At 75.0% G+C, this 457,482-nt stretch carries 417 protein-coding genes, 7 tRNA genes, 4 pseudogenes and 1 riboswitch (1 of these 429 only partly in view); of the genes and pseudogenes, 186 read left to right on the forward strand and 242 right to left on the reverse strand.

From position 1 onward, the window contains the following. The 3 genes from KPL57_RS50375 to KPL57_RS50385 all read left to right on the forward strand — a co-directional run. A partial coding sequence (locus KPL57_RS50375; RefSeq protein ID WP_226357533.1) for an ABC transporter ATP-binding protein occupies window positions 1-866 on the forward strand: 866 nt, incomplete at its 5' end. A 108-nt stretch (window positions 867-974) separates the two neighbouring features. Then, on the forward strand, window positions 975-1,370 hold the full coding sequence (locus KPL57_RS50380) for a hypothetical protein (protein WP_226357534.1): 396 nt from the start codon (window positions 975-977) through the stop codon (window positions 1,368-1,370). Continuing rightward, window positions 1,283-2,017: an ABC transporter substrate-binding protein gene (locus tag KPL57_RS50385; protein WP_226358024.1), complete on the forward strand. Its 735-nt coding sequence runs from the start codon at window positions 1,283-1,285 to the stop codon at window positions 2,015-2,017. The genes KPL57_RS50380 and KPL57_RS50385 overlap by 88 nt, the downstream gene beginning before the upstream one ends. A gap of 78 nt (window positions 2,018-2,095) precedes the next feature. On the opposite strand, the gene KPL57_RS50390 is transcribed toward KPL57_RS50385, so the two are convergent. From KPL57_RS50390 to KPL57_RS50400, 3 genes are read right to left on the reverse strand one after another with little or no spacing between them, the layout of a single operon-like run. Continuing rightward, entirely contained in the window at window positions 2,096-17,140 is a 15,045-nt protein-coding gene (locus tag KPL57_RS50390) for a non-ribosomal peptide synthetase (protein WP_226357535.1), read from the reverse strand. 49 nt (window positions 17,141-17,189) lie between these two features. Further along, window positions 17,190-17,402: an MbtH family protein gene (locus KPL57_RS50395; protein WP_062395825.1), complete on the reverse strand. Its 213-nt coding sequence runs from the start codon at window positions 17,400-17,402 to the stop codon at window positions 17,190-17,192. 38 nt (window positions 17,403-17,440) lie between these two features. Beyond that, window positions 17,441-18,823 (reverse strand): lysine N(6)-hydroxylase/L-ornithine N(5)-oxygenase family protein, encoded by a 1,383-nt coding sequence (locus KPL57_RS50400; RefSeq protein ID WP_226357536.1) that lies wholly within the window; start codon window positions 18,821-18,823, stop codon window positions 17,441-17,443. Window positions 18,824-19,513: 690 nt separating this feature from the next. On the opposite strand from KPL57_RS50400, the gene KPL57_RS50405 reads away from it, so the two are divergent. Further along, entirely contained in the window at window positions 19,514-20,848 is a 1,335-nt protein-coding gene (locus KPL57_RS50405; RefSeq protein ID WP_226357537.1) for a GGDEF domain-containing protein, read from the forward strand. 17 nt (window positions 20,849-20,865) lie between these two features. On the opposite strand, the gene KPL57_RS50410 is transcribed toward KPL57_RS50405, so the two are convergent. The 7 genes from KPL57_RS50410 to KPL57_RS50440 all read right to left on the reverse strand — a co-directional run bounded on the left by KPL57_RS50410 (window position 20,866) and on the right by KPL57_RS50440 (window position 29,036). Continuing rightward, window positions 20,866-21,495, reverse strand: a complete 630-nt coding sequence (locus KPL57_RS50410) for a TetR/AcrR family transcriptional regulator (protein WP_179762537.1) — start codon at window positions 21,493-21,495, stop codon at window positions 20,866-20,868. A gap of 32 nt (window positions 21,496-21,527) precedes the next feature. Further along, window positions 21,528-22,679, reverse strand: a complete 1,152-nt coding sequence (locus KPL57_RS50415; protein WP_226357538.1) for an acyl-CoA dehydrogenase family protein — start codon at window positions 22,677-22,679, stop codon at window positions 21,528-21,530. Window positions 22,680-22,707: 28 nt separating this feature from the next. After that, window positions 22,708-23,469 (reverse strand): 3-hydroxyacyl-CoA dehydrogenase, encoded by a 762-nt coding sequence (locus KPL57_RS50420; protein ID WP_226357539.1) that lies wholly within the window; start codon window positions 23,467-23,469, stop codon window positions 22,708-22,710. A 35-nt stretch (window positions 23,470-23,504) separates the two neighbouring features. Further along, window positions 23,505-24,653, reverse strand: coding sequence for an acetyl-CoA C-acyltransferase (locus tag KPL57_RS50425; RefSeq protein ID WP_226357540.1), 1,149 nt, complete (start codon window positions 24,651-24,653; stop codon window positions 23,505-23,507). Window positions 24,654-24,914: 261 nt separating this feature from the next. Further along, a complete protein-coding gene (locus tag KPL57_RS50430) occupies window positions 24,915-26,288 on the reverse strand; it encodes a dicarboxylate/amino acid:cation symporter (RefSeq protein WP_226357541.1) in 1,374 nt (457 codons plus the stop codon). A gap of 205 nt (window positions 26,289-26,493) precedes the next feature. Continuing rightward, a complete protein-coding gene (locus KPL57_RS50435; RefSeq protein WP_226357542.1) occupies window positions 26,494-27,819 on the reverse strand; it encodes an MFS transporter in 1,326 nt (441 codons plus the stop codon). Further along, a complete protein-coding gene (locus KPL57_RS50440) occupies window positions 27,816-29,036 on the reverse strand; it encodes a M20 family metallopeptidase (RefSeq protein ID WP_226357543.1) in 1,221 nt (406 codons plus the stop codon). The genes KPL57_RS50435 and KPL57_RS50440 overlap by 4 nt, the downstream gene beginning before the upstream one ends. A 119-nt stretch (window positions 29,037-29,155) precedes the next feature. On the opposite strand from KPL57_RS50440, the gene KPL57_RS50445 reads away from it, so the two are divergent. Beyond that, window positions 29,156-30,184 (forward strand): Lrp/AsnC family transcriptional regulator, encoded by a 1,029-nt coding sequence (locus tag KPL57_RS50445; RefSeq protein ID WP_226357544.1) that lies wholly within the window; start codon window positions 29,156-29,158, stop codon window positions 30,182-30,184. A gap of 12 nt (window positions 30,185-30,196) precedes the next feature. Here the strand turns inward: KPL57_RS50445 and KPL57_RS50450 are convergent, their stop codons facing one another. Genes KPL57_RS50450 through KPL57_RS50485 form a run of 8 tightly spaced genes read right to left on the reverse strand, consistent with a single transcriptional unit; the run spans window position 30,197 to window position 44,035 of the window. Further along, window positions 30,197-31,987 (reverse strand): acyl-CoA dehydrogenase, encoded by a 1,791-nt coding sequence (locus tag KPL57_RS50450; RefSeq protein WP_226357545.1) that lies wholly within the window; start codon window positions 31,985-31,987, stop codon window positions 30,197-30,199. A gap of 37 nt (window positions 31,988-32,024) precedes the next feature. Further along, window positions 32,025-33,125 (reverse strand): FAD-dependent oxidoreductase, encoded by a 1,101-nt coding sequence (locus KPL57_RS50455; RefSeq protein WP_226357546.1) that lies wholly within the window; start codon window positions 33,123-33,125, stop codon window positions 32,025-32,027. Beyond that, window positions 33,122-35,662 carry a hypothetical protein gene (locus KPL57_RS50460; protein ID WP_226357547.1) on the reverse strand — a complete coding sequence of 847 codons (2,541 nt, stop codon included), beginning with the start codon at window positions 35,660-35,662 and terminating at the stop codon, window positions 33,122-33,124. The genes KPL57_RS50455 and KPL57_RS50460 overlap by 4 nt, the downstream gene beginning before the upstream one ends. Continuing rightward, window positions 35,662-36,717, reverse strand: a complete 1,056-nt coding sequence (gene sbnA, locus KPL57_RS50465) for a 2,3-diaminopropionate biosynthesis protein SbnA (RefSeq protein ID WP_226357548.1) — start codon at window positions 36,715-36,717, stop codon at window positions 35,662-35,664. Before sbnA ends, KPL57_RS50460 begins: the two co-directional genes overlap by 1 nt. Window positions 36,718-36,748: 31 nt before the next feature. Next, window positions 36,749-37,792 carry a 2,3-diaminopropionate biosynthesis protein SbnB gene (gene sbnB / locus KPL57_RS50470; RefSeq protein ID WP_226357549.1) on the reverse strand — a complete coding sequence of 348 codons (1,044 nt, stop codon included), beginning with the start codon at window positions 37,790-37,792 and terminating at the stop codon, window positions 36,749-36,751. Next, a complete protein-coding gene (locus tag KPL57_RS50475) occupies window positions 37,789-38,766 on the reverse strand; it encodes a TauD/TfdA family dioxygenase (protein WP_226357550.1) in 978 nt (325 codons plus the stop codon). Before KPL57_RS50475 ends, sbnB begins: the two co-directional genes overlap by 4 nt. 17 nt (window positions 38,767-38,783) lie before the next feature. Further along, a complete protein-coding gene (locus tag KPL57_RS50480; protein ID WP_226357551.1) occupies window positions 38,784-41,324 on the reverse strand; it encodes a non-ribosomal peptide synthetase in 2,541 nt (846 codons plus the stop codon). Next, the gene (locus KPL57_RS50485) at window positions 41,321-44,035 is read right to left on the reverse strand and encodes a Pls/PosA family non-ribosomal peptide synthetase (RefSeq protein WP_226357552.1); all 2,715 of its coding nucleotides are present in this window, start codon (window positions 44,033-44,035) and stop codon (window positions 41,321-41,323) included. The genes KPL57_RS50480 and KPL57_RS50485 overlap by 4 nt, the downstream gene beginning before the upstream one ends. Before the next feature lie 465 nt (window positions 44,036-44,500). Here KPL57_RS50485 and KPL57_RS50490 point away from each other — a divergent pair, with 465 nt between their 5' ends. Further along, complete coding sequence (locus KPL57_RS50490; protein WP_264199601.1) at window positions 44,501-45,982, forward strand: alkaline phosphatase D family protein; 1,482 nt, start codon at window positions 44,501-44,503, stop codon at window positions 45,980-45,982. Window positions 45,983-45,997: 15 nt separating this feature from the next. Here the strand turns inward: KPL57_RS50490 and KPL57_RS70870 are convergent, their stop codons facing one another. Together KPL57_RS70870 and KPL57_RS50500 are read right to left on the reverse strand one after the other, a co-directional pair. Further along, complete coding sequence (locus tag KPL57_RS70870; RefSeq protein ID WP_226357554.1) at window positions 45,998-47,164, reverse strand: acyl-CoA dehydrogenase family protein; 1,167 nt, start codon at window positions 47,162-47,164, stop codon at window positions 45,998-46,000. Beyond that, window positions 47,157-48,368, reverse strand: coding sequence for an acyl-CoA dehydrogenase family protein (locus KPL57_RS50500; RefSeq protein ID WP_226357555.1), 1,212 nt, complete (start codon window positions 48,366-48,368; stop codon window positions 47,157-47,159). The genes KPL57_RS70870 and KPL57_RS50500 overlap by 8 nt, the downstream gene beginning before the upstream one ends. A 150-nt stretch (window positions 48,369-48,518) precedes the next feature. Here KPL57_RS50500 and KPL57_RS50505 point away from each other — a divergent pair, with 150 nt between their 5' ends. Together KPL57_RS50505 and KPL57_RS50510 are read left to right on the forward strand one after the other, a co-directional pair. Continuing rightward, window positions 48,519-48,668 (forward strand): hypothetical protein, encoded by a 150-nt coding sequence (locus KPL57_RS50505; RefSeq protein WP_208825523.1) that lies wholly within the window; start codon window positions 48,519-48,521, stop codon window positions 48,666-48,668. 16 nt (window positions 48,669-48,684) lie between these two features. Then, a complete protein-coding gene (locus tag KPL57_RS50510; RefSeq protein ID WP_226357556.1) occupies window positions 48,685-51,333 on the forward strand; it encodes an ATP-dependent RNA helicase in 2,649 nt (882 codons plus the stop codon). Window positions 51,334-51,457: 124 nt separating this feature from the next. Here KPL57_RS50510 and KPL57_RS50515 read toward each other — a convergent pair whose 3' ends face one another. Further along, window positions 51,458-52,252, reverse strand: a complete 795-nt coding sequence (locus KPL57_RS50515; RefSeq protein WP_226357557.1) for a class F sortase — start codon at window positions 52,250-52,252, stop codon at window positions 51,458-51,460. A 10-nt stretch (window positions 52,253-52,262) separates the two neighbouring features. Further along, window positions 52,263-52,661: an excalibur calcium-binding domain-containing protein gene (locus KPL57_RS50520; RefSeq protein ID WP_226357558.1), complete on the reverse strand. Its 399-nt coding sequence runs from the start codon at window positions 52,659-52,661 to the stop codon at window positions 52,263-52,265. Window positions 52,662-52,796: 135 nt separating this feature from the next. Between KPL57_RS50520 and KPL57_RS50525 the strand changes: the two genes are divergently transcribed. After that, entirely contained in the window at window positions 52,797-53,771 is a 975-nt protein-coding gene (locus tag KPL57_RS50525; RefSeq protein WP_226357559.1) for a threo-3-hydroxy-L-aspartate ammonia-lyase, read from the forward strand. A gap of 78 nt (window positions 53,772-53,849) precedes the next feature. Here the strand turns inward: KPL57_RS50525 and KPL57_RS50530 are convergent, their stop codons facing one another. Next, window positions 53,850-55,157 carry an MFS transporter gene (locus tag KPL57_RS50530; protein ID WP_226357560.1) on the reverse strand — a complete coding sequence of 436 codons (1,308 nt, stop codon included), beginning with the start codon at window positions 55,155-55,157 and terminating at the stop codon, window positions 53,850-53,852. Window positions 55,158-55,313: 156 nt separating this feature from the next. Here KPL57_RS50530 and KPL57_RS50535 point away from each other — a divergent pair, with 156 nt between their 5' ends. Further along, window positions 55,314-55,562 (forward strand): hypothetical protein, encoded by a 249-nt coding sequence (locus KPL57_RS50535; RefSeq protein WP_226357561.1) that lies wholly within the window; start codon window positions 55,314-55,316, stop codon window positions 55,560-55,562. On the opposite strand, the gene KPL57_RS50540 is transcribed toward KPL57_RS50535, so the two are convergent. After that, window positions 55,547-56,563, reverse strand: a complete 1,017-nt coding sequence (locus tag KPL57_RS50540) for an alcohol dehydrogenase catalytic domain-containing protein (protein ID WP_226357562.1) — start codon at window positions 56,561-56,563, stop codon at window positions 55,547-55,549. The two genes, KPL57_RS50535 and KPL57_RS50540, sit on opposite strands and share 16 nt — an antisense overlap. Before the next feature lie 70 nt (window positions 56,564-56,633). On the opposite strand from KPL57_RS50540, the gene KPL57_RS50545 reads away from it, so the two are divergent. After that, a complete protein-coding gene (locus KPL57_RS50545) occupies window positions 56,634-57,281 on the forward strand; it encodes a TMEM175 family protein (RefSeq protein ID WP_226357563.1) in 648 nt (215 codons plus the stop codon). 3 nt (window positions 57,282-57,284) lie between these two features. Here the strand turns inward: KPL57_RS50545 and KPL57_RS50550 are convergent, their stop codons facing one another. Next, a complete protein-coding gene (locus KPL57_RS50550) occupies window positions 57,285-57,665 on the reverse strand; it encodes a VOC family protein (protein WP_226357564.1) in 381 nt (126 codons plus the stop codon). A gap of 195 nt (window positions 57,666-57,860) precedes the next feature. Between KPL57_RS50550 and KPL57_RS50555 the strand changes: the two genes are divergently transcribed. Then, a complete protein-coding gene (locus tag KPL57_RS50555) occupies window positions 57,861-58,247 on the forward strand; it encodes a DUF6319 family protein (RefSeq protein WP_308016635.1) in 387 nt (128 codons plus the stop codon). Between the two features lie 27 nt (window positions 58,248-58,274). Here the strand turns inward: KPL57_RS50555 and KPL57_RS50560 are convergent, their stop codons facing one another. Next, the gene (locus tag KPL57_RS50560; RefSeq protein WP_226357565.1) at window positions 58,275-59,024 is read right to left on the reverse strand and encodes an IclR family transcriptional regulator; all 750 of its coding nucleotides are present in this window, start codon (window positions 59,022-59,024) and stop codon (window positions 58,275-58,277) included. After that, entirely contained in the window at window positions 59,021-60,424 is a 1,404-nt protein-coding gene (locus KPL57_RS50565; RefSeq protein WP_226357566.1) for an APC family permease, read from the reverse strand. Before KPL57_RS50565 ends, KPL57_RS50560 begins: the two co-directional genes overlap by 4 nt. A gap of 232 nt (window positions 60,425-60,656) precedes the next feature. Here KPL57_RS50565 and KPL57_RS50570 point away from each other — a divergent pair, with 232 nt between their 5' ends. Both KPL57_RS50570 and KPL57_RS50575 read left to right on the forward strand, forming a co-directional pair. Beyond that, complete coding sequence (locus tag KPL57_RS50570) at window positions 60,657-62,183, forward strand: APC family permease (RefSeq protein ID WP_226357567.1); 1,527 nt, start codon at window positions 60,657-60,659, stop codon at window positions 62,181-62,183. Continuing rightward, complete coding sequence (locus KPL57_RS50575; protein ID WP_226357568.1) at window positions 62,180-64,081, forward strand: primary-amine oxidase; 1,902 nt, start codon at window positions 62,180-62,182, stop codon at window positions 64,079-64,081. The genes KPL57_RS50570 and KPL57_RS50575 overlap by 4 nt, the downstream gene beginning before the upstream one ends. 100 nt (window positions 64,082-64,181) lie before the next feature. On the opposite strand, the gene KPL57_RS50580 is transcribed toward KPL57_RS50575, so the two are convergent. Continuing rightward, window positions 64,182-65,117, reverse strand: coding sequence for a type IV toxin-antitoxin system AbiEi family antitoxin domain-containing protein (locus KPL57_RS50580; RefSeq protein WP_226357569.1), 936 nt, complete (start codon window positions 65,115-65,117; stop codon window positions 64,182-64,184). A 252-nt stretch (window positions 65,118-65,369) separates the two neighbouring features. Between KPL57_RS50580 and KPL57_RS50585 the strand changes: the two genes are divergently transcribed. The 3 genes from KPL57_RS50585 to KPL57_RS50595 all read left to right on the forward strand — a co-directional run bounded on the left by KPL57_RS50585 (window position 65,370) and on the right by KPL57_RS50595 (window position 67,255). Next, entirely contained in the window at window positions 65,370-65,855 is a 486-nt protein-coding gene (locus KPL57_RS50585) for a peroxiredoxin (protein ID WP_062395851.1), read from the forward strand. Window positions 65,856-65,895: 40 nt separating this feature from the next. Beyond that, window positions 65,896-66,495 carry a TetR/AcrR family transcriptional regulator gene (locus tag KPL57_RS50590; RefSeq protein WP_226357570.1) on the forward strand — a complete coding sequence of 200 codons (600 nt, stop codon included), beginning with the start codon at window positions 65,896-65,898 and terminating at the stop codon, window positions 66,493-66,495. Window positions 66,496-66,595: 100 nt separating this feature from the next. Continuing rightward, the gene (locus KPL57_RS50595; RefSeq protein WP_226357571.1) at window positions 66,596-67,255 is read left to right on the forward strand and encodes a heme oxygenase (biliverdin-producing); all 660 of its coding nucleotides are present in this window, start codon (window positions 66,596-66,598) and stop codon (window positions 67,253-67,255) included. 9 nt (window positions 67,256-67,264) lie between these two features. Here the strand turns inward: KPL57_RS50595 and KPL57_RS50600 are convergent, their stop codons facing one another. Next, window positions 67,265-67,675: a VOC family protein gene (locus KPL57_RS50600; protein ID WP_226357572.1), complete on the reverse strand. Its 411-nt coding sequence runs from the start codon at window positions 67,673-67,675 to the stop codon at window positions 67,265-67,267. Between the two features lie 63 nt (window positions 67,676-67,738). Between KPL57_RS50600 and KPL57_RS70875 the strand changes: the two genes are divergently transcribed. The 5 genes from KPL57_RS70875 to recD are packed head-to-tail and all read left to right on the forward strand — an operon-like array spanning window position 67,739 to window position 78,853. After that, complete coding sequence (locus KPL57_RS70875) at window positions 67,739-68,476, forward strand: helix-turn-helix domain-containing protein (protein WP_226357573.1); 738 nt, start codon at window positions 67,739-67,741, stop codon at window positions 68,474-68,476. 43 nt (window positions 68,477-68,519) lie between these two features. Further along, complete coding sequence (locus KPL57_RS50610) at window positions 68,520-69,941, forward strand: SDR family NAD(P)-dependent oxidoreductase (RefSeq protein ID WP_226357574.1); 1,422 nt, start codon at window positions 68,520-68,522, stop codon at window positions 69,939-69,941. Between the two features lie 46 nt (window positions 69,942-69,987). Beyond that, window positions 69,988-73,365, forward strand: a complete 3,378-nt coding sequence (gene recC / locus KPL57_RS50615; protein WP_226357575.1) for an exodeoxyribonuclease V subunit gamma — start codon at window positions 69,988-69,990, stop codon at window positions 73,363-73,365. Next, window positions 73,362-76,847, forward strand: coding sequence for a UvrD-helicase domain-containing protein (locus KPL57_RS50620; RefSeq protein ID WP_226357576.1), 3,486 nt, complete (start codon window positions 73,362-73,364; stop codon window positions 76,845-76,847). The genes recC and KPL57_RS50620 overlap by 4 nt, the downstream gene beginning before the upstream one ends. Then, window positions 76,844-78,853 carry an exodeoxyribonuclease V subunit alpha gene (recD, locus tag KPL57_RS50625; protein WP_226357577.1) on the forward strand — a complete coding sequence of 670 codons (2,010 nt, stop codon included), beginning with the start codon at window positions 76,844-76,846 and terminating at the stop codon, window positions 78,851-78,853. Before KPL57_RS50620 ends, recD begins: the two co-directional genes overlap by 4 nt. A gap of 24 nt (window positions 78,854-78,877) precedes the next feature. Here recD and KPL57_RS50630 read toward each other — a convergent pair whose 3' ends face one another. Further along, entirely contained in the window at window positions 78,878-79,723 is an 846-nt protein-coding gene (locus KPL57_RS50630; RefSeq protein WP_226357578.1) for a DedA family protein, read from the reverse strand. Window positions 79,724-79,889: 166 nt separating this feature from the next. On the opposite strand from KPL57_RS50630, the gene KPL57_RS50635 reads away from it, so the two are divergent. The 6 genes from KPL57_RS50635 to KPL57_RS50660 are packed head-to-tail and all read left to right on the forward strand — an operon-like array spanning window position 79,890 to window position 83,049. Next, the gene (locus KPL57_RS50635; RefSeq protein WP_226357579.1) at window positions 79,890-80,480 is read left to right on the forward strand and encodes a GNAT family N-acetyltransferase; all 591 of its coding nucleotides are present in this window, start codon (window positions 79,890-79,892) and stop codon (window positions 80,478-80,480) included. A 16-nt stretch (window positions 80,481-80,496) separates the two neighbouring features. After that, window positions 80,497-80,973 carry an NUDIX domain-containing protein gene (locus tag KPL57_RS50640; protein ID WP_374203913.1) on the forward strand — a complete coding sequence of 159 codons (477 nt, stop codon included), beginning with the start codon at window positions 80,497-80,499 and terminating at the stop codon, window positions 80,971-80,973. A gap of 9 nt (window positions 80,974-80,982) precedes the next feature. Then, on the forward strand, window positions 80,983-81,237 hold the full coding sequence (locus tag KPL57_RS50645) for a Rho termination factor N-terminal domain-containing protein (protein WP_226357581.1): 255 nt from the start codon (window positions 80,983-80,985) through the stop codon (window positions 81,235-81,237). A 12-nt stretch (window positions 81,238-81,249) separates the two neighbouring features. Then, on the forward strand, window positions 81,250-82,023 hold the full coding sequence (locus KPL57_RS50650) for a 5-formyltetrahydrofolate cyclo-ligase (protein WP_226357582.1): 774 nt from the start codon (window positions 81,250-81,252) through the stop codon (window positions 82,021-82,023). Then, window positions 82,020-82,535, forward strand: a complete 516-nt coding sequence (locus KPL57_RS50655) for an O-acetyl-ADP-ribose deacetylase (RefSeq protein WP_226357583.1) — start codon at window positions 82,020-82,022, stop codon at window positions 82,533-82,535. Before KPL57_RS50650 ends, KPL57_RS50655 begins: the two co-directional genes overlap by 4 nt. A gap of 4 nt (window positions 82,536-82,539) precedes the next feature. After that, window positions 82,540-83,049 carry a gamma carbonic anhydrase family protein gene (locus KPL57_RS50660; RefSeq protein WP_226357584.1) on the forward strand — a complete coding sequence of 170 codons (510 nt, stop codon included), beginning with the start codon at window positions 82,540-82,542 and terminating at the stop codon, window positions 83,047-83,049. A 223-nt stretch (window positions 83,050-83,272) separates the two neighbouring features. Here KPL57_RS50660 and KPL57_RS50665 read toward each other — a convergent pair whose 3' ends face one another. Further along, entirely contained in the window at window positions 83,273-83,929 is a 657-nt protein-coding gene (locus tag KPL57_RS50665; RefSeq protein WP_226357585.1) for a maleylpyruvate isomerase family mycothiol-dependent enzyme, read from the reverse strand. Window positions 83,930-83,939: 10 nt separating this feature from the next. After that, window positions 83,940-84,635, reverse strand: coding sequence for a FadR/GntR family transcriptional regulator (locus tag KPL57_RS50670; RefSeq protein WP_226357586.1), 696 nt, complete (start codon window positions 84,633-84,635; stop codon window positions 83,940-83,942). 86 nt (window positions 84,636-84,721) lie between these two features. Here KPL57_RS50670 and KPL57_RS50675 point away from each other — a divergent pair, with 86 nt between their 5' ends. From KPL57_RS50675 to KPL57_RS50685, 3 genes are read left to right on the forward strand one after another with little or no spacing between them, the layout of a single operon-like run. Then, the gene (locus tag KPL57_RS50675; RefSeq protein WP_226357587.1) at window positions 84,722-85,549 is read left to right on the forward strand and encodes a (Fe-S)-binding protein; all 828 of its coding nucleotides are present in this window, start codon (window positions 84,722-84,724) and stop codon (window positions 85,547-85,549) included. Then, complete coding sequence (locus KPL57_RS50680) at window positions 85,546-87,072, forward strand: lactate utilization protein B (RefSeq protein ID WP_226357588.1); 1,527 nt, start codon at window positions 85,546-85,548, stop codon at window positions 87,070-87,072. Before KPL57_RS50675 ends, KPL57_RS50680 begins: the two co-directional genes overlap by 4 nt. Continuing rightward, complete coding sequence (locus KPL57_RS50685) at window positions 87,069-87,716, forward strand: LUD domain-containing protein (protein ID WP_226357589.1); 648 nt, start codon at window positions 87,069-87,071, stop codon at window positions 87,714-87,716. Before KPL57_RS50680 ends, KPL57_RS50685 begins: the two co-directional genes overlap by 4 nt. A gap of 14 nt (window positions 87,717-87,730) precedes the next feature. Here KPL57_RS50685 and KPL57_RS50690 read toward each other — a convergent pair whose 3' ends face one another. Then, window positions 87,731-88,621 carry a LysR family transcriptional regulator gene (locus tag KPL57_RS50690; protein WP_226357590.1) on the reverse strand — a complete coding sequence of 297 codons (891 nt, stop codon included), beginning with the start codon at window positions 88,619-88,621 and terminating at the stop codon, window positions 87,731-87,733. 66 nt (window positions 88,622-88,687) lie between these two features. Between KPL57_RS50690 and KPL57_RS50695 the strand changes: the two genes are divergently transcribed. Further along, window positions 88,688-90,058, forward strand: a complete 1,371-nt coding sequence (locus tag KPL57_RS50695) for an MFS transporter (protein WP_226357591.1) — start codon at window positions 88,688-88,690, stop codon at window positions 90,056-90,058. Here KPL57_RS50695 and KPL57_RS50700 read toward each other — a convergent pair. Then, window positions 90,055-90,630, reverse strand: coding sequence for a TetR family transcriptional regulator (locus KPL57_RS50700; protein ID WP_226357592.1), 576 nt, complete (start codon window positions 90,628-90,630; stop codon window positions 90,055-90,057). The genes KPL57_RS50695 and KPL57_RS50700 overlap by 4 nt on opposite strands. A gap of 100 nt (window positions 90,631-90,730) precedes the next feature. On the opposite strand from KPL57_RS50700, the gene KPL57_RS50705 reads away from it, so the two are divergent. Further along, window positions 90,731-92,176, forward strand: a complete 1,446-nt coding sequence (locus KPL57_RS50705) for a cytochrome P450 (RefSeq protein ID WP_226357593.1) — start codon at window positions 90,731-90,733, stop codon at window positions 92,174-92,176. Here the strand turns inward: KPL57_RS50705 and KPL57_RS50710 are convergent. From KPL57_RS50710 to KPL57_RS50720, 3 genes are read right to left on the reverse strand one after another with little or no spacing between them, the layout of a single operon-like run. Then, complete coding sequence (locus KPL57_RS50710; protein WP_226357594.1) at window positions 92,163-93,227, reverse strand: phosphotransferase family protein; 1,065 nt, start codon at window positions 93,225-93,227, stop codon at window positions 92,163-92,165. The genes KPL57_RS50705 and KPL57_RS50710 overlap by 14 nt on opposite strands. Beyond that, window positions 93,215-93,973 (reverse strand): SDR family NAD(P)-dependent oxidoreductase, encoded by a 759-nt coding sequence (locus KPL57_RS50715; protein WP_226357595.1) that lies wholly within the window; start codon window positions 93,971-93,973, stop codon window positions 93,215-93,217. Before KPL57_RS50715 ends, KPL57_RS50710 begins: the two co-directional genes overlap by 13 nt. Window position 93,974: 1 nt before the next feature. Further along, window positions 93,975-94,172, reverse strand: coding sequence for a hypothetical protein (locus KPL57_RS50720; RefSeq protein WP_073574504.1), 198 nt, complete (start codon window positions 94,170-94,172; stop codon window positions 93,975-93,977). Between the two features lie 71 nt (window positions 94,173-94,243). Between KPL57_RS50720 and KPL57_RS50725 the strand changes: the two genes are divergently transcribed. Next, window positions 94,244-95,650 carry a xylulokinase gene (locus tag KPL57_RS50725; protein ID WP_226357596.1) on the forward strand — a complete coding sequence of 469 codons (1,407 nt, stop codon included), beginning with the start codon at window positions 94,244-94,246 and terminating at the stop codon, window positions 95,648-95,650. Then, entirely contained in the window at window positions 95,647-96,414 is a 768-nt protein-coding gene (locus KPL57_RS50730; RefSeq protein ID WP_226357597.1) for an IclR family transcriptional regulator, read from the forward strand. The genes KPL57_RS50725 and KPL57_RS50730 overlap by 4 nt, the downstream gene beginning before the upstream one ends. 24 nt (window positions 96,415-96,438) lie before the next feature. Here KPL57_RS50730 and KPL57_RS50735 read toward each other — a convergent pair whose 3' ends face one another. From KPL57_RS50735 to KPL57_RS50750, 4 genes are read right to left on the reverse strand one after another with little or no spacing between them, the layout of a single operon-like run. Then, the gene (locus KPL57_RS50735) at window positions 96,439-97,368 is read right to left on the reverse strand and encodes a hydroxymethylglutaryl-CoA lyase (RefSeq protein ID WP_226357598.1); all 930 of its coding nucleotides are present in this window, start codon (window positions 97,366-97,368) and stop codon (window positions 96,439-96,441) included. Next, window positions 97,365-98,582, reverse strand: coding sequence for a CaiB/BaiF CoA-transferase family protein (locus KPL57_RS50740; protein WP_226357599.1), 1,218 nt, complete (start codon window positions 98,580-98,582; stop codon window positions 97,365-97,367). Before KPL57_RS50740 ends, KPL57_RS50735 begins: the two co-directional genes overlap by 4 nt. 8 nt (window positions 98,583-98,590) lie before the next feature. Further along, window positions 98,591-100,075 (reverse strand): GntP family permease, encoded by a 1,485-nt coding sequence (locus tag KPL57_RS50745; RefSeq protein WP_226357600.1) that lies wholly within the window; start codon window positions 100,073-100,075, stop codon window positions 98,591-98,593. 60 nt (window positions 100,076-100,135) lie between these two features. Then, window positions 100,136-100,756, reverse strand: coding sequence for a LysE family translocator (locus KPL57_RS50750; RefSeq protein ID WP_226357601.1), 621 nt, complete (start codon window positions 100,754-100,756; stop codon window positions 100,136-100,138). A 26-nt stretch (window positions 100,757-100,782) separates the two neighbouring features. On the opposite strand from KPL57_RS50750, the gene KPL57_RS50755 reads away from it, so the two are divergent. Continuing rightward, the gene (locus KPL57_RS50755) at window positions 100,783-101,745 is read left to right on the forward strand and encodes a pseudouridine synthase (protein WP_226357602.1); all 963 of its coding nucleotides are present in this window, start codon (window positions 100,783-100,785) and stop codon (window positions 101,743-101,745) included. Here KPL57_RS50755 and KPL57_RS50760 read toward each other — a convergent pair whose 3' ends face one another. Both KPL57_RS50760 and KPL57_RS50765 read right to left on the reverse strand, forming a co-directional pair. Beyond that, window positions 101,746-103,479 (reverse strand): hypothetical protein, encoded by a 1,734-nt coding sequence (locus tag KPL57_RS50760; RefSeq protein ID WP_226357603.1) that lies wholly within the window; start codon window positions 103,477-103,479, stop codon window positions 101,746-101,748. A 232-nt stretch (window positions 103,480-103,711) separates the two neighbouring features. Continuing rightward, entirely contained in the window at window positions 103,712-104,332 is a 621-nt protein-coding gene (locus KPL57_RS50765; RefSeq protein ID WP_226357604.1) for an L-threonylcarbamoyladenylate synthase, read from the reverse strand. A gap of 111 nt (window positions 104,333-104,443) precedes the next feature. Here KPL57_RS50765 and KPL57_RS50770 point away from each other — a divergent pair, with 111 nt between their 5' ends. The 5 genes from KPL57_RS50770 (at window position 104,444) to ppk2 (ending at window position 109,092) form a co-directional block, all read left to right on the forward strand. Beyond that, on the forward strand, window positions 104,444-105,445 hold the full coding sequence (locus KPL57_RS50770; RefSeq protein WP_062395873.1) for an acetamidase/formamidase family protein: 1,002 nt from the start codon (window positions 104,444-104,446) through the stop codon (window positions 105,443-105,445). A 14-nt stretch (window positions 105,446-105,459) separates the two neighbouring features. Beyond that, complete coding sequence (locus KPL57_RS50775) at window positions 105,460-106,224, forward strand: SDR family NAD(P)-dependent oxidoreductase (protein ID WP_226357605.1); 765 nt, start codon at window positions 105,460-105,462, stop codon at window positions 106,222-106,224. Between the two features lie 99 nt (window positions 106,225-106,323). After that, the gene (locus KPL57_RS50780; RefSeq protein ID WP_226357606.1) at window positions 106,324-107,232 is read left to right on the forward strand and encodes an iron-siderophore ABC transporter substrate-binding protein; all 909 of its coding nucleotides are present in this window, start codon (window positions 106,324-106,326) and stop codon (window positions 107,230-107,232) included. Next, window positions 107,229-108,062: a siderophore-interacting protein gene (locus KPL57_RS50785; protein WP_226357607.1), complete on the forward strand. Its 834-nt coding sequence runs from the start codon at window positions 107,229-107,231 to the stop codon at window positions 108,060-108,062. Before KPL57_RS50780 ends, KPL57_RS50785 begins: the two co-directional genes overlap by 4 nt. Before the next feature lie 61 nt (window positions 108,063-108,123). Further along, complete coding sequence (gene ppk2, locus KPL57_RS50790; protein ID WP_308016633.1) at window positions 108,124-109,092, forward strand: polyphosphate kinase 2; 969 nt, start codon at window positions 108,124-108,126, stop codon at window positions 109,090-109,092. 16 nt (window positions 109,093-109,108) lie between these two features. Here the strand turns inward: ppk2 and KPL57_RS50795 are convergent, their stop codons facing one another. From KPL57_RS50795 to KPL57_RS50805, 3 genes are all read right to left on the reverse strand, one after another. Continuing rightward, entirely contained in the window at window positions 109,109-110,155 is a 1,047-nt protein-coding gene (locus KPL57_RS50795) for a class I SAM-dependent methyltransferase (protein ID WP_226357608.1), read from the reverse strand. 90 nt (window positions 110,156-110,245) lie between these two features. Continuing rightward, window positions 110,246-110,476 carry a DUF397 domain-containing protein gene (locus KPL57_RS50800; protein ID WP_226357609.1) on the reverse strand — a complete coding sequence of 77 codons (231 nt, stop codon included), beginning with the start codon at window positions 110,474-110,476 and terminating at the stop codon, window positions 110,246-110,248. Window positions 110,477-110,692: 216 nt separating this feature from the next. Further along, complete coding sequence (locus KPL57_RS50805) at window positions 110,693-111,586, reverse strand: helix-turn-helix transcriptional regulator (protein WP_226357610.1); 894 nt, start codon at window positions 111,584-111,586, stop codon at window positions 110,693-110,695. A gap of 237 nt (window positions 111,587-111,823) precedes the next feature. Between KPL57_RS50805 and KPL57_RS50810 the strand changes: the two genes are divergently transcribed. The 6 genes from KPL57_RS50810 to KPL57_RS50835 all read left to right on the forward strand — a co-directional run bounded on the left by KPL57_RS50810 (window position 111,824) and on the right by KPL57_RS50835 (window position 117,269). Continuing rightward, entirely contained in the window at window positions 111,824-112,648 is an 825-nt protein-coding gene (locus tag KPL57_RS50810; RefSeq protein WP_178373503.1) for an SAM-dependent methyltransferase, read from the forward strand. Between the two features lie 57 nt (window positions 112,649-112,705). Beyond that, window positions 112,706-113,833: a serine hydrolase gene (locus KPL57_RS50815; RefSeq protein ID WP_226357611.1), complete on the forward strand. Its 1,128-nt coding sequence runs from the start codon at window positions 112,706-112,708 to the stop codon at window positions 113,831-113,833. A gap of 11 nt (window positions 113,834-113,844) precedes the next feature. After that, complete coding sequence (locus KPL57_RS50820; RefSeq protein WP_226357612.1) at window positions 113,845-114,273, forward strand: VOC family protein; 429 nt, start codon at window positions 113,845-113,847, stop codon at window positions 114,271-114,273. An 86-nt stretch (window positions 114,274-114,359) separates the two neighbouring features. Beyond that, window positions 114,360-115,622, forward strand: coding sequence for an FAD-dependent oxidoreductase (locus KPL57_RS50825; protein ID WP_226357613.1), 1,263 nt, complete (start codon window positions 114,360-114,362; stop codon window positions 115,620-115,622). Between the two features lie 20 nt (window positions 115,623-115,642). Further along, entirely contained in the window at window positions 115,643-116,143 is a 501-nt protein-coding gene (locus KPL57_RS50830; protein ID WP_226357614.1) for an Lrp/AsnC family transcriptional regulator, read from the forward strand. Window positions 116,144-116,198: 55 nt separating this feature from the next. Continuing rightward, entirely contained in the window at window positions 116,199-117,269 is a 1,071-nt protein-coding gene (locus KPL57_RS50835; RefSeq protein WP_226357615.1) for a hypothetical protein, read from the forward strand. Window positions 117,270-117,282: 13 nt separating this feature from the next. On the opposite strand, the gene KPL57_RS50840 is transcribed toward KPL57_RS50835, so the two are convergent. Beyond that, a complete protein-coding gene (locus KPL57_RS50840; RefSeq protein WP_226357616.1) occupies window positions 117,283-118,437 on the reverse strand; it encodes a DUF3500 domain-containing protein in 1,155 nt (384 codons plus the stop codon). 87 nt (window positions 118,438-118,524) lie between these two features. Between KPL57_RS50840 and KPL57_RS50845 the strand changes: the two genes are divergently transcribed. Continuing rightward, on the forward strand, window positions 118,525-118,842 hold the full coding sequence (locus KPL57_RS50845) for a putative quinol monooxygenase (RefSeq protein ID WP_073574481.1): 318 nt from the start codon (window positions 118,525-118,527) through the stop codon (window positions 118,840-118,842). 2 nt (window positions 118,843-118,844) lie between these two features. Here the strand turns inward: KPL57_RS50845 and acs are convergent, their stop codons facing one another. The 4 genes from acs to KPL57_RS70880 are packed head-to-tail and all read right to left on the reverse strand — an operon-like array spanning window position 118,845 to window position 123,730. Continuing rightward, window positions 118,845-120,743, reverse strand: a complete 1,899-nt coding sequence (acs, locus tag KPL57_RS50850; RefSeq protein WP_226357617.1) for an acetate--CoA ligase — start codon at window positions 120,741-120,743, stop codon at window positions 118,845-118,847. A 52-nt stretch (window positions 120,744-120,795) separates the two neighbouring features. Next, entirely contained in the window at window positions 120,796-121,884 is a 1,089-nt protein-coding gene (locus KPL57_RS50855) for a DUF3500 domain-containing protein (RefSeq protein ID WP_226357618.1), read from the reverse strand. 26 nt (window positions 121,885-121,910) lie between these two features. Continuing rightward, window positions 121,911-122,606, reverse strand: coding sequence for a response regulator transcription factor (locus KPL57_RS50860; protein WP_226357619.1), 696 nt, complete (start codon window positions 122,604-122,606; stop codon window positions 121,911-121,913). Beyond that, a complete protein-coding gene (locus KPL57_RS70880; protein WP_226357620.1) occupies window positions 122,603-123,730 on the reverse strand; it encodes a histidine kinase in 1,128 nt (375 codons plus the stop codon). The genes KPL57_RS50860 and KPL57_RS70880 overlap by 4 nt, the downstream gene beginning before the upstream one ends. A 204-nt stretch (window positions 123,731-123,934) precedes the next feature. Between KPL57_RS70880 and KPL57_RS50870 the strand changes: the two genes are divergently transcribed. The 3 genes from KPL57_RS50870 (at window position 123,935) to KPL57_RS50880 (ending at window position 125,730) form a co-directional block, all read left to right on the forward strand. Further along, window positions 123,935-124,204: a hypothetical protein gene (locus tag KPL57_RS50870; RefSeq protein ID WP_226357621.1), complete on the forward strand. Its 270-nt coding sequence runs from the start codon at window positions 123,935-123,937 to the stop codon at window positions 124,202-124,204. A gap of 111 nt (window positions 124,205-124,315) precedes the next feature. Next, the gene (locus KPL57_RS50875) at window positions 124,316-125,305 is read left to right on the forward strand and encodes a DUF4331 domain-containing protein (protein ID WP_226357622.1); all 990 of its coding nucleotides are present in this window, start codon (window positions 124,316-124,318) and stop codon (window positions 125,303-125,305) included. A gap of 77 nt (window positions 125,306-125,382) precedes the next feature. Beyond that, entirely contained in the window at window positions 125,383-125,730 is a 348-nt protein-coding gene (locus KPL57_RS50880; RefSeq protein WP_226357623.1) for a hypothetical protein, read from the forward strand. On the opposite strand, the gene KPL57_RS50885 is transcribed toward KPL57_RS50880, so the two are convergent. Genes KPL57_RS50885 through KPL57_RS50905 form a run of 5 tightly spaced genes read right to left on the reverse strand, consistent with a single transcriptional unit; the run spans window position 125,703 to window position 130,672 of the window. Further along, window positions 125,703-126,683: a GlxA family transcriptional regulator gene (locus tag KPL57_RS50885; protein ID WP_226357624.1), complete on the reverse strand. Its 981-nt coding sequence runs from the start codon at window positions 126,681-126,683 to the stop codon at window positions 125,703-125,705. The genes KPL57_RS50880 and KPL57_RS50885 overlap by 28 nt on opposite strands. Continuing rightward, window positions 126,670-129,021, reverse strand: a complete 2,352-nt coding sequence (locus KPL57_RS50890) for an excinuclease ABC subunit UvrA (protein ID WP_226357625.1) — start codon at window positions 129,019-129,021, stop codon at window positions 126,670-126,672. Before KPL57_RS50890 ends, KPL57_RS50885 begins: the two co-directional genes overlap by 14 nt. Window positions 129,022-129,045: 24 nt before the next feature. Further along, window positions 129,046-129,465 carry a VOC family protein gene (locus KPL57_RS50895; RefSeq protein WP_226357626.1) on the reverse strand — a complete coding sequence of 140 codons (420 nt, stop codon included), beginning with the start codon at window positions 129,463-129,465 and terminating at the stop codon, window positions 129,046-129,048. A 5-nt stretch (window positions 129,466-129,470) separates the two neighbouring features. Further along, the gene (locus KPL57_RS50900) at window positions 129,471-129,914 is read right to left on the reverse strand and encodes a helix-turn-helix transcriptional regulator (protein WP_226357627.1); all 444 of its coding nucleotides are present in this window, start codon (window positions 129,912-129,914) and stop codon (window positions 129,471-129,473) included. Further along, window positions 129,911-130,672, reverse strand: a complete 762-nt coding sequence (locus KPL57_RS50905; protein ID WP_226357628.1) for an alpha/beta fold hydrolase — start codon at window positions 130,670-130,672, stop codon at window positions 129,911-129,913. Before KPL57_RS50905 ends, KPL57_RS50900 begins: the two co-directional genes overlap by 4 nt. Before the next feature lie 73 nt (window positions 130,673-130,745). On the opposite strand from KPL57_RS50905, the gene KPL57_RS50910 reads away from it, so the two are divergent. The 3 genes from KPL57_RS50910 to KPL57_RS50920 all read left to right on the forward strand — a co-directional run bounded on the left by KPL57_RS50910 (window position 130,746) and on the right by KPL57_RS50920 (window position 133,320). Further along, entirely contained in the window at window positions 130,746-131,690 is a 945-nt protein-coding gene (locus KPL57_RS50910; RefSeq protein ID WP_226357629.1) for an NAD(P)/FAD-dependent oxidoreductase, read from the forward strand. A gap of 9 nt (window positions 131,691-131,699) precedes the next feature. Next, a complete protein-coding gene (locus KPL57_RS50915) occupies window positions 131,700-131,936 on the forward strand; it encodes a zinc-ribbon domain-containing protein (protein ID WP_178373496.1) in 237 nt (78 codons plus the stop codon). 397 nt (window positions 131,937-132,333) lie between these two features. After that, window positions 132,334-133,320 (forward strand): HNH endonuclease signature motif containing protein, encoded by a 987-nt coding sequence (locus KPL57_RS50920; protein ID WP_226357630.1) that lies wholly within the window; start codon window positions 132,334-132,336, stop codon window positions 133,318-133,320. 73 nt (window positions 133,321-133,393) lie between these two features. Here the strand turns inward: KPL57_RS50920 and KPL57_RS50925 are convergent, their stop codons facing one another. The 7 genes from KPL57_RS50925 to KPL57_RS50955 form a co-directional block, all read right to left on the reverse strand. Then, on the reverse strand, window positions 133,394-134,398 hold the full coding sequence (locus KPL57_RS50925) for an ABC transporter ATP-binding protein (protein WP_226357631.1): 1,005 nt from the start codon (window positions 134,396-134,398) through the stop codon (window positions 133,394-133,396). Continuing rightward, window positions 134,395-135,369, reverse strand: coding sequence for an ABC transporter ATP-binding protein (locus tag KPL57_RS50930; protein ID WP_226357632.1), 975 nt, complete (start codon window positions 135,367-135,369; stop codon window positions 134,395-134,397). The genes KPL57_RS50925 and KPL57_RS50930 overlap by 4 nt, the downstream gene beginning before the upstream one ends. Beyond that, window positions 135,366-136,304: an ABC transporter permease gene (locus tag KPL57_RS50935; RefSeq protein WP_226357633.1), complete on the reverse strand. Its 939-nt coding sequence runs from the start codon at window positions 136,302-136,304 to the stop codon at window positions 135,366-135,368. Before KPL57_RS50935 ends, KPL57_RS50930 begins: the two co-directional genes overlap by 4 nt. Then, window positions 136,297-137,223, reverse strand: a complete 927-nt coding sequence (locus KPL57_RS50940) for an ABC transporter permease (protein ID WP_226357634.1) — start codon at window positions 137,221-137,223, stop codon at window positions 136,297-136,299. Before KPL57_RS50940 ends, KPL57_RS50935 begins: the two co-directional genes overlap by 8 nt. A 99-nt stretch (window positions 137,224-137,322) precedes the next feature. After that, window positions 137,323-138,933: an ABC transporter substrate-binding protein gene (locus KPL57_RS50945; protein ID WP_226357635.1), complete on the reverse strand. Its 1,611-nt coding sequence runs from the start codon at window positions 138,931-138,933 to the stop codon at window positions 137,323-137,325. A 774-nt stretch (window positions 138,934-139,707) separates the two neighbouring features. Next, on the reverse strand, window positions 139,708-141,018 hold the full coding sequence (locus tag KPL57_RS50950; RefSeq protein ID WP_226357636.1) for a dienelactone hydrolase family protein: 1,311 nt from the start codon (window positions 141,016-141,018) through the stop codon (window positions 139,708-139,710). A gap of 189 nt (window positions 141,019-141,207) precedes the next feature. After that, on the reverse strand, window positions 141,208-142,053 hold the full coding sequence (locus KPL57_RS50955) for a helix-turn-helix transcriptional regulator (protein WP_226357637.1): 846 nt from the start codon (window positions 142,051-142,053) through the stop codon (window positions 141,208-141,210). Window positions 142,054-142,161: 108 nt separating this feature from the next. Between KPL57_RS50955 and KPL57_RS50960 the strand changes: the two genes are divergently transcribed. Next, complete coding sequence (locus KPL57_RS50960; RefSeq protein ID WP_226357638.1) at window positions 142,162-143,112, forward strand: SDR family oxidoreductase; 951 nt, start codon at window positions 142,162-142,164, stop codon at window positions 143,110-143,112. A 101-nt stretch (window positions 143,113-143,213) separates the two neighbouring features. Next, window positions 143,214-144,134, forward strand: a complete 921-nt coding sequence (locus tag KPL57_RS50965; RefSeq protein WP_226357639.1) for an alpha/beta fold hydrolase — start codon at window positions 143,214-143,216, stop codon at window positions 144,132-144,134. 14 nt (window positions 144,135-144,148) lie between these two features. On the opposite strand, the gene KPL57_RS50970 is transcribed toward KPL57_RS50965, so the two are convergent. Continuing rightward, entirely contained in the window at window positions 144,149-145,162 is a 1,014-nt protein-coding gene (locus KPL57_RS50970; protein WP_226357640.1) for a pyridoxamine 5'-phosphate oxidase family protein, read from the reverse strand. A gap of 74 nt (window positions 145,163-145,236) precedes the next feature. On the opposite strand from KPL57_RS50970, the gene KPL57_RS50975 reads away from it, so the two are divergent. Then, the gene (locus tag KPL57_RS50975) at window positions 145,237-145,944 is read left to right on the forward strand and encodes an AraC family transcriptional regulator (RefSeq protein ID WP_226357641.1); all 708 of its coding nucleotides are present in this window, start codon (window positions 145,237-145,239) and stop codon (window positions 145,942-145,944) included. A gap of 9 nt (window positions 145,945-145,953) precedes the next feature. On the opposite strand, the gene KPL57_RS50980 is transcribed toward KPL57_RS50975, so the two are convergent. From KPL57_RS50980 to KPL57_RS50990, 3 genes are all read right to left on the reverse strand, one after another. Continuing rightward, window positions 145,954-146,691: a dienelactone hydrolase family protein gene (locus tag KPL57_RS50980; protein WP_226357642.1), complete on the reverse strand. Its 738-nt coding sequence runs from the start codon at window positions 146,689-146,691 to the stop codon at window positions 145,954-145,956. 182 nt (window positions 146,692-146,873) lie between these two features. Further along, window positions 146,874-147,614 (reverse strand): DJ-1/PfpI family protein, encoded by a 741-nt coding sequence (locus tag KPL57_RS50985; RefSeq protein WP_226357643.1) that lies wholly within the window; start codon window positions 147,612-147,614, stop codon window positions 146,874-146,876. A gap of 105 nt (window positions 147,615-147,719) precedes the next feature. Beyond that, window positions 147,720-148,700, reverse strand: a complete 981-nt coding sequence (locus KPL57_RS50990; RefSeq protein ID WP_226357644.1) for a GlxA family transcriptional regulator — start codon at window positions 148,698-148,700, stop codon at window positions 147,720-147,722. Between the two features lie 52 nt (window positions 148,701-148,752). On the opposite strand from KPL57_RS50990, the gene KPL57_RS50995 reads away from it, so the two are divergent. After that, window positions 148,753-149,322, forward strand: a complete 570-nt coding sequence (locus KPL57_RS50995; protein ID WP_226357645.1) for an AAA family ATPase — start codon at window positions 148,753-148,755, stop codon at window positions 149,320-149,322. A gap of 83 nt (window positions 149,323-149,405) precedes the next feature. Then, on the forward strand, window positions 149,406-150,131 hold the full coding sequence (locus KPL57_RS51000; RefSeq protein WP_226357646.1) for an Ltp family lipoprotein: 726 nt from the start codon (window positions 149,406-149,408) through the stop codon (window positions 150,129-150,131). A gap of 180 nt (window positions 150,132-150,311) precedes the next feature. Here KPL57_RS51000 and KPL57_RS72985 read toward each other — a convergent pair. Beyond that, window positions 150,312-150,452: pseudogene (locus tag KPL57_RS72985) on the reverse strand (DUF1883 domain-containing protein); the annotation flags it as partial. Window positions 150,453-152,035: 1,583 nt separating this feature from the next. Between KPL57_RS72985 and KPL57_RS51010 the strand changes: the two are divergent. Further along, window positions 152,036-152,803: a hypothetical protein gene (locus KPL57_RS51010; protein ID WP_226357647.1), complete on the forward strand. Its 768-nt coding sequence runs from the start codon at window positions 152,036-152,038 to the stop codon at window positions 152,801-152,803. A gap of 261 nt (window positions 152,804-153,064) precedes the next feature. Here the strand turns inward: KPL57_RS51010 and KPL57_RS51015 are convergent, their stop codons facing one another. Next, window positions 153,065-153,874, reverse strand: a complete 810-nt coding sequence (locus tag KPL57_RS51015) for a hypothetical protein (RefSeq protein ID WP_226357648.1) — start codon at window positions 153,872-153,874, stop codon at window positions 153,065-153,067. A 514-nt stretch (window positions 153,875-154,388) separates the two neighbouring features. Here KPL57_RS51015 and KPL57_RS51020 point away from each other — a divergent pair. Beyond that, on the forward strand, window positions 154,389-156,056 hold the full coding sequence (locus KPL57_RS51020) for an AIPR family protein (RefSeq protein WP_226357649.1): 1,668 nt from the start codon (window positions 154,389-154,391) through the stop codon (window positions 156,054-156,056). Window positions 156,057-156,444: 388 nt separating this feature from the next. Beyond that, the gene (locus tag KPL57_RS51025) at window positions 156,445-156,690 is read left to right on the forward strand and encodes a tyrosine-type recombinase/integrase (protein WP_226357650.1); all 246 of its coding nucleotides are present in this window, start codon (window positions 156,445-156,447) and stop codon (window positions 156,688-156,690) included. Between the two features lie 95 nt (window positions 156,691-156,785). On the opposite strand, the gene KPL57_RS51030 is transcribed toward KPL57_RS51025, so the two are convergent. The 4 genes from KPL57_RS51030 to KPL57_RS51045 all read right to left on the reverse strand — a co-directional run bounded on the left by KPL57_RS51030 (window position 156,786) and on the right by KPL57_RS51045 (window position 159,080). Next, window positions 156,786-156,857 (reverse strand) — tRNA-Val (locus tag KPL57_RS51030). A gap of 62 nt (window positions 156,858-156,919) precedes the next feature. Continuing rightward, complete coding sequence (locus tag KPL57_RS51035) at window positions 156,920-157,447, reverse strand: TIGR02611 family protein (protein WP_226357651.1); 528 nt, start codon at window positions 157,445-157,447, stop codon at window positions 156,920-156,922. A 26-nt stretch (window positions 157,448-157,473) separates the two neighbouring features. Beyond that, entirely contained in the window at window positions 157,474-158,376 is a 903-nt protein-coding gene (locus tag KPL57_RS51040) for an anti-sigma factor (protein WP_226357652.1), read from the reverse strand. Window positions 158,377-158,402: 26 nt separating this feature from the next. Next, entirely contained in the window at window positions 158,403-159,080 is a 678-nt protein-coding gene (locus KPL57_RS51045; RefSeq protein ID WP_226357653.1) for an RNA polymerase sigma factor, read from the reverse strand. Window positions 159,081-159,358: 278 nt separating this feature from the next. On the opposite strand from KPL57_RS51045, the gene KPL57_RS51050 reads away from it, so the two are divergent. From KPL57_RS51050 to KPL57_RS51080, 7 genes are all read left to right on the forward strand, one after another. Beyond that, window positions 159,359-159,787 (forward strand): SsgA family sporulation/cell division regulator, encoded by a 429-nt coding sequence (locus KPL57_RS51050; protein ID WP_020624097.1) that lies wholly within the window; start codon window positions 159,359-159,361, stop codon window positions 159,785-159,787. A 156-nt stretch (window positions 159,788-159,943) separates the two neighbouring features. After that, a tRNA-Gly gene (locus KPL57_RS51055) sits at window positions 159,944-160,016 on the forward strand. A gap of 19 nt (window positions 160,017-160,035) precedes the next feature. Continuing rightward, window positions 160,036-160,110, forward strand: a tRNA-Val gene (locus KPL57_RS51060). Window positions 160,111-160,366: 256 nt separating this feature from the next. Further along, window positions 160,367-160,439: transfer RNA gene (locus KPL57_RS51065), tRNA-Gly, on the forward strand. 30 nt (window positions 160,440-160,469) lie between these two features. Continuing rightward, window positions 160,470-160,541 (forward strand) — tRNA-Cys (locus tag KPL57_RS51070). A gap of 1 nt (window position 160,542) precedes the next feature. Further along, window positions 160,543-160,617, forward strand: a tRNA-Val gene (locus KPL57_RS51075). Window positions 160,618-160,760: 143 nt separating this feature from the next. Further along, complete coding sequence (locus tag KPL57_RS51080) at window positions 160,761-161,615, forward strand: hypothetical protein (protein ID WP_226357654.1); 855 nt, start codon at window positions 160,761-160,763, stop codon at window positions 161,613-161,615. 4 nt (window positions 161,616-161,619) lie between these two features. On the opposite strand, the gene KPL57_RS51085 is transcribed toward KPL57_RS51080, so the two are convergent. Continuing rightward, the gene (locus KPL57_RS51085) at window positions 161,620-162,366 is read right to left on the reverse strand and encodes an SDR family oxidoreductase (RefSeq protein ID WP_226357655.1); all 747 of its coding nucleotides are present in this window, start codon (window positions 162,364-162,366) and stop codon (window positions 161,620-161,622) included. Window positions 162,367-162,480: 114 nt separating this feature from the next. Between KPL57_RS51085 and KPL57_RS51090 the strand changes: the two genes are divergently transcribed. Continuing rightward, a tRNA-Gly gene (locus tag KPL57_RS51090) sits at window positions 162,481-162,556 on the forward strand. Window positions 162,557-162,558: 2 nt separating this feature from the next. Here KPL57_RS51090 and KPL57_RS51095 read toward each other — a convergent pair. Further along, on the reverse strand, window positions 162,559-163,377 hold the full coding sequence (locus tag KPL57_RS51095; RefSeq protein WP_226357656.1) for an SDR family oxidoreductase: 819 nt from the start codon (window positions 163,375-163,377) through the stop codon (window positions 162,559-162,561). Window positions 163,378-163,448: 71 nt separating this feature from the next. Here KPL57_RS51095 and KPL57_RS51100 point away from each other — a divergent pair, with 71 nt between their 5' ends. Then, the gene (locus KPL57_RS51100) at window positions 163,449-163,940 is read left to right on the forward strand and encodes a pyridoxamine 5'-phosphate oxidase family protein (protein WP_226357657.1); all 492 of its coding nucleotides are present in this window, start codon (window positions 163,449-163,451) and stop codon (window positions 163,938-163,940) included. Here KPL57_RS51100 and KPL57_RS51105 read toward each other — a convergent pair. Continuing rightward, a complete protein-coding gene (locus KPL57_RS51105) occupies window positions 163,937-164,344 on the reverse strand; it encodes a hypothetical protein (RefSeq protein WP_226357658.1) in 408 nt (135 codons plus the stop codon). The two genes, KPL57_RS51100 and KPL57_RS51105, sit on opposite strands and share 4 nt — an antisense overlap. A 75-nt stretch (window positions 164,345-164,419) precedes the next feature. Here KPL57_RS51105 and KPL57_RS51110 point away from each other — a divergent pair, with 75 nt between their 5' ends. Together KPL57_RS51110 and KPL57_RS51115 are read left to right on the forward strand one after the other, a co-directional pair. Next, window positions 164,420-164,674: a type B 50S ribosomal protein L31 gene (locus KPL57_RS51110; protein WP_226357659.1), complete on the forward strand. Its 255-nt coding sequence runs from the start codon at window positions 164,420-164,422 to the stop codon at window positions 164,672-164,674. A 21-nt stretch (window positions 164,675-164,695) separates the two neighbouring features. Continuing rightward, the gene (locus KPL57_RS51115; RefSeq protein WP_226357660.1) at window positions 164,696-164,998 is read left to right on the forward strand and encodes a hypothetical protein; all 303 of its coding nucleotides are present in this window, start codon (window positions 164,696-164,698) and stop codon (window positions 164,996-164,998) included. A 65-nt stretch (window positions 164,999-165,063) separates the two neighbouring features. On the opposite strand, the gene KPL57_RS51120 is transcribed toward KPL57_RS51115, so the two are convergent. Further along, window positions 165,064-166,407 carry an FAD-dependent oxidoreductase gene (locus KPL57_RS51120; RefSeq protein ID WP_226357661.1) on the reverse strand — a complete coding sequence of 448 codons (1,344 nt, stop codon included), beginning with the start codon at window positions 166,405-166,407 and terminating at the stop codon, window positions 165,064-165,066. A gap of 57 nt (window positions 166,408-166,464) precedes the next feature. Next, window positions 166,465-167,340: a metallophosphoesterase gene (locus tag KPL57_RS51125; protein ID WP_226357662.1), complete on the reverse strand. Its 876-nt coding sequence runs from the start codon at window positions 167,338-167,340 to the stop codon at window positions 166,465-166,467. A 161-nt stretch (window positions 167,341-167,501) separates the two neighbouring features. Here KPL57_RS51125 and KPL57_RS51130 point away from each other — a divergent pair, with 161 nt between their 5' ends. Next, window positions 167,502-168,803 carry a cytochrome P450 gene (locus KPL57_RS51130; protein ID WP_226357663.1) on the forward strand — a complete coding sequence of 434 codons (1,302 nt, stop codon included), beginning with the start codon at window positions 167,502-167,504 and terminating at the stop codon, window positions 168,801-168,803. A 2-nt stretch (window positions 168,804-168,805) separates the two neighbouring features. Here the strand turns inward: KPL57_RS51130 and KPL57_RS51135 are convergent, their stop codons facing one another. Together KPL57_RS51135 and KPL57_RS51140 are read right to left on the reverse strand one after the other, a co-directional pair. Continuing rightward, window positions 168,806-169,291 (reverse strand): DUF6069 family protein, encoded by a 486-nt coding sequence (locus tag KPL57_RS51135; protein WP_062395952.1) that lies wholly within the window; start codon window positions 169,289-169,291, stop codon window positions 168,806-168,808. A gap of 103 nt (window positions 169,292-169,394) precedes the next feature. Then, on the reverse strand, window positions 169,395-170,468 hold the full coding sequence (locus KPL57_RS51140; protein ID WP_226357664.1) for a phosphotransferase family protein: 1,074 nt from the start codon (window positions 170,466-170,468) through the stop codon (window positions 169,395-169,397). 141 nt (window positions 170,469-170,609) lie between these two features. On the opposite strand from KPL57_RS51140, the gene KPL57_RS51145 reads away from it, so the two are divergent. Next, window positions 170,610-171,086 (forward strand): SRPBCC family protein, encoded by a 477-nt coding sequence (locus KPL57_RS51145; RefSeq protein ID WP_226357665.1) that lies wholly within the window; start codon window positions 170,610-170,612, stop codon window positions 171,084-171,086. Between the two features lie 30 nt (window positions 171,087-171,116). Here the strand turns inward: KPL57_RS51145 and KPL57_RS51150 are convergent, their stop codons facing one another. The 3 genes from KPL57_RS51150 to KPL57_RS51160 form a co-directional block, all read right to left on the reverse strand. Continuing rightward, complete coding sequence (locus KPL57_RS51150; RefSeq protein WP_226357666.1) at window positions 171,117-171,599, reverse strand: DUF3037 domain-containing protein; 483 nt, start codon at window positions 171,597-171,599, stop codon at window positions 171,117-171,119. Beyond that, window positions 171,596-172,477, reverse strand: a complete 882-nt coding sequence (locus KPL57_RS51155; RefSeq protein WP_226357667.1) for a HipA family kinase — start codon at window positions 172,475-172,477, stop codon at window positions 171,596-171,598. The genes KPL57_RS51150 and KPL57_RS51155 overlap by 4 nt, the downstream gene beginning before the upstream one ends. A gap of 144 nt (window positions 172,478-172,621) precedes the next feature. After that, window positions 172,622-173,089, reverse strand: a complete 468-nt coding sequence (locus tag KPL57_RS51160) for a DoxX family protein (RefSeq protein ID WP_073574136.1) — start codon at window positions 173,087-173,089, stop codon at window positions 172,622-172,624. A gap of 473 nt (window positions 173,090-173,562) precedes the next feature. Here KPL57_RS51160 and pgi point away from each other — a divergent pair, with 473 nt between their 5' ends. Then, window positions 173,563-175,233 carry a glucose-6-phosphate isomerase gene (gene pgi, locus KPL57_RS51165; protein WP_374203905.1) on the forward strand — a complete coding sequence of 557 codons (1,671 nt, stop codon included), beginning with the start codon at window positions 173,563-173,565 and terminating at the stop codon, window positions 175,231-175,233. 47 nt (window positions 175,234-175,280) lie between these two features. Further along, complete coding sequence (locus KPL57_RS70885) at window positions 175,281-175,952, forward strand: phosphatase PAP2 family protein (RefSeq protein WP_226357669.1); 672 nt, start codon at window positions 175,281-175,283, stop codon at window positions 175,950-175,952. Between the two features lie 27 nt (window positions 175,953-175,979). Here the strand turns inward: KPL57_RS70885 and KPL57_RS51175 are convergent, their stop codons facing one another. Beyond that, window positions 175,980-176,558 (reverse strand): hypothetical protein, encoded by a 579-nt coding sequence (locus KPL57_RS51175; protein WP_226357670.1) that lies wholly within the window; start codon window positions 176,556-176,558, stop codon window positions 175,980-175,982. Between the two features lie 24 nt (window positions 176,559-176,582). Further along, entirely contained in the window at window positions 176,583-177,389 is an 807-nt protein-coding gene (locus KPL57_RS51180; RefSeq protein ID WP_226357671.1) for an Fpg/Nei family DNA glycosylase, read from the reverse strand. 77 nt (window positions 177,390-177,466) lie between these two features. Here KPL57_RS51180 and KPL57_RS51185 point away from each other — a divergent pair, with 77 nt between their 5' ends. Beyond that, window positions 177,467-179,242 (forward strand): NHL domain-containing thioredoxin family protein, encoded by a 1,776-nt coding sequence (locus KPL57_RS51185; protein ID WP_226357672.1) that lies wholly within the window; start codon window positions 177,467-177,469, stop codon window positions 179,240-179,242. On the opposite strand, the gene KPL57_RS51190 is transcribed toward KPL57_RS51185, so the two are convergent. Both KPL57_RS51190 and KPL57_RS51195 read right to left on the reverse strand, forming a co-directional pair. After that, window positions 179,239-179,877, reverse strand: coding sequence for a response regulator transcription factor (locus KPL57_RS51190; protein ID WP_226358027.1), 639 nt, complete (start codon window positions 179,875-179,877; stop codon window positions 179,239-179,241). The genes KPL57_RS51185 and KPL57_RS51190 overlap by 4 nt on opposite strands. 20 nt (window positions 179,878-179,897) lie before the next feature. Beyond that, window positions 179,898-181,352: a sensor histidine kinase gene (locus KPL57_RS51195; RefSeq protein ID WP_226357673.1), complete on the reverse strand. Its 1,455-nt coding sequence runs from the start codon at window positions 181,350-181,352 to the stop codon at window positions 179,898-179,900. A 139-nt stretch (window positions 181,353-181,491) separates the two neighbouring features. Here KPL57_RS51195 and KPL57_RS51200 point away from each other — a divergent pair, with 139 nt between their 5' ends. Beyond that, a complete protein-coding gene (locus tag KPL57_RS51200; RefSeq protein WP_226357674.1) occupies window positions 181,492-182,649 on the forward strand; it encodes an acyl-CoA dehydrogenase family protein in 1,158 nt (385 codons plus the stop codon). Window positions 182,650-182,685: 36 nt separating this feature from the next. Here the strand turns inward: KPL57_RS51200 and KPL57_RS51205 are convergent, their stop codons facing one another. After that, on the reverse strand, window positions 182,686-183,258 hold the full coding sequence (locus KPL57_RS51205) for a TetR family transcriptional regulator (protein ID WP_226357675.1): 573 nt from the start codon (window positions 183,256-183,258) through the stop codon (window positions 182,686-182,688). A gap of 96 nt (window positions 183,259-183,354) precedes the next feature. On the opposite strand from KPL57_RS51205, the gene KPL57_RS51210 reads away from it, so the two are divergent. After that, window positions 183,355-184,266, forward strand: coding sequence for an SDR family oxidoreductase (locus KPL57_RS51210; RefSeq protein WP_226357676.1), 912 nt, complete (start codon window positions 183,355-183,357; stop codon window positions 184,264-184,266). A 63-nt stretch (window positions 184,267-184,329) separates the two neighbouring features. Here the strand turns inward: KPL57_RS51210 and KPL57_RS51215 are convergent, their stop codons facing one another. Beyond that, window positions 184,330-184,728 (reverse strand): cytochrome c oxidase subunit 4, encoded by a 399-nt coding sequence (locus tag KPL57_RS51215; protein WP_062395961.1) that lies wholly within the window; start codon window positions 184,726-184,728, stop codon window positions 184,330-184,332. 16 nt (window positions 184,729-184,744) lie between these two features. Then, on the reverse strand, window positions 184,745-185,695 hold the full coding sequence (locus KPL57_RS51220) for a cytochrome c oxidase subunit II (protein ID WP_226357677.1): 951 nt from the start codon (window positions 185,693-185,695) through the stop codon (window positions 184,745-184,747). A 294-nt stretch (window positions 185,696-185,989) separates the two neighbouring features. Here KPL57_RS51220 and asnB point away from each other — a divergent pair, with 294 nt between their 5' ends. Then, on the forward strand, window positions 185,990-187,936 hold the full coding sequence (asnB, locus tag KPL57_RS51225) for an asparagine synthase (glutamine-hydrolyzing) (RefSeq protein WP_043282739.1): 1,947 nt from the start codon (window positions 185,990-185,992) through the stop codon (window positions 187,934-187,936). 67 nt (window positions 187,937-188,003) lie between these two features. Here asnB and KPL57_RS51230 read toward each other — a convergent pair whose 3' ends face one another. The 3 genes from KPL57_RS51230 to KPL57_RS51240 all read right to left on the reverse strand — a co-directional run bounded on the left by KPL57_RS51230 (window position 188,004) and on the right by KPL57_RS51240 (window position 190,676). Beyond that, the gene (locus KPL57_RS51230) at window positions 188,004-188,939 is read right to left on the reverse strand and encodes a carbohydrate kinase family protein (protein WP_226358028.1); all 936 of its coding nucleotides are present in this window, start codon (window positions 188,937-188,939) and stop codon (window positions 188,004-188,006) included. Between the two features lie 124 nt (window positions 188,940-189,063). Continuing rightward, window positions 189,064-189,435 (reverse strand): iron-sulfur cluster assembly accessory protein, encoded by a 372-nt coding sequence (locus KPL57_RS51235; protein WP_062395963.1) that lies wholly within the window; start codon window positions 189,433-189,435, stop codon window positions 189,064-189,066. 125 nt (window positions 189,436-189,560) lie between these two features. Continuing rightward, window positions 189,561-190,676 (reverse strand): glycerate kinase, encoded by a 1,116-nt coding sequence (locus KPL57_RS51240; RefSeq protein WP_226357678.1) that lies wholly within the window; start codon window positions 190,674-190,676, stop codon window positions 189,561-189,563. Window positions 190,677-190,714: 38 nt separating this feature from the next. On the opposite strand from KPL57_RS51240, the gene KPL57_RS51245 reads away from it, so the two are divergent. Then, window positions 190,715-191,380 (forward strand): DUF3043 domain-containing protein, encoded by a 666-nt coding sequence (locus KPL57_RS51245; protein WP_073574146.1) that lies wholly within the window; start codon window positions 190,715-190,717, stop codon window positions 191,378-191,380. A gap of 24 nt (window positions 191,381-191,404) precedes the next feature. On the opposite strand, the gene KPL57_RS51250 is transcribed toward KPL57_RS51245, so the two are convergent. After that, window positions 191,405-192,019, reverse strand: coding sequence for a VOC family protein (locus KPL57_RS51250; protein WP_226357679.1), 615 nt, complete (start codon window positions 192,017-192,019; stop codon window positions 191,405-191,407). A gap of 42 nt (window positions 192,020-192,061) precedes the next feature. Here KPL57_RS51250 and KPL57_RS51255 point away from each other — a divergent pair, with 42 nt between their 5' ends. From KPL57_RS51255 to KPL57_RS51265, 3 genes are all read left to right on the forward strand, one after another. Next, window positions 192,062-194,008, forward strand: coding sequence for a bifunctional adenosylcobinamide kinase/adenosylcobinamide-phosphate guanylyltransferase (locus tag KPL57_RS51255; RefSeq protein ID WP_226357680.1), 1,947 nt, complete (start codon window positions 192,062-192,064; stop codon window positions 194,006-194,008). Continuing rightward, a complete protein-coding gene (locus KPL57_RS51260; protein ID WP_226357681.1) occupies window positions 194,005-194,832 on the forward strand; it encodes an adenosylcobinamide-GDP ribazoletransferase in 828 nt (275 codons plus the stop codon). The genes KPL57_RS51255 and KPL57_RS51260 overlap by 4 nt, the downstream gene beginning before the upstream one ends. Window positions 194,833-195,012: 180 nt before the next feature. Continuing rightward, window positions 195,013-195,909, forward strand: a complete 897-nt coding sequence (locus tag KPL57_RS51265; RefSeq protein ID WP_226357682.1) for an endonuclease domain-containing protein — start codon at window positions 195,013-195,015, stop codon at window positions 195,907-195,909. Between the two features lie 112 nt (window positions 195,910-196,021). Here KPL57_RS51265 and KPL57_RS51270 read toward each other — a convergent pair whose 3' ends face one another. The 3 genes from KPL57_RS51270 to KPL57_RS51280 all read right to left on the reverse strand — a co-directional run bounded on the left by KPL57_RS51270 (window position 196,022) and on the right by KPL57_RS51280 (window position 199,711). Beyond that, the gene (locus tag KPL57_RS51270) at window positions 196,022-197,143 is read right to left on the reverse strand and encodes a branched-chain amino acid aminotransferase (protein ID WP_226357683.1); all 1,122 of its coding nucleotides are present in this window, start codon (window positions 197,141-197,143) and stop codon (window positions 196,022-196,024) included. A gap of 62 nt (window positions 197,144-197,205) precedes the next feature. Beyond that, window positions 197,206-198,333: a glycine cleavage system aminomethyltransferase GcvT gene (gene gcvT, locus KPL57_RS51275; RefSeq protein WP_226357684.1), complete on the reverse strand. Its 1,128-nt coding sequence runs from the start codon at window positions 198,331-198,333 to the stop codon at window positions 197,206-197,208. 19 nt (window positions 198,334-198,352) lie between these two features. Then, the gene (locus KPL57_RS51280; RefSeq protein ID WP_226357685.1) at window positions 198,353-199,711 is read right to left on the reverse strand and encodes a hypothetical protein; all 1,359 of its coding nucleotides are present in this window, start codon (window positions 199,709-199,711) and stop codon (window positions 198,353-198,355) included. A 216-nt stretch (window positions 199,712-199,927) separates the two neighbouring features. Between KPL57_RS51280 and KPL57_RS51285 the strand changes: the two genes are divergently transcribed. Further along, the gene (locus KPL57_RS51285; RefSeq protein WP_374203914.1) at window positions 199,928-201,436 is read left to right on the forward strand and encodes a leucyl aminopeptidase; all 1,509 of its coding nucleotides are present in this window, start codon (window positions 199,928-199,930) and stop codon (window positions 201,434-201,436) included. A gap of 7 nt (window positions 201,437-201,443) precedes the next feature. Here the strand turns inward: KPL57_RS51285 and KPL57_RS51290 are convergent, their stop codons facing one another. Then, window positions 201,444-202,016 (reverse strand): hypothetical protein, encoded by a 573-nt coding sequence (locus tag KPL57_RS51290; protein WP_226357687.1) that lies wholly within the window; start codon window positions 202,014-202,016, stop codon window positions 201,444-201,446. Window positions 202,017-202,096: 80 nt separating this feature from the next. On the opposite strand from KPL57_RS51290, the gene KPL57_RS51295 reads away from it, so the two are divergent. Then, window positions 202,097-202,945: an SDR family oxidoreductase gene (locus KPL57_RS51295; protein ID WP_226357688.1), complete on the forward strand. Its 849-nt coding sequence runs from the start codon at window positions 202,097-202,099 to the stop codon at window positions 202,943-202,945. 9 nt (window positions 202,946-202,954) lie between these two features. On the opposite strand, the gene KPL57_RS51300 is transcribed toward KPL57_RS51295, so the two are convergent. Continuing rightward, on the reverse strand, window positions 202,955-203,362 hold the full coding sequence (locus tag KPL57_RS51300; protein WP_073574153.1) for an oxidoreductase: 408 nt from the start codon (window positions 203,360-203,362) through the stop codon (window positions 202,955-202,957). 201 nt (window positions 203,363-203,563) lie between these two features. Here KPL57_RS51300 and lpdA point away from each other — a divergent pair, with 201 nt between their 5' ends. The 5 genes from lpdA to lipB all read left to right on the forward strand — a co-directional run bounded on the left by lpdA (window position 203,564) and on the right by lipB (window position 209,839). Continuing rightward, window positions 203,564-204,955 carry a dihydrolipoyl dehydrogenase gene (lpdA, locus tag KPL57_RS51305; protein WP_226357689.1) on the forward strand — a complete coding sequence of 464 codons (1,392 nt, stop codon included), beginning with the start codon at window positions 203,564-203,566 and terminating at the stop codon, window positions 204,953-204,955. 53 nt (window positions 204,956-205,008) lie between these two features. After that, on the forward strand, window positions 205,009-206,814 hold the full coding sequence (gene sucB / locus KPL57_RS51310; RefSeq protein ID WP_226357690.1) for a 2-oxoglutarate dehydrogenase, E2 component, dihydrolipoamide succinyltransferase: 1,806 nt from the start codon (window positions 205,009-205,011) through the stop codon (window positions 206,812-206,814). 139 nt (window positions 206,815-206,953) lie between these two features. Beyond that, on the forward strand, window positions 206,954-207,844 hold the full coding sequence (locus KPL57_RS51315; RefSeq protein WP_226357691.1) for a TIGR01777 family oxidoreductase: 891 nt from the start codon (window positions 206,954-206,956) through the stop codon (window positions 207,842-207,844). After that, the gene (locus KPL57_RS51320; protein WP_226357692.1) at window positions 207,841-209,106 is read left to right on the forward strand and encodes an NAD(P)/FAD-dependent oxidoreductase; all 1,266 of its coding nucleotides are present in this window, start codon (window positions 207,841-207,843) and stop codon (window positions 209,104-209,106) included. The genes KPL57_RS51315 and KPL57_RS51320 overlap by 4 nt, the downstream gene beginning before the upstream one ends. Before the next feature lie 10 nt (window positions 209,107-209,116). Continuing rightward, the gene (gene lipB, locus KPL57_RS51325; RefSeq protein WP_208822353.1) at window positions 209,117-209,839 is read left to right on the forward strand and encodes a lipoyl(octanoyl) transferase LipB; all 723 of its coding nucleotides are present in this window, start codon (window positions 209,117-209,119) and stop codon (window positions 209,837-209,839) included. Between the two features lie 18 nt (window positions 209,840-209,857). Here lipB and KPL57_RS51330 read toward each other — a convergent pair whose 3' ends face one another. Next, window positions 209,858-210,790: an LLM class F420-dependent oxidoreductase gene (locus tag KPL57_RS51330; RefSeq protein ID WP_226357693.1), complete on the reverse strand. Its 933-nt coding sequence runs from the start codon at window positions 210,788-210,790 to the stop codon at window positions 209,858-209,860. 85 nt (window positions 210,791-210,875) lie between these two features. On the opposite strand from KPL57_RS51330, the gene KPL57_RS51335 reads away from it, so the two are divergent. The 3 genes from KPL57_RS51335 to KPL57_RS51345 are packed head-to-tail and all read left to right on the forward strand — an operon-like array spanning window position 210,876 to window position 213,580. Continuing rightward, on the forward strand, window positions 210,876-211,796 hold the full coding sequence (locus KPL57_RS51335; protein ID WP_226357694.1) for an SDR family NAD(P)-dependent oxidoreductase: 921 nt from the start codon (window positions 210,876-210,878) through the stop codon (window positions 211,794-211,796). After that, a complete protein-coding gene (gene lipA, locus KPL57_RS51340) occupies window positions 211,793-212,797 on the forward strand; it encodes a lipoyl synthase (RefSeq protein ID WP_178373444.1) in 1,005 nt (334 codons plus the stop codon). The genes KPL57_RS51335 and lipA overlap by 4 nt, the downstream gene beginning before the upstream one ends. 45 nt (window positions 212,798-212,842) lie before the next feature. Further along, window positions 212,843-213,580, forward strand: a complete 738-nt coding sequence (locus KPL57_RS51345) for a DUF4191 domain-containing protein (protein WP_226357695.1) — start codon at window positions 212,843-212,845, stop codon at window positions 213,578-213,580. A 64-nt stretch (window positions 213,581-213,644) separates the two neighbouring features. Here KPL57_RS51345 and KPL57_RS51350 read toward each other — a convergent pair whose 3' ends face one another. From KPL57_RS51350 to KPL57_RS51395, 10 genes are all read right to left on the reverse strand, one after another. Beyond that, window positions 213,645-214,433 carry a (2Fe-2S)-binding protein gene (locus KPL57_RS51350; RefSeq protein ID WP_226357696.1) on the reverse strand — a complete coding sequence of 263 codons (789 nt, stop codon included), beginning with the start codon at window positions 214,431-214,433 and terminating at the stop codon, window positions 213,645-213,647. After that, entirely contained in the window at window positions 214,430-214,648 is a 219-nt protein-coding gene (locus KPL57_RS51355) for a hypothetical protein (RefSeq protein WP_226357697.1), read from the reverse strand. Before KPL57_RS51355 ends, KPL57_RS51350 begins: the two co-directional genes overlap by 4 nt. Continuing rightward, window positions 214,645-215,055, reverse strand: coding sequence for a glycerol dehydratase reactivase beta/small subunit family protein (locus KPL57_RS51360; protein WP_226357698.1), 411 nt, complete (start codon window positions 215,053-215,055; stop codon window positions 214,645-214,647). Before KPL57_RS51360 ends, KPL57_RS51355 begins: the two co-directional genes overlap by 4 nt. After that, window positions 215,052-216,920 (reverse strand): diol dehydratase reactivase subunit alpha, encoded by a 1,869-nt coding sequence (locus KPL57_RS51365; protein WP_226357699.1) that lies wholly within the window; start codon window positions 216,918-216,920, stop codon window positions 215,052-215,054. The genes KPL57_RS51360 and KPL57_RS51365 overlap by 4 nt, the downstream gene beginning before the upstream one ends. Before the next feature lie 11 nt (window positions 216,921-216,931). Further along, window positions 216,932-217,507, reverse strand: coding sequence for a propanediol/glycerol family dehydratase medium subunit (locus tag KPL57_RS51370; RefSeq protein ID WP_226357700.1), 576 nt, complete (start codon window positions 217,505-217,507; stop codon window positions 216,932-216,934). Further along, on the reverse strand, window positions 217,504-219,225 hold the full coding sequence (locus KPL57_RS51375; protein WP_226357701.1) for a propanediol/glycerol family dehydratase large subunit: 1,722 nt from the start codon (window positions 219,223-219,225) through the stop codon (window positions 217,504-217,506). Before KPL57_RS51375 ends, KPL57_RS51370 begins: the two co-directional genes overlap by 4 nt. A 3-nt stretch (window positions 219,226-219,228) precedes the next feature. After that, complete coding sequence (locus KPL57_RS51380; RefSeq protein ID WP_178373437.1) at window positions 219,229-219,654, reverse strand: diol dehydratase small subunit; 426 nt, start codon at window positions 219,652-219,654, stop codon at window positions 219,229-219,231. Then, on the reverse strand, window positions 219,651-220,511 hold the full coding sequence (locus tag KPL57_RS51385) for an MIP/aquaporin family protein (RefSeq protein ID WP_178373436.1): 861 nt from the start codon (window positions 220,509-220,511) through the stop codon (window positions 219,651-219,653). The genes KPL57_RS51380 and KPL57_RS51385 overlap by 4 nt, the downstream gene beginning before the upstream one ends. Further along, window positions 220,508-220,960, reverse strand: a complete 453-nt coding sequence (locus tag KPL57_RS51390) for a heme-binding protein (protein ID WP_226357702.1) — start codon at window positions 220,958-220,960, stop codon at window positions 220,508-220,510. The genes KPL57_RS51385 and KPL57_RS51390 overlap by 4 nt, the downstream gene beginning before the upstream one ends. A gap of 219 nt (window positions 220,961-221,179) precedes the next feature. Beyond that, window positions 221,180-222,223 (reverse strand): LuxR C-terminal-related transcriptional regulator, encoded by a 1,044-nt coding sequence (locus KPL57_RS51395; protein WP_308253129.1) that lies wholly within the window; start codon window positions 222,221-222,223, stop codon window positions 221,180-221,182. A gap of 122 nt (window positions 222,224-222,345) precedes the next feature. Between KPL57_RS51395 and KPL57_RS51400 the strand changes: the two genes are divergently transcribed. Continuing rightward, window positions 222,346-223,023, forward strand: a complete 678-nt coding sequence (locus KPL57_RS51400; protein WP_226357704.1) for a GntR family transcriptional regulator — start codon at window positions 222,346-222,348, stop codon at window positions 223,021-223,023. A gap of 11 nt (window positions 223,024-223,034) precedes the next feature. On the opposite strand, the gene KPL57_RS51405 is transcribed toward KPL57_RS51400, so the two are convergent. Continuing rightward, the gene (locus tag KPL57_RS51405; protein WP_226357705.1) at window positions 223,035-223,505 is read right to left on the reverse strand and encodes an RDD family protein; all 471 of its coding nucleotides are present in this window, start codon (window positions 223,503-223,505) and stop codon (window positions 223,035-223,037) included. Window positions 223,506-223,688: 183 nt separating this feature from the next. Here KPL57_RS51405 and glnA (KPL57_RS51410) point away from each other — a divergent pair, with 183 nt between their 5' ends. Beyond that, window positions 223,689-225,110, forward strand: a complete 1,422-nt coding sequence (glnA, locus tag KPL57_RS51410; protein WP_062395988.1) for a type I glutamate--ammonia ligase — start codon at window positions 223,689-223,691, stop codon at window positions 225,108-225,110. Window positions 225,111-225,233: 123 nt separating this feature from the next. Here the strand turns inward: glnA (KPL57_RS51410) and KPL57_RS51415 are convergent, their stop codons facing one another. The 8 genes and pseudogenes from KPL57_RS51415 to KPL57_RS68090 all read right to left on the reverse strand — a co-directional run. After that, on the reverse strand, window positions 225,234-225,986 hold the full coding sequence (locus tag KPL57_RS51415) for a cold-shock protein (RefSeq protein ID WP_374203915.1): 753 nt from the start codon (window positions 225,984-225,986) through the stop codon (window positions 225,234-225,236). Next, window positions 225,981-226,178 (reverse strand): annotated as a pseudogene (locus tag KPL57_RS51425) (cold-shock protein); the annotation flags it as partial. The gene KPL57_RS51415 and the pseudogene KPL57_RS51425, both read right to left, overlap by 6 nt. Before the next feature lie 224 nt (window positions 226,179-226,402). Next, entirely contained in the window at window positions 226,403-226,669 is a 267-nt protein-coding gene (locus KPL57_RS51430; protein ID WP_062395991.1) for a GlsB/YeaQ/YmgE family stress response membrane protein, read from the reverse strand. 728 nt (window positions 226,670-227,397) lie between these two features. Continuing rightward, a complete protein-coding gene (locus KPL57_RS51435) occupies window positions 227,398-227,832 on the reverse strand; it encodes a heme-binding protein (protein ID WP_073574172.1) in 435 nt (144 codons plus the stop codon). Window positions 227,833-227,900: 68 nt separating this feature from the next. After that, window positions 227,901-228,323: a nitroreductase/quinone reductase family protein gene (locus KPL57_RS51440; protein ID WP_226357706.1), complete on the reverse strand. Its 423-nt coding sequence runs from the start codon at window positions 228,321-228,323 to the stop codon at window positions 227,901-227,903. Window positions 228,324-228,335: 12 nt separating this feature from the next. Then, window positions 228,336-229,049, reverse strand: a complete 714-nt coding sequence (locus tag KPL57_RS51445) for a M50 family metallopeptidase (RefSeq protein WP_226357707.1) — start codon at window positions 229,047-229,049, stop codon at window positions 228,336-228,338. 27 nt (window positions 229,050-229,076) lie between these two features. Further along, window positions 229,077-229,451 (reverse strand): LLM class flavin-dependent oxidoreductase, encoded by a 375-nt coding sequence (locus KPL57_RS68085; protein WP_308253130.1) that lies wholly within the window; start codon window positions 229,449-229,451, stop codon window positions 229,077-229,079. A 43-nt stretch (window positions 229,452-229,494) separates the two neighbouring features. Continuing rightward, window positions 229,495-229,902: pseudogene (locus KPL57_RS68090) on the reverse strand (LLM class flavin-dependent oxidoreductase); the annotation flags it as partial. 98 nt (window positions 229,903-230,000) lie between these two features. On the opposite strand from KPL57_RS68090, the gene KPL57_RS51455 reads away from it, so the two are divergent. Beyond that, window positions 230,001-231,002, forward strand: coding sequence for a MerR family transcriptional regulator (locus tag KPL57_RS51455; RefSeq protein ID WP_226357708.1), 1,002 nt, complete (start codon window positions 230,001-230,003; stop codon window positions 231,000-231,002). Here KPL57_RS51455 and KPL57_RS51460 read toward each other — a convergent pair. Next, entirely contained in the window at window positions 230,944-233,979 is a 3,036-nt protein-coding gene (locus KPL57_RS51460; RefSeq protein ID WP_226357709.1) for a bifunctional [glutamine synthetase] adenylyltransferase/[glutamine synthetase]-adenylyl-L-tyrosine phosphorylase, read from the reverse strand. The two genes, KPL57_RS51455 and KPL57_RS51460, sit on opposite strands and share 59 nt — an antisense overlap. A gap of 67 nt (window positions 233,980-234,046) precedes the next feature. Here KPL57_RS51460 and KPL57_RS51465 point away from each other — a divergent pair, with 67 nt between their 5' ends. Next, the gene (locus KPL57_RS51465) at window positions 234,047-235,261 is read left to right on the forward strand and encodes an FAD-dependent monooxygenase (protein ID WP_226357710.1); all 1,215 of its coding nucleotides are present in this window, start codon (window positions 234,047-234,049) and stop codon (window positions 235,259-235,261) included. Here KPL57_RS51465 and KPL57_RS51470 read toward each other — a convergent pair. The 3 genes from KPL57_RS51470 to KPL57_RS51480 all read right to left on the reverse strand — a co-directional run bounded on the left by KPL57_RS51470 (window position 235,258) and on the right by KPL57_RS51480 (window position 238,805). Further along, the gene (locus KPL57_RS51470; RefSeq protein WP_226357711.1) at window positions 235,258-235,743 is read right to left on the reverse strand and encodes a cupin domain-containing protein; all 486 of its coding nucleotides are present in this window, start codon (window positions 235,741-235,743) and stop codon (window positions 235,258-235,260) included. The two genes, KPL57_RS51465 and KPL57_RS51470, sit on opposite strands and share 4 nt — an antisense overlap. Continuing rightward, window positions 235,740-237,083 carry a type I glutamate--ammonia ligase gene (gene glnA / locus KPL57_RS51475; protein WP_226357712.1) on the reverse strand — a complete coding sequence of 448 codons (1,344 nt, stop codon included), beginning with the start codon at window positions 237,081-237,083 and terminating at the stop codon, window positions 235,740-235,742. The genes KPL57_RS51470 and glnA (KPL57_RS51475) overlap by 4 nt, the downstream gene beginning before the upstream one ends. 93 nt (window positions 237,084-237,176) lie before the next feature. Next, the gene (locus tag KPL57_RS51480) at window positions 237,177-238,805 is read right to left on the reverse strand and encodes an alpha/beta hydrolase (protein ID WP_226357713.1); all 1,629 of its coding nucleotides are present in this window, start codon (window positions 238,803-238,805) and stop codon (window positions 237,177-237,179) included. A 178-nt stretch (window positions 238,806-238,983) separates the two neighbouring features. Here KPL57_RS51480 and panB point away from each other — a divergent pair, with 178 nt between their 5' ends. Next, window positions 238,984-239,838: a 3-methyl-2-oxobutanoate hydroxymethyltransferase gene (gene panB, locus KPL57_RS51485; RefSeq protein ID WP_226357714.1), complete on the forward strand. Its 855-nt coding sequence runs from the start codon at window positions 238,984-238,986 to the stop codon at window positions 239,836-239,838. Between the two features lie 42 nt (window positions 239,839-239,880). Here panB and KPL57_RS51490 read toward each other — a convergent pair whose 3' ends face one another. Continuing rightward, window positions 239,881-241,038 (reverse strand): glutamate-cysteine ligase family protein, encoded by a 1,158-nt coding sequence (locus KPL57_RS51490; protein WP_226357715.1) that lies wholly within the window; start codon window positions 241,036-241,038, stop codon window positions 239,881-239,883. A gap of 183 nt (window positions 241,039-241,221) precedes the next feature. Between KPL57_RS51490 and KPL57_RS51495 the strand changes: the two genes are divergently transcribed. Both KPL57_RS51495 and KPL57_RS51500 read left to right on the forward strand, forming a co-directional pair. Further along, complete coding sequence (locus KPL57_RS51495; protein ID WP_208822403.1) at window positions 241,222-241,389, forward strand: hypothetical protein; 168 nt, start codon at window positions 241,222-241,224, stop codon at window positions 241,387-241,389. A 4-nt stretch (window positions 241,390-241,393) separates the two neighbouring features. Next, entirely contained in the window at window positions 241,394-242,197 is an 804-nt protein-coding gene (locus KPL57_RS51500; protein WP_226357716.1) for a hypothetical protein, read from the forward strand. Here the strand turns inward: KPL57_RS51500 and KPL57_RS51505 are convergent. The 3 genes from KPL57_RS51505 to KPL57_RS51515 form a co-directional block, all read right to left on the reverse strand. Next, on the reverse strand, window positions 242,180-242,965 hold the full coding sequence (locus tag KPL57_RS51505; protein WP_226357717.1) for a maleylpyruvate isomerase family mycothiol-dependent enzyme: 786 nt from the start codon (window positions 242,963-242,965) through the stop codon (window positions 242,180-242,182). The two genes, KPL57_RS51500 and KPL57_RS51505, sit on opposite strands and share 18 nt — an antisense overlap. Then, the gene (locus tag KPL57_RS51510) at window positions 242,962-243,801 is read right to left on the reverse strand and encodes a fumarylacetoacetate hydrolase family protein (protein ID WP_226357718.1); all 840 of its coding nucleotides are present in this window, start codon (window positions 243,799-243,801) and stop codon (window positions 242,962-242,964) included. The genes KPL57_RS51505 and KPL57_RS51510 overlap by 4 nt, the downstream gene beginning before the upstream one ends. 253 nt (window positions 243,802-244,054) lie before the next feature. Continuing rightward, the gene (locus tag KPL57_RS51515; RefSeq protein WP_226357719.1) at window positions 244,055-246,430 is read right to left on the reverse strand and encodes a xanthine dehydrogenase family protein molybdopterin-binding subunit; all 2,376 of its coding nucleotides are present in this window, start codon (window positions 246,428-246,430) and stop codon (window positions 244,055-244,057) included. Window positions 246,431-246,541: 111 nt separating this feature from the next. Between KPL57_RS51515 and KPL57_RS51520 the strand changes: the two genes are divergently transcribed. Further along, on the forward strand, window positions 246,542-248,191 hold the full coding sequence (locus tag KPL57_RS51520; RefSeq protein WP_226357720.1) for a fumarate hydratase: 1,650 nt from the start codon (window positions 246,542-246,544) through the stop codon (window positions 248,189-248,191). A 48-nt stretch (window positions 248,192-248,239) separates the two neighbouring features. On the opposite strand, the gene KPL57_RS51525 is transcribed toward KPL57_RS51520, so the two are convergent. From KPL57_RS51525 to KPL57_RS51535, 3 genes are read right to left on the reverse strand one after another with little or no spacing between them, the layout of a single operon-like run. Further along, window positions 248,240-250,966 (reverse strand): bifunctional GNAT family N-acetyltransferase/acetate--CoA ligase family protein, encoded by a 2,727-nt coding sequence (locus KPL57_RS51525; protein WP_226357721.1) that lies wholly within the window; start codon window positions 250,964-250,966, stop codon window positions 248,240-248,242. Between the two features lie 8 nt (window positions 250,967-250,974). Continuing rightward, window positions 250,975-252,147: an acetoin utilization protein AcuC gene (locus KPL57_RS51530; protein ID WP_226357722.1), complete on the reverse strand. Its 1,173-nt coding sequence runs from the start codon at window positions 252,145-252,147 to the stop codon at window positions 250,975-250,977. A 34-nt stretch (window positions 252,148-252,181) separates the two neighbouring features. Then, the gene (locus KPL57_RS51535) at window positions 252,182-253,099 is read right to left on the reverse strand and encodes a sulfurtransferase (RefSeq protein WP_226358030.1); all 918 of its coding nucleotides are present in this window, start codon (window positions 253,097-253,099) and stop codon (window positions 252,182-252,184) included. A gap of 93 nt (window positions 253,100-253,192) precedes the next feature. Here KPL57_RS51535 and KPL57_RS51540 point away from each other — a divergent pair, with 93 nt between their 5' ends. From KPL57_RS51540 to KPL57_RS51550, 3 genes are read left to right on the forward strand one after another with little or no spacing between them, the layout of a single operon-like run. Continuing rightward, window positions 253,193-253,909 carry a metal-dependent transcriptional regulator gene (locus KPL57_RS51540; RefSeq protein WP_226357723.1) on the forward strand — a complete coding sequence of 239 codons (717 nt, stop codon included), beginning with the start codon at window positions 253,193-253,195 and terminating at the stop codon, window positions 253,907-253,909. Between the two features lie 15 nt (window positions 253,910-253,924). Continuing rightward, window positions 253,925-254,893, forward strand: a complete 969-nt coding sequence (galE, locus tag KPL57_RS51545; protein ID WP_226357724.1) for a UDP-glucose 4-epimerase GalE — start codon at window positions 253,925-253,927, stop codon at window positions 254,891-254,893. Beyond that, complete coding sequence (locus tag KPL57_RS51550; RefSeq protein ID WP_226357725.1) at window positions 254,890-255,831, forward strand: glycoside hydrolase family 26 protein; 942 nt, start codon at window positions 254,890-254,892, stop codon at window positions 255,829-255,831. Before galE ends, KPL57_RS51550 begins: the two co-directional genes overlap by 4 nt. Before the next feature lie 29 nt (window positions 255,832-255,860). On the opposite strand, the gene KPL57_RS51555 is transcribed toward KPL57_RS51550, so the two are convergent. Both KPL57_RS51555 and KPL57_RS51560 read right to left on the reverse strand, forming a co-directional pair. Further along, the gene (locus KPL57_RS51555; RefSeq protein WP_226357726.1) at window positions 255,861-257,015 is read right to left on the reverse strand and encodes a DUF4192 domain-containing protein; all 1,155 of its coding nucleotides are present in this window, start codon (window positions 257,013-257,015) and stop codon (window positions 255,861-255,863) included. A gap of 69 nt (window positions 257,016-257,084) precedes the next feature. Then, a complete protein-coding gene (locus KPL57_RS51560; protein ID WP_226357727.1) occupies window positions 257,085-258,344 on the reverse strand; it encodes an FAD-binding domain-containing protein in 1,260 nt (419 codons plus the stop codon). Window positions 258,345-258,447: 103 nt separating this feature from the next. Here KPL57_RS51560 and KPL57_RS51565 point away from each other — a divergent pair, with 103 nt between their 5' ends. Together KPL57_RS51565 and sthA are read left to right on the forward strand one after the other, a co-directional pair. Continuing rightward, window positions 258,448-259,941: an FGGY-family carbohydrate kinase gene (locus tag KPL57_RS51565; RefSeq protein ID WP_226357728.1), complete on the forward strand. Its 1,494-nt coding sequence runs from the start codon at window positions 258,448-258,450 to the stop codon at window positions 259,939-259,941. Window positions 259,942-259,998: 57 nt separating this feature from the next. Continuing rightward, window positions 259,999-261,429: a Si-specific NAD(P)(+) transhydrogenase gene (gene sthA / locus KPL57_RS51570; protein WP_226357729.1), complete on the forward strand. Its 1,431-nt coding sequence runs from the start codon at window positions 259,999-260,001 to the stop codon at window positions 261,427-261,429. Between the two features lies 1 nt (window position 261,430). Here sthA and KPL57_RS51575 read toward each other — a convergent pair whose 3' ends face one another. Further along, window positions 261,431-262,414 (reverse strand): M23 family metallopeptidase, encoded by a 984-nt coding sequence (locus KPL57_RS51575; protein ID WP_226357730.1) that lies wholly within the window; start codon window positions 262,412-262,414, stop codon window positions 261,431-261,433. A gap of 492 nt (window positions 262,415-262,906) precedes the next feature. Between KPL57_RS51575 and KPL57_RS51580 the strand changes: the two genes are divergently transcribed. The 4 genes from KPL57_RS51580 (at window position 262,907) to KPL57_RS51595 (ending at window position 266,101) form a co-directional block, all read left to right on the forward strand. Then, window positions 262,907-263,725, forward strand: coding sequence for an SGNH/GDSL hydrolase family protein (locus tag KPL57_RS51580; protein ID WP_226357731.1), 819 nt, complete (start codon window positions 262,907-262,909; stop codon window positions 263,723-263,725). A 111-nt stretch (window positions 263,726-263,836) separates the two neighbouring features. Continuing rightward, complete coding sequence (locus KPL57_RS51585) at window positions 263,837-264,664, forward strand: glycerophosphodiester phosphodiesterase family protein (RefSeq protein WP_226357732.1); 828 nt, start codon at window positions 263,837-263,839, stop codon at window positions 264,662-264,664. A gap of 71 nt (window positions 264,665-264,735) precedes the next feature. Beyond that, on the forward strand, window positions 264,736-265,578 hold the full coding sequence (locus tag KPL57_RS51590; RefSeq protein ID WP_226357733.1) for an LAGLIDADG family homing endonuclease: 843 nt from the start codon (window positions 264,736-264,738) through the stop codon (window positions 265,576-265,578). Between the two features lie 52 nt (window positions 265,579-265,630). Continuing rightward, window positions 265,631-266,101 carry a hypothetical protein gene (locus KPL57_RS51595; protein ID WP_226357734.1) on the forward strand — a complete coding sequence of 157 codons (471 nt, stop codon included), beginning with the start codon at window positions 265,631-265,633 and terminating at the stop codon, window positions 266,099-266,101. Here the strand turns inward: KPL57_RS51595 and KPL57_RS51600 are convergent. Further along, window positions 266,077-266,472 carry a YkvA family protein gene (locus KPL57_RS51600; RefSeq protein WP_062396014.1) on the reverse strand — a complete coding sequence of 132 codons (396 nt, stop codon included), beginning with the start codon at window positions 266,470-266,472 and terminating at the stop codon, window positions 266,077-266,079. The two genes, KPL57_RS51595 and KPL57_RS51600, sit on opposite strands and share 25 nt — an antisense overlap. 78 nt (window positions 266,473-266,550) lie before the next feature. Next, window positions 266,551-266,994, reverse strand: coding sequence for a CBS domain-containing protein (locus KPL57_RS51605; RefSeq protein WP_226357735.1), 444 nt, complete (start codon window positions 266,992-266,994; stop codon window positions 266,551-266,553). Between the two features lie 119 nt (window positions 266,995-267,113). Between KPL57_RS51605 and KPL57_RS51610 the strand changes: the two genes are divergently transcribed. Then, entirely contained in the window at window positions 267,114-267,578 is a 465-nt protein-coding gene (locus KPL57_RS51610) for a MarR family winged helix-turn-helix transcriptional regulator (protein ID WP_226357736.1), read from the forward strand. An 11-nt stretch (window positions 267,579-267,589) separates the two neighbouring features. Then, on the forward strand, window positions 267,590-268,144 hold the full coding sequence (locus KPL57_RS51615) for an NADAR family protein (protein ID WP_226357737.1): 555 nt from the start codon (window positions 267,590-267,592) through the stop codon (window positions 268,142-268,144). 16 nt (window positions 268,145-268,160) lie between these two features. Here the strand turns inward: KPL57_RS51615 and KPL57_RS51620 are convergent, their stop codons facing one another. After that, complete coding sequence (locus tag KPL57_RS51620) at window positions 268,161-268,511, reverse strand: hypothetical protein (RefSeq protein ID WP_226357738.1); 351 nt, start codon at window positions 268,509-268,511, stop codon at window positions 268,161-268,163. Window positions 268,512-268,697: 186 nt separating this feature from the next. On the opposite strand from KPL57_RS51620, the gene KPL57_RS51625 reads away from it, so the two are divergent. Next, on the forward strand, window positions 268,698-269,531 hold the full coding sequence (locus KPL57_RS51625; RefSeq protein ID WP_226357739.1) for a PadR family transcriptional regulator: 834 nt from the start codon (window positions 268,698-268,700) through the stop codon (window positions 269,529-269,531). Window positions 269,532-269,635: 104 nt separating this feature from the next. On the opposite strand, the gene KPL57_RS51630 is transcribed toward KPL57_RS51625, so the two are convergent. After that, the gene (locus KPL57_RS51630) at window positions 269,636-270,934 is read right to left on the reverse strand and encodes a nitrate/nitrite transporter (protein ID WP_226357740.1); all 1,299 of its coding nucleotides are present in this window, start codon (window positions 270,932-270,934) and stop codon (window positions 269,636-269,638) included. A gap of 147 nt (window positions 270,935-271,081) precedes the next feature. Between KPL57_RS51630 and KPL57_RS51635 the strand changes: the two genes are divergently transcribed. After that, the gene (locus tag KPL57_RS51635; protein WP_226357741.1) at window positions 271,082-272,056 is read left to right on the forward strand and encodes a proteasome assembly chaperone family protein; all 975 of its coding nucleotides are present in this window, start codon (window positions 271,082-271,084) and stop codon (window positions 272,054-272,056) included. Between the two features lie 19 nt (window positions 272,057-272,075). Here KPL57_RS51635 and KPL57_RS51640 read toward each other — a convergent pair whose 3' ends face one another. From KPL57_RS51640 to amiA, 5 genes are all read right to left on the reverse strand, one after another. Further along, entirely contained in the window at window positions 272,076-273,206 is a 1,131-nt protein-coding gene (locus KPL57_RS51640; RefSeq protein WP_226357742.1) for a hypothetical protein, read from the reverse strand. Continuing rightward, a complete protein-coding gene (locus tag KPL57_RS51645; protein WP_226357743.1) occupies window positions 273,203-274,564 on the reverse strand; it encodes a YcaO-like family protein in 1,362 nt (453 codons plus the stop codon). The genes KPL57_RS51640 and KPL57_RS51645 overlap by 4 nt, the downstream gene beginning before the upstream one ends. Continuing rightward, on the reverse strand, window positions 274,561-276,141 hold the full coding sequence (locus KPL57_RS51650; RefSeq protein ID WP_226357744.1) for a CocE/NonD family hydrolase: 1,581 nt from the start codon (window positions 276,139-276,141) through the stop codon (window positions 274,561-274,563). Before KPL57_RS51650 ends, KPL57_RS51645 begins: the two co-directional genes overlap by 4 nt. After that, a complete protein-coding gene (locus KPL57_RS51655) occupies window positions 276,138-276,917 on the reverse strand; it encodes a hypothetical protein (RefSeq protein ID WP_226357745.1) in 780 nt (259 codons plus the stop codon). Before KPL57_RS51655 ends, KPL57_RS51650 begins: the two co-directional genes overlap by 4 nt. Before the next feature lie 100 nt (window positions 276,918-277,017). Next, window positions 277,018-277,137: a streptamidine family RiPP gene (amiA, locus tag KPL57_RS68095; protein WP_020625778.1), complete on the reverse strand. Its 120-nt coding sequence runs from the start codon at window positions 277,135-277,137 to the stop codon at window positions 277,018-277,020. 159 nt (window positions 277,138-277,296) lie between these two features. On the opposite strand from amiA, the gene KPL57_RS51660 reads away from it, so the two are divergent. Then, window positions 277,297-278,538, forward strand: a complete 1,242-nt coding sequence (locus tag KPL57_RS51660) for an MFS transporter (protein WP_226357746.1) — start codon at window positions 277,297-277,299, stop codon at window positions 278,536-278,538. Between the two features lie 166 nt (window positions 278,539-278,704). Here KPL57_RS51660 and KPL57_RS51665 read toward each other — a convergent pair whose 3' ends face one another. The 6 genes from KPL57_RS51665 to KPL57_RS51690 form a co-directional block, all read right to left on the reverse strand. Next, complete coding sequence (locus tag KPL57_RS51665) at window positions 278,705-279,502, reverse strand: ABC transporter ATP-binding protein (RefSeq protein WP_226357747.1); 798 nt, start codon at window positions 279,500-279,502, stop codon at window positions 278,705-278,707. Further along, window positions 279,499-280,563 carry an iron ABC transporter permease gene (locus KPL57_RS51670; RefSeq protein WP_226357748.1) on the reverse strand — a complete coding sequence of 355 codons (1,065 nt, stop codon included), beginning with the start codon at window positions 280,561-280,563 and terminating at the stop codon, window positions 279,499-279,501. Before KPL57_RS51670 ends, KPL57_RS51665 begins: the two co-directional genes overlap by 4 nt. Continuing rightward, window positions 280,560-281,591, reverse strand: coding sequence for an iron chelate uptake ABC transporter family permease subunit (locus tag KPL57_RS51675; protein ID WP_226357749.1), 1,032 nt, complete (start codon window positions 281,589-281,591; stop codon window positions 280,560-280,562). The genes KPL57_RS51670 and KPL57_RS51675 overlap by 4 nt, the downstream gene beginning before the upstream one ends. Continuing rightward, window positions 281,588-282,667, reverse strand: a complete 1,080-nt coding sequence (locus KPL57_RS51680; protein ID WP_226357750.1) for an ABC transporter substrate-binding protein — start codon at window positions 282,665-282,667, stop codon at window positions 281,588-281,590. The genes KPL57_RS51675 and KPL57_RS51680 overlap by 4 nt, the downstream gene beginning before the upstream one ends. Further along, window positions 282,664-283,452, reverse strand: a complete 789-nt coding sequence (locus KPL57_RS51685) for a sugar phosphate isomerase/epimerase (RefSeq protein ID WP_226357751.1) — start codon at window positions 283,450-283,452, stop codon at window positions 282,664-282,666. Before KPL57_RS51685 ends, KPL57_RS51680 begins: the two co-directional genes overlap by 4 nt. Window positions 283,453-283,520: 68 nt before the next feature. Then, on the reverse strand, window positions 283,521-285,821 hold the full coding sequence (locus tag KPL57_RS51690) for a pyruvate dehydrogenase (protein WP_226352369.1): 2,301 nt from the start codon (window positions 285,819-285,821) through the stop codon (window positions 283,521-283,523). A gap of 172 nt (window positions 285,822-285,993) precedes the next feature. On the opposite strand from KPL57_RS51690, the gene KPL57_RS51695 reads away from it, so the two are divergent. The 5 genes from KPL57_RS51695 (at window position 285,994) to KPL57_RS51715 (ending at window position 292,685) form a co-directional block, all read left to right on the forward strand. After that, window positions 285,994-286,536: an Lrp/AsnC family transcriptional regulator gene (locus tag KPL57_RS51695; RefSeq protein ID WP_226352370.1), complete on the forward strand. Its 543-nt coding sequence runs from the start codon at window positions 285,994-285,996 to the stop codon at window positions 286,534-286,536. Further along, entirely contained in the window at window positions 286,533-287,354 is an 822-nt protein-coding gene (locus tag KPL57_RS51700; RefSeq protein WP_226352371.1) for a DNA/RNA non-specific endonuclease, read from the forward strand. The genes KPL57_RS51695 and KPL57_RS51700 overlap by 4 nt, the downstream gene beginning before the upstream one ends. Window positions 287,355-287,364: 10 nt before the next feature. Further along, window positions 287,365-288,714: a serine hydrolase gene (locus KPL57_RS51705; protein WP_226352372.1), complete on the forward strand. Its 1,350-nt coding sequence runs from the start codon at window positions 287,365-287,367 to the stop codon at window positions 288,712-288,714. Between the two features lie 134 nt (window positions 288,715-288,848). Next, complete coding sequence (locus KPL57_RS51710; RefSeq protein WP_226352373.1) at window positions 288,849-290,657, forward strand: BCCT family transporter; 1,809 nt, start codon at window positions 288,849-288,851, stop codon at window positions 290,655-290,657. Between the two features lie 285 nt (window positions 290,658-290,942). After that, window positions 290,943-292,685 (forward strand): hypothetical protein, encoded by a 1,743-nt coding sequence (locus KPL57_RS51715; RefSeq protein ID WP_226352374.1) that lies wholly within the window; start codon window positions 290,943-290,945, stop codon window positions 292,683-292,685. Between the two features lie 6 nt (window positions 292,686-292,691). Here the strand turns inward: KPL57_RS51715 and KPL57_RS51720 are convergent, their stop codons facing one another. From KPL57_RS51720 to KPL57_RS51730, 3 genes are all read right to left on the reverse strand, one after another. Continuing rightward, window positions 292,692-293,657, reverse strand: a complete 966-nt coding sequence (locus KPL57_RS51720) for an NADPH:quinone oxidoreductase family protein (RefSeq protein ID WP_226352375.1) — start codon at window positions 293,655-293,657, stop codon at window positions 292,692-292,694. 86 nt (window positions 293,658-293,743) lie between these two features. Further along, a complete protein-coding gene (locus KPL57_RS51725; protein ID WP_073574211.1) occupies window positions 293,744-294,052 on the reverse strand; it encodes a hypothetical protein in 309 nt (102 codons plus the stop codon). Window positions 294,053-294,248: 196 nt separating this feature from the next. Further along, window positions 294,249-294,674 carry a hypothetical protein gene (locus KPL57_RS51730; RefSeq protein ID WP_062396034.1) on the reverse strand — a complete coding sequence of 142 codons (426 nt, stop codon included), beginning with the start codon at window positions 294,672-294,674 and terminating at the stop codon, window positions 294,249-294,251. Between the two features lie 285 nt (window positions 294,675-294,959). Between KPL57_RS51730 and KPL57_RS51735 the strand changes: the two genes are divergently transcribed. Continuing rightward, on the forward strand, window positions 294,960-295,526 hold the full coding sequence (locus tag KPL57_RS51735) for a hypothetical protein (RefSeq protein ID WP_226352376.1): 567 nt from the start codon (window positions 294,960-294,962) through the stop codon (window positions 295,524-295,526). Window positions 295,527-295,541: 15 nt separating this feature from the next. Here KPL57_RS51735 and KPL57_RS51740 read toward each other — a convergent pair whose 3' ends face one another. Together KPL57_RS51740 and KPL57_RS51745 are read right to left on the reverse strand one after the other, a co-directional pair. Further along, the gene (locus KPL57_RS51740) at window positions 295,542-296,060 is read right to left on the reverse strand and encodes an ester cyclase (RefSeq protein WP_226357752.1); all 519 of its coding nucleotides are present in this window, start codon (window positions 296,058-296,060) and stop codon (window positions 295,542-295,544) included. Between the two features lie 71 nt (window positions 296,061-296,131). Continuing rightward, on the reverse strand, window positions 296,132-296,620 hold the full coding sequence (locus KPL57_RS51745; protein WP_226357753.1) for an ester cyclase: 489 nt from the start codon (window positions 296,618-296,620) through the stop codon (window positions 296,132-296,134). Window positions 296,621-296,697: 77 nt separating this feature from the next. Between KPL57_RS51745 and KPL57_RS51750 the strand changes: the two genes are divergently transcribed. The 5 genes from KPL57_RS51750 (at window position 296,698) to KPL57_RS51770 (ending at window position 302,029) form a co-directional block, all read left to right on the forward strand. Then, entirely contained in the window at window positions 296,698-298,248 is a 1,551-nt protein-coding gene (locus KPL57_RS51750; protein WP_226357754.1) for an AMP-binding protein, read from the forward strand. 26 nt (window positions 298,249-298,274) lie between these two features. After that, window positions 298,275-298,889, forward strand: a complete 615-nt coding sequence (locus KPL57_RS51755) for a TetR/AcrR family transcriptional regulator (RefSeq protein ID WP_226357755.1) — start codon at window positions 298,275-298,277, stop codon at window positions 298,887-298,889. A gap of 350 nt (window positions 298,890-299,239) precedes the next feature. Beyond that, complete coding sequence (locus KPL57_RS51760; protein ID WP_226358031.1) at window positions 299,240-300,232, forward strand: thermonuclease family protein; 993 nt, start codon at window positions 299,240-299,242, stop codon at window positions 300,230-300,232. 58 nt (window positions 300,233-300,290) lie between these two features. Next, window positions 300,291-300,647: a hypothetical protein gene (locus KPL57_RS51765; protein ID WP_226357756.1), complete on the forward strand. Its 357-nt coding sequence runs from the start codon at window positions 300,291-300,293 to the stop codon at window positions 300,645-300,647. A gap of 53 nt (window positions 300,648-300,700) precedes the next feature. Beyond that, the gene (locus KPL57_RS51770; RefSeq protein ID WP_226357757.1) at window positions 300,701-302,029 is read left to right on the forward strand and encodes an MFS transporter; all 1,329 of its coding nucleotides are present in this window, start codon (window positions 300,701-300,703) and stop codon (window positions 302,027-302,029) included. Between the two features lie 20 nt (window positions 302,030-302,049). Here KPL57_RS51770 and KPL57_RS51775 read toward each other — a convergent pair whose 3' ends face one another. Genes KPL57_RS51775 through KPL57_RS51790 form a run of 4 tightly spaced genes read right to left on the reverse strand, consistent with a single transcriptional unit; the run spans window position 302,050 to window position 304,382 of the window. Continuing rightward, a complete protein-coding gene (locus KPL57_RS51775) occupies window positions 302,050-302,418 on the reverse strand; it encodes a hypothetical protein (protein WP_226357758.1) in 369 nt (122 codons plus the stop codon). A 52-nt stretch (window positions 302,419-302,470) separates the two neighbouring features. Beyond that, a complete protein-coding gene (locus KPL57_RS51780; RefSeq protein WP_226357759.1) occupies window positions 302,471-303,307 on the reverse strand; it encodes an Fpg/Nei family DNA glycosylase in 837 nt (278 codons plus the stop codon). Between the two features lie 29 nt (window positions 303,308-303,336). Next, the gene (locus KPL57_RS51785; protein ID WP_226357760.1) at window positions 303,337-303,792 is read right to left on the reverse strand and encodes a DoxX family protein; all 456 of its coding nucleotides are present in this window, start codon (window positions 303,790-303,792) and stop codon (window positions 303,337-303,339) included. A gap of 56 nt (window positions 303,793-303,848) precedes the next feature. Continuing rightward, a complete protein-coding gene (locus tag KPL57_RS51790; protein ID WP_226357761.1) occupies window positions 303,849-304,382 on the reverse strand; it encodes a hypothetical protein in 534 nt (177 codons plus the stop codon). 107 nt (window positions 304,383-304,489) lie between these two features. Here KPL57_RS51790 and KPL57_RS51795 point away from each other — a divergent pair, with 107 nt between their 5' ends. The 3 genes from KPL57_RS51795 to KPL57_RS51805 all read left to right on the forward strand — a co-directional run bounded on the left by KPL57_RS51795 (window position 304,490) and on the right by KPL57_RS51805 (window position 307,099). Further along, entirely contained in the window at window positions 304,490-305,716 is a 1,227-nt protein-coding gene (locus KPL57_RS51795; RefSeq protein ID WP_226357762.1) for a threonine synthase, read from the forward strand. Window positions 305,717-305,756: 40 nt separating this feature from the next. Next, complete coding sequence (locus KPL57_RS51800) at window positions 305,757-306,239, forward strand: hypothetical protein (RefSeq protein ID WP_062396040.1); 483 nt, start codon at window positions 305,757-305,759, stop codon at window positions 306,237-306,239. Window positions 306,240-306,313: 74 nt separating this feature from the next. Next, window positions 306,314-307,099: a TauD/TfdA family dioxygenase gene (locus tag KPL57_RS51805; protein ID WP_226357763.1), complete on the forward strand. Its 786-nt coding sequence runs from the start codon at window positions 306,314-306,316 to the stop codon at window positions 307,097-307,099. Between the two features lie 128 nt (window positions 307,100-307,227). Here the strand turns inward: KPL57_RS51805 and KPL57_RS51810 are convergent, their stop codons facing one another. The 7 genes from KPL57_RS51810 to KPL57_RS51840 form a co-directional block, all read right to left on the reverse strand. Beyond that, entirely contained in the window at window positions 307,228-308,268 is a 1,041-nt protein-coding gene (locus tag KPL57_RS51810; protein ID WP_226357764.1) for a D-alanine--D-alanine ligase, read from the reverse strand. A gap of 3 nt (window positions 308,269-308,271) precedes the next feature. Beyond that, entirely contained in the window at window positions 308,272-309,744 is a 1,473-nt protein-coding gene (locus KPL57_RS51815) for an ATP-grasp enzyme (protein ID WP_226357765.1), read from the reverse strand. Beyond that, on the reverse strand, window positions 309,741-310,517 hold the full coding sequence (locus KPL57_RS51820; protein WP_226357766.1) for a class I SAM-dependent methyltransferase: 777 nt from the start codon (window positions 310,515-310,517) through the stop codon (window positions 309,741-309,743). Before KPL57_RS51820 ends, KPL57_RS51815 begins: the two co-directional genes overlap by 4 nt. Beyond that, window positions 310,514-311,719, reverse strand: a complete 1,206-nt coding sequence (locus KPL57_RS51825) for a sedoheptulose 7-phosphate cyclase (RefSeq protein ID WP_226357767.1) — start codon at window positions 311,717-311,719, stop codon at window positions 310,514-310,516. Before KPL57_RS51825 ends, KPL57_RS51820 begins: the two co-directional genes overlap by 4 nt. A gap of 120 nt (window positions 311,720-311,839) precedes the next feature. Then, window positions 311,840-312,505: an HAD family phosphatase gene (locus KPL57_RS51830; RefSeq protein ID WP_226357768.1), complete on the reverse strand. Its 666-nt coding sequence runs from the start codon at window positions 312,503-312,505 to the stop codon at window positions 311,840-311,842. Window positions 312,506-312,726: 221 nt separating this feature from the next. Continuing rightward, window positions 312,727-313,659, reverse strand: coding sequence for a TauD/TfdA family dioxygenase (locus KPL57_RS51835; protein WP_226357769.1), 933 nt, complete (start codon window positions 313,657-313,659; stop codon window positions 312,727-312,729). Between the two features lie 68 nt (window positions 313,660-313,727). Further along, window positions 313,728-314,366 carry a hypothetical protein gene (locus tag KPL57_RS51840; RefSeq protein ID WP_226357770.1) on the reverse strand — a complete coding sequence of 213 codons (639 nt, stop codon included), beginning with the start codon at window positions 314,364-314,366 and terminating at the stop codon, window positions 313,728-313,730. A 150-nt stretch (window positions 314,367-314,516) separates the two neighbouring features. On the opposite strand from KPL57_RS51840, the gene KPL57_RS51845 reads away from it, so the two are divergent. Together KPL57_RS51845 and KPL57_RS51850 are read left to right on the forward strand one after the other, a co-directional pair. After that, entirely contained in the window at window positions 314,517-316,499 is a 1,983-nt protein-coding gene (locus KPL57_RS51845) for a M13 family metallopeptidase (RefSeq protein WP_226357771.1), read from the forward strand. Between the two features lie 49 nt (window positions 316,500-316,548). Beyond that, entirely contained in the window at window positions 316,549-316,767 is a 219-nt protein-coding gene (locus KPL57_RS51850; RefSeq protein WP_062396049.1) for a DUF2945 domain-containing protein, read from the forward strand. On the opposite strand, the gene KPL57_RS51855 is transcribed toward KPL57_RS51850, so the two are convergent. Further along, window positions 316,736-317,308 (reverse strand): GNAT family N-acetyltransferase, encoded by a 573-nt coding sequence (locus KPL57_RS51855; protein ID WP_226357772.1) that lies wholly within the window; start codon window positions 317,306-317,308, stop codon window positions 316,736-316,738. The genes KPL57_RS51850 and KPL57_RS51855 overlap by 32 nt on opposite strands. A 53-nt stretch (window positions 317,309-317,361) precedes the next feature. Here KPL57_RS51855 and KPL57_RS51860 point away from each other — a divergent pair, with 53 nt between their 5' ends. Both KPL57_RS51860 and KPL57_RS51865 read left to right on the forward strand, forming a co-directional pair. Beyond that, window positions 317,362-318,660, forward strand: a complete 1,299-nt coding sequence (locus KPL57_RS51860; RefSeq protein ID WP_226357773.1) for an MFS transporter — start codon at window positions 317,362-317,364, stop codon at window positions 318,658-318,660. Between the two features lie 122 nt (window positions 318,661-318,782). Beyond that, entirely contained in the window at window positions 318,783-320,150 is a 1,368-nt protein-coding gene (locus tag KPL57_RS51865; RefSeq protein WP_226357774.1) for a ParB/Srx family N-terminal domain-containing protein, read from the forward strand. A gap of 5 nt (window positions 320,151-320,155) precedes the next feature. Here KPL57_RS51865 and KPL57_RS51870 read toward each other — a convergent pair whose 3' ends face one another. The 6 genes and pseudogenes from KPL57_RS51870 to KPL57_RS72995 form a co-directional block, all read right to left on the reverse strand. Next, window positions 320,156-321,175 (reverse strand): hypothetical protein, encoded by a 1,020-nt coding sequence (locus KPL57_RS51870; protein ID WP_226357775.1) that lies wholly within the window; start codon window positions 321,173-321,175, stop codon window positions 320,156-320,158. A 95-nt stretch (window positions 321,176-321,270) separates the two neighbouring features. Further along, window positions 321,271-321,699, reverse strand: a complete 429-nt coding sequence (locus KPL57_RS51875) for a pyridoxamine 5'-phosphate oxidase family protein (protein WP_226357776.1) — start codon at window positions 321,697-321,699, stop codon at window positions 321,271-321,273. Window positions 321,700-321,716: 17 nt separating this feature from the next. Continuing rightward, a complete protein-coding gene (locus tag KPL57_RS51880) occupies window positions 321,717-322,109 on the reverse strand; it encodes a transglycosylase family protein (RefSeq protein WP_226357777.1) in 393 nt (130 codons plus the stop codon). Window positions 322,110-322,308: 199 nt separating this feature from the next. Beyond that, entirely contained in the window at window positions 322,309-323,529 is a 1,221-nt protein-coding gene (locus KPL57_RS51885) for an MFS transporter (RefSeq protein WP_226357778.1), read from the reverse strand. 104 nt (window positions 323,530-323,633) lie between these two features. Further along, window positions 323,634-324,509: an alpha/beta hydrolase gene (locus tag KPL57_RS72990; RefSeq protein ID WP_374203916.1), complete on the reverse strand. Its 876-nt coding sequence runs from the start codon at window positions 324,507-324,509 to the stop codon at window positions 323,634-323,636. 138 nt (window positions 324,510-324,647) lie between these two features. Further along, window positions 324,648-325,367: pseudogene (locus tag KPL57_RS72995) on the reverse strand (DUF1275 family protein); the annotation flags it as partial. On the opposite strand from KPL57_RS72995, the gene KPL57_RS51895 reads away from it, so the two are divergent. Continuing rightward, entirely contained in the window at window positions 325,257-325,736 is a 480-nt protein-coding gene (locus KPL57_RS51895; RefSeq protein ID WP_226357780.1) for a hypothetical protein, read from the forward strand. The pseudogene KPL57_RS72995 and the gene KPL57_RS51895 overlap by 111 nt on opposite strands. Before the next feature lie 88 nt (window positions 325,737-325,824). On the opposite strand, the gene KPL57_RS51900 is transcribed toward KPL57_RS51895, so the two are convergent. Together KPL57_RS51900 and KPL57_RS51905 are read right to left on the reverse strand one after the other, a co-directional pair. Then, window positions 325,825-326,316, reverse strand: a complete 492-nt coding sequence (locus tag KPL57_RS51900) for a Dps family protein (protein WP_226357781.1) — start codon at window positions 326,314-326,316, stop codon at window positions 325,825-325,827. A gap of 127 nt (window positions 326,317-326,443) precedes the next feature. Beyond that, window positions 326,444-326,863 carry a universal stress protein gene (locus tag KPL57_RS51905; RefSeq protein WP_226357782.1) on the reverse strand — a complete coding sequence of 140 codons (420 nt, stop codon included), beginning with the start codon at window positions 326,861-326,863 and terminating at the stop codon, window positions 326,444-326,446. 150 nt (window positions 326,864-327,013) lie between these two features. Here KPL57_RS51905 and KPL57_RS51910 point away from each other — a divergent pair, with 150 nt between their 5' ends. The 3 genes from KPL57_RS51910 to KPL57_RS51920 are packed head-to-tail and all read left to right on the forward strand — an operon-like array spanning window position 327,014 to window position 330,059. Continuing rightward, window positions 327,014-328,012 carry a tripartite tricarboxylate transporter substrate binding protein gene (locus tag KPL57_RS51910; protein ID WP_226357783.1) on the forward strand — a complete coding sequence of 333 codons (999 nt, stop codon included), beginning with the start codon at window positions 327,014-327,016 and terminating at the stop codon, window positions 328,010-328,012. Then, a complete protein-coding gene (locus tag KPL57_RS51915) occupies window positions 328,009-328,551 on the forward strand; it encodes a tripartite tricarboxylate transporter TctB family protein (RefSeq protein ID WP_226357784.1) in 543 nt (180 codons plus the stop codon). Before KPL57_RS51910 ends, KPL57_RS51915 begins: the two co-directional genes overlap by 4 nt. A gap of 2 nt (window positions 328,552-328,553) precedes the next feature. After that, on the forward strand, window positions 328,554-330,059 hold the full coding sequence (locus tag KPL57_RS51920) for a tripartite tricarboxylate transporter permease (protein ID WP_226357785.1): 1,506 nt from the start codon (window positions 328,554-328,556) through the stop codon (window positions 330,057-330,059). On the opposite strand, the gene KPL57_RS51925 is transcribed toward KPL57_RS51920, so the two are convergent. From KPL57_RS51925 to KPL57_RS51945, 5 genes are all read right to left on the reverse strand, one after another. After that, a complete protein-coding gene (locus KPL57_RS51925) occupies window positions 330,060-331,103 on the reverse strand; it encodes an LLM class flavin-dependent oxidoreductase (protein WP_226357786.1) in 1,044 nt (347 codons plus the stop codon). It lies immediately after the preceding gene. Then, window positions 331,100-331,990, reverse strand: a complete 891-nt coding sequence (locus tag KPL57_RS51930; protein ID WP_226357787.1) for a hypothetical protein — start codon at window positions 331,988-331,990, stop codon at window positions 331,100-331,102. The genes KPL57_RS51925 and KPL57_RS51930 overlap by 4 nt, the downstream gene beginning before the upstream one ends. A 55-nt stretch (window positions 331,991-332,045) precedes the next feature. Beyond that, the gene (locus KPL57_RS51935; protein ID WP_226357788.1) at window positions 332,046-333,851 is read right to left on the reverse strand and encodes an NAD(P)/FAD-dependent oxidoreductase; all 1,806 of its coding nucleotides are present in this window, start codon (window positions 333,849-333,851) and stop codon (window positions 332,046-332,048) included. A gap of 157 nt (window positions 333,852-334,008) precedes the next feature. Beyond that, a complete protein-coding gene (locus tag KPL57_RS51940) occupies window positions 334,009-334,812 on the reverse strand; it encodes a DUF1684 domain-containing protein (RefSeq protein ID WP_226357789.1) in 804 nt (267 codons plus the stop codon). Window positions 334,813-334,861: 49 nt separating this feature from the next. Further along, entirely contained in the window at window positions 334,862-335,689 is an 828-nt protein-coding gene (locus KPL57_RS51945) for a hypothetical protein (RefSeq protein ID WP_226357790.1), read from the reverse strand. Between KPL57_RS51945 and KPL57_RS51950 the strand changes: the two genes are divergently transcribed. Genes KPL57_RS51950 through KPL57_RS51960 form a run of 3 tightly spaced genes read left to right on the forward strand, consistent with a single transcriptional unit; the run spans window position 335,688 to window position 339,755 of the window. Next, entirely contained in the window at window positions 335,688-337,661 is a 1,974-nt protein-coding gene (locus tag KPL57_RS51950; RefSeq protein WP_226357791.1) for a hypothetical protein, read from the forward strand. The two genes, KPL57_RS51945 and KPL57_RS51950, sit on opposite strands and share 2 nt — an antisense overlap. 47 nt (window positions 337,662-337,708) lie before the next feature. Beyond that, the gene (gene dinB, locus KPL57_RS51955) at window positions 337,709-338,971 is read left to right on the forward strand and encodes a DNA polymerase IV (protein WP_226357792.1); all 1,263 of its coding nucleotides are present in this window, start codon (window positions 337,709-337,711) and stop codon (window positions 338,969-338,971) included. Between the two features lie 49 nt (window positions 338,972-339,020). After that, a complete protein-coding gene (locus KPL57_RS51960; protein WP_226357793.1) occupies window positions 339,021-339,755 on the forward strand; it encodes a Clp protease N-terminal domain-containing protein in 735 nt (244 codons plus the stop codon). 45 nt (window positions 339,756-339,800) lie between these two features. Here the strand turns inward: KPL57_RS51960 and KPL57_RS51965 are convergent, their stop codons facing one another. The 6 genes from KPL57_RS51965 to KPL57_RS51990 form a co-directional block, all read right to left on the reverse strand. Further along, on the reverse strand, window positions 339,801-340,676 hold the full coding sequence (locus KPL57_RS51965; RefSeq protein ID WP_226357794.1) for a MaoC family dehydratase N-terminal domain-containing protein: 876 nt from the start codon (window positions 340,674-340,676) through the stop codon (window positions 339,801-339,803). Then, entirely contained in the window at window positions 340,673-341,467 is a 795-nt protein-coding gene (locus KPL57_RS51970; protein ID WP_226357795.1) for an alpha/beta fold hydrolase, read from the reverse strand. Before KPL57_RS51970 ends, KPL57_RS51965 begins: the two co-directional genes overlap by 4 nt. Beyond that, complete coding sequence (locus tag KPL57_RS51975) at window positions 341,464-342,900, reverse strand: wax ester/triacylglycerol synthase domain-containing protein (RefSeq protein WP_226357796.1); 1,437 nt, start codon at window positions 342,898-342,900, stop codon at window positions 341,464-341,466. The genes KPL57_RS51970 and KPL57_RS51975 overlap by 4 nt, the downstream gene beginning before the upstream one ends. Then, on the reverse strand, window positions 342,897-344,414 hold the full coding sequence (locus tag KPL57_RS70890; protein WP_226357797.1) for an HAD-IB family hydrolase: 1,518 nt from the start codon (window positions 344,412-344,414) through the stop codon (window positions 342,897-342,899). The genes KPL57_RS51975 and KPL57_RS70890 overlap by 4 nt, the downstream gene beginning before the upstream one ends. Beyond that, window positions 344,401-346,797, reverse strand: coding sequence for a glycerol-3-phosphate 1-O-acyltransferase (locus KPL57_RS51985; RefSeq protein ID WP_226357798.1), 2,397 nt, complete (start codon window positions 346,795-346,797; stop codon window positions 344,401-344,403). The genes KPL57_RS70890 and KPL57_RS51985 overlap by 14 nt, the downstream gene beginning before the upstream one ends. A 103-nt stretch (window positions 346,798-346,900) precedes the next feature. Then, window positions 346,901-348,322 (reverse strand): aspartate aminotransferase family protein, encoded by a 1,422-nt coding sequence (locus KPL57_RS51990; protein ID WP_226357799.1) that lies wholly within the window; start codon window positions 348,320-348,322, stop codon window positions 346,901-346,903. 115 nt (window positions 348,323-348,437) lie between these two features. Here KPL57_RS51990 and KPL57_RS51995 point away from each other — a divergent pair, with 115 nt between their 5' ends. After that, window positions 348,438-349,931, forward strand: coding sequence for a PucR family transcriptional regulator (locus tag KPL57_RS51995; RefSeq protein ID WP_226357800.1), 1,494 nt, complete (start codon window positions 348,438-348,440; stop codon window positions 349,929-349,931). Between the two features lie 9 nt (window positions 349,932-349,940). Here the strand turns inward: KPL57_RS51995 and KPL57_RS52000 are convergent, their stop codons facing one another. Next, complete coding sequence (locus KPL57_RS52000) at window positions 349,941-350,810, reverse strand: SAM-dependent methyltransferase (RefSeq protein WP_226357801.1); 870 nt, start codon at window positions 350,808-350,810, stop codon at window positions 349,941-349,943. A 150-nt stretch (window positions 350,811-350,960) separates the two neighbouring features. Here KPL57_RS52000 and KPL57_RS52005 point away from each other — a divergent pair, with 150 nt between their 5' ends. Continuing rightward, entirely contained in the window at window positions 350,961-351,488 is a 528-nt protein-coding gene (locus KPL57_RS52005; protein WP_226357802.1) for a hypothetical protein, read from the forward strand. Here KPL57_RS52005 and KPL57_RS52010 read toward each other — a convergent pair. Further along, the gene (locus tag KPL57_RS52010; protein WP_226357803.1) at window positions 351,401-352,510 is read right to left on the reverse strand and encodes a glycosyltransferase family 4 protein; all 1,110 of its coding nucleotides are present in this window, start codon (window positions 352,508-352,510) and stop codon (window positions 351,401-351,403) included. The two genes, KPL57_RS52005 and KPL57_RS52010, sit on opposite strands and share 88 nt — an antisense overlap. Before the next feature lie 186 nt (window positions 352,511-352,696). Here KPL57_RS52010 and KPL57_RS52015 point away from each other — a divergent pair, with 186 nt between their 5' ends. Continuing rightward, complete coding sequence (locus tag KPL57_RS52015) at window positions 352,697-353,116, forward strand: ATP-binding protein (RefSeq protein ID WP_226357804.1); 420 nt, start codon at window positions 352,697-352,699, stop codon at window positions 353,114-353,116. A gap of 65 nt (window positions 353,117-353,181) precedes the next feature. Here KPL57_RS52015 and KPL57_RS52020 read toward each other — a convergent pair whose 3' ends face one another. Continuing rightward, window positions 353,182-354,105: a methylenetetrahydrofolate reductase gene (locus KPL57_RS52020; protein WP_226357805.1), complete on the reverse strand. Its 924-nt coding sequence runs from the start codon at window positions 354,103-354,105 to the stop codon at window positions 353,182-353,184. 189 nt (window positions 354,106-354,294) lie between these two features. Between KPL57_RS52020 and KPL57_RS52025 the strand changes: the two genes are divergently transcribed. The 4 genes from KPL57_RS52025 to KPL57_RS52040 all read left to right on the forward strand — a co-directional run bounded on the left by KPL57_RS52025 (window position 354,295) and on the right by KPL57_RS52040 (window position 359,640). Then, on the forward strand, window positions 354,295-355,395 hold the full coding sequence (locus KPL57_RS52025; RefSeq protein ID WP_226358032.1) for a polyprenyl synthetase family protein: 1,101 nt from the start codon (window positions 354,295-354,297) through the stop codon (window positions 355,393-355,395). 5 nt (window positions 355,396-355,400) lie between these two features. Beyond that, the gene (gene crtI, locus KPL57_RS52030) at window positions 355,401-356,960 is read left to right on the forward strand and encodes a phytoene desaturase family protein (RefSeq protein ID WP_226357806.1); all 1,560 of its coding nucleotides are present in this window, start codon (window positions 355,401-355,403) and stop codon (window positions 356,958-356,960) included. Window positions 356,961-357,101: 141 nt separating this feature from the next. Next, window positions 357,102-358,664 carry a polyprenol phosphomannose-dependent alpha 1,6 mannosyltransferase MptB gene (gene mptB, locus KPL57_RS52035; protein ID WP_226357807.1) on the forward strand — a complete coding sequence of 521 codons (1,563 nt, stop codon included), beginning with the start codon at window positions 357,102-357,104 and terminating at the stop codon, window positions 358,662-358,664. Further along, window positions 358,645-359,640: a phytoene/squalene synthase family protein gene (locus tag KPL57_RS52040; RefSeq protein WP_226357808.1), complete on the forward strand. Its 996-nt coding sequence runs from the start codon at window positions 358,645-358,647 to the stop codon at window positions 359,638-359,640. The genes mptB and KPL57_RS52040 overlap by 20 nt, the downstream gene beginning before the upstream one ends. 19 nt (window positions 359,641-359,659) lie before the next feature. Here KPL57_RS52040 and KPL57_RS52045 read toward each other — a convergent pair whose 3' ends face one another. Then, window positions 359,660-360,013 carry an Rv2175c family DNA-binding protein gene (locus KPL57_RS52045; protein WP_062396076.1) on the reverse strand — a complete coding sequence of 118 codons (354 nt, stop codon included), beginning with the start codon at window positions 360,011-360,013 and terminating at the stop codon, window positions 359,660-359,662. Between the two features lie 123 nt (window positions 360,014-360,136). Here KPL57_RS52045 and pknB point away from each other — a divergent pair, with 123 nt between their 5' ends. Then, window positions 360,137-361,999 (forward strand): Stk1 family PASTA domain-containing Ser/Thr kinase, encoded by a 1,863-nt coding sequence (pknB, locus tag KPL57_RS52050; RefSeq protein ID WP_226357809.1) that lies wholly within the window; start codon window positions 360,137-360,139, stop codon window positions 361,997-361,999. A 131-nt stretch (window positions 362,000-362,130) separates the two neighbouring features. Here pknB and KPL57_RS52055 read toward each other — a convergent pair whose 3' ends face one another. From KPL57_RS52055 to KPL57_RS52065, 3 genes are read right to left on the reverse strand one after another with little or no spacing between them, the layout of a single operon-like run. After that, the gene (locus KPL57_RS52055; RefSeq protein ID WP_226357810.1) at window positions 362,131-362,994 is read right to left on the reverse strand and encodes a PfkB family carbohydrate kinase; all 864 of its coding nucleotides are present in this window, start codon (window positions 362,992-362,994) and stop codon (window positions 362,131-362,133) included. Then, window positions 362,991-364,415 (reverse strand): MFS transporter, encoded by a 1,425-nt coding sequence (locus tag KPL57_RS52060; protein ID WP_226357811.1) that lies wholly within the window; start codon window positions 364,413-364,415, stop codon window positions 362,991-362,993. The genes KPL57_RS52055 and KPL57_RS52060 overlap by 4 nt, the downstream gene beginning before the upstream one ends. Continuing rightward, window positions 364,412-365,410: a nucleoside hydrolase gene (locus KPL57_RS52065; protein WP_226357812.1), complete on the reverse strand. Its 999-nt coding sequence runs from the start codon at window positions 365,408-365,410 to the stop codon at window positions 364,412-364,414. Before KPL57_RS52065 ends, KPL57_RS52060 begins: the two co-directional genes overlap by 4 nt. A gap of 119 nt (window positions 365,411-365,529) precedes the next feature. Between KPL57_RS52065 and KPL57_RS52070 the strand changes: the two genes are divergently transcribed. Further along, window positions 365,530-366,546 (forward strand): LacI family DNA-binding transcriptional regulator, encoded by a 1,017-nt coding sequence (locus KPL57_RS52070; protein ID WP_226357813.1) that lies wholly within the window; start codon window positions 365,530-365,532, stop codon window positions 366,544-366,546. 17 nt (window positions 366,547-366,563) lie between these two features. Here KPL57_RS52070 and KPL57_RS52075 read toward each other — a convergent pair whose 3' ends face one another. From KPL57_RS52075 to KPL57_RS52090, 4 genes are all read right to left on the reverse strand, one after another. Continuing rightward, window positions 366,564-367,607, reverse strand: coding sequence for a WD40 repeat domain-containing protein (locus KPL57_RS52075; RefSeq protein WP_226357814.1), 1,044 nt, complete (start codon window positions 367,605-367,607; stop codon window positions 366,564-366,566). Between the two features lie 77 nt (window positions 367,608-367,684). Further along, window positions 367,685-369,088: a class II 3-deoxy-7-phosphoheptulonate synthase gene (locus KPL57_RS52080; protein ID WP_073574261.1), complete on the reverse strand. Its 1,404-nt coding sequence runs from the start codon at window positions 369,086-369,088 to the stop codon at window positions 367,685-367,687. Window positions 369,089-369,116: 28 nt separating this feature from the next. After that, the gene (locus KPL57_RS52085) at window positions 369,117-369,617 is read right to left on the reverse strand and encodes a polyadenylate-specific 3'-exoribonuclease AS (protein ID WP_062396083.1); all 501 of its coding nucleotides are present in this window, start codon (window positions 369,615-369,617) and stop codon (window positions 369,117-369,119) included. Between the two features lie 26 nt (window positions 369,618-369,643). Further along, window positions 369,644-370,399 (reverse strand): 1-acyl-sn-glycerol-3-phosphate acyltransferase, encoded by a 756-nt coding sequence (locus KPL57_RS52090; RefSeq protein WP_226357815.1) that lies wholly within the window; start codon window positions 370,397-370,399, stop codon window positions 369,644-369,646. Window positions 370,400-370,586: 187 nt separating this feature from the next. Here KPL57_RS52090 and KPL57_RS52095 point away from each other — a divergent pair, with 187 nt between their 5' ends. Continuing rightward, window positions 370,587-371,069 carry a hypothetical protein gene (locus KPL57_RS52095; protein WP_226357816.1) on the forward strand — a complete coding sequence of 161 codons (483 nt, stop codon included), beginning with the start codon at window positions 370,587-370,589 and terminating at the stop codon, window positions 371,067-371,069. Between the two features lie 3 nt (window positions 371,070-371,072). On the opposite strand, the gene KPL57_RS52100 is transcribed toward KPL57_RS52095, so the two are convergent. Genes KPL57_RS52100 through KPL57_RS52125 form a run of 6 tightly spaced genes read right to left on the reverse strand, consistent with a single transcriptional unit; the run spans window position 371,073 to window position 375,395 of the window. Beyond that, a complete protein-coding gene (locus KPL57_RS52100; RefSeq protein ID WP_226357817.1) occupies window positions 371,073-372,059 on the reverse strand; it encodes an ROK family protein in 987 nt (328 codons plus the stop codon). After that, a complete protein-coding gene (locus KPL57_RS52105; protein ID WP_226357818.1) occupies window positions 372,056-372,436 on the reverse strand; it encodes a hypothetical protein in 381 nt (126 codons plus the stop codon). Before KPL57_RS52105 ends, KPL57_RS52100 begins: the two co-directional genes overlap by 4 nt. Next, window positions 372,433-373,680 carry an ArsA family ATPase gene (locus tag KPL57_RS52110; protein WP_226357819.1) on the reverse strand — a complete coding sequence of 416 codons (1,248 nt, stop codon included), beginning with the start codon at window positions 373,678-373,680 and terminating at the stop codon, window positions 372,433-372,435. Before KPL57_RS52110 ends, KPL57_RS52105 begins: the two co-directional genes overlap by 4 nt. 43 nt (window positions 373,681-373,723) lie before the next feature. After that, window positions 373,724-374,161, reverse strand: a complete 438-nt coding sequence (locus KPL57_RS52115) for an SRPBCC family protein (RefSeq protein WP_020623841.1) — start codon at window positions 374,159-374,161, stop codon at window positions 373,724-373,726. Between the two features lie 20 nt (window positions 374,162-374,181). Then, on the reverse strand, window positions 374,182-374,976 hold the full coding sequence (locus KPL57_RS52120; RefSeq protein ID WP_226357820.1) for a metallophosphoesterase: 795 nt from the start codon (window positions 374,974-374,976) through the stop codon (window positions 374,182-374,184). Window positions 374,977-374,978: 2 nt separating this feature from the next. Further along, complete coding sequence (locus KPL57_RS52125; protein WP_062396088.1) at window positions 374,979-375,395, reverse strand: hypothetical protein; 417 nt, start codon at window positions 375,393-375,395, stop codon at window positions 374,979-374,981. Between the two features lie 205 nt (window positions 375,396-375,600). Between KPL57_RS52125 and KPL57_RS52130 the strand changes: the two genes are divergently transcribed. Continuing rightward, complete coding sequence (locus KPL57_RS52130; protein ID WP_226357821.1) at window positions 375,601-377,445, forward strand: long-chain fatty acid--CoA ligase; 1,845 nt, start codon at window positions 375,601-375,603, stop codon at window positions 377,443-377,445. A 28-nt stretch (window positions 377,446-377,473) separates the two neighbouring features. Here KPL57_RS52130 and KPL57_RS52135 read toward each other — a convergent pair whose 3' ends face one another. Continuing rightward, a complete protein-coding gene (locus KPL57_RS52135) occupies window positions 377,474-378,616 on the reverse strand; it encodes a glycosyltransferase family 4 protein (protein ID WP_226357822.1) in 1,143 nt (380 codons plus the stop codon). A gap of 385 nt (window positions 378,617-379,001) precedes the next feature. Between KPL57_RS52135 and KPL57_RS52140 the strand changes: the two genes are divergently transcribed. Next, window positions 379,002-379,334: a hypothetical protein gene (locus KPL57_RS52140; protein WP_226357823.1), complete on the forward strand. Its 333-nt coding sequence runs from the start codon at window positions 379,002-379,004 to the stop codon at window positions 379,332-379,334. Window positions 379,335-379,338: 4 nt separating this feature from the next. On the opposite strand, the gene KPL57_RS52145 is transcribed toward KPL57_RS52140, so the two are convergent. Beyond that, window positions 379,339-380,895 carry an NYN domain-containing protein gene (locus KPL57_RS52145; RefSeq protein WP_226357824.1) on the reverse strand — a complete coding sequence of 519 codons (1,557 nt, stop codon included), beginning with the start codon at window positions 380,893-380,895 and terminating at the stop codon, window positions 379,339-379,341. Between the two features lie 149 nt (window positions 380,896-381,044). Between KPL57_RS52145 and KPL57_RS52150 the strand changes: the two genes are divergently transcribed. Then, entirely contained in the window at window positions 381,045-382,790 is a 1,746-nt protein-coding gene (locus tag KPL57_RS52150) for a DEDD exonuclease domain-containing protein (RefSeq protein ID WP_226357825.1), read from the forward strand. Window positions 382,791-382,874: 84 nt separating this feature from the next. On the opposite strand, the gene KPL57_RS52155 is transcribed toward KPL57_RS52150, so the two are convergent. The 4 genes from KPL57_RS52155 to KPL57_RS52170 all read right to left on the reverse strand — a co-directional run bounded on the left by KPL57_RS52155 (window position 382,875) and on the right by KPL57_RS52170 (window position 387,262). After that, window positions 382,875-384,590 (reverse strand): ubiquinol-cytochrome c reductase cytochrome b subunit, encoded by a 1,716-nt coding sequence (locus KPL57_RS52155; RefSeq protein WP_226357826.1) that lies wholly within the window; start codon window positions 384,588-384,590, stop codon window positions 382,875-382,877. Next, on the reverse strand, window positions 384,587-385,723 hold the full coding sequence (locus tag KPL57_RS52160) for a ubiquinol-cytochrome c reductase iron-sulfur subunit (RefSeq protein ID WP_226357827.1): 1,137 nt from the start codon (window positions 385,721-385,723) through the stop codon (window positions 384,587-384,589). The genes KPL57_RS52155 and KPL57_RS52160 overlap by 4 nt, the downstream gene beginning before the upstream one ends. Continuing rightward, window positions 385,720-386,586: a c-type cytochrome gene (locus KPL57_RS52165; protein WP_374203908.1), complete on the reverse strand. Its 867-nt coding sequence runs from the start codon at window positions 386,584-386,586 to the stop codon at window positions 385,720-385,722. Before KPL57_RS52165 ends, KPL57_RS52160 begins: the two co-directional genes overlap by 4 nt. A 64-nt stretch (window positions 386,587-386,650) precedes the next feature. Beyond that, window positions 386,651-387,262, reverse strand: coding sequence for a heme-copper oxidase subunit III (locus KPL57_RS52170; protein ID WP_062396094.1), 612 nt, complete (start codon window positions 387,260-387,262; stop codon window positions 386,651-386,653). Between the two features lie 249 nt (window positions 387,263-387,511). Here KPL57_RS52170 and KPL57_RS52175 point away from each other — a divergent pair, with 249 nt between their 5' ends. After that, window positions 387,512-387,907, forward strand: a complete 396-nt coding sequence (locus tag KPL57_RS52175) for a response regulator (RefSeq protein WP_020625131.1) — start codon at window positions 387,512-387,514, stop codon at window positions 387,905-387,907. A 23-nt stretch (window positions 387,908-387,930) separates the two neighbouring features. After that, a complete protein-coding gene (gene trpD / locus KPL57_RS52180) occupies window positions 387,931-388,974 on the forward strand; it encodes an anthranilate phosphoribosyltransferase (RefSeq protein WP_226357829.1) in 1,044 nt (347 codons plus the stop codon). 15 nt (window positions 388,975-388,989) lie between these two features. On the opposite strand, the gene KPL57_RS52185 is transcribed toward trpD, so the two are convergent. Beyond that, complete coding sequence (locus KPL57_RS52185; RefSeq protein ID WP_226357830.1) at window positions 388,990-389,268, reverse strand: Lrp/AsnC family transcriptional regulator; 279 nt, start codon at window positions 389,266-389,268, stop codon at window positions 388,990-388,992. 309 nt (window positions 389,269-389,577) lie between these two features. Between KPL57_RS52185 and KPL57_RS52190 the strand changes: the two genes are divergently transcribed. Continuing rightward, window positions 389,578-389,889: a hypothetical protein gene (locus KPL57_RS52190; RefSeq protein WP_062396096.1), complete on the forward strand. Its 312-nt coding sequence runs from the start codon at window positions 389,578-389,580 to the stop codon at window positions 389,887-389,889. 67 nt (window positions 389,890-389,956) lie between these two features. Here the strand turns inward: KPL57_RS52190 and KPL57_RS52195 are convergent, their stop codons facing one another. The 6 genes from KPL57_RS52195 to KPL57_RS52220 all read right to left on the reverse strand — a co-directional run bounded on the left by KPL57_RS52195 (window position 389,957) and on the right by KPL57_RS52220 (window position 396,516). Beyond that, complete coding sequence (locus KPL57_RS52195) at window positions 389,957-391,342, reverse strand: FAD-dependent oxidoreductase (RefSeq protein ID WP_226357831.1); 1,386 nt, start codon at window positions 391,340-391,342, stop codon at window positions 389,957-389,959. 59 nt (window positions 391,343-391,401) lie between these two features. Beyond that, the gene (locus KPL57_RS52200) at window positions 391,402-392,268 is read right to left on the reverse strand and encodes a PaaI family thioesterase (RefSeq protein ID WP_226357832.1); all 867 of its coding nucleotides are present in this window, start codon (window positions 392,266-392,268) and stop codon (window positions 391,402-391,404) included. 14 nt (window positions 392,269-392,282) lie between these two features. Further along, window positions 392,283-393,344, reverse strand: a complete 1,062-nt coding sequence (locus tag KPL57_RS52205) for a winged helix DNA-binding domain-containing protein (RefSeq protein ID WP_226357833.1) — start codon at window positions 393,342-393,344, stop codon at window positions 392,283-392,285. A gap of 16 nt (window positions 393,345-393,360) precedes the next feature. Then, window positions 393,361-394,497: an LLM class flavin-dependent oxidoreductase gene (locus KPL57_RS52210; protein WP_226357834.1), complete on the reverse strand. Its 1,137-nt coding sequence runs from the start codon at window positions 394,495-394,497 to the stop codon at window positions 393,361-393,363. 67 nt (window positions 394,498-394,564) lie between these two features. After that, a complete protein-coding gene (locus KPL57_RS52215; protein WP_226357835.1) occupies window positions 394,565-395,368 on the reverse strand; it encodes an IclR family transcriptional regulator C-terminal domain-containing protein in 804 nt (267 codons plus the stop codon). Further along, entirely contained in the window at window positions 395,365-396,516 is a 1,152-nt protein-coding gene (locus tag KPL57_RS52220; protein ID WP_226357836.1) for a lyase family protein, read from the reverse strand. Before KPL57_RS52220 ends, KPL57_RS52215 begins: the two co-directional genes overlap by 4 nt. A gap of 74 nt (window positions 396,517-396,590) precedes the next feature. On the opposite strand from KPL57_RS52220, the gene KPL57_RS52225 reads away from it, so the two are divergent. The 4 genes from KPL57_RS52225 to KPL57_RS52240 all read left to right on the forward strand — a co-directional run bounded on the left by KPL57_RS52225 (window position 396,591) and on the right by KPL57_RS52240 (window position 399,917). Further along, complete coding sequence (locus tag KPL57_RS52225) at window positions 396,591-397,241, forward strand: HAD hydrolase-like protein (RefSeq protein ID WP_226357837.1); 651 nt, start codon at window positions 396,591-396,593, stop codon at window positions 397,239-397,241. A gap of 144 nt (window positions 397,242-397,385) precedes the next feature. Further along, the gene (locus KPL57_RS52230; RefSeq protein WP_226357838.1) at window positions 397,386-398,303 is read left to right on the forward strand and encodes an MOSC domain-containing protein; all 918 of its coding nucleotides are present in this window, start codon (window positions 397,386-397,388) and stop codon (window positions 398,301-398,303) included. Between the two features lie 242 nt (window positions 398,304-398,545). Continuing rightward, entirely contained in the window at window positions 398,546-399,289 is a 744-nt protein-coding gene (locus KPL57_RS52235) for a CoA transferase subunit A (protein ID WP_226357839.1), read from the forward strand. Window position 399,290: 1 nt separating this feature from the next. Beyond that, window positions 399,291-399,917, forward strand: a complete 627-nt coding sequence (locus tag KPL57_RS52240) for a 3-oxoacid CoA-transferase subunit B (protein WP_226357840.1) — start codon at window positions 399,291-399,293, stop codon at window positions 399,915-399,917. Between the two features lie 52 nt (window positions 399,918-399,969). Here the strand turns inward: KPL57_RS52240 and KPL57_RS52245 are convergent, their stop codons facing one another. Together KPL57_RS52245 and KPL57_RS52250 are read right to left on the reverse strand one after the other, a co-directional pair. Beyond that, window positions 399,970-401,178: a cytochrome P450 gene (locus KPL57_RS52245; protein ID WP_226357841.1), complete on the reverse strand. Its 1,209-nt coding sequence runs from the start codon at window positions 401,176-401,178 to the stop codon at window positions 399,970-399,972. Between the two features lie 35 nt (window positions 401,179-401,213). Beyond that, on the reverse strand, window positions 401,214-402,344 hold the full coding sequence (locus KPL57_RS52250) for an FAD-binding oxidoreductase (RefSeq protein WP_226357842.1): 1,131 nt from the start codon (window positions 402,342-402,344) through the stop codon (window positions 401,214-401,216). Window positions 402,345-402,598: 254 nt separating this feature from the next. Between KPL57_RS52250 and KPL57_RS52255 the strand changes: the two genes are divergently transcribed. From KPL57_RS52255 to KPL57_RS52265, 3 genes are all read left to right on the forward strand, one after another. Next, window positions 402,599-402,808 (forward strand): hypothetical protein, encoded by a 210-nt coding sequence (locus KPL57_RS52255; protein ID WP_226357843.1) that lies wholly within the window; start codon window positions 402,599-402,601, stop codon window positions 402,806-402,808. Window positions 402,809-402,931: 123 nt separating this feature from the next. Beyond that, window positions 402,932-403,639, forward strand: a complete 708-nt coding sequence (locus KPL57_RS52260; RefSeq protein ID WP_226357844.1) for a 4'-phosphopantetheinyl transferase superfamily protein — start codon at window positions 402,932-402,934, stop codon at window positions 403,637-403,639. 46 nt (window positions 403,640-403,685) lie between these two features. Continuing rightward, complete coding sequence (locus KPL57_RS52265) at window positions 403,686-405,107, forward strand: DNA polymerase IV (protein ID WP_374203917.1); 1,422 nt, start codon at window positions 403,686-403,688, stop codon at window positions 405,105-405,107. Between the two features lie 19 nt (window positions 405,108-405,126). Here KPL57_RS52265 and KPL57_RS52270 read toward each other — a convergent pair whose 3' ends face one another. From KPL57_RS52270 to KPL57_RS52310, 9 genes are all read right to left on the reverse strand, one after another. Beyond that, entirely contained in the window at window positions 405,127-405,498 is a 372-nt protein-coding gene (locus KPL57_RS52270) for a hypothetical protein (RefSeq protein WP_226357846.1), read from the reverse strand. A gap of 34 nt (window positions 405,499-405,532) precedes the next feature. Beyond that, window positions 405,533-405,722: riboswitch (cobalamin riboswitch) on the reverse strand. Then, on the reverse strand, window positions 405,719-407,308 hold the full coding sequence (locus tag KPL57_RS52275; protein WP_226357847.1) for a chloride channel protein: 1,590 nt from the start codon (window positions 407,306-407,308) through the stop codon (window positions 405,719-405,721). (Overlaps the previous riboswitch by 4 nt.) After that, window positions 407,305-407,811, reverse strand: a complete 507-nt coding sequence (locus tag KPL57_RS52280) for a MarR family winged helix-turn-helix transcriptional regulator (RefSeq protein WP_178372855.1) — start codon at window positions 407,809-407,811, stop codon at window positions 407,305-407,307. Before KPL57_RS52280 ends, KPL57_RS52275 begins: the two co-directional genes overlap by 4 nt. A 52-nt stretch (window positions 407,812-407,863) precedes the next feature. Beyond that, window positions 407,864-409,084, reverse strand: a complete 1,221-nt coding sequence (cobA, locus tag KPL57_RS52285) for a uroporphyrinogen-III C-methyltransferase (RefSeq protein ID WP_226357848.1) — start codon at window positions 409,082-409,084, stop codon at window positions 407,864-407,866. Continuing rightward, a complete protein-coding gene (locus KPL57_RS52290; RefSeq protein WP_226357849.1) occupies window positions 409,081-409,581 on the reverse strand; it encodes a cobalamin biosynthesis protein in 501 nt (166 codons plus the stop codon). Before KPL57_RS52290 ends, cobA begins: the two co-directional genes overlap by 4 nt. 53 nt (window positions 409,582-409,634) lie before the next feature. Continuing rightward, window positions 409,635-410,999: a cobyrinate a,c-diamide synthase gene (locus KPL57_RS52295; protein WP_226357850.1), complete on the reverse strand. Its 1,365-nt coding sequence runs from the start codon at window positions 410,997-410,999 to the stop codon at window positions 409,635-409,637. After that, window positions 410,993-411,607, reverse strand: coding sequence for a cob(I)yrinic acid a,c-diamide adenosyltransferase (gene cobO / locus KPL57_RS52300; RefSeq protein ID WP_226357851.1), 615 nt, complete (start codon window positions 411,605-411,607; stop codon window positions 410,993-410,995). Before cobO ends, KPL57_RS52295 begins: the two co-directional genes overlap by 7 nt. Window positions 411,608-411,619: 12 nt before the next feature. Further along, window positions 411,620-413,827, reverse strand: a complete 2,208-nt coding sequence (locus KPL57_RS52305) for a putative cobaltochelatase (protein WP_226357852.1) — start codon at window positions 413,825-413,827, stop codon at window positions 411,620-411,622. Then, window positions 413,824-415,353, reverse strand: coding sequence for a cobyric acid synthase (locus tag KPL57_RS52310; RefSeq protein ID WP_226358033.1), 1,530 nt, complete (start codon window positions 415,351-415,353; stop codon window positions 413,824-413,826). The genes KPL57_RS52305 and KPL57_RS52310 overlap by 4 nt, the downstream gene beginning before the upstream one ends. A gap of 58 nt (window positions 415,354-415,411) precedes the next feature. Here KPL57_RS52310 and KPL57_RS52315 point away from each other — a divergent pair, with 58 nt between their 5' ends. Further along, window positions 415,412-416,293 (forward strand): SURF1 family protein, encoded by an 882-nt coding sequence (locus KPL57_RS52315; RefSeq protein ID WP_226357853.1) that lies wholly within the window; start codon window positions 415,412-415,414, stop codon window positions 416,291-416,293. A 535-nt stretch (window positions 416,294-416,828) separates the two neighbouring features. On the opposite strand, the gene KPL57_RS52320 is transcribed toward KPL57_RS52315, so the two are convergent. Continuing rightward, the gene (locus tag KPL57_RS52320) at window positions 416,829-417,806 is read right to left on the reverse strand and encodes a cobalamin biosynthesis protein (protein WP_226357854.1); all 978 of its coding nucleotides are present in this window, start codon (window positions 417,804-417,806) and stop codon (window positions 416,829-416,831) included. A gap of 59 nt (window positions 417,807-417,865) precedes the next feature. Here KPL57_RS52320 and KPL57_RS52325 point away from each other — a divergent pair, with 59 nt between their 5' ends. Beyond that, entirely contained in the window at window positions 417,866-418,498 is a 633-nt protein-coding gene (locus tag KPL57_RS52325; RefSeq protein WP_226357855.1) for a flavin reductase family protein, read from the forward strand. 15 nt (window positions 418,499-418,513) lie between these two features. Here the strand turns inward: KPL57_RS52325 and KPL57_RS52330 are convergent, their stop codons facing one another. Next, window positions 418,514-420,211 (reverse strand): AMP-binding protein, encoded by a 1,698-nt coding sequence (locus KPL57_RS52330; protein WP_226357856.1) that lies wholly within the window; start codon window positions 420,209-420,211, stop codon window positions 418,514-418,516. 217 nt (window positions 420,212-420,428) lie between these two features. On the opposite strand from KPL57_RS52330, the gene KPL57_RS52335 reads away from it, so the two are divergent. Next, window positions 420,429-421,085 carry a hypothetical protein gene (locus KPL57_RS52335; protein ID WP_226357857.1) on the forward strand — a complete coding sequence of 219 codons (657 nt, stop codon included), beginning with the start codon at window positions 420,429-420,431 and terminating at the stop codon, window positions 421,083-421,085. 244 nt (window positions 421,086-421,329) lie between these two features. After that, entirely contained in the window at window positions 421,330-421,755 is a 426-nt protein-coding gene (locus KPL57_RS52340) for an SsgA family sporulation/cell division regulator (protein WP_226357858.1), read from the forward strand. A 77-nt stretch (window positions 421,756-421,832) separates the two neighbouring features. Here the strand turns inward: KPL57_RS52340 and KPL57_RS52345 are convergent, their stop codons facing one another. Then, window positions 421,833-422,372, reverse strand: coding sequence for a DUF5709 domain-containing protein (locus KPL57_RS52345; RefSeq protein ID WP_226357859.1), 540 nt, complete (start codon window positions 422,370-422,372; stop codon window positions 421,833-421,835). A gap of 172 nt (window positions 422,373-422,544) precedes the next feature. Here KPL57_RS52345 and KPL57_RS52350 point away from each other — a divergent pair, with 172 nt between their 5' ends. Continuing rightward, window positions 422,545-423,129: a TetR/AcrR family transcriptional regulator gene (locus tag KPL57_RS52350; protein WP_226357860.1), complete on the forward strand. Its 585-nt coding sequence runs from the start codon at window positions 422,545-422,547 to the stop codon at window positions 423,127-423,129. On the opposite strand, the gene KPL57_RS52355 is transcribed toward KPL57_RS52350, so the two are convergent. The 4 genes from KPL57_RS52355 to cobF form a co-directional block, all read right to left on the reverse strand. Next, window positions 423,119-424,102: an SDR family NAD(P)-dependent oxidoreductase gene (locus KPL57_RS52355; protein ID WP_226357861.1), complete on the reverse strand. Its 984-nt coding sequence runs from the start codon at window positions 424,100-424,102 to the stop codon at window positions 423,119-423,121. The two genes, KPL57_RS52350 and KPL57_RS52355, sit on opposite strands and share 11 nt — an antisense overlap. A 40-nt stretch (window positions 424,103-424,142) precedes the next feature. Then, window positions 424,143-425,756, reverse strand: a complete 1,614-nt coding sequence (locus KPL57_RS52360; RefSeq protein ID WP_226357862.1) for a hypothetical protein — start codon at window positions 425,754-425,756, stop codon at window positions 424,143-424,145. A 403-nt stretch (window positions 425,757-426,159) separates the two neighbouring features. Then, complete coding sequence (locus KPL57_RS52365; protein ID WP_226357863.1) at window positions 426,160-426,651, reverse strand: SRPBCC family protein; 492 nt, start codon at window positions 426,649-426,651, stop codon at window positions 426,160-426,162. Window positions 426,652-426,681: 30 nt separating this feature from the next. Continuing rightward, on the reverse strand, window positions 426,682-427,488 hold the full coding sequence (cobF, locus tag KPL57_RS52370; RefSeq protein WP_226357864.1) for a precorrin-6A synthase (deacetylating): 807 nt from the start codon (window positions 427,486-427,488) through the stop codon (window positions 426,682-426,684). Window positions 427,489-427,699: 211 nt separating this feature from the next. Here cobF and KPL57_RS52375 point away from each other — a divergent pair, with 211 nt between their 5' ends. Further along, the gene (locus KPL57_RS52375; protein WP_226357865.1) at window positions 427,700-428,890 is read left to right on the forward strand and encodes a glycosyltransferase family 4 protein; all 1,191 of its coding nucleotides are present in this window, start codon (window positions 427,700-427,702) and stop codon (window positions 428,888-428,890) included. Window positions 428,891-428,925: 35 nt separating this feature from the next. Here the strand turns inward: KPL57_RS52375 and KPL57_RS52380 are convergent, their stop codons facing one another. Genes KPL57_RS52380 through KPL57_RS52390 form a run of 3 tightly spaced genes read right to left on the reverse strand, consistent with a single transcriptional unit; the run spans window position 428,926 to window position 433,875 of the window. Next, entirely contained in the window at window positions 428,926-429,696 is a 771-nt protein-coding gene (locus KPL57_RS52380) for a fumarylacetoacetate hydrolase family protein (RefSeq protein ID WP_226357866.1), read from the reverse strand. 4 nt (window positions 429,697-429,700) lie between these two features. Next, complete coding sequence (locus KPL57_RS52385; RefSeq protein WP_226357867.1) at window positions 429,701-432,664, reverse strand: FAD-binding and (Fe-S)-binding domain-containing protein; 2,964 nt, start codon at window positions 432,662-432,664, stop codon at window positions 429,701-429,703. 44 nt (window positions 432,665-432,708) lie between these two features. Next, on the reverse strand, window positions 432,709-433,875 hold the full coding sequence (locus KPL57_RS52390; RefSeq protein ID WP_226357868.1) for an alanine--glyoxylate aminotransferase family protein: 1,167 nt from the start codon (window positions 433,873-433,875) through the stop codon (window positions 432,709-432,711). A 279-nt stretch (window positions 433,876-434,154) separates the two neighbouring features. On the opposite strand from KPL57_RS52390, the gene KPL57_RS52395 reads away from it, so the two are divergent. After that, the gene (locus KPL57_RS52395; protein WP_226357869.1) at window positions 434,155-435,555 is read left to right on the forward strand and encodes an SLC13 family permease; all 1,401 of its coding nucleotides are present in this window, start codon (window positions 434,155-434,157) and stop codon (window positions 435,553-435,555) included. Between the two features lie 4 nt (window positions 435,556-435,559). Beyond that, window positions 435,560-436,318 (forward strand): IclR family transcriptional regulator, encoded by a 759-nt coding sequence (locus KPL57_RS70895; protein ID WP_226357870.1) that lies wholly within the window; start codon window positions 435,560-435,562, stop codon window positions 436,316-436,318. 14 nt (window positions 436,319-436,332) lie between these two features. Here the strand turns inward: KPL57_RS70895 and KPL57_RS52405 are convergent, their stop codons facing one another. Further along, window positions 436,333-437,061: a GntR family transcriptional regulator gene (locus KPL57_RS52405; protein ID WP_374203909.1), complete on the reverse strand. Its 729-nt coding sequence runs from the start codon at window positions 437,059-437,061 to the stop codon at window positions 436,333-436,335. A gap of 71 nt (window positions 437,062-437,132) precedes the next feature. On the opposite strand from KPL57_RS52405, the gene KPL57_RS52410 reads away from it, so the two are divergent. After that, window positions 437,133-438,302: a CaiB/BaiF CoA-transferase family protein gene (locus KPL57_RS52410; RefSeq protein WP_226357871.1), complete on the forward strand. Its 1,170-nt coding sequence runs from the start codon at window positions 437,133-437,135 to the stop codon at window positions 438,300-438,302. Then, complete coding sequence (locus KPL57_RS52415) at window positions 438,299-439,057, forward strand: enoyl-CoA hydratase (protein WP_226357872.1); 759 nt, start codon at window positions 438,299-438,301, stop codon at window positions 439,055-439,057. Before KPL57_RS52410 ends, KPL57_RS52415 begins: the two co-directional genes overlap by 4 nt. A 97-nt stretch (window positions 439,058-439,154) precedes the next feature. On the opposite strand, the gene KPL57_RS52420 is transcribed toward KPL57_RS52415, so the two are convergent. Then, the gene (locus KPL57_RS52420; RefSeq protein WP_226357873.1) at window positions 439,155-440,528 is read right to left on the reverse strand and encodes a glycosyltransferase family 2 protein; all 1,374 of its coding nucleotides are present in this window, start codon (window positions 440,526-440,528) and stop codon (window positions 439,155-439,157) included. A gap of 754 nt (window positions 440,529-441,282) precedes the next feature. Here KPL57_RS52420 and KPL57_RS52425 point away from each other — a divergent pair. After that, the gene (locus KPL57_RS52425; protein WP_226357874.1) at window positions 441,283-442,410 is read left to right on the forward strand and encodes a C40 family peptidase; all 1,128 of its coding nucleotides are present in this window, start codon (window positions 441,283-441,285) and stop codon (window positions 442,408-442,410) included. A 64-nt stretch (window positions 442,411-442,474) separates the two neighbouring features. Here KPL57_RS52425 and KPL57_RS52430 read toward each other — a convergent pair whose 3' ends face one another. The 3 genes from KPL57_RS52430 to KPL57_RS52440 are packed head-to-tail and all read right to left on the reverse strand — an operon-like array spanning window position 442,475 to window position 445,786. Next, entirely contained in the window at window positions 442,475-443,890 is a 1,416-nt protein-coding gene (locus tag KPL57_RS52430) for an amidase family protein (RefSeq protein WP_226357875.1), read from the reverse strand. Between the two features lie 10 nt (window positions 443,891-443,900). Next, entirely contained in the window at window positions 443,901-444,980 is a 1,080-nt protein-coding gene (gene galT, locus KPL57_RS52435; RefSeq protein WP_226358034.1) for a galactose-1-phosphate uridylyltransferase, read from the reverse strand. 14 nt (window positions 444,981-444,994) lie between these two features. Further along, window positions 444,995-445,786 (reverse strand): DeoR/GlpR family DNA-binding transcription regulator, encoded by a 792-nt coding sequence (locus KPL57_RS52440; protein ID WP_226358035.1) that lies wholly within the window; start codon window positions 445,784-445,786, stop codon window positions 444,995-444,997. Window positions 445,787-446,101: 315 nt separating this feature from the next. Between KPL57_RS52440 and KPL57_RS52445 the strand changes: the two genes are divergently transcribed. The 5 genes from KPL57_RS52445 to KPL57_RS52465 all read left to right on the forward strand — a co-directional run bounded on the left by KPL57_RS52445 (window position 446,102) and on the right by KPL57_RS52465 (window position 450,889). Next, entirely contained in the window at window positions 446,102-447,787 is a 1,686-nt protein-coding gene (locus KPL57_RS52445) for a sodium:solute symporter family protein (RefSeq protein ID WP_226357876.1), read from the forward strand. Window positions 447,788-447,800: 13 nt separating this feature from the next. Then, window positions 447,801-448,097, forward strand: a complete 297-nt coding sequence (locus KPL57_RS52450; protein WP_226357877.1) for a hypothetical protein — start codon at window positions 447,801-447,803, stop codon at window positions 448,095-448,097. A gap of 311 nt (window positions 448,098-448,408) precedes the next feature. Next, complete coding sequence (locus KPL57_RS52455) at window positions 448,409-449,035, forward strand: YigZ family protein (RefSeq protein WP_226357878.1); 627 nt, start codon at window positions 448,409-448,411, stop codon at window positions 449,033-449,035. 4 nt (window positions 449,036-449,039) lie between these two features. Continuing rightward, window positions 449,040-449,525 carry a GNAT family N-acetyltransferase gene (locus KPL57_RS52460; RefSeq protein WP_226357879.1) on the forward strand — a complete coding sequence of 162 codons (486 nt, stop codon included), beginning with the start codon at window positions 449,040-449,042 and terminating at the stop codon, window positions 449,523-449,525. A 95-nt stretch (window positions 449,526-449,620) separates the two neighbouring features. After that, complete coding sequence (locus KPL57_RS52465; protein WP_226357880.1) at window positions 449,621-450,889, forward strand: Nramp family divalent metal transporter; 1,269 nt, start codon at window positions 449,621-449,623, stop codon at window positions 450,887-450,889. Window position 450,890: 1 nt separating this feature from the next. Here the strand turns inward: KPL57_RS52465 and KPL57_RS52470 are convergent, their stop codons facing one another. Continuing rightward, window positions 450,891-451,694 carry a crotonase/enoyl-CoA hydratase family protein gene (locus KPL57_RS52470; protein WP_226357881.1) on the reverse strand — a complete coding sequence of 268 codons (804 nt, stop codon included), beginning with the start codon at window positions 451,692-451,694 and terminating at the stop codon, window positions 450,891-450,893. Window positions 451,695-451,703: 9 nt separating this feature from the next. Further along, window positions 451,704-452,594 (reverse strand): alpha/beta fold hydrolase, encoded by an 891-nt coding sequence (locus KPL57_RS52475; RefSeq protein WP_226357882.1) that lies wholly within the window; start codon window positions 452,592-452,594, stop codon window positions 451,704-451,706. 130 nt (window positions 452,595-452,724) lie between these two features. Between KPL57_RS52475 and KPL57_RS52480 the strand changes: the two genes are divergently transcribed. The 5 genes from KPL57_RS52480 to KPL57_RS52500 all read left to right on the forward strand — a co-directional run. Beyond that, window positions 452,725-453,291, forward strand: coding sequence for a hypothetical protein (locus KPL57_RS52480; RefSeq protein WP_226357883.1), 567 nt, complete (start codon window positions 452,725-452,727; stop codon window positions 453,289-453,291). A 63-nt stretch (window positions 453,292-453,354) separates the two neighbouring features. Then, window positions 453,355-455,142, forward strand: a complete 1,788-nt coding sequence (locus tag KPL57_RS52485; protein WP_226357884.1) for an SDR family oxidoreductase — start codon at window positions 453,355-453,357, stop codon at window positions 455,140-455,142. Window positions 455,143-455,168: 26 nt separating this feature from the next. Then, complete coding sequence (locus tag KPL57_RS52490; RefSeq protein WP_226357885.1) at window positions 455,169-456,095, forward strand: metal-dependent hydrolase; 927 nt, start codon at window positions 455,169-455,171, stop codon at window positions 456,093-456,095. Beyond that, window positions 456,092-457,141, forward strand: coding sequence for a PDR/VanB family oxidoreductase (locus KPL57_RS52495; protein WP_226357886.1), 1,050 nt, complete (start codon window positions 456,092-456,094; stop codon window positions 457,139-457,141). Before KPL57_RS52490 ends, KPL57_RS52495 begins: the two co-directional genes overlap by 4 nt. Before the next feature lie 27 nt (window positions 457,142-457,168). Further along, a protein-coding gene (locus tag KPL57_RS52500) for a TetR/AcrR family transcriptional regulator (protein WP_226357887.1) crosses the window boundary here: on the forward strand, window positions 457,169-457,482 show its beginning. 337 nt of this gene lie beyond the right edge of the window; the window shows 314 of its 651 coding nt (coding positions 1-314); it begins with the start codon at window positions 457,169-457,171; its stop codon lies beyond the right edge, outside the window.

The following is a 457,482-nucleotide window of genomic DNA, read 5'->3' on the forward strand; positions in this document are numbered from 1 at the left end:
GCTGTTCCAGCTCGACGCCGCCCGTCCGCGGTCGCCGGGCTGCGGCGCATCGTCGCGTCGCCGAGATCGACCCGCCCGCCCCGCCGGCGGACCCGGCCGTGCCCGCCGACGCCCGGGTGCGGGTGCGCGGCCTGACCCACTCCTACGTCGACGGCCACCCGGCGCTGTCCGGGGTGGACCTCGACCTCGCCCCCGGCACCCGGGTCGCGCTGGTCGGCACCAGCGGTGCGGGCAAGTCCACGCTGGCCAAGCTCGTCGCCGGGATGCACACCCCGGACGCCGGGGTCGTCGAGATCGGCGGCGTGCCGCTGGAGCGCATCGACCACCGCGGCGGGCGGGCGCCGGTCGTCCTGGTGACCCAGGAGGTGCACGTGTTCGCCGGGCCGCTCGCCGAGGACCTGCGCCTGGCCCGCCCGGACGCCACCGACGACGACCTGCGCGCCGCCCTGGCCACGGTCGGCGCGGCGCCCTGGGTGGACCGGCTGCCCGACGGGCTGGAGACCGTCGTCGGGGACACCGGGCACGCCCTGACCGTGGTGCAGTCCCAGCAGCTCGCGCTGGCCCGGCTGGTGCTGGCCGACCCGCCGGTGGTGATCCTCGACGAGGCGACCGCCGAGGCCGGCAGCGCCGGCGCGGCGGAGCTGGAGCGCGCCGCCGACGCCGCGCTGGCGGGTCGCACGGCCGTCGTCGTGGCGCACCGGCTCAGTCAGGTCGCCGACGCCGACCTCGTGCTGGTGCTCGAGGCCGGGCGGACCGCGGAGACCGGCACGCACGCCGAGCTGGTCGCCTCCGGCGGCCGGTTCGCCCAGCTGTGGCAGGCCTGGACGGGCCTGCGCGGCGAGCCCGTCCGGCGTACCGGCGCCTGAGGTAAGGGTCTCTTGACCTGGCCCGGGACTTAGGTAAGCCTCAACTGCCACAGCGGATCACCGGGCAACGACGGACCCGTCGTCCCGGGTCGAGAGAACAGGAACGTCATGCCTCACGCCTCACCGTCCAGGGGACGGTTCCGCCCGCTCCTCGTCGCCCTGCTCGGTGTCCTCGTCCTCGCCGGGTGCTCCTCGGCGCCCTCGGGCGGCAGCGGTGACGGGACGCCGGCCACCCCGGCCGCGTCCGGGACGTTCCCGGTGACCGTCGAGCACAAGTACGGGTCCACCGAGATCACCGCCGAGCCGAAGCGGGTCGTGACCCTGGGCTACACCGACCCGGACGCGCTGCTCGCCGTCGGGATCGCGCCGGTCGGGATCGTCGACTGGTTCACCCAGCCCCGGCCGGCAACAAGTGGCTGTGGCAGGAGCAGGGCTTCGCCGGGCAGACCCCCGAGGTCGTCGGCGTCCGCGAGGAGTACCAGCTCGAGAAGATCGCGGCGCTGAAGCCGGACCTGATCATCGCGTCGTACTCGGGCATGACCCAGGAGCAGTACGACCAGGTCTCCCGGATCGCGCCGACGGTCGCCCAGCCCAAGGGCTTCGAGGACTACACCGCGTCCTGGCAGGTCATGACCCGGGAGATCACCAAGGCCGTCGGCCGCGAGAAGCAGGGCGACGAGCTGGTCGCCGCGACCGAGAAGAAGATCGCCGACGCCAAGGCCGCGCACCCCGACTGGGCGCAGCAGACCGCCGTCGCGGTCTCCTACGACACCCCGAACTACTTCGCGTTCGCCGGTGGCGACATCAAGGCCGACCTGCTGGCCCAGCTCGGCTTCCGTGCCCCCGAGGCGATCACCCGGGCCGCCGCCGGGACGAGCGAGGCGCAGCTGAGCCCGGAGCAGGCCGGCGAGTTCGACGTCGACAAGCTGCTCGTGCTCGCCCCGACCGAGGCCGCGAAGGCCGAGATCGAGGCACGTCCGGAGTTCAGCAGGCTCACGGCCGTCCAGCAGGGCCGGGTGCTGTGGATGCTCAGCTCCGAGCGCACCGAGCCGCTGCCCGCCGCGCTGAGCTACGGCAGCGTGCTGAGCCTCCCCTACGCCCTGGACAAGCTGGTGCCGGAGCTCGAGGCACTGCCCGCCGCCCAGGGCTGAGCCCGGGGCGCGCCCCGCACACACGACAGGGGGCCGGTCGCACCGCGACCGGCCCCCTGTCCTGTCTCCTGTCCTCGCTCAGTCCCGCCCGGTCAGCTCCCGCAGCGCCGCGGTCCACCGGCGTCCGAGGTCGGCGACGACGTCGTCGTCGAGCACCGCGGCCGGGTGGATCAGGTCGGCGTGCACCCGGGGCCCGTCCGCGCCGTCGACGGTGCGGGCGATGACGGTCAGCGGGAACCGCTGGCGCATGTCCGGCTCGACGGCGATGTCGAGGACGTCGTCCTCCTCGGCGAAGCCCCAGTCGCGCGGGGCGCGCCGGTCGAACCGGCCCAGGTAGTTGAACTCGATCTCGGGCAGCGGGAGCGGCGCGAGCTCCGCGGCGGTGTCCGGGTTCAGGTGGCGCAGCAGGCCGAACCCGAGGCCGTGGTCGGGCTCGGCGTCGAGGTCGGCGACCAGCCGGTCGCGCACCTGCCCGGCGGGTCCGCGCGGGTCGACCGCGACCGGCCGGATCGCGGTGAACCAGCCGACGGTGCGGGACAGGTCCGGTCGCGCCGCGACGGCCTCCTCCTCCCGGCCGTGTCCCTCCACCGCGAGCGGCACGACCCCCTCGGCGGGGGCGCCGTGGTGACGCGCGAGGCCGGCGACGGCGATCCCGAGCGCGGCGGCCAGTGCCCGGTCCGCACCGGCGGCGAGGACGGCGGCCGACAGGTCCGCGGGCAGCTCCACCGGGTGCACCCGGTTGGTGCCGTGCCGGTCGCGGTCCGGGTCGAACGGCGTCGCCAGCGGCAGTGCCACCCGCGGTCCGGCCAGGACCGAGCGCCACCGGCCGGTCTCGGCGACCCGCTGCGGGCGGGCGGCCTCGGCGGCGAGCATCGACGCCCAGGCGCGGTAGGACACCGGGACCGGCGGCGGCGCCGGCTCGCGCCCCGCGTCCTGGGCGGCGACGGCAGCGGCGAGGTCGTCGAGCAGGATCCGCCACGACACCCAGTCCACGGCGACGTGCGCGACCACCAGCAACAGGCGTCCGGGGGCGTCCGGTCCGGCATCGAACCAGACCGCCGACAGCATCGTGCCGGAGCCGGGATCGAGCCGGTCGCGCGCGGCGAGCGCCTCCTCCCCCAGCAGCTCGCGCACCTGGTCGGCGGTGTTCGCCGCGCCGACCGGCACCTCCCGCAGCACCGGGCCGGGCACCGCGGGCGGGACCTCCAGGCCGTCGGCGGTGCGCCGGGCGCGGAGCATGCCGTGCGTGGCGAGCAGCGCGCCCAGTGCGCGGCGCAGCACCGGCCCGGTCAGCCCGGCCGGGGTGCGCACCAGCACCGACTGGTTGTAGCCGGGCGCGTGCGGGTCGACCTCGGCGAGCCAGTCCAGGATCGGGGTGGACCCGACCGGACCGACGCCGTCGTCGTGGGTGTGCTCGCGCTCCACCGCCCCGGCGACGGCGGCCAGCCCGGCGACCGTGCGGTGCCGGAACACCTGGCGCGGGGTCAGCGCCAGCCCGGCCGCGCGGGCCGCGGACACCAGCCGGATCGCGATGATCGAGTCGCCGCCGAGGGCGAAGAAGTCGTCGTCGGCGCCGACCCGGTCCACGGCCAGCAGCTCCGCGACCAGCCCGGCCAGCAGGCGTTCGGGTCCCTCGGCGGGCTCCCGGCCGCCGCCGGGCGCCGGGGCGGGCTCGGGCAGCGCCCGCTTGTCGACCTTCCCGTTCGGGGTGCGCGGCAGCGGCCCGTCCAGCGCGACGAGGTGCGCCGGGACCATGTGCTCGGGCAGCCGCCCGCGCAGGTGCTCGGCGAGGCCGTCGGGCACCGCCGTGCCGCCGCCGGCCGGGACGACGTAGCCGTCGAGCCGGGTGACCGGGCCCCGCCGTCGTACGACGACCGCGGCCTGCGCGACGTCCGGGTGCGCGGCCAGGACGGCCTCGATCTCGCCGGGCTCGATCCGGTGGCCGCGGATCTTGACCTGGTCGTCGGAGCGGCCGAGGAACTCCAGGACCGGCTCGCGGTCGGGGTGCTCGGCGCCGTCGTCGAAGCGCAGCCGGACGCGGTCGCCGGTGCGGTACATCCGCTCCCCCGGCTCCCCGAACGGGCAGGCCACGAAGCGGTCCGCGGTGAGCGCGGTGCGCCCCAGGTAGCCGCGGGCCAGGCCGGCCCCGGCCACGTACAGCTCGCCGGGGACGCCGGGCGGGACGGGGGTGAGGGCGTCGTCGAGGACGTAGGTCCGCACGCCCGGGTCGGGGCGCCCGATCGGTGACCGGAACGCGGTGCCCGGCCGCGAGTGCCACAGCGTGGAGTTCACGGTGGCCTCGGTGAGCCCGTAGGCGACGTGCAGGTCCAGGTGCGCGCCCCAGCGGTCGATCAGGTCCGGCGGGACGGCCTCGGTCCCGGCGAGCACCGTCGACCCGGCCGGGAGCGACGCCTCCGGCGGCAGCGCGGTGATCAGCGACGGCGGCAGGATCAGGTGCGTGAGCCGCTGCTCGGCGAAGAACCCGGTCAGCTCGGCCGGGTCGGCGTCGCGGCCGCGCAGCCGCTCCGGGGCGACGACGAGCCGGGCCCCGGAGCACAGCGCCATGCACAGCTCGAACACGAGCACGTCGAAGCCGGGCGCGGAGAACTGCAGGACCCGGGAGTCCGGGGTCAGCCGCATCCGGTCGCGGGCCAGCTCCAGCAGCTCGCCGATGCCGGCGTGCGGCAGGACCGCGCCCTTCGGGCGTCCGGTCGAGCCGGAGGTGTAGATGACGTAGGCGGCGCCCGCCGGGTCGGTGGGCGGGTCGGCCGGGGCCGGGCCCGGCTCCGGCGGCGCCGGGACGAGGTGGGTGACGCCGTCGACGGCGGGCAGCAGGGCCGCGGCGTCGCCGGTGGTCACGACCAGCCGGGTGCCGGAGTCGGTGAGCAGGTACTCCAGCCGTTCCGGGGGCAGGTTGAGGTCCAGCGGCAGGAACGCGCCACCGGCGCGCAGCACCGCCAGCACCGCGACGATCATCTCCACCGACCGCGGCACCGCGACCCCGACGACGGTCTCCGGGCCGACGCCGCGGGCGCGCAGCTCGCGGGCCAGCGCGGCGGTCTCGACGTCGAGCCCGGCGTAGTCGAGCTCGCGGTGCTCGTCGGCGACGGCGACCGCGCCGGGCCGGTCGGCGACGGACCCGGCGACCATCTCCCACATCGTGCGGGCGGCCGGGACCGGGCCGCCGTCGAGGGCACGGCGGGTCCGGCCGGCCTCCCCGTCCGCGGCGACGTCGATCCGGCGGACCGGGCGCCGCGGGTCGGCGACGACGGCGCGCAGCACCGTGGTCAGCCGCTCCCCCAGCGCGTGCACGGTCGCGGCGTCGAACAGCTCGGTGCGGTACAGCAGCCGCACCCCCAGCGGCTCCTCCGGCCCGCCGTCGCGGAACTCGACGACCAGGTCGAACTGGGCGCGGGCGGGCGGCTGCGGCTGCTCGCCGACGGTGACCCCGGGCAGGACCAGGCCGGACTCGCGGGCGGTCCCACCGGCCCGGTGCACCACCATCACCTGGAACAGCGGGGTGGTGTCGGCGCTGCGGTCCGGGTTGACCGCGCGCACCACCGACTCGAAGGGCACGTCGGCGTGCGCGAACGCCTCCAGGTCGGCGGCCCGGACCCGGTCCAGGACCTCGGTGAACCCGGGGTCGCCGGACAGGTCGGTGCGCAGCACCAGGGTGTTGACGAAGAACCCGACGACGTCCTCCAGCGCCTGGTCCGAGCGGCCCGCGACCGGGGCGCCCAGCGGGATGTCGTCGCCGGCGCCGAGGCGGTGCAGCAGGACCGCGACGGCGGCCCGGGCGAGCATGAAGGTGCTCGCCCCGGCGGCGCGCGCCGTGCGGCGCAGCTCGGCGCCGAGCGCGGGGTCGATCGGCACCTCGACCGCGTCGCCCGCCATCGTCGGGGACGCGGGCTCGGGCCGGTCGGTCGGCAGGTCCAGGCGTTCGGGCAGCCCGGCCAGGGTGCGGGTCCAGAACGCGAGCTGGCGGCCCGCGACCGACGACGGGTCGGCCGGGTCGCCGAGCAGCTCCCGCTGCCACAGGGTGTGGTCGGCGTACTGCACCGGCAGCGGGGTGAGGCGGGGCGCGCGGCCCGCGGCCCGGGCCGCGTAGGCGGTCGCGAGGTCGGCCAGGAACGGCCGGTCGGACCACTCGTCGGTGGTGACGTGGTGCAGCACGAGCACCAGCACGTGCTCGCCGGTGTCGGACTCGGTGAGCAGCAGCACCCGGAGCGGCAGGTCGGAGCCCAGGTCGAACGGGCGCCGGATCTCCGCCGCCACCTCCGCCGGGGTGGCGGCGGCGTCGACGGTGCGGCGCACGAACGGCACCCGGGCCGTCGCGGCGTCGACGACCACCTGGACCGGGACGCCGTCGCCGTCGTCGACGAGCAGGGTGCGCAGCGACTCGTGGCGCCCGGTGACGTCGTGCAGCGCCGCGGCCAGCGCGTCGGCGTCCAGGGCGCCGGCCAGCCGGAAGGTGATCGGGAAATGGTAGGCGCTGTCCCGGCCGGCGTCGGCGTCGAGACGGTCGAGGACCCACAGCCGGTGCTGCGCCGACGACGCCGGCAGCGGCTCCGGGCGGGGCCGCGGCGCCAGCACGGGGCGGGCGGTGCCCTCGCCGCGGTCCTCGCCGGGGTCTCCCGCGTCGAGGCGGGCCGCGAGCCGGGCCGGGGTCGGCTCGGTGAACAGGTCGCGGATCGACACCTCCGCCCCGATCGCGGTGCGCAGCCGGGCGACGATCCGGGTGGCGAGCAGCGAGTGCCCGCCGAGGTCGAAGAAGTCGTCGTCCACGCCGACCTCGTCGAGGCCGAGGACCTCGGCGAACACCGTGCACAGGGCCTGCTCGGTCGCGGTCTCCGGGGCCCGCGACGGCGCCGCGGCGGCGCGGGCGTCGGGGACGGGCAGCGCGCGGGTGTCGAGCTTGCCGTTGGCGGTCAGCGGCAGCTCGTCGAGCAGCACGAACGCCGACGGCACGAGGTGGTCGGGCAGGCTCGCCCGCAGGTCCTCGCGCAGGACCGGGACCAGCTCGGCGGCGAACCGGGCCGCCGCCGGGTCGGTCGCCTCCGGGACGGCCGGGTCCCCGGCGCGGTGCAGCCCGACCAGCGGGCGGCCCGCCGGGTCGGCCGCGACCAGCACGACGTCGAGCAGGCCGGGTCCGTCCGGGGACCAGGTCGGCTCGGCGTCGCGGCCGTGCCGGGCGGCGAGCGCACGCAGCGCGTCGGGTTCCGGCCCGTCGCCGGGGCTCCCCTGCTCGGTGGCGAGCCGGACGTCCGGGACGCCGGTGAGGCGCAGCGCGGTGTCCCCGGCGTCGGCGAGGAGCCGGTCCAGCTCGTCGAGGGAGGTCATGTCGGTGCCCCAGCGCAGCGTGCGGGCCGGGTCGGCGCGGCGCACGTCGGCGCCGGGCAGGTGCAGCTCGACGTCGTAGCGGTGCCGGGTCAGCTCGTTGTGGGCGTCGCCGCGCTTGGCGCGCACCGCGACCTCGGCACCGAGGCCGGCCGCGACCCGGTCGAAGAACGCCGGGGCGAGGAGCAGCTCCTTCTCCAGGGCCAGGGACCGCTCCGCCGCGGCGTCGACCGCGGCGGGGTCGGCGCCGTCGCCGAGCCGGGTCCGGGCGATCGCGGTGTGGAACGCGCGCAGCGTGTCCGGGCGGCGCACGTCCCCGACGACGATCCGGCCGCCGGGGCCGAGCAGCTCCGCGGCGCCGGTGAGGACCCGCTCCAGGTAGCCGGCGTCGGGGAAGTACTGCACCACCGAGTTGATCACGACGGTGTCGAAGTGGCCCCGCGGCAGCCCGGACAGGTCGTCGGCGGGCCGGGTGTCGAGCTCGACGTGGCCGTAGCGGTCCGGGTCGGTCGCGAGCGCGGTGCGCAGCGCGGTGATGACCGGCTCGGCGAGGTCGGTGCCGCGGTACTCGGCGCAGCCGGGGGCGAGCGGGCCGAGCAGCAGCCCGGTCCCGACCCCGATCTCCAGCACACGCTCCGGGCGCAGCGCGCGGACCAGGTCGACGGTGGCCTCCCGCCACTGCGCCATCTCCGCGAACGGGATCGGCTCGCCGGTATAGGAGGAGTCCCAGCCGGCGTAGTCCTCGGTGAACACCGCGACCGGGATCCGGGAGTACTCCTCGGAGTAGATCGCGCGCCACTCGTCGACGGCGCCGGCGGCAGTGGCCGCGCGGTCGGCCTCGTCGGGGGCGGCGGGGACGACGTAGCCGACCAGCCGGAGCGACCCGCCGTCCGGTGCGGGGACCGGCACGACCGCCGAGCGCGACACCAGCGGGTGCCGGTCCAGGCGGGCGGTGACCTCGCCGGGCTCGACGCGGTGCCCGCGGATCTTGACCTGGTCGTCGGTGCGGCCCAGGAAGTCGAGCAGCCCGCCGGTGCCGGGGCGGCGCCGGACCAGGTCACCGGTGCGGTACATCCGCCCGCCCGGGCTCCACGGGTCCGCGACGAACCGCTGCGCGGTCAGCCCGAACCGGTCCAGGTAGCCGCGGGCCAGACCGTCACCGGCGATGTACAGCTCACCGGCGACGCCGTCGGGCACCGGGCGCAGCCACGGGTCCAGCACGTGCGCGACGGTGTTGGTGATCGGCGTCCCGACGGCGGGGGTGTCGGAGTCCGCGGTCCCGGTGCCGAGGGTGTTGATCGTGTACTCGGTGGGGCCGTAGAGGTTGTAGCCGAGCACACCGTCGGCGTCGCGCAGGGCCGACCAGACCGCGTCGGACACGGCCTCGCCGCCGAGCAGCACCAGCGGCATCGGGCGCCGGGCGAGCAGCCCGGTCTCCAGCAGCGCCGCGGCGTAGGTCGGGGTCACGTTGACGACGTCGACGTCGTGGGTGTCGCAGTAGGACACCAGCCGGTGGGCGTCGCGGCGCAGCTCCTCGTCGGCCACGTGCACCTCGTGCCCCTCGACCAGCCAGAGCAGCTCCTCCCAGCTCATGTCGAACGCGAAGGACACGGTGTGCGCGACCCGCAGCCGCGCGTCGGGGCCGCGGCGGGCGCGGACGTCGGCGACCACCGGGTCGAAGATCTCGCGGCGGTGGTTGAGCTGCATGTTCGTCAGCCCCCGGTACGGGGTGACGACGCCCTTGGGCCGCCCGGTGGAACCGGAGGTGTAGATGACGTAGGCGGGCAGGTCGAGCCGCGCCGGGTTGTCGCGGGCGAAGGAGCCCAGCTCGGCGTCGGGGATCGGGCCGGGGTCCAATGCGGCGCGCTCGGCCGCGACGGCCGGGTCGTCCAGCGCGACCGTGGGCACCTGCGCACCGGCGAGCGTCGGGGCGACCGCGGTCGTGGTGAGCACCGCGACCGGGCGGGCGTCGCGCAGGGTCTCGACCAGCCGGGCCGCGGGGTGGTCCAGCTCCAGCGGCAGGTACGCGGCGCCGGTGCGCAGCACCGCGAACAGCGCGACGACGGTCTCGGCCGAGCGCGGCAGCCCCAGCGCGACGACGGTCTCGGGCCCGGCGCCGCGGGCGCGCAGCAGCCGCGCGGTGCGGTTCACCGCGGCGTCCAGCTCGGCGTAGGTGAGCCGGACGTCCCCGGCGACGACGGCGAGGTCGTCGCGGGCGAGGGCCGCCCGCTCGGCGAGCAGGTCGGCGATCGTCGCGGTGCCGAGGTCGACCCGGCGCCCGGTGCGGTGCGCGACGACCTCGGCGCGCTCGTCGTCGCCGAGGGCGTCGATCCGCGCGACCGGGGTGTCGGGGGCGTCGAGCAGGCCGTGCAGCACCCGCCGCACGCGCTCCACCCAGCGGGCCGCGGCCGGCTCGCCGACGGTGTGCGACAGGGTCAGCCGGAACCGCTCGCCGGGGGTGACGGCGAGGGTCAGCGCGTAGTGGGTGGTGTCGGTGCTGGTCAGGTCGGTGATGCCGTGCCGGGCGCCGAGGTCGGCGACCCGCTGCTCGCCGCCCTCGGGCCGGTAGACGAACAGCGTGTCGAACAGGGTCCGGTGCCCGGAGGACTGCTGGATCTCCCCCAGCCCGACGGTCTCGTGCGGCAGCAGCGCGAGCCGCTCGGCCTGCACCCGGGCGAGCAGCTGCGTGCCGGTCTCGCCGGGGCGCAGGGCGACCCGGGCGGGCACGGTGTTGAGGAACAGCCCGATGATGTTCTCGACGTCGGGGACGGTCGCGGGCCGGCCGGCGACCGAGGTGCCGAACACGACGTCGTCGCGGCCGGTGCCGGCGGCCAGGGCCAGCGCCCACACCGTGGACAGCACGGTGTTGGGGGTGACCGCGCTGGCGCGGGCCAGCTCGCGCAGCCGCGCCGAGGTGTCCGCGTCGAGGTCGAGGTGGGTCTCGGCGACCCGCCGCGGGCTCGCGGCGGGGGTGGGCGCGGTGAGGGTGGGCTCGTCGAGCCCGGCGAGCGCGTCCCGCCAGGCCGCCCGTCCGGGCTCCGGGTCGCGGGCGGCGATCCAGGCCAGCAGGTCGTCGTAGCCGCCGCCGGGCGGCGGGGGCGGCGACCCGGCGTAGGTGTCGAACAGCCCCTCCAGGAACAGCCAGGCCGACCAGCCGTCCCAGATCAGCAGGTGACGGTGGATCAGCAGCCGGTCGCGGCCGTCGCCGCGCAGCACGGTGATCCGGAACAGCGGCGGGGCGCTCAGGTCGAACGGCGCGGTCCGGTCGGCGGCGGTGAGCCGGTCCCGCTCGGCCTGCGAGCCGGTGTGCACCAGCCGGACCGGCGGGGCCGGGTCGGCGGCGACGAACTGCACCGGCCCGTCGAGGCCGTCGGCGGTGAACCCGGCACGCAGCGTGGGGTGGCGGCGCAGCATCGCGGTGACGGCGTCGCGCAGCCGGTCGAGGTCGATCTCGTGGTCGAGCTCGACGGTCTCCTGCACGGTGTAGGCGTCACCGGCGGCGGTGACGGTGCCCGCGGTGCCGTCGAGGGTGGCGTGGAAGTAGAGCCCCTCCTGCAGCGGGGACAGCGGCCAGACCCGGTCGACGTCGTCGCCGGCGATCTCCCGCACCCGGGCGAGGACGGCCGGGCCTGGCTCGGGCAGCGGCGGGACCGGCTCGGCGGCGGCCCCGGCCCGACCGGCGACGGCGGCCGGGGTGCGCCCGGCCAGGACGTCACCGGGGCCGACGTCCAGGCCGGCCCGCCGGGCCCGCGAGGACACCGCGATCGAGGTGATGGAGTCCCCGCCGAGGGCGAGGAAGTCGTCGTCGGGGCCGACCCGGTCGCGGCCCAGGACCTCGGCGAACGCCGCGCACAGCACGCGTTCGACCTCGGTGGCGGGCTCCCGGTCCGACCCGCCCGCGGCGACGCCCGGGGCGGGCAGCGCGGCCTGGTCGAGCTTGCCGTTGGGGGTCAGCGGCAGCTGCTCCAGCACGACGACCGCGGCGGGCACCATGGCCTCGGGCAGCACCCGGGCCAGCGCGGCGCGCAGCCCGTCGCCGTCGGGGGCCGCGCCGGCGGCGGGCACGACGTAGCCGACCAGCGCCGGGGACGGCCCGTCCCGGCGGACGACGACCGCCGCGCGGCCGACCCCGTCGGTCGCGGCGAGCGCGGCCTCGACCTCGCCCGGCTCGATGCGCTGCCCGCGGATCTTCACCTGGCCGTCGGAGCGGCCGAGGTAGACCAGCTCGCCGTCGACGCGGCGCACGACGTCGCCGGTGCGGTAGAGCCGCTCCCCCGGCGCGCCGAGCGGGTCGGCGACGAAGCGGTCCGCGGTCAGCCCGGGGCGGGCGTGGTAGCCCCGCGCCAGCTGCACGCCGCCGAGGTACAGCTCGCCGGGGACCCCGTCGGGGACCGGGCGCAGGCAGGCGTCGAGGACGTGGGTGCGGGTGTTCGCGACCGGCACGCCGATCGGGACGACGGTCCCCGGGTCGGGCGCCACCGTGTGCGCGGTGACGTCGACGGCGGCCTCGGTGGGCCCGTAGAGGTTGTGCAGCGCCACCCCGGTCAGCGCGTGCCAGCGACGGGCCGCGGCGGCGGGCAGCGCCTCGCCGGAGCAGAACACCCGCCGCAGCGTGGCCGCCCACCGCGGGTCGGCGACGACCTGTTCGGCGGCGAGGAAGCCCTCCAGCATCGAGGGCACGAAGTGCAGCGTGGTGATCCGCTCGTCGCGGACCAGCCGCGCCAGGTACTCGGGGTCGCGGTGCCCGCCGGGGGCGGCGAGCACGACGGTCGCGCCGGTCGAGGGGCCCCAGAAGAACTCCCACACCGACACGTCGAACCCGGCGGGGGTCTTCTGCAGCACCCGGTCGTCGGCGGTGAGCGGGTACGCGTCCTGCATCCAGTCGAGCCGGTTGCCGATGGCGCGGTGGCTGACCACGACGCCCTTGGGCCGCCCGGTCGAGCCGGAGGTGTAGATCAGGTAGGCGGCGTCGTCGGGGTCCGGGTCGGGCAGCGCGGCGGGCACCGGGCCGTCGGCGAGCTCGGCGACCGCCAGCCGGCGCACCCCGGGCAGGTCGGGCAGCGGGTCGGTGCCCGCGGGCACCAGCACGGTGTCGACGCCCGCGTCGGCGGCGGTGAACGCGATCCGCTCCGCCGGGTGCTCCGGGTCCAGCGGCAGGTACGCCGCCCCGGCGCGGACGACGCCGAGCAGCGCGACCATCAGCTCGGTCGAGCGCGGCACGGCGACCCCGACGACGCTGCCCGGTCCGGCGCCGCGCTCGCGCAGCGCCCCGGCCAGCGCGGCCGAGCGGCGGTCCAGCTCGGCGGCGGTGAGCGTCCCGTCCGGTGCGACGACGGCGGTGCGGCCGGGGTCGGCGGCCAGCCCGTCGGCGACCCGGCGGGCCAGGGTCCGCGGGTCGGCGGCCCGGGCGGGGCCGTGCACGCCCTGCTCGGGACGGGTGCGCAGCGGCAGCGAGGCGACGGTGCGCTGCGGGCCGGTGGCCAGCGCGGTCAGGGTGCGCTCGAACATCTCGAGCAGCAGGCCCGCGGTGGCGTCGTCGACGCGTGCGGTGTCGTGCTTGAGCACGACGGAGGTCTCCCGGCCCGGCCGCACGACCAGCGCCAGCGGGTAGTGCACCGCGTCGCGCACCTCCACCCCGGTGACCAGGCCGTTCGCGGTCTGCTCCGCGGTGTAGTTCTCGATCACCACGATGGAGTCGAACAGCTCCCCGCGGCCGCGCTGCAGCTCGGCGAGCCGGACCTGCGGGTGGTCGAGGACGGCGGTGCGGCCGTCCTGCATGCGGCGCAGCGGCGCGGACAGGGGCTCGCCGGGCGCCCAGCGCATCCGCACCGGGACGGTGTTGACGAACAGCCCGACGGCCTCGCCGATGCCGTCGACGGCGGCGTCGCGGCCGGACACGGTGCTGCCGACGAGCACGTCGCGGCTGCCGGTGAGCGCGCCGACGGTGAGGGCCCACGCGGTGTGCAGCACCGTCGACGGGGTGACCCCGCGGGCGCGGGCGGCGCGGTCCAGCGCGGCGGTCGCGGCGACGTCGAGGGTCAGCCCCCGCTGGGCGTGCGGCCGGTCCCCGCCCTCGGCGACGGTCCGCGGGGCGGGGAGGGCGTCGAGCAGCCGGACGGGTTCGGCGCCTGCCAGCTCCGCTTCCCACACCGCGCGGGCGGCGGACCGGGCGTCGTCGGTGTCGAGGGCGGTGAGGTGGGCGAACCAGGCGCGCAGCCGCGCCCCGGCCCGGGCACGCGGCCCAGCGGGGTCCTGCGGGGTGCCCGCGGCCCGGGCGGCGTGGGCCTGCTCCAGCTCGGTGACCAGCAGCGCGACCGACCAGCCGTCGAGGATGGCGTGCTGGAAGGTCAGGGCGAGGCGGGCGCGGTCGTCGTCGTGCAGGAGCGCGGCGCGCAGCAGCGGCGGGCGGGCGAGGTCGAAGGGGCGGGTCCGCTCGGCGTCGAGCACGGCGGCCGGGTCGGTGCCGCGTACGTCGTGCTCGGTCCACGGCAGCGTGACGTGGTCGGCGACGCCCTGGACGACGCGGCCGTCGGCGCGCTGGGCGAACCCGGCACGCAGCTGCGGGTGCCGGTCGAGCAGGTCGGACAGGGCAGCACGCAGGGCGCCCGGGTCGACGTCGGCGGGCAGGTCGAGGACCTCCTGCACGACGTAGGAGGTGTCGGCCGGGTCGAGCGCGGCGTGGAAGAAGAAGCCCTCCTGCAGCGGGGACACCGGCCCGGCGAGGGTGACGGGGCCGAGCACGGCGGCCGCGGCGTCGTCGAGGACGGTCGTGTCGGGCCCGGTGGGCGCGGCGACGGCGTGGTGCTCGGTCACGAGCGGCGCGAGCTCGGCGACGGTGCGGTGTGTGAAGACCTGCCGCGGGGTGACCAGCAGGCCGGACTCGCGGGCCCGCACGACCAGCCGGATCGACAGGACCGAGTCGCCGCCGAGGGCGAAGAAGTCGTCGTCGACGCCGAAGCCGGGCACCCCGAGGACCTCCGACACGAGGTCGCAGAGCAGCGCCTCGCGTGGTGTGCCGGGGCGGGTGCCGCGGACCTGCGCGGACAGGTCGGGGGCGGGCAGCGCGGCCCGGTCGGTCTTGCCGTTGGCCAGTACCGGCACCGACGGCAGCGGGACGACGGCGGCGGGCACCATCCAGTCCGGGAGCCGGTCGCGCAGGTGCTCGCGCAGGGCGCCCACCAGGGCGTCGACGTCCCGGAAGGGGGCCGGGCGGTGGAACGCGGGGCCGATCGCGTCCGTGGTCGCGCGGTGCAGCGGCCCGGGGTCGACGCCGGGCCGGGAGAACAGCAGCTCGACCGTCGCGCCGGGTCCCCAGGTGCCCTCGGCGTGGTGGCCGAGGGACTCGCCGAGGGCCAGCAGCTCCTCGGGGTCGGCACCGGCGGGGGGCTCGGGTTCGCCGTCGATGCGGGCGCGGGTGGCGCGGTCGGCGGCCGAGCGCAGGTCGGGGACCCCGACCACACGCACCACGTCCGCCCCACCACGGGCGAGCGCGGCGCGCAGGGCGTCGGTGAGCGCGGCCGGGTCGGCCCCGACCCCGTCCCAGTCGATCACGAGCGGGTCGGTCGCGGGGCCGGGCCGCGCGGCGGCGCCGGGCCGGAGCACGACGTCGTAGCGGTAACGCGAGAGCTCGTCGTGCGCGCGGGCCCGCTTGATCCGGATGCTGCTCGCGTCGAACCCGTCCAGCGCGGTGAAGAACTGCGGCGCGCAGAGCAGCTCGCCCTCCCAGGCGACGGCGCCGTCGAGGGCGCGGCGCAGCTCGGCGGGATCGGCGTCGGGCCGCCGGGCGGCGACGACCCCGGCGCGGAAGGTGCGCAGCAGCCCGGCGTGCCGGACGTCGCCGACGACGATCGCGCCGCCGGGGGCGAGCAGTGCCGCGGCCCGGGTCAGCACGTCGGTCAGGTACTCGGGGCCCGGGAAGTACTGGGCGACGGAGTTGATCACGATGGTGTCGAAGGGGCCGGTGATGCCGTCGAGCTCGTGGGCGGCGGCGGGGGCCAGCTCGACGCGCCCGCGCAGCCCGGGGCGGGTCGCGACCCACCGCGACAGCGCGGCGACGGCCTCGGCGGACACGTCGGTGCCGACGTAGCGGGGACAGTCCGGGGCCAGCTCGGCGAGCAGCAGGCCGTTGCCGACGCCGAGCTCCAGGACCCGGCCGGGGCCGAGCTCGCGGATGCGGGCGACGGTGGCGTCACGCCAGGCCCGCATGTCCGCACGCGGGATCGGGGTGCCGTCGTAGGTGGAGTTCCAGCCGGCGAAGCCGCCCTCGTAGCCGGTGGGGTCGCCGTCGTCGGCGGAGGTGGCGGCGTAGAGCAGCTCGTGGACGTCGCGCCAGTCGGCGACGCGCTCGGCACCGTCGTCGGCGGGGGTGTCCCCGGCGGTCGCGGGGACGACCCACGCGGTGAGGCGCCGGTCCCCCGGCGCGGCCTCGTGCACGCCGACGACGGCCTCGGCGACGTGCGGGTGGGCCCGCAGCACCGACTCGATCTCACCGGGCTCGATCCGGTAGCCGCGGATCTTCAGCTGGTCGTCGACGCGGCCCAGGAACTCCAGCTCGCCGCGCTCGTCGACGCGCACGAGGTCGCCGGTGCGGTAGAGCCGCCCGCCCGCGGGCCCGAACGGGTCGGCGACGAACCGCTCCGCGGTCAGGCCCGGCTTGTTCAGGTAGCCCCGGGCCAGGCCGGGGCCGCCGAGGTAGAGCTCGCCCTGCTCGCCGTCGGGGACCGGGGCCAGGTCGGGGCCCAGCACGTACGCGTCGGTCATCGGGTCGGCGACGCCGATCGGCACCACCGGCCCGGTTCGCGCCGGGTCGCACCGGCCCAGCGTGGAGTTGACGGTGACCTCGGTCGGACCGTAGGCGTTGAACATCGCCCGGCCCCGCGCCCAGCGCGCGACCAGCTCCGGGGACACCCGCTCGGTACCGGCGAGCAGGGTCGCCGGGGGCAGCGTGACGTCCGGGCCCAGCGCGGCGAGCAGCGCGGGCGGCAGCACCATCACCGTCACCGCGTGCTCGTGGGCGTAGTCGGCGAGCTCGGGCACCGGCAGCCGCAGCTCCGAGGGCACCACGACCAGCCGCCCGCCGGAGAGCAGTGCCATGCACAGCTCCCAGAACGCGACGTCGAAGCCGGTCGAGGCGAACCCGAGGATCCGGTCGTCCGCGCCGACGCCGAGCCGCTCGGTCTGGGTGGCGACGAGCTGGGTGACACCGCTGTGGGTCAGCACGACGCCCTTGGGCCGCCCGGTGGAGCCGGAGGTGTGGATGACGTAGGCGGCGCCGAGGACGTCGACGTCGGGCACCGGGGCGACCGGGGCGGCGGCGATCGCGGCCCGGTCGGCCTCGTCGTCGAGCAGCACGGTCGGGGTCCCGTCGGGCAGCGGCAGCTCCGCGGCGACACCGGCCGTGCTCAGCACGACGGCCGGGCGGGCGTCGTCGAGCACCAGCGCGGTCCGCGCCGGGGGCTGGTCCGGGTCGACCGGCAGGTACGCCGCGCCCGCCCGCAGGATCGCCACCTGCGCGACGACGAGGTCCACCCCGCGCGGTACGGCGAGCGCGACCAGCCCCTCCGGTCCCGCGCCGCGCCCGCGCAGCACCGACGCGAGCCGCCCCGCCCGCTCGTCGAGCCCGGCGTAGGTCAGCTGCTCGCACTGCTCCCCCGAGCCGCACTGCACCGCCACGGCGTCCGGCGTGGCCGCGACCTGCCCGGCGAACAGCTCCGGCCACGTCGCGAGCGCACCGTCCGGCAGCGGTCCCGGGCGCGGGTCGGACGGGGACGGCAGCGTGCGGGTCACGGGAGGCGCTCCTGGGGTGGTGGTGCGGGACGGGCGGCGCTGGGGCGGGTCAGCCGGCGGCGCGTTCGCGCAGGCTGCGCGGCCGCAGGTCGGTCCAGTGCGTCTCGACGAAGGACAGGCACGACGGCTTGTCGGCCGGCCCGTGCTCGACCGTCCAGCCGGCGGGGACCTCGGCGAACGCGGGCCACAGCGAGTACTGGCCCTCGTCGTTGACCAGCGCGTAGAAGCTGCCCTCGGGGTCGTCGAAGGGGTTCGTGGACATGGCTCTCCCTGGGATCGGCGGAACGGGTGGGGTCGCGCTCAGACGACGACGGGCGTCGGCGCCGTCGACGGCACGGGCGCGCCGGTCAGCGAGGCGACGACCTCGCCGGACCGGACCGCGATGTTGGACAGCAGGGTCGAGGTGATGCCGTGCGTGTGCTCGGTCGGTCCCTGCAGGTAGAAGCCGGCCCGCACCGCGGTGCCGTCGGCCAGCGCGGTGGTGCCGAGCCGGTAGTCGCGGTGCACGTCGAGCCGGCCGCGGGCGTCGCGGGCGCAGGCCTCGTCGAGGCCGCCGGAGAGCAGCCACAGCGGGTCGGCGGGGCGGTAGCCGGTCGCGTAGACGACGGCGTCGGCGGTGATGACCTCGCGCGAGCCGTCGATCAGCGACTCGACGGCCAGCTCCACCCGGTCCCCGACGTCGACGACGTCGGCCACCCGGGACACGTTGCGGAAGCGCAGGCGCTCGGTCCCGGCGACCCGCTCGTGGTAGTGGGTCCGGTAGAGGCCCTCGATGAGCTCCGGGTCGACCACGGAGTAGTTGGTGTTCGCGTGGTAGCCGAGGATGCGGTCCTTGACCTCGTCCGGCGCGGTGTAGAAGTCGTCGACGGCGGCCGGGTCGAAGATCCGGTTGGCGAAGGAGGTGTCGTCGGCGGGGCTGTAGCCGTAGCGGGCGAACACCGCGTGCACCTCGGCGGTCGGGAAGGTGCGGTGCAGGTGCTCGACGGTCTCGGCGGCGCTCTGCCCGGCGCCGACGACGGCGAAGCGGGTCGGCTCGGTCCCGGCGAGCTCGCGGGTGCGGAACAGCAGGTCGCGGTTGTGCCAGACGCGGCCGCCCACGGTGATCCCGCGCGGCAGGACGGGGGTGAGCCCGCAGGCGAGGACGACGTTGCGGGCGCGCAGGCGCTCCACCCGGTCCCCGGTGCGGACGACGACGTCGACGAGCTCCACGCCGTTCCCGCCGCGGACCGGCTCGATCTCGACGACCTCGCTGCCGTAGTCGACCGTCACCGCCGACCCGGCGGCCGCGCTGATCTCCCCCACCCGGGCCGCGGCCCACTCCAGGTAGTCGTGGAACTCGCGACGGGTCGGGAACGACGAGCCGTAGTTGATGAAGTCGGCGAGCCGGTCCCGGTCGTGGAGGTAGGACAGGAAGGAGAAGCCGCTGGTCGGGTTCCGCAGCGTGACCAGGTCCTTGAGGTGCGAGACCTGCATGGTCGCGTCCTCGAGCAGCATCCCGCGGTGCCAGCCGAACCGCTCCTGGCGCTCGACGAAGCGGGCGCTCGCCCGTGCGTCGGCCGGGACCGTCGCGTTGTGCTCGAGCAGGGCGATGGCGATGCCGAGGTTCGACGGCCCGAACCCGACCCCCACCACGTCGAGTACCTCCGGGGTGGAGTGGGGGTTCGCGTTCGCGGGGTTCGCCATCACGGTCCTTTCGTTGCTTCGGCACGCCTCAGATAAGGCGAGGCTAACTGCAACACGAAGGTGGATGTCCCGCCTAGGGGGTGATCGCCGGGGCCCGGCCGCGAGGGGCCGTCCGCACTGGTCAGCGCCGTGACGTGACGCAGGTGTCACCCATTGGGAGTACAGAGCGCAACGGTGCACGCACCGCCGCACGAGGGTGTCGCATGCCCCGTCCGCGCGTCATCAGATCTGACGAGAGGGCCTCTCCGGCCACTCGGGGCGTGAGCGCGCCGGCCGGTGGCGACCCCGGCCGCGCGACGGCGCGGAACGGCGCGGAACGGCGGCGCCGCGCGGGACGACCGAACGTCCCGCGCGGCGCCGATGACGGTTCACCAGTCCCAGTTGCGCACGAGCGATCCCCCCTCGACCGGAGTGCTTCTCCCCGTCCCGGAACGGACGCCGTTGCGCTCCGCACGTGAGGACGCACGGCGTGCTCCACGATCGAGTGATGACGTGGCCAGAGTAAGCGACGGACAACGCTCCGTCACGATTTAACGTAAACCTGAGGCGTTCGCCGTCGGTTCCGGGCCGTTCGGCGCGGATTCCGGCCACCGGGGCACGAACGGCAAAGGCTTGCCTTACCCGCGGGTAGCCTCGGTCCATCCCCCTGACGCAGCCGACGAACAGGCAGGCGACGTGACCTCTGGCCCGGTGGCACCACGTCCGGCCGGGCGCCGCCGTCGTGCGCCGGACGCCCGGTCGCTGCTCGGCCTGCCGGTGCGCCCGCTGCTGCTGGTCCTGGTCGTGGAGACCGCCGCGGTGGCCGCGGTCGTCGCGGGCCTGCTCACCGGGGACCCGCCGGTGCGGACCGACGTGCTGCTCTGCGGGCTGCTGGTGCTGGTGGCCGCGGTGCACACCGAGCTGTCGGTCAACGCCGAGCGTCTGCGGCGCCGGATCGCCGCGACCCGCTACATCAACATGACCTCGGTGTGGACCTTCGCGGCCGCGCTGCTGCTGCCGCCGGGGCTCGCGACGGTCGTCGTTGCCGTCATCTACCTGCACCTCTACCTGCGGGTGGCCCGCCCGAGCGGCACGCCGCCGCACCGCCAGGTCTACAGCGCGGCCACGGTGCTGCTCGCCGTGCACGCCGTCGCGGGGCTGCTCGCGCTGGTCGACGGCCGGGCCGGGGCGCTGGCGACCCCGCAGAACGCGGCGCTGGTGCTGGCCGCGCTGGTCGCCTACACGACGGTGAACACGCTCCTGGTCGTGTCGGTGCTGCGGCTGACCGCGCCGGGCTCGCGGTTCCTCGCGATCCTGCTGGGCGGGGACATCGGCCTGGAGCTGGCGACGCTGTCGATCGGCGGGCTGGTCGCGGTCGTGCTCGCCAACACCTCCCCCTGGTTCGCATTGCTCGCGGTGCTGCCGCTGCTCGTCGTCGAGCAGACCACCCTGGTGCGCCAGCTGGAGGCGCAGGTCGACACCGACGCCAAGACCGGGCTGCTCAACCCGGCGGCCTGGCGCTGGCGCAGCCGTCAGATGCTGGAGCGCGACACGCGTACCGACCGGGCCGCCGCGGTGCTGATCCTCGACCTCGACCACTTCAAGGCGGTCAACGACCGGCACGGCCACCTGGCGGGCGACGACGTGCTCCAGGCCGTCGCCGACGTCCTCACCGCCGAGGTCCGCGACCACGACCTGGCCGGCCGGTTCGGCGGCGAGGAGTTCGTGGTCGCGCTCGGCGGGATGCGTGCCGACGACAGCCCGGCCGACCGCGCCCGCGAGGTCGCCGAGCGGATCCGGCGGGGCGTGCGCGCGCTGCAGGTCGACACCGCGACCGCCGGGCCGGTCACCGGGCTGTCGGTGTCGGTCGGGGTCGCGACGACGCCCGACCACGGCACGGACCTCGACGGCCTGCTGGCCGCCGCGGACGCCGCGCTCTACGAGGCCAAGCACGCGGGCCGCGACCGGGTCGCGGTCCGGCGCCCGGCACCGCCGGTCGTCGCCGAGGGCGCGACGCCGCCGTTCGGGCTGAGCTTCGGCACCTGAGGCGCCGGGTCACCGGGTCACGGCCCGAGCAGCACCCGCGCCAGGTCCTTCCACTGGGGCAGCATCGCGTCGCCCGCGGGGTCGCGCGGGTCGAAGGTGTAGGTCAGCGCGGTCCCCCGCATCGAGGTGAGCAGCAGGTCGCGCAGCTGCTTGAACCGCGGGCGGCCCGCCAGCTCGTCGCCGAACATGCGGGCCATCGACGCGCGGATCGCCGCACCGAGCCGCTTCTCCTCGGGACGCAGCGCCTCGGCGATCTCGGAGTTGGACCGGGCCGCGGTCCACAGCTCCACCGCCGCCCAGAAGTGCGGCTCGGAGAAGCTCTCCCACAGCAGCTCGATGACCCGGTCGGCGCGTTCGAACAGGCCGACCTGGTCGGCGTCGAGCACCCGGCGGACGCGTTCCTCGGTGTCGGCGACGCGTTTGACCGCGAGGTGCTGCGCCGCCGCGACCAGCAGCCGGTCCCGGCTGGGGAAGTGGTGCAGCAGCCGACCACGCGAGACGTCGGCGGCCGACTGGATGGTCAGGGTCGTGGATCCGGAGTAGCCGCCGTCGATGAGGCAGGCGACGGCGGCGTCCAGGATCCGGGCGCGGCTGTCCGAGGACCGCTGCGCCCGGCTCCTGACCACCGGGGTGGGTTCGGTGTTCATGATGTGCTCATGATCGCCTGTCGGTCATCGGCTCAGAGTCCCAGACCCCGGCCGATCACCTCCTTCATGATCTCGGTGGTGCCGCCGTAGATCCGGGTGATGCGGGCGTCGGCGTAGGCCTTGGAGACCGGGTACTCGCTCATGTAGCCGTAGCCGCCGTGCAGCTGGAGGCAGCGGTCGGCGACCCGGCCCTGCAGCTCGGTGCACCAGTACTTCGCCTTCGAGGCGTCGACGGCGGTGAGCTCGCCCGCGTTGAGCGCGCGGACGCAGTCGTCGACGTAGTGCTCGGCGAGGTCGATCTCTGTGTCCATCTCGGCGAGGGCGAACTTGGAGTTCTGGAACGACCCCACCGGCGAGCCGAAGGCCTTGCGCTCCTTGACGTAGGCCAGGGTCCCGTTCAGCACCGCCCGGGCCGCCGCGGCACCGGCGATCGCGATCGACAGCCGTTCCTGCGGCAGCTTCTCGACCAGCTGGACGAAGCCCTTCCCCTCCTCGGGCCCGAGGAGGTTCTCCACCGGGACCTTCACGTCGGTGAAGGACAGCTCCGCGGTGTCCTGGGCGTGCATCCCCAGCTTGTCGAGGTTGCGGCCCCGCTCGAAGCCCTCCATCCCGCGCTCGAGCACCAGCAGGCTCATGCCCTTGTGCTTCTGCGACGGGTCGGTCTTCACCGCGACGACGATCAGGTCGGCGTTGATCCCGTTGGTGATGAAGGTCTTCGCGCCGTTGACGACGTAGTGGTCGCCGTCGCGGATCGCGGTCGTCGACATCGACGCCAGGTCCGAGCCGATGCCCGGCTCGGTCATGGCGATGGCGAGGATCGTCTCGCCGCTGACGACGCCCGGCAGCCAGCGCTGCTTCTGCTCCTCGGTGCAGTAGGTGAGCAGGTAGGGCAGCACGATGTCGTTGTGCAGGGTCAGGCCCAGGCCGGACCCGGCGGCGCCGACGCGCAGCAGCTCCTCGCTGATGACGGCGTTGAAGCGGAAGTCCTTGACCCCGCCGCCGCCGAACTCCTCCGGTGCGTCGATGCCCAGGAAGCCGTTCGCACCGGCGGTGGTGAACAGCTCCCGCGCGACGGCGCCGTCGCGTTCCCACTGCGCCTCGTGCGGGACGATCTCCTTCTCGACGAAGGCGCGGAACGCCTCCCGGAAGTCTTCGTGGTCGGACTCGTAGAGCGTGCGCTTCACGGCGCCGCCTCCCCTCGGGTGGTGGTGGTTAGCGCGGCTGCATCCGGATCGCGCCGTCGAGGCGGATCGTCTCGCCGTTGAGCATCGGGTTCTCGACGATGTGGGCGGCGAGCTTGCCGTACTCGGTCGGCTGGCCCAGCCGCGACGGGTGCGGGACCTGCTTGCCCAGCGAGGTCTTGACGTCCTCGGGCAGCCCGGCCAGCAGCGGGGTCTCGAACAGGCCGGGGGCGATGGTGTTCACCCGGATGCCGATGCTCGCCAGGTCACGGGCGATCGGCAGGGTCATGCCGACGATGCCGCCCTTGGACGCCGAGTAGGCGGCCTGCCCGATCTGGCCCTCGAACGCCGCCACCGAGGCGGTGTTGATGATGACGCCGCGGTCGCCGTCGACGTGCTCGGCCTTGGCGATGCGCTCGGCCGCCAGCCGGATCACGTTGAACGTGCCGATCAGGTTCACGTTGACGACCTTGGTGAAGTCGGCCAGCGGGAACGGGCCGGTCTTGCCGTAGGTCTTGATGCCGTTGCCGATGCCGGCGCAGTTGACCGCGACGCGGACGGTGCCGAGCTCCTCGGCGGCGTCGAGGGCGGCCGAGACCTGCTCCTCGTTGGTGACGTCGGCGGCGACGAAGCGGACGTTCTCGCCCAGCTTGTCGGCGACAGCCTCGCCCTGCGATGACGGCAGGTCGATGATCAGGACCTTGGCGCCGAGCTCCACGAACTTCTCCGTGGTGGCGAGGCCCAGGCCGGACGCACCGCCGGTGACGACGGCGACGGAACCGTTGATGTCCATGTTCTGTCTGTTTCCTTCCGGGTGGGGAGCGGGTGTCAGAGGAGCTCGAGGATGGTGGCGTTGGCCTGGCCGCCGCCCTCGCACATGGTCTGCAGGCCGTAGCGGATGCCGTTGTCACGCATGTGGTGGATCAGGGTGGTCATGATCCGCGCGCCGGAACCGCCCAGCGGGTGACCGAGTGCGATCGCGCCGCCGTTGGGGTTGAGCCGCTCGGCGACCGAGGCGTCCTCACCGGCGATGTCGGCCAGCCAGGCCAGGGGCACCGGGGCGAAGGCCTCGTTGACCTCGAACGCACCGATCTCCTCCAGCGACAGACCCGACCGCGTGAGTGCCTTCTGCGTCGCGGGGATCGGCGCGGTCAGCATGATGACCGGGTCGGCACCGGCCAGCACCGCGGTGTGCACCCGCGCGATCGGGGTCAGACCCAGCTCCGTGGCCTTCTCGCTGGTGGTCATCAGCAACGCCGCGGAGCCGTCGGAGATCTGCGAGGAGTTGCCCGCGTGGATCACGCCACCCTGGTCGGCGTCCTTGAACACCGTCTTGAGCTGGGCCAGGCCCTCCAGGGTGCCGCCCCGGCGGATGCCCTCATCGGCCGAAACGCCCGCGATGGGTGCGATCTGGCCCTCGAAGCGGCCGTCGTCCTGCGCCTGCGCGGCACGCTCGTGCGACAGCAGCGCGAACTCGTCGAGCTGGGTCCGGGAGAAGCCCCACTTCTCGGCGATCATCTCCGCGCCGACGCCCTGGTTGGGGGCCACCCCGTAACGCGCGGCGAAGTCCGAGCCCAGCGGGTCCTGCCCCTGGCTGGAGGAGAACATCGGGATGCGCGTCATGGACTCGACACCACCGGCGACGGCGACGTCGTACTGGCCCGCGATCAGCCCGGCCGCGGCGAAGTGCACCGACTGCTGGCTCGACCCGCACTGCCGGTCCACGGTCACACCGGTGACGGTCTCGGGGAACCCGGCGGCCAGCGCGGCGTTGCGGCCGATGTCGAAGGTCTGCTCGCCGACCTGGGACACGCAGCCCCAGATGACGTCCTCGATGTGGGCCGGGTCCACACCGGACCGCTCCACCAGGCTGCGCAGCACGTGCGCGGAGAGGTCGGTGGGGTGGACGTCCGCCAGGCCGCCCTTGCGCTTGCCGACCGGGCTGCGTACGGCCTCGACGATGACTGCGTCTCGCACGGTGTTCGCTCCTTCGCGACGGTGGACGGCGCCCGGACGGGGCCGTCGACTCGCCACGACGATAGCAGGAAACAGTCAGTGTTGACTGCCACGGGGCGGTGCGACCCGGGTCACGCCGACCACGGAGCTGCCCCGACCGGCACGCCCCTGTCGATCAGTACCTCGGCGCTGCCGGGGCGCGCCGGGGCAGCGCCGAGGTACTGATCGATCCCGGACCGGCGGCGCGCGGCCCGGGCGCGTCGGACCGGTGCGCGACCGGGGTCAGGCGGAGGTGGCCGACACCCGGTCGGCCGTCGCACCCTCGCCGGAGGCGGTGGCCTCGGTGGGGTCGGTGTCCTCGGTGGCGTCGATGGGATCGGCGGCGTCGCGCCCGAGGATCCCCTCCTGCGCCGCGACGAGCGTCGGCACGGTGATCTGCCCGGCGACGTTGGTGGCGGTGCGCATCATGTCGAGGATCGGGTCGATACCGATCACGACCGCGATCCCGGCCGCGATCACCGCGGGCGGCATCCCGACCGCGGCGAGGGTCAGGGTCAGCATGGTGAACCAGCCGGTCGTCCCGGCGGTGGCCAGCGCCCCGAACACGGCGACGGCGACGATCACCAGGTACTGCCACGCCGCGAGCTGCACCCCGGAGACGTGCGCGATGAAGATCGTCGCGAGCGCCGGGTAGACCGCGGCGCAGCCGTCCATCTTGGTGGTGGTGGCCAGCGGGACGGCGAACCCGGCGTAGTTGCGGTCCACGCCGAGGTCGATCGCGGCCTGCCGGGACATCGGCAGGGCGGCGCCGGACGAGCGGGACACGAAGGCGAACTGCAGCACCGGCCAGGTGGTGCCGAAGAAGCGGCGCGGCCCGATGCCGGCCACGACCTTGAGCAGCAGCGGGTAGACGCCGAACAGGACGATCGCGCAGCCGAGGTAGACGGTGACGATCAGCCCGGCCAGGGACCCGACGACACCGCTGCCGTAGGTGGCGAACGCGTTGCCGATCAGGCCGAGCACGCCGATCGGGGCGAGCACGACGATCCAGCGGATGATCGTCAGGACGATCTCGAAGGCGGAGCGGGAGAACGCGACGAACGGCTCGGCCTTCTCCCCCAGCGCGTAGGCGGCGGCACCGACCAGCAGCGCCGCGACGACGACCTGCAGCACGTTGTCCGCGGCGAACGCGGCGACCGGGTTGTCCGGGACGAGGTTCGACAGCAGCGCCTCCCACGAGCCCGCGGTCTTCGCGCCCACGGCCTCGACGTCGGCCGGGTCGGCGGCGATCGTGACGCCCTCGCCGGGGCGCCCGATCAGCCCGATCGTGATGCCGATCAGCACCGCGACCAGGGAGGTCCCGGCGAACCACGCGACGGTGCGCCCGCCGAGCCGGGCCGCGGTGCGGCCGCCGCCGAGGTCACGCAGGCTGACGATGCCGACGACGATCGCGAGGAACACCAGCGGCGCGACGGTGAACTGCAGCAGCCCGGTGAACAGGCCGCCGACGGTGTCCAGCGTGGACGCCAGCCCGGTGGAGCCGGTGACCAGGGCGGTCAGCCCGAGCAGGGCGCCGAGCACGAGCCCGGCGACGGTGAGCAGTGCGAACACGCGCGGGCGCTGCCAGGCGCGTGCGGCACGGACGACGAGTGACACGGGGATCCCCCAGGAGGTGTGCGGACGGACGTGGGCCATCGGGAGCCCGGACAGCCCGTCGCGGGGCGGCGGCACAGGTCGATCACCCGCCGGCTCACCAGCCACACACCCGTCCCCCGCACAGGTGAGAGCAACGCACCCGTTCGCCGCGTTCTTCCCGCCGGACGGAGGTACGCAACGTGACCCGTACCTCCGTCCGGGACCGTCACCGCACCGGTGGGGTGGTCGCGTGCGCGGGTTGCTCGGCCCCGTCGAGGCCGGCGGTCGCGAGGTCGATCCCCCGGGTCTCGGGCAGCAGGTACACCGTCAGCCCGGACACCAGCAGCAGCGCGATCGCGTAGCCGAGGAACAGACCGGGCCTGCCGATCTCGGCGAACAGCGTCTGCAGGTAGGGCGCGGTCCCGCCGAACAGCGCGACGGAGATCGAGTACGGCACGCCGAGCCCGGCGGCCCGCACCCCGGTCGGGAACATCTCGGCGTAGAGGGCGGGTCCGACGGCGCAGCCCGCCCCGATCAGCGCGAGCGCGACGGTCATCGCGACGAACAGCGTCGGCCCGTCGTGGATCATCGCGTCGAGCGGGAACAGCGCCAGGACGAGCACCGCGCCGGGCACGAGCAGGGTGCGGCGGCGGCCGAACCGGTCCGAGGCCGCGCCCCACAGCGGCAGCAGCACCATGAACACAGCCAGCGCACCGGCACCGGCCCACAGCGCCGCCGCCGGGTCCACCCCGCGCGCGGTGATGGCGTACGCCGGGGCCGCGACCGACCAGACGTAGTAGACGACGGTCAGGCCGCTGGTCAGGAACACCACCCGGGCCAGCGCCTTCGGCCGGGCCAGGACCTGGCGCCACAGCGACGGGCGGCCGGGCGTCGCGGTGCGGGCCTCCTCCTCCCGGGAGTAGGTGTCGGACTCACGCATCCGCAGCCGCATGACCAGCGCGTACAGCCCGAACAGCCCGCCCAGGACGAACGGCACCCGCCAGCCGTAGGCGGCCATCTCCTCGCGGGTGAGCACGCTCGACAGGACGGCGCCGAGCACCGTCCCGACCAGGATGCCCGCGGTGCCGGAGAAGTAGATGAGGCTCGACCACAGCCCGCGCCGCGCGGGCGGGGCCATCTCGGCGAGGTAGGTCTGCGCGGCGGGCAGCTCGCCGCCGTGCGCGAGGCCCTGCGCCAGCCGGGCCAGGACCAGCACGACCGGTGCGGCGATGCCGATGACGGCGTGGGTCGGGACGAGCCCGATCACCAGACTGCCCACCGCGGCGGTCGCCACGCACAGCGCCATCGACAGCTTGCGGCCGCGGCGGTCGGCGATCCAGCCGAACAGGAAGCCGCCGAACGGGCGGGCGACGAACCCGACGGCGAACACCGCGAGGGTCTTGAGCAGGGCGGTGCCGGTGTCGTCGCCGGCGAAGAACTGCGGGGCGAAGAACGCCGAGAACGTCGCGTAGACGTTCCAGTCGAACCACTCCATGGCGTTGCCGGCGCCGATCCCGAGGATCGTGCGACGCCGCTCGGTGCGCTCGGTCATGCCGCCACCCCCGCGGCCGGGGCGAGGCGGGTGGTGGCGAGCGCGGCGTACAGCGCGGTCGCGTCGGCGAGGACGCCGTCGTCGAAGCGGGCGAGCGGCGAGTGGTTCATCGGCGCGGTGTCGGGGTCGGTGCCGGGTGGGCAGGCGCCCATCCCGAGGAACGCACCGGGGACGGCGGCGAGCACCCGGGAGAAGTCCTCGGAGCCGCTGACCGGGTTCGGGGCGAGCCGGAACCGGTCCTCGCCGAGCAGCTCGGCGCACACCCCGGCGGCGAACGCGGCCTCGTCGGCGTCGTTGACGGTGCGCGGGTACTCGTCGGTCCAGACGACCTCGGCGCGGACGCCGTGGGCGGCGGCGACACCGTCGCAGACCTCGCGGACCAGCACCGGCAGCGTCGCGGCGTGGACGTCGGAGAAGCTGCGCACGGTGGCCTCGAAGCGGGCCGTGTCGGGGATGACATTGCGCCGGGTGCCGGCGGCGACGACGCCGACGGTCAGCACGACCGGGTCGAACATGTCGAAGCGGCGGGTCACCATCGTCTGCAGTGCGGTGATCATCTCCGCGGCCGCGGCGATCGGGTCCCGGGCGGTGTGCGGGTTGGAGCCGTGGCCACCCGCCCCGTGCACGACGACGTCGAGCGCGTGCGAGGCGGACAGGAACACCCCGGGCCGGGTCGTGACCAGCCCGGCGGGCATCCGGTTGGCGAACACGTGCAGGCCGTAGGCGTGGTCGGCGCGCCGCCCGGCCGCGGTCAGGACACCCTCGGCGAGCATGTGGCCGGCGCCGTCGAAGCCCTCCTCGCCGGGCTGGAACATGAACACGACGTCGCCGGCGAGGTGGTCGCGGTGGGCGCTGAGCAGCCGCGCGGCCCCGGCCAGCGCCGCGGTGTGCAGGTCGTGGCCGCAGGCGTGCATGGTGCCGGTCCGCGCCGCGAAGTCCTCGCCGGAGTTCTCCGTGACCGGGAGGCCGTCCATGTCGCCGCGCAGCAGGACCACCGGGGCGTCCGCGCCGCCGCCCGGGGCGGTGCCGCGCAGGACCGCGGTGACCGACGTCGTCGTGGTCCCCCCGGTGATCTCCAGCGGGAGTCCCGCCAGTGCGTCGAGGACGCGGTCGCGGGTCCGGGGCAGGGTCAGGCCGACCTCGGGGTCGCGGTGCAGCTCCCGGCGCAGGTGCGCCAGGTTCGGCTGCAGCGACCGGGCGTCGTCACGAAGATCCACAAGCGTCCCCTCGGGTCGTACCGGAGGGCCACGCTGCCCGCCGGAGGTCCTGCCCGAGTCTCGGAGCCCGCGCGTTACGGCACGTAACATCGACCGATCCGATCCGGATCGGGGGCCCCGTGGACGGAACCGACCGCCATCCGCTGTCCGAGGACGACTTCGCGCTCGTCCACGCGCTGCAGCTGCACCCGCGCGCGAGCTGGGCCGGGCTCGGCCCGGTGCTCGACGCCGCGCCGGTGACACTCGCCCGGCGCTGGGCCCGCCTGCAGGGGTCCGGGCACGCGTGGATCAGCTGCTACCCGGTGGTCGGCGAGGACGCCATGCAGGTGGCGCTGGTCGAGGTGGACTGCGCCCCGGGGCGGCTCGCGGGGGTCGCCGCGGCGCTGGACTCCGAGCCGTCGGTGATGACCATCGAGTACGCCGCCCGCGGCCGGGACCTGCTGCTGACGGTGAACGCGGCGTCGTTCACGGAGCTGTCCGGGCTGGTGCTGGACCGGATCGGGCGGGTCGCCGGGGTCGCGTCGGTGCGCACGCACCTGGCGTCGCGGGTGCACCGGGAGGGCAGCCGGTGGCGGCTCGACGCGCTCGACGCCCGGCAGGTCGCGGCCGTGCGCGCGCTGCGCCGGGCGGACACCACACCGCAGGCGGGCGGCGTCGACCTGCGGGGTCCGGTGTACGCGCCGCTGGTGCGGGAGCTGTGCGCCGACGGGCGGGCGAGCGCCGCGGAGCTCGCGGCCCGGGTCGGGCGGCCGGCGTCGACGGTGCGCCGGCAGCTGTCGGCGCTGGTGCGCTCGCGGGCGCTGGTGTTCCGCTGCGAGGTCGCACAGCTGCTGACCCGGTGGCCCATCTGCGTGACGTGGTGGATCCGGCTGCCGACCGCCGCGGTCGAGGCCGCGGTGCGCCGGGTCCGGACCGACCCGCGGGTGCGGCTGTGCCTGTCGCTCACCGGGCCGGAGAACCTGCTGCTCACCGCCTGGACGCACTCGCTGGGCGAGCTGGTGGGAATGCAGTCGGCGCTGGAGCGGTCGCTGCCGCAGGCGCAGATCGTGGACACCTCGGTGATCCTGCGGACCCGCAAGCGGATGGGGTGGCTGCTGCACCCCGACGGCCGGGCCACCGGGACGTGCGTCCCGGTGTTCCCCGGCTGAGGCGGCGCCGGGTCAGAGCCAGGCGTCGCGGACGTCGAGGGTGGTCCGGTCCAGCGACGCGAGCAGGTCCAGCTGCGGTCCGGTGCGGGGCAGCTCGTGGCGCACGAAGTAGCGCGCGGCGGCGCGCTTGCCGTCGTACAGGTCGCCGTCGCGGCCCTCGGCGGCGAGCGCCTGCTCCAGCCAGATCCAGGCGAGCACGACGTGCCCGACCGCCTCCAGGTAGACCGAGGAGTGCGCGACGGCGAGCGCCGGGTCGTCCTGGCCGTGCACGGTCCCGGTGACCTCGACGACCCGGTCCGCGGCCGCGGCGACGGCGTCGGCGTGCGCGGCGAGCTCCCCGCCCGCCGCACGGCCCCGCGCCACGGTCTCCCCGATCGTCTCCCGCAGCAGCGTCAGCCCGGCACCGCCCTGCATCACGACCTTGCGCCCCAGCAGGTCCAGGCCCTGGATGCCGTGGGTGCCCTCGTGGATCGGGTTGAGCCGGTTGTCCCGGTAGAGCTGCTCGACGTCGTGGTCGCGGGTGTAGCCGTAGCCGCCGTGGATCTGGATCGCGAGGTCGTTGGCGTGCAGGCACCACTGCGACGGCCAGCTCTTCGCGACCGGGGTCAGCACGTCGAGCAGCAGGTGCGCCCGGCGTCGCTCCTGCTCGGTCCCGGCGGTGCGCTCCTCGTCGAGGAGCCGCCCGCAGTACAGGTTCAGCGCGAGCGCACCCTCCACGTAGGACTTGCTCGCGAGCAGCATCCGGCGCACGTCGGTGTGGGCGACGAGCGGGACCTGCGGGCTCGCCGGGTCCTTCGCGCCGGCTGGGCGGCCCTGGGTGCGGGTGCGGGCGTGTTCGAGGGCCAGCAGGTAGCCGGCGTAGCCGAGTGCGGTGGCTCCCGCGCCGACCCCGACCCGGGCCTCGTTCATCATGTGGAACATCTGGGCGAGGCCGGTGTGCGGCTCCCCCACCAGGTAGCCGACGGCGCCCGCCTCGCCACCCGGCGTGGCGCGGCCCTCGCCGAAGTTCAGCACGGTGTTGACGGTGCCGCGGTAGCCCATCTTGTGGTTCAGCCCGGCGAGCGCGACGTCGTTGCGTTCGCCGTTCTCCAGCACCCGGGGCACCACGAACAGCGAGATGCCCTTCACCCCGGCCGGTCCGCCGGGGATCTTCGCCAGCACCAGGTGGACGATGTTCTCCCCCAGCTCGTGCTCGCCGCCGGAGATCCACATCTTGGTGCCGGTGATCCGGTGCGTGCCGTCGTCGCGGGGCTCGGCCCGGGTGGTGACGTCGGCCAGCGACGACCCGGCCTGCGGCTCGGACAGGCACATCGTGCCGAAGTAGCGGCCCTCCACCATCGGGCGCACCCAGGTCTGCACCTGTTCGGAGCTGCCGTGGGTGAGCAGCAGGTTGGCCGCGGCGACGGTGAGCATCGGGTAGGCGGCGGTGGCGACGTTGCCGGCGTGCAGCCAGACGAAGCAGGCCTGGACGACGACGGCCGGCAGCGCCATGCCGCCCACCCGCGCGTCGAGCCCGGCGCCGACGATCCCTGTGTCGCCCAGCACCTTCAGCGCGGCGCGGACCTCGTCGGGGAGGGTGACGCGCTCGCCGTCGAACTCGGGCTCGCGGGTGTCGGAGATCTTGCGGTGCGGCGCGAAGTGCTCGGTCGCGACCTGCGCGGCGAGGTCGACGACGGCGTCGATGGTGTCGCGGTCGTGCTCGGCGTAGCGCTCGCGGTCGCAGAGCTCGACCACCCGCAGCCAGTCGTGGAGCAGGAAGTCGAGGTCGGCACGGGAGATCAGCTGCGCTCGCACGGCATCCACGATCGCACCCCGGGGCGGGTCCGGGGAAGCGGGCCGCTCAGCCCCCGACCGCGAGCGCCGGGGCGAACGCCGGCGACCCGGACCGGCCGGTCCGCACCAGGTCGGCGACGAGCTCGCCGACGGCCGGGGCGTACTTGAAGCCCTGGCCGGAGAACCCGCCGAGGACGACGGTGCGCGGCTCCCCCGGGGCGAGCGCGACGATGCCGCGGCGGGTCGGGGTGTAGCCCTCGACGTAGGACTCCAGCCGGGCGGGCCGGTCGGACATCCCGGCGAGGCGGGCGGCGACCGCACCGGCCCAGTCCCGGGTGTAGCCGGCCTCGACCAGCGGGTGGTGGTCGGCCGGCGAGTGGACGCGGGGCTGCGGCTGCTGGTGGTTGATCTTGACGGTGGCACCGTCGACGGCGGGGAAGAACGTGTGCACCGGTGCCGCGGTGTGGATCCCGGGTGGGAAGACCGCGGGCGCGAACCGGGCGGGGTCACGCACCCCGAACCAGCTCAGCACGACGCGGCGCTGCTCGATCCCGGTGGCGCCCGGGACGAGACCGGCGCCGTGGCCGGTGGCGATCACGACGCTGTCGGCGACGGTCTCGCCGTCGACGGTGTGCAGCACGACGCGCCCGCGCCGCCTGCCGATGCCGACGACGGTGACGCCCTCCCGGACGGCCGCCCCGGCCCGGCGGGCCTCCGCGACGAGCCCGCGGGTGGCGGTGCCGGCGTCGAGCAGCCCGCCGCCCGGGTCGAGCACGGCCACCTCGCCCGCGCCGAGCAGGTGCGCGGGCCAGCGCACGGTCGCCGCGGCCGCGTCGAGCACGGTGGTCCGGCCCGGCAGCGCGACCGCCCGGACCCGCGGGTCGTCGCGCGCGCCGAGGGTGAGCGCGCCGCAGGCGGTGAACGGCGCGCCGGGCAGCCCGGTCCAGAGCTCACGGCTGCGGTCGAGCAGGCGGACGTGGTCCGGCCCGGTCGCGACGGCGGTGCGGAAGATCCGCGTCTCGCCGCCGGAGCCGCCGTCGGGGTGGCCGACGCGCCCGGACTCCAGCCCGACGCAGGACACCCCGGCGCGGGCCAGCGCGAGCAGCGACGCCGCGCCGAGCACACCCAGCCCGACGACGGCGCACTCGACCGACCCGGCCCGTCTCACGGGTTCTGCGATCGGATCCGGGCGTCCGCGGGCAGCGGCACGCGGGCCGGGTCCCGGGGCAGGCGTCCCGGCCAGACCAGGCAGAGCAGCGGCGGCGCGCCGACCGCCCGCAGCGCGGCGACGGCCGTCACGACGTCCTCGGTGGTCGTCGCGGCGGTCTCGACGACGAGCACGCTCGGCCCGCCGTCGCGCACGGTGCGCAGGTCCTCGTGGGCGAGCCGCGGGACGCGCAGGGCCCGCACCACCGGCGTCCCGGGGGCGACGGTCGTCGCCGGGGCGCCGGGGGTGAGGTCGCGGTACTCGCGCCGGTCCCCCACCAGTGCGGCCGCCTTGACCAGCTCGGACGCGACGTCGCAGGCGGGCTCGCGGGTCAGCTGGACGACGGTGAGGCACTCGACGTCGCGCAGCAGGTCGCGGTAGGCACCGGCCAGGCGCGGCACCGCGTCCGGGGCGGTGCCCGGGGCGAGCACCGGCACGTCGAGCCGGGCCCGGAGCCGGTCCTCGGGGTGGGCCTCGGGCAGCAGCCCGCGGCCGCGGCGGACCGCGGGCACCCCGAGACCGGCCAGCAGCAGCGCCGCACCGGCGCCGATCCCGGCCGCTCCGCCGACCCACCACGCGGTCGGGACCTCCGGTGCGACGACCGGTGCGGGCCCGTCGACGACGACGGTGACCTGCCCGGTCCGGTCGGCCAGCGTCCGGCCGAGCTGCTCGGCGACCGGGTCGGTCCCGGTGGTGCCGGAGTTGCCGGTGGCCTGGGCGTCGGCGGCGCGCCGGTCGATCTCGGCGCGCAGCGGCTGGGTGCCGCCGGTGGTGACGGCGGCGTCGAGGGCGCCGATGCGCTCGCGCAGCGCGGTGACCGCGTCACCGGCCAGCGCGGTGGCGGTCGCGTCGTCGGTGCCGGTGGCGCGGACGGCGACCACGCCCGGTTCGGGTGCGGTGAGCACGAGGCGCCCGGCGACGTCGGTGACGGTGGAGCCGGTCAGCTGGGCGACGCGGTCGGTGAAGGCGGCGCTGCCGGCCGCGGCGAGCGCGCGGGTGGTGGCGGGCCCGGGGTCGGCGGTGCCGACCGAGCCGACCTGCACCGACGTCGTCGCGACGGTGGGCGGTGGGAAGAGCACGGCCAGGCCCGCGGCGCCCGCGGCCGCGAGCAGCACGGCGCCGGTGACGGGGACGCGGCGACGGCGCAGGGTCGCGCCGATCTCCGTCAGGGGGCCGTTGCGGTCCGCCCCGGACGGGACGGGTGCCGGTGTCGCGGCCGGGATCGGTGCGGCCGCGGGGGTGGTCGACGGGGCCGGTGCCGCGGTCCGGTCCGGCCGGGGCGCCACGGGCGGGGCCGTCGGCGGGGCCGGACCGTCGAACCCGGCCGGCAGCGCGGGTGCGGATCCCGTCGGGGCCGGGCGCAGGGGTGCGACCGGGGACCGCTGCGGGGCCGGTGCCCGGGTGGGCACGGACGCCGTCGGCGGCACCCGCGGGATCGCCGAGGTGGCCGGGGACGGGCGGGACGGTGCCGGCGCGCCCGGCGGTGTGGACCGGGTGGGCAGGGCCGACGGGCCGGTGACCGGCGCCGTCCCCGTGACCGCCGACGGGTCGACGGGCGTCGTGGCCGACACCGCGCCGTGCGCACCGTTCACGCCCTTCGCGCCGTTCACCGGAGCCGGAGGCGGAGCCGTGGACGTGGCCGGGGTGTCGGTGCGGGGTGAGGTCGGCAGCGACGTCGGGGTCGCGGTGCGGTGGGCCCCGGCGCGCGGCTCGGTGCCGTTGCGTGCGTCGGTGCCGTTGCGTGCGTCGGTGCCGTTGCGTGCGTCGGTGCCGTTGCGTGTCTCGGCCCCGGTGCGTGCCCCGGCCGAGGTGCGCGACTCGGTCCCGTGCTGCGCGTCGATCCCGTTGCGCGGGTCGGTGCCGTTGCGCGGGTCGGCCCCGGTGCGCGGTCGCGTCTGCACGGTGTCCTCCACCCCGGAAGCGCCGGAAGCAGCGGAGACACCGGACGTACCGGAAGCACCGGGAGCGCCGGAACCGTCCGGGGTACCGGCACCCGCCGGCGACGCGGCGGGCTCGGCGCGGGTCACCGCACCCGGCGGCGGCAGCAGCCCCCGCCGCCGCGACCGGGCCCGCTCCGGCGTGCCGGAACGCGACGGCTCAGCGGAACGCGACGGCTCGGCGGAGCGGGACGGCTCGGCGGCACCGGTGCCGGGCGACGCCGGGTCGGCGTCGCGCACCGGGAGTCGCTCGTCGCGCCGCGCCGGGGCCGCACCGGAGGACGGCAGGGCCGACGCCCCGCCCTGCTGCGGCGGGGCCGCCGTCCCGGCGTTGCGCGCCGGGACCGGCCCCCCACCGGCCGACGACGGGGTGACCGCGGGCAGCGCCGTCGTCGCGGAGGCGTCGTCGACGGCACCCGGGGCACCGCCGGCGGGCTCCTGCGACGCGTTCTCTCGGCGGTAGGGCGTCGGCCGGGACGGCGACGCCCCGGCCGCCGTCTCCGCCGGTGCCTCGCGCCGCGGCGGGACCAGCGGGGCCCGCGGGGTCCTGGTGCGGGCCATCAGCGGGACCCCGCGACCAGGGCCGGGCCGCCGGGCAGGATCTCGGTGACCACACCGGCGGGCGTGACCTCGGTGATCGTGGCGTCGCGCGGCTGCGGCATCCCGGCCGCCACCTCGGGGCCGAAGTGCTCGGCCAGCCACGACGGCCGGTAGACCGTGTCGAGGTAGCGCTCCCCCAGGTCCGGGGCGAGCGCGACAGCCGTGGTCGTCGCGTCACCGTGGCGGCGCAGCCAGTCCGCGGCCCCCGCGACGACGGTGCCCGTCGACCCGCCGAACAGGAACCCGCGGCGGGCCAGGGCGTGGCACGCCTCGAGCGTGTCGGGCTCGGCGACGTGCACGACGTCGTCGATGTAGGACTCGTCGAGCGCCTCCGGGCGGACGCTGGTGCCCAGCCCCGGGATCATCCGGGGCGTCGGCCGGTCGCCGAAGGTGACCGACCCGGCCGCGTCGACCGCGACCACCCGGACCGGCCGCGGCCGGGACCGGAAGTAGCGGGCGCAGCCCATCAGCGTGCCGGTCGTGCCCGCGCCGACGAAGACCACGTCGAGCTGCGGGAACGCCGCCTCGATCTCCGGCCCCGTGGTGACCAGGTGCGAGCCCTGGTTCTCCGGGTTGGCGTACTGGTTGAGCCAGACGTAGCGGTCGTCGCCGGCGACCAGCGAGCGGACCAGTGCGATCCGGGTGGCGAGGAAGCCACCGGCCGCGTCCGGGGTGTCGACGACGCGGACCTCCGCGCCGAGCGCCTCCATCAGCCGGTGCGTCGCCGGGTTGCAGCGCGGGTCGGTGACGCAGACGAACCGATAGCCCCGGCTCGCCGCGATCATGGCGAGCGCAACGCCGAGGTTGCCCGAGGAGGACTCCACGAGCACCGATCCGCGACGCAGCAGGCCGCGCCGCTCGGCGTCGGTGACCATGCCGAGTGCGGCCTTGAGCTTGACCGATCCTGCGAAGTTGAAGCCCTCGCACTTGAGGTAGAGCGACAGCCCGAGGACCCCGGTCAGGTCGACGTACAGGTCGTCGGTGTTGAAGTCTTCGGGTGCGGAGATGACGGTCATCGTCGACCCCTCGTGTACCAGTGGTGGCGGCTCAGCCGTGCCGGCTCAGCTCGTGGAAGAAGTCGTCGACGGTGTGCAGCTCGCCGGCGCGGGCGACCTCGGCGTGGACGAACCGTCCGACGGCGAGGTCGAGGACCCCGAGGCCGAACGGGGAGAACACGACCGTGCGGTCGGTGGGGACGGCCAGCGTGCCGTCGAGCACCTGGTCGAGGGTCCCGTCGACGAAGTCGCGGTTCCCGGTGGCCTGTTCGGCCAGGTGCGGGGAGGTGTCGGCCTTGAGGCAGTGCTCGACGTCGTCGAGGACGTTGAAGGCGCTGAGCACGATGTCCGCGGACAGGTCGCGCAGCGACACGTTGAGCACCAGCGGGTGGTGGTCGAACCAGGCGGGGTCGTGCACATGCGGGGTCCCCGCGACGGTCGCGAAGATCACCAGGTCGCTGCCGCGGACCAGCGACTCGGCGGAGTCGTGGATCCGGACCTCGCCCGGCGCGGTGCGCTCGACGTGGCCCCGGAACCCCCCGGCGGAGTCCGCGGAGAGGTCGAAAACGCCGACCTCGTCGAAGGTCCAGCCGGTGCCGACCAGGAACTGGTGGATGTAGCGGGCGATCAGGCCGGTCCCGACGAACCCGACGCGACGCGGGCGGGCCCCGTCGCGTGACAGCCGGTCGGCCGCCGAGGCCGCGGACGCCGCGGTGCGCGTCGCGGAGATGATCGAGCTCTCCAGGCAGGCGTACGGGTAGCCGGTGCGGGGGTCGTTGAGGATCAGCACCGCCGAGGCCCGGGGGACGCCGCGGGCGACGTTCTCCGGGAAGCTGGAGATCCACTTGATGCCGTCGACGCCGGTGTCGTCACCGGTGCCGCCCAGCGACGCGGGCAGCGCGATGATCCGCGACGACGGCCGGTCCGGGAACCGCAGGAAGTACGACGGCGGGTTCACCGTCGCGCCGGCACCGTGCACCCGGTAGGTGTCCTCGACGAGCTCGACGAGCTCCTTCTCCCGCCCGCCGAGCGCCCGCGCCACCTGGGCGCCGGAGATCACGGAGAAGGCGGGGACGGACTCGGCCGGGGCGTTCATCGGGCTCCCTCGAAGGCGGGGACGGCGACGCCGTCGGTCATGGCGACGACGACGTGCCGGTCACCGGTGTAGGGGTCGCGGCCGTGGGCGAATCGCAGGTTGTCCACGACCAGCAGGTCGCCGTCCTGCCAGGGCTCGCGGACGGCGTGCCGGTCGTGCGCGGCGTTGATCTCGTCGACGACCGCCTCGGGCACCGGGGAGCCGTCGCCGAAGCGGGTGCTGAACGGCAGCCCGTCCGGGCCGTGCATCTCCAGCAGGAACTCGCGGACCTCGGGGTCCATCGCGAACTCCGACAGGAACGCGATCTGGTTGAACCAGACCCGCTGCCCGGTGACCGGGTGCATCAGCACGCCGTGCCGGCGCTGGCGGGTGCGGAGCCCGCCGTCGGGCGTCCACTCGGTGGCGATGGCGTTGGCCCGGCAGTAGCGCTCGACGACGTCGCGGTCGGCGGTGCCGAACGCCTGCTCCCAGGAGGCGCCGATGTCGTCACCGTAGGAGCGGGTGAGGATCCAGCCCTCGCGCTCGACACGGTCGACGAGTGCGGGCGGCAGGTCCGCCGCGACCCGGGTGGTGTCGACCAGCGGTGTCGCGCCGCCGGTCTCGGGCGCACGCAGGCAGGCGAACAGCAGCGTGGCGGGCGTGTCCAGGACGTAGGACAGCTCGTGGTGGGCGCACATCGGCTGGCGCGCGGGCCACGGGGTGGCCGAGTAGACGCCGTCGGACAGCAGGGTCCGGGCGGCGATCGCCTCGCGCTCGACGTAGCTGCCGGTCCCCAGCCGGGCGGCCACACCGGCGACGTCGGCGACGGTGCGCAGGCCGAGCCCGCGCACCAGCACGACACCGTGGTCGTCGAGCAGGTCGCGCAGCGCGTCGCCGTGGCGCTCGGTCCAGCCGGCGGCGTCGCCGCCCGGGCCGGCGTCGAGGACGGGCGGTCGTCCGGGGTGCGGGCGCACCCCCAGCAGTGATCCGGTCATGTCTCCCCCTGTGGTGGTCAGAGCTGGTCGGCCGGGAGCAACCCGGCGAGGTCGGTGAGGACGGGATGGTCGAGCACCTGGCGGACCGTGACGGCCCGGCCGAGTGCGATCACGAGCTTCACCGCGGACAGCGAGCTGCCCCCCAGGTCGGCGAAGTCGTCGTCGGGGCCCACCGATCCGGCGGGCAGGTCGAGCACGCGGGTGACGGCGTCGACGACGCGGCGCTGGGCCGCGGTGAGCTCGCCGCCGGTCGGGCCACCCACCGCCGGAGCGACGGCGGCCTGCGCCGCGGCCGCGGTCGCGTGCGCGGTGAGGGTCTTGCGGTCGATCTTGCCGTTGGCGGTGACCGGCAGCGGGTCGAGCCGGTGGACCGTCGGCGGGACCATGTAGGCGGGCAGGCTGCGCGCCAGCCGGGCCCGCACCTCGGGCGCGTCCGGGCCGTCGCCGGCGTGGTAGGCGACCAGCTGCGGCCCGCCCGCGGTCGTCGCGACGACGACGCAGGCGTCGCGGACGCCGGGCACCGCCAGCAGCGCGTTCTCGATCTCGCCGATCTCGATCCGGAACCCGCGGATCTTGACCTGGTTGTCGCGGCGGCCGAGGAACTCGAGCTGCCCGTCCGGGCGCCAGCGGCCGTGGTCGCCGCTGCGGTAGAGCCGCTCACCGGGCCGGTGCGGGTCCGAGCCGAACGCGGCGGCGGTGCGGTCGGGGTCGTTGACGTAGCCGCGGCCGACGCACACCCCGGAGAACACGATCTCCCCGGGCGCGCCGAGCGGGACCGGCGCCAGGTCGGCGTCGACGACGTAGACCTTCACCCCGGGCACCGGGGCGCCGAGCGGGACCCGGCCGTCCGCGGGGGCCTCGCGCAGCACGGCGTGGTTCGTGTCGTCGGAGGTCTCGGTGAGGCCGTAGGCGTTGACCAGCGGGACGCCGGGCAGCACCCGGAACCAACGCTGCACCAGCTCGGTCTTGAGCGCCTCCCCGGTGGCCGAGACCATCCGCAGGTCGGGCAGCGCCGTGGGGTGCTCCTCCAGGTAGGTCAGCACGACCTCGAGGTAGCTGGGCACGAGCTGGGCGACGGTGACCCGGGACCGCACCAGGGTGTCGACGAAGCGGCGGACGTCGAGGATCACGTCCTGCTCGACGAGCAGGGTGCGCCCGCCGGCGAGCGGACCCGCGACGAGCTGCCACAGCGAGATGTCGAAGCACTGCGGCGCGGTCTGGGCGACCACGCAGCCCGGCTCCAGCTCCAGGTCCTCGATCTTGGCGAGCAGGTGGTTGAGCATCCCGGCGTGCTCGCACATCGCGCCCTTGGGCTCGCCGGTGGAGCCGGAGGTGAAGTACAGGTAGGCGAGCCCGTCGGCCGGGACGTCGGCGGTGGGTGCGGGGCCGTCGGCGGCGGCGACCGCGTCGGGCACGGTCAGCACCGTCGTCGCGACGCCGGCCTCGTCGAGGTGGGCGCGGGTGGCGTCGGTGGTCAGCGCGATCCGGCACCCGGCGCGGGTCAGCGTGCGGGCGATCCGCTCGGCCGGGAAGTGCGGCTCGACCGGCAGGTAGGCGCCACCGGCGCGCAGGACGGCGAGCACCGCGACCATCCAGTCGAGGTCGCGGTCGCACACCACGGCGACGACGTCCTCGGGCGCCAGCCCGGCGTCGAACAGGGTCGAGGCGACGCGGGCGGCGCGGTCCTCCAGCTCGGCGCGGGTGAGGGTGACGCCCGCGTGCTCGGCGACGACCTCGTCGGGGGCCGCGGCGGCGCGGTCGGCGAGCAGCTCGTGCGGGCGGCGGTCGGGCAGGTCCCGGGGCCGGCCGGCGAGGTCGCCGAGCTGGGCGTCGCGCTCGGCCCGCCCGACCAGCGCCGACGGGCGCACGGGCGCGCCGGGGTCGGCGGCGGCGAGCGCCAGGGCCGCGGCGTGGTAGCCGGCGATCCGGGCGGCCGCGCCCACGTCGAGCAGGTCGAGACGGTAGGTCAGGCGCAGGGTCGCCCCGGACACCGCGACGTGCAGCCCGGCGGCACCCGGCCCGTCGCCGGGAGTGGTGTCCGTGTCGGCACCGCGGTCACCGGTGCGGTCCAGCGCGCCGGGGGCGATCTCGTCGCCGCGCAGGTCGGCGCCCGGGTCGAGCACGGTGCCGAACGAGGGCACCGCCGTCCCGAGCTCGGCGGCGAGGCGTCCCAGGTCGGGCTCGGGGTGGGCACGCAGCCCGGCCAGGGTGTCGGCGGCCGCGGTGACCAGCGCGGACCAGCTGCGGGCCGTGTCCAGGCACACCGGCAGCGGCGTCGCGCCGGTGCGGGCCGGGACGCCGGCGGTCACCTCGGTGTCGCCGGACAGGGCCGCGAGGACGGCGGCGTGCGCGGCGAGCAGCACCGCGCCGGGCTCCACGCCGGTCACCGCGGCGACGGCGGCGACCGCGTCCCGCGGGATCGGCTCGGTGTGCACGGCGGTCCCGGGCCGGGGTGTCGCCGTCCAGGACGGGGCCGGGGTGGCGCCGCCGGTCAGCAGTACCCGGCTCCAGTGCTCACGGGTGGTCGAGGTGGTGGGGTCGGCGAGCGTGCCGGTCATCGTGCGGACTCTCCGTTCGACAGCGGGGTGGGGGCGGGCCGGGGCGTGGCGCGGGCCGGGTTCCCCTCCCAGAAGGCACCGGCCGGGACGTCCTCGCCCTTCATGAGGAAGGCGTCGCAGCCGATCCGGGCGGCGTCGCCGACGACGGCGCCGTAGTGGACGAAGGCGCCGACGTCGAGGCAGGCGCCGGTACCGACGGTGATGTGGTCGGACTTGAAGGTGCCGTCCTCCTGCGAGTGGCACTGCAGGACCGCGCCGGCGTTGAGGACGGCGTCGTCGCCGATCCGCACGAGCGTGCGGTCGGTCATGCCGCAGCCGTCGTCGAAGACGCGGCGGCCGATCTGCACGCCGAGCGCGCGGGTGACGAGGTTCTTGAAGGGGGTCCCGGCGAGCATCCGGTCCCAGCCCTGCACGACGAGCTTCCAGTAGCGCTCGTGCCACCAGAAGTACGGGTCGTACACCGAGCAGAAGCGGGGCCGCAGCCGGCGCCGCCCGGCGACGGCGAGCCGCTCGACGGCGATCGAGTACGCCATCGTGAACAGCAGCGACGCGAGCAGCTGCACCCCGACCGCGATCGGGCCGAGCGGCACGATCAGCGCCGCGACGACGAGCGAGAGCAGGGTGATCCCGAACAGGGCGCCCCAGCGGACCGCCAGGGCCAGCGCGATCGACCGGCGGTTGTAGCGGTTCTTGGCGCGCAGCCGGTCGTGCAGGTCGAGCCCGGTGTGCAGGTGCCCGAAGGCCGCGTCCCGGGCGACGGTGCGGGGGATCTCGAACGGCGGCGAGCCGAGCAGGCCGACCCCGGTCCGTACCGGGCCGTCGGTCGGGACGAGCGTCTTGGTGGCGATCAGGCAGTCGTCGCCGACCCGGGAACCCGCGGTGTAGACGATCCTGTTGCCCAGGAACGAGTTCGACCCGATCCTGGTCCGGTTCACGACGAATGCGGTGTCCGAATAGTCGACATTGACGATGGACAGACCGTCGGCGACCATCGTCCCGGTTCCGATGGAACTTGCGTACGGCGTCTCCTGCTTCACCGCCGTACCGAAATTCGTGCCCGTCTGCGGCGTACGTCGGAGATCGTGCCCGATGATCCGGAGATAATCGACGATGTAGGAGCTGTCGCCGAACAGATAGGTGAAGAACTTGATGTTGGTGATCCGTAACACGGTGCGCTGCAACGTGTACCGGAGACCGTAGAGAGGATAGGGACGCCCCTCGGTGAGCCCGGCCGACAGCACCCGCGCGACGACGGCGGCGCCGAACAGCCCGACCACCATGCCGCCGACGAGCAGGACGGTCGTGGTGAGGACAGCGTCGATCCACATCTGCCCGGACAGGACGTCCGCGGTCCCGGCGGCCAGCACCGCGGCCAGGGTCGGGATCCGCTCCAGCACCGCGTCGAGCACGCCGGTCCCCAGCGGCAGCCAGACCAGCAGCAGCCAGCCGAGCTGACCCATCGCGTAGCCGGCGCGCCGGCCCGGCCCGACCGGGGCGGACACCGCGGCACCGGGGTCACCGCCGCCCGGGCGGGCGGGCGTGCCCCACCAGGTCTGTCCGGCCGGGACGACCTGGCCGCTGTGCAGCGAGGAGGCGTGGGCGAGCCGGGCGTCGTCGCCGATCGTGGTGCCGATGTCGATCACCGCCGCCTCCCCGACGACGACGCGGGAGCCGATCGTGACCCGCCCGGTCCGGATGATGCCCGGCTCGGCGCGGTAGCAGGACAGGATCGAGTCCTTGCGCAGCACGGTGTTCGCGCCGACGGTGAGCAGGTCCGGGCAGGCCGGGACGGTGCGCGCCAGCATGACCACGCCGGGCCCGATCCGGGCGCCGAGCAGGCGCATGTAGAGCGGCAGCAGCGGCGAGCCCGCGGCGACCAGCAGCAGCGGGTTGGTCCGGACCAGGGTCCTGGCCAGCCAGAACCGGTAGTACGACGCGCTCCACAGCGGGATCTCGCGTTCGGTCCAGCGGCCGACGAGCAGCCACTTCGCGGCGATCGGGAGCACCGCGAACACCGTGAAGGCCACCGACACCGCGGCCAGCGAGCGCAGGTAGAAGCTGAGCAGCCCGGTGCCGAGGGCGATCCACTCGTAGACCGCGCCGAGCAGGGTGCCGTAGGCGAGGGTGAACACGACGAAGGTGAGCAGCTGCGCCGCGCCGCACAGCACGTAGGCGCGGGTGGAACCGGTCGGGACCGGCTGTGCGGGCGGTGCCTCGTCCACCACGGGGCCGGCGTCCCCGGCGAGCGCGACGGCCAGGCCGGCGGCGGTGGGGTGGGCGTAGACGTCGGTCATAGCGACGTCGGGCAGGTCGTCGCGGCGGCGCACCCGGGCGCAGAACCGGGTCATCGTCATGGAGTCGGCGCCGAGGTCGGCGAACACGTCGGCGTCGACCCCGACGTCGGCGCCGACCAGGTCGGCGAGGATCGCGCGGTAGCCCTCGCGCACGTCGTCGACGGTGCGTCCGGGACGCGCGACGGACGGGGCGAGCGCCGCGGCCAGCCCGGCCACGGTGGGGTGGGCGTAGACGTCGGTCATCGCGACGTGCGGCAGGTCGGACCGCTGCCGGACCCGCGCGCAGAACCGGGCGAGGACCATGGAGTCGGCGCCGGCGTCGACGAAGAAGTGGTCGTCCGGACGCACGGGTGCGTCGAGCAACTCCGTGATGATCGCGGTGAACGCGACCACGACAGCGTGTTCCGACTCGGACACCGTGCGCGATTCCTGTTCGCGCACAGGCCCGGCGGTCATCAACCCGTCTTTCGACACCATCGCCATCCCCCGGCAGTACGAACGTGTACGGGCAGAATCGTTGACCATTTCCAACGCGTTACATAGTCATTTTTTATGATCGGCCGACCCCCGGTGAACACCGTTTCCGGGACACTGCGGCACGATTCCGGCCGCGACGTCGAGGGCGTCGCGGTCACGGGCCGCGATCCGTCGCGATCCCGGTGAACTGTTTTCGTGACTCGCGGGACGGAGGTTCGATGTGAGGCTGGATGTGATACAGCTCACTGGGTTTCAGCCGTCGGTGCGCGTGTGCCGCGGGGCCCCGGGGACGCACCCGGCCGGTTCCGCCCGAACGCCCGTGCCCGGGCACGCGCGGTGATTCACTCGTCCGGTGAGACCGGTCCCGGCGCGTGCACACCGCCGTCGGGGTCGGCGGGGCGGAGCATGGACGGTTCCGCCGGACCACCACGCACAGGAGGACGTGTGACCGCACTGCCACGCCGCAGCGTGCTGCTCGGCACCCTCGGCGCCGCGGTCGCGGGGCTGGCGCCCGCCACCACCGGTGGCGAGCCCGCCGCCGTGCCCCGCTGGTTCGCCGGCGCCCTGCGGCAGGCGACCACGCCCGACCCGTTCACCCTCGGCGTCGCCTCGGGCGATCCCGCGCCCGACGGGATGGTCCTGTGGACCCGGCTCGCCCCCGAGCCCGACGCCGAGGACGGCCGCGGCGGCATGCCCGACCGGGCCGTCGAGGTCGAGTGGGAGGTCGCCGAGGACGAGCGCTTCGCCCGGGTCGTGTCGCGCGGCACCGAGACCGCCACCCGCGAGCTCGCGCACAGCGTGCACGCCGAGCCCGCGGGGCTCGCCCCGGGCCGCGAGTACTTCTACCGGTTCCGCACCGGCGGCCACCTCTCCCCCGTCGCACGCACCCGGACCGCGCCCGCGACCGGGGCGGCCGCCGCCTCGCTGACCATCGCGACGGCGTCGTGCGCGAAGTTCGGGGCGGGCCACTTCACCGCCTACCGCGGGCTGGCCGCCGACGCCCCGGACCTCGTGCTGCACCTGGGTGACTACTTCTACGAGTCCGACCGCGGCGCCGTGCGCGACCCCGGCCCGCCGGAGCCGAAGACCCTCGCCGGGTACCGCCGCACGCACGCCCACCAGCGCTCCGACGACGACCTGCGCGCCGCCCACGCCGTCGCCCCGTGGGTGGTGGTGTGGGACGACCACGAGGTCGTCAACGACTGGGACGGCGCGACGCCCGACCGGCGCCGGGCCGCGGCCCAGGCGTACTACGAGCACATGCCGCTGCGCCGGGCCTCGGTGCCCGACGGCCCGGACATCCAGCTCTACCGGCGGCTCTCGTGGGGCTCGCTCGCCACCTTCCACGTCCTGGACACCCGCCAGTACCGGATGCGCGGCTCGATGCTCGGCGCCGACCAGGAACGCTGGCTGCTGCGCGGGCTGGCCGACTCCGCCGCGGGCTGGGACGTGCTGGCCCAGCAGGTGTTCTTCGCCCCGCGCCGCGGCGGCAAGTCCGGCACCTGGGGGGAGTTCACCGGGTCCCGGGAGCGGGTGGTCCGCGGCTGGACCGAGGCGGGTGTGCGCAACGCCGTCGTCCTCACCGGCGACGAGCACGTCCACCACGCCAACGAGATCCCCGGCGCCGACGACCGGATCGCCGGTACCGAGCTCGTCACCACCTCGGTCACCTCCGGCGGCGACGGCGACGGCGAGGCGAAGTCCGGTGGCAGCGGCAGCTCGGTGTGGTCGCTCGACCGGCGCGGCTACGTACTGGCGACGTTCACCCCCGCGCAGATGCGCGCGGACTTCCGCACCGTGTCCCGGGTCAGCGAGCCCGGTGCCACGGTGCGCACGGCGGCGTCGTTCGTGGTACCGGACCGGGAGCCGGGCCTGAACAAGGTCTGACCCGGCCCCCGGCGCTCAGCCGGTCGCCACCCGGGGCTCGCGGACGTCGTCGCCGAGGGTGTCCAGCACCAGCGCGGCGATGCGCTCGCGGTGGGCCTCGGCGGACCCGAGCAGCGCCGCGTCGGCGACGGCGCGCTTGTAGTACAGGTGCGCGACGTGCTCCCAGGTGAACCCGATCCCGCCGTGCAGCTGCACCGCGTCGGCGGCGACCCGGTACGCCGTCTCCGAGCAGGTGGCCTGCGCGATCGACACGGCGAGGTCGGCGTCGTCGACGCGCGGGTCGTCGACCGCCCAGGCCGCGTGCAGCGCCGCGGTCCGGGCCTGTTCGACGGCGACGAGCATGTCCGCGCACCGGTGCTTGACCGCCTGGAACGACCCGATGGGCCTGCCGAACTGCAGCCGCTCCTTCGCGTAGGCGACGGTCAGGTCGAGCAGCCGCCGGGCGATGCCGGCCTGTTCGGCGGCGAGCAGCGCCCCGGCGGTGCGGAAGGCGTGCCGCAGCGCCCCGTCGGCGTCCGCGCCGGTGGCGAGCACGGTGCCGGTCGCGCCGTCGAGGACGACCCGGGCGACCGGGCGGGTCACGTCGAACGAGCCGCACCGTTCCACCCGGACCCCGTCGGCGCCGGGGTCGACCACGGCCAGCACCGGGCCGTCGGGCCCCGCGGCCGCGACGAGCAGCACGTCCGCGGCGCCCGCGTCCGGGACGTGGGAGACCGTGCCGGTGAGCCGGTCGCCGTCGGCGGTGACGCCGGCCGCGGAGGCGCCGTCGTAGGGGGCGGTGAGCCGGGCGGCCAGGGCCGCGGTGCGCGAGCCGTCGGCCAGCGCGGTGAGCAGCCCGTCGCGCGCGTCGCCCGCCGGGGCCGCGACCAGCGCCGGGACCGCGAGCGCGACGGTGCCGAGCAGCGGCCCGGTCACCAGCGCCGCACCCAGCTCATCCGCCGCGACGGCCTGGTCCACACAGGTCCCGCCGGCGCCGCCGAAGTCCTCGGGCACCGCGAGGGACAGCGCGCCGAGCTCGGTGCCGAGCCGGGCCCACAGTGCCCGGTCGAACCCGTCGGTGGTGTCGACGAGCCGGCGCAGGCTGGCCTCGTCGTGCTGGCGCTCGGCGAAGCGGTGCAGCGCCGCGCGCAGCTCGCGCTGCTCGTCGGTGACGTCGAACTCCCGGAGCTCCTGCTCAGCCACGGGGGACCTCCTTCCAGGGGCGGTCGGAGTCCGACCGGGGCTCCCCGGGCAGGCCGAGGACCCGTTCGCCGAGGATGTTGCGCATGACCTCCGAGGTGCCGCCCTCGATGGTGTTCGCGCGCGAGCGCAGGAAGCGCTGCTGCACCGTGGAGTTCGGGTCGGTGTGGACCCGCCCGCGGTCCATCGTCCAGTCGTCGTAGAGCAGCGCGTCCGGGCCGAGCAGGTCCATGCAGAACTCGTAGACGTCCTGGTTCAGCTCGGCGCCGACCAGCTTGGACACCGAACCCTCCGGGCCGGGCTGTCCGGCGCTCGCGGTGCGCCGCGCGCGGGCGAGGGTGAGGCGGTGGGTCTCGGCGCGGGTCCACAGTGCCGCGAGCCGGTCGCGCAGCACCGGGGTGTGCCGGTCGGGGTGGGCCCGCCACAGGCCCAGCGCCTCGCCGATGACGCCGCTGCCGCGCCGCCCGGTGACCCCGCCGATGGCGGTGCGCTCGTTCATCAGGGTGGTGATCGCGACCTTCCAGCCGGCGCCGACCTCGCCGAGCCGGTGCGCGTCGAGGACCCGGGCGTCGTGCAGGTGGACCTCGTTGAACTCGGCCTGCCCGGTCATCTGCCGCAGCGGGCGGACGTCGACACCCTGCTGGGTCATGTCGATCACGAAGTAGGTCAGGCCGCGGTGCTTGGGCTGGTCGGGGTCGGTGCGGGCGACGAGCATCCCCCACCGCGCGACGTGGGCCAGGGTCGTCCAGACCTTCTGCCCGTTGACGACCCACTCGTCGCCGTCGCGGACCGCGGAGGTGGCCAGGCCCGCGACGTCGGAGCCGGCGCCGGGCTCGCTGAACAGCTGGCACCAGATCTCCTCGCCGGTGGCCATCGGCCGGAGCCAGGCCCCGACCTGCTCGCGGTCCGGGCCGTACTCGACGACGGTCGGCGCGCCCATGCCGTAGCCGATCGGGTTGACCGCGAACATCCGCTCGCCGCCGGCGTCGGTGACGATCTGGTCGATCACCGACTGCAGCCCGCGGGACAGGCCGAGCCCGCCGAGCCCCTCGGGGTGGTGCACCCAGGCGAGCCCGGCGTCGTAGAGAGCGCCGAACAGCTCCTCGCGCGGCACCGACCGCGGGTCGTGGGCCTCGACCACCTCCCGGGCGGCCTGTGCCACGCGGGCCGCGTCGGATGCCGGTCGGGTCGTGGTGGGCGAGCTCATCGCACCTCCGGAAGGTGGGCCTGACGGTCGTCGTCGACGTCGCTCCGAACCTAGCCGTCATCAGTTTCGGGGACCACGGTTAACGGTTCCTGGTCCGTACGCGACATCAGGTTCGTCCGTCTGACGCAGTCCGAACCCGCAGGAGCAACGATGCCCGCCACCACCGCCGCCACCCACCGCCCCGCGGCCCCCGTCCTCGACGAGACCGCGCTGCCGGGCTGGGTGCTGCTGCTGATCACCGCCGGACTGGCCGCCGCCGTCGTCGTGATCATGGTGCTGTCCTACAGCGGGCTGGCCTGACCCATACTCGGGAGTGATGCCCCCACTCCCCGACCTGCCGGTCCGCGCCGTCCTCGACGAGCTGCGGGCGGCGCTGGACGACCGCGGCGGCGCCGTGCTCGTCGCCCCGCCCGGCACCGGCAAGACCACCCTCGTCCCGCTCGCCCTGGCCGGGCTCGACGGCTCCGGCCCGGCACCCGAGGGCACGGTGCTGGTCGCCGAGCCGCGCCGGGTCGCCGCCCGCGCCGCCGCGGCCCGGATGTCGTCGCTGCTGGGGACCGAGGTCGGTGGGCCGGTCGGCTACCGCGTCCGCGGCGACGCCCGCACCGGGCCCGGCACCCGGGTCGAGGTCGTCACCTCCGGGCTGCTGCTGCGCCGCCTGGCCGGGGACCCGGAGCTGACCGGGGTGTCCACCGTCGTCCTCGACGAGGTGCACGAGCGTCACCTCGACGCCGACCTGCTGCTCACCCTGCTGCTCGACGCCCGCGACGGGCTGCGGCCCGACCTGCGGCTGCTCGCCACCTCCGCGACCCTCGACGCGGCCCGCCCCGCCGTACTGCTGGGCGACGACGACCGGCCCGCGCCGGTGCTGGAGGTCGCCGCCCGCAGCTACGACGTCGCCGTCACCCACGTCCCGCCCGCCCGGGCCGGTCGCGGCGGGACCGAGCGGATCGAGAACACCGTCGCCCGGACGTGCGTGCGGGCGCTCGGGCACGGCAGCGTGCTGGCGTTCCTGCCGGGCGTCGCGGAGATCGGGCGGACCGCGTCGGCGCTGCGCGAGCTGGGACCCGACGCCGACGTCCTCGCGCTGCACGGCAGGCTGCCCGCCGCCGAGCAGGACGCGGCGCTGCGCGACGGGCCGCGGCGCCGGATCGTGCTCGCCACCGCCGTCGCCGAGTCCAGCCTGACCGTGCCCGGTGTGCGGGCCGTCGTCGACTCCGGGCTGGTCCGGGTCCCGCACACCGACCACCGGCGCGGGCTGTCCGGCCTCGTGACGCGGCGGGTCTCGCGCGCGGTCGCGACCCAGCGCGCGGGCCGCGCCGGCCGGGAGGCACCCGGCTTCGCCTACCGCTGCTGGCCCGAGGGCGAGGGTCTCGCCGACGCCCCGGACCCCGAGATCCGCACCGCCGACCTCACCGCGCTCGCGCTGGACCTCGCCGTCTGGGGCACCCCCGACGGCAGCGGTCTGCGCTGGTGGGACGCCCCGCCGCCCGGTCCGCTGGCCGCCGGACGGAGCGTGCTGACCGCACTCGGCGCGATCGACCCGCGGGGCACGGTCACCGACCGGGGACGGCGGATCTCCGCGCTGGGCCTGCACCCGCGCCTCGCCAGGGCCCTGCTCGACGGCGTCGCCGCCGGTGGGGACCCGCGGGAGGTCGCGGGGATCGTCGCCGTCCTCGACGACGACACCCTCGCCGGTCCCGCCGACGACCTCACCGCCGCGCTGGCCCGGCTGCGCTCCGGCGACGCCCCCGGCGCCGGGCGGTGGCGCGGGGACCGGGACCGCCTGACCGGTGCGCTGCGCCGCGCCCGCGCCTCGTCCCCCGCCTCGTCCTCCGCCTCGTCCCCCGCGGCCGCCGCCTCGCCGACCGGCGCGGTGTCGCCGGGCACCTCGCCGGGAGCCGGGGTCCGCTCCGGCCCGGCCGCCGGGGCCCCGGGCGGTGCGCGCGAACGGGCCGGTCGCGCCGAGGGGACTCCGGGCACCGAGCTCGTCGCGCTGGTCACCGGGCTCGCCTACCCCGAGCGGCTCGCCCGGCGCCGCGACGCCGCGGCCGGGGTGTTCCTCATGACCGGTGGCACCGCCGTCGAGGTCCCGCCCGGCCCGCTGCGCGACGCCGAGTGGCTGGCCGTCGCCGTCGCCGACCGGCGCCCCGGGCAGACCCACGGCCGGGTCCGCCTCGCCGCGACCACCGACGCCGCGACCGCGCTGCGGGCCGCCGCGCCGCTGCGGGTCACCGGCTCGGAGGCCGTCTGGAGCGACGGCGACGTCCGTGCCCGCACCGTCGACCGGCTCGGCGCGATCGTGCTGTCGGAGAAGCCCGACCGCTCCCCCGACCCCGGTGCCGTCCGCGACGCGCTCGTCGCCGGGCTGCGTGCCGAGGGCACCGGGCTGCTGCGCTGGACGGCGGGGGCGGTGTCACTGCGCGAGCGGCTGGGCTTCCTGCACCGGGTGCTGGGCGCGCCGTGGCCCGACGTGTCCGAGGAGGCGCTGCTCGACTCGGCCGCCGATCCCGCCGGGTGGCTGGCCGGTCCGCTCGCCACCGCCCGGCGACGCTCCGACCTGGCCCGGGTCGACGCCGGCCCCGCCCTGCGCCGCCACGTCGCCGCGTACGTGGGCGGGCTCGCCGGGCGGATCGACGAGCTGGCCCCGGAGCGGCTCACCGTCCCCACCGGGTCCCGGATCGCGCTGGACTACTCCGGCGCGGCCCCGGCCCTGCCGGTGAAGGTCCAGGAGGTGTTCGGGTGGACCGGCTCCCCGGCCGTCGCCGACGGGCGGGTGCCGGTGGTGCTGCACATGCTCTCCCCCGCCGGGCGTCCGACGGCGGTCACCGCGGACCTGGACTCGTTCTGGGACAACGCCTACCCGCAGGTCCGGGCCGAGCTTCGCGGGCGCTACCCGAAGCACGCCTGGCCCGAGGACCCGCGGACCGCGACACCGGGACGGGGCACCGGGCGCCGGAGATGAGCCCCGCGCCCCGCCCGGCGACCCGGTCCAGCCGGCCCGGTCGCCGAGATGCAGCTCAGCGGGAATTGTGGATCTCCACGGCCCGCTGAGCTGCATCTCGACGAGCGCGGGGCGCGCGGACTGCTCAGCGGACCTGGTCGGCGAACACGACGACGTTGTCGACGTAGCTGCGGGCCGACCGGTCGAACACCCCGCCGCAGGTGATCAGCCGCAGGCCCGCGTGGTCGAGGTCGCCGTAGACCTCGGCGGTCGGGAACTCCGCCTTGGGGAAGCGCCCGACCCGTCGCACGGCGAACACCACCGACGTCCCGTCGGCGCGGTCGACGCGGATCTCGTCGCCGGGCTCCAGGGTGTCCAGGTCGGCGAACGCGCCCGGCAGCCCCTTCCAGTCGACGTGCGCGGTGAGCACGGCGGGCCCGACCTCGCCGGGGGTCGGTGCGCCGGTGTACCAGCCGACCGTGCCCGCATCCGCGGGGACCTCCATCGACCGGTCCGCGGTCAGCCCCATCGGTCGGGGCACGGTGTCGAGCCCGAGCCGGTCGACCCGCAGCCGGACCGGCTCCGACCGCACCAGCGGCGCGGGCCCCGGCGGCAGCAACGCGCCCGGCGCGGGCGCCGGAGCGGGCACCGGGACGGAGGCGACGGCCGTCGCCCCGGGCTCGGGTGCGCCCGCGGGGTCGGCGAGCAGCAGCGCGGCGGTGAGGACACCGACCGGCGCCAGCACCCGCGTCACCCGGCGCAGCGCACCGGCCCGTCGCCGCGCCCGTCGCCCGCGGTCCGGGCTCCCGCGCCGCACCGTCCCGGCCCGGTCCCCGGCCACAGAGCCGCGCCCGGCCCGGTCCCCGGCCACGGGGCCGCGCCCGGCCCGCGCACCGGACGGTGCGGCGGGTCCGGGCGCCGGGAGGACGGGGCCGGGCACGGTGCCGGGGTCAGCCGCGGCGACCGGCGGCGACGCGCCGCACCGCGACCGCGCCGATGCCACCGGCGACGACGGCACCGAGCGCCAGCGGCAGCACGTCGGCCGGGCCGCCACCGGCCTCGACGCCACCGACCGGCGTCGCGGTGACCTGGGAACCGGCGGCGGCGACGCTGTCGGCCGCGACGTCGTCGGAGGTGGAGGTGGAGGTGCCGTAGTCGTGGTCCTCGCAGGCCTGACCGTCGTTGTCGCGGTCGAGGCCGTAGGGGTCACCCGGGGTCAGGGCCGCCTGTGCGTCGGCCTGGCTGGCGAAGTCCTTGCAGTCGCGGTCCTGGGCGAAGGCCGTACCGGCGAGCGGGAGGGCGGCCGCGGTCGCGAGGAGCACGGCGGCGGACAGGGAGCGGAGGCGCATCGGGGGTGTCCTTCCGGGGAACGTGGGGGGAGCCACGCAGGTAGCAGCGATCCGGACGTGTCGGTCGTTACACCCGATCGTGAATGAATCCGAACGGACTTGAACCGGCTCCGCCGGGCGGCGGAAGGTGGTCCGGTGAACGCTCTCCCCACCCCCGACGACGTCCGTGCCGCCGCAGCGATCCTGCGCGGCCACGCCCACCGCACCCCCGTCCTCACCTCCCGGCTCACCGACGCCGAGCTCGGCGCGCAGGTGTTCGTGAAGGCGGAGAACCTCCAGCGCACCGGGAGCTTCAAGTTCCGCGGGGCGTTCCACACGCTGTCCCGGCTGTCGGCGGCACAGCGGCGGGCGGGGGTCGTCGCGTTCTCCTCGGGCAACCACGCCCAGGCCGTCGCGCTGGCCGCGCAGCTGCTGGAGGTCCCCGCGACGATCGTGATGCCGCACGACGCCCCGGCCTCGAAACTCGCCGCCACCCGCGGCTACGGCGCCGAGGTCGTCGGCTACGACCGCTACGCCGAGGACCGCGCGGCCATCGCGACCGCGCTGTCGGAGGAGCGCGGGCTCACCCTCGTCCCGCCCTACGACCACCCGCACGTCATCGCCGGGCAGGGCACCGCGGTGCTGGAGCTGCTGGAGGACCACGGCCCGCTCGACGCGCTGTTCGTCTGCCTCGGTGGGGGCGGGCTGCTCTCCGGGTCGCTGCTCGCGGCGCAGGCCCTGTCCCCCGACGCCCGGGTGTACGGCGTCGAGCCCGAGGCCGGCGACGACGGCGTGCAGTCCCTGCGCGCCGGGCACGTCGTGCGCATCCCGCAGCCCCGCACGCTCGCCGACGGCGCCGCCACCACCCACCTCGGCGACCACACGTTCCCGGTGATCGCGCAGCTCGTCACCGACATCGTGACCGTGCCCGACACCGCCCTGGTCGAGTCGATGGCGCTGTTCGCGGCGCGCTACAAGGTGCTCGTCGAGCCGACCGGGGCGCTGGCGTTCGCAGGTGTGCGGGCCGCCGTCGCCGCGGACCCGCAGCGGTGGGCGGGGGCGCGGATCGGAGTCACGATCTCCGGCGGCAACGTCGACCTGGACCGCTTCGCCGCCCTCGTCACCGGCTGACCGCGCCGCCGGGCGGCACGACACGGAGCAGCCCCCGTCCGGACGGTCCGGACGGGGGCCGCTCAGGGCGGAGGGGACTCAGCGCCGGTCGTGCTGCAGCGCGTCCTCGGCGATCACGGCCTCGGTCGGCAGCCCGGGCACCTCCCGGACGGCCTCCTCGGCGTCGGCGCGCTCGTGCGACGGGCCGGGCTGCTCGGTCTCGGCGTCGGCGGCGTCCAGGTCGCGGCGGATCGTCGACAGCAGCGCCACCCCCACCAGCACGACGACCGCGGCGATCAGGAACGGCACCGAGGCGCCGACGGCCGCCGCCATCAGGCCCGCGGCGAACGGGGCGAGGCCGCCACCGATGAACCGGACGAACCCGTAGGTGGCCGACGCGGTCGGGCGGGGCACCGGCGAGATCGACATGACCGCCGTCGTCACCAGGGTGTTGTTGACACCGACCACGATGCCGGACAGGACCACCGCGACGATCACCACGGCGGGCACGTCGTCGAACAGCCCGATGGCCGCGAGCAGGACCGCGATGCCGACGAGCGCGCCGTAGAGGGTGCGCGCGGTGCCGAAGCGGTCCTTGAGCCAGGGCGCGCCGAACACCGCGAAGGCCGCGACGAGCAGGCCCCAGCCGAAGAACACCGCACCGAGCGAGATCGGGTCGAGCCCGCCCATCAGGAACGGTGCGTAGCCGAGCAGGGTGAAGAAGCCCCAGTTGTAGAGCAGCCCGACCCCGCTGGTCGTCGCGAGCGCGCGGTGGCGCAGGGCGGTCAGCGGTTCGGAGAGCGTCGCCTTGTGGGTCGGGACCGGCGTCGGCTCCAGCAGCACGACGGTCGCGACGAGCGCGATCAGCATCAGCACCGAGACACCGAAGAACGGGCCCCGCCAGGAGACGTTGCCGAGCAGCCCGCCGAGCAGCGGACCGGTGGCGATGCCGACGCCGAGCGCGGTCTCGTAGAGCACGATCGCGCCGGCGAACCCGCCCGACGCCGAGCCGACGATCACCGCGAGCGAGGTCGCGATGAACAGCGCGTTGCCCAGGCCCCAGCCGGCGCGGAAGCCGACGATGCCCCAGATCCCCGACGACGCCCCGGCCAGCGCGGCGAACACCACGATCAGCGCCAGGCCGGTGATGAGGGTCTTCTTCGCGCCGATCCGGGACGACACCCAGCCGGTCACCAGCATCGCGATCGCGGTCACGACGAGGTAGCTGGTGAACAGCAGCTCGACCTCGGCGTGCGTGGCGTGCAGCTGCCCGGACAGCGACGGCAGGATCGGGTCGACCAGCCCGATGCCCATGAACGAGATGACGCAGGCGAAGGCCACCGCCCAGACGGCCTTGGGCTGACGGAACGGGCTGGGGGCGTGCGCTGCACCGGATGTTCGGGACATGTCATCGCCTTTCCCCGGGAACGGACCCTGGAGAGATCATGGACGTATCGGACCTGTTGAACATTGCATCACGCAACCCATGTCATGAGCAATGCGAACGACCGTGATCGTGCCCATGCCCCGCTACGGTCGGGACCCCGACGTCGAGGAGGCCCCGTGCCGCACACCGCCGCCGAGGCCGACCGCCTCGCCCGGCAGGCCGCGTTCCTGGGCGCACTCGCCGCGATCGGCGCCCTGCTCCTGGCCGTGCTCGGCTGGGCCGGTGGCGCGTTCGCGATGTGGATGGGCGTCACGGCCCGCCGCCGCGGCGCGGGGCGCACCGCCGTCGTCGCGATCGCGCTCGGCGCCCTCGGCCTGGTCGCCGGCGTCGGGAACGCCCTGCTGGGCGCCTACCTGTTCCGCTGACCGGTCCGCAGCACCGGCTTGCCCGGGGCCCGGTCCGGTGACTCCAGGTGCGCGTGCGCAGCGGCGACGGCCGCGACGCCGTCGTCCAGGTCGAAGACCCGCTCCACCAGCGGGGTGAGCGTGCCTGCGGCGAGCCCGGCGCGGGCGAACGCCTCGGCGCGGGCCAGCACCGCCGCGTCGCCGGTGACCTCGCGGACGTGGAAGCGGCGCAGCCACACCGGCGCGTACCCGGCTGCGGGCAGCGGTGTCGGCTCCCCGGACAGCCCGCCGTGGACGATCACCGCGCCGCCCGGTGCGCAGGCCCGCACCAGCCGGGCGACGCCGGGCCCGCCCTCGGCGTCGAGGACCAGGTCGGCACCGCCGCCGAGCGCGGACCGCAGCGCCTCGGCGTCGGGCGTGCCGGTCAGCACCTCCGCGGCCCCGGCGGAGCGCAGGACCCCGGCGTGCCGGTCGTCGGGCACCACGGCGACGGCGTGCACCCCGAGGTGCCGCGCGACCTGCAGCGCCGCGGCCCCGATGCTGTTCGCCGCGGCCGTGACGACGAGCCGGTCCCCCTCCCTCAGCCGGACGGCGTGGCGGGTCATGCCCCACACGGTCAGCAGCGGCATCCACAGCGCGGCGGCGCCGTCGTCGTCGAGACCGGGCGGACGGGCCAGCAGCGACCGGACCGGCACGACGGCCTCGTCGGCGTAGACCGGGTGCTCGTTCTGCGACGACGCCGGGATCACGCACACCTCGTCGCCGGGCGCCCAGCCCGTCACCCCCGGACCGGTCCCGAGCACGGTGCCCGAGCACTCGCTGCCCAGGCCCGCGGGGAGCACCGGGGCGTCGAGGTAGGTGCCGCGGCGGAAGTTGACCTCGGAGCGGTTGAGCCCGACCGCGTGCACCCGGATCCGCACCTCCCCCGGGCCCGGGTCGCGCAGCGGCAGCCGCTCGATCCGCAGCACCTCCGGGCCGCCCGTGGCGTGGAAGCGGACGGTGCGCACGAGCGGGGTCGTCACGACGGACCAGCCTAGGTCCGCGGCGGCCGGTAGGGCACGATGAGCGCCGTTGCACGGGGAAAGGACAGGGATGCGGCGTCGGGTCGAGGTCGGGCTGGAACGGATCACGTTCTTCAGCGACGGGGTGTTCGCCATCGCGATCACGCTGCTGGTGCTGCCGCTAACCGACGCCGAGATCGGCCCGGGCCCGGTCGCCCCGCAGCTGGTGGAGCTGCTGCCGCGGATGCTCACCTTCGCATTGAGCTTCGCGGTGATCGGGCGGTACTGGACGGTCCACCACCAGCTGTTCGCCCGCTTCGACCGCGCCGACGCCCGGATGATGACGCTCAACCTCGGCTACCTGTTCGGCATCGCGTTCCTGCCGTTCCCGACGTCGCTGCTCGGCGGGCACGGCGACAGCACCGCGGCCGTCGTGCTCTATGCGGCCAACCTGGTCGTCATCGGCTCGTTCTCCGCCGCCATGTGGGCCTACGGCTCCTACCGCGGCCGCCTGACCCGCGCCGACGTGACCCCGGACGAGGCCCGCCACACGCTGGTCAACGGGCTGGCGCCGGTGGTGTCGTTCCTCCCGTCGCTGGTGATCGCACCGCTGAGCCCGACCTGGGCGATGCTGTCCTGGCTGCTGACCGTCCCGGTCTCGGCGGTCGCGGAGCGGCTGTTCCCCGAGCACCGCGCGGCGCGGGCCCGCGCGGGGGCGGGGACGCCGGACACCGCGTGAGGCTCAGACCTCGTTGCTGATCTCGACCAGGTTCCCGTCCGGGTCCCGCAGGTAGACGCTGAGCAGCGGGCCCCGGGCCCCGGTCCGCTCGACCGGCCCCACCTCGACGGCGACGCCGGCCTCGGCCAGCTCGCGCCGGACCTGCTCGATCGGGTCGAGGGTGATCAGGCACAGGTCGGCGCTGCCCGGGGTGGGCCGGACGGCCTTCGGCTCGAACTCCCGCCCCGCCTCGTGCAGGTTGATCTTGTTGGGGCCGAAGGCGAGTGCGCGGCGCCCGCCGCCGAACTCGACGGCCTCCATCCCGAGCACCCGCGTGTAGAAGGCGACGGTGGCGTCGATGTCGGCGACGGTCAGCACGAGGTGGTCGAGGTGGTCGATGCGCATGCCCGCGATGCTGGCAGCCGGGCCGCCCGCACGCAGATCCTCCTGTGGGTGACCGCCACCGCCCCGGACCGTGACCGGGCGTCGGACGTCGACACCCACACGGACCAATCGGGCGGGTCGCTACCGGCGAACGGGCGTTCGTGAATCACCCTTGTACCTGGCCGTGCAGCCGAGTGGAGAGGGACGAGGACGCACGTGGACGACGAGCTGACGACCGGCGGGGAGACCCCGCCCGCGGACACCGCGAGCACCGCGGCGCCCGAGCCGCCGAAGCGGAAGCGGGGCAGGCCACCGGGCTCGACGGCCCGCACCACCCGGGTCGTGACCATGACCCTGACCGTCAGCGGTTCCGCCGACGGCGACTGGCAGGCAGAGCTGAAGCAGGGCACCACCTGGGTGGCCCGCGGCCTGCCGGTGACGGCGTCGGCGGTGTCCGCGGCGGCCGCGGCGCTGCACGCCGACCTGTCCGGTCCGGTCGACGAGCTCATCGAGGGCGCCCGGTCGGCGAAGGCCGCGCGGGTCGCGGAGCTGGAGGCCGAGCTGGAGCAGGCCCGCAAGGACCTTGCCGAGCTGGAGCAGTGACCCCGCCGGGGTGACCGGCGCGGTGGCTCAGCCGAGCAGCGGCCCCAGCGTCGTGGCGTGCTCGCGCAGCAGGGTGACCAGCTCGGGGTCCGGGTCGGCGACCCGGGTCGCCGGGCCGGACAGCGCGAGCCCGGCGACGAGCGCCCCGTCCGCGGGCGAACGGACCGGTACGGCCAGGCACCCGCGGTCCGGGCGCAGCTGACCGGTCTGGGCGGCCAGGCCGTCGCGGCGGACGGCGTCGAGGACGGCGTCGAGCGCGTCCGGGTCGGTGACGGTGCGGTCGGTGACCGGGCGCAGGTCGCGGACCAGGGCCCGCCAGTCGGGCTGCTCGGCGAGCAGCAGCCTGCCCAGCGCGGAGGCCTGGGGCAGCCGGGCGAGCAGGTCGGCGTCGCTGGGCGGGTGGTCCGGGTCCGGGTCGAGGACCTGCAGCCGGGCGCCGTCGAAGATCGCCAGGTGCACGCCCCAGCGGACCCGGCCGCGCAGGTGGTCGACGACGGTGCGCGCGGCGGTCGGCAGCCGCGGGACCGCGACCGGGGACAGCCGCGCGGCGCGGCGCCCGAGCGCGAAGCCGCGCAGGTCGGGCAGCCGGACCAGGTACTCCTCGCCGACGAGCAGGTTCAGCACCCGGTAGGTGGTCGCCGGGGGCAGCCGCAGCGCCGTCGAGATCTCCTTGGCGGTGACCCCGGGCCCGGCCGCGACGACCTCCTCGAGCACCGCGAGCGCGGTCCGCACGGCCCGTGGCTGGCGTCCGCTGATCGGCGCCGGGTCGACCGTCACCGGGCCCGCCCCCAGACGTCGGAGGCGACGGTCTCGTCGTAGACGCCCAGGTCGTGCAGCCGCCCGCGGCGGCGCAGCACCACGGCCCACACCGCACCGGCCGCGAGCGCGACGGCGAGCGCGATCCCGGTGGCCGGGGCGGCGACGACGAACGCGACCAGGGCCGCGACCAGCGACGGGACGGCCACCACCGCCGTCGCGACCGCGGCCGGGGTGAGCTCGCCGATGCGGCGCAGGAACACCGGCGCGGCCAGGCAGACCAGCGCGTAGCCGACGAGGAACCCGACCGTCGCGACGCCGAGCAGCGCGGCGAGCACCGTCCCGATCGGGACGCCCAGCCCGACCGGGACGGCGACCGCGAGCGTCGCCGCGGGTGCCCCGAGCCCGACGGCGACGTGCGGGGTGCGGAACCGGCGGTGGGTGCGCCCCAGCGGGCGGGGCACGACGCCGTCGCGGGCCAGGGCGAACAGCACCCGCGTCAGCGCGGTGACCGTCGCGACCGCGCAGGCGAGGAAGGACAGGACGAGGGCGGCGTCGAGCAGCGGGGGGATCCAGGACCAGCCGCGCGCGACGGCGAGGACCTGCACCGGCTGGGTCTGCCCGGCGAGCCCGCCCGGCACGGCGGCGAACCCGGCGACCTGCACCGCGGCCGCGAAGACGTAGAGCACCGCGGTCACCGCCGCGGTCGCCGTGACCGCGCGCGGCACCGACCGGAACGGGCGCCGGGCCTCGGCCCCGAGCGAGGTCGCCACCTCGAACCCGATGAACGCCGCGAGCGCGGGCACCACGCCCGCGGCGACCGCCCCCGGGCCGGCGGGCGGGGCGGGCGCGCCGGAGCCGGGCAGCGGGCCGCCGACGAGCAGCACCACGAACACCCCGACCAGCACCGCGACCGCCACCGCCTCCACCAGCAGCACCACCCGTGCCGCGGGGCGTACCCCGCGCACGACCAGCGCGGTCACCACCGCGCCGACCGCGACGGCAAGCAGTGCCGACGCGAGCGGCCCGGTCGCCCACGGCCCGCACAGCGACCCGAGGTAGGCCACGGCACCCGCGATCGCCGCGCCGCACAGCAGCAGGTACCCGGCCAGCGTCGCGATCCCGGCCGCGAACGCCGGTCCGGCGCCGAGGCCCTGCGCGGTCAGCGTGTAGATCCCGCCGGGTGCCGCCATCCGGCGGGTGAACCGGGAGACCGAGGCGGCGACGAGCAGCGCGAGCACGCCGGCGACGACGAACGACCACACCGTCCCCGCTCCGGCCATGCCCGCGACGATCACCGGGGTGGCCGCCATCGCCGCCGAGGGTGCCGATCCGGCGATCGACTGGGCCGCGACGTCGGCCGGGCCCAGCCGTCGCCGGGCCAGACCGTGCACCGGTGACCGGTCACGCAACGACGTCACGACGCCCCCTCCCCGCCCTCACCGGTGATCCTCGCCCGCGGACACTAGCTCCCCATGTCGACGCCATGACCAGCGACGACGGGTCGAACGAGAAAAACTCCGGCGCCGTTCCCGCAGTGCGGGAACACCACGGCCGGTGATTCGCACCACACGGGATCCGGCGTTGTGCACGGTCCGCGACACCGGCCACCGTCCCGGCACCCGACGTCCGCCTCGACCGCCAGGAGGAACCGTGAGCGCACCCGCGCCCCGCCCGTCACCACCGTCGCCGTCCCCGGAGCCCGCGGACCGGCACCGTCTGCGCGGGACGCTGGGCGCCGGGTCGATCGTGTTCATGGTGGTCGCCGCGGCCGCGCCGCTGACCGTCGTCGCCGGGACGGTGCCGCTGGGACTGGCCGCGGGCAACGGTGCCGCGTTCCCGATGACGTTCGTGCTGTGCGCGGTGGTGCTGCTGCTGTTCGCGGTGGGCTTCTGCGCGATGTCGCGGCACGTGCCGGGCGCCGGCGCGTTCTACGCCTACGTCGCCCGCGGGCTCGGTGCCGCGCCGGGCCTGGGGTCGGCCTTCCTCGCGCTGGTCACCTACACCGCGGTGCAGGCCGCGGTGTACGGCTACCTGGGCGCGACCGTCGACGCGCTGGTGCAGCACTACGGCGGGCCCGCCCTGCCCTGGTACCTCTACGCGGCCGTGGCGCTCGTCGTCGCCGGGGTGCTCGGCTACCGCCACATCGAGCTGTCCGGCAAGGTCCTGGGCACGCTGCTGGTCGCCGAGGTCGCGATCGTGCTGGTGTTCGACGCCGTCGTCGCCGCGACCGGCGGGCTCGGCTCCGGCCGCTCGACGGCGCTGTTCGTGCCGTCGCAGTTCCTGTCCGGCTCGCTCGGCATCGCGATCATGTTCGCGATCGCGTCGTTCATCGGGTTCGAGGCCACCGCGGTGTTCCGCGACGAGGCCCGCGACCCCGAGCGCACCATCCCCCGCGCGACCTACCTGGCCCTCGTGCTGATCGGCGCGTTCTACACGCTGTCGTCGTGGGCGGTCGTCTCCGCCTGGGGCGACGACGGCGCCGTGGCCCGCGCGACCGAGGACCCCGGGAACATGATCGTCACGACGATCACCGCGGTGCTCGGCCCCGTCGGCGGTGACCTGGCCCAGGTCCTGCTGGTCACGAGCCTGTTCGCGGCGCTGCTGTCGTTCCACAACGTGCTCTCGCGCTACCTGTTCGCCCTCGGCAACGCCGGTTCGATGCCCGCCGCGCTGGGCCGCAGCCACGCCCGGCACGCGTCGCCGCACGCCGCGTCGGCGGCCCAGTCGGGCACCGCGCTGGCGCTGATCGCGGTGTTCGCGGTGACCGGGATGGACCCGGTGACGCAGGTGTTCGCCTGGATGGCCGGGACCGCGACCCTCGGGGTGCTCGCGCTGATGGCGCTGACCTGCGCCGCGGTGCTCGTGTACTTCCGCCGCTCGCGCGTCGACACCCGGTTCTGGCACACCGTCCTGGCCCCGGCGCTCGGGCTGGCCGGTCTGCTGGTCTGCCTGTGGCTGACCGTCGCGAACTTCCCGACGCTCATCGGCGGCTCCCCCGCGCTGGCCACCGCCATCGGCGGGGTCCTGGTCGCCGCGTTCGTACTCGGAACGGTCCTGACCCGATTCACGGGTGCCCGCCCCGAAACCTTGCCCTCGCTCGACGCGCCCGGAAGCGTCACCGGGAACGACACCGGGCACGACACCGCCGGAACCGACCTCCAGGAGGAGACCCGATGACCGCCGTCCAGGAGCCGCGCACCACCGCGAGCCACCCGCTGGCCCCGACCACGGAGGCCGAGGTCACCGTCGTCCGCGAGGTCCTCGCCGCGGCCGGGCTGCTCGAGGAGAACGTCCGCTTCGCGTTCTTCGCCCCCGAGGAGCCGCCGAAGTCCGAGGTCCTCGCCCACTCCGACGGCGCCGACACCGACCGCTGCTTCCGCGCGGTGCTGCTGGACCTGGGCACCGGCCGCTCCCACGACACGGTCGTCTCGGTCGCCCGTCGTGAGCTGGTCTCCTGCCGCGAGCTGGAGCCCGAGCGGGAGGGGCAGCCGCCGATCATCGACTCGGAGTTCGAGTTCATCGAGGACGTCCTGAACGCCTCACCGGACTGGCTCGCCGCGCTGGAGAAGCGCGGGCTGGAACCCGCCTCGGTGCGCGCCGTGCCGCTCTCGGCCGGCGTCTACGACATCCCCGGGGAGAAGGGCCGCCGGCTCGCCCGCGCCTTCGGGTTCCGCCAGGACCACGAGGCCGACCACGCCTGGGCGCACCCCGTCGACGGGCTCGTCGCCTACGTCGACCTCACCGCCCGCACGGTCGACCGGGTGATCGACACCGGTGTCGTGCCGGTGCCCGCGACCAGCGGCAACTTCGACGACCCGGCCGTGCAGGGCGAGCACATGACCTCGCTCAAGCCGATCGAGATCACCCAGCCCGAGGGACGCTCGTTCACCGTCGAGGACGGCCGGGTCCGCTGGGGCAAGTGGGACCTGCGCGTCGGGTTCAACGAGCGCGAGGGCCTGACCCTGCACCAGATCGCCTTCGACGACCGCCCGATCTGCTACCGCGCCTCGGTCGCGGAGATGGTCGTGCCCTACGCCGACCCGGCGCCGGTGCGGTTCTGGCAGAACTACTTCGACTGCGGCGAGTACATGTTCGCCCGCTACGCCGACTCCCTGCAGCTGGGCTGCGACTGCCTCGGCGACATCCACTACCTCGACGCGGTCGTCGCCGACGACCTGGGCAACCCGCGCACGATCAGCAACGCCATCTGCATGCACGAGGAGGACCACGGCGTCCTCTGGAAGCACACCGACATCTTCACCGGCGCCCGTGAGGTGCGCCGCCAGCGTCGCCTGGTGATCTCGTTCTTCACCCCGATCGGCAACTACGACTACGGCTTCTACTGGTACCTCTACCTCGACGGCACCATCGAGCTGGAGTGCAAGGCGACCGGCATCGTGTTCACCTCCGGCACGCCCGGCGAGCACGCCACCGAGGTCGCGCCCGGCCTGGGTGCGCCGTTCCACCAGCACCTGTTCTCCGCGCGGCTGGACATGACCGTCGACGGCACGGCCAACGCCGTCGAGGAGGTCGAGGCGGTCCGCGTGCCGATGGGCGAGGGCAACGCCTACGGCAACGCGTTCGCCCGCTCGGCGACCCGGCTGACCTCGGAGTCGCAGGCCCAGCGGGACGCCGACCCGGGGTCCGGGCGGGTCTGGCACGTGGTGAACACCGAGAAGACCAACGCGCTGGGACGGCCGGTCGGCTACGTCCTGCACCCGCACGGGCAGCCCACCCTGCTGGCGGACCCGGCGTCGTCGATCCACGCGCGGGCGACGTTCGCCTCGAAGGCGCTGTGGGTGACCCGCTACGACCCGGCGCAGCGCTACCCGGCCGGTGACTTCGTCAACCAGAACCCGGGTGGGGACGGGCTGCCGTCCTGGGTGGCCGCGGACCGCGACCTCGACGGCCAGGACGTCGTGCTGTGGCACACGTTCGGGCTGACCCACTTCCCGCGGCCGGAGGACTGGCCGGTCATGCCGGTCGACTACACCGGCTTCGTCCTGAAGCCCGCCGGGTTCTTCGACCGCAACCCCACCCTCGACGTCCCGCCGGCGCCGAAGAGCTGCCACTGACCGTCCGCCCCACTCCGAGCCGGCGCCGCACAGGTCGTGTCGCCGCCGCACAGGTTCTGTCCTGTGCGGCGCGTCCACGACGTGTGCGGCGCCGGTGTCGTCAGCGACCGAGTGCCGCGCGCAGGCGGGAGGCGGTCGCGGTGAAGGGGGTCAGGTCGGACCAGGTCCAGCGGACGACGACGAACCCGGCGGCCCGGATGCGGTCCTCGCGCAGCTTCTCCTCCCACAGCACCTGCGCCGGGTCCTGGCCCGGGCCCGCCGATCGGCCGTACTTGATCCGGCCGTCGAACTCCCCGACCACCCGGTGCTCCGGCCACGCGAAGTCGGTCCGGTGCCGCCGGCCGTCCACCTCCACGGGCCACTGGAGGACCGGTGCGGGGAGCCCGGCGACGGCGATCGCGAGCCTGCTGCGCGTCTCCCCGACGCTCTCCGAGCGGCCGTCGGCGAACGCCAGGACGCGCCGGACCAGCGGCATGCCGGTCCGGCCCGCCACACCGGACGCCACCCGGGCGAGCGCCTCCGGCGTCGTCGGCGGCGGTCGGTTCCCGGACCGCTGCGCCAGTGCGCGGTCGGCGACGACCAGCCCGCGCTCGACGCCGCAGCTCCGCGCGATGTCGACGACGGTCCTGGCCGGGCCGGTCACGGGGAGCCCGCCGGCTCGCCCACGGTGCTCCAGCGGCAGCGAGGACGGGTGGACGTGCAGGTCCCGGGTGCGACGACCACCGTGGGAGCGGTCACGCGTGACGTGGACGCGGTCCAGAGGCAGGTCCCAGAAGGCGATGCCGAGCAGGACGAGCGCGGACACGTGGCTGGCGTAGGCGCCGGGGCCGAGGCGTTCGAGCGCCGCACCGGCCGCGGCCCGGTGCCGGACGCGGGCGTCGACGAGTGCCGGGTCGCCGTGGTCGAGGTAGACGCCCCGGCGGATCGGTACGAGCTCTCCGCGACGCAGCGCCCGGCCGATCTCGCCGTCGTCGACGCCGGCCGCCCGCAGGTCCGCACGGAACCGGACACCGTGTGCCGGGAGGGGTCCGTCCATGCCCCCACCGAACCCGTTCCCCGCCCCCACCACGCCCGATCCGGCCCATCCCGTTCACGATCGCGACCGCCGCCCCGGCGCCGCACGGGTTCCGTACGCGCCGCACGGGTCCGAACCTGTGCGGCGGCGCCCGAACCTGTGCGGCGGTGCCGGATGCCAGGGCGGGGTGTGACGACGGCGCGGGGCCGGGCGGGGCGGTGGCGGACTAGGGTCGGTCCCGACCGCTCCACCCCGCAGCACCAGGAGGAACCCGTGGCTCTCGCCGCCGGTGACCAGATCCCCGACGTCACCCTGATGACCCCGTCCGCCGAGGGCCCGAAGCCCGTGCAGAGCGCCTCGGTGCTCGGCACCGGCACGGTCGTGCTGTTCGGTGTGCCCGGCGCGTTCACCCCGGCCTGCTCCGACACCCACCTGCCCGGCTACGTCCTGCGCCGCGACGAGCTCAAGGCCAAGGGCGTCGACACCGTGGCCTGCACCTCGGTCAACGACGCGTTCGTCCTGGAGGCCTGGGCCGAGTCCCGCGGCGCCGGCGACGCGGTGCTCATGCTCGCCGACGGCAACGGCGACTTCGCCAAGGCCGCCGGTCTGGACATGGACGGGTCGAAGTTCGGCCTCGGCACCCGCTCGCAGCGCTACGCCGCGATCATCACCGACGGCGTCGTGCGCTGGATCGGCGTCGAGCCGGTCCCGCCGACCGTCGAGATCTCCGGCGTCGAGTCGGTGCTAGCGCAGCTCTGAGGTTCCGGGCCGACCGGCACGCGGGCCTACACTGGCCCGCGTGCCGAAGGTCCTGGGCTCGCTGGCGACGCACCGCGAGCAGGTGCGCGAGCGGGTGTTCGACGCCCTGCGCGTGCAGCTCTACGAACGCGGCTTCGACACGGTGACCCTGTCCGGGGTCGCCGCGGCCGCCGGAGTGGGGCGCTCGGCGCTCTACAACCACTTCCCCGACCGCCAGGCCCTGCTCGTCGCGTTCGTCGAGCACGAGGCGGAGCGCTACGTCGCCGAGCTCGACGCCGCGCTCGCCGAGGCAGCGGACCCCCGCGAACGGCTCGCCGCCTTCGCCCGGCTGCAGCTGCGCCGCCTCGCCGAGTTCCACCTCCCGCCCGGCCAGGCGCTGGCCGGCGCCCTCGACCCGGCCGCCTACCGCCGGATCGCCGCGCACGCCGACCCCATCGGGGACCGGTTGGTGGCGGTGCTGCGCGAGGGCGCGGCGCAGGGCTGCATGGTCGACGACGACCCCCGGGTGCTCGCCGCCGTCGTGGCGGGGGCGCTGTCGAGCAGGCGGATCGTCGACGTCGACCCGGCGGAGCTCGACGCCTCGATCGGGACGGCGGTCGCGGCCGTGCTGCGAGCGGTCTCGACGGTTGCGCGCGACTGAGGCTAGCCTTACCCGCGTCGGGGCCCTACCATCGTGATCTGACACGGTGTCAGATCCGGCGCCGTGCCGTTGCACCAGACGTCACGTCACGGGAGGGCCGATGGACGCCACGACCCCCATCACGGGCACGCTGTCCGCCGATCTCCGCCAGGCCACCTGGGCGGTGCACGAGCGGGCACATCACTCGTCGTACATGGGCGCGCTGCTCGACGGCGCCCTGCCGCTGGACGCCTACACCCTGCTCGCCGAGCAGTACATCGCGATCTACACCGCGCTGGAGGAGGCCGGGGACGCCCTGGCCGCCGACCCGGTCGCGGCCCCGTTCGTGATCGACGAGCTGCGCCGGGTGCCCGCCCTGCACGCCGACCTCGACGCCCTCGGCGGCGGGGTCCCGCGGGTCCTGCCCTCCACCGCGGCCTACGAGGCGCGGCTGCGCGAGGCCGCGACCGACCCCGCACTGTTCGTGGCCCACCACTACACCCGCTACCTGGGTGACCTGGCCGGCGGCCAGATCGTCGGGAAGATCCTGCAGCGCACCTACGGCATCGACGGCCCCGGACGGCTGTTCTACGACTTCACGGCCCTCGGCAGCCCGTCGGCGTTCCGGACCCGCTACCGCGCGCTGCTCGACGACGCGGCCTGGACCCCGGCGCAGCGCGACCGGCTGCTCGCCGAGGCGGTGCACGCCTTCGAGCTGAACATCGCCGTCCTCACCGAGATGGCCGAGGAGGTCGGGCTCGCGCAGCCGCTGGCGTCCTGAGCGGGACCGTCAACCGGCGGCGGGGTCGTAGCGCATCAGCCCGACCGGGACCCCGGACGGGTCCGCGACGAACGCCAGCTCACCGACACCGGCGATCGTCGTCGGCTCCATCAGCACCCGGCCGCCCGCCGAGACGGCCGCGGCCAGGCCGGCCGCCACGTCGTCGACGGCGACAGTGATCTCCACGGGGGCGGCCACGCCGCCGTCGAACACCCGCCGGTGCTGCAGGGCCGCGAACGGCCCCGGGTCCCGCCCGCGGTCGGTGTGCACCCGGAAGAACTCCGGCGGGCCCCACGGCTCGAACCGCCAGCCGAGCACGGCCCCGTAGAAGGCGCGGCTCGCGTCGGTGTCGTCGGAGTTGATCGCGATGTGGGCGACCGTGCCGATGGGCGGGGTCGTCGGTGTCGTCGGCGTCGTCATGGAACGGAGTCTGGCCCGGCGGGCACTGGCGCTCCGTCGCCGTCACGACCGATCCTGTCGCGTGTGCGACAGGATCCGCCCGTCCGCAGCTACGCGGTGACCCACCCGGCCGGCACGATCGTGCCCCCGCAGCCGCCGGGCTGGCACCAGGTGCTGCTCACCACCACCGGTGCGATGACCCTCGAGCTGCCCGACGCCTCCTGGTTCGTGCCACCGGGTGCCGCCGTCGAGGTCCCGGCCGGGGTGCCGCACCGGGTCCGGGCGGTCGCGACGGTCCGGCTGCGCACCCTGTACCTGCGCGGGGCCCGGCCCGGTCCGGCGCGGGTGGTCCGGGTGGTCCCCCTGCTGCGCGAGCTGCTGCTGGCCGCGGTCGCCCGCGCGCCGCTGTACCCGGACGACGACCGGGCCGCCGCGGCCCTGCTGGACCTGACCGAGCGCGAGCTCGCCGCGGCCACGACGATGACCCCGCTGCTGCTGACACTGCCCACCGACCCGGCCGCGCGCCGGGTCGCGGAGCGCATCCTCGCCGCGCCGGGCGACCCGGCCGGGGTCGACGCGCTGTGCCGGGGCTGCGGAGCCGGCCGGCGGACCGTGGAGCGCCGGTTCCGTGAGGGCACCGGGCTCGGCGTGGCGGCCTGGCGGCGCCGGGCCCGGCTGGTCGCGGCCCTGGCCGAGCTCGCCGACGGCCGTCCGCTCGCCGGTGTGGCGCACGCCGCGGGGTACGCCACACCCAGCGCGTTCGGTGCGATGGTCAAGGCCGAGCTGGGGTCGAGCCCCGGAGCACTCGTACGGGCTCCCTAGACTCGACGCCCGTCCCCCGACCACCGATCCCAGGAGTGTCCCGGTGTCCAGCCCCGGCATCGACCCGGACGAGCTCGCGACCGCGCTGAAGGTACTGGCGCAGGTCGACGAGCTGCCACCCGAACACCCCGACGCCGTGGTCGTCCGGCGGGCGACCGCGGGGATCTGGAAGTCGGTGCGGCTGCGGCGCCGCGCCGAGAAGCGGCAGGCCGAGAGGTCCTCCGACGAGGCCGTCACCGCCGCCACCGCGACCGGCGCGGCCGGGCGCATCGACGACGAGACCGCCGGCATCCCGCTGGTGTCGAACACCCCCGGCGCGACCGCGGGGACGCTGCACCGCGCCCGCGGCTGCTACGTCTGCAAGACGCGCTACACCGTCGTCGACGCCTTCTACCACCAGCTGTGCCAGGACTGCGCCGCCGCGCACCGCGCCCACCGCGACGCCCGCACCGACCTGTCCGGGCGCCGCGCGCTGCTCACCGGCGGCCGCGCCAAGATCGGGATGTACATCGCGCTGCGGCTGCTGCGCGACGGCGCGCACCTCACCATCACCACCCGTTTCCCGCGCGACGCCGCCCGCCGCTTCGCCGCGCTGCCCGACTCGGCCGAGTGGCTGCACCGGCTGCGGGTGATCGGGGTGGACCTGCGTGACCCGGGCCAGGTCGTCGCCGTCGCCGACGAGGTCGCCGCCGCGGGACCGCTGGACATCCTGGTCAACAACGCCGCGCAGACGGTGCGCCGCTCCCCCGGTTCGTACTCCGCGCTGGAGGCCGCCGAGCACGAGGAGCTGCCCGCGGGCGAGCTGCCGGAGATCGTGTCGTTCACCAGCGCCTCGCGCGAGCACCCGCTCCTGCTGGCCGGCGCGGTCCCGGGCGGGCGCGACCTGGCCGCGCTGGCGACGACGGCCCGTTCGGCGTCGCCGGAGCGGATGGCCGCCGGCACCGCGGTCGACGCGGGCGGGCTGCTGCCCGACACCGCGGCGGTCAACAGCTGGGTCGACCACGTCCAGCACGTGGACCCGCTCGAGCTGCTCGAGGTGCAGCTGTGCAACCAGACGGCGCCGTTCGTGCTGGTCTCGCGGCTGCGCCCGGCGATGGCGGCGTCGAGCGCCCGCAACAAGTACGTCGTGAACGTCTCGGCGATGGAGGGCGTGTTCGGACGCGGCTACAAGGGGCCCGGGCACCCGCACACGAACATGGCCAAGGCCGCGCTGAACATGCTGACCCGCACCAGCGCGGGCGAGATGTTCGCGACCGACCGGATCCTGATGACCGCGGTGGACACCGGCTGGATCACCGACGAGCGTCCGCACCCGATGAAGCTGCGCCTGGCCGAGGAGGGGTTCCACGCCCCGCTCGACCTCGCCGACGGCGCCGCCCGGGTCTACCACCCGATCGTCGCCGGGGAGGCCGGCGAGGACCTGCACGGAGTGTTCCTGAAGAACTACCGCGTGTCCTCCTGGTAGAGGGGTCCACCCGTCACTGTCGGGGGTCGCCGCTACCGTGCGGTCCGTGCTGGAGATCCATCGGGCCGAACGCGCCGACACCCTCGTCGAGGCGCTCGCCGACGTCCTGGCGGCCGGCTCGGGCGACCCGTTCGCGGCCGAGACCGTCGCGGTCCCCGAGCGCGGGGTGGAGCGCTGGCTGGCCCAGCGGCTCGCGCACCGGCTCGGTGCGGGGACGGGCAGCGGCGGGGTCTGCGCGAACGTCCGGTTCCCGGCGCCGGCCGCGCTGCTCGGCGGGGTCGTCGCGCACGTCACCGGCACCGACCCGGCGACCGACCCGTGGTCGCCCGGCCGGTCGGTGTGGCCGCTGCTGGAGCTGATCGACGAGGCCGTCGCCGCGGGCGGGGACGACCGGTTCACCGCTCTCGCCGCGCACCTGGAGCGGGGTGGGCACGGCCGCCGCTACGCGCTCGCCCGCACGCTGGCCGGGCTGTTCGGCTCCTACGCCACGCACCGCCCCGAGCTGCTGCGCCGCTGGCGTACCGGTGAGGACGCGGTACCCGCCGACCTGGTGTGGCAGCCGGAGCTGTGGCGCCGCCTGCACGCCGCACTCGGGGTGCCCGGTCCCGCCGAGCGCCTCGACGACGCGGTGGCCCGCCTGCGCGGGGGCGCCGACCCGGGCCCCGAGGTCGGGCCGCGGCTGTCGCTGTTCGGCCCGACCCGGCTGGCCGCCGAGCACCTGACCGTCCTGGAGGCCCTCGCGGCGCACCGGGAGGTCCACCTGTGGCTGCCGCACCCGTCGCCGGCGATGTGGGACGCGGTGCGCGCCGCGCGGACACCGGGGGTGCCCTCGCGCGCCGCCGACACCAGCGCCGAGGCCGTGCGTCATCCGCTGCTGCGCTCGCTCGGCCGGGACACCCGGGAGCTGGCCCTGCGGCTCCCCGCGGCCGGGCCCGGCGTGACCGACACCCACCACCCGGCCCCCGCCGGGACCGGCGCGCCGACCCTGCTGCGCCGCCTGCAGACCGCCCTGCGCGACGACGCCGTGCCCCCCGCCCCGGAGGACCGTCCCCTGCTCGACGCGGACGACCGCAGCGTCGCGCTGCACTCCTGCCACGGCCCGGACCGGCAGGTGGAGGTGCTGCGCGAGGTGCTGCTCGGCCTGCTCGCCGCCGACCCGGACCTGGAGCCGCGCGACATCATCGTCATGTGCCCGGACATCGAGGTGTTCGCGCCGCTGATCACCGCCTCGTTCGGCCTCGCCCCGGACGCGGACTCCCCCGACGGTGCGGGCCCGTCGCGGGAGGAGCTCCACCCCGGGCACCGGCTGCGGGTGCGCCTGGCCGACCGCGCCCTGCGCCAGGCGAACCCGCTGCTGGGCACGGTGTCGTCGCTGCTGGAGCTGGCCGGGTCCCGGGTCAGCGCCTCCCAGGTGCTCGACCTGGTCGCCTCCGCCCCGGTGCGGCGCCGTTTCCGCTTCGACGACGACGCGCTGGAGCGGCTGTCCGAGCTGGTCACCGCGGCCGGGGTCCGGTGGGGGCTCGACGCCGCGCACCGGCGGCCCTACCGGCTCGACGGGGTCGAGCAGAACACCTGGCGGGCCGGACTGGACCGGATGCTCGTCGGCGTCGCGATGGCCGAGACGCCGGGCGCCCCGGCCTGGCTGGGCACCGCGCTGCCGCTGGACGAGGTCGACTCCTCCGACGTGGACCTCGTCGGGCGGCTCGCCGAGTTCGTCGACCGGCTCGCGACGGTGCTCGGTGCGCTGCGCGGCCCGCAGCCGCTGTCGGTCTGGGTGGACGCGCTGGTCGAGGGGCTGTCCGCGCTGACCGACACCACCCCGACCGACGCCTGGCAGGCCGGGCAGGCCCGGGCGGAGCTGGCCGACGTCGTCGCGTCCGCGGGGCCGCAGGCCGCCACGGTCGACCTCGACCTGCCCGACGTGCGCGGCCTGCTCGCCGAGCGGCTGCGCGGGCGGCCCAGCCGGGCCAACTTCCGGACCGGCACGCTGACCGTCGCGACGCTGGTGCCGATGCGGGCCGTCCCGCACAAGGTCGTGTGCCTGCTGGGCTGCGACGACGGGGTGTTCCCCCGCGCCGGCGCCCCCGACGGCGACGACGTGCTGGCCCGCGACCCGGTCGTCGGCGAGCGGGACCCGCGTGGGGAGGACCGCCAGCTGCTGCTCGACGCGATCTGCTCGGCCACCCGGCACCTGGTGGTGGTGTCCTCCGGGGCCGACGAGCGCACCGGCGCCGACCGGCCGCCGTCGGTGCCGGTCGGGGAGCTGTGCGACGCGATCGACGCCTGCGTGCGGACCGGGACCGAGGCGACCGCGTCGCAGGCGCTGCGGGCCCGGCACCCGCTGCAGCCGTTCGACCGGCGCAACTTCACCTCCGGCGCGCTGCTGGCCGCCGGGCCGTTCAGCTTCGACCGGGCCGCGCTGCGCGGTGCCGAGGCCGCGGCCGGGCCGCGCACCGTGACCCCGCTGTTCGGCGCGGACCCGCTGCCTCCGCCGGAGGACCCGCCGGACGGGGTGGTCGAGCTCGACGAGCTGGTCGCGTTCGTCGAGCACCCGGTGCGGGCGTTCCTGCGCCAGCGGGTGCGGGTGCTGCCACCGGAGGAGAACGTCGAGCCCGACGACGCGCTGCCAGTCGAGCTCGACGGCCTGGCCACCTGGAAGATCGGGGACCGGCTGCTGACCGACCGGCTCGCCGGGGCGGCACCGCAGGCCGTCGCCCGGGCCGAGACGCTGCGCGGTGACCTCCCGCCCGGCGGGATCGGACACCGGGTGCTCACCGAGGTCGGCGGGCAGGTCGAGCCCCTGGTCGCCGTCGCCGCGGCGGTCGCGACCGGCGAGGCGGGATCGCAGGACCTCGTCGCGCAGCTCACCGGCACACCGGAGGACGGCCGCGCCGTCGCCGGGACGGTGCCGGGCCTGCACGGCGACGTCGTGGTGCGCGTCGAGTACTCGCGGCTCAAGGCAAAGCACCGGCTGCGGGCGTGGGTGCAGCTGCTCGCGCTCACCGCCGCGCACCCCGGCCGGTCCTGGACGGCGGTGACCGTCGGGCGCGGCCCCGGCGGCGCGGCCCGCTCGGTGCTCGGCCCGGTCGACCCGGGCCTCGCCCGCCGCACCCTGGCCGACCTGGTCGCGCTGCGCCGCGAGGGCCTGCGGGCGCCGCTGCCGCTGCCCACCGACGCCGCCGCCGTCTACGCCCGCAACCGCGCCCGCGGGGTGGTCCCGGCCAACGCGTTCGCCGCCGCGGAGAGCGAGTGGTCGCGCTTCGAGCACGCCGAGGCCCCGCACGTCTTCGTCCGGGGCGCCGCGGGCGGCCCGCTGGTCGTCCGTCCCGAGCCCGGCTCCGGCGGGGAGCCCACCCGCTTCGGGGAGCTCGCCGTCCGGCTGTGGGCACCGCTGCTCGACCACGAGAGGCAGGACGCGCCGTGAGCACCACCAGCGTGTTGTCGGCACCGACCTTCGAGGTCGACGGGCCGCTGCCGACCGGCACCGTCGTGCTGGAGGCGAGCGCGGGGACGGGCAAGACCTACACGATCGCCGCGCTGGCGACCCGCTACGTCGCCGAGGGCGTCGCGGACCTGGACCGGCTGATGCTGGTCACCTTCGGCCGCGACGCCACCCAGGAGCTGCGCGAGCGGGTCCGGGAGCGGCTGGTGGGCACCGAGCGGGCGCTCGCCGCCGTGCAGTCCGGCGCCGCCCCGCCGACGCCGGAGGCCGACCCCGTGGTCGCGCACCTGGCCGCCACCGACCCGGCCGAGCTGGAGCGGCGCCGGGCCCGGCTGGCGACGGCGTCGGCGTCGTTCGACGCGGCGACGATCGCCACCACCCACCAGTTCTGCATGCAGATGCTGGCCGGGCTGGGCGTGGCCGGGGACAACGACCCGGACGCCGAGTTCGTCGACCACGTCGACGACGTCGTCACCGAGGTCGTCGACGACTTCTACGTGCGCAAGTACGCCGCCCCGAACGCGGGCCGCCCGGCCTTCGACCGGGCCGCGGCCCTGGCGCTGGCCCGCCGCGCCGTCGGCGACCCGCAGGCCGAGCTGGAGCCCCGCGACGCCGACCCGGCCACCCCGGCCGCCACCCGGTACGGCTTCGCCTCCGCGGTGCGCCGCGAGGTCGACGCCCGCAAGCGGCGCTCGCGCATCTACAGCTACGACGACATGCTCACCCGCCTCGCCGCGGCGCTGCGCGACCCGGTCCGCGGCCCCGCCGCCCGGGAGCGGCTGCGGTCGCGGTTCTCGGTGGTGCTCGTCGACGAGTTCCAGGACACCGACCCGCTGCAGTGGGAGATCCTGTCCCTGGCGTTCCACTCCGCACCCGACACCACGTTGGTGCTCATCGGCGACCCGAAGCAGGCGATCTACGCCTTCCGCGGCGCCGACGTGCACAGCTACCTGCGGGCCGCCGACGCGGCGGCGACCCGGCGCACCCTCTCGACCAACCGCCGCAGCGACGCGGCCCTGCTCACCGCGCTGGACGGGGTGTTCGGCGAGGCCGCCCTCGGAGACTCCGGGATCGTCGTGCACCCGGTCCGGGCCCACCACACCGGCCGGCGGCTGACCGCCCGCCACGACGCCCCGCTGCGGCTGCGGCTGGTCGACCGGGACCGGCTCGACCTGACCGGGCGCGGGCTGGCCCGGGCCAAGGGCGCCCGCGCGGTGGTGGCGCGCGACGTCGCCGTCGACCTGTCGCAGCTGCTCGACGGCACCGCCCGCTTCGCGGGGGACCGGCTGCGCCCCGGGCAGGTCGCGGTGCTGGTGCGGACCAACGCCCAGGGCCTGCTGGTGCGCGACGCCTGTGCCGAGGCCGGGGTGCCCGCCGTGCTCACCGGCTCCACCAGCGTGTTCACCACGCCGGTCGCCGCGGAGTGGCTGACGCTGCTGGAGGCCGTCGAGCAGCCGCAGCGCTCGATGCGGCTGCGCGCCGCCGCGCTGACCCGGTTCGTCGGCCACACCGTCGCCGACCTGTGCGGGCCCGACGCCGAGGGCCTGGTCGACCAGCTCGGCGCGGACCTGCGGGCCTGGCACCAGGTCCTCGCCGAGCGCGGGGTCGCCGCCCTGCAGGAGGCCGTGTTCGCCCGCTACGCCCCCGCCGAGCGCCTGCTGCGCAGCCCCGACGGCGAGCGCGACCTCACCGATGTGCGCCACGTCGGCCAGGTGCTGCACTCCGCGGCGCTGGAACGCCACCTGGGACCGACGGCGCTCACCGAGTGGCTGCGGCACCGGATCGGCGAGGCCGCCCGCGACACCTCCGCCGAGCGGAGCCGGCGGCTGGAGTCCGACGCCGACGCCGTCCAGATCGTGACGGTGCACCGGTCCAAGGGGCTCGAGTTCCCGGTGGTGTACCTGCCGTTCGCGTGGGACCGCTGGGTCGACGACCGGCCCGAGACGCTGCTCTACCACGACACCCCGGCCGGTGCCGGTGGCCAGCGCCGGCTGCTCGACGTCGGCGGGTCCACCGGGCCGGACCGCACCCGGCGCACCACGCTGCACCAGGCCGAGGAGGCGGGCGAGGACCTGCGGCTGCTGTACGTGGCGCTCACCCGAGCCTGCAGCCAGGTCGTCGCCTGGTGGGTCCCGGGGACGACGACCGCGGCGGCGTCGCTGCACCGGGTGCTGTTCGGGCACGCCGGGCCCGGCGCGGAGCCGGAACCGACCGCGAAGGTCCCCGGCGACGCGAACGCGCTGGCGTTCCTGCGGGAGCGGCTCGCCCCGGCCGGCGCGTCGGTGGAGACCCTGCACGACCGCGACCCCGCCGACCGCACCCCGGTCCCGCCCGACGCCGGGCTGGCCGTCGCGACGTTCACCCGCACGCTGGACACCGCGTGGCGGCGCACGTCCTACACCGCGCTGACCGCGGCCGCGCACGCCGCGCACCACCCGCACCCGGCCGTCGACGCCGAGCCGGAACCGGCCGCGACCGCGCCCGGGGTGCTGACCGAGCCCGAGGACGAGGGCATCGTCGACGAGCCCGACCCCGCCCCGCTGCCCGGTGCGGGCCCCACCGGGGACGCCACGGCGGGCACAGCCGACCCGGCGGCGTTCCCCTCCCCCATGGCCGACCTGCCCTCGGGCACCGGGTTCGGCACCCTGGTGCACGCCGTGCTGGAACACCTCGACACGACCACCGCGGCCGAGGGTGACGCCGCGCTGCGGGCCGAGGTCGTCGCGCACGTCACCGAGGAGCTGCGCCACCAGCCGGCCGACCTCGATCCCGACGAGCTCGCCGACGCGCTCGTCCCGGTGCTGCGGACCCCGCTCGGGCCGATCGCGTCCGGGCTGGCGCTGGCCGACGTCGCCCCGGAGGACCGGCTGTCCGAGCTGGACTTCGAGCTGCCGCTGTGCGGCGGGGACACCCCGACGGGGCGGCTCACCCTGTCCGGGCTGGCCGCCGCCGTCCGCAGGCACCTCGGGCCCGGCGACCCGCTGCACGGCTACGCCGACCTCCTCGACTCCCCCGACCTCGCCGGACAGCCGCTGCGCGGCTACCTGACGGGCAGCATCGACTCGGTGCTCCGGGTCCGTGACGGGGCCGGGGGGCGATTCCTCGTCGTGGACTACAAGACGAACTGGCTGGGCCCGGTCGGCCCGTCCGGGCGCGACCCGCTGACCGCGGCGCACTACACCGCCGACCGGCTGGCCACGGCGATGGCCGACGCGCACTACCCGCTGCAGGCGCTGCTCTACGCCGTCGCGCTGCACCGCTACCTGCGCTGGCGGCTGCCCGGCTACGACCCGGACACCCACCTCGGCGGGGTCGGCTACCTGTTCCTGCGCGGCATGTGCGGGCCGGACACCCCGGTCACCGGGTCCGGGCCGCTGGCCGCGCCGTGCGGTGTCTTCGCCTGGCGGCCACCCGCCGCCCTGGTCGAGGAGCTGTCGGACCTGCTGGACGGAGGCACCCCGTGACGACGACCGCACCCCCCACCCCGGCGCCGACGGCACCCCCGGCCCCCGAGCGGGACCCGTTCGGTCCACGGGCCGCCCGCACCGCGACCGGGGTGCTCGCCGCGTTCAACGAGGCCGAGATCCTCGCGCCGGGCGACGTGCACGTCGCCCGGCGGCTCGCCGCCCTCGGCGGACGCGGCGACCCGACCACCGCCGCCGACCCGGCCGCCGCCGAGCCCGAACCGGTGGTGCTCGCCGCCGCGCTGGCCGTGCGCGCGATCCGCAACGGGTCGGTGTGCGTCGACCTGGTGAAGGCCGCGGCCACGACCGCGGGCGAGGGCGAGGTCGCCGTCGACGTGTCCGGGCTGCCCTGGCCGGAGCCCGCGACGTGGCGCGCGGCCTGCGCGGACAGCCCGCTGGTCGCCGTCGGCGAGGACGGTCCCGCCGGGCGCCCGCTGCGCCTGCTCGGGGACCTGCTCTACCTGGAGCGCTACTGGCAGGAGGAGGAGCTGGTCCGCCGCGAGTTCACCGCGCGCGCCGGGCCGGTCGCGGCCGTCGACCCCGACCGGCTGTGCGCGGCGCTGGACCGGCTGCTCGGCGACCCCGGCGCCGAACGGCAGCGCCTCGCCGCCGCGGTCGCCGCGCTGCGGCCGGTCGCCGTGATCGCCGGCGGTCCCGGCACGGGCAAGACGACGACGGTCGCGGCCCTGCTCGCCGTCCTGCACGACCTGCACCGCGCGGCCGCCCCGCCCGGCGCGCCGGGTCTGCGGGTGGCGCTCGCCGCGCCGACCGGGAAGGCGGCTGCCCGGCTGACCCAGTCCGTCGCCGAGGCCCACGGGCGGCTGCCGGAGACCGACCGGGCCGCCGTCGCGGGGGCGACGGCGTCGACGCTGCACCGGCTGCTGGGCTCGCGGGGCACCTCAGGCCGGTTCCGCCACCACCGGGGCAACCGGCTGCCGCACGACGTCGTGGTCGTCGACGAGACGTCGATGGTGTCGCTGACGATGATGGCGCGGCTGCTGGAGGCCGTCCGCCCGGACGCCCGGCTGGTGCTGGTCGGGGACCCGGACCAGCTCGCGTCGGTGGAGGCCGGTGCGGTCCTCGGCGACCTCGCCGCCGCGGGCGGCCGGGCCGAGCCCGCGCTGCAGGACGCGCTGAGCGCCTGCGGGGCGTTCCGCGTGGACCGGCCCGTCCCGGCCTCCGGCGCCGCGGGCACCCCCGCGCCCGCCGAGCCGGGCCCGCCCGTCGTGATCCCCAACGGGGTGGTGCGGCTGGAGCGCAACTGGCGCTTCGGCGGCACGATCGCGGACTTCGCCGCCGCCGTGCAGGGCAACGACCCGGACGCCGCCGTCGCGCTGCTGCGCCGCGGCACGGCCGACCTGTCCTTCGTCGACGGCGACGCGGCCGAGATCGAGGCACGCCGGCTGGACACGTTCCGCCAGGACGTGACCCGGGCCGCGGTGAACGTGATCGGGGCGGCCGAGGCCGGGGACTCCGAGCAGGCGCTGCGGGTGCTCGACGACCACCGCGTCCTCTGCGCGCACCGCCGCGGCCCGCACGGGGTGACCCGCTGGACCGCGGAGATCGAGCGCTGGGTGGAGACCGAGCGTCCCGGCTTCGCCGCCGAGGCCCCCTGGTACCCGGGCCGTCCGCTGCTGGTCACCACGAACGACTACGACCTGGGCCTGTTCAACGGCGACACCGGCGTCGTGGTCCGGACCGCGTCCGGACGCCGCGCGGTGTTCGCCCGGGACAACTCCTCGGTCGCGTTCGAGCCGGCACGCCTCGGCGGCGTCGGCACCGTCCACGCGATGACGGTGCACCGCAGCCAGGGCAGCCAGTTCCGGCGGATCACCGTGGTGCTGCCGCCCGCGGACTCGCCGCTGATGACCCGCGAGCTGCTCTACACCGCCGTCACCCGGGCCAAGGAGTCCGTGCGGATCATCGGCACCGAGGAGGCGGTACGCGCCGCGATCGGCCGCCCGGCCGGGCGCGCGAGCGGCCTGCAGCAGCGGCTCGGGACCTGAGGTCCCGAGCCGGCGCGGGCACCGTCACGCGGCGGGCGGGGCCTGCTGCTTCTGCCTGCGGCTCGCCTGGAACGACACGAACACGACCAGCGCCAGGCTGATCCACAACGCGTACTTGTCGACGGCGAGCACCACGTCGACGGCGTCCTGCCCGAGGCCGAACCCGAGCCCGGCGACGAGCCCGGTGATCAGCGCGGCGCCGATCGCGTCGAAGAGCAGGAACGTCGCGAGCCGCATCCTCCCCAGTCCGGCGACCGCGAACACCGCGGCGGCCGGGATGCCGGGCAGCGCGGCCGCGACGACGGCGATCGGCATCGCCCAGCGCGGCCAGCTGCGGATCCGGCCGACGAACCGCTTCGCGAGGTCACCGGGCGCCCACAGCGCGACGATCTTCTCGCCCCACCGGCGCCCGGCCAGCCAGAACAGCCAGTCGAACTTGATCATCCCGAACACCCCGGCGGCGATGACGACCCACAGGTCCGCCTCGCCGATCCGGGCGAACGCCGCGCCCGCGCCGACCGCGGAGAGGCTGCCCGTGACCGCGGCGAGCCACACCGGGTGCGACGCCAGCAGGAACGGCCGCAGCGGCATCGTCGCGAGCATGAACACGAGCAGGCCGAGCGTGGAGAAGACGAGCACCTTGTCGCCGCGCGACATCGGGTGGTCCCACGGCATCGCGTCGCGCCACGCCTGCTTGCCCGCCTCGATCTCCTCCGGGCTGTAGTCGCGCCGCCACCACCGGGTCCGTGCGGGGGCGGTCGCGGGCGCGTCCGGTGCCACGGTCGCGACGGCGTCCGCGCCGTCCCCGCGGTCCGCGGCGGACCCGCCGTCTCCCGTCCGTGCGGCCGGCCGGGTGTGGTCGCTCGTCATCGTCGTCCCCCTCGTCCGATGGCGTTCCATCGGAACACGACCCTAGGCGGGCCGGGGTCCGGCCCGGATCCGCAGCGAGGACGAGATGCCCACCGTCCCCGTCCTCGTCCGGGCGGAGGAGGAAACCCCTCGGCGGCGGCCCGCGGCGCCGCTACGCTCCCGCCCCGTGCCGCCGTCCGTCACACCGGCCGACGGGCCGTCCCTCGACGCCCCCGTCACCCTGCGCCCGTTGGTGCGGGCCGACCTGCCCCTGCTGCGGCGCTGGCTGGCCGCGCCGCACGTGCACCGGTGGTGGTTCCACGAGACCACCGACGAGGCGCTCGAACGCGACTTCGGGGCGGGGCTGCGCGGGGAGGAACCGGGCGAGGACCTCGTCGCCGAGCTCGGTGGTGTCCCGGTCGGGCTGGTCCAGCGCGCCCGCTGGCACGACTACCCCGAGGAGGTCGCCGCGATCGCGCCGATCCTGACGCTCCCGGACGGTGCGCTGACCGTCGACTACCTCATCGGGCCGGTGGAGCTGACCGGGCGCGGGCTGGGCCCGCGGATCATCGCCGCCGCCGTCGCCGAGGGCTGGGAGCGCTACCCGGAGGCGACGGCGGTGGTCGTCCCGGTCGCGGCGGGCAACCGGGCGTCGTGCCGGGCGCTGGAGAAGGCCGGGTTCCGCCGGGTCGCGACCGGGGAGCTGCCCCCGGACAACCCGGCCGACCCCCCGCTGGCCCACGTGCACCGGCTCGACCGGCCCGCCCGTCTGGGATGATCCCCGCGTGCCTCCCGTGACCAGCGCCGGACTCCTGCTGCACCGGGCCGGGCCGGGCGGCCCGGAGGTGCTGCTCGGCCACATGGGTGGACCGTTCTGGGCCCGCAAGGACGAGCACGCCTGGTCGCTGCCCAAGGGCGAGCACGGCCCCGACGAGAGCCCGCTCGACGCCGCCCGCCGCGAGTTCACCGAGGAGATCGGCGCCCCGCCGCCCGACGGCGAGCCGGTCGGGCTCGGCACGGTCCGCCAGTCCCACAAGACCGTCACCGCCTTCGCGCTGGACGGGTCCGGCTTCACCGGCGCCGACGCCGTCGCCGACCGTCCCGACGACGGCAGCTGGGTCGAGATGGAGTGGCCGCCCCGCTCCGGGCGGACCCTCCGCTTCCCGGAGCTGGACCGCGCCGCGTGGTTCGACCTCGCCACCGCCCGGGAGAAGATCGTGAAGGGTCAGGTGCCGTTGCTGGACAGGTTGGCCGCGCTGCTCGGCGGGTAGTCGACCGCCATGGCGAGCAGCATCAAGGACGACGAGATGTACGAGCGTCTCCGCGAGGAGGGCAACTCCAAGGAGAAGTCCGCGCGGATCGCGAACGCCGCGGCCGCCGAAGGTCGCGACACCGTCGGCAGGCGCGGCGGCGAGCACGGCGACTACGAGGACCAGACCAAGGACCAGCTCTACGCCCAGGCGCAGAAGGTCGGCATCCCCGGCCGCTCGGACATGACCAAGGACGAGCTGATCCGGGCCCTGCGCGAGCACTGACATCATCGGGGCATGAGCCGCCGTCACGACCACGACGCCGGGGGCGACCCCGGGACCCTCGCCCGCAAGGCGGAGCTGCGCGAGGAGGTCTGGACCGCGCTGACCGAGCAGAAGGCCTCCCGGTTCCCGGGGGCGCGGAACCGGATCTCGAACTTCGTCGGCGCCGAGGCCGCGGCCCGGCGGCTGCGCGAGCTGGACGTGTGGCGCGCCGCCCGCACCGTGAAGTCCAACCCGGACTCCGCCCAGCTCCCGGTGCGCCGGTACGCGCTGGAGGACGGCAAGACCGTGTACATGGCCGTCCCGAGGCTGGCCGAGGACGACCCGTTCTTCCTGCTGGACCCCGACCACCTCGCCGACCCGCCCCACCGCGCCGTGTCGATCAAGAACGCCACGCGGTCGGCCCGCCGGGTCGCCGTCGACGAGCTGGAGCCGGTGGACCTCGTCGTCACAGGCTGTGTGGCCGTCGGCGCGGACGGGGCGCGGCTGGGCAAGGGCGGCGGGTTCGCCGACCTGGAGTTCGCGCTGGCCCGCGCGGCGGGACTGATCTCCGACGACACCCTCGTCGTCACCACCGTGCACGAGCTGCAGCTGCGCGACGCCGGCGTCATCCCGTGGGCGGACCACGACGCGCCGGTCGACCTGATCGTCACCCCGGACCGCGTCGTCGACTGCCGGGAGCACCGCCGGAACCGCCCCGAGGGCGGCATCGTGTGGGAGTCCCTCACCGAGGACAAGATCGCGGCCATCCCGCTGCTGGGACGGCTGCGCGAGGAGGCACGCGCATGAGGATCGTCTGCGAGCGCGGGGACATCACCGAGGCCCGGGTCGACGCCGTCGTCAACGCCGCCAACTCCGGCCTGCGCGGCGGGGGCGGCGTCGACGGCGCCATCCACCGGCGTGGCGGGCCCGCGATCCTCGCCGAGTGCGAGCGGCTGCGCGACGGCGACCTGCCCGACGGGCTCCCCACCGGACAGGCCGTCGCGACGACCGCCGGGGACCTGCCCGCCCGCTGGGTGATCCACACCGTCGGACCGGTGTACGCGCGGCGCGAGGACCGGTCGGCGCTGCTGGCGAGTGCCTACCGCGAGTCGCTGCGGGTCGCCGACGAGCTCGGCGCCCGGACCGTCGCGTTCCCCGCCGTCTCGGCCGGGATCTACGGGTGGCCGCTCGACGACGCCGCCCGGATCGCCGTCGCCACCGTCCGGGAGGTCGCCGAGGCGGGCACCGCGGTGACCGAGGTCCGGTTCGTCCTGTTCAGCGACGACGTCCTCGCCGCGTTCGAGACCGCCCTAGGCTGACCCCATGATCACCGTGAACGGCCACACCCCGCAGGTCCACGAGCAGGCCTGGGTGGCGCCCGGCGCCGTGCTCGCCGGCGAGGTGAGCGTCGGTGCGGAGACCGGGATCTGGTACACGTGCGTGATCCGGGCCGACTTCGCCCCGATCACCCTCGGCGCCCGCACCAACGTGCAGGACGGCTCCGTCCTGCACGCCGACCCCGGCTTCCCGGCGACCGTCGGCGACGGCGTCACCATCGGCCACCGCGCGGTCGTGCACGGCTGCACCGTCGAGGACGACGTGCTGATCGGCATGGGCGCGGTGCTCATGAACGGGGTGCACGTCGGCGCCGGGTCGCTGATCGCCGCGGGTGCGGTGCTCACCCAGGGCACGGTGGTGCCGCCCGGGTCGCTGGTCGCCGGGGTCCCGGGGAAGGTGCGTCGCGAGCTCGGCGAGGCCGAACGGAACTCGATCCCGCTGTCGGCCGCCGCCTACGTCCACCTGCTGGGCCTGCACCGCGACGCCAACGCCTGACCCAGCCGTCGCCGGCGCCCCGGATCCGGTCCCCCGGTCACCGGCCCGCCGGGCCACGCGCGGCCCCGCACACCGGCCGCGCGCCGGGTCGGAGAACGCGCGCCCGATCGAGGACGCGTTCTCAGGTCCGGCGCGCGTGAACCGGGCGCGGGACCGACGCGTGAACGGGGCGCGGGAGCAACGCGTCGCCCGGGGCGGGTGCGGGTGGGCCGGAGGGACGGCGTCAGCGGCCGGTCAGCCGGGCGGCGAGCGTCGCGACGCCGTCCCCGGTGAGCCGGTCCAGCACCGCCGGGCGCCCGCAGGCGGCCAGCAGCACGTCGACACCGTGTCCCCGGACCTCCGCGCCCTCGCCCCGCGCGAACCCGGCGTCGTCGGCGACGAACCGCAGGCCCGCCACCCGGCGCCGCGTGGTGAACGCGAGCGGGACCGTCCCGACCACGAAGTCGAGCGCGATGCGCACGTCGGCGGGGTCGGGGTCGAACGGCAGCCCGAGCGGGACGGTGACGTCGGCGGTGTGCACGATCGCGTCGGTCATCGGGCCCCGCGCCCCGATGCCGGGCGGGGCGAAGGAGCTGCCGGCCCGGTCGCGCAGGACCGCGACCAGCTCCTCGACCGGGCGGGTCGCGTCCCGCCGCGCGGCCCGGTCGACCGCCCGGTCCACGTTCCCGCGCGCCCGCAGCACCTGGACCAGGAACGACGGCACCGTCGTGGTCAGCGCGGACACCAGGTGCCCGGCGACGGTCCGCACGTCCCACCCGGCGCACAGGCTCGGCGCCGCGAGCTGCGCGGCGTCGAGTGAGGAGACGAGGTCGGCGAACCCGCGCCGGTACCGGGCGGACACCGCGACGACGGCGGCGTCGGGCAGGTCGGAGGTGGTCACGGCGGTGAGCCTAGGCAGGCCGGACCCGGCCGTGGAAGGCGCGGATGTGCGCCTCGATCCGGTCCGCGGCCAGCGCCCCATCGCCGTCGGCGATGGCCGTGTGGATCTCCCGGTGCTCGGCCCGCAGCCGCTCGCGCAGCGCGGGCCAGTCCCCCTGGGCCTGCATCGCGTCGAGCAGCATCCCGCGCACCGACTCCCGGATCGCCCGGGTCAGCTCCCCCACCAGGCGGTTCCCGGCCGCCGCGGCGATCGCGACGTGGAAGGCGATGTCGGCGTCGCTGAAGGCGGCCGGGTCGAGGTCGTCGTCCATGACGTCCAGCGCGGCCGTCCACTCCAGCAGGTCCGACGCCGAGCGCCGGCGCGCGGCCAGCCCGGCGGAGAACCGTTCGAACATGACCCGGGCATCGGTGACGTCGTCCACCGGGAACGAGTCGACCGCCAGGTGCAGGGCCAGTACCCGGCCGAGTGCCCGCGCCGGGGCCGGCACGACGACCGTCCCGGAGTCCGCGCCGGTGCCCACCTGCGAGCGGATCACGCCCTGGGCCTGCAGCACCCGCAGCGCCTCGCGGACCGCCTGGCGGGACGCACCCAGCGTCGCGGCGAGCTCGCGCTCCGGGGGCAGCCGGTCCCCCGGGCGCCACTCGCCACTCGTCAGGCGCTCCTCGACGTGGGCGAGCACCATCTCGTGGGCGGCGGGAACACGCACGTCGTCCTCCTGCTTGTGTGTGGTCCGACCATACCGCTACCTTGGTCCGACCACACCCTCCGTCCCACCACTTCACCGGAGGCGCCATGCCGATCTCCCGGCCCCGCGTCGGCCTCATGGTCACGTGTCTCAACGACGCCCTGTTCCCGGACACCGGCAAGGCCGTCGTGTCCCTGCTGCGCCGCCTCGGCGTCGACGTCGAGTTCCCCGCCGCGCAGACCTGCTGCGGGCAGCCGATGGTCAACACCGGCTACCTCGACGAGGCCGTCCCACTCGTCCGCAACCATCTCGACGCCTTCGCCGGGTACGACGCGATCCTCGCCCCGTCCGGGTCGTGCGCGGGCTCGGTGCGCCACCAGCACGGCCTGGTCGCGCGCCGCTCCGGCGACCCGGGCCTGGTCCGCGGCGTCGAGTCGGCACCGCCGGTGTACGAGCTGAGCGAGTACCTGGTCGACGTGCTCGGCGTCGTCGACGTCGGGGCCTACTTCCCGCACCGCGTCACCTACCACCCGACCTGCCACTCGCTGCGGATGATGGGGGTCGGCGACCGGCCGACCCGGCTGCTGCGCGCGGTCCGCGGGCTCACCCTGCTCGACCTGCCGGGCTCGGGAGAGTGCTGCGGCTTCGGCGGGACGTTCGCGGTGAAGAACTCCGAGACCTCGATCGCGATGGGCAACGACAAGGCCCGCCACGTCCGCTCGACCGGCGCGGAGGTGCTCGTCGCCGGGGACAACTCCTGCCTGATGCACGTGGGCGGGCTGCTGTCGCGGCAGCGGTCGGGGATGCGGGTCATGCACCTGGCCGAGGTGCTGGCGCAGACCGAGCCCGTGGTCGAGCGGCGCACCGAGCGGGCCGCGGACCCGACGAGCGTCGGCAGCGCGGTCCCGGACGCGACGACGGAGGCGGCCCGATGAGCGGCACGTTCCTCGGCACACCGGCGTTCCCGGCGGCGGCGCGCGCCGCGCTGGAGGACTCCCAGCTGCGCCGCAACCTGGCCCACGCCACGTCCACCATCCGCACCAAGCGCGGGAACGTCGTCGGCGAGGTCGACGACTGGGAGCAGCTGCGCCTGGCCGGTGAGGCCATCAAGAACCGGGTGCTGCGGCACCTGCCCGACTACCTGGAGCAGCTGGAACGGTCGCTGACGGCGGCCGGGGCCACCGTGCACTGGGCACGCGACGCGGCCGAGGCGAACGCGGTCGTCGTCGACATCGCGCGGCGGCACGGCACCGACGAGGTCGTCAAGGTCAAGTCGATGGCCACCCAGGAGATCGACCTGAACTCGGCGCTGGAGGCCGCGGGCATCCACGCCTGGGAGACCGACCTCGCCGAGCTGATCGTGCAGCTCGGCGACGACCTGCCCAGCCACATCCTGGTCCCGGCGATCCACCGCAACCGCGCGGAGATCCGGGAGATCTTCCTGCGCGAGATGGGCCGCGCCGGGCGCGCCGCCCCGGCGGACCTGACCGACGAGCCCAAGCGCCTGGCCGCCGCGGCCCGGGAGCACCTGCGGGAGAAGTTCCTGCGGGCGAAGGTGGCGGTGTCGGGGGCGAACTTCGCCGTCGCCGAGACCGGGACGCTCACCGTCGTCGAGTCCGAGGGCAACGGGCGGATGTGCCTGACCCTGCCCGAGGTGCTGGTGTCGGTGGTCGGGATCGAGAAGGTCCTGCCGACCTTCCAGGACCTGGACGTGATGCTGCAGCTGCTCCCCCGGTCCTCGACCGGGGAGCGGATGAACCCCTACACCTCCACCTGGACCGGGGTCACCCCCGGCGACGGGCCGCAGGAGGTGCACGTGGTGCTGCTGGACAACGGCCGCACCGACGTCCTGGCCGACCCGACCGGGCGGCAGGCGCTGCGCTGCATCCGCTGCTCGGCCTGCCTGAACGTGTGCCCGGTCTACGAGCGCACCGGCGGGCACGCCTACGGCTCGGTCTACCCGGGCCCGATCGGCGCGATCCTCACCCCGCAGCTGCGGGGGGTGGGCACCGACCCGCAGACCGACTCGCTGCCGTACGCCTCCAGCCTGTGCGGGGCGTGTTTCGAGGTCTGCCCGGTCCGCATCGACATCCCCGAGGTGCTGGTGCACCTGCGCGCCGAGGTCGTCGACGCCCACAAGCGGGCGAGCCGGGTGCCGTCGGTGCAGGACGTCGCGATGAGGGCGGCGTCGTGGACGCTGTCCTCGGCCGCGCGCACCGGCGCCGCGGAACGTGTCGCCGGGATCGGCGGGAAGCTGGCCGGACGGCTGGGCCGCACCGCGCCCGGCGGGCGCAGCATCCTCGGCGCGGTGCCCGGCCCGGCGAGCGCCTGGTCGGACTCGCGCGACGTGCCGGTACCGGCTGCCGAGTCCTTCCGGGAGTGGTGGACCAGGACCGACGGCGGGCGGAGCCGGAGCGACGACACCGACGGCGGGCGGAAGAACGGGGACGGGGCATGAGCGCACGCGAGGCGATCCTGGCGAAGGCCCGGCGGGCACTGGCCGACGTGCCCGATGTCGAGCCGGTGCTCGACGTCGAGGTGGTCCGGCCGGTCCCCGACCGGTCGCTGCCGCACGCGCAGGTCGTCGACCTGTTCGACGAGCGGGTCGCGGACTACCGCGCCGTCGTCGAGCGGGCGACTCCGGACACGGCGGCGGCGCGGGTCGCCGGCGCCCTGGCCGGCCGGTCCCCGCTCGCGGGCTCCGGCCCGCTGCGGATCCTGGTGCCGCCGGGCTTCCCGGCCGGCCTGGTGCCCGGCGACGTCGAGGTCGTCCCGGACGGGCCGGACGTCGCGGTGTCGGAGCTGGACCGCTGCGACGGCGTGCTGTCGACGGCCGCGATCGGCATCGCCGAGACCGGCACGATCATCCTCGACCACGGTCCGGGCCAGGGCCGGCGCGCCGCGACGCTGGTCCCCGACCTGCACGTCTGCGTGATCCGCGCCGACCAGGTCGTGGCCGGGGTGCCGGAGGCAGTGGCGGCGCTGGACCCGGCGCGGCCGCACACCTGGATCAGCGGGCCGAGCGCGACCAGCGACATCGAGCTGGACCGGGTCGAGGGTGTGCACGGGCCGCGGACACTGCACGTGGTGATCGTCGGCTGAGCCCGGGGCCGGGTTCAGCCGGCCATCCGGGCGGCGACCCGGTCGCGCAGCCAGCGGTGCGCGGGGTCGGTGTCCCAGCGGCGGTGCCACAGCATCCCGAGCGCGACCCGTGGCAGGTCGAGCGGGATCGGGTGGACGCGCAGCCCGGCGGGCCCGGCGACGACCGCGGCCGCGTCGGACGGCACGAGCGCCAGGACGTCGGCGCTGCCCGCGAGCAGGATCGCGGTGCCGATCGCGGGCACGGTCGCCAGCACGTCGCGGCGCAGACCGAGGTCGGCGAGGCGTTCGTCGACGACGCTGTGCGCCCGACCCCGCCGGGAGACGGTGACGTGCGGCAGCGCGACGAACTCCGCGAGCGTCAGCCGGTCGCCGACGGGTGCGGCCGGCCGGACGAGCGCGGCGAACAGGTGCGCGGCGACCGTCCGCACCCGGATGTCCGACGGCGGCGCCGCGGGCAGCGCGCCAACCTCCAGGTCGACGCGGTCGCGCAGGTCCGCCGGGTCCTCGTCGCCCTCCGGGACGAACCGGAAGCGGACCCGCGGTGCCTCCCGGGCCGCCGCGGCGGCGAGCGCGGGGGCGAGGACGACGCCGCTCTCGTCGCTGCCGCGCACGACGAACACCCGCTCCAGCGCGGCGAGCTCCGGCGGCGCGGGGCGGGTGAGCACGTCGGCCGCGCCGAGCAGGGCCTGTTCGGCGCGCGGGGCGAGCTCGCGCCCGAGCGCGGTCGGGACGAGGCCCCGCCCCGCCGGGACCAGCAGCGGGTCGCCCAGCACCCGGCGCAGCCGGCCCAGGGTGCGGCTCATCGCCGACGGCGAGACGTCCAGCTCCGCGGCCGCGCCGGTGACGCTGCCGGTGCGGAGCAGGGCGTCCAGCGCGGGCAGCAGGTTCAGGTCCGGGAGTTGCACGGGACGCAATCCTAGGCTGAGCAATCGGAACTGGTGCTCAACCATTGCACCATGCACCCTTGCGTCGTGCAGACATCCCCGATCCCCCGGCGGCTCGCGGCCCTCGTCGCGGGCTGCTTCGTGATGGAGAACCTCGACGTCACGATCGTGACGACCTCGGCCGAGCCGCTGGCCCGCGCCCTCGGCACCACGCCGTCGTCGGTGGGGCTGGTGGTCGCGGCCTACCTGGTGGCGCTCGCCGTCGCCCTGCCGCCCGGTGGCTGGCTGACCGGCCGGTTCGGGCCGCGGTGGGTGCTCACGGCCGCGATCGCGGTGTTCACGCTGGCGTCGGTGGGGTGCGCGAGCAGCGGGACGCTCGCCGAGCTCGTCGGGTGGCGGGTGGTGCAGGGGGTCGGCGCGGCGATGATGGTGCCGGTCGGGCGACTGATGCTGCTCGACGGCGTCGCCAAGCGCGACGTGCCGCGGCTGATGGCGTGGATCGTCTGGCCGGGGCTGGCGGCGCCGGTGGTGGCACCGCTGCTGGGGGCGCTGCTCACCACGTACGCGAGCTGGCACTGGATGTTCCTGATCAACGTGCCGATCGGGGTCCTCGGCCTGGTGCTGGCGCTGCGCTGGGTGCCGGACACCCCCGGTCGCGGGGCGGGGCCGCTGGACGTGCCGGGACTGGTGCTGTGCGCGGCCGGGCTGGGCGGGCTGGTGTCGTCCTCGGCGCTGGTCGACCACGGCCTGCCGGTCGCGGCGGGCGTCGCGGTGGCGGCGGGCGCGGTGGTGCTGGCCGTCGCCGGACGGCACCTGCTGCGGACCGCGCACCCGCTGGTGGACGTGCGGGTGCTGCGGGTCCGGACGTTCCGGGCGTCCTCGGTCGGCGGCGCGCTGTTCTGGGCGGTCGTGACGGCGGTGCCGTTCCTGCTGCCGCTGCTGTTCCAGCAGGTGTTCGGCTGGAGCGCGACGACGGCGGGTGCGGTCGTGGTCGCGGTGTTCGCGGGCAACATCGCGGCCAAGCCGGCGACGACGGCGCTGATCCGCCGGTTCGGGCTGCGGACGATGGCCGCCACCGCGGCGGTCGCGGTCGCCGCGACCCTGGCGGTCGCCGCCACCTGGTCGCCGGACGCCGGGATCGTGGCCGTCGTCGTGGTGTGCGCGCTGAGCGGGGCGGCCCGGTCGGTGGGCCTGACGATGTACTCGATCCTGCCCTTCACCGACGTGACCGGTCCCGAGCTGCGGCACGCGAACACCCTGGCCGCGGTGGTGCAGCAGACGTCGATGGGGCTCGGGGTCGCGCTGGCCTCCGCGGTGCTGGCCGGGGCCGCCGCGCTCACCAGTGACGCGCCGGCCGCGTTCCGGGTGACCTTCGCGGTGTTCGCGATACTGGCGCTGGTGGTGGCACTGAACGTGCTGCGGCTGCCCCGCGGGGCGGGCGACGCCGTCCGGAGCTAGGCGTCGCCGAGCGTCCGCACCACCACCGTCGCGATGTCCTCGGCCGAGCGCGCGGCCGGGCCCGTGGGGAGCACCATGTGGCTGACGGTGAGCCGGGCGGCGGTCTGGGCGGCGAGCCGGACGTCCTGCTCGCGAGCCTCGGGCCGGACCCGGCGCAGGTAGCCCGCGGACCGCTCGGCCGCGGCCGCGATGATCGGGCCGGAGTCGGTGCCGAACGCGGACGGGACCGCCGCGTCGCCGCTGAGCAGGGCCTTGATCAGCGGGTTCTCCCCCGCCTCGGTGAGGGCGGCGTCGGCCGCGGCGACCCAGGCCGCGTACAGGTCGGGCTCGCCGTCGAGGGCGGCCTCGATCCGGTCGAGGAACCGGTCGGTGGCGCGCAGCACCAGGGCCGCGGCGAGGCCGTCCCGGTCGCCGAACTCGCTGTAGAGGGTCTGCCTGCTGACCCCGACCCGGCGGGCGAGCTCGGGCATCGACGGTCGTTCCCCCGCGACCGCGAGGCGTTCGGCGACGTCGAGGACCTCACCGCGCAGCTCGTCGCGGGCCCGCCGCGCCATCGTCCGCCGCTCGCTCATGGCCGACATCATGACACGGCCCGTCCATCGCCTGGACAGTTCTGCCGAATGTGTCTAACTTCGGCGGGGACACCGACGTCGACGCCCGAGGAGCAGGCCCGTGAAGCTGGTGCAGCAGGCGCGTGAGCGCTGGTCGTCCGTCCTGACCCTGCCCGCGCCCGACCGGCTCGACGACGCGCTGCTGGCCACCGGCGCCCAGGGCCGCCGCCCCGCACCGTTCGGCCCGGCACCGCACGGCCTGGCCGAGGTCCCCGGCGACGACGGCATGCCGCTGCTCGGCCACGCGCTGGCCTACGTCCGGTTCGGGCACCGCTTCACCCGCGCCCGCACCGAGGCGCTCGGCCCGGTGTGGTGGATGCGGTCCCCGGCAGGCCGGGCGATCGTCGTGACCGGCCCGGCCGCCACCCGGGAGGTACTCACCAACCGGGACAAGGCGTTCTCCCAGGAGGGGTGGCGTGCGACGGTCGACGCGTTCTTCCACCGCGGCCTGATGCTGCTCGACTTCGACGAGCACCGCGCACACCGGCGCATCATGCAGGAGGCGTTCACCGCGGACCGCATCTCCAGCTACGTCGCCGCGACCACCCCGGTCGTGCGCGAGGTGCTGCCGACCTGGCCGGAGCGGCTGCGGCTCTACCCGGCGCTCAAGCGGCTCACCCTGGACGTGGCGCAGGCGGTGTTCATGGACGCCCGCTCCGGGCCGGAGGCCGAGGCGGTGAACCGGGCGTTCGTCGACTGCGTCCGGGCCGCGAACTCCTTCGTCCGCAAGGACCTGCCCGGCACCCGGTGGCGGCGCGGGCTGCGCGGACGGGTGGTGCTGGAGAACTGGTTCCGGGAGAACCTGGCGGCCAAGCGCGCGGGCGGGGGCACCGACCTGTTCTCCGCGCTGTGCCACGCCCGCACCGACGACGGCGAGACGTTCTCCGACGACGACGTCGTCAACCACATGATCTTCCTGATGATGGCCGCGCACGACACCTCGACCACCACGACGGCGTCGGCGGCGCACCACCTCGCGCGCAACCCCGTCTGGCAGGAGCGCTGCCGCGCCGAGTCCGACGCGCTCGCCGAGCGGATCGGGGACCGCGCCCCGACCGTGGCCGAGCTGCGCGAGCTGACCTCGCTGGACCTGGTGATCCGGGAGGCCCTGCGGCTCGACGCGCCGGTACCGCTGGTCATGCGGACGGCGGTGAAGGACACCACGGTCGCCGGGCACCACGTGCCGGCGGCGACGCGGGTCGTCGTCGCACAGGCGGTGAACCACTACGACCGGTCCTGCTGGACCGACCCGGAGCGCTTCGACCCCGAGCGGTTCGGCCCGGACCGGCGCGAGGACCGCTCCGACCGCGACGCGTGGATCCCGTTCGGCGGCGGCGTGCACAAGTGCATCGGGCTGCACTTCGGGACCCTCGAGGTCACCGCGATCCTGCACGAGATGCTGCGCCGCTACCGGTGGAGCGTCGAGCCCTCCTACCGGCTGCGCTGGGACAACACCTCGCTGCCGGTGCCGGTGGGCGGCATCCCGGTGCGGCTCACCCCGCGCTGACGGCCCACTCGTCGCAGGCGATCCGCACGGCCAGCTCCAGCAGCGCGACGGCCGCGCCGTGCAGCCGCTCCCCCACCGCGCGGTCCGCCTCGCCCGCGGCGACCCGCGCCCAGGTGCCCTCCAGCACCACGCCCAGCTTGAACGCGGCCAGCCCCGCGTACCAGGTGATGCCGGTGGTGTCGCGGCCGCCGGCGTCGGCGTAGGCGGCGACGAGCTCGGCCCGGGTGGGGAGCCCGCCGTGCCCGGCTAGCTCGGTCCCGGCGCCGAACCCGACGGGGTCGACCGGCCAGGTGACCAGCAGCCAGCCGAGGTCGAGCAGCGGATCGCCGACGGTGCACATCTCCCAGTCGACGAGCGCGGCCACCCGCGGCCGGGTCCGGTCCAGCAGCACGTTGTTCAGGTGCAGGTCCCCGTGCGCGACGCCCGGTTCCGGCTCGGGCGGCCGGTGCCGGGTCAGCCAGTCCGCGGCGACGGCCACGTCGGGCAGGTCGCCCGGGTCGTAGCCGGGCACCTCGGAGTAGGACGCGAGCTGCTCGGTCCAGCGCGGCACCTGCCGTTCCAGGAACGGGCCGGGGCGGCGCAGCCCGTCGAGCCCGACGGCGGCCGGGTCGAGACGTCCCAGCCGGGCCGCGGCCCGGGCCACGTCGAGCACCGCTCCGTGCCGCAGCGCCGGGGTCGCGGCCTGCTCGGGCGAGACCCGCTCGCCGGGGTTGACGCCGTCCACGTCGGACATCAGGTAGAACGGCCTGCCGAGCACCTCGGCGTCGGTGCAGGCGGCGACGAGCTCCGGGTGCGGCACGTCGGTGCCGCGCAGCGCGCCGAGCACGGTGATCTCGCGGGCGAGGGTGCGGGCCGACCCCGGCCGCGGGTGCACCGGCGGGGAGCGCAGGACCAGCGGCCTGCCGTCGACGACGGTGCGCAGCACCACGTTCTGGGTGCCGCCGCCGACCGGTTCCAGCTCGCCGGACCAGTCGCCGAGGCCCTGCTCGCGCAGCCAGGACCCGAGCGCGGCCCGGTCGACGACGTCGGCCGGGGACCTCACGTCGACCACGCCATCCCGCCGTCGACCTTGATCGTCGCGCCGGTGGTGTAGCCGGCGTCCGGGCCGGTCAGGTAGAGGATCGCGCCGACGACCTCGGCGACCTCCCCCACCCGTCCGGCGGGGACGGTGCCGGCGATCTGCGAGCGGAACTCCTCGGTCCAGTGCTCGGCGATGTCGGTCCGGACCGGACCGGGCATCACCGTGTTGACCCGCACCGACGGCGCGTAGGCGCGGGCGAGCCCGACGGTCAGGGCGTTGAGCCCGGCCTTGGCCAGCGCGTAGGGCAGCTCGCCGGGGCCGGGCATGACCGCCGCGACCGAGGAGACGTTCACGATCGCGCCGCCGCCCGCCGCGGCCATGAGCTCCCCGCAGCGGGCCCCGAGCCGGTAGGCGCCGCGCAGGTTCACCGCGAGGACCTTGTCGAACAGCTCCTCGGTGACCTCGGTGAGCGACCCGTAGAGCGGGGACATGCCGGCGTTGTTGACCAGCACGTCGATCCGGCCGTACTCGGCGAGCACCCGGTCCACCAGCGCGTCGCAGTCCGCCCAGCGGCCCACGTGGCAGCCGACACCCAGCGCGGGCGTGCCGTGCTCCGCGGTCAGCTGGGCGGCCAGCGCGGTGCACGCCTCGGCCCTGCGGCTGGCGACGACGACCGTGTCGCCGCGGGCCGCGTACGCCGCGCACGCCGCCCGCCCGATCCCCCGGCTCCCGCCGGTGACGACGACGACCCGGCCTCCGTCGCTCGACGCGCTCATCTCAGGACGCCCCGGAGCCCCCGGCGTTCCACTCGCGATCCTTGCGGTCCTCGGACTCGGTGCGCTCCTTGGCGATCTCCAGCGCGCGGGCCGCGGTGGCCTTGTCCGGGTACGGGCCGAGCCGGTCGGCCGACCGGCAGCCGTCGGCGGTCTCCACGGTGCCGTGCTTGAGGCAGTAGAACCATTGCTCGTCGCTCATGGGACCACCCTGGCACCGATCCACCCCGCCTGTCTCCCGCCGCGCCGGTCCGGCGATGGCAGGCTGGGGGCATGGCACTGGTGCTCGGGGTGGACTCCTCCACCCAGTCCTGCAAGGTCGTCGTCCGCGACGCCGACACCGGCGAGCTCGTCCGTTCCGGGCGCGCCGCGCACCCGGACGGCACGGAGATCGCGCCCCGGATCTGGTGGGAGGCGCTGCAGGCCGCGATCGACGACGCGGGCGGCCTCGACGGCGTCGCGGCGCTGTCGGTCGCGGGCCAGCAGCACGGCATGGTCTGCCTCGACGACCGCGGCGAGGTCGTCCGCGACGCGCTGCTGTGGAACGACACCCGCTCGGCCGCCGCCGCCCGTGAGCTCGTCGACGAGTTCGGCGCGCAGCGGTGGGCGGAGACGACCGGCGTCGTGCCGGTCGCCTCGATCACCCTGGCCAAGCTGCGCTGGCTCGCCGGGAACGAGCCCGGCCACGCCGCCCGCACCGCGGCGGTGTGCCTGCCGCACGACTGGCTGACCTGGAAGTTCCGCGGTGGCGGGGTCCCCGGCGGCGCGGGTCTCGACGAGCTGGTCACCGACCGGTCCGACGCCTCGGGCACCGGCTGGTTCGACGGCGTCGACTACCGCCCCGAGCTGCTGGAACGCTTCTTCGGGTCGACGCCGGTGCTGCCGCGGCTGCTCGGCCCGGCGGAGTCCGTCGACGGGCCGGGCGGGATCCGGGTCGGCGCCGGGGCGGGCGACAACGCGGCCGCCGGGCTGGGTGTCGACGCCGGCGACGACGTCGTCGTCTCGCTGGGCACCTCCGGCACGGTGTTCGCCCGCTCGGAGCGCCGCGCCCAGGACCCGTCCGGGATCGTCGCCGGGTTCTCCGACGCCACCGGCGCCTACCTCCCGCTGGTGTGCACGCTCAACGCCTCCCGGGTGCTGGACGCGACCCGGCGGCTCCTCGGCGTGGACCACGACGAGCTGGGCCGCCTCGCGCTGGCCGCCGAGCCGGGCGCGGGCGGCCTGGTCGTGGTGCCCTACCTGGAGGGCGAGCGGACCCCGAACCTGCCCGACGCGACCGGCGCGCTGCACGGGTGGACGCTGGCGTCGGGGACCCGGGAGAACCTGGCCCGGGCCGCGGTCGAGGGCATGCTGTCCGCGCAGCGGGTCGGGCTGGAGGCGCTGCGCGAGCAGGGCGTCACCGTGTCCGGGGTGACCCTGGTCGGCGGGGCGGCCCGCTCCGAGGCGGTCTGCCGGATCGCCGCCCAGGTGTTCGAGGTGCCGGTGCGGGTGCCCGAGCCCGGCGAGTACGTGGCCGACGGCGCCGCCCGCCAGGCCGCGTGGGCGCTGCACGGCGGCGCGACGCCGCCGTCGTGGAGCGCCGGTGCCGAACCGGCACGCTACGAGGCCGACCCGGCCCCGGCGGCGTGGGAGCGCTACCGCGAGGCGGCGGGGGCCTTCCTGGACCGGGTCGCGGGATGACCACCGAGGGCCCGAAGCGGCTCCTGGTCCTCGGCAAGATCACCGACATCCTGGACGCGTTCACCCTGCAGCGCCCGGTGCTCGGGCTGGGCGAGATCCAGCAGGCGACCGGCATCCCGACCTCGACGGTGCAGCGGCTGGTGTCCAACATGGTCGCCGAGGGGCTGCTGGACCGGGTCGGGGACCGGGTCCGGATCGGGATCCGGATGGCCTACTGGGCCGGGGCCGCGGCCCGCGGAGTGGACCTGCTGGAGCTGGCCGGGCCGCTGCTGCGCGAGCTGCGCGACACCACCGGGGAGACCGCGTCGCTGTTCCGGGCCGAGGGCAGGCACCGGGTGTGCGTCGCCGTCGCCGAGACGCGGCACGCGCTACGCCGGGAGATGCACGTCGGGCGGATCGTGCCGCTGCACACCGGCTCGGCCGGGCGGGTGCTGCTGGCCTGGGCCCCCGAGCGGGCCGAGCACGTGCTGTCCGGCCCCCTGGAGCCGCTGACCGACCGGACCGTGACCAGCCCGGAGCGGCTGCGGGAGCTGGTGGCCGACACCCGTCGCGACGGGTTCGCGATCACCGTCGCCGAGCGCGACGACGGCGGCTCCGGGCTGTCCGTGCCGGTGTTCGACCACGCCGGGGAGGTGACCGCGGCGCTCACCGTCAGCGGGCCGACCATCCGGTTCGGCCGCTCGGAGTGCGAGAAGTGCGTGGACCTGCTGGTCGGGGCCGCGGAGCGGCTGACCCGCACCCTCGGCGGGCGCCCGCCGGGCTGACCCGGCGGGCGCGGGCCGGGCGGTTCAGCCGCGCGGCCCCGCCGTCCACGGGAAGGCCTCGGCCTTCGAGCGGACCCCGCGCGCGGTCGCCGAGCGCATCGGCTCCCCCAGCTCGGCGAGCAGGTCCTCCGACCAGGTCACGAGCTCGGCCAGCACCGCGGGGGTCAGCCAGTCCGGGCGCAGCGCGAACAGCAGGTCCTCGCTGGCGGTGTTGCCGCTGGCGCCGGGCGCGAACGGGCACCCGCCCAGTCCGCCCAGCGCGCCGTCGAGGACGGTCGCACCGTTCTGCACCGCGGCGAGCGCGTTCGCGACGCCCTGGCCCCAGGTGTCGTGGCCGTGGAAGGCGACGCGACGGCCGTCGGCGACCGCGGCGACGCGCCCGACCAGCGACCCGACCTCGGCCGGGTTCGCCTGCCCGAGGGTGTCGCAGACGACGACGTCGCAGGAGCCCGCGGTGCGCGGGTCGGCGACGATCTCGACCACCCGGTCCGGGTCGACGGGCCCGTCGAACGGGCAGGTGAACGCCGTCGCGAGGCACAGCTGGATGCGTCCGCCCGCGGCGCGCGCGTACTCGACGGCCTGCGGCATCGCGTCGAGGGAGACGGCGGTGTCACGGCCGATGTTGGCGTTGTTGTGCGCGTCGGACACCGAGAAGCAGTACTGGACGTTGCGGGCCCCGGCGGCCACCGCCTTCTGCACGTGCCGCGGCGTCGCCACCCACACCCAGCAGCGCTCCAGCTCCTCCGGCGTCAGCGCGGCGACGACGTCGAGGGTGTCGGCCAGCGGCGGCACCAGGTCGCCGCGGGCCAGCGACCCGATCTCCAGCTCCGGCACGCCCGCACCGAGCAGCGCGCGGACCAGCCCGACCTTGCGGTCGGTGGGCAGCGGCTTGCCGGTGAGCTGGAGCCCGTCGCGCAGCGTGACATCCCGCAGGACGACCCCGTCGGTGCTCATGCGTCCTCCCCCGATGCGGCCCGGATCGTGTCCGGGGTGTACCCGAGCAGCCCGCCGAGTACGTCGGCGGTGTCGGCGCCCAGGTCCGGCCCGACCGAGCGGACCGGGACCGAGCGGCCGTCGAGCACCGGCACGATGCCGGGGAACCCGACCCGGGCGGGCTCGTCGCCGCCGGTGTCGACGTCGAAGTACTGGACCATGTCGCGGGCCCGGAACTGCTCGTCGGCGACGATGTCGGCGGCGGAGTGGATCGGCCCGGCCGGGACGCCGGCCTCCTCCAGCTTCGCGAGGACCTCGTCGCGGGGCAGCGAGCGGGTCCAGGTCTCGATGGCGCCGTCGAGCTCGTCGCGGCGCGCCCAGCGGCCCGCGTTGGAGGCCAGCTCCGGGTCGCCACCCAGGTCCGCGCGGCCGATGACGGTCATGAACCGGCCGTAGATGGAGTCGCCGTTGCCGGCGATGACGACGCTGCCCCCGTCCGCGCAGACGTAGGCGTTGGACGGGGCGATGCCCTCCATCCGCCCGCCGACGCGGCGCCGCTCGACGCCGTAGGCGAGGTGGTCGGGGACGAGCGACTCCATCATCGAGAACACGGCCTCGTTGAGCGCGACGTCCATGCAGCGCCGGTCCAGCGCGGGCCGGTCGGTGCGGCTCTCGCGCTGGTAGAGGCCCATCATCGCGGAGAACGCGCCGTAGAGCCCGGCGATCGAGTCCCCGATCGACACCCCGGTCCGCGACGGCGGCCGGTCGGCCTCCCCGACGAGCGCGCGCAGCCCGCCCATCGCCTCGGCGACGGCGGCGAACCCCGGCCGCGACGACAGCGGCCCGGTCTGCCCGAACGCCGAGATCCGCACGAGCACGACGTCGGGGTTGACGGCGTCGAGCTCGGCCGGGCCCAGCCCCCACTTCTCCAGCGTGCCGGGCCGGAAGTTCTCCAGCACCACGTCGGAGCGGGCGGCCAGGTCCAGCACGGCCTGCTTCCCCACGGCCGAACGCATGTCGAGGGTGATGGAGCGCTTGTTGCGGTTCAGCGTCCGGTACAGCATCGAGGTGTCCCCGGCGTAGAGCCGCCAGTTGCGGATCTCGTCGCCCGTGCCGGGGCGCTCGACCTTGATCACCTCGGCGCCGAAGTCGGCGAGCAGGCGTCCGGCGGTGGGGGCGGCGATGTAGTTGCCGAGCTCGAGCACCCGGACCCCGGACAGTGGAAGTTGCGACACGACTCTCCCTAGACGACGAGCGACAGCGGCAGGATCACCAGGATCGCGACGACGGAGGCGATGGAGACCCCGACCGAGCAGGTCTTGAGCGTCCCGCGCACGGACTGTCCGAGCAGCGACTGCAGCAGCCAGAACGTGTTCGAGGTGACGTGGATGGCGAACAGCGCCCCGGCACCGGCGGCAAGCGCGATCAGCACCGGGGCCAGGCCGATCACCGGGGCGACCGGGGCGAGCACGCCGGCCGCGGTGATCGCCGAGATCGTCACCGACCCGATCGCGACGTGCAGCACGGCGGCGATCAGCCACACCATCAGCAGCGGGGCGGCGGTGCTGGCGGAGAAGAAGCGGCCGAGGATCTCGCCCAGCCCGGCGTCGGAGATCGTGGTGGCGAGCGAGCCGCCGACGCCGGTGAGGATGAGGATCTGCCCGCTCTCGCGGAACCCGTCGGAGACCGCGGACTCGACCATGCCGCGCCCGTGAGCGACGCCGACGACGGCGGTGGTCCCGATCAGCGCGAGCAGCAGCGCGATCACCGGCTCACCCAGGAACGCGATGACGGGGTGGGTGATCCCGGCGGCGTCGAGGACGGCGCCCGCGGCGATGAGCAGCAGGCCCACCAGCAGCGGCCCGAACAACAGGGCCAGCGGCAGCTCGCGACGCGCGGTGCCGGACACCGCGGTGCCGACGGCGGCCGGGACCGTGCCCCCGCCGTCCGGGGAACCCGCACCGGCGGGCCGTCCCCCGGCGCTCCCGGCGTCGGGTGCGGCGTCGGGTGCGGCGCTGTCCGGCGAGTGGGCCTCCGCACCGGCGGGCACGCCCGCGGCGACCGGCTCCTGCTCGTCGCGGGCCGGGTCCCACCAGCCGCGGCGCAGCAGCACGGACATGATCCCGGTCGCGATCAGCACGGTCGGCACCACGACGACCAGCCCCAGGATCAGCATCTGACCCAGCGGCACCCCGAGCACACCGGCGAGCGCGACCGCGCCGACACCGGGGACCATGAACACGATCCCGCACTCCAGGCCGATCGCGAGCGCCGTCGCCATCCGCGGCAGCCCCTTGTCCCCGATGCGCGGGGCGATCCGGCGGGCCAGCGGCGCGGAGATGACCAGCAGCACGTCGACGAAGATCGACTGGAGTGCGGTGGAGACGGTGACGGCGGTGGCGTAGGGCATCCCGCGCGGGCCGCAGGCCGTCAGCAGCGCGGAGACCAGCCGTTCGATGGCGCCCGCGTGGTGCAGCATCGCGCCGGTCAGGACACCGAAGGCGATGAGCAGCCCGACGTCGGCCAGGATGTCGCCGAACCCGCCGGTGACCGCGTCGACCGTCCCCGTCACCCCCAGGCCGGCGGTCAGGCCCAGGTAGACGGCGCCGATCACGAGGGAGATCACCGGGTTGAGCCGGAACCTCACGATCAGCACGACGACGGCGAGCACGGCGACGGCCGTGTTCACCACGATGACGGTGTCCGACACGATGGTCCCCCTGGGCATCGACGACAGTGTCGTACCCACATCATGAACACAGACCCACCATGCGGGCAACCCCGCAGGTCAGGTCGCGGCCAGCGCCCCGCCGAACCCGATCAGCGCGACCCCGGCGACGACGTCACCGGCGCGGCGCACGCGGCGCCGGGTGAAGAAGGCCCGCGCCCGGTGCACGGCGAGGACCAGGCCCACCCCGTAGACGCCGCCGAGCACCGCCACCGACAGCGCCAGCAGCAGCGCGTCGGCGGTGGTCGTCACCCCGGGCACGAGGAACTGCGGCAGCACCGACAGGTACATGACCAGCACCTTCGGGTTGGTGATGTTCGAGCCGAAGCCGACCAGGAACGACCGCCGCACCGGCACCCGCGGACCGCCGTCGGGGACCACGGGGTAGTCCCCGCGGCGCGCGGCCCGCAGCGCCTGCACCCCGAGCACGCAGAGGTAGACCACCCCGGCCCAGCGGATCACGGTGAACGCGGTGTGCGAGCTCGCGACGAGCACACCGAGCCCGAACGCCGCGGCGCTGCCCTGCAGGGCGTTGCCGGTGAACACCCCGGCCAGCGTCGACAGCCCGCCCGCGCGCCCGCCGACCAGCGAGGCGCGCAGCATCACGAAGGTGTCCGGGCCGGGCATCAGCACCAGCCCGACGACGATCAACAGATAGGCACCGTAGGACGTCCAGCTCACGAGGGGCCATCGTAGGCTGCTGCCCCGTGAGATCCCGCCGGCGCCGCACGTCCCGGGAGGCGTCCCCGCTCCCGACGGTCGACGGCCTCGCGCCGGCCCGCGTCCGCACCCCGGCGACCGGCGGGTGGGCGACGATGCGCGACCACCTCGTCGACCGGTTCCCGCACGTCGCGGAGCGGATCGACGCGCGGCTGGCCGCCGGGGAGATCGTGACCGCGGCCGGCCCGGTCACCCCGGCCACGCCGTACACGCCGTCGACGACGCTGTGGCTCTACCGCGACGAGCCCGACGAGGTACCGGTGCCGTTCGGGCTGCCGGTGCTGCACGCCGACGACGACGTGGTCGTCGTCGACAAGCCACACCTGCTCGCGACGATCCCGCGGGGCAGCCACGTCCGCCAGACCGTGCTGGTGCGGCTGCGCCACGAGCTGGGGCTGCCCGCGCTCAGCCCGGCGCACCGGCTCGACCGCGCCACCGCGGGGATCCTGCTGCTGGTGGTGCGGCCCGAGCTGCGCGGCGCCTACCAGACGTTGTTCGCCCGCGGCCGGGTCGTGAAGACCTACGAGGCGCTCGCCCGGTTCGACCCGGACCTGGAGCTGCCGCGCACCGAGGTGTCGCGGATCGTGAAGCGCCCCGGGGTGTTCGCCGCCGTCACCGAGGACGGCGAGCCGAACGCCGAGACCCGCGTCGAGCTCGCCGGGGTGCGGGGCGATCTGGCCCGCTACCGGCTGACCCCGCGCACCGGGCGGACCCACCAGCTGCGGGTGCACCTGAACGGGCTGGGCGTGCCGATCCTCGGCGACGACGTCTACCCCGAGCTGCACCGGCGGGCACCGGAGGACTTCACCCGCCCGCTGCAGCTGCTCTCGCGCGCCCTGGAGTTCGACGACCCGGTGACCGGGGCGCGGCGGCGCTTCGTCAGCGGCCGCACCCTGCAGGCGTGGGACGACCCGGACGGCTGGGCCGCCGGGACGCCGCACGAACGGTGATCAGCCGACGCTGCGGTTGTCGCCGTCGTCGAGGTGGTGGCCGTTGCGGTGCCCGCCGGGCACCGGCGCACCGTTGACGGCGCCGTTGCGCGCACCACCGGCCGGTCCGTGCGGGCCGTGGTCCTCCGCGGCGCGGTGGCGGCCCTCGCGCAGACCCCGCTGGTAGCTGGCCAGCCGGTTGCGCACCCGGTCGGGCTGGCGCTCCCGCGACCCGGTCGGCGCGACGCCGTTCGGGGTGTCCCGCCACGACGGCGGCACCATCGCCTGCCCGGGAAGGCGCTGCGGCAGGCCCTGCGCGGTGGTCGGCAGGTCGACGACCCGGTCGGCCCGGATCCGGGCGGCGTCGAACTCGGCGTCGCCCGCGGTGCGCCAGTTGTCGTTCGGCGTGACCGGGAGCGCCGTCGTCTCGGTCGATCCCGGCTCACGGAACCAGGCCGAGGCGACCGCCGCGAAGATCGGCGTGTCGTCCGCGTCGTCCACGGGCACCGGCACCTCCGAGTCGAACGGTCCGAACAGCTCCACCGGTGGGGTCGTCCCCGCCGCACCGGTGACGGGAAGTGCCTCGGTGGCCGGGGGGTCCTCCGGCGCGGGCGGCGGTGGCGGGGCGCCGTTGCGCGCCGGGCCCGTGGCCGGCGACGGCGGCCCGTACGGCGGGCGCGGGCCCGAGCCGGGACCGGCCGGGCCGGGGGCGTGCGGACGGGCAGCCGGGGCACCGGAGCCGGCGAAGGGGGCCGCGGCCGCGATCCCGCCGGCCGGGCGGGGGGCACGGCGGGGCAGCCCGGCGGGGGCCGCGGGCTCGTCCCGTTCGGGAGCGACCGGCGGCCAGCTGCGCCCGGGCTCCGCCACCGGGGTCTCGCGGGGCGGCCACGGCACGTCCGCCGCCGCGGCCGGTGCGGGGGCGGGGGCGGCGTCCGGTGCCGGGCGGCGCAGCGACGCCGTCGTCCCGGTCCCGGCCTGCTCGACGGGCTCGGCCGGCTGCGGCTCCGCGGCGGGCGCCGCGGACTCGGAGCGGCCACCGCCGAGGACCGAGGACGGCAGGTGGAGCACGGCGATCGGGGCGATCGCGGAGTTCCCGGCGGGAGCGCGGACGCCGAGCCGGGCGCCGATGGCGCGGGCCAGCCGCGCGGCCACGTGCAGGCCGATCTCCTGCGGGGCGACCGGGCCGCCGGGGGTCGCCGAGCCCAGCGCCCGGTCCAGCTCCTCGACCGGGGTGCGGTGCCGCGGCGGCTGGGTCCCCTGGAGCTCGACGACGATCCCGCCGTCGGGACCCCAGCGGGTCAGCAACTCGATGCGCTCCCCGGCCGGGGTGGCGCTCGCGGCGTGGGCGAGCAGCTCGGCCAGGATCTGGCCCAGGACGGGCTCGGCGGTCGCGTCGACCGAGACGCTCGGGGTCGGCGGGACGATCGTGCGCGAGGCCGCCTCGCTCGCGGAGACGACGGTGTTGAGCGCCTGCCCGAGCGGGGTCGGCGGGGCGGCGAGCCGGGGCCCGCGGGGGGCGCCGGCGAGGACGAGGATGTGGTCGCCGTCGCGGGCCCCGCGGCGGGCGGCCGCGGCCAGCTCGGCGAGGTCGGCCAGCGCACCCGGGCGCAGCTCACCGGCACGCAGGCGTTCGGTCAGCAGTTGCTGGCGCTCCGAACGGGCCCGCAGCCGGTGCGCGATCGCGGCGAGCACCGCGTCCCCGGCCGAGGCACCCGCCGGGCCGGACGGGTTGGGCGGCGGGTCGTCTCGCGCCACGCGATCGTCCTCCGAACCGTTCGGACGGCGCCCGGGGTCGGACGCCACGTCAGTACCCGCTCGGGTAGCGGGCGGGACGGTTGCGAAGCCTACTCGTCGGTCCGCCCAGCGCTCGCTCTGATGCGGTGGGCGGTGGATCGTGGACGGGCGGGCGGCGCGCCCCCGCCGGCGGGTCACCAGGGGTGCCCGGACGGACACGACGGGCGGCCGGACGGCCGCGCCGGAGGGGTCCTCACTCGAACCGCGACGGGTCCCCCGCACCGTGCCGCACGATCTCCGGCTCGTCGCCGGACAGGTCGACGACGGTGGTCGGCTCGGTGCCGCAGTCCCCGGAGTCGATGACCGCGTCGACCTGGTTCTCCAGCTCCTCCTTGATCTCCCAGCCCTGCGTCATCGGCTCGTCGTGGCCGGGCAGCAGCAGCGTCGAGGACAGCAGCGGCTCCCCCAGCTCGGCCAGCAGCGCCTGGGTGGTGGCGTGGTCGGGGATGCGCACGCCGACGGTCTTCTTCTTCGGGTGCAGCAGCTGCTTGGGCACCTCCTTGGTGGCCGGGAGGATGAAGGTGTAGCTGCCCGGGGTGGACGCCTTCACCGCGCGGAACACGGCGTTGGAGATCTGCACGAACTGCCCGAGCTGCGCGAACTCCGCGCACACGAGGGTGAAGTGGTGCCGGTCGTCGAGCTTGCGGATCTGCCGGATCCGCTCCAGGCCGTCGCGGTTGCCCAGCGAGCAGCCCAGCGCGAAGCACGAGTCGGTCGGGTAGGCGATCAGGCCGCCGGACCGCACGAGGTCCACGACCTGTCCGATGCTGCGCGGCTGCGGGTTCTGCGGGTGCACGTCGAAGTACCGGGCCATCGCGCGAACGTACCGGCTCGGCGGCCCACCCGGGGGGATCGACGACCGGGCGGTCGCGGTGCGGCGGGAAACCGTTGCCCGCGACGCGCGGAGGGGGCCAGGATGCGATCCATGCACGTCGTGGAATACCGGCCGGAACGGCACGAGTTCGCCTGGACCTTCGGTGGCGTGCCCCCGGTGCGCCGGGTCGCGCCCGGGACCTGCCTGCGGCTGTGGACCGAGGACGCGTTCTCCGGGCGGCTCACGTCCACCTCGGACCGTCCGAGCGCGGTGCTCGACATGAGCGAGGTGAACCCGCAGACCGGGCCGTTCCACGTGGAGGGCGCCGAGCCGGGCGACACCCTGGCCATCCACCTCGTGGAGCTGACCCCGGCCCGGGACTGGGGTGCCTCCACCCTGATCCCGCTGTTCGGGGCGCTGTCGACGACCGACCGCACCGCGCTGCTGCACGAGCCGCTGCCCGAGCGGACCTGGATCTACCAGCTCGACCGGGCCGCGGGGACGGTGCTGTTCGAGGCGACGAGCGCGGACCTGCGCCTGGAGCTGCCGTGCAACCCGATGCTCGGCACCGTCGGCGTTGCCCCGCCCGGGCGGGAGGTGCGCAGCTCGCTGGTGCCCGACGTGTTCGGCGGGAACATGGACACCCCGGAGATGCGCGCCGGGGCCACCTGCTACCTGCAGGTCAACGTGCCCGGCGCGCTGTTCTCGGTCGGCGACGGCCACTACCGCCAGGGCGAGGGCGAGAGCTGCGGCACGGCCGTCGAGGGCGCGATGGACGTCGTGCTGATCGTCGAGCTGATCAAGAACGCCCCGGTCCCGGCGTGGCCGCGGATCGAGACCGACACCCACTACGTCGTCGTCGGGTCCTCCCGTCCGCTGGAGGACGCGTGGCGGGCAAGCCAGGTCGGGATGATCGCCTGGCTGGGCGAGCTGTACGGGCTGGACCGGCTGGACGCCTATCAGCTGCTCACCCAGGCCGCGGAGTCGCCGCTGGCCAACGTCGTCGACACCAACTACAGCGCCGTCACCAAGATCGCGAAGGCGCTGCTCCCGGCCGCCGCGGCCTACGGCGGCGTCCACCGTCACCTGCGCGAGCAGGCCCGCTCCCTGTAAGAGAGGCCCTTTCCATGGACATGCTGCTGAACGGTCGTGTCGTGCTCGTGACCGGAGGGTCGCGCGGGATCGGGCGTGCGGTCGTCGCCGGGCTGGCGGCGGAGGGCGCGCGGGTCGCGTTCTGCGCCCGCGACGCCGACGGGGTCGCCGCGGCCGAGCAGGAGCTGCGCGCCGCGGGCGCCGGCGAGGTCGCCGGGACCGCGGTCGACGTCGCCGACGGCGACGCGCTGGCCGGCTGGGTCGCCGCCTCCGCCGAGCGCTTCGGCGCCGTCGACGCGGTCGTCGCGAACGTCTCGGCGCTCGCGATCGGCCCGGGCGAGCAGAACTGGCGCTCGAGCTTCGAGGTCGACCTGCTGCACACGGTGCGCCTGGTGGAGGCCGCCCTGCCGCACCTGGAGCGCAGCGACGCCGCCTCGGTCACCGCGGTGTCCAGCGTGTCCGGCCGCGAGATCGACTTCGCCGACGGCTCCTACGGCGTCATGAAGGCCGCGCTGGTGCACTACGTCTCCGGCCTGGCGTTCGACCTCGCGCCGAAGGGCATCCGGGCCAACGCCGTCTCCCCCGGCAACGTCTACTTCCCCGGCGGGGTGTGGGCGAACGTCGAGCAGCACGACCCCGCGCTGTACGCGCACGCCATGGGGCTCAACCCGACCGGCCGGATGGGTACCCCGGAGGAGACCGCCTACGCGGTGGTCTCGCTGGTCAGCCCGCGGGCGAGCCGGATCAGCGGCACCAACCTGGTCGTCGACGGGGCGCTGACCCGCGGGGTGCAGCTCTGAGCGGTCCCGGCGGCGGCCGGACGATCTCCGGGAACCGGACAGTCCATCCCGAACCGGTCCCGGGTTAGGGTCACCTCACCTGACCGAAGGAGATCGTCCGTGACGCCGCCCCGGGCCGCGGTGGCCCTCGCCGCCCTGCTCACCCTGTTCCTCGCCGCGTGCTCCGCGCCCGGTGCGGGCCCCACCGACTCCGGGGAGACCCGCACGGTCGCCACCGCACGCGGCGAGGTCACCGTCCCGGCCGCGCCGCAGCGGGTCGTCGTGCTGGAGCCGGTGCAGCTCGACACCACCGTCGCCCTCGACGCCCCGCCGGTCGGGGCCGGGGTCCTGTCCGAGGGCACCGGGGTGCCCGCCTACCTCGGCGACGCCGGTGCGCAGGTGACGGTCGTCGGGACCGTCGCCGAGCCCGACCTGGAGCGGATCGCGGCCCAGCGGCCCGACCTGATCCTGGGCACCGAGTCCCGGCACGCCGCGCTGTACGACCGGCTGACCGCGATCGCGCCGACGGCGTTCATGGCCTCGCAGGCCGACCCGTGGCAGGACAACGTCCGCTTCGTCGGCCGGGCGCTCGGCCGCGAGGCCGACACCGAGCAGCTGCTCACGCGCTACCGGGACCGCTGCGCCGAGGTGGCGCGTACCCACGACACGGCCGGGCGGACCGCGCAGATGATCCGCCCCCGCGACGGTCTGCTCACCCTGTACGGGCCGACGTCGTTCGCGGGCAGCACCCTGGAGTGCGCCGGGTTCACCATCCCGCCCCGGGACTGGGAGAACTCGATCTCGGTGGACCTGTCCCCCGAGCTGGTCCAGCAGGCCCGCGCCGACGAGGTGTTCCTGACCGCGACCGACCCGGCGTCGCCGTCGGCGGTGCCGCCGGCCGTCCAGGCGGTGCGCGCGCAGGTCTTCCCGCGGCTGCACCCGGTCGACCAGTCGGTCTGGATCACCGGGGTTGGGCCGCTCGGCGGGCAGAAGGTGCTCGACGACATCGAGCGGACGCTGGGCCGGTGAGCCCCCTGTCGGCCTCGCCGAACGTCCTGTTCGCCGCCCGGGTGCTCGCCGTCGGCGTGCCCTCCCCCGGGTTCCGGCGGATCGTCCTGGGCGGTCCGCAGCTGGCGCGGTTCGCCCCGCACGGCCGGGACCAGCGGGTCAAGCTGCTGGTCCCGCCGGACGACGGCTATCCCGCCTCGCTCACCTCGGGCCTGCTGGAACGCGAGTGGCGGGCCCGGCTGCGGGAGCTGCCCGCCGACACGCGGCCGGTGCTGCGCAGCTACACCCCGGCCGCGGTCCGGCCGGGGCGCGGTGAGGTCGACCTCGACGTGTTCCGCCACTCCCGGCCGGGCCCGGCGAGCGCGTGGGCCGCGGCCGCCCGCCCCGGCGACGCCGTCCTGCTCTCCGGGCCGGACGTGCGGCGCGGCAACCCCGGCCACGGTGTGCAGTGGGACCCGGGCCCCGCCACCGAGGTGCTGATCACCGGCGACGAGACCGCGCTGCCCGCCGTGCGCGGCATCCTCGCCGCGCTCCCGCCGCACCACCGGGGCCGGGTGCTGGTCGAGGTCGGCGACCCGGCCGACGCCGTCGGGCTCACCGACGCGCATCCGGGCGTGACGGTGGAGGTCTGCCGTCGGCCCGGGCGCCCGCTGCTCGACGCCGTCGCCGACTGGGCCGGCGCCCACGGTGGGGCGGCCGCCCGCCTCGGCGAGCACTTCTACGCCTGGAACGCCACCGAGAGCACCCGGGTGGCGCGGGTGCGGGCGCTGCTGCACGAGGCGGGCGTCGCCCCGGACCGGGTCCACGCGCAGGGCTACTGGCACGACCGGCCCCGTCCCGCTGCCCGCTGATCACCCGGCCGTCATCCGGGCGTGGCTCTGCGGACATGACCGGCGCGCAGCGTTGCCACACGTGGACGAGACCCCGGTCGAGCCTCAGGCCGACGCCCCCGACACCCTGATCCCGCACCCCGCCGCGGCCGACCCCGGGCACTTCCGGGTCGACGACTCCGACGACGACGACCCGACCCTCGTCGACCCCGAGGGCAGCCCGGTCGACACCTGGCGCCAGGGCTACCCCTACGACGACCGGCTGTCCCGCCTGGAGTACGAGCGCCAGAAGCGGCTGCTGCAGATCGAGCTGCTGAAGCTGCAGAACTGGGTCAAGGACACCGGCAACCGGATCGTCGTGCTGTTCGAGGGCCGCGACGCCGCGGGCAAGGGCGGGACGATCAAGCGGTTCACCGAGCACCTCAACCCCCGCGGCTGCCGGGTGGTGGCGCTGGAGAAGCCGACCGAGCGCGAGGCCGGCCAGTGGTACTTCCAGCGCTACGTGCAGCATCTGCCCTCGGCCGGGGAGATCGTGCTGTTCGACCGGTCCTGGTACAACCGGGCCGGCGTCGAGCGGGTCATGGGCTTCACCGACCCCCGCTCCTACATGGAGTTCCTGCGGGCCACCCCGGAGCTGGAGCGGATGCTCGTCCGGTCCGGGGTCCACCTGGTGAAGCTGTGGTTCTCGGTGTCGCGCGACGAGCAGCGCACCCGCTTCCTGATCCGCCAGGTCGACCCGGTGCGCCAGTGGAAGCTGTCCCCGATGGACCTCGCCTCGCTGGACAAGTGGGAGGCCTACACCGAGGCCAAGGAGGCGATGTTCTTCTACACCGACACCAAGGACGCGCCCTGGACGGTGATCAAGAGCAACGACAAGAAGCGCGCACGGCTCGAGGCGATGCGCCACGTCCTGGGCCTGTTCGACTACCCCGGCAAGGACACCGGGGTGGCTACCCCGCCGGACCGGCTGATCGTCGGACCCGCCGCGGAGATGTTCGAGCAGGACGAGGGCCCGAACCGCTTCCCGCCGCTGACCGACAAGCACCACTGACCCGCGGGGCCGGTGCTCAGGCGGGCTCGGCCACCAGCGTCATGGTCAGCGAGTGGCCGACGCCCAGGCCGGGGCCCGCGGCCCGTTCGAGTCCGAGCAGGGTCCCGGCGAGCCGGTCGGCGTCGGCCTCGGCGAGCGGCCCCGCCCCCCGGTACGGCTCCAGGGCACCGTTCCAGCGGTCGGCGAACCCGCGCAGCCAGGACAGCAGCTCCTCCGGTGCGCCCCCGGTCGCGGGGGTGAACCGGAGGTCGTCGGGGTCGACCCGGGACGGGTCGCGGACCAGGTCGTTCACCAGGGTCCGGAAGCGCGGCACCGCCGGGTGGAAGGTGCCGGTGGCGGTGTGCCGTCCGACCAGGACCGACCGGTCGACGGCGGTGCGCGACACCAGCCGCGCGCCGCTGCCGGCCAGCGCGGCGTCGACGGTCGCGTCGAGCTCGGCGCGGCCGTAGAAGGTCATCGGCTCGGCGATCGCCCCGCCGCCGCCGGCGAAGAAGCTCATCGCGTAGTCCCAGCGCTCGGTGCCCCAGCGGGGCTGCCACTCCACCGAGTACCGGCCGAGGACGTCGACGACGACCGCGGCGCGCCGCCCCCGGGCCGCGACGGCCGTCAGCACCGACCCCAGCGCGGCGACGAACTCGTCACGGGTGAGGTGGGAGTACGGCACCCCGCAGGACAGGTAGAGGTCGAACGCGCCGTCGGGCAGCGCGTCGCGCACGTCGCCGAGCACGAACGACGCCGACGGCGAGCCGACGGTGTCCCGCGCGGTGGCGACCATCTCCGGGTCGACGTCGAGACCGACGTAGCGCAGCCGGTCCTCCGCGACGATCGGGGCGGCGTCCGGTGCCGGGCGGGTGAGGAGGGCGAACCCGTCGGCGGTGCCGGACCCGACGTCGAGCACGGCGACCGGGGCTCCGGGCCGCAGGTGCAGCGCGGCCAGCGCACCCGCGATGACCCGCCGGGTGACGGGCTCCTCGGAGCCGACCTTGACGGGGTCCCGTCGCGACGGGGACAGGTAGTGGGCGCTCGCGCCGCGGTAGGACGGGGCCTGCTCGGAACGGCTCACCGTTCCTTCCTACACCGAGAAGATCATTCTCGGCTCACCGCGGGCGGCCGGGGTCGGGCCGGCCGCCCGCGGGAGGTCAGCGGGGACGCCTCAGGCGAGATCGTCCAGCTCGCCGTTCCTGATCGAGGTCAGGAAGGCGGCCATCTCGGTCGCCGGGAAGGCGAGGACGGTGCCGTGCGGGTCCCGCGAGTTGCGGACGGCCACGGTTCCACCGGTCACGACGGCGAGCTCGACGCAGTTGCCCTGGTAGCCGCTGCGCACGCTCTTGCGCCACGCCAGCGAATCGATCGCCGCGGGGCCGCTCAGGTGCATCTGTTCCATGCGAATGCTCACCTCATCTGCACGTGCATTCTCCGTTGCGGAAAAGCTAGCAGGGGGCAAGCGGTTCGGTCGTGCAAAACAGGACGGACGCGCCCGGCGGTCGTCCGGCCGCGCCCGGGTGCTCCGCACCGGCCGTGGGCGGTCGGCATCGGACGGTGTCCCCCGCTGCCGGGGACACCGGTGCCGTTCGTCGCCCGGGAGCGACGTCGCCGCAGGTCAGCGCTCGGCGCGCAGCTTGCTCAGGGCCTGTTTGGTCTGCTCCGGGCTGAGCGCGTCGACGGTGAGCCGGTCCATCGACCGGCCGTAGCGCTCGACGTCGGCCCGCTTGTCCAGATAGGAGGACCCGGTCATCTCCTCGAGGTAGACCAGGTCGGGCAGCTCGGGCTCGGCGAAACGCAGCATGGTGAAGGCGTGCTCGGCGCCGTAGCCGGACAGGTCCCAGGGCAGCAGCTGGACGATGACGTTCGGCAGCGACGACAGCTCGACCAGGTGGTCGAGCTGGGCGCGGAAGACCGCCTCCCCGCCGACCGGCCGGTGCAGCACGGCCTCGTCGAGCACGGTCCAGAAGGTCGGGGCGTCCTTGCGGTGCAGCACGCGCTGGCGCCGCAGCCGCACCTCCAGGCGCTTCTCGACGTCGGCCCGCTCGGCGGGCGGCAGGTCGGTGTGACCGCCGCTGACGACCGCGCGGGCGTACTCCTCGGTCTGCAGCAGGCCGGGGACGAACAGGAGCTCGTAGGACGAGATCCGCGACGCCGAGGCCTCCAGACCCACGAAGTCCTCGAACCAGCCGGGGACGACGTCGTTGTAGCGGGCCCACCAGCCGCTGGAGTTGCTCTCCTCCGCCATCGACAGGACCTGGTCGCGCTCGGGGCCCTCGGCGACGCCGTACATCGTCAGCAGGTCGGCCACGTCGCGCTGCTTGAACCCGACCTTGCCGGACTCCAGCCTGCTCATCTTCGAGTCCGAGCCGCGGATCGCGTACGCCGCGTCGGTCCGGGAGATGCCCGCGCGCTCCCGCAGCCGGCGCAGGTGGGAGCCGAGGACGATGCGCCGCGCGGTCGGGCCGCGGTCGGCACCGGGCGGGGTGGGGCTGTTCGGGCTGGGGACCACCGGGACGGGCTCCTGCGGGTTGCGGGGACTGCCGATCGGGTGACCCAGCCTACACAACGGTTCCGCAGGTCGTCAGCGGTCTCGATCACGGGCCACTTCCGGACGGTGACGGTGCGTGCCCGTCGGGCCGGTCCGCTACGGTGACCGCACCGGTGATCGGCGCCACGACGGGCGCCGTCCGGGCACCGACCGACGACCCGGCGCGACGGCGCCGACGACGCAGTGAGGACTCCGCCGATGGCCCAGCCGACCGAGGGTCGCGCTCCCGCGTACATCGACACGACCAAGGCCAGCATCGCCCGGGTCTACGACTACGCGCTCGGCGGGAAGGACAACTACGAGGTCGACCGGGAGACCATCGAACGGGTCCGGCAGGTGGCCCCCGAGGTCAACATGCTCGCGATCGACAACCGGGCGTTCCTGATCCGGGCGGCGCGCTTCGTCGCCACCCAGACCTCCATCACCCAGTACCTGGACTGCGGCTCCGGCCTGCCGACCGCGGAGAACACCCACCAGGTGGTCCAGCGGCTGCAGCCCGAGGCCCGGGTCGCCTACGTCGACAACGACCCGACCGTCATCGCGCACGGCCAGGCGCTGCTGGAGGACAACGAGTTCACCCGCTTCTCCGCCGCGGACATCCGCGAGCCGGAGACGGTGCTGGCCGACCCGACGGTCCAGGGCTTCCTCGACCTCGACCAGCCGCTCGCGCTGTTCCAGATCGGCACCATCCACCACTTCGACGACGCCGTGGACCCGCAGGCGATCATGGCGCGCTACATCGAGCGGCTCGCCCCCGGCAGCGTCGTCGCGATCGCGCACTTCTTCGACCCGGAGAACGCCGACAGCGAGCTGGCCCGGCGGATGGAGCAGGTCTTCGTCCACAGCCCGATGGGCAGTGGCCGGTTCCGCACGCACGCCGAGATCAGCGGCCTGTTCCCCGGCCTCGAGCTGGTCGACCCGGGCATCGTCCCCTGCTACCGGTGGTGGCCCGACGGCCCGCAGCTGCGCACCGAGGACCCGGTGCAGCGCTGCATCGTCGGCGGGGTCGGCATCAAGCGATGAGTTCGCGGGGCCGCCGCGGTCGGAACGGGTGAGACCCACCGACCCCGGGAGGCCCCCGTGCCCGTCACCCTGGACCGCACCGCCGCGCTCCTGCACGACGCCGTCGACGCCGGGCGCGTCCCGGGGCTGGTCGCCGCCGTTGACGACCCCCGGCACGGCACCGGGGTGCACGTCCTCGGCGACGACGGCGCCGGACACCCGCTGCGCCGCGACACGGTCGTGCGGATCGCCTCGATCACCAAGCCGGTCGTCGCGGTCGCCGCGCTCGCGCTCGTCGAGGACGGGATGCTGGAGCTCGACGGGCCGGTCGCGGCCTGGCTCCCGGAGCTGGCCGCGCCGCGGGTGCTGCGCCACGAGGCCGCCGAGCTCGACGACACCGTCCCCGCGCACCGGCCGATCACCCTGTACGACCTGCTGACCTACCGGTGCGGGATCGGGATGCTCCCCCGCTCCGGCGCCGACCTGCCCGTGCAGCGCGCCACCGCCGGGCTCGGCAGCGACGGGCCGCCCGGGTCCTACCCGCTGCCCGACCCCGACACCTGGACCGCACGGCTCGCCGCGGTGCCGCTCGTCGCGCAGCCGGGATCGCGCTGGCTCTACCAGACCAGCGGCGACCTGCTCGGCGTCCTGCTCGCCCGCCGCTGCGGGACCGACCTGCAGACCGTGCTGGCCGAGCGGGTGTTCACCCCGCTCGGCATGCGCGACACCGGCTTCTCGGTGCCCGTCGCCGACCGGGACCGGTTCGTCCCGCTCCTGACCGCCGCACCCGGCGGGGGCTTCACCGTGACCGACCCGGTCGACGGCGCGTGGGCGGCCCCGCCGGTGTTCCCGTCCGGGGGCGGCGGCCTGGTCTCCACCCTGGACGACCTGCTCGCGTTCACCCGGGCCCTGCGCGGGGGCGGCAGCCCGGTCCTGTCCCCCGGCGCCGTCGCCGAGCTGACCACCGACCGGCTGAGCGCCGCGCAGCGGGCCGGTGCCGCCCCGTTCCTCGACGACGGCTGCGGCTGGGGCCTGGGCCTGACCGTCGAGGACGGCGGCCGCTACGGCTGGGACGGCGGCCTGGGCACCGCCTGGCGGTCCGACCCGGCCACCGGGGTGATCTCGCTGCTCCTGACCCAGGTCATGTGGTCCGGGCCCGAGGGGCCCGCACTCGTGCACTCCTTCCGCGCCGCGGCGCACTCCTGAGAGGACCCACCATGGACTGGACGCTCGAGGTCGTCGTGCTGCCGGTGTCGGATCTCGACGCCGCGGTCGCCTTCTACCGCGACCGGGTCGGCTTCGACCTGGACCACGACACCCGCACCGAGCACATGCACGTCGCCCAGCTGACGCCGCGGGGCTCGGGCTGCTCGATCGTCGTCGGCTCGCTGCCGGCGCAGAACGAGATGGCGCCGGGCTCGATGCGCGGGCTGCAGCTCTGCGTCGCCGACGCCCGGGCCGCGCGCGACGAGCTGGTCGGGCGCGGGGTGGAGTGCAGCGAGGTGACGGTGCTCGACGAGCGCGACGGCGGCACCTTCTTCGGCTTCGCCGACCCCGACGGCAACACCTGGGCGGTGCAGGAGCTGCGGGTCCGCGGTGACCGGCCGCTGATCCCGGAGTCGGCGCGGGGCCGCTTCGGCGGCTGAGTACACCCGGTCACAGCGATTGCGTGACGGTCCCCGGGGGCGCATACTCGTCGTAATTCAACACCAGTTGAAATGAGGTGGGTGTGATGTCGGAGCGGACGACGTGCTGCGTGGTCGGGGGCGGCCCGGCCGGGATGATGCTGGGGCTGCTGCTGGCCCGGGCCGGGGTCGAGGTGACCGTGCTGGAGAAGCACGGCGACTTCCTGCGGGACTTCCGCGGGGACACCGTGCACCCCACCACCCTGGACCTGCTCGACGACCTGGGGCTGGGCGAGCGGTTCGCCGCGCTGCCGCAGAGCCGGGTCGACGAGGTCGTGATCCCCGACGAGCGGGGCGGCGCCCAGCGGGTCGGGAACCTGTCGCTGCTGCGCCGGGTCGGGGTCCGCCACCCCTACATCGCGCTCGTCCCGCAGTGGGACCTGCTGAACCTGCTCGCCGAGGTCGCCGCCGACGAGCCCGCCTTCCACCTGCGGCTCGACACCCGGGCCACGTCGCTGGTCCGGGAGAACGGACGGGTCGTCGGCGTCCGGTACGCGACGACGACCGCGCCCGGTGCGGAGACCACCGGCGAGATCCGGGCCGACCTCACCGTCGCCTGCGACGGCAGGCACTCGGTCCTGCGGGCCGGGTCCGGCCTGCCCGTGACCGAGTACGACGTCCCGTTCGACACCTGGTGGTTCCGGCTGCCGCGCCGCCCCGAGGAGCAGCGGGCCACCCTGCGCCCGCGGATCGGGAAGGGGCGCTTCGCGGTGGTCATCCCGCGCGAGGGCTACTACCAGATCGGCTACCTCGCCCCCAAGGGCGCCGACGCGCGGCTGCGCGCCGCGGGCGTCGAGTCGTTCCGGGCCGACATCGCCGAGCTGATGCCGGAGTACGCCGACCGGGTCGGCGAGATCGCGTCGATGGACGAGGTGAAGCACCTCGACGTGAAGCTCAACCGGCTGCGCCGCTGGCACGTCGACGGCCTGCTCTGCATCGGCGACGCCGCGCACGCGATGTCCCCGATCGGCGGCGTCGGGATCAACCTCGCGATCCAGGACGCGGTCGCCGCCGCGACCCTGCTCGCCGCCCCGTTGCAGCGGGGCACCCTCACCGAGCGGGACCTCGGCCGGGTCCGCAACCGCAGACTGCTCCCGACGGTGCTGGTCCAGGGCCTGCAGCGGATCATGCACCGCAACATCGCCGGCCCGGCGCTGGCGGGACGGCTCGACGGTCCCCCGGCTCCGCTGCTGCGGCTGATGCGCGCGGTCCCGGCCGCCCAGATCGTGCCCGCCTACCTGGTGGGCGTGGGCTTCCGGCCGGAGCGGGCCCCGGACTTCGCCCGTCGCGAGCCCGTCCCGGCCGGCTGAGCCGCGGCTAGGCTCGCCGGGTGCTGTCCCTGGACGCCCTCGACGTCGACCTGCTCGCCGCGCTGCGCGACCGGCCGCGGGCCGGGGTGCTGGAGCTCTCGCGCACGCTGCGGGTCGCCCGCGGGACGGTGCAGGCGCGGCTGGACCGGCTGGAACGTGCCGGGGTCGTCACCGGGTACGGCCCGGACGTCGACCTCCCGGCGGCCGGGTACGGCGTGCAGGCGTTCGTGACGCTGGAGATCGCGCAGGGCGAGCTGGGCGACGTCGCCGCCGAGCTCGCCGCGCTGCCCGCGGTCACCGAGGCGTACGCGACGACCGGCTCGTCGGACGTGCTGTGCCGGCTCGCGGCGTCGTCGCACGAGGACCTGCAGGACACCCTGCTCGCGCTCGGCCGCTCACCGCTGGTGGCCCGCTCCACCAGCGTGGTGGTGCTGTCCACCCTGGTCGCGCCGCGCTGGCGGCCGCTGCTGGAGCGCGACCACCGCGAGGGCCCGAGCCGGGCGCCCGCCTACCGGGACTGACCGGCCCCGTAGTTCGACGGTGCCGGCGCCGCGGCGGCCGGGGCACGATCCCCCCGTGTCGAGGACGGTGCTCGTGGTCGTGGTGGTGGCGGCGTTGCTGGTCGGGGCGGCGGGCCTCGTGTGGTGGTACGGCCCGGCCCGCCACGACCGCGTGCGTGAGCTCGCCCGGCAGGCGGCCGAGCGCGAGGCACCGGGAGCGCTGCGCGTGCTGTCGGTGCGGGGGCTCGGCGCCGTCGGTGGGTACGAGGTCACGGCCGCGGTCGTCGGCGACCCCGACGCGGTCGCGTCCTTCGCGACCGGCCCGGGCGGCGCCTGTCCACCCGGGTCGCGGTGCGCGCTCGCCGTCGGGCCCGCGGTGGCGCGGGCCCGGGCCGAGGCGGCGGAGCTGCGCAGCCTCACCAGGGCGCTCGACGGGTGCGGCGCCGACGTGGCGGGGATCCGCGAGCTGCGCCGGATCGACCGCCCCGGCGGCCCGGGCCCGGGTATCGACGACGCCGCGGGACTGGTCGCCGAGCTGACCGTCGTCGCCGGGCCGTCCACGGCCACCGACGGTGGCGCGGCGCTGCTGGCCCTCCTGGACCGGTGCGCCCTCGACGCCGCCCGGGCGCGCGCCGGCCTGGCGGGGATCGACCCGGACGGACCGGTCACGCTGTCGGTGCGGGTGCTCGACCCGGCCGACGCCGTCCGGCCCGGGCCGCCCGGTGCCGACCGGCCGCGGGCGCTGGTCCTGCGCGAGGCGGCCGAGGCCGCGGCCGCGCGGGTGCGGCACCGCACGACGGTGCGCGCGACCCGGCACGGCGTGCACGAGGGCGCGACGCTCGACTTCGGCCCGGCCGGGGAGACCGGCTACCGGGCGGCCGCCGAACGGGTGGCCGCCGCGTACCTCGCGGCGACGGGCGCCCCCTCCGCGAACACCCCGGCGCTGCACTCGTTCCGCCAGTACCTGCCGGGCTCGACCGACCGGGTCCGCGCCTACGTGTCGTTCCGCTCCCCCGGGCGCACCGCGCCGGGCGACGACCGGGTGGTCGCGGTCGACGTCGGCGCGGACGGCTCCGACCCGGTGGCGCTGCGGGTGCTCGACGCCCCGCAGCCGTGGCGGCTCCCGTTCGAGCCGGGCCTGCGGTGACGCAGCGGCCGGGTCAGCCGAGGTGGTGCGCCGCCCGGTGCGCGCCGAGCACGTCCAGGCCGAAGTCGGCCGACGGGTCGCGCCACACCGAGTGGGCGTGGTTGGCGTCGCGCTGGGTGTTGTCCCACTCGATGAGCAGGCGCGGGCCCTGGACCCGGTAGTAGCTCGGGGCGCCGTCCTCCAGCGGCCCCGCCCAGGCGAGGTGCACGGCGTCGAGCTCGGTGTCGTCGTCGTAGCGGGAGATCGGCTGCAGCGGCTCGGCGACCCGCTTCAGGTAGGTGCCCAGCAACGCGCGCAGCATCTCGCGGCCCCCGGCGTCCAGGTCGGACGCCGGCACGCCGGCCGGGGTGCGCGACAGCGCGACGGTCTCCTTCTGCGCGTCGGTGAACGCGGCCCGCTCCTCGATGGCCGCGCTCATGTCGTCGAGCTTGCGCTGCTGCTCGGGGTCGGCGAAGGACTCGGTGCGCCAGATCCCGGCCAGCGGGATCCAGTTGTCGCCCTCCTGCGGCTCGGTGCGGTTGGCGGCGACGAGGTCCGGTGGGGCCTTGTCCAGCAGCACCGCACGCTCGCGCAGCTCGGCGGGCAGCGAGCGGACGAGGTCGCGGGCGAGGTCCTCGACCCGTCCGAGCGGGCGGAGCACGGCGTCGCCGAGCAGCTCGGAGGTCGCCGGGTCGGCGCCCAGGAAGCACGGGGTCGAGGCGACCACGACGCCGTCGACGACCAGCATGTTGACCGAGACGTGGTGCCCGCCGAAGCGCCAGCCCCAGGTGCCGGTGTCCCCCGGCTCGCCGAAGACGCGCAGGTAATACATCTGCGGGTCCCGGCCGCGGGTCCGGTCGAACAGCGTCACGAAGCCCTCGGTGTGGTCGAGGACGTTCTCCAGCCCCATCACGGTCGCGACGGTGACGTAGGCGGCCCGCGACAGCCCGGACGCGACCAGCTTCATGGCGGCGCGCTGCTGCGGCGGGAGCTGGTCGTGGAAGGTGAGCCCGCCGTGGTCGGTGGGGGTGTAGAACCAGCGGCGGCGCTCGGCGTCGGCGTCGCCGTCACCGGTCGGGGCGTGCCCGACGGCGACCTCCCGCTGCGCCGGGTCGAGGGTGTCCAGCCAGGCCAGCGCGGCCCCGGCCATCGCGTCCGCCGTCTCCCGGGTGTCCGCCGCACCGATCATTCTGCCGACGGTAGCGACTGCGGGCAGACTCCACCGGGCGAGATGCGCCATACTCGTTGTGCACAACCGATCGAGCCGGAGGCAACGATGCCCACTCCCACCGACGACAACCGCGACCTGCTCACCGTGATCGCCCGGATGCGCGCGAAGCCGGGCAAGGAGGAGGAGCTGAAGGCGGAGCTCGAGAAGCTGATCGAGCCGACGTCGAAGGAGGACGGCTACGTCAACTACGACCTCCACCAGGGCTGGGACGACCCCGCGGTGTTCTTCTTCTACGAGAACTGGGAGTCCGAGGCGAAGCTCGACGCGCACCTGCAGACCCCGCACCTGGTGCACTTCGTCGGGATCATGGGCGACCTGCTCGACGGCGAGCTCGTGATCCAGAAGCTGCGCCGCATCGCCTGAGCTCAGCTCCGCCGGTACCCGGCCGCCAGCTCCGCGAAGGCGGCCGGGTCCACCAGCGACGTCGTGTCGCCGGGCTCGCGCCCGGCGGTCACGTCGAGCAGCAGCCGTCGCATGATCTTGCCCGAGCGGGTCTTCGGCAGCTCCGCGACGAGCACGACCTCGCGGGGCCGGGCGACCGGCCCCATCTCGCGCGCCACGTGCGCCCGCAGCTGCGCCGCGAGGCCCTCGGTCGGGCCGTCGGTGACCGTCACGAACGCGACGACGGCCTGCCCGGTCGTCGCGTCCGGTGCCCCGACCACGCCCGCCTCGGCGACCCGCGGGTGCGACACCAGCGCCGACTCCAGCTCGATCGAGCCGAGCCGGTGCCCGGAGACGTTCATGACGTCGTCGATCCGGCCCTGCAGCGTCACGTACCCGTGCTCGTCGACGACGGCGCCGTCGCCCGCCTTGTACCAGCCCTGCTCGGCGTAGTCGGCGAAGTAGGACGCGCGGAACCGCTCCGGGTCGCCCCACACGGTCCGTGCCATCGACGGCCACGGCCGGTCGATCACCAGGATCCCGCCCTCGCCGGGGTCGCAGGTCCGCCCGTCGCGGTCGACCACCCGCACCGAGAGTCCCGGCAGCGGCCGGGTCGCCGAGCCCGGGACCAGCGACGTCACGCCGGGCAGCGGCGCGCAGATCGCCGCACCGGTCTCGGACTGCCACCAGGTGTCGACGATCGGGCACCGGCTCCCGCCGATCACCTCGTGGAACCAGCGCCAGGCCTCGGGGTTGATCGCCTCGCCGACGGTGCCGAGCAGCCGCAGCGACGACAGGTCGTGGCGGCCCGGGACGTCGCGGCCCCACTTCATGTAGGTACGGACCAGGGTGGGCGCGGTGTAGTACACGGTGACGCCGTACCGCTCGATGATCTCGAAGTGCCGGCCGCGCTCCGGGGTGTCCGGGGTGCCCTCGTAGATCACCTGCGTGACGCCGTTGGACAGCGGGCCGTAGACCTCGTAGGTGTGCGCGGTGACCCAGGCGAGGTCGGCGGTGCACCAGTAGACGTCGTCGGGCTTGTGGTCGAAGCAGGCCCACGCCGTCCAGGACGCCTGGGTGAGGTAGCCGCCCATGGTGTGCAGAAGACCCTTGGGCGTGCCGGTGGTGCCGGAGGTGTAGACGAGCATGAGCGGGCTCTCGGCTCCGAAGGCCTCGGCCTCGTGGACCTCCGGCGCGGTGTCGACGACGTCGTGCCACCACACGTCGCGCCCGGGGGTCCAGCCGACCTCCGAGCCGGTCCGGCGGATCACCAGCACGTGCTCCAGCGACTCCACCCCGGCCGCGGCCTCGTCGGCGTTCGCCTTGACCGGGACGGCCTTCCCGCGCCGGTACTGGCCGTCGGTGGTGACGAGCAGCTTCGCCGCCCCGTCGGTGAGCCGGAACCGCAGTGCCGGGGCGGAGAATCCGCCGAAGACCAGCGAGTGGACCGCCCCGATCCGGGCGCAGGCGAGCATCACGACGACGGTCTCGACCAGCACCGGCAGGTACACGACGACGACGTCGCCGCGCCCCACCCCGAGCGCGGTGAGCGCGTGCGCGCAGCGGGCGACCTCGCGCTGCAGGTCGGCGTAGGTGACGGTGCGCCGGTCCCCCGGCTCGCCCTCCCAGTGCAGGGCGACCGTGTCCCCCGCACCGGCCTCGACGTGCCGGTCGACGCAGTTGCGCGCGACGTTCAGCGTGCCGTCGGCGAACCAGGTGACCTCGGGCCAGCGGCTGCCGTCGTAGCCCTGCTCGGGCGCGCGGTCCCACTCCAGGCGCCGGGCCTGCGCGCACCAGAACGCCTCCGGGTCGGCGGCGGCCTCGTCGTAGGCCGCCGCGGTGACGTTGGCGTGTGCGGCGAGCTCGGGCGGGGGCGGGTACATGCCCCGATCCTCGCCGCCGGATCCCGTGAGGCGCAGGCCGTCGTGAGGGGACTCACCGGTGGGCGAAGGCCCGGTGGTGGTCGTCGAGCAGGTCCACGCCGAAGTCGTTCTCCGGGTCGCGCCACACCGAGTGGGCGTGGTCCGCGCCGTCCTGGGTGTTGTCCCACTCCAGCAGCAGCCGCGGCCCCTGGATCCGGTGGTAGTGCGGCTCCCCCGGCTCCAGCGAGCCCGCCCAGGCGATGTGCACCTCGTCGAGGGCGGCGTCGTCGTCGTAGCGGCCGGCGGGTGAGACCCCGGCCGGTGCCCGGTCCAGGTAGGCCGAGAGCAGGCGGCGCAGCAGGTCGCGGCCGCGGTCGTCGAGCGCGCTCGCCGGGACACCGCGCGGCGCGCCGGTGAGCGCGACGGCCTCGGTGCCGCCGACCGGGTCCACCGGCCCGGGCGGGCTCTCCCGCCGGACCGCCGAGGTCGGCAGCGGCCGGTCGCCCGGCGCGACCAGCGGCCGGTTCGCCGTCACCAGGTCCGGTGGGGCCCCGGCGGACAGGACCGCGGCCCCGGCGAGCTCGGGCGGGAGCCCGCGGACGATCTCCCGGGCCAGGTCCTCGGTCGGCCCGAGCGGGCGCGCGACACCCCCGCCGAGCAGCGGCGTCGTCGCGGGGTTCGCGCCGAGGAAGCACGGCGTGGCCGCGGCCACCCGCCCGTCGACGACGAGTGCGTTCACCGACACGTGGTGCCCGCCGAAGCGCCAGCCCCAGGTGCGCGCGCCCGGGTCACCGAAGATCCGCAGGTGGTAGAGCGCCGGGTCCCGGAACCGCTCCCGGTACGGCCGGGTGGGCCAGTCCTGCGCCCGGTCCAGGACGTTCTCCAGCCCCATGACCGTCGCCACGGTGGCGTAGCCGGCCTCGGACAGCCCTGAGGCGACGAGCCGCATCGCGCGCTGCTGCTGCACAGGGGTCTGCGCGTGCAGCGTCAGCCCGCCGTGGTCGGTGGGGGTGTAGAACCAGCGACGACGCTCGGCGTCGGACCCGGCGTCGCCGGACGGGCCGTCGCCGCGGGCGGTCGCGAGCCGGTCGTCGTCCAGGGTGTCCAGCCAGGCCGCGGCCGTGTCCGCCATCGCCGCGGCGACCGTCTCGCTCGTCGTCACACGGCCACGCTAGTCCGCCGGACGGGTCAGTCCGTCGCGTCGCGGACGAGCAGCGCGATCTGCACCCGGTTGTCCAGGCCCAGCTCGCGCAGCAGCCGGGACACGTAGGACTTCACCGTCGCCACCGACATGTGCAGCTCGGCGGCGATGTCGGCGTTGGAGCCGCCGCGGGCGACGGCCTCGGCGACGTCGCGCTCGCGGCCGGCGAGCCGGTCGAGCCGGGCCCGGGCGGCGTGCCTGCGGTCGACCGGCCCGGCGCCGTCGCCGCGGACGATGCCGATCAACCGCCGAGTGATCGCCGGGGACAGCACGGCGTCGCCGTCGGCGGCGGCGCGGACGGCCTCGACGATCCCCTCGGGCGCGGCGTCCTTGAGCAGGAACCCGCTCGCCCCGGCGCGCAGCGCCCGCACGACGTGCTCGTCGGCGTCGAACGTGGTCAGCACGACGACGGTCGGGGCGTCGGGCCGCGAGGTCACCTCCCGGGTCGCGGCGACGCCGTCGACGCGGCGCATCCGCAGGTCCATCAGCACCACGTGCGGCCGCCCCGCGGCGACGGCGGCGGGCACCTCGTCGCCGTCACCGGCGTCGCCGACCACCTGGATGCGCCGTACCGGTCCGGTGCCGTCGCCGGGCAGCGCGTGCCCGTCGAGCATCACCCGCAGCCCGGAGCGGACGAGCGGGTCGTCGTCGACGAGCAGCACCCGGATCGCGCTCGCGGTCATCCCGCCTCCTCCCGCCACGGCAGCACCGCGCGCAGCAGGTGGCCCGACGGCGTCGGGCCGTGGGTCAGCGTCCCGCCGGCGAGGGTCTCGACCCGCTCGCGCAGCCCGACCAGGCCGGTCCCGGCACCCTCGGGCGCCGGACCGGCCGCGGACGGCCCGGAGGTGACGGTGACGGTGAGGTCCCGGCCGGGCCGCCCGTCGAGGGCGACCTCGACCCGGGCCCCGGGTGCGTGCCGGGCGGCGTTGGTCAGGCCCTCGCGGACCACCCGGTGCACGACCCCGGCCAGCGGGCGCCCCGGCGGGGACACCGTCAGCAGCGCCGTCGACCGGAGGCGGACGTCCGCGCCGACCGCGCGGGCCTCGGCGACGAGCTCCTCGACCGCGCCGAGGTCGTCGACCTCGTCGGGGACGTCGCCGGTGGGCTCGTGCAGCACCTGGACGATCGTGCGCAGGTCCTCCATCGCGCGGTGGGTGGTGTCGCTCAGCACCCGCGCGGTCTCGCGGACGGTGCGGGCGGGCAGGTCCCCGCGCAGCGCCAGCGCCCCGGCGTGCACCGACAGCAACGACAACCGGTGCCCGAGCCGGTCGTGCATCTCCCCGGCGATCCGGCGCCGCTCGTCGGCGCGGGCCTGCTCCTCGCGCACCGCACGCTCGGCCTCGGCGCGGGCGAGCCGCTCGCGCAGGTCGTCGACCATCGCGCGACGGATCCCGGTCAGCAGGCCCGCGGTCACCGAGATGGCCTGGAACGCGACGGCGCCGCCGAGCAGCACCAGCACCGTCGGCCCGTCGGGGACGTTGCGGTACAGCGTGACCGCGGCGGTCCCCACCGCCAAGGCCAGCACCGGCAGCGTCTCCACCGCGCGGCGCCGGGTCGCGATCACGAACACCCCGACCAGCGGCAGGTAGGTGGCGACGGGCGAGACGAGCGGGCCGAGCACGGCCAGCACCGCGAACACGCGCGGCGCCCGGTAGCGCACCGTGATCGAGCCGATCATCAGCAGTCCGACGACGAGCAGCGTCCACTGCAGTACCCCGGCGGTGGCCTGCGTCTCGGCGACGGTGAGCCCGGCGGCGAGCACCGCGACCACCAGCACGGCGGAGATCACGGCGGGGCGGACCGGCACACGTCGACCATAGGGGGCGGACCGGCGCCGTCCAGCAGGTTTCCGCTCGAACGGGACGACCACCGGTCCCCCTCCCGTCTCCCGACCCCCCGGGATCGACGGTCAGCCTGCCGGGCGGCGCGACGGTGGCGCACCCGCCGAAGGTCGCGCGCACCGCGACCGAAGTCGCCGGGCCGCGTCACCCGGAATGAGTACGATTCGGACATGCCGGAACCGCACAGCCACCGCGAGAGCGGGCAGCACGTCATCGAGCACGCGCTCGACCTCCTCGAGGCGGCCGACAAGGCGCAGGACTACCCCCAGGCGACCGACGGCCACACCGCCGCCACCGCCTACGCGGTGAGCGCGCTCTACCAGGAGATGCGCCACGGCGACGACCAGCTCGCGGTGCTGATCTCCGCGGTGCAGGAGCAGACCGCGGTGCTGCGCGAGATCCGGGACTCGTTGCGGGACGGGGCACGTACCGGAAATTGATGATGTCTCGGGCATCCACCGCGATCCCGGGATGACCGCTCCCCCGTCCTCGGTTGTGCGCGATCGAAGCGGCCGGCCGGACCGTCCGCCGAGCGGCCCCGGAGCGTGCGCATGTCCCAGCCGGTCGACCCCCGTCTGCGGGTCGCGGACCTGTTCGTGTTCCGCGGCCGCCGGGGCACCGTCCTGGCCCTGACCACCGACCGTTCCGCGGTGGGCGGTCTCGCGTCCGGCGCGACCTACGACCTGCGCATCGACGGCGACGGCGACGCGGTCGAGGACCTGACCTACCGGGTCGTCGTCGACGGCGCCGACCCCGCCGACGGCACCCGCCCGGTCGTGCTGCGCAGGCTGAGCGGCGCCGACGCCGAGGACCCGGCGGCGTGCGGGACGGTCGTCGCCGCGGGCCGCACCGGGTCGACCGTGGCGGGCACCGACGGGCTGCGGCTGTGGACCGGCACCGCCGCCGACCCGGCGCCGGTCGACCCCGGGCTGCTCGCCGCGGTCACCACCGCCGTCGAGCACGGGACACCGGTCGACCTGTCCGGCCGGGTGCTGCCCGCGGCCCCGCCGACCGGGAACCGGGTCGCCGCGGTCGTGCTGGAGATCCCCGACGCCGTGCTCGCCCCGGTCGCGATGCGCGCCGCGGGCCGGATCGGGGTGTGGGCCACCGTCGCGCCCGCCGCCGGGCAGGGCGGCCCGCAGACCCACCGGCGCGGCCTGCCCCTGGTCGGGGAGGTCCTCGCCGGGCTCGACGCGCCGCTGCGCGAGCACCTGGGCCGGGGCCGCCCGGCCGCCGACCGCGCCGAGTTCGGCGGGATGTTCGCGAAGAAGGCCGAGCAGGTCGTCGCCGCCGGTGCCGCGGTGGGCGACCCGCGCGCCTACGCCCGCCGGGTCGCCGACCGGCTGCTGCCCGACGTGCTGCCCTACACGATCGGCACCACCGCCTCGTTCGGTTTCGCGGGGTGGAACGGCCGCGACCCCGCCGACGACGCCGCCGGGGTCGTCTGCAGCGTCGTCACCGGCGTGGCGGTGCCGTTCGGGGCGGGACGGGCCACGGCCCACCGCGCGACGACGACCTGGCCGTACCTGCCGCTGCTCTGACCGGCATGGCCCGATCCGTTCGCGAGGTGGCCCGCGGGCCACTCCCGGTCCGGCCGGGTGCGGCCGAGCATCGGGGCATGTCCTCTCCGACCTTCCCCTGTGCCGCCGTCGTCGTCGCCGTCGGCGCACTGCTCGTCGTCGTGAACGTCCCGCCGACCGCCGCGCTGGTCGTCGGTGCGGTGGCCGTCGCCGTCGCGGCCGGGGCGGCCCGGCTCGTGGGGCCGCTCGCGCTGCCCGTGCCGCCGCGGACGGTCGCGGTGCGGGCCGCCGCGGTCACCGTCGTGCTCCTCGGCGGGCCGCTCGTCGCGGCCGCCGCCCTCGGGCCCGGCGCGGTGCCGCTGGTCGCCGCGGTCGTCGCCGTGGCGCTGCTCGCCGCCCCCCTGCTCGTCCGGCGGGCTCAGCCGCCCCGGAAGGTCCGCCGGTAGTGCAGCGGGGGTACCCCGAGCTCGCGGCACACGTGGCGGCGCAGCGCCGTCGCCGTGCCGAACCCGACCTCGTCGGCGATCCGGCCGACCGGGAGGTCGGTGGTCTCGAGCAGCTCCCGGGCCCGCTCGACGCGCCGGCGCAGCAGCCACCCGAGCGGGCTCTGCCCGGTCTCCTCCCGGAACCGGCGGGTCAGTGTCCGCACGCCGACGTGCAGCGACGCGGCCAGCTCGGCCAGCGTCCAGGGCCGGGCCAGGTCGGCGAGCATCCGCTCGCGGGCCGCGGCGGTGCCCGTGCCGGGTCCGTCGTCCGCGACCGGCCGGGCGATGTACTGCGCCTGGCCGCCCTCCCGGTAGGGCGGGACCACGGTCCGGCGGGCGACGTCGTTGGCGACGGCGGCGCCGAAGTCGCGCCGGACCAGGTACAGGCACAGGTCGATGCCCGACGCCTCGCCGGCCGCGGTGAGCACCTCGCCCTCGTCGACGTAGAGCACCGCGGGGTCCAGGTCGACCCGCGGGAACCGGCGCCGGAACGCCTCCGCGGACAGCCAGTGCGTGGTGGCGCGACGACCGTCGAGCAGCCCGGCCTCCGCCAGCGGGAACGCGGCCGTGCAGATCGAGGCCAGCCGGGTGCCGGGACGCAGCGACGCCAGGGCCTCCCCGAGACCGGGTTCGGCGACGACCGACGGCTCGTGGTCGTCCCGCGTCGCGAGCACGACCACGGTGTCGGCCCGGGCCAGCAGCTCCGGCCCGTGCCCGACCACGACGTGGAAGTCCGCGTCGGTCGGCACCGTCCCGGGGTGCAGCGCGCAGGTGCGCACCCGGTAGAGCGGCTCCCCGTCGGCCGACCGGGCACCGCCGAGGATCTGGTGCACCAGGCCGAGCTCCATCGGCCGCACCCCGGGGCGGACCAGCACCGCGACCTCGTGCCGCGGGGTGTCCTCAGGCGCCGACATAGGCCGCCAGGTGCTCGCCCGTCAGCGTCGACCGGTCCGCGACGAGCTCGGCGGGCGTCCCCTCGAAGACGACCGCGCCGCCGTCGTGCCCGGCACCGGGGCCCAGGTCGATGATCCGGTCGGCGTGCGCCATCACGGCCTGGTGGTGCTCGATGACGATCACCGAGCGGCCGCCGTCGACGATCCGGTCGAGCAGCGCGAGGAGCTGCTCGACGTCGGCCAGGTGCAGCCCGGTCGTCGGCTCGTCGAGGACGAACGTCCCGCCGGACTCCCCCAGGTGCACCGCCAGCTTGAGCCGCTGGCGCTCGCCGCCGGACAGCGTGGTCAGCGGCTGGCCCAGGGTGAGGTAGCCGAGCCCGACGTCGGCGAGGCGCTCCAGGATCCGGTGCGCGGCCGGGGTGCGGGCCTCGCCCGCCCCGAAGAACTTCTCCGCCTCGGCCACCGGCATGGCGAGGACCTCGCTGATGTCGCGCCCGCCGAAGGTGTACCCGAGCACCGAGGCGTCGAAGCGGCGGCCGTCGCAGACGTCGCAGGTGGTCGCGACGCCGGCCATCATCGCCAGGTCGGTGTAGACGACGCCCGCGCCGTTGCAGTTCGGGCAGGCGCCCTCGCTGTTGGCGCTGAACAGGGCGGGCTTGACGCCGTTGGCCTTGGCGAAGGCCTTGCGGATCGGTTCGAGCAGCCCGGTGTAGGTGGCGGGGTTGCTGCGCCGCGACCCCTTGATCGCCCCCTGGTCGACGACGACCACCCCGTCGCGCCCGGCGATCGAGCCGTGGATCAGCGAGCTCTTGCCCGACCCGGCCACCCCGGTGACGACGGTGAGCACCCCGAGCGGGACGTCGACGTCGACGCCGCGCAGGTTGTGCCGGTCCGCCCCGCGGATCTCCAGGTACCCGCTCGGGGTCCGCACCGACGGCTTCAGCGACGCCCGGTACTCCAGGTGCCGGCCGGTCAGCGTGCCCGAGGCCCGCAGCCCGTCGAGGTCGCCGGTGTAGACGACGTGCCCGCCGTCGGAGCCCGCCCGCGGCCCCAGGTCGACGACGTGGTCGGCGATCACGATCGTCTCCGGCTTGTGCTCGACGACGAGCACGGTGTTGCCCTTGTCGCGCAGGCGCAGCAGCAGGTCGTTCATGCGGGCGATGTCGTGCGGGTGCAGGCCGATGGTCGGCTCGTCGAAGACGTAGGTGACGTCGGTCAGCGACGACCCCAGGTGCTTGATCATCTTGGTGCGCTGGGCCTCGCCGCCGGACAGCGACCCGGACGGCCGGTCCAGCGACAGGTAGCCGAGCCCGATCTCGACGAACGAGTCGAGCGTGTGGCGCAGCGAGCCCAGCAGCGGGGCCACGGACGGCTCGTCGAGGTCCCGGACCCAGTCGGCGAGGTCGGAGATCTGCATGGCGCAGGCGTCGGCGATGGAGATGCCCCGGATCCTCGAGGAGCGGGCGAGCTCGGACAGGCGCGTCCCGTCGCAGTCCGGGCAGCGCTGGAACACGATGGCCCGGTCGACGAACGCCCGGATGTGCGGCTGCATCGCCTCGCGCTCCTTGGCCAGGAACGACTTCTGGATCCGCGGGATCAGCCCCTCGAAGGTGACGTTGATGCCGTCGACCTTGATCCGGGTGGCCTCCTTGTGGAGCAGTGCGTTCAGCTGGGGCTTCGTGAAGCTGCTGATCGGCTTGTCGCCGGGGAAGAAGCCGGAGTTGGCGAAGATCCGGCCGTACCAGCCGTCTACGGAGTAGTTCGGGATCGTCAGGGCGCCCTCGACGATCGACTTCGACTCGTCGTACAGGGCCGTGAGGTCGAAGTCGGACACCGAGCCGCGGCCCTCGCACCGCGGGCAGGCACCGCCGACGATCTCGAACTCGCGACGCTCCTTGACCTGCTGGCCGTTCTTGCGGACGGTCACGGCGCCGGAGCCGCTGATCGTCGCGACGTTGAACGAGAACGCCTTCGCCGGGCCGGCGTAGGGCTTCCCGAGCCGGCTGAACAGGATCCGCAGCAGCGCCCCGACGTCGGTGGCGGTGCCGACGGTGGAGCGCACGTCCCCGCCCATGCGCTCCTGGTCGACGATGATCGCGGTGGTGAGGCCGTCGAGGACGTCGACGTCGGGGCGGCCGAGGTTCGGCATGAAGCCCTGGACGAAGGCGCTGTAGGTCTCGTTGATCATCCGCTGGGACTCGGCGGCGATCGTCGAGAACACCAGGGAGCTCTTGCCCGAGCCGGACACCCCGGTGAACACCGTGAGCCGCCGTTTGGGCAGCTCGACGGAGATGTCGCGCAGGTTGTTCTCGCGCGCACCGTGCACGCGGATGAGGTCGTGGCTGTCGGCTGCGTGCATGGTGGATCCCCCGTCCGGCCCGTCTCAGGGCCGCTGCTGGATGCGGACCATCGTGCCCGCGGGGTCGCGGAAGGCACAGTCGCGCACCCCGTACGGCTGGTCGACCGGTTCCTGGACGACCTCGGCCCCGCTCGCCTGGAGCCTGTCGAACGCGGCCTCCAGGTCGTTACTGGCGAGCAGCACGGCGGTGTAGGTGCCCTTGGCCATCATCTCGGTGATGGTGCGGCGCTCGTCGTCGGTGACGCCGGGGTCCACCGCGGGCGGGGCGAGGACGATCGAGACGTCGGGCTGCCCGGGCGGGCCGACGGTGAGCCAGCGCATGGTGCCCTGGCCGACGTCGAGGCGGACCTCGAAGCCCAGGCCGTCGCGGTAGAAGGCGAGCGAGGCCTCGGGGTCGGTGTGCGGGAGGAATCCGGCGTGGATGGTGATGGCGGGTTCGGTCATGACGCTCACGCTAGGGAGGTCGCGGGTCCCGGTGCTTCTCGATTCCTGACCGGTCGGGTGACCTGCTTGGCGACGCACGCCGGGAGCCCCTGCGTGCCGTCCCGGGCGGCGCGCTTGTACGCCGACGGCGGCATCCCGACGAGCTCGGTGAAGCGGGTGCTGAAGGTGCCGAGCGAGGAGCAGCCGACGGCGAAGCAGACCTCGGTGACGGTGAGGTCGCCGCGGCGCAGCAGGGCCATGGCGCGTTCGATCCGCCGGGTCATCAGGTAGCTGTAGGGCGACTCGCCGTAGGCCCTGCGGAACGCCCGCGACAGGTGCCCGGCCGAGACGTGCTCGGCGCGGGCGAGCTCGGCGACGTCGAGCGGGCGCGCGTACTCGCGGTCGATCCGGTCCCGGACCCGGCGGAGCCGGACGAGCTCGCGCAGGTGCCCGTCGTCGCGGTCGCTCACCCGAGGAACTCCCGCAGCAGCGCCGCCACCTCGGCCGGGCGTTCCAGGTAGACCATGTGCCCCGCGTCGACGGGGGCGACGGTCAGGTCCGCGCCGAGCGCGGCGCGGCAGGCGTCGAGCCAGTCGTCGGAGACGTAGTCGGCCCGGCCGGCGGGGACGACCAGCGTCGGCAGACCTGCCGGTGGGACGACCGCCGGGCGCGCCATCTCCGCCCACGCGGCCACCAGGGACGCCTGGCTCAGGCGCCAGCGCCAGGCGCCGTCGCGCTGTTCGAGGTGCTCGTCCACCTCGGCGTCGACGAGCGCGCCGGGGACGTCGGCCCAGCTCTCGGCCTTGGCCGCGCGGGCGGCGTCGCGGGTCGGGAACGTGACGTCGGCGCGGGTGTCCTCGGCCGCGTCGAGCATGTCCTGCGGGTCGAGCCCGAGTGCGGGGTCGAGCAGCGCGAGCCGGTCGACGCGGTCGGGCGCGGTCCGCGCGAGGTGCGTGGCGACGGCGCCGCCGAAGGAGTGCCCGACGACGGCGGCGCGCCCGACCCCCTCGGCGTCGAGCACCTCCACCAGGTCCGCGACGTGGCGTTCCAGGTTCCACGGCGGCGCCCACGGCGACCGCCCGTGCCCGCGGACGTCGACGGCGATCCAGCGCAGCCGGGGCAGCGCCGCGAACAGCGGCCGCCAACGCAGACCGTGGCCGGTCACGCCGTGGACGGCGAGGACCGGTGGCCCGGCGGGGTCGCCGGCGTGGTGCACGTGCAGGGACATGCACCCATTCTGCACGTTGCCGGTCCGGCAAAGAAACTTGCTGTTGCGCGCGGCCGCTCGCCAGGCTGGGGACATGGACACAGCACAGCGCCACGACGTCGTCGTGATCGGCGGCGGCCCGGCCGGACTCAACGGGGCCATGATGCTCGCCCGCTCCCTGCGGTCGGTGGTCGTCGTCGACTCCGGCATGCCCCGCAACGCTCCGGCCGCCGCCGCGCACGGCCTGTTCGCCCGCGACGGCGTCGCCCCGGCCGAGCTGCTCGCGACCGGCCGCAAGGAGGTCCGCCGCTACGGCGGCGCCCTCGTCGACGGCGAGGTCGTCGGCGCCCGCCGCACCGGCGACGGCTTCACGGTGACCCTCGCCGAGGGCACCACCCTCGACGCCCGGCGGCTGCTCGTCACGACCGGGCTGGTCGACGTGCTGCCCGACGTGCCGGGACTCGCGCAGGGGTGGGGCGCCGACGTCGTCCACTGCCCCTACTGCCACGGCTACGAGGTGCGCGACCGCCCGATCGCGGTGCTCGGGACCGCCCCCGCCTCCGCGCACCACGCGCTGCTGTTCCGGCAGCTCAGTGCGGACGTGATCTACGTGTCGCACTCGGCGGAGCCGACCGCGGAGCAGCGGGAGCGCTTCGACGCGCTCGGCATCGCCGTCGTCGACGGGCCGGTGAGCGAGGTCGTGCGGGAGGACGGCGCGATCACCGGGCTGGTCACGCCGTCCGGCGTGCTGGCGCGCGAGATCGTCGCGGTGGCGACCCGGATGGAGGCCCGCGCCGACTTCCTCGCCGAGCTGGGCCTGGTCCCGGTCGAGCACCCGAGCGGGATGGGGCAGCACCTCGTCGCCGACGCGATGGGCCGCAGCACGGTCGAGGGTGTGTGGGTCGCGGGCAACGTCACCGACCTGAGCGCGCAGGTGGGGGCCGCGGCGGCCGCGGGGGCGTTCGCGGGGGCCGCGATCAACGCCGACCTCGTCGAGGCCGGGGCGCTCGCCGCGCTGCGTGAGACGGCACGCCTCTAGCCTGGGGGCGTGCTGGTCATCTTCGGGCTGTCCCGCAAGGAGCGCCCGCTGGGCCTGGTCGCGCTGGGCTGCGGGACCTGCGGTCACGCGGGTCCGCAGCCCGCGGTGCACCGGAGGACCCGGTTCACGCTGTTCTTCGTGCCGGTGCTGCCGCTGCGCAGCCGCTACGAGATGCGGTGTCCCGTGTGCGGGGCGGGGCGGACCCTGTCCCGCGACGACGCCCGCCGGCACGGCGCGCGGGTCTGAGGAGCGCGGGGCCCTGACCGCCTCGGTCGCCGCCCGAGGAGCATCATCACCCCAGCTCAGGGATTCGCGATAGCGAACAGAAACTAGCGATCGAACACACGTTCGAGCATCGTCGATGGTGTGACCGCGACCCAGGAACCACCCGCCCACGCCACCGGCGTGCCCGGCGACGGGTTCCCCTCCGGTGATCTCACCCTGCTCCGGTTCCTCGTCGAACAAGCCCTCAGCGCCGACACCTGCGCGCGGTCCGAGTCGGAGTTGATCGACCAGATCCAGGAGATCGAGTCGCTCCAGGCCTCCCTCGCCGCACTGCAGTCCACCCGGATCCGGGCTTTCGCCCGCTCCCACGTGGAGAACGGCCCGGCCGACCCTGGATCCCGGGAAGCTCCACCGCAGCGTGGTCGCCCAGATCCAGCTGGCCTGCCGGGTCTCCACCACCGAGGCCCGCACCCGGGTGGCGAACGCCCGGGACCTGCACTCCGGGCTCGACCGGATCCGCGGCCTGCACCGAGCCGGCGAGCTCAGCGCCGCGAAGGTCACCGCGATCGCCGTCGAATGCCGCGACCTCGACACGACCCAGCGCGCGCAGGTCGACGCCCGGCTTGCCACCGTCCGGGATCTGACCCGGTACGGCATCGGGCGGCTGCGGGCGATGACCCGGCGTCTGGTCGCCGAGATCGCCCCCGACCGCTTCCGCGCCCGCGTCCACGCCGCCAAGGCCGAACGCCGAGTGACACTGCGCCCGGCACCGGATGCGATGAGCTACCTCACCGCCTACGTCCCGGTCGAACAGGGCGCCGCCTGCCTGGCCGCGCTGCAGAAAGCGTTCGTCGAGATCCAGATCGACCCCGAACCCCTGACCCGCACCCGCGGACAGGTCCTGGCCGACACCCTGGTGGAGCGGGTGACCGGACAGGCCACCGCGACCGCGGTGAACCTCGAAGTCCAGGTCACCGTCCCGATCCAGGCCCTGCTCGACCCGACCTCCCCGCTCCCCGCCGAGATCCCCGGCTTCGGACCGGTCCCGGCCGACCTGCTCGCCACCCCCGAGGGGACGAAATCCCTGCGCAGACTGCTCACCGACCAGGGCATCGTCATCGGCGGCGACTCCCGCAAACGCACCTTCACCGGACTCCTCGCCACCCTCGTCAAAGCCCGCGCCGGGAACCAGTGCACCGAGCCCTACTGCGACGCACCCGTCCGCCACCTCGACCACATCCACCGCGACGCCGACGGCGGACGCACCGAACTCGACAACGGACGTGGAGTCTGCGAGTTCCACAACCACGTCCGCGAACAATCCGGCTGGCACGTGGCCCGCGCCCCCGACGGGGCCGTCGTCACCACCACTCCGACCGGGCACACCTACCGCGGACCGGACTGATCGCGGCGTACCCGGTCGCGCCCGGTGCCGGGGCGGTGTCCGCGGCACCGGGCGGACACCGGGCCGTCCGGTCTCAGGTCGGCAGCAGGTACTCCTCGCTGGCGTGGTGGCACGCGCTCGGATGGTGCCCACCCGGCCGCGTCACCAGCGGCGGCTCCTCGGTCGCGCAGATGTCGGTGGCCTTCCAGCAGCGCGTCCGGAACCGGCAGCCGCTCGGCGGGTCCACCGGGCTCGGGACGTCACCGGTGAGCCGGATCCGCTTGCGCCCCTCCCGGACCGACGGGTCGGGCACCGGCACCGCGGAGAGCAGCGCCTGGGTGTACGGGTGCGACGCCCGGGTGTAGATCTCCTGCTCGGTCCCGAGCTCCACCATCTTGCCCAGGTACATCACGCCGACCCGGTCCGACAGGTGCCGCACGACGGACAGGTCGTGGGCGATGAAGATGTAGGACAGCCCGAACTCGCGCTGCAGGTTCCCGAGCAGGTTCATCACCTGCGCCTGGATGGACACGTCGAGCGCGGACACCGGCTCGTCGCACACGATGATCTCCGGGCGCAGCGCGAGCGCGCGGGCGATCCCGATGCGCTGCCGCTGCCCGCCGGAGAACTGGTGCGGGTAGCGGTTGACGAAGTCGGGGTTGAGCCCGACGACGTCGAGCAGCTCCTGCACCTTCGCCCGCCGCTCCCCCTTCGGCGCGACCTCGGGGTGGATCTCGAACGGCTCCCCGACGATGTCGGCGACCGTCATCCGCGGGTTCAGCGACGTGTACGGGTCCTGCAGCACGATCTGCATCTGCCGGCGCAGCGCCCGCAGCTCCGCCCCGCGGCGGGCGAAGATGTCCTCGCCGTGGAAGCGCACCGAGCCCGACGTCGGCGGCTCCAGCCGCATCAGCACCTGGGCCAGGGTCGACTTCCCGCAGCCGGACTCGCCGACGATGCCCAGCGTCTCGCCCTTGTTCAGCGAGAACGAGACGCCGTCGACGGCGCGCACGTGGCCGACGGTGCGCTTGACGACCGCACCGACCTTCACCGGGAAGTGCTTGACGAGGTCGTCGACCTCGAGAACGGGCTCGCTCATACGAGGTCCTCCGCGAACAGGCACGCCGACGCCCGCGCTCCGGGCAGCGGGATCAGCGGCGGGTCGGTGCCGAGGCAGCGCTCCACCGCGCGCGGGCAGCGCGGGTGGAACGGGCAGCCGTCGGGGATGACGGTGAGCGTCGGCGGGAGCCCGGTGATCGCCCGCAGCTCGGTGCCCTTGCTGTCCAGCCGCGGGATCGACGCGAGCAGCGCCTCGGTGTACGGGTGGGCCGGGTTCGCGAAGAGCTGGTGCACGTCGCCCTGCTCGACGATGCGGCCCGCGTACATCACCGCGATCCGGTCGGCGACCTCCGCGACGACGCCGAGGTCGTGGGTGATGAGGACCAGCCCCATCTCCCGTTCGCGCTGGATCTCGGCGAGCAGGTCCATGATCTGGGCCTGCACGGTGACGTCGAGCGCGGTCGTGGGCTCGTCGGCGATGAGCACGTCCGGGTCCAGCGCCAGCGACATCGCGATCATGACGCGCTGGCGCATCCCGCCGGAGAACTCGTGCGGGAAGTTCGTGACCCGCTGCGCCGCCCCGGGGATCCCGACGAGGTCGAGCAACTCGACGGCGCGGGCCCGCGCGTCGCGCTTGCTCATCCCCCGCCGCGTCCGCAGCTGCTCCCCGATCTGGAACCCGACGGTGAACACCGGGTTCAGCGCCGACAGCGCGTCCTGGAAGATCATCGCGACGTTCTCGCCGCGCAGCTCGCGGCGCCGTTCCTCGGTCGCGGTGAGCAGCTCCTCGCCGCGGTAGCGGACCGAGCCCGCGGTGACGGTCGCGGGCGGGGTCGGCAGGATGCCCATCACCGTGTTCGCGGTGACCGACTTCCCCGACCCGGACTCCCCCAGGACGGCGAGGGTCTCCCCCGCGTGCACCTGGTAGCCGACGCCGTTCAGCACCCGGGCGACGCCGTCGCGGGTGCGGAACTCGACGTGCAGGTCCTCCACCTCGAGCAGCGGGGTCATGACCGGCCCTTCGGGTCGAACGCGTCGCGCACGGCGTCGCCGAGCAGCACGAAGGCCAGCACGGTGACGACGAGGAACGCGCCGGGGAACAGGAGCAGGTGCGGCGAGGTCCGCAGGTAGCTCTGCGCCTCGCTGATCATCACGCCCCAGGAGACGACGGGGTCGCGCAGGCCGACGCCGAGGAACGACAGCGTGGCCTCGGCCCCGATGAACGCACCGAGCGCGATCGTCGCGTACACCATCACCGGGGCGATGGTGTTGGGCAGCATGTGCCGCCGGATGATCCGCCACGGGCTCGCGCCGAGCGCGCGGGCGGCCTTGACGTAGTCCTGGTTGCGGGCGGCGATCGCGGCGGACCGCATGATCCGCATGACGATCGGCCAGGACAGCAGCCCGATCGTGCCGATCACCAGGCCGCTGATGCCGATCACGCTCTGACCGACCGACGCGCGGAAGGTGGAGAGCACGACGATCGCGCCGAGGATGAACGGCACACCGAAGAAGACGTCGGCGACGCGGGCGAGCAGCGAGTCGACCCAGCCGCCGGCGAACCCGGCGATCAGGCCCATGACGGCGCCGACGAGCACGACCGCCGTCGTCGCCAGCACCCCGACGACGATCGAGACGCGGGTGCCGTAGACGGTGCGCGCGTAGACGTCGCGGCCGAGGTGGTCGTAGCCGAACCAGGCCTGGGCCGAGGGGTCCTCGCGGGCCCGGGACAGGTCGCCGAGGGTGGGGTCGACCGAGGTGAACAGCTGCGGGAACGCGGCCATGACCAGCAGGAACGTGATGAGGCCCGCCGCGACGAGGAACAGCGGGCGACGGCGCAGGTCGTGCCAGGCGTCGCCGCTGAGGCTGCGGGTGCGGGCCGTCGCCTCGGCGCGACCGGCGGCGGCGACGGGCTTGTCTGCGGTGGCGGTGGTGGGGTCAGTCAAGGCGGATCCTCGGGTCGAGCAGCGCGTAGGTGACGTCCACGACGAGGTTCGCGAGCAGGTAGACGATCACCAGCAGGACGACGACGCCGGTGACGACCACCCCGTCGAGCCGTTGGATGGAGCCGAAGATGAGCCCGCCGATCCCGCGGATGTTGAAGATGCCCTCGGTGACGATCGCCCCGCCCATGAGCGTGCCGAAGTCCGCGCCGAGGAAGGTGATCACCGGGATCGCCGAGTTGCGGGTCAGGTGGACCCCGACGACACGACGCCGGGTCAGGCCCTTCGCGGTCGCGGTGCGGACGTAGTCGGCGCGCAGGTTCTCCGCGATCGACGTCCGGGTCAGCCGGGCCACGTAGGCCAGCGACAGGCTGCCGAGCACGTAGCCGGGCACGACCAGGTCCAGGAACCCGGGGTTCGCCGGGACGGTCGGCGGGATCAGACCCAGCCGCAGCCCGAGGACGGACTGCAGCACGTAGCCGGTGACGAAGACGGGCACGGCGACCAGGAACAGGGTCGCGGTGAGCACGACGTTGTCCAGGAACCCGCCCGGCCGCAGACCGGTGAGCACGCCCGCGGTCAGGCCGATGATCGCCTGGATGACCAGCGCCACGACGGCGAGCTGGATCGTGACCGGGTAGGCGTTCGCGATCAGCGTGGAGACCTCCTGGCCGCGGAAGTTCTCCCCGAAGTCGCCCCGCACCAGGTTGCCGAGGTAGGTGGCGTACTGGACGAAGATCGACCGGTCGAGCCCGTACTCCTCCCGCATGCGTTCGATGAACGCGGGCGGGCACGCCTGGTCGCCGCACTTGCCGGCGAGCGGGTCGCCGGGAAGCGCCCAGACCATGAAGTAGATGAGGAACGTGGTGCCGAGGAACACCGGCACCAGTTGCAGGAGTCGTCGCAGGACATAGCGCCCCACGGGTCACCTCCGGGTTCGGGTGCCCGGCGGTTCGCGCCGGGCACGTGCACCGGCGGCCGGGTGGTCACCCGGCCGCCGGTGTGTGGTGGTGGGGCGGCGTCACTCCTGGACGGTCACGGTCTCCAGGTCCAGCTCACGGCCGTAGGTCAGCTCGACGTTCTGCAGACGCGGCGACCAGCCGAACTGCGCGGACTGGTCGTTGATCGCGACGGCCGGCATGTCCTGGATCAGGACGCGCTCGGCCTCGGCCCACAGCGCGTAGGCCTCCTCGGCGGTGGCGGCGGTCGAACCCTGGTTGACCAGCGCGTCGAAGCGCGGGTTGGTGTAGCCGCTGTTGTTGTTCGCCGCACCCGTCGTGTACTGCGGACGCAGGACGTAGTCCATGGTCGGGGTCGAGGCGACCCAGCCGGAGCGGAAGATGCCGGTCAGGCTCTCGGCCCGGCGCTGGTCCAGGAACTCCGAGAAGGTCGGGACCGGCACGAAGTTGCACGGCACGCCGAGGGTGTTGCTGATGCTGACGCAGGCGGCCTGCATCCACTCGCGGTTGATCGCGGAGTCGACGTTGGAGATCAGCTCGATCGGGCCGGTGAAGCCGGAGGCATCGAACTGCTGCTTGGCCCGCTCCGGGGAGAAGGTGCACAGCTCGCCGCACTGGTCGTCGACCTTGCCGGGCACGCCCTCGGGGATGAAGCCGGTGGCCGGCTTCACGAGTCCGTTGTAGACGTTGTTGATGATCGCCTCGCGGTCGACGGCCATCGAGATCGCCTGCCGCAACTGCGGGTCGGTGTAGCGCTGGTCGTAGATCGGGAACGTCATCGTGTTGGTGCCGGCGTAGGGCTGGTTGCCGTTCCGGTCGGCGAGGTCCTGCTGGTACAGGTTGTCGATCAGGAACGAGCCGGGGATGGTCTCGAGGAAGTCCAGGTTGCCGCTGACGACGTCCTGGTAGGCGGCCTCGCTGTCGGCGTAGAACCGGAACTCGACACCGCCGACCCCGACCGGCTGCTCGCCGCCCCACTCGGCGTAGCGGGTCACGGTGACGTTCTGGTCGGGCACCCGGGACTCGTAGCGGAACGGGCCGTTGCCGACCGGGTTCGCCTCGAACGCGGCCGGGTCGGCGAAGAACGACTCGGGCATCGGGTAGAACGCGACGTCGCCGAGGGTGTTGACGAACACCGGCGACGGCGAGGTCAGCGCGACGGTGAAGGTGCGGTCGTCGACGACCTTCAGGCCGGACATGGCCTGCGCCGTCGGCTCACCCTCGTCCGGGTTGACCTGGTCGAACCCGGCGACGTTGGAGAAGAACTCCGAGCTGGACTGCGCGTTGGTCTTCAGCGCGACGTAGTTCCACGCGTCGACGAAGCTCTTCGCCGTGACCGGCGTGCCGTCGTGGAAGGTCCAGCCGTCCTTGATGCGGATCGTCCAGTTCTGCGAGTCGGGCGACTCGATGGACTCGGCGACCTTGTTCTCCGGCTCGCCCTGCTGGTTGTAGTCGACCAGCCCGGACCACAGCGCGTCGAGGATCTTGCTGCCGCCGACCTCGCGGGTGTTGCCCGGCAGCAGCGCGTTCTCGGGCTCGGTGCCGTAGACCGAGATCGTGGGGGCGCCCTGGGCGTCGCCCGTGGTGCCGCCTCCCCCGCCGCCACAGGCGCTGAGCACCAGCGCGGAGGTCAGGGAGAGCGCGAGCAGCGCCGCGACTCGAGTTGATCGCATCAGAGTCCTGTCTGTCCGGGACGGCCGCTCCCCGCGTGGTGTGCAGGCGGCCGGTGCGGTTCGGTGGTGGGTCGCACGGTAACCACAGCATCCCGGTTCTCCGGTTACGAATCCATTGCGTCCGCCGCCATTGCGTCGAGCAACACGGAATTGCGCGCGACGGTCGGTGATCGGATCGCGACGTCACGTCCGGCCCGATCCTCACGGAAAACACATCAGCGCAGGTCGGACGCATTCCGGTGCATTCTTCCGCTACGCAACATTGCATTGCGCATCGCAATTACCTGGTCAGCACTGTGACGAGTGCCACATAGCCGAGCCACTACGAGCCCGTGAGCAGCGACGGCACCTCACGGGGGTGCACCGGCGCCGGACGGCGGGGCAGGCGTCGTCCCACGTCGTGGAACCCGTCCGCCACGACGCGGGATCACCCGTGGCGCGAGAACCCACCGTCCGCGCGCATTGTTCGACCGCCTCGTCGCGGAATGTCCGTCGTTATCGCGACGGTGATCCGCCGAGCCCGGGACGCCGACTCCGACGCCGCAGCGAACCATTGTCCGGCAATTCAGGGGAATGGCCCGGAATCGCATCGGAAACCGGTTCCGGACACCGCCGGCGTGCGCTCCACCTGCGGGACCGGGCGATCGCGGCCCGACCGGCCCCGCCTCCGGCGACGACGGCGCGCTTCCGCGGGACGTCAAACGCTCGACGTGTGCATTTCAGGAAGATCGCCTGAAACGGTCATTCGAGTACGGGCGTACCAATCGCGGGCGGTCAGCGCGGCGACGCCTGCGTGAACAGATCGCCCTTCAGGTAGATGTTCCAGTCGGCCGCCTTGAGGCCGTGCCCGCCGGAGCGCAGGTGGTAGCTCATCGCCGGCCCGGAGAAGGCCGTGTCGGTGGTGGGCTTCCAGCCCGTCGTGCCCAGGCCGTTGTCGCCGAGGCCGTACAGGTCGTAGATCTTGCTGGCCGCCTCGTAGGCGAGGAACTCGCCCTCCGGGTCGGCGTTGGAGTCGTCGCTGGCGCTGGCGATCACCAGCTTGCGCGGCGCGACCAGCCCCATCAGCTCGTGCTGGTCGACGGGCAGCTCGTCGACCTTGTTCCCGTAGGCCTGGTAGGTCTTCGGGAACCAGTACGGGAAGGAGCTGTTGACCCGCGACACCGTCTCGGCACCCACTCCCCCGTCGCCGCGGCGGGCGAGCTTCGCGCCGGTCGACCCCGAGTTGTTGGAGATGACCGCGGCGAAGCGCGGGTCCTGGGCGCCGGCCCAGAGCGCGGCTTTGCCGCTGCGGGAGTGCCCGATGACCGCGATCTTCGACGGGTCGATGTCCTTGTCGGTCTGCAGGTAGTCCATCGCCCGGCTCGCGCCCCAGGCCCAGGCGGCGATGGCCCGGCCCGCGTCGTCGGGCAGGTCGCTCCCGGACGGGTAGAACAGGTTGATCATCTTGCTGCGGTAGCTGCCGCCGTCGTCCGGGGCGATGTCGTTGGCGTCGATCTGGGCGAAGGCGTACCCGGCCTTCGTGATCGTCGAGACCGGTGCGTAGTCCGAGGACTGCCCCGGGTCGTCGGAGACCGAGCCCCGGTGGTCGATCATCAGGAAGGTGCCGCGCGGGGTCTGGCCCTTCGGGACGAACAGCCGCAGCGTGAACTTCCCGGTGCCCTCCGGCCCGGTGATGCCGATCGTGACCTTCTTGAGGGTGACGTCGCCGTCGTCGCTGGTCCGCACGTCGAAGGTCTGCTTGGTCGGCTTGGGCAGCGGCTGGCCGTAGACGTTCTCGCGGAACGCCGCGAGAAGCTCCGCGCGCCGGGTCCCCTCCCACTGGGCGACGTCGGTGACGCCGGTGCCGTCGAGCATGCGCAGCGGGTTCGGGTAATGCGTCCCGTCGATGGTCACCGTCGCCGCGACGGACAGGCCCGCCGCCGGGACCGACGTGTAGGCGGCGGGTGCGACCGGCGTGGACGTGGCCCCCACCGCGCCCACGCACCCGGCCGCGGCGACCGCGCCGACGACGAACAGCGACGTCGCCGTCCTCGCGACGGGGTGCAGGACGCGACGACGGCTGCGCGGGCTGATCGGAGTGGACACGGTCCGAACGCTACCGAGGCGAGGACCCTCTGCAACCGCCGTTGCCGGTATCACGTCGATCGGGGGACAAGATCACACACCTAACGTGTGACTCCTGCCGTCACAGGTGTTGCCGCAGGTGACGACGGGGTACGGCGGGTCCGCGCGGCGCCCCGGAGGGGGTCTGCCGACGTTCGCGGCTGCGAACGGTCAGGGCCGCAGCGCGGTGTCGCGCGGGTCCCCGGCCACCGACAGCGACCGCAGCTTCGCGTGGCTCTCGCTGCCGGGGACGGCGGTGTAGACGAACAGCAGGTGCGCCTGGTCGGGGTCGACGAGGGTCTGGCAGTTCAGCTCCAGCACCCCGAGCCCGGGATGGACGAGGCGCTTCGTCTCCGGTGGCCGGAGGCCGACCTCGTGCCGGTCCCACAGCGCGCGGAACTCCGCGCTGCGCGCCAGCAGGTCCTCGGCCAACGCGGCCGCCCGCGACCCCGGACCGCGCACGGTCCCGCGCAGCCCCGACACGTAGAGGCGGGACAGGAAGCCGTGGTCCTCGTCGACGTACAGCGCCCGCGCGGCGGGGTCGGTGAACCAGCGGTAGCCGAGGCTGCGGGCCGCTCCGGTGTGGACGGTCGCGTCCCCGGTCAGCGCGACGCCCGCCGGCGTCTGCCGCAGGGTCTCCCCCAGCTCGGTGACGATCTCGGCCGGGGTGTCGGCGAGGCGGTCGAGGATGCGCTGCAGGCCCGGTGCGACGTGTCCGCTCCCGGCGCCGCGCGCGGGTGGACGCTGCCCGGCGAGCAGGAACAGGTGGTCGCGCTCGTCGAGGGTCAGTTGCAGGCCCTGCGCCATCGCCTCCAGCATCTGCTCCGACGGGTGCGGCCCACGCTCCTGCTCCAGGCGCGCGTAGTAGTCGGCCGACATGTGGCACAGCCCCGCGACCTCCTCGCGGCGCAGCCCCTCGGTGCGACGACGGCGCCCGCGCGGGAGCCCGACGTCCTCGGGCTGCAGCACCGAGCGACGGTGCCGCAGGAACTCCGCCAGCCCGGTCCGGTCGACCATGCGCACGCTCCTCGTGTCCTGTCGTCGTTCCTACCGTGTGCGCCGCGCCCGCAACCACGGATCGACGATCCGTGGATACCGCGCCACGACCCGGCCAGGCTGGACCCCATGCCACGCACCCCTGACCTCACCCTCCCCGACCTGACCGGGCGCCGCGCCGTCGTCACCGGCGGCAGCGACGGCGTCGGGCTCGGCATCGCCGACCGGCTCGCCGCCGCCGGTGCCGAGGTCGTGCTGCCCGTCCGCAACGCCGCGAAGGGCGCCGCCGCCGCCGACCGGATCCGCGACCGGCACCCCGGTGCCACCGTCTCGCTGCGCGAGCTCGACCTGTCCTCGCTGTCCTCGGTCGCCGCGCTCGGGGAGACCCTGCGCGCGGAGGGACGCCCCGTCCACCTGCTGATCAACAATGCCGGCGTGATGACCCCGCCGGAGCGGCGCACCACCGCCGACGGGTTCGAGCTGCAGTTCGGCACCAACCACCTCGGTCACGTCGCGCTCGTCGCGCACCTGCTGCCGCTGCTGCGCGCGGGCCGCGCCCGGGTGGTCTGCCAGATCAGCGTCGCCGCGGCCCGCGGCACGGTCCTGTGGGACGACCCGGACTCCGAGCGGTCCTACGACGGCATGGCCGCCTACCGGCACTCGAAGATCGCGTTCGGGCTGTTCGGCCTGGAGCTGGACCGGCGCAGCCGCGCCGCGGGCTGGGGCATCACCGCGAACCTGTCGCACCCGGGCGTCGCGCCGACCAACCTGCTGGGCGCCCGCCCCGACCTGGGCCGGGACCGGCAGACCCTCGGACGACGGGTGCTCGGCGTGATGTCCCGGGCCGGCCTGCTGATCGGGACCGCCGACTCGGCGGGGCTGCCCGCGCTGCTCGCCGCGACCGCACCGGACGCCGGGCACGCCGTGTTCTACGGGCCGAAGGGTCCGGGCCGGGTCGGCGGACCCCCCGCCGAGCAGGAGCTCTACCGCCCGCTGCGCGACGCCGACGCCGCCCGCCGGGTGTGGGACCTGTCGCAGCAGCGGGCCGGGGTGTCGTTCGACGGCGCCGCCACCCCCTGACAACCCCCCTCGTCGACGCCTCCAGGACACCGGCGGACCCCACCGCCGCGGGCCCGTCCGGAGGGGATCATGGAGACGTCGACGTACGGAGGTGCCCAGTGGTGGACCAGTCCCCCCAGGAGCGCGAGATCCTGCTGCACGGACAGCGTGTGAGCTACCGCGAGACCGGCCGCGGCGAGGGCCCGACGGTCCTGCTCGTGCACGGTCTCGCCGCGAGCTCACGCACCTGGGCCCCGGTGTTCGACGCGTTGGGCGGCGGGCTGCACGTGATCGCGCCGGACCTGCTCGGCCACGGCGCCAGCGAGGCCCCGCGCAGCGGCGACTACTCCCTCGGCGGGTACGCGACCGGGCTGCGGGACCTGCTGGCCGCGCTCGACGTCGAACGGGCGACGATCGTGGGGCACTCGTTCGGCGGCGGCATCGCGATGCAGTTCGCGCACCAGTTCCCCGAGTTCACCGAGCGGGTCGTGCTCGTGTCCTCCGGCGGTCTCGGCCACGACCTGACCCTCGCGCTGCGCGCGGCGAGCCTGCCGGGCACCGAGCTGGTGCTCCGCTCGGCGGTGTCGCTGACCCCGCCGTGGATGCGCCGCGCCGCGCACCGGCTGGCCCACCGCGTCGGCGCCGCACCGCGCTCGGACATCGACGGCGTGCACACCGCGCTGGAGGCCTTCGCCGACCGCGGCACCCGCGGCGCGTTCGTCCAGACCGCGCGGGGTGCGCTGGAGCCGTCCGGCCAGCGCCTCGACGGGGCGCAGCGCCTGCACCTGCTCGAGGAGGTGCCCGTGCTCCTGGTCGGGGGGAACCGCGACCGGGTCATCCCGCTCGCCCACACCCTCGCCGCGCACGACCGGCTGCCCGACAGCCGGCTGGAGGTCTTCGACGGCGCGGGACACTTCCCGCACGCCGAGCAGCCGGACCGGTTCGTGGGGCTGCTGCGGGACTTCGTCGACGGGACGGCTCCGGCCGAGGGCGACCGGGACGCGCTGCGCCGCCGGATCCTGGGGCTCCCCCGGGTCGGCTGAGCCGGCCCGCAGTTCTACTCGTAGCCCTCGTCGCGCAGCGCGGAGCGGTAGCTCGCGTCCATGGCGCGGCGGGTGAGCCCGCTCGTGGCGGTGGCCAGGCCGCGGGCGAGCGCCCTCGTCGCGCGTCCGCCCCGGGCGGCCAGGTGGGCGGCGCCGATCGCGGTCAGGTCCGGTGCCGGACCCACCGGTTCCGCCCAGAGCGCGTCGACGGCCGGGCACCGCACGAGCTCCGCGCTCCCGACCCGCAGCACGACGGCGGCGTCGGGCGCCTTGTCGCGCAGCGCCATCGTCGCGAGCAGCGCCGGGTCCACGTCGACCCGGGCGGTGCCGGTGAGCCGGACGACGTCGCCGCGGCCCGGTACGACGGCGAGCACCGACACCTCGGGGCAGCGCATCAGGTTGTGCAGGGTGTCGGCCCGCCGGTTCCCGCGGCGCTCGGCGAACGCGACGGTGTCCCCGTCGAGCACCCGCAGCAGGCCCGGCCGGTCCCCCCGCGGGCTGGTGTCGCCGTGGCCGTCGCCGTCGCGGGAGCTGATCACCGCGAACGGCGAGGTCGCGAGGAACCCGGCCACCCCCGGCGCGGCGAGCGGACCGCCCGCGGGCGGTGTGACGGCGACCGGGTCGGGCACCGCCGTCCACAGCTCGGAGCGCATGACGCAGCGCGCGCAGTGGACGTAGCCCTCGGTCAGCCGGACCTGCACCCGGCCGTCGCGGGTTCCCTCCGCGGTCCCGTTGCACCGGAACGTCTCACCGAGGCCGGGGAGCAGGAACAGCATCGACACGCCCTCGCCGGGCCCGGGTGCCTCGTCCAGCGGCACTGACAGCACGGTGTCGGACTCGGCACGGACGACGCCGGGGCTGCCGCCGGCCAGGACGGTGCCGGTCCGGGTGCCGACGGCGACGACCGGGGCGGCGGCGAAGATCGCGCGACAACCGTCGTCGAGCACCGGCGTCGACTTGAGCAGCACCGGCCGCGGCGGGGTGCCGATGAGCGCGTCGACCTCGTCGGACGTCGTGAGTGTCTGCATGTGATCGACGCTAGGGTGGCGCTCGTGCGGCAGGTGGCCGACCATGGCCGCGAAACGGCCAGCTGGGGGCGCCCGTGCCGGAGACCGTGCTGGCGACCGCGCGGACGGAGTTCGACCGCGGCTTCACCTTCGACCTGCACGTGCACGACTTCCACCTGCTGAGCTGGTCGGCAACGGCGACGGTCACCCACCGGACGTCCGAACGCGACTGGCTGGTGCCGCCCACCCACGCGTTGTGGATGCCGGCCGGGGTGCCGCACACCCTCGACGTCGTCCGCGGCGGGCTCGGCTACGGGGTGGTCCTGACCGGGACGACGCCGTGGACCGAGCCGACGGGCGTGCTCGTCACCCCGCTGGTCCGGGAGCTGATCGTGCACCTGGGCACGGCCCGCTCCCCCGCCCGGAGACAGGCCGAGCAGCTGCTCGTCGACCTGCTCGAACCCGTCCCCAGCACCACGTTCACCCTGCCCGTCCCCACCGACCCGCGACTGCGGACCATCACCGACGCCCTGGTCGCCGACCCCTCGGACGGACGCGACCTGGCCGCCTGGGCCGACCACGTCGCCGCCGGCGTCCGCACGCTGACCCGGCTGTTCCAGGCGGAGACGGGCATGACCTTCGCGCAGTGGCGCACCCACGCCCGCATCCGCGCCGCGCTGATCCTGCTCACGAACGGCACGTCGGTCGGGGCGACGGCCCGGGCGGTCGGCTACCGCAAGCCCGGCGCGTTCGCCGAGGCGTTCCGGCGGGTGACCGGCCGGTCCCCGAGCGACTTCGGCTGACCGCTCACCTCAGGTGCCGGGTCCCAGGTGCCGGGTGAGGAACCGGGCGGCGTCGTCGCCCTCGAAGGCGGGGACGCCGGTGTGCCCGCCGGTGTTGGCGTGCAACGTCTTCTCGCGGCTGCCGAGGGCGTCGAACAGGTCCAGGGCCTGCTGCCGGTCGTTGCCCTCGTCGTCCCACTGCAGCAGCACCAGCAGCGGGACGGTGACCGTCCTGGCCTCCGCGACGATCGCGCGGGGCACGTAGCTCCCGGCGAACAGGACCGCGGCCGCGATGCGCGGCTCGACCACGGCCATCCGGACGCCGAGCGAGATGATCCCGCCCGACCAGGCGACCGGCCCGCACAGGTCCGGCCGGGCGAGCAGCGCGTCCAGCGCGGCCCGCCACTCCGGGGCCGCCTGCTCGACCAGCGGGAGGACGAGCCGGTCGACGACGTCGTCGGGCACCGGCTCACCGGCCCGTACCGCACGTCGCAGGTCGGCGCGGGCCCGGTCGGCCTCGGGGTGGCGGGGCCGGTCGCCGGTCCCCGGGAGCTCGAGGGTCGCCGCGGCGAACCCGGCCGCGATGCAGGACCGGGCCCGGGCGAGCAGCCGGGGGTGCATCCGGCCCAGGTCGCCGGGGTGGCCGAGGAGGACCAGCGGGGACGGGGTGGTCGCGACGACCGGGGTCCAGAGGACGCCGGGGACGTCGTCGAGGGAGAACGCCGTCTCGACCAGGTCGTCGTGGCGCTGTTCGGTGAGGAGTCGCATGGTCGTGCCCTTCGGGAGAGGGCGCTCCCGGGCGACCTACCGCCCGGCCGTGTCCCCGGAGGGGAGCACCCGGCTGTCTGCTGCGGTCACGGGTCCCACCTCCTCGGTTCGGTGCACGGCTGCGGGAACGGTAGTGCGTGCCGCGGCCGGTCGGCCAGCGGGTTTCCGCGACCGCGCGCGGTTCAGCCCCCGGTGCCGGACGGGCCCCCGGCCGCCGGGACGGGCCGGACACCGAGACGCTCCGCGACCCGGCGCGCGGTCCCCTCGCGGCGCGCGGTGAGGTCCCCCTGGGCCTCCCGCGCCCGGGCCAGCACCTCAGGGGGCGCCGTGTCCGGGGTGCCGGCGTCGAACGGGGGCTCCGGGGCGTACTGCATGCCCAGCTGGATGACCTCGGCCGCCTGCCGCCCGCGCAGCTCGGCCGCGAGCCGGAGCGCGCCGTCGATCCCGGCCGTGACCCCGCCGGCGAACACCCACGTGTCGTCGACGACGACCCGGCGGTCGTCGCGGACCGCACCGAAGAACGGGAGCAGGTGCAGGGCCGACCAGTGCGTGGTCGCCCGGCGCCCCTGCAGCAGGCCGGCCGCGCCGAGCAGGAGCGCCCCGGTGCAGACCGACAGGACGGCGCCGGCCCCGGACGCCTGGTCACGGAGCCAGGTCAGGACTTCCTCGTCCTCCATCAAGGCCTCCTGGCCGGGGCCTCCGGGGACGTGCAGGACGTCGAGGCGCGCCGGCTCGGCGATGGTCAGGTCGGGGAGCACCCGGAGCCCGCGCATGTCGCGGACCGGGCCCTCGGCGGCGCCGACGAGCCGGTAGGACGAGTTCGGGATCCGGGACAGGACCTCGAACGGCCCGGTCAGGTCGATCTGGTCGAAGCCGTCGAACACCAGCGAGCCGATCTCGAGGTGCTGGTCGTCGGGGATCACGGGGGCCTCCCTGGGTGGAACGGACGGGACACGACCACGATCGCGTGCCCGGGGCCCGCGGCGTGAGTGGCCGGCGCGCCGGGAACCGGTACTTTCGCGCCGTGCTCAGCCCCGCGACCGGTCCGGCGGCTCGCCGCGGAAGGTGCGCCGGTACTGCGACGGCGACACGTGGACGAGGTCGTGGAACCGGCGCCGGAACGCGACCGTCGAGGTGAAGCCGCAGCGGGCGGCCACCTGCTCGACCGGCAGGTCGGAGGCTTCGAGCAGGTGGCGGGCGCGGAGGATCCGCTGCCGGGTCACCCACTGCCAGGGCGGGATGCCCACCTCGGCGCGGAACAGCCGCCCGAAGGTGCGGACGCTGTAGCCGGTGCGGCCGGCCAGGTCGGCGAGCCGGAGGGGGTCGCCGAGGTGGTCGTCGATCCAGGCCAGCAGGGCGGCGATGTCGACGTCGGAGGGTTCCGGCACCGGGTGCTCGACGAACTGCGCCTGGTCCCCCGACCGGTGCGGCGCCACCAGGCTGCGGCGCGCGACCGCGTTCGCCACCTCGACACCGCAGTCCTCGCGCACGATCCGCAGGCAGAGGTCGATCCCGGCCGCCACCCCGCCGGAGGTCAGGACCGCGTCGTCGACGACGTAGAGCTCGTTGTCGACGACGGTCGCGGCGGGGAACAGCCGCCGCAGCTCGCCGGTGACGTGCCAGTGGGTCGTCGCGCGGCGGCCGTCGAGCAGTCCGCTGTGCCCGAGTGCGAACGCTCCGGTGCAGATCGACACGAGGCGGGCGCCGCGCGCCGACGCCGCCCGCAGCGCGGCCGCCGCCGGTTCCGGCAGCGGGGAGAGGATGTCCTCGTACCCCGGCACGACGACCGTGTCGGCGTCGGCCAGCAGCTCCGGTCCGCCGTCGACACCGATGTCGACACCCGCCGCGGACGGGACCCGCCGGCCGTCCGGGGAGCAGACCGCGAGGTCGTAGTGCACGGGGCCGGAGTCCCGGTGACGGTGGCCGAAGAACTGCGTCACTGCACCGAAGTCCAGGACGACGACGCCGGGGAGCAGCAGCACCACGACGCGGTGCGGGTCGTGCGTCACACGGTCACCTCCCGCGGGCTCGTGGGGAACGCGCCTCTCCTACGGTGGCGTCGTGCTGCGCTGGAACGACCCGCTGCCCGTTCTGCCGCGCCGCACCATCATCGCCGGGGTCTCGGGATCGGGTAAGACGACCCTCGCCGCCCGCCTCGCCCCGGTCCTCGACGCTCCGCACACCGAGATCGACGCGCTGTTCCACGGCCCGGGGTGGGTGCCGCGCCCGTCCTTCCTCGACGACGTCCGACGGCTGGCCGGGTCCGACACCTGGGTCACCGAGTGGCAGTACTCCACGGCGCGACCGGTCCTCGCCGCCCGCGCGGACCTGCTGGTCTGGCTCGACCTGCCGTTCTGGACCGTCACGTTCCCCCGGGTGCTGCGCCGGACCCGGCAGCGCAACCGGGGCCGTGAGGTGCTGTGGAACGGCAACGTCGAACCACCACTGTGGACGGTGCTGGTCGACCGGGAGAACATCCTCCGCTGGGCGGTCTCGACGCGGCACAAGTACCGCGAGTCGGTGCCGATCCTGGCGCGGGAGCGCCCGACGCTGCCGGTGGTGCGGCTGAGGTCCCCGGCCGAGGTCGAGGGGTGGGTCACGGGGGCGCTGCGTGACGCCGCCCGGCGATAGGCCGGGGATCCCGGCTCTCCACAGTTCTGTGGATCCGGTACCGCCATTTGCAACACCCGATCTCAGCGTGCGACGTAGGGGTCATGACAACCTCGCAGACCCCACAGGGCCCCTCCCAGAACATTCCGGCCGGTCGGTACCCGCAGGCGGGCGCCCACCCCCAGCAGGTCCGGTACCCGCAGCCGGGCCAGATCCCGCAGCAGTGGGCCCCGCCCACCGCACCCTGGGCGCAGCAGCCGCCGCAGCAGCCCCCGGCCCCGACTCCGGTCTCGAAGCGACGGCGGAAGTGGCCCTTCATCGTCGGCGGAGCGGCCGCGCTGATCGTCGCCGCCGCCGCAGCGGGTGTCGGCAGTGGATCGACGGAGACCTCGACCGCGGCGGCCCCGACCTCCGCGCCCGCCGTCACCCCGCCCACCGCGGTCGTCGCACCGCCCCCGGTCACGCTGACCGCGCCGAGCACCACGGCGTCCGCCCCCGAGACGTTCGCCGCAGCCCCGGCGGCGCCGGCGACACCGATGCTGTCGGTGAGCCGGCAGAACGCGGTCGACTCGGCCGAGAGCTACCTCGCCTACACCGCGTTCTCCCGCAAGGGTCTGATCGAACAGCTCGAGTTCGAGAAGTTCTCCACCGCGGACGCCACCTACGCCGTCGACCACGTGACCGTCGACTGGAACGAGCAGGCCGCGAAGTCGGCGAAGAGCTACATGGACTACAGCTCGTTCTCCCGCGGGAGTCTCATCGACCAGCTCGAGTTCGAGGGCTTCACGGCCGCGCAGGCCAGGCACGGGGCGGACGCGGTCGGGCTCTGATCCTTCGTACCCACTGCGGGCGCGCATCCCGCGCGCCGTCGTCACGCACCCGCGGGCGTCCATGGGACATGAGCCCCACATCGCCGGTCCTGGACGAAAGGAGCTCGTCCCTTCGGGAGCGAGAGCCCATGCCCCATGTTCCAAGCCTCTTACGAGAGTGTGACCAGGAACCGTCCACAGTCAGTCGAATGTCTGCCGCCAGGACACTCTGATCCGGCTGGCGTTGCTGTCGACCACGAGATACCAGTAGGCGTCGTACGGCACCTCCAAGACAGCGGTGCCGAACTCGACGAAGCCACCGTAGTACTCGTACTCGTGGCCGTCGAGGTAACTTTAGTACTCGTCCGCGTCCATCAGCGCAACCCTGGCCGCAGATCCTCGCAAGGCCACCTCAATGAGCGCACCACCTGCGAACGACCCAAGGTCGAAGTACAAATGCTCCACAACATCAGTTGTAGCGCATGTTCGCGGTGTGCACTGCCAGGAAAGATCAGCTTGGCGAGCGAGGAGCGAATCGGACGCCCGAGCACTTCGGTGTGAAGGCGGCCGGATGCGACCGGCTCGTACTGTCCTGTATCGCGGCGTGCTGCCTGACCAGGACACTCGTGCCAGGCCGTCACGCTGCGTCTCAGTCCGCACGCACCCGTCCGCTCCGGATTTGCTCCGGCTGCGTCGCACGCGTACCGACCGGATCTGCACCCGCCCGCGAGGCTCCCGTCGGCGCTCGTCCCTCGGAGCACCGGAGACTGTCGGGGGTCGATCGTAGGGTTCGAGAATGACCCGAAACACATGGCCACGTGATCGCTATACAGGGCGCGGCGGAGGTCTCAGTACCGCTTCCGGTGGCGGCCTTTCAACCGCATCCGGCGGCGGCGCCTCGACAGCATCGGGCGGCGGCCTGAGTACCGCTTCCGGTGGTGGACTGTCCACCGCTTCCGGTGGCGGTCTCAGCACCGCTTCCGGTGGCGGTCTCTCCACCGCATCCGGCGGCGGTCTCAGCACCGCTTCCGGTGGCGGTCTCTCCACCGCATCCGGCGGCGGCCTCAGCACCGCCCCCGGGGGAGGTCTGTACACGGGGTCGTGCTCGACCCCTTATCGGAACAACTGGCCGCCGATTGAGTACCTCCTCCCCGAGCTTCGTAGGCGAGGACTCCACGACATCGCGGACCTGTTGGAACAAATGCGTTTCGGTCGACCGTAGGTCCGACAAACGAGCGACCTGCGCTGTCGCTTCCCCAAGAATGGTTCAACTGCGTACCCGTCGGTCTGGCGCAGCTCTGCCCGCGGCGGACCGAGGACGGCCCCAATGCCAACGACCGGGCACGTCTGCCCATGGCACTAGTAACCGCGCGAGCCAAGATCCACAGCATCGATAAGGAGCCGCAGTTTGCCGTTAGCTATCACTGAGTTACTGCAACGGCGAACGAAACCCTCCGTCAATCGGCGACGCTGAGCGTCGTCTACCGCTGGTTGCTGGCGGTTTCATGGGGCGAACCGGCGAAGACTGCCGCTCAGTGGAACGGCTCGTAGCCCTTGCCTGCCGCCCACTCCCAGCAGCCACCGCCGGAGCAGATCCGCACTGAGCCTGAGACGCCGTCTACGGTTCGGATCATCCACGTGAGGTCTGCGTGCGAGTTCATGAGTCGACTACAACCTGGCACCTCACACCAGGACCAAGCCGCTTCCTTGAGGCGTCGCTCGCGACTCTGAGCCATTGCTACACCTCCCAGAAGCATGGGCCTTCTGGGGAGCATGCTACGCCGCGTTGACCCGTTCGGCGCGGATGACGCTCGAGCCACGTTCTTCCCTCTGGCCGGTCGGGCTCCGAGGCTACACAGTTGAGGTGGGATCTGGATCACACCCTAGGCCAACGATTTCGAGCGGCACTGCTAAGATGAGGACCCATGATTCCGGTGCCAGAATTCTGGGGCGTCTCGCAGGTCGGGTGGCAGGCCATTTCGACACTGACGACTATCGTCGCGTTTCTAGTTGCACTCGGTGCCGCAAGAGTTGCTTGGACCCAACTCAAGCTAGATCGTGAGATCCGGGTAGACCAGACCCGCCCCTATGTGATCGTCGATTTTGAATCAAGTCCGGCGTCGATCAACCTAATGGACCTAGTGGCGAGGAACATTGGAACGACTCCGGCATACGAAGTCCGGATCCGCCTGTCGCCAACACCAAGTCGTGCCCGAGAGACGGCCCGGTTCGAGTTGGCGAAGGCGCGGTTGCTCGATGGCGTAATTCCCATGTTCGCCCCTGGGCGAGAGCTGAGAATGTTCTTCGATAGCATGCCGGACCGCTACGAGCACGACATGACAATGAGCTTCGAGTGCTCGGTTTCCTACCGTGACAACAGGAAGAACTGGTACAAGGAAGTGGCGACTGTCGACATGGATGTCGGCCGAGGAATGCTTCAGGCGGATGTGCTCGGAATGCATCATTTGGCAAAAGCGGCGCGCGAGCTGCAGAAGGACTTCCACAGATCGCCGCTGCGCAAGGGGCCCATTCCGGTAATAACCGAGGATCGAGGCGAGTATCGGGACCGACGACGGGCAGAGGCCGAAGAGGCGCAGCGCGGGTACAACGACCTAGTTTCGCAGACGGAGTACGTATCGGATGACGGCGCGTCTGCCAACGAGCGCACGGAAGGGACCGAGCCACAGAAATGACGATTGTGCGTGGTGCCGGAGGCCAGCGCTCTCATGTCGCCCGTCGCCATCGCGCCCGCCGCGAGCCTAGCCACTTCGTGGACTCCTTTGCACTCCAAGGCATTGGCAAGCTGCTTCTGACGAGCGGCAGGATTAGCCTCCTCGCCGGTCAGGAGCCCGGGGGCGTCCGGTGTGTCGTCGGTCGGTTGTCACCGAGTTAGACACCCAGCTTGATGGCGCAGATCTAGTCGTAATCCACTTTGCCGAACTCCCACTTGACAGTTAGGCAAACAACCCGCCCTCTGACCCGGAGGCAGCTCTGATGCGCTCCAGAACTTCGAGGCCGAATGTGGTGAGCATCCACGCATTGGACCGGTCCTGCTCGCTCATTGACTCCTCGTATCTCCAACCCTCACCAAATGTGGTCTGAGAGATGAGGCCGTGCCGAACCAGCACTTGCACGACTGGCTGCAATGCCACGCTAGACGACGAGAAGGAGAGTTGTAGATCCGTAGCTACCGCCCGCTCGCTAGCCCCATTATGGTCAACGGCAGAGTAGGCTGGTGAAAGCCTATCGAACGCGTCGAGCACGACAGCATGTAGAGAATCGATATCGGAGAGCGCGGCTAGAATTAGTGGCTCAATGTCAACTTCGTCACGGCCCCGATTGTCGAGGCTTGTCGCGAGAGACCTTCCAAGAAGAACAAGTTTTGTGCGACTGGTAGTCGTGGCGGCGGAGTCCATTGCCCGCCCGAATGCCAGGAGCGAGTCTTCGTCCCTTTGTACCTCCTCAAGGAGGTCCTGGACCTCTGCTGAACGCTGTATGGCTGCTTCGTTGAGCACCACGGCCCTACGAGAAACAATCTGACTGTGTAGTGAGGCGACGGCGCCACCGAGTGCCGCCATAGCGACGGGAGTCAACCCGCCGGCAACCACATCGCTTTGGGCCATCGGTAGCACAACGTATTCTGTAATCGCTCCTGCCGCAGCAGCGGAGGTTACCTCAATTAATCGTCCGCCTGCTGCGACCTCTAACTCATGTGCCACATCGTCCAGTTCGTCACTTGGCTCGTCGTTCGCCTGATCCTCCATGGCCGGTAATCTACCTAAACACCGCTCTCCTAATGCGAACCAGGCTCACTGCCTGCCTGTGTGTCCCGCTCGGGCTTTCGGTCGCCAGCCCACCCGCTGCCACGTCGCGTCAGCGGGTACCCGGGCCGTTCCGAGGCGGACGTGTCTCGGCGCCAGCCAATCCCTCGTGCTTGCCGAGTGCCATCCCGTCGACCTGCTGCAAGCCGACCGCGCGGGCGGCCGTGGGCGGCCCGCGAGGCAACTGCCGGCCGATCTCGTCAAGCTCCGCCCACGGTTGTCCGTGTGGTAGCCCGGAGGGAGGTCGGCGGGATGGCACACCCCCATCCCGGAGATCTGCCTGCCCGGCGAGGGTGGCCCTGCGTTATGACGCTTGATCGTAACGCGAGGACTGTCACGCACGACATCCACTTGCCACCCCCCCCGGATGCAGGAGATGTGAGACGTGCCGCCGACTGGTACTCAGACGCTAATTAAGACGCTATTCAATCAGTGGCACACAACAAATACACCAAGCATGGACGCCGACAGCGCCTGGGAAGTATTCGTTTCGTACTTACTGATCAGAGATCACGACGTAACGCTTGATGTTATCCGTAGTGGAATCGTGGACGGCTCGAATGACGGCGGAATTGATGCTGTCTATTCGGTTCTCGAAGGGACCGTACTAGAGACTGACGCATCGATTCTGGATAATCCGTCAGTCGCAAAGAGCTACCCGGAAGGGCTAGCTCTAGAACTTCATGTCATCCAGAGCAAGAATACTAACGGGTTCAGTCAGACAGCGGTCACCAAGCTACAGTCGACATTGACTGCCGTACTTGATCTAAGCCGCTCCCTTGACTCTCTAAGTGAAGAGATTCGAGCAGAGGTATTGGAGAGATTCGACATCTTTCGTCGATCTCTTACGAATCTTCTTGTTCGGCGCCCTCGCGTGTCGATCAGCATTTACGTCGCGTCACACGGGATTGCAGAGAAGGCTCCCGAGAACTACGCCGCCAGCGTCCGCCGTCTGGAAGGCGACATCGGAGATCTGCTTCCAGTCGCACGAGTCACGGTGGAATCGATCGGCGCCGAGCAGCTATGGCGGCTCTACGACGTGAGATCGCCGGAAACCCTTGAACTTGAATGCGACGAACTGCTGTCGAGTGGGCAATCGTATATCGCCCTCGCACCTCTCTCGAAGTATATTGACCTCATCTGTGATTCAGACCTAACCGTCCGAAGGCACCTATTCGATGCAAACGTCCGCGACTATCAAGGTCAAGTAGCCGTGAATAAGGAGATCAGTGCGACGCTTCGAGACTCCAACAGTCCCGAGTTTTGGTGGCTGAATAACGGAGTCACGATCATCTGCGATGACGCTCACACTGTAGGCAAGAAGATCGCGCTCAGAAATATTCAGATCGTGAACGGCCTTCAGACATCGCATACCATCGCGCGCTGGTTTGCAGACGAACTAGAGAAGTCAGGCGACGGAACAGAGGCCGTGAAGCATAAGCGGCTCCTGGTTCGCGTGATTGTCGCGGACGAGGATCCAGTTCGCGACCGAATCATCCGAGCCACCAATAGGCAGACACCCGTACCCGACGCTTCTTTGCGCGCAACCGATCGTATTCAACGCCAGATCGAGCGCTACTTTGAGACGCGCGGATTGTTCTACGATCGCCGAAAAGGTTACTACAGGAACCTCGGAAAAGATCCTGCTAGCATCATTAGTATTGCATATCTCGGACAGGCAATGTACGCACTGGCGTACGGTCGCCCTGAGATTGCGCGCGGCAAGCCTAACTCACTGCTTGCTGAGGACGCGCGTTACCGACAGGCGTTCGACGAGACTGCCGATCTCGCGGTGTTCTATTGGGCAGCCCAGGTCCTGCGCGCAGTTGACTCGCATCTGCAGAGTCCAATGTCGCAGACCCGGTATCCCGAGCGGAGGTATCTGTCGCCAGTAATAGCTTTCGCCACGGTGACAAAGGCGTTGGGCGAGGCACCCCAGCACTGGACCACTCTGCTGCCGCTGGTTGCCAACGATAGACAGTTCTCCGACATGGAGCTTGAAGAAGTCGCAGCCACAGTCAAAGGGGCGCTCGACAAGTTTACAGACGAACATTCTACAACCCCGTCAGAGGCCACTAAGCGACAGCCATTCACACAATACTTGGCGGCACTCCTGACGAAATAGTCTCGCGGTGCGGATGGCACTTCAGCCGCGCGGGGACCGGCCGGAGGCCGCATGCCCCGCGCGGCGGCGGACCGTAAGAACACAGGCCAGTCGGCGCCGAAGGCGCCGCTTGATGCTGCATGGAGAGTTTCGACACCGACGCGCTTCGGCTCCAGGTCCCGACTCGCCGAGCGGCTGAGATCGGCTAAGCCGAACGCACCGGTCTTCGCCAACGAGGTCGGGGCCACCGCTGCGACGGACCCTGTTCCGGTCGCGGATCTGGCGACCCTCGCTCGTCCGGGCGGGCCTGCTCGGCGGAGTATCACCTGTCGGCGATCGGTACCGGGCGCGGTGGACCGACGCCGCGGGCACGGAGCACACGGAGGACTTCCGGACCAAGTCCCCCGCTGTGCACCACGTCGCACGACACCAGTCCGGCGGGCTGCGGTTCCACGACCTGCGCCACTCGTACGCCACCTGGCTCGTCGACGACGGCGTCCCGCCGAACATGGTGCAGCGGGTCCTGGGCCACGAGCGGTCCTCGACGACGCTGGACCTCTACACCCGGCGGACCGACAACAGCGAGCGCATCCTCCAGGCCCTCGACGACGAGGACGATCCGGACGACGGCGGAGCGTCCGTCGCTCCGGAATGAGCGATGCTCCGGAAATGCTCCGGGAACACCTCGGGGAACGACGAAACCCCTGGTCACATCCGGCTCGTCGAGCCTGTGACCAGGGGTTTTGACTGTGGGCGATACTGGGATCGAACCAGTGACCTCTTCGGTGTGAACGAAGCGCTCTCCCCCTGAGCTAATCGCCCTCAGCGGTGAAACCAACTCTACACAGCCCGTCCGACCGCCGTTCACGGGGGTCACCCGTGGATCACTGCGGGCCTGTGACCAGCTCCGATCCCGGAACGGGCACCGGCGGGGGCGGCGGCTGGATCAGCGGCAGCAGCGGCGAGTGCAGCCACTCCCAGTGGATCCCCACCCAGCCGCCGGCCGTCTCGAAGATCCCGAACAGCCACGCGCACACCGCGACCGTGCCGAGGATCAGCGTCATCACCAGCAGCTGCACGACACGGTTCTGGCGGCCCATCCAGGCCACCCAGCCGTCGTAGCGGACACGGACCCAGTGCAGGAGCCGCTGCGCCCAGCCGAACTCGGCGGCGAGCACGCCCAGGCCGAGGAAGATGATCGCCCAGCCGGGGCCCGGCGCGGGCAGCGCGATGATCCCGATGATCACGATCGCGGTGCCGAGGACCCCCATGGTGATGCGGTAGGTCAGGTCCAGCACCGGGTTGCGGGCCACGCGGGCCCGGAACACGCGGTAGCGGACCTTCGCCCGCCGGTACTTCTTGCGGATACCGGTGTACCGGCGCCCGGAGGTGGTCCTCCCGGACGCCGGCACACCGACGTCGTTCTTCTCCGTCGTACTCAGGTCTCCACCTGCCCGGCCGCGACTACCTTGGTCGGCGCGGGGGGAGCCTCCCTTCCGCGCTCGAGCGAGACGGCGTATGTCCCGTAGCTCCCGCTGTCGGGCGATTCTACGGACACCGGTCCCGACTGCCCCGCTCGCACGTCGAACGTGCCGACCGCGCGCGGAGTTCCGTCACCGTTGAGTCCCCACAGGACATAGGTCTGGTCCGCGGTCTCGTTGGGGTCCAGCCCCATCGGCATGACCTCGCGCTGTCCGTCCTTCACGACGACCGCGGCCACCATCGGCGCCCCCGGCTCCGCGGAGAGGAAGGCGTGCGGTGTGCCGGGCTGCGCGATGGCGGAGAGTACGTCGCGCAGCTCCTGGGCCTGCGCGAGGCTCGCGTCCCGCTCAGCCTGCAGCGACTGGATCTGCCCGAACGCCGCTCCCCCGCCCACGATCACCGCGAGTGCGACCGCCGCGACGACCAGGACCCGTCCGGGGCGGCGCAGCCACCCGTTCCGGGCCGGACCTCGTCCGGCGCCTCCCGACGGGCGTGTCGCGGGCCCGGTGGACCGCTCGGACCGCGCAGGGCGGGCGCGCGGCGCGGCGTCGCCGGCCCGCGGCCCCTCGTAGGCGGTGCCGTCGGCGGAGGACGTCTCGTCGCGCAGGGCGTGCCGCGGCACCGCGCGGTCGGACTCGCGTCCGACCTGCGGGGTCTGCCGGGCCTGCTCCAGGATCGACTCCCGCAGCGACGGCGGCGGCTCGACCTGCGGCACCGCGCTACCGAGCACGGTCGTCGTCTCGGCGACGTCCGCGGCGAGCCGTCGGCATTCGTCACAGCCCTCGAGGTGCTGCACCACCTCGATCTCCTCGTCGGGCTCGAGAGCGTGGAGCGCCCACCCGACCGTCTGTTCGTTCATCGGACAGGCCCTCCCCTCGTTGCCGTTCACGACAGCCCTCCTGCCAGGTCTCCCCCGGCCTCCCCGAGCACGGGTCCCAGCAGGTTCCGAAGCTTGGCCACCCCGGTGAACATGCGGGACTTCACGGTGCCCAGCGGCACCCCGGTCATCGCGGCCACCTCGCGTTGGGTGTAGCCGCCGTAGTACGCCAGCGCGAGGACCTTCCGCTGGTCGGCGGGCAGCTGACCGAGCGCGTCGCGCACCTGGCCCGCGACGAGCGCGCCGATGGCCCCCTCGTCGGCGCCCGGGCCGGGCGGGGCGTTCCACTCCGCGCCGTCGTCCGACGCCGGGACGGTGCGGCGCCGGATGGCGCTCTCCCGGCGGACGGCGTCGACGGACTTGTGGTGCACCAGGGTCAGCAGCCAGGTGCCGAAGCGGCCCTTGGCCGGGTCGAAGCGCGACGGGTCGCGCCAGAAGGCCAGGAAGACCTCCTGCACGACGTCCTCGGCCAGCCCCTCGTCGGCACAGATGCGCCGTGCGAGGGAGTAGGCCTGACGCCCGAAGCGGTCGTACAGCTCACCCAGTGCGGTCGAGTCGCCGGACACGATCCGTTGCACGAGTCGCGTGTCCCCGGCGTCGTCACGACGCGACGGGTCACGGCGCGCGGCAGGGCCGGCGGCCCGCCCGTGCTCGGGGCGGTCCGGCGGATCGGCGATGCCTGCCACCAGCGTTGTCCTCACGATTGCTGTATTCGGTGCCCGCACCCGTTCCGGTTCGGACTCCGACGAGAGTAGTCGTCATGGGCTTCCCGGCTCACACGCCAGGACGTCGCCAAGCCCGTTCAGCCCTGTCGTCGCACGCAGCGAGTTACACCGTTGTGACTCGATCGGGGGTCATCCCACGGTGATCCACGTTCTTGCGCATCGAACCCGTCACCCCGAGGCCTTCTCTCTCGTTCCCACACTGACGCCCCACGCAACGCCCCCACGAAAGAGGATCACCGATGCGCGACGAGTCCAAGACGATCCGGGCGACGGCCATGTTCGAGCTCATCGCTCCGGACGCGCCTGTCGTGCCTGTGAAGGTCGAACTGTCCTACACGAGCCGCGACCCCTACGCCGTGCAGGCCTCGTTCAAGACCGGCCACGACACCACGGTCGACTGGGTCTTCGCCCGCGACCTGCTCGGCGACGGCCTGGTCGACTCCGCCGGCACCGGCGACGTCCGGGTGCAGCCGATGAGCGACGACCCGACCCGGATCGAGCTCGAGCTCACCTCCCCCTCGGGCCACGCCCTGTTCACCACCTCCGCGGCGACGCTGTCGGAGTTCCTGCAGGCGACCTACGACGCCGTGCCCGCCGCCGCCGAGTACTCGTGGCTCGACTTCGACGCCGCCCTCGCGGACCTGCTCGACACCACCGCCCGGGACTGACCCGACGTACCCCACCACCGGGCGGAGCCCGTCTCCGCACGTGAGAGGACATCCGGTGGTGGAGAGAGGGGGCGGTCGGACCCCCCTCGGGGCGGGTGCTAGTGTTCTCTCACCGCACCGCGGACGGGCCTCACGGCCCGGGACGCGGTGCACGGTGCGGACGTAGCGCAGCTGGTAGCGCATCACCTTGCCAAGGTGAGGGTCGCGGGTTCGAATCCCGTCGTCCGCTCGGAGACTTCTCTTCTCACGCGCGATTAGCTCAGCGGGAGAGCACTACCTTGACACGGTAGGGGTCACTGGTTCAATCCCAGTATCGCGCACCAATTTCCCGGATCCCCGGGGCCGCACATCGGCCCCGGGGATCTCGCTTTTCCGGATGTGCCCGGGCACGAGCGGATGCGACGACGCGGTCGGCCGAATGCCCGCGGCGCGCTCCCCCGGCCGCCTCCGGCCGTCGTGGCGCCGCTGACCTGGACGGACGATCATCGGGTACCCCCTCGACAGCGGCCACGGACGGTGCGCTACTGTTCTCCCAACGCACCGGGAACTTGCGGAAACGCCTCGGGAACGGTGCGACATGCGGACGTAGCGCAGCTGGTAGCGCATCACCTTGCCAAGGTGAGGGTCGCGGGTTCGAATCCCGTCGTCCGCTCTGCCGGGCCCCGACAGCAGGCCGGTTTCCGGCGGCGTGGCCGAGTGGCTTAGGCAAGGGCCTGCAAAGCCCTGTACGCGGGTTCGATTCCCGCCGCCGCCTCGCGCGATTAGCTCAGCGGGAGAGCACTACCTTGACACGGTAGGGGTCACTGGTTCAATCCCAGTATCGCGCACCATTCCCGGATCCCCGGGGCCGGAAGTCCGGCCCCGGGGATTCTGCTTTCCGGACTCATCAACATTGACGAAGATGCCCAGCCGGGGCTAATGAAGGTCCACACCCCCACGACGACGGAGCAGTTCCGACGTTCGGGGGTACACGATGACCAGTCCGCAGCAGCGCCACGGTGCACGTCCGCACCAGTCGCCCGACTCCTCCCCTGCTCCGCAGTTCGATCCGCCGGCTGGGCAGGCTCCGTGGTGGGCCATTCCGGCCCAGCGCACCACCGAATCCACCCCCGTGGTCCCGCCCCGCGTCCGCGGTCCGCGCTGGACGCTCGCCTTGGCCATCGGAGTGGTGGCGACGATGGCGGTCATCGGCGCGGCGGTCGTGTCCACCGGCCCGCGCGACAGCGCTCAGACCGACACGGCCGCGGCACCTGCGGCTGCCGCACCGACCTACGCCTACAGCGCCCCGACGACGTCAGCACCGCCTCCGGATCCTGCGCCGCAGAGCTTCACGGGGACAGGAGACGAGGTCGTGCGCCTCGACTCTCCCCGTGACACGGCGGTCGTCACGTTCTCCTGCAAGGACTGCTCCAGCAATGTGATCGTCAAGTCGGACGAGGACACCCTCGTCAACGAGATCGGGAGCTATTCCGGGACGACCTTGTACGGCATCCGGGGATCGTCGTCGACTGCTCCCCTCACTCGGCTCCAGATCACTGCGGACGCCGCATGGACGCTGACGATCGGAGGCATCGACACGGCACGCGAGGTCGGCTCCTTCCCGGTGAAGGGCTCCGCGGACGACGTCATCATGGTCGACTCCCCTCGCGACGTCGCCCGCCTCACGCACGATGGCGACAGCAACTTCGTCGTGTACGCCATCAGCGGCTCCGACTCCGACCTGGTCGTGAACGAGATCGGCGCGTACGAGGGGACCGTCATACTTCCCGCCGACGGTGGGCGCCTTTTGCTCGTCATCACCGCCGACGGGAACTGGACAGTCGACTGAGGGCTCAGCGCACCTGTTCCACCGGGCGCACGAGCATCTCGTTGACCGCCGCATGCCGCGGGCGGGTCACGATGTAGACGACGGCGTCGGCGATGTCGGCGGGCTCCAGCACCCCGCGTTCGCCCTTCGAGGTCGCGTCCGGCGCGTACTCCGCACCCGAGGTCGTCATCTCCGAGGCGACCAGGCCGGGCTCCACGAGGCCGACCCGCACGTGGCGTTCGGCGTACTCCTGGCGCAGCGCCTCGCAGAACGCGCCGACCCCGTGCTTGGTGGCCGCGTAGACGTTGCTCTCCGGCGACGGGACCCGGCGCCCGGCCACCGAGCTGATCGTCACCACGTCGGCGACGCCGCGCGGCCCACCGGCCGCCGTCGCCAGGTGCGGCAGGGCCGCGTGCGTCGTCGACAGGACGCCCGTGAGGTTGACGTCGATCATCGTGCGCCAGTCCGCGACGTCGGCCTCGGCCGCCGGGCCCCAGGACCCGGAGCCGGCGTTGTTGACGAGGACGTCCAGCCCGCCGTGCTGCTCGACCACCGCCGCGACGGCGGCGTGCAGCGCGTCGTCGTCGGTGACGTCCACCGGGTGCACCGACGCCCTCGGCAGCTCCGTCGCCAGCTCCTCGAGGCGCTCCCGGCGCCGGGCCAGCAGCGCCACCGTCGCCCCCTCGGCGGCCAGCGCCCGGGCGGTCGCCTCACCGATTCCGCTCGACGCACCCGTCACGATCACCGTCGTCCCGTCCAACCGTCCGCTCATGACAGCGGGGTACCCGCGGACCCGGCCACGTACTGATCATCGCCGGGGGTGCGGCGCGGCGCCCGGGAGCGAGTGCGTTATCGTGGGCCGGCACGCGCCGGGGACGGTGCGACTGCGGACGTAGCGCAGCTGGTAGCGCATCACCTTGCCAAGGTGAGGGTCGCGGGTTCGAATCCCGTCGTCCGCTCCACATCACCAGGGTCGCCACCCGTTCCGGTGCCGGGCGAACCCACCCTCCGAGTCGATCACCTGTCCGGTGATCCAGGCCGCCTCGTCGGTGCACAGCCACGCGATCAGCCGGGCCGGGTCGTCGGGCTCGCCGAACCGGCCGAACGGGAACATCGGGGCCATCGCCCGGAACGCCTCCGCGCCGAGGTAGCCGGTGTCGACCGGCCCCGGGTTCACCGTGTTGACCCGCAGACGTCGGTCCGCGAGCTGGTCGGCGAGGGTCGGGGTGATGCCCGCGACGGCCGACTTCGCCGCGGCGTAGGCCACTTCGCCGGGCATCGGCCCGCGTGCCTGCCCCGAGGTGAGCAGGACGGCCGCGCCGCCGGGGCGGGTGTCGTCGTGCGCGTTCGCCCATGCCTGGACCAGCAGGATCGACGCGCGGGCGTCGACCGCCCAGTGCCGGTCCAGCTCGTCGGACAGCTCCCCCAGCGGACCGTCGGAACCCGACAGGGCCTGGTTGGCGACGAGCAGGTCGACCGGCCCGGCGAGCTCCCGGGCGGCGTCGAGCAGGAGCTGCGGCGCGGCCGGGTCGGCGAGGTCGGCGTGCACCCCGGCGACCGGCGCCGTCGCGTGCCCCCGGACCTGCGCGAGAGCGGCGTCGACGTCGTCGGCACCCCACTCCTGCGCCGCGTCGTGCGGGGCGAAGTGGTGCACGACGACGGCCGCGCCGTACGCGGCGAGCCGGCAGGCGGTCGCATGCCCGATCCCGCCGCGCCGGCCGCCTCCGGTCACGAGCGCGGTGCGGCCGCGCAACGGCATCGGGTCCCGGCGCAGGGTGCTCACGCCCCGACCCTGGCCGACCGGCACCCGTTCGCGCGAGCGGAATCGTCGGTGCCCTGCCCTACCGTGCCGCCATGACGACATGGACGGAGTTCGTGACCGCGGCGCCCACGATCTCCGAGGTCTTCGCGCGCCGCCACGCCGCCGCCGGGAGCCTCGCCATGCTGGGCACCCTGCGCGCGGACGGCTTCCCCCGGGTGTCCCCCGTCGAACCGCGGGTGTTCGAGGGCGAGCTGTGGCTGAGCGGCATGCCCGGGACCCGCAAGTTCGACGACCTGCGCCGCGACCCGCGGTTCACCCTGCACACCGCGACCGTCGACTCCCGGGTCACCGAGGGCGACGCCAAGATCTGGGGCACCGTGCACGACGTGCGCGACCCGGAGCTGCACCAGCGCTTCGCCGAGGCGCTGTACGAGGAGATCGGGCTCGACCTGCGCGGCCGGGAGTTCGGCTTCTTCCCGGCCGCCGACATCCTGGGCGGGTCCTCGGTCCGGGTCGGCGGCGGCCACATGGACGTCACCGTGTGGCGGGCCGGTGGGACCGAGGAGGTGGTCCGCAAGCACTAGCCGCGGGCGGTCTCCGGGGTGATCGCGCAGCGCAGCCGCGCGGGCAGCGCCTGCGGGTCGGGGGCGCCGCCGTCCTGGAGCCAACGGGTCACCGCACGCACGTCGTCGGTGCTGCGGACCGGGCCGACCGCGACCACCGGCGACTCGGGACGGGTGCGGGCGGCGTCGCACGCCTGCACCAGCACCATCAGCCCGGGCCGCCGCGCCGCGCAGACCCCCGGCCCGAGCCGGCACCCCGCGGTCACGAGCACCCCCTGGGCACTGTCCTGCACCACCGCGCGCAGACCCTCGACCAGCACCTCGTCGACGCCGGGCAGGGCCGCGACGGTGCCGTGCGCGTCCTCGTCGAACCCCGACGGCGCGTGGGCGCAGGCCCCGCACCGGACCACCGTGAACCCGTCCACCGGCACCCCTTCCTGCAAACAGTAATCGTTGCCGATTACAGTCGACGGTAACACCCGCGAAGCAGGAGGAACACCGTGAAGCCCGGCATCCACCCCCCGTACGGTCCGGTCGTCTACCGCGACACGTCCACCGGCGACGAGTTCCTGACCCGGTCGACCGAGACCTCGCGCGAGACGATCGAGTGGTCGGACGGGAACACCTATCCCCTGATCAAGGTGGACACGACCTCGGCGTCGCACCCGTTCTGGACGGGCAACGCCCGGGTGCTCGACGCCGCGGGCCAGGTCGAGAAGTTCCGCCGCCGCTTCGGGGAGCGCACGCGCGGCTAGGCCCGCGTAGCGTCGGGAGGCATGCGCCACCGCCGTCGCGAACGGGTCCAGGTCGTCACCGACCTGACCGAGCCGCTGACGGTCGAGCACGGTCGTCGCATCCGGATCCGGCTCGTCGCGATGGTGGTGTGGATCGCGGGCTGGATCGTCGCCGGCGCCCTGTGGCGCGACGGCTGGCTGGCCACCGCGATCCTGCTGACCAGCGGCCCGGGGCTGTGGATCCTGTGGTGGCTGTTCGTCCCGTCCCGGGAGCGGGGACGGCGCGAACCGGTCGGGCGCCGGGCCCCGCGGGCACTGCCCGCGCCGCGGGACCCGCGGGAGTGATCGGGTGGGCGGCCGCGGGGTTCCGCGACCACCCACCCCGGCATCCGGCGTCGTGGGCCGGAGGGTCATCCCGTCCTGCTGATCTCCACCATGTCCTCGCGCGGCACGACCTTCGTCCGCTCGCGGCCGCGTGCCTCGCCGAGGCCGCGCTCGTGCTTGTCGAGCGCGAGCCAGCCGGTCCAGGTCGTGTACGCCACGCCCCGGCGCTCCAGCAGCGCGTCGACCTCGGCCGGGTCGCGGCGGGGCGCCCGGGGCAGCTGCGGCGCGTCGACCAGCAGGCTCGCGACGGTCTCCGAGGCGCAGCCCTTGGTGTGCCCGATCAGCCCGACCGGGCCGCGCTTGATCCAGCCGACGGCGTAGACGCCGGGCAGTTCCTGACCGTCGATGTCGTGCACCCGCCCCTTGCGGTGCGGCAGCACGCCGCGCTCGTGGTCGAAGGGCAGCCCGGCCAGGTGCGAGCCGGTGTAGCCGATCGCCCGGTAGACCGCACCGACCGGGATGTCGGTGAACTCGCCGGTGTCGCGGACGTCGCCGTGGCCGGTGTACTCGGTGCGCTCGATCCGGATGCCCTCGACGCGGTCGGTGCCGAGGATCCGCTCGGGGCGCGAGAGGAAGTGCAGGTGCACCCGGCGGGGATCGCCGCGCCGGTCGCGCAGCGCCCACCCCTGCAGGGTCCGCACCACCATCTCGACGTGCTTGGCCGAGCGGACCTCGGCGGCGGCGACGTCGTCGAACTCGACGTCGGCCGGGTCGACGACCACCTCGACGCCCGGCACGTGGTCGAGCTCGCGCAGCTCCATCGGGCTGAACCGGGCGTGCGCGATCCCGCGGCGGGCGAACACGTGCACGTCGGTGGCCGGGTTGACCGCGAGCCCGGCGTGGACCGAGTCCGGGATCTCGGTGCCCGACAGACCCTCGGCGGTGCTCGCCAGGATCCGGGCGACGTCCAGGGCCACGTTCCCGGCGCCGATCACCGCGACCGACGACGCGTCGAGCGTCCAGTCCCGGGGCACGTCGGGGTGGCCGTCGTACCACTGCACGAAGCGGGCGGCGCCGTGGCTGCCCGGCAGGTCGACGCCGGGGACGTCGAGATCCCGGTCCCGCTCGCAGCCGGTGGCCGCGATGACCGCGTCGTAGTGGTCGCGCAGGTCGGACAGGGTGATGTCGGTCCCGAAGTGGACGTTGCCGAACAGCCGCACGCCGGGGCGGTCCAGCACGCGGTGCAGGGCGTGCACGATCTGCTTGATCCGCGGGTGGTCCGGGGCGACGCCGTAGCGGACCAGCCCGAACGGGGCGGGCAGCTTCTCGAACAGGTCCACGGCGACGTCGGCATCGGACTTCAGCAGGGTGTCGGCGGCGTAGATGGCGGCCGGACCGGCGCCGATCACGGCGACGCGCAGCGCAGTCATCGTTCTCCTCGGGTGTCGACGGACCCCCGAGGCTATAGCAAGGTAAGCCTTACCTAACTATGATGCAGGCAACACCGTGTACGGCAACAGGTCCGGGAAGTGGCCGCCGACCCGCTCGGAGTGGCGTCGCCACTCCCGCGGGTAGCCCAGCGACACCTCGACGAACGGGACGCCGTCGACGGTGACCGTCCGCGGGATGTGCAGGTGGCCGTGCACGACCACCCGCGCCCGGTAGCGGCGGTGCCAGTCCGCCGTCGCCGTCGTGCCGCACCAGAGCGCGAACTCCGGGTACCAGAGGACGTCGCAGGGCTCGCGGACCAGCGGCCAGTGGTTGACCAGCACCGTCGGCAGGTCCGGGTCGAGCGCGTCGAGGCGGGCCGCCGTCGAGGCCACCCGGGCCGCGGACCACTCGGCCCGCGTGGCGTACGGGGCCGGATGGAGCAGGTACTCGTCGGTGCAGACGACACCGGCGGCGTAGGCCGCGGCCAGCCCCTCCTCCGACGTCGTGGTGCCGGCGGGCAGGAACGAGTAGTCGTAGGGCACGAACAGCGACGCGACGACGGCCGGTCCGCCCGGGCCGTCCCACACCGGCCACGCGTCCTCCGGGGTCAGCACCCCGACCTCCCGGCAGCGGCGGACCAGCTCGTCGTAGCGGGCGACGCCGGCGAGCTGCTCGACCGCGTCGGCCCGGGCGTTCTTGGCGCGGGTCCAGAGCTCGTGGTTGCCCGGGGTCCACAGCACCTGCGCGAAACGCTCCCGCAGCACGGCGAGCGTCGCGACGACGCTCTCGATCCGCTCGTCGACGTCACCCGCGACGATCAGCCAGTCCCCGGGGTGTGCCGGGTGCAGCCCCGCGGCGATGTCGGCGTTCTCCGCGTGCCGCACGTGCAGGTCACTGACCGCGAGCAGGCGCGGCTCCCCGACGGCGGTCACCCGCCATTGGTACCCGGTGGGGTCCGGGCCACCGTCCGCCGGGGCCGGAAACGTACCTACCCGCGGTAACTTACTGCTGGTAGCTTCGGAACCGAGCTCGACGACGAGGCGGGGAGGCCGGGATGGCGGCATCGCGGGGCGTACGACGATGGATCCGGTGGGTGCTGCGGCACGGGGCGATGCGGCGGGAGGTGACCCGCCAGGCGGCCAAGGGTGACCTGGGCGCGCACATGATCATCAACCCGGACGCGGTCCGGGACCCGTACCCGGCCTACGAGCAGATCCGTGAGCAGGGCCGGATGGTGCGTTCCGCGCTGACCTGGACCACGGTCGACCACGAGATCACCACCGAGGTGCTGCGCAGTCCCGACTTCTGCGTCGGCCTGCGCATGCCGGAGAACGCGCCCGGCCTGCTGCGCGCGCTGCTCGCCGCGGGCGGGACCTGGCCGCTCGGGCCGGCCGAGCCGCCGTCGCTGCTGTCGATCGACCCGCCGGACCACAACCGGGTCCGCAAGCTGGTCACCCGCTCGTTCAGCGCCAAGGCGATCTCGTCGCTGCGCGGGCGCACCGAGGAGGTCGCCGCACAGCTGCTCGCCGACCTGGAGGCCCGCACCGGCGCCGACCGGCGGGCCGACGTCATCTCCGGCTACGCCTCACTGCTGCCCGCGACCGTCATCGTCGAGATGCTCGGGGCGCCGGTGGAGATGCGGGAGAAGTTCCTCGAGTGGGGCGAGGGCGGCGCCTACTCCCTCGACATGGGCCTGGACTACGCGACGTTCCGCCGCACCGAGCGCGACATCGATGCCCTCACCGACTGGATGACCGGGCACTTCGAGCGGCTGCGCCGCGAGCCCAACGACTCCATCCTGTCCTCGCTGGTCGCCGCCTACGACCAGGAGGAGGGCCGGCTCACCCACGACGAGCTGCTGTCGCTGGCGATGCTGCTGCTCGCCGCCGGGTTCGAGACGACGGTCAACCTCATCGGCAACGGCACCCGACTGCTGCTGACCCACCCCGACGAGCTCGCCCGGCTGCAGGCCGACCCGGCGCTGTGGCCGAACGCCGTCGACGAGGTCCTGCGCTACGACTCCCCCGTCCAGCGCACCGGGCGCGTCGCCGCGCGCGACACCGAGGTGTGCGGGTTCCCGGTCAAGCGGGGCGCGCTGGTGCTCACCCACCTCGGCGGCGCGAACCGCGACCCGGACGTGTTCCCCGACCCCGCCCGGTTCGACGTCGGGCGCGCGGGCGCGGACCGGCACGTGGCGTTCAGCCAGGGGATCCACTACTGCCTGGGTGCGGCGCTGGCGAAGATGGAGGGCGAGGTCGGGCTGCGGGCACTGTTCGACCGCTACCCCGACCTGCGCGCCGACGGCCCGGCCGAGCTGCGCGGGACCCGGGTGCTGCGCGGCTACCGGACGCTGCCGGTCCGCCTGGGCGACGCCCGGGTCCCCGTCGACGCCTGAGCTCAGGCCCGGTTGGTGGCGCTGGTGACCGTCGTCGTCACCAGGCTGATGATCGACATCCCGATCACGAGGTGGATCACCGCGGTGGCGATGCGGACGGTCCAGGGTTGCTCGGTGAGGATCAGCGGGGACACCGCGGCCAGCGCGGTGAGCAGCCCCGCGATCCAGCCGAAGTAGGACATCGGGCTCGGCACCGCGACCAGCAGCAGGTGCGCGAGCCCGGTGGCCGCCAGCCCGGCGACCGCCGCCCAGATCGCGAGGCTCTGCGCCGCGGCCCAGCCGTCGAGCGGCTCGGAGACGGCCGGGGCCAGGTACGGGATCTGCAGCAGGACCTGCAGGATCAGCAGCCCCACCAGGGCGATCAACGCGGCGATCACCGCCGTCGCCACACCGCCGGCCCACAGCCGACCGGGGTTCACCCCGCTGCGGGGACGCGGCCGGGCGGTCTCCCGGCTCATCTCTCGGGTGCGGTCGTCGGCCTCGGACATCGTCGTACTCCCCCGGTCGCGGACGGGCCGTGCGCGGCGTCGGTGTGGCGCGGCGCGACGGGGACCACCCGGGCCCGGGTGATCACCTGTGGTGGGCAGCAGACTACGCCCCGCGAGGACGCCCCGTCGGCCCGCGCCGCAACGCGGCGAGCGCGGCCTCCGCGTCGGCGACCACGCGCTCACGACGGCGCTCCAGGGCCTCCCCGGACTCGGCGTCCGAGCCCATGTTGCCCTGGGCGTAGCGCGTCCAGACCCCGGTCCCGATGCAGGCACAGCGCCAGTGCGCGAACGCCACCCAGTACGGCAGCTGGTCCAGCGCGCGCCCGGAGCGCTCGGCGTAGCGGGTGGCGACGAGGTCGCGGTCGGGCCAGCCGGGCGCCGCGGTCGGGCCGCTGGTGATCGCGGGCAGCGTGTCGCCCGGACGCTCCCAGGACGCCAGCAGCCACCCCAGGTCGGCCAGCGGCTCTCCCAGGGCCGCGAGCTCCCAGTCGAAGACGCCGGTGATCCGGCCGCCGCGGAACGACAGGTTCCCCGGCCGGAAGTCGCCGTGCGCGATCCGCGGCCCGCCGGCCGGCTCCGGCGGCATCGCCTCGACCAGCGCGGCGTGTGCGGCGTCGAGCGCGGCGAGGTCGGTGAACGCGCCCGCGTGCGCCTGCCGGTGCCAGCGGCGCAGCTGCCGTTCCAGGTAGCGGCCGGGCCGCTGCAGGTCGCCGAGCCCCACCTCGGCCGGGTCGACGGCGTGCAGCGCCGCGAGCACCTCGGCGGTGTCGAGACCACAGGCCCGCCGCTCCGGTTCCGGGACGGCCTCGCCCGCGGCACGGTCCCCCGGTACCACCCCGTCCACCCAGCCCATCAGGTAGAAGCCGGCGCCCAGCACCGCGGTGTCCGCGCACAGGGCGACCGGCTCCGGCACCGGGACCGCGGTGCCGGCCAGCGCGGTCAGGAAGCGCCACTCCCGGCCCATGTCGTGCGCGGTGGCGAGCACACCCCCGGTCGGCGGGCGGCGCAGCGCGTACGGCGTGCCGCGGGCGTCGGTGACCCGGAAGGTCAGGTTGGAGTGCCCGCCGGAGATCCGCTCCACGGCCACCGGGCCGTCGCCGAGCTCGACCTGCGGCACCTCGGCGGCCAGCCAGCGGGTCAGGGCGACCGGGTCCACCCCGTCGTGTGCGTCGGTCATCCCCCGATGCAACATGATCGCCCCCCGCGCCGACCACCCCCGTTTCGGGCGCGACGATTGCGGGCACCTCTCCCCTGATCATGACCGGTCGCGTCCGGCGCACCCCGGCGCCGTCGACGACGACCGGTGGGAGAGGAACCCGTGAGCGACCAGATCACCGTCACCCGCACCGTGTCCGCCACCCCGCAGCAGCTGTTCGCGCTGCTGTCGACCCCCACCCGGCACCAGGAGATCGACGGCGCCGACATGCTGCGGGGCGTCGAGGGCTCGACGGAGATCAGCGGTGTCGGCGACGAGTTCGTGATGAACATGCACAACGGCGACCTCGGCGACTACCAGATGAAGAACACCGTCACGTCCTTCGAGAAGGACCGCGTGATCGGCTGGGCGCCGTCGCTGCACCCGATCGACGCGAAGAAGGACACGATCGGCGACGTCCGCGCCGAGGGCCACACCTACACCTGGCACCTCGCGCCCGAGGGCGACGGCACGACGGTCACCCAGGTCTACGACTGGAGCGGCGTGCAGGACCAGGACTTCCGCGGCTTCTTCCCGATGCTCAGCGAGGACCAGCTCGCGGACTCGATCGAGAAGGCCGGACGGGCCGCCTCCTCCTGAGACCGTCCACACCCGACGGCGCCGCACCGGTCACCGGGCGGCGCCGTCGTGCGTTCCGGGGGCACCGGCCGGAGCCGTGTCCTGCGACAGCGGCAGCACGAGCCGGGCCAGCAGCCGTTCGGCCTCCGCGGCCGGGTCCGCGGTGAGTCCGGTGTGGACCGGGCCGGGGCACACGATGGTGCTGCGCGCGGTGGTGAGACGCCGGAAGCGGCGTCCGATGTCCTCCCCCGCGCCGGGCCCGCGGGCGGCCAGCGCGCCGGTGGCGTGCCGGTCCGAGCGCGGCGGCTCGGGCACCGCGGCCACCGCGGCCACGGTCGCCAGCAGCTCGTCGACGGCGTCGGCGTCGGCGGCCGGGTCGAGCGCGGCCAGCCGGGCGCGGTCGAGGTGGACCCGCACCGCGAGGACGTCGCGGGCCCGGCAGTGCAGCAGCACCCCGGCGTTCATCGACTCCCCGCGCTCCACCCGCGGCACGACCCGCAGCAGCGCATACTCGTAGGCGACGAGGCCGCTCACCGGCCCTCACCGCCGCCGACTCCGCCGATCCGCAGCCAGGGCGGACGGCGTGGGGCACGGTCGACCGGCCGCGGCCTGCCCGCCGCCACCGTCGCGGCGACGCCCGGCAGCCAGTCCCCGCGCGCCGCGACCCGGGCCGCGAGCGCCTGCACGTAGGCGGCGCGCACGGCGTCGGGGGCCCCGACGCCGTCGACGTCGGCGATCCACTCGTCGGGGACCAGCGCCAGCACCCCCTCGAGCAGGTCCGGGGTGACCAGCGGGGCGAGTGCGGTGTCCGCGGCGTCGAGGTCGGGGTGGGCGCCGAGCAGCACGTGGTCACCGGCGTCGAACGGGCGGTGGGCGAACCGCGGCGCGGCCGACCAGTCGTGGGCGAAGGTGAGCGTCGCGCCGTGGTCGATCAGGTAGGGCCTGCGGTGCCAGAGCAGCATGTTCGAGTTGCGCCAGGAACGGTCGACGTTGCCGACGAGCGCGTCGAACCAGAGCACCCGGCCGGCGAACCCGGGCCCGACGTCGAACGCGACCGGGTCCAGGTCGAGCGCGCCGGGCAGGAAGTCGACGGCCAGGTTGAGCCCGTCGGAGTTCCGGAGCAGCTCCTGGACCTCCTCGTCGGGCTCGGTGCGCCCGAGCGTCCCGTCGACGACGATCGTCGCGATCCGCGGGACGGGCAGACCCAGCGCGCGGGCGAGCTCCCCGGAGACGATCTCGTTGACCAGCACCGGGCGGCCCTGCCCGGCGCCGGTGAACTTGACCGCGTAGGTGCCGAGGTCGTCGGCCTCCATCAGCCCGGGAAGCGACCCGCCCTCGCGCAGCGGGGTCACGTACCGGATCGCGGTCAGCCGGGGCAGCGCCCGCCCCTCGGTCGTCCGCTCGTGGCTCACCCGCGGAGGTTAGCGCCGGACACGGATGAGGCCCGCACCCCGTGGCGTCGGGGTGCGGGCCGTGGTCGCGCCCGCGGGCGGGCCGGGAGGAGGGTCACCGGCCCGCCCGGCTTCGGGGCGCGCGGGCGGGCCGGGAGGTACGGGTCAGACCGAGACGGTCTGGCGCGGGATCGCCTGGGTCTGCTCCATGCGGCGGGCCGCCTGGCGGGACAGGAGCTCGTCGACGCTGAACCGGCCCGGGCCGGTGGACATCAGGATCAGCGTGGCGCAGATGATCGTGCCGACGAGCGCCCAGCCGTTGTCGGCCATGAACAGGCCGTTCTTGCCGTGGACGAACCAGATCGCGCCGGCCATCACGAAGGTCATCATCGCGCCGGGCAGGACCATGCGGACGCCGAGGGCGACCGAGAGGGAGAACACGAGCTCGACCACGATCGTGAACGAGGCCGCGCCGATGGCCAGCGGGATGCCGAACTTCGCGAACACGGCGGCGGTGTCGAAGAGACCGGCGTCGATCTTCTTCCACGAGTGCATGACCATGATGTAGGCCAGCAGCAGGCGGGCGACGAGCAGCGCGACGTCGCGCGGGGTTCCGGTCAGGGAGCGGTACACGGTTCCTCCAGGTACGAGATGGTCACCGCGGGTGAGCTCGTCACCACGGAATGCACAAGACCCTAGAGGCACGAACGCGCTACGCCGCCCGGATCAGCCACACTGCGCGACGAGACGGCCGCAGCACGCGACGAGATGTACGCCACCGCGTGTCACCCGACCGGGGGTCGCTGTGGCCGGTGGCCCACACGGCACGACCGGTCGAGCGGTCGCCCCGATCCCGCGTCGTCGCAGGTCGCGGGCACACAGCGTGTCCCTGCCGGAGCGGGCATCACCCGGACGTCGCAGTGACCGGCGACGCACCCGCCACAGGATCACCGACGGTCGGGGCGGGGTGCAGCCCGGCGATCCGGACAGGCCGCTCGTCCCGCACGAACCTGCGCGCGACGGGCGGTACGCCCGAGCGGCCCAGTGACGTGCCGCCGGGTCGCGCCGTCGCGCTCGGACCCCCGCGCTGCGCAATGATGGCCGTCGTGTCCGACACGAACAGCCACGACATCACGGCGACCACGGAATGGACGGCGCTGACCGAGCACGCGGCGGAGGTCGAGCCGCGGCACCTGCGGTCGCTGTTCGACGACGACCCCGATCGCGCCGGCGCGCTCACCGCCACCGGGGCCGACCTGGTGCTCGACTACTCCAAGCACCGCATCACCCGCGAGACCGTCGGGTTGCTGACGGACCTGGCGCGGGCCGCCGGCCTGCCCGCCCGCACCGAGGCGATGTTCACCGGTGAGCACGTGAACACCTCCGAGGACCGGGCCGTCCTGCACACGGCGCTGCGGCTGCCGCGCGACGCGTCGCTCACCGTCGACGGCCAGGACGTCGTCGCCGACGTGCACGCCGTCCTGGATCGGATGGGCGAGTTCACCGACGCCGTGCGCTCCGGGGCGTGGACCGGGTCCACCGGGGAGCGGATCCGCACGGTGGTCAACATCGGAATCGGCGGCTCCGACCTGGGCCCGGTCATGGCCTACGAGGCGCTGCGCGACTACGCCCAGCGCGACCTCGAGTGCCGGTTCGTGTCCAACATCGACCCGACCGACCTGTACGAGAAGACCCGCGACCTCGCCCCGGCGACCACGCTGTTCGTCGTCTCGTCGAAGACGTTCACCACGCAGGAGACGCTGACCAACGCCCGCAACGCGCGGTCCTGGCTGCTGTCCGGGCTCGGGACCGACGACACCGGGGCCGTCGCGAAGCACTTCGCCGCGGTCTCCACGAACGCGGAGAAGGTGTCGGAGTTCGGCATCTCCACCGACAACATGTTCGGGTTCTGGGACTGGGTCGGCGGCCGCTACTCGCTGGACTCGGCGATCGGGCTGTCGCTGATGTGCGCGATCGGCCGCGAGCACTTCGCGGAGTTCCTCGCCGGCATGCACGCCATGGACGAGCACTTCCGGCGCACCCCGCTCGAGCAGAACCTGCCGGTGATCTCCGGGCTGCTCGGCGTCTGGTACGCGAACTTCTTCGGCGCCGACACCCGTGCGGTGCTGCCGTACTCCCAGTACCTGCACCGGCTGCCCGGCTACCTGCAGCAGCTGACCATGGAGTCCAACGGCAAGTCCGTGCGCGGCGACGGCACCCCGGTCACCACGACCACCGGCGAGATCTTCTGGGGCGAGCCGGGCACCAACGGCCAGCACGCGTTCTACCAGCTGCTGCACCAGGGCACCCGCCTCGTGCCGTGCGACTTCATCGGTTTCGCCCGCCCGCACCACGACCTGCCCGGCGAGGACGCGGCCGACTCCCACGACCTGTTCATGGCGAACCTGTTCGCCCAGTCCGCGGCGCTGGCGTTCGGCAAGACCGCCGCGGAGATCGAGGCCGAGGGCACTCCGGCCGACGTCGTGCCGCACAAGGTGATGCCGGGCAACCGGCCGTCGTCGACGATCCTGGCCGAGAAGCTGACCCCGTCGGTGCTCGGGCAGATCATCGCCTTCTACGAGCACGTCACCTTCGTCGAGGGCACGATCTGGGGCATCGACTCCTTCGACCAGTGGGGCGTCGAGCTCGGCAAGGTCATGGCCAAGCAGTTCGGCCCCGCGCTCCACGGCCCGAACCCGCCGGACGCCGCCGAGGCCGGTCTCGACGCGTCCACCGCCGCGCTGATCGGCCGCTACCGCGCCTGGCGCGGCCGCTGACGCACCTCTCCCGGCGGGCCGTCGTCCCGCCGGGAGAGAATCGGCCGGTGAACGATCCACGGTCGGCCCCGCTGCGGGCCCGCGTCACCGGTCCGGTCGCAGCGGTGCTGCTCGTCCTCGCGGCGGTGCTGCTCGCGCTGGCCGCGACCGGGGTGCTGCAGACCGCGGACACCGCGACCGCGGTCGGGCTGGCCGCGGACCGGGTCCCGGGCGTCACCGTGGTGGCGCTGATCGTCACCGAGATCGGCAACACCGTCGGGAGCACCGCGGTCGGGCTCGTCGGGGGCGCGGTGCTCGCGCTCCGGGGCCGGGCCGCCGCCGGTCTGTGCCTGGCCGCGACGCCGCCCGTCGCCAGCGTGGTGTTCACCGTGCTCAAGCAGCTCATCGACCGGCCGCGGCCGCCCGCGGAGCTGCAGGTCACGTTCATCGCGAACGAGTCGCTGCCGTCCGGGCACGCGACGATGGTCGCCGCCGCGTGGACCGCGCTGGTGCTGGCGCTGTGGCCGGTCCTGCGCTCCCGGGGGCGGACGCTGCTCACCGCGTTCGCCGTGCTGTGGGCGGGTGCCGTCGGGTTCAGCCGCCTCTACCTGGGCGTGCACTGGCTCTCCGACGTGCTCGCCGGGTGGACGCTGGGCGCGGCGCTCGCGTTCACCGGGGTGACGGTGCTGTCGCTGGTGCTCGCAAGGCGGACCCGGCGACCTGACACCGCCGCGGCCTGACCCGGCCGGGTCCCGTCCGGGCGCCGGTCAGCCCGCGGGGTCCTCGTCCGGCGTCCCGGCGCCGGTCAGGTCGCCGGTGATGCGCGTGGCCCGCTCCCCCGCCGCGGCGAGGGTGCGGGCGTGGTCGTGCCAGGCACCGATGTCGTCGCGCAGCCACGCCGTGCGCAGTGCCTCGGTCGCGGTCGTCCACTGCCGCAGCAGCGCGACCCCCTCGGCGGCTCCGCCTGCTCTCCGGTGGGTGCGCAGCGCACCGGTCATCGCGAGCACGGCACGCATCGCGGTCGCGACCTTCCCGGTGATCTCGATCGGCACCGGGAGCCCCGCTGTGGCGTGCGCGACGGCGGCGGCGCGGGTCAGCAGCAGCACCGCGGCCACGGTCCCGACCAGCACGACGACGGCCGCCACCCAGAACGCCGCCCCCGCCACCGGGGTGAACGCGAGCACCAGCACGACGAGCAGCAGCACGGGAACGACCCACCGGGCACCGCGGGCGGTCCGCACCAGGGTATGGGCGCGGCGCTGGGCCGCGGGGTCGGGTGGGGTGTCGTCGGCACGCACGAGGCCGCGGTCGAGGTAGAGCAGAGCGGTGTCGGACGCGTCCGGCATGGGGTGATTGTGCACGGCCCCCGGTCAGACCTGCTCCTGCGGGCACCACCACGTCGACCGTCCGCCGACGGTCCCGTGCACCATCTCCGCCCCGCAGCGCGGGCAGTGCCCGCCCGGGTGCCGGTGCTCGATGACCTCACCGGTGTGCACGCCACCGTTCGCGATGGCCCGCTCCAGCGCGCGGTCGAGGTTGCGGTGCAGCCGGTCCAGGTCGGTGCGGGTCAGGTCACGCACCGGGACCTTCGGCGAGATCCGCGCCTGCCACAGCGTCTCGTCGGCCAGCAGGTTCCCGACGCCGGCCAGCACGGACTGGTCGAGCAGCCGGGCCTTCACCGCCGACGTGCCGCGCAGCAGCCGGTCGCGGAACTCGGCCGGCTTCATGCCCTCCGCGTCGGGGCCGAGACCGGACAGGTCGGGGTCGAGCCGGACCCGGCCGAGACGGCGCTTGTCGAACAGCCGGAACTGCCCGCCGTCGTCGAAGGTCATGGTGAACCGGTCCCACTCGGCCTTGCGCGGCTGCCGGTCGGGGCGGGCGGGGCCGCCGCCGATGCGCTCTCCGTCGGAGTTGGTGACGACGATCCGTCCGCCCATCCCGAGGTGCACGCCGAGCGCGGGCCCGGCCTCGCCGTCGGCGGTCTCGGTGTCGCACCACATGGTCTTGCCGATCCGGTTCGCCCGGGTGAGCCGCCCGCCCTTCAGCGCCGAGGCGATGTCACCGGGCCGGTGCGGGCGGCAGACCCAGTCGTCGCGGTCGTCGACGGCGGTGATCGTGCGGCCGACGGCCTCGGCGAGGACCGTGCGTGCGTTCTCCACCTCGGGCAGCTCGGGCATGACGATCAGTGTGGCGTGGTCGGGGAACACCCGCGCGCCGGTCCGTCGTTGGGGCCGGTGTGACTGCTGGTGAACGGATGAAGGTGCGGGCGCCCGAGCTGCGCGGACGGCGGTGGCTCAACACCGGCGGCGAGGACGTGACCCTCGCCGGGCTGCGCGGGCGGATCGTGGTGCTCGACTTCTGGACGTTCTGCTGCGTCAACTGCCTGCACGCCCTCGACGAGCTGCGGCCCCTCGAAGCCGAGTTCGGTGACGTCCTGACGATCATCGGGGTGCACTCGCCGAAGTTCCTGCACGAGGCGGACCCGGCCGCGGTCGAGGCCGCCGTGGAGCGCTACGCCGTCACCCACCCCGTCCTCGACGACCCCGAGCTCACCACCTGGGACGCCTACGCCGCCCGCGCCTGGCCGACCCTGGCCGTCATCGACCCGGACGGGTTCGTCGTCGCCCGGATGGCGGGCGAGGGCCACGGCCCCGGGCTGGCCGCGCTGGTCCGGGAGCTGGTCGACACGCACGGCGACCGGCTGCGCCGCGGGGACGGCCCGTACGTCCCGCCGCCCGCGCCGGACACCGCGCTGCGGTTCCCCGGCAAGCTCGTCGCGCTGCCCGGCGGCACGTTCCTCGTCTCCGACACCGCCCACCACCAGCTCGTCGAGCTGGAGCCCGATCTGGAGACCGAGGTGCGGCGGATCGGGTCCGGGGAGCGCGGGCTCGCCGACGGCGCGGCGGCGACGGCCCGGTTCTCCGAGCCGCAGGGGCTGCTGGTCCTCCCCTCCCGCGACGCCGTGCTGGTCGCCGACACCGTCAACCACGCGGTCCGGCGGGTCGACCTGGCCGACGGCACCGTGTCCACCCTGGCCGGGACCGGTGAGCAGCTGCGCGAGCGGGTCGCGGTCGGTGCCGCGTCGGCGCTGCTGTCCTCGCCGTGGGACCTGGCGTGGTGGGGCGGGACGGTCGTCGTCGCGATGGCGGGACCGCACCAGCTATGGACCCTCGACCCCGCCACCGGCGAGGCCCGGGTGCTGGCCGGGACCACCAACGAGGGGCTGCGCGACGGCGCGTTCGACGAGGCGTTCTTCGCCCAGCCGTCCGGGCTGGCCGCCGGCCCCGACGGGACGCTGTGGGTCGCCGACTCCGAGATCTCCGCGCTGCGCCGGGTCGGCGACGGCCCCGGCGCCGCGGTCGCGACGGCCGTCGGGCAGGGGCTGTTCGAGTTCGGGCACCGCGACGGCCCGGCCGCGCAGGCGCTGCTGCAGCACCCGCTCGGGGTGACCGTGCTGCCCGACGGCTCGGTCGCCGTCGCCGACACCTACAACGGCGCCGTGCGCCGATTCGACCCGGCGACGAACCTGGTCTCGACGCTGGCCGAGGGGCTCGCCGAACCGTCGGACCTGCTCGTCGACGGCGAGACGCTGGTCGTCGTCGAGTCCGCGGCGCACCGGCTGGTACGGCTGCCCGTCCCGGCGGGGTCGCTGGTGTCCGGCGACGCCCACGTCGTCCGGCGGACCCCGACGGCCCTCGCCCCGGACGTGGCGCTGCGGATCGGGTTCGCCCCGCCCACCGGGCAGCACCTCGACGACCGGTACGGCGACCCGACGTCGCTGACCGTGGCGGCCGACCCGCCGTCGCTGCTGCTCTCCGGCGGGGGCACCGCGACCGGGCTGACCCGCGAGCTGCGCCTGGACCCGGGCGTCGGCGCCGGGGTGCTGCAGGTCGCGGTGACCGCGGCGGCCTGCGACGACCCGTCGGACGGGTTCGCCGCCTGCCACCGCTACCAGCAGGACTGGGGCATCCCGGTGACCGTCGACGACGGCGGCCCCGCCGAGCTGGCGCTGGACCTGCGCTCGGTCTAGCCCAGCCAGGCCAGGACCGCCATCACGCGGCGGTGGTCGTCCGACGACGGCGGCAGCCCGAGCTTGGTGAAGATCGAGGAGATGTGCTTCTCCACCGCGCCCTGGGTGATCACCATGAGCCGCCCGATGGCGATGTTGGTGCGGCCCTGGGCCATGAGCTCCAGCACCTCGCGCTCGCGCGGGGACAGCTCGGCCAGGGGGTCGCGCCGGCGGCGCTTGGTGAGCAGCGCGGAGACGACCTCGGGGTCCAGCACGGTGCCGCCCGCGGCGACCCGGCCGAGCGCGTCGGACAGGTCGGCGAGCTTGGACACGCGGTCCTTGAGCAGGTAACCGACCCCGCCGCCGGCCTCCAGCAGGTCGGTGGCGTAGGACTCCTCGACGTACTGGGACAGCACCAGGATCCCGACCGACGGGAACCGCCTGCGGATCTCCAGCGCGGCCCGCAGCCCCTCGTCGGTGAACGAGGGCGGCATCCGGACGTCGACGACGGCCACCTCGGGCTGGTGCTCCTCCACCGCGGCGACGAGCGCGGTGCCGTCCCCGACGGCGGCGAGCACCGTCGCGTCCGCCTCCTCCAGCAGCCGGACCAGGCCCTCGCGCAGCAGCACCGAGTCCTCGGCGAGCACCACCCGCATCGTCATGGACCCATCCTGGGTCACGCGTCCCCCAGGCCGGCGACCGGGACCTCCGCGGTCAGGACGGTCGGGCCACCGGGCGGGCTGTCGACCTCCAGGCGTCCCTCGACGATCTCCAGCCGGTCGGCGAGCCCGGCCAGGCCGTGGCCCTTGCCCGGGTGGGCGCCGCCGCGGCCGTCGTCGCGGACGCCGACCCGCAGCAGGGTCTCGTCGACGGTCACTGTGACCGTCACCGCGGTCGCGCCGGCGTGCTTGGCGATGTTGGTGAGTGCCTCGGTCACCACGAAGTACGCGGTGTTCTCGACCAGGGCGGGCAGCCGGGCGCCGTCGGCGAGGCCGACGTCGAGGTCGACCGGGACCGGGCAGCGCCCCGCGGCCGCCCGCAGCGCCGGGCCGAGCCCGCGGTCGGCGAGGATCGGCGGCGCGATGCCCCGGGACAGCGCGCGCAGCTCCGAGAGCGCCTCGCGGCTCTGCTCCAGGGCCTCGTGCAGCAGCGGGCGGGCGCGCTCGGGGTCGTCGTCGAGGCGCCGGACGGCGGACTCCAGGTCCATGCCGAGCCGCACGAGGCGCTGCTGCGGCCCGTCGTGGATGTCGCGTTCGAGCCGGCGCAGGGTCTGTGCCTCGGCCGCGACGGCCGCCCGCCGCCCGGCGGCCAGCGCCAGTGCGCGGGCCCGCAGCGCGGCGGTCTGGTTGGTGAGCAGGCCGCGCGCGAGCAGCGCACGCATGTCGGTCAGCCAGCGCACGACCGTCGGCAGGGTCATCAACAGCAGGACGCCGAGCCCGGTGTTGAGCGCGACGTCACCGAGGGTGGAGTCGATGCCGGTGATCGAGCCGAACAGCGTCCAGTTGTTCGGCCCGCGCGGCAGCGACCACTGCCAGAACACGTAGAACAGCCCGCCCAGGCCGGTGACCGACCACACCAGCGCGACCGCCGCGGTCACCGTCCGCACCGGCAGCGCGGTGACGGCGTGCGCGACGTCGCGCCAGCTCTGCGGGTCGGCCAGGGCCCGGAACAGCCGCCCCATCAGCGAGCGCCCGCGGTTGGGCCGGTAGTGGTGCGGTGGGAGCGGGCCGCCGGTCGCGGCCTCGGTGGCCCGGCGCTCCAGCTCGGCGAACCCGCGCGCCGCGGCCAGCAGCCCGACGGTGATCGGCAGCCCGATCCAGATCACGAACGTCCCCGCGCCCAGCACCAGCCCGACCAGGACCACGACCCCGCTGACGACCGCCAGCGGCAGCCCGGTCAGCAGGTAGGCCATCTGGGCGCCGAGCCGGGTGCGCCCCGGCCACGACGACGGCCAGCCCGGCGGGTGCGGCAGGTGCAGGCCCCCGTCGCGCAGCAGGTACTCGCGCAGCGCCCCGTTGCCCCAGCCCTCCAGCGCGCGGACCAGGTGCGGGTCCAGCGGGCTGCCGCCCGGCTCGTCGGGGGCGGGGCGGGGGCGGGTGGCGACGTCGCGGTCGGCCGGCTCCTCGGACATGCGGTCCTCCTGCTCGGCGCGGCACGGGTGCACCCCGAGGATAGGCGGTGACGAACACCCCGCCGGGGTCGCGTGGGACGGGGGCGACATGGTGAGCTACCCCTCGGTAACAGACGCGACGACGCGAGAAGGTGTGCCCGTGGACCCCGCCGACCTCATCGACGTCCTGGACTCCGTCCGTGACTTCATCCGCACCGAGGTGGTGCCGCAGGAGGAGCGGATCGACGCCGAGGACGCCGTCCCCGAGCGCATCGTCGCCCAGTGCAAGGAGATGGGCCTCTACGGCTTCACCATCCCCGAGCAGTACGGCGGCCTCGGCCTGACCGCCTCGCAGGAGGTCCGGCTCGCGTTCGAGCTGGGCTGGACGACCCCCGCGCTGCGCTCGCTGTTCGGCACCAACAACGGCATCGCCGGGCACGTGCTGCTGGAGGGTGGCACCGAGGAGCAGAAGAAGCAGTGGCTGCCCCGGCTGGCCTCCGGCGAGGTCACCGCCTCGTTCGGGCTGACCGAGGCCGACGCGGGCTCCGACCCCTCCTCGCTCACCACCCGGGCCGTCCGCGACGGCGACGGCTGGGTCCTCAACGGCTCGAAGCGCTACATCACCAACTCCCCCGTCGCCGATGTGATCATGGTGTTCGCGCGGACCGACCCGGACGCCCCCGGCAACCGCGGCATCTCGACCTTCCTCGTCCCGAAGGGCACCCCCGGCCTCTCGGTCGGGCCGAAGGACCACAAGATGGGCCAGTTCGGCGCCTGGACCGCCGACGTGTACCTCGACGACGTCCGCGTCCCGTTCGAGAACGTCGTCGGCGGCGAGGAGGGCATCGACAAGGGCTTCCTCGTCGCCGCGAAGTGCCTCGCCCACGGCCGGCTGCACATCGGCGCGGTCTGCGTCGGGATGGCCGACCGGCTGGTCCACGAGACCGTCGAGTTCGCCAGGACCCGCGAACAGGGCGGCAAGCCGATCGCCCGGTTCCAGCTGGTCCAGGGCCTGGTCGCGGACTCGGTGACCGACGCCCGCGCGGGCCGCGGCCTGGTCCTCGACGCCGCCCGCAGCTTCGACGACGGCACCGACATGGTCTCCGGGCCCGCCGCCGCGAAGTACTTCTGCTCGGAGATGGTGGGCAGGGTCGCCGACCGCGCGGTGCAGGTGCACGGCGGGGCGGGCTACATGCGCGGCGTCGCCGTCGAGCGGTTCTACCGTGACGCCCGGCTCTTCCGGATCTACGAGGGCACCAGCCAGATCCAGCAGGTCATCATCGCCCGCGACGCGCTCGGCCGCGCCGCCCGGGGCTGACCGCACCCCGGCGGTCCGGCCCGGCCGGACCGCCGGTCATCCCCCGGCGACCACGCCCCGCAGCGCGGCGGCCACCGTGCGGACCTCGGCCGCGAGGTCCCCCTCCTCCGCGGCGGAGACCCAGCGCGCGAACGCCGTGCGGAACACCGCCGCGCCCGCCTCGGCCGCCACGGTCGCCGCGGGGTCGGCCACACCGCGGGCGCGCAGACCGTCGGTGAGCACGCCCACGACGGACTCCATCTTCACCAGCTCCCGTTCGCGCAGCGACGCGTTCGCCGCGAGCACCCCCTGCCGGCGCCGCGCGAACGCCCACCGCCCCTCGAACGTGGCCGCGACGTGCTCGAGGGCACCGGTCAGCGCCCGCTCCGGCGGCAGGTCCGGGTCCGCCGCGGCCAGTCCCGCGGCGAACAGCGACACGAACGACTCCCCGGAGTCGCCGCCGAACAGCACCTCGCGCTTGTCGGCGAAGTGCCGGAAGAAGGTCCGCTTGGTGACCCCGGCCCGGGACGCGATGTCCTCGACCGTCGTGCCGTCGAAGCCGTGCTCCTCGAACAGGTCCAGCGCCGCTCCGCGCAGCCGCCCGGCGGCGTCCGGCTCCCATCTGCCCATCCCCCGAGCCTACGTGACGACACCTGGTGTCATCGCGGTGTACAGTGATGGCACCAGATGACATCACTGGTCATCACGGTCACACGGAGGCACCTCATGCGCATCCTCGTCACCGGGGCGACGGGCTGGATCGGCTCCGCCCTCGTCCCCGAGCTCCTCGGCGCGGGCCACCGGGTCGTCGGGCTGGCCCGTTCCGACGCCGGCGCGACCGCCCTCGACACGGCAGGGGCCGAGGTCGTCCGCGGCGACCTGGACGACCTCGACCTGCTGTCCGCCACGGCGTCGCAGGTCGACGGCGTCGTCCACCTCGCCTTCAAGCACGACCTGGCCTTCGGCGGCGACTTCCCGGCCGCGGTCGCGGCGGACCGCGCGGCCGTCGCGGCGCTGGCCGCGCCGCTGCGGGGCACCGACCGCCCGCTCGTCATCGCCTCCGGGCTCGCCGGGCACGGCTCCGGCGCCCCGGTCGACGAGGACGACCTGCCCGCCACCGACAGCCCCGCGGCGGGCCGGATGCTCACCGAGCGGGAAGTCCTCGACCTGGCGGCGGCGGGCGTGCGCTCGGCGAGCGTCCGGCTGGCCCCGACCGTGCACGGCGCGGGCGACACCGGCTTCGTGTCCGTGCTCGTCGAGACCGCGCGGCGGACCGGGGTCAGCGGCCACGTCGGCGACGGGGGCAACCGCTGGCCCGCCGTGCACGTCGGCGACGCGGCCCGGCTGTTCCGGCTGGCCTGCGAATCCGCCCCGGCCGGCACGGTGCTGCACGCCGCGGGCGAGCAGGGCGTGACGATGCTCGAGATCGCCGAGGCGATCGGCCGCGGGCTGGGTGTGCCGGTGCGGGAGGTCCCGAGCGAGCACTTCGGCTGGCTGGGCACCTTCGCCGGGCTCGACGTCGTCGCCCGCAGCGACCGGACGCGCGCCCTGCTGGGCTGGCAGCCCGGCGGGCCCACGCTCGTCGAGGACATCGAGCGGCACTACGTCGGCACCCCCGCCGGGCACGCGAGCGCCTGAGCACCCCGGAACGACGAACGGCCCCACCCCCGGTGACGGGGATGGGGCCGGTTCGCGTGGTGGTCAGTGCGCAGCGGGACCGCGGTGGTACTCGAACACCAGGCCGCCGACGGCGATCAGCACCAGCGTCATGCCGATGACGATCATCCAGGCGTACCAGAAGGCCACACCCAGGGCGGCGAAGGCGGCCGCGGCGGCCAGGCCCAGCGGCCAGTAGCTGCCGGCGGAGAAGAAGCCCACCTCGCCGGCGCCGTCGGACACCTCGGCCTCGGGGTTGTCCTCGGGGCGCTCCTCGAGGCGGCGGGAGACGAACCGGAAGTACGTGCCGACGATCAGCGACAGACCCGCGGTCAGCCACAGCGCGGTCACGCCGACGACCTCACCGGCGATGAACATGTACGCCAGCGCGGCCAGGATGAAGAAGCCGGTGACGATCTCGAAGAGCCGGGACTCGATCTTCATGGGTGCGCGTCCTCCCTCAGCCCGTGACCTGCGCGGCCAGCTGGCCGCGGTCGGTCGAGAACGGCTGCGTGCTGATCGCCTCCGGCGCGCACCACTCGCCGCAGTTCAGCGCCTGCAGCGCCTCGCCGGTCGAGTAGGCCTGCCCGGTCTGCGGGTTGGTCTCCTTGCGGAGCTGGATGTACCGGTCGAACAGCGCGGGCTCCAGGGCACGCACCTCGAAGTTCATCTGCGAGTGGTACGTGCCGCACAGCTCGGCGCAGCGACCGACGAACGCACCCTCACGGTCGATCCGGTCGATGATGTAGGTGTTGTCCTGCTCGTTCCGCTCCGGGAACGGGAAGACGTCGCGCTTGAAGAGGAACTCCGGCACGTAGAACGAGTGGATCACGTCGGGCGAGCGCTGCGTGAACTGGATCGACCGGTCGGTCGGGAGGACCATGATCGGGATCGTGTCGCTCGTCCCCAGCGTGCTCACCGGGCGTCCGCCCTGGCCGGCCTCGTCGGGGTAGGAGAACTCCCAGTTCCACTGGAACCCGACGATGTCGACCCGCAGGTCGGCCGGGCCACCCGCGGTCGGGTTCTCCTTGTCGATGTAGTTCTGCACGTTCACCGTGAAGCCGAAGAGCACGGCCACGATGACGGTCGGGATCGCCGTGAAGACGAGCTCGACCGGCAGGTTGTACTGCGTCTGGCGCGGCAGCGAGCCGTCGTCGTCCTTGCGCTTCCGGTGCAGGATCATCGCCCAGAACATGGCGCCCCAGGTGATGACACCGACGACCAGCGCCGCGATCGCGGACCAGGTCCACAGGTTGCGCATCGACTCGGCCTCGGGGGTCACCCCCTCGGGCCACCCGAACCGGATGACCTCCTGGACCGAGCAACCGGCCAGAGCCGGAGCCGCCAGCAGGCCGACCACGGCCACCTTCGCCGCCCGGGCGATCCGGGAGCGGCCTTCGGTTCGGGCCACTGCACGCCGCCTTCCTGTCGTCTCCTGCGTACGCCGCACTGCCAGCACGTTCTTCCTTGCTCCGCCGTCACGACACCGCGGTCGAAGGGGATCATGTGCCACCCGTATGGAGCACCGTCTTCGACCTCGCGTAGAGCCTAGACGAACCCCGGTCGGGCCGCGCCCCCCGGGGGTTCCCGGACAGGGCGTGAACGTCGTCACCGCCGCAGGGGAAACAGGCAGTCTCGCAGCGGGAAGACCGTTTCGCACCGGGGCGCGCGAGACCCGTCCGGCTGACTCGGCATACTGACCGGTGTGTGCGGACTGCTGGGATTGCTGACCGCCGGGGCGGACGCCGCGACCCGGGTCGACCCGATCGCCGACGGGCTGCGCTGTGCGCGGCACCGGGGACCCGACGAGAGCGAGACGTGGAACGACCACGACCTCGTCCTCGGGTTCAACCGGTTGTCGATCATCGACGTGGACCATTCCCACCAACCCCTGCACTGGGGGCCGGTGCCGGGCGAGGACACCCGCTACACCATCGTCTTCAACGGCGAGATCTACAACTACCTCGAGCTCCGTGAGGAGCTGATCGAGACCTACGACGCGGCGTTCGCCACCGACGGCGACGGCGAGGTCATCGTCGCGGCGTTCCACTACTGGGGCCCCGACGCCGTGCAGCGCCTGCGCGGCATGTTCGCCTTCGCCATCTGGGACGTCGTGGAGCGCGAGCTGTTCCTGGCCCGCGACCCGTTCGGTATCAAGCCGCTGTTCCTGGCCACCACCCCGGTCGGCACCGCGTTCGCCAGCGAGAAGAAGTCGCTGCTGTCGCTGGCCGGTGAGCTGGAGATCGGGCTGGACCTGGAGCCGGCCGCGCTGCAGCACTACCTGACCCTGCAGTACGTGCCCGAGCCGATGTCGCTGCACCGGATGATCTCGCGCGTCGAGTCCGGCACGCACGTCACCGTGCGCCCCGGCGAGGAGCCGCTGCACCAGCGCTACTTCGCGCCGAAGTTCATCTCGCTGCCCAGCCACGCCCCGGCCAGCGCCGAGGCGGAGGCGATCGTGCACGGCGAGATCGCCGACGTGCTGCGCGACTCGGTCGCCAAGCACATGCGGGCCGACGTGACCGTCGGTGCGTTCCTGTCCGGCGGGATCGACTCCACCGCGATCGCGGCGCTCGCCAAGGAGCACAACCCGAACCTGATCACCTTCACCACCGGGTTCGAGCGCGAGGGCTACTCCGAGGTCGACGTGGCCGCCGAGTCCGCTGCCGCGATCGGCGTGCGGCACGTGGTCCGCACCGTCAAGCCGGACGAGATGATGGAGGCCCTGCCGCTCATCATCTGGTACCTCGACGACCCGGTCGCCGACCCGGCGCTGGTCCCGCTGTGGTTCATCGCCCGCGAGGCCCGCCAGCACGTCAAGGTCGTGCTGTCCGGCGAGGGCGCCGACGAGCTGTTCGGCGGGTACTCGATCTACCGCGAGCCGCTGTCGCTGTCGCCGTTCGAGAAGGTCCCCGGCACGCTCAAGCCGCTCATGCGCCGGGCGTCGCGCAAGATGCCCGAGGGCATGCGAGGCAAGGACCTGCTGCGCCGCGGGTCGCTGTCGATGGAGCAGCGCTACTACGGCAACGCCCGCATCTTCCGCGACGACCAGCTCCACGAGGTCCTGCGCGGCTACGACCCGCGGGTGTCGCACCAGGACGTGACGGCGCCGCACTACTTCGCCAGCCACGACTGGGACCCGGTCGCCCGGATGCAGCACGTGGACCTGTTCACCTGGCTGCGCGGCGACATCCTGGTCAAGGCCGACAAGATGACGATGGCGCACTCGCTGGAGCTCCGGGTGCCGTTCCTCGACCCCGAGGTCTTCGACATCGCCTCGTCGCTGCCGCAGTCGCAGAAGATCACCCACGGCTCGAACGGCACCACGAAGTACGCGCTGCGCCGGGCCTGCGAGGGCATCATCCCGCCGCACGTGCTCAACCGGCCCAAGCTCGGCTTCCCGGTGCCGATCCGGCACTGGCTGCGCGACGAGATGTACGCCTGGGCGCGCGACATCCTGCAGAACTCCGGTGCCGGGCACCTGATCGACCTGCAGGCCGTGCACCGCATGCTCGACGCGCACCGCGAGGGCCCGGTCGACCACTCCCGCCGGATCTGGGCGGTGCTGGTCTTCCTGCTGTGGCACGGGATCTTCGTCGAGAAGCGGATCGTGCCCGAGGTGCCGACCCCGACCTACCCGGTCAAGATCTGAGCGGTCCCCGCACGACGACGGGCCGGCACCCCCGCGGGGGTGCCGGCCCGTTCTCGTACGGCGGGGGTCAGCCGGGCAGGACGGCCCGGATCTCGTCGGCGGCGGTGTCACCGAAGGCGTCGCGCAGCCGGGTGAGGGCGGCGTCGCGGTCCCAGGTCCATTCCTGCGGGCCGTCGGACTCCAGGACGTAGGTCGCGATGAGCGCACCCAGCTGGGCCGAACGCTCCAGCGGCAGCCCGGCGCCGAGCGCGGTGAGGAACCCGGCGCGCCAGGCGTCGCCGACACCGGTCGGGTCGACCAGCTCGGTCGGCGGGACGACGTCGATCCGGGTCTCGGTGCCGTCGGCCTCGACGATCAGCGCGCCCTTCTCGCCGAAGGTGGTGATCCGGGTGCCGACCTTGGCGCCGATCTCCTCGGCGGTCCAGCCGGTCTTCTTGAGCAGCAGCTCGAACTCGTAGTCGTTGGTCACCAGGTAGGTGGCGCCCTCGATGAGGCGCCGCACCTCGGGGCCCTCCATGCGGGCCAGCTGCTGGGACGGGTCGGCGAGGAACGCGTAGCCCTTCTCGCGGCACTCGTCGGTGTGGCGCAGCATGGCCTCGGGGTCGCTGGCGCCGATCAGCACCAGGTCGAACCCGCCGACGCGCTCGGCGATCGGGGCGAGCTCGATCTCCTTCGACTTGGCCATGGCGCCCGTGTAGAAGGACGCGATCTGGCGCATGTCGTCGTCGGTGGTGCAGACGAAGCGGGCGGTGTGGACGTCGACGTGGGTGTGCACCCCGGAGGTGTCGACACCCAGGTCGTCTAGGACCTGCTTGTACTCGGCGAAGTCGGCACCGACGGCGCCGATCAGCACCGGGTTCTGGCCGAGCACACCGAGCGCGAAGGCGATGTTGCCGGCCACGCCGCCCCGGCGGACCGTCAGGTCGTCGACCAGGAAGCTGACCGAGATCCGGTCCAGCTGGTCGGCGAGGATCTGCTCGGAGAACTTCCCCGGGAAATGCATGAGGTTGTCGGAGGCGATCGACCCCGTCACGGCAATAGGCACACAGGGGACCCTACGTCACCCACGGCGAAGGGCCCCGCCGGAGATCACCGGCGGGGCCCTTCGGAGGTGCTGCTGTGCGACGTCAGTTGAAGCTGTCGCCACAGGCGCAGGAGCCGCCCGCGTTCGGGTTGTCGATCGTGAAGCCCTGCTTCTCGATGGTGTCGACGAAGTCGATCGTGGCGCCCTGCAGGTACGGGGCGCTCATCCGGTCGACGCCGACCTTGAGACCGTGGAAGTCACGGAAGAGGTCACCGTCGAGCGACCGGTCGTCGAAGAAGAGCTGGTAACGCAGGCCGGCACAGCCACCGGGCTGCACGGCGATGCGCAGGTGCATGTCGTCGCGGCCCTCCTGCTCGAGCAGGGTGCGCGCCTTGACGGCAGCGGAGTCGGTCAGCTCCACGCCGTGCGTCTGCTCCGTGGTCGCGCCCGCGTCCAAGGTGTTGTCAACGGTCATGACTCTCCCAACAACGTGCGTGGTCCGCCCTGTTCCCACCGGGCGTCGGAATCCATAGTACGACGTCGGGCGGGTCCGCATCCGGGCGGAGACCGTGCGATTCGCCGACGGGCGGGTGACGGGGCTCACCGGCTCCAGCGGGGAGCGACGCGTTCGGCCAGGTCGGCGAGGGTCCCGGCCGGGTCGGCCATCGAGGCCTCCAGGCCGAACTCCTCCGCCACCCCGAACGCCGCGTCGACCCCCGCCGCCGCGGCCTCCCGGCGGCCGACGCTGACCTGCCCGGCCAGCACCACGCACGGCGTCCCGCGGTCGGCCGCACCCCGGGCGACGGCGGTGACGAGCTTGCCGCGCAGCGACTGCCAGTCGAAGCTGCCCTCCCCGGTGACGGCGACGTCGGCGGCGTCCAGCTCGGCGTCGAGCCCGACCAGGCCGCGGACCAGCCCGGCACCGGACTCGACCCGCGCGCCGAGGGCGAGCAGCGCGGCGCCGAGACCGCCCGCGGCGCCGGCCGAGGGCAGGTCGCGCACCTCGCGCCCGGCCAGGTCGGCGAGCACCCCGGCGAACACGGTCAGCGCGCCGTCCAGCTCGGTGACGGCGGCGTCGTCGGCGCCCTTCTGCGGGCCGAACACGGCGGCGGCGCCGTGCGGTCCGAGCAGCGGGTTGTCGACGTCGCTCGCCGCGACCAGGGTCATCCCGCCCAGGTCGGGGGTCCCGTCGAGGCGGGCGCAGCAGTCCAGGGCCGCGCCGCCGGGCGGGAGCGGGAGGCCGTCGTCGTCGACGGGGACGGCGCCGAGCGCGGCCAGCAGACCGGCGCCGCCGTCGGTGGTGGCGGACCCGCCGAGCCCCACGACGGCGGTGGTGACGCCGGCGTCGCGGGCGGCGGCGAGCAGCTCCCCCACCCCGGACGTCGTCGCCGTGCGGGCGACCCCGGGGACCCGGTCCTCGCGCGGGACGTGGTGCAGCCCGCACGCCGAGGCGCACTCCAGGTAGGCGGTGTCGCCGACGCGCAGCCAGGACCCGGTCACCGGGTCACCGAGCGGGCCGGTGACCTCCCGCTCGTGCACGGTCCCGCCGAGCGCGGTGTGCAGCACCTCCGCGAAGCCGGTGCCGCCGTCGGCGAGGGGGACGATCGCGACGTCGGCGCCGGGCACGCCGCGCCGCCAGCCCGCGGCGATCGCCTCGGCCGCCTCCCGTGCGCTGAGGGTTCCGCCGAAGGAGTCGGGAGCCACCACGATGCGCATGCGGGGCAGGCTAGCGGCGGCCCGTATTGTGGACACCTGTGAGGTTCCTGCGCCGCTCCGAGAGCTCCGACCAGGCCGGTCAGACGGCCGTCGAGTCCCCGGCGGGCACGGACGCTGCGGAGACGGAGGACGAGGGCGCGACCCGCTCGCGTCCCCACACCACCCCCGGCAAGGGCCGGGCGACACCGAAGCGCCGTGACGCCGAGGGCAGGCGGCGCGGTCCCGCGCCGCCCCCGCCGCGCACCCAGCGGGAGGCCGCGAAGCTGGCCCGCGCCACCCGGCCGTCGAAGGACGAGCGCCGGGCGAAGGCGCTGGAGCGCCGTAAGCGGATGGACGCCGGCGACGACCGCGTGCTGCTCCCCCGCGACCGCGGCAAGGTGCGGGCCTACGTGCGCGACATCGTGGACTCGCGCCCGCACGTCATCGGGCTGTTCCTGCCGCTGGCCGCGCTCGTGCTGGTCGCCGCGCTGATCCAGAACCCGGTGATCCAGCAGTACGTCACGCTGTTCACGTTCCTGATGCTGATCGTGATGGTCGTCGAGGGCACGCTGCTGGGCATGCAGGTCCTGAAGAAGGCCCGCGCGAAGTTCCCCGACGAGGAGATCAAGGGCCTCGGCACCGGGTGGTACGCGTTCTCCCGCGCCACCCAGCCGCGCCGCATGCGGGTGCCCAAGCCGCGCGTCAAGCGCGGCGACACGGTCTGACACCGTCCCGGCGGGCCCCGGCTCTCAGAGCACGAGCGGCCCGCCGGGCAGGTCCAGCACGGCCTGCAGCGACGGCGTCTCCCCCGCGACGACCTCGGCCTCCCCACCCGCACCGACGGCGTCGAGCAGTGCGGTCACCCGCTCCGGATCGGGGTGGGTCAGGCGCAGCGTGCGCAGGCTCGCCGGGACCGGCAGGTCGGCCGACGGGTGCCGGGTGGCGCCCCAGTCGATGAGGAACGGCAGCACCCCGCCCGCGTCGTCGGGCGGGAACGCGAGCCGCCACGCGAGCAGCGTGCCGTCCGGGCGCCGACGGGACATGTCCCGGGCGGGTCCCGGGTCGTGCCCGGCGGCGCGGGCCGCGTCGAGCGCGGCGTCGAGGTCGTCGACGCGCACCGCCCAGGTCACCAGCGCGGGTGCGGTCAGGGTGTCGATCCGGAACGGGCGCGGTGCGCCCGGCTCGTCCTGCGCGGGGTCGGGGCCGACGACCTCCAGGTACCGGCCCGGCCCGATCCCGGCCAGCCGGTTGCGGGTGCCGACACCGACGTGCGGCCCGCCCTCGAGCGTGTGGAGATGACGTCCGGCCAGGTCAGCGGCGGTGTCGTCGACGTCGGGGGTGGCCAGGACCAGATGATCGAGCACCTTCGCGACGCTACCGGGGACCGGTAGGACACGATGTGCGGCGTGACTCCTCCCGTCGAACTGCGGACGCTCGTCCTCGGGGGCACGCGCTCCGGCAAGTCGCGGCACGCCGAGGAACTGCTCGGCGACGACGCGGCGGTCCGCTATCTCGCGACCGGCCGGCGGATCCCCGGCGACACCGACTGGGACGCGCGCATCGCCGCGCACACCGCCCGGCGCCCCGCCCACTGGACCACCGAGGAGGTCGGCGGCACCGAGCTGGCCGCCGCGCTCGCCCGGCCCGGCCCGGTGCTGGTCGACGACCTGGCGACCTGGCTGACCGGGGTCCTCGACGACGCCGGTGCCTGGGACGCCCCGGTCGTGCCCGCCGCGGTCGACGCCGCCGTCGACGGGCTGGTCGCCGCGGTCGCCGCCGCGCCGGGTCCGCTGGTGCTGGTGTCCGCCGAGACGGGGCTGGGGGTCGTGCCGGACACCCGCGCCGGACGGCTGTTCCGCGACCGGCTGGGTGAGCTGAACGCCGCCGTCGCGCGGGTGTGCGACGACGTCGTGCTGGTGGTGGCGGGACGGGCCCTCGCCCTGCCCGCTCCGGCCACGGACGCCTCCGCCGCTCCGGCCGGCATCGCCGCCGCACTCGGACCTGCGGCGCCGGCCGCGGGAGCACGCGCCGATCTCGCCGTCGCGGGACCCGCTGCCGGGCTCGACGCCACCGGGTCGCCCGGCTCCGCCACCGCGTCCGCGGCTCCCGACGGGAGCGGTGCTCCGGCCGGCGGGGCCGCCGGGGCCGAGGTCGCCGACCCTGACGGTGACGTCGCGGGCACCCCCGCCGGGGTCCCGGGTGCGGTCCTCCCCGCGACCGGGGCGGCCGCGGGCGCCGTCGCCGGGGCCGCGACGACACCCGCCTCGGTCACCGAGTCCGACGTGGAGATCGTCCCGGTCACCGTCGGACGGCCGGACTCCCGCAGCCGCCGAGAGGCCGTCGCCCTGGTCGAGGGGCTCGCGATGCCCACCGGCGGGCTCGGCAGGCTCGGCGAGCTGGGCGTGTGGCTGGCGTCCTGCCAGGGCACCTGTCCCCCGCAGGCGCCCGTGCGCGCCCGGGTGGTGCTGCTCGCCGCCGACCACGGCATCGCCGCGAACGGCGTCTCGGCCTACCCGCCGCAGGTGTCCGCGGTGCGCGCCACCGCCGCCGCGGCCGGACGGCTGCCGGTCACCGTCGCCGCGCGGGCCGCCGGGGCGACCGTGCGGGTCGTCGACGTCGGGCTCGTGTCCGGGGCCGAGGGTGCCGAGCCGGGCTGGCTCGTCGCGCACGGCACCGGCCGGATCGACCGCGAGGACGCCCTGGACGGCGAGCGCGCCACCGCGGCGTGGCTGACCGGGCGGCGGCTGGCCGACGCCGAGATCGACGCCGGCGCGGACCTGCTGATCCCGGCGACGCTCGCCGTCGGCGTGACGACCCCCGCCGCGACGATCGTCGCGGCCGTGACCGGGGCCGAGCCCGTCGCCGTCGTGGGGCGGGCGTCGGGGATCGACGACCGCGCCTGGATGCGCAAGGCCGTCGCGATCCGTGACGCGCTGCGCCGGGCCCGTCCGCACCTGCGCGACCCGCTGGCGCTGCTGCGCACCGTCGGCGGCACGGACCTGATCGTGCTCGCCGGGTTCCTCGCCCGGGCCGCGGAGCGCAAGGTGCCCGCGGTGCTCGACGGTCTGGCCGTCGGCGCGGCGGCCCTGCTCGCCGACGAGCTGGCCCCCGGCGCGAAGGACTGGTGGGTCGCCGCGCAGCCGTCGACCGAACCGGCCGCGACGCTCGTCCTGGAGCACCTGTCGCTGGTGCCGCTGCTGGACCTGGCGGTGCGCACCGAGGACGGCACCGCCGCGGTGACGGCGCTGCCGCTGCTGGTCACCGCGGCGCGCCTGCTCGCCGAGACCGGGACCGCGCACGACACCGGCGTCGTCCCGGGTGACGTGACGGCGCCGGCCGGCCTCGGCCGGTGAGCGGACCCCGGCCCGGTCCCCTCGCCGGGCTCGCGCTGGCGGTCAGCTGGCTGACCGTCGTGCCCGCCCGGGTCCGCACCTCCGACGAGGGCGCGCTGCCCGACGGCGTCGCCGCGGCCGCCCTGCGCTGGGCGCCGCTGGTCGGCGCCGGGCTCGGCGTCGCGGGCGGGGCGCTGCTCACCGGGCTGGTCGCCGCCGGGGTGTCCCCGCTGGTCGCGGGCCTGCTGACGGTCGGGGCGGGAGCGCTCGCGACGCGCGGGATGCACGTCGACGGCATCGCCGACACCGCCGACGGCCTGGGCAGCTACGGCCCGCCGGAGCGGGCGCTGCGGATCATGGCCGACGGCGGGGCCGGACCGTTCGCCGTCGTCACGCTGCTGGTGGTGCTGGGCGCCCGCGCCGCCGCCCTCGCGCAGCTGGCGTCCGCGCCGCCCGCGGTCGTGCTCGTCGTCTGCGCGCTGGCCGCGGCGACCGGGCGGGCCGGGTTCTGCTGGGTTGCGCGCCGCGGGACGCCCGCCGCGCGGCCCGGCGGGCTGGGGGCGACCGTCGCCGGGTCGCAGCCGGTGTGGGTGGCGCCGCTGTGGTGGACCGGTCTGGCGGCGGCCGGGGCGGGGGCACTCGTCGGCGCAGACCGGGCGGGGGCGGCCGCCGGGGCGGTGCTCGCCGTCGCCGGGGCGGTGCTGCTCGCGGCGCTGCTGGTGGTGGGCCTGGCCCGGCACACCCGGCGACGCTTCGGCGGGATGAGCGGCGACGTCCTGGGTGCGGCCTGCGAGCTCGGCGGCACCGCGGTCCTCGTCGTCCTGGCGGCCGCGCTCACCGGATGACCCGGGGCTTGATCGAGCCGGTCCACGCGGCAGGCGGCCCCATGATCACCGGTTGTGGAGCACATCGTTCGCGAGGCGGGCGCAGGACTCCACAACCGGTGATCATGGACGGGATTCGCAGCTGCGACGGGTTCGGCGGGATCGGGGCCGGGCCGTGCGGGGCGCCGCCATCCTGCGCCGGTGCCCCCTGCCCCGCTCCCCGCTCCGTCGACCTCGCTGCGTGACCTGCTGCTCGCCCAGGACGGGGTCCTGTCCGCGGCCCAGGCCCGGGCCACCGGGCTGTCCCGGCAGGCCGTCCGGCGACGGGTGGCCCGCGGCGAGTGGGTCGACCTGCACCCGGGCGTCCTCGCCGAGGCGACCCGCGTCCCGACCGCGGCGATGCGCGTCCGGGCCGCGGCGCTCTGGGCCGGGCCCTCCGGGCTGGTCCACGGGCCGGCCGCCGCATGCTGGAGCGGGATGACCGACCGGTGCCCCCGCGACGTCGGAGTAACGCTCCCCCGCGGCACCCGGCGGCTCGCGCCCGGCGGCATCGCGCTGCGGCGGCGCGACGTGCCCGGTCCCGACCGGACCTGGATCCGGGGCGTCGCCGTCACCGCCGAGCACCTGACCGTGCTGGAGACCTGCGCCGTGCTGCCCGACGGGGCCGCGTTCCTCGACCGGGTCCTGCAGCGTCGCGTCGTGCACCCGGCGCTGCTGCACGAGGCCTACTGCCGCAACGCGGGCGCGCACGGCATGGCCGCGGCGCACCGGCTGCTGGTGGCCGCGCTCGACCGCGCGGACTCGGAGCTGGAACGGATGCTGCTGCGGCTGCTGTGCGCCGCCGGGATCGGCGGCGTCGTCCGCGGGCTGCCCGTGGGCGGCGGGCGCGAGATCGATCTGGCCTTCCCCGCCGAGCGGGTGGCGATCGAGCTGGACGGCTGGGCCTGGCACACCGACCCCGACCGGTTCCGGGCCGACCGGGCCAAGGGGAACGCCCTGGTCACCCAGGGGTGGACGCTGTTGCGCTTCACCTGGCACGACGTGCACGACGCACCCGAGGGCACCGTCGCCGCGATCAGGCGGGCCCTGCGCCGGTGATCACCGGTTGTGGAGCGTTCCGTCCGCGAGACGGGCGCGGAACTCCACAACCGGTGATCATGCGTCGGGGCCGGACGGCCGGCCCGGAACCGGTGGACGATCCCGGGACGGCTCAGACCGACGCGGAGGCCGGCACCAGGGTGTGCATCCAGCCGTGCGGGTCCGGGGCCGCGCCGCGCTGGATCGCGGTCAGCGCCTCGCGCAGCTGCAGGGTGACCGGGCCGGGCTCACCGTTGCCGACGGTCACCTCGCCGCCGCTGTGCTTGACCGTCCCGATCGGGGTGATCACCGCGGCGGTGCCGCAGCCGAACACCTCGGTCAGCACGCCGCTGGCGGCGCCACCGAGCCACTCCTGGCCGGAGATGCGGCGCTCGACCACGGAGATCCCGAGGTCCTTCGCCACCGTGATCAGCGAGTCCCGGGTGATGCCGGCGAGCACCGAGCCGCGCAGGTCCGGCGTCGCGACCTCGACCGAGCCGTCCTCGGAGCGGAAGACGAAGAACAGGTTGTTCGAGCCCATCTCGTCGATCCACTGGCGCTCCTCGGCGTCGAGGTAGGCGACCTGGGCGCAGCCGTGCTGGGCGCCGACCGCCTGCGGCAGCAGCGACGCCGCGTAGTTCCCGCCGCACTTGGCGGTGCCGGTGCCGCCGAGCGCGGCCCGGGTGTACTCGGTCTCCAGCCACACGTCCATCGGCTTGACCCCACCGGCGAAGTACGGCCCGGCCGGCGAGGCGATGACCGAGTACAGGTACTCCGACGACGGCCGCACCCCCAGCCCGACCTCGGTCGCGATCATGAAGGGCCGCAGGTAGAGCGAGTCCTCGGTGCCGGCCTCGGGCACCCACTCGGAGTCGACCGCGAGGAGCTCGGACAGCGAGGCGAGGAAGAGGTCCTCGGGGAGCTCGGCCATCGCGAGCCGGCGCGCGGAGCCGGCGAACCGGGCGGCGTTGGCGTCGGGCCGGAACGAGGCGATCGAGCCGTCGGGCTGGCGGTAGGCCTTGAGACCCTCGAAGATCTCCTGCCCGTAGTGCAGGACCATCGACGACGGGTCCAGCGTCATCGGGCCGTAGGGCACGACCGCCGGGTCGTGCCAGCCGGTCCCGGCGGTCCACCGGATCGTCACCATGTGGTCGGTCATGTACCGCCCGAAGCCGGGGGCGGCGAGTACGTCGGCGCGCCGCTGCGGGGACGCCGGGGCGGGGTTGCGGGTCACGGAGAACTTCGGCGCGCTCATGCCCCGAACGGTATCCCCGCTGTCCACGGGGCAAACAGTCGGATTCCCGAAGAACGGGACCCTCAGCGGACGTGCGAGGGCACCAGCGGCGGCTTCACGACCTCCACCGGCAGCGCTCGACCCCGGACGTCGATCACCAACGCGTCGCCGACAGCCACGCCTCCCGCGGTGTCGACCAGGGCCAGTGCGACGCCGGTGCGCAGCGTCGGGGAGAACGTCCCCGAGGTGACGACGCCGACGGGGCTGCCGCCCTCTCCGTCGAGGACGGTCATGCCCGCCCGCGGGACACCACGCCCGATCGCGCGCAGCGCGCGCAGGCGCCGCGCCGGGCCCGCCGCGCGCTCGGCGAGCAGGGCGTCGCGGCCCCAGAACGCCGGCTTGTCCCACCCGACCGCCCAGCTGCTCCCGGCCTGGACCGGGCTGATCTCGATGGACAGCTCGTGGCCGTGCAGCGGGTAGCCCATCTCGGTGCGCAGGGTGTCGCGCGCCGCGAGACCGCAGGGGCCGCCGCCGACGGCGCGGACGGCGTCGAGCAGGGCGTCCCACATCGCCGGTGCGGCCTGGGCGGCGAGGACGACCTCGTAGCCGAGCTCGCCGGTGTAGCCGGTGCGGCAGATCCGCACACCGCCGTCGTTCAGGCCGCCCTCGAGGTCGGTGAACGCCATGTAGTCCAGGTCCGCGACGCCCTCCCCCGCGGCACCGAGCGCCGCGCCCAGTGCCTCGGCGGAGCGGGGCCCCTGGACGGCGAGCACGGCGAGCTCGCGGTGCCGGTCGGTGATCGTGACCCCGGGCGGGGCGTCGGCGGCGAGCGCGGAGACGATCCGGGTGGAGTTCGCGGCGTTCGGGACGAGCAGCAGGTCGTCGTCGGCCGCCAGGTAGACGATCATGTCGTCCTCGACGCCGCCGCGGTCGTCGCAGGCCAGGGTGTACTGGGCGCGGCCCGGGCCGATGCGGCCGAGGTCGTTGGTGAGGCAGGCGTTCAGGTGCGCGGCCGCGCCCGGCCCGGAGATCGGGACGGTGCCGAGGTGGCTGACGTCGAACAGGCCCGCCGTCTCGCGGACCGACGTGTGCTCGGCGACGGTGCCGCCCGGGTAGGAGATCGGCATCGACCACCCCCCGAACTCGCCGAGGGTGGCGCCGAGGGCGACGTGCCGGTCGTGCAGCGGGCTGGGCAGGAGCTCGTCGGTCACGCGCCCGACCCTATCGGCCTCAGGCCGCCTGTTCCTCGGGATCGCTGCGGCGCACGGGTTCCTCGGCCGCGGCGCGGGCACGGGAGCGCGCCGTGACGGCGCACAGCACCCAGCCCGCGGCGAGCGCCCCGGCCGTCGCGACCAGCGGCCACGGCGGCATCGACGCGGCGACGGCCAGGCACCCCACCCCACCGGCGACGGCGACGACCGCCGCCCGCACCGGGCGTCCCGGCAGCCGGAGCACCGCGGCGTGCAGCACCGCGTGGTGGACCAGGGCCGCGACGACGGTGACGACGATCGCGGTCGTCGCGGACAGCAGCAGGGTCATCGCCAGGGTCAGCACCCCCAGCGTCAGGTCGGCCACCCACGGCGTGCCGCGCGACCCGCCCCGGCCCAGGAACGCCGGCAGCTCCCCCTCGCGGGACAGCCGGGCGGCGCCGGCCGCGGCCCGCGACAGCGCCCCGAGCAGTGCGGCGACCGTCGCGGCGGCGGCGCCGACCCGCACCAGCACCCCCACCTGGGCGCTGCTGCTGGTGTCCATCAGCGCGGCCAGCGGCGCCGACGCCGACGCCAGCCCGGACGCACCGAGCCCGCGCAGCAGGGCCGCCGACAGCAGGAGCAGCAGCACCGTCGTGATCACGACGGCGAGTGCGGGGGCCCGGCGGATCGCCCGCACCGGGTCCCGCAGGCTGCCGCCGAGCTCGGCGACGCGGGACAGCCCGGTGAAGGCGAGGAACACGAACCCGGCGGCGGCGAGCACGCCGAGCGGGCCCGGCTCGATCGCGGCCTGCAGCGTGGCGACGGCCGGGTCGTCGGGCGTCCCGGCGCCGTCGCCGGCGATGCCGGTTCCGGTGGCCGCGGCGGGCATCGCCGAGGACAGCACCGCGTGCGGCCCGTCCGACCGCAGACCCACCACGATCGCGACGGTCAGGGCGAGCACCGTGCCCACCACCAGCCCGCGCGCCGCACCGGGCGAGATCCGCACCCCGAAGGCGTTCACCGCGACGACGGCGAGCACCGCCACCACCGCGATCGTCACCGGCTGGGTGGGCAGCACGTAGGCGCCGAACACCAGCGCCGCGGCCGACCCGGCGGCGGCCCGCGAGGTCACCCGCGCGACCGCCCCGAGCCGTAGTGCGGGGGCGGGCAGGTCACCGCGGGCCAGCTCCGGACCGGCCGGGCGGGCGAGCGACAGGTGCGCGGTCGAGCCGACCACGCCGAGCGCGAGCAGCGCGGCGAGGAGCACCCCGAGCGGGAACCAGGTGCCCGCCGACGCGGCCGCGGGGCCGAGCGCGGCGTACAGCCCGGTACCGAACGTCGCCGACAGGGCGACGACGACCGCGGTCACGGTCGGGATCCGGTACGGGGGGCGGGGCACCCGTTCACCTTCCCATCCACCCCTGTGCCGCGCGGCGCCGCGGGGGTGTCATTACCATCTCGGTCCGGTCTCGTCGTCCCGCCCGCCACCCGGCTCCCCACCCACCCGGCGCACGGGACGTGTGCACCGGCCACGCAGGGTGAGATCGGGCGACCCGGAGCCACTCGTCCGATACCCACCGTTCCCGTCCGACCCCGAGGAGTGCCACCCGTGCCGATCGACGTCCCGACCCTCCCGCAGACCGCCGCACACAGCGGTGCCGAGACGGAGGCGGTCGTCGACGCCGTCGTGGTCGGTCTGCACGCCCCCGCGGCCGACGCCGCCGACGGCACCGGCCCGGCGCTGGCCGCGGGCGCCGCCGGCGTCGACGCCGCGTTCTCCGGGGAGCTGCTGGAGCTGCTCACCACCGTCGGCGCGACCGGGAAGGCCGAGCAGGTCGTGTCGCTGCCGACCCGCGGCGCGCTGTCCGCGCCGCGGCTGGTCGCGGTCGGTCTGGGCCGCCCGGCCGAGGGGCCGAAGGCGTCCGAGGCGGTCCGCCGCGCGGCCGGTGCCGCCGCCCGCACGCTGGCCGGGACCGGCTCGGTGCTGAGCACGCTGTCCGCGGTCGACGCCGAGGCCGCGGTCGTCGGCGCCGTCCTGGGCGGCTACCGCTTCGACCGGCACCGGACCTCCACCGACGCCGCGGCCGCCCCGGTCGGCAGCTGGTCGTTCACCGGTGCCGACGACGCGGCCGTGCGCCGGGCGACGCTCGTCGCCGAGGCCGTCGTCACCGCCCGGGACCTGGTCAACACCGCGCCGAACGTGCTGGTCCCGGAGACCTTCGCGGCGCACGCGGTGGCGCTGGGAGAGCGCGCCGGGCTGGTCACCGAGGTCCTCGACGACGCCGGGCTGCGGGAGAACGGCTACGGCGGCGTCACCGGCGTCGGGAAGGGGTCGGCGAACCCGCCCCGGCTGGTGCGCCTGACCTGGAACGGCGGCCCGGCCGCGTCGAAGCGGGTCGCGCTCGTCGGGAAGGGCATCACCTTCGACACCGGCGGCATCTCGCTCAAGCCCAACGCCGGCATGGCCGACATGACCTCGGACATGGGCGGGGCGGCCGCGGTCGTCGCGACCGTCGTGCTCGCCGCGAAGCTGGAGCTGCCGGTCACGGTGACCGCGACCGTGCCGATGGCGGAGAACATGCCGTCGTCGACGGCGTACAAGCCCGGCGACGTGCTGACCATGTTCGGCGGGACCACCGTCGAGGTGCTCAACACCGACGCCGAGGGACGGCTGATCCTCGCCGACGCGATCGTCCGCGCCGCCCAGGACGACCCCGACTACCTGGTGGAGACCTCGACGCTGACCGGCGCCCAGCTCGTCGCGCTCGGCATGCGCACCGCCGGGGTGATGGGCTCGGACGAGCTGCGCGACCGGGTCGCCGCACACGGCACCGCCACCGGCGAGGACGCCTGGGCGATGCCGCTGCCGGAGTACCTGCGCGGCGAGCTGGACTCGCGGGTGGCCGACATCAGCAACGTCAGCGGGCAGCGGTTCGCCGGGATGCTGCTGGCCGGCACGTTCCTCAAGGAGTTCGTGCCCGCCGGGCTGCCGTGGGCGCACATCGACATCGCCGGGCCGTCGTTCAACACCGGCGGGCCGCGCGGCTACACCACCAAGGGCGGCACGGGGGTGCCGGTGCGCACCCTGCTGGCGTTCCTGGAGGACGTGGCCGCGAACGGCTGAGCGCGGCTCAGCGGTCCTGCAACGCGTCCAGCGCGACGGCGAAGGCGGCGGCCAGGCGGAAGTCGATGCGCGGGTCCGGGACGGAGACGTCGTAGGAGTCGCGCAGCGACCACCGCCGGTCGCTGCTCATCAGCAGCGTGCCGCCGGAGTCCTCGGTGACGTCGAAGTGGTACGGCAGCGGCAGGTTCTCGGCCACCCGGCGCAGCAGGGCGACGCCGAGGCTGCGCTCGCGGCCGGTCGCGGCGACGCCCGGCGCGGTCAGCGTCCAGGTCGAGCGCAGCAGGCTCGCGCCGAACCGCTTGCCGAAGGTGCCGATCACCCGGCCGTGCTCGTCGAACACGTCGTGCTCGGCGCGGACGTCGAGACGCTGGCGGGCGCGGAAGGAGAACACCGCGCGGGAGCGGCTGTCGTCGGCCCAGAAGGTCACCTGCTCCTTGAAGGCGAACCGCTTCTGCTGCGCGAACGCCATGAGCGCGCCCGCGCTGCCGTCGGGGTTCGCGGCGTGCACGTCGTAGCGGTTCACGCCGAGGGTGATCCGCTGGCGGACGAGGAAGCGGGGCAGGTGCATCGCGGCCGTCACGGGGCCCGAGTCTGGCCGGACCGGATCCGGGCGGCGACACCGGACCGGGGGTTACCCACGGGTAGGGCATACTGCCGCCCATGAGCCGGCAGCGTCGTCGACACGAGGTCCCCGCGCACACCCCCCGTTCCGCGGTGGTCACCGGCGCGGCCCGCGGCATCGGCGAGCAGATCGCCCGCGAGCTCGTCGGGCGCGGCTACCGGGTGCTGGTCACCGACCTCGACGAGGCCGCGGCACAGGCCACCGCGACCCGGATCGGAGCGGCCGCCGGCACCGCCTGCGACGTCACCGACCCGGCCGCGTCCGTGGCGGCGGTGGCCCGGGCCCGCGAGCTCGCGCCGCTGGGCGCCTGGGTGAGCAACGCCGGCGTCGGGTTCGACGGCACCGTCACCGACATCGCCGAGGCCCGCGCCCGCGCGCTGGTCGAGGTCAACCTGCTGGGCCCGATCTGGGGCGCCCGGGCCGCGGTGACCGCGTTCCGCGAGCAGACGGCGGCGGGGACCGCCCGGGGCGGCGAGATCGGCGTGACCGTGTCGCTGTCCGGCCTCGGCCCGGTTCCGGGCCTGTCGGTGTACGCGGCGTCGAAGGCGGGCGCGCTGTCCATGGTGTCCGCGCTGGCCTCGGAGGTGCGCCGGGAGGGCATCGGGGTGCACGCGGTCTGCCCGGACGGGGTGAACACCGAGCTGCTGCGCTCGATGACGCCCGGCGGCCAGGGCCAGGCGCTCGTGCGGTCCGGGGTGCTGGTCACCCCCGGGCAGGTCGCGACGGCGCTGGTCGGGATGTTCGGCACCGACCGGGTCTACCGGACGCTGCCCGCCTGGCGGGGTGCGCTGCTCCGCCTCACCGCGCTGGCCCCCGGGCCCGCGCTGCGCCTGGAGCCCGCGATGCGCGCGCTCGGCGAGCGGCGCGCCCGCTCGCTGCGCCCCTGACCCGGCGGGTCAGGCGTCGCGGTCCTTGGCCCGCAGCTCGCGCAGCATCCGCTCCTGGCGCTCGCGCTTGCGCAGGGCGCGGTCGCGGGCGTCGTGCTCGCGCATCCGGTTCGGGTACCCGACGAGCTGCACGTCGTAGATCGGCATCTGCAGCGACCGGGCCAGCTTCTTCGCCGCGTTCGGGTTCGCGACCCGCCTGCGGGTCCACTCGCCGTCGTGCGCGACGAAGACCACCGTCGTCTCCGTCACGGTCGTGCGCGGCTCGACGAAGGCCTCGACACCGATCCGGGCGGCCGACCACTCACGCAGGTGGGCCTCCCCCTCCGCGTACGCGCCACGCCTCCCGCCGGAGCCGGATCCCCGGCCGGACCTGGGGCCCGACGGTCCACGTGACCGGAACAGGTCGAGCAGACCCATGCGCGTCATCCTCTCGTCGATCCGGTCGCACCCCTACGAACCGGACACGGTAGCTCCGAGTGCCCAACGAACGGGATCACGGATTTGCTCCCGACACCCCAGTGGCGCAGTCGCGGCCGGATGACAAGATGGTCGCCGCGTAGCGGGGTCCCGTCCGGCGGAGCCGGTCCACCGGCGGTGACCCCCGGAGGGAGCTGATCGGTGTCCGACCCGGGTGCTCGTTCCGCCGACCTGGTGATCCTGGGCGGCGGCTCCGGTGGCTACGCCTGCGCGCTGCGGGCCGCGGAGCTGGGCCTGTCGGTGGTCCTGGTCGAGAAGGACAAGCTCGGCGGCACCTGTCTGCACCGCGGCTGCATCCCCACCAAGGCGCTGCTGCACGCGGCCGAGGTGGCCGACCACGCCCGCGACGGCGCGCAGGTCGGCATCCGTTCCACCTTCGACGGCGTCGACATGGCCGGGGTGAACGCCTACAAGGACGGCGTGGTCTCCCGGCTGTACAAGGGCCTGCAGGGCCTGGTCGCCTCGCGCGGGATCACCGTGGTGCCCGGTGCGGGCACCCTGGAGGGTCCCGGCACCGTCCGGGTCGGCGACGAGCGCATCACCGGCCGCCACGTCGTGCTCGCCACCGGCTCCTACGCACGGTCACTGCCCGGCCTGGAGCTGGACGACCGCATCGTCACCTCCGACGCCGCGATCTCCCTCGACGAGGCCCCGCGCCGGGTCGTCGTGCTCGGCGGCGGCGTGATCGGCGTCGAGTTCGCCAGCGTGTGGCGCTCGTTCGGGGCCGAGGTCACGATCGTCGAGGCGCTGCCGCGGCTCGTGCCGAACGAGGACGAGTTCTGCTCCACCCAGCTCGCCCGGGCGTTCCGGCGGCGCCGGATCACCGCCCGCACCGGGGTGCGGTTCGCGAAGGCGACCCGCAGCGGCGACACCGTCACCGTGTCGCTGGAGTCCGGTGAGGAGATCGAGGCCGACCTGCTGCTGGTCGCGGTCGGCCGCGGCCCCAACACCACCGGTCACGGCTTCGCCGAGGCCGGCGTCGCGATGGACGGCGGCTTCGTGACCGTCGACGAGCGGCTGCGCACGAACCTCGACGGCGTGTACGCCGTCGGGGACGTCACCCCCGGCCTGCAGCTCGCCCACCGCGGCTTCGCCCACGGGATCTTCGTCGCCGAGGACGTCGCGGGGCTCGCGCCCCGCCCCGTCACCGACGACGGCATCCCGCGCGTCACCTACTGCGACCCCGAGGTCGCCTCGGTCGGGCTGACCGAGCAGGCCGCGCGGGACCTCCACGGCGAGGTGCACTCCCTGACCTACGACCTGGCCGGCAACGGGAAGTCGCAGATCCTGCAGACCTCCGGGGCGGTCAAGCTCGTCGCCCAGGGGCCTGCCGGACAGGGCGGACGCGTCCTCGGCGTGCACATGGTGGGCTCCCGGATCGGGGAGCTCGTCGGAGAGGCGCAACTGGTCTACAACTGGGAGGCTCTGCCCACCGACGTCGCCGCCCTGATCCACGCCCACCCCACGCAGAGCGAGGCCCTCGGAGAGGCCCACCTCGCGCTGGCCGGGAGACCGCTGCACACCCACGGCTGATCCCGGCCCCACAACCCGAACACCCACGCGGAACAAGAGGAGCTCCACCCGACATGGCCGTCACCGTTGAGATGCCCGCCCTGGGCGAGAGTGTCACCGAGGGCACCGTCACCCGCTGGCTCAAGGCCGAGGGCGACACCGTCGAGGTCGACGAGCCGTTGCTCGAGGTCTCGACCGACAAGGTCGACACGGAGATCCCGTCGCCCGCCGCGGGCGTCCTGAAGCGCATCATCGCGGGCGAGGACGACACGGTCGAGGTCGGCGGCGAGCTCGCCGTCATCGGCGACGCCGACGAGGCCGACGACGCCGGTTCGTCCGACTCCGGCTCCTCCGAGAAGGCCGAGGAGCCCGCGGAGTCCGAGGCGGAGCCCGAGCCCGAGCCGGAGCAGGCCGAGGAGGAGGCCCCGCAGCCGTCCTCCGGTGGCTCGTCGTCCGGTGGGGGCTCCGGCACCCCGGTCACGATGCCCGAGCTCGGCGAGTCGGTCACCGAGGGCACCGTGACCCGCTGGCTCAAGCAGGTCGGCGACGCCGTCGAGGTCGACGAGCCGCTGCTCGAGGTCTCCACCGACAAGGTCGACACCGAGATCCCCTCGCCGGTCGCGGGCACCGTGCTCGAGCACACCGTCGCCGAGGACGAGACCGTCGAGGTCGGCGCGCAGCTCGCGCTGGTCGGCGACGGCTCCGCCGCCCCGGCGCAGGACGAGGCGCCGAAGCAGGAGAAGGCTCCGGAGAAGAAGGAGGAGCCGAAGAAGGAGGCTCCGAAGGCCGAGCCCAAGCCGGAGCCGAAGGCCGAGCACCCCAAGGCCGAGGAGAAGCAGGAGAAGGCCCCGGCCGGGTCCGAGGACTCCCCCGCCGGGAAGATCGAGCCCTCCTCGAACGGCTCGGGCTCGGGTTCGGGCGAGAAGCCCTACGTGACCCCGCTGGTGCGCAAGCTGGCCCAGGAGCACGGCGTCGACCTCGACTCGGTCACCGGCTCCGGCGTCGGCGGCCGCATCCGCAAGCAGGACGTCCTCGCCGCCGCCGAGCAGGCGAAGGCCCCGGCGCAGGAGAAGCCGTCCGCCCCGGCGGAGCAGCCCGCCTCCGGTGGCGCGCCCAAGGAGCCGAAGGCCGTCCCGACCCGCGCGGACAACGCGCCGGAGCCGGGAACCACGGTCAAGCTCCCGCGCCTGCGCCAGGTCATCGCGCAGCGGATGAACGAGTCGCTCGCCACCTCGGCGCAGCTGACCACCGTCCAGGAGGTCGACCTCACCCGCATCGTCAAGCTGCGGAACCGGGTCAAGGAGGACTTCAAGCGTCGCGAGGGCGCCAACCTCACCTTCCTGGCCTTCATCGCCAAGGCGACCATCGAGGCGCTCAAGGCGTTCCCGTCGCTCAACGCCTCGATCTCCGAGGACAACAAGCAGGTCACCTACCACGGCTCGGTCCACATGGGCATCGCCGTGGACACCCCGCGCGGCCTGCTCGTGCCGGTGATCAAGGACGCCGACGACCTGTCGCTGGCCGGGATCGCCAAGAAGATCGCCGACGTCGCGGCCCGCACCCGCGACTCGAAGATCGGTCCGGACGAGCTGTCGGGCGGCACCTTCACGATCACGAACATCGGGTCCGCGGGCGCGCTGTTCGACACGCCGATCATCAACCAGCCCCAGGTCGCCATCCTGGGCACCGGCGCGATCTCGAAGGAGCCGAAGGTCGTCACCGGCCCCGAGGGCGACGACGTCATCGCCGTCCGCTCGGTCTGCTTCCTGCCGATGACCTACGACCACCGCCTGGTCGACGGCGCCGACGCCGGCCGCTTCCTGTCCGCGGTCAAGGCCCGGCTGGAGGAGGGCGCCTTCGAGGCCGAGCTCGGCCTGTAGGCACTCCCCGCGACACACGGCGGCCCGTCCCGGTTCACCCGGGGCGGGCCGCCGTCGTCACCGGTCCGGGTGAGCGGGTGACGATGGTCGCGGCATGTCCGGCTCGCGCGTCCGCCCAGGACCGGGAAGGATCGCGGCCGTGCGAGTCGTCGTGGCCGGTTCGTCCGGACTGATCGGAACAGCCCTGGTCGCCCACCTGAGGGGCGCGGGGCACGAGGTGCTGCGCCTGGTGCGGCGCACCCCCGCCGCCCCCGACGAGCGCGGCTGGGACCCGCCCGCCGGCACCGTCCAGGACGGCACCCTCGACGGCGCCGACGCGGTCGTGAACCTCAACGGCGCCGGCATCGCCGACCGGCCGTGGACCGGCGCCCGCAAGCAGCTGATCCGCGACTCGCGCAACGTCCCCACCGACGTCCTCGCCGAGGCCGTGGCCCGACACAGGGTCCCGGTGCTGGTCAGCGGCTCGGCCGTCGGCTACTACGGCGACACCGGCCAGGTCGTCGTCGACGAGTCCGCGCCGTCGGGCTCGGGGTTCCTCGCCGACGTGTGCCGGGACTGGGAGGCCGCCACCGCACCCGCCGTGGACGCCGGCGCCCGGGTGGTGCTCGTCCGCACCGGTCTGGTCCTGTCCCCCTCCGGTGGGCTGCTCGCGATGCTGCGCCCGCTGTTCAAGGGGTTCCTCGGCGGGCGGATCGGCAAGGGCACCCAGTTCATGCCGTGGGTCTCCCTCGACGACCAGGTCGCGGCGATCCGGTTCGCCGTCGAGACCGAGGCGCTGTCCGGCCCGGCGAACGTGACCGGCCCGGTGCCGGTCACCAACGCCGAGTTCACCAAGGAGATGGCCGCGGCCGTCGGGCGGCCCGCGCCGTTCCCGGTGCCCGGCCCGGTGGTCTCCACCGTGCTCGGCGAGATGGGCCGCGAGATGCTGCTCGGCGGCCAGCGGGCGGTGCCGGCGGCGCTGCTCGAGGCCGGGTTCCAGTTCCGCCACCACACCGTCGGCGACGCGCTCTCGGCCGCGGTCGGGTCATGACCCCGTCCGACGTCGACGTCCTGGTGGTCGGGGCGGGCCTGTCCGGCCTGCGCGCGGCCACCGTGCTGCACCGGCACGGGCTGACCGTGCGCGTGCTGGAGTCCGCCGACCGGGTCGGCGGGCGGATGGCGACCGACGTCGTCGACGGGTTCCGCTGCGACCGCGGGTTCCAGGTGCTGAACACCGGGTACCCCGCGCTGCACGCCGCGCTCGCCCCGCACGGGCTCGACACCCTCGCCGCGCGGCCCTTCGAGCCCGGTGCCGCCATCCGGGCCGGCGACGGCGAGCTGCACCGCTTCGTCAACCCGCTGCGCCGCCCCGCGTCCGCCCCGGCCACCGCGCTGGACGACCTGTTCGGCCCGATCGAGAAGGCCAAGCTCGTCGCGTGGACGGCGAAGGTGCTGGCGTCGCCGCCGTCGCGGACCGCGACGCTGGTCGACTCCTCCGCCGCCGCGGACCTCGACGCCGCCGGGCTCGGCGGCGCGGTCACCGACCGGTTCCTGCGCCCCTTCCTGTCCGGCGTGCTCGGCGAGACCGCGCTGGAGACCTCGGCCGCGTTCGTGCGGCTGGTGTGGCGCAGCTTCGCCCTCGGCACGATCGTCGTGCCCGACGACGGCATGGAGGCGCTGCCCCGGCGGCTGGCCGCGGCCCTGCCCGAGGGCACCGTGACGCTCGGGACCCGGGTGCACGCCGTGCGCGGCGGGCCCGCCCCCGCCCTGGACACCGACGACGGCACCCTGTCCGCGCGGGCCGTCGTCGTCGCGGCGGACCCGCGGACGGCCGCCGCGCTGCTCCCCGGGGTCGCCGAGCCGCGGATGAACGCGCTGACCACGTTCTTCCACGTCCCGCCGCAGGCCCCGACGGCCTCCCCGCTGCTGCACCTGGACGGCACCGGCGGGCCGGTCGTCAACACGATGGTGATGACCGCGGCCGCGCCGGGCTACTCCGCCGACGGGCGCCCGCTGGTGGCGTCCTCGATCGTCGGGACCCCGGGGTCCACCGGGGTCGACGAGCCCGCGGTGCGCCGCGAGCTGGCCCGGATCTGGGGCGTCGGCACCGACGACTGGGCGCACCTGCACACCGCGCAGGTCGACGAGGCGCTGCCGCTGTTCGAGGCGGGGCGCCCGGTGCGCCGCGACGTCGACCTCGGGGAGAACCTGTTCGTCGCGGGCGACCACCGCGACACCCCGTCCACCCAGGGTGCGCTGGTCAGCGGCCGCCGGGCCGCGCAGGCCGTCCTCGCCCGGCTGGGCGCGGCGTAAGCTCGCCGCCATGCCCGCACCGCACCTGTCCTGCCGCGCCGGAACCGACGACGTCCGGGTCGACCGGCTCGGGCGCGTGGAGTACCAGGCGGCGTGGGACACCCAGAAGGCGCACGCCGAGGCCCGCAAGAACGGCGGGCCGGACGTGCTGATGCTGCTGGAGCACCCGCCGGTCTACACCGCGGGGCGGCGCACCCGGCCGGAGGACCGGCCCACCGACGGCACCCCGGTCGTCGACGTCGACCGCGGCGGGCGCATCACCTGGCACGGGCCGGGACAGCTCGTCGGCTACCCGATCGTCGCCCTCGGCGAGCCGATGGACGTCGTGGACTACGTCCGCCGCCTGGAGGAGGCCCTCATCCGGGTCTGCCACGACCTCGGCGTGACGAGCGCGGGCCGGGTCGAGGGCCGCTCGGGCGTCTGGCTGCCCGCGCAGGGCTTCACCCCCGAGCGGAAGGTCGCCGCGATCGGCGTCCGGATCGCCGGCGGGGTCACCCAGCACGGCTTCGCGATCAACTGCGACGCCGACCTGGGCGACTTCGGGAAGATCGTGCCGTGCGGGATCGCCGACGCCGGCGTCACCACGCTGACCGCGGAGCTGGACCGGGAGGTGACCGTCGACGAGGTCGCCGGCCCGGCGGCCGCCGCCGTGCTGGACGCGCTCGACGGCCGGCTGCCGGTGGCCGAGCACCCGGTCGTCCGGCAGGTCGACCTGATGTCCGGCCTGGGCTGATCCCCCGGCCCCGGTGCCTCAGGCGAGCTGGGGCACCACCGTCGCGGCGAAGTCCTCGATGTGGGCGAGGTCGGACAGGTCGAGGACCTGCAGGTAGACCCGGGTCGTGCCGGTGACCTCGGCCCAGCGGCCGAGCCGGTCGACGATCTCGCCGGGGGTGCCGGCGAGGCTGCTCGCGCGGACCTCGGCGGCGTCGCGTCCCACCGCGGCCGCGCGGCGGTCGACCTCGGCGTCGTCCTTGCCCAGGCACAGCATCTGCGCCACCGAGTAGGTGAGCGAGCCCGGGTCGCGCCCGGCGGCGGTGCACGCGTCGCGGACCCGGCCGAACTGGGCGGCGACGGCCTCGGGCTGCTGGAACGGCACGTTGAACTCGGTGGCGAACCGGGCGGCCAGCGCCGGGGTCTTCTTCTTCCCCATCCCGCCGACGATCACCGGCGGCGCGTCCTGCACCGGGCGCGGCAGCGCCGGGGAGTCGGTGACGGTGTAGTGCCGTCCCTGGTGGGTGAAGCGCCCGCCGAGCGGGGTCGCCCACAGCCCGGTGAGGATCTCCAGCTGCTCGGTGAGGATCTCGAAGCGCTCGGCCAGCGGCGGGAACGGGATGCCCAGCGCCCGGTGCTCGGCCTCGAACCAGCCCGAGCCGAGCCCGACCTCGACGCGGCCGCCGGACATCTCGTCGGCCTGCGCGACGGCGACGGCGAGCGGCCCGGGCAGCCGGAACGTCGCGCTGGTGACCAGGGTGCCGAGCCGGATGCGCTCGGTCTCGCGGCCGAGCGCGGCGAGGGTCACCCAGGCGTCGGTCGGGCCGGGGAGGCCGCTGCCGTCGCCCATCGCGACCCAGTGGTCGGAACGGAAGAACGCGTCGTAGCCGGCGTCCTGCGTGGTGCGGGCGACCCGCAGGAGGTCGGTGTAGCGGGCGCCCTGCTGGGGCTCGGTGAAGATCCGGAAGTCCACGGGTCGCGACGCTAGCCGCCCCGGCCCGCCCGCGCCGCCCGACCACCGGCGACGGCCGTGGGGGCCCGCTCGCTACGGTCGCGTCGTGCACCCGATCCCCGACCAGACCGGCCGGACCGTCGTCGTCACCGGCACGACCTCCGGGCTCGGTCTCGCGCTGTCCACCGCGCTGGCCCGGGCCGGGGCCCGGGTGCTGATGACCGCCCGCGACGTGACCCGCGGCCGCGCCGCGGTGCGCGGGGCCGGTGGTGAGCTGGTGCTGCTGGATCTCGCCGACCTCGGGTCGGTGCGGGCCGCGGCCGCGGAGATCCGGGAGCGCACCGGGGACCGGGTGGACGTGCTCGTCAACAACGCGGGCGTCGCGATGGGGCCGCGTGCGGACACCGCGGACGGTTTCGAGCTGCAGATCGGCACCAACCACCTCGGGCCGGCCGCACTGACCTGGCTGCTGATGCCCGCGCTGCGGGCCGCCGGCGACCCGGAGCGGCCGTCGCGGGTCGTCACGACGTCCAGCCTCGGCCACCGCACCGGCCGGCTCGACCCCGACGACCTGGGGTGGCGGCGCCGGCGCTGGTCCCCGAACGCGGCCTACGGCGCGTCGAAGCTGGCGAACCTGCTGTTCGCCGCGGAGCTGGACCGGCGGCTGCGGCTGTCCGGGGACCCGGTGCTCTCGGTCGCCGCGCACCCGGGGATGACCGAGTCGTCGCTGCTCGCGAACTCCTTCCGGCGGGGCGCGACGCTGCAGGCGCGGCTGTTCGCCCCGTGGGAGCGCTGGCTCACGTCCCCGGTGTCCGAGGGCGTCGGGCCGCAGCTCGCCGCGGCGACGGGACCGGTCCACGGCGGCGACTACCTGGGCCCCACCGGGCTCGGCGAGGCCCGCGGCCCGGCCGGTCCGGCGCGGCGCTCGGCGGCCGCGCAGGACCCGGTGCTCGCGGGCAGGTTGTGGCAGGTCACGGCCGCCGCGACCGGCATCACACCGGACCCCGGGCGTAGGCTGGACGTGTGACCATCGCACCCGAAGGCCGCAAGCTCCTCCGCCTCGAGGTCCGCAACAGCGAGACCCCGATCGAGCGCAAGCCGTCCTGGATCCGCACCCGCGCCAAGACCGGTCCGCAGTACACCGAACTGAAGGGTCTCGTCCGGTCGGGCGGCCTGCACACGGTGTGCGAGGAGGCCGGTTGCCCCAACATCTACGAGTGCTGGGAGGACCGGGAGGCGACGTTCCTCATCGGCGGGGAGCAGTGCACCCGTCGCTGCGACTTCTGCCAGATCGACACCGGCAAGCCGGCCGACCTGGACACCGACGAGCCCCGCCGGGTGGCGGAGTCGGTGCAGCAGATGGGGCTGCGCTACTCCACCGTCACCGGTGTCGCGCGCGACGACCTCGACGACGGCGGCTCCTGGCTCTACGCCGAGACCGTCCGCAAGATCCACGAGCTGAACCCGGGCACCGGCGTCGAGCTGCTCGCCCCGGACTTCAACTCGATCGACGCCCAGCTGACCCCGGTCTTCGAGTCCCGCCCCGAGGTGTTCGCGCACAACCTCGAGACCGTCCCGCGGATCTTCAAGCGGATCCGCCCGGCGTTCCGCTACGACCGGTCGCTGGAGGTCATCACCAAGGCCCGCGAGTTCGGTCTGGTCACCAAGTCGAACCTGATCCTCGGCATGGGCGAGACCCCCGACGAGGTCACCTCCGCGCTGCAGGACCTGCACGACGCGGGCTGCGAGATCATCACGATCACCCAGTACCTGCGCCCGACCAAGCGCCACCACCCCGTCGAGCGGTGGGTCAAGCCCGAGGAGTTCGTCGAGCACTCCACGGCCGCCGAGCAGATCGGTTTCGCCGGTGTGATGGCCGGGCCGCTGGTGCGCTCGTCCTACCGGGCCGGCCGGCTCTACGCCCAGACCGTGGCCCACCGCGGCGAGGAGCTCTCCCCCGCCCTGGCGCACCTGGCCGACTCCGGCCCGGCCGCGCAGGAGGCCAGCTCCCTGCTGGCGCGCGGCTGAGACCTCCTCGCACCGTCGATCACCGGTCGGAAGTAGGCTGGTCACATGCCCGGCAAGCCCCGTAAGCCCTCGCCCGAAGAGAAGAAGGCGCTCAAGGCCCAGAAGAAGGCCGCGTCGAAGCAGCGTCGCCAGCAGATCTGGCAGGCGTTCCAGATGCAGCGCAAGGAGGACTCCAAGCTCCTCCCGATCATGATCGGCGTGTTCGTCGGGTCGATCGTGGTCGTCACGCTCATCGGGTGGCTGCTGGGCCTGGTCTGGTTCTTCGTGCCCTTCGGCATCCTGATCGGCGCGCTGGCGGCGTTCAGCATCTTCGGCCGCCGCGTCCAGAAGTCGATCTACGTGAAGGCCGACGGGCAGCCGGGCGCCGCGGGCTGGGCGCTGGACAACATGCGCGGGCAGTGGCGGATCACCCAGGGCATCGCGGGCACCACCCACCTCGACGCGGTGCACCGGGTCATCGGGCGGCCCGGGATCATCTTCGTCGCCGAGGGGGCCCCGCACCGGGTGAAGACCCTGCTCGCACAGGAGAAGAAGCGCACCGCGCGGGTCGCCGGCAGCACCCCGATCTACGACGTGATCGTGGGCAACGAGGAGGGCCAGATCCCGCTCAAGGGGCTGCAGCGCCACCTCATGAAGCTGCCCCGCAACATCTCCGCCGCCGAGATGGACTCCCTGGAGGGCAAGCTCAACGCCCTCGGCAGCCGCTCGGCCGCGATGCCCAAGGGGCCGATGCCCCAGGGCGCCAAGATGCGCAGCATCCAGCGCACCGTCCGCCGCCGCTGACCCCGCCGCCGACCGGGCCGCGGCGGGCCCGGTCGCAGGGCCCGCGGCGGCGACGGCCGCCGGGTCAGCCGGTCGGGTCGCCGGACGCCGGCTCGCCGCGCAGGTCCGCGAGGACGCAGTCGGCGCAGGTGCTGCCGCCGGGCACCCGGTAGTACAGGCAGCAGGACCGCCGCCGGAACGTCCAGGCGTGGTCCGGCGCCACCGGGGCCCGCCGCTCCCCCGTACCGGTCAGCCGGGGGTGCTCCAGCAGGTCCGCGGCGACGGCGGCGACGGCGTCCGCCGCGTCGGGGCGCTGGATGTCGAGCACCCGCTTGGCCCCCGCGACCGACGACGCGACGTTGCCCCACAGCACCGTCCCGGACACGCCGAAGCGCTCGCCCGCGATCTCCACGAGCGGGGTGAGCACGTCGTCGACCAGCGGGGCCAGCGCGTCCGGCGCGGGGAACGGGCAGCGCACCACCCGGGGCGGGTCGAGCGCGACGACGTCGCCCAGCGGCGTGGCCGACCACCACAGCGTCTCCGGGCGCAGGTCGACCAGGACACCGTGCAGGGCCAGCGCCGCGACCGGGCCGGACAGCAGCTTCGCCGCGAGCCCCTGCACCGCGATCGACGCGGCGATCCGCCGGCCCAGCGGCGGCTCGGCCCCGAGCGCCACCCGGGTCCGTTCGACCCGGTCCAGCAGCGCGTCGGGGGCGAGGACGGCGGCGAACGGGCGGACCGACCGTCCGGCGGCCCGCTCCTCGGTGACGTCGAGGAGCTCGAAGAACGGCCCGACCGCCGCGAGCCCGGCCAGCACGTCGCTCACCGGCGGGGTGGTGGCCGGGCGCGCGATGTCGGTGTGGTCGGTGGTCACGGTGGAAGCCTCGCATCCCGGATCGTCCCGGTCGAGGTGTTCGTGAGGGTCCCGGCGAGCGGTCCGACCCACAGCACCACCCCCGCAGCGGCGACGACCGCGACCGCCTGCGCCGCCGTCGACGACGCCACCAGCGCGGCGAGCACCGTCAGCCACAGGAGGCCCCGCGCCGTCGCCCGTCCCGTCGCTCTCGCAGCCGCCGGGTGGCGCGTCACGGCCGGGCACCGGCCGGTTCGGGCAGCGGCAGCCCGGTCACGATCCGGGCCGCCGCCGCGCCCGCGCGGCGGCCGTGCGGCCGGTCGGCCGCCACCTCCGGACCGGCCGGTGCGGCCGGGTCCGGAACGGCTTCGGTGAAGGCGGGGCGGTCAGCGGGCAGCTTGACGTGGTGCACGACCACCGAGCCGTCGGCGTCGACCCCGACACCGACGTCGAGCCGGGACCGCTGCGCCGCCCGGTGGGCCTGCCCGACGGCCCCGTCGGTCTCCGGGTCCGGGGAGGCCTCGACCGGTACGCCCTCCTCCTCGGCTCCGGCGAGCACCTCCCGCAGGACCGCGACCGGGGCGTCGGGGTGGTGGTGGACGACCACCGCCGGCGGCTCCGGTGCGGACGCGGGCCGGCTCATGCCGCCGGCTCCCCGCTGCCGACCAGCGCACTCGCGTGCGCATCGACCAGCCCGGAGGCGACGGCGTTGCGCGGCCCCTCGGTGCCGTGGACGTTGCCCGTCCCGCAGACCACACCCGACCCGGCGAGCGCGTCGGCGATCATCTGCGGGATCTCGAAGTCCAGGGCGGACCCGCCGAGCAGCACCACGAAGTCCAGCATGCGCAGCGACCCGCTCGGCGCGACCTGGCGCAGCGCCCGCAAGGCGTTCACCACGAACACCCGGCGCTTCGCCTCGCGGCGCACCCGCACCACGTGGTCGATCGAGTGCCGCGTCTTGATCGGGACCGGCCCGTCCGGGGTCATCACGACGACCCGGGCGAACACGTGCGAGGGCAGCGGCTCGGTGAAGAACTGCACCGAGCCGTCCTCGTGGCGGATGTGGAAGAAGCTCTCCACCTTCGCCAGCGGGAACCACTTGACCTGCTCGGCGGTCTCGCGGTCGTCGAGCGCCAGCTCGGAGTCGATCAGCTTGGTCACCAGCTCGCCCGCACCGGCGACGTGCACCGCGGTGCACGTGCCGTCCCGCAGCAGCAGCGCCGCGTCGGTGGAGCCGCCGCCCATGTCGAGGATCGCGATCGGCGTGTCGGTGCCCGGGGTGGTCAGGGCCCCGCGGACCGCCATCTCGCCCTCGACGCCGCCGATCCGGGCCGAGCAGCCGAGCGTCTCGGCGACCTGGTCGGCGACGACCTGCATCCGGCTGCGGCTGGTGCGCACCATCGCGGCGAGCGCGACGGCGTTCTCCAGCGACACCTCACCGGCCAGCCCGCCCCGCACCTCGCGCGGGACGAACGTGTCGATGGCCAGCACGTCGCGGATCCGGATCTCCCCGGCCGGCTGCCCGGTCACGTCGGTCATCGTGTCCCGGACCTGGGCGAGCATCCCGCCGACGTGCGTGCCGGGCTGGCCGGTCGCGTCGTCGAGGGGCTGCACCCGGGCCAGGGTCTCCATGATCTCGTCGGCGCCGGCGTCGACGTCGATCCGCAGGGTCTTGCCGGCCCCGGTCAGGACCAGCTCCCCCACCGGGACGCGCCGGTCGGTCACGTCCCCGGCCGGGGTCCGGACGACGACGGCCGACCGGTTCCCGGTCAGCGCCCGCGCCACCGGCGCGACCTGCCGGGTCTGGTCGGGGTCGAGCTCGAACACCGTGGCCAGGCCGTAGGAGTCCGACAGGGTCCGGATGGTGCGACCCGGCAGGGCCACCTCCACCGCCGCGGACATGCCGAGCGGCACCCGCTCGACGGCGCCGACCTCGTCGACGATCGGGATCGAGACGTCGATCCGGTTCGCGACGAGCACCGCGTCGTCCTGCGCCAGCACGGCCGCGACCAGCTCCAGGCCGCGTCCGAGCGCGTCGTTCAGCACCCGCGCGACGCGGTCGAAGTCCCACCCGCGCCCGACGACGGCGATCACCGGTCCCTCGGGCACCGGGCCGGGGCCGGTGAGGTCCTCCACCGCGACGGTGACGCCGACCCCGATCCCGCTGCCGCCCGGCGTCGCCGGGTTGTGCCCGATCATCGTGGACTCGGTGATGATCGTCTCGGTGATCGTCTCCATGGCGAGACCGCTGATCACCGGTGTCGCCTCGTTGAGCAGCACCTCGTCCAGCTCGTCGGCGGAGCGCCGGGCCCCTTCCAGGGCCCGGCGGACCGCCTTCACCGCGCCGTCGGTGTTGTCCGGGGTCCCCTTGACCCCGGTGGTGCGGGTCAGGGCGGTCCCGAGGTAGGTGACCCGGCCGCCGGCGTCGATCGAGGCCACGCAGGCCTCGGTCGTCGAGTTGCCGATGTCCACGCCCACGACCAGCCGCGAGCCGTCCGTCCCGTGCACCTGTGTCTCCTTCAGCCTGCGACCGGTGCGCCGAGGGCGACCTCGACCGGACGCACCCCGTTGCGGATCTGCTCGAACTCCTTCAGGTGCAGCAGCGCCGCCTTGGCCTGCCAGCGGGGGCGGGCCATCTGGTCGTTGCGGGTCGGCACCGGCTGCGGCGACTCGCCCTTGGCGTACTGCGCGGCGTTGGAGCCGATGCCGCGGAACACCTCGGCGTCGAGCAGCGGGGACTGCGGGAACAGCTCCAGGTTCGACAGCCGGGCGAGGTCCTTCTGGTGGATCATCGTGGTGCCCCGCGACAGCAGGCCCACGCAGATCCCGGAGCCGGACAGCTTCGCGCCGGTGTGGGCGATGGCCGCCAGGTCGGCGGTGTCCCACACCCGGATCAGCCGCGACGTCACGCCCTGCTCCTCGATGCCCGCCATGAGCTGGCGCAGCACCTCGGCGTGCGGGACGTTGACGATCGTGCGGGTGAAGAACCCGGCGAACGCCGGGGACACCGCGATGACGACCTCGTCGGGCCGGGTGCCGCGCTCGGCGGGCCCGATCTCGGTGAGCGACAACGGGTTCTCGGTAGCGATGCTCACGAGACCTCCTCCTCGGGGTTCTCGGCGCTGGTGACGTGGCGCAGCTTCTTCAGGGCGTTCCACCGGTCGCCGGTCAGGCGGTAGCCGGTGCCGGGACCGGCGTAGTCGTTGGCGTCGTTGATGGCGGCCTGCGGGACGAAGTTCTCGTCGAGGATCGCCGAGGTCTGGAGCAGGTCGCCGGACACGCGCTGGCGCAGGACCTGCAGCAGGTTCTCCGCGACGTCGTGGAAGCCGGTGCGCTCCAGGATCTTGACCAGGTCGAGGCCGGTGATGCCGCGGTCCATGACCGACTGGGCGCCCTTGAGGTCCTCGAGGACCTCGCGCAGCGGGTAGTCGGCGCTGGAGTTGGCGTAGGTGGCCGCCTCGATCTCCTCGTCGGTGATCCGCGGCAGGTCCAGCTCGGCGAACACGGCCTGCATCGCGCGGGCCGCCTTCTCGCGCACCGCGAGGATCTCCGGCTCGCGGACGTGCCGCAGGCCGCCGTCGATCTGCAGGTCGCGCTGGATGGTGTTCCAGTCGTCGTAGTCCTCGACGTCGAGGTTCGACCCGGCGAACATGTTGTCCGAGTTCGGCACGCCGGAGAAGCCGGAGCACACCAGGTCCTGGCCGGACAGCAGCTGCGGCATGAGCCGGCTGGTGCGGCGCATCGCCGAGTGCGAGAACGACTGGTCGTTGCCGGCCGCGCACTCGAGGTCGACCATGTTGCAGACCAGGTTCTCGGCGGCGACGGCACGGATGCCGCCGGGGACCGCGCCCGGGACGCCGATGCAGCTGATCGAGCCGTTCTGCAGGCCCTGCACCCCGGCGCCCTTGGCCATCAGGATGCAGCGGATCTCGAGGAACAGCATGGAGCGGCCCTCGGCGTTGCCCATCTGCACCTCCGACCCGGTGCCCGAGGTGAAGCGCATCTTGATGCCGCGGGAGGCGTAGGCGCTGGCCAGGAACGACTTCGACCACGGGGTGTCGTCGCCGTCGACGAAGACCGACTCGGTGCCGTAGACCGAGATCGTCTCGGCGTAGCCGGTGATGCCGCGCATGCCCAGGTCGAGCTCGGTGGCCTCCTCCAGCGCGCACTGGGTGATGACACCGCCGCGCCCGGACTGGGCACCGACCTGCAGGCCGATGGCGACGAGCGGGGCGTAGCGCAGGACGCCGAGGGTCGTCTCCATCTCGGCGAAGCCGCGCAGCGCGGCCTCGGCCGCGTCGGCCGCGACCTGGATGGGGTTGTCCCGGGCGCTGGTGGAGTGCGCCTGGTTGGCGGGGCTGCGACGGGCCCGCATCTTCTGCATCGACATCATGATCTCGACGACGTTGAGCAGCTTGACGACGTCGAGCAGCTTGGCCGGGGTGAGACCACGGGTGATGTCGAGCAGGTCGGCCCGGGTCACGCCCGGGTCGACGAGCATCCGCGCGATGTCCTTCGAGGGGATCGCGGTGGCCCGCTCGGCGACCTCGACGTCGATCGCGTGGTCGGCGATGAAGGTGTCCATGAAGTCGAACGCGGCGCGCTCGCGCCCGTCCATCTCCACGATCACGCCGTTCTCGACGCGGACGCTCGGCTGCGGGTCGAAGTCGCTCTCCATCGCGACGAGACCCTTCTCCGGCCACTCCTCGACGAAACCGTCGAGGTTGACCGGGCGGGACTCGAGCATGTCGGTGCGCTTCGAGGTCCGGGCCCCGGTCGCCGGGGTGCCCACCTCGGGGAGGGTGCTGGTCATCGGTCAGTCTCCTTCGCGGGCGAGCAGGTCGCGGGCGGCGTAGACCTGCGCGGCCTCGCGGACGAGCGCGGCACAGGTGGCGGCGGCGTAGTCGTTCTCCAGCCGGTCGGCGATCTCCGCGAGCCGGGCGGCCGACGAGGCGCGGGGCCGCAGCGCGTTGTAGATCGCGAGGACCTCGTCGTCGGGGACGGCGGTGAGCTCGGCGGCGCGCCGCATGTTCTCGGCGAGCTGGCGGCGGCCGACCGCGTCGGAGATCTGGCCCTGCAGCTGCAGCGTCTCGGCCGAGATGCGGAGGTCCTCGTTGCGGATCTCCCCGGACACGACGGCGGCCATGGTGACCTCCGCCAGCGGCCGGCCGGTCGGGGTGCGGAGCAGGTCGGGCCGCTGCACGGACAGCGGGTAGTCGGTAGGGCCGAGGGTGGTGGTCATCGGGTCTCCTCCAGGCGGGACGGCAGGGGCTGCTCGACCGGGGCGTCCGGCTGCGGGACGCGGCCGACGGGGACCTCGCCGGTCGCGGCGGCCTCCAGCTCGGCCGGGGCGAGGAAGCGCTCGACCAGCAGGACGAACGCGCCGCCACCGATCAGACCGCCGAGCAGCGGGGCGACGATCGGCAGCCACCAGTACGGGACGCCTGCGCTCGTGACGAACGCGGTGTCGTAGCCGGTGACGAACGAGGCCAGGCGCGGGCCCAGGTCACGGGCCGGGTTGATGGCGTACCCGGCGTTGGCACCGAAGGCGATGCCGATGCCGACGACCAGGAACCCGATCATGAAGGGCGCCATGTTGGCGCCGGGCGGGTTGTTGAGCGCGTTGGTCAGCGCGAAGATCACGAAGACCAGCAGGGCGGTGCCGACGATCTGGTCACCGAACGCGGCGAAGATCGTGACGTGCTCACCGGGCAGGGTCGAGAAGATGGTCTGGGTGGCGACGGTGTGACCGGGGTCGACCGCGGCGATCGGGCCGGCGTAGACGGCCCGCACGACGAGGGCGGCGAGGAAGGCGCCGGCCGTCTGGGCCAGCGAGTAGGGCAGGACCTTGCGCCAGGAGAAGCCCTTGAACACGGCCAGTGCCAGGGTGACGGCCGGGTTGAGGTGGGCACCGCTCACACGGCCGGCGATGTAGACGCCCATCGTGACCGCGACGCCCCAGCCCCAGACCAGGGTGCCCCAGTCGCCCGCCTTGCCGTCGGAGGTGACGACCTGGGCGACGGTGCCGCAGCCGATGAGGATCAGGACGAAGGTCCCGGCGAACTCGGCTGCGAGCTCGCCCGCGTCCCCGCGCCTCACGCGAGTGCCGCGACGGCGGCCTCGGCCACCGTCACGTCCTGCTCCACCGAGCCGGCGCTGACCCCGACCGCGCCGACGAGCTCGCCGTCGCGGTGGATCGGGATGCCGCCACCGAAGATGACCATGCCGCCCGCGGTGTGCTCGAGGCCGTAGAGCTCGGCGCCGGGCTGCACCAGCGGGGTCAGCGCGGCGGTCGGCAGGTTCATCAGGATCGACGTGCGCGCCTTGCGCTGGGCGATGTCGATGCTCGCGCGGATCGCGCCGTCCTGGCGGGCGAAGGCGAGCAGGTGACCGCCGTCGTCCACGATCGCGACGTTCATCGGCTGGCCGATCTCGGTCGCCTTCGCCAGTCCGGCGGCCAGCGCCTTCTCGGCGTCCTGGAGGGTCAGTCGCTGCATCCGGGCCTCACTCCTCGTCGAGTCGAGCTGCCCGGTTCCGTACCGGGCCACGACGAGGACGCTATGAGCGCGGTCACCGGTGAGATATGAGGACTCTCCCTACCTCACCCCCACCCCCACACCCTCCGGGGAGGGCCGTATGGCCCAGTCGGCGCCGGTGCGGAGGGGTCGACGGATCGGTCGCCGCAGCGGCGTCGACCGGGTGGCCCGGCCGGCCGGCTGCGGCGACGGCGGCCACGCCGTCAAGCGTGCGGGCCGGGGTGCCGTCGCTCAGTTGCCCGCGCCGAAGCGGGCGAGCATGGTCCGGTTGCGGGCGCCGGTCTTCCGCAGCACCGCACCGACGTGCTTCTCCACCGTCTTGACCGAGATGGCCAGCCGGGTGGCGATCTGCTTGTCCGCCAGCCCCTGCTCGACGAGTGCGCGGACCTCCCGCTCCCGCAGGGTGAGCGTGTGCTGGCCGCGGGCCGGCTGCAGGCCGGTGGGCGGCAGCACGAGCGAACCCGCCGTGTACGGGGTGGGCGGGTCGGGCCAGCAGGCCCGCACACGTGTCCCCCACCCGGGGACGCTGTCGATCTCCAGCCGGCCGCCCGCCGCGCGCACGGTGGACTCGACCCGGTCCAGCCCGGACCGGGGCGCGGTGACGGGGTCGAAACCGCGGCCGTCGTCCTCGACGAGCAGGCGGACCGTGCCCGCCTCGAACGCCAGCCCCACCCGCAGCGTGCACGCACCGGAGTGCAGCACCGCGTTGTCGAGCAGCAGCCGCGCGACCTCGTGCACCCCGGTCGCGACGACCGGGTCCGGCACCCGCTCGGTACCCAGGGTGACCACGCCGCCGCGGGCACCGAGAGCGCGCAGCGCACGGTCCAGCTCGGCCCGCAGCTCCGGCAGCAGCTGCGGCGCGGCGGGGGCGGTCGCGACCGCCGGGACGTCGGCGAGCAGCCGGGCCGCCATCACCGCGACGGCAGCCTGCTCGGCGAATCCCTCGACCGCGGCGACGTCGGAATCACGGAAGGATCCACCCCCGCCGAAAGCACAGGCTCCGAGGAGTTCGTCGTCCCACCAGAGGGGGGTTCCGAGCACGTCCGGTGCGCCAGGGCCGTCCCCCTCCACAAGGAGGGTGCGGGGCTCCCGGACCAGACGGGCCAGGACGTCCTCGACCGGGGGCAGCGGGTCCCGGTGCACGACCGGCGCCGGGTCGCCCAGCAACGCGACGGTGCCGCCACCACCGCCCAGCCTGCTGGTCGTGCGCCGGACGAGGTCGTCGAGCAGCGTCGTCACACCCCGGTCCTGCACCGCACCGTGAGTGAGGATCACCCGGTCCTCCCGGTATCCATCTTGCATCTATGTCGCGTTCCTGGAGGGGAACGGTAGGGATGTCGGCCGGGGTGGGCAAGCCTCGCGAACCCGGGCCGGACGTGATCAGGCATCATTCGGACGTGGACGACGGGTCACGGGCGAGCGGTAGCGCCACCGAACGGGCGTACCGGTTCGCCAAGGCCGGGATCCTCGACGGCTCGCTGCCCGCGGGCGAGCTGATCAGCGAGGGTCAGGTCGCGCGGCCGCTGGCGCTGAGCCGCACGCCGGTCCGCGAGGCGTTCCTGCAGCTGCAGGCCGAGGGACTCCTGAAGCTCTACCCCAAGCGCGGCGCGCTCGTGGTGCCGGTCTCCCCCGGCGAGGTGGACGCCGTCGTCGAGGCCCGCGACGTCATCGAGTCGCACGCGATCGCCACCGTCGTGGGGGTCGACGACGAGACCCTGGAGCACATCGCCGCCGCGATGGACGCCGCGATCGACGACCAGCTCGCCGCCGTGGCCGCGCGCGACGAGCTCGCCTTCGTCGAGGCCGACCGCCAGTTCCACACCGTGCTGGTGCGGGCCGGGTGCCGCAGCATCCTGCTGGAGGTCTACGGGACGCTGCGCGACCGGCAGCTGCGGATGAACATGGGCGCCCTCGGTGGCCGCTTCCCCGGCCGGGCCGAGCGCCTGGTCTCCGAGCACCGGCAGCTGCTCGCCGGGCTGCGCGCCCGGGACCGCCAGGGCGCCGTGGCCGTGCTGCGGGTGCACCTGGCCGGCACCCGGGCGTCGGTCCTGGGCGCCCCGCCGGCGAGCGCCTGAGCCGCCGGGCCTCAGCCCCGCAGCACCCGCACCACGACCGTGCGGCTCGCGCGGTCGTGCCAGCCGCGGCCGTCGGTGTCGCGCAGGAACGGCGGCAGCACCACCGCGATCATCGCGGTGCGCAGCAGCGCCCGCGGCACGCCGACGTGGGTCGCCATGTCGGTGCGCGCGACCCGCATCCCCAGCGCGAGGTGCCCCGGCGCCGTACCGAGCACCGACACGGACAGCGCGGTGATCACGAACCAGGTCCCGAGGACCCACCAGCTGAACTCCGGGGTGCCGAGCGCGTCGACCCCGGCGACCAGCAGCACCAGCAGGTAGGACAGGAACCAGTCGAGGCAGACGCCGGCGACCCGGCGGCCGAACCCGGCGACGGAATAGTGGCCGGTCGCCGGCAGCCCGAGACGCTCGCCGGGGTGTCCGGCCGGGGCGGAGCCTCCGGCGGATGAACCGGGGAGCCAGGACTCGATCCAACGGGCCATGCTCTCTAGCGTAGGCGCCGTAGCCGCACCACCGAGCGGGACCGGACCGGACACCGATGACGAACGTGATCGATGTCGCGGTCGGGTCAGTTAACGTCGGTGAAACAGGTGAGTGATGGGTGAGCAACACGCCACTCCTACCGTCACCCACGATCTCCACCAGCGAATGAAGGAGCCCAGAGAGTGTTCAGCAACGCCGAAGAGGTACTCAAGTACATCTCGGACGAGAAGGTCGAGTACGTCGACATCAGGTTCTGCGACCTGCCCGGCGTCATGCAGCACCTCACCGTCCCCGCCAAGACGGCCGGCGACCTCCTGGAGAACGGTGCCGCCTTCGACGGCTCCTCCGTCCGCGGTTTCCAGGCGATCAACGAGTCCGACATGGCGCTGCACCCGGACACGACGACCGCCCGTCTCGACCCGTTCCGCAAGCACAAGACGCTGAACATCAACTTCTTCGTGCACGACCCGATCACCGGTGAGCCCTACTCCCGGGACCCGCGGAACGTCGCACGCAAGGCCCAGGAGTACCTGGCCGCGTCCGGCATCGCCGACACCGCGTACATGGCGCCCGAGGCCGAGTTCTACGTCTTCGACTCGATCCGGTTCGGCACCGACCCGCACCAGGCCTACCACCACATCGACTCCGCGGAGGGCTGGTGGAACACCGGCCGCGAGGAGGTCGGTGGCAACCTGGGCTACAAGGTCAACTACAAGGGCGGCTACTTCCCCGTCCCGCCGGTCGACCACTACGCCGACCTGCGCGCCGACATCGTCACCGCGATGCAGGCGTCGGGCTTCGAGGTGGAGCGCGAGCACCACGAGGTCGGCACCGCGGGCCAGGCCGAGATCAACTACAAGTTCGACACGCTGCTGCGTGCGGCCGACGACGTCATGCTCTTCAAGTACCTGGTGAAGAACGTCGCGTGGCAGAACGGCAAGACCGCGACCTTCATGCCGAAGCCGCTGTTCGGCGACAACGGCTCGGGCATGCACGTGCACTCGTCGCTGTGGAAGGACGGGCAGCCGCTGTTCCACGACGAGTCCGGCTACGGCGGACTGTCCGACACCGCGCGCTACTACATCGGCGGCCTGCTGCACCACGCGCCGTCGCTGCTGGCGTTCACCAACCCGACGGTGAACTCCTACCACCGCCTGGTCCCGGGCTTCGAGGCCCCGGTCAACCTGGTCTACTCCGCGCGCAACCGCTCGGCCTGCATCCGCATCCCGCTGACCGGTGACAGCCCGAAGGCCAAGCGCGTCGAGTTCCGCTGCCCGGACTCGTCCGGTAACCCGTACCTCGCCTTCTCGGCGATCCTGATGGCCGGCCTCGACGGCATCAAGAACAAGATCGAGCCGCCGGCGCCGATCGACAAGGACCTCTACGAGCTCCCGCCGGAGGAGGCCAAGGACATCGCGCAGGTCCCGGCCTCGCTCGGTGCGGTCATCGACAAGCTGGAGCAGGACCACGACTACCTGCTCGAGGGTGGCGTGTTCACCCCGGACCTGATCGAGACCTGGATCTCCTACAAGCGGGAGAACGAGATCGACCCGCTGCGGCTGCGCCCGCACCCGTACGAGTTCGCCCTGTACTACGACGTCTGATCGAGACGTGCCGCTGACCGTCGGGTCGGCGGGATGACGGCGGTCGACCCGGCAGGATGCCTGTCGGGTCGGCCGCCGTTCGTCGTTCTCCCACGGGGCCCGGCCGGGGACCCCGGGCTCGCGTCAGAGGCGTTCGACGCGGTCGGCCTGCGGGCCCCGGTCGCTCTGACGCACCGCGTAGCGGACGCGGTCGCCCTTCTGCAGCGGCTCCGACCCCGCGATCACCGACACGTGGACGAAGAGGTCGTCGCCGCCGGCGTCCGGGGCGATGAAGCCGAAGCCGCGGTCCTCGTCGTAGCGCACGACGACGCCCTCGCCACCGCGTGCGGGCACCTCGCGCGACGCCGGCCCCGAGGCCGCGGCGGGTGCCGGCCGCTTCGGCGCCGGGGGCTCACCGCTGCGGACCAGGTGCACGTCACGGGCCTGCGGGCCCCGGTCCCCGTCGGTCGTCACCTCGTAGGCGATGCGGTCGCCCTCCGCGAGCCACGTCAGCCCCTCGGCCAGGGCCCGGGCGTGGACGAAGACGTCCTCGCCGCCGGAGTCGGGGGTGACGAAGCCGAAGCCCTTGTCCTCGTCGTACCAGGCCACCGTGCCGTCGGCGTCGTCCGCGGTGTCGTCGGTGGCGGGCAGGCCTGCCCCCGCTCCCAGCGGGATCACGTGCCCGGCCTGCGGACCGCGCTCGCCCTCGACGACCAGGAAGGCCACCCGCTGTCCCTCGGTGACCACGCCGCCGGTCACGATGGCGGAGCTGTGCACGAAGATGTCGGCGCCGCCGCCGTCCGGGGACGCGAAGCCGTACCCCTTCCCCGGCTCGTACCAGTTGACGGTGCCGAGCAGGCCCAGGGCGCTCTCGGCAGCCTCCGCCGTGACGCGCACCCGCAGCGCCTGGGGTCCGCGGTCGTTCTCGCCGACCTCGAACTCGACGACCTGGCCCTCGCGGAGCACCGGCGCGCCGCCGCCCCCGACGATCTCCGACGCGTGCACGAACACGTCCGGCGAGCCGTCCTCGGGTGCGAGGAAGCCGAAACCCCGTTCGGCGTCGAACCAGCGGACGGTCCCTTGCGGCATCGAGAACTCCAGATCGGGAAGGCGGGTCACTGGCCCCAGTCTCCCCGACGGACCCCGCGCTCCCTCGGGCCGGGCCCACGGGCCGGCGGTGCGAGGCGGGCCGGCGGTCCGGGTGCCCCCCCCCCGCCACCCGCAGCGCGGCGGCCGGCGGACGGGGCCGGACATACGTCGGCGCCCGCCCGGAGGGTCTCCGGGCGGGCGCCGACGAGGGTGTCACGCGCGTGTCAGGCGCGGACCTTGCGGCCCACGATCACGCGGTAGATCGCGAGCAGGATCAGCGACCCGACGATGGCGAGCAGCCAGGTCGACAGGTTGAAGAACCCGCCGAGGCCGACGCCGAACACCGCGCTGCCGATCCAGCCGCCGAGCAGCGCGCCGACGACACCCAGGATCAGGGTGACGATGATTCCGCCCGGGTCCTTGCCCGGCATGATGGCCTTGGCGATGGCGCCCGCGATCAGCCCCAGCACGATCCACGCGATGATGCCCATGTCTGTCTCCCTCGCTTACGGTCCGTTCGTGACGAACCGAATCTGACCGGTCGGCATCGAGTGACCCGTGGGGGTCGTGGCGAAACGTCCCCGGTGGTCACCGTTCGGATGCGATCAGGAGACGGGAGAACGTCGGCCCGCTCCGGCTGCTCCGAACGGCACCGTGGAGACGCCCGTCCGCCGACCGGTGTGCGGCCGTCGGCACCACGCGGTTCCCGATGTCGTGTAGGACGTCGCCGACGCTAACCACTGCCGGTCACGGAAACATCGCAGAACACCCCTGCCCCACCATCAGGTGCCGGAGTTCGCACGGTCGGGGTCTTCCCGGATGCGCGCGCGTCACGAGGCGGTCACGGCGGACGGATGCGACCCCCGCTCAGGGTCAGGTCCGCTCGGAGCATCCCGGACGCGGAATCGGTGCAGAGATCATCTCACCGACCGCGTCCGCGGATTCGTTGACAGGGGTGGGACGCGAATGCTTGACTCAGAGCTACCGTGTTCCAGGTCACACGGAGTGAGGGCCACACCGGCTCGGCCACTCCGCTCGGTGACACCGCCCGGGTGTCCAAGGAACGGCACCGGTCACGCGCGACCCTCTGCGTCACCCTGCGCCCTGCGGCGCGACCACGAACGTGCACGGTCCTTCCTCGGCGGCAGGATCGTGTCCCCTCCGCGCCCCCGGGCTGACCTCGTCGCCCGGGGGTGCGGCACATTCCGGGGCGTCGGGACTACTCGGCGCCGGTGACCGCGACCAGACCGGCGGCCTCGATCCCCGCGAGGGCGGCGGCCTCGTCGTTGAGCGACGCGTCGCCGGTCACCCCGACGGCGCCGAGCAGCGCGCCGGCCGCGTCCTTGACGAAGACCCCGCCGGGCACGGAGAGGATCTTGCCGCCGGCGAGGTTCGCCACCGAGGTGAAGAACTCCGGGGAGTCCGCGGCCCGGGCGGCGATCGCGCGGTTGGTCATGCCGAGGGCGAGCACACCGCTGGCCTTGGCGACGGCGAGGTCGGGGCGCAGGAAGCCCGAGCCGTCCTGGCGGGCCAGGGCGACGATCGCACCGCCCGGGTCGAGCACCGCGACCGTGAGCGGGTTGAAGCCCTGCTCGGTGCCGTGGGCCAGGGCAGCGGCGGCGATGGTCTGGGCCTGCTCGAGGGAGATCGTCATGCCGCGAACCCTGCCATCACCGCGGCGCCCATGCCCACCCCGGCCTCACGCAGCGGGCAGGACGGCGGTCAGCGCCGGGTGAGGCCCACCAGCGGGATCCTACGGTCGGTCTTGCGCTCGTAGTCGGCGAAGCCGCCGTTGTTCTCCTTGATCCAGGTCCAGATGCGGTCGCGGTCGGCGTCGTCGAGCTCGCTCGCGTGCACCGGGACGGTCTCGACCCCGCCCTCGCCGTCGGCGATCTCGGCGGTGACGTCCGGGTTCGCCATCAGGTTGTGGAACCAGGCGGGGTGACGCGGGGCGCCCGCCGCGGAGGCGACGACGACCCAGCGGTCACCGTCGGCGAACCAGCGCAGCGGCGCGATCCGCTCGGCGCCGCTCTTCGCACCGACGTGGTGGACGAGGATCATCGGCAGGCCGGCGAACGGCTCGCCGACCCGGCCGTCGTTCTCCCGGAACTCGCGGATCACCCTGGTGTTGAAGTCCTCTGCCATGACCCCATGCTGTCAGGCCGGTGCCCCGCCGGGGGCGAACACGACCCAGCAGGCGGCGAGCGTCGCCGCGAACGCGACGAGGACGAACAGTGCCGCCCACGCCCCGCCGCCGAGCGGGGTGAGCTCGGCGAGCCGGTCGGCGTCGGAGTGGCGCAGCCTGCCCCCGCGACGACCCCGGCGCAGTTCCAGGCAGGCCTTCACCCCGCCGAACAGCAGGAACCAGGTCAGCGCGGCGGCGAACCCGGTCCGCAGGTCGGCCGGGGCGCGCAGCGCGACGAGCACGAGCACCGCCCCGGTCGCGACGACGGCCAGGCCGCCGTAGAGGTTGCGGATCTGCAGCAGCGTCGCGGCGAGCAGCACCACCGCGATCCACAGCATCACCTGCGCCTCGTCCGCGGCGACCAGCACCGCACCGCCGAGGCCGAGCAGCGGCGGGAAGACGTAGCCGGCGAAGAACATCGCGACCACGCCGGGCCCGCGCCCGGCGCCGGTGGAGTGCGTGACGCCGGAGGAGTCGGCGTGCAGCCGGATCCCGGCCAGGCCCCGCCCGACCAGCACCGCGACGAGTGCGTGCCCGCCCTCGTGGGCGATCGTGACCGCAGTGCGCGTCAGCCGCCAGGTCGGCCGCCACGCCACGACCGCCAGGGCCAGCAGCGCGGCCAGCAGCGACGCCGGCCGGGCCGCGACGAGCTCGTACCCGCGGGTGATCACGTCGAGGTCTGCCACGGACCCCAGTGAACCAGCGGGGTCCGGTCACCCCGCGCCGAGGATCTCCTCGACCGCCTCCAGCGCCGAGTCGGTGTCGTCGGCCAGGTACATGAGGTCGACGAAGGTGTGCTCGACGTCGGTGTCGGCGGCGGCCCGGCGCACCAGCGCGGCCGCGTCGGCGGCGGTCTCCCCCGGCTTCGGGTTGACCCGCAGCACCGCGCCGATCGCGTCGGCGGGGCGGCCCGCCTCGGCCGCGGCGGCACGCAGGTCCGCCCAGGGCGCGGAGACCGCGGCGTCGAGGTCGGTGACGTCGGAGGTGACGACCGGCAGGAACCCGTCGGCCCGTTCCGCGATCCGCCGGCGCGCCCGGGGGCTGAACCCGCCCAGGTAGACCGGCACGTGGTGCGGCCGGGCGTGCACGTGCGACGCTCGCGAACCGGCCGGTGAACTCCACCGGGTCGTCGTGCCACCAGGCGTCGAACAGGTCGAGGGTCTCGTCGAGCCGGGCGCCGCGCTCGCCCATCGGGACGCCCACGGCGTCGTACTCCTCGGGCGACCAGCCGATGCCGAGGCCCAGCAGCAGCCGTCCACCGGACAGGTTGTCGATCGTCGCCGCCTGCCGGGCCAGCAGCGCCGCCGGGTACCAGGGCGCGTTGAGCGTGCTGGTGCCGAGCTGCACCCGCGCGGTGACGGCGGCCGCCGCGGTCAGCAGCGCCAGCGGGTCGTGCGCGGCGGTGAACTGCTCGGGCACGCTGCCCGGGCCGCCGGGCCCGCCGCCGTAGCCGACCGTCGGGTCGACGGCCACCAGCAGCCGGTCGCCGGTCCACAGGCTCGCCGCGCCGCGCTCCTCGGCGCCCGCCGCGAAGCACATCGTCCCGTCCACGTGGGCCGCGGCCGCACCGAACTGCGGGATCCCGAAACCGATTCGCACTTGACCTCCAGCCGCTGGAACACCCGACGCTGTACCCCGTGACCGCACCGCGTACCGATGATCACCCTGTCACGCTGACGATCGGGCAGCTCGCCCGGCGCAGCGAGGTCCCCGTGCGCACGCTCCGCTTCTGGTCGGACGAGGGGCTCGTCCCCGCCGACCGCAACGGCGCGGGCCACCGGGTCTACGGACCGGCCGCGGTCGCCCGGCTCGACCTCGTGCGCACCCTGCGCGAGCTCGGCCTGGGTCTGGACGACGTGCGCGCCGTGCTGTCCCGCCGACGGGGGGTCGGCGAGATCGCGGCGGCACACGTCCGGGCCCTGGACGACCGGATCCGGGAGCTGCGGGCGCAGCGCGCGGTGTGCGCGTTGCTGGCCCGCACCGGGGCCGGTGACACCCTGCCCGACGAGCGGAGCGTGACCCTGATGAACGACCTGGCCCGGCTGTCCGCGGCCCAGCGGCAGCACCTGATCGACGACTTCGTGACCGAGACCTTCGCCGGCATCGACGACGACGCGCCGGGCGCGGGCATCGCCACCGGCATGCGGTCGATGCCCGCCGAGCTCCCCGACGACCCGACCCCCGAGCAGGTGGGGGCCTGGGTGGAGCTGGCCGAGCTCGTCGCCGACCCGGGGTTCCGGGCCCGGTGCCGGGAGATGGCCGTCGCCGGCGCCACCGCTCCCGAGCACCGGGAGCAGCAGGCCGACCCGGCCGCGGTGGCCGAGCACGCCGGGGCCGCGCTCGCCGCGGCGTCGACCCGGCGAGCCCGGAGGCGGCCCGGGTCCTCGCCCGCATCCCCGGCGTCGAGGGGCAGGACGCGGCGGCCCGCGCCCGGACCGCGGACAGCGTCGAGCTGTTCGCCGACCGTCGCGTCGAGCGCTACTGGACGCTGCTCGGGGTGCTCAACGGCTGGCCGGCCCGGGAGCCCGCGGTCCCGGCGTTCGAGTGGTTCGCCGCGGCGCTCCGGTCGGCACCGGCCGGTCAGTCCTCGGACCAGCCGTAGAACACCCGCTCGACGACCGCGCGGGCCCGCCGCGTGACGCGCTTGTAGTCGTCGAGGAACTCCCCCGGGTCGCCGCCCGCCGGGTACCCGAGCGCGACGGCGACGGCGGCCAGTTCCCGCCCCGAACGCGGGAGCTGGTCGCCGGGCTTGCCCTTGACCAGCATGATCGCGTTGCGGGCCGCGGTCGCGGTGCGCCAGCCCTCCTCCAGCTCGGCGGCGTCCCCGGCGCTGATCAGCCCGGCCTCCGCGGCCTCGTGCAGCCCGTGCAGCGTCGACGGGGTGCGCAGCTCGGGGACGTCGCCCGCATGCTGGAGCTGCAGCAGCTGCACCGTCCACTCGACGTCGGCCAGCCCGCCCAGGCCGAGCTTGGTGTGGGTGGTGCGGTCCGCGCCGCGGGGCAGGCGCTCGGCGTCGACCCGGGCCTTGATCCGGCGGATCTCCGACACCGAGGCCGCCGACACGCCGTCGGCCGGGTAGCGGATCGGGTCGATCAGCGCGGTGAACTCGCGGCCCAGCGTCCGGTCCCCCGCGATCGGGCGGGCCCGCAGCAGCGCCTGGGCCTCCCACACCTCGCCCCAGCGGGCGTAGTACTCGCGGTAGGAGGCCAGGGTGCGCACCATCGGCCCGGACCGGCCCTCCGGGCGCAGGTCCGCGTCGACCGGCAGCTCCGGATCCGGGCTGGGTGAGCCGAGCAGCCGCCGCACCCGTTCCACGACCCGCGTCGCCCACCGCACCGCGGTGTGGTCGTCGACGCCCTCGGCGGGCCTGCAGACGAACATGACGTCGGCGTCGCTGCCGTAGCTGGACTCGCCGCCGCCGAGGCGGCCCATCCCGATCACCGACAGGACGGCCGGGCGCTCGGACTCCGCGCGCAGCACCGCGTCCAGGGTCGCGGCCAGCACCGCCTCGTTCACCGAGTTCAGCGCCGTGCACACCGCGTCGACGGGCAGCAGGCCGAGCAGGTCGGCGCAGGCGATCCGCAGCATCTCGTGCCGGCGGTAGGACCGCGCCGACGCCACCGCGGCCTCCGGCGTGCTCTGCCGGGCGACGGTGGTGCGCAGCGCCATCGACACCTCGGCCGGGTCCCGGGTCAGCTCCGGGCTCTGCACCCCCGAGGAGGTGGCGAGCATCCGCAGCACCTCCGGCGCGCGGGCCAGCAGGTCCGGGATCAGCGCCGACGTGCCGAGCAGCGTCATCAGCCGCTGCGCGACCGCGCCCTCGTCGCGCAGCAGCCGCAGGTACCAGGGGGTGTCGGCGAGCGCCTCGGACACCCGCCGGTAGGCGAGCAGGCCGCGGTCGGGGTCGGGGCTGCGCGACAGCGAGTCCAGCAGCACCGGCAGCAGCGCCCGCTGGATCGACGCGGCCCGCGACACCCCGCCGGTGAGCGCCCGCAGGTGCCCGAGCGCCCCCTCCGGCGACGCCCAGCCCAGCGCCTTCATCCGTGCCTTCGCCGCCTCCGGGGACAGCACGGCGTCGGCGCCGTCGGCGGCCAGCCGGGACACCGCCGACAGCAGCGGCCGGTAGAACAGCTTCTCGTGCAGCCGGGTGACGCGGCGCGCGTTGCGCTGCCACTCGTCGACCAGCACGCCGACGACGTCGCGGCGCCCGTCCGGGCGGATCCGCGCGGCCCGGGCGAGCCAGCGCAGCCCGTCGGTGTCGTCGGCGGCCGGGAGCAGGTGGGTGCGGCGCAGCTTCTGCAGCTGCAGCCGGTGCTCCAGCAGGCGCAGGAACCGGTAGGACGCGGCGAGGTTGGCGCCGTCGTCGCGGCCGACGTAGCCGCTCTCCGACAGCGCGGCCAGCGCGACCAGGGTGTTGCCCGAGTGCAGGGTGTCGTCGCCCCGGCCGTGCACCAGCTGCAGCAGCTGGACGGCGAACTCGACGTCGCGCAGCCCGCCGCGGCCGAGCTTCAGCTCGCGTTCGCGCTGCTCGGACGGGATGTTCTCGATGACCCGGGCGCGCATGGCCTGCACGTCGCTGACGAAGTCGTCGCGGGTGCAGGCCTGCCACACCATCGGGTCGAGTGCGTCGATGTAGAAGCGGCCCAGCACCGGGTCCCCGGCGATCGGACGGGCCTTGAGCAGCGCCTGGAACTCCCAGGTCTTCGCCCACCGCTTGTAGTAGGACACGTGCCCGTCCAGGGTCCGCACCAGCGCACCCTGACGGCCCTCGGGGCGCAGGTTCGCGTCGACCTCGAAGCAGGCCTCCCCCGCGATGCGCATGACCCGTGACGCGAGCTTCGTCGCAGCCTGGGTGAGCTCCCCGCCGGGCTCGGCGACGAACACGACGTCGACGTCGGAGACGTAGTTGAGCTCCCGGCCGCCGCACTTTCCCAGACCGATGATCGCGAGCCGCAGCTCCTCGGGCGGGTCCTGCTCGGCCGCGGCCACCGCCAGCGACGCCGACAGCGCGGCCTCGGCGAGGTCGGCGAGCTGGGCGGCGACGTCGTCGACCTCCATCACCGGCAGCCCCGGGTCCCCGACGGCGGCCAGGTCGGCCGAGGCGAGGCCGAGCAGCTCGTCGCGGTAGGCCGTGCGCAGCGCGGCGACGGCCTCGGCGCCGGTCAGCGACGCCCGCGCTCCCCCGGCCGTCCCCGGCGGCGGCGCGGCCGGGTCGGCCCCGACCGCGCGCAGCAGGTTCGCGGTGCGCCGGGCCAGGTCCGGCGGCGGGTCCCCACGCTCGGCGGTGTCGGCCAGCAGCGGCCAGCGGTCCGGGTGGCCGACGAGGTGGTCGCCCAGCGCCGTCGACGACCCCAGGGTCGCGAACAGCCGCCCCCGCAGCCCGCGGTCCGTGCGCAGCGCCCGGTCGATCGCGGGCCACGGGGCGGTCTGCGCCAGCCGCTCGACCGCCCGCAGGGCGAGGGACTGGTCGGGGCTGCGGGCCAGCGCCCACATGATCTCCTCGCAGCCGGGCGCCGGCCCGTCGGCCGCCCACCAGCCCAGACCGCGCAGGGTCGTGGCCGCGTCCTCACCGGTGAGGCCGAGCCGGGCGAGCGAGGTCCCCGTGCGACGGTCCATGACCGGTGATCCTGCCCCATCGCGGGCCGCCCTTCCCTCAGGGGCGTTCAGCGGTCAGGCTCGGGGCATGCACGTCGTGATCGTCGGTGGAGGTATCGGAGGACTGACCACGGCCCTGGCCCTGGACCGGGCCGGGATCGGGTCCACGGTCCTGGAGCAGGGGTCCGGCGCGGGTGAGCTCGGTGTCGGGTTCAACCTGCTCCCGCACGCCGTGCGGGTGCTCGACGGGCTCGGCCTGTCCGCGGAGCTGGCCGACGTCGGCATCGCGACCACCGACCTCACCTACGCCCACCGGCTCGGGCAGCCGATCCTGCGCAGGCCCTGCGGGGTGGCGGCCGGCTTCGCGTTCCCGCAGGTCGCCGGGCACCGCGGCCGGGTGCACCGGATGCTCACCGACGCCGTGCGCGCACGGCTGGGGCCCGAGGCGATCCGCACCCGGCACCGGGTCGCCGCCGTCGAGCACTCCGACGGGGGTGTCCGGGTCCGCTTCGCCGACGACGCCCTGCCGGAAGCGACCGGCGACGTGCTGGTCGGCGCGGACGGCATCCACTCCGCCGTGCGGGCCGGTCTGTTCCCCGGCGAGGGACCGCCGCACTGGAACGGGGTGTCGATGTGGCGCGGCGCGACGGACTGGCCGGCGTTCCGCGGGGGCCGCTCGATGGTCGTCGCGGGCGGGAACGCGGCCAAGCTGGTGGTCTACCCGGTCGGCGCCGGCAGCGCGCCGGGGACGGTCCTCACCAACTGGGCGGTGTGCATCGCGACCGGCGCCGACGGCGACCCCGCCCCGCAGCGCCAGGACTGGTCACGGCCCGCCGACCGCGACGAGACCCTCGCCCACGCCCGTCGCTTCCACCTGGACGACGTCGACCACCTCGCGCTGGTCGCCGCGACACCGGAGATCTTCGAGTTCCCGATGTGCGACCGGGACCCGCTGCCGCGCTGGTCGCACGGGCGGGTCACCCTGCTCGGCGACGCCGCGCACCCGATGGTCCCGATGGGCTCCAACGGCGCCGGGCAGGCGATCCTCGACGCCGAGTCGCTCGCCCGACACCTGGCCGCGGGCGGCGACCCGGCGGCGGCGCTGGCCGCCTACGAGGCCGAGCGGCTGCCGATGACCGCCGACGTCGTGCTCCGCAACCGCGTGGGCGGCCCGGAACGGGTCATCGACGAGGTCGAGCGCCGCGCGCCCGACGGCTTCGACGACCTCGACGCGGTGATCACCGGCGAGGAGCTCGAGGAGATCTTCGCCGGTTACCACCGCGCGTCGGGCAACACCCGCTAGTCGGCGCCGGGGACGCTGCCCGGCGGCAGGAAGTCGACGTCGTGCAGCGCCGACTGCCGCACGACCTCGGCCGGGTCGGTCAGGTCGTGCAGCCGGTCGAACAGCGACGCCAGCCGGCCGGCCGGGCTGACCCAGAACAGCGCGCGGGCGTTGCCCTGCTCCTTGTTGTAGTAGGCGTGCGGCAGGCCCTTGGGCATGAGGACGGTGTCGCCCGGCCCGGCCTTCTCCCACTGCCCGTCCAGGTAGAGCGTGAACACGCCGTCGAGGACGTGGATGTGCTCGTCCTGGGTCGGGTGCACGTGCGGCGGGACGCCCGTGCCGGGCGGGTCGAGGGTCTCGAAGGCGAAGCTGGTCTCGCTGACGGCCTTCGCCCAGTAGGTGTGGCCCAGCACGTTCCACACCCGCTTGTACTGGCCCTCGCCGGCCCGCGTGATGCCCTTCGGCAGCGGGCCCAGGATGATCTCGTCCGAGAAGTCGGTCACAGCACGGGAAGATACGTCGCGAGCTCGTGCGGCGTCACGTTCCGGCGGTAGGCGTCCCACTCGGCCCGCTTGTTCCGCAGGAAGAAGTCGAACACGTGCTCGCCGAGGTACTCGGCGACGAGCTCGCTCTTCTCCATGACGTCGAGGGCCTCGGTGAGGTTCTGCGGGAGCAGCTCGTAGCCCAGCGCCCGGCGCTCGGTGTCGGTCAGGGCCCACACGTCGTCCTCGGTGGGCGGGGGCAGCTCGTAGCCCTTCTGGATGCCGGTGAGGCCGGCGCCCAGGATGACCGCGTAGGCGAGGTAGGGGTTGCACGAGGAGTCCAGCGTGCGGACCTCCACCCGCCGCGACGACGACTTGCCCGGCGAGTACATCGGGACCCGGACCAGCGCGGAGCGGTTCGCGTGGCCCCAGGACACCGCCGTCGGGGCCTCGCCGCCGGTGATGAGGCGCTTGTAGGAGTTGACCCACTGGTTGGTGACGGCGGTGATCTCCCGGGCGTGCTTGAGCACGCCGGCGACGAACGCCTTGCCGGTCGCGGACAGCTCGTAGGGGTCGTCCGGGTCGTGGAAGGCGTTGTGGTCGCCCTCGAACAGCGAGAAGTGCGTGTGCATGGCCGAGCCGGGGTGCTCGGAGAACGGCTTGGGCATGAACGAGGCCCGCACGCCCTGGGTGAGCGCGACCTCCTTCACGACGTAGCGGAACGTCATGAGGTTGTCGGCCATGGTCAGGGCGTCGGCGTAGCGCAGGTCGATCTCCTGCTGGCCGGGGCCGCCCTCGTGGTGGGAGAACTCCACCGAGATGCCCATCGACTCCAGCGTCTCGATGGTGTTGCGCCGGAAGTGCGGGGCGACGTCGTGGCTGGCCTGGTCGAAGTAGCCGCCGGAGTCCGCCGGGATGGGCCGGGTGCCGTCGCCGGGCAGGTCGCGCAGCAGGTAGAACTCGATCTCCGGGTGCACGTAGCAGGTGAACCCGGCCTCGCCCGCCTTGTTCAGCGCGCGGGTCAGCACGTGCCGCGGGTCGGCCCAGGACGGCGACCCGTCGGGCATGGCGATGTCGCAGAACATCCGCGCCGAGTAGTGCTCGCCCGAGGCGGTCTCCCAGGGCAGCACCTGGAACGTCGACGGGTCGGGCTTGGCGACCATGTCGGACTCGTAGACGCGGGCGAAGCCCTCGATGGCCGAGCCGTCGAAGCCGATGCCCTCGGCGAAGGCGCCCTCCAGCTCGGCCGGGGCCACCGCCACCGACTTGAGGTATCCGAGCACGTCCGTGAACCAGAGACGGACGAAACGGATGTCGCGTTCCTCGAGCGTGCGGAGCACGAACTCCTGCTGGCGGTCCATGCGGCGGAGCCTAGGAACCCCGTGTTACGCGGAAGTTACCGGGGTGTGCGGGCGACCCGGTCGTGGTCGCCCGCACAGCCCCGGCGACGGCCCTCAGCTCGGCGAGAGCGTGCACTCCGCGCCCTGCGGCGGGAGCGTGAGGTTCACCAGATAGTCGATCGCGAGCTTGTCGGTGCACGCGTCACCCTGCAGCGACGCGGTGTGCTGGTTGCCGTTGACCTTGATCAGGCTGCCGTTCAGCTGCTGGGCCAGGTCGACCCCGGCCTGGTACGGCGTGGCCGGGTCACCGGTGACCGACACCACGACGACCGGCGGGAGCCCGTCGACCTTCGGCGTGTGCGGCTCGCTGGTGGGCGGGACCGGCCAGAACGCGCACGCGTCGCGGGCACCGACCGGGCCGCGGCCGGTGGAGCGGAACGGGGCGGCCTCGTCGGCCCGCGTCGCCAGCTCCAGGGCCTCCGACGGCTCCTTGAGCGCCGGCTGGTTCACGCAGCTGATCGACTGGAAGGCCTGCAGCATGTTCGAGTAGCGGCCCTGGTCGTCACGCTCGTAGTAGAGGTCGGCCAGGCGCATCAGCAGGTCGCCGTTGCCGTTCGCGACCTGCGAGATCCCGCGCTGCAGGGCGGGCCACAGCTGGGAGACGTAGAGCGCCTGGCTGACGCCGGTCTGGGCGTCGGAGAAGCTCAGGACGCGCCCGTCGCCGACCTTCGCGGGCGTGTCGATCAGTGGCCGCATGACCGCCTGGAACGCCTGGGTCGCCTTCGCCGGGTCGGTGCCCAGCGGGCAGCCGGGGCGGCTGGTGCAGTCCTTGGCGAAGTTGTCGAACGCGAGCTGGAACCCGGCGTTCTGCTTGACCGTGGAGTCGATGGTCGACTGCGTCGGGTCGATCGCGCCGTCGAGCAGCAGCGCGCGGACGTTCTGCGGGAACGCCTCGGCGTAGGCGGTGCCGAGCTCGGTGCCGTAGGAGAAGCCGGCGTAGGTCATCTTCTGGTCGCCGACGGCGGCCCGCATGACGTCCATGTCCTTCGCGACGTCACGGGTGCCGACGTTCGCCAGCACGTCGGCCCCGGTGCGCTGGGTGCAGCGCTCGGCGAACTGGCGGCTGTCGGCCTCGGCGGCGGCGACCCCGGCGGGCGAGGGGTCGGCGAAGACCTTCGTGCGCTCCTCGTCGTTCTCCTTGTCGGTGAGGCACTGGATCCGCGGCATGCTGGCGCCGGTGCCGCGCGGGTCGAACCCGACCAGGTCGAACCGGTCCCCCAGGCCGTTGGTGGCCCAGGTGGCGGCCTGGCGCGCGACGAACGAGGTGCCCGAGGCGCCGGGGCCGCCCGGGTCGGCGAACAGCGAGCCGATCTTCGCGCCGGTCGCCTTCTTGCGCAGCAGCGCAATCTGCATGGTCTTGCCGTCGCCGGGCTGGGCGTAGTCCTGCGGGACGGTCACCCGGGTGCAGTCGAACTGCGGGTCGGCGTAGGTCTGCGCGTCGTCCGCGGTGGGGGCGTAGTCCGCGCAGGCGCCCCACTGCAGCTGCTGGTCGTAGAACTGCGCGAGCTCCGGCGGGTTCTGCGCGGCCTGCGGCTGGTCACCGGTGCCCGCGTCGGCGCACGCGCCGACCAGGACGAGGGTCGCCGCGCCGAGCACGGCGAGCGCGGCCGGACGCGTCCGCCGGCGGGCCGCCCCCGGTGTCTCTCGTCGGTGGGCACGTGGTCGCAACAGCCGAGGGAGCATGACCGTGAGCATGCCACCGACCCCCGACGGTGACCGGTCGCGGGTCACGGCCCGGGTGAGGGTGCCCACACCACGGGGCGGTCCGGGCCCGTGCGCTGCCACCCTGGCGTCCGCCATCGACGGCGAACCCGGGGACCCACGACCAGCGTGGGCCTCGAGGCACGGAAGGAGCTCACCGGTGAGCACACAGGAGAGCGGAGAGGTGGCGGCCCCGTACCGGGCGCCCGCGACCCCGCCGAAGCGGACCCGCGTCCACCACCTGCTGCAGTGGAAGCAGGAGGGCCGGCGCTGGCCCATGCTGACCGCCTACGACGTCTACTCCGCCGAGATCTTCGACGACGCCGGCATCCCGGTGCTGCTCGTCGGCGACTCCGCGGGCAACAACGTGTTCGGCCACGACAACACCATCCCGGTCACGGTCGACGACCTGGTCCCGCTGACCCGGGCCGTGGTGCGCGGCGCCCGCAGCGCGCTCGTCGTCGCCGACCTGCCGTTCGGCAGCTACCAGATCTCCCCCGCGCAGGCGCAGGAGACGGCGTTCCGGTTCATGAAGGAGGGCGGGGCGCACGCGGTCAAGCTCGAGGGCGGTGCGCGGTTCGCGCCGCAGGTCGAGGCGCTCACCGCGTCCGGCGTGCCGGTGATGGGCCACCTCGGGTTCACCCCGCAGAGCGAGCACGCGCTGGGCGGGTTCCGCATCCAGGGTCGCGGCGACGCCGCCGACCGGCTCGTCGAGGACGCGCTGGCCGTGCAGGAGGCGGGCGCGTTCGCCGTCGTACTGGAGATGGTGCCCGCCGACGTCGCCAAGCGGGTGACCGGGGAGCTGCGCATCCCGACCGTCGGCATCGGCGCCGGGCCCGACTGCGACGCCCAGGTCCTCGTCTGGTCGGACATGGCCGGGATGAACCGCGGGAAGGTGCCGCGCTTCGTCAAGAAGTACGCAGCGCTCGGCTCGGCCCTGCACGACGCGGCGGCCGCGTTCGCCGCCGACGTGGCGCACGGCGAGTACCCCGCCGAGGAGCACAGCTACCGCTGAGCCGGACCGGGGCCCCGGCGCGCGTCGCCGGGGCCCCGCCGGTCAGCCGGTGGCGCGCGTCGCCGGGTGCCCGAGCCCCGGGATGCCGCCGCCCGCGCGGTGGCGGGCCAGCATCCGGTCCGCGGGGGTCTCGCGGCGCGCCAGCCGCCGGGCCAGCGACGCCAGCCGCGCGCCGTGGGCGTCGTCGCCGGCCAGCGCGGCGGTCGCGGCGTCGAGGACGGCCTGCGACCCCGCCCGCACCGCCGGGTCCGCCCAGCCCCGCAGCGCCGAGCGGCGGTGCGCCGCCGCGTCCGGGGTCCGACGCCGGCCGGGCAGCGTGTCGTCGCGCAGCAGGCCGGTCAGCAGGCTCAGTAGCGCCGCGGGCAGGTCGGTGCCCACACCGTCGGCGGGTTCCTCCCCCGCGACCACCGGGACGGCGTCGAACGCCTTGAACTCGATCCGCCCCACCTCCCCGGGGATGCCCGCGTGCCGCACCAGGCTGGGGTCGGTCGCCATCAGCGGGGCGTCGGGCGGCAGGTAGGCCAGCGCCGCCGGGCGCGCCCCGGTGCGACGCGCGGTGCGTGCCGACAGCCCGCCCCAGACGCCGCCGTCGCGGAACGGCGAGGAGAACGACCACGGCACCAGGTAGGGGCTGTAGAAGGTCAGCTTCGCCGCCGCGTCGGCCAGCACGGCGGGGTCGGTGCCCGACTCGGGGAACGACAGGTTCAGGTCCGGCCCCCAGGTCACCATGTGCAGGTGCGAGGTCCGCTCCTCCGGCGAGGCCGCCATCAGCGCCCGCTCGTGGGCGTTCGGCGGCGGGTCCAGCCGGTAGGCCGACAGCTGCGGGTGGTGGGCGAACGCGACGGGGCGCAGCCCGTGCCGGGCGGCCACCGCGGCCAGGGTGACCGCGTCGGCGGCCAGCGCGTCGACGGCGGCCTCGACCGAGTCGTGCACGCGGGTCCGGATCTCGATGCCCTTGGGCTCGAACCGGAGCAGCCCGCCGTCATCGTCGAGACGCTCGTAGCCCTCGGCGTACCAGCGCTTGCGGCGGATGCCGGCGTCGCCGATCCGCAGGTCCGACTGGTCCCCGGGCAGCTCCGGGAGCTCGTCGACGACCGCCGCGACCTGGGCGTGGGTCAGCGACCGGTGGTCGGCCACCGTCCCGTCGTCCCGCAGCAGCGCGAGCTCGTGCTCGAGCCCGTAGCGCGCCTCGCCCCGCATCGACCACCCCCGGTCCCCGTCCTGGCACAGGACGTTACCGAGGCCGGGCCGGGCGCCGGCTGTGATCCGTCCCCGACCCCTCCTCACCCGTTCCGCCCTGGACAACCCCGCGACGAACGGTCAGCCTGGTGACGGCGGCCACGTCCACCAGGTGGCCGGGACCCGGAGCACACGGGAGGCGTCATGAGGCTGGGCCGCAAGATCTCCGAGGGATTCGCCGTGGACCACGAGGCCGACCGGGTGGCCGACGCCCAGGAGCGCCCGCGCCCGGCGCGCACCGTCGAGCCCGAGTTCACCGAGTGGACGCCGGCCGTCGAGCAGCCGGCGCACTCGGGGTCCCGCGAGGACTGACCGGGTGCGCGGGCTGTTCCGCCGGACCCCGCTGGAGTACCCGACCGGCCCGTTGGAGGGCCACAAGCTGGCGTTCCCGATGCTGTCCGCGGACGGCACGACGGCGGGCTTCAGCGGTGTGACGCTCGGGCGGGCGCACGTCTACCGCACCGTCGACGACGCGGTGTGCGCGCACGGTTGCCGGCACGCCTGCCCGTCGCGGTGGTGCGACTGCGGGTTCTACTGCTTCCACACGGCCGACGACGCCCGCGAGCTGGCGTGCGCGCCCGAGCACCAGGGCGCGATCCTGCTCGAGGTGGCCGTCTCCGGCCGGTTCCGCCGCTACGAGCTGGGCCTGCGCTACGCCCGGCAGCGGGTGCGCACGATCCGGATGCGGCCCTGCCGCTGCGGGGCGCGGGTCGCGGTGCTGGCCGACACCGGCTCCGGGCAGCACGGCTGGCGCCGGCTGGAACCGGTGTGCCTGCGGTGCGCCGGGGCGCGCCCGGTGCTGTCGGCGCAGCGCTTCGCCGAGCTGGCCGAGCTCACCCTGCTGCCCGACGACGTCGCGGCGGGCCCGCTGACCACGCCCGACGACGCGGCGGGGTTCGCCGAGCACCCCGACCCGCACGGCACCGAGGCGGCCGACGGCCTGATCGGCGACCCGGTCGCCGCGGCGGGCGCGGTCGCCGTGCTCACCGCGGAGATGGCGCTGCTGCAGGCCCGGCTCGACGAGATGGCCCGCCAGCTCGGCCGGGCCACCGCCCGCCTGGACGCGCTCGAGGGCCGCGACCGGCCCGCGGCGGAGCCGGGGTCAGAGCCAGACCGGTAGCGGCGGCGGGAGCTTCCCGTCGGCGTCGCGCAGGCCCTTGTCGAACGGGCGGCCGAGCAGCCAGGCGATGATGTCGTGCGCCTTGCCGCGGACCGTGCCGAGGTCGCGCGGCTCGGCGCCGTCCGGCCCGGCGGGCCCCGGCCCGAACTCCAGCGTCGCGCCGGTGCGGACCTCCTCCAGGCGCACGTGCGGGCAGCCTGGCTTGCGCTCCAGCCGCGCGACCACGTCGGCGACCAGCACCTCCCGCATCGGGATCGGCAGGTCCTTGAACGAGGCGCCGACGTCGAGGTCGACGGCGTGGATCCACACCTCGCGGGCCCGGTTCCAGGGCACCGCCGTCACCGGCATCTCGACGCCCTGCGGGTTGCGCACGGTCGCCGACCAGGCCTTCTCCGGCATCGCCCGGACCGCGTCGGCGAGCCGGTCGGAGGCGGCGACGACGTCGGCGCGGATCTCGTCGGAGCTGCGCCCGGCACCGGCCTCGATGTCGGCGTCGCGGGACGCGGGATCGGGGTAGGCCGGGGTCTCGACGCCGGTCCGCGCCCAGGTCAGCAGGTTCACCATGGCGTCGGCGTTGCGGGCCAGGTGGGTGAGCACGTGCGCGCGGGTCCAGCCCGGCAGCGCCGACGGGGCGCGGAACGCCTCGCCCGCCATCCGGGTCATCAGCCCGCGCAGGTGGGCCTGGCCGTCACCGGCCCAGGCCAGCGCGTCGCCCACCGGCGGCGGGACGACGGCGCGGCCGTCACCGGGGGTGCGTGCGAGGCTCACCGCACCGCCCGGCACACGTTGCGGCACTCGCCGATCCCCTCCACCGCGGTGACGATCTCGGCGCCGTCGGTGAGGTAGCGCGGGGGCGTGCGCGCGTCGCCGACGCCGCCCGGGGTGCCGGTGGCGATGACGTCGCCCGGGTTGAGCGTGAGGATCTCCGACAGGTAGACGACCAGGTCCACCGCGCCGAACACGAGCTGGTCGGTCGTGGAGTCCTGCATGGTCTCCCCGGACAGCTCCGAGGAGATCCGCAGCGCGCCACCGGCGGCCGGGTCGGCGGGCAGCTCGTCGGGGGTGACCAGCACCGGCCCGAGCGGCGTGGAGTGCTCCCAGGTCTTGCCCTGCAGGAACTGCTTGGTGCGCCGCTGGTAGTCGCGCATCGACACGTCGTTGAGCACGGTGTACCCGGCGATGGCGGCCGTCGCCGCCTCGCGGTCGGCGCGCCGGACCGAACGCCCGATCACGATGGCCAGCTCCGCCTCGTAGTCCACGCGGTCGGACTGCTCGGGCAGCTCGATCTCGTCGTGGGCGCCGATCAGGGCGGGCGCGAACTTGCCGAAGACCGTGGGGTACTCGGGCAGCTCGTTGCCCATCTCGAGCACGTGGTCGCGGTAGTTCAGCCCGATGCAGATGATCTTCTCGGGCGACGGCACCAGCGGCGCGTAGTCCAGGCCCGCGGTCTCGTGCACCGGGCCCGCCGCGCCCGCGGCGTGCTCGGCCCAGTCGGGGCGCTCCAGCAGCGCCCGCACGTCGGCCTCCCCCGTCTCGACGGCGGTGTCGCCGTCGACGCGCACCGCCCGGTGCCCGGTCGCGGTCCGGATCGTCGCGAGCCTCATCGTGCGGGTGCCTCCCGGTATCGGTTGCGGTCCGGCGCAGAGTCTGCGCCACCGGGGACGCGCGGAACAGTCAGGGGGTGGGTTACCGCGCGTCCCGGCCGGTCGACAGGCGGAAGTCACCCGTACGGGCGACACCCGTGGACGGGGCGCGATCCCCGCTCCGCCGCCCCGGGGACGGCGGGGCACCCGTCGGGGAACCGCACCCGCCGCGCCGGCACGGTCCGTCCGCGCCCCGCCGCGACCGGCCCCGGGGTCAGATCGCCGCGTCGTCCTCGGCGCCACCGCCCCGCACCGGCAGGTCGTCGAAGACCGCGGGCGGCTCACGCCACGCCTGCTCCGGCGCCCCGGCGCGGGCCGCGGCGACCGCCCGCCAGACCCGCTCGGGGGTGCAGGGCAGGTCGATGTGCCGCACACCCAGGTCGGACAGCGCGTCGACCACGGCGTTCTGCACCGCCGGGGTCGACCCGATCGTCGCGGACTCGCCGATGCCCTTGGCGCCGAGCGAGTTCAGCGGGGTCGGGGTCTCGGTCGTCGCGGTCTCGAAGGAGAACAGGTCGGCCGCGGTCGGGATCGTGTACGCGGCGAGGCTGGAGGTCAGGGGCTGGCCCTCGTCGTCGAACAGGACCTCCTCGTGCAGCGCCTGCGCGACGCCCTGGGCGAGCCCGCCGTGCTGCTGGCCCTCGACGAGCAGCGGGTTCAGGATCCGCCCGCAGTCGTCGACGGCGACGTGCCGGCGCGGCGTGACCCGGCCGGTGTCGGTGTCGACCTCGACGACCGACAGGTGCGCCCCGAACGGGAAGGTCGCGCCGTCCTGCGCGGAGTCGAGCCCGACGTGCAGCTCCTCCCCCGTCGCGGCGGCCTGGCGGTGCACGTCGCTCCAGGTCGCGGTCGGGCCGCCCGGCACACCGGCGACGCCGAAGGTGCCGTCGTCGGTGATCTCGACGTCCTCCGCGGCGGCCTCCAGCAGGTGTGCGGCGAGCTTGCGGGCCCGCTCGTACAGCTCGTGCGCGGCCTCGGACACCGCGGTCCCGCCGAGCTGCAGCGACCGCGAGCCGCCGGTCCCGGCGCCGCGCGGGACGAGCGCGGTGTCGGACTGGACGTAGCGGATCCGGTCCATCGGGATCCCGAGCCGGTCCGACACCAGCATCGCGAACGACGTCGCGTGCCCCTGCCCGTGGGCCGAGGTGCCGGCCGACACCGTCGCCGAGCCGTCGTCGTGCACGGTCACCGAGCCGTACTCGCCGCCCCCGCCCCCGGCGGTGACCTCGACGTAGACCGCGATGCCGATGCCCAGGCGCACCGGGTCGCCCGCCTCGCGGCGGCGGGCCTGCTCGGCGCGCAGCTCGTCGTAGCCGGCGATGCGCAGGGCCTCGCGCAGCGGCAGGTCGTAGTCGCCGACGTCGTAGCGGGCGCCGGTCGGGGTCGTGTACGGGAAGACGTCGGGCGCGAGCAGGTTGCGCCGGCGCAGCTCGACCGGGTCGATGCCCAGCTCGGCGGCGGCGACGTCGACCAGGCGCTCCAGGTGGGCGGCGGCCTCGGGGCGTCCCGCGCCGCGGAAGGCGCCCATCGGGGTGGTGTTGGTCAGCGCGGAGACGGCGTCGTAGCGCAGGTTCGTGATGTCGTAGACGCCGGTCGCCATGAGGTAGGTGGTGCGCAGCGGCAGCGCGCCGCCGAAGCCCGCGTAGGCCCCGGAGTCCCCGACGACCCGCACGCGCAGGCCGGTCATCCGGCCGTCGCGGGTGAGGCCGAGCTCGTAGTAGCCGACCTGGCCGCGGCCGTGCGGCATCGAGACGAGGTTCTCCGAGCGGGTCTCGACCCAGGCCAGCGGCCGCCCCAGCGCCCGGGCGGCGACGACGGTCGCGGTGTGCTCGGCGAGCACACCGGCCTTCGCTCCGAACCCGCCGCCGACGTGCGGGGCGATCACCCGGACCTGGTCGGTCTCCAGTCCGGTCAGTCCGGCGAGCTGGGTGCGGAAGCCGTGCGGCATCTGGGTGGAGACGTGCACGGTGAGCGGGAAGTCGGTGGTGGTGGGGTCGGCGACGATCGCGTTGCCCTCCATCGGGACGGCCGCGACGCGCTGGTTCACCATCCGCGCGCGGACGACGACCTCGGCGCCGTCGAGCGGGTCGCCGGTCCCCCGCTCGCCCGCGGCCAGGTTGCTGCCCTGGTCGGGGAACTGCAGCGGGGCGTCGTCGGCGAGCGCGGCCTCGATGTCGGTGACCGCGGGCAGCGGGTCGTAGTCGACCTCGACGAGCTCGGTGGCGTCGACGGCGGCGGCGCGGCTCTCGGCGACGACCAGCGCCACCGCCTCGCCGACGAACCGCACCCGGTCGGTCGCCAGCGGCGGGCGCGGCAGCGCGGGGTTGAGGACCATCAGGCCGTGATGGGCGGGCAGGTCGAGGTCGGCCGCGGTGTACACGGCGAGGACGCCGGGCGCGGCCGCGGCCTCGGTGGTGTCGATGCCGGTGAGCAGCGCGTGCGCCACCGGCGAGCGGACGAACGCCACGTGGGCCAGGCCCGCCGGTGCGTCGGCACCGTGGACCAGGTTGCCGACGAAGGTGCTCGCACCGGTGATCAGGTCGGCGTCCTCGACGCGGCGGACGGAGGTTCCCAGGATCGAGCCAGGCATGTGGCCCACACTACAGCACTAACCGGAGGGTCGTCCGGTTAGTGCGCCTCACACGTCGTCTGCGTCTCCACCTGCGGTGCCCGCCCGGCGACGGCCGGTAGCGTCCCCGCCATGCCCGAGTTCCACCACACCGACGTGCTCCCGCTCGGCCCGGACGACACCGAGTACCGCGAGCTCGACCTGCCCGCGGGAACCGTGACCGAGGCCGCGGGCCGCACCTTCCTCGAGGTCCCTCCGGAGACGATCACCGGACTGGTCCGCGCGGCCGTCACCGACATCCAGCACCTGCTGCGACCCTCGCACCTGAAGCAGCTGCGCGCCATCATCGACGACCCCGAGGCGTCCGGCAACGACCGGTTCGTCGCCACCGACCTGCTGCGCAACGCCTGCGTGTCCGCGGGCGGGGTGCTGCCGATGTGCCAGGACACCGGCACCGCGATCATCGTCGGCAAGAAGACCGAGACCGTGCTGACCGGCGGCGACGACGAGGCCGCGGTGTCGCGCGGGGTCTTCGAGGCCTACCAGGAGCTGAACCTGCGCTACAGCCAGATGGCGCCGATCAGCTTCTGGGACGAGAAGAACACCGGCACCAACCTGCCCGCGCAGGTCGAGCTGTACGCCAAGCCGGGCCGGGACCCGTACTACGAGTTCCTGGTCATGGCCAAGGGCGGCGGCTCGGCCAACAAGACCTTCCTCTACCAGGAGACGAAGGCGCTGCTGAACCCGAAGCGGCTCGCGGCGTTCCTGGACGAGAAGCTGCGCAGCCTCGGTACCGCGGCCTGCCCGCCGTACCACCTGGCGATCGTCGTCGGCGGCATGTCGGCGGAGTTCAACCTGAAGGTCGCGAAGCTGGCCTCGGCCCGCTACCTGGACAACCTGCCGACCGAGGGCTCGCCGCTCGGGCACGCCATCCGCGACACCGACCTGGAGCAGCAGGTCCTGGAGCTGACCCGCAACTTCGGGATCGGCGCCCAGTTCGGCGGCAAGTACTTCTGCCACGACGTCCGCGTCATCCGGCTGCCCCGCCACGGCGCCTCGCTGCCGGTCGGCGTCGCGGTGTCCTGCTCCGCGGACCGCCAGGCCAAGGCGAAGATCACCCCGTCCGGGGTCTACCTGGAGCAGCTGGAGCGCGACCCGGCCCAGTACCTGCCCGAGGCCACCGACGCCGACCTGTCCGACGAGGTCGTGCGGGTCGACCTGAACCGGCCGATGGACGAGATCCGCGCGCAGCTGTCGCAGCTGCCGGTGAAGACCCGGCTGTCGCTGACCGGGCCGCTGGTCGTCGCCCGCGACATCGCGCACGCCAAGATCGCCGAGCGGCTCGACGCCGGCGAGCCGATGCCGCAGTACCTCAAGGACCACGCCGTCTACTACGCCGGACCGGCCAAGACCCCCGAGGGTTACGCCTCGGGCTCCTTCGGTCCGACGACGGCCGGCCGGATGGACTCCTACGTCCAGCAGTTCCAGGAGGCCGGCGGGTCCCTGGTGATGCTGGCGAAGGGGAACCGGTCGAAGCAGGTCGTGGACTCCTGCGCCGCGAACGGCGGCTTCTACCTGGGCTCCATCGGTGGCCCGGCCGCCCGCCTGGCGCAGGACTGCATCCGCAAGGTCGACGTGCTCGAGTACCCCGAGCTCGGCATGGAGGCGGTCTGGAAGATCGAGGTCGAGGACTTCCCGGCGTTCGTCGTGATGGACGACAAGGGCAACGACTTCTTCGCCGACACCAGCGCCCCGACCCTCCAGGTCACCTTCCGCACCTGACCCGACCGCCCCGCGCGCCGCCGGCTCCCCGGCGGCGCGCGGGGCGGGTCAGCGCAGGCGGCGGGGGCCCGCGTCGCGGCGGTCGGGCACCGGGCCGATCGTCACCCGGGCCCCGGCCACGAACGCGCCCTGCGGCGAGGCCAGCACCGGGTCGAGGGCGAGCGAGCGGACCTGCGGCAGGTCCTCGACGAGCCGCCCGATCCGCAGCACGACGTCCTCCAGCGCGGCGAGGTCGACCGGGTCGGTGCCGCGGTAGCCGGTGAGCAGCGGCGCCGCCCGCGGGGCCCGCACCAGCCGGGCCGCGTCCTCGGTCGACACCGGCAGGACCCGGTAGGCGCGGTCGTCGAGCAGCTCGGTCGCCATCCCGGACAGCCCGAACGCCACCAGCGACCCGAACGACGGGTCGTCGACGACCTCCACCGTGCACGACGTGCCCTTCGGGGCCATCCGCTGCACGTAGACCTCGTCGGACCCGGTCACCCGCGACAGCTCCGCGTGCGCGACGCGCAGGGCCTCCTCCGAGACCAGGTCCAGGCGCACCCCGACGAAGTCGCCGCGGTGCCGCCACTGGTCCGCGGTGGCCTTGATGACCACCGGGTAGCCGACCTGCTCGGCGGCGGCGACGGCGTCGTCGGCGCCCGTCGCCCGTCGGAAGGTGATCACCTCCAGGCCGTAGCAGGCGAGCAGGTCGACGGCCTCGTCGTCGGTGAGGGTGTGCCGGGTGTCCGGCCCGAACGACGCGACGAGCTCCCGCGCGCGGTCGGCGTCGATGCCCTCGGGCACGACGAACTCCCCCACCGGGGTGTCGCGCCACTGCGCGTAGCGGCTGACCCGGCCCAGCGCCGACGTCGCCCGCTCGGGGCTGGCGAAGCTCGGCACCGACCCGCGGCCGGGGGTGCCGTCCGCGCCGGGGACCGACAGCTCCGCCGGGATGCCCTCGGCCGCGAGGAACACCGCGATGACCGGGACCCCGGCACCGCCCGCGGCGTCGCGCAGGGCGTGCGCGTGGTCCCGGCCGGCCACCGCGACCGGCGGGACGAACACCGCGATGAGCGCGTCCGGGCGGGCGTCGCCGTCCAGGGTCGCGCGGACCGCGCCGGCGAACGCCTCCGGGGAGGCCTGGGTGCCGACGTCGACCGGGTCCCCCGCCAGCTCCAGTCCCTCGTCGAGCAGCCCGTCGAGGACCAGCAGGTTGACCGCGGTGGAGTTGCCGACGACCGCGACCCGGCGGCCCTTCGGCAGCGGCTGGTGGGCGATGAGCAGGGCGGTGTCGAACATCTGCGGCAGCGTCTGCACGCGGATGACCCCGGACTGCTCGAACAGCGCCTGCACGCTGGACTCGTCGATCGGTGCCCCGACCGAGGCCAGCGACGGCAGCGTCCCGGTGTGCCGGCCGGACTTCACCGCGATCACCGGCTTGGTGCGGGCCAGCCTGCGGGCGACCCGGGCGAACTTGCGCGGGTTGCCGAAGGTCTCCAGGTAGAGCAGCACCTGCTCGGTGCTCGGGTCGGTCTGCCAGTACTGCATCAGGTCGTTGCCGGACACGTCGGCGCGGTTGCCCGCCGACACGAACGACGACAGGCCCAGCCCGCGGGTGCGGGCGTTCGCGAGGATGGCGCTGCCGAGCGCGCCGGACTGGCAGAAGAACCCGGTGCGCCCGTGCCCGGGCATCCGCGGGGCGAGGGTCGCGTTGAGCCGCACCGACGGGTCGGGGTTGGCGACGCCGAGTGCGTTCGGCCCGACCACCCGCATCCCGTGCGCCCGAGCCTCGGCGACCAGCCTGCGCTCGGCGACGGTGCCGCCGTCGTCACCGGCGTCGGCGAAGCCGGAGCTGATCACGACCAGCACCTTCACGCCCTTGGCCAGGCAGGAGTCCATGACCTCGTCGATGTTCGCGGCCGGGACGGCGACGACCGCGAGGTCCACCTCGTCCGGGATGTCGATCACCGACGGGTAGGCGCGCACGCCCCGCACCGAGCGGGCGTCGGGGTTGACCGGGTAGACCGGGCCGGTGAACCCGGCGCGCAGCAGGTTCAGCAGGACGGCGTGGCCGATCTTGGTCTCGTCCGCGGAGGCGCCGATGACCGCCACCGAGGTGGGGTGCAGCAGGTTCGCGACGCTGCGGGCCTCGGCGGCCTGCTCGCGCGAGTAGCGGACCGCGATCGACTTCTCGGTGGGGTCGATGTCGAACTCGAGGTGCAGGACGCCCTCGGCGAAGGCCCGCGTGACGCCGTAGCCGGCCTCACGGAACACCCGCACCATGGCGTGGTTCTCCACCAGCACCTCGGCCTCGAACCGGGACAGCCCGTTCTCCCGGGCCGCGGCGGCGAGGTGCTCGAGCAGGATCGAGCCGAGGCCGCGGGACTGGTGGTCGTCGCGCACGACGAACGCGACCTCCGCGGAGGTGACCGGCTTGTCGGTGCCCGCCCCCTCCTGGGCGGCCGCCCCGCCGCCGGGGGTCAGCCCCTCGTAGCGGCCGACCGCGATGATCTCGTCGCCGAGCAGCGCCAGGAACGCGACCCGGGTCCGGTGGTCGACGACGGTGAACCGCTCCAGGTCCCGCGCCGAGATCCGCGGGTACGGGCCGAAGTAGCGCAGGTAGCGGGTGCGGTCGGACAGCTTGGCGTGGAAGGCGAGCAGCGCGTCGGCGTCGCCGGGCAGGATCGGGCGCAGGTGCACGATCCCGCCGTCGGAGGCGACGACGTCGGCCTCCCAGTGCCGCGGATAGGGGTGCCCGGCGGCGCCGGCCGGGGTCTCGTCGGTCTCCTCGGTCATGGTCGGTCTCAGTCCCGCGGGTCGTCGGGGTCGAGGCCGTGCAGCGGGAACACCGCACGACGGGTCTCCAGGATCGCGGAGTCGACGCGCTCGCCGAACGAGCCGCCCCACCGCTCGAAGGCCGGGTCGGCCCCGTCGGACATCGAGACCGGCAGCGGCGAGCGGGTCCGGGTCGCGGCGAGCGCGGTCCAGTCCGCGGGGATGGAGGTGTCCGGGTCCAGGTCGCGGTCCAGGGCGACGGCCATCAGGTGCGTCCACGAGCGCGGCACCACCCGGTAGAGGGCGTACCCGCCGCCGCCGAGCACCAGCCACTTGCCGCCCGCGGTGGTCTCGGCCATCTCGCGCAACGCGTGGTAGATGGCCCGGTGGCCGTCGACGGACAGCTCCAGGTTCGCCAGCGGGTCCTCGGAGTGGGTGTCCGCGCCGCACTCGGTGACCAGCACCTGCGGGCGGAAGGACTCCAGCAGCGACGGGACGACGCCGTGGAAGGCGCGCAGCCAGCCCGCGTCGCCGGTGCCGGGGGGCAGCGAGACGTTGACGGCGTAGCCCTCGCCGGCACCGCGGCCGATCTCCCCCGCCCAGCCGGTGCCCGGCCACAGGGTGAGCGGGTGCTGGTGCAGCGAGATCGTCAGCACCCGGGGGTCGTCGTAGAAGCAGTCCTGCACGCCGTCGCCGTGGTGGACGTCGACGTCGACGTAGGCGATGCGCTCGTAGCCCTGCTCCAGCAGCCAGGCGATCGCGACCGAGCAGTCGTTGTAGACGCAGAAGCCCGCGGCGCGGTCGCGCATCGCGTGGTGCAGCCCGCCCGCCATGTTCACCGCGCGGTCCGCACGGCCCTCGGCGATCTCCCGGGCGGCGGCGATCGAGCCGCCCGCGATCAGCGCGGACGCCTCGTGCATGCCGAAGAAGATCGGGTTGTCGGCGGTGCCCAGCCCGTGGCCGACGCCGAACGGCGCCTCGGGGGCTGACTTGACCGCCGTCTGGAAGCCGGGGGTGTGCACCCGGGTCAGGTCCACCTCGCCCGCCGGCTCCGGGACGACCGGGTCGACGCCGTCGAGCACCCCCAGCCCGCGGGAGAGCTCCATCATCAGCTCCAGCCGCACCGGGTTGAGGGGGTGGTCGTCGGACAGCTGGTAGGTCAGGAACTCCGGAGTCCACACCACCGACGTGCGAGCGCTCATGGACCGGAACCGTATGCCAGGCCGGCGGGTGCGGTCACTCCCGCGCGGCCCACGGACGGTCCCCGGTCTCCGCCGGACGGTCCGGGTCGGCGCTCCACTCCGACCACGACCCCGGGTACAGCGCGGCCGGGGCGTCCGGTGAGGTGAGTCCGGACTCCTCCAGCGCGAGCACCAGGGCGCAGGCGTTGACGCCGGACCCGCAGTAGGCGCCGGTCGCGACCCCGGGTGCGACGCCGGCGGCGCGGAAGCGCTCGGCCAGCGTGCCGGCGGGCTGCCAGCGCCCGTCCGGGCCGGTGTTCGCCGCGGCCGGGGTGTTGCGGGCGCCGGGGACGTGCCCGGCGCGCGGGTCGACCGGCTCGGTCTCACCGCGGAAGCGGGCGGCGGCGCGGGCGTCGAGGAGCACGCCGTCGCGGGCCAGTGCGGCGGCCCCGTCGGCGTCGACGACGGGCATCCCGCCCGGCCGGACCACCAGATCGCCGGGCGGCAGGGGCTCCGGTTCCGGCGCCCCGGCACCCGGGCCGGTGCCGGCCACGGGCAGCCCCGCGGCCTGCCAGCCGGCGAACCCGCCGTCGAGCACCCGGACCCGGCCGGGCGCGACGCCGGCCCAGCGCAGCAGCCACCAGGCGCGCGCGGCGACCGAGCCGTCGAGGTCGTCGTAGGCGACGACGAGCTGGTCGCCGGCGTCGTCGCGGATCCCGGCCCGGCGCAGGACCTCCTGCAGCGCAGCGGGTTCCGGCAGCGGGTGGCGCCCGCCGGGGCCGGGGCGCGCGGGGCCCGCGGACAGCTCGGTGTCGAGGTCGACGAACACCGCACCGGGGATCCGGTGGGCCCCGTGGTCCTCGCGGCCGGGCGGGCCGACCAGACGCCACCGGACGTCGAGCACCACCGGCCGTACGGTGCCGGCGGCCGGGGCGGGCCCCAGCAGGCCGGCGAGTTCCGAAGGGGGGATCATGGATCCGGACACGCGGCCCATCCTGCCCCGGACGGGCTCGCCGTGCGCGGGAGCCGCGCTGGGTAGACTGGACGTCGAACGAAGGGGCCCCACGTGAACGACCTCATCGACACCACGGAGATGTACCTCCGCACCATCTACGAACTCGAGGAGGAAGGCGTCGTCCCGCTGCGCGCGCGGATCGCCGAACGCCTCGGACAGAGCGGGCCGACCGTCAGCCAGACGGTGGCCCGTATGGAACGCGACGGACTCGTCGTCGTGGCCGGGGACCGCCACCTCGAGCTGACCGACGAGGGCCGCGGCCGCGCCGTCGCCGTCATGCGCAAGCACCGCCTCGCCGAGCGGCTGCTGATCGACGTGATCGGGCTCGAGTGGGAGCTCGTCCACGCCGAGGCGTGCCGCTGGGAGCACGTGATGAGCGAGGACGTCGAGCGCAAGCTGCTCCGCCTGCTCGACAAGCCGACCGTCTCGCCCTACGGCAACCCGATCCCGGGTCTGGAAGAGCTGGAGCGCGGGGACGACGCGTCGACGTCGTCGTCGGTGCCGCCCACGCTCGAGGTCGGCCTGCAGCGGCTCGACGAGCTGGCCCGCCGCGGTGGCGGTCGCGTCGAGATCCGGCGGATCGCCGAGCACGTGCAGCTGGACTCCGACCTCATGGGCGAGCTGAAGCTCGCGGGGATCGTGCCCGGCAACGCGGTCGACGTCGGCCCGATCTCCCGCTTCGGTGACCCGGTGCCGGTGAGCTCGGAGGACGAGAAGTCGACCGTCGCTCCGCCGGTCGCGCACGCCGTGCTCGTCCGCGCCGTCTGAGGAGGATCCACACACGTGAAGCTGCTCGTCACCGGCGGCGCGGGCTACGTGGGCAGCGTGTGCGCCGCACACCTGCTCGACGCCGGCCACGAGGTCGTCGTGCTCGACGACCTTTCCACCGGCCACCGCGACGCCGTGCCCGCGGGCGCGGAGTTCGTCGAGGGTGAGCTCGGTGCCCGCGCCGGGGAGGTCCTGGGCCGCGGCGGGTTCGACGGCGTGCTGCACTACGCCGCCCGCTCGCTGGTCGGGGAGTCCGTCGAGAAGCCCGAGAAGTACTGGGACGGCAACGTCGTGGCCTCGTTCCGGCTGCTCGAGGCGGTCCGGGAGCACGCGGTCCCGCGGCTGGTGTTCTCCTCTACCGCCGCCACCTACGGCGAGCCGGAGCAGGTCCCGATCCCGGAGACCGCGCCGACCCGGCCGACCAACCCCTACGGGGCGAGCAAGCTCGCGATCGACCACATGATCACCTCCTACGCGACGGCGCACGGCCTGGCCGCGACGAGCCTGCGGTACTTCAACGTGGCCGGGGCGCACCTGTCCGGTGCCACCCCGCTCGGGGAGCGGCACGCGGTCGAGACCCACCTGATCCCCCTGGTCCTGCAGGTCGCCGCGGGCACCCGTGAGTCGATCTCGGTCTACGGCGACGACTGGCCCACCCCCGACGGCTCCTGCGTGCGCGACTACATCCACGTCGACGACCTCGCCGAGGCCCACCTGCTCGCGCTGACCCACGCCGTCGCGGGGCGGCACGACATCTACAACCTCGGCAGCGGTCACGGGTTCTCCGTGCTCGAGGTGGTCGAGGCCTGCCGCGCGGTGACCGGGCACCCGATCCCGGCCGTCGTCGCGCCGCGCCGCGCCGGTGACCCCGCGGTGCTGGTGGCCTCGAGCGAGCAGGCCGCGCAGCAGCTGGGCTGGAAGCCGTCGCGGACCGCGATCGCCGAGATCGTCGGCGACGCCTGGGAGTTCGCCCGGTCCCGATGACCCGGACCTCCACCGTGCGGCGGGCGCTCATCGCGACCGCCGCCGTCGCACTCCTCGGTGCGGTCCTCGTCGGCTGCACCGCCGCCGCCCCGGAGCCGGCCGACGACGCGGTCCCGCTGGTCCCCGGGCACGGTATCCACCTCGGTCTGTACTACGGCTCCGGCAGCATCGCCGACACCACCGCCGCGATCGGCCGGACCCCGCGGATCCACCTGACCTACGTCGACTGGCCGTCGGAGTGGGCGACCTCGCCGGTCGTCGCCGAGGACCTCGCGGCCGGCCGGATCCCGCTGGTGAACTGGGAGCCCTTCGACGTCGCGTTCCCCGACATCGTCGCCGGCCGGTACGACGCGATGCTGCGCACCCGCGCGCAGCAGGCGGCGGCCCTGCGCGCACCGTTCTTCCTCGACCTCGCCGCGGAGATGAACGAGGAGGAGGGCTGGGGCGGACACGACCCCGCGCTCTACGTCGCCGCGTGGCGGCACGTGCACGACGTGTTCACCGAGGCCGGCGCCGACAACGTGGTGTGGGTGTGGGCGCCGAACAACACCGACTCGGCCGGAGCGCCACCCGCGACCGCCTACTACCCGGGCGACGACTACGTCGACTGGATCGGGATGGACGGCTACAACTGGGGCACCTCCGACCCGGCGTTCACCTGGCAGTCCTTCGGCGAGGTGTTCGGCCCGCTCTACGACGCCGTCGCAGGCCACGGCAAGCCGATGCTGGTCGGCGAGACCGCCTCGGACGACCGCGGGGGCGACAAGGCCGCGTGGATCGACGACGTCGTGCCGACGCTGCGGGACCGGTTCCCGCTGATCCGGGCCGTGGTGTGGTTCGACGTCGACAAGGAACGCCACTGGCAGGTCGGCTCCTCCCCCGAGGCGGCGGCGGCGTTCGCGCGGCTCGCGGCCGACCCCTACGTGTCCACCGGCTGAGCAGCGGCCCACCCCCTCGACCGGCGGGCTCACCGGACGGCCGGGCCGTCGGGCGCGTGCGGGTCGAGCATCGCGGTGAGCAGCCGCCGCAGCCCGCCCGGGCCCGCCCACCGTGCGGTGGGTGAGCGCGGGTCGCGGGTTCCGTGCAGGCTCGCCGCCACCACCCCGGCGAGGACGTGGTCGGGCCGCTCGGCCAGCGCCCGCTCCACCGCCCCGGTCGCGAGCGCCCCGTCGCCGCGCAGCAGGGCGCACACCGCGAGCAGGGCCAGCGGGTGCGCCCGCTGCGGTGACGGCAGGGCCGCGACCAGCACCGCCCACAGCTGCTCGGCGTCCGCCGCGCGACCGCCCAGGCAGCGGCGCAATGCCTCGTCGCGCACGTCGCCGACGTCGAGGGCGCCGCACAGGGCCAGCGCGAGCCGGTCGTCGACGACGAGCCGGCTCGCCGCGGCCTCGTCCAGGCAGGCGTCGAGCAGGGCGGTGCCGGTCGCGGCACCGACCCGGGCCGGTGCGGCGCCGGTGTCGCGCAGCCGGGCCCGGCGACGGCGGGTACCGGCGTCGGAGTCGAGCGGGGCGAGCACCGCGGCGCGGTCGGGCAGGACGGCCCGGCCGTCGCGGACCGCGGCCGTGACCCCGAGCGTGGTCGACGCGGCGTCGGGCAGCAGCCCGCCGCAGGTGCAGGGCAGGTCAAAGCAGCCCCACCGGTCCCCCGCCCGGGTACCGGTCGCCCAGAGTGCCGCGATCGGCTCGATCCCGGCGTCGAGCAGCTCCCGCCGCGCGGCGGCCCCCACGTCCCGGCGGCTCCGGCGCGGACCCGGCCCGGCGGGGCCCGGGTCGCGCACGACGAGCGCCAGTGCCCGGGCGGGCCGTTCCCCGGTGAGCACCCCGACCGCCTCCCGGCACACCCGGCGGGCCGACGCCGACGAGCGCGGCAGGTCGACCCGCACGGTGAGCCCGAGCCGGTCGTCGAGGTGCGGCCCGGTGACCGAGACGAGCACCAGCGAGTCCCGGGGGTGGAAGCCGAGCAGCACCGGGACCGCGGCGATGAGTTCGGCGGGCCGGTCGAGCCGCAGACCGGGACCGGGCGTGGTGTCGGGGGGCCACCCGGTGGCGGGCGGGTCCCCCGCCCCCGGCGACGGGTCGGGGCAGGGGCCGGGGAGGGGGTCGGGCTGGGGGCAGGCGGTCATGCCGCCACGGTCGTCGCGGGCCGGGACGTGCGGAACGCCGTCACCCGACCGGCTGTGGACGGTCCCGCCTCACGCCCCTTGCTGAGGGGGTGTCGTGGATGGTTTCCCCCCACGCCGGGGCAGCCGCCTGCGCCAGGCGGTGAACGAGGTGACCGGTCCGGCGTGCGGGCGGTACAGCCACGGCCAGGGGTGCACCACGACCGGGCGGACGGCGGCGGAGCGGGTGGTGAACCCGGGGACCGGGGCGTGGGTGACCGCGACGGGCGTGCCGTCGAGCTCGTCGGCGACGGTGCCGCGGTGCACCAGCACCGCACGGCGTCCGCCCAGGTCGGCGAGGGTCTGCGCGAGGAACACCAGCCGTTTGCCGGACAGCCGCAGCCGGCGCAGCAGCGGCTCGTCGAACACGAACACCGCGGGCAGGTCCGGGTGGGCGTCGAGGGCGGGGTCGGCGTCGCCGAGCGACTCCGCCGTCAGCCACACCGCCTCCGGCTCGGCGCCGGTGGCGACCGGGGCGGCCGGTCCCCCGGTCGCCTCCGGGTCGGGGTCCGAGCGCAGCCGCGGGTCGTGCTCGGGGGCCGGGCGCGACGGCGGGTCGGCGGGCCAGTGCTCGATCGGGCAGGCGTCGGACAGCGCGCAGCTCCCGCACAGCTGCGGGGCGCGCTTGCGGACCTGCCAGCGGGAGAAGCCGTAGGGCTTGCCGGTCCCGGCGCCGACGGTCCACTGCCAGCCGAGCCGGTTCGCCGCGCGGGAGCCGTCGAGCAGGTGCGCGAAGAACTCGCTCTCCCCGCCCGCCCACTCGTGCCCGGCGCGCACGGTCCACTGCGAGGACAGCCACATGCGGGTCTGGTTCACCAGCCAGCCGTCGGTGTGCAGCTCGGTGAGGCAGGCGTCGACGCAGGCCATCTCGGCGGGCCACGGCTCGTCCCACCCCTGTTCGGCGCGGGCGGGGGCCGCGCGCAGCGCGGAGCGGGTGCGGGTGCCGAGCCGGGCGTAGAGGTGGCGGGCGTACTCCTGCCAGCACAGCTCGTCGCGGAACTTGGCGCGGTCGCGCGGCGGGGCGTCGGCGGCGGCGTCCCAGGCGGTCGGCAGGTCGACCAGCCCGTGCCGGATCCACGGCGACAGCGCCGTCGCGCCGCGCCGCGACACCGGCAGCACCTCGTTGCGCCGCTTCGCGTAGCCGGTCAGGTCCAGTGCCGCGACGGCGGCGTCGGCCGCGGTCTGCCCGCCCCGGAACGCTCCGGAAGCGACGGGCTCGTCGCGGCAGAGGTCACCGAGGTGCTCGCGCACCCAGTCGGTCGCGGTGTCCGGGTGGGGTGTGGGCAGCTGCACCGGAGAAGTCTGCGGCGCCCCGGCCCACCGCGCGCGTCGACCTGCACGAATGTTCTGCGCCCGTTCTGTGTGCACCGCGGGCGGGGGACGGTAGGAACGTCCCATGCGCGTGTATCTGGGCGTCGACATCGGTACGTCGGGTTCGAAGGGCGTCCTCGTCGACGCCCGCGGCCGGGTGCTGGCCCGGGCCGACCGGGCGCACGAGACCGCACAGCCGCTGCCCGGCCACGTGGAGCACGACGCCGAGGCCGTCTGGTGGGGCGACTTCGTCGCGGTCGTGCGGGAGCTGCTGCCCGCCCTCGACGACGGCGCCGAGCTCGCCGGGCTGGGGGTGTCGGGGATCGGGCCGACCCTGCTCCCCGCCGACGGCGACGGCCGCCCGCTGCGCCCGGCGATCCTCTACGGCGTCGACACCCGCGCCGGCACCGAGATCGACGAGCTGAACGCGGAGCTGGGCGAGGACGCGATCCTGGCCCGGGCCGGGACACCGCTGTCCTCACAGGCGGTGGGGCCGAAGTGGCGGTGGCTGGCCCGGCACGAGCCGGAGGTGTTCGCCCGCACCGAGATGTTCCTGATGTGCTCGTCCTACCTGGTGCACCGGCTCACCGGCGAGTACGTGCTCGACCACCACTCGGCCAGCCAGTGCGACCCGATGTACGACCTGACCGCCGCGGACTGGGCGCCCGACTGGGCCGAGCGCACCGCCCCGGGCATCACGCTGCCCCGGCTGCTGTGGCCGACCGAGGTCGCCGGGCGGGTGAGCGCGGCGGCGGCCGCCGCGACCGGCCTCCCGGAGGGGCTGCCGGTCACCGCGGGCACCGTCGACGCCTGGGCCGAGGCCACCAGCGCCGGCGTCACCGGCGCCGGGGAGGTCATGGTCATGTACGGGACGACGATGTTCCTCATCGAGGTCATCGACCGCCCGCACCCGCACCCGGCGATGTGGACGACCCGTGGCGTCGTACCGGGGTCGTTCACCCTGGCCGCCGGGATGGCGACCTCCGGGGCGATCACGAACTGGCTGCGCGACCTCACCGGGGAGGGCTTCACCGAGCTCGTCGCCGAGGCCGCGGAGGTACCGCCGGGCAGCGGCGGGCTGCTGCTGCTCCCCTACTTCGCCGGGGAGCGGACCCCGCTGTTCGACCCGGACGCCCGCGGCGTGCTCGCCGGGCTGACCACCGGGCACACCCGCGGCGAGGTCTACCGGGCCGCGCTGGAGGGCATCGCGCACGGCGTACGGCACAACCTGGAGGTCATGCGGTCCGCGGGCGGCGGCACGAAGCGCCTGGTCGCCGTCGGCGGCGGGGTGCAGGGCGGGCTGTGGACCCGGATCGTCACCGACGTGACCGGGGTCCCGCAGGACGTGCCGGAGCAGACCGTCGGCGCCGCGCTCGGCGACGCGTGGCTGGCCGCCGTCGCGACCGGGGCCGAGCCGCGGCTGCGCGACTGGAACCCGGTCGCCCGCACGATCGAGCCGGACCCGGCGGCCCGCGAGGTCTACGACCGCTTCCACCCGCACTACCGCTCGCTCTACACCGCCACCCGGGAGACCGCGCACTTCCTCGCCGACGAACGGAGACGCTCCTACCGCGCGTGACACGCTGTTCACACCGGTGTGGTTGCCGCGCGGCGCGGCGACCACCACGCTGTGCGGGTGAGTGCCGACGAGTCACCCGCCCACGACTACGACCTGCTGGTGATCGGTTCCGGTCCCGGTGGGCAGAAGGCCGCGATCGCCGCGGCGAAGCTCGGGAAGCGGGTGGCGATCGCCGACCGCGGCAACATGATGGGCGGGGTCTGCGTCAACACCGGCACCATCCCGTCGAAGACGCTGCGCGAGGCGGTGCTGTACCTGTCCGGGTTCAGCCAGCGCGAGATGTACGGCGCCAGCTACCGGGTCAAGTCCGAGATCACCATCGACGACCTGCTGGCCCGCACCCGGCACGTGATCGGCCGCGAGACCGAGATCGTGCGCAGCCAGCTGCTGCGCAACCACGTCGACATCCTGACCGGGACGGCGCGCTTCACCGACCCGCACACCGTCGTCGTCGAGGGGACGGGGCGGGGTGACCACAACCAGGTCACCGCCTCGCACTTCGTCGTCGCGACCGGGACCCGCCCGGCCCGGCCGGACACCGTCGCGTTCGACGGCGAGCGGGTCGTCGACTCCGACCAGGTGCTGCAGCTGGGCCGCGTGCCGGGCTCGATGGTCGTCGTCGGTGCGGGGGTCATCGGCATCGAGTACGCCTCGATGTTCGCCGCGCTCGGCACCCGGGTCACCGTGGTGGAGAAGCGGGACTCGATGCTCGGCTTCTGCGACCCGGAGGTCGTGGAGTCGCTGAAGTTCCACCTGCGGGACTCGGCGGTCACGTTCCGGTTCGGCGAGGAGGTGTCCTCGGTCGAGGTGAACGGCCGCGGCACGGTGACCAGCCTGGCCAGCGGCAAGAAGATCCCGGCCGACATGGTCATGTACTCGGCGGGCCGGCAGGGCATGACCGAGGAGCTGGGCCTGGACGCGGCCGGCATCCGGGCCGACGACCGGGGGCGCATCGAGGTCGACAAGCAGTACCGGACCTCGGTCGAGCACATCGCGGCGGTCGGCGACGTGATCGGGTTCCCGGCGCTGGCGTCGACGAGCATGGACCAGGGGCGGCTCGCCGCCTGCCACCTGTTCGGCGAGCCCGTCCGCGAGCTGCACGAGCTGCAGCCGATCGGCATCTACACGATCCCGGAGATCTCGTTCTGCGGGCGGACCGAGGCCGAGCTGACCGCGGCGTCGATCCCGTACGAGACCGGACTGTCGCGCTACCGCGAGCTCGCTCGCGGCGCGATCGTCGGCGACTCCTACGGCATGCTCAAGCTGCTGGTGTCGCCCGAGGACCACCGGCTGCTCGGGGTGCACGTGTTCGGCACGAACGCCACCGACCTCGTGCACATCGGGCAGGCCATCATGGGCTGCGGCGGGACGGTGGACTACCTCGTCGACACCGTCCTGAACTACCCGACGCTGTCGGAGGCCTACAAGGTCGCCGCGCTGGACGCGACGAACAAGATCCGCGCGCTGGAGTCGGTCCAGAACTCCTGACTCAGGTGTAGCGGAACCCGTTCGCGTCGAGCCACGGCTTCGGGTTGATCTTGGTGCCGCTCGGGTCGACGACCTCGATGTGCAGGTGCGGGCCGGTGGACTGGCCGCGGTTGCCGACCTCGGCGATCTGCTGGCCCGCCGCCACCTTCTGGCCGACCGAGACCAGCGAGCGGTTGATGTGGCCGTAGACGGTGACCGTGCCGTCGGCGTGCCGCACCCGGACCCACATCCCGAACCCGCTGGCGGGGCCGGAGCTGATGACGGTGCCGGCGATCGGCACGTGGATCGGGGTGCCGATCGGGGCGGCGATGTCGAGACCCATGTGCTTGGTGCCCCAGCGGGAACCGAAGCCCGAGGTGACCCGGCCGGTCACGATCGACACCGCACCACCCGCGGAGGCCGACTGCAGCGCGCCGGTGGCACCCGCGGCGCGGGCGGCCTCGACCGCCTTGGCGCGCTCCTCGGCGGCCCTGCGGACCTGGTCGACCGAGGCGGTGGCGGCCTGGACCGCGGAGGCGGCCCTGGCGCGGCCGGTGTCGGCGACGGCGACGGTGCGCGCGGCCGCCGAGGGGGCGGCGGCCGGGGCGGCCAGCGAGGCGATGGTGGCCGGGTCCGCGATCGGCGAGGCGGCGTCGTCCGCGGCGGCCCGCGGGGCGGGCACGGCGGCGGGGAGCGCGGCGTCCTGGTTCGACACGGACGACGATCCCGCCGTGTCGAACCAGGACGTCACGGTCGCGGCCAGGTCGCCGGAGCCGACACCCGCGTGGGCGGTGGCGGCGATACCGCCCACCGCGACGACGGCGGCGGCGATCCGGGTCGAGGCCGGGAAACGCGAGCCGTCCTCGGTCCGGGTGTCACGGGCGCGCCGGACGTGCGGACCTGCGGGGAACGAGCCGACCGGGACCCCGATCCCGGCCACCGCGAACTGCGGGGCCAGGAGCGCGAGGCTCGCCTGACGGCTCCGGGGGGAGCGATGCCGTGCCACGACCCTTCCTTCCGGATCCCGGAACGGCGGACAACCCGTGGGGAGCGGGCGGCCCCCTGGGGAGGAGCCGCGTCCGGTTCGTGACCGTTCCGTGATCTGACACGGACGCTAGCCGGACGCAACGGACGGAAGAACCCGATCGGGTGATCACGAGACCGACGGGACGTTGCGGGCGGTGAGCGGACGACACCGGCCACTCGCCCCGGCCACCTGCCGTTCACCGTGGCGTCGGTCCGGCCGGTCCACCTCGGACAGGGCCCTGAGCTGGGCTTTCCGTCGACCGCGCGCCGCGGCCGAGTGGTCGTGGCCGGGAGCGTCGCGGTCCACGCTCTCACCCACAGTGATGATGCGTGCGCGGCGGCTCCGCGACGCGCGCTCCGCGGACGCGGCCGGCCCGGGACACGTTCGGCGCACCTCGTCGTCCACGGCGCGTGCACCCCCTCACCCGGTGCCCGGATTGCCGCCACGGTGCCGCGGGGGTTGTCTGGACGGGTGCGCCGCCTCCTGGTCCCCCTGCTGACGTGCGCGTTGCTGGTCGTCCTGGCGCCGGCGGCCCTCGCCGACCCGGCACCGGCCGGCGCGGCCGCCGCCCCCGTCCGGTACGTCGCGCTCGGTGACTCCTACGCCGCGGGCGTCGGGGCCCGGCCGGACCCGGCCACCGGCGACTGTCTGCGCAGCGGCGCCTCCTACCCGGCGCTGTGGGCGGCCCGGCACGACCCGGCGTCGTTCGTCAGCGTCGCGTGCAGCGGCGCCACCAGCGGCGAGGTGATCGCCCGGCAGGTGCGCACCGTCTCCGCCGACACCACCCTGGTGACGATCACCGTCGGCGGCAACGACACCGGGTTCGGTCCGGTCCTGGCCGCCTGCAGCACCGCCCGCGACGACGAGACCTGCCTGCGCGCCGTCCGGGGCGGGGAGCGCGCCGCCCGCTGGGTCGCGCCCGGCGGGCTGATCTCGACCATCGTCGGGGTCCGGCTGCAGGCCCCCGGCGCGACGATCCTGGTCCTGGGCTACCCGCGGCTGTTCGAGCCGGGCCCCGACTGCGACGTCCCCGGCGTCCCGAACGCCGTCCGCCGGGAGGCGCTGAACCGGGCCGCCGACACCCTCGACGCCGCCCTCGCCGACGCGGCCGGGCGGTTCCGGGGCCGGTTCGTCGACGTCCGCGCCGCGTTCGCCGGGCACGGGGTCTGCTCCGCCGACCCGTGGATCACTCCCCCGCCCGCGTCGGCCCCGGCGGTCTACCACCCGACCGCCCAGGGCTACCGCGACGGCTACCTGCCCGCGTTCGAGGCGGCCGTCACCCGCCCCTGACCACCAGGTCCTCGCCCGCTCGTCCCCCGGCGGCCACCCGCCCGACACCGGCCGGACCGGCCACGCCACCATGTTTCCCAGGCACCGCCCCCGATCCTGAGGACTCACCTCGTGCGACGCCTGCTCGGCACCCTCCTCGTGCCCGCCGCCCTCCTCGCGACGGCCACGCTCGCCCTCGCCGACACCGACCGTCCCCGGTCCGGTCCGGAGGTCGTCGCGCACCGCGGCGCCTCCGCCGACGCCCCGGAGAACACCCTCGCCGCCGCCGACGAGGCGCTGGCCCAGCGGGCCGACGCCGTCGAGGTCGACGTCCAGCGCACCGCGGACGGCCACCTCGTGCTCGTCCACGACGCCACGCTGGCCCGCACCACCGACGTCGGACGGGTCTTCCCCACCCGCGCACTGGCGCCGGTCGGCTCGTTCACCCTCGCCGAGCTGCGCCGTCTCGACGCCGGGTCGTGGTTCTCCCCCGCCTTCGCCGGCGAGCGCATCCCGACCCTCGGGGAGTTCGCCGACCGGCTCCGCGGCCGCGCGGACCTGCTGGTCGAGCTGAAGGACCCGGCGCGCTACCCGGGGGTGGAGAAGGAGGTCGCCTACGAGCTCGACGGCCCGCGTCCCGGGGTCGTCGTGCAGTCCTTCGACCACGACGTGATGCGCAGCTTCGTCGAGGCCGCCCCGGGCGTCCCGGCCGGCTGGCTGTTCGGCGGGCGCCCGACCGCGGCGCAGCTCGACGACGCCGCCGCGCACGGGGTCACCCAGATCAACCCGTCGTTCCGGATCGTCGACGCCGCACTGGTCGCCGAGGTCCGGGCACGCGGGATGCAGACCGGGGTCTACACGGTCAACGACCCCGACGACATGCGCCGGATCGCGGCCACCGGGGTGGACCGGATCATCACCGACCGGCCCGCGGTGCTGCGGACGGTCCTCGCCGGCTGACCCGATCCGGGTCGCCGGCGGCACGGGGTGGAGCGGTCGGAACTGTCGGGGCACCGCGCGACAGTGGCGGCATGGTGCACCTGGACCCCACCGATGAGGACCATGCGTACTTCCTCGGCCTCTTCCAGACCGACGGTCACCTCCGCGCCGCTGACCGGAACCGGGGAGCGGCGACCATCGAGCTGGGTGTGCGGGACATCGCGGTGCTCGACGCCTTCGTCGGCCTGTTCGCCCCCGGTCTCCGCAGCACCGTGACGACCCGCGTCCGGCGCACCAACTTCGCCGAACGCCACGAGAGCGCCACCTGGAAGACCCATGCGTGGAGCTTCCGGACGGAGCTGCAGGCGCTCGGTCTTCCAGCAGGACGCAAGTCCGGGTCGGTCGCGCCTCCGGCGGGACCCGTGCATGTCCGGGGCTATCTGAGAGGTCTGGTGGACGGAGACGGCAGCGTCGGCTTCACGGCCAGGGGCTACCCGTTCGTCGGATTCACCACGGCGAGTCCCGCGCTGCACGCGTACTTCTGCGCGCAGGTGCTCGACGTGACCGGAGTCGTCCGGCGGTCGCTCGCCAACGCGCGGGACGGCGTGTTCAACACCGTCGTCATGAACGAGCCCGCCGCCGCGCTCGCGGAGTTCCTGTACCCGCCGGGCTGCCTGGCCCTGCCCCGCAAACTCGCGGCGGCGGGGACCGTCGCGCGATGGCGCCGCCCCGAGGGGATGCGCGCGCGGAGTTCGCCTCGTCGCTGGACCGCTGCGGAGGACCGGCTCGTCGCGCGTCTTCCGCCTGCCGAAGCCGCCGCCGAACTGGGCCGGACCGTCGCGTCGGTGTCGATGCGACGGTGGCGGCTGTCCAGGACCGGCCTCGGGGACGCGGCCGACCCACCGCCGACATCCACCTCACACCCCTCGCCCTAGACTTCTCCTCGCGGCGCGGGCACCTTCCCGGCCGGTGAGCGGAGGATCGGGGATGACGGCTGTTCGGCGGCCAGGACTGCTCGTCCCGGCGGCACTGGCCCTGCTCCTGGTGGCGGGCTGCGGCAGCTCGCTGGCGACCCAGCCGGGTTCGTCGTCCGGCACGGTCACCACGACCCAGAACCGCCCCTCCAGCCCCTTCTGCGACGCCGTCGAGGCGAGCCGCACCGCCACCCAGCCGTTCAGCGGGGTGGGCATCGGCCGCTCGATCTCCGACGTCGGCGAGGTCACCGCGAACGTCCGGCAGGCGAACCAGCAGGTCACCTCACTCGCACCGCAGGAGATCCGCGCGGACTTCGAGCGGGTGGACCAGCTCGTCGAACGTCAGCTCGCCCTGCTGGAGGCCAACGGCGGGGACACCCTCGCCGTCGCGCGCGACCCGGGGATCGCGCAGGACCGGGCGGACCCGGAGTACCAGGCCGCGTCGCAGCGGATCCGGGACTACGTCCGGTCGACCTGCACCTGACCGTCGACGACGACCGGTGCGGTCCGCCGCCACCCCAGGTAGCGGTCGGCCTCGACCAGCAGGGCCCCGCCCAGCCACATCGCGACGACCGCGTCGTCGCCGAGGCCGAACACGGTCAGGAACGCCTCGGGCACCAGGTCGACCGGCGACACCAGGTAGGCCAGTGCCATCAGGAACAGCGCGACCCGGCCCTTGCCGAGGTGCGGGTAGGTGCCGCGCCAGGCGTCGCCGGCCATGGCGGGCAGCGCCCGGAACCGTTCGACGGGTCCGGGCTCGCCGGGGCGGCCGCGACGGGTGAGGGCACGGAAGAGCGTCGCGAACGCGGCCGTGCGGCCGGCGCGGCGACCTGCGGTGGCACTCGCTGCAGTCATGTCCGGTCCAACGCACGGCGCACCCCGGTCGTTCCCGGCGAAACGGCCACGTCACACCGGGGACGACCGGGGGCGGGGTCAGTGCGAGGCGAGGTAGATGTCGCGCAGCACCCCGGCCTCGGTGCTCATCTCGGCCAGCCGCTGCTTGACGACGTCACCGATGCTGATCATCCCGACGAGCCGTCCGTCGTCGACGACGGGCAGGTGGCGGTGACGCCAGCGGTTCATCAGACCCATGGCCTCGGCGAGCGAGTCCTCCGGCGAGCAGGTCACGACGTGGCGGGTCATGACGTCGGCGACGGTGAGGTCCAGCAGGGCCGCGCCGTCGGTGGCGAGCCGGCGCACGATGTCGCGTTCGGAGACGATGCCGTCGACGCGTTCGCGGCGGCCGTCGTCGGAGACGACGAGCGCGCCGATCGCCGGCGGGCCGGCGAGCCGGGTCGCGGCCTCGGCGATGGTGTTCCACGACAACACGGTGTGCACCGTGTCGCCCTTGATCCGCAGGATGTCCGACACCTTCATGGAACTCTCCCTTCGACGTCCCTATTGTTGCGCTTGCGCAGTAGTTGTGCAATGGCAAAGATTGATCGACGCAACGGTCAGCACGGAGTAAAGATCGCTGGTGAGGGAGGTGGACGGGGATGACCGACGCACACGGCCGAGATCGGGATCACCCGGACGGCGCGACGGTGGAGGCCGGTCTGGCGCTCGCGCGCGCGTTCACCGGCATGAGCGTGCGCGCGGTGGCGGCGGCCGGGGACGCCGTGACCGTGCCCCAGCTGCGGGTCCTCATGCTGATCGCGGACGCGGGGCGCACCAACGTCACCGCGGTCGGGCGTGAGCTCGACGTCCACCCGTCGAACGCCACCCGGGTGCTCGTGCGTCTCGGGCGGGCCGGCCTGGTCGAACGCCGGCCCGACCCGGACGACCGGCGGCACCTGCTCGTCGAGCTCACCCCGGCCGGACGGGAGCTGATCCGCGAGGTCGACGCCCACCGTCGCGCCGCGGTCGCCGACCTGCTGGGCCGGGTGCCGCCCGAGCGACGGGTGGGCGCGGCCGAGCTGCTGTCCGCGCTGGCCGACGCGGCGGGCCCGCCGACGCCCTAGGATCGGAGGGTGTGAGCGAGGACGCCCCGACCGACGTCGCATCCCTGCGGGCCGCCGTCGCGGCGGGGGCGCGCCCGCGGTTCGTCCCGTTCTGGGGCTCCGAGCCCGCGCCGGGCGACGTGCACGTGCTGAGCCAGTGGCATCCGTCGCCGTTCGTCGTCGACGGGGTCCGCTACGCCACCGCCGAGCACTGGATGATGGCGGCCAAGGCCCGCACCTTCGGCGACGACGACGCGCTCGCCCGCGTCCTGTCCGACGACGACCCGGACACCGCCAAGCGGGCCGGGCGCGAGGTCCGGGGCTTCGACTCGCAGGTGTGGGACGCGCGCCGGGTCGAGGTCGTCGTCGAGGGCAACCGGGCCAAGTTCCGCTCCGCCGAGCGGCTCACCGCAGCCCTGCTGGGCACCGGCGACGCGGTGCTCGTCGAGGCCTCCCCCGTCGACCGGATCTGGGGCATCGGCCTGGCCGCCGACGACCCCGACCTCGGCGCGCCGGACCGCTGGCCCGGGCAGAACCTGCTGGGCTTCGCCCTGATGCGGGTGCGCGCCGGGCTCGGGAGCCGCTGACCCCGACCGGCCCGGGTCAGACCGCCCCGGGGTACCGGTAGCGGCGCGGACGGCGGGCCCGTCGCACCACCAGCACCGCCCCCACCCCGGTCGCGACGGCGCCGCCGACGTAGGGCACGGCGGCCCGGGCGATCTCCCCCGCCCGTCCGACGAGCGCCGCGCGCCGTGCCGCGAGGCCCGCGCCGAGCCGGTCCAGGCTCGCCCGCAGCTCGCGCGCGGCGTCGACGACCTGGTCGTCGCGGCCGTCGGACCGCGCGGAGAGCCGGTCCCGCAGCTGCGCCGCGGAGACCTCGCTGAGGTCGACCTCCTCGGCCGTGTCCTCCGGTGCCTCGCCGGCCGGGCCGGCCCCTGCGTCGTGACGCCCCACGACTCCCCCTCACATCCGGCGGACCGCCCGCCGGCCCGCCGGGACAGTGAACCCGCCACGGGCCGCCCCGCGCACCCTCAGGACATTCTCAGAATATCGCCGTTGCAACGCGGAGCAGTCGCGATATATCGTGATGACACACGAGCCGATCGAAGAGGGAGGCTCACGACGAGAGGACCACGCGTCATGACCACGCGCGACATGTTCCGGAGCCCGTTCGGGCCCCGCACCCACCGACACCCCCGGGGCCACCGCGGCGCCGGGTTCCCCTGCGGCCCGGAGGAGGCAGCCATGCACGACACCCCCGACTTCCACGGCGACGACCGTGACGACCCCCGTGACGACGCCCGCGACGAGGGCGGACCCGGCCACCGCCGCGGTCGCGCCCACCGCCGCGGACACGGGCCCGGCGGGCGGGGCTTCGGTCCCGGCCGCGGCTTCGGCCCCGGCGGACCGTTCGGTCCCGGCGGCTTCGGCCCCGGTGGGTTCGGCCCCGGTGGCTTCGGCCCGGGCGGCGCCTTCGGCCCCGGCGGCTTCGGTCCCGGTGGGCCCCGCGGCCGGCGCGGCAAGCGTGCCCGCGGCGACGTGCGCACCGCGGTGCTCGCGGTCGTCGCCGACGGCCCGCGGCACGGCTACGAGATCATCCAGGAGATCACCGGCCGCTCCGGCGGGCAGTGGAAGCCGAGCCCCGGCTCGGTGTACCCGATGCTGTCCCAGCTGGAGGACGAGGGCCTGGTCCGGTCCGAGCAGACCGAGGGCCGCCGGGTCGTCCACCTGACCGAGGAGGGCACCCGGCACGTCGAGGAGCACCGCGCCGAGCTCGACGCGGTGTGGGCGCCCTTCGCCGAGGACGCCGAGGCCGCCGAGTCGGACCCGGCGACCGGCCTGGTCACCGAGCTCGGCCGGCTCGCCGCCGCCGCGCGGCAGGTCGCCGAGGCCGGCTCCGAGGCGCAGGTGGCGTCGGCGACCGAGGCGCTGACCGAGGCCCGGAAGGCGCTGTACCGGCTGCTCGCCGAGTGAGGCCCGCCGAACGAGCAGAAGCTCGGTGAGAGCACCCGGTTCTCGGTGAGGGCCGGATGTGGGCGACGGGGGCGGGACCGCGATGGTCCCGCCCCCGTCGTCGTCTACCGGGCCTGTCTCCGGCGCCGGTTGCGGCGCAGCGCCTCCCGCAGCGGCGGGACGACGGTGCCCTCGGCGGCCATCACCCGGCGGGCCTTGCGCCGCGCGAGGACGACCGCGACGGCGGTCAGCGCCCAGATCGGGAACTGCACGAGCCAGGCCAGCCGGAACGCCTCGGGGGTGTAGCCGCCCGACACGCTGAGCACGAGCCCGACCAGCAGTGTGGTGGTGAGCGAGGCGGTGAACCCGCCGACGTTGACGATCCCGACGGCGGTGCCGCGCCGGTGCGCGGGATTGAAGGTGCGGGCGTAGTCGAAACCGACGGCGGAGCAGGGCCCGTTCGCGGCGAGCACCACCACGAGCAGCACGAGCAGCCACAGCGGCGCGGGCGGCGGGACGAGCAGCACGACCGTCCACACGAGCGCGGTCGCGCCGATGACCGACAGCACGAGCCAGGAGCGGCGCAGCGGGTGGCGGGCGGTGAACTCGCCGAACACCGGGCCGACGACGGCGCCGGCGAGGACGAGCACGGTCAGCATCACCGAGGCGCCGGTGGGGGTCATCCCCTGCCCGGCGACGAGGTAGGGCACGCCCCACAGCAGCGCGAACACCAGGCCGGAGAACTGGGTGCCGGCGTGCGACCAGAGCCCGAGGCGGGTGCCCGGGTGCGCCCAGGCGCCCTTGAGGCCGTCGACGACCTCGCGGGGGCTGCTCGCCGGGGCCGGGGCGAGGCTGCCGGGCGGGCGGTCGCGGAACACGGCGAGCACCGCGACCGCGGCGACGACGCCGATCCCGGCGGCGGACAGGAACGCGGTCGTCCAGCCGTAGGCGTGCAGGACGGTGGCGAGCGGGATCGCGGAGAGCACCTGGCCGAACTGGCCCAGCAGCGCCGTGATCTGTGTCATCAGCGGCACCCGGCGCGGCGCGAACCAGGTGGACAGCACCGACAGCACCGAGATGAAGGTCAGGGCGTCGCCGACGCCGACGAGCACGCGGGCGGCGATGGCCAGCGGCAGCGAGGTGGCGAGTGCGACGAGCACCTGCGCCGCGGTCATGGTGACGGCGCCGGCGAGCACCATGGTGCGGGCGCCGAACCGGTCGAGCAGCAGCCCGACCGGCACCTGGAGGGCGGCGTAGACGAGCAGCTGCAGGACGAGGAACCCGGCGAGCACGGTCGGGGACGCACCGAACCGGTCCGCCGCCTCCAGCCCGGAGACGCCGAACGAGCTGCGTTGCAGCACCGCCACGACGTAGGCGAACAGACCGGCGGACCAGACGAGGTAAGCGCGACGTGACGTGTGCATGACGAACGACCATTCTGGTCCATCCCGGACGGGCGGGGTGTCCCGGCGGGGCCGCGTCACACGGGGTCGGTGGTCACACCGCGACCGGGCAGGCCGTGGGGGGCTCCGGATAGGGTCGCGGTGCACGCCACGACTCGGAGGACGCCGGTGCTCGATCCCGCTCAGCTGTACCAGGTCGACCCGGCCGCGCCGGCGCTCGACGAGCCGGTCCTGATCGTCGTGCTGGACGGTTTCGTCGACGCCGGCAACGCGGGTGCGCTCGCGGTCGGCGCGCTGACCGACGAACGCGAGGCGGTCCGGGTGGCCCGGTTCGACGTCGACCAGCTCGTGGACTACCGGTCGCGGCGCCCGCCGCTGCGGTTCGAGACCGACCGCTGGGCCGACTACGACCCGCCGGAGCTCGACGTCGTCGCGCTGACCGACACCGGGGACACGCAGTACCTGCTGCTCGCCGGCCCGGAGCCGGACATGCAGTGGGAGCGGTTCGTCGCCGCGGTCGGGCTGCTGGTCGAGCAGCTCGGGGTCCGGCTGGTGATCACGTTGCAGGGCATCCCGATGGCCGTGCCGCATACCCGTCCGATCGGGGTGACCGCGCACGGCACCCGCCCGGAGCTGGTGGAGGGCCACACCCCGTGGTTCGCGACCGCCGACGTCCCGGGCAGTGCCGCGGCGTTGCTGGAGTACCGCCTCGGGCAGGCCGGGCAGGACGTCGTGGGCTACGCCGTGCACGTGCCGCACTACCTGTCGCGCTCGGCGTACCCGCAGGCCGCGCGGGTGCTGCTGGACCACGCGGGGCTGTCGGCGGGGCTCTACCTGCCGACCGAGACGCTGACCCGCGCCGCCGAACAGGCCGAGTCCGAGATCGCCGAGCAGATGGCGGCGTCGGACGAGGTCGGGCAGGTCGTCTCGGCGCTGGAGGAGCAGTACGACCAGGTCGTCGCGGCCCGGGAGTCCGGTGACCTGCGGGACGGCCTGGAGGGCGGCGAGCTGCCCAGCGGCGACGAGCTGGCCGCGGAGTTCGAGCGGTTCCTCGCCGGCGGTGGCGACGACAAGCCGGGCGGGAAGTCCGGCGACGAGCCGCCGCACGAGCCGCCCGCTCCCCCGCTGCCGCCCGCGACCTGACCGGTCCTCCCCCGGCGGGTCAGCCACCGAGGGCGAGGGCGTGCTGCACCCGGCCCCGGCCGCCGGGTCCGTGCAGCACCGCCTCGACCCAGCAGCCGACCGGCCGGGCCGTGAGCCCGGCCGCGGTCGCGGCCAGCCAGGCGTCGTGGACGGCGAGGCCGGACCGGACGTGCTGGGCGACGGTGTCCGGGCCGGGGTCGACGTCCCCGGTGACGACGAGCAGCCCGCCGACGCCGGTGAGGTCGGGCAGGCCGCAGGCCCGCCGGGTCAGCGCGGCCGCGAGCGGGTGGCCCGCGTCGAGCAGGGGCGCGTGCTGTCCCGCGCCGAGCCGGGTCCGGGCGACCCGGTCGAGTCCGGGGTCGGCGACCGGCGGACGCAGGCTCGCGAACGGCGCCGAGCGGCGTGCGCGGAGCACGGCCGACGGGTGCGGGTCCGCGCTCGCACCGAGCGGGACGGCGCCGTCGGGGCCGGGTCCGGTCGTGAGCACGACGCGGGAGTGGTCGCCGTCGGGGACGAGGTGGGCCGTCCGGGGCCGTCGCAGCGTCGCCGCGGCGGCGAGGACGGCGGCGGCCGCGTGGCCGAGGTCGAGCAGCAGTACCGGCAGCGAGCGGGGGCCGTAGCGCCACGCGGTCCGCTCCGGGGTGAGGTGGAGGACGACGTCGTCGTGGTCGTCGTGGTCGTCGTGGTCCGGGTCGGGCGGGGCCGGGACGGCGCCGGGCCGGTCGCGGCTGCCGGGTCCGGTCGCGCCGGGCCGGGCGGGCCCGGCGTCGAGGGCGTGGGCGAGCGGGTCGTAGACGCGACCGCCGTCGTCACCGCCCGTGGTCGGGTCGTGGAGACGGCCGCCGACCCGGGCGTCGACCGGGTAGCGGCCGCCCGCCGAGGGCACCCGGCGCAGCCGCACCCCGCCGACCACCCGGTCCGGGTCGGCGGCCAGCGACAGCGCCAGCAGCGCGCCGGTCCCGGTGCCGTCGCGGGTCAGGGGCACCGGCCGGGTCGCCGTGGTCGCCTCGGCGGGGCGCGCGGTGTGGTCGGTGGGGCCCGGGTCGGCACCGGACCAGGCGAGCCGGAACGCCGCGGCGGTCCGGGGATCCACGGCGCCGCCGTCCCGCTGCGGGTCCGGCGCGGCCCGGCCCGGGGGCTGCACCGTCACAGGAACGGTGGTGGGCAGTGCACCAGCCCGTCGGGCCCGGTGGCCGGGTCGAGGTCGAGCCCGTGGGCGCGGGCGGTGTCGCGCCAGCGGGGCAGCCCCCAGTACCGGAACGCGGCGGGCGCGTTCGGCACGAGCCCGGTGGCGCAGGTGCGGACCACCCGCCACGGGGTCTCGGCGACGTCGGGCGTGGTGAGGTCGACACGGGCGATGCGGTGCCCGTCGGCGAGCAGCGCGGCGGTCAGCGACGCGAGGTCCCCGACCGGCCCGGCGCGCAGCGGGCCGCGGGTCGCGGGCGCGGTGAACCGGGGCAGGTGCTCCTCCCGGACGCGCGGGTCGAGCCACACCTGCACCTGGGCGCCGAGGTCGCGCACGGCGGCGTAGCGCTCGCCGGCGTCGTCGCGGTAGCGGCGGTCGGCGCGGTGGTCGAGGTAGAGGCCGCGGGCGAGGACACCGGCGTCGATCGAGGCGTACACCCAGCCGTCGGGGTCGAGCAGGCCGCGGGTGAACACCCAGGTGTGGACGGCCTCCAGCACCGCCTTGGTGGCGGCCTCGGCGGCGTCGAAGCGGGCGGCGCCGCCCCCGGCGACGATCCCGGTCTCCGGGTCGACGACGACGGCCCCGACCACGGCCGCCGGGTACTCGGTGGGCAGCTCGACGAGATGGACGTCGAACGCGGCCCCGGCCAGCGCGGCGTCGAGCCCGGGGACCGAGGCCCGGTCGATGCCGTGGGAGGGCAGGCCGAGGTGCCACCAGCGTTCCAGCGCGTCGCGTTCGACGAGCTCGAGCAGGCCGCGCCGGTGGGCGTCGGTGGCGCCGTCGCCGGTGGCGATGCCGGCGTAGTTGAGGTGGTGGAAGCGGGGTTCGTCGCGACGGGCCCCGCTGTGGTGGTTGAGCAGCGCCCAGGAGGCGGGCAGCCAGGCCGGCTCCCCGTCGGCCTCGACGCCGGCGATCCAGCGGATCGGCAGGTCCTCGGTGAAGCGCTGGTAGGGGCGGCCGTCCTGCCAGGGCGCGAGCAGCGGCAGCTCCTCGGGCCCCCAGCACCGGTGTCCCGCGGCGCGCAGCTCCGCGGCCGTGGTCAGCGGCAGGTCGCGCGGGACGCGGTTGCCGCAGTATCGCTCGACCGCCTCGCCGAGCGCGGCGGTGCGGGCGCCGTCGCGGTCGCCGAAGGTGGTGCCGAGGCTGACCCGGTCCGCGGGCCAGGCGCCGAGCCGGCGCGCGTCGGACACCTCCGCGGTGACGGCGGTGTAGGCGGCGGGCAGCCCCGGTACGGGGGCGACGTCGACGAGCCGGCGGACGATCCCGCTCAGCGGGTCGACCAGCGCCTCCACCGGCAGTGCGGGAACGGTCGGTGCCGTCACAGGGTGACCTCCTCGGGGATGGCGGCCGCGGCGACCTCGTCGCGGCCGGGTCGGACGTGCGGCAGGTCCAGGCGCAGCGCGTGCACGGTGCGGTGGTCGGCGCGCAGGTCGGTCGCGTGCGCCGGGTCCTGTCCGGTGTGCGGGTTGCGGGCGTGGGCGGGCCAGTGGTGCCCGGCGATCTCGACGCGCAGCCGGTCGCCCTCGTGCACGGCGGCGCCGACCGGCGGGGTGGTGACGACGACCTGCCGCGACGCCGGGCCGCGGTGCCGGTGCACGGCGGTGACGAGGTCGTGGCCGCGGAGTCCGACCCGGACGACCCAGTCGGCGTCCGGGGCGTCGGTGTCGCCGGTGACGGTGACGACCAGGGGCCCGGCGAGCGCCCCCGCCGGCAGCGGCGGGGTGTGGGCGACGACCCGGTCGGCGGGGTGTCCCGCGGCGGCCGTCTCGGTGGTCGCGGCGGTGGTCGCGCTGGTGGTCGCGGCTGTCATCCCGGTGCTGGTGTCGGTGCTCGCCGCAGTGCTCGCCGCAGTGCTCGCCGCAGTGCTCGCCGCGGGGGGCGTAGCGGCGGGAGCGGCGCCGTCGGTCGGCGCGAGAGCCGGCGTGGGTGCGCCAGGTGGGCGGGATCGGACGGGCCGCCCGGGGTCGGCGACGAACCCAGCGGGGAACCCGTCCGGCGGCGTCGCGTCGACCGTGAGCGTCGACCCGTCCCCGGCCCGCACCCAGCGCCCCGTCTCCCCCACCGCGACGAGTGCCCCGCGCCCCCGCGGCCGGCCCTGCACCGCGGCACGGGCCCAGGCGGCGTAGACCGTGCCGATCCGCCGTCCGGCCAGGACCGCGCCGGGCGCCGGGGCGTCGAGATCGTGCCCCCACGGCCCCAGGACCAGCCGTGACGGCCCGTCCCAGCGCCGGGCGAGCTCACCGGTGCGGGCGGCGAACGGGTCCGCGGTGCCCCCGACGGCGAGCAGCGGCATCGCGGCCCGCGCGATCCCGTCCCACAGCCACGGCGTCTCCGCGGGGGCGTCCCACAGCTCGGCCCACCCGTCGGGGGCCGGGGCCAGCGCCGCGGTGACCGGCAGCGTCGCGGCTGCCGACGGGGCGGCGGGACGCGCGTCCGCACCGTGCTCGGACCACCAGCCGATCCGGCAGGCCAGCCGGGCGGCGCCGCCGGGTTCGCGGGCGGTCTCGCCGGGCCCGAGCGCGGGGACCGCGGCGAGCACCCCGCACACCTCGGGGTCGGCGAGGGCACCGGCGACCGCACAGTGCGCCCCGTAGCTGGCGCCGGCGAGCACGACCCGCCCGTCACAGCCGGGGACCGCGCGCAGCGCGGCGAGTGCGGCGACGCCGTCGTCGGTCTCGTGGGCGTAGGGCCGGAACTCCCCCGTCGAGCCGCCTCGCCCCCGGACGTCGACGACCAGCGCGCCGAACCCGTGCGCGGCCCAGCCGCGGGCCTCGGGCAGCAGCCGCTCGCGGCCGTAGGGCGTGCGGATCAGCACCGCGGGCCAGGTCGCGGCGGCGGGGCGGACGAGGGTGGCGGCGAGCCGGACCCCGGCCGCGCCGGGCAGGTCGAGGTCGGTCACGGCGCGCTGTCGGGCACCGGCAGCAGCGCGTGGTCGGCGATCGCGGCGGTGTCGAGGTCGACCACCCGCAGACGTCGCCGGGCCGGCAGGGCGGCCGGGACCAGGTCACCGGTCGCCGGGGTGTCGTGGCCGGCGGCCCAGGCGCGCACGTCGGCGGCGAGCAGCGCGGCCAGCAGGGCGTGGTCGCCGGGACCGGTCGGGGCGACGGGCGCGGCGTCCCAGTAGGCGAGCAGGTGCGGGTGCCCGGACCCGGCCGCGGCGAGGCGGCGGGCGCGGACGTCGGTGTGCCCGGCGTCGCCGGGGTGCACGGCGGGCGGTTCGAGGATGCCGTGCCGTCCTTCGACGGCGAGCCGGAACCAGGCGGTCCCGCGCTCGGGCAACGAGTCGAGCGCGGTCCAGGCGGCCGGGGCGGGCCCGTCCGCGACGGCGCACACCGCATTCGTGTCCGTGTCCGTGTCGGCGGCGGCGAGGGAGTCGAGGTCCCCGCGCCGGACCCGCAGCCCCGGCCCGGCGAGCGCGGCGGCGACGGCGTCGGCCAACGCCCCCCGCCCGGCGACGGTCACGGTGGCGGTCCGCGGCGGCGGGGCCTCGTCCAGGTAACCGGCCGCGGCGAACGCGCCCCGCTCCGGGTCGAGCCCCGGCGGGGGCACCGGGTCGGCGCCGTCGAACCAGCGGGTGAGCGCCTCGACCGTGCCGCGGGGCAGGTCGACCCCGCGCAACCGGCCGGAGGCCTCCCGCAGCGCCGAGCCCCGCCCGGGGACCTCGAACACGCTCACGCCCGGTCGCAGTCGTTCCACTCGCACTCCCTGGTCCGTCGGTCGGTCACGGCAGACCGCGGGCCCGGCACCGTCGCCGGTGCCGGGCCCGCGGCGGGTGTCACTCCTGCTCGGCGGCCTGCTCGGTCGCGAACGGGTTCTCGACCAGGGCGTTGGAGTGGCTCGCGGAGTTGTGCGGCAGGGCGCGCTCGGCCTCGAGCTCGGTGAAGATGTCCTTCATCGTTTTCTCCTCCAGTGGGTGACATCGTCCGGTTCCGGACCACTCCATCGTGGCCATAAACGACATCGATTCTCAACAGTGGTGGATGTCTCGTTACCTGCTATTGGTGATGACTGTCGTTTCACACTATGGTTCGCGCAACCCCGACGGAAGGACCCCGTGAGCGAGACGGCCCCGACCGCCCCCGAGCACGAACGCACCGACCTGCGCCGCTATCTCGCCGCCCGGGTCGTCTCGGTCGCCGGTTCCCTGGTCGCCGCGGTCGCTCTGCCCGTGCTCGTCTACCGGCTGACCGGATCGCCCGCGTGGACGGCGGCGATCGCGACCGCGGAGGCACTGCCCTACCTGCTGTTCGGGCTGGTCGCGGGCGCGCTGGCCGACCGGGTCGACCGTAGGCGGCTGATGGTCGGCGTCGACCTGGCGTGCGGCGCGGTGCTGGCGGGGATCCCGCTCGCCTGGTGGGCGGGGGTGCTCACGCCGTGGCAGGTGCTCGGCACGGCGGTCGCGGTGCAGACCGGCTTCGTCTTCTTCGACGCCGCGAACTTCGGCGCCCTGCCCACGCTGGTCGGGCCGGACCGGATCACCGCGGCGTTCTCCACCCTCTACGGCGCGACGACCGTCGTCGAGCTGGTCGTGCCGCCGCTCGCCGGGCTGGCCGTCGCGACCCTGGCCCCGGCCGGGCTGCTGTCGGTCACCGCGCTCACCGCGGTCGCGTCGGCGCTGCTGATCCGGTCGGTCGCCGGGCGCCTGTCCCCCGGGCCCGGAACCCGCGCGCCGACCCGGATGCTCGCCGACGTGCGCGAGGGCCTGGCGCTGCTCCTGGGCAACCCGGTGGTCCGCACGCTGACGCTGGTCGGCACCACCCAGGCCGTCGCGGGCGGCGCCTGGCTCGCGATGACCGTGCCGTGGGCGGACCGGGTGCTCGGCATCCGCGCCGACGGCGACGCCCGGCTCGGTCTCCTGTTCGCCTGTTGGGGTGTGGGCGGGCTGGCCGCGGCCCGGCTGGTCCCGCGGCTGTCGGCGCGCTGGGGCGGGGCCCGGCTCGCACTGGCCGGGCTCCCGGTCTCGCTGGCCTGCGCGGTCGCGGTGGTGTCGGCGACGCACTGGGTCCCCGCACTCCTCGCCGCGACGGCATTCGGGGCGGCGTACTCGACGGTCGTACTCAACGCCGTCACCTACCGGCTGCAGGTCACCCCCGAGCACGCCCGCGCCCGGGTCTCGACGACCGCGCGGATGCTGTCCTGGGGCCTCGGCACCCCCGCCGGGGCGGCCCTGGCCGGCGTCGTGGCGACGACACCGGCGGGCCCACGCGGCGGTCTGGCGGCCGGGGCCGCGGTGCTGGCCGTCGGGGTCGCGCTGGCGTGGCTCACCCCGCCCCTGCGCCGGGCCGCCCGCGGGTAGGGCCCGTCGCGGGTCCCGCGCGATCGTCGGCCGGCCGCCGGCGGTGACGACACGGTGGCCGGAACCACGACAACGCGACGCCCGGCGACGCGGGCGCCGCGGCCGGGGTCGGACGCAGTTGCCGGGGTCGGCGCGCCGACTCCGGACCAGGGCGCCGACGCCGGGCTCAGGCGCTGACGCTGCGGGCCGGGTCGGCGTCGAGGTAGCTGCAGGTCAGCCGTCCCTCGTGGGTCGAGACGACCCCACGCACCCCGAACACCTCGGCCAGCAGCCGCTCGTCGACGACGTCGCCGGGGGCCCCGTCGGCGTGCACCCGCCCGTCGCGCAGCGCGACGATCCGGTCCGCGCACCGCGCGGCCTGGGCGAGATCGTGCAGCACCGCGACGACGGTCAGGCCGCGCTGCCCCTGCAGCTCCCGGACCAGGTCGAGCACCTCCAGCTGGTGACGGACGTCGAGGTAGGTGGTGGGCTCGTCGAGCAGCAGCACCGGGGCGTTCTGGGCCAGGGCGAGCGCGATCCGCACCCGCTGGCGTTCCCCGCCCGACAGCAGCTCGACCGGGGTGTCGGCCCACGCCTCGGTGCCGGTGGCCGCCAGTGCGTCGGAGACCGCCGCGTCGGCGCCGCCACCGAGCATGCCCAGCGGCCCGCGGACGGCGTAGCGGCCCTGCGCGACGAGCGCCCGCACCGTCACCCCGCCCAGCGGCGGCAGGGCCTGCGGCAGCACCGCGACCCGCTTCGCGACCTCCCGGCGCGGGGTCCCGGCCAGCGGCCGGTCGGCCAGGTGCACGGCGCCCGCGTCGGGCCGGTGCAGCCCGGCGAGCACCCGCAGCAGCGTGGTCTTCCCGCAGCCGTTGCGCCCCACCAGCGACAGCCACTGCCCGCGGGCGACCGCCAGGTCGACGCCGTCGAGCACGGTGCGCCCGTCGAAGCGCACCGTCACCCCCTCGGCCCTGAGCACCGTCACAGCGCACCTCCCACCGTCGTGCGGGACCGTCGGCGGACGATCCCGATGAGCACCACCGCGCCGGCGACCGCCGTCACCGCTCCCGCGGGCACCCCGATCGGCCGGTCACCGGCCGGGGCGAGCGCCGTCAGCAGCTGGGCGACGACGTCGGCCGCGACGACCGTCCCCGCCCCGGCCGCCGCGGCCGCGGGCACGAGCAGCCGCGGGTCGGCCGCGCCCCGCACCCCGAGCACCGCACGGGCCAGGTGCGGCGCGAGCAGCCCGACGAACGCGAGCGCCCCGACCGCCGCGACCGCCCCGCCGGTGGCGAGCACGGCCAGCAGCACCGCGGCCGAGCGCCACCCGGACACGGCGAGGCCGACGCCGCGGGCGTGGTCGTCGTCGACGCCGAGGACGGCGAGCACCGGGCCGAGCAGCACCGCGAGGACCACCGCGGTGAGCGCGACCGGCCAGAGCGCGGCCCAGTGCTCCCAGCCACGCCCGTTGAGCGAGCCGACCAGCCACCGGACCATCGACCCGGCCAGTTGCGGGCGGGCGGTGAGCAGCAGCAACGTCGTCCCGCCGAGCACCGCCGACACCAGCACCCCGACGACGGCGAGCCGCAGCGGGTCCGCGGTGCCCGGCCCCGCGGCCCGGCCGGCGAGCAGCCACAGCACCCCGCCGCCGAGCGTCCCGCCGAGCAGGGCCACGGCGAGCACGCCGAGCGGGGTGCCGACGGGCCCGCCGAGCACGGTCCCCAGCACCGCGCCGAGCACCGCACCGGAGCCGACGCCGGTCACCTCCGGGGAGGCGAGCGGGTTGCGCAGCACCGCCTGCAGCACCGTCCCGGCGACGCCGAGGCAGGCACCGGCCGCGAGCCCGACCAGCACCCGCGGCGCCCGCAGCTCCCGGACGAGGTCGGTGGACAGCGGGTCCGCGACCCCGGCGAGCGCCGCGAGCGCGGTGCCGGGCCCGACGGCGGTGCCGACCAGGAGCCCGGCCAGGGCGGCGACCGCCACGCACAGTCCGAGCAGCCCGAACCGGGCCGCGAGCGTCGCGCCCCGGCCCACCGAGCGGTTCACCGGTCCACCGCCGCGGCGGTACGGTCGGTGCGGGCGGGACCGGCCGTGCGGGCGGCCCGCGGGCGTCGCCACACCAGCAGCAGCCCGCCCGCGACGATCGCGACCCCGGCGGTGAAGCCGCCGACCGGCAGCTCCACCGGGTACAGCACGGTGCGGGCCAGCAGGTCCGCGACGACGACCACGGCCGCGCCCGCCCCGGCGCAGGCCGCGGCGCGGGGCAGCGGCCGGGCCGCGGGGAGCAGCACCCGCACCAGCTGCGGGGCGAGGAAACCGACCCAGGCGACCGGCCCGGCCGGACCGACGACGGCGGCGACGAGCAGGCAGGCCACGCCCAGCACCGCCGCCCGGGCCGCGCCGGTGCGCAGGCCCAGCGCGGAGGCGGCGTCGTCGCCGAGACGCAGCGGCCCCAGCAGCGGCAGCACCGCGATCCCCGCGACGAACGCGACCGCCAGCGCGGGCAGCACCGGCGTCACCGTCGCCCACGTCGTGCCGGTCAGCGAGCCCAGCAGGTAGCGCACCAGCACCCCCTGCTCCGACGACCCGGTCATCGCGACCGCCGCGAGCAGCAGCGCCTGCAGCGCCGCGCCCACCCCGGCCCCGATCAGCAGGACCGCGGCCGGTCCGACGGCGCCGCGGACGGCGAGCAGGGTGAGCGCTCCCCCGGTCACCGCACCGACCACGGCGGGCAGTAGCGGCGCGAACGGGACCGCGGCCCCGGTGACGATCGTGACCGCCACCGCGGCCGCCGCGCCGGAGGACACCCCGAGCAGCTCGGGGACGGCGAGCGGGTTGCGCAGGCCGTCCTGCAGCAGCAGCCCGGCCAGCCCGAGCGCGGCACCGGTGAGCACGCCGAGCAGCAGCCGCGGCACCCGCAGCTCGGTGACGACGACGTGCTCGATCCCGCCCGCCGCGCCCAGCACGGCGGGCAGCCGGTGCGGGGCGACGGCCGGGGTGCCGGTCCCGAGGACCAGCGCGGCGAGCAGCACCGCCCCGAGCGCGACGGCGAGCAGCAGCAGGGCCCGTCTCACCGGCCGGGGACCGCCGCGAGCGACTGGGTGACGATCGCGCCCAGGCTGCGCGTGCCGCGGCCGCTGCCCCACAGCCGGGGGTCCATCTCGTGCACCTGCCGCGCCGCCACGGCCGGGACCTGCTGCCAGACCGGGTTGTCGGCGAGCTGGTCGGTGAGGGTGCGGTCGGCGGAGGAGAACAGCAGCGAGTAGGCGAACACCACGTCCGGCCCCCGGGCGAGGATCTCCTCGACGCTGTAGGTGCTGGCGGTCTCGACGTCGGCGCCGCGCGGGACGAACGGGTAGTCGTAGAGCGTCGCGAGCAGGTCGCCGTTGACGGTGTCGGTGGTGTCAACGCCGATGGTGTCGGCGCTGCCGTACATCAGCAGCACCTTCCGGTCGGCCCGGCCGGTGGCGCGGGCCTGCTCGACGCCGTCGGCGAGGGTGGTGCGGAAGCGCTGCTCCGCGGCGGTGGCCTCGCCGGTGCGTCCGGTCAGCGACCCGAGCGCACGCAGGTACCCGACGGACTCCTCCCAGGTGGTGGGCTGGACCAGCCAGAGCGGGGCGAAGCGTTCGACGGCCGCACGCAGCGGCTCGTGCACCCCGCCGAGGCCGATCACGAGGTCGGGGCGCAGCGCGGCGATGGACTCGACGTCCTCGCTGCCGAAGCTGCCGGCGACGGTCGGGACCTGCGCGGCGCGGTCGCCGAGCAGCACGGGGTTCTTCAGCAGGGCCGGGGTGGAGGTGCCGGCCGGGGTGAGCCCCAGCTCGACGACCATGTCGTCGCACAGGCCGGTCAGGCAGACGATCCGCGTCGGCGGGGCCGGCACGGTGACGGCGGTGCCGCGCGGGTCGGTGACCGAGAGCGCCGGCTCCAGCGGCGCGACGTCGCGGCTGACGGCGGGCCGCTCGGCGGCCGCCTCCGGCGCGGCCGTCCCGCCGCACCCGGCGAGCAGCAGCGCGACCACCGCGACCGGCAGCAGCGCGGCGATCCGGGAGGCACGGGCCGGCCGGGCGGTGGACCGGGCGGCAGCAACGGCGCGAGCAGGTGCGGCGGACCGGGCGGCGGCACCGGCGGACAGGGGGCGGGCGCTCATCGCGCACCGGCCAGGTCGCGTCCGGCCCGCAGGTCGCGCAGCGCGGCGGCGTCGCGGCGCAGCGAGGCGGCGGTGTCGCCGGGGACGAACTCCAGCAGCACCTCGGTGTCGGTGCCGTCGTCGCGGGACTGCGCGGTGAGCTCGGCGAGCACCGGGGCCCACAGATCGGCGCGGTCGGCGAGCGGCAGCCGCTCGGTCCAGCCGTCGGCCCCCCAGGAGAACGCGTGCACGGTGGCCGGGCGCAGCGCACGGACCTCGACCAGGCAGGCGTCGGTGTCGGGCAGCTCGCGGGGCTGCCAGTGGGTGACCAGGGCCGGGTGGCCGACCTCGGCGCGCAGCCTCAGCGCGGTGTCGAGGCCGTCGGTGAGGGACTCGACGTGGTGCTCGACGAGCAGCCCCATCCCCCGCTCGGCGACGGCGTCGGCGCAGCGCCGCAGCGCGTCCACGGTGGCGGCGCGCGCGGCGGGCGACACGTCGTCCGAGGCCGACGTCCCCGCCCAGACCCGCACCCGCGGGGCGCCGAGCTCGGCCGCCGTCGCGACGACGGCGTCGAACTCGCCGGGGTCGGACGCGCCGGCCTTGTGGTAGCTGCCGTAGGTCCCGATCCGCAGCCCGGCACCCGCGCACGCACCGCGGGCCGCCGACGCCGCCGCCCGGTCACCGGGGCGGACGTGCCGGTCCCCGGCCCACTCGACGACCTCGGAGCCGGCGTCGACCGCCAGGCGCACGACGTCCGGAACGGATCTCTCACGGAAGGTGACCGACGCCAACCCCAGAAGCAGCATGGTCTGTAACCGTAGTCATTATCGTTTGTGTGATCCAGCGACGTACGTCACCCGGTGTCCGGTTCCGCCTAGAGCAGGTCGAGCCCGGCCGCCACGACCGTGTCCGCGTCGAGCCCGTGGTGGGCGTAGACCGAGGCGAGGTCGCCGGACTGCCCGAAGCGGTGCACGCCCAGGTGCGTCGCCGGGACCCGGTTGACCCCGGCGAGGAACGCGAGGGTGTGCGGGTGCCCGTCGAGCAGGGTGACCAGCGGCGCGGCCCGGCGCGCGGGGAACGCCGACTCCAGGATCCACGGCTCGGCCTGCGGACGGGCGGGGCGTCCGGCGCGGGCCTGCAGGGCGTCGAACAGCAGCCCCGGGCTGGTCACCACGACGACGTCGACATCGTGGCCGAGCTCGGCGAGCCGGTCCGCCGCGGCGAGTGCCTCGGTCGTCGGCGCCCCGGCGACCGCGATGGTCAGCGCGGGCGTGCCCGCGGCGCGACGCAGCGGGTAGGCCCCGGCGACCACCTGGCGCCGGCGCCGCTCGCGCGCGGCCGGATCGGCCGGGACCGCCGCGAGGGTCTGGTCCACCGGCCTCGTCGACAGGCGCAGGTAGGCGCTGGTGCCGTCCGGGCGGCCGAGCCGGGCGAGCGAGGCGAGCAGCGTCCACTCGGTGTCGATGGCGAACGCCGGCTCGTAGGTGACGCAGCCGGGCTGCTCCAGCCCGACCGACGGCGTCGTCACCGACTGGTGGGCACCGCCCTCGGGGGCCAGCGACACCCCGGAGGGCGTGCCGACGAGGATCGACTGGCCGCCCGCGTAGATGCCGAACGACCACGGCTCCAGCGCGCGCTCGACGAACGGGTCGTAGAGCACCCCGATCGGCAGCACCGGACGGCCCCAGCGCGACCAGGTCGCCCCCAGCTCCCCCAGCGCCCCGACCAGGTTCCCCTCGGCGATGCCCAGCTCCAGGTGCTGGCCGGTGGGCCGCTCGCGCCAGTGCAGGATCGTCTCGGGGTCGTCGTCGAACCAGTCCTTGCGCTCCGCGGTGGACCAGACGCCGACCTTGTTCACCCAGCCGCCCAGGTTCGTCGACGACGACACGTCCGGGCAGAGCGTGACCACCCGGCCGGCCGCCTCGGGGGCCTCGCGGGTGAGGTCGAGCAGGGCCCGGCCGAGCGCGGCCTGGGTGGTGGCGCGCCCGGTCGGGGTGCGCCCGATGTCGGTCGGCAGCGGCGGGACCGGCTGGTCGTCGACCGGGTCGCGGTGCAGCCGCTGCGCCGCGCCGGCCACCACCTCGCCCGCCGGGGACTCCGGGTCGAAGCGCCGCCAGGGGTCGTCGGGGTCGGCGCCGACGGCGTCGGCCAGCTCGCGGACCTGGTCGGCGCTCAGGATCGAGCCGTGGTTCTGCGGGTGGCCCGCGGTCGCGAGGCCGTGGCCCTTGACGGTGTAGGCGAGGATCACCGTGGGCCGGGTGTCGTCGATCGCGGAGAACGCGTCGCGCAGCGCGGCGGTGTCGTGCCCGCCGAGGTTGCGCACCGCGGCGAGCAGGGTGTCGTCGTCGAGGCCGGCGACGAGCTCCTCCAGGTCGGCGTGCCCGTCGGGGAGCCGGGTGCGGACCTCGTCGGCGTCGCAGCGCAGCAGCCGCTGGTACTCCGCGTTCTGCATGGTGTCGATCCGGGCGCGCAGCGCGTCGCCGCCGGGGCGGTCGAACAGCTCGTGCAGCAGCCTGCCGTACTTGACGGTGAGGACCTGCCAGCCGGCCGCGGAGAACATGCCCTCGATCCGCGGCGCGCCGATCGCGGGGACGACCCGGTCCAGGGACTGCCGGTTCAGGTCGACGATCCACACGACCTCGCCCAGCTCACCGACCATCGGGTCGAGGATGGCCTCCCAGACGGCGCCCTCGTCGAGCTCGGCGTCGCCGACCAGGGAGTACTGCCTGCCCTGTCCGGCGCCCCCGAAGTGGGTGTCGACGTAGCGGCGGGCCAGCGCACCCCAGATCGGGGCGGTCGCGCCGATCCCCACCGAGCCGGTCGAGTAGTCGACCGGGTCGGGGTCCTTGGACCGCGACGGGTAGGACTGCAGCCCGCCGAAGGCGCGCAACGTGCCCAGGTAGCGCTCGTCGAGCTCGCCGAGCAGGTAGTTGATCGCGTGCAGCACCGGCGAGGCGTGCGGCTTGACCGAGACCCGGTCCCCGGCCCGCAGGTGCTCGAACCACAGCGAGGTCATGATCGTGGTCATCGACGCCGACGACGCCTGGTGCCCACCCACCTTCAGCCCGCTGGGGTCACCGCGCCGGTTGGCCGCGTCGACGATCGCGGTGGACAGCCACAGCACCCGCTTCTCGATCTCGACGAGCGTGTCCGTCGTCACCGTCTGCGTGCCCATCGCCCACCACTCCAGCCTCGTCGCTCATGCAGCCTGCCCAGCCAGCCCACCACCACACCGACGAGTGCACAACCACAGCCCACACGACTGAGCAGAGTGCACGCGACGGGCCGGGCGGGACGCGCGCCGGGGCGGCATAATGCGCACCCGCGGACACGAGGAGGGGCACCACGTGACGGGAACGACCGGCGATGGGCGGGCCGCGCTCGACGGCCACGACGCCCGGCTGCTGCTGGCCCTGGCGCAGGACCCGCGCGCGACGGTGCTCGCCCTCGCCGAACGGGTCGGCCTGTCCCGCAACACCGTGCAGGCCCGGCTGGCCAAGCTGGACCGGCTCGGCGCGCTGGACACCTTCGAGCGCCGGGTCGACCCGGCGGCGCTCGGCTACCCGCTGACCGCGTTCGTGAGGGTGCGGGTGGTGCAGCGCGAGCTCGCCGCCGTCGCCGACGCACTGGACCGGGTACCGGAGGTGCTGGAGGTGCACGGCGTCTCCGGCCCCGAGGACCTGCTGGTGCACCTGGTCGCCCGCGACGCCGACGACCTCTACCGGATCGCCGGGCACCTGCTCGCGATCGACGGGGTGGAGCGCACGTCCACATCGCTGGTCATGCGCTCGCTGGTCGGGTTCCGCACCGCCCCGCTGCTGCGCCGCCTGACCGACGGCGGCGCAGGCGCACCCGTCGTTCACCCGGCACCGCTAGCGTCACGCCGATGAGCGCCCCCGCCGCCCCCGGCTTCGACCCGGACTTCCTCGGCGTCGCGACGCCGATGCCGACGCTGCCCGGGACCGACACCGTGCTGCTCCCCTACACCCACTTCACGACGCTGCACCGGCCCGACCGGCGCCTGGCCGCGGCCACCGCCGTCGCGATCGACGGGGCGACCCTGCGGCAGCTCGAACGTTCCGACGACTGGCGCCTCGACGACCGGCTGCCCGCCGGGCAGCAGGCCGGCGCCGAGCTCTACGCCGACAACGACCTCGACCGCGGCCACCTGGTCCGCCGCCAGGACCCGGTGTGGGGCGGGGCCGCCGAGGCTGCGACGGCGGAGTCCGACACGTTCCACTACACCAACGCCGCCCCGCAGGCCGCCGCGTTCAACCAGGACAAGGAGACCTGGGGCGGGCTGGAGGACTACCTGCTCGACAACGCGGGCGACAACGACCGGCGGCTCGTGGTGTTCACCGGCCCGGTGCTGGCCGACGACGACCCGGAGTACCGCGGCGTACGCATCCCGCGGCTGTTCTGGAAGATCGGCGCCTTCGTCACCGGCGGCGCGCTCGGCACCACCGCCTACCTGCTGGACCAGACCCCCCAGCTCGGCGACCTCGCCGAGCCGCCGGCCGGGGACCCGCCACCGCTGGGCCCGTACCGCACCTTCCAGGTGCCGGTGGCCCGGATCGGCGAGCTGACCGGGCTCGACCTGGGCCCGCTGACCGCCGCGGACCGGATGCCGGTACCCGAGCCGGTGCCCGCCGCGCTGTCCGAGCGGGCGGTCCGGCTGCGGTCGTTCGCCGACATCCGGGGGATCTAGTCTCGCCCCCGTGACCGAGCTGCTCCCCAGCACCCAGCGCACCCTGCTCGCCCGCGTCGCCCGCGCCCAGCGCGACGGCCGCGTCCCCTCGCTCGTCGCCGGCGTGGTCCGCGACGGCGCCCTGGCCTGGCACGCCGGCCGCGGGGACCTGCCCGACGGCGCCGGCCCGGACGACGTCCAGTACCGGATCGGCTCCATCTCCAAGACCGTCTGCGCGGTCACCGTCCTGCGGCTGCGCGACGAGGGACTGCTCGACCTCGACGACCCGCTGGACCGGCACCTCCCCGGCACCCCGCTCGGCGACCGCACCCTGGGCCAGCTGCTGTCCCACCTCGCGGGGGCCGGCTCCGAGAGCCCCGGCCAGTGGTGGGAGCGCACCCCCGGCGGCACGCTGGAGGAGCTGGGCCTCGGCGACGCCGACCGGGTGCTGCCCGCCGCGCGCCGCTTCCACTACTCCAACCTCGGGTTCGGGCTGCTCGGCGAGGTCGTCGCCCGCCTCCGCGGCCGCGCCTGGACCGACGTCGCCCGCGACGAGGTGCTGCTCCCGCTGGGCATGACCCGCACCTCCACCCGTCCGCAGCAGCCCGCCGCGGCGGGACGGGCGGTGCACCCGTGGGCCGACCTCGTGCTGGCCGAGCCCGAGCACGACGCCGGGGTGATGGCCGCCGCCGGGCAGCTGTGGTGCACCGCGGCGGACCTGGCCCGGCTCGGCGCGCTGCTGCTCGGCGACACCGGCGGGGTGCTCTCCCCGGCCACGGTCGAGGAGATGACCCTGCCCGCGGGCGTCGACCCGACCTCGCCGGTCTGGGCCGGCTACGGCCTGGGCGTGCAGGTCCTGCGGTTCGAGCGGCCCGAGGGCGGCGGCACCACGACGCTGGTCGGGCACGGCGGCTCCATGCCCGGCTTCCTCGCCGGGCTCTGGGTGGACCGCGAGGAGGGCGCCGGCGCGCTGGCGATGGGCAACACCACCTCCGGGATGGACAGCGGGCTGGCCGCCGGGCTGCTGAACGACCTGCGCGTCGCCGAGCCCCGCATCGTCGCGCCGTGGACCCCGCAGCCCTGCCCGGTCGACCCCGAGCTGCTCGGACCGTGGTTCTGGGGCCCCTCCCCCTACGCGCTGCGCTCGGTCGGCGGCGGGCTGCTGCATCTCGGCGGTCTCGGGCGCCCCGGACGCGCGTCGCGGTTCCGGCCCGGCCCGGACAGCACCTGGGTCGGCCTGGACGGCTACTTCGCCGGGGAGACCCTGCGGATCGCCCGCGACCACCTGTGGCTGGCCACGTTCGTCTTCACCCGCACCCCCTACGACCCGGCCGCACCGGTCCCCGGCGGCGTCTCCGACGAGGGCTGGACCACCGCCTGACATCACGGTTCGGCTTGCACAGCGACACGGGACGGTCCAGTACCTACACTTTCGGCACACAAACGACTTGTGCACCATTTCTGCACGAACGAGAGCGGAGGGGGGATACGCCCGGCATGCGGGCGTGACCACGTATGACACAGGCCCAATCACCACCGGACGGCCGTCCGGACACGACCGGGGACGACCGGCCCCGCACCGACTGGATCGTGTTCGGCGTCGGCGCCGCGCTCGCGCTGCTGTTCGTGCTGTGGGGGCTGCTCAGCGCCGACACCCTCGGCGCCACCGCCGAGGCGATGCTCGGCGGGCTGATGCGCGGCGGCGGCTGGGGCTTCATCCTCGCCGCGACCGCCTTCGTCGCCTTCGCGCTGTTCCTGGCCTTCAGCCGGTTCGGGCGCATCAAGCTCGGTGCCGACGACGAGGAGCCCGAGTTCCGCACGGTCTCCTGGATCGCGATGATGTTCTCCGCCGGTATGGGCATCGGGCTGATGTTCTTCGGCGTGAACGAGCCGCTGACCTTCTTCCAGTCGCCGCCGCCCGGCGCGGCCGAGCCCGGCACCATCGACGCGCTGCAGACCTCGATGGCGACCTCGCTGTTCCACTGGACGCTGCACCCGTGGGCGATCTACGCCGTCGTCGGCCTCGCCATCGCCTACTCCACGTTCCGCAAGGGCCGCCGCCAGCTCATCAGCCAGGCCTTCATCCCGCTGATCGGGCGCAAGGCCGCCGAGGGCTCCATCGGCCGGGGCATCGACATCCTCGCGATCTTCGCGACGCTGTTCGGCTCCGCGGCCTCGCTGGGGCTGGGCGCGTTCCAGATCGGCGGCGGCATGCAGACCGTCGGCTGGGTCGACGGCCAGGTGAGCCCCTGGGTGCTCGCCGCGATCATCATCGTGCTGACCGCCGCGTTCATCCTCTCCGCCGTCTCCGGTGTCGAGAAGGGCATCCAGTGGCTGTCCAACACCAACATGGTGCTGGCGGCGGTGCTGGCGTTCTTCGTGTTCGTCGTCGGCCCGACGGTGATCATCCTCGACCTGATCCCGACGTCGATCGGCGCGTACTTCTCCCAGTTCTTCGAGATGGTCGGGCGCACCGAGGCCGTCGGCGGCGAGCCGATGCTCGAGTGGCTCTCCGGCTGGACGATCTTCTACTGGGCGTGGTGGATCTCCTGGACGCCGTTCGTCGGCATGTTCCTGGCGCGGATCTCGCGCGGGCGCACCATCCGTGAGTTCGTCGGCGGCGTCATCCTCGCGCCGAGCCTGGTCTCGCTGGTCTGGTTCTGCATCTTCGGCGGCACCGCCATCACCCAGGCCCAGCAGGGCACGCAGTTCTCCGACGACTCCAACGTCCAGCTGTTCCAGATGCTGGCCGCCTACCCGTGGGCGACCTTCACCGGCCTGCTGGTCATGCTCCTGGTCGCGATCTTCTTCGTGTCCGGCGCGGACGCCGCGTCGATCGTCATGGGCACGCTGTCCCAGCGCGGCACCATCGAGCCCAGCAAGTGGGTCGTGGTCTTCTGGGGCTCGGTCATGGGTGCGGTCGCCGTGCTGATGCTCGTCACCGGCGGGGAGAACGCCCTGGACGGCATCCAGAACCTGACCATCCTGGTCGCGGCGCCGTTCGTCGTGATCATGGTGCTGCTGTGCTTCGCGCTGTTCAAGGACCTGCGTCGCGACAAGGTCGTGCTGCGGGACGAGAAGGGCGCGCAGGTGCTGGAGCAGGCGGTCGACTGGGCCACCGACAACCACGGCGAGAACTTCTACGTCAAGGTCGGCGCGTTCGACCCGGACGACGAGAACGCGCCCGCCGACGGCAACGGCAGCTCCGGCAACGGCCACGGTTCCGTCGCGGCCGGCGGGGCCGACGGACCGGACGGGCGGACCGGCGACGAGTCGACGCGGGCGACCGCCGAACGGCGCGACAGCCCGGTCGGCGGCGACTGACCACCTCTCGTCGCACACGACGGCGGCCGGACACCCTCCCGGGGTGTCCGGCCGTCGTCGTCCGTGGCAGGGTCGAGGGCTCACGGTCGCGGGGACGGCCGGACGATCGGACGGCCCGTGACCGACCGCCCACCGACGGTGAGCGGTCGGGAGTGACCCGGGCCGCCCGCGCTCGTTGGACCTCCTGCGACCACCCGGTGCACGTCCCCCGCGCGCACCGACGATCATCGGAAAGTGCTGCGCCGCAGCCGGAGCGGATGGGAGGGACCTGACACAGTGGGCCGGATGCGTCTCGTCTTCACCCCGGGGGACGACCAGGGGTACGCCGAGGCCCGCAGCCGCCTGCTGGAGCAGTTCTCCCTCTGGGCCCGCCGCCGTCGCGTCGAGGTCGACACCGCGCTCGTCGCCGCCGTGCTGGACTACAAGTACGCGCGCGACCGCAGGCTGGGCCGCTGGACGCGCTCGCACATCGCCGACGCGCTGGGCATGTGGTTCCCGCGCAAGGTGACCGTGCTCGAGCCCGACGACGTCGCCCCCGCCTTCCACGCACTCGTCGACTTCGTCGACGAGCACGACTGGTTCGACCCGCAGTCGCACCCGGCGGACGCGCTGCACCGTCAGGTCCTCGACTCCACCCCCGCCCTGCACGACGGCCTCGCCGACGAGCGCAACTACGACCTCGGCAAGTTCTGGGGCGTGCAGCTGCACCGCCACGGCGTCGACCCGGCCGACCCGGCCGCCGTGCAGCGGTTCCTCGACCGCGCCGGTGCCGGGCAGACCGACGTCGACCGGCACGCGCTCGCCGAGATCATGCGGCGCGAGGCGCAGCGGCCCACCCGCACCGAGTGGAACCCGGAGCTGCCGCCGGTGCCGATGCCCGGCGCCGCGGCGCTCGTCGACGCCGCGGAGCGCTCCGAGGCCCTCGAGCTGCTCCGCAAGCTGACCCTGTGGGTGCGGGCCGGGCGCCGGCTCACCTCCGACGGCCGCCTCGACCGCACCGACGCGCTCGACCTCGCCGCGCACCTGCAGCTCGACCACATCTACCGCGAGACCGCCCGCACCAGCGACGACCTGCCCGAGGTGTCGCTGCTGCTGCGCTGGGCCCGCTCGGCGCGCCTGGTCCGTGTGGTGCGCGGGCGGCTGCTGCCGGTCAAGAGCGCGGGACCGCTGCTGAACCGGCCGATCGAGCTGTGGCGCCGCGTGTTCGAGTCGGTCGGGCGCCTCGGCGACAGCCTGGGTGGGACCGACGTGTTCGGGGCGCCGTCGCTGTTCGGGATGTCGATGTCACAGGCGTTCCCGATGCTGTGGGTCGGGCTCTACGCCACCGGCGGCGGGCAGGTCCCGCTCGAGCACTTCCACCGCCAGGTCCGCGACGCCGTCAACGACGAGGCCGGCTGCGTGGTCGACGACCTCGCCGGCGACGTCGAGCAGCGGCTGTGGCGCCGCGACGTCACCGCCCTGCTGGACGCCTGCGAGCTGCTCGGCGCGATCGAGCTGACCGAGACCCTCGACGCCGACGAGCTCGACGAGCTGTCCCGGGTCGCGCACCGCGACGACCCGGACCCCACGGTCGTCGCGCTGACCCCGATGGGGCTGTGGGCGGTGCACGAGTACCTGACCGAGCAGGGCATGCACCTGCCCGCGCCGGGCGAGCTGGCCGACGAGGACGTCGAGTACGTGTGCGTGCGGATGAGCGGGGTGCGGGCCGACGTCGCCGAGGCCGAGCTCGCCGCGTGGGCGCTGGCCCGCCACCCCGGCGACGCCGTGCGCGAGCTGGACCGCTTCCTGCGCCGCTGCGAGGTCCCGGTGCACCGGGCCCTGGCGCTGCACGCGCTGACCGCGACCGGCCCGGCCGGGCGGGCGGTGGCCGCCCGCCACCGGTTGCACGTCGCCGAGCCCGTGGTGGTGCCGGCGCCGCACCGCCACGTCGGCCCCACCCCGGCGCCGCGCGCCGCGGCGGCGGCCGCCGAGACCACGGCGCCACTGCCGCGCACCGCGGTCCGGCACAACCTCGAGCCGGCCGGCTGACCCGGCTCAGGTCAGCAGCACGACCTTGCCGGTGACGGTGCGGTCGTCGATGCGGGACAGGGCGGTCGCGGCGTCGTCGAGGCCGAAGCTCTCGCTGATCAGCGGGTCGAGCGCGCCCGAGCGCAGGTGCGGGAGCAGCGCGTCCCACTCGGAGCGGATGAAGTCCGGGCGGCCCAGCGCGTAGGCACCCCAGCCGACCCCGCGGACGTCGACGTTGTTCAGCAGCAGCCGGTTCACCTTCACCGTCGGGATGTCACCCGCGGTGAACCCGACGACCATGAGCCGGCCGAGCGGGCCGAGGCAGCGCACCGAGTCGGTGAAGCGGTCACCGCCGACCGGGTCGACGACCATGTCGACGCCCGCACCGCCGGTGAGCTCCTTGACCGCGTCCTTGAACCCGTCGACGCCGACGGTGTGCGTCGCGCCCGCGCGCCGCGCGACCTCGGCCTTGGCCTCGGTGGAGGTGACGCCGATGACGGTGGCCCCCATCGCGGCGGCCAGCTGGATCACCGCGGTCCCGACGCCCCCGGCCGCGCCCTGGACGAGCACCGTCTCCCCCGCCCGCAGGCCACCACGGGTGTCGAGGGTGAAGTGCGCGGTCAGGTAGTTCATCGGCAGGCAGGCGCCCGCGGCGAACTCCACCTCGTCGGGCAGCGGGAAGACGTGCTGCTCGGGTGCGGAGACGGTCTCGGCGAACACCCCGGACATGGTGAACGCGACGACCCGGTCACCGGCGGCGAACCGGCTGTCCGGGCCCGCCTCGCGCACCGTGCCGGCGCACTCGGAGCCCAGGGTGAACGGCGGGTCCGGCTTGTACTGGTACATCCCCTTGGTCAGCAGGACGTCCGGGAAGTTCACCCCGGCCGCGGCGACGTCGATCAGGACCTCGCCGTCACCGCGGACCGGTGGCTCGACCTCCGCGACGCGGACCGCGGACGGCCCGTCCAGCTCGCTGACCTGCACTGCACGCACGTGTGCTCTCCCTCGTGGTCCGACGGCGGTGTCCGCCGGTCATCGAACCACGGGCGCGGATGGTCCACACGGGCCGCGGGGCGCGGCTACACGGGCTGGGCGTCGCCGTAGCGCGGGGTGCGCGGCTCGGTGAGTGCGTCGCACAGCTCGGAGAGCCGGTTGTCGATGCGGTCCTGCACCCGCTCGAGCGCGTCGAGCTCCAGCATGAGGTCCAGGGCGTCGCCGGTGGTGCCCCCGGAGAGGACGCGCTCCAGCTCGGCGCGGCGCTCGGCGGCGCGACGACGGCAGGCGTCGGCGGTGGCCTTGTGGGCGCGCAGCCGGGCACGGGCGGGGTCGGCGAGATCGCGGCCGCCGTTGACGGTGGCGACGCGCTCCTCCAGCAGGTGCGGGTTCACGGGGCCCTCCGATGCGTGGTGGTGGGAACGTCGGCTCGGCGGTGGCGTGACCGCCGCCACATCCCACGCTAGACGATCAGCGTGTGCCGCGCATCACATCGGTGTGACATCCGTGGGGAACCGGCCCCGGACGCGCGACGACCCCCGGTGCCGCGGGCACCGGGGGTCGTCGGGTGTCGGGTCGGGTCGGGTCGGGTCAGTCGCCGCGGCGCGGCTGCGGGATGAGCTCCGCCGGGCCGCGACGGCGCTGGGCGACGGCGTCGGTGGTCAGGTGGTAGTGCCCGCGGCGCGACCGCCGGCACAGGTAGGCCCGCTGCGGGCGTCCGCCGAGGGCCTCCAGCTCACGGGCGGCGCACTCGGCCGCGTCCCGGTCCGGGTAGATGACCTTGCCGTCGCTGCCGGTCGCGGAGGCGCCGAACCGCTCGCGGTCCTCGATCTCGCGCCGCCCGGGGAGGCAGACCTCCGGCCGGCCGGACCGCATCAGCCGCGCGTAGCGGGCCAGCACGCGGCCCCGCTCGCCGTCGACCACACCTCGTCCGGACGGCAGGTTCTCCACCGACCGCCGTGCCGCGGGGATCATCCCCGGGTGCACCGCCGGAACCCTGTCGAACTGCCCGTCCATGTCGCCTCCACGTCGCCGTCACTTGTGGATCGCTCGACTCATCCTGCCTCGTTACCGCCTGCGGCGGACTCGCTCGATCGTGTCATCTGTCACGCAGACACCGGCACATCCGCTCACTCAGTGTGACATCGCCTGCTGATCGGCGTGCCGGCGACGCCGTTCACCGCCGCGTCGGTCGTGTCATCACACCTGTGGGTACGGCCGTGTGCACCAGCCTGTGCGCCCGTCCGGACCGTCCTATCCTGGTTCCCCGGGAACGCGCGTGCCCCGGGTCGGGGGACGAAGATGGCGATCCAGCCCGAGACGGGTGTCGGGAACGGGGCGTCCGGCGGCCCGCGGTGGGACGAGGTGTTCACCCCGTCCGACCTGGCCGAGGGCGTGTTCGACGTGCGCTGGGACCTGCGTCCGCGGCTGCGCCGCTGGCTGGCCGACCAGGGGCTGGCCACCGCGTCGGGGCGCGAGACGCACCGTCCCGCGATCGACGCCTGGGCCCTGCTCGACGGCGGCGTGATCGCCGTGTCCGCGGTGAGCCTGCCCGGCATCCCGCCCGGCGCGGTGCCGCTGCCCGGACAGGAGCCCGCCGCCGGCACCACTCCCCCACGGAACTCCGCGCTGCTGCCCCCGGGCATGCGGCTGATCGGGCACCGCACGCTGCGCTTGGTCGTCGCCCGCCTCGGGCTGCCCGGTGGCGACGAGCCGCTGCCCGGGGAGCACCGCGACGTGCCCGGCCTGGTCGAGGACCTGTTCGACGCCCGGCGCCGCGACGCCGAGAGCGCCGAGCAGGCCGAGCTGCTCGCCACCTGCACCGACCGGACGTCGCTGCGCTGGGTGGTCACCGCACTGCGGCCCTGAGGCGACCGCCCGGGGTCAGGACGCCGCTCCCCTCCCGGTCGGGCTGCGGTACACCCCGATCTGCTCCATCAGACCGAGCAGGTCGTAGGTCGCGTTGAGGTAGCACGCCCGGCCGTCGCGGAAGTCGAACGTCTCCAGCCCGGCGAACGCGAACGGCCTGCCGGTTCCCGGGATCCCGGGCGGGGTGAGCGTGCCGCTGAAGTGGCCGGTCCCCCGCCAGCTGAACGACACCCGGGCGTCCTCCGTGGCGAACATCGGCGGCGCGGTGACCTCCCAGACCAGGTCCGGGTAGGCGCCGAGGACGTACCGGACGTAGTCGACCGCGCCCTGCTGCCCGCGCACGTCCCAACCGGTGTGGCGGGTCGTCGGGCTGTCGAGCCAGAAGTCCTCGGTGACGATGTCGCGGACCTGTTCGGGGTCGTGGCTGTTCCAGCCGTCGATCCAGCTGCGGTACCAGCGCACCGCGAAGTCGACCCCGACCGGGCCCGTGTCGGCGACGGGACGCCCCGCGGGCGTGGTGATGTCGTGCGGCATGGTCGTCTCCTGGTCTCGGTGGTGGGGGCCGTGCGGCGCGGACGGCCCTCCCGGCGTCGGGCGGCCGGGGGTCATCGGCGCCCCGTACCGCTCCGCAGTACGCCGGTCCGGCGCAGCAGCCCCATCAGGTCGTAGCTGGCGTGGAGCCGGTGGGCGCGACCGTCGCGGAAGTCGAAGACCTCCAGGCCGACGAAGTCGAACGGGAGCCCGGTGCCGGGGATCCCGGGCGGGGTGAGCGTTCCGGTGAAGTGCCCGGTCCCGCGCCAGGTGAACGCCGCGCGCGGGGTGTCGGGGGCGAGCAGGGGCGGCCCGGTGCGCTCCCAGGTCAGGTCCGGGTAGGCCGTGAGCACGTACCGCATGTAGTCGGCGGCCGCGTCGGGACCCCGGACGTCCCAGCCGGAGTTGCGCGTCGTCGGCGTCTCCAGCAGGAAGTCGTCGGTCACGAGCGGGCGGACCCGGTCCGGGTCGTGGCTGTTCCAGGCGTCGATCCAGGCCTGGTACCAGCGCAGCGCGGCGTCCGGATCCAGCCGGGTGGCGCCCGGGGACGGGGCGGTCGTCATCGCGTCTCCTCAAAAATCTAATGGTCGTCAGATTTTAAGCTAACATAGGAAACTTGCCCGGCAGACAGGAGCGGACGATGGTGTTCACCTTGCGCGGACTGGTCGAGGAACGACGGCGCGAGCGACCCGACGACGTGGTGGTCACCGAGGACGGGACCGACACGACCTGGCGCGAGCTCCACGACCGGTCGGTCCGGATCGCCGCCGCCCTGGTGCGCGACGGCGTCCCACCCGGCGGCCGGGTCGCCCACCTGGGGAAGAACTCGTCGGCGTGGTTCCCGTACCTGTTCGGCTGCGCGCTGGCCGGGGCCGTGGCGGCGCCGCTGAACTGGCGGCTCGCACCCCGTGAGCTGGCGGAGATCATCGACGACAGCGGCGCGGAGGTCGTGTTCGTCGACCCCGGGATGCACCGGACCGCCGACCTCGTCGAGGAGGCGCTCGGTCGCAGGCTGACCGTCGTGTTCCTCGGCGGGGACCACGACGGACGGCCGGGCCTGACGAGCTGGTGGGGCCCCGCGGAGGATCCCGCGGTCGAGCCGCCCGACGACGTCGCGCTCGAGCTCTGTACGAGCGGCACCACGGGACGCCCGAAGGGGGTCCTGTTCGCCGGCCGCACCAACCTCCGGGTCCTCATCCGGGACATCGCGCCACGCTGGGGACTCACCGACGGCGAGGTGAGCCTGCTGGCCATGCCGCTGTTCCACATGGGTGGCGTGGCCTGGGCACTGGCCGGCCTCGCCGCGGGGGCACGCGGCGTGGTCGTCCGGGACTTCGATGCGGCCGCGGTGCTCGACACGATGGAGCGCGAACGGGTCACGACCGCCTTCTGCGTCCCCACCATGCTCGCCTCCCTGGTCACCGAGGCCCGGTCCACCCCCCGGGACCTCGCGCTGCGGCGGATGACCTACTCCGGCGCCCCGATCAGCACGACGGCGCTGGTCGCGGGCATGCGGACCTTCGGATGCGACTTCGTCGGGATCTACGGCCTCACCGAGGCGACCGGCGCGTTCGCCCAGCTGCCACCGGAGGACCACGACCCGGAGGGCAGCCGCTCCCACCTGCTGCGGTCGGCGGGGAAGCCCTACCCGTGGGTCGAGGTCGCCGTGGTGTCCCCGACCGACGGGCACACCTGCACGGTCGGGGAGATCGGCGAGATCCTGACCCGGTCGGAGCAGAACACCGTCGGCTACCGCACGCGCGCCGGCGTCACCTCCGCGCTCGACGCGGACGGCTGGCTGCACACCGGGGACCTCGGCCACCTCGACGCCGACGGCCGGATCTTCCTGGTCGACCGGGCCAAGGACCTCGTCATCAGCGGCGGGGAGAACGTCTACCCCGCCGAGGTCGAGAACGAGCTCGCCGCACACCCCGACGTCGCCGAGGTCGCGGTCATCGGCGTCCCCGACCCGAGATGGGGCGAGACGGTGAAGGCGATCGTGGTCCCGCGGCCGGGGACCCGTCCCGATCCGGCCGCGCTGATCACCTTCGCCCGCACGAGGCTGGCCGCGTTCAAGTGCCCGACCAGCGTCGACGTGGTGGACCGGCTCCCGCGGACCGCGACCGGCAAGGTGATCAAGGGCGAGCTGCGGGAGCCGTACTGGCGTGGTCACGACCGGCTCGTCCACTGATCACGGGCCGGGGTGAGAATGGGGTCGTGCAGGCCGAGCTCCGTCGTCCGTCCAAGGGGGACCGGACCCGTCGCCGGCTGCTCGACGCGGCGGCGGCGCTGCTGGCCCGCGACGGACCGGCCGGGGTCAGCCTCAGCGGGATCGCCGAGGCCGCGGGCCTGCAGACCGGGAGCATCTACTTCCACTTCGGCTCGAAGGACGAGCTCATCGCGACGGTGCTCGAGGAGGGTCTGCGCGAGTCGCTCCGGCATCTCGACGACGCCCTGCAACCCCACCCGGCCGGCGACGCCGGGGCCCGGCTGTGGGCGGCCGTCCGCGCGCACCTCGACGCCCTGGTGGAGCTGAGCGACTACGCCGCCGTCGTGCTGACGATGCCCGAGCCCGACTCCGACGCGTCGGTCGCGACCTACCGCTCGCTGATGCAGCGCTACCGGAACCGGTGGACCGAGCTGGTCGAGGACGCACAACGGTCGGGCGCGGTCGCCGCCGGACCGGAGGCCCGGCTCGTGCGCGACCTGCTGTTCGGGGCGATGAACGCGGTCGCCGGCACCCGTCGGCGACCCGGGCGGACCCCGGCCGACTGCGCCGCCGCGGTCCGGGAGCTGCTGGCGGGCCCGCTCGGTCCGCCGCCGGGGGGATGACCGCGACGCCGGGACCGCGTGCGTCGGGATCCGGGTGCGGGCACGGTCGTTGCGGACCACCACCCGCGGCTGTGCCGTGGCCCCGCCCGGGCACGACGGCGGGGCGATCGCTGCCTGCCCTCGCCCGCAGAGCCGCTCGACGAGCTCGCTCCGGGACCGGCCGGTCTGCCTCCTCGGTGTGCACACGGAGCTGACGGCACCCGGCTGATCATCATTTGTGATGACCCCGCTCGTCGGACGATAACGATGTAACGGACGAAGCGCGACAGACCGTCCGGTGGAGCGAGTCGGCACGGCGTCGACGGCTCTCGCGGGAGGACGACGTGCGACGTGGAGTGCGGGTGACAGCGATGATGCTGGCCGCCTCGGTGATGACAGGGCTGCTGACCGGATGCGACAGTGCCCGGGCGACGGTGTCCCGAGTGGTCGACGGGGACACGATCGATGCCGTCGTCGACGGTCAGGAGCAGCGCATCCGTCTGCTGAACATCGACACTCCCGAGACGAAGGACCCGAACGCCGACGTCGAGTGCCTGGGGCCGGAGGCATCGGCGTTCCTCGCCTCGCTGCTCCCACCCGGAACCGAGATCGACGTCGTGACCGACGACGAGAAGCTCGACAGCTGGGGTCGTGTCCTCGCCGGTGTCGTGCTCGGCGACGGACGACTCGTGAACGCCGAGATGGCCCGGGCCGGTCTCGCTCTGCCGATGCAGGTCGGCGAGAACGACCGCTTCCTGCCCGACGTCGAGCAGGCCCATTCCGAGGCCGTCACCGCACGGCGCGGTCTGTTCGATCCGACCGTCGCGTGTACGGTCCCCGGCCAGGTCGACGCCGTGGAGACCGCGGCGGCGGGACTCGTATCGGGTGCCACCGCGACGACCCCCGAGGATGCCGACTCGGCGGCGATCGGTGCGGCAGCCGTCGTCGCGACTGCGATCGCTCTGCGGTCGAAACTGAACTCGAGCGTCCCCGGCGATGCACTGATCTGGCGGGCCGCGCACCTGGTCTCCGACCGTTCGCGCTGGGCGGCCCGGGTCGTCACCTCGGAGGCGAGAGCTCGGTCCACGGTCGACGGGGCCCGGGATCGTGCCCGGGTGCTGCGGACGCCTCCGGCGCCGCCGGCCGGCGGGAGCAGTATCCCGGCACCCCGTCCGAAGCCGACCTCCGGCGGTGGCGGTGCGGTCACGAGCCCGACGAGGAAGCCGGCGCCTGCCCCGAAGCCGAAGCCCGCGCCCGCGCCGAAGGCCGGCGGCGGTTCAGGCGGCAGCTCCGGCTCCGGCCCGGTCGGCTACACCGGCCCGCGGTGCTACGCCCCCGGCGGGAAGACCTGGAAGCCCTGCTGAACCGAGCAGTGGTGGCGTCGGACGATGCCCTCCGACGCCGCCGTGGCACCCTCCTGTCGTGACGACCTGGACCAGCGACGAGTGCGCCGCCCACTGGGGCGTGCAGGTGGGCACCTGGAACTCCTACGTCTCCCGCGGCCAGGCCCCGGCCCCGCTGCCCGACCCCGGCCCGGGCGGCCGCAAGGTCTGGGACGCCGACGCCGTCCGCGCGTTCTCCCGGCCCGGGGTGGGCCGCCGCCGGGGGTCCGCCGAGTCCGCGGCCGTGCTGGAGGAGCTGCGGGCGGCGGCGGACGCCCCGCGCGAGCGTCGCCGCGAGCTGCTGCGCGCCGGGCGCGAGGCCGGCTGCGAGGTCAGCGCGATGGCGGCGGCGCTCGGTGTCTCCCGGCACACCGCCTACGCCTGGTTGAAGGACTGACCCTCCGGCGGAGAGACTGCGCGGGCGTGCGCACCGCAACGGAGGGGGAAGGCGTGCTGGTCTCGACGGCCGTACGGACGGCGACGAAGCGGCTCATCCCGCTGCTCGCCCTGGCCTATCTGCTGAACTACATCGACCGGGTCAACGTCGGGTTCGCGTCGCTGACGATGAACGCCGACCTGGGCCTGTCCGCGGCCGCCTACGGCCTGGGCGCCGGGCTGTTCTTCATCGGGTACTTCTTCTTCGAGGTCCCGTCCAACGTGATCCTGCACCGGGTCGGCGCCCGGATCTGGATCGCCCGGATCATGGTGACCTGGGGCATCGTCGCGTCGTCGACGGCGTTCATCCAGGGCGAGGTCGGCTTCTACGTCGTGCGGGTGCTGCTCGGCATCGCCGAGGCCGGCTTCTTCCCCGGCATCATCCTGTACCTGACCTACTGGTTCCCGAGGGTCGAGCGGGCGCGGATCGTCGCGCTGTTCTTCCTGGCCGTGCCGCTGTCCTCGGTGGTCGGCGGGCCGCTGTCGACGTGGCTGATCTCGGTCGGCGACGGCGCCCTGGGCTTCGACGCCGGCTGGCGCTTCATGTTCTTCGTCGAGGGCATCCCGGCGGTGCTACTGGGGATCGCGGTGCTGTGGCTGCTGCCGGACCGCCCGACCCGGGCCCGGTGGCTGCCCGCCGACCAGGCGGTCGCGCTGGAGGAGCGGATCGCCGCCGAGGACGCGGCGGCGGCCGGGCAGGACCGCGGCGTCGCCGCCGCCCTGCGCGACGGCCGGGTGGTGGCCCTGTCGGTCGTCTACTTCGGGATCGTGTTCGGGCTCTACGTGCTGGCGTTCTTCCTGCCGCAGATCGTCGCCGGGTTCGAGCAGCAGTTCGGCGCCGACTACTCGCTGGTCGAGGTCGGCCTGATCACCGCGGTGCCGTACGCCATCGCGTCGGTGACGATGGTGCTGTGGGCCCGGCACTCCGACCACAGCGGCGAGCGGCCGCTGCACGTGGCCGTCCCCGCCGTCGTCGGGGCGGTCGCGATCGCGGGCGCGCTGTACATGGACTCGCCGCTGCTGGTCATGGCGTGCGTGACCGTCTGCGCGATCGGGGTCTTCGCCGCCATCCCACCGTTCTGGTCGCTGCCGAACGCGTTCCTCACCGGTGCAGGGGCGGCCGCCGGGATCGGGCTGATCAACTCTTTCGGCAACCTGTCCGGGTTCGCCGGGCCGTTCGTCGCGGGGTGGTTGAAGGACCTGACCGGTGACTCCCGCGCCGGGATGTGGGTGGTCGCGGTGATGATGCTGATGTCGGCGGCGATCGCGGTCGGTTTCCGCCGGACGGTGCAGCGGGCTGCGGCGGCCGACGCAGCCGACCGGACGGCCGATCGTCGAGAGTGACCGACCGGTCCCCGACCGCGTCAGTACCCGATCGCACTCGCGTAGTGGACCGCGCCGAAGGCGACGGCGGAACCTGTCACGGCGAGGGTGACCAGCGCGAACGGCCAGGCCGGGCGCCGTTCGACGACCCGCAGCACGGTCATGGCGAGACCCGCCACGCCGGCGGCCGCCGCGACCACCAGCGACCCGCCGACCGAGACGAGCACGGCCGAGGAGCTGCAGGTCCGCGGCGGGCAGTAGTCGAGGAACGCGACGAGGAAGACGGCGCCGAACACACCCAGCGCGACCAGCATCCCGGTCACGGCCAGCGCGACCCCGGACAACGCGGCGTCCCAGCGGACGATCGGCCGACGTTCCGTTTCCGGACGAGCGGGACCGGTCGACAGCATGACGTCAACGGTACCGCTACCGCCCGGTACAGGACAGATCGGACATCCGTCATCACCGTTCGGTGAGCGGCCGGGCGCTGTGTCCCGCCTGGCACCCGGGGCACCAGAACAGGTTCCGCGTGCGGACCTCGGCGTGCGCGATCGGGGCGCCGCAGACCAGGCAGGGCTGCCCGGTGCGGCGGTAGGCGTAGACGACGCTGGCGCAGACCGCGCCGCGGTCGGGGGGCGCCAGCAGGGCCGGGTCGTGCTCGGGGCGCAGCGTCTCGATCCGGCCGCGCCGCTCGCCGTCGTGGAGCATCTCGGTCAGGTCGTCCCAGAGCAGCGCGAAGGACCGGTCGTCGAGGTCGCGGGCTGGGGTCATCGGGTCCAGCCCGGTGCGGAACAGCGTCTCGGCGCGGAAGACGTTGCCGATGCCCGCGATCACCGACTGGTCCATGAGCAGGGCGGCCAGCGGGACCCGGGAGCGGGCGAACCGCTCCCGGACGCGGGCCGGGTCGGCGTCGTCGCGCAGCGGGTCCTCGCCGAGCCGGGCCCGCAGCTCCGCGACCCCGACGTCGTCGAGGAGCTCGCACGCGGCCGGGCCGCGCAGGTCGGCGTAGTGGGTCTCGCCGACGATCCGCATCCGGACCTGGCCGCGGGGCGGCTCCTGCGGGAGCGTCCGGTTCGGGAACCGGCCCCACAGTCCGAGGTGGACGTGCACGGTGGTGTCCGGGCCGTAGTGCTGGAACAGGTGCTTGCCGTGGGCCTGCACGTCGACCAGCACCCGCCCGTCGACGATCTCGGCGCCGGTGGTGAACCGGCGCTGCGGACTGGAGACGGCCACCGGCCGTCCGGCGTAGCGGCGGCGCTGCAGCCGCGCGAGCCGGTGCACGGTGTGTCCCTCGGGCATGTCCCGGGGATCCCCCGCCGGGGTGGGTCCTACTCCCCCGCGGAGACACCCACCGCGTGCCGGGCGGGCGTGCGACCGCGGCCGGCGACGAGCGCGTCGACCGAGAACCGGCCCGGTCCGACCGCGGCCAGCGCGAGCCCGCCGGCGGCGATCACGCCGACCAGCTCCCAGCCGCCCGAGTCGACGAACGGGTTCAGGCCCGCGTGCGCGAAGAGGAACGCCCCCGCCATCGCGACGACGACGGCGAGCCCCGCCACGGTCGTCGCGGCACCGGCGAGCAGCAGCAGACCGCCCCCGAGTTCGGCCGCGATCACGAACAGCGCGGAGACCGTGGGCAGCGGGATGCCCATGCCGGCGAAGCTCGACGCGACCCCGCCGACACCACCCGAGAGCTTCTGCAGGCCGTGGGCGACGAGGACGACGCCGACGAGCAGCCGGACGAGCAGGAGGGCGATGTCGGAGAGCGGCACGGGGAGCGGTCGCATGAGTTCCTCTCGATTGTTGAACTTTCACGCTTGCGCTCCCGAGGCTAACAGGATCGTCAGAACGGCGTAGTCGTGTCCGAGGTCACCGCCCCCGAGGCGTCGGTGTCGGTGACCTGCTCCTGCCCGTGACCGTCGGCGCCGGTCGTCCGGGTGACCAGCCGGGTGGAGCCGTCGGCGTAGGTGGTGCGGTCGGTGTAGGAGCGGCTGCCGTCGGCGTTCTCGGAGCCGTAGGTCTCGGACACCACGCGGCCGAACACCTCGTCGACGATCGACCAGTCCACCGTCCCCGCCTGCGGGTCGGTGGTGCGGGTGTTGTGCCGGACGCCGATCTGACGGTCCTGCTCGTCGGTGATCGGCTCGTCGTAGTTCTCGGTCCACGGCTCGTCGCTGTCGATCGGCCCGTACCCCGAGCCCTCCGGCGGGCGCAGCTCACCGCCGGTCGCCCCACCGGCGGGCGGGGTGGTCCCGCCGTCCGAGGACGACGCGCCGAACCCCGCGGAGGTGCCGTAGACCCGGTACCCGTCCTCCCGCTGCTCGTAGATCACGGTGGTCTCCTCGGGGAAGGCCTCGGCGTAGCGGCGGTCGGTCATCGTTCCTCCTGGTCGGGGGTCGTACCGGGTCCCCCGTCCTCGCCCCTGCCCGCGCCGCCGTTACCCCTCCGGTTGCGCCGCGGCACGACGGGAGATCAGGTGGACCCGTGCCCGACTTCTCGACGCTGTCCCACCTGGAGTGCTCCCGTACCGGCGAGGTCCTCGACGCCGACACCGTGCAGGGCACCTCGGCCTCCGGCGCCCCGCTGCTCGCCCGCTACGACCTGGACCGCGCCCGTGCCCTGGTGACCCCGGCGGACATCGCCACCCGCCCGCCGGACCTGTGGCGCTACCACGAGGTCCTGCCCGTGCGGGACCCCGCGCACGTGGTGACGATGGGCGAGGGCATGACCCCGCTGCTGCCGCTCCCCCGCGCCGGCGCCCGCCTCGGGCTGCCCGGCCTGCTGATGAAGGACGAGGGGCTGGTCCCGACCGGGGCGTTCAAGGCCCGCGGCGCCGCGGTGGGCGTCTCCCGCGCGGCCGAGCTCGGCGTCCGGGCGGTCGCGATGCCCACCAACGGCAACGCCGGCGCCGCCTGGGCCTGCTACGCCGCACGCGCCGGGCTCGGTGCGCTGATCGCGATGCCGGTCGACGCCCCGGAGATCACCCGCCGCGAGGTCGTCGTCTCCGGCGGGGAGCTGTACCTGGTCGACGGCCTGATCGGCGACGCCGGGAGGCTCGTCGCCGACGCCGTCGCCCGTCGCAACTCCGGCAAGGCGGGCTACCAGGACACCTCGACGCTGCGCGAGCCCTACCGCATCGAGGGCAAGAAGACGATGGGCTACGAGATCGTCGAGCAGCTCGGCTGGCGCTGCCCGGACGTCATCCTCTACCCCACCGGCGGCGGCGTCGGGATCATCGCGATCCACAAGGCACTGGCCGAGATGCGGGAGCTCGGCTGGATCTCCGGTCCGCTGCCCCGGCTCGTCGCGGTGCAGGCCACCGGGTGCGCGCCGATCGTCGACGCGTTCGAGGCCGGCCTGCGCGAGTCGACGGCCCCGGCCGACCCGCACACGGTGGCGTTCGGGATCACCGTGCCCAAGGCGCTGGGCGACTTCCTCGTCCTCGACGCCGTGTACGACACCGGCGGGACCGCCGTCGCGGTCTCCGACGACGAGCTGCTCGCCGCCGAGCACGCCCTCGCCCGCGACGAGGGCACCTGGATCTGCCCGGAGGGCGCGGCCTGCGTCGCCGCGGCGGGCCGGCTGCGGGAGTCGGGCTGGCTCGACGGGTCGGAGACGGTCGTCGTACTGAACACCGGCAGCGGGCTGATCTACCCCGACACCGTGACCGCCGACGCGCCGGTGCTGGCGAAGGACGGGCGCATCCCGTGACCCACGGCGACCTCGTCGTGATCACCGGTAGCCTGCGCACGTGTCACTCCTGCGACCCGGATCCGAGCCGTCCCCCGCGCCGCTCTCGCGGTACTGGCGGACCTACGTGGCCGAGTGCACCGAGCAGGTGCAGCGCTTCCACCGGATCACCACGGTGATCTCGGCGATGCAGGTGCGGACGTGGCTCACCGAGATCGGCAAGCGGCTGGACTCCGAGCTGGAGGCGGTGCAGCGCCTGGCCGCCGTCGGCGACTCGATCGAGCCGGCCCGGTTCCGGCTCACCGAGCCGCCGGCGAAGCGGATCGCCGCCCGGCTGAACAAGGCCAAGGCGTCGCTGAAGCAGTCGGTCGACCAGGCCGCGGAGATCGCCGAGCAGGCGGTGCTGGACCCGACCCACGACGACGTCCGGGTGCACCTCAAGGTCCTCAACGAGCAGGTCGGGCGGCTCGCGATCGCCGCCCCGATGGAGGACGAGCCCGCCGACCGCCCGCGTCGCCGCCGGTGGGGCCGCACGGCGTCCTAGACCTCCGTGTCCGGCCCCGTGTCCCGGCCCTGCGTCGGCGCGCGGGTGTCCGCGGGCGCCCGCACACTCGGGTGATGGACATCGAGGCCCTGCACCCGGTCGGCGCCCGCGTCACCGGGGCGTCCCTGCCCGACCTCGACCCGGACGCGCTCGGGGCGCTGCTCGCCGAGCACGGCGTCCTCGTCCTGCCCGGCCAGGACGACGTCGGCGACGACGACTTCCTCGCCTTCCTGCGCGGCCTCGGCCCGCTGGCGTTCACCACCGGTGAGACGCCGCTGGAGACCCACCCGGACCTCAACGTGATCTCCAACGTCGGCCGCGACACCCCGCCACGCAGCTCGTTCCACGTCGACACCAGCTACGTCGCGGCCCCGCCCGCCTACACCGCGCTGCGGGCGGTGACCGTCCCCGCCCGGGGCGGCGCGACGCAGTTCTCCAACCAGTACCGCGCCTACGAGACGCTCCCGGAGCCGCTGCGGAACCGGCTCGACGGCCGCAGCATCCGCCACGTCGTCACCGGGCTGTCCCCCGACGACGCCGGTACCGAGACCGAGGCCTGGCACCCGGTGTTCCGCCCGCACCCGCGCACCGGCCGGACCGCGCTCTACCTGTCGACCGCGGCCCGCTGCGCCGAGGTCGTCGGGATGGACGCCGAGGAGTCCGCGGCGACCGTGCGGGAGCTGCTCGGACACTCGACCCGGCCGGACAACGTGCTGGACCACCGGTGGGCACCGGGCGACGTCGTGATCTGGGACAACGCCTGCGTGCTGCACCGCGCCGACCACGCGGGCGTCGTCGGGGACCGGGTCATGCACCGCGGCATGGTGCGCGAGCACGTCCGCCCCCGCGCCGCCCTCTGAGCCTCCGTCGCACCCCGGACGCGGTCGCCGCACCCGCCGCGGAGGGTGCGCGGGCCACCTCCGGGGTGCGACGGCGCGCCCGACCGGCGGGGGCCCCGGCGGCGGGAGCCCCGGCGGCGGGAGCCGGATCAGCGGTCGGGGCCGGGCGGGGCGGTGGTGCGGGCGGCGGCCCGGGTGACGGCCTCGGCGAACAGGTCGGCGACGCCGATCCCCGCGGCCTCGGCCATCGTGACGACCACCGAGGTGCGGGCGAACGAGCAGTACAGCCCGGCCTCCAGGAACCAGGGCCGGCCGTCCGGGTCGATGCGGAAGTCGAACAGCCCGTAGTCGCGGCAGCCCAGGGCGCGGAACGCCGCGCGGGCGGCGTCCTGCACCGGCCCGGTGACCGGGTCGCCGGCGTCGACGATCCAGGACCGGGCGTCCTTCGCGACCAGGCGCAGGTCGCCGTCGCCGGTGCGGGCGAGCTTGTCGTCGGCGAGGCGGACCGGCTTGTCGACCGCGTCCATCCGGTACTCCTCCAGCGGCAGGCCGACCAGCTCGCCGTCGCGCTCCACCACCGCGCACCGGACCTCGCGGCCCAGCGGCACGAACTCCTCGACCAGGGCGCGGTCGCCGTGGACCAGGGCGTCCTTCAGCGCGACCTCGAACCCGTCCGGGTCGTGGACGAGGGTGACGCCGACCGAGTTGTCGGTGTCCACCGGCTTGACGACGGCGGGTGGCCGGACCGTCGGCACCTGCCCGGCGCGCACCGTCTCCCCCGCCGGGACGGCGACCCCACCCTCGGCGACGACGGCGCGGGCCAGGGCCTTGTCCGCGCCCAGCGCCATGACCTCCGGGGTGTTGCCGACGTAGCCGATCCCGAGCAGCTCGAACAACGCCCGGTGGTGGGTCATCCCGGGCCGGCAGAACATCTGCGGCACCATCACGTCCACCTCCGCCCGGGCGATCTCGGCGACCGCCTCGGGGAGGGTCCGCAGCGGCGCGGCGGCGATCTGCTCCGGGTCGAGCCCGGCCGGGAACCGCCAGCCGTCGGGCGTCACGTACGCGACCACGAACTCGTAGCGCGCCGGGTCGGCGGTCGCGGCGAGGCAGTCCGCGGCGTAGAGCCGGGACAGGTCGCAGAAGAACGCGTCGACGCCCGAGCCGACGAGGTGCAGGACACGCAGCACGGTTCAGTCCCCCGCCGGTTCGACGAGCTTGCCGATGTTCACGTCGACGGTCACCCACGGCCGTCCGCGCAGCAGGTTGCCCAGCAGCAGCGAGGCGATCTGCAGGTGCGGGACCAGCAGGAACGGCAGCGGGTCGTGCACGTCGAGCAGCGCCTCCCGCCCGTCGCGCACGATCCGCAGCCGCTCCCGCCACGACCCGGGGTCGCCGAGGAGCCGGCCCAGCTCGTGGTGCAGCCAGTAGGTCGGCCGGGTCCCCGGTGCCGGCACGAGCGTGTCGGCCCCGGCGTCGAGGTAGGCCGCGGCGACGCCCGGGTGGTCGTGGAACAGGGTGATCGCGGAGTGGGTGCGCGGGTTGCACTCGATGGCCAGCACCCGGCCGTCGGGCGCCTCGATGACGTCGAACGACAGCTGTCCGGTCACCCCCAGCTCGCCGCAGAACCGCCGTACCCAGTCCTCGATCGCCGGGTGGTCGACGTGGTCGTAGTTGAGCAGGAAGCTCGACGACGGGCAGCAGCAGTACAGGCGCACCTCGCCGTCGCGGACGGTGGCGTGGGTGCAGTACTCGGTGCCCTCGACGAACTCCTGCAGGATCCACGGGTTGTCCGGTGAGATCGGCAGCGTCGCCACGAACGCCGCGGTCTCGGCGCGGGTCGGGCGCGGCAGCCGGGTCAGGTCGCGGCGGCGCACCGGGTCGTAGCGCAGCGACTTCAGGATCCAGGTCCGCCCGGGCGTGGCGGCGAAGTCGTGGTCGAGGACCTGCGCCGGGTCGGTGATGCGCCGCGCCGCGGGCACCGGCAGACCGAACCCGGCGGCGGTCGCGGTGAACCGGTGCTTGTCGTCGAGCATCGCGACGACGTCGGCGTCGGGGTGCACGACCGAGCAGAACGGCTCGAGCAGCCGCTTGGCGTCGGCGTCGTACCAGCTCGCGACGGGGCTGCACACCGGCACGTACACGTCGGCGCCCTCCCGCCGGGCGATGTCGGCGAGCGCGTGGGCGTAGCCCGGCGCGTCCGGGGCGGGGACGACGTGGAACGCGTCGACCGCCCGGGAGAACCGGTGCCCGGTGAAGCGGTAGCGGGCCTGCTCGACGAGTACGACCCGGTGCCCGGCCCGGTGGAAGGCCCGTGCCAGCTCCAGCGCCTTGGTCATCTTCCCGCCGCTGAGCAGCACGGTCAGCGGCCGGTGCGGCCGGGCCCGCTCACGGCGGCGCAGGAGCCCGGCCAGCGCGGCGACGCCTGTGATCGCCAGGTCGGCAGGCAGGGCGGCGGTGAGCAGGGCGAGGGTGCCCGCGGTGCGGACCCGGGTCGCCGCCGTGCCCTCACGCGGGGTGCCGTCGCGGCCGGTGCCCAGCGCACGCCCGGCGAGCCCGGCGGCGGCGAGCGCGACGACGCCCGTGCCGAGCCGGGCCGGGGCGAGCCGCGCCGGGGCCGGGCCCGACGAACGGGCCCGGCCCCTCATGGCGGTGGTGCGGCTCATGCGGACCGTCGGATCAGGGTCAGTCCGTCGCGCAGCGGCACCAGCACCTGCTCCACGCGGGGGTCGTCGGTGATCCGGCGGTTGAACGCGGCGATGGCGTCGCCGTTGGGTGTGCGCTCGCCGGTCCAGGGCTGCCCCTGCATCAGGGTGTTGTCCACGCACACCACCCCGCCCGGGGCGAGCAGGCCGCCCTCGAGGACGGTGTCGAGGTACCCGGCGTAGCCGGCCTTGTCGGCGTCGACGAACACCAGGTCGAACGCGGTGCCCCGCAGCCGTTCCAGGGTGTCCGCGGCCGGGCCGACCTCGACCCGGATCCGGCGTCCCGCCGGGGACGCGGCGAAGCAGTCCCGCGCGAACGCCGCCACGTCGGCGTCGAGCTCGCAGGCGACCAGCTCGCCATCGTCGGGCAGGGCCTCGGCCATCGCGAGCGCCGAGTAGCCGGTGAACATGCCGACCTCGAGGACCCGCCGGGCGCCGGTCATGGCGACGAGGAACGCGAGGAACCGGCCCTCGACGTGCCCGGACAGCATCTCCTGCTCCAGGGTCCCGGTCCACGCCGCGGACCGGGTGCGCGCCTCCAGCTCGACCAGCGCCGACGACGCCGGCGAGGTGTGCTCGTCGAGGTAGGGGTCCAGGCCCGCGGCCAGGTCCCGGGCCCGGACGAGGTCGGCGTCGGCGCCCGCGCCGGCGCGGGTGACGAGGTCGTCGAGCAGCTCGGCGAGGATCGTCGTCGGTGTGACCGGGCGGGCGGGCCGGGTCGGTGCGCCGGTCACTTCAGCGACCACATGTCCACCCCGCCCGCCGCCGTCGGCAGGTCGGCGACGACCTCCTTGTGCGCGGCCAGGGCCGCGGTCAGCTCCGCGGGGGTGGCGTCGTTGACGAAGTGGCAGGTGCCGATGGGCTTCGGCACCGCCGCGCGCAGCAGCCCGGCCCGGGTCTGGGTGATCGACTCGGTGGCCTCGGTCAGCAGCTCCGGGGTGAGGTACGGGCTGTCGACGGTGAGCCCGAGTCCGCTGAACAGCCGGTGGACGCGGTCCCGCTCGCCGGTGGAGATGTAGCCGCGCCGCTCGGCGAGGGTCGCGGAGAACGCCATGTCGACGCTGATCGCGTGCCCGTGCAGCATCGGGGTCTCCGGGGCCAGCTCCAGGGTCGGGCTCCAGGTGTGGCCGAAGGCGATGACCCGGTCGAGGTCGAGCTCGTGCAGGTTGCGGTGCTCCAGCTCGAGCATGGTGCGGACGGCGTCGTAGGTGGCGCGGTGGGAGATCTCCCGCAGCTCCGGTGTGCCGTCCCGGTGGCCGAACCCGGTGGTGAGCAGGTCCTCGCCGTACTTCTCCAGCAGGTCGAACAGGTCCGCGTTCGCCACCGTCGCGATCTTGATCATCTCGGCGACGCCGTTGCGGACCTGCGCCTCGGGCAGCGTCGCGAGGAACGAGAAGTCCAGCAGCACGTCGTGCGAGGCGTGGAAGGCTCCGAGCCGGTTCTTGTGCTTCCCGTGGTTGACCGCGACCTTCATCGCGACGCTGGCGTCGATCAGGCCGATCAGCGTGGTGGGGATGCGGATGTAGGGCGTGCCGCGCTTGTAGGACGCGCAGGCGAACCCGGCGACGTCGGTGGTCAGCCCACCCCCGACGACGAGTGGCGGCTCGGTGCGGTTCAGCCCGAACTCGGCGAACGCGTCGACGATCCTCTCCAGCGTCCGCAGGCTCTTCGCGGTCTCGGCGATCGTCAGCGGGACCGTGGTCAGCGCGATGCCGTGGTGGTCGAAGTAGGCGCGGATGCGGTCGCCGTAGAGCTCGTGCACCGCCTCGTCGACGACCATCAGGCAGCGGCCCTTGTCCCGGTACAGGTCCGCGACGTGCGGGTTCTCCGGTGCGAAGGCGCCGTCGACGTAGGAGAGGGTGAACTCGATCCGTTCCCAGCTCTCCACACGGAACGCGGTGTCGGTCGTGGTCAGCACGGCCTGGGGATTGCTCATGTCCTCTGGTCTCCGATCAGGTCGATCCGGGGCGGGGCATGGGGTTCGTGGGCACGCCCGTGCCGGGCCCGGTCGGTGCGACCGGGCCCGTCGGGGCCGTGCGAGGGGTGCGGCCGGGCGTCAGCGGGTGACGTCGGCGAGCAGCGCGCCGTCGTCGAGCGACTCGACGCGCTCGGTGGCCTGCGAGAAGTCGTGACCCGCGGTGTTGGCGTTCGGGAAGGCGACGACGCGCACACCCGCACCGGTCGCCGAGGCGACGCCACCGACGTTGTCCTCGATGGCGACCACGCTGTCGGCGGTCTCGCCGAGCGCGGCGATCGCGTGCGTGTACGCCGCCGGGTCGGGCTTGGGTGCGGACACGATCGCGCGGTCGATGAGCAGCGCGAAGTCCGTGCGCGTCACGTCCGGTCCGAGCGCGTCGAGGACGGCGTCGACGTTGTCGCGGGAGGTCGTCGTGACCAGCCCGACGGTGACCCCGCGGCCGTGCGCGGCCTTGATGGTCTCGCGGACGCCGGGGCGCGGGGTCGCGCCGGACTCCCGCAGCCTCTTCCGGAAGACCTCGGACTTGGTGGCGTGCACGGCGTCGGCGTCGACGGTCTCACCGGTGGACGCGGCGTGCTCGGCGATGCGCTGGGCGCCGCCGTTGGACTCCAGCATGGCGAGGTAGTCGTCGCGGTCCCAGTGCCAGTCGAGGCCGTGCTGGGAGAAGGCCTCGTTGAACGCCTCGCGCTGCAGCTCGGAGGTGTCGACGAGGGTGGAGATGGAGCCGAACAGGATCGCGGGCACGGGGGTGCTCCTTCGCGGTCGGGGCATGCCGGCGCACGCCCCGCCGCGGGTGGCGGCGGCGGGGCGGGATGCGCGTACGGACGCTCGTGGGAGACGCCGATCCTGCTGCGTGTGGACACGCCGGGACCGACCGGTTCGCGGTGGCGGCCGCTCTCTGGACCGCCTCCTCCCAGTATCGAGGGGCCCCCGTGTTCGGCAACTCGAACTCGGGTGGCCGACCCTCAGAAGGGTCGGCCACCCGCGATCGCGACACGCTCGGCGACCCGGGTGTGCGGGTGGTAGTCGCCGACGGCGTAGTGCTGGGTCGCCCGGTTGTCCCAGAACGCGAGCGTCCCCTCGGACCAGCGGTAGCGGATCTGGAACTCGGGCACGTGGGCCTGGGCGAACAGGTGCCGCAGCAGCACGTCGGACTCCTCGCGCGGCAGCCCGACGATCGCCGTCGTGAACGAGGCGTTCACGAACAGCGTGCGCCGCCCGGTCTCCGGGTGGGTCCGGACGACCGGGTGGGTCACCGGCGGGAACAGCTCGTGGCCGCGGGCCAGCCGCTCCGGGTCCAGGAACCGGGCGAAGCCGGGCACCATGTCGTGCACCGCGACGGCGTCGTCGATGCGCGCCTTCACCTCGTCGGTGAGGTTGTCGTAGGCGACGGCCATGTCGGCCCACATCGTGTCCCCGCCGAACGGCGGCGTCTGCACCATCCGCAGCATGGCGCCCATCGCCGGAGCGGTGCGGAACGTGGTGTCGGCGTGCCAGATGTTCTCGTAGGTGCGCTTCCCGGTGCCGAAGCGGACGACGTCGGCGGAGTCGCCGGTGTCGAGCATCGGGTTGGTCTCCAGGTCGCCCCAGAGCAGCGCGAGCTCACGCTGCCGCTCGCTCGTCAGGTGCTGGTCGGGGAAGAACAGCACCTTCCACTCCAGTAGTGCCCGGTGCAGCTCGGCGCGGAGGGGCTCGCCGACGCGTTCACGCAGGTCGATGCCGGTGATCTCGGCACCGAGGGTGCGTCCGAGCGGGGTGAGCGTGAACGCCTCGAAGTGCCCGCCACATCGGTCCGCCCCGTCCCCCGGCAGGCGGGCGAGCAGGCGCTCGCCCTCCAGGAGGTCGATGGCGGGCGTGCTGCGGGGCCGGGAGACCGGCGCGTCGAGGGGGATCGTCACGTCCGCGATAGTGCGTGCGCCGTTCGGCGGTCGACAACCAGGTGTCCACTGCGCGGTGACCTGTCCGGTCAACTCCGGCGCGCGCCGCCCCGGACCCACTCCAGCGCGGCGTGCCCGGCGGGGGTGAGGGCGGAGGTCAGCTCGCGGACCTCGGTGTCGGACAGCGGGAACCGCACCTCCTCCCGGACCGACGCCCACACCGACGCCGCCAGGTCCGCCGGGCCGACCGCCGTCACCAGCAGCGGCACCACCCGCCGGTACTCCGAGCGCACCAGCGCGTCCAGCGCGGTCGCGGCGACCGAGACGTCGAAGTCCAGGTCCCCGGCGTCGGTGGAGTCGGCGAGGTCCAGGCTGCGCCGCTCCGCGATGATCCCGAGCAGCACCGGGTGCAGGCGCGGGTGGTCGCCCAGCACGCGGTCGGGGTCGACGTCCCACTCCCCCGGCACGCCCAGGTCGAGGGCGCGGGCGCAGAACTCGCGGTGGAACATGTTCAGCGCGAGCAGCCGCAGCACCAGCTCGCCGCGCTCGTACTCGGAGCCGGCGGCGGCCAGTCCGGCCCGGGTGAGGATCGACCAGGCCCAGGCCGCCCACTCGGGCTCGGAGCCGTCGTAGCAGAGGTCGAAGACGCTCGTCGCGACCTCGTGGAGGTCGCCGAGGACCTCAGCGGCGTCGGGGGCTTCGAGGAGGTCGTCCCACATGTCGGTCATCACCGACGGTTCTACACGCGTGCCGCGGTTGGCCCGGCGGGCACGGGGTACCACCGGCGCAGCACTCCCACTTCCGCGACGGACCGGGCGGCGCGGGCGTGCCGGCGCCGGCTGCTCGAAACCGTCGGTCCCGACAGGCAGGATGGACCCATGACGACCACCGAGTCCGCCCCGAACTCGCGACCGTCCGGTCTCGACCTCAGCTGGGTCGACCCGGACGTCCGCCCCCAGGACGACCTGTTCGCCCACGTGAACGGCCGGTGGCTGGCGACCCACGAGATCCCCGACGACCGCTCGCAGGACGGTGCCTTCCGCGTCCTGCGCGACCGGGCCGAGGACCAGGTCCACGAGATCGTCGAGGAGTGCGCCTCGTCGTCGGAGACCGGCACCGAGGCACGCAAGATCGGGGACCTGTACCGGTCCTTCATGGACGTCGAGCGGGCCGAGGAGCTCGGCATCGCGCCGCTGCGCCCGCTGCTCGACGAGGTGTACGCCGCCACCGACCGGGCCGCGCTCGCGACCGTGCTCGGCCGGCGCCAGCGCGAGGGCCGCGCCGCGCTGTTCGGCGAGTTCATCGCGACCGACCTCAAGGACTCCTCCCGCTACCTGGTGAACCTCAACCAGGCCGGGCTGGGTCTGCCCGACGAGTCGTACTACGGCTCCGAGGGCGACCCGGAGATCCGTTCCAAGTACGTCGAGCACCTGCGGCGCCTCGCCGAGCTGGTCGGCCTCGCCGAGCCGGAGCGCGTCGCCGAGCAGGTCATGGACCTGGAGACCGCGCTCGCCGACGCGTCCTGGGACCGGGTCCTCAACCGCGACGCCGAGAAGACCTACACCCTGATGACCCGCGAGGAGCTGCGCACCGCGGCCCCGGGCTTCGACTGGGCCGAGTGGGAGTCCGCGCTGGGGGTGCCCGCGCACGCCTACGACGAGGTGATCGTCCGCCAGCCGAGCTTCGTCACCGCGGCCGGTGAGCTGTGGGCCGGGCGCCCGCTGGAGCAGTGGCAGGCGTGGCTGGCGCTGACCGTCGCCGGGTCGTGCGCGGAGTTCCTGTCCGCCGACCTGGTCGAGGCCGACTTCGACTTCTTCGGCCGCACCCTGTCCGGCACCCCGGAGCTGCGCGAGCGCTGGAAGCGCGGGGTGTCGCTGGTGGAGGGCGCGCTCGGCGAGGCCGTCGCGAAGATCTACGTCGAGCGGCACTTCCCGCCGCGGGCCAAGGAGCGCATCACCGAGCTGGTCGACAACATCGTCGAGGCCTACCGCCGGTCGATATCCACCCTGGACTGGATGAGCCCGGCCACCCGGGAGCGGGCGCTGGACAAGCTCGGCAAGTTCACCCCGAAGGTCGGCTACCCGGACGCCTGGAAGGACTACTCCGACCTGCAGATCGACCCGGCCGACCTGCTCGGCAACGCGGGCCGGGCCGCCCAGTGGCGTCACGACTTCGAGTACGCCAAGCTCGGCGGCCCCGTCGACCACGGCGAGTGGCTGATGACCCCGCAGACGGTCAACGCCTACTACCACCCGCGGCTCAACGAGATCGTGTTCCCGGCCGCGATCCTGCAGCCGCCGTTCTTCGACGCCGACGCCGACGACGCCGCGAACTACGGCGGCATCGGCGCGGTCATCGGGCACGAGATCGGGCACGGCTTCGACGACCAGGGCTCCCGCTACGACGGCGACGGCAACCTCACCGACTGGTGGGAGTCCGCCGACCGGACCGAGTTCGAGTCCCGCGCGCAGATGCTGATCGACCAGTACGACGGCCTGTCCCCCGCCGGCCTGCCCGACCACAAGGTCAACGGCTCGCTGACGGTCGGCGAGAACATCGGTGACCTGGGCGGCCTGACGATCTCGCTGAAGGCCTACGGGATCGCGCACGAGGGCTCCGAGCCGCCGGTGATCGACGACCTGACCGGCGAGCAGCGGGTGCTGTTCGGCTGGGCGCAGGTGTGGCGGGCGGTGACCCGCGACGCCGAGGCGATCCGGCGGCTCACCACCGACCCGCACTCGCCGCCGGACCTGCGGTGCAACGCGGTCGTGACGAACCTCGACACGTTCCACGAGGCGTTCGGGGTGACCGAGGACGACGGGCTCTACACCGACCCGGACCGACGCGTCCGGATCTGGTGAGGTGTCCCCCGCGCCGGGTTGACCGGCCGGCGCGGGGGTATCCGCTCCCATGACGCAGAAGTTCGCCAAGGGCACGTGGGTCGCATGGAACTGGGGCAACGGCACCCCGACCGGCAAGGTCGTGGACCACTCCACCGACCGCATCGAGAAGACCATCGACGGGTCGAAGCAGTCCCGCAACGGGACCGAGGACAACCCGGCCTACGTGCTGGAGCAGGAGGACGGCCAGACCGTCCTCAAGCTCCACTCGGAGCTGAAGAAGGCGTGACCGGCGGGGTCGGTCCCCGGGGGCCGTCCGCCGGTGCCTCGACCAGCGCCCGCCGGAACCAGGTCACGTCGCGCCACGCGCCGTGCTTCCAGCCGACCCCGCGGAACGTCCCGACCTCGCTGAACCCCAGGGCGCGGTGCAGCGCCGCGCTCGCCTCGTTCGGCACGGTCATCCCGGCCACGGCGACGACCATGCCGCGCGCGACGAGCTCGGCGAACAGGGCCTCGTACAGCGCCCGGCCCAGCCCCCGCCCGCGCGCCGACGCGGCCAGGTAGACCGAGACCTCGCACGTCCACGCGTAGGCCTCGCGGGACTTCCACGGGCCGCCGTAGGCGTAGCCGAGCACCTCGCCGCCGGGGCCGACGGCGACCAGCCAGGCGTGCCGTTCCCGGGCGGCGGCGATCCGCTCGGCCATCTCCACCGGGCCCGGCGGCTCGGCCTCGAAGCTGATCGCGGTGTCCCGGACGTAGGGGGCGTAGACGGCGGCGCAGGCGTCGGCGTCCTCGGCGGTCGCCGGGCGGATGACGGGTCGGTTCGGCACGGTTCACAGCGAATCACGGTGCACCGGTCGCGTCGGAGGGTGAGGATCGACGCGTGCTCCTGTCGATCGTGCTCGGACTGCTCTTCGGCCTCGCCGGCACGTCGACGTCGGGGGTGACGGTCGCGTTGCCGCTGCTCGCCGACGGGCTCGGCGTCGACACCGCGGTCGCGACCTGGATGGTGAGCGGGTACGCGGTCGCGCTGGCCGTCGCGACGCCGGTGCACGGACGGCTCGCCGACGCCGTCGGCATCCGGGTGCCGCTGTGCGTCGGGGTGGGCCTGCTCGGGCTGGGGGCGCTCGCCGCGGCGACCGCGCCGAGCTTCGGCGTGCTGATGGCCGCCCGGATCGTGCAGGGGCTCGGCGCGGCGTCGGTCCCGGTGCTCGCCTCGGCGCTGCTGTCCGCCAGGACCCCGCCGGAACGACGCGGCGGCGTGCTCGGGCGGCTGGCCGGGATCTCGGCCGCACTGTCCGCGCTCGGCCCGCTGATCGGCGGGGCGCTGACGACCGTGGGCGGCTGGCGGGCCGCGGTCGCGCTGCCCGTGCTGGCGCTGCTCGCGGTCCCCTACCTGTGGCGGCACTCGGTGGTCCGCGGCGACGGCGCCCGGGTGGACCTGGTGGGTGCGGTGATCGTCGCGACGGCGGTGACCGGGCTGGTGCTGCTGGTGCAGTCGCCCAGCGCGGGTGCGGTCGCGGCCGTCGCCGGTGGCGTGCTGCTCGCGGTCGGCGTCCCGCTGACGGCGCTGTGGGTGCGGGCCCGGCCCGACGGGTTCCTGCCGCGCGGGGTGGTCGGCAACGCGACGGTGGTGCGCAGCTCGCTGTGCGCCTCCGCGGTGCCCGCCAGCTGGTTCGCCCTGCTACTGGGCATCCCGCTGGAGCTCGCCGAGCGCGGCTGGAGCCCGCTGGCCACCGGGCTGGTGCTGGTGCCGTCGGCGGTGGTGGCGCTGGCGTGCCCGGCGGCGTCCGCGTTCCTGCAGGCCCGGATCGGGCCGCGGCAGACCCTGACGTGCGCGTGCGCGACGACCGTCGTCGGGCTGGTCGTGGCCGTGGCCGGGGTGGCGAGCCACCTGCCGTGGGTGCTGGCGCTCGCGCCGATGCTGGTGACGCTGGCGTTCGGCACCGGCCAGCCCGCGATGATCGCCGCCGTCGGCACCGCGGTGCCGCAGGACCGGCGCAGCGGCGCGATCGGGGTGGCGACGCTGTGCTTCCTCACCGGCGCCGGGGTCGGGGCGGCGGTGATCGGCGGGTTCGCCGCCGTCGTCGGGCTGAGCGCGGCACTCGCGCTGCTGCTGGTGCTGCCCGTCGCCGGGACCGCGGTGCAGCTGCTCGCGGGGCGCCGGCCCGGGACGGCGTGATCGTTCACCCGCGCGCCACCCCGGCGACGCCCGGGGGTCGCCGGGGCGCCCGGTCCGGCCGCGATCGTCCCCGTCCGGGTGATCACCGTGCCGGACCGGCCGGGCCCGAACGAGGAGTGTCCGTGTCCCGAACCACCGTCCGTACCGCCCTCGTCGCGACCGTCGCGGCACTCGTCGTGGGGGCGACGACCGGCGCCGCCACCCCCGCCGCGGCGGCGCCGTCCGCCGTGCCGGCTGCAGCGCCGTCCGCGGTCCCGCCGACCGCCCCGTCCGCCGCGCAGGCGCGTGAGGGCGACCTGCTCCAGGTGCGGCTGGGCGACCTGCGGCCCACCCAGCCGAACATCGGCCACGACCAGATCCACTACAAGCTGGGCCGCTACGCGGGCACCAAGGACACCGACCGCGGCAAGCCGAACAAGCGGTTCGACGACTGGTGCGAGGCCGACGGCCGGGGCGAGGCCGCCGAGGCCGGACCGGGCGCCACGCTGCGCGACCCGTCGTCGTTCCGGTGCACGGTCGCGACCGGCGCGGAGACGCCGGCGTCGCTCGCGGCGATGAAGACCGTCGTCGTCGGCCCCGGGAACGCGCTCTACCTGACCGACGGCCACCACACGACGACGTCGCTGCTGGAGACCCCCGACGGCGGACCCGACGTCCGCGTCCGGATGCGGGTGCAGGCGAACCTATCGCAGCTGACCCCGGCCGCGTTCTGGGCGCAGATGCAGGCCCGGTCCTGGGTGTGGCTGCGCACCGCCGACGGCGCCGCCATCACCCCGCAGCAGCTCCCCGACCGGATCGGGCTGGCGCTGCTGCCCGACGACCCCTACCGCGGCCTCGTGTACTTCACCCGCGACGTCGGCTACGCCCCGCCCGCCGACGCCCCGGAGTACCTGGAGTTCTTCTGGGCCTCCTGGCTGCGGACCCGGATCGACCTGGGCCGCTACGACCTGCACGACCCGGCCTCGTACCTGCGCGCGGTGGAGGACGCCTCCCGGCTCATGTCGTCGACGCCGGGCGGCACGGAGATCGCGCCCGGCCGGACCGCCGACCAGCTCGGCCGGATGGCCCGCTGGAACAACGGCAAGGCCGCCGACAAGGGCGAGTTCGGCGACCTGTCCCGCCCGATCACCGACCCGAAGCCCGGCAAGGTCGCCTACGCCGTCGACTCCCGCAACCGGGTCCCGGCCACGCCGGCGTGCACCCGCACCGTCACCGGGCCGTACACCGGCCCGCTCACCGTCGGCGCGGGCGTGCTCTGCCTGGACCGGGCGCAGGTCCGCGGACCGGTCACGGTGACCGGCGGAGCGAGCCTGGTGCTGCGCGGGTCCGACGTGACCGGTCCGGTGACCGCCACCCGGGCCCGCGTCGTCGAGGTGTGCGGGGCCCGGGTGACCGGTCCTGTCGTCGTGCGGGGCAGCACCGAGCGGTCGCGGGTCGGCGGCTGGGCCTGCACCCCGAACGAGGTGCGCGGGCCGGTCGTCGTCGGCTGAGCCGCTCAGCGGCCCGCCCGGACCGAGCGCCGCACCTCGTCGGTGTAGCGCAGGCGCAGCGCCGCGGTCCGGGCGGTCCCGACCAGCCGCGGGTCGGTGCCGGGGGTCTCCCGGGCCACGACGTCGTCGAGCCACACCCGGAAACAGCCGTGCAGCCCGCGGACCAGGCCGTCGAGCAGGCACGACGCCGGGTCCAGCGGGTCCAGCACCGTCGAGACCGCCCGGTGGCCCCGCTCGGGGTCCGGCGCCGGCTCCGGGCACACGACGAACCAGCCCTGCCGGGCCAGGACGGCCTCCTGGAGCAGGTCGAGGACCACCTCGTCCTCGGCGGTCCCGGCGAGGGTGCAGAGCACGTGCCGGGTCACCGCGAGGTCCTCGTGCCCGATCGCCTCGGCGAGCGCGACGACGTCGGGCACCGTGTGCCCGACCCGCTCCGCGACGAGCGCGGCCGAGGCCCGCAGCCAGCGCAGGGTCGCGACGGCGGCCGCGTTCGGCTCGACCGACGTCGCGATCGCGGGCGGGCCGAGCGGGTCGTCGTGCAGCAGCGCGTGGGCGACGAGGAGCTGCTCGGCCGGGGCGTCGCACCGGGGATGGACGACGGCCTGGGCGGAACGTCCGGTGAGGACGCCGTCGTCGGCGTCGAGCACCGCGTCGGTCTCGGCGCGGACGTCGGCGGCGACGGCGTCACGGAACGCCCGCCCCGGTGCCCGCGCCACGATCCGGCCCAGCAGGTGCGCGGTCTCGGCGCAGCCGTCCTCCATGACGCGCAGCAGGTCCCCGACCGGCTGGTTCGGGTGCCGCACCGCCGCGGCCAGCGCCGCCGGGTCGAGCTCGTGCGCGGCCTGGTCGGCGTAGGTGGCCCACAGGTGCGTCGACAGGGCGCTCAGCGCCTTCGCGGTGCGGCGGGCCAGGGAGTGGTCGAGGGTCTTCGGGACGCGGGCGGCCCGGTGGGCGACGGCGCCGTCGCCGGTGGGCCAGCAGGCGACGATCGTCGAGGCGACCGGGTCGTGGGCGTAGGTGGTCATGCGGCTTGGACGACGCCCGGACGGCGGCGGTTCCGCCGGACCCGCGGCCGGGCACCGGTGACCGCGCCCGACCGCCGGGTCACCGTCCCGGCCGGTCAGTAGTTCCCGACCACCCGGTCCGGCGCGACGAGCACCGCGGCGCGCCGCTGCTCGGCCATCACCCGGTCGTACTCGGCCCAGTCGTCGTGGGTCCCGCCGCAGGCGACGAACACCGCCCGCAGCAGCGCCGGGACGTCGACCCCGTCCCGCGGGTCGTCCGGCCCGATGATCTCCGAGCCGCCCTCGACGGCCGCCCAGCGCCACCCGGCCCGCCAGTGCAGCGACGTCGCGGGTCGCGCACGCAACGCCGTCAGCTTGACGGGGCCGTAGGTGACGTAGGCGGCCACCGGGGCGCCGGTGACGGGGTGGTCGAGCACACCCGCGTTGACCAGCGAGGTGTGCGGGCGGCCGTCGGCGCGGACGACCGCGACGGTGCACAGCCCGGAGTCCTCGGCGACGATCCGCCGTACCGCGTCCAGATCCATGCCGCCAGTGTGGCGGGTCAGCGCCAGCCGAGCTTCTTGGTGCAGGCGGGCCAGGCCTTCCAGCCCTGCTCGTCCTGCACCTTCTTCGCGATCTCGATCTGCTGGGCCTTGGTGGCCTGCTCGGCGCTCGGGGCGTACTGCCTGCCGCCGAACTCCTTCCAGGTCGACGGCGTGAACTGCAGGCCGCCCTTGAACCCGTTGCCGGTGTCGGCGTCCCAGTTGCCGGTGCTCTCGCAGTGCGCGAGCTTCTCCCAGGTGGCCGAGCGCTCGACCGACGGGGCCGACGAGGTCGACTCGGCCGCCGAGGCGGTCCCGACGACGCCCAGCGGGGCGGCCGCCATCGCGGCGAACGCGCTGATCCGGGCGACCTGACGGCCGGTCTCGGTGGGTTTGCGGTGTCGTCCAGCCATGGTCGTTCCTCTACCTCGGGGAGCAGGTGCCGCCCGGGCCGGGGTGCGGGGAGGGCCCGGAGCGGCGGCCACCGTAACCACGCCGAGACCATCGGTCACAACCCGTGACACCCGCCCACCGCGGAGTACGCGACGAGTGGTCGCCTGCCCGCGTTCACCGACGGAGGGAGTAACGCATACCGCGCGCGCCGTCCGCCGATCAGCCGCCGCGGGTCGGCGCGGGGACCGGTTCTCCGGTCGCGGGGACCGGGACGCGGCGGCCCAGTACGGCCGCGACGACGGCCAGCAGCGCGACGACGCCGCCGTACACCAGCGCCGTGGGGCGCAGCTCCCCCAGTGTCGCGGCGACGCCCGCGACCATCGCCGGCACCGAGAACGCCAGGTAGGCCAGTGTGTAGAGGGCGGCGAACAGCTCACCGCGCTCGTGCGGGGCGGCGAGCGTGGACAGCGTCCCGAAGGTGGCGTAGGCGGCCGCGCCGAACCCGAGCCCGGCGACGACCGCGCCGAGGGCGGCGAGCGCGAGCAGCCCGGTCAGCACCCCGGCCAGGGTGACGACGGTGCCGGCGGCCAGCAGCCCGGCCGCAGGGACGAGCAGCGTCGACGGGACGCGCCCGCGCAGCGCGAACGCCGTCACCGCGCCGGTCCCGACGAGCGCGACGACGGTGAGCCCGCCGACCAGGTGGTCGTGCACCCCGAAGACCTGCGCGACGACCGACCCCCCGAGCGACAGGTACAGCCCGCCGAGCGCCCAGCTGGCCAGCAGGATCGGCACGATCGCGACGAAGCCGGCCCGCACCCGCGGCGGCACCCCGACCCGCGGGCGCAGCGACGCGAGCGCCCCCGGCCGACGGTCGATCGTCTCCGGGATCAGCGCGACCAGCGTGGCGGCCAGGACCAGGCCGGCGATCAGCAGCGCCCAGACCAGGCGGGTCGGGGCGGGCGCGTACTCGACGAGCAGGCCGCAGCCGAGCGCACCGAGCGCCAGCCCGGCGAGCGGCGCGGTCCCGTTGACCGCACCCGCCCGGTCCGGCCGGTCACCGCGGGCGGCGAGGTCGACCAGCGTCGCGGGCAGCGTCGCCGTCGCCGCACCGGTCGCGACGCCCTGGACGACGCGCGCGACGAGCAGCCAGCCGACGCCGTCGGCCAGCAGGAACAGCACCAGGGACACGACCTCCAGCGCGATCGCACCGAGCAGCACCGGCTTGCGTCCGATGTGGTCGGACAGCGACCCGGCGACGAGCAGGGCGGCGATCAGCGCGAGGACGTAGACCGCGAACACCGTGGTCAGCGTGAACTCGGTGAACGCGAAACGCTCCTGGTAGACGACGTAGAGCGGGGACGGCGCGGACGACGCGGCGAGGAACCAGACGAACGTCGCTGCGACGACGGCGAACGCCACCGGCGGGGACAGACGGGGCACGGTGCTCCTCGGGTCGGACGGCCTTCTGAGCATCGGCAACGACCGGTCCCGGGCGGGCATTCCCCGACGCCGGCCCACCCGCGGGGGTGGGCCGGGCGGGGCGCTCAGGCCAGAGCGGCGCGCAGGGCGGCGCCCGCCTCGTCGAGCAGGGCGCGGCTGTCGTCGACCGCGGCGCCGAACTGCAGGAACCCGTGGATCATGCCCGGCGACTCGCGCAGCTCCGCCTTCACGCCCGCGGCGGTCAGCGCCGCGGCGTAGGCGGCGCCCTGGTCGCGGAGCGGGTCGAACTCCGCGGTGACGACCAGCGCGGGCGGCAGCCCGGACAGGTCGGTGGCGCGGGCCGGGGACATCCGCGGGTCGCGCAGGTCCTCCTCGCCGCTGAGGTAGTGGCCCATGAACCACTCCATCCAGGCCCGGGTCAGCAGCGGGCCCTGGGCGTTCTCCGACATCGACGGGCTCTCGTCGGCGCCGTCGACGGCCGGGTAGACCAGCAGCTGGAACCGCAGGGCGGGGCCGTGGTCGCGGGCGTGCTGGGCGACGACCGCCGACAGGTTCCCGCCCGCGGAGTCGCCGCCGACGGCGATGCGGGACGGGTCGCCGTCGAACTCCGCGGCGTGGGCGTGCACCCACTCCAGGGCGGCGACGGCGTCGTCGACGGCCGCGGGGAACCGGTGCTCGGGCGCGAGCCGGTAGTCGACCGCGACGACGACGGCGCCGGACCGGTTCGCCAGCGACCGGCACACCGGGTCGTGGCTGTCGAGGTCGCCGATCACCCAGCCGCCGCCGTGGTAGAAGACCAGGACCGGGAACGGACCCGTGCCCTCGGGCGTGTAGATGCGCACCGGTACGTCGCCGGCGCGGTCGTCGCGGACCGCCGCGACCGGCTCGGGCGGACCGGACACCGCGGCCATCTCCCGGATCATGGCCCGGTTCTGCGCGACGGTCATGGTCTCCGGCGGGTCCCCGCCCTGCTCGGCCATGAGCTTCAGGAGGGCTTCCACCTGGGGGTGCAGCGGCACGGTCGGTGCTCCTTCGACGTCGTCGTCCTGCGGGGCGGCGGGCCCCACCGGATCATCCTGCACCCGCCGGGCGCCGACGGCACGGACGACGACCGCGGCCGCGGCGAGCAGCGCCGCCAGCGCCGGCACGACGGCCGGCAGGTGCTCCAGCGCCAGCCCGCCGGCGACGGCGCCGAGCACGATCGCCGCGAGCTGACGCAGCGCCGGCCACCGCCGCCCGTCGCCGGTGGCCAGGTCGGACACGGCGCCGGTCAACGTGCCGGTCATGTAGGTCGTGGACTGCCCGAGCAGCTGCGCGACGCTGCTCTGGCCGCCCATCGCCAGCGCGGCGCCGGCGAGCAGCGGGAGCGTCGCTCCCGGGGCGAGCGGCCAGGCCACCGCGAGCGCGACGAGCACCACCAGCTCGGCGACGAGCGGGGCCGACACCGCCGTCGGCCACCGGCGCCGCAGCAGCGACCACAGCGCGACGCCGACGACGAACCCGGCCACGGCGACCGCCGGTGGCAGCAGCCGGGCCGGCTCGGCGACGGCGAGGGCGTGCCCGGCCGTCACGAGGTTTCCGGTGACGACGCCCGCGAACGCGCCGCCCAGCGCGACCACGGCCCAGACGTCCACCACCCCGGCGCACGCGGCCAGCAACGCGAGGACCACCGCACGGTTCACCGACCGATCCTCCCCCGGCGACCCGCGGGATGGGAGGCTGGTCCGGTGCAGCTGCGCGCCGGGTCGACGTCGTCGGGGTTGTTGCGTGCCCGCTACGAGGTCACCGCGGACGGCCGCGTCGTGACCGGCTGGACCGCGCGGACGCCGCAGGCGCACCGGGAGCTGGTCGTCGACGGGGCCACGTACGTGCTCGACGCGCACGGCGTCGCCCGGTTCTCCCTGGAGGGCGGGGTGCGCGCGCACCTGCGGCGCACGGTCGACCCGCGGCCGCGGACGAGCTGGACGCTGGAGGCGGGCGCGCTCGCCTACCGGATGACCGGCTCGGGACTGGGCCGCCGGTTCACCCTGGCCGACGTCGACGGCGGGACCGAGGTCGGCGCGGTGTGGCGGACGACGGGGTTGCGCCCGTCCTACGGTGCGGAGCTCCCGGACGAGGTCCCGGTGCCGGTCGGGGTGTTCGTGCTCTGGGCGGCGATGGCGATCTGGCGGGCGACGGTCACCGCGGCCGCGACGGCGGTGCGCTGACCCGGGTCCGGACGCACCGTCCCGCACACACCACGGCCCCGGGCGTCGTGGTGGGGACGCCCGGGGCCGGTGGCCGTGCGGGTGGTGCTCAGACCTCGCCGCGGTAGCCGGCGGCCTGCGCCTGCCACATCCAGCGGGCCTCCTCCAGCGCGCGGCCCAGCTCGATGAGCAGGTCCTCGGTGAGCGGGTCGGCCTTGCCGGCCTGCTCGATGCGCGGACGCAGCCGGTCGACGGCGGCGTCGACGGTCGCCGAGATGGTGAGCACGGTGTCCTGGTCGGACACGTAGCCCGCCGGGTACTCCGGCAGCCCGGTGTCGCGGCCGACGGTCCGCGCGCGGCCGTCGGGGGCGACACCGATCGCGGCGGCCCGCTCGGCGACGGTGTCACCGTGCTCGCGGGCCAGGTCGACGAGCTCGTCGAGGTGCAGGTGGACGTCGCGGAACTGCCTGCCGACGAGGTTCCAGTGCGCCTGCTTCGCGACCAGGGACAGATCGACGAGGTCGACGAGGGTCTCCTGCAGCACGCGGCCGGTGATGTCGGTGGCGCCGCTGTCGAGCGGGCTGGTGATCGGGGTGGCCATGGTGCTCACCGCTCCTTCCGATGTCGGTTCGGGACGTACCGGGAGTGCCCCGACCGTGCGGCGCCCACACCCGTACGTGATCCGTCCGACACCCGGTGAGGCGTGCCTGACCTGGGGAAAGTCCAGGCTACGAGCGCGCCGCGTGGGTCACGAGGACCGGGATCGGCGAGTCCAGGATGATCCGCTGCGCGGTGCTGCCGGTGAGCAGCTTGCCGACCGGGCTGCGCCGCTTCACCCCGACGACGAGCAGCTGCGCGTCCTCCTGCGCGGCCAGGTCGAGGATCGCCTCGGCGGGGTCGCCGCCGTCGTCGACGACCCGCACCGCGGTGGCCGGGTCGCCGTCGGCGCGCAGCCCGGCGAGCCGGGAGCCGATGGCCGAGTCCAGCGCCGCGTGGTCGTGGGTCCCGGCGCCGTCGGCGTCGAACAGCTCCTGACGCCCGGTCGCCAGCACCGTCAGCGGGGTGCCCCGCAGGCGGGACTCGCGGACCGCCAGGTCCAGGGCGGCGTCGCCCTCGGGCGTCGGGCCGTAGGCCACACAGATCGTCATGTCGCTCCCCATCAGGCGTTCGCGGACGGGACGGAGACTAACCACGCCGAACGGACATACCGGAGAAAAGTTCGTTGTGGTCACAGAGGTCGTAGAGTTTCCGATCCGGACAGTGGAGGACGGAGCGGACGTGTGCCAACGTCTGCGCTCATGCCACGACGGCAGGTCATCGCAGCCCTGGGAATCCTCCTCGTCGCCGCACTCGCGGTGACCGCCTTCGCCGACGCCGCCCGGTCCGGGGAGGGACAGGCGGCGCGCTCCAACCTCACCCTCATCGCCCCCGCGGCCGCCGGTGGCGGCTGGGACCTGGTCGCCCGCGAGGCGCAGCAGGCCATGCGCACCGGGAACATCGTCAACACCGTGCAGGTGGTCAACATCCCGGGTGCCGCCGGGACCATCGGGCTCAACCAGCTCGCCGGGCTCGCCGGTGAGGAGACCACCATGATGGTCACCGGCACCGTCATGCTCGGCGGGATCAGCCAGTCCGGCAGCGCGATCAGCCTGCAGGACACGACGCCGATCGCCCGGCTCGCGGAGGACTTCGAGGTCGTCGCGGTCCCGGCGGAGTCGCCGTTCCGGACGCTCGACGACATGCTCACCGCCTGGGCCGCGAACCCGGCCGCGCTGCCGGTCGGCGGCGGCTCGGCGGGCGGCATCGACCACATGGTCGCCGCCCAGCTCGCGCAGGCCCGCGACATCCCCGTCGAGCGGATGGTCTACACCCCGCACCCCGGCGGCGGCGAGCTCACGCTGAGCCTGCTGTCGACCGCGGCCGGCACCGTCGGCGTCGGGATCTCCGGCTACAACGACTTCCGCGACCTGGTGGAGTCCGGGCAGCTGCGGGTGCTGGCCGTCGTCGCGCCCGAACGCCTGCAGGGCGTCGACGCCCCGACCATGGACGAGCTCGGCATGCCCGAGGTCGACCTCGTCAACTGGCGCGGGCTCGTCGCCCCCGCCGGGATCACCCCCGAGGCCCGCGCGGAGCTGGAGCAGATCGCCCGCGAGATGGTCGGGACCGAGTCCTGGGGCGAGGCCGTGACCCGCAACCGCTGGGTGCGCAGCGAGATCTACGGCGAGGACTACGACCGCTACCTGGTCACCGAGCAGGCCCGCATCGACGACCTTCTGAAGGAGCTGGGGCTGGCATGAGCGGCCGTCCTGCACACCTGTCCCGGGGCGCGCTCGTCGTGCCCGCGATCCTCGCCGCGCTGGGGGTCTTCCTCACCTACGGCACGCTGACCATGCAGGTCGTCGGCGACGGCGGCCTGTTCGGCCCGACGACCATGCCCTGGATCGTCGCGGTCCTGTGCTACGTGGTCGCGGCGCTGCTGGCGTTCGACATCCTGCGGCCGCGACCCGAGTTCGACGCCCCGGCTCCCGCCGCGGCGGGCACCGGTGACGGCGACGGCGAGGGCACCGCCGCCGGGGACGCGCCGGCCGACACCGGGGTGAACGCCCCGGCCGTGCTGACCGCGGTCGGCGGCGTGGCCGCGTTCATCGTCGTCCTGCCCTACCTGGGCTGGATCCTGTCCGCGACCGGGCTGTTCGTCGCCGTCGCCGCCGCCCTGGGCAACCGGCGCTGGCCGGCGATGGCGCTCGGCGGGCTCGCCGTGTCCTCGGCGGTCCAGGTCGTGTTCAGCATGCTGCTCGGGATCTCGCTGCCCGCCGGCTTCGTCGGGGGGTTCTGATCGTGGAACAGCTGACCAACCTGCTCGGCGGCTTCGCCGACATCCTCAGCCCGTCCGCGCTGCTGTTCGTGTTCCTCGGTGCGCTGATGGGCACCGCGGTCGGGGTCCTGCCGGGGCTGGGCTCGGCGATGGCCGTGGCGCTGCTGCTGCCGCTGACCTTCGTCCTCGAACCGACCAGCGCGCTGATCATGTTCACCGGCATCTACTTCGGTGGCCTGTTCGGCGACTCCATCGCCGGGTTCCTCATGAACACCCCCGGCAACTCGACCGCCATCGCCAGCACCTTCGAGGGCCACCGGATGGCGCTGCGCGGCAAGGCCGCCCAGGCTCTGGCCACCGGCGCGATCGGCGCGTTCATCGGCGGCATGGTCGCCTCGGCGCTCGTCGTGTTCTTCGCCCCGACCCTCGCCCGGCTCGCCACCGGCTTCGGCCCCGCCGAGTTCCTCGCGCTGGCCGTGTTCGCCTTCGTCGCGATCTCCGCGGTGGTCGCCGACTCCGCGATCCGCGGCGTCGCCGCGCTCGCGATCGGCCTGACCCTCGCCCTGGTCGGGATCGACCAGCCGACCGGCACGCCCCGGTTCTCCTTCGGCTTCTCCCCGCTGCTCGACGGCGTCTCGATCGTCGTGATCACGGTGTCGCTGCTGGCGCTGGGCGAGGTGTTCAGCCAGGCCGCGAAGGTCGGCCGGGCCGAGGAGACCAGGGCCGTCATGCCGACCGGCCGGTGGTGGCTGTCGAAGGCCGAGTTCCGCCAGGCGCTGCCCGCGTGGCTGCGCGGCACCGCGATCGGCGTCCCGTTCGGCGTCATCCCGGCCGGTGGCGCCGAGGTGCCGACGTTCCTGGCCTACGGGACCGAGCGCAGGCTCGACCGGCGCAAGGCCGAGCCGACCTTCGGGAAGGGCGCCATCGAGGGCGTCGCGGCACCGGAGGCCGCGGGCAACGCCACCGCGGGCACCGCGATGGGCGCACTGCTCGCGCTGGGCCTGCCCACCTCCGCGACCGCGGCGATCCTGCTCGCCGCGTTCCAGCAGTACGGCCTGCAGCCGGGCCCGCTGCTGCTGGAGCGCTCCGGGGACATCGTGTGGGCGCTGCTCGCCGGGTTCTTCCTGGCGATGATCGTGCTGCTGATCCTCAACCTGCCGTTCGCGCCGCTGTGGGCGCAGCTGCTGCGGGTCCCGAAGTCCTACCTGTACGCGGGCATCGCGGTGTTCGCCGCATTCGGCGTGTACGCCTCCGGGGCGAGCCAGGTCGACCTGGTGATCATGCTGGTGGTGGGGGTGCTCGGGCTGGCGATGCGGCTCTACGACATCCCCGTCGCGCCGGTGCTGATCGCGGTGATCCTCGGGCCGCTGGCGGAGTACTCGCTGCGCGACGCGATGGGCAACTCCGACAACGACCCGGCGGTGCTGGTGTCGAGCCCGATCACCGTGGTGCTGTACCTGCTGCTCCTCGCCGGCCTGGGGTGGACGGCGTGGCGCCGGTTCGCCGAGAAGCGCGCCGCCGACGTGTGATCACCCCGCGGCGCGGGCCAGCTCGACGGCCCGCGCCAGGGTGGTGAGGCGCTCGTCGAGCGTCTCCCCCGCGGGGTAGAGCCGGACGGTGCCGACGCCGGCGGCGGCCCAGTCCCGCAGCCGCGCGGCGACCCGTTCCTCGGTGCCGATCAGCGTCGTCCCCAGCACCATCTCGTCGGTGACCAGGGCCGCGGCGCCGGCCCGGTCCCCGCCCTGCCAGGCGGCGCGGACGGCGTCGGCGCGCTCGCCCCAGCCCTGGCGGCGGTAGGCGTCGAAGTAGAAGTTCCGCCGGGCGGTGCCCATCCCGCCGAGGCTGAACGCGATGCCGGGGCGGCGGGCGTCGACCATCGCCGCCTGGTCGGCCTCGTCGGCGGCGAAGGCGACCTCGGCGCCCTGGCAGACCTCGATCGCGGACCGGTCCCGCCCGGCGGCGCGCAGACCGGTGTCGAGGTGGGCGAGGTAGGCGTCGGCGCCCTCGGGGACGAAGCTCGTGCCCAGCCAGCCGTCGGCGACCCGCCCGGTGAGCTCCAGCATCCGCGGGGACAGCGCGGCGACGAACACCGGCAGGTCCGGCACCGGCGTGGTCGACAGCCGCATCGGGCGGCCCTCACCGCCGGGCAGCGGGATCGCGACGGTCTCGCCGTCGTAGGCGATGCGCTCCCCCGCGCAGGCGGCCCGGATGACCTCGATCGTCTCGCGCAGCCGGGTGAGCGGGCGGGCGAACGGCACCCCGTGCAGGCCTTCGATCACCTGCGGGCCGGACGGGCCGAGCCCGAGCAGGAACCGGCCCTGCGACATGTCGTGCAGGGTCAGCGCGGCCTGGGCGATCGCGACCGGCGAGCGGGTGCCGACCTGGATCACCCCGGAGCCGAGCCGGATCCGCTCGGTGCGGGCGGCGAGGTAGCCCAGCGCCGACGGCGCGTCCGAGCCCCACGCCTCGGCGACCCAGCAGTCGTCGAGGCCCAGGCGTTCGGCCTCGACGACGAACTCGACGGTCTCGCGCCAGTCACCGCCGGAGGCCTCGACCGTCGTGGCGGTCCTCATCGGCCGTCCCGGACGAGCCCGACCGGGCCGTACGCGGGCACGTCCCCCGCGGCGAGCACCGCCGCGGCCATCGGCGCCAGCAGCGCGGCGAGCTCGGCGGTCCGTTCCGGGCCGAGAGCGCCCCACGGGCGGGCGGCGGCCCGGTCGGTGAGCCGTTCGATCTCGTCGTGCTCGTCGGCGCCGGCGGCGGTGAGCGCGCCGGTGGCGTCGACCCAGCCGCGGGCCCGCAGGTCCTCCGCGCCGGCCGCCCAGGCCTCCGGGTCGAAGCCGCGGGCGGTGCGCAGCCACTCGCCGTCGGTCTCCCCGGCGGCGATCTTGAGGTGGTGCGCGGCGACCGGGCCGACGCCCCGCGCGACCAGGACCGCGACGTGACCGTCCCCGCGGTGCTCGCGCAGCGTCGTCGTCGCCTGCCAGAGGGTCTCGAGGTCGCCGTCGGGGCGGGGCAGCGCGGCGTTCGCGGCGGCGAGGACGCGGCCGTCGACGTCGACCTCCCCGGCGGCGGCCCAGGCGAGCTCCGCGGCCCGGTGCAGCGCGGCCGGGTCGGCGGCCGGGCCGGTGCCGTCGAGCCCGGACCGGCGCAGCGCGGCGGCGGAACCGGCGAGCCGGGCCGCGAGCGCCCCGTCGGGGGTCGCGAGCGACCAGACCCCGGGCAGCGCACGGGCGGCCATCGACGGGTGGAAGCCGTGGAACGCGGCCGTCACGGGTGCCGCTCCCACCGGCCCCAGCGGGGCGGCGCGCATCGCGAAGTAGCCGCGCCAGAACCCGCGGAACCCGGCCGCCTCGGCGGCGGCCCGCGCCTCGGGGGCGAAGTACACGACGTCGTGGACCGGTTCGAGCTCGGTCCACAGTGTCCGCGCGGTCTGCACCGCGATGTCGGGGACGGTCACCACCGCACCGTAGTGCGGCGGTGACCGTCCCGGACAGGTCTCTCCCGCTCGGCGGTCAGGAGAGGTGGTGGCGCTCCTGCAGCGCGTAGACGGGGGTGTCGATGCCCGCCTCACGCGCCTTGAGCTGCAACGCGAGGTACAGCGAGTAGAACCGGCTCTGGTGCAGGTTGCCGCCGTGGAACCACAGGTTCTGCTGCTGGGTGGGCTTCCACATGTTGCGCTGCTCGCCCTCCCAGGGACCGGGGTCCTTGGTCGTGTCCGAGCCCAGGCCCCACACCTTGCCCACCTTGTCCGCGACGTCCTGGCCGACGATGTCGGCGGCGAGGCCGTTCATCGACCGGTAGCCGGTCGCGAACACGACGAGGTCGGCGTCGAGCTCGATGCCGTCGGCGAGCCGCACCCCCTTCTCGGTGAACTCCTGCATCTGGCCGCGGACCAGCTTCACCTTGCCGTCCGCGACGAGCTCGGCGGCACCGACGTCGATGTAGTAGCCCGAGCCACGGCGGAGGTACTTCATGAACAGGCCGGAGTCGTCGTCGCCGAAGTCCAGCTCGAACCCGGCCTCCTCCAGCCGCCGGTAGTAGTCCGCGTCGACCTCGCGGGCCTTGTCGTAGGCCGGCTTCTGGAAGGTGTGCATGATCCGGTACGGCAGCGACGCGAAGATCATGTCGGCGGTGTGGGTGTCGACGCCCGCCTTGACCGCGCGCTCGGAGTAGAGGTCCCCGAGGCCGTACTCCATCAGCGTGTCGGACTTGATGATGTGGGTGGACGAGCGCTGCACCATGGTGACGTCGGCGCCGACCTCCCACAGCGAACCGCAGATGTCGAATGCGGAGTTGTTCGACCCGATGACCACGACCTTCTTGCCCCGGTAGGCGTCCGGGCCGGGGTGCTGCGACGAGTGCTGGACCTCGCCCCGGAACTGCTCCCGGCCCGGGAAGTCGGGGATGTTCGGCTTGCCGGAGACGCCGAGCGCGATCACGAGCTGGCGCGGGCGCAGGGTGATCTGCTCGCCCGCCCTGTCGACGACGACGCTCCAGCGGCCGGCCGCCTCGTCGAACCCGGCGCTGCGCGCGGTGGTGGAGCCCCAGTAGTTCAGCTCCATGATCCGCGTGTAGAACTCCAGCCAGTCGCCGATCTTGTCCTTCGGCGCGAACACCGGCCAGTTGTCCGGGAACTTCAGGTACGGCAGGTGGTCGTACCAGACCGGGTCGTGCAGGGCGAGGCTCTTGTAGCGCTTGCGCCAGGAGTCGCCGGGCCGCTCGTTGCGCTCGACGATGATCGTGTCGACGCCGAGCTGGCGCAGCCGCGCGCCCAGCGCGATACCGCCCTGGCCGCCGCCGATGATCACGACCTCGGGGTCGCGGGTGCGCCCCAGCTCGGCCAGCTCGGCCTCGCGGCGCTCCTTCCAGGTGACCCGGTCCGGGTTGGCGCCGTGCTCGGTGCCGAACGGCCGGTTCTCCCCGCGGGGCTCCTCGTGCCCCTTGAGCTCGTCGAGGGTGGTGAGGAAGGTCCACGCCTTCCCGTCGACGATGCGGACGTGCCCGGAGCCCCGCCCGACGGCGGTCTCGAAGGTGAACCACCCGTCGGTGACGCCACCGGCCTCGGTCGGCTCGGCGGACAGCGTCCAGTGCGACGGGTCGGTCGCGTCGAGGGTGTGGGTCAGCAGGTCACGGACGCCGTCGTGGTGCTCGACGGTCTTCATGTTCCAGGTGAACGCGACCAGGTCGCGCCAGTAGCTCTCGTCGGCGAACAGCGCGACGGCGCGGTCGATGTCACGGGCGGACAGGGCGTCGGCGAAGGCGGTGAGCCAGCCCTCCGCGGTCGTGCGTGCCGCCGTCTTCTCCTGCGTGGTGGTCACGGGCACCTCCTGCGAGCGGTTCGCCACGACCGGGGCGGCGCTCGCCGTCCTGCCGCGGTCGTCGGGGCAACGGAGGTGAGTGAACACCACGCGTGTGATCCACGACACCGGTTGCGGGGAGGTTGCAACTCCCCCTCACCGCGGCAGGACGGGGGCCTCAGGCGAGGTCGGGCCGCAGCGGGCTCTTCTCCCCCGCCTCGACGGCCACCTCCAGGGTGTTCCCGGCGGGCGGCAGCGGGCAGGTGGCGTGGGCGGTGAACGCGCACGGCAGGTTCACCACCCGGTTCAGGTCCACCTCCAGCGTCCCGTCCGGCGCCGGGTCGTCGGTGCGCAGGATGCGGCCGCCGCCGTAGGTGGTGTCCCCGGAGGTGGCGTCGCGGAAGTGCAGCGACAGGCCGCCGTCCTTCCCGGCCAGCGCCACGAGCCGCTGCGGGGCACCGGCCCAGGTGAACGCGACCTCGCCGACCGCGGTCGGGAAGTGCTGCAACCCGGCGACGACGGCGTCGACCGTCACCGTCCGCGGCGCGTCGTAGGGGGTGAACACGGCGTCGACGACGGCGGCCGGGTCGTAGGGCCAGGCGGGCACCCCGGTGAACGCGGTCCGGGTGCGGGCCTGCGGGTCGCGCACGCGCAGCGCCCACGAGTCGGTGCGCCGCGCGATCTCGACGACCCGCTCCCCCACCGCGATCATCACGCCGGGGGCGCCGTCGACGGGCCGGACGTGCGCGGTGCCGTCGAGCGGTCCGGTCGCGCCGGGCAGCACGACCCCGTCGGCCGCGACGGCGGTGACCGCGACCTCGTCGGGTCCCGCGGCGCGCCAGGTCCCGGGCAGCCCGGGTACGGCACCGGCACCGGCGTCGAGCCAGTGCAGGGCGGTCAGGGACAGCCAGCCGTGCGGCTCGCGGAGGGTCTGCTCGCGCGCGGCACGCCACGCGTCGTGGGCGGTGAGGGTGCTCGTCATGTGGGGGCAACACCCCACCCGGGCGGAGGTGTTCCCCCGGCGCCGCGGCTCAGTGCACGCGGCGGCGGACCGACTCCGGGTCCGGGCGGGTCAGCGCGATCACCCCGCCGAGCGCGACGAGGACACCGGCCAGCGCCGCCCCCTCCCAGCCGGGCCGGATCCGGTCGCCGAGCAGCGCGATCCCGACGAGACCGGGGACGACCACCTCGGTCACCGACAGCACCGCCGTCGCCGGGCCGACGGCGCCGTCCTGCAGGGCGCGGGCGAAGGCCAGCACCCCGAGCACCCCCATCGCGACGACGCCGTACACCAGCGGGTCGAGCAGCAGGCTGCCCGCGGTCTCCCACCGGAGCGGGCCGGGGTGGATCGCGCGGACGGCCAGCGCCGTGCCGCCGAAGCCCAGCCCGGCCAGCAGCGCCAGCAGCATCGGCCGCCCGGCCCGCCACACGAACGGGGCGGCGGCGAGGATCACCACGAACGACACCAGCAGGACCGGGGTGGCCACGGGGGGCAGCGCGTCCGGGCGGTCCGGCTCGGCGCTCGCGGCGACCACGACCAGCCCCGCCAGCACCGCGGCGACCGCCCACCGGTCGCGCCGGATGAGGTTCCACGGGTTCCAGCCGTGGTCGGCCAGCGTGGTCAGCGCGATCGCGCCCGCCAGGATCGACTGCACCGCGAAGACCGGCAGGTACCGCAGCGCGACGACGGTGAGCACCCAGGCCACGACGTCGGCGAGCAGCCCGGCCAGGAACCACGGCTGCAGCCACACCGGGCGCCCGTACTTCGCCAGCCTGCTGCCGCGGGCCTCCCAGAGGGCGGCGACGGTGTTGCCGACCATCGCGGTCGCGGCGATCAGCAGGGCGAACAGTGTGGTCATGTCCGGGCCCATCCTGCCCGCCCGCGGCACGACCTGCTCCGGACACGCCGATCGGCGCCCGTGGGTGTGGTGGCCGGTGCCGGGCGTGCACACTCGGCGCATGCGCATGCGGTTCGGCCCGGACTCCGACGACGAGTTCCACGCGGCCGCCCAGGAACTGCTCGACGGGTTCGCGGCGTGGCTGACCGAGAACGAGGTGGTCGCCGAACCGATGTCGGCGGAGCTGCTGCTGCAGTACAAGTGGCTCGCCGGCGACGGCGACCTCGCCGACTGGCCGCTGGAGCACATCGAGACCTTCCTCGACGGCTGGTGCCCGCACATCGTGCTGGAGCACCGGCTGCCGGTGCGGCTGGTGCCCGCCAGTGTCGCCGCGTTCGTGGAGTTCCTCGACGAGCGCGGACTGCTGGCCCCGGGCTCGCCGCGGCCGTCGCAGGTGCGGCGGCTGTGCGGCGAGTACGTCGAGGAGTACGACGAGCTGGAGGCCGGGGCCGGGTCGCCGCTGCTCACCGAGCTGGGCGACGACCCGGACCCGGTGCGGATCCCCTCGCCCGCCGACCGGGCGGCGTCCGCGGCGCAGGCCCGGATCCTGCACGACGCGCGGGCGCTGGCCGGCTGGTGCGGCCCGCGCGGCCGGGCCCTGACCGCGACGGGCAACCTGCGCCTGGCCGACGCCCGCGAGCTGGTCGGCCTGCTCGGCACCGGCGACGAGCCGGACCGCGTCGCCCGCCTCGACCGCTCGACCCGGCTGCGGACCCTGACCTGGGTGCTGGAGACGAGCGTGCGCGCCGGCGCCGTCCGGCGGGAGTCGGGGCGGCTGGTGGCGGTGCCGCGCTTCGCCGGGCTGGACGACACCTCCGCCCACGAGGACCTCGTGCTCGCCGCCCGCGAGGTGGGCGCGCTGTCGACCGGCTGGCCGCACGTCGCCGCCGAGGACACCGCGGACCCGGACCTGCCCGTCCGGGAGGCCGCGCCGATCGCGGTCGACGACACCGCACCCGACGCGGACGTGGTGTTCACCGGCGAGATCGACGACGAGGCGATCGAGGCACTGCTGCGCGCCGAGGAGGGGCCGCCGTCGGAGGACGCGACCCCGGCCCTGCTGTTCCTGCTGCGCCACGTCGACGACGGCGTCGACCACGACGACCTGCGCCACGCCCTGGACGTGCTCCTCGACTGGACCGAGGACGCCGACGGGGACGCCGACGTCGCCTCGCTCCGGACCGCGACGCTGCTCGAGCAGCTGGAGCGGCTCGGGTTGGTCGAATGGGCCGGGTCGCGCCGCGAGGCCGACGGGGCGGACGAGGTCCGGGTCGGCGGGATCGTGCAGCTCACCCCGGGCGGGGTCGCGTGCGCGCTGCTGCTGCTCGCCGCGGAGGACCTGCACTACCCGACCCGGCCGGACCCGGCGGTCGCCTCGGCCGCGGAGATCGTCGAGCTGGCCGGGGAGGTCCCGCCCGACGAGTGGCGCCGCGACATCGACGCCTGGCACGCCGCGCAGCCCGATCCGGCGCGGGCGGTGGCCGAGTTCGTGGCGGCGGCGCTCGCACCGGGGCAGACGCTGCTCGTCGCCCTCACCGCGACCGGCGTGGCCGCGGACCGCTTCGGCGCCGAGGCCGTCGACACCCTGCTGCACGACCACCTCGACGGCCCGCACCGCGGCATGGTGGCGCGCCGGCTGGTCGCGCGCGGCGAGATCGACGCCGACGCCGTCGAGCCGGAGCTGCTGCTCACCGCCTCGATCGACGTGCTGGCCGTCGCGCTGGACACCGTCGACGCCGAGGACTGGCCGGACGCGTTCGCCGCCGAGTTCCCGCCCGAGACCCTCGAGGTGTTCGACGCCGTGTGGCAGCTGGACCATCCGCGGGTCGGCGAGGTGCTGGCCGCGCTCGGCGAGCACCATCCGGACGCCGCGGTGGCCAAGGCGGCACGCCGGGCCAGGGAACGCTGGCGCAGCAGGACCGGGGGCGCCTGAGCCGCCGGGCGCAGCAGCTCGCCGCGGGCCCCGCCGCATGCGAACATGTGTTCGTGCGCGGCCTGGCCACCATCCTACATGCCGACCTGGACTCGTTCTACGCGTCGGTCGAGCAGCGCGACGACCCGCGCCTGCGGGGGCGGCCGGTGGTCGTGGGCGGCGGTGTCGTGCTGGCCGCGAGCTACGAGGCGAAGGCGCACGGCGTGCGGACCGCCATGAACGGCCGCCAGGCGCGGGCGCTGTGCCCGCAGGCGATCGTCGTCCCGCCGCGGATGGCGGCCTACTCCGAGGCGAGCCGCCGGGTGTTCGCGCTGTTCCGCGACACGACCCCGGAGGTCGAGGGGCTGTCGATCGACGAGGCGTTCCTGGAGGTCGGCGGCCTGGCGAGGATCGCGGGCACGCCCCGCGAGATCGCCGCGCGGCTGCGCGAGCGGGTGGCCCGGGAGGCGGGGCTGCCGATCAGCGTCGGCGTGGCCCGCACGAAGTTCCTCGCCAAGGTGGCCAGTGGGGCCTCGAAGCCGGACGGGCTGCTCGTCGTCGACCCGGCGCGGGAGCGGGAGTTCCTGCACCCGCTGCCGGTGCGCAGCCTGTGGGGCGTCGGGGCGGTGACGGCGGGGCGGCTGCACGAGGTGGGCGTGCGGACCGTCGCCGACGTCGCCGCGCTCGGTGAGGCCGCGCTCGTGTCCTACCTGGGGCCGGCCGCGGGGCGGCACCTGCACGCGCTCGCGCACCTGCGGGACCCCCGCCCGGTGGACACGCACCGGACCCGCCGCTCGATCGGGTCGCAGCGGGCGCTGGGCCGCCGCCCGCGCACCGACGCCGAGCTCGACGGCATCCTGGCCTCGACCGTCGACCGGCTGGCCCGGCGCCTGCGTGCCCCGCGCGGGTCCGACCGTGACGAGCCGGACGAGACCCTCGACCCTCTCGGCGCCGCGGGGGGCGGGCGGGTCTGCCGCACCGTCGTGCTGCGGGTGCGGTTCGGCGACTACGCCCGGATCACGCGCTCGCACACGCTGCCGGTCGCGACCGCGCACACGCCGACGATCCTCTCGGCCGCCCGCCGGCTGCTGCACGACGCCCTGCCCGACATCCACGCCCGCGGCATCACCCTGCTCGGCCTGTCGCTGACCAACCTGGACCGCGACGACGCCCTGCAGCTGGAGCTCCCCCTCGACGCCCACGCCGGCCCGGCCCTGGACACCGCGCTCGACGCCGTCCGCAGCCGGTTCGGCTCGGCCTCGGTCGGCCGCGCCAGCCGCCTCGGCCACGACGAGGGGCTGCAGGTGCCCCTGCTCCCCGAACACGAGTGATCGTCAACCCGAGGTTGACGAAAGACGGTCGTCAACTTACGGTTGACGCATGACGCCACCGACGCCCCTGGGCGGCACCGTCCGCCTCGACGACCTCATCCACGCCATCACCTCGGTCCACCAGGACCCGCTGGAGCAGCTCTCCGACGCCGTGCTCGCCGGGGACCACCTCGGCGAGGTCGCCGACCACCTGATCGGCCACTTCGTGGACCGGGCCCGCCGGGCCGGGGCGTCGTGGACCGACATCGGCCGCAGCATGGGCGTCACCAAGCAGGCCGCGCAGAAGCGGTTCGTCCCCCGTCCGGACGCCCCGGAGAACATGGCCCAGGGCTTCGAGCGGTTCACCCCGCGGGCCCGCAACGTCGTGGTCTCCGCGCAGAACGAGGCCCGCACGGCCGAGAACGACCGGATCACCCCGGCGCACCTGGTCCTCGGCCTGCTCGCCGAGCCGCAGGGGCTGGCCGTCGCGCTGCTGACCGGGCTGGGCACCGACACCACGGCGCTGCGCGAGGCCGCCGTCGCCGCGCTCCCGGAACGCGCGACGACGGTGCCCGCCCTGATCCCGTTCGACCCGGCCGCGAAGAAGGCCCTGGAGCTGACCTTCCGGCACGCGCTGCGGATGGGGCACAACTACGTCGGGACCGAGCACGTCCTGCTGGCCCTGCTGGAGCAGGAGGACGGCGACGGTGTCCTGACCCGGTCGGGCGTCGACGATGAGCGGGTGGAGCAGGCCGTCACCGAGGCGATCGCCGCGATGACCGGGGGCGGGGCCGGGGAGAGCTGACGGCGGGGTGGAGACGCCGTGGCCGGGGCGGGACCCCGGGCGGGCTCAGGTCGCGAGCTCGATGCTCCCCCGCACCGACTCCGGTGCCCCGTCGGACCCGGCCGCGACGTCGATGCGGTCCCCGTCCGGGGTCCCGCCGACCCAGACGTCGGCGCCGGCGAAGGCGGGAGCGGTGAGGCGGTACTCGAAGCCGCGCACGAACGCCGTCGGGCGGTGGCGGCGCGCGATCTCCAGGCCGAGCAGGGCGAACAGCGGGCCGTGCACGACCAGACCGGGGTAGCCCTCGACGCCGGTGACGTAGGGCAGGTCGTAGTGGATGCGGTGGGTGTTGTAGGTCAGCGCCGACATCCGGAACAGCAGCTCCGGGCCGGTCGGCACGGTGAAGGCCCACTCGTGCTCCGGGCGTGGTGCCGGGTCCGGCGCGACCGTGCCCCGGACCGTGCCGGCCGGCTGCGAGCGGTAGACGATGTCCTGCTCCTCGACGCAGAGCAGCGTGTCGCCGCGGCGGAACTCCGCCCGCGTCGTCACGAACGCCATCTCGCCGCTGCGGCCCTGCTTGACCCGGACCGGGCCGAGCTCCTGGCGGCGGGTCACCGGTTCGCCGACCCGCCACGGGGCGTGCCAGGTCAGGCGTCCGCCGGCGAACATGCGTCGCCGGTCCGGGACCGGCGGCAGGAAGTGGCCCTCGCGGGGGTGGCCGTCGTCGCCGAGCGCGGACATCGGCGGGGTGTCGAGGAAGGCGAGCCAGTGCCACAGCGGCGGGAGCGGGTCCCCGTCGGCGGCGACCGGGTCGAGGTCGAGCAGCCCGGAGAACGCGGCGACCGACCACCGGGTGACGGTGTCGGTGCCGACGAGCGGACCGGGGGCCCAGCCGTCGAGGGCGGCGGCCAGGTCCGCGGGGGCGTCGCCGGGGCCGGTCACGACGCGACCTGGTAGCGGGTGTGCTGCAGGATCGTCCAGGCCACCAACGCCGGGTTGTCCACCATCGGCACGTGCCCGACGCCGGGGAGCACCACCAGCTCGGCGCCGGGGACGGCGTCCATCATCGGGCGGCCGTAGCGGCCGTAGGGGATGGTGCGGTCGGAGCCCGACCAGGCGATCCGCACCGGGCAGGGCAGCTGCTCGAACGGGGCGATCGCGGTGTCCATCCGGGCCGCGGACAGCAGCGGCTCCAGGATGGTGCAGCCGGCGAGGTCGTCGAACAGCTCCGCGACCTCCTCGGGGGAGTAGCGGTCAGTGTGCTCGGCCAGGGTGAGCAGCAGCAGCCTGCGGATCACCCCGCACGAGGCCAGCGCACGCACCGGCGCCCAGCCGGCGAGCAGCGCCCCGATCCGGAACGTCGCGAGCAGCCGGTACAGGTCCGCGGGCACCGACCAGGCCCCGGCCGGGGACAGCGCGACGACCGACCGGGCCCGGCCGCGACGGGCCAGCTCCAGCGCGGCCCAGCCGCCGAGGGAGTTGCCGACCACGTGCGGCCGCTCGGGCACACCGATCGCGTCGAGCTGCTCGGTCAGGCCGTCGACCAGCAGGTCGACGCTGAACTCGCCCTCGGGCATCGGCGGGCCGTCGAGGTGGCCGGGCATGGTCACCGCCCAGACCTCGTGGTGCTCCTCCAACATGGGCAGCAACGGCTTCCAGGCCCGCCACGACGAGGTCATCCCGTGGAGCAGCAGCAGCGGCTCCCCCGAGCCGCCGACGTGGTACGCGCTCATCCGACGATCATGGGCTCCGCGGCCCCGGGCTGCAGCGCGAGGACCTCCGCGAAACCGCCGGCCAGGCAGCGGGCGAACTCCTCGCGGTCGGTGATGGCGGCCGCGTCGATGTTGGCGCCGACGCAGCACTGGTCCCCGTGGGTGACCACGGAGATCATCGCGGCGCAGCCGGGCAGCGGCGCGAACGGGTAGACGCGGTCGATCCGGGCGCCGCAGAGGAACGCCTCGGAGCGCAGCCCCGGCACGTTCGACGCCTGGAGGTCGTTGCCCTGCGTCGACCCGCCCGCGACCAGGGTCAGCAGCGGGCCGGGCAGCCGGGCCAGCAGCGGCGCGACGACGTCGGGGCTCTCCAGTGCGGGCTCCTCGCGGGCCGCACGCATCTGCTCCCCCACCTCCCGGATCCTCCGGGCCGGGTCGGCGATGCCCATCGGCGCGGCGAGCCGGGCCGGCGCCCAGCGGTTGCCGCCCGCGGCGTCGCCCTCGCGGCGCACCGACACCGGCACCGAGGTGCGCAGCGTCGCGTCGCCGGTGACCGGGTGCCCCATCGCCTCGTGGTAGAGCCGGAACCCGCCGAGCAGCGAGGCGACGAAGGCGTCGTTGAACGAGCCGCCCACCGACTTGCCCGCCGCGCGCAGGTCGGCGAAGTCGACGTCGAGCGCCACGAACCGCCAGGACATGCCACGCGGGCGCAGCAGCTCCGAACCGCCGCCCGGCGGCGGGGACAGCACCCGCAGCGCCGAGTCGAGGTAGCGGGCGGTGTCGCGGGCCGCCGAGAGCGGGTGGGTGAGCGCGCCGACGACGTCGCGGGCGGCACGGGCGGCCGCCGGGACGATCCCGGCCTCGCGGCGGACGAGCCGGTCGACCTCGGCGAGCGGGTCGGGCGAGGTCGGCTCGGGCGCGGCGGGCTGCGGCTTGGTGTCGTCGTGCTCGCGCTTGCGGCTGTGCAGCTGCGACAGGAGCTGGACCACGCCCATGCCGTCGGTGAGCACGTGGTGCAGCTTCAGCAGGAACGCCGCGCGCCCGCCGGGCAGCCCCTCGACGAGCATGGCCTCCCACGGCGGCCGCTCCCGGTCGAACGGGGTCATCATGAACTGCTCGGCGATCGGGGACAGCTCCGCCCAGAAGCCCGGTCCGGCGCCGGGGATCCGCACCCGGCGCAGGTGGTAGTGCAGGTCGAACTCGACGTCGTGGATCCAGTACGGCGTGCCGAGCCCGCCCAGCGGCTCCCGGATGCGCTCGCGGAAGCGCGGGACCATCCGCGTCGCCCAGTCCACGGCGGCGACGAGCCGGTCCCAGTCGGGCTTGGCGTCGAGCAGCTCGACCGCCAGGACCGGGGACCGGAAACGGGGGTCGTCGCCCTCGGCCCGCCACATCATGACCTCGAACGGCGACATCTCGCGGGCCGAGCCCCAGCCCGCCGGGGAGTCGCTCATGCCGGGTCCTCCTGGCTGTCGTCGCTGCGGTCGTACTGCTGGGCGATGCGGCGCTCCGGCCACGCGGCGAGCGTGTCGAGGAACCGGCCGCGGACCTCCTCGGCGTACTTCCCGGCGTCCTCGGGGACCCAGGACGACGTGTCCACCGGGGGCAGGACGGCGACCTGCACGGTGCCGCCGCGCAGGGTCTGGGCGCCCCGCCACATGATCTCCCCCGCGTTGCGGATGACCACGGGCACGATCGGCACTCCGGCCTGCATCGCGATGTGGAACGCGCCCTTCTTGAACGGGCCGAGCCGGGGCGTCGGCGAGCGCGTGCCCTCCGGCGCGATCGCGAGCGAGATCCCCTCGTCGCGCAGCTTGTCGACGGCCGGCTGCAGCGCCGCCCGGGCGGCGCGGGAGTTGGAGCGGTCGATGAACGCGACGTCGGCGGCCCAGAACAGCTGTCCCCACACGGGGATCTGCGCGGCCTCCTTCTTCGCGACGCCGGTGAAGTTCTCGCGCAGCAGCTTCATCAGCACCGGCACGTCGAACTTCGACTGGTGGTTGAACACGAACACGCACGGCCGGGCGGAGTGGAGGTACTCCGCGCCGGTCACCTCGACGTCGATGCCGGCCAGCCCGAAGCCGACGTCGGCGCCGACCGAGCCCGCCATGTCGACGAAGCGGCGCCGCGAGCCGTGCAGCAGGCCCGCCCCGGCCGCGGCGGCCAGCCCGGCGGCCATGCCGCCGTAGAAGACCGCGGTGCGGGCGACGTCGGTGACGCTGGGGAACAGCCCGCCGCGCGGCGCGCAGTCCAGGACCGGCCAGCCCCTCTCGCCGGCGAGCGCGCGCAGCGAGTCGGTCGGTGAGACCGCGACCGCGTGGCCGACCGCGGACAGGAACTCCGCGTCCTCGGTGCCGTTGGCGTAGCCGAAGCAGTCCGCCAGGTCGACGCCGTGCGCGGCGGCGTCGGCGCGGACCGCCTCGGCCTTGCCCGCGCCCCACAGCGAGGTGCCCGCGACGCGGCCGGTGAGCACGCCGTCGCGCACCTCCAGCTCGGTGCACAGCACCCGGTCCGCGCCGAGCTCGTCGGCCATCGGCTGCACCTGGAACCGGGTGGCCGAGGACGCCATGACGACCTGGTGGCCCTGCTCCTGGTGGGCGGCGACCAGCTCCCACACCTCCGGGTGCAGCGAGCCCGCGATCTCGTCGCGGAACAGCGTCCGCCCGAGGGCGTGGAGCTCGTCCTCGCTGCGGCCCTTCCAGGTCGCGAGCGTGATGGACAGGAACTCCTTGAAGTCGTCGTCGGTGCGGATCCCGCGCATGCCCGACAGCACGGTGCGCACCATCTCGACCGGCCCGACGTCGAACTCGCGCAGCCGTCTGCGGTAGAAGGCGCCCGCGGAGTAGCCGTCGATGACGGTGCCGTCGTAGTCGAAGTACGCGACCGTCCCCGGTCCCGGCTCCGCCTCCCGGATGGCCCGGAGCCGGTCCCGGGTGTCCCCGGCCGGCGTCCCGTCAGCTGGCGACACCCGTATCCCCTTCCACACGCTGCTCCGTCCCGGACGGCGGGACCACCGGTGACACCGGGACGGCCCCGGGCACCGCCGTCCCGCCGGAGCCGAGGACCACCTCGAGGCGGGCGCGCTGCAGCTCGCCCAGCCGTCCCAGATCGTGGATCACCGCGGTGACCTCCGCCAGCCAGGCCGCGCGCCGCTCGCCCAGGGGCGCTCCGGCCGCGCCGGACTCCGGTTCGCCGAGCAGGTCGCGGTTGTCGGCCTGGCGCACTGCGGTGGTGTACAGCTCACGCGACACCGAGTCGGCGCGGTCGACCCGCTGCTGCAGCAGCATCTGCCGCCCGACGCCGAGGCAGTCCTCCAGGAACTCCTTCTCGTCGGTCATCGGCTCCTCGCCCAGGGCGGCGAGCCGGTCCGCGACGACGAGCTGGGCGTCGAGGAACGACCGCAGCACGCCCGGTGCGACCAGCAGCGGCGCCTGGCGCAGCGCGCCGCGCACGTCGGACGGGTTCGCCGCGCGGGTCCGCCACTCCGGGTCGACCAGGTCCAGCTCGGCGATGATCTCGGCCCGGAACTCGCGGCGGGTGGAGAAGAAGAACTCGAACTTGAGCAGGTCACGCAGCCGGGCCAGCTCGCGCCACGCGACCTCGACGATGTCCTCGTCGGGGTCGGCGTCGCCGACGCGCAGCAGTGCGACCTCGAGCATGGCGCGGTTGAGCAGGTGGTGCAGGGCGCCGTTGCGGTAGAACGCCGCGACGTGGTGGCGGTCGGTGCTGACGGCGAACACCGGCTCGGTGCCGGCGTCGTAGACGGTGACGACACCGGCCTCGGCGAGCCGGTCCAGCGTCATCCGCAGGCCGTGCCGGGTCCGCAGTTCGGCGATCGGCACCGGGATCCCGCGCGCTTCCAGGTAGTCCGCCAGCGGCGCGACGACCTCCCGGACCTGCTGCAGGGTCAGCGCCCGGTCCTGCGCCCAGAGCAGCGCGAACGTCGCGAGCGAGGTCGCCGTCGCCGGGGTGACGCGGTTGATGCCCGCGCACACCCGGAACGCGACCTTCTCCAGCTGCGCGCGGCCGGGGCCGGCGTCCTCCAGGGCGCGGCGCAGCGCGAACGGCTCGGCGAAGCGCACCCGGGCGGTGCCGATGTGGCGGCGCTGGTCGCGGAAGTAGCCGAACAGCCAGCCCAGGCCCTCGGCCTTCTTCTGCCCGCCGCGCTGCTCGGCGGCCATCGCGCCGACCTCGTGCAGCTGGTCGTAGACGATGGACACCGGGACCAGCACGGCGTCGAGCTCCGGGCGCTCCTCCAGCGCGGAGACCAGGTAGCGCAGCAGCCCGATGCGGGGCTTGCGCAGCTTCCCGGTGCGACTGCGGCCGCCCTCGAGGTACCACTCCAGGTTGAAGCGCTTGGACAGCAGGTGGCCGAGGTACTCGGTCATCGCCGCCTTGTAGACGGTGTCGCCGCCGAAGCTGCGGCGGATGAACACGATCCCGGCCCGGCGGCCCAGCGACCCCAGCGGCCAGAACGACAGGTTGTTGCCGCCGAGCACGTGGTTGCGCGGGAAGTTGCGGTCGTGCAGGACCTCGGCGAACAGCAGCGGGTCGGCGTAGGAGCGGTGGCTGGGCAGGAACACCAGCGCGTGCTCCTTGTTGAGCTCCCGCAGCCGCTCCAGGCCCGACTCGTCGACCTGGACGTCCCAGGCCTTCGCGTGCATCGGGCTCATCACGGCCCGGAAGGCGTCGATCGCCGGCGGGCTCTGCACGGCCGCCATCTCGTGCAGGCAGGACTCCAGGTCCCGCTCGATCTCGGCGGCGGGCTTCCCGGTCCGCGCGGCCAGCCCGTCGACGAGCGTCGGGAAGCGGGCCGAGGAGGTGATCTGCTCGACCATCCGGCGCGGCACCTTGTACCGGTCACCGAGGACGCGGCGCTCGGCGCGGTCGCAGGCCAGGATCGCCTGCCGGGCGACGAACCGGGTGAACCCGTCCGAGCCGGGCCTGCCGTTCTCCTGGGCGACGAACCGGGACACCAGGTCGGCGACGGTCGCGGGCTCCCCCGTCACGACCCGGGCCGCGTCCGGGCGGTGCTTCACCATCGACGGGTGCAGCGGCGACCAGGCCATCCGCATGACCGCGGACGTCGCCAGGCCGGTGAGCTTGCGGACCGGGCCGCTGTCCTCCGGCTCGGGGGTCAGCCACGCGACCCGGGCCGGGACGATCACCGTGCCGTCGCCGTGCAGGGCCTCCCCCAGCGCGGACGGCACCTCGCCGTTCGCGCCGAGCGCGACCACGGCGGCGGCCGGGTGCTCCTGTTCGGCCCAGCGGCGCAGGATGCCGCGTTCGGTGTGCGACCGGGCCTGGGTGACGACGACCTCTCGTCCGCCGGTGAGGTCGTTGTTCGTCATGGAGGCCCCCTGTCGGCACGCCCCGCCGCGGTGCGGCGCCTGGGGGGTCAACCTAGTTACCCGCCGGTTGGGCAACAACCCGACGCGGCGGGTCCCGGCGAACTCACACGATCTTGTACGCCTCGGTGAGCACGTGCCGCAGGATCTGCTCCATCTCGTCGAACTCGGCCCGGCCGGCGATCAGCGGCGGCGCCAGCTGGATCACGACGTCGCCGCGGTCGTCGGGGCGGCAGTACAGGCCCGCCTCGAACAGCGCCCCGGGCAGGAACCCGCGCACGAGCTTCTCCCGCTCCTGCGGGCCGAAGGTCTCCCGGGTGTCCCGGTCGCGCACGAGCTCGATCGCCCAGAAGTAGCCGTCGCCGCGGACGTCGCCGACGATCGGAAGGTCACGGAGCCGGTCGAGGGTCGCGCCGAACTCGTCGGCGTGGGACAGGACGTTGCCGTAGAGGTCCTCGCGCTCCATGAGGTCGAGGTTCGCGAGCGCGACGGCGGCCGAGACCGGGTGCCCGCCCCAGGTGTAGCCGTGCGGGAACGTGACGCCGGGGGCGAGGAACGGCTCGATCACCTTCTCCGAGGCGATCATCGCGCCCATCGGCCCGTAGCCCGAGGTCATGCCCTTCGCGCAGGTGATGATGTCCGGGGTGAACCCGAACTTCGCGCTGGCGAACGGGACGCCGTGGCGGCCGAAGCCGGTGATCACCTCGTCGGCGACGAGCAGCACGTCGTGCCGGTCGCAGATCTCGCGGACCCGGGCGAAGTACGACGGCGGCGCGGTCAGGCAGCCGCCGGAGTTCTGCACCGGCTCCAGCACGACCGCGGCGACGGTGTCCGCGCCCTCGAACGCGATGGCCTCCTCGATCCGGTCGGCGGCCCAGCGGCCCAGAGCCTCGGCGTCGCCGTCGAACTCGGGGTGGCGGTAGAGGTTGGTGTTGGGCACGCGGAACCCGCCGGGCGCCAGCGGCTCGAAGTCCTTCTTCATCGCAGGCAGCCCGGTCACGGCCATCGCCCCGTGCGTGGTGCCGTGGTACGCCGTCGCCCGGGAGATCACCTTGTGCTTGAGCGGGCGGCCGCGGAGCTTGAAGTACTGCTTGGCCACCTTCCAGGCGCTCTCGACGGCCTCGCCGCCGCCGGAGGTGAAGAAGACCCGGTTCAGGTCGCCGGGGGCGAGGTGGGCCAGCCGCTCGGCGAGCTCGGCCGCGGGCGGGGTCGTGTAGCCCCAGACCGGGAAGAACGCCAGCTCCGACGCCTGCTTCGCGGCGACCTCGGCCAGCTCACGCCGCCCGTGCCCGGCCTGCACGACGAACAGGCCGGCGAGGCCGTCGAGGATGCGGCGGCCGCGGTCGTCCCACAGGTGCACGCCCTCGCCGCGGGTGATGACGGGGATCGGGTTCGCGCCGTCGCGGCCGTGCATCCGGGCGAAGTGCATCCAGAGGTGTCGGCCGGCGGCGTCGGCGTGCGGCGAGAGGGCGGGCGCGTCCGGGGTGGCTCCGGCCCCGGTCCGGGTCGTGTTCTCGACGGCGGTCACGTGGGGCTCCCTCGGTAGCGGCGCGGTACGCCTCCGATCGTCGGCGCCGCGGCGGCCCCGGTCAGGGATACGATCCGTATCGTCCTGGGCCGCGCGGCGGACGGAGTGGATCCCGGTGCACCCGACCATCGCCGACGTGCTGGCCCGTCCGGAGGTCCGGGCCGGGGCACCCGCCGTACGGGCCGGGCGGGCGGCGCTGGGCACCCCGGTGCGTTGGGTGCACGTCAGCGAGGTCGCCGACCCGGCCGGGACGCTGCCGCCGGGGGTGCTGGTGCTCTCGGTCGGGGTGCCGGTGGCCGACCCCACCACCGTCCCGGCCCGCTACGTCGACGCGCTGCGGGCCGCCGGGGCGGTCGGGCTGGTCGTGGAGATCGGCCAGCAGCTGCCGTCGCTGCCCGCCGGGCTGGTGCAGGCCGCCCGGGCGGCCGGGTTCCCGCTGGTGGAGCTGCGGCGCACGGTGCGTTTCGCCGAGATCGTCGCGGGCGTGCTGGGGCAGGTCGTCGCCCGCCGCGACGACGACCCGGGGCCGCCGGGCGCCGAGGCCGCGTTCCGGTCGCTCGCCCTGCACCGGGTGCCGCCGGGGCGCGTGGTCGGGGAGCTGACCCGCCGGATCGACGCGCCCGTGGTGTGCGAGGACCTCGCGCACCGGGTGCTGCTCACCGCGGGCGGTCCGGACCTTCGGGACTGGGCGGCGCGCTCGCGGCTGGCCGGGCCCGCCGGGCCGGAGGGCTGGGCGACCGCGCCGGTCGGGCGGCCCGGGGCGCGGTGGGGGCGGCTGACGGTGCCGTCGCGGCCGACGCCGGGCACCGCCGACCGGGTCCGCGCACTGCTCGACGCCGCCGCGGACGCGGTGTCGCTGCTCGACCCGTCGCCCGAGGGCCTGCTGCGGTCCGCCCGCGACGCGCTGGTGGCCGACCTGGCCGCGGCGGTGCCGTCCGACGCCGGACGGCTGGCGGTGCGGGCCCGCGCCGCCGGGCTGGACACCGAGGGTCCGCTGTCGGTGGTGGCGCTGCGCCCGGCCGGGGACGACGCCCCCGAGCGGGCCGTCGACCCGGAGCAGGCCGTCGACGCGGCGCTCGCCGTCGTCGCACCGGGGGCGACGGTGGCCTCCCCCGCGCCCGGGGAGCTGGTCGTGCTCGTGCCCGGCGACGGCGGCCCGCTGCTCGCCGCGCTGCCCGCCACGGTGGCCGCGGCGACGGCCGGGCCCGGCCCGTTCGCGGCCGTGGCGGACCTGCTGCGCCGGGCCCGCGACGACGCGGCCGCGCACGCCGCGACCGGCGGTCGCGGCCCCGTCCGGGTGCCCGCGCTGCGCGGGCTGGTGCACCGCCTCGGCGACGACCCGGCCCTGCTCGGCTTCGCCGCGGACGTCCTCGGCCCGGTGACGGCGCTGCCCGCCGCAGCGCGCGCCGACGCCCGGGACACGCTGCGGGCCCTGGTCGAGGCGGGCGGGGTCGTCGCCGACGTCGCCCGCAGGCTCGGGGTGGGCCGCCCCGCCGCCTACGCCCGGCTGCGCCGCCTGTCCGGCCTGCTGGGCCTCGACCTCACCGACCCCGAGGTGCGGACCGCGCTGCACCTGGCCCTGCTGGTCGACGCCCGTGCCGCCCGCTGAGCCCGCCGTTCAGGGGCGGTCGGCCCACAGCAGCGTCGCCGAGCCGAGGGTGTCGGTGACCGTGTCGTGCAGCGGCCGCCCGTAGCCCGCGGCGACCTCGCGGACCGGGCGGGCGGTGACCGTCCAGCCGTGGCGGCGCAGCCAGTCGTCGCAGGACTCGGTCCGGGGCTCGGCGAAGAACAGCTCGCGGACGTCGGTGGTGTGCAGCATCTCCCGGGCCGCCGCGCGGAACGACGGCTCGTCCGCGATCCGCTCCACCTGGTCGCCGAAGTGCTCGACGGCGATCCGGCTGCCCGGCACCGACAGCGCGTGCACCCGCTCGAACAGGAGCCGCTCGGCGTCGGCGGGCAGGTAGGGCAGCAGCCCCTCGGCCAGCCAGGCGGTCGGCCGGTCCGGGTCGAAGCCGGCCGCGGCGAGCGCGGCGGGCCAGTCGTGGCGCAGGTCGACCGGCACGGTGACCCGGCGCGCGGTGGGCGCGATGCCCGCCCCGGCGACGACCTCGTCCTTGAAGTCCAGCACCTTCGGCTGGTCGACCTCGAACACCGTGGTCCCGGCGGGCCACGGCAGGCGCAGGGCCCGCGCGTCGAGGCCCGCGGCGAGCAGCACGACCTGGGTCGTCCCGGCGCCGGTCAGGGCCTCGTCGAAGAACCGGGAGCGCACGCCCTGGTAGCCGGCCTGCACGACCCACGGGTCGGCGGCGTCGTCCGGGTCCTCCGGCACGGCCGACAGCGTCCCGGCCGCGTCGACGAACCGCTGGGCGTACGGGTCGTCGACCAGCCGGTCGGCGCGGCGGGTCTCCAGCGCCCGCCCCGCGGCGACGGCCAGGGCGGTGGCGCCCACGCTGCTGGTGATGTCCCACTGATCGTCGGCTGTGCGCATGACGATCACGCTAGGAGCAGACGGTTAGCGTTGCTCATCAGTCACGCGGATGATCACTCGCACGGCGCAGGCGGTACCGGACACCGGATCCCATACCGACACTGCGTGTGTGAGCCGTAACACCGCGTAGATCGGGGGCGAGTCGGCCACATGGACCTCCGACGGGTCACCGGCTACCTCGCGCTCACCCTGCTCGCGCTGTACTGGCTGTGGGTGCTCACGCGCACCGCCCCGGTGCTGCGACGCGGCTGCCGCGACCGGCCGCTGCGCATCCGGCTGACCCTGCTCCGGACGGCCGCGGTCGGCTGGACGGCGCTCTTCGTCGCGACCGTGCACTTCTGGGCGACGTCGTGGTGGCACGTGGTCGTGGCGCTGCCGGTCGCGCTCGCGGGCGGGGCCGGGCTGCAGCGGGTGCACCGGCGCCTGGTCGCCCCGCCCCGGCACCGCGTCGCGCTGGCCCGGCGGGTCCGCCGCGCCGGTCACTTCCAGGTCATCCGCCACCCCGGGTCCCCCGGGCCGCACCGGCACGCGGCCGTCGAGGGCGCGCCGCGGCGCGTCCGGGACGTCCGCGACCTGGCGTGGCCGCCCGGTCAGCCCGCGGCGCCGACCGGGGTGCGGTCCTCGGGGTCGTCCTCCTCGGCGGGCTCGACGGCCGGCTCACCGACCAGCTCGCCGTAGACGACGGTCAGGGCCTCGGCGATCCGCGCCCGGTCGAACCGCGACACCGCACGGTCCCGGCCCGCGATCCCGAGCCCGGCGCGCAGGGCGTCGTCGCCGAGCACGCCGCGCAGCGCGACCGCCAGCTCGGCGGGCCGGGCCGGGCGGACCAGCACCCCGGTCACCCCCTCGACGACGACGTCGCGCAGCCCGCCCACGCCCGTCGCCACGACCGCCCGAGCGCAGGCCATCGCCTGCAGGACCGGCCCGACCCCGACGTCGTGCTCCGGTGCGGCGACCACGACGTCGGCCGAACGCAGCAGCCGCGGCAGCAGGCCGCCCTCGACCGGCCCGAGGAACCGGACGCGCCCGGCCACGCCGGCCTCGCGGGCGATGCCGAACAGGCGCGCGCGGTCGGGGTCCGGGTCCGCCGCGCCGCCGGCGACGAGCAGCTCGGCGGTGCGGATCCGGGCCAGCGCCCGGATCACCGTGTCCATCCCGGCACCGTCGGCCAGCGAGCCGACGGCGAGCAGCCGCGGCCGGTCGCCCCGGCGCAGCGCCGGGCCGTCGGGGGTGAACACGTCGGTGTCGACGGCGGCGGGCACCGTCCGCAACGCCGCCCGCGGCACCCCGCGGCGCAGCAGGGCGGTGTGCTGCTCCTCGCTGGAGGCCAGCACGCGGGCCGCCCCCTGCGACGACCCGGTGCGGGCCGCGGGGATGGCGGCCGGGTCCGGGCAGTCGGCCGGGTAGACCTGCACGACCGGCACCCCGGTCGCGGCGGCGGCGGCCCCGGCTCGCGGGCCGATGGCGTGCACCACCTGGGGCGGGTCGTCGGACCATGCCGCGGCCAGTGCGGTGTCCTGCCCGGCGTCCCACGGATGCACGCGCAGTGCGCCGCCACCGGCCGGGGCGGTCAGGTCGGGGTCGTCGGGGACGTCGGTGAACACCCGGACCGTGTGACCGGCGGCGGCCAGCGAGGCGGCGGTGATACCCGCGCCGCACGTTCGCGGGACCTCGGGGGTACGGATGACGGCGATGCGCAAGCGGATCCTCCACGTCGTGCTCGCGGCTGCGGGCACGCGCAGTTGGCTCTACGCGTCGGACCAGTGACCGTACCCGCTCCGGCCCGTCCACGGGTGGGGGACCGCGGGAGTGTGCGAAGCGGGCACATCGGGTAACCGGGTCGCGTCGGGCGGGCCGGCCCGGCAGGACGTGGAGGGGGCGGGGCCGTGACCGCGCAGTCCTGGATCCTGAGGGTGGAGCCCGACGCGGCCGCGTGCCGCACGGCCCGGCACGAGCTGACGCGGTTCCTGACCCCGCTGGTGGACGACCTGACCGTCGACGACGCGACGCTGGTGCTGCACGAGCTGGTCGCGAACGGCGTCGACCACGCGCACACCCCGATGCTGGTGACCGCCCGGGTGCGCGACGGCGCGGTACGGCTGCGTGTGCGCGACGGCTCGGTCGTGTGCGGACACGAGCAGCCCCACGACCCCACCGCGACCCGCGGGCGCGGCCTGCAGATCGTCGGCCGGCTCTCGCAGCGCTGGGGGGTGCGCCGGCACCGCGGCGGCAAGACGACCTGGGCCGACGTCGGGCCGGTCGGTGCCAGCCCGGCCCCGGACCTGCACCTGGTGCGCCCGGCCTGACCCGCCTGCCCGATCCGGCCGGTCCGGCCCGGGAACGGCCGGTGCGTGGCGCTACGGGCGGAGGGTCAGGCCCGGGCGGACAGCCGCGCGCCGTCGGACCGCGGCGCCAGCCCGAGACGCTCGACCAGCTCGGTCGTCGCCGTCGACCGGTTGAGGCAGTAGAAGTGGATCCCGGGGACGCCCTCGGCGAGCAGCCGCTCGCACAGCTCGCCGGTGACCTCCATGCCCGCGGCGCGGAACGCCGCCGTGTCACCGGAGTAGGGCGCGAGCCGATCGACGAGCGCCGCCGGCAGCGGCGAGCCGGACAGCTCGGGCCCCTTGTGGAAGGTCTTCTCCGAGGTCAGCGGCATGATGCCGGGGATGATCGGCTGGTCGAACCCGGCGGCGGCGACCCGGTCGCGCAGCCGTAGGAAGCCGTCGGGCTCCAGGAACAGCTGGGTGACGGCGAACTCCGCACCCGCCCGGAACTTCCCGACGAGCCGCTCGGTGTCGGCGTCGAGGTCCGCCGAGCGCGGGTGGCCGTAGGGGAACGCGGCGACGCCCACGCAGAACGGGCCGGACCGCTTGATCAGCGCGACGAGCTGGTCGGCGTACTCGAGCCCCTCGGGGTGGGCGACCCACTCGCCGAGCGGGTCGCCGGGCGGGTCCCCGCGCAGCGCCATGATGTTGCGGACGCCCGCTGCGGCCAGCGACCCGATCACGTGGCGCAGCTCGTCGGTCGAGTGCGAGACGGCGGTCAGGTGCGCCATCGAGCAGAGCGTGGTGTCGGTGGCGATCCGCTCGACCGTGCGCACGGTGCGGTCGCGGCTGGAGCCGCCCGCGCCGTAGGTCACCGAGACGTAGGCGGGGTCGAGCACCTCGAGGCGGCGGATGGCGCGCCACAGCTCCGCCTCGCCCTGGTCGTCCTTCGGCGGGAAGAACTCCACCGCGAAGAAGGGTCGGTCGACGCTGATCCGTTCGGTCACCGTGGATGCGGAACTCGTCGTCACGGCGACGACCTTACGGGGCGCACCACCGGCCGGTCGCCCACCGACGGGCCCGCACCGCCCCCGAGCGGCCATGACGTGCACCACCACCGCATCGACGGGCCGGGTCCCGGGTGCACCGATAGCCTGGTCGTCGTGGCCGACCCCGTCTCCCCCGTGTCCGCACCGTCCGGTCCGTCCGGGTCCCCGGGCCTGTCCACGGCAGGTCCGGCTCCGCTGGACGACGCGCTGCCCCAGCACGTGGAACGGGTGCTGGCCGGGTACCTGGACCGCCGCCGCACCGAGGTGCTGGGCATCGACCCGGTCGTCGTGCAGGCCGCCGACGCGCTGGCCGGGTTCGTCCTGGGCGGCGGGAAGCGGCTGCGGCCCACCTTCGCCTGGTGGGGCTGGCGCGGCGCGGGCGGCGACCCGGCCGACCCGCACGCGCAGGGCGTGCTGAGCGCGATCGCGTCGCTGGAGCTGATCCAGGCGTGCGCGCTGGTCCACGACGACCTGATGGACGCCTCCTCGACCCGGCGCGGCCGGCCCACGGTGCACGTCGAGTTCGCCCGGATGCACGCGGCGAACGGCTGGTCGGGCCCGCCGGCCCGGTTCGGCGCCGCCGTCGCGATCCTCGTCGGGGACCTGGCCCAGGTGTGGGCCGACGACATGTTCCACGCCGCCGCGCTGCCCGAGGGCGCCCACACCCGCGCCGCCGAGCCGTGGCGGGCGATGCGCACCGAGGTGCTGTCCGGCCAGTACCTCGACGTGCTGGCCCAGGCCTCCGGGGACACCGCCGAGTCGACCGCGCTGACCATCGACCGGTTCAAGACCGCCGCCTACACCGTGGAGCGGCCGCTGCACCTGGGCGCGGCGATCGCCGGGGCCGACCCGCGGGTCGTCGCGGCCTACCGGCGCTACGGCGCCGACATCGGCGTCGCCTTCCAGCTGCGCGACGACCTGCTGGGCGTGTTCGGCGACCCGCGGGTCACCGGCAAGCCCGCCGGGGACGACCTGCGCGAGGGCAAGCGGACCCTGCTGGTCGCCGCGGCCCTGCAGCGCGCCGAGCAGCGCGGGGACCGGGCCGCCGCCGACGTCGTCCTCTCCGCGCTCGGCGACCCCGACCTGGACGCCGCGAGCCTGGACCGGGCCCGCTCCGCGCTGTCGGAGCTGGGCGCGGTGCAGTCGGTGGAGCAGCGGATCGCCGCGCTCACCGGCGCCGCACTCGACGCGCTCGACTCCGCACCGGTCGCCGAACCGGGCCGCTCGCACCTGTTCGAGCTGGCCGAGCGCGCGACCCGGCGGGCCTGGTGAGCGGGGTGCGGCGGATCGAGGGGCACACCGACCACGTCGTCGTCGTGGGGGCGGGGCTGGCCGGGCTGTCGACGGCGCTGCACCTGCTGGGCGCGGGCCGCCGCGTCACGATCGTCGAGCGGGAGGGCTTCCCCGGCGGCCGCGCCGGGCGGCTCGACGTGACCGACGACCACGGCACCTACGCCCTGGACACCGGGCCGACCGTGCTCACCATGCCGGAGCTGCTGGACTCCGCCTTCGCCGCCGTCGGCGAGACGACCGCGGACCGGCTCGACCTCGTCCGGCTCGACCCGGCCTACCGGGCCGAGTTCGCCGACGGCTCGGCCATCGCGGTGCACACCGACGCCGCCGCGATGGAGCACGAGATCCGCGAGCAGTGCGGCCCGGACTCCGCGGCCGGGTACCGGCGGCTGCGCCGCTGGCTCACCGACCTCTACCGCGCCGAGATGGACGACTTCATCGGCGCGAACATGGACTCGCCGCTGTCGCTGCTCGGCCCCGACCTGGCCCGGCTCGCCGCGCTCGGCGGCTTCGGGCGGCTCGGGAAGCGGATCGACCGCTTCCTGCCCGACGAGCGGCTGCGCCGGGTGTTCTCCTTCCAGGCGCTCTACGCCGGGGTCTCCCCGCGCGACGCGCTCGGCGCCTACGGCGTGATCGCCTACATGGACACCGTCGCGGGCGTGTACTTCCCGCGCGGCGGCATGCGGATGATGGGCACCGCCCTGGCCGGCGCGGCCGCCGACGCGGGAGCGGAGATCCACTACGGCCGCACCGTGACCGGCCTGGACCGCTCCGGGGACCGGGTCACCGCGGTCCGGCACACCGGTCCCGACGGCGCCGACGAGTCGCTCACCCCGTGCGACGCGGTCGTGCTCACCCCCGAGCTGCCCGCGGCCTACGCCCTGCTCGGCGGGGCCCCGCGGCGCCCGGTCGGGCTGCGCTGGTCGCCCAGCGCCGTCGTCGTGCACGCCGGGATGCCCGCGCCCGCCCCCGGCACCGCGCAGCACCACCACACGATCTCCTTCGGCGGCTCCTGGGCGAGCACCTTCCGCGAGATCATCGACGAGGGACGGCTGATGTCCGACCCGTCGCTGCTGGTCACCCGGCCCGGGCTGACCGACCCGTCGCTGCAGCCCGGCGGGCGCGAGGTCATGAGCGTGCTCGCCCCGTGCCCGAACACCGCCGTGGCGCCCGGCATCGACTGGGACCGGGTCGGCCCGGCGTACGCCGAGGAGCTGTTCGGCGTGCTCGCCGACCGCGGGCTGGTGGACCCCTCCGCGCAGCCGAGCTGGACCCGGATGTGGACCCCGCAGGACTGGGCGGCCGCCGGGATGGCCGCGGGCACGCCGTTCTCGGCGTCGCACACGCTGGCCCAGACCGGCCCGTTCCGGCCGCGCAACCTGGTCCGCGGGACGGCGAACGCGGTGCTCGCCGGGTGCGGCACGACCCCCGGCGTCGGGATCCCGCCGGTGCTGATCTCCGGGCGGCTGGCGGCCGAGCGGATCACCGGTCCGCGCCCGGCCGAGCACGCCGGGCACGGGGCCGCGGCCCGCACGGGGCCCTGAGGAGGGCACTGCGGGCGGGCGCCGAGTAGGAGCGCCGAGGGGCGTGGAATCATGCTTCCCGACGATGCCCGACCAGCACACACGGACACGATGACGGCTCAGCCCTCGCCCCCGCTCCCCCGCCCGGCGGCACCCGAACCGGTGACGCCGGACCCCGGCACGGGCGCGGTCGTGCCCCCGCCGCCCGCACCGCGGCCCGCGGGCCCCGGCCTGGTCGAGCGGCTCGGCTCGCCACCACGGGGCGTCCTGCTGCTGGGGCTGGCCGGGACCGTGCTGATGTTCCTCGGCTCGTTCGGCGGCGGCGGGATCCCGATGCGGGACCCGGTGATCGGCAACTCGGCGCTGTCGTTCTGGCGCTACGGCCACGGCGCGATGCTCGCGACGGTCGTGATCTACGTCGGCCTGGTGCTGATGGTGTGGGCGTGGGTGCGGCTGGGCCGCGCCGTGCTCGCCCGTCGCGCCGGTGGCCGCGCGGTGCTGACGACGGCGGCGGTGTGGATGCTGCCGATGCTCGTCACGGCGCCGCTGTTCACCCGCGACCCCTACAGCTACCTCGCCCAGGGCGCGCTGCCGCTGGCCGGGTACGACCCGTACGTCGTCGGGCCGGACACCATGGGCGGGATCTTCACCGACAACGTCCACTTCTTCTGGCAGGACACCCCCGCCCCCTACGGGCCGCTGTTCATCCTGCTCGCGCAGGGCGTGGTCCTGCTGGTCGGCCAGAACGTGCTGCTCGGCGTCGTGCTGATGCGGCTGACCCTGGTCACCGGGCTGCTGCTGCTCGTGGCGGTGCTGCCCGCGCTGACCCGGCGCCTCGGCGGGCGCCCCGCGGTCGCGCTGTGGCTGGCCGTGGCGAACCCGGTGATGGTCGTGCACATGGTCGGCGGGGTGCACAACGACCTGCTGGTCGTCGGCCTGCTGCCGCTGGCGGCGCTGCTGGCGCTGCGGCAGCGGTTCGTGTGGGCGATCGTCGTCGCGTCGCTGGCGATGGCGGTGAAGGCCTCGGCCGGGATCGTGCTGCCGTTCCTGGTGCTGGTGTGGGCCGCGAAGCTGTCCGGCGGGTTCTGGTCGCGGCTGGTCCGGGCCGGGGTGCCGTCGGTGGCCGTGTTCGGCGCCGTGTTCGGCGGGGCCACCTGGCTCACCGGGTTCGGGCTGGGCTGGCTGCCCGCGCTCAGCGCCCCGTCGATGATCGTGAACTGGCTGTCGGTGCCGACCGCCTTCGGTCAGGCGACCGCGAGCGTGGCCGGGATGTTCGCCGGTGAGGTGAACACCCAGGCGTTCGTCGACACGTTCCGGTTCATCGGCGCGCTGGTGATGGGCCTGCTGATCGCCCTGCTGTGGTGGCGCGGCCGCGACGACCCGCGGGCCGCGGTGCGCAACGCCGCGATCGCCCTCGCGCTGGCCGCCGTGCTCTCCCCCACCACGCTGCCGTGGTACCTGAGCTGGGGGTTCTGCCTGCTCGCGATGACCCCGTGGAGCGCGCGCGGACTGCAGTGGGTGGTCTTCGGCTCGATCTGGCTGATGATCGTGTACTTCCCCGACGGCGAGACCGCCCTCTACGTGCCGCACTACCTGCTGGTGTGTGCCATGGCCGGTGTCCTGGCCGCGGTGTCGCTGCTCCGCCCGGACCCGCTGGGGCTGCGCCGGGGCGCCCCGGAGGCACCGTCGACCGCGCCCACCACCGATGCGGGCGTCCGCGGCTGAGCGGGCCGGGCGCGTCGAGCTCGACGCCGCCGGCCTGACCGACCCGCAGCTGCGGGCCGCCTACGCGGCCTGCCGCGCGCTGCACGCCGAGCACGGGCGCACCTACTTCCTGGCGACCCGGCTGCTGCCCCCGGAGCGACGGGTCGACATCCACGCCCTCTACGGCTTCGCCCGCTTCGCCGACGAGATCGTCGACGACCCCGACGGCGCGGGCGGCGGGGACCCGCACACGCGGCTCGACGCGCTCGACGCCGAGCTGGCGGCCGCACTGGCGGGCGCACCGCTGCCCGGCAGCAGGCCCGAGGTGCTCGCCGTCGCCGAGACCGCGCGCCGCCACGACCTCGACGCGTCGCTGTTCCGGGACTTCATGGTCTCGATGCGGATGGACCTGACCGTCACCGACTACGCCACCGACGACGAGCTGGCCGTCTACGTGCACGGCTCGGCCGCCGTGATCGGGCTGCAGACGCTGCCGGTGCTCGGGACGGTCGTGCCGCGGGCGGAGGCCGAGCCGCACGCCGCGCTGCTGGGCGTGGCGTTCCAGATCACGAACTTCCTGCGCGACGTCGGCGAGGACCTCGACCGCGGCCGGGTGTACCTGCCCGCCGACGAGCTCGCCGCGTTCGGCGTCGACCGGGAGCTGCTGGCCTGGAGCCGGCGCACCGGACACCCGGACCCGCGGATCCGCCGCGCCCTGGCCCACCTGGTCGCCCGGACCCGGGCCACCTACCGGCGGGCCGATCCGGGGATCCCGATGCTGGAGCCGGTGTCGCGGGCCTGCGTCGGCGCCGCGCGGGTGCTGTACGCGGAGATCCTCGACGAGATCGCCGACGCCGGCTACGACGTGCTGACCCACCGGGTCGCGGTGCCGAACCGGCGCCGGGCCGCCGTCGCGCTGCCCCGGCTCGGCCGGGCGCTGGCCGCCCGCGGGACCCAGCTGGCCCGCGAACGCGCCGGGCGCCCGTCCCGCGGGTGACCCCGGCCGGGCGGAACGCTCAGAAGGCCATGGCCTGGGCGCGGCGCTTGATCTCCTTGTGCCGGCCGGCGCGCAGCGCGGTGATCGGGGCACCGGAGAGCGACTCCTCCTCGGTGAACAGCCAGCTCAGGATGGCGTCGTCGTCGTAGCCGCCGTCGCGGAGGACGACGATCGTGCCCGGCAACCCGCGCACGACACCGTCGTCGTCGAGCAGCGCGGTCGGGACGACGACGTCGTGCCCGTTCTTGAACGACAGGAGCTGCCCGTCGCGGACGAGCTGGTGCACCCGGGAGACGGGGATCGACAGGCGGTCGGCCACCTCGGCGACGCTCAGCGTCTCCTCGGTGACAGCGGCGGGGAGGGACTCGTTCACAGCCGGACACTGTCCCACACCGCCCCGGGCGGCGCCGACGCCCACCGGACCGGCCGACGCGGTGGGGTCCTACGCCGACCACCTGCACGACCGCCCCGATCCCCACCGGTAACCTGACCCGCGATGAGCTCACCGTCCGGTCCGGTCGATCCCGGCGCCCCGGGTGGGGCCGGGCGGCTCGCCGCCGACGGCCCCGGCGAGGTGCTGCTCGACGGTCGCTACCGGGTCGGCCCGGTGCTGGCCCGCGGCGGGATGTCGACGGTGCACCACGGCACCGACACCCGTCTCGAACGCGCCGTCGCGATCAAGGTGATGGACCCGCGGATGGCCGGGGACCACGCCTTCCGCACCCGGTTCGACCGGGAGGCGCGGCTGGCGGCCCGGATCGACCACCCGTGCGTCGTCGCCGTCTACGACCGGGGCACCGTCCCCGCGGGCCCGCTGGGCGAGGCCAGCCTGTTCGTCGTCATGGAGCTGGTCGACGGCGGCACCCTGCGCGACGTGCTGCGCGCCCGCGGCGCGCTCGGGCTCCCGGCCGCGGTGCGGGTGCTCGAACCGGTCCTCGCCGGGCTGGCCCGCGCGCACCGGCTCGGCATGGTGCACCGGGACGTGAAACCGGAGAACGTGCTGATCTCCTCCGGCGGCGAGGTGAAGGTGGCCGACTTCGGCCTGCTCACCGCGGCCGCCGAGGCCGGGGTCAGCCACGCCGGGATGATCCTCGGGACGATGGCCTACCTCTCCCCCGAGCAGGTCGTGTCCGGTCGCGCCGACGGCCGCAGCGACGTCTACGCCGCCGGGGTCGTGCTCTACGAGATGCTGACCGGGCAGCCGCCCTACACCGCCGACAACCCGCTGTCGGTGGCCTACCGGCACGTGAACGAGGACGTGCCGCCGCCGTCGGCGCTGGTCCCGGGGCTGCCGCCGGCCGTGGACGCGCTCGTCGCCCGGGCCACCTCGCGGGACCCCGAGCAGCGCCCGGTCGACGCGGAGCACTTCCGCCGCGAGCTGCTGGACATGGCCGACCGGCTGGGCCTGCCGCGGACCGCGACGCCGCGCCCGCCGGGCCCGCCCCCGCCCGACGACGGCGCCACCCTCCCCGCGGGCCCGCTGCGCCACCGCCCGCTCGACGCCGCCGCACCGGGCCCCGGCGGCACCCGGGTGCAGACCCGGGCCCGCGGCGCGCACGGCACCGCCGTCACCCCCGCCGGGCAGCCGGAGCCGATGACCCGCGAGGAGCTGGCCGGGCGCCGCCGTCGCGGCCGCCGGGTGTTCGCGCTGTGGATGGTGCTGCTCCTGCTGCTGGCCGCGCTGGCCGGGACGGGCGCCTGGTGGCTCGGGTCGGGCCGCTGGACCACGATGCCCGCGGTCACCGGCCTGGACCGCGAGCGGGCGACCGCGCTCGTCGCCGAGTCCGACCTGACGCCCACGGTCACCGAACGGGCCGACGACGACGTGGCGCCCGACCTCGTCGCGCAGGTGGACCCGGCTCCGGAGACCCGGGTGCTGCGCGGGACCACGGTCACCCTGGTGGTGTCCACCGGCCGTCCCGCGGTGCCCGACGTGCCCGCGGGCAGTGCCGTGGACACCGCGGAGGACGCCGTGCGCCGCGCCGGGCTGACCCCGGTGCGCTCGACGAGCGCCGAGGAGTTCAGCGCCGAGGTCCCCGCCGGTGCGGTGATCCGGACCGACCCGCCCGCCGGGACCCGGCTCGCCGGGGGCGCCCCGGTCACCCTCGTCACCAGCCGCGGGGCCGAGCCCGCCCCGGAACCGACCCCGCCGCCCGTCGACGAGACCGCGCCCCCGGTGCCGTTCGTCATCGGGATGCGCGCCGACGAGGCCGAGGCCCTGCTGCGCCAGGACGGCTTCGAGGTCGAGATCGAGCGCAGCTTCCCGTTCGGCCGCCGCGACGGCCACGTCGTCGGGCAGGACCCGGGCTCGGGCAGCGACGCCCGGCCGGGCGACACGATCACCCTCACCGTGCTCTGAGACGTGCTCTGAGACGTGCTCCGGGACGAGCTCGGACAGGCGCCGTGAACAGGGCCTCGGACGCGGCCTGAGCGGGAGCCGGCGCCCCGGCCGGGTGGCGGCCCGGCCGGGACACCGGCGTTCGAGGGGCCCTACAGCCCGAAGCGGGTGCGCTCGGCGTCGCCGATCTCGGGCAGCTGCGCCCCGGCGACGGTGACCGCGAGGGCACCGGCGCGCACGGCGTAGCGCGCGGCGTCCGGCAGGTCGTCCCCCGCGGCGAGCCGCACGGCGACGGCCGCCAGGAACGCGTCGCCCGACCCGGTGGTGTCCACCACGTCGGCCCGTATCGCATCCACTGTGGACACCGTAGCCGCTCGCGCGTCGTGCACCTCGCAGCCCGCGGCCCCGCGTGTCACGACCGACCGGGGCACCGGGTGCTCCCCCAGCAGCGCGGCCTCGTGCTCGTTGACCACGAGCACGTCGGTGGCGGCGAGCAGCTCGGCGGGCACCGGGGCGTAGGGCGAGAGGTTCAGCACCACCGTGGTCCCGGCGGCGCGGGCGGCCCGGGCGGCGGCCAGCACCGTCGGGACACCGATCTCCAGGCACAGGGTCAGCACCGCGACGTCGTCGAAGGCGGGCAGGTCCCCCGGCTCCAGGGCGGCGTTGGCCCCGGGCGAGACGACGATCGTGTTGTCGCCCGCGGCGTCGACGGTGATGACCGCGGTGCCGGTGGCCGTGCCGGTCCGCACCGCGACCCGGTCGACGTCGGCACCGGCGGCGGCGACGGCGTCGCGGACGGTCCGGCCGTGGTCGTCGTCGCCGACCGCGCCGACCATGCCCACGCCGACCCCGGCGGCGGCCCCGAGCCGGGCGGCGGCGACGGCCTGGTTGGCGCCCTTGCCGCCGGGGCCCACGGTCAGGTCCGACCCGGCCACGGTCTCCCCCGGCCCCGGGAAGCGCTCGGTGCGCACCACCAGGTCGGCGTTGAGCGAGCCGACGACCAGCACCCGGCTCATCGGGCGTCCACCACGTCGTGCGCGGCGCCGGTCTCGGCGGCGGCAGGGCGCGGGATGAGCAGCGACAGCGCGAACGCGCCCGCGGTGCACGCGGCCCCGACCAGCATGCCCGCGGTGTAGCCGCCGGCCCCGGTCTGCCCGGCCCCGCCGACGGCGACCTGCACCGCGGGCAGCACCACGAAGCTGATCCCGGCGCCGAGGTTGAACGCGCCGGCGTTGAGCCCGGGCAGCATGCCGGGCCGGTCGGCGGGCGAGAGCAGCACGCCCAGGCCGTTGAGCATGATGTTGGCGATGCCGGCGTAGGTGACGCCGAGCAGCAGCGTCGCGACGACCAGCACCGCGAACGAGTGCACGCCCACGACCGCCAGCAGCACGGTGGCGACGACGCTGCCGGCCAGCCCGACCCGCAGCACGGTGCGGTAGCCGAGCACCGGGGCCAGGCGACCGGCGAACGGCCCGACCAGCCAGCCGATCAGCGCGTAGGGGGCGAGCAGGGCGAGTGCGGTGAGGTCCGCACCGAGCCCGAACCCGGCCGTGGGGTTCTGCGCGATCGAGGCGACCAGGCCGTTGACCACGGCGAACACCCCGGTCACGGTCAGCAGCGTGGTGCCGAGCGTGGCCCAGGTGGCGCGCCGGCGCAGGTCCTCGGGCGCGACGAGCGGCTGCGCGGTGCGGCCCTGCAGCCGCCAGAACACCACCGCGGCGACGACGGCGAGCAGCGCGTACCCGGCGACCCGGCCCCAGCGCGCGTCGGACAGCGCGGCGGCCTCGTCGAAGGCCAGCAGCAGCGCGCCGACCGCGACGACCAGCGGGACGACCCCGCGCCAGTCCATCCGGGTGCCCTGCGAGGGGCGGGACTCCACGCCCCACACGGCGACGAGCACCAGCGCGACGACGGTGACCGCGGCGATGACCCAGAAGATCGAGCGGAAGCCGTGGTGGGTGGCCAGCCAGCCGCCGAGCAGCGCGTCGAGACCGGCCACGCCGCCGTTCACGGCGGTGATCAGGCCGAGCACGATCCCGTAGCGGCGCGGGTCGGCGATCTCGCTGCGCAGCATGAGCAGGCAGATCGGGACGACCGGCCCGGTGATGCCCTGCAGGGCCCGGCCGGCGAACAGCATCGGCACGCTGACGGCGAGGGCGGCGACGACGCTGCCGACCAGCATGACCGCGAGCATCACCAGCAGCACCCGCCGGCGCCCCGCGATGTCGGACAGCCGCGGCAGGAACAGCGAGAACATCGCCGCGAGGGTGAAGAACATCGTCTGGGACAGGCCGACGGTGGCGTCGTCGGTGCCCAGCTCGCGGGCCATGGTGACCAGTGCGGGGCTGAGCATGGAGGCGTTGAGCTGGAACGCCACGCAGGCGGCCAGCACCGCCACGACGAGCGTGACGACCGGGCGGCGGTCGGGGGTGGTCATGCGATCTGCTCCGTTGCAGTGAGATCAGTGAGATCAGTGAGATCAGTGAGGTCGGCGGGGTCGCCGATGGCGCGCAGCGCGTCCACGACGAGCTCCCAGAACCGGGCGTGGTCGAGCTCCAGCGCGGCGTGCGTGCGGCATCCGGCCGGGGCCGGGCCGCGCCGGTCGGCGACCGTCATCCCGGTGGTGTGCCGGCCCGCGGTCTCGACGACGATCGGCATCGGGAACGCCCGCACGATCGTCGGGTCGATGACGTGGGCGACGGCGCACGGGTCGTGGACCGGCGGGGCGTCGAAGCCCTGGACGTCGCGGTAGGTGGCGGCGAAGAAGTCCAGCAGCTCGTCGACGAAGCGCGCCGGGCCGGTCCCGACGGCGCGGATCGCGCGGCGCACCTCGGGACCGGCCAGCGCCTGGTGGGTCAGGTCGAGCCCGACCATGACCACCTCCCAGCCCGCCTCGAACACGATCGCGGCGGCCTCGGGGTCGATGGCGATGTTGAACTCGGCCACCGGGGTCCGGTTGCCGACGGCGACGCCGCCGCCCATCAGCACCACCCGCTTGACCCGGTCGACGATCTCGGGGGCGCGCCGGGCGGCGAGCGCGATGTTGGTCAGCCCGCCGGTGGGGACGAGGGTGACGGTGCCCGGCTCGTGGGCCAGCACGGTCTCCACGATGAGGTCCACGGCGTGGGTGTCCACCGTGGCGAACGCCGGTGCGGGCAGCTCCGGGCCGTCCAGGCCGGTCTCGCCGTGGATGTCGGCGGCGACGGCGATCTCCCGCAGCAGCGGGCGGTCGGCGCCGGCCGCGAACGGCACGCCGGTGATCCCGGCCAGGGTCGCGACCGACAGCGCGTTGCGGGTCACCTTGTCCAGCGTCTGGTTCCCGACGACCGTGGTGACGGCGAGCAGCTCGATCCGCGGGTCGCCGTGGGCGAGCAGCAGCGCGATCGCGTCGTCGTGGCCCGGATCGCAGTCCAGGACGATCTTCTCGGTCATCTCCGGTGTCCCACCTCGTCGTCGCGGTCGTCCGGGGCGCTCCGGACGTGTCGACTGTGACTCGTCAAGCGCATGACGTCAAGCGCTTGATGTATGGCGCGTCCGGGTAGGCTCGCCGGATGGTAGGACCGGTGGGCCGGCGGGTGACCGCGGCGATGGTGGCCCGGCGGGCGGGGACGAGCGTGTCCACCGTGTCGCTGGTGGTGAACGGCAAGTCGCGCGGACGGGTGTCCGCGCTGATCACCGAGCGGGTCCGGGCCGCGGTCGACGAGCTGGGCTACGTGGTCGACCACGCGGCGAGCTCGCTCGCCCGCGGGACCACCGACCTCGTGGTGCTGCTCGCCCCCGACCTCCCCAACCCCTACTTCGGGCGGGTCACCACCGGGATCCGGGAGGCGCTGGGCAGCAGGCACCAGCTGATGCTGTCGGTGATCGAGGGCGGCGAACAGCCCGGCGCCGACGACGTCCGCCGGGTCGCGGCGTTCCGCCCGGCCGGGCTGCTGGTGCACGCGCCGTCGCCGACGTTCCTCGACGACCTCGAACCGGGCGGCCCGCCGCTGGTGCTGATGGACGCCCCCGGGTTCGAGGGCCGCGCGGCCACGGTGACCTTCGACCTGGAGCCGGGCGTGCGCGCGCTGGTCGCACACCTCGCCGAAGCCGGGCACACGGTGCTCGCCTACCTGGAGGGCTCGACGCCCTCGGCCACCTTCACCGTGCGCCGTGAGCTGCTCGCCCGGGTCGCCGCCGAGCACGGCCTGCGGGTCCTCGACGACGGCACCCGGGCCGGGCTGACCCTCGACGCCGCCGCCGACGTCAGCACCGAGGCGCTGCCGCGTTGGCGGGCGGCCAGGGCCACCGCGGTCGTCGCGGCGGCGGACACGATGGCCTACGGCGTGCTGGCCGCCGCGCACCGGCTCGGGCTGGCCGTGCCGGGGGACATCGCCGTCGCCGGGTTCGACGACCTGCCGTACTCCCAGGTGACGGCGCCGTCGCTGACGAGTGTGGCGCTGCCGGCCGAGGAGCTCGGCCGGGCCGCGGCCCAGCGGCTGGCCGCCGTGCTCGCCGGGGACGGCGACGGCGCCGCCGCTCCCCTGCTGCCCTCACGGCTCGCGGCCCGGGCCAGCACCGGCGGCTGAGACGCATCGAGGGCTGATCAGCCGAGCGACCAGGTCCAGATCTCCCCGCTCGACCCCGACACCGCCTGCCGCCCGTCCGGGGTGACGACGACGTCGAAGCCGGCACCCCGGTTCTGCATCCGGTCGACCACCCGGCCGGTCGCGGTATCCCACACCCACAGACCGCCCTGGTTGCCGGTGGCGACCACCCGGGACCCGTCCGGGGTGAAGGTGACGGCCTGCAGGTGGTTGACCGGCCCGGTGAGCACGCGCACCGGGGCACCGTCGGCGGTCCGCCACAGGTGCACCCGCTCGCCGTCGGTGGCGGCGGCGACCAGCGCGCCGTCCGGGGCGAACGCGACGTCGTTGACCGCGAGCCCGTCACCGGTGTCGAGGGTCGCCCCCGGAGTGCCGTCGGCGCCGACGAGCACGACGGCGCCGTCGGTCCCGACCGCCACCGTCCCACCGTCCGGGGACCAGGCCAGCGCACGGGCGGTGTCCGGGACGGCGACGACCGGACCGGGTGCGCCGCCGGGCAGCACGCGGAAACGGACCGTGTCGTCGGCGCCGCCGGTCACCAGCGTCGCGCCGTCCGGGGCGAACGCGACCGCCTCGACGTCGCCGTCGTGACCGGGAAGCTCCACCGGGGCTCCGCCGGACAGGTCGTGGAGCCGGACCGCGCCGCGGTCGGACGCCGACGCCACCGTGCGCCCGTCCGGGCTCAGCGCGACGTCGTTGACGGCGGCGCCGGGGTCCCCGGGCAGCGCGCAGACCGCGGCCCCGGCGGCGCGGTCCCACACCGTGACCCGGCCGAGGCGGTCCCCGGCGACGAGCAGGTTCCCGTCGGCGGACAGGGCGAGCGCCAGCACCGTCCGGGCGTCCCGGTCCAGGGTGAGCCGCTGCCCGACCGCTCCCGGCGCGGCCGCCACCGGTGGGACCGGGGCGGGCGCGTCGGCCGGTGCCGCGCACCGGGGCGCGGACGACCCCGCTCCCGACGCCGTCGTCGCACCGCTGCCGCAGCCCGCCACCGGCAGTACCGTCAGCAGCAGCACCGCGCAGGCCCCGCCCAGCCGTCGTCGCATGGCATCCCCCTCCGTCGAACCGGTCGACATGGATCGAACCGGACGTCGAGGGGGATACCGACCGTAGGACTACCGGCTCAGCCGCGCAGCATCTCCGCGACCAGGAACGCCAGCTCCAGGCTCTGCTGGGTGTTCAGCCGCGGGTCGCAGGCGGTCTCGTACCGGCCGGCGAGGTCGGTGTCGGAGATCCGCTGCGCGCCGCCGAGGCACTCGGTGACGTCCTCGCCGGTGACCTCGACGTGGATGCCGCCGGGGTGCGTGCCGAGCGAGCGGTGCACCTCGAAGAAGCCCTGCACCTCGTCGACGATCCGGTCGAAGTGCCGGGTCTTGTAGCCGGTCGAGGCCTCGTGGGTGTTGCCGTGCATCGGGTCGCACTGCCAGATGACCTTGTGCCCGGAGGCGGTCACCTTCTCGACGATCGCCGGGAGCACGTCGCGGACCTTGTCGTTGCCCATCCGGGAGATCAGCGACAGCCGGCCCGGGCGGTTGTGCGGGTCGAGCCGCTCGACGTACTCGACGGCCTGGTCGGGCGTCGTCGTCGGGCCGATCTTCATGCCGATCGGGTTGGCCAGCAGCTCCGCGAACGCGACGTGCGCGCCGTCGAGCTGACGGGTCCGCTCCCCGATCCAGAGGAAGTGCGTGGACAGGTCGTAGAGCTTCGGCGACTCCCCGCCGGTGGGGTCGCGCTCCAGGTCCAGGCGCAGCATGGCGCGCTCGTAGTCGAGCAGCAGTGCCTCGTGGCTGGCGTAGAACTCGACCTGGTGCAGGTTGTGGTCGCGCACCCCGCAGGCGTCCATGAAGCGGACCGCGCGGTCGATCTCGGCGGCGACGGCCTCGTAGCGCACGCCCGCGGCGGAGGTGCGGACGAAGTCCTTGTTCCAGTCGTGCACCTTGGACAGGTCGGCCAGCCCGGTCGCGGTCAGGCCGCGGACCAGGTTCATCGCCGCCGAGGCGTTCGCGTAGGCGCGCACCATCCGCGACGGGTCCGGGATCCGGCCCTGCGCGTCCGGGGCGAGCCCGTTGACGATGTCCCCGCGGTAGGACGGCAGCCCGCTCGCGTCGGTCGGCGAGCTGCGCGGCTTGGCGTACTGCCCGGCGATCCGGCCGACCTTGACCACCGGCATCGAGGCGCCGTAGGTCAGGACGACGGCCATCTGCAGCAGCGTGCGGATCGTCGCCCGGATGTGCGGCTCGGTGTTGTCGACGAAGGTCTCGGCGCAGTCGCCGCCCTGCAGCAGGAACGCCTCGCCGTTCGCGACGTCGGCGAGCCGGGACTGCAGCCGGTCGACCTCCGGCGGCAGCACCACCGGCGGGACGGACTCGAGGACCTTCCGCACGTCGCCCACCTGCGACGGGTCGGGCCACTCGGGCTGCTGGGCGGCAGGGCGGGAGAGCGCGTCGTCCAGGGCGGAGCGCAGGTCCGCGGGCAGCGGCGGCAGCTCCGGGAGGACGTCGATCGGCGCGTCGACGGACCAGTTCACGCCGCCCAGCCTAGGCCGCGGCCGATCCCTACCGGGGCGCGGCCCCCGTCGCGAGGGTCTCCGCGATCACTTCCCAGCGCCGCAGGTTGTGCCGGGCGTCGGCGAGCGCGTCGTGCGCCTCGGCGGGCGGCGGGGGCAGCGCCGGGCGGCCCGCGTCCTCCCACCGCTGGCGCAGCTCGCGGGTGAAGCGCGGGATCGGCCGCGGCAGCGCGGGCATCGCGCCCCACAGCTGGCACAGCGCCACGTGGTCGTAGGCGGCGATCCAGGCCCACAGCTCGACGTCACCGGGGGCGCCGGTGCAGAAGTCGAGGATCTCCTCGCGCATCCGGGCCCGCGACATCCAGGCCCGGTCGCTGGGCGAGGGCAGCTTGGGCAGGACGTTGGCCCGCACCCACTTGCCGGCCCGGTCCGGGTCGAACTCGGTGGACACGGCATAGAACTCGCGGCCGTCCTCGCCGACGATCCCGATCGACACCAGGTCGATCGTCGTACCGTCCTCGATGAACTCGGTGTCGTAGAAGAAGCGCATGGTGCCGTCCTGTCTACCGGAGTCGATCAGGACGCGCGGGAGTCGGGCACGTTCGCGTCCGGCCGCGGCAGGCTCTGGCGCGACGGGGCGGGCGGCGGCGCACCGGCCGCGGCCTTCTCCTTGACCGACGCCGCGTAGAGGTCGACGTAGGTCTGCCCGGACAGCTCCATCAGCGAGTACATGATCTCGTCGGTCATGGAGCGCTCGATGAACCGGTCCCCGGCCATGCCCTCGTACCGGGAGAAGTCCAGCGGCTCGCCGATCACGATCTTCACCTTGCGCGGGCGCCACATCTTGGAGCCGATGGGGTTGACCTTGTCGGTGCCCACCATCGCGACCGGGATGACCGGCACCCCGGCCTCCAGGGCCATCCGGGCGACGCCGGTCTTGCCCTTGTAGAGCCGCCCGTCGGGCGAGCGGGTGCCCTCCGGGTAGATCCCGAGCAGCTTGCCCTCGTTCAGCAGCCGGACCGCGGTGTCCATCGCGGCGCGCGCCGCGGACCCGCCGGACCGGTCCACCGGGACCTGCCCGACGCCGGTGAAGAACTGCTTCTTGAACCAGCCGCGGATCCCGGGCTCGGTGAAGTACTCGCGCTTGGCGAGGAAGGTCACCCGCCGCGGCAGCATCAACGGCAGGAAGAAGGAGTCGGCCACCGCGAGGTGGTTGCTGGCGAGGATCGCGCCGGCACCACCGGGCACGTTCTCGGCACCGCGCACCTCCGGCCGGCAGAACAGCCTCATCAACGGGCCGAGCAGCACGAACTTGGACCACCAGTACAGCACCCTGCGCTGCCTCCCTACCGACTTCGGCGACAGCCTACGGAGCGTCGACACCTCCTCACAACGGGGCGGTGGTCACCGGGGTCGGGCGGTCCCCGCGCGGCGCCCGCGCGGGCCCGTGGGCGGTGTCGGGCGGGACACGGGCCGTGACAGGATGGGAGCCGCCGCGAGCGGGGAGGGACGGACGGGTATGAGTTCCGCAGACCCCGCGCGTGAGGGCGAGGACCGGCCCGACGACGACTTCGACTCCATCGTCGCCGCCTGGCGCGAGGAGGGGTCGGTCCCGGACTGGCCCACCGAGCGTGCCGAGCGCACCGACCCCGGTGACGCGGCCGGGGCCGCGGGGTCCACGGCCGACCGGCCCGCGCACCGGCCGGGCCCCGCCGCCCCGCACCCGGGCACCGGCACGGGTGCCGAGCCGGACGACCACTACCACCCCCCGGAGCCGCCGCCGCTGCCGCGGCCGGGACCACCGGCCGTCGTGGGTGGCGGACTGATCGCGGTGGGGCTGCTGCTGTGCATCGCGCCGGGGCTGATCGGCGTCGGCGGGACCTGGCCGCTGCCGCTGGGGCTGGTGCTCATCGCGGCCGGTCTGGGCTGGCTGCTGCTGCGGCTGTGGAGCCCGGACACCGACGAGGGCCCCGACCCCTGGGACGACGGCTCGCGGCTGTAGCGCTCAGCGCCGGGCGCCGGTCCGCAGGCTCTCGCGGGCCAGCGTCGCCGCGCCCACGACGGCGGCGGCCGCGCCGAGCTGTGCGGTCCGGATCCGGGCCAGCGGCCGGTTGCCCGACCCGGTGAGGATGCGGGCGTAGTGCTCGCGGGCGGCGTCGAGGAACAGCGGCGCCGACGCCGACACCCCGCCCGCGATCACCACGAGGTCCGGGTCGAAGACGTCCGCGACGAGCGAGAGCCCCTCCCCCAGCCAGCGCCCCATGTCGTCGACGGCGGCGCGGGCGACCGGGTCCCCCTCGCGCGCGGCGGCGGCGACCCGCTTGCCGGTGACCCGCCCCGGGTCGACGGCGGCCTCGCGGGCCAGCCCGGACGGGCCGGGCACGTCGCCGCCCGAGAGCATCTCCAGCGCGGTGGCACCGAGTGCGGTCCCGCTGCAGTAGCGCTCCCAGCAGCCGCGCTTGCCGCACGGGCAGGCCCGCCCGTCCGGGACGACCCGCAGGTGCCCCAGCTCGGGTGCGACGCCGTGCGCGCCGCGGTAGAGCCGGCCGTCGAGCAGCAGGGCGCCGCCGATCCCGGTGCCCAGCGCGATCACCAGCGCCACCGAGGCACCGGCCGCGGCGCCGTAGCGTCGCTCGGCGAGCGCGGCGGAGTTCGCGTCGTGCTCCACGACGACCGGGATCCCGCCGAGCCGGGCGCCGATCCGCTCGGCGACCGGGGCGTCGCGCCAGGACAGGTGCGGCGCGTAGCGGACCAGGCCGCGCGGGGCGTCGACGAACCCGGCGAGCGCGAGTCCGACGGCGGCGACGGTGTGCCTGCGCCGCAGCTCGTCGACGGCGCCGGCGATGGCCGCCTCCAGCGCGTCGTCGGTGCGCGGGGTCGGCGCGGAGGCGGAGTCGAGGATCTCCCCCTCGGCGTCGACGACGCCCGCGCGCACGCTGGTGCCCCCGACGTCCACCCCGATGGTGCGGACGTCGGACATCCTGGGGCTCATGTCCGGTGCACCACGATCCGCTGCACGGAGCGTCCGCCGCCGTGCGGACGGCGGGGTTCCTGGCGCGCGGGCGGGGCGGCCTCCTCGAGCACCGCGACGAGCACGGCGAGCAGCCCGGTGGCGTGGTCGGCGAGCCGGGTGACCAGCTCCGACCGCTCCCCCCGCACGACGGCGATCAGCGCGCACACCGGGCAGGCGGTGCAGGAGCCGGCGTCGCCGGGGCCGGGGTCGCTCCCGGCGGCCCGCAGCGAGTCCGACATCGTCTCGGTGGCCGCGCGCAGCCGGTCGAGCAGCGCCACCGCGGTGACCCGCAGGTCCTCCGGGATGCCGCCGTGGTCGCCGCAGTGGGTGCCGCCCCGCGTGTCACGGCCGGTCACGAGGTCATCCAGGTGCCCGGGTCGGGCACGAAGGAGATCACCAGGCGGGCGTCGGAGCCGCGGCCCTCCAGCCGGGCGCCGGTGGCCTCGCAGCGGCGCAGCACCGACGGCAGCGAGACCACGCGCCGGGAGAACCCGATGCCGACGACCATGTCGTCGCCGACCCGGGCGAGGTCCAGCGGGGCGTCCTGGGCGCCGGGCAGCGCCACGTCGAGCTCGAACTCGGTGTCGGCGGAGACGCCGTGGCCTGCGGTGCGGCGCAGCTCCATCAGCGGCCGCGGCGGGGCGCCGTCGGCGGTGCCCGCGGGGTCGTCGTCGCCGTAGACCGACAGGGCCAGCTCGCGCAGCGCGCCGACGCCGGTCGGCTCGGCGGCGGTGTAGCGGACCGCGGTCACCGGCACGTCCGCACCGAGCTCGCCCAGCTCGGCGAGCACGGACTGCTGCTCGGTCGCGCGTTCGCGCAGCCAGCGCGCCGCGGGCCCGCGCAGCGACGGCGGCGGGCCGGGCATCACCCGGTTCGCCAGCAGCCCGTCGACCCGCAGCTCGTGCAGGGCGAGCGCGGTCAGCGTCCGGCGGGTCTCGGCCGCGACGACCCGTTCCGGGGTCAGCACCAGCCGGATCGAGGTGCGGGACCGGTCGGCGAGCAGGCCGCGCAGCCCGCGCAGCTGCTCGGCCAGCACGCCGAGCGCGTCGACCGTGCGGTCCCAGCCCGCACCGTCGGCCTTGGCCCCGGCGAGCCCGGCGACCAGGCCGCGCACGGCGCGCCGGTGCGCGGGGAACAGCCGCTCCAGGTAGCCCGACAGCGCCTCGGGCAGGGTGAGCAGCCGCAGCGTCTCCGCGGTCGGCCCACAGTCGACGACGACGACGTCGAAGCGGCCGGAGTCGGCGTAGCGCTGCACCTCGACCAGCGCGAGGAGGTCCTCGACGCCGGGCAGCACGGTCAGCTCGTCCGCGACGAGCTCGTCCACCCCGGCCCCGGCGAGCATCGTGCGCAGGTGCCCCTGCAGGTCGCCCCAGGCGCCCTCGAGCAGGTGACGGGCCTCGATGTGGGCGCCCCACAGGTTCTCGGTGACCTCGGTGGGCTCGGCACCCAGCTCGGCGTCCAGCGCGTCGCCGAGGGAGTGCGCCGGGTCGGTGGACACGACCAGCGCGGACCGGCCGGTCCCGGCGACGTGCGCGGCCGTCGCGGCGGCCAGGGTCGTCTTGCCGACCCCGCCCTTGCCGGTGAAGAGCACGACGCGCACAGCGCGGAGCCTAACGATCGCGTCCGCGTCGCCGCCGACCGGCTCAGCCCTTCTCGACGCGGCGCTTGAGGCCCTTCAGCGCGGCGTCGATGATCACTTTCTCCGCCTTGCGACGGAGCATCCCGATCATCGGGAAGTTGACCTCGACGCTGAGCTCGTAGGTGACGGTGGTGCCGCCGGCGTCGCCGACCAGCCGGTACGCGCCGTCCTGGGCGCGCTGGATGCCGCCCTTGACCAGCGTCCAGGACACCGAGCGGTCGTCGGCGGCCCAGTCGTAGTCGAGGGTGTAGGTGTCCTTGATGGCCCCGGCGTCCATCGCGAAGCGGACCTGGCGGGCGCGGCCGTCGGCACCGGCGTCGAGGATCTCGACGCTGGTGATCTGGTCGGTCCACTCGGGGTAGGACGCGAAGTCCGCGATCACCGCCATGACCCGCTCCGGCGGGGCGTCGATGTGGATCGAGGACGAGGTCGCGTCGGCCATGGCGGGAGGCTATCCGGTGGTCAGAACCGGAGCACGTAGGGCGTGCCGTGCGCGCGGAAGTGTCCGGCGTTGACGCACTCGGTGCGGCCGATCCGGGCACGGCGGTGCAGCGGCTGGTGCACGTGCCCGAACAGGGCGTGCGACGGCTGCTCGGCCCGGATCCGCGCGGCCAGCGGGGCGCTGGCGATCTCGGCGCGACGGGTGACGACGTCGTAGGTTAGGCCCGGGTGCGCCGGCGGGACGTGGGTGCACAGCACGTCGGCCGGGCCGAGCGCGTCCAGGCGCGCGGTCCACTCCTCGTGGGTCACGAAGTGCGGCCGCCAGGGACCGGTGCGGCGCGGGTCGATCCCGGGCGGCAGCGGCACCCCGCCGAGGAAGCCGAACCGGCGACCGCCGATCTCGACCACCCGTCCGTCGGCGCGGGTGACGCCGTCGGTGTCGGGCCAGGCGTCGGGGACGTCGACGTTGCCCGGGATCGCCCAGACCGGCACCCCGAGCCCGCCCAGCACCCCGAAGACCTCGGCGTACTGCGCGGCGACGGCCTCGGCGACGGCGGCGCCCGGGTCGGCGAACCGGGCCCAGGAGCGCTCCAGCAGGCCCAGCATCTGCGCGCGCGGCGCCCCGATCCGGCGCATCCGGCCGAACTCCGCGGCCACCTCGGGCCCGAGCAGCCGGGAGATGATCCCGTTGGTCGGGTCGCGGTAGTCGATGAACTCCAGCAGGTCGCCGAGCACGAGCACCCCGTCGGCGCCCTCGGCGGCGCGGGCGAGCGGGACGGTGGCGCCGTGGACGTCGGTGACGACGTGCAGCCGCACGCTCAGGCCGTCCGGTCCGGCCGGAACGCCGACGGCGCGACGCCCGCCGGGCGCCCGCCCTCCAGGCGTCGCTTGAGCGCGAAGGCGTGCGCCTTGAACGCGCGGTGCCGCCGGTCGGACTCCGCGCGCAGCCACCGGCGGCGCCGCAGCCGGCCACCGGGCGGCGGGCCGTCCGGGTCCGCGCGCAGGAAGAAGTGCAGGACGGTGCCGTCGCCCTCCGGCTCGCACCAGACCTCCATGGTCCCGACGAGCGCGCCGGTCACGGTCCAGCGCAGCCCGGCCGGTCCGCGGTCGTGCGCGACCTCGGGGCGCAGGTCGGGCCAGTACGACGGCCACCGGGCCGGGTCGGCGAACTCCGCCGCGACCCGCTCGCGGGGCACGGCCAGGAAGGTCTCGTCGATCACGTCGATCGCGGGCACCCGGTCAGCGTGCCACCCCGTGCGACGGCGCCGGTCACGGGTACCGTCGCGGCCCGGACCGGACCGGCGGCACCACCGACCGATCCGTTATGTCCGATTCGATGTACGTGGACCCTACTCTCCGGTAGGTTCTGCTCCGAGGTGTCGCCGCAGCCGTCGCGGCGACCGTGTTCAGCCTGTCGAGGCCGCCAGGAGGTCGATCCCCGTGCGTGAGTACAGCGTTCCCGCCGCGGTGTCCGTGGGAGACGAGGAATCGCTCTCGGACGCCGTGTTCGACAACGCCGCGCAGCACCCGTCGGACGTGCTCTACCGCCGCAAGGGCGCGGACGGGAGCTGGTCGGAGGTGACCGCGGCCGAGTTCGGCGAGCAGGTCACCCGGATCGCCGCCGGGCTGGTCGCCGCGGGCGTGCAGGCCGGGGACCGGGTCGCGCTGCTGTCGCGGACCCGGTACGAGTGGACCCTGTTCGACTACGCGATCCTCGCCGCGGGCGGGGTCACCGTGCCGATCTACGAGACGTCGTCGCCGGACCAGATCTCCTGGATCGTGTCCGACTCCGGCGCCGTCGGGATCGTCGTGGAGACCGCCGAGCACGCCGCGTCGGTGGAGAAGGTCCGCGGGGACCTGCCCGAGCTGCGCACCGTCTGGCAGATCGAGCCGGCCGCGTCGGCCCCGGACGCCCCCTCGGCGGTCGAGCAGCTGCGCGGCCTCGGCGCGGACACCCCCGACGACGTGGTGCACGAGCGCCGCGGCGGGGTGCGCGCCGACGACCTGTGCACCCTGATCTACACCTCGGGCACCACCGGCCGCCCCAAGGGCTGCGAGCTGACCCACCGCAACCTGATCGCCGAGATCCGCACGATCGCCGCGACGATCCCGCACCTGTTCGAGGCCGGGGACTCGGTGCTGCTGTTCCTGCCGCTCGCGCACGTGTTCGGCAAGGCCATCCAGTGCGGCTGCCTGTCCACCCGCACGATCGTCGGCCACTCCCCCGACGTGAAGACCCTGCTGCCCGACCTGGCGGACTTCCGGCCGACCTTCCTGCTCGCGGTGCCGCGGGTGTTCGAGAAGGTCTACAACGGCGCGCGGCTCAAGGCGCACAACGACGGCAAGGGCAAGATCTTCGACGCGGCCGCCGACACCGCGATCGCCTACTCCGAGGCGCTCGACGCGGGCGGGCCCGGCCTGCTGCTCAAGGCCCGGCACGCGCTGTTCGACAAGCTCGTCTACGGCAAGCTGCGCGCCGCCGTCGGCGGCCGGGTCAAGGCCGCGGTGTCCGGCTCGGCGCCGCTCGGGGGCCGGCTCGGGCACTTCTTCCGCGGCATCGGGCTGCCCGTGCTGGAGGGCTACGGCCTGACCGAGACCTCCGCGGGCATCACCCTGAACACCGTCGACGGCCAGCGCGTCGGCTCGGTGGGGCGCCCGGTCCCCGGCTGCGCGGTCCGGATCGCCTCCGACGGCGAGATCATGCTGCGCGGCGACATCGTCTTCCGCGGCTACTGGAAGAACGAGGAGGCCTCGAAGGAGGCCCTGGAGTCCGACGGCTGGTTCCACTCCGGCGACATCGGCGAGCTCGACGACGCCGGCTTCCTCACCATCACCGGCCGCAAGAAGGAGATCATCGTCACCGCCGGCGGCAAGAACGTCGCCCCGGCCGTGCTCGAGGACCGGCTGCGGGCGCACCCGCTGGTCGGGCAGTGCATCGTGATCGGCGACCAGAAGCCGTTCATCTCCGCGCTGGTCACCATCGACCCGGACGCCCTGCCGGGCTGGCGCGAGCGCAACGGCAAGCCCGCGGGCGACGGCAGCTCGGCCGCCGACCTCGTCGACGACCCGGAGCTGCGCGGCGAGATCGCGGCCGCGGTCGAGGACGCCAACCAGGCCGTCTCGCGGGCCGAGCAGATCCGCAAGTTCACGATCCTGCCGCACGACTTCAGCGAGGCCGGCGGCGAGCTGACGCCGACGATGAAGGTCAAGCGCAAGGTCGTCGTGGAGTCCTACTCCGGCGAGATCGAGGCGCTCTACGCGGGCACCACCGCCGACAAGGGCTGACCCCCGCCGTCGACGACGGGTCGTGCGCTCAGCGCGGCCCGTCGTCGCCGGTCAGGAAGCCGTGCAGGCGCGCCGCCGACGACGGCCCGCCCCAGATCCGCCGGACGCGGGCCCGCCCGGCGCGGCCCATCGCCGTCGCCCGGGCGGGGTCGACGAGCAGGTCCGCGACCCGGTCGGCGACGGCGGCGACGTCGCGTCCCGGCACGACGTGGCCGGTCACGCCCTCCTCGACGGTCTCCGGCGCCCCGCCGGAGTCCCCCGCGACGACGGGCAGTCCCGACGCCGCGGCCTCCAGCAGCGCGATCCCCAGCCCCTCGACGTCGAGCCCGCCCAGGTGGGTGCGGCACGGCAGGGCGAACACGTCCCCGGCGGCGTGGTGCGCGGCGAGCTCGGCGGCCGGGACCCCGCCGGTGAGCACCACGGCGTCGGTCACCCCGGCGCGTGCCGCCAGTGTGCGCAGCCGGTCCCGGTAGGGCCCGCCGCCGACGAGCAGCAGCCTGGCGCCCGGCACCCGGCGGCGGATCCGCGGCAGCGCCGCGACCAGCACGTCTTGGCCCTTGCGCGGCACCAGCCGGGACACGCACGTCACGACCGGTGCGTCGCCGAGCCGGTACCGGGCCCGGACCGCGGCGCGGGCGGCCGGGTCGGGTGCGAAGCGGACGGTGTCCACCGGGGGCGGCAGGACCTCCAGCGCCGCGTCCGGGCCGAGCGCGCCGGCGAGCCGGCCGCGGGTCCAGCGCGAGACCGTGGTGACGACGTCGGCGTCCCGGCCGATCCGGTGCAGCGCCCGGCGCGCGCCGGGCAGCATCGACCAGCCGACCTCGTGGCCGTGCGTGGTGGCGACGACCCGCTCCACCCCGGCCCGGCGGCGCAGGTACGGGCCGAGCAGCCCCAGCGGCGCGGCCGCGCCGAACCAGACGGTCCCGGCGTCGTGCTCGCGGGCCAGCTCCGCGGCGCGCCGGGCGACCTCGGGGACCGGCAGCATCAGCGACGACCGGTGCCGGTGCACCGGGAACGGCAGCGTGGCGTCGTGGTCGGCGGCGCCGCGCCAGGCGGGCGCGTGGACCGCGAGCGAGTCCGGCGGGAGCGCGCGGGCGAGGTCGGACAGGTAGGACTGGATGCCGCCGGGCCGGGGCGGGAAGTCGTTGGTCACCAGCAGCGTGCGCGCCACGGTCGGCGACGCTAGTCCCCGGCGGGGCGCCGGCCCCCGGTGGTCACCGGCGGGCCGGGCGGCGGGGGTCGGGACGGCGGCTCCGCACGCGCGCTGCGCGTCGGGGATGCGGGCCGCCGTCCGACACTCCGGGGAGCGGACGAGTTCCGCGTCCTCACCGTTGCGTGACCGGAACGGTCGCCCGCCGGGGTGGCACTGCTCCGTACGAGTGGTGGTGGTCGCTCGACGGCACAGCTGGTGAGGATGTCGTGCTGTTCAGGTGAACGAGCGCGGCGGCCCGCGGTGACGGCCCCGGCCCGGATTTTCTCCGGCGCGGCCATTCTGTCGGACCCCTCCCCTAGCGTCCGCGGTGCTCGACCACCTCGGGTCCGACGAAGGAGGAGCCATGATCGTCGACTGCGATCGCTGCGAGGTCCGCGGTGCCGCGTGCGGTGCCTGCGTCATCGGGGTGCTGCTGGAGGTCCCGGAGGACGACCGGCCGATCCCCTACCTTCCCGTCGACCTGCCGGCCGGCACGGTGGCCACGACCGTCGCCCCGGTGGAGTTCGCCGAGCCGGAGCGCCGGGCGCTGCAGGTGCTGGCCGAGGGCGGCCTCATCCCGCACCTGCGCCTGGTCGAGCCGGGCGCACCGGCGCCCGGCCGGGCCGGACGTACGGCGCTGCCGATGCCGGTGGTCCCGCCGGCCGGGCACGGGCCCCGGCACCGTGACGTGGGGTGAGCGCTCAGCCGCCGAGGCGGCGCAGCAGCACCGCGGACGCCACGGTGTGCGCGCCCCGGCGGCGCACCGAGCGCACGATCTCCTGGTCCGACGTCGCGACCAGCAGCGGCCGGCCCGCCGGCTCGGCGGCGACGAGGTCGCGGACGACGTCGTCGGCGATCACCCCGGCGTCGCTGAACAGCACCCGCACCCCGCGGCTGCCGCGCACCGGCGCGGCGATCACGGCGGCACCGTCGAACACCACGGTGATCTCGGCCCCCGTGCGGGCACCCAGCGCGCCGAGCTGGGCCACCAGCCGGGAGCGCTGGTCGGCCAGCGGCAGGTCCGGGTAGCCGGTCTTGCTGACGTTGTAGCCGTCGACGATGAGGTGCACCGACGGCACGGTCAGCAGCGCATCCAGCGCGGCCAGCCCGTCGACGGGGGCCGCGACGCGCGCGCCGGTCCCGCGGTCGCCCGTGCCCGCGACGAGGTCCGCCGGCCGCGGTCCGCCCGCGCCGACGTCGAGCTCGCGGCGCAGGCCCGAGATCGCGCCGCTGACGGTGTCGAGCAGCAGCTCCAGGCGCACCTCGTCGCCGCGACGGGCCTCGCGGGCGGCCTGGCGGGCGGCGGCGACCTGACCGGCCGCGGCGTCGGCCCGGCGGCGTTCCCGGTCGGCGCGCTCGCGCTCGGCGGCGGTCTCGGCGCGGGAGCGGGCGAGCTCCTCGTCGACGCCGCCGCGCAGCCGCGCGACCTCCTCCTCCAGCTCGGTGCGGGCGTCGAGTGCGGCACGCAGCCGGGCGCCCTGGTCGCTGACCCGGCGGCGCATCTGCTGGTACTCGGTCTCCCGCTCCCCGACGAGCGCCCGTGCGCGTTCCCGTTCCTCGACCAGCTCGGCCCGGGCCCGTTCGAGCTCGGCGGTGAGCTTGTCGGCCTTGGCCAGGGCCTCGTCGCGCTCGGCGCGCAGGTTCGCCAGGTCCGCGGTCTGCCCCACCTCGGCGACCCGCCGGTGCGCGAGCGGATCGGCGGTGAGCAGCGCGACCGCGGCCGCGTCGAGCTTGTCGACCGGTGCGGGCAGCGGATCCGCGACGGACCCGGCCTCCGCGGCGGGGATCGTCCCGTCCACCGGTGATCCGGCCGCGCGCTGCGCCGCGGGACGGCCGGACGGGCCGGTCCCCTCCGCGGCTCCGGTGTCCCCGGTGGGTGCACCGGGTCCGCCCGGGGGCACGGGCGGGTCGCCGGCGGGTCCTGCCGAGGAGGGCTCGGGCAGCTCCAGCTCACCGGGCCGGTTCTCGGCCCACCAGGCCACCACGGCCGCCCGGAACGCCGCGTCCTGCTGCAGCCGGGCCACCAGCACCTGCCCGCCGAGACGGGCCCGCTTGGCGGGGGTGAACCGGGCGAAGCGGCGCAGCGGGGTGGGGACGTCCCCGGCCGGCAGCCCGCCCAGCGCGGTACCCGCGATCTCGGCGAGCCGGGCCCGCAGCGGGGCGGGCAGCTCCGGCCAGTCGCCCGCGGCCGGGTCGGCGGCGCACGACGAGGCCCCGGAGCACGTGGGCTCCGGTCGCTCCGTGTCGTCGTGCGCCATCGGTCCAGGTTATCCCCGCCCGACCCGGATCGCCGTCGGCGTGGCCGTCCGCACCCGGGACGTCCCCGATCGGTGTCGGCGCCCCGCTCCCCCGGTCCCGGGCCGGGTGTTCGAACATACTGTCGGACCCCACGGCTACGGTGCGGGGCGTGACCTCCTGCTCCCCGCAGCTCACCTTCGACGAGCTGGGCACGCCGCTGCGCGACGTCACCTTCTGCGTGGTGGACCTGGAGACCACCGGCGGCAGCCACCGGACCGACGCCATCACCGAGGTCGGCGCCGTCGCGGTGCGCGGCGGCAGCCGGATCTCCGAGCTCGGCACCCTCGTCGACCCGGGCGTGCGGGTCCCGGCCGACATCACACGGCTGACCGGCATCACGAACGCGATGCTGCACGACGCGCCACCGCTGGGCGCGGTCCTGCCCTCGGTGCTCGACATGCTCCGCGGCTCGGTGCTGGTGGCGCACAACGCCCCGTTCGACACGGGGTTCCTCAAGGCCGCCTGCGAGCGCCTCGAGCGCCCCTGGCCCGGCCCGCCGGTCCTGTGCACCGCCCGGCTCGCCCGGGCCGTGCTCCCGCACGCCGAGTGCCCCAGCGTGAAGCTGGGCACGCTGGCCCGGCACTTCGGCTGTGCCACCACCCCGGACCACCGGGCACTGACCGACGCCCGGGCGACCGTCGAGGTGCTGCACCACCTGCTGGAGCGGATCGGGAACCTGGGCGTGCAGAGCCTGGAGGAGCTGCTGCAGCTCGTCCGTGACCGGGCGCCGCACCGGCCCACCACCACCCAGCGCCGCCGCAGGCACCTGGCTAACGACGTGCCCTCCGAGCCCGGGGTGTACCTGTTCCGCGGCGGCGACGGCCAGGTGCTCTACGTCGGCACCAGCGGCGACCTGCACCGGCGGGTGCGGTCGTACTTCACGGCCGGGGAGAAGCGCCGACGGGTCCGCGACATGCTCGCCCGCGCCGAGAAGGTCGACACGGTGGTCTGCGCGCACGCCCTGGAGGCCTCGGTGCGCGAGCTGGCGCTCATCGCCGCGCACCGCCCGCCGTACAACCGGCGCTCCCGCAACCCCGGCCGGGCCTACTGGGTGGTGCCGACGGCGGAGGCGTTCCCGCGGCTGTCGGTCGTCGCCACCCCGCGGGCGGGTGCCCTGGGCCCGTTCGGGTCGCAGCGGGCCGCGACCGACGTGCTCGACGCGGCACTGGATGCGCTGCCGCTGCGCCGGTGCACGATCCGCATCCCGGCCCGGAACCCGTCGGCGACGCCGTGCGCGCTGCACGAGCTGGGCCGCTGCGCCGCCCCGTGCGCCGGGCTGCAGCCCGCCGAGGACTACGCGCCCGCCGTGCACGCCTGGGGCGACCTCGTCGCGGGGCGGGACGACGGCCCGCTGCGGGTGCTGGCCGCCGAGGTCGACGACCGGTCCGCCGGCGGGCGCTACGAGGCGGCCGCACGGGCCCGGGACCGGCTGGCCACGCTGGCCGCCGGGGTCGACCGGGGCGGAACCCTGGCCGCGCTCGCGGGGATCGACGAGCTGGTCGGTGCCCGGCCCGACGGGCGGGGCGGCTGGGAGCTCGCCGTCCTGCGCCACGGACGGCTCGCCGCCGCGGGCAACGCCCCGCGCGGGGTGCGGCCGATGCCGGTCGTCGAGGCGCTGCGGACCGGAGCGCAGACGGTCCTGCCCGGCGACGGGCCGCTGCGTGGGGCCCCGTCGGAGGAGGTCCGGATCCTGCACCGCTGGCTCACCACCGGCGGGACCCGGCTGGTGTACTGCAACCCGCCGTGGGCGGAGCCGGCACGGGGCGGGGGTGCCTGGCGGGAGTGGGCCGACCGGGCCCGGGAGGCGTCGCACCGCACCGGGGACCGCTCCCCCGACGAGCCCGCCGGGGTCTGAGAACGTACGACGGCGGCCCCGCCGGAGACCGTGTCTCCGGCGGGGCCGCCGTGGAGTGCTTCCGGGCCGGGGCCCGGGCCGTGCTCAGTCGCGCGGCTGCTGCGGACGACCACCGTCGTCCGGGCGGCCCGCGAGCTCACCGCTGCGAGACTCGAGCTCCGCCCGCGCCTCGTGACGCCGGCGGGACTCCTCGAGCTCCCGCTCGTGGGCCTCGTGGCGGGCCACGGCCAGCGCACGGGACTCCTCGGCCGGGTCCGGCGTGAGCAGCGAACCGGAGACCGGCTCACCCGCCAGGCCGAGCTGGTTCATCCGCTTGGGCACCGAGGCGCCCTGGTACTCCAGCGGGATGGCGTGACCGTGCGAGTCGACGCCGCCCAGCGGCTGGTGCACCTCGATGAACTCACCGTGCGGCAGCCGCTTGATGATGCCCGTCTCGATGCCGTGCTCCAGCACCGCGCGGTCCGACCGCTGCAGACCGATGCACCAGCGGTAGGCCACCCAGTACACGATCGGCGGCACGACGAGCAGACCGATGCGGCCGGCCCACGTGGTCGCGTTCAGCGAGATGTGGAAGAAGTACGAGATCCAGTCGTTGAACCCGCACATCACGAGCCACAGGTAGAACGAGATCGCCATGGCGCCGAGCGCGGTCCGGACCGGGACGTCGCGCGGACGCTGCAGCAGGTTGTGCAGCGCGTCGTCCCCGGTGAAGCGCCGTTCGATGGCCGGGTAGGCCCCGGCGAGCACGAACAGCACCGGCAGGAAGCCCGCGGTGGGGATGAACGCCGCCGGGATCGTGTACGTCCCGAACAGATAGAACTCCCACGGCGGGAAGATCCGGCCCATGCCCTCCGACCACAGCATGTAGAAGTCCGGCTGCGACCCGGCGGAGATGTGCGAGGCGTCGTACGGCCCGAGGTGCCAGATGGGGTTCATCTGGAACAGGCCCGAGATCAGCGTCAGCACACCGGCGACGACGAAGAAGAACGCGCCGCCCTTCGCCGCGAACTGCGGCATGATCCGCACGCCGACGACGTTGTTCTCGGTCCGGCCGGGGCCGGGGAACTGGGTGTGCTTCTGGTACCAGACCAGGCCGAGGTGCACGGCGATCAGCGCGAGGATGATGCCGGGCAGGATCAGCACGTGGATGATGTAGAGCCGCGGGATGATCTCGGTCCCGGGGAACTCGCCGCCGAACAGCGCCCAGTGCACCCAGGTGCCCATGATCGGCACGGTCAGCGTGATGCCCGAGGCGATCCGCAGCCCGACGCCCGAGAGCAGGTCGTCCGGCAGGGAGTAGCCGGTGAAGCCGGCGAAGGTGCCCAGCAGGATCAAGACGACGCCGATGGTCCAGTTGGCCTCACGCGGCTTGCGGAACGCGCCGGTGAAGAACACCCGGAACATGTGGATGATCATCGCCGCGACGAAGAGCAGCGCCGCCCAGTGGTGCAGCTGACGCATGAACAGGCCGCCGCGGACCTCGAGCGAGATCTCCAGCGCGGACTCGTAGGCCCGCGACATGTGGACGCCGCGCAGCGGGTCGTACGGCCCGTTGTAGACGACCTCCTGCATGGAGGGGTCGAAGAACAGCGCCAGGTAGGTGCCCGACAGCAGCACGATGATGAAGCTGTACAGGGCGATCTCGCCCAGCATGAACGACCAGTGGGTCGGGAAGACCTTGTTGAACTGCTTCCGGAGCCCCGCCGCCGCGTGGTAACGCTGGTCCGCCTGGTCGAGTGCCGCGCCGCCCTTGGCCGCGAGGCCACCCGAGGAGGTGGTGGGTGTCGTGATCGAACTCATGTCGTCTTCGGCCTCTCCCAGAACGCGGGTCCGACGGGCTCCACGAAGTCGCTGCGGGCGACGAAGTAGCCCTCCTCGTTCACCGTGATCGGCAGCTGCGGCAACGGCCGGGCGGCCGGCCCGAAGACGGGCTCGGCGTCCTGCGTGGCCAGGAACTGCGACTGGTGGCACGGGCAGAGAATGCGGTTGTCCTGCGCCTGGAACAGCGAGGTCGGGCACCCGAGGTGGGTACAGACCTTCGACCAGGCGTAGAAGTCACCGTAGTTGAAGTTCTCCTGACCGGGGCGTTTGGTGACCTCGGTCCCGGGGCGGAGACGGATGAGCATGACCGGCGCGTCCGAGGCGCGCTGCGCGTGCAGCAGCTCTTCCTCGTTGCCCCGCTCGCTCTCGCGGTACGGGAAGACGGTCATCATCGCACCCGGCTCCATGTCCTCGGGTCGCACTCGGGCGATCTCGGAGAGGATACCCGTGTCGGTGCGCAGGTACACCGTCTCGCCGTTCTCCGGACGCCAGCCGGTGTGCCACAGCGGGGAGTCGTCGCCCTCGGCCCACGGGTTCCGGATGATGCCGCCGAGCGCGACGACACCGGTGCCGATACCGGCCACCGCCGCGGCCAGACCGGCGCTGCGGATGATCAGCTTGCGACGCCCGATCGTGGTGCCCTTGCCGGCGTCGGCGACCTGGGCCAGGAAGGTGGCGCGGTCGACGTCGGTGGACGGGCCGTCGTGGCGCTGCTGGACCGAGGTCTCCTCCGGGAACAGCTTCTTCACCATCTGGATGACCGCGATGCCGATGGAGAGCACCGAGAACCCGAAGGTGAAGCCGATGACCGGGGTGTAGAGGTTGTAGAGCGCGTGGCCGGGCTCGCCGACGTTGACGTACTCCCACGGCCACGCGATGAACGCGACCACGAAGGCGATCATGGAGATCGCCGAGATGACGAACCACAGCGCGACCGAACGCTCGGCGCGCTTCTCCGCGCGGGTCCCCGGGATCGGGAACGCCGGCGTGTTGTGCACGACCTCGACCTCGTCGAGCTCGCCGGCCAGACGGGCCAGCTGCTCGGGCGACATCGCGTCGAGCTCCTCCTTGGTCGGACGACGGTCCGACCCGGTGCTGACTTCGCTGCTCAACTCTTCGCCCCCAACCAGATGGCGAACCCGACCAGACCGGACATCACGACGGCGAAGATGAAGACACCCTCGGCCGTCGGACCGAGACCCAGCAGCGAGTAGCCGCCCGGGTCGTTGGCGTGGTTCACCGACTTGATGTACGCGATGATGTCCTGCTTCTCCTGCGGCGTGAGCTGCTGGTCGGAGAAGCGCGGCATGTTCTGCGGACCGGTCTGCATCGCGGTGTAGATCTGCTCCTCGCTGGCCGGCTCGAGCGCGGGAGCGTACTTGCCGGACGACAGCGCGCCGCCGACACCGGTGAAGTTGTGGCACGAGGCGCAGTTCAGGCGGTACAGCACGCCGCCGCGGCCCGGGTCGTCGCCGCGCAGGGCCTCGCCGGTCGCGGCCGGGGTGACCGGCCCGCCGCCGTTGGCCTGCACGAACGCGCCCAGCGCCTCGAGGTTCGCCCGGCCCTCCTGGGTCTCCGGGTCGAAGATCGGCAGCGGGTGCTTGCGGGCCGCCTGGGCCTCCTGGCGCGCCATCGGCATACGGCCCGAGGACACCTGGAAGTAGACCGCCGCGTCACCGACGCCGATGAGGCTCGGGCCGCGGTCCTGGACGCCCTGCAGGTTCGCACCGTGGCAGGTGATGCAGGTGTTGTTGTAGAGCTGCTCGCCCTTGGCGATCAGCGCGGTGTCCTGCTGCGCCTGGGCGACCTGCGGCTGCGGCGCGAAGGCGGCGTAGAGGAAACCGACGGACAGCAGGCCCAGCCCGATGGCGAGGGCGCCGGCGATGCGGCGCTTCATCTTGCCGTGCGGACGGGTGCGGCCCCCGGCCTTCTCGTCCGGCCGTGCGGCCGGTGGTGGGTTCTGGTTCTCGGTCATCGCTGGGGGTCTTCCAACCTCGACGTCGTGGCGGGTGCTGTCAGGGAACGGGCGGCGCGATCGGTCAGCGGATGAAGTAGATCGTGGCGAACAGCCCGATCCACACCACGTCGACGAAGTGCCAGTAATACGACACCACGATCGCCGCGGTGGCCTGGGCGGGCGTGAACTTGCTGAGCTTCGTGCGGATGATCAGGTACACGAACGCGACCAGGCCGCCGACCACGTGCAGCCCGTGGAAGCCGGTCGCCAGGTAGAAGACCGACCCGTAGGCGCTCGACGCGATCGTCGTCTCGTGCGAGGTGACCAGGGTGTAGTACTCGAAGGCCTGGCCGAGCACGAAGAACGTCCCCATCGCCAGCGTCAGGGCGTACCAGCGACGCAGGCCGAACACGTCACCACGCTCGGCGGCGAACACGCCGAACTGGCAGGTGAACGAGGACGCCACGAGCACGATCGTGATCGCGAGCGCGTAGGGGACGTCGAGCTCGGTGGGCGGCGGCGGCCAGGGGCCGTCGTTCTGCGCCCGCGCGGTGAAGTACATCGCGAACAGCCCGGCGAAGAACATCAGCTCGCTGGAGAGCCAGACGATGGTGCCGATGCTGACCAGGTTGGGGCGGTTCAGCGAATGGATCCGCGCGCTGATGTTGGGTGCCGCTGTCGTCACGTCGGGCATTATGACCCGAGCCGAACTTCTACGGCTTGTCGGGATACCCCTCGCCACATCACGATCGGCGAACGGACCCCATGATCACCGAACTCTTCGCCTGGTCGGGGCGACCGAACGGCCGCCGGACGGCCCCGTCCCGGACCGCCGACACGACAACGTTCGGGGGCGACGGAGGGTTCCCCTAGTATCCCCGGCGTGAGCGGACGAGCGGCAGAGATCGGCAGCGCGGCCGGATCGGTGACGGGGACCAGCACGGTGCTGGTCTACAGCCACCGTCCCGAGGTCCGCGAGAGCATCATCGAGGCGGTCGGGCGGCGGCCCGCGCCGGACGTGGGCCGGGTGCGCTGGGTGGAGGCGGCCGGCATCGCCGAGGTCCTCGCGGCCTGCGACGCCGGCGAGGCCGACCTGCTGGTCCTCGACGGCGAGGCGCAACCGACCGGCGGGATGGGCGTGGCCAAGCAGCTGCGTCACGAGATCGTCGACTGCCCCCCGATCGTGCTGACCGTCCGCCGCCGGGACGACCGCTGGCTCGCCACCTGGTCGGAGGCGGACGCCGTGCTCGTGCACCCGCTCGACCCGATCGAGGCGGCCGAGGTCGTCGCGCAGGTCCTGCGCGACCACCGGCCCGGCACCCTGACCCAGCAGCAGTAGCGAGACAGAGGACACCTCACGTCGTGAGCGCACCCACCTGGCCCTCCGTGATCGGCCGCCTGATGCGCGGCGAGGACGTCACCGCCGACGAGGCGACCTGGGCGATGGGTCAGGTCTTCGCCGGCGAGGCGACCCCGGCGCAGCTCGCCGGGTTCCTCGTGGCGCTGCGCGCGAAGGGCGAGACGCCCGCGGAGATCTCGGGCATGGCCGACGCGATGCTCGCCCACGCGCTGCGGGTGCACGTGCCCGGCCGCTCGGTCGACGTCGTCGGCACCGGCGGGGACCAGGCGCACACGGTGAACATCTCCACGATGGCGGCGATCGTCGTCGCCGCGGCGGGTGCGCCGGTGGTCAAGCACGGCGGGCGCGCGGCGTCGTCGCAGTGCGGGACGGCCGACGTGCTGGAGGAGCTGGGTGTCGCGATCGAGCTGACCCCGTCCGCGGTCGAGCGGTGCGCCGCGGAGCTGGGGATCGCGTTCTGCTTCGCCCAGTCCTTCCACCCCGCCATGCGCTACGCCGGCGGGGTCCGTCGCGAGCTCGGCGTCCCGACCGCGATGAACCTGCTCGGGCCGCTGTCCAACCCGGCCCAGCCGGAGACCGGCCTGATCGGCTGCGCCGACCCCCGGCACGCCGCGACGATGGCCGAGGTCTTCGCCCGGCGCGGCAAGTCGGTACTGGTGGTGCGCGGCGACGACGGGCTCGACGAGCTGACCACCACCGGGCGCAGCACCGTCTGGATCAGCGACGGCGGCGCCGTCCGCGAGGAGCGGCTCGACCCGGCCGACCTCGGAGTCGGCGTGGCCACCGCCGAGGACCTGCGCGGCGGCACCCGGCAGGTCAACGCCGCCGTCGTCCGCGACCTGGTGGCCGGCAAGACCGGTCCGGTGCGCGACGCCGTGCTCCTCAACGCCGCCGGGGCGCTCGCCGCGCACCGCGGGGTCGGCCCGGACCTCACCGCGTCGGTCGGGGCGGCGCTCGACGCCGTCGCCGAGGCGGTGGACTCCGGTGCGGCCGCGGACCTGCTGACCCGCTGGGCCGCGCTCTCGACCGAGCTCGCGTCGGCCTGACCCGCGGGGCCGGGCTCAGTCGAGCCCGATGGCGAACGCGGCGTCGGTGTCGGCCCTGGAGTAGGACCGGAACGCGATGTGGGTGTCGGTCCCGACGACGCCGTCGATCTTGCTGAGCCTGCTGGCGATCACGTCGGCGAGTTGCTCGTGCTCGCGCACCTTGACGATCGCGATCAGGTCCACGTCACCGGCGCAGGAGTAGACCTCCGACACGCCGTCGAGGTCCGCGATGGCCTGCGCGGTCTCGGGGATCCGGTCGGCGGCGGTGTGCACCAGGACGATCGCGGTGATCACGGTGGGGCTCCCCCTCGGGTCAGGGCGTGGCGGACACCGATGAGGCTAGTGGGGGCATCCCCTGTGGCGCAGGCCGCATCCGGTTGCTACTGTGATCGTCATGCGCACCGTCGAGCACACCCTTGCTCCGGCCGCAGCGCTGCCCGCACGACTTCTCGCGGTAGTAGCACTGCGCGTCGGCTGATCCAGGCCGCCGACGCGCCCGCGCCGCAATCCCGGCGCTTCCCTCCCGCACACCGCGGTGAGGACCTACGAGACCTGGCTCGCGTTCCCGCTTCTCTCTCGCGCAACGCATGGAGCCACATCATCATGAGCATCACCGCCGACCGTCCCACCACCACCTTCTCCTTCCCCACCGGTTCCGGTGGCGCCGCGGACATCGCGTCCCGGATGCCCCGCCGGCACACCGTCGTCACCGGCGACGGGATGGCCGGGGTCATGCAGATCGCCTCGGCGCTGCAGAGCTGCGGCCGCACGCTGCGCGAGTTCTGCGTCGACGTCCGTGAGGGCGTCGCCTACAGCTCGGTCACCTGCACCATGTCGATGACCCCCGACGAGGCCGACGACTTCTCCCGCGGCATGGGCGCGATGTCCTGCGTCATGGCGGTCGACCCGTACTGAGCCGCACGGCGGTCGACCTGCACTGAGCCGCACGGCGGTCGTACGGCAGCCACGCGACGCGGCCCCGCTACGACCGTGAGCTGCGGCTGCGGGCCGCGTCGAGCATCTCCGCCCGGTCGGCGATCTTGACCCGGTCGGTGCCGCCGCGCCGCTCCCCCAGTGCGAGCTCGGCGGCGTCGAGACGCAGCCAGTCCTCCCACAGCACGGGGTCGACGCCGTAGGAGCGCATCCGCTCCACGACGGCGTCGCCACCCGGCCGCGGCGGCGTCGCCAGGGCCGGCAGGTCAGCCAGCACCGACTCCGCGGTCTGCGCGCCGTCGCCCTTGTTGGTGCCGATCACCCCGGTCGGGCCCCGCTTGATCCACCCGGCCACGTAGCTGCCGCGCACCGGCTCCCCGCCGAGCAGCACCCGTCCGGCCTCGTGCGGGACGGTGCCGGTGGCCGCGTCGAACGGCAGGCCCTCGATGGGCTCGCCCGCGTAGCCGATGGCCCGCACGACCAGGCCCGCCTCCAGGGTCTCCCGCTCCCCCGTGCCGCGCACGCGGCCGTCGTCGCCGAGGGCGTTGCGTTCGATCTCGACGGCGCCGACCCGGCCGGTGCCGTCGTCGACGAGCCGGACCGGGGACCGCAGGAACCGCAGGTGGATCCGCCGGGGCGCGCCGGTGGAGGACCGGCCGGCCCACTCGGTGAGCATCTCGATGTTCTGGCGCATCCGGCGTTCCTCCGGCTCGGCGACGCCCGCGGCGAGCAGGCCGTCGTCGTGCACCACGACGTCGACGTCGTCGAGGCCGCCGAGACCGCGCAGCTCGGCGGGGGTGAACTTCACGTGCAGCGGGTCGCGCCGGACCAGCACGTGCACGTCGGTGACCGCGCTCGCCCGCAGCGCGTCGAGCACCGCGTCGTGCGCGTCGGTGGCGGCGAGGTCGTCGGCGGGGCGGGCCAGGACCCGCGCGACGTCGACGGCGACGTTCCCCGCGCCGACCACGACCACGCCGGGGCGGTCGAGCAGCGGGCCGGGACCGACCGCGTCGGGGTGCCCGCAGTACCAGGACACGAACGCGCCGGACCCGACCGAGCCCGCGAGGTCCTCCCCCGGGACGCCGAGGTCGCGGTCGACCGCGCTGCCCGTCGCGTGCACGACGGCGTGGTAGTGCTCCCGCAGCGCCTCCCCCGGGATGCCGCCGGGGCCGACGTGGACGTTGCCGAGGAACCGGACGCGGTCGCTGTCGTCGAAGGTCTTCACCAGGGCCCGGATGACCGACTTCATCTTCACGTGGTCGGGGGCGACGCCGTAGCGGACCAGACCGTAGGGCGCGGGCAGCCGGTCGATCACGTCGACGTGCACCGACGGGTCACCCGCCAGCAGCGCCTCGGCCGTGTACAGGCCGGACGGTCCGGACCCGATGACGGCGATCCGGTGGGGGCGTGGGGCGGGGACCTGCGGGGTCGACACGTGCGCACCTCCGAGCCGGGGACGGTGACGACGCTAACAGCGATGACCCGTCCGGGCGATCATCGGCGCAGCGCGGTGCCGACGGCGCGCACCGCGGTCCGCCCGTCGGGCAGCAGCAGCTCCGTGCCCAGGGTGCGGAAGCGGCGGCCGTCGCGGATCGCGACGGTGCGGGCCCGCAGCCGGTCGGTGACCTGCACCGGGCGCAGGAACTCCACCGTCGTCGACAGCGGCCGGGCGTCCGCGGCGCCGGGGTGCGCGGACTGGGCCGCGGCGGCGAGCCCGGACAGGACCGCGCCGTGGGTGGTGCCGTTGAGGTTCGTCGTCGACGGGCCGGGGGTGAACACGACGTCGCCGTCGGCGTCGCGCTCGAGGTGCTCCGGCCGCAGCCGGGTGGCGTCGAACGGCGGCAGCGCGGCCCGGACGTCGGTGCCGGCGGCGGTGGTGGTCCCCGTCGCGGGCGCGGTCGCGAGCCCGCCGGGGCCCGCGGGGGCACCGGTCAGCGCGAAGGTGGCGACGACGTGCGCGACGGCGACCCCGGTGTCGTCGCGCATCTCGGCCCGGCCGACGCCGACCTCGTCGTCGAGGTGCAGCAGCGTCAGCTCGGCGCGCAGCCACCGCGCGTCCGGTGCGGGCACCCCGGCCACGTCCAGGCGCAGGTCGACGGTGGGCGCGCCGGCGGTGAGCCGCGCGGTGGAGAACACGAGGTAGCCGAGGCCCGCGTCGGCCAGCAGCGCCGGGAGGACCGGGAGGACCCGGCCGTCGGCGGTGCGGACACCGTCGTGCAGCGGGGCGCGCACCACCACGCGCTCCGGCGTCGACGACGGGTCGGGGGCCATCCCGAGACCGGACTCGACCGGCGCGCGCCGCAGCCGCTCCCGGGTGCCCGGTCCGGGCCTGGTCGGCTGCGGCTGCATCGTGCCGGTCATGATCCCATCGTGCGTCACGCCGGGGGCGCTCCCGGCCCCGGGTCCCGGTACCAGGCGGTGAGCAGCTCGGCCTCGTCGTCGACGGCGCGCCGGTCGGCGGCGTCGAGCGGGGTGAACGGGGTGGTGACGACGCGGCCGTCGCGGTGCTCCCAGGTGCCGGCGACCCGGCCGTGCAGCAGGAACACCGGCGCCGAGCGGGGCCGGGTCGTGGCGAACACGTGATGGCGGTGCTCGGCGGGCACGATCCCGGTGGCCGCGGCGTGCCCGAGCAGCAGCACCGCGTCGTAGGGGCCGAGGAAGCGCACCGGCAGCGGGGTGCCGGGCCCGGGCAGCGGGGCGCGCGGCACGTCGAGCAGCGCGGTGCCGTCCTCGGCGGCGAACGGGCGCAGGTCCTGTCCCGCCAGGGCGGCACGGGCGACGCCGACCGGCCAGCCGGCGAACCGCGCGACGTCCGGCGCGGACGCGGGCCCGAAGGCCCGCAGGTAGCGGCGGGCCAGCGTGGCCCGTGCCGCGGCGGGATCGGGCTCCGGGCCGGGCGCGGCGAGGCCGTGGACGTGGGCGCGCGGGGTCGCCCAGGTACCGGCGGGCGGGACCCGCACGAGCCCGACCCAGTGCTGCACGCCGGGGAAGACACCCGCGGGCAGGCCCGCGTCGGCGAGTGCGGCGGTGATCTCGGCGTGCCGGCGCGGCCCGTCGGCCAGCAGCCCGCCGACGACGCGTGCGGCGGCGGTCATGTCGGCGTCGGTGACGTCGCGGAGCAGCCGCAGCCAGTCCGCGCGCTGCTCGGCGCGGACGGCGGCGGTGAACACCGGGTGGTCGCGGCGGCTGAGCATGTGGATGGTCGAGCGCATCGCCCAGGCCTGTACGACGCGTCCGTCGTGCAGCATCGCGGTCAGCGTGGCCCGCTCGAAGCCGGTCAGCCGCGACCACAGCCCGAGGTAGCCCGACGGGGCGTGCTGGGTCTGCAGCCCGCCGATGCGTTCCAGGGCGCGCGGCACCCTCAGGGCGGCGCGCCCGGTGAGGAGCTGGCGGGCGAGCAGGGCCCGCAGCCGGTCGTCGGCGGTGAGGACGCGCACCCGGCGAGTGTGCCGGTCAGCCCGCCGTCCGGGTGTACCGGTCCGCGGGGCGGGCGAGCCCGAAGCGGTCGCGCAGGGTGCCGTCGTAGGGGGCGGGCGTCCAGGCGTCGCCGAGTGCGGGCAGCAGGCCGTCGACGATCTCGTCCACCCCGGACGGCAGCGCCAGCGGGACCAGCACGAACCCGTCGGCGGCGCGCTCCTCGGCGGCGTCGCGCAGCAGGGCCGCGAGCGCGGCCGGGTCGCCGACGTGGCGCAGCGTCGCCGGGGCGGGGTCGGCGTCGGCGGGGGCGAGTGCGTCGAGCTCGCGCAGCCGCGCGGCGGCGTCGTCGCCCAGCAGGGTCTCGACGTCGAGCAGCACGGTGACCTGCTCGGGGTCGCGCCCGGCGTCGGCGACGGCGGCACGGACCCGGTCCCGGGCCTCGGCGGCTCCGGCGACCGTGTCGGCCGCGACCCGGACGACGTCGGCGTAGCGGCCGACGGTCGCCAGCGCCTCGGTCTCGTCGCCGCGCAGCACGGTCAGGGGCTGCCCCTGCGGCGGGCGCGGTGTGATCGACGGACCGGTCACGGAGAAGAACTCGCCGGTGAAGTCGATGTGGTGGAGCCGGTCGCGGTCGACGAAGCGTCCGGTGGCGGCGTCGCGGATCTCGGCGTCGTCCTCCCAGGAGTCCCACAGCCGGGCGGCGACCTCGATGGCCTCGCCGGCCTCCCGCCAGAGGGAGGCCGCGTCGCGGTCGGCGCGCGCACGGCCGAACAGGTCGGCCTCGGCCTGCGTGCGCGACACGTCGGGCTGCCAGCCGGCCCGCCCGGTGGACACGAAGTCCAGGGTGGCGACGGCCTTGGACAGGTGGAACGGCTCGGTGTGGGTGACCGTCACCGTCGGCACGACCCCGATGCCGGGGACGGCGGGCGCGACCCGCGCGGCGACGGCGACGGCGTCGAGGGTGCCGGGCAGTGCGGCCGGGTCGGCACCGGGCGGCCGCAGCGAGTCGGGCAGCGCGACGAGGTCGAGGCCGCCGCGCGCCGCGGTGCGGACCAGGTCCAGGTGGTACGGGGCGGTGAACAGCCGGGCCGGGTCGGCGCCGCCGAGCCGCCACGCGCCGGGGTGGCGCCCCGCCGCTCCGAGTTCGACCGCCAGGTGCAGACGTCCGCTCACCGTGCCTCCGTCGCTCGAGATCAGCTCCTGGGAGGGCCAACCCGCCGCGGGCGCGGTCTGTTCCCGGCTACCCGGCGGCGCGCAGGTCCGCCTCGATCGCGGCGGCGCAGGCGCGCAGCTCGGGCAGGATGTCGGCGCGCAGGCCGTCGGCGTCGTTGCGGGAGGCGTGGGTGGAGACGTTCGCGGCCGCGACGACCCGCCCGGCTCGGTCGTGGACGGGCACCGCGACCGAGCGCAGCCCGGCCTCCAGCTCCTGGTCGACGACGCAGTGCCCGTCGGTGCGGACCCGGTCCAGCTCGGTGCGCAGCTGCTCCGGGGTCGAGACGGTGTGCGCGGTCAGCGCCGCCGGCTCCAGCGCGCCGAGGTAGGAGTCGAGGGTGGCGGGCGGGAGCGCGGCGAGCAGGACGCGGCCCATCGACGTCGCCCAGGCCGGGAAGCGGGTCCCGATGGTGATGGTGACGGTCATGATCCGCGAGGTGGGGACGCGGGCGACGTAGACGACGTCGTAGCCGGTGTGCGGGTCGCCGTCGAGGACCGACACCGACGCGGACTCGCGCACCGTGGCGACCAGGCGCTCCAGGTGCGGGGCCGCGATCTCGGGCAGGCCCATCGCGGACAGGTAGGACCAGCCGAGCTCCAGCACCCGCGGGGTGAGGGTGAACAGCCTGCCGTCGGTGCGGACGTAGCCCTCCTCGGCCAGGGTGAGCAGGAACCGGCGGGCCGCGGCGCGGGTGAGCCCGGTGGCACGGGCGACGTCGGCGAGGGTCTGCTGCGGGCGCTGCGCGTCGAAGGACCGGATGACGGCCAGCCCGCGGGCCAGCGAGCGGACCTGCTCGGTGCGCGGGGCGCCCACGTCCTCCGGGGTGCTCACGCCGGCCGTCCGGCGAGGACGGTGTCGACCAGGTCGGCGGCGTGCCCGGTGCCGTGGCCCTGGGCGCCCGCGGCGAGGTCGAGGTTGCGGGCCATCGCCTCGGGGTGCGCCTGCAGCCCCTCCAGGCTCACCCGCAGCCGGGCCGCGGCGCCCGCGGTGACCCGCAGCAGCGCGACGAGCGTCTCCCACTCCGCGTGCCAGGCCCCGGCGGCACGCTGGAACTCCTGCTCGGCGCCGGCGAGCAGCGTCGCGACCAGGCCGGGGGCGCGCTTCGCGGCGCCACGGGCGGTGACCGCCGCGGCCGGGTTGCGCTTGTGCGGCATCGACGACGAGTCCCCCGGCGCGGACTCCGACACCTCGCCGAGCTCGGTGGCGGACAGCAGCACGACGTCGCCCGCGGGCTTGGCGCAGGCCCCGGCGGCGACGCCGAGCGCCCCGGCGAGCTCGCCGATGCGGCTGCGTTCGGTGTGCCACGGCACGCCCTGCGGGGCGAGCCCGAGCCGCGCGGCCAGCGCGTCGGCGACGGCCGGGCCGTGCGGGTGGACGGCCGCGAGGGTGCCCGCGGCGCCGCCGTAGGAGACCGGCAGCGCGGTGAGCACCCGGTCGAGGCCGGAGCGGGCCCGGTCCAGCCCGGTGCACCAGGTGCCGGCGACCAGGCCGAAGGTGGTGGGCAGCGCCTGCTGGCCGAGGGTGCGGGCGGCGCACGGGGTGTCGCGGTGGGTGGCGGCGAGCGCGGCCGCGGCGTCGGCGCAGGCGGTGAGGTCGGCGACGACGCGGTGCCCGGCCCGGCGGGTGAGCAGCATCAGCGCGGTGTCCATGACGTCCTGGCTGGTGGCACCCGGATGCACCGCCCGCTCGGCGCCGGGCTGGATCCGCGCCGCGGCCGCCTTGAGCCGCTTGACCAGCGGGATCACCGGGTTACCGCCCTCGACCGACTCGGCGGCCAGCGCGTGCGGGTCGACGCCCGCGACGGCGGCGACGGCGCGTTCCACCGCGTCGGCGTCGTGCTCGGTGACCGCGCCCTGCTCGGCGGCGACCGCCGAGAGCGCCAGCTCGACCTCCAGCAGGGCGGCGATCCACGCGCCGTCGTCGAGCAGGCCGTCGACCCGGTCGGTGCCGGACAGCGGCCCGAGCAGTGTGTTCGCCATGCGTACAAGCGTACGGCCTGCGACCGTCGGGGAGAAGGGACGGCCGGGTCACCCGGGAGGCAGAATGACCCGACGTGCTGACCCACATCCTGCTCGACCTCGACGGCACCCTCGTCGACTCCGCCCCCGGCATCCTCGGCTCGATGCGCCGCGCGATCGACGAGGTGGGCCTGGACGTCCCCGAGTCCGCGCTCGGCACGCACCTGCTCGGCCCGCCGCTCTACCGCAGCCTGCCCCCGATCCTCGGCGACGAGGGCACCGCCGCCGTGCTGCCGGTGTACCGGCGCCTCTACGGCGACGAGGACGGCTGCCTGGACTGCACGCCCTACCCCGGCGTCCCGGACCTGCTGCGTGCCCTGTCCGCGGCCGGCGTGACGATGGCCCTGGCCACCAGCAAGGGCGAGACCTCGGCGCGCAAGATCCTCGCCCACCACGGCTGGACCGACCTGTTCACCGAGATCGTCGGCGACACCCGCGCCGCGGACCGGCCGACCAAGGGCGCCGTCGTCGCCGAGGCGCTGCGCCGGCTCGGGTCGCCCTCGGGTGCGGACGAGCCGCTGATGGTCGGCGACCGGCTGCACGACGTCGAGGGCGCCGCCGAGCACGGCCTCCGCTGCGTCGGGGCGGGCTGGGGCTACGCCGAGCCGGGCGAGCTTGAGGCCGCGGGCGCCACGACGGTGTACGCCTCCGCCGACGAGCTGCGGACGGCACTGCTCGGCCTCTGAGCTGCGACGTCCGGGTGAACCGGGCACCGACGGCCGCGCATCTGCGGCCGTCGGCAGGGGTCGTGTCCTCAGCTGAGGAGCGCTCTCGCGGGCCCGTCCGTTCGGGCCGTGCGCGTCGAACGGACGGGCCGATATACACCGGACATGACGGTCGCCGCGCTCTACCGCTATCCGGTCAAGTCGATGCTCGGGGAGTCCCTGACCCGGGCCACCATCACCGAACGAGGACTGCTGGGCGACCGCGCCTACGCGGTGCTCGACACGGAGACCGGGAGCATCGCCAGCGCCAAGGTGCCCAAGCGCTGGCTCGGTCTGCTCAGCTTCTCGGCCCGGTTCGTCGCCGAGCCGGTGACCGGGGAGCCGCTGCCGCCGGTCGAGATCACCTTCCCGGACGGCTCGGTCCTGCCCAGCGACGACGAGGGCCTGGACACCGCGCTGTCCGCCGCGCTCGGCCGGGACGTGTCGCTGATCTCGGTGCCGCCGGAGGGCAGCTACTTCGAGGAGCTGTGGCCCGACATCGAGGGCCTCACCCCGCAGCAGCTCGCGCCGCGCAAGCTCATCGAGGACACGACGACCCGGCACGAGGACTCCGGCGAGGTCATCAGCCGGTTCGACATCTCCGCGTTCGGGGCGCCGGGCACGTTCTTCGACCTGTCGTCGCTGCACGTCCTCACCGAGTCCACCCTCGACCGGCTCCGTGAGCTCGCGCCGGAGGCGACCTTCGACCCGCTGCGCTACCGGCCGAACCTCGTGCTCCGCGCCGACTCCTCCCCCGACGGCGGCCCCGGCTTCGTCGAGAACGACTGGCCGGGCAGCACGTCGACGATCGGCGACGAGGCCCGCGTCACCTTCTCCTTCGCCACCATGCGGTGCGTCATGACGACGCTCGCCCAGGGCGACCTGCCTAACGACCCGGACACCCTGCGCACGATCGCGAAGAACAACCGCATCGAGATCCCGCAGGTCGGCGGGGTCTGGGCCTGTGCGGGCGTGTACGCCGAGGTCGCCGCGGGCGGGGAGATCGCCGTCGGGGACCCGCACACCGCCCCCGCCCCGGCCTGACCACCACCCGCCCGGCCCGGCCCTCCGCACGGACGCCGCGCCCCCGGCGTCGCCGCGGGCCGGGCCGCGGGCCGCGCTGAGCCGCGGGGCGGTCGCCGAGATGCAGCTCAGCGGGGATGCGGGGCACCCCCGGCCCCGCTGAGCTGCATCTCGGCGCGGACGCCGCTCCGCATGTGTTCGCATAGCGAACGCTTGTGCGTCTGTCGTACGCCGCGTACCGTCGTCGGCGACGGAGGTGCGTGATGGACAAGGTGGTGGCATCCGCCGCGGACGCGGTCGCCGACATCGGCGACGGGGCGTCGCTCGCGGTCGGCGGGTTCGGCATGTCCGGGGTTCCGACGGTGCTGATCGCGGCGCTGCTGGAGCAGGGCGCGACGGACCTGGAGACGATCTCGAACAACCTGGGCGTCGACGGCTTCGGCCTCGGCACCCTGCTCGCCGCCGGGCGGATCCGGCGCACGATCGGCTCCTACGTCGGCAACAACAAGGAGTTCGCCCGCCAGTACCTGGCCGGCGAGCTGGAGCTGGAGCTGACCCCGCAGGGCACGCTCGCCGAGCGGCTGCGGGCCGGCGGCGCGGGCATCCCGGCGTTCTACACCCCGGCCGGGGTCGGGACGCTGGTCGCCGAGGGCGGGCTGCCCTGGCGCTACGCCTCCGACGGCTCGGTCGCCGTCGAGTCCCCAGCGAAGGAGACCCGCGAGTTCGACGGCGTGACCTACGTCCTCGAGCGCGCCCTCACCCCGGACTTCGCGCTGGTCCACGCCTGGAAGGGCGACCGGCACGGCAACCTGGTGTTCCGGCGCGCGGCGCGCAACTTCAACCCGGACTGCGCCGCGGCCGGGCGGACCACGATCGCCCAGGTCGAGCACCTGGTCGAGCCCGGGGAGATCGACCCCGACGCGGTGCACACCCCCGGCATCCACGTGCACCGCGTGCTGCACGTCCCCGGCGCCGAGAAGCCGGTCGAGTTCAGGACGGTGCGTTGACATGGCCCTCAACCGTGACGAGATGGCCGCCCGGGTCGCGGCCGAGCTGCCCGACGGCTCCTACGTCAACCTCGGCATCGGCATGCCGACCCTGGTGCCCGGGCACATCCCCGAGGGCCGGACGGTCGTCCTGCACTCGGAGAACGGGATCCTCGGCGTCGGCCCCTACCCCACCGACGACGAGGTCGACGCCGACCTCATCAACGCCGGCAAGGAGACCGTCACCGTCGCCGACGGCGCCGCCTTCTTCGGCTCGGCGGAGAGCTTCGGCCAGATCCGGGCCGGGAAGCTCGACGTCGCCGTCCTGGGCGGGATGGAGGTCGCCGCGAACGGCGACCTCGCGAACTGGGCGATCCCCGGCAAGATGATCAAGGGGATGGGCGGGGCGATGGACCTCGTCCACGGCGCGCGCTCGGTGATCGTGATGATGGACCACGTCTCCAAGGACGGGTCTCCCAAGATCGTCGAGCGGTGCTCGCTGCCGATCACCGGCCTGGGCTGCGTCACAAAGATCGTCACCGACCTGGCCGTGATCGACGTGACGCCGGACGGGCTCGAGCTGGTCGAGACCGCGCCCGGCGTCAGCGCCGACGAGGTGCGGGAGAAGACCGGCGCACCGCTGCGCTGACACCGCCCGCCGGGCGCACCCCCCTCGGTCGCGCCCGGCGGCGGCGCCGCCCTCAGGCGGGCTCGCCCGGCGTGACCGGCAGCCGGGACAGGCCCCGGACCAGTGTCGACTCGCGGTACTCGAGCTCGGACGGCTCGACGGCCAGCGCCAGGTCCGGCCGCTGGGCGATGAGCTTGCCGATCGCCACCCGGCCCTCGGTGCGCGCGAGCTGCGCGCCCAGGCAGAAGTGGATGCCGTGACCGAAGAACACCCCGGACGACGAGTCCCGGGTGATGTCGAGCCGCTCCGGGTCCTCCAGCCACTCCGGGTCCCGGTTCGCCGCGGCGAGCCCGAGCATGACGGTCGACCCGGCCGGGATGGTCACCCCGGAGTACTCGACGTCCTCGCTGGCGAACCGCATCGGGGCGTTCGAGACCGGGGACTCGAAGCGCAGGAACTCCTCCACCGCCGAGGTGATCAGCGACGGGTCGGCCTGCAGCCGGGCGCGCTGCTCGGGGTGGGTCAGCAGGGCGAGCACGCCGTTGCCGATCAGGTTGACCGTGGTCTCGTGCCCGGCGATGAGCAGCAGCGTCGCCATCGCGACGAGCTCCTCGGACGACAGGCGGTCGCCGTCGGCGTCGCTGACGGCGAGCAGGCCGGACAGCAGGGCGTCGTCGGGCTCGGTGCGCTTGTGCTCGATCAGCTCGGCGAGGTAGCCGTTCAGGCTGCCCATCGCGGCGAACTTCTCCTCCTGCGGAGAGTCGTCGACCATCACCGACGACCACGCGGAGAACCTGTCGCGGTCCTCGGCCGGGACGCCCAGCAGCTCGCAGATGACCAGCACCGGGACGAGGAACGCGTACTGGCGCATGAGGTCGACGGGGCCCTCGGCGGGCAGCGCGTCGAGCAGCTCCTGGGTGATCTCCTCGACCCGGGGCTGCAGGTCGTTCATCCGCCGCACGGTGAACGAGCGGCCGACGAGCTTGCGCAGCCGGGTGTGGTCCGGCGGGTCCATCAGGATCATCATCGGGATCGGCGCGGCCGGCTGGCCCTCGCGCTGGTCGGCGGGGAGCGTGTACCGCCAGTCCTTGCTCAGCCGCGGGTCGACGAACGCCGCGCGGACATCGGCGTAGCGGCTGATCAGCCACGCCTTCCCGTCCGGCAGTGCGAGCTCACGCACCGGCTCCTCGGTGCGCAGGGCCGCGTAGGCGGGGTGCGGGTCGGTCCAGAAGTCGCCCGAGAACAGGTCGTGCGTCTCGGTGCCGGTGGTGGTCAGCGCCATGGGGACCATGGTGCCAGCCATGGGTAAGCAGCCGCTTACGTCAGTCGTGTGACCGAGCACACAGCGGGGTCGAGGTCGACGTCGGCCGGGGCCGGGTGGCCCAGGACGACCGACGCGGCCAGCGCCGCCAGCGCCGGGGCGGACTCGATGCCCGACCCGCCCTGCCCCGCGACGAAGAAGAAGCCCGGGTGCTCCGGGCGCGCGCCCAGCACCGGGGCGCGGTCGGGGGCGAAGGTCCGCAGCCCCGCCCACGCGGTCCGGACCGACCGCAGCCCGAGCGTGGTCACCGAGTCCACCCGGTCCAGGGCGAGGGCGACGTCGAGCTCCGCGGGCCGCGCGTCGCCCGGCTCGGCCGGGGTCTCGTCGGCCGGGGAGACCAGCACGATGTCCGCCTCGGCCTTGAGGTACCAGCGCTCCGCGGCGTCGGCGATCATCGGCAGGACGGTACCGTCGACGGTGAGCACCGACGGGTCACCGACCGGGCAGGCGGCGATCGTGCGCCGGTACGGGGTCAACCCGGCGCCGGGCACACCGGCCAGCGCCGCCACCGCGTCGGCCCAGGCCCCGGCCGCATCGACGACCACTCCCGCCCGCACCCGGTGCCCGGCGGTCGTCGTCGCGCTCCAGCCGGAGCCGTCCCGGTCCAGCGCGGCCACCCGGGCGCCGCGCAGCACGGTGCCGCCGCGGGCGCGCAGCCCGCGCCGATAGCCGTCGTGCAGGGCCGCGGTGTCGACGTCGCAGGCACCGGCGGTCCACGCGGCCGCACGCGGGGCACGGCGCAGCACCGGCGCGCGTCGCCACGCCTGCGCGGGGTCCAGGGCGACCGGGGCGCCGGGCTCGCCGTGCTGCTCGCGCAGCGTCGTGGCGAGACGGTCGGCGGCCTGCTCGTCGTCGGCGAGGTGCAGGACCGGGCGCGGGGACAGCAGCGGCGGCGTCCCGAGCTGCTCGGGCAGCGCGGCGAACCGCGGCCCGGAGGCGTCGATCAGCGCGCGGAACGGGCCGGAGCCGTGACCGGGGATGTAGGTGGCGGCCGAGCGGGCGGTGGAGTGGACCGGCAGGTCCTGCTCGGCCTCGGTCAGCACGACGCGGGCGTGCGCGGCCAGCTCCCACGCGACCGACACCCCGGCGATGCCGCCGCCGACCACCAGCACGTCCGCCGTCTCCATGCCCGCGACGATAGGTCGGCGGCACCGGGGAAAACCGGTGGCCCCGGCCCGGGCGGTCGTCGTAGCGTCGCCGCCATGCTGATCCGGTTCCTCTGAGCGGCCCGCGGAGTCGACCTCCGCGCCCCCGCCGCCGGCCCGTGACGTCCACCGGGCCCGGAACCGTCGCCGCCCTCGTGCGGCCCTTCCGGCGTCCCCGCGCGTCACCGGCCCTCCGCACCCGGTCCGAGTCCGACCCGATGCTCCGAGGAGGTCGTATGCCCACGACCCGCCACACCCCTGTCCCCACCGCCGACACCGGTCCCGCCGGGGCGCCCACGCCCGCCAACCGCGCCGAGCGGCGCGCGGCGAAGCGCGGCCGGTCCGGCGCCCCGGGCGGCCCGGCGGTACCGCGCACGGCGGGGCCGGCCCCGCAGGCCCGCCCGGCCCACGTCCGCACGGACTTCGCCGCCCGCCGCAGCGGCTGAGGGCACGGGCACGATCACGGATCGGGCACCGGGGACGTCGGCAGGCGACCCTCCGCGTGCCCGATCCGTGATCACTCCCGGCGGTGCGGCCCGGTGCGGGGGCGACGTGGAAGGCTGGACGCCGTGACCGTCACCGTCTGGTGGGCCGCCCCGGCCGATCCCGGCGACCGCGCCGACCTCGTCGCGCTGCTGGACGCCCATGAACGCGAGCGGCTCCGCGCACTGCGCAGGCCCGAGGACCGTGCCCGCTACCTCGCCGCGCACGCCCTGGCCCGGCTCGTGCTCGCCGAGCGGCTCGACGCCGACCCCGCCGCGCTCGTCCTGGACCGCACCTGTCGCTGCGGGGAGCCGCACGGCAAGCCGCGCCTGGCCGGGCGCGGCGACGACCCCGGCTTCTCGCTGACCCACTCCGGCGCGCTGGTCGGCGTCGCGGTCGGGACCGGCCCGGTCGGCGTCGACGTCGAGGCGCACCGCCCGCTGTCCGGCCTCGACGGCCTGGTCCGGCACGCCCTCTCCCCCGCCGAGCTCGCCGCGGGCACGCCCGACGGCACCGGGTTCCTGGTCACCTGGACCCGCAAGGAGGCGCTGCTCAAGGCCACCGGCGAGGGCCTGTCGAGCCCGATGGACGCGATCACGCTGTCCCCGCCGCACGCCCCGGCCCGGGTGCTGGGCTGGACCGGCACCGGCGGGAGCTGGTGGGTCGCCGACGTCGCCACCGGTCTCGCCGACCACCCGGGCGCCGTCGCCGGGGCGGGACCGGTGGCCCCGGCCGTCGCCGTCGCCGACGGCGACGCGGTCCTGTCGGTGCGCCGGGGCACGATGCACGGGTGATGGTGAGGTGACCGCGGCGGCCGACCGCTGGGTGCTGCATCTGGACATGGACGCGTTCTTCGCCTCCGTCGAGCAGCTGACCCGGCCCACGCTGGCCGACCGGCCGGTCCTGGTCGGCGGCGCGGGAGCGCGCGGCGTCGTCGCGGGGGCGAGCTACCAGGCGCGGGTGTTCGGGGCCCGCTCGGCGATGCCGATGGGCCAGGCGCGGCGGCGCTGCCCGCACGCGACCGTCCTGCCGCCCCGGTTCTCGCTGTACAAGGCGCTGTCCGACGAGGTCATGGCCGTCCTCGGCGAGTTCTCCCCGGTGCTCGAGCCGGTCTCGGTCGACGAGGCGTTCGTGGAGCCGCCCGACCTGGTGGGGGCCTCCCCGGACCGGGTGCGGGAGTGGGGCACCCGGCTGCGCGACGCGGTGCGCGAGCGCACCGGGCTGCCCGCCTCGGTGGGCGCCGGGTCGGGCAAGCAGGTCGCGAAGATCGCCTCCGAGCTGGCCAAGCCGGACGGGCTGCGGGTGATCGCCCACGCCGAGCAGGCCACCGTGCTCGACCCGCTCCCGGTGCGGTCGTTGTGGGGCATCGGGCCGGTCTCCGGCGAGGCGCTGCGGAAGATCGGGATCGAGACGATCGGACAGCTCGCCGCGATGGACGCCCGCGAGGTCGCCGGGGTGCTGGGCGGCGCCGTCGGGTCCGAGCTGCACCGCCTGGCGCGCGGCATCGACGACCGTCCGGTCGCCCCGCGCGGCGCGGCCAAGCAGATCAGCGCGGAGACGACCTTCGACGCCGACCTGACCGCGATGAGCGCGGTGCACACCGCGGTGGAGTCGATCTGCGTCGCCGTGCACCGGCGCCTGGTCGCCGACGGCCGGACCGCCCGCACCGTCACGGTGAAGGCGCGGACGGGGGACTTCACCACCCACACCCGGTCCGAGACGACCCCCTTCGGGACCCGGGACCTGGCGACCCTGGTCGCGGTGGCCCGGCGGCTGGCCGAGGGCGCCGTCGGCGAGGGCGGGGTGCGGCTGCTGGGGGTGTCGGTGTCCGGCTTCGGCGACGAGCCGCCACTGGCGCTGTTCGACGCGGTGCCCTCGGAGAGCGGGTGGACGACGGCCCCGGCCCCCGACTCCGCGCCCGCGGCCGCCGGCCCGGCCGCGGCGGCGGGGGTGACCGTGCTCGACGCACCCCCGGAGAGCGACGCAGCCACCGGGACCGGCGCGACCGTGGAGCCCGGCGACGTGCCCGGCCCGCTCCGCCCGGACCGGCCCGACCGCGAACCCGACCCGGACCGGCCCTGGCGCGCCGGCGACGACGTCGCCCACCCCGAGCACGGCCACGGCTGGGTCCAGGGCGCCGGGCACGGGCGGGTCACCGTGCGGTTCGAGACCGCGCTCACCGGCCCCGGACGCACCCGCACGCTCGACGCCGCCGACCCGGACCTCACCCGGGCCGACCCGCTGGGCAGCTGGCGGGCCTGAGCCCGGGCCCCGTGCGGGCTCAGCCGATCAGCGGGCTGCGGTGCGGCGGTGCGACGCGGCTGCCCTCGGCGACCCGGGCGCGCAGCGCGGGGGCGGTGCGGGCCAGCCCGTCGAGGACGGCGCCGAGCGCGGCGTCGCCCGCGGGGTCGCCCCCGACCAGCAGCACCGCGGCTCCGGCGGGCCCGGCGGCGGCCCAGGCCCCGATCCGGGCGACGGCGTCGCGCGGTGTGACCGGCTCGACCCGCCACGCCTCGGCGTAGAACAGGGCGGTCGACTCGGCCTGCGGGAAGGCGAAGACCGTCTCGGCCTCGGCCAGCAGGTCGTGCGCACCCGGGCGGGGCGCGTCGTCGCCGGACGGATCGGTACCGAGCACCACCAGGTCGTGGCTCATCGCATGTCCTCCTCGAGGGTCCGCGCCCTCACCAGTGGGAATCCGCGACGACGGGCAGTGTCCTGGCTCCCGGATCGGCACGCCCTCCCCGGCCTTCCCACCCTCGCGGGCGGTGGCGCCGGTGTGGGGAGGGCACTCCCCGGTGACAGTGGCGGGACCGCGCCGGACTCGCACCGGCTTCCTGTTCCGTCGTCGGCCGGGAGCCCATCACGCGACCGGGTTAGCGGTCAACAGTCCCCCGCCCGGCCACTCCCCGCAGATGGTCGAGCAGGTCGTGCTCGGTCAGCGTCCCGAGCAGCGGCCCGTCCGGCCCCTCCCGCACGGGCAGCGCGGCGCCCCGGTGTGCCGCGAGCACCCCGAGGACGTCGTGCACGGAGCCGCCCGGGTCCAGGGCGGGCAGCTCCGGGTCGGGCGTCGTGCCGTCGGCGGGGCGCATCACCTGGGCGACGACGACCCGGCGCAGCGCCTCGTCGGTCGGGGTGTCGGCGGCGAGGTCGATCCCGCGTCGCAGCAGCTTGAGCGTGTAGATGTTGTCCCGCGACACCAGGTTGGACAGGCCGGTGGCCAGGACGACGGCGGCCATCAGCGGCAGGATCAGGGCGTAGTCGCCGGTGAGCTCGAACACGATGAGCACCGCGGTGATCGGGGCGTGGGCGGCCCCCGCGAACACCGCCGCCATGCCGACCAGGCCGAACGCGCCGGGGTGCAGGTCGAGCGCCGGGAACAGGGCCGCGGCGGCGTAGCCGAAGGCGGTCCCGGCGGTGCCGCCGACGAACAGCGACGGCGCGAAGACGCCGCCGGACCCGCCTATGCCGATGGTGAGGCTGGAGGCGAGGATCTTCCCGACGACGAGCAGGAGCAGGAACCCGACGACGTACCGGCCGCCGATCGCGGCCTCCAGCACCGGGTAGCCCACGCCGTACATCTGGGGCAGCGCCAGCAGCAGCGCGCCGAGCAGCAGCCCGCCGACGGCCGGGCGCAGCCACTCCGGGCCGCGCCAGACGGCGTCGCAGGCGTCCTCGACGGCGTAGAGGATGCGGGCGAAGGCCCAGCCCAGCAGCCCCGCGAGCAGCCCGAGCAGCGCGTAGAGCGGCAGCTGGGCGGGGCTGCCCAGGTCGAAGTGCGGCAGGGTCAGGATCGCGCGGTCCCCGGCGATCACCTCGGCGACGACGTTCGCGACCACCGAGCTGATCACCAGCACGCCGAACGCCTCGGCGCTGAACGACCGCAGGATCAGCTCCAGGCCGAACACCACCCCGGAGATCGGGGCGTCGAACGTCGCGGAGATCCCGCCCGCGGCGCCGCAGGCGACCATGAGGACCAGCCGGGTGGCGGGCACCCGCAGCCACTGCCCGATGGCCGAGCCGAGCGCGGAGCCGATCTGCACGATCGGGCCCTCCCGGCCGACGGAGCCGCCGGTGCCGATGCAGATCCCCGACGCGAGCGCCTTCACCGCGGCGACGGTGACCGGGATCCGCCCGCCCCGGCGCGCGACGGCGAGCATCACCTCCGGCACCCCGTGCCCGCGGGCCTCCGGCGCGAACCGCTGGACCAGTGGGCCGTACACCAGGCCGCCGAGCACCGGGGCGACGAGCAGGAACCAGACCCCCAGCCCGGGCAGGTGCGGCGAGGCGACCCGGCCGGCGTCGGAGAAGTCCTCCCGGCCGGTGACCAGCCAGGTCACGCCGAGGATCAGCTCGTGGAACAGCACCGACCCGATGCCGGCGCCGATCCCGATGACCGTCGCCAGGCCGACGAGCCCCGGCCGGGTGCCGACGAGCGCGCGGTGCAGCGCGCGGACCGCGGTCACCGGGCACCGTCCTCGGCGGGCACGGGCGCGACGGCCCAGTCGGTCTCGCCGACCTCGCCCGCGGCCTCGGCGAAGCGGCGCAGCGCGTCGCGGACCGCGGTGCGCTCGGCGGCGGGCAGCGTCGCGAGCAGCCGGTGCATCTCGGCCCGACGCAGCCGGGTGACCTCGTCGACCAGCGCCCGCCCGGCCGGGCTGAGCGCGACGGCGACCTCGCGGCGGTCGTCGCCGGTGCGGGTGCGCGCGACGAGGCCGCGGCTCACCAGACGGTCGCACATCCGGGTCGCCGTCGACGCCGACACGGTCAGCGCCGTGGCCAGGTCGGCCGGGCGCCGGGTGCCGTGCTGGGCCAGCACGACCAGCGCGCGGTACTGCGGCAGGGTCACCTCGCCCGCCGTCCCGCCGGCCTGCTCCCCCGCGGCGGCCAGGGATCCGGCCACCACGGAGAGCATCGCCCGGCTCGCGGTCATCACCGCGTCGACGACGTCATCGATCTCGTCCGTCACGCCACCGATCGTTGCACATTGCAAACTTGCAGTGTGCAACGAGTCGTCGGGGTCACCCCCCGACGGGCGCCTGAAGCCCCGCGACGGGCCCGATCACGACGATCGCCGGCGGGCTGATCTCCTGCTCGGTCGCCACCTGCTCGGCGGTCTCCAGCGTCGCGCGGACCGACCGCTCGATGCGGGTGGTGCCGTCCTGCACGATCAGCACCGGGGTGTCGGCCGGGCGGCCGTTGGAGATCAGCGCCTCGGCGAACTTCCCGAGCCGCTCCACGGCCATCATCAGCACGATCGTGCCGGTCATCCGGCCCAGCGCGGTCCAGTCGGTGAGGCTGCGCGGGTCACCCGGCGCGACGTGCCCGGACACGACGACGATCTCGTGCGCGACCCCGCGGTGGCTCACCGGCGTCCCGGCGACGGCCGGTGCGGCGAAGGCGCTGGTGATGCCCGGGACGACGGTCACCGGCACCCCCGCCGCGGCGCACGCCTGGACCTCTTCGAACCCCCGGCCGTAGACGAACGGGTCACCGCCCTTGAGGCGGACCACGAACTTCCCGGCCCGGGCGTGGGAGATGAGCAGCTCGTTGATCCGCTCCTGGGCCATGGCGCGGCCGTAGGGGATCTTCGAGGCGTCGATGACCTCGACCTCGGCGGACAGCTCGTCGAGGATGTCGCGCGGGCCGAGCCGGTCGGCGACGACGACCTCGGCGCGGGACAGCAGCCGCCGTCCGCGCACGGTGATCAGCTCCGGGTCGCCGGGGCCGCCACCGACCAGCGCGACACCGGCCTGCGGGGGCTCGGCCGACTCGTCGACGACGCCGGCGGCCAGTGCCTCGACCAGCGCGGTGCGCACGGCCGCGGACCGCCGGTGCGCGCCCCGGGCCAGCACGCCGACGGTGAGCCCGTCGTAGCCGCCGGTGGCGGGGGTGACCGCGGTGCCCTTGTCGCCGTCGTCGGCGCGGACGCAGAACACGCGGTCCCGCTCGGCCTCGGCGACGACGGCGGCGTTGGTCGCGGCCTCGTCGGTGGCCGCGATCGCGTACCAGGCGCCGGCGAGGTCGCCGTCGGTCCAGCGGCGGGCCGTCCAGGTGATCTCCCCGGCCGAGGCCATGCCCTCGACCGCCGGGGTGACCTCGGGCGAGACGACCTCGACGACCGCTCCCGCGGCGATCAGGCGGGCGACACGCCGCTGGGCGACCTGTCCCCCACCGACGACGACGGCCCGGCGGCCGGCCAGGTCCAGCCCGACCAGGTACTGCTCGTGGTGCGCGTTCAACGACGTTCCTCTCCCGGACTCCGACGCCCGGCGGTGGCAGCGGTTCCCTGCGCGGGGCCCCCGCTCGACGGCGACGCCGGACGATAGCCGGACCCGCATGTTTCGGAGGAGACCCCGGAGGGCAATCCCACACCCGCCGATCGGGCGGCCACGGCGACCGTGACGCCCTGACCAGCGGTCTTACCGACGATCAGGTGGGCACCGTCGCCGGCGGCGAGCAGTGCGGCGGCCTCTGCGACCGATGAGGTCCCGACGGCCGCAGCGACCCGGGCATCCGGCCGCGGCACCGCGACCGCGGCCAGCGCGGCGGCCGCGAACCCGTGCGGCTCCCGCGGTGCGACGGCCGCCCGCAGCCCCGGTTCCGACGCCCGCCGGTCCAGGGTGGCGACGACGGCGTCGCCGAGCTCCAGCCCGTGCGCGGCGGCGACCCGGTCCAGCAGCGCGCGCACCGCGGCCTCGGTGGTACCCGGCCGCAGCCCCACCCCGACCGTGATCACCGGTTGTGGAGCGGAGCGCTCGGCACGCGGACGCTCCGCTCCACAACCGGTGATCATGCGAGCGTGGCCGGGACGCCGAGGGGGGCCGCCGCGACGAACCGGGCGACGGCGCCGGGCACACCGGCCGGATGGGTGTGCAGGAACGACGCGTGCACCCGGGCGTCGACGTAGCCCTCCGGCTCGCCGCCGCGCCACGCCCAGGCGGGGGCGGCCCCGGCCCGCGGGGTGACCGCGCACCGGTGGAACTCGTGCGCCCCGGCCCGCTCGCCCGCCGCGAACAGCGGCGACGCCGACACCGCGACCGCGTCGCGGTAGCCGAGGGTGAGCCGCGGGGTCATCCCCGCCGACGCGTCGAGGACCCCGCACATCGGCGTCCCGTCGAGGTCGCGGCACAGGTACAGCAGCCCGCCGCACTCGGCGTGCACGGGCGCCCCGGACGCGGCCAGCGCGGCGACCTGCGCCCGCAGCGGCGCGTTGTCCCCGAGCGCGCCGACGTGCTCCTCGGGGAAGCCGCCGGGCAGCACCAGCGCGGCCGTGCCCGCCGGGAGCGCGGGGTCGCGCAGCGGGTCGAAGGTCACCACGTCGGCACCGGCCGCGGTGAGCAGCTCGGCGTGCTCGGCGTAGCCGAACCCGAAGGCCGGGCCCCCCGCGAGCGCGACCACCGGACGTCCCGGGACCGGGTCCGCCCCGAGCTCGGCCGCCGGGTCCCAGACGGGGCCGTCGGGCAGCGGGCGGGCGAGGGCGAGGACGGCGTCGAGGTCCACGTGCTCGGCGACGAGCGCGGCCATTGCGTCCACCGCGGCGGTCGCGGCGGCGCCGTGCTCGGCGGCGGTGACCAGGCCCAGGTGCCGCGAGGGCACCGCCAGCTCGGCCCGGCGCGGGACCGCGCCCAGCACCGGGAGCCCGACCTCCTCGGCCGCGGCCCGGCAGACCTGCGCGTGCCGGTCGGACCCGACCCGGTTGAGGATCACGCCCGCGACCTGCACGGAGTCGTCGAACGAGCGGAAACCGTGCAGCAGCGCCGCCAGCGACCGGGACTGCCCCCGGACGTCGACGACCAGCACCACCGGCGCGCCCAGGGTCGCCGCGACCTGCGCGGTGGACCCGGCGCCGTCGGCGATGCGGCCGTCGAACAGCCCCATCACCCCCTCGACGACGGCGACGTCGGCGTCCCGGGCGCCGTGCCGGGCCAGCGGGGCGAGCCGGTCGGCGCCCTGCAGGACGACGTCGAGGTTCCGGCCCGGGCGGCCCGCGGCGAGGGTGTGGTAGCCGGGGTCGATGTAGTCCGGCCCGATCTTGAAGGGTGCGACCCGGGTGCCGCGCCGCGACAGCGCGGCCATCAGCCCGGTCGCGACCGTGGTCTTCCCGCTCCCCGACGACGGCGCCGCGACGACCAGCGCGCGGGCCGTGGTCACCACTCGATCCCCCGCTGGCCCTTCTGTCCGGCGTCCATCGGGTGCTTGACCTTCGTGGTCTCCATGACCAGGTCGGCGGCCTCGACCAGGGCCGGCGGGGCGTCCCGGCCGGTGATGATCACGTGCTGCTGCCCGGGCCGGTTGACCAGCACGTCGACGACCTCGTCGACGTCGATCCAGCCCCACTTCAGCGGGTAGGTGAACTCGTCGAGCACGTAGACGCGGTGCGCCTCGGTCTCGATCCGGCGGCGGATCTCGGCCCAGCCCTCGGCGGCGTCGGCGGCGTGGTCGGTCTCGGTGCCGGCCTTGCGCGACCAGGACCAGCCCGAGCCCATCTTGTGCCACTCGACGGGCCCGCCCTGGCCGGTCCGCTCGTGGACCTCGCCCAGGGCGCGGAACGCCTCCTCCTCGCCGACCTTCCACTTCGCGGACTTGACGAACTGGAACACCCCGATCGACCAGCCCTGGTTCCAGCCGCGCAGCGCCATCCCGAACGCGGCGGTCGACTTCCCCTTCATCACCCCGGTGTGCACCACCAGCAGCGGCCGGTTGCGACGCTGGCGGGTGGTGAGCCCGTCGGTGGGCGTGACGGACACCTGTCCCTGCGGCACGGTGGTCTCCTCTCAGGCGGCGCGGGCGGACCGGGTCTCCCGGACCAGGTCGCCCACGCTGTCGGCGGTCAGCTCGTCGAGGGTCACCAGCTCGCCGCCCGCGGCGGCGGCGAGCGGCGCGGCGAGCCCGAGGCGGACGTGGCCCGCCTCGCAGTCGACGACGACGGTGTGCACCCCGTCCGCGGCCAGCAGCCCGGCGGCGCGGCGGGAGTCGGCGACGGGGTCCCCGCCGTCACGGGCGGCGACGGTGGCCCGCCCGTCGGTGAGCAGCACGACCAGCGGGCGGCGGCGCGGGTCGCGGCGGCGCTCGGCGTCGAGCACGGCGCGGGCCTTGAGCAGGCCACCGGCCAGCGGGGTCCGCCCGCCGGTGCGCAGCCGGGACAGGCGCTGCTGGGCGGTCGGCACCGACGACGTCGGCGGCAGCGCCAGCTCCGCCTCCCGGGCCCGGAAGGTGACCAGCCCGACCTTGTCCCGCCGCTGGTAGGCGTCGCGGAGCAGACCCAGCACGGCCCCCGAGACGGCGGTCATCCGCTTGCGCGCGGCCATCGAGCCGGACGCGTCGACGACGAACAGCACCAGGTTCCCCTCGCGGCCCTCCCGCTCGGCGCGGCGCAGGTCGTCGCGGTGGACCAGCAGGCCCGGCCCGCGGCGACCGCGCCCGGCCTGGTGCGGCGCGGCGGCGAGCACGGTCGCGGGCAGGTGCAGGTCCGCGGCACGGGTGGTCCCGGCCCCGGACGGCCGGACGATGCGACCGGCGTCGGTGCGGGCCCGCGAGCGGCGGCCCGGTGCGCCCGCGCCCAGCCCGGGGACGGTGAACTTGCGGACCGTCGCCCGGTGCAGCCGCGCGGCGTCCCCGACGACGACGGCCCGGCCGTCCCCGCCGTCGCCGCCGGTCGGGGCCTCGGCGGTCTCCGGGGCCCGGTCGTCGCCGGGCGCCGCCGGGTCGGTGGCGTCCTCCCCGCCGTCGGCGCCGTCCGAGCCGGGTGCCTCGGCGCGCTCACCGTCGCCGCGCGGGTCGCCGCCCGCGGGGGGCGTGTCCCCGGTCCCGTCGGCGTCGTCGGGCTCCTCGCCGGCGTCGGGGCCGTCCGGGCCGTCCTGCGGCTCGGCCGGGTCGTCGGGGCCGGGGCCGCCGGGGTCCGGGTCGTCGTCGGGGTCCGGGTCGTCCTCGGGGCCCAGGTGGTCCTCGGCGTCGGCGAGGGCGCGGTCCAGCTCGGCCGGGTCCAGGCCGGGCTCGTCGAACGGGTCGCGACGACGGCGGTGCGGCAGCGCGAGCCGGGCGGCGACGCGCACGTCGTCGGCGGTCACCGCGTCGCGGCCCTCCCAGGCGGCGTGCGCGGCCGCGGCCCGGGTGATGACCAGGTCGGCGCGCATGCCGTCGACGTCGAACCGGGCGCACACGAACGCGATCCGCCGCAGCTCCCGGTCGCTCACCGCGACGGAGGAGACGTGGGCCTGTGCGGCGCGGAGCCGGGCCGCGGTCGCGGTCTCGTCCGGGGCGAAGCGGGCGACGAACCCGGCCGGGTCGTCCTCGAACGCCATCCGCCGCCGGGTCACCTCGACCCGGGTGTCGACGTCGCGGCTGGCCCGCACCTCCACGGTCAGCCCGAACCGGTCGAGCAGCTGCGGGCGCAGCTCGCCCTCCTCCGGGTTCATCGTGCCGACCAGCAGGAAGCGGGCCGCGTGCGAGACGGAGACGCCGTCGCGCTCGACGTGCGCGCGGCCCATCGCGGCGGCGTCGAGCAGCAGGTCGACGAGGTGGTCGTGCAGGAGGTTGACCTCGTCGACGTAGAGCACCCCGCGGTGGGCGTCGGCGAGCAGGCCGGGCTGGTAGGCACGGCGGCCCTCGGACAGCGCCTTCTCCAGGTCGAGCGAGCCGACCAGGCGGTCCTCGGTCGCGCCGACGGGCAGCTCGACCAGCCGGGCCGGGCGACGCCCGCCCGCCGCGCCCGCCGGGTGCGGGCCGTCCGGGCAGGACGGGTCCGGCGCGGCGGGGTCGCAGGCGAACCGGCAGGCGTCGACGACCTCGTGCGAGGGCAGCAGCGCGGCCAGCGCGCGCACCGCCGTGGACTTCGCGGTGCCCTTCTCCCCGCGCACCAGGACACCGCCGACACCCGGGTGCACGGCGTTGAGCAGCAGCGCCAGCCGCAGGTCGTCGTGGCCGACGACGGCGGAGAACGGGAAACGGGGAGGTCCGGCGGCGGGGGCGGTGCTCGTGCTCACGCGGGTGAGGCTGCCAGACCGGAGGTCAGCACCGGGAGGTCCGGCGGCGCACCGTGTCCGATCACATGTTCAAGTGACGACGTGTCGAGGTGGTGTTCGACCAGGTCGGCCAGCAGATCCACCTGCCGGGTGCGCTCGGCCGCGAACGACGTGTCCTGTGCCACCACGAACCCGGTCCGTCCTGCCTCTTCGGCGAGGCGGGTGAGCAGCAGCCGCCGGAAGCCGTCGTTCTCGGCGAGGCCGTGCCAGTGCGTGCCCAGGACGTGGCCGCGGTCGCTGCCCTCGTCCCCGATCAGGCCGGGGTCGCCGGAGCGCACGACGCGGCCGTGGTGGATCTCGTAGCCGGTGACGGTCTCGCCCCACGCCGTCGCGGTGGGGGTGGCGAGGTGCTTGACCGGGTCGAACGCGATCTCCAGGTCCAGCAGACCCAGCCCGGCGACGGTCGTGCCGGGAGCGGCCTCGGCGCCGTCCGGGTCGCAGACGGTGTGCCCGAGCATCTGGTAGCCGCCGCAGATCCCCAGCACCGGGCGCCCGGCCGCGGCGTGCGCGCGCACCGCGTCGGCCATCCCGGACACCCGCAGCCAGGCCAGGTCCGACACGGTCGCCTTGGTCCCGGGCAGCACGACGACGTCGGTGTCGGCGATCCGCGACGGCTCGGTCACGTACCGCACGGCGACGCCCGGTTCGCAGGCCAGCGCCTCGGCATCGGTGGCGTTGGAGATCCGCGGGAACCGGACGACGGCGACCCGCAGCCACTGCCCGCCGCGTGGCGGGGCCGGGTGCCCGAGCACCCCGTCGGCGACGGCCGAGAGCGAGTCCTCGGCGTCGAGCCAGAGGCCCTCGGCGAAGGGCAGCACGCCCAGCGTCGGCCGCCCGGTGAGCTCGCGCAGCCGGTCGAGGCCGGGTTCGAGCAGGCGGGGGTCCCCGCGGAACTTGTTGATCACGAAGCCGGCGATCAGCGCCTGGTCGGCCGGGTCGAGCACGGCGAGGGTGCCGAACAGGTGCGCGAGCACCCCGCCGCGGTCGATGTCGCCGACGACCAGCACCGGCAGGTCGTTGCGCCGGGCGAAGCCCATGTTGGCGAGGTCGGTGGCCCGCAGGTTGATCTCCGCGGGCGAGCCCGCTCCTTCGCAGACCACGACGTCGTGGCGGGCGCGCAGCCGGGCCAGGGAGTCGGCGACGACGTCGGACAGCGCCGCGGTGCGGTGCCGGTAGGACAGCGCCGACACCTGGCCGTCGGCGCGGCCGCGCACCACGACCTGCGAGGTCCGGTCCCCGCCGGGCTTGAGCAGCACCGGGTTCAGGTCGACCGAGGGGGCGATGCCGCTGGCGAAGGCCTGCATCGCCTGCGCGCGGCCGATCTCGCCGCCGTCCGGGGTGACGACCGAGTTGTTGCTCATGTTCTGCGCCTTGAACGGCGCCACCGAGACGCCGCGCCGGTGCAGCCACCGGCAGATACCGGCGACGACGGCGCTCTTGCCCGCGTCCGACGTCGTCCCCGCGACGAGGACCGCTCCCTGAACCACCACGGCGGGAAGTATCGCCCCGGCGGGACCGTCCGCGGGCGCGGCTACCCTGGGCGGCGTGCGTTTCCTGCTGCGTCCCGGGTGGATCGCGTTCGTCGTTGCGGTGCTGGCCTTCGCCGTCGCCTGCTACACGCTGCTCGCGCCGTGGCAGTTCGACCGTGAGTCCGAGCGCTCGGCGCAGAGCCGGGCCATCGCCACCGCCGACGCGACCCCCGCCGTCGGGTTCGACACGCTCGTCCCGCCGGGTACGGCGATCGGCGCCGACGACCAGTGGCGTCGGGTCACCCTGGCCGGCACCTTCGACCGTGCCGCGGAGACCCTGGTCCGCCTGCGGGTCGTCGACGGCGCGCCCGCCTTCGAGGTGCTGACGCCGCTGCGGCTCACCGACGGCCGGACCGTCGTGGTGAACCGGGGGTCGGTCCCGGCCGCGGACCGGGGCGCCGTGCCCGACTACGCCGCCGCGCCCGCCGGCCCGGTGACGATCGAGGGCAGGCTGCGCCTGGACGAGACCGACCCGCAGGGCCGCCCGCCGCTGATCGAGAACGGCACCCGCCAGGTCTACGTGTCCGACTCCCACTCGGTCGCCGCCGCCACCGGCCTGACCCCGGTCGAGGGCGTCGTCGTGCTGGAGGCCGGCCAGCCCGGCGTGCTGGACCCGATCCCGGTCGAGCCGGTCGGGGGCGGAGCGCCGTTCAGCAACTTCTCCTACGCCCTGCAGTGGCTGACCTTCGGCGCTGTCGCCCTGGTCGCCCTGGTCCTGTTCATCCGGCTGGAGCTGTTGCAGCGCAACGGGAAGCGCGAGAAGGCGGGCAGCTTGCGGGACCAGCTCTCCGGCCGCGACGGCTTCGGCGACGAGCCCGTCCCCGCCGACCGTGCCGACGACGGCGCCCCCGGCACCACCCGCGACGCCGCCGCCGGGTCCGGTCCGGGCTCGGGCTGACCCCCACGCCGCGCCGCACCCGTCGCGGGCCGCCGCCCTGCACGGTCCCGAGGTGCCACGTGAGTGCGCCGCGCCAGGCTCTCGGCTCATCGCGCCGGAGTACCGCGTCGCCGGAGCCGCTCACCGCGGGTGCAGGTCCTCTCCGTCCCTTCGCCCCGGCCGAAATCGCTTACCCGGTAAGCGGATTCCCACGATCCACCCTCACCGACCGGGTAGGCGTGGAGATCGGCCGGACTCACCGGGACCCGGGCTGCGGGCCGCCGGGGCCACCCGAACAGAGCCGCTGTCGCCGGAGACAGTTCACGCGGTGAACGGATTCGGGCGCCACAGCACCGCGGGGCGCCGGACCACCCGCGGGCCGCGCAGGGTGCTCGCCGGGGCGGGACCGGGGACACCGGACCGGCCGGGGCACCCCCCTCGGGCAGCGGAACAGCCGGGCGGCACGACCGCGCAGCGGAGGGTGGCCGTGGCGCCGAGGCGCGGGGCGGGGTGGGCAGGACGGCGCTGCCGGCGAGCCGGGGCCGGGGCGACCGGCTCAGCCGCGCCGCCGCCCCAGCACCGCCGCCGTCGCGACGGCGAGCAGCCCGGCCGCCCCGGCCACCAGCCGGGACAGCCGCGCGACGCGGTGCAGGTCGGCCACCCGGGGCGGGTGCCCGTCGCCGAGCGACGGGCGGTCCTCGGTGCCGTAGGCGTAGACCGTCGGCCCGCCCAGGCGCAGCCCGAGCGCGCCGGCGGCGCTCGCCTCGACCGGCCCGGCGTTCGGACTGGGGTGCCCGGCGGCGTCGCGGCGCCAGGCCCGCAGCGCGGTCGCCGGCGAGCCGCCCACCAGCGGCGCGACGGCCACGGTGACCACCGCGGTGACCCGGGCCGGGGCCAGGTTGACCACGTCGTCGAGACGGGCCGAGGCCCACCCGAAGCGGGCGTGCCGGGCCGAGCGGTAGCCGACCATCGCGTCGAGGGTGTTCACCGCGCGGTAGCCCAGCAGCCCCGGGATCCCGGCGACCGCGCCCCACACCAGCGGCCCGACGACGGCGTCGGAGGTGTTCTCGGCCAGCGACTCGGTCCCGGCGCGGGCCATGCCGTCGGCGTCGAGCAGCTCCGGGTCGCGCGCGCACAGGTGCGGGATCCGGGCGCGGGCGGCGGCCAGGTCACCGGCGTCGAGCGACGCGGCCAGCGCGGCGCCCTCCCCCACCAGCGAGGTCCCGCCGAGCACCGCCCAGGTGGCGACGGCGGTCAGCCCGGCCCGCACGGCGGGCTCGGCCCGGGCCCCCGCACGCGTCGCACCCGCACGGGTCGCGACCGCCTCGGCGAGCGCCCCCGCCGCGACCGCCGACCCGACCAGGATCGCGGTGTAGGCCACCCCGGGTGCGACGGCGTCGCGGTGCATCCGGCCCTCCAGCCGGGCGGCGAGCGTGCCGAAGCCGGCGACCGGGTGACCCCGGCGCGGGTCGCCGAGCAGTGCGTCGGCGACGATCCCGGCGGCCAGCCCGGCCGCTCGGCCACGTGTTCCCATGGGCCGAACCTAGAGCGGCGCGCGCGCAGGCTGCGAGCAGGCCGGGCAGGATCATGGGCATGCGCACGGACCTCAAGCCGGACGAGATGGGCAGCGGCCCGTTCTACAAGCTCCTGACCAGCGTCGTCGTCCCCCGGCCGATCGCCTGGGTCTCCACCCGCTCGGCCGACGGCGTCGACAACCTCGCCCCGCACTCGTTCTTCACGGTGTCCTGCGTGGACCCGCCCATGATCCAGTTCACATCGGTCGGGAAGAAGGACTCGCTGCGCAACGTGTCGCAGACCCGCGAGTTCGTCGTCTGCCTCGCGAACGAGCCGATGTTCGAGAAGATCAACGCGACCGGCACCGACTTCCCCGCCGAGATCAGCGAGTTCTCCTCGGTCGGGCTGACGGCCGAGGCGTCGTCGGTCGTCGCCCCGCCGCGGGTCGCGGAGTCACCGGTCGCGCTGGAGTGCCGGCTGCACGCCGCGATCGAGCTCGGCGACAGCACGGTGGTGATCGGCCGGGTCGTGCACGCCGCGATCGAGGAGAGCGTGTTCGTCACCGACGAGCGCGGCAACTCCCTGCCCGACATCCACCGGCTCGCCCCGCTGGCCCGCCTGGGCCGCAACGAGTGGTCGCGGATGGGCGAGATCCTCGAGATCACCCGCATCCCCTACCAGCAGTGGCCGGGTCACTTCGGCGACGGGTGACCCGGCCCCGCCGGGTCAGAGGGTGTACTCGGTGGGCGGCGTCGCGGCCGGGTCGGCGTGGATCTCGCCCTCCCGGCCGCGCAGCTCGACCCGGCGGATCTTGCCGGAGATCGTCTTCGGCAGCTCGAAGAACTCGAGCCTGCGGATCCGCTTGTAGGGCGCGAGGTTGTCGTAGGCGAATTGCAGGATCGCCTTCGCCGTCTCCTCGGTCGGCTCGTGCCCCTTGGCGAGCACCACGTAGGCCTTCGGCACGGCGAGGCGGACCGGGTCCGGGGACGGCACGACCGCGGCCTCGGCGACCGCCGGGTGTTCGATCAGCACGCTCTCCAGCTCGAACGGGCTGATCCGGTAGTCGCTGGCCTTGAACACGTCGTCGGCCCGGCCGACGTAGGTGATGTAGCCCGACTCGTCGCGGGAGCCGACGTCGCCGGTGTGGTAGTACCCGCCGGCCATGGCCTCGGCGTTGCGCTCCGGGTCGTCGGCGTAGCCCACCATCAGCCCGGTCGGGCGGTGGTCGAGGTCCAGGCAGATCTCGCCCTCGTCGGCGACCTTCCCGGTGGCCGGGTCGACCAGCGCGACGACGAACCCGGGGATCGGCCTGCCCATCGAGCCCGGCTTGACCGGCTGTCCGGGCGGGTTGCCGATCTGCACCGAGGACTCGGTCTGGCCGAACCCGTCGCGGATGCGCAGGCCCCACGCCTTCTCGACCTGCTCGATGACCTCGGGGTTGAGCGGCTCCCCCGCCCCGACGACCTTGGACGGCGGCGTCGCCAGCCCGGACAGGTCGGCCTGGATCAGCATGCGCCACACCGTCGGCGGGGCGCAGAAGCTGGTCACGCCGCAGGAGTCCAGGACCGACAGGACGGACTCGGCGTCGAACCGGGCGTAGTTCATGACGAGCACCGTCGCCTCGGCGATCCACGGCGCGAACACGTTCGACCAGGCGTGCTTGGCCCAGCCGGGCGAGGAGATGTTGAGGTGCACGTCGCCGGGCTCGAGGCCGATCCAGTACATCGTCGACAGGTGCCCGACCGGGTAGGACGTGTGGGTGTGCTCCACCAGCTTCGGCTTCGCCGTGGTGCCGGAGGTGAAGTACAGCAGCAGCGTGTCCGACGCCTTCGTGGCGCCGTCCGGGGTGAACTCGGCGGCGGCCGAGTAGGCCTCGCCGGTGTAGTCGCGCCAGCCCGCCACGGCGCCGCGGACGGCGATGCGGGTGTAGTCGCCGTCGACGTCGTCGAACTTGCCGGCGTCGTCCGCCCCGACGACGACGTGCGCCGCCCGCCCGCGGTCCACCCGGTCCTGCAGGTCGGCCGGGGTGAGCAGGGTGGTCGCGGGGATGACGACGGCGCCCAGCTTCATCGCCGCCAGCAGCGTCTCCCACAGCTCCAGCTGGTTGCCGAGCATCAGGATGATCCGGTCGCCCCGGGCGACGCCCTGCGCACGCAGCCAGTTCGCGACCCGGTTGGACCGCTCGGACAGCTCCGCCCACGTCCAGTGCGCCTGCGAGCCGTCCTGTTCGACGATCCACAGCGCCTTCCGCGCGCCCCGCTCGGGGTCGGCGGCGACGACGTCGAAGTGGTCGAGCGCGAAGTTGAACTCCTCGAGCTCCGGCCAGCGGAAGTCGCGGTAGGCCGTGTCGTAGTCCTCGCGGTGGGTCAGCAGGAAGTCGCGGGCGGCGAGGAACTTCTCCGTCGCCGGGCTGCCGGTCGCCATGGGGTGCACCTCGGTGGGCTCGTGCGGGGGGCCCGTGCCCCGGGCCCGTCGTGCGGGGCCGCCCGTGCGGCCGTACCGCGACCCTAGTCACTCCACCGGCGACCCGGCAGTGCGCGACGACCGCCGCCGGCCGGGTACCGACCGCGCGGCGCCGATCACGCGATGGTGGCGGCGAGGTCGCCCCGCCCGGGCGGGCCGGTGATCGTAAGGTGCCCGCGTGACCGTGCCGAACCTGCCGAAGGTGCCGACCCCCGACGTGTCGGTGTCCCGCCTGCGGGTGGGCCGGTACGGGCCGCGGCTGCTGCTGCGCGGCGTGCTCGTGGGGCTGGCGCTGCTGATCCTCGTGCTGCTGCTGGCCGGCTGCGGCAACGGCGAGCTGCCCGCGGCGTGGCGCACCCCGTCGCCGGTCCCGACGACGTCGCCGACCGCCACCCCGACACCGACCCCGACGCCCACGCCGACGACGACCCCCACCCCGAGCCGCACCGCCGACCCGTCCCGCACGACGCCCGGGCCCGCACCCGGGCGCGGCGGCACCGACGGCGGCGGCACCGGGCCGGGCCGCACCGGCGCCCCGGGGGCGGCCGCGGCGGCGTCGCCGATGTGGCCCGCGGGCGACGCGGCGACCGCGCGGCGGATGCAGCAGCAGTCCGACGCCGGCGGCGACCCGTGGCTGCTCGACCCGGAGGAGGTCACGATCTCCTACGTCGGCAGCGAGCTCGGCTACCGGAACCCGACCGTCACCCGCCTCGCCAACGGTGTGTACGCCGCCACCGACGGCAGGTCGGCGCAGCGCTCGACGATCCGGCTCACCCAGCCGGTCCGCTCCGGCACCGGCGGGATCTGGGTGGTCGACCGCGTCGACCGCGGCTGACCCGGACGGTCGGCACGCACCGGCACCCAGCGTCACCGGGTCCCATACCGGACGGCGTCTCTCGCCGGAACCCGGCCTCGCGTTACACCCTTTGCGCGCCTTGGGTACCGTGAGGTGAATGACAGTTGGCGCGAACGGGTGAAACCCGGCGCCGGGTGCAGCGTCCGGGCCCGTTCCGACGATGTTCCGTGTGAGGCCGTCGCGGTACCGCGGCGGTCGGGGGGTCCAGGAGAGGCGGAGCACGATGGCCAGCGAGTCGGTCCAGCAGGACGTCTTCACCGTGTTGCACGGGCAGGCGTCGCCGATCGTGAGCCGCTGGGCGTACCGCGCCTCGGACCCGTTCGCGATCTCGTTCTCGGTGCGCCGGTCCTCCGACCGCTGGATCGAGTGGCTCGTCGCCCGCGACCTCGTGATCGAGGGCCTGACCACGCCCACCGGCATCGGTGACATCCGGATGGCGCCCCGGCGCATCGACGGTTACGACGTCGTCGAGCTGGAGATCCGCTCCGACGGCGGGTCCGCCGTCCTGGAGGTCGACCGCGACCTGCTGGCCCAGTTCGTCGACTCGACGCTGGAGATCGTCGACCTCGGCGAGGAGCACGACCACCTCGACATCGACGGTGCCATCGCCCGGCTGACCGGTAGCGCGGCGGGTCCCACCACCCCCTGAGCACCGGCTCCCACCGACGACGAGGGCCCCGGACCGCACGACGCGGTACCGGGGCCCTCGTGTGTGCCGGGTGCCGCTCAGCTGTTCTGCTCGGCCCACTCGGGGTCGGTCGAGGCGTCCCACTCGGCGTCGGCCGCCGCCTCGTCGGCGTGGTCGGCGTCGCGCGCGAGCTGGTCGCTGACCTCCGGGTCCCCGACCGGGGACTCGTCGACCACCGGCACGATGCCCTCGTCGACGTCGTGCACGGCGGCCTCCTCGGCGCTGGCCGCGCCGCCGTCGATGCCCACGTCGGTCCCGGCGCCGTCGACGGCCGGGTCGCCCGCGGCGGAGTCGGTGGCGGCGGTCAGGCGCCCGGAGCGGCTCGGGTCGCCCTCGGGCAGCTCGTCGGGCAGCTCCCGGGCCAGCCGCGCCTCGTGCGACTCGCCCTCCTCCTGGCCCGCCGCGGTCACCGCGTTGTCCTCGACGCCGTAGGGGCGGTCCGGCGGGACGTAGCCGGAGTCCAGCGGGTCGGTGTCCGACGGACCGGTCAGCGCCTCGTCGGTGTCCAGCTGCATCGCCGACGCCATGTCCGGCGCCTCCGGCTGGAACTCGTTCTCGTCACCTGAAGCGGATGCCATCGGTTGCGGGTCTCCTCGGTGTGGCCGTGTGTCGGGCGGTGTTCGGTATCGACCGTGCGTACCCCGCGTCGCGCCGCGCCATGCGCCGGCGCCCGGACGCTACGGTCGCCGACACCGGACCCGCCGTGGCCGGTTCCCGCGCCGCACCCGTCGTACGAAGGAGCACTCCCCCGTGACCGCCGCCCCGTCCGCCCGTTCCGGTGACAGCACCCGCAGCGCCCTGCTCGCCGCGGCCGCGGACCTGTTCACCGAGCACGGCTACGACCGCACCTCGGTCCGCGCGATCGCCGACCGGGCCGGGGTGAACCAGGCGCTGCTCTTCCGCTACTTCGGCAGCAAGGACGCCCTGTTCGCCCGGGTCGCCGCCGAGCGCGCCCTCGCCGTGCTGCACGACGGCCCGTCCGAGGAGCTCCTGCCCCGCCTGCTGCGGTCGATCCTCGACGGCGGCGACGGGCCCGAGCGCGACCTGTTCGGGCCCGTCGTGCGCTCGGCCGGGACGTCGGAGGCGGCCGCGGCCGTGCGGGTGGAGCTGGCCGGGGCGTTCACCGAGGCGTTCGCGGCGCAGGCCGCCGGCGCCGCCGACCGGGCCGACGCCGAGCTGCGCGCGGAGCTGGTCCTGACCTGGCTGCTCGGGCTGAGCCTGGTCCAGCCGCTGCTGCCCGGGGGCGCGGTCGGTCGGGCCGACCCGGACACGGTGCTGGACCACGTCACGCGTGCCGCCCGCACCCTGCTGGAGGCGCCCGGGCTCAGCCGGTGAGCCGGTCCACCTCGGCGCGGAACCGCTCGCGCTGGGCCGGGGTCTCCCGGGTCCGTGACAGGTAGTGCGCCGGGCGCGGCGTGCGGTCGTGCCAGAACCGGCCGGTCCCGACCGCCGACGACGGCGCGGCCGCGAGCCACACCGCGGTGTCCGCGCCCTGGGCCGGGGTGCGCAGCACGGGACCGACGACCTTGTCGAACAGCGGCAGCGACCCGGTGACGCCCGGGGTGCGGGCCCAGCCGGGGTGCAGTGCGTGCACGGTGACGTGCCGGGGCGCCAGCTCGTCGGCGAGCAGCCCGGTCAGGACGACCTGCATCCGCTTGGTGCGGGCGTAGGCCGCGGTGCCGCCGTAGTCACCGGTGCGGAACTGCAGGTCGTCGTCGCGCAGGGGCTGGGCGTACATGCCGCCCGAGGACATGATGATCACCCGGGAGTCGGCTCCGGACCGCTCGGCGCCGGCCGCGAGGGTGTCGGTGAGCAGCCGGGTCAGCAGCAGCGGTCCGAGGACGTGCACGGCCAGGGTCAGCTCGTTGCCCTCGGAGGTCTCGCTGCGCTCGGGCGGGAGCAGCCCGGCGTTGTGCACCAGCACGTCCAGCGCGTCGACCTCGGTGGCGAACCGGGTCGCGAACGCGCGCACGTCGGCGAGCTCGCCCAGGTCGCAGACCTGCACCGGGAGCCGGTCGCGGGACAGGCCGGGGACCGCGGCCAGGATCCGGTCCTGCGCGGCGACGCCCTTGTCCCGGGAGCGGACGAGCAGGTGCACCGTCGCACCGAGCCGGACGAGCCCGGTCGCGATCGCCTCCCCCAGCCCGCCGCCCGCGCCGGTGACGAGCGCGGTGCGCCCGGTCAGGGCGCCGCGCGGCGGGTCGGCGCGGTCACCGCTCCACCCCGGGCGCCGCAGCAGGTACCCGATCCGTGAGTAGCCGGGGACCAGGGTGCGGTCGAGGACGGTATCCAGAGCACTGCCGAGCACGGACCGATCCGACCACAGCGCCGGGCCGCCCGCGCGTCGATCAGCCCTGCAGACCCGGACCGGAGACGTAGGGGGTGCCGGGGACGTTCGCCGTCGGGAGCTTCGGGACGGCGTCGGTGACCGGGTCGGCGGTGGAGATCCGCTCCATCGCGCCGCAGCTGGACAGCGAGTACGACAGCGGGTTCACCGGCGGGGCGGTGGCCTTGTCGAAGCCGTGCTCGACCTTGCGGATCGACATGGTGCCGCCGGTCAGCTTGTACATGTTCCCCGACGGGTTGGGCGCCTCCAGGGTGCCGTTGCCGTTCTCGTCGACCTCCCACTCGCCGACGGTCTGGCCGCCGGGCAGCGGGTTGGTGCCGTCGAGGATGCAGGGGTTGTTGTTGGTGGCGCTGGAGGTCGCGCCGTAGAAGAACGACACGTAGCGGGCGTCCGGGTCCATGCCGGTCGCGGTGCCGGAGACGGTGTCCTCATCCACGGTGGCGGTCCCGGCCACGCCGTCGGTGTTCTTCGACGCCAGGTCGACCTGCGTGGGCCCGGTGCTCGGGCCGCCGACGACCCCGGCCACGTCCGGCAGGCCGCCGAGACCCGAGTAGTCGGGCAGGCCCGCCGTGCGCGCGACGCCGGACAGGTCCGGCAGCGGGCCGTCCCTGCCGGTCAGCGGGGTGGTGTCGGGCAGGCCCGCGATCTCGTTGAGGCCCTCCAGCGGTCCGCCCGCGGTGAGGCCGGGGACGTCCGGCAGCTCGTCGGTGCTGCCGTCGGTGACGCCGGGGACCGACGGCAGCTCCGGCACGACGTCGCCGAGGCCGGTGAGGGTGTCGGTCGGGCCGGCCAGCGGGCTGTTGCCGGTGTCGGTGCCGACGACGGTGCCCACGGTGCCCACCGCGGTGTCGACCAGCGAGCCGGCCTGCCCGGCGCCGGGCACCGAGGCACTGGCGTCGGACAGGGTCTGCGCCGGGTCGGGCAGCGACGTCAGGGGCTTCGTGGGGGTGTTCAGGTCGACGCCCTTGCCGAGGCCGCCCGTGAGGTCGCCGAGGCCGGGGACCGCGTCGAGCGGACCGGTCGACGGGGCGGCGGAGTCCGTCGTGCCGGACGGGGCGGCGGAGTCCTTCGAGCCGGACGAGCCGGCGGAGGTCCGGTCCGCCCCCTCGGAGTCCTGGTCCGACGTCCCGGAGCCCTTCTCCGACTCCCCGGAGGCCTCACCCGACTTCCCCGAGCCCGTGTCCGACTTCCGGGAGCCCGTGTCCGACGTGTCGCGGCCCGGGCCGTCGTCGGCCGAGGAACCCGAGGAGCCCGATCCCGAGGAGCCCGATCCCAGCACCGAGCCGACGACGTCCGCGCCGGTCACCAGGTCACCCAGGCCCCCGGAGGAGGAGCCCGGGGAGTCCGAGCACGACCCGCCGACCGGGGTGGTGCCGTCCGGGCAGTCCGCCGAGGCACCCGACGAGTCGTCGTCGGAGCCCGTCCCGGCGAACGCCGTCCCGGCCGTCCCCCCGGAGGTCAGCAGCAGCGCGGCGAGCGCGGCGGGGGCGGCGACCCGGCGCGCGGTGCCCGTGGAGGGAGCGGCGTGCCTGCGCCGCCCGCGGAGGGACCGGCCGGCGGCCACCGCCGCGGCGACGCCGGTCGAACGGTGGCCGGTCCGGGTGTGCTTGCCCATCTCGAGCGGTCCTTCCGCCTCGCCGCGGGCGAGGGTGCTGGGGAGCGGTGGAGGACGGCGCGGGCACCGGCGTGGCCGGGGTGCGGGGGCACCCCTGGGGAGCGGCCGGATCGTGCCGGGTCACCCGGCTCGTCCGGTTCGGGACGTTACGAAACGGTGACCCGCCGAGGTTGCTTTCCTGAGAGGGCATCGGCGACCCGGGCGATCACGGGTCGGCCCCGGACGCCGAGTGACGGGTCGCCTGGACCGAACGGCTCAACGATCTACGACGAACACGCTCCGTGCTCTCAGGATCGCGGGAGGCCCCCTCCGTTCAACGAGCGGGCGGCGCCGGAGTGACGGGTCGTCGCAGATCCGCCACCGTTCGTACGTCCCGGCGCGTGGCCGCCACCCGGACGGGGAACTAGCCGAGGCGCTCGCGGACGGCGTCGAGGTTGCGTTCCATCCCGGTCCGCCACTCCCGCAGCCGGCCCTCGACGATCCGCTCCTCCTTGTCCGGCCACCGCTCGATCGCCTGCGTGAGACCCGACGGCCCGGGGCCCATCCGGGCCCACTGGCGCAGCGCGGTGCCGTCGCCGTCGGGGGTGAGCTCGAACCGCCACACGGCGGCCTCCCCGCCCTCGGCGTCGGCCTCGACGGTCCACTCGAACAGCCGACCCGGCTCCCAGCCGGTCACGGTGGACACCGTGCTCCAGCCGCCGCGGGCCTCGTGGTGGTGGTGCCCGCGCAGCTTCGCCCCGGGGCCCGGGACGTCGCCGTCGAGCCACTCGGCGCGCTGCATCTCGGTCGACACCCGGGCCAGGAACTCCGGGTCGGTCACCAGCTCCCACACCGCCTCGGGCGGTGCGGCGACCCGGGCGGTGGCCTCGGTGGTGGGTCCGTCGGCGTAGCGCATGCGACCTCCTCGTCGTCGGGCCGCGGCGGGTCAGCGCTCGTCGGCACCCCGGCGCAGCAGGTAGGTGTCCATGATCCACCCCTTGTTCTCCCGGGCCTCGGCCCGGACCTTCAGGATCTCCTCGGTCACCTCGACGAGCGGCCCGGCGACGAGCAGCTCGTCGGGCGTGCCCAGGTAGGCGCCCCAGTAGATGTGCAGCTCACGGCGCTGCTCGTCGGGCAGCGTGGCGAAGGCGGTGCGGCCGTCGAGCATCACGACGGCGTCGTCGACGTCGGTGGGCATCCCCTCGGCGATCCGGCGCCCGGTGGTGATCAGGACGGGGCGCCCGACCCGGTTGAGGATCAGCCGGTGGGCGGCGGCGAGGGCGGCGACGCTGGAGATCCCGGCGACCGACTCGACCGACCACTGCTCCCCCGCGCCGTCGAGGACCCGGTCGAGCAGGCGCAGCGTCCCGTCGTAGAGCGAGGGGTCGCCCCAGACCAGGAAGGCGCCGGTCTGCCCGTCGGCCAGCTCGGCGTCGAGCATCTCGCGGTAGAGCCGGGCACGGCGGTCCTGCCAGTCGACGACGACGTCGCGGTAGCGCTCGTCGTCGCGCTCGACCTCGGTGCCGCGGTCCCGGCCCACCTCGGGCGCGGTGACCAGCCGGTACCCGCCGTCCGGGCGGTGCCGCCGCAGGAGCTCGGTGCGCATGGCCAGCAGGTCGTCCTGCGACCCCCCGCCGTCGAGCCCCTTGTCGATGACGAAGACGACGTCGGCCCGTTGCAGGGCGCGGACCGCCTGGAGGGTGAGGTGGTCGGGGTCACCGGCCCCGATCCCGATCACGAGAACCGTGCGCACCGGAGTGACCGTAATGGACCCCGGGTGCTCCCCGGCACTCCCCCGATCGGCAGGTGCCCCCCGCCCGATGTCGCCCGATGCGCGCAGCGTCCGACCCCGTCACGCGACGTCGTCACTCGGTAGTGTCATGGTGACCGGCGAGCCCCGACCGGGTCACCGGCCGACCGCCGACGACCGACCCCGCAGCGCCACCCCGGGAGGCCACGTCACCGTGCCCACCAGCGAGAGCAGCAGCAGGACCCTGACGATCGGACACCTCGTCGAGTCGCTCGACGACCGCGGCGTCGCCGCCGCGCTCGGTGACCTCGCCGCCGCGGCCCCGGACGCCGGGTTCCGGGTGGTGGTCGTCGCGCTGGCCCCGTCCGGGCACTCCGACGTCGCCGAACGCATGGCCCGCGCCGGGGCGCCACCGGTCGAGCTGAACGTCGCGCCGTGGGACCCGCGTGCCGTGCTGAAGGTGCTCGCCGCGTTCCGGGAGCACGGTGTCGACCTGGTGCACACCCACGGCGCCCGGCCCGACGTCGTGGGCTCGGCCGCCGCGGCCCGGCTGCGGGTGCCCGCGGTGTCCACGCTGCACCACATCCACGAGCACCCCGCCGACCGCGGCGACCAGCTCCGAAGGACCGCGAAGACGTTGGCGCGCAAGCGGTTCATGACCCGCACGATCGCGACGTCGGCCCTGCAGCGCGACTGGTACCGCCGCGCCGCCGGGTCCACCGAGGGCCTGTCGGTGATCCCGGACGGCGCCGCCGACCCGGGCGAGGGCACACCCGAGGAGCGCGAGCGCCTGCGGCGCGGGCTCGGCGTGGACGACCACGAGGTCGTCGCCGTCTCGGTCGCGCCGATGCGCCGCGGCCAGGGGCAGGACATGCTGCTCGACGCCGTCGCCGGGATCGGTCCGGACGAGCCGCTCACCGTGGTGCTCGGCGGCGACGGGCCGCTGCGGCCGTGGCTGGAGTCGCGCGTCGCCGCCGACGAGGCCCTGTCCGGCCGGGTGGCGTTCCGCCGCAGCACCGACCCGGTCGCGCTGCTCCGCGCCGCCGACGTGCAGCTGCACACGACCCGGCACGACACGATGCCCCGGATGCTGCTGCTCGGCCACGGCACCGGGACCCCGGCGGTCGCGACGCGGGTCGGCGGGATCCCGGAGATCGTGACCCGCGAGACCGGCCTGCTGGCCCCGGCCGACGCCACCCGGATCGCCGACGAGCTGGTGCGGCTCACCCGCGACGCCGAGCTGCGCGCCCGGCTCGGGGCCGGGGCCCGGCGGCGGTTCCTCGACCGGTTCGCGGCGGCGCCCTGGGCGACCCGGCTCGGCGACGTCTACCGCAGCGCGGCCGGGGTGGCGGGCGCGCCCGCCCCCGCCGAGCTGGACACGCCGGAGCCGGTGGGCCGGGGCTGAGCGGGGCCGGCTGCGGCGGTCCCCGCCGGGCCGGCTCAGTGCGGGACGGGCGCGGGCCGGTCGGCGACCGGGTTCTCCAGGGTCCCGACGCCGTCGATCTCGACGGTGACCCGGTCCCCCGCGGTCATCGGCCCGACCCCGCCGGGGCTGCCGGTGAGCACGACGTCGCCGGGCTGCAGCGTGATCCAGCGGGTCACGTGGGCGAGGATCCGGGCGACGTCGAAGATCATCGCCCCGGTGTCGGACTCCTGGACGGTGCGGCCGTTCAGCGTGGTCCGCAGCCCCCACGGCCCCGCGCCCGGCTCGGTCTCGATCCACGGCCCGAGCGGACAGAAGGTGTCCGCGCTCTTCGCCCGCGCCCACTGCCCGTCGGCGCGGTAGTCGTGCGCGGTGACGTCGTTGGCGCAGGTCAGGCCGAGCACGTGCGACCAGGCGGTGCGTTCGTCCAGGTCACGGGCCCGGCGACCGATCACCACCGCGAGCTCGCCCTCGTACTCCAGCCGTTCCACCCCGGCCGGGCACAGCACCGGCTCCCCCGGCCCGACGACGGCGTTGGGTGCCTTGAGGAACAGCGCGGGCCGCTCCGGGCGGGGGCGCCCCTTCTCGGCGAGCTGGCAGGGGTAGTTGCTCCCGACGCACACGATGGTGCGGGGGTCGCAGGGGGCGAGCAGGACGACCTCGGCGAGCCGCCCGGCGACCGCCCCCGGCCCGGACGGGCCCAGCTCGCGGACGACGTCGCCGTCGCCGCCGGTCTCGACCCGTCCCGTGCGGGGGCCCTGGCCGGAGTCGTAGCGGACCAGTCGCATCCGCTCACACCGTCCCGGCCGGGCCGAGTGCCTCGCGCACCAGCTCCAGCGGGTGCCAGGCGGTGCGCCCGGCGCCGTGGAAGATCTGCTGGCGGCAGGAGACGCCGGTCGCGGCGACCAGGGTGTCGGCGGGCTCGGCGTCGATCGCCGGGAGCAGCCGGTCCCGCCCGACCTCCATCGAGGTCGCGTAGTGCTCGGCCTCGAAGCCGAACGAGCCCGCCATCCCGCAGCAGCCGGAGTCGATCTCGGAGACCTCCAGCCCGGGGATGCGGCGCAGCAGCGCGAGCGTCGCCGCGGTCCCGACCTCGGCCTTCTGGTGGCAGTGCCCGTGGTAGACCACGCGCCGCCCGCTCAGCGCCGACCGCTCCGGCAGGACCAGACGGCCCTCGTCGAGCGCCTCGACGAGCAGCTCCTCGACCTGACGGACCCGCTCGCCCACCGACCGGGCCTCGGCGCTGTCCGGGAGCAGGGCGAGGGTCTCGTCGCGCAGGGTGAACACGCACGACGGCTCGCAGCCGACGATCGGCGCGTCGGCCGGGGTGTCCCGGGCGAGCGAGGTGACCAGGCCGGTCGCCTTGCGGCGGGCGTCGTCGAGCAGTCCCTTGGACAGGCTGGACCGGCCGCAGCAGCCGCCGCCGGCCAGCTCGACCCGCCACCCGGCCCGCTCCAGCAGACCGATCGCGGCCCGCCCGATGTGCGGCTCGGTGAAGGTGGTGAACGAGTCGGCCAGCCACACGACGGTCCCGGCCGGTGCCCCGGCCCGCGCGGGGTCACGGCGCCGGTACCACCGCACCAGGTTGTCCCGGTCGAAGCGCGGCAGCGGGCGGCGCGCGGTGATCCCGACGGTCCGTTCGGCGAGCCGGCGCAGCACCCCGACCCGGCCGGGCAGGTTGGACAGCGGCGCGGTCGCCGACCCGAGCCGGTTCAGCGTGCGGATGGCGCCGAACAGCCGCGAGCGCAGCGGCGTGCCGTGCACCGCGTGCTGCTGGTGGAGCGCCTCGGCCTTGAGCGAGGCCATGTCCACGCCCATCGGGCACTCGCTCTTGCAGGCCTTGCACATGAGGCACAGGTCGAGGATCTCGTGCAGCCGCCCGTCGGCGAGCCCGGCGGCCGGGTCCGGTTCGGACAGCGCCTTGACCAGCGCGTTCGCCCGGCCGCGCGTGGAGTGCTCCTCCTCGAGGGTGACCTGGTAGGACGGGCACATCACCCCGGCCGTGGTCTTGCGGCACAGGCCGATGTTCATGCAGCGGTCGGCGGCGTCGCGCATCCCGGTGGCGCCGGGGCCGCCGATCACCTCGAACGACAGCGCCGTGGTCAGCCGCGGGGCGGGCGCCAGCGCGTCGCGGTCGCGCAGGTTCTCGGTCATCGACGGGGCGTCGACGATCTTGCCGGGGTTCATGACGTTCCCCGGGTCGAACAGGGCCTTCACCCGGCGCATCGCCTCGTACAGCTCGTCGCCGAAGATCTCGCGGTTGAACTCCGAGCGCGCCAGGCCGTCGCCGTGCTCGGAGGAGTTCACGCCGCCGTACTCGGCGACCAGGTCCTTGATCCGCTCCGCGACCCGGCGCATCGTGGCGACCTGGGCCGGGTCGGTGAGGTCGACGAAAGGGCGGATGTGCAGGCAGCCGACCGAGCAGTGGCCGTAGAACCCCGCCTCGAGGCGGTTCTCGTCGAGGATCTCCTTGAACCGCGCGGTGTACTCGGCCAGGTGCTCGGGGGCCACCGCGGTGTCCTCGACGAAGGCCAGCGGGCGCCGGGTGCCCTCCCCCGCCGCCATGAGCAGCCCGAGGCTGGACTTGCGGACCTTGAGCAGCGCGGCCTGCTCGGCGGGGGTGACCAGCTCCAGGGTGTGGTAGCCGTGGCCGTGGCGCTCCCAGAGCGCGGCCAGCGCGCGCAGCTTCGCCACCAGCCCGGCCTCGTCGTCGCCGGAGAACGAGACGAACAGCAGCGCGGCCGGGTCGCCGACGAGGTGGTTGCCCAGGTCGGCGTACTCGATCTTGCGGCGGGACAGGTCGAGGATGGTCTTGTCCATCATCTCGACCTGGTGCGGATCGCAGCTCAGCGCGTCGGCGGTGGCGGAGATGGCGCCGTGCACGGTGTCGAAGTGGCCGACGGCGTAGACCGTCCGCGCGGGCTTGGGCACCAGGTCGACGACGGCGCGGGTCGCCAGCACCAGCGTGCCCTCGGCGCCGACGACGAACTTCGCCAGGTCGAACGTCCCGGACTCGGCGAAGCCCGCGAGCCGGTCCAGCCGGTAGCCGCAGGCCCGGCGCCAGAACAACGGCATGCCCGCGGCGATCGCGTCCTCGTTCTCGGTGACCAGCGCGGGGAGCTCGCGGTAGAGGGCGCCCTCCAGGGTGTCCGCGGCGGCGCGACGGCGGCGCTCGTCGGCGTCGACGGGTTCCAGCCGGGCGGTGGAGCCGTCGGACAGCACGACGTCGAGCGCGCGGACGTGGTCGATCGTCATCCCGAAGGTCAGCGACCCGCTGCCCGCGGAGTTGTTGCCGATCATCCCGCCGATCGTGGCCCGGTTGCTCGTGGAGGTGTCCGGGCCGAACATCAGCCCGTGCGCGGCCGCGGCCCGGTTGAGCTGGTCCTGCACCACCCCCGCCTCGACGACGGCGGTGCGCGCCACCGGGTCGAGCTCGACGATCCGGTTGAGGTGCCGGGACAGGTCGAGCACGAGCCCCGGTCCGACGGTCTGGCCGGCCAGGCTGGTGCCGGCACCGCGCGGGACGACCGGCACGCCGAACTCGGCCGCGGTGCGCACGGCCGCGGCCACGTCGTCGTGGGCACGGGGGAAGACCACTCCGAGCGGGGTGATCGCGTACATGCTCGCGTCGCGGGAGAACAGGTGGCGGCTGTAGTCGTCGAAGGCGACCTCGCCGGTCACCCGCGACCGGAGCGTCTCCTCCAGACCCGGGACGGCGGTGGTGGCGGTGGCGGGACGGGTCAGCTCGGCGGTCATGGGGTGGCGTCCTCTCGCGACGGTGCGGGGGCGGTCGGGGCGGGTCAGTCGGTCTGCAGCCGCTCCAGCGCCGCGTCGAGGCCGGAGCCCGCGACCGGCACCCCGGCGAGACCGAGGCCCATCTGGACACCGGCGAGGGTCCCGGCCAGCGTGAGGTCGTTGAACGCACCGAGGTGGCCGATCCGGAAGATCCGCCCGGCGAGGCGGCCGAGACCGGCGCCCAGCGACATGTCGAAGCGGTCGAGGATCACCGCGCGGACCTTGTCGGCGTCGACGTCGTCGGGGACGAGCACGGCGGTGAGCGCGCTGGAGTACTCGCGCTCGTCGAGGGCCAGCACCTCCAGGCCCCACGCCCGCACCGCGGCCCGGGTGGCCTCGGCGTGGCGGGTGTGGCGGGCGAAGACGTTCTCCAGCCCCTCGTCGTGGAGCAGGCGCAGTGCCTCCTTCAGCCCGTACATGAGGTTGGTGTTCGGGGTGTAGGGGAAGAAGCCGCGCTCGTTGGCCGCGAGCATCGGGCCCCAGTCCCAGAAGGTGCGCGGCATCGTCGCGGTGCGGGAGCGCTCCAGGGCCTTGGCGCTGATCGCGTTGAAGCTCATCCCCGGCGGCAGCATCAGCCCCTTCTGCGAGCCGGCGACGGTCACGTCGACGCCCCACTCGTCGTGCCGGTAGTCGATGGAGCCGAGCGAGGAGATGGTGTCGACCAGCAGCAGGGCCGGGTGGTCGGCGGCGTCCATCGCGGCGCGGATCTCGACGATCCGGCTGGTGACACCGGTCGAGGTCTCGTTGTGCACCACGCAGACCGCGGCGATCCGGCGGCCGGTGTCGGCGGCGAGCCGCTCGGCGACGACGGCGGGGTCCGCCCCGTGCCGCCAGTCGCCGGGCACGAGGTCCACCCGGAGCCCGAGCCGGCCCGCCATCTCCTGCCACAGCGTGGCGAAGTGCCCGGTCTCGAAGCACAGCACCGTCTCCCCCGGGTTCAGGGTGTTGACCAGGGCCGCCTCCCACGCGCCGGTGCCGGTGGCCGGGTACATCACGACCGGGCCGGTGGTGCCGAAGACCGGGCGGACGTCGCGCAGCAGCTCCGTCCCCAGCGCCTGGAAGTCCGGGCCGCGGTGGTCGATCGTCGCGGCCGACATGGCGCGCAGCACCGAGTCCGGCACGTTCGTCGGGCCGGGGATCTGCAGGAAGTGCCGACCGGCTGCGTACGTCATGAGTTCCTCCACGCTCGGTGACCGATGGTTCCGGATGGCGGAATCCGGGTCTCGCGCTGATGACGGTATACCGTCTACAGTCTGCCGTCGAGAGGGTGCTGCAGGGCCTTCCCACACCCCGGCGGGCGGCATCGACGCCGCTTGACGGGCGTGTGTGATCCTGCTGATACTCGGGATATCGAATTCGTTTTCCGCATTGCGGAAAATGCGGCCCGGCGACGTCGCGCGGACCGCGTCATCAGTTCCTGTCTGCGTCAGTGCCGACCCCAGAGGAAAACGATGTCCATCGAACTCATCACCATCGTGGCACTCGCCCTGGTGTTTCTGATAGCGACGATCCTGCCGGTCCACATGGGCGCGCTGGCCTTCGTCGCCGCGTTCGTCGTCGGCACGGCGTTCGTCGGGGAGGACACCGACGACATCGTCGGCGGGTTCCCCGGCGACCTGTTCGTGATCCTCGTCGGCGTGACCCTGCTGTTCGCCATCGCCAAGGGCAACGGGACCGTGGATCGCCTGGTCCAGCTGGCGGTACGGGCCGTCGGCGGCCGGATCGCGCTGATCCCGTGGGTCATGTTCGGCGTCACCGCGGTCCTGACCGCGGTCGGCGCCGTCGTCCCCGCCGCGGTCGCCATCATCGCGCCGATCGGCATGGGATTCGCCCAACGCTACAAGATCAACCCGATGCTGATGGGCCTTCTCATCATCAACGGGGCGAGCGCGGGCGGCTTCTCGCCGATCAGCATCTTCGGCAGCATCGTGAACGGTGTCGTCGCCCGCAACAACCTGCCGAGCAATCCGGGACTGCTGTTCGTCTCGTCGTTCGTGTTCAATCTCGCGCTCAGCATCGTCGTGTTCCTGATGTTCGGCGGACGGGAACTGCTCCGCCGTTCCCGGGATGCCGCGGGATCCTCCGGCGCCGGCGACGACCGGGTCGCCGTGGCCGCCGAGCCGGGCACCTCGCTCGCCCTGGGCGGCGGCGCCGTCCCGCACGGCCGGTCACGGACGGTGACCGGTGGGGCCGGGTCGGGTGGGTCCGGGGCCGCCGAGCCGCACGGCCCGGACGACGACGAGCCGCACCGCCCGCTCGAACGCGACCACGTGTTCACGATCCTGGGCCTGGTCGCCCTGGCCGTCGGCGCACTCGCGTTCGGCCTCGACGTCGGCTTCACCGCGCTCACCGTGGCCGCGGTCCTCTCGGTCATCTCGCCGTCCTCGGCCAAGGCGGCCGTCGGGCAGGTCGCGTGGCCGACGGTGCTGCTGATCTGCGGGATCGTGACCTTCGTGTCGCTGATGGAGCGGGTCGGCACCATCGACTGGCTCGGCAACCTCGTGACGACGATCGGGTCCCCGCTGCTGGCCGCGATCATCATCTGCCTGATCGGCGCGATCGTGTCCGCGTTCGCCTCGACCACCGGCATCCTCGGCGCCCTGATCCCGCTGGCCGTGCCGTTCCTGCTCGCCGGCGAGGTGGGCGCGGTCGGCCTGATCATCGCGCTGTCGCTGTCGTCGTCGGTGGTGGACTCCTCGCCGTTCTCCACCAGCGGGGCGCTGGTCGTCGCGAACGCGCCGGCCGACCAGACCGACCGGGTGTTCCGCGGGCTCATGATCTGGGGCTTCAGCATGTGCGCGGTGGCGCCGCTGCTGAGCTGGCTGATCTTCGTCGTCCCCGGCTGGGGCTGATCCGGTGCCGGGAACGGGAGCAGGCCCGGGCGGCGGCGTCCAGTCCGTCGTCCGGGCCTTCCGGATCCTCGACGTGCTGGCCGAGGCGGACGGGGAGCTGTCGATCAGCGAGCTCGCCGCGGCCGTCGACCTGCCGCAGCCCACGATCCACCGGATCGTCGCGACCCTGCGCGAGCTCGGCCACGCCCACCAGGTGGCCAACCGCCGCTACACCCTCGGGCCCCGGCTGATCGGGCTCGGGGACCGGGCGTCGCGGGTGCTGGGGGTGCGCGCCGGGGACGACCTGCGCGCGGTGGCGGAGCGGTTCGGCGAGACCGCCAACATGGCCGTGCTCGACGGGGAGCGCGCCGTCTACACCGCGCAGGTGCCCGGGCCGCACTCGATGCGCACGTTCACCGAGGTCGGGCGGCGGGTGCCGCTGCACAGCACCGGCGTCGGGAAGGCGCTGCTCGCCCAGCTGCCCGCGCCCGCGGCACGGCGGCTGCTGGGCTCCACCGGGCTGCCCGCGGCGACCGACCACACCGTCGTCGACCCCGACCGGCTGCTCGACGAGCTCGACCGCATCCGCCGGGCCGGGTTCGCCGTGGACGCCGAGGAGCAGGAGGTCGGTGTGTTCTGCGTGGCCGTCCCGCTCGCCGGGGTGTCCAGCCCGGCGGCGCTGTCGGTGTCCGGCCCGATCCACCGCTTCGGACACGACCGCGTCCCCGAGGCGGCCGCGCTGCTACGGGCCGCCGCCGAGGGCATCGGTGGGACGCTCGCGTGAGCGCCGCCCGGAGCTCAGGCCCCGCGGCGGCGGGCGAGCCACTCCTCGGACTCCGGCGTGCCGCCGTCGAGCCGGTCGACGAGGTCGAGCAGGAACGACGTGTGGCCGTGCTCGGTCAGGGCCCGCTGTGCGACCTCCGGGTCCCCCGCCTCGACCACGGCGAGCAGCTCACGGTGCCGCTCGACGTTCTCCAGCAGGGACTCGCGACGGGCGGTGCGGTTCATCGCCATGCACAGCTGCATCTGGAACGACAGCGCCCGGTAGGCCTCGGTCAGCCGCGAGTGCCCGGCCAGCGCGACCAGCGACAGGTGGAACTCGAACTTGTGGTGCAGGAACCGGCTCTCGTCGCCGGCCCGGCCGACCTCCTCGAACGCCGCCAGGGCCGCCCGGCAGCGCTCCAGCCGCTCGGGCACGCGCACCGGCACGCCGAGGCGGACGGCGAGCGCCTCCAGGTCCTCGCGCAGGGTCACGATCTCGTAGACGTCGTGCCGGGTCAGCGTGCGCACGGTCGCGCCGCGCCGCGGGTGCGCGACGACCAGGCCCTCGTGGGTCAGCGTCTGCAGCGCCTCACGCAGCGGCGGGCGGGAGACCCCGAGCCGCTCGGTCAGGCGCGCCTCGACCAGCCGCTCCCCCAGCGCGAGCTCCCCGGAGAAGATCATCGCGCGCAGGGCGTCGGTCGCCAGCTCCGCCATGGACGGCGGCGCGACGATCCGGCCACCGGTACCCGTCTGCACCGCGGTCACCGCACCCACCTCTCCCGTGTTTCCGTATACCGTATATCAAGGCCGACGCCGACGACCCCGGAGGGCTGCCGATGCAGACCGACCCACCGCTGACCGGAGTGCTCGTGCTGGAGGTGGGGGCCTTCATGGCCGCGCCGTTCGCGACGATGCAGCTCGCCGACCTCGGAGCCCGGGTGGTCAAGGTCGAGCCGCCCGGCACCGGCGACCCGACCCGGTCCGCGGGGCCGTTCCTCGACGGCGAGAGCTCCCCGTTCCTGCGGCTCAACCGCAACAAGGAGTCCGTCGTCCTCGACCTCAAGGACGTGCGGGGCCGCGCCGCGTTCCTGGCCCTGGTCGACCGCGCCGACGTGGTGGTGGAGAACCTGCGGCCGGGCGCGATGGACCGGCTCGGGCTCGGCTACGAGGCCCTGGCGCAGCGCCGCCCGGAGCTGGTGTACGCCTCGGCGTCGGGCTGGGGTGTCGACGGTGCGGCCGCGACACGGCCGGGGCTCGACATCATGGCGCAGGCCGCGAGCGGGCTGATGAGCGTGACCGGGGAGCCCGACGGCGACCCGGTCAAGGTGGGCGTGCCGGTCTGCGACCTGGTGACCGCGCTCTACGTGGCGCTCGCGGTGACCGCGGCGCTGCGCGAGCGGGACCGCTCCGGGACCGGTCAGCACATCGACGTCTCGCTGCTGGAGTCGGGCGTCTCGCTCGCGGTGTGGGAGGCGGGCATGTACCTCGGCGACGGGGAGGTGCCCGCGCGGCAGGGCTCGGCCCACCAGCGCTACGCCCCCTACCAGGCCGTCCGCACCCGCGACGGGCACGTGACGGTCGGCGCGAACACCACCCGGCTCTGGACGTCGCTGTGCGCGGCGCTCGGGCTGGAACGCCTCGAGCACGACCCCCGCTTCGCCGACCCCGGCTCCCGGCTGGCGAACCGGGTGGCGCTGATCGACTGCATCGAGACGGTCACGACCACCCGGTCGTCGTCCGACGTGCTCGCCGCGCTCGACGCGGCCGGGGTCCCCTGCGCGTCCATCGCCGGCTACGACGAGGTCTTCACCGACCCGCTGCTCACCGGCCGGGACTTCTTCTGGGACGCCCCGCACCCGACCCTGCCCGCGGTCCGCCAGCTGGGGTCGCCGATGCGCTTCTCCCGCACCCCCGCGCGGCGGGGCACCGCCGGGCCCCCGCTCGGCGCGGCGACCGACGACGTCCTCGCCGAGCTGTCCGACCCCGCCCGCGGGGGCCACGCGTGAGCCCGGAGGTGACCGCGGAGCTCGCGGCCGGGGTGCTCACCGTGACCTTCCGCCGTCCCGAGCGGCGCAACGCGCTGACCTGGGAGATGTACGAGGGGCTGGTGGCGGCGTGCGAGCGGGCCGACGCCGACCCGGAGGTCCGGGCGCTCGTCGTGCGCGGCGAGGGCGGCCGGGCCTTCGCCGCGGGCACCGACATCGGCCAGTTCCGCGCGTTCACCTCGGGCGCCGACGGGGTGGCCTACGAGCGCCGGGTCACCGCCGTGCTCGACCGGGTCCGCGCCGTCGGCGTGCCCACCGTGGCCGCGGTGGCCGGGTACTGCGTCGGCGGCGGGCTGGGCATCGCCTGCGCGGCCGACCTGCGCATCGCGACGCCCGGGGCCCGGTTCGGCGTGCCGATCGCCCGCACGCTGGGCAACTGCCTGTCCGCGCGGACCCTGGACCTGATGGTCGAGGCCCTGGGCCGCCCGCTGACCGCGGACCTGCTGCTCACCGCGCGGATGCTGGAGACCGAGGAGGCCGCGCGGGTGCCGGGGTTCCTGCACGCCGTCGTCGACGACCTCGACGCGGGACTGGACGCGCTCACCGGGCGGCTCACCACCGGCGCACCGCTGACGATCTGGGCGACCAAGCGGCTGCTGGACGACCGGTCCGCCGACGACACCGCGGTGGTCGACCGCGTCTACGGCTCGACCGACTTCCGCACGACGGTCGCCGGTTTCGGGCAGGGCGGCACCCCGAGCTGGACCGGCACCTGATCCCGGGCGCCGGTCCGACCCCGGGGCGGACCGGCGCCCCGGGGTCAGCGACGGGCCGTCGGCCCCGGGTGGCGGGACCGACGGGCCCGGACCGCGGTCAGCGGCGCCGCAGCGGCCGGGCCGGGCCGGTCAGCGGCGGGGTCGTCCCGCCCTCGGCCTGGACCTGGCGACGAGCCTGCAGGTAGAGCGCCGGACCCGACACCAGCCCGCGCAGCTTGCGGGCGCCCGCACCCCCCGGCAGCGCGACGACGTCCTGCGGCGCCGGGTGCTCCTCGACCGTGACCGACCCGAACCGCTCCGGCGACGGCCCGGGCCCGCCGACGACGGCGGGTGTCTGCTGCTCGTGGCGGGCCCGCGCGACGGCCTTCGGCGCCGAGGACTCGCGGCGCACGATGTCGCGCAGCCGCCCCAGCGCGGCCGGGAACCGGCGCACCGCCAGCCGGCGCGCCCGCGGGTCCAGCGCCACCTTGCCCAGGAAGGCGCCCAGGCCGAGCGCGTAGCCGCCCATCTGGTCGCGCAGCTCGCCCGACGAGGGCCGGTGGTGGTGCCACACCCACGCCGAGGGCAGGTAGGCCAGGGTGCCGCCGTCGAGCACGATCCGGACCAGCAGCTCGATGTCCTCGCCGCCGCGGGTGGGCCGGCCCGGGCCGAGCGCCTCGTCGAACCCGCCGAGCGCGCGGACCGGCTCGGCGCGCACCGCCAGGTTGGCGCCGATCCCGAACAGGCCCGGGGAGAACGGGAACACCGGGGAGTCCGCGGGTGGGTCGTCGAGCCGGAACCGGCGCGGCAGGAAGCCCTTGTTCCAGGCCAGCGCGACGTCGGCGGCCCGCTCCTCGGGGGTCTCCAGCCGCGCGGCGAGCACCGGCCCGCTCAGCGCGGTGAGCCCGGGGTCCTCGGCGAAGGACCCGGCGATCCGCGACGCCCACCGCGGGTCGGGCTCGGTGTCGTCGTCGGTGAACGCGACGACCGCGGTGCGGGCCTCGGCGAGGCCGCGGTTGCGCCCGACCGACACCCCGCGCCGCGGCTCGCGGACGTAGCGGACCCGTGGGTCGTCGCAGTCGCGGACGACCTCGCGGGTGCGCTCGTCGGGCGGGTCGTTGTCGACGACGAGCACGGTCACGTCGGGGTGGTCGCCGGCCAGCACCGCGGCCAGGCAGCGGCGCACGCTCTCCGGCCGCCCCCGCGTCGCGACGACGACGGTCAGGGGCTCGGCCGACACCGCGGGCTCCCCCGGCGGCTCGCGCCCGGCGACGGCCGCGGCGGCCCGGGCCAGGTCCCCGGCGCGCGCCCGGCCCTCGTGCAGCGGGACGTCGGCCTGCCCGACGGGGACACCACCGTCGGTGACCAGCAGCCGGGCCGAGCCGAACCGCGGCGGGACGACGAGGTCACCGGCTCCACGACCCGTGCCGTGCACGGCGCGGTGGTGGGCGAGCTCGCCCACCCAGACGGGGCCGCCTGCTCGGTCCGGCACTGCTGCGACCTCCCGGGTCGTGGGTCCTGGTGCGTGGTGCGTCGTCCGTGGGTCCGGCTCCGGGGCCCGCCCGCGCCCGGACGTGTCCCGGTCCGTCTTCGTCGCGGATCCGGTCCCGGTTCACCGTGTGCGGCGGGGATCACGATGCGCCGCACCGATTCCCCCTGCGGGCACCGGGCACCGGCCCCGACGTGGCGGGTGCGCGCCGCGCCGGTCCCGACCGGCACGCACCCCGATCGTCGCAGAGCACCGGGTACCCGCGCTCACCAGGCGCGGGCCGCGTCCCGCGCGCTGCTCCGTCCGCCACGGTCCCGACCGCCTCCCGGCGCAGTCACGCGAGGAGGTGTCGCGCGGGCGCCGCCGGTGGGCGTGCCGGGTTCGTGGCGGGCTGGTCCGTCCGGGGCTTTCCCGGTCACGGTGCGCACCGTGACACCGGCTCGCGCGCACCGTTCGGCGCAGCACACCGACCGTACGACCCGAACGGCGCACCGCACCCACCGTTGGGCGTGGCCCCGGTGCGCGGGTCGCTCCGGACCGGCCGTTCGCCGCACACCCGGCGAGCCCGGTCGGTGTCCGTGTCACGGAGCGGTTACGGTCGCTCTCGGCTGGTCGACGAGGCGTCGGCTGGTGCGCCTGGTCGGTCCCACGCTCCCCGCTGACCGACACTCCCCCTGGCGCCCACCCAGCACGCAGCGGGCGGAGCCGTGTCCGGTCACGAGGACCGGGGCGGATCCGAGGTGGCGAGGACCCCCGAATGACCACTGCACTCACCCCGGACCTCCATACACCCGAGAGCGACGTCCCCCGGCGTCGCCGGGACCGTGACGCCGGCGCGGGCATCTCCGCCGCCGAGCTGCTCGCGCGCTACTCCGAGGCCGGTTTCGACGCCCCCGCACCCGGCAGCCGTCGCGCCCGCCGTTCCGAGGTCCCCGGCCCGGGCCTGGAGCGCATCGACACCCCCGCGACCGGCTTCCCCGCCGCGTCCGGCGGCGACACCGTCATCACCCGCGACGCGCCGGACACCCCCGCCGGCGTCACCTCGCGGACCGCGATCGGCCTGCTCCGCGGCACCTCGGACACCGGGCCGCTCGGGCGCCACCCGCGCGCCGTCGTCGCGACCATGTCGGCGACGCTGGTCGGCGCCACCGCGGTCATGGGCGTCGTGTCGACGCTCAGCTCCCCGGAGCAGTCCCCCGAGACCTCCGCGGACATGGACCTCACCGGCGCGGCCAACGAGGCCACGATGAAGCTGTCGGTCCCGGCCGCGGGCTCCGAGCACGGCGGCACCGGCACCAGCGACGCCGCGTCCACCCTGACCAGCGGATTCGAGCACGTCACCGCGTCGGTCCCGCAGGCCTTCGAGAAGGCCGACGCGGCCCGCATCGCCGCCGTCGCCCAGAAGGAGGCCGCGGCGAAGGCGGCCGAGGCCCGGGCGAAGGCCGCCGCGGCGTCGGCCCGGCACGGCGGCGGGGACGACGACGGCGACGGTGACGGCGGCGGGCTCGGCGACATCGTCGGCGGCCTGACCGGCTCCTCCGACGGCGCCCAGGCGCTCGCCCAGGCCAAGCAGCAGCTCGGCAAGCCCTACAAGTGGGGCGCCACCGGCCCGAGCGCGTTCGACTGCTCCGGCCTGATGGTCTGGGCGTTCGAGCAGATCGGCGTCGACCTGCCGCGCACCTCCAGCGCGCAGTCGCAGATGGACGGCACCCCGGTCTCCAAGAGCCAGCTCAAGCCCGGCGACCTGGTGTTCTTCTACTCCCCGGTGAGCCACGTCGGCATCTACGCCGGCAACGGCAAGGTGCTCCACGCCTCCACCAGCGGCGAGCCGGTCAAGTACTCCGACATCGACGCGATGCCGTTCCACAACGCGGTCCGGGTCTGACCGACCGCGTCACCGAACGTCCGAGGCCGGTGCCCCTGGGGAGGGGCACCGGCCTCGACGCACGTCAGGGGCGGACCCGCCCGTGTCCGGTGGCGGCCTCGAACGCCGCCGCCACCTCCAGCAGCCGGGTCTCGGCCCGGGGGGCCGCGACGAGCTGCAGCCCGACCGGGGACCCGGCAGCGGTGAACCCGGCGGGCACCGACAGCGCGGGACACCCGGTGGCGCTGATCAGCGTCGCCGACCGCATCCACCCCAGGTAGTCGGGCTGCGCGACCCCGGCGACGGTGTCCGGGTACTCCTGCTCCACCGGGAACGGCTCGACCTGCACGGCCGGGCAGGCCAGCACGTCGTAGCGGGTGAAGAAGTCCGCGACCACCTCGTGCAGCCGGGACTGCGCCAGGTGCGCGCGGGTCAGGTCGGCGACGGTGAGCCGGCGCCCGGCGTCGACGTTGCCGTGGATGGTGGCCTTGACCTGCCCGGGGTGTGCGTCGACGACCGGCCCGAGCCCGGTCAGGAACTGCCAGGCCCGCAGCGTGGTGAACACGTCGTCGGCCTCGTCGAGGTCCGGGCAGTCCGCGGTCACCTCGGCGCCGATCGCGCCGGTGAACACCCCGGGGACGTCGGCGAGCACCGCGGCCGGGCCGGGGTCGACCGGGATCCGCCCGCCCAGGTCGGGGGCCCACGCGACGCGCAGGCCGCGCAGGTCCACGTCCGGGCGGGGCGCGACGAACGGGCCGTCGAGGGACAGCGGCGCCCGCGGGTCCGGCCCGGCCAGCACCGACAGCAGCAGCGCGACGTCGGCGACGGTGCGCCCCATCGGCCCCTGCACCGCCAGCACCTGGCGCGACAGCGGAGCCGGGTACGACGGCACCCGCCCCGGGGTCGGCCGCAGCCCCACGACGTTGCACAGCGACGCCGGGTTGCGCAGCGAGCCGCCCATGTCGCTGCCCTCGGCCAGCGGCGCCATCCCGCAGGCCAGTGCGGCCGCCGCCCCGCCCGACGAGCCGCCCGCGGAGTGCCCGGGCCGGTAGGGGTTGTGCGTCGCGCCGAACACCGGGTTGACCGTGTGCGACCCGGCCGCCCACTCAGGGGTGTTGGTCTTGCCGAGCCGGATCGCCCCGGCCGCCGCCATCCGGGCCACGACCAGGTCGTCGGTGCGGGGGACGTGCCGGGCCATCAGCGGCGACCCGTGGGTGGTGCGCATCCCGGCCGTGAGGTGGGTGTCCTTGTGCAGGGCGGGCAGCCCGTGCAGCGGTCCGTCCGGCCCGGAGCGGACCAGCCGGTCGTCGGCGGCCGCCGCGGCGGCGAGTGCACCGTCGGCGTCGAGGGTGACGACGGCGTTGACGTGCCCGTTCACCGCGTCGATCCGCTCCAGGCAGGCCCGGGTCAGCTCCCGCGAGGACACCTCGCGCGCGGCGACGAGCGCGGCCAGCTCGACGGCGGGGCGGTCGACCAGGGGGACGTCGGGTTCCGGTTCCACCCGCACACACCTACAGCGAACGCAGCCGCTCCGCGACCGCCTCGGGCAGCACGTCGGAGATGAACGCGCCCGCGCCGGACTCCGACCCCGCCAGGTACTTGATCTTCCCGGGTGCCCGGCGGATCGAGTGCAGGCGCAGGTGCAGCCGGGCGTCGGAGCGACCGTCGGACTCCAGCACCGGGGCCTGGTTCCAGCCCGCGACGTAGGGCAGCTCGTCGTCGTAGAGGGCGTCGAGGCGGCGCAGCACGTCCAGGTAGAGGGTCGCGAACTCGGCGCGCTGGGCCTCGTCGAGGGCGGGCAGGTCCGGGGTCGGACGGTGCGGGTACAGGTGCACCTCGACCGGCCAGCGCGCCGCCTGCGGCACGAACGCCGTCCAGTGCTCCCCCGCGACGACGACCCGCTCCCCCGCCCGCTCGGCGGCCAGCTGCGTGTCGAACAGGTTCTCCCCGGTCGCCTCCCGGTGCGCGGCGACGTGGGCGAGCATCCGCTGCGGGAACGGCGGGACGTAGGGGTAGGCGTAGATCTGGCCGTGCGGGTGGGACAGCGTCACGCCGATCTCGGCGCCCCGGTTCTCGAACGGGAAGACGTAGCGGACCCCCGGCCGGGCGCCCAGCTCGGCGGTCCGGTCGGCCCACGCCTCCAGCACCAGGCGGGCGCGGTCGGGCGTCAGCCGGGAGAACGGGGTGTCGTGGTCGTCGGTGAAGCAGACGACCTCGCACCGGCCCGACGCCGCCTGCGGCACCGGGCCCGGCTCGGGCAGCGGCGCGCCGGGCGCCGACCCGAACGACGGGAAGCGGTTCTCGAACGCGACGACGCCGTACTCCGGGCTCGGCACCTCGGTGTGGCGGCCGTCGCGGCTGGGGCACAGCGGGCACTGGTCGGCCGGCGGCTTGTAGGTGCGGTCCTGCCGGTGCGCGGCGATCGTCACCCACTCCCCGGCCAGCGCGTCGTAGCGCAGCTGGGAGGCGGGCACGACCCGCGGGAGGTCGCGGGCGTCGACGAGATCGGCCGGGTCCCGTGGGGCGTGGTCGGGGCCGTCGAACCAGATGATCTCCCGGCCGTCGGCCATCCGGGTGGTCAGCTTCTGCACCTTCTGCACGTACGTCACCTTCCGGGGCGGGCAATGATCACGTGGTCGACCTCGCCCTCGAGGACCGCACGGTCGGCGTCGGCCAGACCGGAGTCGGTCACGAGCACGTCGGCCTCGGACAGCTCGGCGATCGTCGAGATCCCGACGGTGCCCCACTTGGTGTGGTCGGCGACGACCACGAGCCTGCTGCCGGACTCGATGAGGGCGCGGTTGGTGTCGCGCTCGGTGAGGTTCGGGGTGGAGTAGCCCGCCGCGGCGCTCATGCCGTGCACCCCGAGGAACACCGTCTCCAGGTTCAGCGAGCGCAGCGCGGTGATCGCGACCGGGCCGACCAGGGCCTCCGAGGGCGTCCGCACGCCCCCGGTGAGGATCACCGTGGTCCCGCGGGCGTCGGCGCCACCGGTGTGGAACGCGTCGGCGACGGCGACGGAGTTGGTCACCACGGTCAGCTGCGGCACCGCGGCGAGCAGCTGGGCGAGCCGCCAGGTCGTCGTGCCCGCGGACAGCCCGATCGCGGCGCCGGGGGTCACCAGCTCGGCGGCCGCGGCGGCGATGGCGTCCTTCTCCTCCAGCTCGCACACCGACTTCGCGGCGAACCCGGGCTCGGAGGTGGTGTGCTCGCCGACGGCCGTCGCGCCGCCGTGCACCTTGTCCACCAGGCGTCGCCGGGCCAGCACGTCGAGGTCGCGGCGCACGGTCATCTCGGACACGCCGAGGTGGTCGGCGAGCTCGGACACCCGCACCGCGCCGCGGGTGCGGACCTGCTCCACGATCACCTCGCGCCGCTGTTCGGCGAGCAGGCTCATCGCGTCCGGGCCGGACACCGTCGGGACTTCACCCGCACAGAATGCAACACAACCGAACGTGCGGCAAGGGTCGACCGTGCGTGTCGGGACCCGGTCGCCGGGGGCGCGGAGGTCACCGAGCGGTCTCGAATTCGAGCGAAAGTGTTCACTTCTGATCGAGTGCGGTCTAGCTTGTGCGTTGGTCCGCGCAACGTGCCGTCGTGCACCACCGGCCGGCGGACCGGCAGCGCACGCACTCGACGGCGAGGAGCTACCCGAGATGGATCATCACGAGACGGCCCGGCGGGCCCCGGGGACGTCCCGGGAGGACGCGGCATGACCGCCCAGGAGGTCCTGCGCCTCAACCCGAACCTGGTCGACTACCTGCTGGTCGCGTTCTACTTCGTGCTGGTGCTCGGCATCGGCTTCGCGGCGCGGCGCTCGGTGTCCTCCAGCCTCGACTTCCTGCTGTCCGGCCGGTCGATGCCGGCCTGGATCACCGGTCTGGCGTTCATCTCGGCCAACCTGGGCGCGATCGAGCTGATCGGCATGGTGGCCAACGGGGCCCAGTTCGGCATCCCGACGGTGCACTATTACTGGCTGGGCGCGATCCCGGCGATGGTGTTCCTCGGCATCGTGATGATGCCGTTCTACTACGGCTCCAAGGCCCGCAGCGTCCCGGAGTTCCTGCTCAAGCGGTTCAACAAGACCACCCAGCGGGTGCAGGCGGTGATCTTCGCGGTCGCCTCGATCCTGATCGCCGGGGTCAACCTGTTCTCGCTCGGCCTGGTCCTGGAGGCGCTGCTCGGCTGGTCGCTGTACCTGGCGATCCCGGTCGCGGCCGTCGTCGTCCTGGGCTACATCTCCCTCGGCGGGCTGTCGGCCGCGATCTACACCGAGGTCCTGCAGTTCTTCGTGATCCTCGCGCTGCTGATCCCGCTGACCGTCGCCGGGCTCAACCGGGTCGGCGGCTGGGACGGCCTGACCCGCGCGGTCACCGAGGGCCCGAGCGGCGGTGCGGACCTGAACGCCTGGCCCGGCACCCCGCTCACCGAGATCGCGAACCCGTTCCTGTCGGTGCTGGGCATCGTGTTCGGCCTCGGGTTCGTGCTGTCCTTCGGCTACTGGACGACGAACTTCGCCGAGGTCCAGCGCGCCCTGTCGGCCAAGTCGATGTCCGCCGCGCGGCGCACCCCGATCATCGGTGCGTTCCCGAAGGCGCTGGTCGTGCTGGTCATCGTGACCCCGGGCATGATCGCCGGGATCCTGGTCCCGCAGATCGCCGCGGTGAAGTCCGGCGGCGGCGACGCCGTCGAGGGCATCACCTACAACAACGCGCTGTCGCTGCTGATGAAGGAAGTCCTGCCCAACGGGATCCTCGGCGTCGCGATCGCGGGTCTGCTGGCCGCGTTCATGGCCGGTATGGCGGCGAACATCAGCTCGTTCAACACGGTGTTCACCTACGACATCTGGCAGGACTGGGTGCGCCCGGGCCGCGCCGACCGCTACTACCTCGGCGTCGGCCGGCTGGTCACGATCGTCGGCTGCGTGCTCGCGATCGGCACCGCGTTCATCGCGTCCGGGTCGGCGAACCTGATGGACTACATCCAGTCGCTGTTCAGCTTCTTCAACGCGCCGCTGTTCGCGATCTTCATCCTCGGCCTGTTCTGGAAGCGGATGACCGGGCCGTCGGCCTGGATCGGCCTGCTCTCCGGCACCACCGCGGCGGTGCTGGTCGACATCCTGGTCCGCACCGACGTCTGGACGATGTCCAGCCAGGCGGGCAGCTTCGTCGGCGCCATCGCGGCGTTCGTCGTCGGTGTCGGCGTGTCCGCGGGGGTCTCGATGGTGACCACCCCGAAGCCGGACGCCGAGCTGGTCGGGCTGACCTGGAGCCTGACCCCGAAGGAGGCGCGCACCCACTCCACCGACGGTGACGACGCCGGCTGGTACCGCAGTCCGAACGTCCTCGGCGCGCTGGTGCTGGCCCTGACCGTCGTCCTCTACGTCGTGTTCGGCTGAGCGGAGACCTGCGATGAGCTCGAAGAGTGAGAACCACCCCGACCACCACGGGACCGACGCACCGGTGTCCTCGACCGCGGCGAACCTGTTCGACCTGCGCTCGGTGATCGCCCTGCTGTTCGGGGTCTACGGCATCGTCCTGCTGGTCATGGGGATCGTGTCGGGCAACGACCCGGAGAACCTCGCCAAGACCGGCGGGACGAACCTCAACCTCGACACCGGCATCGGCATGCTGGTCATCGGGGCGTTGTTCGTGCTGTGGGTGTACCTGCGACCGCTGAAGCTGGCCGCGCCGGAGCAGCAGGACTGACCGCACTCCCCCGGCCGGGGGCGCCCTCAGCGCTCCCGGTCGGCGGGGGTCGGGTAGACCGGGTTGAACGCCGCGAGGGTGTAGTCGTCGATCCGGCGCGCCACGCGGGTCAGACCGGAACGCAGGACGCGGAGGGTGTCGCTCATGGGTGGGGGTCCCTTCGATGTCGGCGGTGGAACCGCCTGGTGTGGACGAGGGAGCCCGCCGGGTGAGGCGGGCGGCCTCGTCACCGGACACGTCCAGGATGCACTGAATCGATCCCGACACGCCGCCGATCGCGAGCGCGGTCACGGTGTGAGGCCGGTCGCGGCGTGCGGGTGATCGCCCGCGACGGGAGCGCGGAGACCGAGATCGCCCGGTCGCGCTTCCTCTGCACCGTCGCCCGGGTCGCCGACGTCGGGGCCGCCCAGGCCGTGATCGACCGCGTCCGCCGGGCCGGTCCGGACGCCACCCACCACTGCACCGCGCTGCGCATCGGCGACCCCGGCACCGGGGACCTCACCGCCCGCAGCAGCGACGACGGCGAGCCCTCGGGCACCGCCGGCGTCCCGATGCTGGAGGTGCTCACCCGGCGCGGGCTGACCGACGTCGTCGCCGTCGTCTCGCGCTGGTTCGGCGGGACGAAGCTCGGCGCGGGCGGGCTGGTCCGCGCCTACTCCGGCGCCCTGACCGCGGCCCTGGACGCGGTCGGCGAGCTGCGCCGGATCCGGCACCGGGAGCTGCTGCTCGCCGTCGGCCACGACCGCGCCGGGCGTCTGGAGCACGACCTGCGCCACTCCCCGTACCGGCTGGGCGAGATCACGCACGGCACGGACGTCACGCTGACCGTCGCCGTCCCGGAGGCCGAGACCGGTGAGTTCGCCGACTGGCTCGCCGCCCACACCGGCGGCGACGTCGAGGCGCTCGACGCCGGCCCGCGCGACCTCTACCTACCCTGAGCGCGTGCACATCCGCGCCGCCACCGACGACGACCTCCCCGCCGTCCTCGCCGTGCTCCGCCCGATCTTCGCCGAGGGCCGCACCTACACCGTCCCGCCCGACGCCGACGACGCCTGGGTCACCCGCATGTGGATGCTCCCGCCGCCCGCGCGGGTCGTCGTGGCAATGCGGGACGGACGGGTCGTCGGCACCGCGAAGACCGGGCCCAACCAGCCCGGGCCGGGCTCGCACGTCGCGACCGCGAGCTTCGCCGTCGACGCGGGCGAGGCCGGGCGCGGCACCGGCCGCGCGCTCGGCGAGCACGTGCTGGCCCTCGCCCGCGCGGACGGGTACACCGCGATGCAGTTCAACGCCGTCGTGGCGACCAACACCCGCGCGGTCGCGCTGTGGCACTCGCTGGGCTTCGCCACGGTCGGCACGGTGCCCGACGCCTTCACCCTGCCCGACGGCGCGACCACCGGCCTGCACGTGATGCACCGCTACCTGTGAGCCGCACGGCCTGAACCGTTGCAGCTCTGTACCAGCGGAGTTAGTCGTGCCTACACTGCGTCTTCGTCGGACCTCATCACCTCGCGGGGGCGCACATGACGAGCACGGGCACGGCCGCGGCGGCGGCACCGGTCAGCGTGGAGCAGCTGCGCCGGCGCGGCTGGCGCGGCAGGCTCGCCGTCCTCGGGCCCGCGTTCGTCGCCGCCGTCGCCTACGTCGACCCGGGCAACTTCGCGACGAACTTCTCCGCCGGTGCCGGCTACGGCTACCTGCTGGTCTGGGTGATCGTCGTCGCCAACCTGATGGCGATGCTCATCCAGTCGCTCTCGGCCAAGCTCGGGCTCGCGACCGGCAAGAACCTGCCCGAGCTGTGCCGCGAGCACCTCACTCCGTGGCGGAACCGGTTCATGTGGGCCCAGGCCGAGCTCGTCGCGATCGCGACCGACCTGGCCGAGGTGATCGGCGGCGCGGTCGCCCTGCACCTGCTGTTCGGGATCCCGCTGTTCACCGGCGGGGTGATCACCGGCGTGATCGCCTTCGTGCTGCTGGGCCTGCAGTCGCGCGGGCACCGGCCGTTCGAGCGGGCGATCGTGTTCCTGCTCGCGATCATCATGGTCGGGCTGGTGTCCACCGTGGTGCGCACCGACGTCGACGGTCCCGCGCTGGCCGCGGGCCTGGTCCCCGGCTTCGACGGCGTCGGCTCGCTGGTGCTCGCCACCGGCATCCTCGGCGCCACCGTGATGCCGCACGTGATCTACCTGCACTCCGCCCTGACCCAGGGCCGCCTGGTCGCCCGCGGGCCCGAGGACACCCGGTTCCTGCTGCGGGTCGGGCGCACCGACATCGCGCTCGGGATGGGCGTGGCCGGGCTGGTCAACCTGTCGATGCTGGTCGTGGCGGCCGCCCTGTTCGCCGGGACCGACGTGCCCGGCACCGACACCCTGGAGGGGATCTTCGCCGGGCTGGGCACCGAGCTCGACGCCGTCGCCGCGTACGGGTTCGCGATCGCGCTGCTCGCCTCGGGGTTCGCGTCCTCGGGCGTGGGGACCTACGCCGGGCAGGTCATCATGGCCGGGTTCCTGCGCCGCCGGATCCCGCTGCTGCTGCGCAGGCTGCTGACCCTCGCGCCCGCCCTGCTCGTGCTGGGCATGGGGATCGACCCGACGCAGGCGCTGGTGCTCTCCCAGGTCGTGCTGTCGTTCGGCATCCCGTTCGCCCTGGTCCCGCTGGTGTGGCTGACCGCCCGCCGCGAGGTGATGGGCGACCTGGTCAACCACCGCGTCACCACGGCCGCGGCGGTCGTCGTCGCCGCGGTCGTGGTGGGACTGAACGCCTTCCTGATCTGGGAGGCCTTCGTCGCCTGAGTCAGCGGCCGCGCCACACCGGGTCGCGCTTCTCGGCGAACGCGGTCGCGCCCTCGCGGGCGTCCTCCGAGGTCAGGACCGGGCCGATGATCGCGTCGTGGCGCTCCCAGCGGTCGGCGCCCCAGTCCGGGCTCTCCCGCACGATCCGCTTCGACGCGGCGACGCCGAGCGGCCCGTTCACCGCGATCCGCGCGGCCAGCGCCAGCGCGGCCTCCAGCGCGGTGCCGTCGTCGACGACGGAGTTGACCAGACCGGCGGCCTCGGCCCGCGCGGCGTCGATCGGGTCGCCGGTCAGCAGCATCTCCAGCGCCAGCGCCCGGGGCACCCGGTTCGCCAGCTCCAGCGCACCGCCCGCGGCGGCGACCAGCGACCGCTTGACCTCCGGCACTCCGAAGCGGGCACCGCGACCGGCGACGACGAGGTCGCAGGCCAGCATGATCTCGAACCCGCCGGCCAGCGCCCAGCCCTCGACGGCGGCGATCATCGGCGTGACCGGCGGGGCCTGGGTGATCCCGCAGAGCCCGCGCCCGGGCACCGACGGACGCTCGCCGCGCAGGAACGCCTTGAGGTCCATCCCGGCCGAGAACACCCCGCCCGCCCCGGTCAGCACGCCGACCCGCAGGTCCGGGTCGGCGTCGAGCTCGTCGACGGCCGCGGCGATCGAGCGCGCGACGTTCTCGTTCAGCGCGTTCTTGGCACGGGGCCGGTTGATCGTGATCAGCAGGACGCCGTCCCGCCGCTCGACGAGCACCTCCTCCTCGGAAGCGGCCGGTCCGGAAGGAGTCAGTTCTGACTGCTCTGTCATGGGGCCACCCTAGATCGCGGGGGCCACCACCGGAACCGAGTGCTCCCAGTCCGCGAGCAGCGTCCGCAGCGCGGTCACCAGGGCCAGCGGCTGGTCGATCATCACGTGGTGCCCGGCCCCGGGGATCTCGACGACCGGCGCCGCCCGGCCCATCCGGTCGACGACCATCTCCCCCATGTCCGCCGGGACCAGACCGTGCTCGGCCCGGAACAGCGCGATCCGGCAGCCGGGCCGCCCGAGGTCGCCGGGGGTCAGCGAGATGCCGGCGAAGATGGCCGGGTCGAACTTCCAGCTCCAGCCGCCGTCGACGGCGCGGATGCTGTGCTCGGCGATGTGGTGGTGCACGTAGGGCAGGTCGCCGGGCTGCTCGGGGATGGTGCGGAACCGCGCGATCAGCGCGTCGCGGTCGGGGTGCACCTTCGCCGGGCCGAACGCCCGCTGCTCACGGGCGGCCCGCTCCTCCGGCGACCGGTCCCGGACCGGGGAGTCGACGGCGACGGCGCCGGCCAGCTCGTCGCCGTAGCGCAGGGCAGCGGTGAGCGTCACGAACCCGCCCATGCTGTGCCCGATGAGCGTCGGCCGGCGGCCGAGGCCCGAGGCGTCGATCACGGCGCGCAGCTCGACGGCCCAGCGGTCCAGGTCGTAGGACGGTGCCCGCCCGGAGTCGCCGTGCCCGGACAGGTCGACCGCCACGACCCGGCGCGTGCCCTCGGCCAGCAGCGGGGCGATGTGGTCCCACCAGTGCAGGTGCGCCGCGCCGCCGTGCACCAGCAGCACACCGGGCCCGCCCGGGGTGCCCCAGCTGCGGAACCGGACCTCGACGCCGTCGCTCTCGGTGCGGCCGGGCTTCCCCGGCTCGGCGAGTGCGTCGGTGAACCAGGTGGGCGGAGCGGTGGACACGCGGGGACCTCTGTTCGTGGGACGGGGACGACCGTTCGAACCTACGCCCCTCGTCAGTTCTGACCACGCCGGGTAACGGGGTGCGGGCGCCGGGCGACCTGCGTCACCGAGGGGCCGACGAGGAGGCGCGATGACCGGTACGGCGACGGGGACGGTGGTGCGGGCCGTGCCACGCGACCCCGGGGCGTGGGACCGCACCGACCGGCGTCTGGGGTGCGCACTGGTGTCGCTCGCGCGCGACGCGGACGCCCCGGCGGGGACCGCGGACGCGGTGCGCGGCTGGCGCCGGATGGCCGGTCCGCTGCGCGCCGCCCAGCACCGCCCCGGGTACGGCCCCGGGCCGTGCCCGGACCTGTGCCTGGTCCCGGTCGGACCGGCCGACGTCGCCGCGCTCGGTCTGCTCGCCGCCGCCCTCGGTGCCCGGACGCTCCCCGGCGCCGACGACGGGCCGCTGCGCCGGGCGGCCGCAGCGGCCGGCACCACGGCCCCGGCGCTGGTGCTGGAGCTCGCCCGGGTGCACGGCGTCCTGGACCTCGACCTGGGCGCCGACGGCGAGCTGCTCTACGCGCTGGCCGGGGTCCGCACCGCGGGGACCACGGCCGCGGCCGCGCACGACGCGGTGGCCGCCCGGGTCGGCGCGATGTGGGCGGCCGGTCGGGCGCCGCACCCCACACCCACCGTCGACGACCGGGGCTGACCCGCCGGCACGGTGATCGTGCCAGGGGTGGCGCCTTGTTGACACGTTTTCTACGATGACGGTGTGTCTCACAACGAGGTGGAGTCCGCGAGCCGCACCCGGACGGTGACCACGCAGGACGGCCTGGAGCTGGTCGTGGAGGAACGGGGCGACCCGTCGCACCCGACGGTCGTCGCGGTGCACGGCTACCCCGACGACCGGCACGTGTGGGACCGCGTCGCCGCGGACCTCGCCGCCGACCACCACGTCGTCACCTACGACGTGCGCGGCCACGGGGGCTCGGCCGCCCCCGGCGCCCCGGCCGGCTACGACCTGGAGCTCCTCGCCGCCGACCTGCGCACGGTGGCCGACGCCGTCTCCCCCGACGCCCCGGTGCACCTGCTCGCCCACGACTGGGGCTCGATCCAGACCTGGCACGCCGTCACGCGCGAGGACGGCACCCCCTCGGCGATGGACGGCCGGGTCGCGTCGTTCACCTCGATCTCCGGCCCGTGCCTGGACCACGTGGCGCTGTTCCTGCGCCGCCGCGGGCTCCGCGACCTGCGGCCGGTGCTCACCCAGGCGCTGCACTCCTGGTACACCCTGGCGTTCCGGGTGCGGGTGCTGCCCGAGCTGATGATCCGCAGCGGGCTGCTCGGCGCGATGGTGGCGCGGACCGAGCGGATCCCGCGACCCTCGGTGCGCGACGCGGTCAACGGCCTGGAGCTCTACCGGCGGAACCTGCCGCGGCGGCTCGGCCGCCCGCAGCCGCGCCACACCGACGTCCCGGTGCAGATCCTGGCTCCGCTCGGCGACGCCTACGTCACCCCCGCGATGGCGACGAGCGCCGCCGGGTTCGCCCCCGACCTGCGGGTCCGCTACCTGCCCGGCGGGCACTGGATCGTCCGCAAGCGCGCGGGCGTGATCGCCCGGTGTGTCCGCGAGCTCGTCGCCGAGCGCAGCAGCGGGACCGCCGCGCCCGCGCTGGCCCGGGCGGGGGCCCGGGGCGCCGCCCTGGTCCGCACCGGGGGACGGCCGGGCCGGGCGTCGCGCTGGGAGGGCGGGCTCGCCGTCGTCACCGGGGCGGGCAGCGGGATCGGCCGCGAGATCGCCCGCCAGGTCGCCGACCTGGGGGGCCGGGTCGTCGTCGCCGACGTCTCCGAGGCCGGCGCCGCGGAGACCGTCGACCTGGTGACCCGGCGGCACGGGCCCGGCCGCGCGGTGGCCGCGGTCGTCGACGTCGCCGACGAGGCCGCCGTCGCCGCCCTCGCCGAGCGGGTCGCGGCCGAGCACGGGGTGCCCGACCTCGTCGTCAACAACGCCGGGATCGCCGTCGCCGGGTCGTTCGCCGACACCACGGCGCAGGAGTGGCAGCGGATCGTCGACGTGAACCTGTGGGGCGTCGTGCACGGCTGCCGGCACTTCGGCGCGCTGCTCGCCGCGCACGGCGAGGGCGGCACGATCGTCAACACCGCCTCGGCGGCGGCGTACCTGCCGTCGCGCTCGCTGCCGGCCTACGCCACGACCAAGGCGGCGGTGCTGATGCTGTCGCAGTGCCTGCGCGCCGAGCTGGCGGGCGCCGGGGTCGGGGTCACCGCGCTGTGCCCCGGGTTCGTCGACACCCCGATCACCGGGGCGACCCGCTTCGCCGGCACCGACGACGCCACCCAGGCCGCCCGCCGTCGCGACGCCGCGGCCGCCTACACCCGGCGCGGGTACACCCCGCAGCGCGTCGCCGCCCGCCTGGTCCGCGCCGTCGAGCGGGACCTGCCGATCGCCCCGGTCACCGCCGAGGCACACGTCGGGCTGCTCGCGTCCCGGCTGTCCCCCGGCCTCGTCCGCGCGCTCGCCCGCGTCGACGGCACCCGCTGAGAAACCCGTCCGAGAGGAGAACCGCCGTGAACAGCCCCGCCGCCGGTGACCCGGCCGCCGACCGCATCGCCCTGCAGGCCCGCGACGTCCACTTCGACTTCGCCGAGCTGCGGACCGACTGGATCCCCGGCGAGCCGTTCGCCTCGCACCTGATCGACGTGCTGCACCTGCTGCTGCCCGAGGGCGAGCGCTGGTTCGTGGAGGTCTTCTCCCGCGCGCTGCCGATGGTCCGTGACGAGGCGCTGGCCGAGGACGTGCGCGGGTTCATCGGCCAGGAGGCCGTGCACGCGACCTCGCACCAGGGGGCGCTGGACCACCTCGTCGAGGCGGGCGTCGACGTGACCCGCTTCGTCGAGCAGGTCGAGTGGATCTTCAAGGAGCTGCTCGGCGACCGCGGCCTGACCGGCGACGCGGCCCGGGAGTGGCTGGTGGAGCGGGTCGGGCTGATCGCGGCGATCGAGCACTTCACCGCCGTCCTCGGCTCCTGGATCCTCGACTCCGCCGCGCTGGACGCGGCCGGGGCCGACCCGCACATGCTGGACATGCTGCGCTGGCACGGCGCCGAGGAGGTCGAGCACCGCAACGTCGCGCACGACCTCTACACCCACCTCGACGGCCGCTGGCTGCGCCGGATCCGGGCGATGGCGGTCGCCGGCCCGGCGCTGGCGAAGCTGTGGGTCGACGGCACCCGGCACCTGTGCGCCCGCGACCCGCACCTGCGCGGGACACCGCAGCGCCGGGCCCGGCTGCGCGACTACCTGCGGGACTCCCGGCGCGGGCTCGTGCCCGGGCCGTGGCTGTTCACCCGCGCCGTCCTGACCTACCTGAGCCCGCGGTTCCACCCGGCCGCGCACGGCGACACCGACGCCGCGGTGGCCTACCTCGCGGTCTCCCCCGCCGCCCGCGCCGCCGAGGCGGGCCACACCGGCCCGGCCGAGGGGTCCGCGGCATGAGTCCCGCGCTGCTGCCCGGCACGGGCTCGACCGCGCCGCCGCCGCACCCGAACCGCGGGGCCACCGCGCTGTCGGTGCTCACCGCGGTGACCCAGACCCTCGCCACGGCCGGTGCCCGGCGCCGCCGCCCGGTCACCCCGGTGGACCGCACGCTGCTCGTCGAGGTGCACGCCGTGCGCCGTCCCTGCCCCGACGTCGCCGAGCTCGACCTCGTCCCGGCGGGCACCGAGCCGCTGCCGGGCTGGCGGCCCGGCGCGCACGTCGACGTCGAGCTGCCCTCGGGGGTCATGCGCCAGTACTCGCTGTGCGGCGACCCGGACGACCGGTCGGTGTACCGGATCGCGGTACGGAGGGTGCCCGGGGGCACCGGCTCGCACGAGATGCACGCCCTGCGCCCCGGGGTGCGGCTGCGGCTGCACGGCCCGCGCAACGCCTTCCCGCTGGCCACGGCGCCGTCGTACCTGTTCGTCGCCGGCGGCATCGGGATCACGCCGATCGCGCCGATGGTCCGGGCCGCGCACGCCGCCGGGGTGCCGTGGCGGCTGGTGCACACCGGCCGGGACCAGGCGTCGATGCCGCTGTCGGACGCACTCGCCGCGCTGGCCCCGGACCGGGTCCTGCGCCGCCCCGACGACGTCGAGGGTGTCCCGTCGGCGGCCGAGCTGCTGTCCGGGACCGGGGCCGACGCCGCCGTCTACTGCTGCGGCCCGCCGCCGATGATCGAGTCGCTGCGCCGGGCGCTGCCCGCCGGGCAGCGGTTCCACTCCGAGCGGTTCTCCCCGCCCCCGATCCGCGACGGCCGCCCGTTCACCGTCCGGATCGCCGGTGGCCCGGACGTCGCGGTCCCCGCCGACCGCACCGCGCTGGACGCGGTCCGCGAGCTGCGCCCGGACGTGCCGTACTCCTGCCGGCAGGGGTTCTGCGGGACCTGCCACGTCCGGCTCGTGGAGGGCACCACCGTGGGCGACCCGGCCGGGCCGGGCCTGACCGCGCTGTGTGTCGGGCGGGCCACGGACGGGACGATCGTCGTCGATCTCGGGCGCTGAGGCGTGGGATCCGTACCCTCGTCGGTGATGACCTCACCCGCACGTCCACCCCGGCGTATGACGCCCGAGGCCCGCCGCGCACAGCTCGTGTCCGCCGCGCTCGACCTCTACGGCGCCCGCTCGCCGGAGGAGGTGGCCGTCGAGGACGTCACCCGGGCCGCGGACGTGTCCCGGGCGCTGTTCTACCGGTACTTCTCCGGGATGGAGGAGCTGCACGTCGCGGCGCTGGGCAGCGTCGCCGAGGAGCTCATCGACCGGGTCGCGCTGCCCACCGACGGCCCGCTGGACTCCCAGCTGGCCGACGCGCTGGACGTGTTCCTCGACGTCGTCGGCCGGCACTC

This window comes from Pseudonocardia sp. ICBG601 (assembly GCF_020496245.1).

Bases quoted from the DNA above. Each gene is read 5' to 3' on its own strand.
- KPL57_RS50380 (WP_226357534.1), top strand. From the start codon at position 975: ATGCCTCACGCCTCACCGTCCAGGGGACGGTTCCGCCCGCTCCTCGTC.
- KPL57_RS50395 (WP_062395825.1), bottom strand. From the start codon at position 17,402: ATGTCCACGAACCCCTTCGACGACCCCGAGGGCAGCTTCTACGCGCTG.
- KPL57_RS50400 (WP_226357536.1), bottom strand. From the start codon at position 18,823: ATGGCGAACCCCGCGAACGCGAACCCCCACTCCACCCCGGAGGTACTC.
- KPL57_RS50410 (WP_179762537.1), bottom strand. From the start codon at position 21,495: ATGAACACCGAACCCACCCCGGTGGTCAGGAGCCGGGCGCAGCGGTCC.
- KPL57_RS50420 (WP_226357539.1), bottom strand. From the start codon at position 23,469: ATGGACATCAACGGTTCCGTCGCCGTCGTCACCGGCGGTGCGTCCGGC.
- KPL57_RS50435 (WP_226357542.1), bottom strand. From the start codon at position 27,819: ATGACCGAGCGCACCGAGCGGCGTCGCACGATCCTCGGGATCGGCGCC.
- KPL57_RS50460 (WP_226357547.1), bottom strand. From the start codon at position 35,662: ATGGCCCGCACCAGGACCCCGCGGGCCCCGCTGGTCCCGCCGCGGCGC.
- sbnA (WP_226357548.1), bottom strand. From the start codon at position 36,717: ATGACCGTCATCTCCGCACCCGAAGACTTCAACACCGACGACCTGTAC.
- sbnB (WP_226357549.1), bottom strand. From the start codon at position 37,792: ATGAACGCCCCGGCCGAGTCCGTCCCCGCCTTCTCCGTGATCTCCGGC.
- KPL57_RS50475 (WP_226357550.1), bottom strand. From the start codon at position 38,766: ATGACCGGATCACTGCTGGGGGTGCGCCCGCACCCCGGACGACCGCCC.
- KPL57_RS50480 (WP_226357551.1), bottom strand. From the start codon at position 41,324: ATGACCGGCACGCTCGCCGACCCCACCACCTCGACCACCCGTGAGCAC.
- KPL57_RS50490 (WP_264199601.1), top strand. From the start codon at position 44,501: ATGGACGGTTCCGCCGGACCACCACGCACAGGAGGACGTGTGACCGCA.
- KPL57_RS50500 (WP_226357555.1), bottom strand. From the start codon at position 48,368: ATGAGCTCGCCCACCACGACCCGACCGGCATCCGACGCGGCCCGCGTG.
- KPL57_RS50505 (WP_208825523.1), top strand. From the start codon at position 48,519: ATGCCCGCCACCACCGCCGCCACCCACCGCCCCGCGGCCCCCGTCCTC.
- KPL57_RS50510 (WP_226357556.1), top strand. From the start codon at position 48,685: ATGCCCCCACTCCCCGACCTGCCGGTCCGCGCCGTCCTCGACGAGCTG.
- KPL57_RS50520 (WP_226357558.1), bottom strand. From the start codon at position 52,661: ATGCGCCTCCGCTCCCTGTCCGCCGCCGTGCTCCTCGCGACCGCGGCC.
- KPL57_RS50530 (WP_226357560.1), bottom strand. From the start codon at position 55,157: ATGTCCCGAACATCCGGTGCAGCGCACGCCCCCAGCCCGTTCCGTCAG.
- KPL57_RS50545 (WP_226357563.1), top strand. From the start codon at position 56,634: ATGCGGCGTCGGGTCGAGGTCGGGCTGGAACGGATCACGTTCTTCAGC.
- KPL57_RS50550 (WP_226357564.1), bottom strand. From the start codon at position 57,665: ATGCGCATCGACCACCTCGACCACCTCGTGCTGACCGTCGCCGACATC.
- KPL57_RS50575 (WP_226357568.1), top strand. From the start codon at position 62,180: ATGACCGCCGTCCAGGAGCCGCGCACCACCGCGAGCCACCCGCTGGCC.
- KPL57_RS50580 (WP_226357569.1), bottom strand. From the start codon at position 65,117: ATGGACGGACCCCTCCCGGCACACGGTGTCCGGTTCCGTGCGGACCTG.
- KPL57_RS50595 (WP_226357571.1), top strand. From the start codon at position 66,596: ATGGACGCCACGACCCCCATCACGGGCACGCTGTCCGCCGATCTCCGC.
- KPL57_RS50600 (WP_226357572.1), bottom strand. From the start codon at position 67,675: ATGACGACGCCGACGACACCGACGACCCCGCCCATCGGCACGGTCGCC.
- KPL57_RS50630 (WP_226357578.1), bottom strand. From the start codon at position 79,723: ATGACGAGCGACCACACCCGGCCGGCCGCACGGACGGGAGACGGCGGG.
- KPL57_RS50645 (WP_226357581.1), top strand. From the start codon at position 80,983: ATGGCGAGCAGCATCAAGGACGACGAGATGTACGAGCGTCTCCGCGAG.
- KPL57_RS50650 (WP_226357582.1), top strand. From the start codon at position 81,250: ATGAGCCGCCGTCACGACCACGACGCCGGGGGCGACCCCGGGACCCTC.
- KPL57_RS50655 (WP_226357583.1), top strand. From the start codon at position 82,020: ATGAGGATCGTCTGCGAGCGCGGGGACATCACCGAGGCCCGGGTCGAC.
- KPL57_RS50660 (WP_226357584.1), top strand. From the start codon at position 82,540: ATGATCACCGTGAACGGCCACACCCCGCAGGTCCACGAGCAGGCCTGG.
- KPL57_RS50675 (WP_226357587.1), top strand. From the start codon at position 84,722: ATGCCGATCTCCCGGCCCCGCGTCGGCCTCATGGTCACGTGTCTCAAC.
- KPL57_RS50680 (WP_226357588.1), top strand. From the start codon at position 85,546: ATGAGCGGCACGTTCCTCGGCACACCGGCGTTCCCGGCGGCGGCGCGC.
- KPL57_RS50685 (WP_226357589.1), top strand. From the start codon at position 87,069: ATGAGCGCACGCGAGGCGATCCTGGCGAAGGCCCGGCGGGCACTGGCC.
- KPL57_RS50700 (WP_226357592.1), bottom strand. From the start codon at position 90,630: ATGAGCGAGCGGCGGACGATGGCGCGGCGGGCCCGCGACGAGCTGCGC.
- KPL57_RS50715 (WP_226357595.1), bottom strand. From the start codon at position 93,973: ATGAGCGCGTCGAGCGACGGAGGCCGGGTCGTCGTCGTCACCGGCGGG.
- KPL57_RS50720 (WP_073574504.1), bottom strand. From the start codon at position 94,172: ATGAGCGACGAGCAATGGTTCTACTGCCTCAAGCACGGCACCGTGGAG.
- KPL57_RS50725 (WP_226357596.1), top strand. From the start codon at position 94,244: ATGGCACTGGTGCTCGGGGTGGACTCCTCCACCCAGTCCTGCAAGGTC.
- KPL57_RS50730 (WP_226357597.1), top strand. From the start codon at position 95,647: ATGACCACCGAGGGCCCGAAGCGGCTCCTGGTCCTCGGCAAGATCACC.
- KPL57_RS50735 (WP_226357598.1), bottom strand. From the start codon at position 97,368: ATGAGCACCGACGGGGTCGTCCTGCGGGATGTCACGCTGCGCGACGGG.
- KPL57_RS50745 (WP_226357600.1), bottom strand. From the start codon at position 100,075: ATGCCCAGGGGGACCATCGTGTCGGACACCGTCATCGTGGTGAACACG.
- KPL57_RS50765 (WP_226357604.1), bottom strand. From the start codon at position 104,332: ATGGCCCGGTACTTCGACGTGCACCCGCAGAACCCGCAGCCGCGCAGC.
- KPL57_RS50770 (WP_062395873.1), top strand. From the start codon at position 104,444: ATGCACGTCGTGGAATACCGGCCGGAACGGCACGAGTTCGCCTGGACC.
- KPL57_RS50775 (WP_226357605.1), top strand. From the start codon at position 105,460: ATGGACATGCTGCTGAACGGTCGTGTCGTGCTCGTGACCGGAGGGTCG.
- KPL57_RS50800 (WP_226357609.1), bottom strand. From the start codon at position 110,476: ATGGAACAGATGCACCTGAGCGGCCCCGCGGCGATCGATTCGCTGGCG.
- KPL57_RS50810 (WP_178373503.1), top strand. From the start codon at position 111,824: ATGGCCCAGCCGACCGAGGGTCGCGCTCCCGCGTACATCGACACGACC.
- KPL57_RS50820 (WP_226357612.1), top strand. From the start codon at position 113,845: ATGGACTGGACGCTCGAGGTCGTCGTGCTGCCGGTGTCGGATCTCGAC.
- KPL57_RS50825 (WP_226357613.1), top strand. From the start codon at position 114,360: ATGTCGGAGCGGACGACGTGCTGCGTGGTCGGGGGCGGCCCGGCCGGG.
- KPL57_RS50840 (WP_226357616.1), bottom strand. From the start codon at position 118,437: ATGATCGGTGCGGCGGACACCCGGGAGACGGCGGACGCGATGGCCGGG.
- KPL57_RS50845 (WP_073574481.1), top strand. From the start codon at position 118,525: ATGCCCACTCCCACCGACGACAACCGCGACCTGCTCACCGTGATCGCC.
- acs (WP_226357617.1), bottom strand. From the start codon at position 120,743: ATGTACCCGCCCCCGCCCGAGCTCGCCGCACACGCCAACGTCACCGCG.
- KPL57_RS50860 (WP_226357619.1), bottom strand. From the start codon at position 122,606: ATGACCGCGAGCGCGATCCGGGTGCTGCTCGTCGACGACGACCCGCTC.
- KPL57_RS50870 (WP_226357621.1), top strand. From the start codon at position 123,935: ATGCCGGAACCGCACAGCCACCGCGAGAGCGGGCAGCACGTCATCGAG.
- KPL57_RS50875 (WP_226357622.1), top strand. From the start codon at position 124,316: ATGTCCCAGCCGGTCGACCCCCGTCTGCGGGTCGCGGACCTGTTCGTG.
- KPL57_RS50880 (WP_226357623.1), top strand. From the start codon at position 125,383: ATGTCCTCTCCGACCTTCCCCTGTGCCGCCGTCGTCGTCGCCGTCGGC.
- KPL57_RS50885 (WP_226357624.1), bottom strand. From the start codon at position 126,683: ATGTCGGCGCCTGAGGACACCCCGCGGCACGAGGTCGCGGTGCTGGTC.
- KPL57_RS50890 (WP_226357625.1), bottom strand. From the start codon at position 129,021: ATGCACGCAGCCGACAGCCACGACCTCATCCGCGTGCACGGTGCGCGC.
- KPL57_RS50895 (WP_226357626.1), bottom strand. From the start codon at position 129,465: ATGACCGAACCCGCCATCACCATCCACGCCGGATTCCTCCCGCACACC.
- KPL57_RS50905 (WP_226357628.1), bottom strand. From the start codon at position 130,672: ATGTCCCTGCACGTGCACCACGCCGGCGACCCCGCCGGGCCACCGGTC.
- KPL57_RS50910 (WP_226357629.1), top strand. From the start codon at position 130,746: ATGGACACAGCACAGCGCCACGACGTCGTCGTGATCGGCGGCGGCCCG.
- KPL57_RS50925 (WP_226357631.1), bottom strand. From the start codon at position 134,398: ATGAGCGAGCCCGTTCTCGAGGTCGACGACCTCGTCAAGCACTTCCCG.
- KPL57_RS50930 (WP_226357632.1), bottom strand. From the start codon at position 135,369: ATGACCCCGCTGCTCGAGGTGGAGGACCTGCACGTCGAGTTCCGCACC.
- KPL57_RS50945 (WP_226357635.1), bottom strand. From the start codon at position 138,933: ATGCGATCAACTCGAGTCGCGGCGCTGCTCGCGCTCTCCCTGACCTCC.
- KPL57_RS50955 (WP_226357637.1), bottom strand. From the start codon at position 142,053: ATGGTCGACCGGACCGGGCTGGCGGAGTTCCTGCGGCACCGTCGCTCG.
- KPL57_RS50960 (WP_226357638.1), top strand. From the start codon at position 142,162: ATGCCACGCACCCCTGACCTCACCCTCCCCGACCTGACCGGGCGCCGC.
- KPL57_RS50970 (WP_226357640.1), bottom strand. From the start codon at position 145,162: ATGCAGACACTCACGACGTCCGACGAGGTCGACGCGCTCATCGGCACC.
- KPL57_RS50980 (WP_226357642.1), bottom strand. From the start codon at position 146,691: ATGCGACTCCTCACCGAACAGCGCCACGACGACCTGGTCGAGACGGCG.
- KPL57_RS51000 (WP_226357646.1), top strand. From the start codon at position 149,406: ATGACAACCTCGCAGACCCCACAGGGCCCCTCCCAGAACATTCCGGCC.
- KPL57_RS51010 (WP_226357647.1), top strand. From the start codon at position 152,036: ATGATTCCGGTGCCAGAATTCTGGGGCGTCTCGCAGGTCGGGTGGCAG.
- KPL57_RS51015 (WP_226357648.1), bottom strand. From the start codon at position 153,874: ATGGAGGATCAGGCGAACGACGAGCCAAGTGACGAACTGGACGATGTG.
- KPL57_RS51020 (WP_226357649.1), top strand. From the start codon at position 154,389: ATGGACGCCGACAGCGCCTGGGAAGTATTCGTTTCGTACTTACTGATC.
- KPL57_RS51040 (WP_226357652.1), bottom strand. From the start codon at position 158,376: ATGAACGAACAGACGGTCGGGTGGGCGCTCCACGCTCTCGAGCCCGAC.
- KPL57_RS51050 (WP_020624097.1), top strand. From the start codon at position 159,359: ATGCGCGACGAGTCCAAGACGATCCGGGCGACGGCCATGTTCGAGCTC.
- KPL57_RS51080 (WP_226357654.1), top strand. From the start codon at position 160,761: ATGACCAGTCCGCAGCAGCGCCACGGTGCACGTCCGCACCAGTCGCCC.
- KPL57_RS51085 (WP_226357655.1), bottom strand. From the start codon at position 162,366: ATGAGCGGACGGTTGGACGGGACGACGGTGATCGTGACGGGTGCGTCG.
- KPL57_RS51100 (WP_226357657.1), top strand. From the start codon at position 163,449: ATGACGACATGGACGGAGTTCGTGACCGCGGCGCCCACGATCTCCGAG.
- KPL57_RS51115 (WP_226357660.1), top strand. From the start codon at position 164,696: ATGCGCCACCGCCGTCGCGAACGGGTCCAGGTCGTCACCGACCTGACC.
- KPL57_RS51120 (WP_226357661.1), bottom strand. From the start codon at position 166,407: ATGACTGCGCTGCGCGTCGCCGTGATCGGCGCCGGTCCGGCCGCCATC.
- KPL57_RS51135 (WP_062395952.1), bottom strand. From the start codon at position 169,291: ATGTCCGAGGCCGACGACCGCACCCGAGAGATGAGCCGGGAGACCGCC.
- KPL57_RS51140 (WP_226357664.1), bottom strand. From the start codon at position 170,468: ATGACCGACGCACACGACGGGGTGGACCCGGTCGCCCTGACCCGCTGG.
- KPL57_RS51175 (WP_226357670.1), bottom strand. From the start codon at position 176,558: ATGCCGGACGCGTCCGACACCGCTCTGCTCTACCTCGACCGCGGCCTC.
- KPL57_RS51180 (WP_226357671.1), bottom strand. From the start codon at position 177,389: ATGCCCGAGCTGCCCGAGGTGGAGAACGCACGCACGGTCCTCGCCGAG.
- KPL57_RS51185 (WP_226357672.1), top strand. From the start codon at position 177,467: ATGAAGGTGCGGGCGCCCGAGCTGCGCGGACGGCGGTGGCTCAACACC.
- KPL57_RS51190 (WP_226358027.1), bottom strand. From the start codon at position 179,877: ATGCGGGTGGTGCTCGCCGAGGACTCGGTGCTGCTGCGCGAGGGCCTG.
- KPL57_RS51195 (WP_226357673.1), bottom strand. From the start codon at position 181,352: ATGTCCGAGGAGCCGGCCGACCGCGACGTCGCCACCCGCCCCCGCCCC.
- KPL57_RS51205 (WP_226357675.1), bottom strand. From the start codon at position 183,258: ATGGGCAGATGGGAGCCGGACGCCGCCGGGCGGCTGCGCGGAGCGGCG.
- KPL57_RS51210 (WP_226357676.1), top strand. From the start codon at position 183,355: ATGCGCATCCTCGTCACCGGGGCGACGGGCTGGATCGGCTCCGCCCTC.
- KPL57_RS51215 (WP_062395961.1), bottom strand. From the start codon at position 184,728: ATGAAGATCGAGTCCCGGCTCTTCGAGATCGTCACCGGCTTCTTCATC.
- KPL57_RS51230 (WP_226358028.1), bottom strand. From the start codon at position 188,939: ATGCATTTCCCGGGGAAGTTCTCCGAGCAGATCCTCGCCGACCAGCTG.
- KPL57_RS51235 (WP_062395963.1), bottom strand. From the start codon at position 189,435: ATGACCGTTGACAACACCTTGGACGCGGGCGCGACCACGGAGCAGACG.
- KPL57_RS51240 (WP_226357678.1), bottom strand. From the start codon at position 190,676: ATGCGCATCGTGGTGGCTCCCGACTCCTTCGGCGGAACCCTCAGCGCA.
- KPL57_RS51270 (WP_226357683.1), bottom strand. From the start codon at position 197,143: ATGAGCGCGCCGAAGTTCTCCGTGACCCGCAACCCCGCCCCGGCGTCC.
- KPL57_RS51295 (WP_226357688.1), top strand. From the start codon at position 202,097: ATGAGCCGGCAGCGTCGTCGACACGAGGTCCCCGCGCACACCCCCCGT.
- KPL57_RS51300 (WP_073574153.1), bottom strand. From the start codon at position 203,362: ATGGGTCTGCTCGACCTGTTCCGGTCACGTGGACCGTCGGGCCCCAGG.
- sucB (WP_226357690.1), top strand. From the start codon at position 205,009: ATGGCCGTCACCGTTGAGATGCCCGCCCTGGGCGAGAGTGTCACCGAG.
- KPL57_RS51320 (WP_226357692.1), top strand. From the start codon at position 207,841: ATGACCCCGTCCGACGTCGACGTCCTGGTGGTCGGGGCGGGCCTGTCC.
- lipB (WP_208822353.1), top strand. From the start codon at position 209,117: ATGCCCGCACCGCACCTGTCCTGCCGCGCCGGAACCGACGACGTCCGG.
- KPL57_RS51345 (WP_226357695.1), top strand. From the start codon at position 212,843: ATGCCCGGCAAGCCCCGTAAGCCCTCGCCCGAAGAGAAGAAGGCGCTC.
- KPL57_RS51360 (WP_226357698.1), bottom strand. From the start codon at position 215,055: ATGAGCCGGCCCGCGTCCGCACCGGAGCCGCCGGCGGTGGTCGTCCAC.
- KPL57_RS51375 (WP_226357701.1), bottom strand. From the start codon at position 219,225: ATGACCAGCACCCTCCCCGAGGTGGGCACCCCGGCGACCGGGGCCCGG.
- KPL57_RS51380 (WP_178373437.1), bottom strand. From the start codon at position 219,654: ATGACCACCACCCTCGGCCCTACCGACTACCCGCTGTCCGTGCAGCGG.
- KPL57_RS51405 (WP_226357705.1), bottom strand. From the start codon at position 223,505: ATGGCCCGTTGGATCGAGTCCTGGCTCCCCGGTTCATCCGCCGGAGGC.
- KPL57_RS51430 (WP_062395991.1), bottom strand. From the start codon at position 226,669: ATGGGCATCATCGCGTGGATCGTGCTGGGGCTGATCGCGGGCGCCATC.
- KPL57_RS51435 (WP_073574172.1), bottom strand. From the start codon at position 227,832: ATGACGATCTCCCTCGAGCAGGCCCAGACCATCGCCGCCGCTGCCCTG.
- KPL57_RS51440 (WP_226357706.1), bottom strand. From the start codon at position 228,323: ATGGCAGAGGACTTCAACACCAGGGTGATCCGCGAGTTCCGGGAGAAC.
- KPL57_RS51460 (WP_226357709.1), bottom strand. From the start codon at position 233,979: ATGGACCGTCGCACGGGGACCTCGCTCGCCCGGCTCGGCCTCACCGGT.
- KPL57_RS51465 (WP_226357710.1), top strand. From the start codon at position 234,047: ATGCACGTCGTGATCGTCGGTGGAGGTATCGGAGGACTGACCACGGCC.
- glnA (WP_226357712.1), bottom strand. From the start codon at position 237,083: ATGGACCGCCAGCAGGAGTTCGTGCTCCGCACGCTCGAGGAACGCGAC.
- KPL57_RS51480 (WP_226357713.1), bottom strand. From the start codon at position 238,805: ATGCTCCCTCGGCTGTTGCGACCACGTGCCCACCGACGAGAGACACCG.
- KPL57_RS51490 (WP_226357715.1), bottom strand. From the start codon at position 241,038: ATGCGGGGCGAGGCGCGCTACGGGCTCGAGCACGAGCTCGCGCTGCTG.
- KPL57_RS51495 (WP_208822403.1), top strand. From the start codon at position 241,222: ATGAGGCTGGGCCGCAAGATCTCCGAGGGATTCGCCGTGGACCACGAG.
- KPL57_RS51510 (WP_226357718.1), bottom strand. From the start codon at position 243,801: ATGAGGCTCGCGACGATCCGGACCGCGACCGGGCACCGGGCGGTGCGC.
- KPL57_RS51515 (WP_226357719.1), bottom strand. From the start codon at position 246,430: ATGCCTGGCTCGATCCTGGGAACCTCCGTCCGCCGCGTCGAGGACGCC.
- KPL57_RS51520 (WP_226357720.1), top strand. From the start codon at position 246,542: ATGCCCGAGTTCCACCACACCGACGTGCTCCCGCTCGGCCCGGACGAC.
- KPL57_RS51525 (WP_226357721.1), bottom strand. From the start codon at position 250,966: ATGACCGAGGAGACCGACGAGACCCCGGCCGGCGCCGCCGGGCACCCC.
- KPL57_RS51530 (WP_226357722.1), bottom strand. From the start codon at position 252,147: ATGAGCGCTCGCACGTCGGTGGTGTGGACTCCGGAGTTCCTGACCTAC.
- KPL57_RS51535 (WP_226358030.1), bottom strand. From the start codon at position 253,099: ATGATCCCCCCTTCGGAACTCGCCGGCCTGCTGGGGCCCGCCCCGGCC.
- KPL57_RS51550 (WP_226357725.1), top strand. From the start codon at position 254,890: ATGACCCGGACCTCCACCGTGCGGCGGGCGCTCATCGCGACCGCCGCC.
- KPL57_RS51555 (WP_226357726.1), bottom strand. From the start codon at position 257,015: ATGACCGCCTGCCCCCAGCCCGACCCCCTCCCCGGCCCCTGCCCCGAC.
- KPL57_RS51565 (WP_226357728.1), top strand. From the start codon at position 258,448: ATGCGCGTGTATCTGGGCGTCGACATCGGTACGTCGGGTTCGAAGGGC.
- KPL57_RS51590 (WP_226357733.1), top strand. From the start codon at position 264,736: ATGGTGCACCTGGACCCCACCGATGAGGACCATGCGTACTTCCTCGGC.
- KPL57_RS51595 (WP_226357734.1), top strand. From the start codon at position 265,631: ATGACGGCTGTTCGGCGGCCAGGACTGCTCGTCCCGGCGGCACTGGCC.
- KPL57_RS51600 (WP_062396014.1), bottom strand. From the start codon at position 266,472: ATGACTGCAGCGAGTGCCACCGCAGGTCGCCGCGCCGGCCGCACGGCC.
- KPL57_RS51605 (WP_226357735.1), bottom strand. From the start codon at position 266,994: ATGAAGGTGTCGGACATCCTGCGGATCAAGGGCGACACGGTGCACACC.
- KPL57_RS51610 (WP_226357736.1), top strand. From the start codon at position 267,114: ATGACCGACGCACACGGCCGAGATCGGGATCACCCGGACGGCGCGACG.
- KPL57_RS51625 (WP_226357739.1), top strand. From the start codon at position 268,698: ATGACCACGCGCGACATGTTCCGGAGCCCGTTCGGGCCCCGCACCCAC.
- KPL57_RS51630 (WP_226357740.1), bottom strand. From the start codon at position 270,934: ATGCACACGTCACGTCGCGCTTACCTCGTCTGGTCCGCCGGTCTGTTC.
- amiA (WP_020625778.1), bottom strand. From the start codon at position 277,137: ATGAAGGACATCTTCACCGAGCTCGAGGCCGAGCGCGCCCTGCCGCAC.
- KPL57_RS51680 (WP_226357750.1), bottom strand. From the start codon at position 282,667: ATGAGCGCCCGCCCCCTGTCCGCCGGTGCCGCCGCCCGGTCCGCCGCA.
- KPL57_RS51685 (WP_226357751.1), bottom strand. From the start codon at position 283,452: ATGCTGCTTCTGGGGTTGGCGTCGGTCACCTTCCGTGAGAGATCCGTT.
- KPL57_RS51690 (WP_226352369.1), bottom strand. From the start codon at position 285,821: ATGGGCACGCAGACGGTGACGACGGACACGCTCGTCGAGATCGAGAAG.
- KPL57_RS51700 (WP_226352371.1), top strand. From the start codon at position 286,533: ATGAGCGCCCCCGCCGCCCCCGGCTTCGACCCGGACTTCCTCGGCGTC.
- KPL57_RS51710 (WP_226352373.1), top strand. From the start codon at position 288,849: ATGACACAGGCCCAATCACCACCGGACGGCCGTCCGGACACGACCGGG.
- KPL57_RS51715 (WP_226352374.1), top strand. From the start codon at position 290,943: ATGCGTCTCGTCTTCACCCCGGGGGACGACCAGGGGTACGCCGAGGCC.
- KPL57_RS51730 (WP_062396034.1), bottom strand. From the start codon at position 294,674: ATGGACGGGCAGTTCGACAGGGTTCCGGCGGTGCACCCGGGGATGATC.
- KPL57_RS51735 (WP_226352376.1), top strand. From the start codon at position 294,960: ATGGCGATCCAGCCCGAGACGGGTGTCGGGAACGGGGCGTCCGGCGGC.
- KPL57_RS51740 (WP_226357752.1), bottom strand. From the start codon at position 296,060: ATGCCGCACGACATCACCACGCCCGCGGGGCGTCCCGTCGCCGACACG.
- KPL57_RS51745 (WP_226357753.1), bottom strand. From the start codon at position 296,620: ATGACGACCGCCCCGTCCCCGGGCGCCACCCGGCTGGATCCGGACGCC.
- KPL57_RS51750 (WP_226357754.1), top strand. From the start codon at position 296,698: ATGGTGTTCACCTTGCGCGGACTGGTCGAGGAACGACGGCGCGAGCGA.
- KPL57_RS51760 (WP_226358031.1), top strand. From the start codon at position 299,240: ATGATGCTGGCCGCCTCGGTGATGACAGGGCTGCTGACCGGATGCGAC.
- KPL57_RS51775 (WP_226357758.1), bottom strand. From the start codon at position 302,418: ATGCTGTCGACCGGTCCCGCTCGTCCGGAAACGGAACGTCGGCCGATC.
- KPL57_RS51780 (WP_226357759.1), bottom strand. From the start codon at position 303,307: ATGCCCGAGGGACACACCGTGCACCGGCTCGCGCGGCTGCAGCGCCGC.
- KPL57_RS51785 (WP_226357760.1), bottom strand. From the start codon at position 303,792: ATGCGACCGCTCCCCGTGCCGCTCTCCGACATCGCCCTCCTGCTCGTC.
- KPL57_RS51790 (WP_226357761.1), bottom strand. From the start codon at position 304,382: ATGACCGACCGCCGCTACGCCGAGGCCTTCCCCGAGGAGACCACCGTG.
- KPL57_RS51805 (WP_226357763.1), top strand. From the start codon at position 306,314: ATGGACATCGAGGCCCTGCACCCGGTCGGCGCCCGCGTCACCGGGGCG.
- KPL57_RS51815 (WP_226357765.1), bottom strand. From the start codon at position 309,744: ATGAGCCGCACCACCGCCATGAGGGGCCGGGCCCGTTCGTCGGGCCCG.
- KPL57_RS51825 (WP_226357767.1), bottom strand. From the start codon at position 311,719: ATGAGCAATCCCCAGGCCGTGCTGACCACGACCGACACCGCGTTCCGT.
- KPL57_RS51840 (WP_226357770.1), bottom strand. From the start codon at position 314,366: ATGACCGACATGTGGGACGACCTCCTCGAAGCCCCCGACGCCGCTGAG.
- KPL57_RS51845 (WP_226357771.1), top strand. From the start codon at position 314,517: ATGACGACCACCGAGTCCGCCCCGAACTCGCGACCGTCCGGTCTCGAC.
- KPL57_RS51850 (WP_062396049.1), top strand. From the start codon at position 316,549: ATGACGCAGAAGTTCGCCAAGGGCACGTGGGTCGCATGGAACTGGGGC.
- KPL57_RS51870 (WP_226357775.1), bottom strand. From the start codon at position 321,175: ATGACCACCTACGCCCACGACCCGGTCGCCTCGACGATCGTCGCCTGC.
- KPL57_RS51875 (WP_226357776.1), bottom strand. From the start codon at position 321,699: ATGGATCTGGACGCGGTACGGCGGATCGTCGCCGAGGACTCCGGGCTG.
- KPL57_RS51880 (WP_226357777.1), bottom strand. From the start codon at position 322,109: ATGGCTGGACGACACCGCAAACCCACCGAGACCGGCCGTCAGGTCGCC.
- KPL57_RS72990 (WP_374203916.1), bottom strand. From the start codon at position 324,509: ATGGCCGAGCAGGGCGGGGACCCGCCGGAGACCATGACCGTCGCGCAG.
- KPL57_RS51900 (WP_226357781.1), bottom strand. From the start codon at position 326,316: ATGGCCACCCCGATCACCAGCCCGCTCGACAGCGGCGCCACCGACATC.
- KPL57_RS51905 (WP_226357782.1), bottom strand. From the start codon at position 326,863: ATGACGATCTGTGTGGCCTACGGCCCGACGCCCGAGGGCGACGCCGCC.
- KPL57_RS51910 (WP_226357783.1), top strand. From the start codon at position 327,014: ATGCCACGACGGCAGGTCATCGCAGCCCTGGGAATCCTCCTCGTCGCC.
- KPL57_RS51915 (WP_226357784.1), top strand. From the start codon at position 328,009: ATGAGCGGCCGTCCTGCACACCTGTCCCGGGGCGCGCTCGTCGTGCCC.
- KPL57_RS51925 (WP_226357786.1), bottom strand. From the start codon at position 331,103: ATGAGGACCGCCACGACGGTCGAGGCCTCCGGCGGTGACTGGCGCGAG.
- KPL57_RS51940 (WP_226357789.1), bottom strand. From the start codon at position 334,812: ATGACGAGCACCCTCACCGCCCACGACGCGTGGCGTGCCGCGCGCGAG.
- KPL57_RS51950 (WP_226357791.1), top strand. From the start codon at position 335,688: ATGTCCGGGCCCATCCTGCCCGCCCGCGGCACGACCTGCTCCGGACAC.
- KPL57_RS51945 (WP_226357790.1), bottom strand. From the start codon at position 335,689: ATGACCACACTGTTCGCCCTGCTGATCGCCGCGACCGCGATGGTCGGC.
- KPL57_RS51960 (WP_226357793.1), top strand. From the start codon at position 339,021: ATGACGCCACCGACGCCCCTGGGCGGCACCGTCCGCCTCGACGACCTC.
- KPL57_RS51970 (WP_226357795.1), bottom strand. From the start codon at position 341,467: ATGAGCGCGTACCACGTCGGCGGCTCGGGGGAGCCGCTGCTGCTGCTC.
- KPL57_RS51975 (WP_226357796.1), bottom strand. From the start codon at position 342,900: ATGAGCGACTCCCCGGCGGGCTGGGGCTCGGCCCGCGAGATGTCGCCG.
- KPL57_RS51985 (WP_226357798.1), bottom strand. From the start codon at position 346,797: ATGACGAACAACGACCTCACCGGCGGACGAGAGGTCGTCGTCACCCAG.
- KPL57_RS52000 (WP_226357801.1), bottom strand. From the start codon at position 350,810: ATGCGCACAGCCGACGATCAGTGGGACATCACCAGCAGCGTGGGCGCC.
- KPL57_RS52005 (WP_226357802.1), top strand. From the start codon at position 350,961: ATGGACCTCCGACGGGTCACCGGCTACCTCGCGCTCACCCTGCTCGCG.
- KPL57_RS52040 (WP_226357808.1), top strand. From the start codon at position 358,645: ATGCGGGCGTCCGCGGCTGAGCGGGCCGGGCGCGTCGAGCTCGACGCC.
- pknB (WP_226357809.1), top strand. From the start codon at position 360,137: ATGAGCTCACCGTCCGGTCCGGTCGATCCCGGCGCCCCGGGTGGGGCC.
- KPL57_RS52055 (WP_226357810.1), bottom strand. From the start codon at position 362,994: ATGAGCCGGGTGCTGGTCGTCGGCTCGCTCAACGCCGACCTGGTGGTG.
- KPL57_RS52060 (WP_226357811.1), bottom strand. From the start codon at position 364,415: ATGACCACCCCCGACCGCCGCCCGGTCGTCACGCTCGTCGTGGCGGTG.
- KPL57_RS52065 (WP_226357812.1), bottom strand. From the start codon at position 365,410: ATGACCGAGAAGATCGTCCTGGACTGCGATCCGGGCCACGACGACGCG.
- KPL57_RS52070 (WP_226357813.1), top strand. From the start codon at position 365,530: ATGGTAGGACCGGTGGGCCGGCGGGTGACCGCGGCGATGGTGGCCCGG.
- KPL57_RS52075 (WP_226357814.1), bottom strand. From the start codon at position 367,607: ATGCGACGACGGCTGGGCGGGGCCTGCGCGGTGCTGCTGCTGACGGTA.
- KPL57_RS52085 (WP_062396083.1), bottom strand. From the start codon at position 369,617: ATGCGCTTCTTCTACGACACCGAGTTCATCGAGGACGGTACGACGATC.
- KPL57_RS52095 (WP_226357816.1), top strand. From the start codon at position 370,587: ATGAGTTCCGCAGACCCCGCGCGTGAGGGCGAGGACCGGCCCGACGAC.
- KPL57_RS52100 (WP_226357817.1), bottom strand. From the start codon at position 372,059: ATGAGCCCCAGGATGTCCGACGTCCGCACCATCGGGGTGGACGTCGGG.
- KPL57_RS52115 (WP_020623841.1), bottom strand. From the start codon at position 374,161: ATGGCCGACGCGACCTCGTCCTCGATCCACATCGACGCCCCGCCGGAG.
- KPL57_RS52140 (WP_226357823.1), top strand. From the start codon at position 379,002: ATGATCGTCGACTGCGATCGCTGCGAGGTCCGCGGTGCCGCGTGCGGT.
- KPL57_RS52145 (WP_226357824.1), bottom strand. From the start codon at position 380,895: ATGGCGCACGACGACACGGAGCGACCGGAGCCCACGTGCTCCGGGGCC.
- KPL57_RS52155 (WP_226357826.1), bottom strand. From the start codon at position 384,590: ATGAGTTCGATCACGACACCCACCACCTCCTCGGGTGGCCTCGCGGCC.
- KPL57_RS52165 (WP_374203908.1), bottom strand. From the start codon at position 386,586: ATGACCGAGAACCAGAACCCACCACCGGCCGCACGGCCGGACGAGAAG.
- KPL57_RS52170 (WP_062396094.1), bottom strand. From the start codon at position 387,262: ATGCCCGACGTGACGACAGCGGCACCCAACATCAGCGCGCGGATCCAT.
- KPL57_RS52190 (WP_062396096.1), top strand. From the start codon at position 389,578: ATGAGCATCACCGCCGACCGTCCCACCACCACCTTCTCCTTCCCCACC.
- KPL57_RS52200 (WP_226357832.1), bottom strand. From the start codon at position 392,268: ATGACCGGCACGATGCAGCCGCAGCCGACCAGGCCCGGACCGGGCACC.
- KPL57_RS52220 (WP_226357836.1), bottom strand. From the start codon at position 396,516: ATGGCGAACACACTGCTCGGGCCGCTGTCCGGCACCGACCGGGTCGAC.
- KPL57_RS52230 (WP_226357838.1), top strand. From the start codon at position 397,386: ATGACGGTCGCCGCGCTCTACCGCTATCCGGTCAAGTCGATGCTCGGG.
- KPL57_RS52235 (WP_226357839.1), top strand. From the start codon at position 398,546: ATGGACAAGGTGGTGGCATCCGCCGCGGACGCGGTCGCCGACATCGGC.
- KPL57_RS52240 (WP_226357840.1), top strand. From the start codon at position 399,291: ATGGCCCTCAACCGTGACGAGATGGCCGCCCGGGTCGCGGCCGAGCTG.
- KPL57_RS52245 (WP_226357841.1), bottom strand. From the start codon at position 401,178: ATGGCGCTGACCACCACCGGCACCGAGACGCACGACCTGTTCTCGGGC.
- KPL57_RS52250 (WP_226357842.1), bottom strand. From the start codon at position 402,344: ATGGAGACGGCGGACGTGCTGGTGGTCGGCGGCGGCATCGCCGGGGTG.
- KPL57_RS52255 (WP_226357843.1), top strand. From the start codon at position 402,599: ATGCCCACGACCCGCCACACCCCTGTCCCCACCGCCGACACCGGTCCC.
- KPL57_RS52265 (WP_374203917.1), top strand. From the start codon at position 403,686: ATGGACGCGTTCTTCGCCTCCGTCGAGCAGCTGACCCGGCCCACGCTG.
- KPL57_RS52270 (WP_226357846.1), bottom strand. From the start codon at position 405,498: ATGAGCCACGACCTGGTGGTGCTCGGTACCGATCCGTCCGGCGACGAC.
- KPL57_RS52320 (WP_226357854.1), bottom strand. From the start codon at position 417,806: ATGGGAACACGTGGCCGAGCGGCCGGGCTGGCCGCCGGGATCGTCGCC.
- KPL57_RS52325 (WP_226357855.1), top strand. From the start codon at position 417,866: ATGCGCACGGACCTCAAGCCGGACGAGATGGGCAGCGGCCCGTTCTAC.
- KPL57_RS52330 (WP_226357856.1), bottom strand. From the start codon at position 420,211: ATGGCGACCGGCAGCCCGGCGACGGAGAAGTTCCTCGCCGCCCGCGAC.
- KPL57_RS52340 (WP_226357858.1), top strand. From the start codon at position 421,330: ATGGCCAGCGAGTCGGTCCAGCAGGACGTCTTCACCGTGTTGCACGGG.
- KPL57_RS52345 (WP_226357859.1), bottom strand. From the start codon at position 422,372: ATGGCATCCGCTTCAGGTGACGAGAACGAGTTCCAGCCGGAGGCGCCG.
- KPL57_RS52360 (WP_226357862.1), bottom strand. From the start codon at position 425,756: ATGGGCAAGCACACCCGGACCGGCCACCGTTCGACCGGCGTCGCCGCG.
- KPL57_RS52365 (WP_226357863.1), bottom strand. From the start codon at position 426,651: ATGCGCTACGCCGACGGACCCACCACCGAGGCCACCGCCCGGGTCGCC.
- KPL57_RS52380 (WP_226357866.1), bottom strand. From the start codon at position 429,696: ATGCGACTGGTCCGCTACGACTCCGGCCAGGGCCCCCGCACGGGACGG.
- KPL57_RS52385 (WP_226357867.1), bottom strand. From the start codon at position 432,664: ATGACCGCCGAGCTGACCCGTCCCGCCACCGCCACCACCGCCGTCCCG.
- KPL57_RS52390 (WP_226357868.1), bottom strand. From the start codon at position 433,875: ATGACGTACGCAGCCGGTCGGCACTTCCTGCAGATCCCCGGCCCGACG.
- KPL57_RS52395 (WP_226357869.1), top strand. From the start codon at position 434,155: ATGTCCATCGAACTCATCACCATCGTGGCACTCGCCCTGGTGTTTCTG.
- KPL57_RS52410 (WP_226357871.1), top strand. From the start codon at position 437,133: ATGCAGACCGACCCACCGCTGACCGGAGTGCTCGTGCTGGAGGTGGGG.
- KPL57_RS52425 (WP_226357874.1), top strand. From the start codon at position 441,283: ATGACCACTGCACTCACCCCGGACCTCCATACACCCGAGAGCGACGTC.
- KPL57_RS52440 (WP_226358035.1), bottom strand. From the start codon at position 445,786: ATGAGCCTGCTCGCCGAACAGCGGCGCGAGGTGATCGTGGAGCAGGTC.
- KPL57_RS52445 (WP_226357876.1), top strand. From the start codon at position 446,102: ATGACCGCCCAGGAGGTCCTGCGCCTCAACCCGAACCTGGTCGACTAC.
- KPL57_RS52450 (WP_226357877.1), top strand. From the start codon at position 447,801: ATGAGCTCGAAGAGTGAGAACCACCCCGACCACCACGGGACCGACGCA.
- KPL57_RS52465 (WP_226357880.1), top strand. From the start codon at position 449,621: ATGACGAGCACGGGCACGGCCGCGGCGGCGGCACCGGTCAGCGTGGAG.
- KPL57_RS52470 (WP_226357881.1), bottom strand. From the start codon at position 451,694: ATGACAGAGCAGTCAGAACTGACTCCTTCCGGACCGGCCGCTTCCGAG.
- KPL57_RS52480 (WP_226357883.1), top strand. From the start codon at position 452,725: ATGACCGGTACGGCGACGGGGACGGTGGTGCGGGCCGTGCCACGCGAC.
- KPL57_RS52495 (WP_226357886.1), top strand. From the start codon at position 456,092: ATGAGTCCCGCGCTGCTGCCCGGCACGGGCTCGACCGCGCCGCCGCCG.